Source organism: Ureibacillus xyleni (genome assembly GCF_900217795.1).
Lineage (GTDB): Bacteria > Bacillota > Bacilli > Bacillales_A > Planococcaceae > Ureibacillus > Ureibacillus xyleni.
The window spans coordinates 469,697-835,569 of sequence record NZ_OBMQ01000001.1; the positions used below are offsets into that span (position 1 = coordinate 469,697).

Genomic DNA, 365,873 nt, shown 5'->3' on the forward strand with positions numbered 1-365,873 from the left:
TGATGTGCCACAAATTGTTTGGCACGGTTTACCATTATGGAAAGCGTTTTTATTCAGCCGTGGACATTTTGTTGGAAATCAAATTCCTGAAGGTGTAAATGTTGTTCCACCACAAATCATTATTGGTGCACAATATGTTCAAACAGCAGGAGTAGCATTAGGACTTAAAAAACGCGGCTCAAAAACAGTCGCAATTACGTATACAGGTGATGGTGGTTCTTCACAGGGCGATTTCTATGAAGGAATTAACTTTGCAGGAGCTCAAAAAACACCAGCTATTTTCATCGTTCAAAATAACCAATTTGCCATTTCAACTCCACGTGAAGTTCAAACAGCAGCAAAAACAATTGCTCAAAAAGGTATCGCAGCAGGCATTCCAAGTACATTAGTAGATGGTATGGATGCATTAGCAGTTTATGTTGCTACAAAAGATGCTCGTGATCGTGCAGTAAGAGGCGATGGACCATCTTTAATTGAAACAATGTGTTACCGATATGGTCCACATACAATGTCTGGGGATGACCCAACACGCTACCGTACTTCAGATATCGATAATGAATGGGCAGCAAAAGACCCGATTGTTCGATTCCGTATCTTCTTAGAAGGAAAAGGCTTATGGAATGAACAAAAAGAAACTGAAGTAATCGAGCGTGCGAAAGAAGAAATTAAAGAAGCTATTAAAAAAGCGGATGAAACACCAAAACAAAAGGTATCAGACCTTATTTCAAATATGTTTGAGGAGCTGCCTCACAACTTAAAAGAACAATACGAAATCTTTAAAGCAAAGGAGTCGAAATAACCTATGGCACAAATGACGATGATTCAGGCAATAACTGATGCGCTTCGATGCGAATTAAAAGATAATGAAAATGTTTTAGTATTCGGTGAAGACGTTGGGGTAAACGGTGGGGTATTCCGTGCAACAGAAGGCCTTCAAAATGAATTTGGTGTTGATCGCGTTTTTGATACACCACTTGCAGAATCTGGAATTGGAGGTTTGGCAGTAGGTTTATGTTTAACAGGTTACCGTCCAGTTCCTGAGATTCAATTCTTTGGTTTCGTATATGAAGTAATGGATTCAATTAGTGGGCAACTAGCTCGTTATCGTTATCGAACTGGAAACACTTTTAACATGCCAGTTACTATTCGCTCTCCATTTGGTGGAGGGGTTCATACACCAGAAATGCACTCTGACAGTTTAGAAGGATTAATGGCTCAACAACCAGGATTAAAAGTTGTCATTCCATCGACTCCATATGATGCAAAAGGTTTATTAATTTCATCTATTCGTGATAATGACCCAGTTGTTTTCCTAGAGCATTTAAAATTGTATCGTTCATTCCGTGAAGAAGTGCCAGAAGAATCTTATACAATTCCACTTGGTAAAGCGGATGTAAAACGTGAAGGTAGTGATTTATCTATCTTTGCCTATGGATTAATGGTTCATGAGAGTATTAAAGCGGCTGAGGAACTTGAAAAAGAAGGTTATTCAATTGAGGTTGTTGATTTACGTACGATTTCTCCATTAGATATCGATACAATTATCGCCTCTGTTGAAAAAACAAACCGTGCAATCGTCGTTCAAGAAGCTCAAAAGCAAGCAGGTATTGCAGCAAATGTTGTGGCTGAAATTAACGAAAGAGCAATATTAAGTTTGGAAGCACCAGTTTTACGTGTGGCTGCGCCTGATACCATTTATCCATTCCCACAAGCGGAAAACATTTGGTTACCAAACTATAAAGATATTTTAGAGACAGCAAAAAAAGTTCTAACATTCTAATAAGTTCTAGGGAAGGGTGAAAGTTATGGCGTTTGAATTCCGCATGCCTGATATTGGGGAAGGTATCCATGAAGGTGAAATTGTTAAGTGGTTTGTAAAAGCTGGGGATAAAGTACAAGAAGATGATGTATTATGTGAGATCCAAAACGATAAAGCTGTAGTTGAAATTCCATCTCCTGTAGAAGGAACAGTAGAAGAGGTATTAGTAGCAGAAGGAACGGTTGCAGTTGTTGGAGACGTATTAATTCGATTTGATGCGCCTGGTTATGAAAACATGCAATTAAAAGGAGATATGCATGCAGAAGAAAATAACACTTCAATAACAGCAGCACAAGTTCAAGCTACGAATGAAGATGGCGGCCCAATTGAAAAAGCGCCAGTTGAAGGTGACTCAGGTGAAGTTCCAAATGTTGCAGCTCCTATTGCAAAACCACCAGCAGTAGTACAAGAAGAGTCATCAAATAAACGTGTGATTGCAATGCCATCTGTTCGTAAATTTGCAAGAACTAATAATGTAGAAATTAGCTTAGTAAACGGTTCAGGTAAAAATGGCCGAATTTTAAAAGAAGACATTGAAAACTTCATGAAAGGCGGAGCAACTCCTGTTCAAGTTTCAACTGATGTGGAAAATGAACGCGCTGTTGAAACAGTGGAAGAAACTCAAACTGTTGCTTTACCGGTGAACTTAGAAGGTGAATTCCCAGAAACTCGTGAAAAAATCTCTGGTATTCGTAAAGCGATTGCTAAAGCGATGGTTCATTCTAAACAAACTGCACCTCATGTAACATTAATGGATGAAGTGGACGTAACAGAATTAGTAGCTCACCGCAAAAAATTCAAAAATATTGCTGCTGAAAAGGGCATTAAATTAACATACTTACCTTATGTAGTAAAAGCTTTAGTATCAACATTACGTGAATATCCAGAATTTGCTCGTTCATTTGATGACGCAACAAATGAAATTATTCAAAAACATTACTATAATATTGGTATTGCTGCAGATACTGAAAAAGGATTGCTAGTTCCGGTTGTGAAACATGCAGATCGTAAATCCATTTTCAATATTTCAGCTGAAATTAATGAGCTAGCAACGAAAGCTCGTGAAGGAAAATTATCACCAGCAGAAATGAAAGGCGGCACAATGTCGATTACAAATATTGGTTCTGCAGGTGGTCAGTGGTTCACGCCAGTTATTAACCATCCTGAAGTGGCCATTTTAGGTATTGGAAGAATTTCTGAGAAACCGATAATAAAAAATGGTGAAATTGTACCGGCACCTGTGTTAGCATTATCATTGAGCTTTGATCATCGAATGATCGACGGTGCAACAGCGCAAAATGCTTTAAATCATTTAAAACGTTTGCTAAGTGAGCCGGAACTTTTATTAATGGAGGCGTAATAATAATGGTAGTTGGAGATTTTGCAATTGAAATTGATACTTTAGTTGTGGGTGCAGGCCCTGGTGGCTATGTTGCAGCTATTCGTGCAGCTCAAACTGGACAAAAGGTTACAATCGTTGAAAGAGATGTAGTTGGTGGCGTTTGTTTAAACGTTGGATGTATCCCATCTAAAGCTTTAATTTCAGTTGGTCACCGTTTTGAGCAAGCAAAACATTCAGAAGACATGGGTGTAATTGCAACTGACGTAAAACTTAACTTTGATAAAGTACAAGAATTTAAAAACGGTGTTGTGAAAAAATTAACTGGCGGAGTAGAAGGTCTACTTAAAGGGAATAAAGTTGACATCGTGAAAGGTGAAGCATATTTCGTTGATGCTAACACTGTACGCGTTATTAACGGTGACTCTGCTCAAACATATACATTTAAAAATGCAATTTTAGCAACTGGTTCACGCCCTGTTGAAATTCCAACATTTAAATTCTCTAAACGTGTACTAAACTCTACAGGTGCACTAAACTTAACTGAATTACCAGGTAAATTAGTTGTTATCGGTGGAGGTTATATTGGTACTGAGTTAGGATCTGCTTTTGCAAACTTTGGTAGCGAAGTAACAATCATCGAAGGCGGAAAAGACATTTTAGCTGGTTTCGAAAAACAAATGACTCAAATTGTGAAAAAGGGTCTTAAGAAAAAAGGCGTAACAATTGAAGTTGGTGCTTCAGCAAAAGGTGTTGAAGAAACAGAATCTGGTGTAGTAGTTACTTATGAAGTAAAAGGCGAAGAGAAAAAAGTTGAAGCTGATTACGTATTAGTAACAGTAGGTCGTAAACCAAACACAGATGAGCTTGGTTTAGAACAAATCGGTGTTGAATTCGCTGAACGTGGATTAATTAAAGTTGATAAACAATGCCGTACAAATATTTCTAATATCTATGCAATTGGGGATATCGTTGATGGTCCTCAGCTTGCTCATAAAGCTTCATACGAAGGTAAAGTAGCAGCAGAAGCAATCGCTGGTGAAAAATCAGTTGTTGATTACTTAGCAATCCCAGCTGTATGCTTCACAGATCCAGAAATGGCTACAGTTGGTTACAACGAAGAACAAGCTAAAGCTGAAGGATTAGAAGTAACTGTTGCAAAATTCCCATTTGCAGCAAATGGTCGTGCTCTTGCGTTAAACCAAACAGAAGGCTTTGTTAAACTTGTTGCACGTAAAGAAGATGGTCTGCTTGTAGGTGCACAAATTATCGGTGCTGGCGCTTCTGACATGATTTCTGAGTTATGTTTAGCAATTGAAGGCGGTATGACAGCTGAAGATATCGCTCTTACAATTCACCCTCACCCAACATTAGGTGAAATTACAATGGAAACTGCAGAAGTATTACTTGGCAACCCAATCCATATCATTTCTAAATAATTTTAATGTAGCACGTAGATTTTTCGCTTAATGCGCAAAAATTTGCGTGTTTTTATATTATGCAGACTCTGTTTGTCACTATCTCTATCTTGTTAAATTTTAAGGTTTTAATAGACAGTAATTTTTACTAAGCGTACAATATCGTGTAAGGGGGTGATTGGCAATTTAGGGGAACCTATTGCCTTATGCATGAGAATTATTCGTACAATTGTTCAAATACTTATTTTATACATATTTTATTATATGGGCGTTTTTATTGTCGAGATGACAAATTTGCCATTACCACCGAGTATTGTTGGGTTGTTGCTTTTAGTAGGCTGTCTACAGTTAAAATGGATTAAAGTGGAATACATTCAAGATGGTGCAGGTTTCTTAATAGGATTCATGACACTATTTTTTATTCCTCCAATGTTAGGAATAATTGATTATCCAGAACTTCTTTCTATTAAAGGAACAATCTTAATTTCAGCTGTATTCATTAGTACGTTGTTTACAATATTCTTCACAGGTATAATTAGTCAAAAAATAGGAATGAAGGAAATGGCAAGGAAAGAGAAAGGGGAAAGGGGTGAGGATGCTTTTGAAAGCAATCATCTTCATCATTAGTACAGTTATAGTCTTTTACCTTATGAGTTTAATACATAAAAGATATAGCTATCCTTATTTATTACCGATATTAACTTCTACTATTATTTTAATCGCAGCATTGCTTATGTTAGATATACCTTATGGGGATTATATGGAGGGTGGCAAGTATATACAACACCTATTAGGTCCTGCTGTTGTTAGTTTGGCTTACCCGTTATATAATCAACGTCATTTAGTTGTAAAATATAAATATACAATTATCTCAGGTATTTTTATAGCGATGATTAGTGGGTTAATTAGTATCTTTCTAATGTTAGTATTATTTAAATTAGATGATTCATATATTTTAACTGCATTACCAAAATCACTAACTACCCCTGTAGCGATGCAGGTAAGTGAAACGATTAATGGAATTCCACCTTTAACAGCTGTCCTTGTTATGATTGCTGGCTTTGCAGGCGCTTTGTTTGGGCCATTTGTATATAAAATAGGGAAAATCACTTCTCCTATTAGTAGAGGGATTTCAATGGGCAGCGCAAGTCATGGAGTTGGAATATCAAAATTAAAAGACTTTGGTGAGGAAGATTTATCGATTGGATCACTTTCCATGGGGTTAAGCGCGGTTGTTGGTGCAGTATTATGCCCTATTTTTGTGTTAATTTTCTTTTAGATGATTAAGGGCAGTATGATTCCTAGGCAGGATAAGTTGCTTTGAACTATGAGTTAGCACTTTTGGACAATTCATCTTCTACGCCTATAAAACGCTTGTCAGAAGTCTCCTGTGCCTTAAGCGTGCACTACTGTTCTAATATATCTAGCTCTGCGGTTGCTTGGCTCACTCTTCACTTCTCTCCTCCGTGAAGGCAAAAGCACCTCCATGTCGTATCCTCGAGGACGTATCAAGAATGGAGCGAGCCTGCTCTATTTTTCTAAATAAAAAGCATTCTAGTCGATTCGAACTAGAATGCTTTATTTTTTATAATATAAAATTGCGTAAATTAGTATAGCCATTAGTATATAGGTTTTCGTTCTTTTATGACACGAATCGTCTTTAATGAACGGTCTTCAGGTCCTTGTACAGGTAAACCTGCTTCTATATTCATCTTAATATAATCAATGTTCCCTTGATCTATTATTTCCCCGGGAATGAAAATTGGAATTCCAGGAGGGTATACCATAATAAATTCTGCGCAAATATACCCAGCTGCTTCTTCAAAAGGTATGACTTCTGTACTAGCGTAAAAAGCATCTCTCGGCGACATCGCAAGGGCCGGAATTTCTGGAACATTTACATTTGTTTCTTTTACTGTTGCTTCAGATTCAAATGCAAGTGACATTCTTTGCAGTGCATTTACAAGTAGATTGATTTCCTTTTTCGTATCTCCTAAAGTTATTAAACAAAGGATGTTGTAAAGGTCTGACAATTCTACTTCAATGTTTGCATTATGTCGGAGCCATTCTTCTGCTTGGTGACCAGTAATACCTAGGTCTTTCACACTTATTAGAAGTTTTGTTGGATCCATATCAAAAGTGGCTGATGAATGAAGTTTTTCTCTTCCAGCAACTTTTAAATGTGGTATTTTGTTAATACGTTTTCTTGCATCTTTCGCAAGACGAATTGCATTATCTATTAAATCATATCCATGTACAGCTAATTGACGTCTAGCAGTATCTAATGATGCTAATAGTGGATAGGATGTTGAAGTTGTCGTTAACATTGATAAAACAGATTGGGCACGGTTAACAGAAACTATACCTTCACGTACATTTAAAACGGAGCTTCCTGTCATAGAACCACCTAGTTTGTGAACGCTCGTTGCAGCCATATCTGCTCCTGCTTCCATTGCTGAGATAGGCATTTCATCGTGGAATTTTATATGAACCCCATGTGCCTCATCCACAATTACAGGAATATTGTGTGCATGTACAATATCAACAATTCGTTTTAAGTCAGTAGCAAAGCCAAAATAAGTTGGGTTAATAACAAGCATTGCCTTTGCATCTGGGTATGTCTTTAAAGCTTTTTCTACAGATTCTGCAGAAATACCGTGAGCGATACCATATTCTTCATCCACTTCAGGATGGATGAAAATAGGAATTGCGCCAGCCAAAACAATTGCAGACATTGTTGATTTATGAACATTCCGTGGTACCAATATTTTATCGCCTGGACCGACGACTGTTAAAATCATGGCCATTATAGCGCCACTAGTACCTTGAACGGAGAAAAATGTATGGTCAGCACCAAAAGCTTCCGCAGCTAAATCTTGCGCTTCTTTAATTGCGCCTTTTGGTGAGTGTAAATCGTCTAGTGGAGCAATATTTATTAAATCAATTGATAAAACGTTGTCGCCGACGAACTCGCGAAACGCAGGATCCATTCCTTGTCCTTTTTTATGTCCTGGAATGTGAAATTGTATTGGATGTCGATTTCGATGTTTGAGTAATACGTCGAACAATGGAGTCTCTAACTGTGACAACGCAGGTACCACCTCACTTATATGGAAATTAGAAAACAAAATGAATTATAGCACCTATTGAAGTTTATTACTACATTAAATTAAAGGAAATTTTCATAAATTAGCGAAAGAAATTAATAGAATTGAAAAAGGGGATGAAAATATGGAATGGAAAACAAAAGTAACTGAACTTTTAAATATTCAATATCCTATCATACAGGGAGGTTTAGCTTATTTAGCTTACTCAGAGTTAGCTGCTGCTGTTTCAAAGGCAGGTGGGTTAGGACAAATAACAGCAATGACTTTAAAATCCCCTCAGTTATTAAGAGAAGAGATTAAAAAGGTTAGGGAAATAACTAATCAACCTTTTGGCGTAAACTTTGCTATTGGCATATATGGCAAAGGTTATGAAGAAATGTTAAACGTAGTAATAGAAGAAAATGTCCCCGTTGTTTCAATAACAGGTGGTAACCCGGCGCCTATTATTGAAAGGTTAGAGGGAACGAACATTAAAAAGCTAGTTCTCGTTGCAGCAAAAAGACAAGCACAAAAAGCAGAAAGTCTTGGGGCCGATGCTGTCATGGTTGTCGGACAAGAAGGTGGAGGACATATCGGAAAGGATGATGTCAGCACTATGGTTCTTGTGCCACAAGTGGTAGATAGTGTTTCGATCCCAGTTATTGCTTCAGGTGGGATAGGTGATGGCCGTGGATGGATGGCAGCTCATGCATTAGGAGCTGAAGGGATTGAAATGGGCACTCGTTTTATTGCAACGAAGGAATGTGTTCATGCTTCTGAAACATATAAAAATGCTCTAATTAATAGTACAGAATTGGATACAACAGTTATTAAGCGATCATTAGGTACTCCTGGACGGGTGCTTCGAAATGAATTCACAGAAAAAATATTAAAAATAGAAGAAGTTTCACCAAGTTATGACGCTTTAAAAGATTATATTAGTGGAACAGCAAATAAAAAATACGTATATGATGGCGATGAAACAGCAGGCTATGGATGGGCTGGACAAGTAACGGGAATGATTAAAGATATACCGTCTGTTGAAGAGTTAATTAATCGAATGGTTGCAGAAGCAAAAGAAATCAGGATAAAATGGGGTCACTAAATAAAGGAGCGATTTATAAATAATGGAATACTCATATCCAATTTTACCAGATTGGTCTACACAAGAAATTGTAGATGTTATTAAATTTTTTGAAGGTATAGAACATGCTTATGAAAAAGGAATAAAACGTGAAGACATGCTCGCAAGATATCGCCGTTTTAAAGAAATTGTACCTTCTAAGGGTGAGGAAAAAACTTTATTCCGAGAATTTGAAGAGGTAAGCAATTACGTTAGCTATCAAGTGATAAAAAAAACAAAGGAATTGGACAATGGTCAAATTGTTCAAATGAGATAATATAAAAAAATCGTTTTGCAACGAAATTTCGAATGCAAAACGATTTTTTTTACTTTAATTGGAATATTTGTTTGTCAATAATTATTATTAAATAAAAATTTTAAAAAACAACAAATTAACAGTAGAAATATGTAATGTTTGGTTGTATTTTGTGCATATTAATTATACAACACACAAAAAGATAGTAAAAATTTGCAACACATACCATCTAAAAATTAAAAAGATGCAGAGAAATACAACCAAATGTGAATTATCAAATGTTATTTACCAGTTGCAATTTTATAAATAGGTAATAGCGTTTCAAATGTTTCTTCTGCAAGTAGTAAAAAAGCTTCAGATGAGAGTTTGGTAGCTTCTTCACGAGAAATGTGACGTCCAACTAAAAATTCTGCTTTTTTTACGTTACGTAATCGAGTTAGCATCTGCTCAAGTTGCCCATCACGCCCAGAGATTAGAGAAATTGCGTCTTGTGACATATGATCACCTGAAATAATAAAGTCATCGGGCAGTTGATTAAAAATATTCATATTTTCTAATAATCGTTCTGCCATTTGGGATTTTTGAGGTACTTCGTAAATAATTGCAAAAATTATGAATAAATGTGTATTCCAAAGTCCAATTTGAAAATGAGGAAGCGATTTATATCCACGTTTATATGGAGCAAATGCAACCCACGAATCTTTAGGAGGATTTACAGTTCTTCTAGCATGTTTAGCAATATGCGGAAAGAATTCATCTCCAGTATTTACACTAAAGAAATTTGCAAATTTTTCTCCTAATAATTGAAATTTTGGTCGAACAACTGTCGATAATGCATCCATACGTTGCTCTAAACCGTCAATTTCAAAAACTTCAAAGTCTTTATTTGTCCAGTTAATTGTATTCATTTATTTTAGCTCCCGTCTTTAGATTACATGTTTATTTTAACTGTTTTTTGGGAAAAATCTTGTAACAAACCATTCATGAGACAAAAATTTTCTAAAAATGAAAGGGAAGTGAATCATTATGAAACAGATGATTAAAATTATACGTAAAGTTGATATTGAAAAGCAATATGAACAGGTTTTACGTTTAGAACTGGATTATGAACTCGCTTCGTTATATGCTGCAATGCAAGAAAAAGATGCAAAAGAAATGGAAAAGAGCAAAAAACGTCTTAAAGAGATTCAGGACGAATTAGACGGTCTCCACGCATATGTATAAAATTTTCGCAATTATTTAAAAAATCACTTGCACCGATATCGGTTAGCAAGTGATTTTTGTTATAATCAAATTAAGGGTTAACTTTAAACAACTACATTTTGGGTAAAGTGGATCGATGTTTGTTATATGAGGTGGGGGATTTATGGATTTAAAACTAGTAGATAAATTTGCAAAGGATATGATTTTCGAAGCAGGTAAAAAAATTCGCCAAGCGTTTTCGTATGATTTGAAAATTGAAACAAAATCTGGCGCAAATGATTTAGTAACAAATGTAGATCGAGAGACAGAAATTTTCTTTATCGAGAAAATAAAGGAATTCGATGCGACACATAAAGTGCTAGGTGAGGAAGGGATGGGGGAGAAAGTACATTCCCTAGAAGGTCCAGTATGGATTATCGACCCTATTGATGGCACAATGAATTTTGTTAAACAACATCGGCATTTTTTTATTACAATCGGATTTTATGTTGATGGTGTTGGAAAATTAGGGTACATATTTGACGTAATGAGAGAGGATTTATTTTGTGCAATTGCTGGTGAAGGGGCATGGTATAACGGTTCTCAATTACGAAAACTACAACCTTTAACAATTGAAGAAGCAGTGATTGGCATAAATGCAAGCTGGGTGACGCCAAACAATCATATTAATCACGAAAAAATCATTGACTTAGTTCATACAGTTAGAGGCACGCGTTCATATGGTTCAGCGGCAATGGAAATCGCATTTGTTGTAAGTGGGAAACTAGATGCATACATTTCTATGCGCTTAGCACCTTGGGATATCGGTGGAGGTATTGTCATTGCGAATGAAGTTGGAGCAATTGCAACGAATTTAAATGGTCTAGAGTGCGATCTTTTATTTGCAGATACATTTATTATCGCTAATCCTTACATTCACCAAAAAATCATTGAAGATTATATAGAAGAAAAATAAGTAATCCGCAGCTGCTTTAGTTGACTTGAAGCATCTGCGGATATTTTTACGAATTTATCGTATTAACTTGTGGAATGATAAGTATACAAGTTCATTTTTTCCTTAACAACCTGGGAATCTACAATAAACCCTGTTCCCTGAATTTACGCTTCATTTTAAAGCCCGTCATCATAACAGCACATAACGCAATAATTCCTACGATAACAGCAATAATTGATTTGAGCGCAATTGCATATCCGATAGAAATCATGGATAACATAGCGGCTACTGCAAAAATAAACATCACCATTTTTGCTCGATTCATGAGATTATGCCTCCTTATATATGTCGAAAATCATAAAGTTTATATAATATTGTTGAATTGTTAATATATGAAAAAGACATAAGTCTCTTCTTGTGCTATAATAACACAGTTAATCTTATGAAAAAAGAATATGGAGTGGAATAATGACAAAGTTACGCGAAGATTTACGAAATATCGCAATTATCGCCCACGTTGACCATGGGAAAACGACATTAGTTGACCAATTGTTAAAACAATCAGGTACTTTTCGTTCAAATGAACATGTAGAAGAACGTGCAATGGACTCAAATGATATAGAACGTGAACGCGGGATTACAATCCTTGCGAAAAATACAGCTGTAAACTACAACGGTACACGTATCAACATCCTAGATACACCAGGACATGCTGACTTCGGTGGAGAAGTAGAGCGTATTTTAAAAATGGTTGATGGTGTTTTATTAGTAGTTGATGCATATGAAGGGTGTATGCCACAAACTCGTTTCGTACTGAAAAAAGCACTAGAACAAAAATTAACGCCAATTGTGGTTGTTAACAAAGTCGATAAAGATTCAGCTCGTCCTGAAGAAGTTGTTGACGAAGTTCTTGATTTATTAATTGAATTAGGAGCAGACGAAGAACAATTAGAATTCCCAGTTGTTTATGCTTCGGGTGTAAATGGTACGGCTTCTCTAGATTCAGACCCATCTAAGCAAGAAGAAAACATGCAATGTCTTTTTGAAAAAATTATTGAAGCAATTCCAGCACCGCAAGATACACGCGAAGAACCATTACAATTCCAAGTTGCATTACTTGATTATAATGACTTCGTAGGTCGTATTGGAATTGGACGCGTGTTCCGCGGCACAATTCATGTAGGTCAACAAGTAGCTTTAATGAAACTTGATGGCTCTGTGAAAAACTTCCGTGTAACAAAATTATTTGGATTCTTCGGTTTAAAACGTGAGGAAATTCAAGAAGCATATGCTGGAGATTTAGTTGCAGTCTCTGGTATGGAAGAAATCAATGTTGGTGAAACAGTTTGTCCTGTTGACCATCAAGAAGCGTTAACACCATTACGTATTGATGAGCCGACACTACAAATGACTTTCGTAGTAAATAATTCACCTTTTGCTGGTCGTGAAGGAAAATGGATTACTTCAAGAAAAATTGAAGAACGTCTTCGCTCACAACTCCAAACAGACGTATCTCTACGTGTAGAAGATACAGATTCTCCAGATGCTTGGATCGTATCAGGCCGTGGAGAACTACATTTATCGATTTTAATTGAAAATATGCGTCGTGAAGGATACGAATTACAAGTATCAAAACCACAAGTTATTATTCGTGAAATTGACGGTGTAAAATGTGAACCAATCGAGCGTGTACAAATCGATGTGCCAGAAGAATCAGTGGGATCAGTAATTGAATCTCTTGGTAACCGTAAAGGCGAAATGTTAGACATGATCAATGAAGGAAATGGACAAGTTCGTCTAATTTTCATGGTTCCTGCTCGTGGTCTAATCGGATACACAACAGAATTCATGTCATTAACAAAAGGGTTTGGTATTATTAACCATACTTTCGATTCTTACCAACCAGTAGTAGCAGGACGTGTAGGTGGCCGTCACCAAGGTGCCCTAGTATCGATGGAAACAGGTAAAGCTTCTACTTATGGGATGATGCAAATTGAGGACCGTGGTACACTATTTGTTGAGCCAGGTACTGAAATTTATGAAGGTATGATCGTTGGTGAAAATAACCGTGATAACGATATTACCGTGAATATTACGAAAACAAAACAAAAAACAAACGTACGTTCAGCTACTAAAGATCAAACAAACGTAATTAAACGTCCGAAGATCTTAACGCTTGAAGAAGCATTAGAATTCTTAGATGATGATGAATATTTAGAAGTAACACCAGAATCAATTCGTTTACGTAAACAAATTTTAGATAAAAACGAACGTGAAAAATTAGCTAAGAAAAAGAAATACGCTGAACAGTAATTGCAAGAGTTGTTGTGGGGAAATGATGAAAGGTGTTGTGGAAGATGAACTTGTATAGCACATTAAACTTTATTCAAGCATCTGTACCTACGAACGCGAAGGATAATGAACTTGTGTTCGGTCGAATGGCAGGCATAACTCGATATTTATACGAAAATTTACCAAGCTATGAAGTTGCGGGCTATGTTGTATTTTTTTTAGTGTTTGTTTTATCTGCAATTGTCTTTAAACTTGGCTTTGCAAAAAACGATTTAACACTAGTAAAAAATATCATTATTTATATTTTCCTATTTGTAGGATGTATTGTCCTAACATTTTTAGCTTTATTCCTTCCAATGATTGAAGGGCTGATTGTTGCAGCATTAATATTAATTATTTATAAAACAAGATTATGGCGTGAAAAACGGGAACAAAAAAGCGCTAGCTAATCAATTAATTTAGCCGATCTCAACTTGAGGTCGGTTTTTTTATGTAATGAAAAATATTCCATTAAAATTAAAAAAGAAGGTACGTGGCTTTTCAGAGCAGGATAACGTTCTCCACTTTTCTAGGTATTCACACATTTTTCGACAAACGCATAATCTACTCTAGATGAAAAAGTACGATTTTAAGGAGGATAGGCATTGAAGAAGTGGGTGAAGTCTAGTTTCTTAGTGGTTTTGGCGTGTTTCGGTGTGATTTTACTCGCAGCATGTGGTGATAAAGAGGAGCTTCAAGATGTGAAAATTGGTGAAGTTACTCGTTCTATTTTCTATGCACCTCAATATGTAGCAATCACACAAGGCTTCTTTGAGGAAGAAGGTTTAAATGTTGAATTATCTACCATTGCGGGTGGGGATAAAACAATGACAGCATTACTTTCAGATGGAATTGATATCGCTCTTGTTGGTTCTGAAACATCCATTTATGTATCTGCTCAAGGTGCAAATGACCCAATAAAGAACTTTGCACAATTAACACAAACTGATGGAACGTTTTTAGTGTCCCGCGAGAAAATCGATAATTTCACATGGGATATGTTAAAAGGATCCACATTCCTTGGTCAACGTAAAGGTGGAATGCCGCAAATGGCCGGCGAATTTGTTCTAAAAAAACATGGGATAGATCCACATGCTGATTTAGAGTTAATTCAAAATATCGATTTTGCTAATATCTCAACAGCCTTTGCATCAGGAACTGGTGATTATGTACAATTGTTTGAACCAACTGCAAGTATTTTTGAAAAAGAGGGCATCGGTCATATAATTGCCTCTTTTGGAGAAGAGTCAGGTCATTTACCGTATACAGTATTTATGGCGAAAGATAGTTATATGAATGAAAATCCAGAAGTGATAGAGAAGTTCACACGTGCAATCCATAAAGCTCAAGATTTTGTCTATGAAAAATCTGCTGAAGAAGTGGCAAAAGCCATCTCACCTTTCTTTGAAGACACAGATCTCGAATTAATTGCAACAGTTGTTGAAAGATATCGTTCACAGGAATCATTTGCTAAAGATCCAATATTAGATGAAGAAGAATGGAACAACTTACAAAACATTATGGATGAAGCAGGGGAACTACCTAAACGTATGGATTATAACGAATTAGTGGATACAACCTTTGCAGAAGAGGTTTCGAAGTAAATGAACTTCTTAAATGTTAGCAAAGTACACCATACGTATTTCTCAAAAGAAGCAGCAACAGAAGCGTTACAAGATATTAATTTATCAATTAACAAAGGTGAATTTGTTTCATTTATTGGCCCGAGTGGATGTGGAAAAACGACACTTCTTTCAATTATTGCTGGATTGTTTCAACCTACATTAGGTACCGTGAAAATCGAGGGTCAAGATGTCTTTGAGAATGATGACCTCTCAATTGGTTACATGCTTCAACAAGATTACCTCTTTCCTTGGAAAACGATTGAGGAGAATATAACTTTAGGATTGAAACTGTTAAAAAAAGAAAACCATTCTATTGCTTCTAAGCTATTAAAAGATGTTGGGTTACCACCAGTAGAAAAGAAATACCCGAGAGAACTATCAGGTGGGATGAGACAACGGGTTGCTCTTGCAAGGACTCTTGCAGTTAATCCGAAAATATTACTACTTGATGAGCCGTTTTCTGCACTTGATTATCAATCAAAATTAAAACTAGAAGACTTAGTATCAGAAATGTTAAAAGAATATAATAAGACGGCTATTCTAGTAACTCATGATCTTGGGGAAGCGATTGCTATGAGTGATCGAATATTCTTGTTTTCGCCAAGACCAGGTAGACTTTATAAAACCTTCGAAGTACCTGAAGAAATAAGAAATTTAACTCCATTTGAAGCGCGCGGACATTCAAGTTATTCATCGCTTTTCCAGCTGATTTGGAAGGAGCTAGAAAGCCTTGAACAATAATAAATTACATCAACAGTTTATCGCGTCTCTTGTCAAAGAAAAAAGGTGGGTTCGATTTTATCAACTATTAATCTTAATTGCATTTTTCTCTCTATGGGAAATTGCTTCTAGTAATCGATGGATTGACCCATTAATTTTCAGTTCACCATCTAAAGTATATACACTATTTATTGATAATATTGCGGATGGTACTTTATTCACACACATTAGCTATACATTATTTGAAACTGTCTTAGGGTTTATTATCGGGACGTTACTTGGAACAATTTTAGCTGCAATCTTGTGGTGGTCGCCTTTTTTATCAAAGGTACTGGATCCGTATTTAGTAATACTAAATGCAATGCCTAAAGTGGCTTTAGGTCCAATCTTAATAGTAGCAATGGGTCCAGGTATGGGTTCGATTATTACAATGGGTGCAATAATATCCGTCATAATATCAACAATCGTTATTTATACATCTTTTAAAAATGTAGATGCAAACTATCTAAAAGTGTTACAAACTTTTAATGCAACTCGACTACAAATGTTTAAAGAAGCCATATTACCTGCATCCTTTCCAACAATTATTTCTACTCTAAAGGTAAATGTAGGTTTGTCTTGGGTCGGGGTTATTGTAGGAGAGTTTCTCGTTTCATCAAAAGGACTTGGTTATTTAATTATTTATGGATTCCAAGTGTTTAATTTCAATTTAGTGTTAATGTCGTTACTCATCATTGCCGTATTTGCAACCATTATGTATCAATTAGTGGAATTACTAGAGAAAAAATTAATAAAAAACGAATAATATAAAAATCCTTGAACTTTTATTTAAGAAGTTCAAGGATTTTTGTTTCCTAATTAATGAATTTAGTTAGAAATCCTCATCAATTGGCGAAGATGTTCGGAACAATCGAAAATTTCCAGTAGCTAGACGCTGTTCGGTTTTTAATGTAATTCGATCACGACATTGTTCACACATATATGTATGAATGGGACGATTTCGAAGTTTTTTTGCTAAAGGAGCGTCGTCGTCTAAATTATTTACTGAGTCACATATGACACATTTTACTCGCATCACAACTCCTCCAATCTATTCAACACGAATAGCAGATACATTTTTGATTGGATTATCAATATTAGAGCCATCAGAGAATAGAACGTGAACTGGCCCTCCATCAGTAATTGGTTTTCCATCTTGACTATACTTAAAAATAAGGGTATTCGCTTCTTCAATAGAGAAGGAATGTTCCTGACCATCTTTAAGTTCTAAGATAACACGCTCAGCATCACTTGTGATTTCAGCATTTTTTAGGAAATGTTTAATTTCCATACCAAAAGTACCTGTTTTCATTCCTTGGCGATCGAATTTTCGCTCGGTTTTTAATGTCGGTGGGAAAGTAGCGCCTTCCATAATTTCTCTGGACCAGTGAGCACCAGCTTTCTTTAAATAATCTAATTCTTCATCAACTTCTTCTGGGCGGTCGGTAAAATATGTGTTTAAATCTAATCTGCGGTCATCAAAAATCCATACAGTAGGATCGATCGTAATAGAATATTTAACTAATCCTTTAATAGGTATAATATTTTCCATTTTATTGCTCCCCCTAATCTATATACATAAATAGTATACCGCTTCTTGATATATTTAATAAAGAAATATAATCAAGTTTGGTGTTTTCATATGTATAGACTTGCAATTTTAATCACTAAAAGATAAACTTTATTAAGATAGAATAGAAGAAATATCAAATGATGGGGGCGTCCTCATGGATACGAAAAACCAAGCTTCCTACCAGGAAAGAGCTTTAGAGTTACTGTTATCGGATGCAGACAAAATTGCACGTTTAATAAAAGTTCAAATGGATCATTTAACAATGCCATCTTGTCCTTTATATGAAGAAGTATTAGATACTCAAATGTTTGGCTTATCACGTGAAATAGATTTTGCAGTTAAGCTAGGTTTACTTGATCGTGATCGTGGGAAAGAGATTCTTGATACATTAGAAAAAGAACTTTCATTATTACACGAAGCATATACAAACAAATAATAAAAAACTCAAACGCGTTTGGCGATTTGAGTTTTTTTTCTAAAATGGAGTTTTTACAATGAGAAAATATATAGCCTATTATGTAAGAAATTTTGATTATCCTTTATTTTTCACTTATATCTTTTTGTGTATATTTGGTTTGGTAATGATTTATAGTTCGAGTATAATTGTTAGTTTTGACAAAGATGGGACGGCTGACTTTTACTTTCGAAAACAGATAACAAATCTTTTAGTAGCATCTGTATTCTTTATTGTGGGTGCATTTTTCCCCTATAAACACTTTAGTAGTAAAAGACTAATGAAAATACTGTTATTTATCACTTTATTTTTATTCTTCTGGCTGTTAATCGACGGTAGTGAAGCTGGTGGGGCCAGAAGTTGGATTGATGTGTTTGGTATTACAATGTTCCAGCCTTCTGAATTTGCTAAACTGTTCATTATTATATATTTTGCAGGGGCCTTTTACCGCAAAAGTTTAAATAACCCAATGGAAAATTTAGAACCGAATAACATTGTATATCCAATAATAGTCTGGCTTGTTATTGTCTCATTTATTGCTACTGAAACAGATTTAGGCGCGATGTTAATTATTTCTGGTATTGCAGTGGCGGTTATTGCAGCTAGTGGTATACACATTAAAAAATTTATGAAGTTTTTAGTTGTTCTTGTCGTTTTTGGTTCGGCAATAATAGGAGCTGCTATACTCATTAAAGGTGACGAATTTTTAACACAAAACCGAATAGGTAGGATTAAGGCATTTTTAAATCCTTTCGAATATGAAACTGGTTCGAGTTATCAAATTATCAACGGTTATATCGCAATCGGATCAGGTGGACTAGAAGGTGTAGGTTTAGGACAATCCGTTCAAAAATTAGGCTATTTACCAGAACCTCAAAATGACTTTATTATGGCAATCATTGCTGAGGAATTAGGTATATTAGGTGTCATTATCGTATTAGGCGGCTTAGGATTTATTGTTTTCAGAGGGTTAATGATTGCTCTTAAAACGAAAGATCCTCTTGCTAGAATGCTAGCTTCTGGAATTGCTAGTTGGATTGCCATTCAAACTTTTGTAAACATAGGGGGATTATCGGGACTTATCCCGTTAACCGGTGTTACGCTACCTTTTATTAGTTATGGCGGAACATCTATATTACTTTTATCCATTGCTATGGGAATATTAATTAATATTTCTATGTATGTAAAACTAGAGCAGAGGAAAATCAAGGGGGACTAGTGTTGAGAAACATTCGTAAAATTTTAGTGGCAAACCGTGGTGAAATTGCGATTCGACTTTTCCGCGCATGCAATGAATTAAAACTTGAAACAGTTGCGATTTATTCAAGGGAAGACCAAGCTTCTTTCCATCGTTATAAAGCCGATGAAGCTTATATCGTAGGTGTTGGGAAAAAACCAATCGATGCCTATTTAGATATCGAGGGAATTATTGCGATTGCGAAACATGCAGAGGTAGATGCGATTCACCCAGGTTACGGTTTCTTATCCGAAAACGTTGAATTTGCTCGACGTTGTGAAGAAGAAGGCATTATCTTTATCGGACCAACTTCAGCACATTTAGACATGTTTGGCGATAAGGTAAAAGCCCGTGAACAAGCAATTGCCGCGAATATTCCAGTTATTCCTGGTAGCGATGGTCCTGTTGCTTCAGTAGAAGAAGTCGCTCAATTTGGTGCAAAAGTTGGCTATCCACTGATGATAAAAGCATCTCTTGGTGGTGGCGGACGAGGCATGCGTTTAGTTCATTCCGAAGATGAGCTAGCTTCAGCCTATGAGCGTGCCAAATCAGAAGCAAAAGCGGCATTTGGCTCTGACGAAGTTTACGTTGAAAAAGCAATTATTAAACCAAAACATATTGAAGTTCAAATTTTAGGGGATGCTTCTGGCAATATTGTTCACCTTTATGAACGAGATTGTTCCATTCAAAGAAGACATCAAAAAGTTGTGGAAATTGCACCATCTAATTCCATTTCACAAGATTTACGTAATCGAATTTGCCAAGCTGCTGTTCAGTTAATGGAAAATGTAGGTTATATCAATGCAGGTACGGTGGAATTTTTAGTATCAGGCGATGAGTTTTACTTTATTGAAGTAAATCCGAGAATTCAGGTAGAACATACCATTACAGAAATGATTACAGGAATCGACATTGTTCATGCACAAATTAAAATTGCAGAAGGACACCCACTTCACTCAGAGGAAGTTGGCATTCCGGAACAGAGTAAAATCCCATTATTCGGTTATGCGATTCAATCTCGTGTCACAACAGAAGATCCTGCTAACAACTTCATGCCAGATACCGGGAAGTTAATGGTATACCGTTCAAGCGGTGGTTTTGGTGTTCGTTTAGATGCCGGAAATGGCTTCCAAGGGGCCGTTGTGACTCCTCATTATGACTCGTTGCTCGTGAAAATCTCAACATGGGGCATGACGTTCCGTGAAGCGGCAGCGAAAATGGATCGAAACTTACGTGAGTTCCGTATTCGTGGTGTGAAAACGAACATTCCGTTTTTAGAGAACGTTGTATTGCATGAAAAATTTATTACGGGTGAATTTGATACAAGTTTCATAGACTCAACACCAGAACTATTTAATTTCCCAGTACGAAAAGATAGAGGTACAAAACTATTAAACTATATTGGGAATGTTACATTAAACGGTTTCCCAGGTGTTGAAAAGAAAGCGAAACCAATTTTAGTTCAACCAAATAAACCGAAAATTGATTTAAATACGGAAATTCCAGCAGGGACGAAACAAATTTTAGATGCGCGTGGAGCAGATGGATTAGTAGATTGGATTAAGGAACAGCAAGATGTCTTATTAACGGATACAACATTCCGTGATGCACACCAATCACTTCTTGCAACACGAGTTCGTTCTCAAGATATGTTCCAAATTGCCGATTACAATGCGAGAATGTTAAATGACTTCTTCTCCTTTGAACTATGGGGTGGAGCAACGTTTGACGTAGCTTATCGTTTCTTAAAAGAAAATCCATGGGCACGACTTGAGAAACTTCGTGAACAAATGCCAAATGTATTGTTCCAAATGCTTTTACGTGGTGCAAATGCAGTTGGCTATACAAACTATCCAGATAATTTAATTCGTGAGTTTATTAAAGAATCAGCCCAAACTGGAATCGATGTTTTCAGAATTTTCGATAGTTTAAACTGGATTAAAGGAATGGAAGTAGCCATTGATGAAGTGCGCCAAACACGAAAAATCGCAGAAGCGGCGATCTGTTATACTGGAGACATTTTAGATGACTCTCGAGGAAAGTATACTGTGCAATATTACAAAGATATGGCGAAAGCATTAGAAGCTAGCGGCGCGCATATTTTAGCGATTAAAGATATGGCAGGGCTTTTAAAACCAGAAGCAGCATATAGATTAGTATCGGAATTAAAAGAAGCGACAAATCTACCAATTCATTTGCATACCCATGATACAAGTGGAAACGGCATTTACACGTATGCCAAAGCTATTGAAGCGGGTGTCGATATTATTGATACCGCGTTAGGAGCGATGTCTGGTTTAACATCTCAGCCGAGTGCCAACTCATTATATTACGCAATGAAGGGCAATAAACGCCAAGTAAGAGCGAATATCGAGGCATTAGAACAATTATCTTATTACTGGGAAGATGTACGCAAATTTTACAGTGACTTTGAAAGCGGCATGAAGAGCCCTCATTCTGAAATATATGTACACGAAATGCCAGGGGGTCAATATAGTAACCTTCAACAACAAGCGAAAGCAGTTGGTTTAGGTGATCGCTGGGATGAAGTGAAGAAAATGTACTCGACAGTAAATATGTTATTTGGGGATATCGTTAAAGTAACACCATCCTCAAAAGTTGTAGGGGACATGGCATTATTTATGGTGCAAAATGATTTGAACGAAGAAAATATTTATACGCGTGGCATAAACATCGACTTCCCAGATTCAGTTGTGGAGTTGTTCCAAGGCTATTTAGGGCAAATTCCGGGTGGATTCCCAAAAGAGTTACAAAAGGTCATCTTAAAGAAACGTGAAGCTATCACGGTTCGTCCTGGTGAATTATTAGAACCTGTGAATTTCAAAAAACTCGAGGAAACACTAAAGGAAAAATTTGGACGCCCTGTATCAAATCAAGATGTACTAGCGTATGCGTTATATCCAAAAGTGTTTGAAGAATATATGCAAGCTACAGAATCATTCGGGGACATTTCAGTTTTAGATACACCAACCTTCTTATATGGGCTAAAACTTGGGGAAGAAATTGAAGTGGAGATTGAAAAAGGAAAAACGTTAATTGTGAAGCTGGTATCCATTGGGGAGCCACAACATGACGGCACACGTGTCATTTACTTCGAATTTAACGGTCAATCTCGAGAAGTAGTCATTCAAGATTTAACGGTGGAAGTGGACGGCAACATCGCGTTAAAAGCCGATCCAAGTAATCCAAACCAAATTGGTGCAACAATGCCAGGTACGGTATTAAAAGTTGTCGTTTCTAAGGGTAGCCCAGTTAAACGTGGCGATTACTTATTAATCACAGAAGCGATGAAAATGGAGACAACTGTTCAGGCACCAAAAGATGGTGTTGTAAAAGAAGTCTATGCTTCAGCAGGAGATGCCATTTCAACAGGTGATCTATTAATAGAGTTAGAATAATAAAAAGGGAAGTGGGCAATTTGCCGCACTTCCCTTTTTATTATTTAGATTTTCTTTCGTTTAATCCACTTCGATAATTGAGCATGATCATATAACAGAACAATCCAAACAGTAATGTAATAAACAATGAATGGAGTAAAGAAACCATTATGTTTAATTTAGTAAAGATACTTAGCATTCCTGTTAGTGATTGTAAAATGATAATGATGAAGGAGATAATCCATCCCCAATATATTACACGTTGATTTTTATAATGTTTAATTGCATGTATCATTATGTATGTAATCCATACAAAAATTAAAAGAACAGCAAATCGGTGTCCCATTTGTACCCACTCATACATATTACTTGGTAGTGCAATTCCATTTGTATTATTACAAAGTGGCCAATCTGGACAAACTAAACTAGATTGTGTATGGCGCACTAAAGCACCTGAATAAACAACGATGTAAGAATATAACGTTACACCTACTGTATGCCATTTTAACTTTTTGTCGATAAATACTTTGTCAGCATCAAATTTTGTATCAACTTCAAACACAATCATTGATAATAATAAAACTGATGCGAAAGATATTAATGAAATACCAAAATGTAGTGCAAGGATAAAGTCGCCTTGTCCCCATAATACTTGAGCTGCACCAATTAATGCTTGGGCAATTAAGAAGAAGATTGCTAAAAAGCCTAAAAATTTCACTTCGCGCATATGTCCTAAACTACGCCATGTCCAAATAACTAATAAGAGAACCAGTATAGATACTGAACCAGTAACTAAACGATGTGAAAATTCAATCAACACCTCAGTTGTAATTTCTTTTGGAATAAGAGAACCATTACAATCAGGCCAGTTACGCCCACACCCCATACCACTTTCTGTTTTCGTAACGAGTGCTCCTCCTAAAAGAATAAACAACATTCCTAAGGTTGTAGCTAAAGCAATCAATTTTAATAGTATACTTTGCTTTTGTTGCATGATCTTAGCCACCTACTTTTTATCTATAGAACTGTGTATTTTGCGTCCTAACTTTTATTATGATAGCGAATAAAAAGTTAAAAGACAACTTCAAACGGGATATGGGTTACGGGTGGTTTTTGTTTTTCACAAATTGTTCATAAATTCGTGCTTTTACTTTCACAAATCTTTTGTGAAAATGCTTTACTATATATATGTTCTTCTATAATTAGCTAACAGTGGGCAAATTCAGCAAACTTCATCGAAATTTTACTTAATGTCTAGAAATCACAGACAAATTTCGATATAGTTATTGTTAGCGGAATATGCTTACAAAAATGAAAGGGACGAGTAACAATTGGACGTGCTTTAAGCGATGCAGGTGTGGTCAGCTTTATATACTTCAAAAGACTTTCATGCACTTATAAAGATTGGGATTGTAAAATCGAAATTAATTATTGTGTTTCCAACAATTTCTGTTGTTGATAAACGGTTTGATTTTAACTTTACAATAACTCGATTTGATAATTTGTACATTGCTCGGAGCAGCGTTAATTATCGGTGGATCTGGTGCAATGATTAATAACATCGGTTAAGATATCGATCCAATTAATAATCAAAGGAAGTATGCTGATAATATCACGGCAATTTAAGTAACGTACCCATTTGGAATTCTCTTTTGATTTTATTGTAAGTGAAATTTTGTTTTAAACGGCAATTTTGAAAACTGCCGGCATGTGCGGACTTATTTGAATAATAGTAATTAAATTCTATATTCAATATGGGTTAAAAGAAGAGATGTTTTTGATAGTAAGTTGAGAATCCTTTACGAGACTAACTTTTTATGGGTAGTAATGAAACATTTCTGTGTATTGTTTTATGTATAGCAACCACAATATTCAAAAAGCACTTGCTATTTAATAATACATAGAATATCGTGGATAAAAAATACCAATGCTACTACTTGTATTAAAAGGTTAGGGCAAATTAATTAGGATTCCTTGCAATTTGTACTACTATCTATTAGCCGAACTTGTATTTTTACAATCTTTACTGTATTGAATGTAGGGTGGCTACTATTTAAGTTCATAATTTTAACATAAAAGATAGTATAAAAAGGTGATACTATTAATTGTGTTGAAAATGGAATTCCACTTACATTTATAAGAATTCCAATTGAACAAAACACGAAGGTCCTAGTTACACATGTAAATACAACAAAGAAAGAGGGGTTTTATTAAGCTATGATGAAAGGGCTAAAAAAATGGCGTCTGTTTTCGCTATTGGCGGTAATAACAGTATTCCTTTCTGCCTGCAGTGGTGAAGATTATATTTCTACACTAAAACCAGCGGGTGAAGTCGGACAAGATCAGTTTGACTTACTAATTTTCTCTATCTCAATTATGACGTTAGTTGTAGTAGTAGTTTCATTCCTTTATTTATACGCTTTTGCTAAGTTCCGCCGTTCAAAATTAGGCGAGAAACACATGCCAAAACAAGTAGAAGGAAGTCACACTCTAGAAATTATTTGGGCAGTGATTCCAATCGTTTTATTATTAATCTTATCAGTACCAACAATTCTTTCTACTTACAAATTTGCTGATGTAAAAGCAATGGATGAAGTTGATGAAGAAGGAAACAAAACAGCTTTAACAGTTAATGTTACTGCTAAATTATATTGGTGGGAATTTGAATATCCAGAGCAAGGAATTGTTACTGCACAAGAACTTGTAGTTCCTACAGGTGAAAGAGTTTACTTTAACTTAAAAGCTGCTGACGTTAAACACTCATTCTGGATTCCAGCTGTCGGCGGTAAAATGGATAACAACGTAGAAAACGTTAACAAATTCTGGTTAGAGTTTGGTAAAGAATCTGAAGGATTAAAAGACGGTGTATTCTATGGTAAATGTGCTGAGTTATGTGGTCCTTCACATGCATTAATGGATTTCAAAGTTAAAACTGTAGAACGTGCAGAATTTGACGCATGGGTTGCTTCTATGCAAGCTACTGAAGGTCAAACTGCTTCTGTAGATTCAACTGATTTAGGTGAAGCTACATTTGCTCAAAGTTGTTTAGGATGTCACGCAGTTTCAGGTGTAGGATCTACTGGAGCAATGGGTCCAAACTTAGCAACTTTTGCAGATCGTAACCGTGTAGCTGGTATTTTAGAACATAACAAAGAAAACTTAGAAAGCTGGATTGCAAATCCTGAAGAATACAAACCAGGTAACTTAATGACTGGTAAGTACTCAGAATTATCTCCTGAAGAGATTAGTGCAGTTGCAGACTATATTATGAGTTTATCTGTCGAAAAATAATTTGAACTTTAGAAACACTTGAAGGAGGTTAAAGTTGTGAGCTCTGTCGCAGTCTCAAAGAAAAAGGGCTTTGGAGCAGTTTTGTGGGATTATTTAACAACTGTTGACCATAAAAAACTAGGCGTTATGTATTTATTCGCAGGGGTTTTATTCTTTGCTATCGCTGGTTTTGAAGCGCTATTAATGCGTATTCAATTAATGGTTCCAAACAATGATTTTATTTCTGCCGGCCTTTTTAATGAATTATTAACAATGCATGGAACAACAATGCTATTCTTAGCAGCGACTCCATTGCTATTCGGATTTATGAACGCGATTGTACCATTACAAATTGGTGCACGTGACGTAGCATTCCCATTCCTAAACTCATTAGGATTCTGGTTGTTCTTCCTTGGTGCTATTTTCATGCACTTATCATTCTTTATGGGTGGAGCACCTGATGCTGGATGGACTTCTTACGCATCATTATCTTTATATTCACCTGGACATGGTATTGATTTCTATGTATTAGGTTTACAAATTTCTGGTGCTGGTACGTTAATTTCTGGTATTAACTTCATCGTAACAATTATTACAATGCGTGCACCTGGTATGACGTTCATGCGTATGCCTTTATTTACTTGGACTACTTTAATTTCAAGTTCATTAATTTTATTCGCATTCCCTCCACTAACTGTTGGTTTATTCTTCATGTTAGTTGACCGTATGTTCGGAGCAAACTTCTTTGATCATACAATGGGTGGTAACACAATTATTTGGGAACACTTATTCTGGATCTTCGGACACCCAGAAGTTTATATCTTAGTATTACCTGCATTCGGTTTATTCTCTGAAATTATTCCGGTATTTGCTCGTAAACGTTTATTCGGATACTCTTCAATGGTATTCGCAACAATTTTAATTGGTTTCTTAGGTTTCATGGTATGGGCTCACCACATGTTTACTGTAGGTATGGGACCAACTGCTAACGCAATTTTCGCGATTGCTACAATGGCGATTGCAGTACCAACTGGTATGAAAGTATTTAACTGGATCCTTACTATTTGGGGCGGTTCAATTAAAGTTACAGTGCCAATGCTATACGCTCTTGGCTTCATTCCATCATTCGTAGCTGGTGGGGTAACAGGGGTTATGATGGCCACTGCACCACTTGACTACCAATTACATGATTCTTACTTTATCGTAGCTCACTTCCACTACGTAATCGTTGGTGGTATCGTAACAGCTATTTTCGGTTCAATGCACTATTATTGGCCTATCATGTTTAACCGTACTTTAAGTGAAAAATTAGGAGTTTTAACTTTCTGGGTATTCTTTATCGGATTCCATTTAACATTCTTCCTACAACATTTCTTAGGTTTAATGGGTATGCCACGTCGTGTATTCACGTTCCAAGCAGACCAAGGTTGGGATTTATTTAACTATATTTCATCTATCGGTGCGATTATGATGGCTGTCGGTGTAGTTTTATTAGTAATCAACGTATTACTATCTATCAAAACTCCACCAGTTAATAGAAGAGACTACTGGGGCGATGGACGTTCTTTAGAATGGTCAATCCAATTACCAGTTCCATTCTATAACTTTAAACAAACTCCACTTGTTCGTGGTTTTGACCCATGTTGGTTAGAAAAACAAGAAGGTAATAAAGAAATGATGACATATGCAGAACCACTTGGTGATATTCATATGCCAAACAATTCAATCTTACCTTTAATTATGTCTATTGGTTTATTTATTGCAGCATTTGGTGCACTTTATCATCCAGATGGTGTTTCATGGTCAGTTCCTGTAATTGTAATTGGTTTAGGAATTACTGTATTAGCTATGATTACACGTTCTGTGAAAGACGATCATGGTTTCCATGTACATGTTGAAGAAGTTATTGCGACTGAAGAACGTCTTTATGGAAAAGGGGGTAACAAGTAATGGAAGAAACTAAATTCACCCCACAAACTTGGCCGAATCACGCTGAACAAGCAACTGCTGAAGGGAAAAATAAATTCGTAGGTATTTGGATCTTTATTTGTAGTGATATCGTATTATTTGCCAGCGTATTTGCAACTTATCTTTCTTTAAGAAACAAAGGTCCTGCTGGAATGGAGTTCACTACACAATCGTTATTTGAATTACCATTAGCATTTGTCATGACGATGTTGCTTTTAACATCATCTTTAACATCTGTATACGCGATGTATCATATGAAAAACTATAATATTAAAGGCGTTATTACATGGATGGCAATTACTGTATTATTAGGTCTTGGCTTCCTTGGTCTTGAAATTTATGAGTTTTATCACTATGTACACATTGGATTCGGGTATACACAATCTGCATTCTCTTCTGCGTTCTTTACTTTAGTAGGTACGCACGGGTTGCACGTTATCATTGGTTTAGTTTGGATTACATGTTTAATCGTACGTAACGCTAAACGTGGTCTAAATTTATACAATGCTCCAAAATTCTACGCAGCGTCAATTTATTGGCACTTTATCGACGTAGTATGGGTATTCATCTTTACTGTAGTTTACTTAATGGGGGTGTTAGGATAATATGGGACATCATACTGAAGTACAAGCAAAAACAAAAGCTCAATATGAATATGACCGCCATCACAATGCGGTACATATGAAAAAGCAAGTTGTTAATTTTGCCATCATGATTTTCTTAACATTTCTAGCATTTGCAGTAGTAGTAGCAGATTTTTCTCCATATTTAATTAAACCGTTTATTCTATTACTAGCTGGAATTCAAGTTGTACTACAATTATATTCTTTCATGCACATGGATGATAAAAATGGTCACCATATCGGAGTTATTTCAACTTACGTATGGTCAGGTGCAATGATTATCTTCCCTGTATTCTTAGCATTTGTTACTGTCGTTTGGTGGTAATCTATTGCAAGAGGCACGCTTCTGGAGTTTCTTCAGAAGCGTGTTTTTTTAATTATGAAATTGTTGAAGTTTACAGCGGGGTGTTATTTAACTTGCTATTGAATCCAACAATCAACAAAATATCAGGATAATAATTTTGAATAAATTAAATTAATTGTCATAGTTCGTCCATTGATGTTACTATGTAAGCGTTCTATAATGAGACTATTGAAATAAAGGAGCGCTAGAACGATGCCGTTAAGTATATTTGGTTTTCAAGCATTATGGAGCCCGTATTTAATAGGGGTAATCATTTTTCTAACTATAGTTTATTTTTTAGTTACTGTTGTTTGGAGAAAAGATTTTAAAGTAAGTGAACCTTTAAAGAAAAGTGAGGCAATTTATTTTGTTCTCGCAATGATTTTAATTTACGTTATTAAAGGATCGCCAATTGATTTAATGTCTCATATTATGTTCACATATCATATGGTGCAAATGGCTTTTCTACTTCTATTAATCCCTATGTTATTAATTAAAGGTATTCCTTGGTGGGTGTGGAAAGTTGTTGTAGAAGCCCCTGTTGTCCGAAACATATTTAAAATCTTTGGACAACCAGTAGTTGCAATTTTTGTATTTGCTTTAATGTTTTCTATTTACCATTTACCACTTGTATTTGATACGATAAAACTAGATGAAACGTTCCATGGAATATTTACATTTATTTTGTTTCTTTCAGCATTCTTTATGAACTGGCCGTTGATTCATGATGTAGAGGGTCAACCACAGATGAAAGGGTTATATAAGATTGGATATATTATTGCAAATGCAATTGTTATTACCCCAGCTTGTGCATTAATTATTTTTAGCCCTGATCCGATGTATGCTACATATACAGATGGTGAAACATGGTTAAAAGCAATGGAACTTTGTGTACCTACTTCAACTTTATCTGGTTTAGCATTGTCTGGTCCTCAAATTTTCAACAGTATGAGCCCAATTAGAGATCAACAAATGGGCGGGGTACTAATGAAAATTATCCAAGAAATTATATTTGCTTTCGTTTTATATAAAGTCTTTATTCGTTGGTGGAGAGAAGAAAAATCAAACGAAGATGCAATTACAGAAAATGCATTAAAAGAATTCCAAGCTAAAAAACAAAGTCAGCAATATTAATTTTTATATTTAAGAGACTATCAGAAGCTATTGCTTCGGTAGTCTTTTTTTGTATATATTACCCAATTCGTTATTTTTACAAATGAAAAAAGAATGTAGGTAAAGTGAAAATTACTTTATCTACATTCTATGAGTTTAGTATTATATTACTCTATTAATCTAGAAGCCTATTACGCTTTAACTGTTTTCTTTCCAACTTCTGTTTCTTCAGCAGTTAATCCAAGATCTGCGAATTGTTTTTTAGCATTAGCTAAAATTTGTTCACATTCTTTAACTAAATGTTTTGGGAATACTTCATCCTCGTATTCTACTCCGTGTGGGTAATAGTATTTACCAAGTGCAGGTTTACCAATCTTTAAAACTGCGCTTTTATTACCAACATCACCAGAGATAGCACTACAGAATACACGTAAATAATAGCGACCTTCTTTTAGATCGAAACGTTTATCGAAAGTCATGCGATCGTAATCCCATGCACCATGGCATTCCAAACCGTTTTTTTCCATAACGCTTACAAGGACTTCTTGTTCAGCAGTTATATTTTCAAGAGTTTTGTTATCGAAATACATTTATATATCCTCCTTTAGAAAAATCGTACTTAAAGTATAGGCTCAATGTTTATAATAGAGCAAAATAACTTTAGTTGCAATGGCAACATTGTGTCAACAAATATATAATAAGATATAATTACCATAAAAACGAAAGGATAGAAATGACATGAAAACTCTTTTTCGAATATTAATTGTCCTTTCATTTCTAGCAATTATTTTCTATTATTCATCTAATTCGAATAGTGATTATGAACCTTTAGAAGGACCAAATTCTACATCTCAAATTATACCGAAAACGATAAGCGATCTACAAGTGCTGCAAGATGCTTTACCAAGACCTGAAGAAGGCCTATCCACATTAATAGGAAAAAAAAGTAAGATACTATTAGAGAAGTATGGAGAACCAAGCAGATATGACCCATCTCCATATGGTTACGATTGGTGGATTTATAATACAAATCCAGAACAGTTTGTCATGTTTGGGGTGAACAAAAATTTAATTACACAGGTTTATACGAGTGGGCAAAATATCGATGTATCACCTTATAAAATAGGACAATCTTTATCAGATATTTATAGAATGACCATTGTGAATTCTGAAATCGTTGCTAATATTGGAGATAGCATATATACATTTACTTTAAGCGAAGAAGATATGAATACTCGAATTTTAACGAAATTTGATGATATATTTGCTCAATTATATATTGATAGTGAACGAGGGGTATTAAGTGGAGTTCGGTTTACAGATAGTAAGTCGTTAGTGATGCATCGCCCTTATGAAATGTCTTTTGTAGGAGAACTTCTTTCACCACCGAACCCAACTTCATTTTTAATAGAAGAGAGTAATCAAGCTGGTGCAAATCAATTGTTTGATTTGTTAAACGTTTTTCGTGTCCAAAATAATATACCGACAATTGAGCCTGATGCACAAGTATCTGTATTAGCGATGCAGCATAGTGAGGATATGTATAGCCAAAATTATTTATCCCATGACTCCCCAACAAAAGGTTCATTGAAGGATCGTTTAGACGAAGCAAATATTCTATATGATGAGACGGAGGAAAATATTGCAACAGCTTACTTTGATTCGATTGAAGCTGCTCATGGGTGGTTAAATTCAAGTAGCCACCGAGAATATATGTTAGATGACGAGTTTACTCATGTTGGATCGGGTGTATTTATTAATTACTATACACAAATTTTCTTACAAAAACCGATTGAAGAGGAAGCTGAATAAATACCTTATATAGAACACTGGAAGGATTTTTAATTCCTCAAGGTGTTTTTATTTTGACCTTTTATTTCTATACAGAAGTGTGAGCAATCAGTAGTTAGAAGTGTAAAGTACTTATAAAATTATTGAAGGATAAATCTTTTTGAAAAAGCCGGCACGATTTTAGTGTCATGAATGGACCCTAGGCATAATATAGGGAAAAGGAGTGACAACTTGCAACTAGCAGAACTATTAAAAGATTGGCCGTGTACTGTTAAGGGTGGTTCAATACGAGTTGAAGTGCTCGGTATAGAGGACTATGCGCAAGGAGTAAAAAAAGGTGATCTATTTGTAGTAAGAAAGGGAAAAAACTCAGATGGATTAAAATATATGGATATAGCAATTGAAAATGGTGCTGTTGGCGTAGTAATAGAGGACGAGAAATTACTAGATACGTTGAAATTGTCAGTGCCTATTATTTGGGTTCCAAACTGTTTGAAGTTTATGTCATTCAGTGCAGCAAAATTGAATCAATTTCCAGCAGATGCAATGCAAGTCATTGCGATAACGGGGACAAATGGAAAAACAACAGTAAGTCATTTCATTGGTCAATTACTATATGCACTACATAAAAACGTAATTGTCATCGGAACAAACGGGATTTATATTAACGGAGTAGAAGTTAAATTAGATTATGAAAATTTAACAACTTTACAACCAAAACATCTACACAAAATATTAAAAATTGCCGTTAGCCGTGGTGTTCAATATGTTGTGTTAGAAGCGTCATCGATGGGATTAGCAAAACACCGTCTAGATGATTGTTCAATTGATGTTGGCGTGTTTTTAAATTTAGCAGAAGATCATATAGAGGATCATGGCTCTTATGACAAATATAAATCAGCTAAACAAATACTAGCTACATTGTCGAGTCAACTTGTCTTAAATGGTGATGACTCATTCTGTCGTACTGTAGGATTACAGGCAAAGAAGAAAAAAGCCTACTTTGGTCTAGGAAATCGGGTTGATTACCAATTACAAATGCTAGCGGAAGGTCTAAGTACAACGACTTGTTGTTTACAAAGTAATAAAGGTCAAAAAGTATTCTCAGTTCCGTTTGTTGGGGACCATCATCTACAAAATACGATTGCAGCAATAAGTACTGTCAGTGAACTTGGTTTTTCAATTGAAGCGATTTGTGAGGCAGTTGAAAAGCTTTATTTACCTAAAGGAAGATTAGAAGAAATAAAAAATAAACTAGGTTTATCGATTTATATTGATTATGCACATACAGAAGCTGCTTTGAGAGCTGTATTGCAAACGTTAAAGAAAACAGTAAAAGGTGACCTCATCGTTGTTTTTAGTTGTGGTGGGGATCGTGATAAGCATAAACGAATGAAAATGGGAGCTGTTGCCTCAAAATTTGCAAATAAGATTTACTTAACAATGGATAATCCAAGAAGTGAGGATCCTGAAGTTATTAATGCTCAAATTGCAGCAGGGTTTACACCGAATCAACAATATGAAATGATACTTGATAGGGCAAAAGCAATTGAAACAGCTATTCGTTCAGCAAAAGAAGGAGATACCATTTTAATTGCCGGAAAAGGCCATGAAAAAACTCAAACGATTGGTTCAAAGCAATTTGAGTTTTCCGACTTTGAATGTGTTCGGCAAGTGTTAGAACAAAGCACAATCGATCGCGTAGAGTAATTACTAACATCATCAAGTATTCCCAATACAAACATTCTTTAATTTCTGTTATGATGGTATTAGATTGGAGGAAGTAATGATGATAATGACATCAGAATGGGCCTTCATTATAGATGAAGCAGATCAATTAAGTGAAATGATCCTTTCTTCTGAGCAAGCTCAAAAATACCGCGATGCTTATAGAGAAGTATATAGTGATGAGTCTTTAGTGCAACAGATTCATGCATTTACAAAAATGAAAGAACAATATGAGGATGTACAACGATTTGGGAAGTACCATCCTGATTATCATACAATAATGAAAAAAATACGCGAGCAAAAACGCGCATTAGATTTAAACGAACAAGTAGCAAATTTAAAAATTGCTGAAAACGATTTTCAAGATTTATTAGATGAGGTTAGCTTAATCATCGGAAAATCGGTATCAGAGGCGGTTAAGGTCCCTGTAAGTAATCCATTTTTTGCATCAGATTCATCTTGTGGCTCTGGTTGTGGAAGTGGTGGGAGTTGCTCATGTTCTGCATAAATGTAAAAAAAGGCGAAAATGGGTAATTCCCACTTTCGCCTTTATTGTACTTCCTCTTGGATATATTGTTGTATACATTCAATTGCAATATCTGGGCGATCTGTTACGATTCCTTTTGCACCGATATTTAGTAAGTGACGCATTGTATCAGTATCGTTAATTGTCCAATAGTGAACTGGGATGTTTAATTTTCCTAAGAAGGCAATGAATCTAGAAGAATCTAATGAAACTACACCAGACTTCATAGGAATTTGGAAAACATCAACTTTTGGATGATATAAATGGCCAAATTGACTTGAGAAAGCAGTAAATGCCTTTCTAACATCATTTTCTCCTGCACCTAATGCTACTCGATTTTGTGCGTATAAATTAAAGCGGTCCACTTGTTCGCTAAAGAAGCTTGTTACGACAATTTGATTTTCTGCATTATATTCTTCAATTAATCTCCAAAGTTTAGAAGGCATTAAGCTCCCTTCATACGTATCCGGTCCATCTTTTATATCAATATTAATATAAGTATTTGGATATGTTTCGAATAGTTCTTTTAAAGTTACGATTTCTACTTTTTCTTCTTGATACGGATAATTGCCTTCTAAGTCTTGGAAGTTATATCCAAAGTTTAATTGTTTTAACTCTTCTAAGTTCAAATCTTTTACAAATCCTACCCCATCACTTGTTCGATCTACTGTTTCGTCATGGAATACGATGATTTCTTCATCCTTTGTTAATCGAATATCCACTTCAAATCCATCAACACCTAAAGTAAATGCCTTTTCAAATGCAAGCATTGTATGTTCAGGCGCCAAATGAGAACCACCACGGTGTGCTAAAACAATTGGTTGCTGCGTTTGTAAAACTTCTTTATCATCTCTTCTTTGTGGCTTTGATACGGCTTTACTGCCAGCCCATGCTGCAGCACTGGCAGCAGCGATTGCAAGAGCTACTTTTGTTTTCTTTCCCATTATGATCCTCCTTAAATGGAACTTAACTATGTTAACTAAAATGGCTTTTCTCATTTCAAAACAAATTTATATTTTTTATCATACTTTAAATATGATTATAACGGAAAATCTTACCTTGTGTCAGCTAAACTCTGTTGCTATCAAAATTAACTATATGGTATGCTTTTATGTAAGAAATGAGGGAATACAAATGCAAGAACGACAAGGAATTATTGTTTACGTCCATCAACTTAAACACGCAAAAGGTTTAAGAAAATACGGACATGTTCATTATATTTCGCGAAAGTTAAAATATGTTTTAATTTATTGTAATCGGGATGAAATTGAATCGACAATAAATAAAATACAACGCCTTCCTTTTGTGAAAGACGTTGTTGAATCGTTTCGCCCGTTCTTGAAAACTGAATTTGAAAATGCAAAACCAGATAAGGCAAAAGAGTACGATTATAAAGTTGGCTTATAGCTAAATTAAGGATTATTGCTTTGGTGGTATAAAGTGATTCATTCGTAGGATTCCGATTAAATGTTGATAATATAATGATGTTTCGGAGTATACTGTCGAATGTTTGACCTCCATTGGAATTGCTTTCCTACCAATCTCATGTAATGCATTTTCGAAAATCGTAAGTCTTTTGGAAGGTTTTTCAGGTGTATACGGAATACCTTCACGACATATGTAAATAGGCATAAACTTACCTTCACCTGCTGCTTTAAAGGTAGCAGCAATTGAAGCTACTTGTTTATCTCCTTTATTCGAAATGAAAATAAATGCATTATGGAATCTTTTTTCGTTTGTTTTAATGAGCTCACAAAGTTCATAAACGTCTCCATAACCTTGTCCGAGTTCAATAAATTGTTGTATCAATATTCACACTTCCTTTCAAAATAATAGTATCATGATGCAGGAGGTTAGGCACATGAAATATGCAATAAGTTTTTTTGCAGTACTTGTTTTAGTCATAAGTGGTATGCTTTTTTTCCAATATCAAGTCTTTTCGGACAAAGTCGAGACTCAAGTAGATGATTTTACCTATACGCAGGAAATTGATATTACGTATCGGAGCGGGAGTTTAGACATAAGACATCACTTTAAAAATTTGCCAAATCAAGTGATTGATATTCAGTGGCCGAAACTAGCAATTAACCCAGATTGTTTTATTGAATCAGAAAATACTTGTAAACGCTTAAGTGAAGATAAAACTAAGTTTGAAAAAGGGGACAACCATAGCCAATCGTTGTCTTACATAATACCACTAAATAATGAGTTGAAATCTAATCAATTATTAAAAGAAATTTTTGTCTCTTTAAAAAAAGGTGAAGTAACATATTCAACAGTACATATTTCTACAGATAAAAATGTTGAGGGTCAATGGATTACTGGATTGCCGAAAATTGGTCAACAAACATTATCGCTTGTTAACTATTCGATGTTTAGTGGGACAGGTCCTGTTTCAGAATTGTACTGGAATGCGGGTAAATTAAATCTACATAAAACTGCTGACGTTTTATCGGTTTATACAAAGAAACCGTTATCGGACGACTTAATTAAGAAAATAAAAGATTTAAATTTGTTAAACGAAAATCATATTGCCATTGTTGAAGGAGAAAACATTTCAAAACTTCAAGGAAAGCGCATTGTATTTTTGAAGGATTTATCAATGAATTCTATAAAGCGCCAAGTTATTCTTTCACAAGCAAAAGCACAATATAAATTTAATGATAGCCCACTGTGGTTAAGTGAGATGGTCGCTTCATTTTTAGCAGGCACTACGATTGGTGGAGATAAATCTACCGAAATCGTAAATACTTTAACTCATCAAATGACAGATAAGCAATTAGCAAACTGGCTTCAAATGTTAAAAGATTTAAAGGGCAAAGAAATATCAGCCAAAATTTTAGATGAAGCATTATCAGAAGTATTTGGTATCCATACACAATATTTAAGTATGAACGAATCAGCAAAAGAAGTGTTCCCATTTTTATTTAATGATAATAGAGAGATATTGGTAGATTCGTACTTACAAAAAGATGTTAATGTGATTTTTAAAAACGGGTTAATTTTATATTCTGCCGATACAATTTTAAAACATTTAGGTTATGAAACAAGTAACGGAGATAATGGATACTATGTTTACAATAAGGAACGTAATTTCCGATTCCCCGAAAATCATGGTTTCTATGTGTATAACGAAAGAAGATACAATACAGTATCCAAGCCTATCGTTGAAGTTGGTGGAATTCAGTATATTGAAGAAACGTGGTTGCAAAAATTATTTACAGTAGAAATTGAGAAAAAAGATGATTCAATTTCAATTAAATCTACTACAGCACAACAATAGAAGGTTTGGTGATGACATGAGAGTTGTAGCAGGTGAACGAAAGGGAATGCCCTTAAAAGCAATTACTGGAACTACTACAAGACCGACGACTGACAAGGTAAAAGAATCAATTTTCAACATCATTGGTCCTTTTTTTGATGGTGGGATCGTATTAGACCTTTTTGCAGGTAGTGGTGGATTAGGAATTGAAACCTTAAGTAGAGGAGCAAGTCGCGGCATCTTTGTTGAAAAGGATGGACGTGCTTACCAAACTTTATTAGAAAATATTAAAAAATGCCGCTATGAAGAGGTTGTTGAAACATATAAAACCGATGCAAACAGAGCCATTAAAGGGTTACTAAAAAGAGACTTGCAAATTAATTACTTGTTTATGGACCCGCCTTACGCCAAAGTTGAATATTATAATTTAATTACGGCTTTAATTGAGGCAGACAAGTTAACTGAAGATGCAATTATCGTTTGTGAACATGCGAAAGAAATTGACCTACCAAAAGAATATGGTCCATTTTCTTTAACAAGACAGGAAACTTATGGGGGAACAATCATCTCTATATATCGTAACCATATATAGATAAAAGGAAGAGGGAGAAACGGTTGTCAGACAAAATTGCAGTAGTACCAGGGAGTTTTGACCCGATAACAAACGGGCATCTAGATATTATCAAACGGGCAGCAGATGTATTTGATCTTGTATATGTAGCGGTCTTAAATAATTCTTCAAAAAACCCACTTTTTACGATAGAAGAAAGAGTGGAGTTAATTGGAAAAGTAACAAAGGATATACCAAATATTCGCATTGAATGTTCTTCTGGGTTGCTTATTGATTATGCTCGCTCTAAAAACGCTAAAGCGATTGTACGGGGCTTGAGAGCGATTTCTGACTTTGAGTATGAAATGCAAATCACTTCTATGAATCGTTTTTTAGATGAATCGATTGAAACATTTTTTATTATGACAAAAAATCAATATTCATTCCTTAGTTCAAGTATTGTAAAAGAGGTGGCTCAGTACGGTGGGGTTGTAACTGGCCTTGTTCCAACTATTGTAGAAGAAGCGCTTTCAGAAAAATTTATTAATAAATAGTAAAATGGACAAAATCAGAAAATTTGATTTTGTCCATTTTTTTTAAAGGAAAATTAAGTAGTATAATAATGGAATTAATAGGGTATAAAAGATTCGCATAATTGTATAGGGCTTTAATGAGAGTTGCTCACTCTTGGCGATTACAGCAACTTGCATATGAATACTTAAACTTTGGCTCGTTAAAAAAAGTGCAAGGATTACTAATAAAAGTGTAGGTTGTCCACTAAACATTTCCTGTCCAATTTTTAATCCGTTTGTCATTTCAAGCATTGCCGCTAACGAGAGCATTATCCCATTATGTATTTCTGGAAAAAAGCTTTTCACTGAATGAATGACAACTGTATAAATCGTCGTAAAGAAAATGATGGTGGATCCTACAACTAATACGGTAGGAATACTATCTTTAATACTACTAGTAAAAGGGTTTTGTTGTTTAGTAGATTTGATGTCAGTAAAATTTAGTGTCTCACTTTTCCCTTGTCCAAAATAAAAATAGAAGCAGCCTAGTATGATGAGGGAAACAATATGGTACAAAAATAAATATTGCCAACTAAACGTCGTATCATTTAACAAGTCATTTCCAACGAATCCGAGTACGAATAGAGGGCTTGGACTATGACAAATACTTAAAAGGATGTTTGCTTCTTTCAAGGAGATTTGTTTACTTTTTTTTAAATAAGTAATTGTTGCAGCCCCTGTAGGAAACCCTCCTAATGCGCTAATTCCATATGTTTTAAAGTATAACTTAAATCGTGATAACGAATTGTTTGTATTAGGCGTTAAACGTATAAACCATTGAGTTAAAATTAAGTACGGTAATAAATATGGAAATAAAGCTTCCATAAATAATTCTATACCTAAATCTGTGCCTTCGTGGGCGACACCAGGAAATAGCAATAACAAACAAAGTAAGGTGATACAAACGAATAAATATAGTAGTGGAATAAGCATCATCTCTTTTCAAATTTTTGTTTTCCAAATCCTCTAATGCTAAACTAATATATGCGTTACCTTAAATTTTTAGTCTATCAATTTGTTCCATCAGGAGGTGCAATAAGAAAATGAAAAAGGCACTATTCACTGTAGTCCTTCCATTATTAATTGTTTTTTTCTTAGCATTTTATAAACTTGATTATTATATTATGAAACCTGGAAGTGCCTATGATGTTAGCCAGTTTGTAACCGTTGAGGGCGGGGACCAAGATGATAATGGGTCTCTTAGCTTAATGACAGTTGCAATGGCTCCTGCGACACCTCTTACCTATGTGATTGCCTATTTACGAGAGTTTGAAGAAATTATTGAAATGGATGAAGTCCGTCAAGAAGAAGAGGATGAAGAAGAATATAGTATTAGACAACTTAAATTAATGACGGATTCGCAATTTAGCGCTCTTTTCGTTGCTTTTAAGAAGGCAAATTTACCTTATACAATTGAGTACGACGGGATCACAGTATTAAATGTACTAGCGGGTGGTGCAGCAGATGGTAAGTTGCATCCTGGTGATGAAATTGTTGAAATAGATGGGAAACTAATTAATCGGGCTGAAGAATTAAGTACTATAATAAGTAAAAAAAATATCAATGAAGAAGTAAAGTTAGTGATAAATCGAAATGAACAATTACTAGATGAAACGATTATGCTAAAAGAAATCCCTGGAGAGGAACATAAGCGGATTGGAATCGGGGTTACATATTCGGAAAGTAAATCAATTAAAACAGACCCTAAAGTAAAAGTGAATGCAGAAAATATTGGAGGACCATCTGCAGGATTAATGTTTACACTAGAAATTTTAAATCAACTACTTGATGAAGACTTATCTAAAGGATACAAAATCGCTGGTACAGGAGAAATGAATGAAGATGGGTCAGTTGGTAGAATTGGTGGGATTGAAAAGAAAGTAGTTGCAGCCCATGAAGATGGAATGGAAATCTTTTTTGCCCCGGATGATGAAATTACGGAAAATATGAAGAAGGTAAATCCTCACATTCAATCAAATTATGAAGCTGCTGTTGAAACGGCTAAAAAAATTAAAACAGATATGCAAATAGTGCCTGTTAAGACGATTGATGATGCACTTAATTATTTAAATAAATTATCCCTAAAAGAAAAATAGCTAGCAAATGAAAGAAAGCGAGTAATGAGCATTATTTCGTTCGGTACTCGCTTTTAAATATGAATATCAGGATAATAGCTAATCTTCCTCATAATCGAATAGGTGGCGTTTGGTAATCCGCAGCGGGAGCATCTTTACTTACAAGATTTAAACCTTGTCCATACATTTCTGTTGCGCGGAGATCTAATTGCAGCATAGCATCCTTAGTAGATGCGACACGGCTTATTAAAGGGAGTTTGAAGTCCTTTTTATTTTCGGATAAATATTTTTGTCCGTCACTGGTCATACCTAATAAACGGATATAGGTTGGTTTTGAAAACTGCTGTAGGGCATCTTTTGTAATACCAGTATAAATGTGTGTAATCATACGTTGCAGCCTTGTCCATGTATAGCGTTTTGATTTTAAAGTTGTCATAAATTGTGAGAATGAATGACTTTTTCGTGCTGCTTTCATTAATGCATGTTCAATTCCTTCTGAAACATCTGCAAATTGAGTAAGTTGTTCTGGGGTATTTCGTATAATTGCATATCGTAATAAAGGCCAGAAAGTATCCCAATTGACAAATTGAGTATGCTTGTCTTTCCATTCTTGTAATTGAGTAAAAGTAGTTGTAGGTACGTAATTTTTTATCTCATCTAAGCTTAATGATTCAAATAGTGACTTTCGTATACCTGTAGCGCTTGCAATGGACGAATCTTTAAAGATTGAATCGTGGTAACCTGCTTTAATGCGCTGTATTGTTACAGGTTTTATAGAAAGATTTAATCGACTAGCTGCTTCAACATAATGATAACCTAAAATATTATTTGGTTGAGAAAGGTCAATATAATCTTTCTCCTCTAGCTTTTTTAGTTTTTCGTATGCCATATATAAACTTTGGGGATAACTAAGCCCAGTTGATACAAATTGTTTGATTAAGGCATTATAATCGTCATCGTATTTTTTTAATAATGAATAGGTATTTAAGAATGGTTGTATCGTACCTTGCTCACTTCCAAAAGCAAAAGAATCACATTGAATGGCGTCTAGTAGCTGTGTTGCTCCTTCAGCAAAATGGGTTGCATGTCCAGTTGAAAACACGTAAGGAAGCTCAATAACAATGTCAATCCCACTAAGAAGGGCCATCTTAGTACGGTGCCACTTATCTACTAGAGCTGGTTCTCCGCGCTGTAAAAATTGTCCACTCATTACGGCAATTGTTATATCAGCTTCTGTCTCTTTTTTTGACTCTTTAATATGGTAAAAGTGTCCATTGTGAAAAGGATTATATTCTACGATTACACCAACTGCTTTCATTGTTACACCCCATAGGTTAAAATGTTTTTATAAGATATTTCTTTTGTTAGAAATGCCACTGTTTTTGTTTTAAAAGACCTGATTTAAGAGAACTAAGATTTACTAATCATGTTCTATTTATAAAAATTATATTCTTTAATTTGTATAGTGACAAGAAAATATCTTGACATCTAAAAATACACATTATATAATCAACATTGTTGTCTCGAGGTGATTAATGAATGAAATGGTCAATTCATCAATTATCGAAGTATCGCCAAAATGGGATGCCGATAGATGCAGAAGTACAATTGGATGATGTAAAGAAGCGAAATAGCGATATTCGTCATATTTCACCTGTTCATGTTAAAGGACACTGTACTTTCGGTGCATCACAAATGACTTGTCAGTTTACGCTGACGGCAACATTAACCCTTCCTTGTGCACGCACTTGGGAAGATGTTGAATACCCGATAAAAGTCGATGCAGTTGAAATTTTCAGCTGGATAGATCCTGAACTTCGTGGTAATGACGATGAAGAAGATATTCATTATATTGATGGTGAAGTAATCGACTTAAAACCAGTTTTAGAAGAGCTTGTGCTATTAGAAGTTCCAATGCAAGTATTTAAAGAAAATACTGAAGGACAAGTACAAGGCGGAAAAGGCTGGAGCTATTCAACAGAAGATGATGTTGCACGTCAAAACGAAAATGACGAACCAAAAGTGGATCCAAGACTTGCTGATTTAGCTAAGTATTTTGATCAAACAGATGAATAGATAATCTGTAAGGAGGTGCCAATAATGGCTGTACCATTTAGAAGAACTTCTAAAACTGCAAAAAGAAAGCGTCGTACGCATTTCAAATTATCTGTACCTGGTATGGTAGCTTGCCCAAACTGTGGAGAAGCAACTTTAGCTCACCACGTATGTAAAGCTTGTGGACACTACAAAGGTAAAGAAGTAGTTAGTAAATAATTCAGTATTTACTAGTTGAGGCTATTAGAGAGGCCATGGCTCTCTAATAGCCTTTTATTATTTTTTGAGGGAAAATTTTTTAATATTTTATTCGATTACTTGTCAAAATTATGTAAGTCCTATACTATTTAAAACAAGGCAACTCATTATGTTAAAATAGCAATCAAAAAGGGGATGTAAAGATTGGCTTATCAAATTCACAATAATGATGGGGTATTAACATTTACAATTGATCGTGAAGAAAAAAGAAATGCAGTAAATGACGAGGTAATGGAAGGGTTAAAAAAAGTTATTACATACATAAAAGAACATGAAGATGTACGATTTTTAGTTGTAACAGGTGCGGGGGAAAAAGCATTCTGTTCAGGTGGAGATTTATCAGAGTTTCATAGCTTACAAACAGAAGAACAAGCTTTTGGGATGTTAAGTAAGATGGGAAATATTCTATATGATTTAGCAACATTACGTGTGCCAACAATTGCGCTAATCAACGGAGCGGCGGTTGGTGGTGGTTGTGAAATTGCAACTGCTTGTGATTTTCGTTTAGTTGCGTCTCATGCAAAGTGTGGTTTTATTCAAGGCACTTTAGCAATTACAAGTGGCTGGGGAGGCGGAACTTATCTCTTTGAAAGAGGGTTAAGACACGACCGAGCTTTAAAAATGTTAGTGGATGCAAAAGTATATGAAGCACAACTTTTACATGAAATAGGTTGGGCAATGCGCGTTTTTGATAGTTCTAAAGAACAGGCATTAGAAGAATTTATTGCCGATATGAGAAAAATACATCCTTCTGTTCACCAAGCATATAAAGAAATTGAATTACGCAAATGGAAAGAAAGAAATATTTACAATCGTGTTATGGAAGAAATACGGCTATGTGCAAAACTTTGGGAGAGTGATGCCCATAATGAGGCTGTAAACTCTTTTCTAAGTAAATCAAAGTCTAAATAACTTATTAAATTAACGTCTCTATATGGGACGTTTTTTTGTTGGGATGCACTAGAATTCAAATGGGAGAGTAATCACAAATCATAAAGATTCATTTTCTTTTATGTTGCAAGAGGGTGTCAATCTGAAAATTATTATTACGTTTCTGAAGCTAGAAAGAACTTTAATATGTCACAACCTACTTTTTCTACTGAATGCTTCTATTTATTCTATTTAGGAGCATATAGTAGTAAAAAATGTGAGGTGATAATCATGGATGGAAAAAGACGTAAAGATCAATGGACGACCGAAGATGATGAAAGACTAGCTGAAATCGTTATTCAAGCTGTTCAAAATGGAAAAACACAATTAGAAGCTTTTGCTGAAGCAGCAAGTGTATTAAATCGTACAAAACAAGCATGTGGATTTCGTTGGAATAAAACTTTGCGTCAGCAGTATGGTCAAATGTTAAATAGCGTTAGAAAGCGTCCAAAGCAATTAATGAGAAGCCATTTAAAATTGGCACTAAATAGTTTTGATGAATTAACAGAAGCCTACAATGAGTTAGAAATAAAATATAGAGAATTACAAACGGAGCATGAAAAGATTTTAAAATGGTTACAGCAAGGTTCAAGCTTTTTTGAACACCAAAAATAAATGAACAATGTATCTTTTAAAATAGAAAATGTATCATTAATAGAAATTTTACATTCTATTAATGAAAGGGGAGTCATGGATGGAGGAATTACGTTCACAGATGGCGGGTACAGTTTTTGAAGTGCTCGTAAAAGAGGGGCAACAGGTAACCGCTGGGCAAACCGTCATAATTATCGAGTCGATGAAAATGGAAATTCCATTTGAAGCGGAATCGGACGGTGTTGTTTCTAAAATACATGTTTCTGAAGGTGATTTTGTAAACGAAGATGATGTTTTAATAACATTTGCATAATGGACATAGCCAAAACAAGAGGAGAGCTTGGCATGAAATTATATAATGAAAAATTATCAGAAAATACCGAAAAAATATTTGCTGGCGGATCTAGGAAATATCATGATCAATTAAAAGAAAAGAATAAATTATTTGTCCGAGACCGATTAAATCTACTTTTTGATCATGGGGAATACGAGGAAGATGGTCGATTTGCAAACTGTGTAGAAAAAGATTTACCAGCAGATGGTGTAGTATGTGCAATTGGAAAAATTGAAGGTCAAAAAGTGTGTGTAATGGCAAATGATTCGACAGTAAAAGCTGGATCTTGGGGAAAAAGAACGGTTGAGAAAATTATTCGTATCCAAGAAACTGCTGAAAAGCTACAAGTTCCACTATTGTACTTAGTCGATTCTGCAGGTGCACGTATTACAGATCAACTAGAAATGTTTCCTGGAAGACGTGGTGCAGGTCGAATATTTCATAATCAAGTGAAATTAAGTGGAGTGATTCCACAAATTTGTCTATTATTTGGCCCATCCGCGGCGGGGGGAGCATATATACCAGCATTTTGTGATATCGTCATAATGGTTGAAAATAATGCATCGATGTATTTAGGGTCGCCTCGAATGGCTGAAAAAGTAATTGGAGAAAAAGTGTCATTAGAAGAAATGGGCGGCGCAAAAATGCATTGTACAATAAGTGGATGTGGGGATCTTTTAGTTCAGACAGAGCAACAGGCAATTGAATGTGCCAGAAACTATTTATCATATTTCGGTGCAAACTATAATGAATTGCCAAAAACAAAAGAATCTAAATCACCTGTAATTGGTCGTACACTAGAAGAAATTATACCGGAGAATCAAAATATTCCTTTCGATATGTATGAACTAATTGATCAATTAATAGATGAAGGTAGCTTTTTTGAAATCAAAAAATTATTTGCCCCAGAATTAATAACAGGTCTTGCAAGAATTTCCGGTCGTACTGTAGGTATTATTGCCAACCAGCCTAAAGTGAAGGGTGGGGTATTATTTGTTGACTCTTCAGATAAAGCAGCGAAATTTATCCAATTGTGTGATGCATACTCCATACCTCTATTATTTTTAGCAGATGTTCCTGGTTTTATGATTGGTACAAAAGTTGAGCGGGCAGGCATTATTCGACATGGGGCAAAATTTATTTCTGCTATGAGTAGTGCGACGGTTCCAAAAATTTCTGTCATCGTTAGAAAAGCGTATGGAGCAGGATTATACGCTATGTGTGGTCCTGCTTTTGAACCGGATGTTTGCATTGCATTACCAACAGCGCAAATTGCTGTTATGGGTCCAGAAGCAGCAGTTAACGCAGTGTATTCAAATAAAATAGAAGAAATAAAAAACGTGAAAGAAAGAGTAAACTTTGTAAAAGAAAAAATTGATGAATATAAAGAAGAGATTGATATTTACAAGCTAGCTTCAGAATTGGTCATCGATGATATTGTGGCTCCGTCAAATCTACGGGAGACAATATCAAATCGCTTACACTACTACTCAAGTAAACAAATTGCATTACCTTATCGAAAACATCCAGTATTTCCAGTATAATAGAAAGAAGTTTAAGACAAGGTCTGCCTCAACTGGTAGACCTTTACTTTCGTATTAAAGAGTAGGTGGTTAAATGAAGATTACAATTATCGGAGCGGGTTCTGTTGGAATGTTACTTGCAGGCTTTTTATCAGAATCATTTAAAGACGTTACACTTGTTGTTCGAACAATTGAACAAGCATTACTACTTAAAAAAAATGGATTAGTTCGTGAAAATATAGATGGTTCAGTTCGACAAAAGCACATTAAAATACAACATAACCTTCCAAAAGTACCACAAGATTCGTTAATTATTGTGGCAGTTAAATATAATCAATTACAAAACATTTATAAAATTTTAGAAAAACAACATAAAGATACCCCGCTTCTATTTATACAAAATGGATTAGCTCATTATGGGGAAGCACTACAATTACCGCAAAGTACGCTTCTTTTTGGCTCTTGCCAATTTGGAGCGGAAAAAATAAATCATTATACGGTTGCTCATCGCGGACAAGGAGTATTAAAACTTGCAAAGGCGAGAGGGAATCAAGACATATTACATACTTTAGAAGCGAAAATTAAAAGCTTTCCGATAACAATAGAAGAAAATGCAGAACAAATGTTATTTGAAAAAGCATTATTAAATTGTTTTATTAATCCTTTAACAGCATTGCTTCAAGTGAAGAATGGGGAACTGTTAGAGAATGTTCACTCGATAAAATTACTAGAAGATTTATATAACGAGTTAATGACGGCTTTCCCGGAAGAGAAGGAACGTTTCTTATTTCAAGATGTTAAGAACTTATGTACTCAAACAGCGTCAAATACTTCTTCGATGCTAACAGATCGACTTCATAATCGACCGACTGAGGTAAAAACAATTGTTGGTGCTGTCATTAAAAGAGCAGAGAGTAGAGGGAAGTCTTTACCAATACTATCAACGCTATATCATCTATTATTGGCGTTAGAGGAGAGCGGTGAGAAAATGTGAAAATAATATTACAATATGTAGTTAGTACAGTTATTTTATTTCCTATCATATTATTCCTTATTACATATTTTATTTGTCTGAAGAGAAAAATAACTAAATCCAAAGCTTTTGGTTTTTCTGCAGATGTTACAACTTTTGTGCTCTTTTTTTCGGTTCCATTGTCATTAACAAGTCTTTGGGGAATGAATTTGAATGTATTCATTTTTAGTATTGCAATTATAATCGCCATTATTTTTACATACATAGATTGGAGATCAAAAAAGGAAATTGAAGTGCTTCCTTTATTTAAAAAGGTATGGCGCTTATACTTTATCCTTTTAACAATTTGTTATTTTCTTGTTTGGATTGTAGGATTAGTACAAAGTATTGTAAAGTACGTTGTTATTTAATAAGCATTTTCTTTTGAAGAAAGCATTCTAAGCATTACAATAAATAGAGTCTATGGAAAACACATATTTTTTAAATAAAACATCTTTAGTGAACTGTTTATAAGTAGAGGAGATTTTTTTTATGAAACTGGAACAGATTGAAATACCAGTTAACAATCAAATATTGAATGATTATTGGTCACATTGGGAAAAACTGAAACCCTTTTATGAATACGAGTATAACGATGATTCCTTTTCAAAACGATACCATTACTTAAAAGATAAAAATTTTAACTATGAGGAATTAAGTACTATTATTCGTTCGTATATGGAGCCTTTTGGTATTTCGGAAAAGCAAGAAACAAACTTACAATCTTTACATAATGGTGCAGTAGCAGTAGTGGGTGGTCAACAAGCGGGTATTCTAACTGGCCCATTATATTCTGTTCATAAGGCGCTATCTGTCATCTTGCTAGCAAGACAGCAAAGTGAAAAATTAGGTAAAAAGGTTGTTCCTCTATTCTGGATTGCTGGGGAAGACCATGACATTGAGGAAATCAATCATACGTACACAATTGTGAATGAAACACCAAAGAAAAAAATATATGACGTTAGATCTCCTAAAAAAACAATGGCATCTGCTACAGTTATTCAAAAAGATCAGCTAAACGAACTACTCGAAATAATTTTTAAAAATTATGGTGAAACGGAATATACGAATGATTTATACAAAATGCTTCTTCGGCATTTAGAACACAGCACAACATTTACTCAGTTTTTTACACATACGATGAATGAGCTATTCAAAAACGAAGGATTGTTAATGATCGATGCTGCATTCACACCATTTCGTAAATATGAATCGTCATTTTTTGAAAAAATCATACACCACAATGAAGAAATCGCTAAGGTAGTAGTCGAAAAAGAGGCATTACTTAATGCAGCTGGTTATGGGTCACCAATCAATGCTACTAGCCACAATGCGAATTTATTTTATGTTCATGATGGCGAGCGATTTTTATTAGAGAGAAAAAATGGGCATTTCCAAGATGCAAATGGCTTGTATAAATTTACGGAAGGTCATTTGTTAGATATTGCTTCGTCCACACCGGAAAAACTAAGCAACAATGTTGTAACAAGACCATTAATGCAGGAAATGGCAATCCCTGTTTTAGCATTTGTTGGTGGTCCTGGAGAGCTTGCTTATTGGGGAACTTTAAAGGATGCATTCAATTGTCTGGATTTACAAATGCCAATATTGGCACCAAGGTTAAATATCACATTGGTTACAAGAAAAGTGGAGCAATTATTATTGAATTATAATCTTACAATCCCAGAAGTCATAAATGGAAGAGTAACTGAGCTGAAAGAACAATTTATCGATAGTGTTCAAGATGTTAATACAAAACAACAAATCGAAAAAATATATAACATGCTTGAAGTTCAGTATAAGGAGCTTGGTTCGTATTTAACATCACAAACAATTAACCTAGATGCAATAATAAAGAAGAATAAACAATACCACCAGATGCAATTACAATACTTAAGTAAAAAGGTAGATCAACATATTTTAATTAAACATGATAAAACACTTCGTCAATTTAATACTATCAATGCTGAAATTTATCCAAATGAAACTCTTCAAGAACGTATATATAACCCATTTCAGTATTTAAATGAATATGGACCTTCATTAATTGAAGAACTTTGTGATTTACCAATGACAATTGCAAACAAACATTATGTAGTCCATTTGTAGTAGATTTTATTCTATTTTCGAGTTATCTCAAATGAGGTAACTCATTTTTTTATGTCTATTAACTTAGAGGGTTGGACTTAAAAAAGTACTATTTACACAAATTATAAAAGTTTAATTACAATCTCTTTAAAAATGTGGAGGAAAGTGGGGGAATGTGGTACATTATTTACTAAAGTGGGGTGAGTAGCATGTTCATGGGAGAATATCAACATTCCGTTGATACAAAAGGACGTCTCATTATTCCTTCAAAGTTCCGAGAAGCGTTAGGAAATACTTTCGTAATTACTCGTGGACTTGATCACTGTCTTTTTGGCTATCCTATGGATGAATGGCGAAAACTCGAAGAAAAATTAAAAGAACTCCCTATGACGAAAAAAGATGCTCGTGCATTTGCGAGGTTTTTCTTTTCGGGGGCAACTGAAGTTGAAATTGATAAACAAGGACGAATCAATATCCCATCAACACTTGCAACTTACGCAAAACTTGAAAAAGAATGTGTGGTGCTAGGTGTATCAAGTAAAATTGAAATTTGGGCTAAAGATGCTTGGGAATCTTATTTCAATGAAGCAGAAGACTCTTTTAATGAAATTGCAGAAAATTTAATTGGATTTGACTTCTAGAAACGCAAAAAAGGAGCTTGGTTTATGTTCGATCATACAACCGTATTACTAAAAGAAACTGTTGATGGATTGAACATCAATCCAAAAGGAATTTACGTAGATTGTACTTTAGGCGGTGCAGGGCATAGTGAATATTTAGTTCAACAATTATCCCCAGAAGGTCGTTTGATTTGTTTCGACCAGGATATGACGGCGATTAGCAATGCTAAAATTCGTCTGCAGCCATACTTAGACCGAGTAACATTTGTACATTCAAACTTCCGATATATAAAACAACAATTACAGCAAATAAATATACAAAAAATTGATGGTATTCTTTATGACCTAGGTGTTTCTTCACCTCAACTAGATACTCCGGAGCGTGGATTTAGTTATCATCACGATGCACCTTTGGATATGCGTATGGATCAAACAGCAGATTTAACTGCTTATCATGTAGTAAATGAATGGTCCTATGAAAATTTAGTACGGATATTTTTCCGATACGGTGAAGAAAAGTTTTCGAAACAAGTTGCAAGAAAAATTGAAGAAGCAAGAAAACATGCTCCAATTGAAACGACTGGACAGCTTGTAGAATTAATCAAAGAGGGGATTCCAGCACCTGCAAGACGAAAAGGTGGTCACCCGGCGAAGAGAATTTTCCAAGCAATACGGATTGCAGTTAATGATGAACTTGGTGCTGCTGAGGATTCGTTAGTAGATGCAATTGAGTTGTTAAAAGTTGGAGGACGAATTAGTGTAATTACTTTCCACTCATTGGAAGATCGTTTAACAAAAACAATTTTTAAAGAGGCTTCTTCTCTTCCAGATTTACCACCAGGCTTACCAGTAATTCCTGATGAATTTAAACCTGTTTTAAAGCTTGTAACCAAAAAGCCAATTCTTCCTTCAGATGAAGAACTAGAAGAAAACAATCGTTCAAGATCAGCAAAACTTAGAATTGCAGAGAAAATATTTGAAAAAGGACGTGGGTAAATGGCAGTTCGTGTTAGGCAACATTCATATATCCAGCAGCCTGTCGCACCACAACAGCAGCAGCCCTCTAAAAAACAAAAAGTACAAAAATCCAAAAAAATAATCACACTAAAAGAAAGACTTTTATATATTGCTTTTGTCGTTGTGGTAGCTTATCTTGCAGTGTCTATCTTGCATAAACAAAGCACAATTCAACAGACAACTTATGAAATCCAAGAAGTTGAAAAACAAATTGCGGAAATAGAAAAACAAAATGTTGATTTAAAAGTTCAAGTTAGTGAATTATCTACTTATGAGCGAATTTGGGAAAAAGCAAAAGCACTCGGTTTAACTCTAAATGAGAACAATGTAAAGGTAGTGCCGGGAGAATGAAAAAAAAGAAATTTCGATTCCAATGGGGAGCCTTTCTAATGTTATTACTTTATGGAGGGCTCTTTTTTGCATTATTTATTAGAATTATTTACATTCAAGCTACAGGTGTTGTAGACGGACAAGAATTAGAGGTAAAAGCTGCAGCTCTTTATGAAAAGGAAGCTGTGTTATCTGCAGAACGTGGTAAGATATTGGACCGTAATGGAAATATTATTGCAGAGGATACTTTAAGTTATCGACTCATTGCGGTTGTCAGACCAGATGCGACAACAGATCCCAAGGAACCAAGGCATGTACTTGATCCTGCATATACTGCGAAAGTATTATCTCAATATATCCAAATGGAAGAGTCTGAAATTTATCAAATTTTAACAAGGAAATTAAGTGATGGACGACAACCTTATCAAGTGGAATTTGGGGTTGCGGGACGTAGTATTAGTCACGAATTGATGAATACAATTGATAAAGAAGGACTTCCTGGCATTATATTTGCAAGTGATACAAAACGTTATTATCCAAATGGATCATTTGCAGCTCATTTAGTTGGATTTGCACAAAAGGAACAACAGAAAAATGGAACATTTAAAACAATTGGTAAGATGGGTATAGAATCTATTTATAATAAAGAGCTTACTGGTATAGATGGAAAAATGAAATACGAGAGTGATATTTTTGGTTACCTCTTACCGAATAGCGAAAAAATGATAAAACCTGCTGAAGATGGCAGCAATATTTATTTAACTTTAGACAAAACAATTCAAAACTTCTTAGAAGAATCAATGTCAAAGGTCTATAAACAATATAACCCAGAGTCAATGGTAGCTGTTGTAGCTAATCCGAAAACTGGTGAAATTTTAGCGATGTCTCAAAGACCAACCTTTGATCCCGATACGCGTGAAGGTTTAGAAAATAACTGGTTAAATGATGTAATAGAAGATGTAATTGAGCCGGGGTCTACAATGAAGACGTTTACATTGGCTACTGCTATTGAAACAGGCAACTGGTATCCTAATGCTGAATTTCAATCAGGTAGCTATACTATTTTAGATAGAACAATTCGTGACCATAACAATGTCGGTTGGGGGAAGATAAGTTATTTACAAGGTTTCCAACGATCAGCTAATACAGCCATGGCACATTTATTACAAATGATTGGTGACGAAGCTTTTATTGATTATTTAAAAAAATTCGGGTTTGGTGAAAAAACAGGCATTGATTTACCTGGTGAAGCAACAGGGACATTATTAACAACTTACCCAATCAACCGTGTAACCACTTCCTTTGGTCAAGGTTCCACAGTTACTCCTATTCAACTCATACAAGCTATGACAGCAATAGCAAACGATGGCAAAATGATGCAACCGTATGTAATTGATAGAATAGTAGATTCTGCTAACGATAAAACGATAAAGAAATCTGAACCAAAAGTAAAAGGTGAGCCAATTTCGGCATCAACTGCTAAACAAGTTCGTGAAATATTAGCTTCAACAATCACTTCTGAGGTTGGTACCGCTAAACGATTCCAAGTAGAAGGATATGAAGTGGGAGGGAAAACAGGTACAGCCCAAATTGCAAAACCTGGTGGTGGCTACTACTATGGAAAGAATAATTATTTATATTCTTTCTTAGGTTTGGCACCTGTTGAAGACCCTCAACTGATTGTTTATGTAGCGGTCGAACGTCCACAGTTAGCACCAACAGAGGGTGGTTCAGAGCCAGTAGCTGAAATCTTTACATCAGTTGTACAGAATAGCTTGAAATATTTAAACATTAAACCGGAAGACGCTGCAAAAGTTGAAACAACACCAATGGGAGATTATGTTGGAAAAAATTCGGATAGTATCCAAGTTGAATTATCGAATGCAGGGTTAACGCCAATTGTGATTGGTGAAAGTGGAAATATTACTGAACAATATCCAGATAAAAACCTAGCCATTACAAAAGGTAGTTTAGTATTTTTAAAGACAGATGGTGCAATCACATTACCATCATTTGAAAATTGGTCGCTACGAAACATACTCATTTATAAAATGATGTCGGGATTACCAATTGAAATTGTAGGGGATGGTTACGTAGAAAGCCAAAGTGTATCTGCTAATACGGTTCTTTACGATTCTTCGCCAATTGTTGTTAAACTTAAAACGCCTAAAGAAATGTATACAGTTCCAGTAGATGAAACAGAAGAATCTGCTGCAGAAGGTGAGATATTGCCACAAGATTAAGAATGAAATAGAATAGATGTCCACTTCGAATCATACTTTGTTAAAAACGAGGTGTGAATATAGAATGAAGTGGATTTCTACCATTTCAAAAAGTCGCTTGAAATTAATTATTTATGGATTTATTCTTTTTGGAGTTGCAGTTGTTATAAGGCTATTTTATGTCCAAGTTATTCAGCATGATAAATTAACAGAGTTAGCAAAAGAAAATTGGGACCGTGAAATTCCCTTTGCAGCCGAGCGTGGTGAAATTGTCGACAGGAATGGTAATGTTTTGGTTACCAATAAACTTGCTCCAACCCTCTATTTTATGCCTGCTCAAAATGATAATATTGAACTTGCTGCAAAACAGATTGCTTCAGTATTAAAACTTGATGAGAAAAAGCTTTTTGAAAAAATGAATACAAGGGATTATCTTGTAAAATTGGCACCTGAAGCAAAAAATATTACGTATGAACAAGCAGTTCAAATTCAAGGGTTAAAAATAGATGGCCTATATAGTGGAGTTGATTATGTCCGGCATTATCCTTATGGTAATTTATTATCAAGGTTTATCGGATTTACAGGTTACGATACACAAGGTCTTGCTGGAATTGAATATCAATACGATAAATTACTAACATCAAAAGATGCAGCAATTCGATTATTTACCGATGCAAAGGGCAATTCACTACCACACGTTGACGATGAGTGGAGAGAAGGAGACCAAGGTGCAACCGTTGAATTGACGATTGATTTAGATGTTCAACAAGTGGTTGAAAGAGAATTATCTCAGGCAATGAAAAAATATAATGCTGACCAAGCATTAGCAATTGCCATGAATGTCAATACTGGGGAAATATTAGCATTATCTTCTTATCCTACATATGACCCTTCAAATTTTGAAGATGTAGACTCTTCAATCTATAATCGTAACTTGCCGGTCTGGATGACATATGAACCGGGTTCTACCTTTAAAATTATTACATTAAGTGCCGCCCTTGAAGAAGGGGTTGTGGATTTAGAAAAAGATACATTCCATGACAAAGGGTACACCATTGTTGAAGGGGCTAGACTCCGTTGTTGGAAACGAGAAGGTCATGGTAGTGAAACGTTTTTACAAGTTGTAGAAAATTCATGTAACCCAGGCTTTATTGAGTTAGGTCAGCGTGTTGGACCGACAAAGTTACAACAATATATTAGAGATTTTGGATTCGGGGAAGCTACAGGATCAAATATTGCTGGAGAAGCTTCTGGTATTTTATTCTCTAAAGAAGCATATGGTCCAGTTGAACATGCCACCACTTCTTTTGGGCAAGGAATCGCTGTAACACCAATCCAACAAGTACAGGCAGTAGCTGCTGCGGTAAACGGTGGTAAATTATATACTCCTTATGTTGTATCAAAAGTTTATGATTCAGAAACAGGGAAAATGGTGTTAGAAAATAAACCAGAATTAAAACGTACTGTTATCAGTGAGGAAACTTCTAAAAAGGTACGAGAGGCTTTGGAATCGGTCGTAGCAAACGGTTCTGGGCGGGCTGCTTTCCGCGATGGTTTACGAATCGGTGGAAAAACAGGAACAGCTCAAAAAGTAGATAACGGACGGTACAAGGATGGCGATTATATTGTTTCCTTTATTGGATTTGCCCCTGCAAATAATCCGGAAGTGGTAGTTTACGTTGCCGTTGATAATCCAAAAGGGTCGTTAATTTTTGGTAGTACTATTGCTGCTCCAATCGTCGGACAGATTATTGAGGATATTGCACCGACAATCGGTTTAGAAGTAAATCGTGAAGGTCAACTTGAAAAACAGTACCGATGGGGTGACCCGATCACAGACAGAGTACCTAATTTAATTGGTTACGAGAAACAGGAAATAATGAAGTTACAATATCCATTTAAAATTGAATGGCATGGTGATGGAAATGTGGTTACTGCCCAACTACCTGAGCCAGAAAACATCCTTGAACAAGATGGTACCATTCATTTGTATTTAGAGAATAACTAGTTCATTTAGTTCTTAATTAATATTAAATTATTAATAAAAGTTTATTAAGAACAAGACTTTAAAGGAGATTTAACATGACAATTTTAACAACAATAACCATTCTAGCAATATCATTTATCGCTTCTGTGGTTTTAGCCCCAATAACAATTCCAATACTACGTCGGTTGAAATTTGGACAGAGTATCCGTGAAGAAGGCCCGCAGTCGCATATGAAAAAAGCTGGAACACCAACGATGGGTGGCGTCATATTTCTTATATCTATCATTGCTACGACGGTAATTGTTGGAAACATCTACAACCTCTTTACAACACAATCAGTTGTAATGATTCTTGTTTTAGCCGGATTTGGGATTATCGGATTTTTAGATGATGGCATCAAAGTAATTTTCAAACGTAATCTTGGGTTAACGTCAATTCAAAAGTTAATTGGTCAGATTATTATCTCAATTGCGGCTTTCCTATTAATTCGATTAGGTGATTTTGATACAACAATAAGTATCCCATTTACAGATATATCTGTTGACTTTGGTATCTTATATGTAGGTTTTCTTATTTTCTGGTTAGTTGGTTTTTCCAATGCTGTGAACTTAACAGACGGATTAGATGGCTTAGTTGCTGGTACTGCATCAATTGCTTTTACAGCTTATGGGGTTATCGCATTATTTAATGAACAGCATGATGTAGCACTATTTACCTTTGCTGTAACGGGTGCGTTGTTAGGTTTCTTAATTTTTAATGCGAACCCAGCAAGAGTATTTATGGGTGATACCGGATCCCTTGCTTTAGGGGGGGCATTAGCTCTTGTTTCGGTTTTAGTGAAGGAAGAATTATTGCTTTTATTAATTGGTTTAGTTTTTGTGATTGAAACGCTTTCGGTTATTTTACAAGTGGGAAGCTATAAATTACGTAAAAAACGTATTTTCAAAATGAGTCCTATCCACCACCACTTTGAGCTATCAGGTTGGTCGGAACGTAAAGTAGTTGGAGTATTTTGGTCCACGGCAGTAGTTGTCGCTTTAATTGCAGTATTAACGGAGGCCATGATATGAATCAAATTCCAAATTTTCAACATAAAAAAGTTTTAGTACTCGGATTAGCAAAAAGTGGTGTTGCAGCATCTGAGCTCCTACATCAGTTAGGAGCTTTCGTTACGGTTAACGATTCGAAGCCTTTTGACGAAAACCCTCAAGCACAAGAACTTCTTAAAAAAGGCATAACGGTCATTTGTGGAAGACATCCCGAAGATTTATTAGATGAAGGTTTTGAGTTGGTTGTAAAAAATCCAGGAATTCCTTATTCAAATCCGATTATAGCGGATGCAGTAAACCGAGGATTGCAGGTAATAACGGAAGTAGAACTCGCCTATTTAATTAGTGAGGCACCGATTATTGGGATTACTGGCACAAATGGTAAAACGACGACAACAACTTTAATTTTTGAAATGTTAAAAAACGCTCAAAAACAGCCGTTAATTGCCGGAAATATTGGTACCGTTGCTTGTGGAGTTGCTACGGAAGCAGGAAAAGAAAATGTGATTGTTACTGAACTATCTTCGTTTCAATTAATGGGAACAGTTGAATTTAAACCGAAAATTGCCATTTTAACAAATTTATATGATGCACATTTGGACTACCATGGTACGTTCGAGGAATATGCAGAGGCGAAATTCAATATTACGAAAAATCAGGATGAGAACGATTGGTTCATTTATAACGCAGATCAGGAAGTCGTGAAGAAATTTGCAGACCGATCGAAAGCGCAGAAAGTTCCTTTTAGTTCGAGTGGTCGCTCGGATTATGGTATCAGTGCAGATGAACAAACAATTTATTGGATGGGAAAACCTATTTTAAGTCGTTTGAACATTGCATTACCAGGGAATCATAATTTAGAAAATGCTTTAGCAGCTATTGCCACTTGTATACTTTACGGTTGTAATAAATCTGCTGTAGAGGAAGTTTTAAAAACTTTTTCAGGGGTTCGTCACCGTACACAATTTGTTCGCGAGTGGAATGGACGTAAATTTTATAATGATTCAAAAGCAACCAACTGCTTGGCAACCAAAGTTGCATTAAATGCTTTCCAACAGCCTACTATTTTAATTGCAGGAGGACTTGATCGAGGTCATTCCTTTGAAGAGCTGCGAGAATCTATGCAATATGTAAAGGCAGTTGTTGCATATGGGCAAACTGGTGAACGTTTTATAGAATTTGCCAAGTCGTGTGGTATTGAACAGACTATCCTTGCTCAAAATGTTGAGGATGCTGTGGCAAAAGCTGTACCGATATCAGAAAGTGGAGAAGTAATATTATTATCACCTGCATGCGCAAGTTGGGACCAATATAAAAGTTTTGAAGTGCGCGGCGATTTGTTTATTGATGCCGTAATGAAGCTTTAACAAATGTGCTTAGAACAATTGATATTGTTTCTAAGCACAAATATTACAAATTGAAAAGTTCTTACGAAAGGATGCCTTCACTGAAGTTTACCTATAAAAGGCTTTTTATTATTTCAGCACTTCTTTTATCACTTATGGGGATTCTATTTATTTATTCTGCAGGTACATATTGGAGTTCGATTCATTACGAAGGACAAATGCCGTTTTATTTGAAGCAATTAATTTACTTGATTTTAGCTATCGCAGTGTTTATTACAATAGCCAATATGCCAACATTTACAATGGAAAAGACATGGATTACTCTGTATGTATTTTCGCTAATTTTATTAGTTTTAGTTCTTGTCCCTGGTATTGGATTAGTACGTAATGGCTCGCAAAGTTGGATTGGATTAGGTCCACTAACGATTCAACCCGCAGAATTAGCTAAAATAACAACACTAATGTATTTAAGCTTTCTATTAGGGAAAGTAAGAAATGAAGAACGTGTTGTACAAGTGAAACATTTTTTAATCATTATTCTTCCTTGTGCATTAATTATGTTACAACCTGATTTTGGTTCTGTATTCATTTTAGTTGTTTCAGCATTTATTTTATTGTTTATTGCAAGGTATCCAATTAAGTTATATGTGGGTTTTATTGTAATAGGAGTAATTGGCTTAATTGCATTAATTGCGTCTGCTCCGTATCGTTTAAAACGTATAGAAGCCTTTATTAATCCATGGGCTGATCCATTAGGAAGCGGCTTCCAAGCAGTGCAATCTTTACTTGCTATAGGCCCTGCTGGATTACTTGGACACGGATTTCAAGAAAGCCGACAAAAGTTCCTGTATCTACCTGAACCACAAAATGACTTTATATTTTCTATTATTTTAGAAGAAATTGGGTTTTTAGGTGGTTGTGTTGTATTAGTTCTGTTTGGCTTATTTATTTATTCTGGATGTGGACTTGCACTTCAATCGTTAAAAAGTTCAGATTTTTATGCCATTTCTGCATTAGTTGGCATGGTAGGTTTTCAAGCTTGTTTAAATATAGGAGTTGTAATTGGATTAATCCCAGTGACAGGTGTGACGCTACCATTTATTAGTTACGGTGGAACATCCTTAATGATTATTTGGTTTGTTGTTGCGATTGTTGTAGGGTTTGCAAATCGGACCAACTCGGTATAAAAGGAAGGAGGAGTAAAAATATGGATAAAGTAATAGACATTGAAGATCGCATACCAACATTAAGAGAAAAAAGAAGAAAAAGAACAAATATAAAATTTATAGTACTAATCATTCTGTTTTTCCTCACATTATTTTTACTCCTTTATTTCCAATCTCCATACAGTGAAATAAAAAAAATTCAAATAAGTGGATCTAATCTTGTAGAGGATAGCGAATATTTAAAGCAATCTGATTTACAAATTGGGGATTCAATGTGGGGTTTTCATGTTGGGGAAATTGAAAAAAAAATACAACAACAATACTGGGTGAAAAGTGTCAAAGTGAAAAGAAAATGGTTAACAACTGTAGAAATAAAAGTGGATGAATGGCAAAAAGTAGCTTATATTTCCGAGGATAATGCATTTTTTCCAATGTTAGAAAATGGCGATGTGTTTAGAGAATCAAATACATTAGAACCAATTGATGCACCGTTATTTTTACAATTTGATGATGAGAAGTTAAGGAAAAGACTACTGAAGGAATTGGCGAAATTAGAACCAACCGTTTTAGCATTAATTTCTCAAATTAACGCAACCCCAACTAGTGCCGATCCATATGCGATTACACTATTCATGAATGATGGTTACGAAGTTCGTGCAGAAATAACAACATTAGCAGAAAAGCTTAATTATTACCCTTCAATCGTTGCACAAATTGAACACGCTTCAGGTTATAGTAAAGGGATTATAGATATCGAGGTAGGTTCCTATTACAAATCATTTGACGATGAGTACACACAACTTGATATAAATCTTGAAGAAATGGATGTACAAGAACAGGAAGTGTTGGGCGATGAAGAAACCACATTACAATAGCAAATTTACAAGAAAACAGTTCATCGTACTAATTGTATGTATAAGTACAGGATTTATTATCGGTTATTCCTATAAACTTACAAAAGATGAAGTAAAAGTGAATACAAGTTATCTTGAGCAAGAAGAATCCTATAGGGAAGAATTAATTTCTCAACAAGAAAGAAATAAAGAACTAACGGAAGAATTAACAGCTCTCCAAACAAAAAGAAGAGAATATGAAAAAAACTTTGCAGAAAACGAAGAAGATTATGGGCATTTACTTGAAGAGGCAGAAAATTTACGTCTATTGCTTGGAGAAATTCCTGCTCATGGAGAAGGCATACGTGTCACTTTAAAAGATGGAGAATATAATCCGAATTCAACAAATCCCAATGAATATATTGTTCATGAAAGTCATGTTTTCTCGGTAATAAATGAATTAAAAGTATCTGGAGCAGAAGCCATTTCAATTAATGGACAAAGGCTTAAATCCAATTCGTACATCAGATGTAATGGACCTGTTATTACAATCGACGGCAATCAATACCCTGCACCGTTTATTATTGAAGCAGTAGGGGATGTAGATACGTTAATCCCTGCTTTAAAACTAGTTGGAGGAGTTTTTGACCAATTACTGAATGATCGAATCGTTGTAACAATTGAGGAAAGTGATTTTATTCAAATGCCAACAATAAATGATGAATAGTAGATCATCCTTTATTCAACGGACAAGCCCAGTTAAAAAACAGATACAGGAGGGATTTGTAATTGAATAAAAGAATAGTTACTAGAATAACGATTGTATCATTTATTGTAGGTTTAATGATTGCCATTCAATATAATACAATTCAAAAACCAACTGAAAGAGATACTCGAGACATATGGGAAATACGGCAGGAATTATCTGAAGAGAAAAAACGCCATTCAGAATTACTTTCAGAAATTGGTACATTAAAATCGATTGTAGATGAATATGAAAACGATGACAAAGATAGTCAGGCACAAATATTAAAAAGTACGGTTCATGACTTAAAAGTTCGAGCAGGAATTGAGGCTGTATCGGGTCCAGGAGTCATCATGTCTATTCAACCAGCAATGGAATTAGTTGCGTTGGGATTAGAAATAGAGCCGATTTCACCTGATTTATTAATTCGATTAGTAAATGAAATATATCGATATAATGGTTTGTATATTGAAATTGATGGGCAAAGACTAGTTCATACATCTGCTATTCGGGATATTAATGGAAAAACGACTATAAATGGTTTTGCAATCGATGAATCAAACGTGGAAATTCGTGTAATCACGGAGAGTTTTGAAAAAGCGGAAAAACTCTACAGTTATTTATATGCTTCCACATTTCACGACGATTTTTACCTCGATAATTTAAGTCTCAACATTAACAAAGCACTGTCTAACATAACCATTAAAGAGTACGACGGAAAACTATCAAATACATTTCTAGTTGAAAACAACAAAGGGGAATAAAAATGTGGCTACCATTTTTAGGTTTACTTTTAGGACTAGCGTTTGGTTTACTGACTGATATACAAATTCCCGTAGTTTATGAAAGCTATTTATCCATCGCCGTATTAGCCGCCCTTGATACAATTTTTGGTGGTATTAGAGCAAATTTGCAGCAAGTATACGACGATAAAGTTTTTCTAACTGGTTTTTTCTTCAATATTGCTTTAGCTGCAGGACTAGCCTTTTTAGGTGTACATCTTGGGGTTGATCTTTATCTAGCTGCCATTTTTGCCTTTGGTGTCCGACTATTCCAAAATATTGCAGTTATTCGACGAATTTTGATAACAAAATGGGAAGAGAGACATATAAAAAAGGGTGAAAATACAGTATAATAGCTATAAAATTATATAGTATACTTGAATTTACTTAGACAATAGCTAGGAATTACAATAGAATAAAAAATAGGAGCAATCGAAGGAGGTGCGGTAGGTGAATCATCAAGATATTTATATTTCTCTAGATATTGGTTCATCTTCTATTAAAGTTCTGATAGGAGATATTACAAATAATCAACTACATGTAATCGGCGTCGGTAACGTAAAATCTAATGGCATTCGAAAAGGTGCAATAGTTGATATTGATGCAACAGTACAAGCAATTAGAAAAGCGGTCGATCAAGCAGAACGAATGACAGGTATTAAAATAGATGAGGTTATACTTGGTATACCTGCAAATCAAACTACCCTTCAACCAGTAAAGGGTGTTGTTGCTGTTAATAGTGAAAACAGAGAAATTACTGATGACGATTTAGAAAGAGTTATTGAATCCGCACAAGTTATGTCGATTCCACCTGAGCGCGAGCTTGTTAACCTAATCCCACGCCAATTTATCGTTGATAACTTAGATGAAATAAAAGATCCACGCGGAATGATAGGCATTCGCCTTGAAATGGATGCTACAATGATAACGACTTCTAAAACATTAGTTCATAATGTGTTACGATGTGTAGAGCGTGCTGGTTTGAAAATAAGAGAAATTTATTTACAACCTCTAGCTGCTGGTTTCTTTGCTTTAACTGAAGATGAAAAAAATCAAGGCACTGCATTTATTGATTTAGGCGGAGGTTCCACAACAATCGCAGTTTTTGAAGATGGATTACTAACTAGAACAGGAGTTATCCCTGTTGGTGGAGAACATATAACTAAGGATTTATCTATAGTACTAAAAACCCCTACAGAACAAGCTGAATTAATAAAAAAACAATTTGGACATGCCTTTTATGATGACGCTTCCGATGATGAAATTTTTGAAGTACCTGTATCTGGAACAGACGTGACGGATCAATATAGTCAAAAGTTTATTTCAGAAATAATTGGTGTTCGATTGGAAGAAATGTTTGAACTTGTTTTAGATGAACTTGCTAGATTAGGGGTACGTGATTTACCCGGTGGAGTAGTACTTACAGGTGGGGTTGCACAGTTAGAAGGTATAGCACAACTTGCTCGTCAAGTTATGCAAACACGTGTAAGAATTTATACTCCTGACTATATCGGTGTACGTGAGCCGGCATTTACAACAGCAGTTGGTCTAATAAGATATGCACATTCAGAGGATGAATTTTATGGTAGAAGCCCGAACCAAACACCTGTTTATGCAACAATTGGAGCAGGTTCCACTCCTCCTAAGAAACAAACGAATACAACTGAAAAAGAAAACAATCCAAATAAACCAAGTGTAATAAACCGAGCGAAAAAACTATTTGATAAGTTTTTTGAATAACTTTTTGAAAGACTAGTGTAGCAGGAGGAGAAACTATGTTAGAATTCGATACGAGTATAGATCAGCTGGCCAATATTAAAGTTATTGGTGTTGGCGGCGGTGGTAATAATGCGGTAAATAGGATGATTGAACATGGCGTTCAAGGTGTAGATTTTATCGCAGTAAATACGGATGCCCAAGCTTTGAATCTATCAAAAGCAGAATATAAATTACAGATTGGTAACAAATTAACTCGTGGTTTAGGTGCAGGTGCTAACCCTGAAGTAGGTAAAAAAGCAGCTGAGGAAAGTCGGGAGCAAATAGAAGAAGTACTTCGTGGAGCAGATATGGTTTTCGTAACTGCTGGTATGGGTGGCGGAACTGGTACGGGTGCAGCCCCTGTCATCGCTTCAATTGCTCGTGACTTAGGAGCTTTAACTGTTGGTGTAGTTACTCGACCATTCTCCTTTGAGGGGCGTAAACGTCAAACCCAAGCAATTGGTGGAATTGCATCTATGAAAGAAGCGGTCGACACACTAATTGTTATACCAAATGATAAATTACTTCAAATTGTTGATAAAAGCACGCCTATGCTTGAAGCATTCCGTGAAGCTGATAATGTTTTACGTCAAGGGGTTCAAGGGATTTCAGACTTAATCGCAACTCCTGGATTAATAAACTTAGACTTTGCAGACGTTAAAACAATTATGTCTGACAAAGGTTCAGCATTAATGGGTATTGGTATTGCTACAGGCGAAAATCGAGCTACTGAAGCTGCGAAAAAAGCAATTTCAAGTCCACTTCTTGAAACATCAATTGATGGAGCTAAAGGCGTAATTATGAATATTACAGGCGGCTCGAACTTAAGCTTATTTGAAGTGCAAGAAGCAGCTGATATCGTTGCTTCAGCATCTGATGAAGAAGTTAATATGATCTTCGGTTCGGTTATTAACGAAAATTTAAATGATGAAATTATCGTTACAGTAATTGCTACAGGCTTCTCTGACGACATCATTACTCAACAACAACGTCAACAAACTTCACGTCCAATAGGTGGTGGATTGCGTGGTGGCCAACAGCAAGCAGCACCACAGCAAACTCCTATTCGTGAAAGAGTACAAGAGCCTGTTCAACAACCTGAGCCAACACGACAAGTACAACAACAAGATGATTTATTGGATATTCCTACGTTCTTACGCAATAGACGTAATCGAGGATAAAATATTCGACAAAAAGAGGCAACTCATCCAAATTGGAGAGATTGTCTCTTTTTTATTTATTTAATAGATTTTGCATTAACCATGTTCATAAACCGCCGAATTGGTATCATTACGAATTCTTTCTATGAAGTAACACCAAGTTTGACGAAATTTCCTTTTTCTCATCAGACAAAGCTTCGTATTGGCTTTGTAACTATATGTCAAAAAAATTAGAATCGAAGAAGATAGTGTCAAAATTATTTTTCGTTCTAATACAATGGTTTGACATTTTCCTCATCATGCTAGTGTTAATCTTTTAATAGGAGGACGCCAAAATGATTGGAGAATTACTCGTACTATACAATACGTTGTTTAATTACTTTTTATTAAAGTTTACCCAAGAAATAACGGGATTGTATGTAAAGAGGAGTAGATTGCTTCTAAGTGCGTTTTGCAGTGGATTAATAGCATCAATATTTTATAAGTCCTTAATTGGTGCATTACTTAGTTTTGTAGTTTTAATTGGGCTCGCGTTTTCTTTTCGCATCCAATCGTTGTTAAAGCAAGGAACTGTTTTGTTTATTACTACGTTTTTCCTCGGCGGCGTTTTAACAAGCATTCTACCCTTTTTACTTAATCAATCCAAACTAACATTTTTTGTTCTTTCATCAGCAGTCGCTTTTCTTAGTTTAACAACGATACACTCCAAATGGAGAAAAATGATGCAACTAAAAATTCAGCATTCATTTGTAGTGGATTGTGAGCTCGAACTATTTAAACAAAAATTTTGCTTAAAAGGTTTCATCGATACAGGAAATGAATGTATTGAACCCCTTAGTGGGAAGCCGGTTCATTTTCTCTCATATAATGCCATATCAAAGGAATTGCCCAAAGATTTAAATGATGCGTTATTGTCATGGGATGAAAATAACCCGTATCAGTTAACAATGTTTCCTGCTTTCATTTATCCGAAAATTCGAATTTTATCTTTATCTACAGTTCAAAAGGAAAGGTCGACAGTGTTGGCATTTCGTTTTGATCGCTTAAAGATAAATGGGGTGACGGATAAAGAGATTTTTGAGCAATATGTTGTTTTTACAAGGCATGATGCGAGATATCCACAAGATGCACAGATGATTCTTCACGTTTTAGCGTTGTGAAATTCGAGCATAAAGGGGGAAAATGATTGTTTAATAAATTAATCGACCTATTTAGAAAAATTTGGAGTAAGTTTCGTACTAAAGGAACATACTATATAGGAGGGCACGATTCATTGCCAGTACCATTGACTAGAGAAGAAGAGATGACAGTTATTGAAGCCTTTATGAATGGTGATTTGAGAGCAAGAGACACATTAATTGAAAGAAATTTACGTCTAGTTGTTTATATTGCAAGACGTTTTGATAATACTGGAACGCCAATTGAAGATTTAATTAGTATTGGCTCCATTGGACTAATAAAAGCTATCGAAACATTTAATACAGAGAAGAATATTAAACTTGCCACATATGCATCACGTTGTATTGAAAATGAAATTTTAATGCATCTGCGAAAAACAAGTCGTATGAAAGGTGAAGTTTCATTAGACGAGCCATTAAACTCTGACCCCGATGGAAACGAACTTTTACTTTCTGATATTTTAGGTACAGAAGAACAGATTATTATGAACGATGTTGAAAAGAAAATTGAACGAGCTACAATGTTCAATGCAATTAATGGTTTAAGTGAACGGGAAAGATATATAATGGAATGTCGATTTGGCCTTAATGGCAAACAAGAAATGACGCAGAAAGAAGTAGCAGATCATTTAGGTATCTCACAATCATACATTTCCCGACTTGAAAAGAAAATCATTTTAGATTTACGAGAGCATTTAAATCAACCAATTTCATAATTTACTGGATGAAATTGGACGAGTAAAAACGTGCATATTCTTCTTTATTCCGGACAAACTGAAAAAACAGTTCAGAGATAAAAAACTAGTTCGGAGGAAAAGAAGATGGTTCGTACAAAAGTAGAACTTTGTGGTGTAGATACTGCTTCTTTGCCAGTTCTAAAACATGAAGAGATGAGAGAGCTGTTCGTTCGCCTACAATCTGGAGAAGAGTGGGTAAGAGATGAACTAGTCATTTGCAACTTACGCCTTGTTTTAAGTATTGTCGGTAGATTTTCATATCGAGGAGAACAAGCGGATGATTTATTCCAAGTTGGTTGTATCGGTTTATTAAAGGCAATTGATCATTTTGATTTAAAGCATAATGTTCGTTTTTCAACTTATGCGGTTCCGATGATTATAGGTGAGATTAGAAGACATTTACGAGACCACCATGCATTACGTGTCTCTAGGTCATTAAGAGATATCGCATATAAAGCGATGCAAGCAAAGGAAAAGTTTATTTCAGAAAATTTATATGAACCAACAATTGAACAGTTGGCAGAAGCAATCGAAATGAAAAAGGAAGACGTGTTATACGCACTAGATGCAATACAAGATCCTCTTTCTTTACAAGAGCCAATTTATTCAGATGGTGGAGATGCCGTATATATTATGGACCAATTAAGAGATGATGATGTGTCAGAAGATCAGTGGGTTGCATACGTTAGTGTGAAGGAAAGTATGCAAAAACTGGATGAAAGACAACAAATGATACTCTCGAAACGATTCTACTATGGTGAAACACAAACTGAAATTGCAAAATCGCTAGGCATATCTCAAGCGCAAATTTCGAGATTAGAGAAAAATGCAATTGAGACAATGCAAAAAGACTATAAATTAGGATAAGTAATCACAGCGCACTTTTATTAAGGTGCGCTTTTATTTATTTACTAAAGAATTAAAATATTAACGCAATATTTTTCTAACTCAATAATATAGTTTAGAAAGGATAATTAAATCATGACTTTCCAATAGTAGATGAAAAGAAGGGGGACCATTTTTGCGATTTTCTGCTGTACAACAGAAAGAGATTATCGAGGCTGGTAATGGCCGTTTTGTTGGATATATTATCGATGCAGAGGTATGTGAAAAAACAGGATGTATAACCGCTTTCCTCGTTGCAGAACCAAAAAAATTTATGTCATTCTTACAAAATGACGAACATGTGAGAAAAGTCCTAATAAGTGATATTCTCGTAGTAGGAAAAGACGTAATCTTGGTAAAAGAGTTTTCTTAATAGTTCATGCTATTCATTGAAAATTACTATACAGCTTGATACAATTAAGGAAACTATTGAAGTAAAGTTGGTATTAACGTGACAAAGATAAGCGATAATTTAATAACGATTCAAAATAAAATAGAAAATGCAAAAACAACGTCGCATCAAACACAAGATGTCAAAATAATTGCAGTAACGAAGCAAGTTACAGTGGAAAGAACACTTGAAGCACTTGATGCAGGATTAATTCATTTAGGTGAAAATCGCCCAGAAGGATTATTAGCTAAAAAAGGCGAAATTAACAATAAAGCAATTTGGCACTATATTGGTTCATTGCAAACTAGAAAAGTAAAACAAGTGATTAATGAAATTGACTATCTTCATTCATTAGATCGCATTAGTTTAGCTGAAGAGATAAATAAACGAGCAGAAAAACCAATAAACTGTTTCGTTCAAGCAAATGTCTCAGGGGAAGAGTCAAAACACGGGTTAAGCACGGAAGAAGTAATTCCATTTATACATTCTTTAGCAAAGTACGATAAGATTCATATTGTAGGGCTTATGACAATGGCCCCAAATACAGAAGATGAATCTGTTATTAGAAAAGTATTTCGTGATTTGAAAAACTTGCAGACAGAAGTTATGAACTTAGGATTAGATTATGCGCCTTGTAAAGAACTTTCAATGGGGATGTCAAATGACTATGAAATTGCGGTAGAAGAAGGTGCAACGTTTGTAAGAATTGGAACAGCTCTTGTTGGATAGAAAAGAGGGATGCTAGATGAGTATGAAAAATAAAATAAAAAATTTCTTTTACCTTGAAGATGAAGATGAAGAAGTGCAAGAAATTCAAACATCAAGTAAACCAATTAGTATCGCCAAAGAGCAACCTATTGTAAAATCACGGCCAAAAAAGGAACGCAAATTAGTTGAAGTTGAACCAAATCAACACTTAAATGTTGTAAGTTTGCAGTCAGCAAATTCTTTAAAACAATCCAAAGTTGTCATCGTTGAACCTCGTGTTTATGCAGAAGCTCAAGATATATCGGACCATTTAAAAAGTAAACGTGCCATTATCGTCAATCTACAAAGAATTGATCGCGAAGCAGGGGTGCGAATTATCGACTTTTTAAGTGGTACTGTATATGCATTAGGAGGAGATATTCAACGTATTGGTACGGATATTTTCCTTTGTACGCCAGATAACGTTGAAGTTTCCGGAGAAGTTTCGAACTATCTGTACGACGATATTCAATAGATTAGTGAGGTTATCAATTTAATGCTTTATTATTCCATAATAAATTTCATTGCGGCAGCATTTACAATTTATCAATTTATGATTATTATTTATATTTTTATGTCTTGGGTGCCATCTGTTCGAAGTTCAACGGTGGGAGAGTATTTAGGTAAATTAGTTGAACCATACTTAGGAATTTTTAGAAAGTTTATTCCACCAATCGGTATGATTGATATTTCACCAATTGTTGCCCTTTTATTATTACGATATATACAAATGGGTCTATTAATTGTAGTTGAAAAAATCTATTTCATGTTTGTATAAAATATAATTCAAAATCCCTGCTGATTAGTTGTGGGGATTTTCTTTTATTATTTTTACAAAAATGAACATACTATAGAAGATAAGGTGGAGTTAGCAGATGGATCATTTAATCCAACATTTTCGAAAAGATGAACAGCCTTTTATTGAAAAAGTAATTGGTTGGCAAAGGGAAGTAGAAGATCGATTTGCGCCTAAGTTAAGTGATTTTTTAGACCCACGTGAGCGATTTATCGTTACTTCCATTCTCACACAGAATAATGAGTTGAAAATTACTACTGAAGGTGGTTTTCACGAGGCAGAACGGCAACGCATGTTAATTTATCCGAATTATTATGTACCTACTTATGAAGATTTACAAATTACCGTTTTTTCTGTAAATTATCCTTCGAAATTTGTTCAATTAAAGCATCCTGATGTATTAGGGTCTTTATTATCAATAGGTTTAACACGTGGGAAATTCGGGGATATCCATATTGATGGAGAAAAGATTCAATTTTCGGTCGCACAAGAAGTTGAAGATTATGTAAAAATGAATTTAAATAGCATCGGTAAAGCAAAAATTCAATTGGAAAAATTAACTGATAAATCGGAAATAATCCAAATGTCACAGGAATGGGTAAATAAAACATATACAGTTTCCTCTATGAGACTTGATACTGTTCTTGCTTCAATTTTTAATATATCTAGGCAAAAATCTCAAAGCCTAATTCAAGCAGACAAAGTTAAAGTGAATTGGACTCTAAGAGATGATACATCCTTTGAGCTTCACGATGGGGATATTGTATCAGCTAGAGGGTTTGGAAGAGTGAAAATTGTTATGACAGAAGGAAGAACGAAAAAAGATAAAATTCGACTTCAAATAGGACGTTTAGAGCAAAAATAATAGATTATAGTGAAAACTTACGAAATTTTGATGTCAAGTGACAGTTAGCGAGTTATAATAGGTTTATATATTTAAAAGAGAGAAGGAGTGTTGACCAATGCCATTATCACCTCTTGATATACATAATAAGGAGTTTACTCGTGGTTTTCGCGGTTACGCGGAAGATGAGGTAAACGAATTTTTAGATCAGATCATTAAGGATTATGAGATCATCTTGCGGGAAAAAAAGGAACTTGAAGAAAAAGTAAAATCTATGACAGAGCAAATGAACCGCTACAATATTTTAGAAGAAACTTTGCAAAAATCTATCATTGTTGCTCAAGAGGCTGCTGAAGAAGTACGACGCAATTCTCAGCAGGAAGCAAAATTAATTATTAAAGAAGCGGAAAAAAATGCTGATCGAATTGTTAATGATGCATTGGGTAAAGCACGTAAAATTGCCATTGAAATAGATGAATTAAAGAAACAATCAAAAGTATTCCGTAATCGTTTCAAAATGTTAGTGGAGGCACAACTAGATTTACTAAATACTGATGATTGGGACCATTTAATGGAATATGATATCGGTTTGACAGAAATTCAAAATCATGGACGAAATGAACAGGATGATTTTGAATTATCGAAAGAGGAACTAAATAATCTTTTATAATTGGATTTAATTTAACTAAAACGACGTAAAGTATATGTAGAGTGTATTGAAATAATCCAGTTGCTAAGAAAACGTTTTTTCGCTTTTCTTTTTTACTTGACTCATTTTCACTATTTCCATATACTGAAACACGAGTAAAAAAAATTATATATTCAAATTAGTGTTGACGGAGAGAGTACTTATTGAAGGTGGTTAAAGCGATTCGGGGAGGGTGGAAGCTCGAACGAAGCATTCTTAGAGGAAAATCACTCCAGAGCTAAATTACTGAAAAAGTGTATTATCGAGGTAGAAAAAATTATATACCTTGTAAATACATCAGTAAGTGATTTCGTATTTCACGGCGTTACAGTGTCTAAGAGGCAAGTTGATCTACTATTCAATTTGCAAATTAGGGTGGTACCACGAGCAATAGTTTCTCGTCCCTTTTTGGGATGCGAAACTTTTTTTATTTCTCTTAATTTACCACATTATTTTTTAAGTAAAGATAAATTTTAATACATTTAGGAGGATTTTTTAATGGTAGAGTATAAAGATACGTTACTAATGCCAAAAACAGATTTCCCAATGCGCGGAAACTTACCGGCAAATGAACCGAAAATTCAAGAAAAATGGGATCATATGGACATTAATGCCCTTGTAAATGAGCGTACAAAAGACCGACCTCATTTCGTTTTACACGATGGCCCTCCATATGCAAATGGGGATATTCATATTGGTCACGCATTAAACAAAGTCATTAAAGATATGATTAACCGTCATCGTTCTATGACAGGTTACCATGTTCCATATGTTCCTGGTTGGGATACACACGGTTTACCAATCGAGCAAGCTTTAACGAATAAAGGTGTTAAACGTAAAGAGTTAACAATTGCTGAATTCCGCGAGCTTTGTGAAAAATATGCGTATGAACAAATTGAAAATCAAAAAACTCAATTCCGACGTTTAGGTGTACGTGGAGATTGGGAAAATCCTTACGTTACGTTAAAGCCAGAGTTTGAGTCTCGCCAAATTGAAGTTTTTGGTAAAATGGCAGAAAAGGGATATATCTATAAAGGATTAAAGCCAGTTTATTGGTCTCCTTCTTCTGAGTCTGCATTAGCTGAAGCTGAAATCGAATATAAAGATATTAAATCACCATCTATTTATGTTAGTTTTGAAATTAAAGATGCAAAAGGGGTTGTTCCACAAGATGCAAAATTTATCATCTGGACGACAACTCCATGGACAATTCCAGCTAACTTAGGTATTTCTTTAAATCCAGAAATTACTTATGTAGTTGTTGCTGTAAATAATAACAAATTTATTATCGCGAAAGATTTATTACAAACAGTTACGGAAACTCTTGAATGGGAAAACCCAGAAGTAATTCAAGAAGTTCAAGGTCAAGAATTAGAATACGTTGTTGCAAAACATCCTATTTATGACCGTGATTCACTTATTATGGTGGGAGATCATGTAACGACTGATGCTGGTACAGGCTGTGTGCACACTGCACCAGGTCACGGGGAAGACGACTTTATTGTTAGCAAAAAATACGGTTTAGAAGTATTAAGCCCAATTAATGATCAAGGTTGTTATACACACGAAGCACCTGGCTTTGAAGGTTTATTCTACAATGATGCAAATAAAGTTATTACTGAAAAATTAAAAGAGGTAGGCGCGCTAGAAAAATTATCATTCTTTACCCATTCATATCCACATGATTGGCGTACGAAAAAGCCGGTAATTTATCGTGCAACCCCTCAATGGTTCTGTTCTGTAGAAGCATTCCGCGATCAATTATTAGAAGCGGTGGAAAATACAACATTCACTCCAGCATGGGGCGAAACACGTCTTTACAATATGATTCGTGACCGTGGAGATTGGTGTATCTCAAGACAACGTGCATGGGGTGTACCAATTCCTGTGTTCTATGCAGAAAATGGCGAAGAAATTATTACATCTGAAACAATTGCACATGTGTCACAATTATTCCGTGAGCATGGTTCAAATATTTGGTTCCAACGTGAGGCAAAAGATTTATTACCAGAAGGATTTACACACCCTGGTAGTCCAAATGGTAAATTCTCAAAAGAAAATGACATTATGGACGTATGGTTCGATTCAGGTTCATCTCACCAAGGTGTACTTGTTGAGCGTGGCATGAAATATCCAGCAGACCTTTACTTAGAAGGCTCTGACCAACACCGTGGATGGTTTAACTCATCTTTAATCACTTCTGTTGCAATTAATGGATATGCACCTTATAAAGGTTTGTTAACACACGGCTTCGTTCTAGATGGTGAAGGACGTAAAATGAGTAAATCTTTAGGAAACGTAATCATTCCAGAAAAAGTTATGAACCAATATGGTGCAGATATTTTACGCTTATGGGTAGCATCTGTGGATTATACTGGGGATGTAAGAATCAGTATGGATATGCTGAAGCAAATTTCAGAAGTTTACCGTAAAATCCGAAACACACTTCGTTTCTTACACGGTAACGTAGCTGACTTTAATCCAGCGACAGATCGCGTAGCATATGAAGAATTAAGTGAAATGGATCAATATATGTACATGCGTTTGCAGGATGTATTAAAGGCTGTACGAAATGCGTATGACCGATATGAATTTGCATCTGTATACCATACAATTAATAACTTTGTTGCAGTTGAATTATCAGCATTGTATTTAGATGTTGCAAAAGACGTTGTGTATATTGAAGCAGTAGACAGCAAAAAACGTCGTGCTATGCAAACAGTTATGTATGATACACTGTTGACTTTATTAAAAGTATTAACACCAATTTTACCGCATACAACTGATGAATTATGGTCTTACTTAAATGCAGAAGAAGCATCAGTTCAATTAACGGATTTCCCTGAAGTTGATGAGCGTAGTAATTTCCAAGAATTACGTACAAAATGGGAGCGTGTAATTGAAATTCGTGATGAAGTATTAAAAGCATTAGAAGAAGCACGTAATGCGAAAACGATTGGTAAATCATTAGAAGCAAAAGTGACACTTTATGCAGACCAAGAAGTTGCGGAGTTATTAAATGATGAAGCAGTTAACTTTGCCCAAAGCTGTATCGTTTCTCAATTAGTAGTAGCTGGTTCTAAGGAAAGTGCTCCGGATAATGCACTTGTTCTAGAGCAAACAGCAATTATTGTAGAAAAAGCAGATGGTGAAAAATGCGAACGCTGCTGGAGCTATTCTGAATCAGTAGGTCAAAACGAAAATCATCCAACGATTTGTAGCCGTTGTGCAGAAGTAATTGAAAAACATTATGTTTAAATAAATGAAATGAATAACCGCCCTCATTTTTTGAGGTGCGGTTATTTTGTAGCTTTTAAGGGAAATAACTAGTATTTACAACACATACATTTTATGTTGATTTAGTGAACAATCCTGTATAGAGACAACCTAGTGCCGTTAATTTACCTTTATTAATGCAAAACGGGTTTTTCTAATGGTAGAATGGGAGAGATTATAGACAAACGGGGGAATACTGTGTATAAGTATTATGGTTTAGCAGCAATCGTTGTGTTAATTGATCAATGGACTAAATGGTTAATTGTTAAAAATATGGAATTAGGTGATCGAATCATCGTTATGGATCCGTGGTTTGCCATCCTCTCTCATCGAAATCGAGGTGCAGCTTGGGGAATGTTACAAGGTCAAATGTGGATCTTCACCATCGTCACACTAGTCGTCATTGGTGGTATCATATACTACTTTCATAAGGAAGCTAGGGATAAGCCGTTCTTTGCTATTAGTCTGATGATTTTATTAGGTGGAGCTCTAGGGAATTTTATCGATCGAATTTTTCGTGGCGAGGTAGTGGACTTTATCGATGTATTAATTCCAATAATTAATTATGATTTTCCGATTTTTAACATTGCGGATGCAGCATTAACAATATCTGTAGTGATGTTAATTTTAGTCATACTAAAAGAAGATCGTGAAGAAAAGAAAAAGGTGAAAAAATGACAGTTGTAACAATTACAATTGAAACAGAAAATGCAGGAGATCGTATAGACAAGGCTTTATCCGTAATCAACGAAGAGTGGTCTCGTTCTCTAATTGCCAATTGGATAGCTGATGGGAATGTAAAAGTAAACGGTGAGGTGCCAAAAGCTAAATATAAGGTAAAAGAAGGCGATGTGGTTGAAATTGATGTGCCAGAACCAGAGCCTCTTGAAGTAATACCTGAAGATTTAAATTTAGAGATTATCTATGAAGATGAAGATGTCTTAGTTGTGAATAAGCCAAAGGGAATGGTAGTCCACCCGGCACCTGGACATATGACAGGAACTTTGGTAAATGGATTAATGTATCATTGTAAAGACTTATCAGGAATTAATGGTGTTTTAAGACCAGGTATCGTCCATCGAATTGATAAAGATACATCTGGTTTACTAATGGTTGCTAAAAATGACCATGCTCACCATTCTCTTGTAGAACAGTTGGTAAATAAAACCGTAACTCGTAAATATACTGCATTAGTTCATGGTCATATTGCCCACGATAAAGGAACTATCGATGCACCAATTGGAAGAGACCCAAAAGATCGCCAAAAACAAGCAATTGTAGACAACGGGAAGCATGCTGTTACCCATTTTCACGTGCAAGAACGAATTGGTAATTTTACTTTAGTTGAATGTCGTCTTGAAACAGGCCGTACACATCAAATTCGTGTGCATATGAATTATATTGGTTTCCCTTTAGTAGGAGATCCGAAATATGGTCCAAAGAAAACGATTGATTTTGGTGGTCAAGTGTTACATGCAGGTGTTCTTGGATTTAACCATCCAACTAAAAATGAATACTTAGAGTTTGAAGTTCCAATTCCTGATGATTTTTTACAATTACTTGAACAATTGAGAAATGAACAATAATTAAATAATTTATTTATTAAAACTATGTTGACTTGAGTTCTATATAAGAATATACTGACAACAGTGAATAAAACCTACTGTGATAGGGAATAGTATAAAAATTAAATATTCACCTTTAATGGCAGTCCAGAGAGGCTGAGAAGGTATAAGATGAATTGTATTGGAGTTTTCGTGCAACTTAAAATGGCCAAAATTGTATCCTTTTGAAAGATACTAGGCTTATTTAGGTGTGTCCTAAAAATGAAAACACTACCAAACATGCTTTTTCAACTTGTATATCCCAACCTCTTAAGCTGGTGCTTAGGAGGTTTTTTATTTTGAAAAAGCGAACCTCATGAGACTGTGTAACTAAACAATAAATTTTCAAGGAAGGAGGAAATGAGTATGTCGAAAATTACTGAACTATTAGATGGCCCTTCAATGAATCGTGCACTAACAAGAATTGCCCATGAAATCATTGAACGCAATAAAGGGATTGATGAATGTATTTTAGTTGGAATCAAAACTCGGGGTGCATTTTTAGCAAAACGTTTGGCAGAGAAAATTGAAAAGATTGAAGGCAAACCAATTCGAACAGGGGAACTTGATATTACATTATATCGTGATGACTTATCTTCTAAAAACGACAATGGTGAAGCCCTTGTACAGCAAGTGGATATTGACTACGTTGTAACAAATCAAAAGATTGTTTTAGTTGATGATGTACTTTATACAGGCAGAACAGTTAGGGCTGGTTTAGATGCGGTAATGGATCTAGGAAGGCCTTCGCAAATTCAACTAGCAGTATTGGTAGACCGAGGTCATCGAGAGTTGCCTATAAGAGCAGATTATGTTGGGAAAAATATCCCTACATCAGGAACAGAAAGAATTGTTGTTCGCTTACAAGAAGTAGATGGTGAAGATAACGTAACATTACACAAAGTAGATTAATTTAACAGATGAGAGAATAGAGAGGAAAATAAATATGTCCAAAGCAGTTTTAGACATTAATGACAAGCCTACTTCAGGACAGTTGATAACACTAAGTTTTCAACACATGTTTGCAATGTTCGGTTCAACAATTCTAGTGCCTCAACTAGTAGGATTAAGCCCTGCTATAGCACTATTAACAAGTGGGATAGCAACAATCGTCTTCTTGTTGATAACACAATTTAAAGTACCAGCTTACTTAGGATCATCATTTGCCTTCATTGCCCCAATACTTTTAGCAGCTGGTGGGTTAAATGAAAATGGGCAAAGTGTTAACCCTGGAAATGCTATGATTGGTGCAATGGCTGTCGGAGTCGTGTACGGAATCGTCTCCTTATTAATTTGGAAAACAGGTTACAAATGGTTAATGAGCTTGTTACCTCCAATTGTAGTAGCTCCAGTTATTATGGTAATCGGTTTAGGATTAGCTGGAACAGCCGTTAATATGGCAATGAATGTAAATGGTGAATATAGCTTCTTACATTTTACTGCTGCGTTAGTAACTTTATTTGCAGCGATTATCTTCAATGTATATTTTAAAAATGTTTTAAGTACAATGCCTATTCTTTTAGGTTTAATTGTCGGATACATATATTCAGCAATCGTAGGAATTGTTGATTTTACTCCTGTCAAGGATGCAGCGTGGTTTGCGTTACCAGACTTTTTAATCCCAGGTATTCATTATGAATTTAACGTTACTTCAAAAATTCTTTTAGCTATGGTTCCAATTGTTATCGTCACAATTTCAGAACATATTGGGCACCAATTAGTGTTAGGTAAAGTAGTGAATCGCAACTACATTAAGGATCCGGGCTTACATAGATCATTACTAGGTGACGGATTAGGGACGTTTATAAGCAGCTTAATCGGAGGTCCACCGAAAACAACATATGGTGAAAATATCGGTGTTCTTGCTATTACTAGAGTGTTCTCAGTTTATGTCATATTAGGTGCAGCCGTACTTGCCATCTTGTTCTCCTTCTTTGGTAAGGCAATGGCGCTAGTTCAAACAATTCCAACTGCAGTACTTGGTGGTATTTCAATATTACTATTCGGGATTATTGCTTCAAGTGGATTAAGAATGCTAGTTGAAAACAATATTGATTTTGGTAATAACCGCAATATGGTGATTTCATCAGTAATTTTAGTCATCGGTATTGGAGGAGCAGCTCTAAGATTTACAGAAAGCTTTGTAATTGAAGGTATGGCTTTAGCAGCAATCGTTGGTGTGTTGTTAAACCTTGTATTACCTGGAAGAGATAAAGAAGTTAAAGATTTAGATTAAAGCAACATGACCTTTTAAAAGTTGTCCAGAGAGGCAAAAAAGGGGAAATATGACAGCCGTACGTTGACGTACTAATTTTGTCATACCTCCTAAGCCTCGTGAAATCCACGAGGCATTTTTCATACTGACATGAAGAGTTTAATTTCGCTCATGAAAGAACTTTTCAAACAAGAACCGATTTCTAGGAGGAAGAGGCAATGAGAAATTTACTTTCAATGGAACATTTAACAAATGATGAAGTAATGATGATAATTGAACGAGCAGCACAATTTGAAGCTGGTGAACAAAGTGTTCTAGATCGAACTTATCATGTAGCAAACTTATTTTTTGAGCCAAGTACAAGGACGAAAACAAGTTTTGAAATGGCTGAAAGAAAAGTTGGGTGCACAGTGATTCCATTTGATGCAGGGTTTTCAAGTGCATTAAAAGGAGAGACAATGTACGATACTGTGAAAACATTAGAAATGATCGGAATGGATGCCGTTGTAATTCGCGCGAAAGAAGATGAATATTACAATGAACTCCTTGAAGGTATTAATGTAGCAGTTATTAATGCTGGCGATGGAGCAGGTCAACACCCGTCGCAAAGCTTGTTAGATTTATACACAATTTATAAAGAATTCGGATCATTTGAAGGATTAAATGTTACGATTGTTGGTGACATCTCACATAGCCGCGTCGCAAAATCAAACGCTACGGCATTAAGACGACTTGGTGTAAATGTTCGGTTCTTATGTCCACCTGAGTGGGCAGGAGATTTTGAAGCACACCATTCTTGGGATGAACTGTTAGAAGATAGTGATGTCATCATGTTACTACGTATTCAACATGAACGGCATATAGTAAATAAAAGTTTCTCAAAAGAAAGTTATCATGAACAATACGGGTTAACTTTTGAGCGTGAAGCAAGAATGAAGAAACACGCAATCATTATGCACCCGGCACCTGTGAATCGAGATGTAGAAATTGCATCAGAACTGGTAGAGTGCGAGCGTTCGAGAATATTTAGTCAAGTTCGAAATGGCGTTTTTGTAAGAATGGCTATCATTGAAACGATTTTGAAAGGAAGATGAACATGTTGAAATATTTGAATAATGTCAAAATACTGAATGAAAACAGTGAATTAATTGATTCATCAGTGACAATTGAAGATGGTAAAATCGTTGCAATTGGAGCACAACTTCCAGAAGGGGCAGAAGTGATTGACGGAAAAGGCAATCTAGTAGCACCAGGGTTTGTGGATTTACATGTACATTTACGTGAACCTGGCTTTGAACATAAAGAAACGATTGAAACTGGTTCAAGCTCAGCAGCAAAAGGTGGGTTCACTACAATTTGTGCTATGCCAAACACAAAACCGGTACCGGATTCAGCTGAAAATATGAAATTAATAAAAGGCTTAATAGAAGAAAGTGCAGTTGTTCGTGTTTTACCATATGGATCCTTAACGGTTGCTGAAGCTGGTGAAGAACGTACAAACATTGAAGAATTAAAGGAACTTGGCGCAGTGGCATTCTCTGATGATGGGGTTGGAATTCAACTAGCATCAACAATGTTTGAGCAAATGAAATCTGCCGCTAAAGTTGATGCAGTAGTCGTTGCTCACTGTGAAGATAACTCCCTAATCTATGATGGGGTAATGCACGAAGGAAAACGAAATAAAGAACTTGGATTACCGGGGATTCCATCGATTTGTGAATCTGTCCAAATTGCACGTGATGTATTGTTAGCTGAAGCAGCAGGGGCACGTTACCATGTTTGTCACGTATCTACAAAAGAATCAGTACGAGCTGTAAGAGATGCAAAAGCTGCAGGCATCCGCGTTACTGCAGAAGTTTGTCCACACCATCTTTTACTAGAAGAAATGGACATTCCAAGTGATGACGCCAATTGGAAAATGAATCCGCCATTACGTGCAAGTGATGACAAAGATTCTTTACACCAAGCATTACTAGATGGAACAATTGATTGTATTGCAACAGACCATGCACCACACACTGTGGAAGAAAAATGTTGTGGTATGGTAGGGGCCCCATTTGGCATTGTTGGTTTTGAAACAGCTTTCCCACTATTGTATACACAATTTGTTGAAACAGGGAAATGGACTTTAAAGCAATTAATTGATTGGATGAGTGTAAAAGCTGCTAAAATTTTCGATTTACCTTATGGAACAATTGAAGTTGGAGCTTCAGCTGATTTAGTATTAATTGATTTAAATAAGGAACAAACAGTGAATGCGGAAAGATTTGTTTCAAAAGGTCGCAACACACCATTTAATGGTTGGTCTGCAAAAGGATGGCCAGTAATGACAATATTTGAAGGCAACATCGTCTACGAGGAGGCACAATAATGAAGAAAAGACAATTAATTTTAGAAGATGGCACAGTATTTAATGGAATAGCATTTGGTAGTGATCGTGCATCACAAGGAGAGGTTGTATTTACAACTGGTATGACTGGTTACCAAGAAACACTTTCAGATCCTTCATTCTATGGACAAATTGTAACATTTACATATCCACTCATCGGTAACTACGGGATTAACCGCGATGATTTTGAATCGATTACACCAGCAATTCGTGGGATGGTTTGTCGTGAATTAGCAAAAGAGCCATCAAACTTCCGCTCAGATCTTTCTTTAAATGAATATTTAATTTCACAAGATATCCCTGGTATCGAAGGAATTGATACACGTAAATTAACAAGAATTATTCGCTCAAAAGGTGCAGTAAAAGCGATTCTTACTGCAGCAGACGAAGAAGTAAATATTGATGAAGTTGTTGAAACGTTAATTGCAACTCCTCTAATTACAAATCACGTAAAAGAAGTATCACCGAAAGCTGCATACCCAAGCCCAGGACGTGGAAAACGTGTTGTATTAATTGACTTTGGTATGAAACACGGAATTTTACGTGAATTAAATAAACGTGATTGTGATGTGTTAGTAGTACCTTACAATACTTCTGCAGAGCAAATTTTAGCTTGGCATCCAGATGGCATTATGCTATCCAATGGCCCTGGTAATCCAGCTGACGTTACTGAAGGAATTGAAACAATTCGTAATTTAGTTGGAAAAGTTCCAATCTTCGGTATTTGCTTAGGACATCAATTGTTTGCTTTAGCTTGTGGAGCAAAAAGCTTCAAGTTACCATTTGGACACCGTGGAGGAAACCATCCAGTAAAAGATTTACGCACAGGTCGTACAGAGTTAACTTCACAAAACCATGGTTATGCAGTTGATGCAGATTCATTGGAAGGAACAGATTTAGAAGTAACACATATCGCTCTAAATGACGGTACTGTAGAAGGATTACGTCATAAAAAACACCCAATCTTTACAGTACAATATCACCCAGAAGCTTCACCTGGGCCAGAAGATTCAAATCATTTATTTGACGAATTTATTGAATTAATGGAAGTAGAAGCAGGGAAGGAGAAACAACATGCCTAAACGTACAGATATTGAAACTATTTTAGTAATCGGATCAGGTCCTATCATCATTGGACAAGCAGCAGAATTTGACTATGCAGGTACACAAGCTTGTCTATCTTTAAAAGAAGAAGGATACCGAGTAATCTTAATTAACTCAAACCCTGCAACAATTATGACAGATACAGAAATCGCAGATAAAGTTTATATCGAGCCAATTTCTTTAGAATTTGTTTCTCGTATTTTACGTAAAGAACGTCCTGATGCAATCCTTCCAACATTAGGTGGTCAAACAGGATTAAACATGGCAATCGAGCTTCAAGAATCTGGGATTTTAGATGAATTAAACATCGAAATTTTAGGTACAAAACTTGATGCCATCCATAAAGCAGAAGACCGTGACTTATTCCGTAATTTAATGTATGAATTAGGTGCACCTGTACCTGAATCAGACATTATTCATAGCATTGAAGAAGCGAAAAATTTCGTAGCTAAAATCGGTTATCCGGTAATCGTTCGTCCAGCTTTCACTCTAGGTGGAACTGGTGGCGGTATTTGTAACAATGAACAAGAGTTAGAAGAAATCGTTGCAAGTGGCTTAAAATATAGTCCTGTAACACAATGTTTACTAGAAAAATCAATTGCTGGTTACAAAGAAATCGAGTATGAAGTAATGCGTGACTCAATTGATAATGCCATCGTTGTATGTAACATGGAAAACTTTGACCCAGTTGGTATCCATACAGGCGACTCAATCGTTGTAGCACCATCTCAAACATTATCTGACCGTGAATATCAAATGTTACGTAACATTTCACTAGATATTATCCGTGCACTGAAAATTGAAGGTGGATGTAACGTACAGTTAGCCCTTGATCCAAACAGCTTTAACTATTATGTAATCGAAGTAAACCCACGTGTATCACGTTCATCTGCCCTTGCTTCAAAAGCAACAGGATATCCAATTGCTAAACTAGCAGCAAAAATCGCAGTAGGGTTAACACTAGATGAAATTAAAAACCCTGTTACTGGTTCAACATTTGCAGATTTCGAACCAGCCCTTGACTACATCGTGGCGAAAATTCCACGTTGGCCATTTGATAAATTTGAATCTGCAAAACGTAACCTTGGTACACAAATGAAAGCGACTGGGGAAGTTATGGCTTTAGGTCGTACCTTTGAGGAAGCCATTTTAAAAGCAGTTCGTTCACTCGAAACAGGCCAAGTTCATATTGAATTAAAACACGCAGAAGAAAATTCAGATAACTGGATTGAAAAGCGTATTAAAAAAGCTGGAGATGAACGTTTATTCTTCATCGCAGAAGCATTACGCCGTGGGGTTACAATTGAACAAATCCATGAATGGTCAGAAATTGATTTATGGTTCTTAAATAAACTTCAAAACATTATTAAAATGGAAGATACGTTAGCTCAAAATGTTAATGACATTGAAGTTTTACGACAAGCAAAACGTATGGGCTTTGCGGATCAAAAAATTGCAGAGCTTTGGAATACAACTGCAAAAGAAATTTATGAATATCGTAAAGAAAAGGGAATTGTTCCTGTATATAAAATGGTTGATACTTGCGCGGCTGAATTCGAATCCGCGACACCTTACTTCTACGGCACGTATGAAGATGAAAACGAATCAATCGTTTCTGAAAAGCCATCTGTTGTTGTATTAGGTTCTGGTCCAATCCGTATTGGTCAAGGTGTTGAGTTTGACTATGCAACAGTTCACTCAGTATGGGCGATTCAAGAAGCAGGTTATGAAGCAATCATTATTAACTCAAACCCAGAAACAGTATCAACTGATTTCTCAATTTCGGATAAACTTTACTTTGAACCACTGACAATTGAAGATGTAATGCACATTATCGATTTAGAAAAACCAGTGGGAGTGGTTGTCCAATTTGGTGGTCAAACAGCCATTAACTTAGCGGATAAATTAGCAGCTAATGGTGTGAAAATTTTAGGAACAAGCTTAGAAGATATCGACCGTGCAGAAAACCGTGATAAATTTGAACAGGCATTACATGAAATTGATATTCCTCAACCTGCTGGGGAAACAGCTGTATCAACTGAAGAAGCACTTGAAATTGGTGAAAAATTAGGCTTCCCAGTACTTGTTCGTCCTTCTTATGTTCTTGGTGGACGTGCGATGGAAATTGTCTATAATGAGCAAGAATTAGAACATTATATGGAAAACGCTGTAGAAGCTTCTCCAGATCACCCAGTATTAGTTGACCGCTATTTAACAGGTCAAGAAATCGAAGTTGATGCAATTTGTGATGGTGAAAATGTATTAATCCCAGGTATTATGGAACATGTTGAACGTGCAGGGGTTCACTCTGGTGACTCAATCTCTGTATACCCACCACAAAAGCTAACTGAAGAACAAAAAGCAACTTTAGTCGATTACACAACACGTTTAGCAAAAGGTTTAAACATTGTTGGGTTAATGAATATTCAATATGTACTGTCACAAGGTCAAATTTACGTAATTGAAGTAAACCCACGTTCAAGCCGTACAGTACCGTTCTTAAGTAAAATTACAAATATTCCAATGGCAAACATTGCAACGAAAGCAATACTTGGGCAATCAATCGTTGAACAAGGATACCCAACAGGACTAGCTAAAGAACAAAAAGGTGTATTTGTAAAAGTACCAGTATTCAGTTTTGCAAAATTACGTCGTGTGGATATTACATTAGGGCCTGAAATGAAATCTACTGGTGAAGTTATGGGCAAAGATGCAACGTTCGAAAAAGCATTATACAAAGGCTTTGTTGCAGCTGGCATGGAAATTAAAACTCACGGAACAGTCTTGTTTACTGTATCAGACAAAGATAAAGAAGAGGCGATTGAATTAGCAAAACGCTTCAACACAGTTGGTTATCGTGTAATGGCAACGGAAGGTACGGCAAAAGCTTTCGCGGAAGCAGGCATCCAAACAGATATCGTTGAGAAGATTGGATCAAAAGGAAAAACATTATTAGATGTTATCCAAAATGGCGAAGCTCAACTTGTAGTTAATACACTAACAAAAGGCAAACAACCAGCTCGTGACGGATTCCGTATTCGCCGTGAATCGGTGGAAAATGGGGTGCCATGTTTAACTTCACTTGATACAGCAGAAGCAATGTTAGAAGTAATTGAATCGATGACATTTACGGCAGAAGAAATGCCAAAAGCGGAGGTATTTCACTAATGATTCAACAAGAACGAATGATTGTCGTTCGTCAAAGTGAAATTGCTCATCACATATTTGAACTTACATTACAAGGCCAAATTGTTCAGGAAATGAATCCTGGGCAATTTGTCCATATTCGTGTGTCTGATTCATTTGAGCCGCTCCTTAGACGACCAATCAGTATAGCAAATATCAACAAAGAAGCAGGGGAAGTAACGGTTATTTATCGTGCAGAAGGAAGAGGAACTTCAATTTTGGCAACTAAACAAGTTGGCGATGAAGTAGATGTTCTTGGACCAATTGGAAATGGTTTCCCTGTTGATGCAATTCCAGAAAAAGGTACTGCTTTACTAGTTGGTGGAGGGATTGGCGTACCACCACTTTATGAATTATCCAAACAATTAAATGCACGTGGAATACGAACAATACATGTGTTTGGATTTGCAACGGAAAATGTAACGTTTTATGAAGATCAGTTTTCAACATTAGGAGACACACATTTTGTTACTGTTGATGGAACAAAGGGAACAAAAGGTTTTGTAACGGATTTATTAGAAGAATTAAAGCCCGAGTTCGATGTGTTCTACAGTTGTGGACCACTACCAATGTTACGAGCGTTAGAAAATTTCTACCCTGACAAACCTGGTTACCTATCTTTTGAAGAACGAATGGGCTGCGGCATTGGTGCGTGTTTTGCTTGTATTTGTAAAACAACTGAACAACAGGAAAAAGACTATGTTAAAGTTTGCTCGGATGGACCAGTATTCCCGAAAGGAGTGGTACAACTATGAGTAAATTAAGCATCCAACTTCCAGGACTTGATTTAAAAAATCCAATTATGCCTGCATCTGGTTGTTTTGGTTTTGGTCGAGAGTATGCACAGCTTTATGATTTATCTAAACTTGGTGCAATCATGATTAAAGCGACAACGGTTGAAAAACGACTAGGAAATCCAACTCCTCGTGTTGCAGAAACACCTGCAGGAATGTTAAATGCAATCGGACTACAAAATCCGGGTTTAGATAAAGTAATGAGTGAAGAACTTCCTTGGTTAGAACGCTTTGATGTACCGATTATTGCCAATGTTGCTGGTACATTAACGGAAGATTATGTTGAAGTTGCACGCCGCATTTCAACTGCTCCTAACGTAAAGGCTCTAGAATTAAATATTTCCTGTCCAAATGTAAAACATGGTGGAATTACATTTGGAACAGACCCGGTGATTGCACGGGAATTAGTGGAAGCAGTAAAAGCAGTTTCGAAAGTGCCAGTTTATGTGAAGTTGTCACCAAATGTAACCAATATAGTGGAAATTGCCCAAGCAGTTGAAATTGGTGGAGCAGATGGCATTACAATGATTAATACATTAGTCGGAATGCGTTTAGATGAACGTACTGGGAAACCAGTAATAGCGAATGGTACAGGTGGTCTTTCTGGTCCAGCAGTTAAACCAGTTGCCATTCGTATGGTGTATGAAGTGTATAAAGCTGTAGAGATACCAATTATCGGAATGGGTGGCGTGACAAATACTCAAGATGTGATTGATTTCATGTCTGCAGGGGCCTCTGCAGTAGCAGTTGGAACTGCAAACTTTGTCGATCATTTTGTTTGCTCTAATATTATTGATGAATTACCAGCTAAGTTAAAAGAACTAGGTGTCACTCATATTAAAGAAATTATTGGAAGGAGCCACCGTTAAATGAACAGAAAACCAATCATTGCACTAGATTTTCCTAGTGAAGTAGAAGTATTCAATTTTCTAAACAAATTTAACGAACCATTATTCGTTAAAATTGGCATGGAGCTTTATATGCAGGAAGGTCCTGAAATTGTTCGTAAAGTTAAAGATCAAGGTCACGACGTTTTCTTAGATTTAAAACTTCATGACATTCCGAATACTGTAAAATCTGCAATGAAAGGGTTAGCAAAATTAGGTGTTGACTTAGTGAATGTTCATGCAGCAGGTGGTATTAATATGATGGCTGGTGCTCTTGAAGGTTTAGAAGCAGGGACACCAGCTGGTAAAGAGCGAGCGGCATTAATTGCTGTAACCCAACTAACTTCCACAACAGAGCAACAAATGCAAAATGAACAAAAAATCAATTTATCCTTGCTCGATTCGGTTTTACACTATGCGAGTATTACGAAGCAAGCAGGGTTAGATGGGGTCGTATGTTCAGTTCATGAAGCAGGGGCCATTCGTGAAACTTGTGGTGAAGAGTTTCTTCGAGTAACACCAGGAATTCGATTAGCAGGTGGAGAAGCCCACGATCAAAAACGGATCGCAACACCTGATGGAGCAAAAAAAGACGGCTCTTCATTAATTGTAGTTGGAAGGGCTATAACAAATGCAGAGGATCCAGTTGCTGCTTATAAAATAGTACGTGAATTATGGGAGGAACAATAATATGTCATTACAAAAAGAAATCGCAAAAGGAATGTTACAAGTAGGGGCAGTCGAACTAAACCCAACAGATTTATTTACATGGGCTTCCGGTATTAAATCACCAATATATTGCGATACACGCTTAACGATTTCAGACGTGCAAGTTCGTAAACAAATTGCCAATGGTTTAGCACAAAACATTAAAGAATTCTTCCCACAAACAGAAGTTGTTGCAGGTACGGCAACGGCTGGTATTCCGCACGCTGCATGGGTGTCTGATATTTTAGAGCTTCCAATGGTATATGTACGCTCTAAAGCAAAAGGACATGGCCGTGGTAACCAAATTGAAGGAAAATACCAAGAAGGTCAAAAAGTAGTGGTAGTTGAAGATATCGTTTCAACGGGAGGCTCCTCAATTACAGCAGTTGAAGCCTTGCGTGAAGCAGGTTGTGAAGTAGTTGGCGTTGTGTGTGTATATACATATAACTTACCAAGAGCAGAACAAGCATTTGAAGAAGCAGGCGTTAAATACGTAAGCTTAACAAACTTTGACTTTTTAGTTGAAGCTGCCACTGAATCAGGCGCAATCGACGAAAAACATATCCCTTTTCTTAAAGAGTGGCACGCGGATCTTAAAGCCGGGGCGCTCTAATTTCATAAGCGATACTAAAAGCGTGGCAGTTAGCTTGTTCCTTAAGAGTGCTGCGGAAAAGCACCACCAATTCATATAACTAAAAAAGATAAACGCAAGGATGCTGTTGATTCAACATTCTTGCGTTTTCTATTTCTTTAAGTTCCTTACTAAAAATATCCTTTGCTTAAGTTAGCGAAAAATATTAAAGTTATAAGATAATATTTCTTAATCCAGCATTTTCTTAGCTAGTTGATATTAAATATCAAAACTTTAATAGCATTTAGACGAAAAATAGATTAGTAAGAATCTTAAAAGGTGACAATTAATATGAAAAAAATTTATCTAGTCTTTCTTTTTGTGATCGCATTAGTCATTTTGCCTTCTGTGGTTTGGTGGCTCACACCCCAAAAACAACTAAACGTTGCAATTATTGATAAAACCGTTCCAGATGAAACGTATAGAGAGCATTTAGGCTTTATGTGGGCACTCAATTATTTCAAGTATCGAAACGAAGAAGGGCGTTTTAAGGAAGACGATTACTTTGGGACAATTCCAAAATTGGATACAACGACAGTACAAACGAATTCCTTACCAAAAGATTATTCAAATATCGATGTTATTTATTTAGCAGATACATATGGAGTTTATAAAGATGATCTAAACGAGAATTTAGAACGGGATGGAGCAAGGTCAGAAAAGATAGTTGGTGGCCTTGATATTGAAGAGTGGAACAATATTGTAAATCGCTTAACTAGTAATGAAAAAAGCTTACTTGTTGCAGAATATAACTCATTTGCTTCCCCTACGCAAAAAGAAGTTCGAGACGCGATGTTGGACTATTTAAACATAAATTGGACAGGTTGGATCGGTCGATATTTTTATGAATTAGACCCAGAAAAGAACAGTGAAATTCCTCAATGGATTGTTGAAGATTTTGGAGAAAATTGGAACTACAATGGTGGAGGGTTTGTACTCGTAAATAATTTCTTGAATGAGGTTATTGTACTAGAGTTGGACAAACATATTAGTGAAGAAGGAATTCGCCTACAATATACTGATGAGGGACAAGCATTTTTTAATATTAATTCAAACCCAAAATATGATTACTGGTTTGATATCATTACAGCATCTAATCAAGAAAATGTTTTAGCAAATTATCAATGGGCTCTTACAGATAGTGGAAGGGAAATATTGGAAGAGAAGGGAGTTCCAATATCGTTTGCTGCAGTAATTAATAATGATCGTAAAAATGCTAAAGCATATTACTTTGCTGGAGATTACAATGACATAAGTAAAGTGCCATTCTTTTACCAATTTAAGGGATTGGCAACGGTTTACAAATACGCTCAAATGTTTTCTGACGATGGGTTTTATTGGTCAAGTTACTTACCAATGATGGAAAGCATATTAACCGATTTTAATGAAACCACTGTAGTACAAGGCGAACAAAAGCGAAACGATGAATTACAATATAACGCAAAAATTAATGATCAACAATTTGAAATATTGAAAGATGGAAAATGGGAGTCCATTACATTTAAAGGTGTAAATATCGGTATGGCAAAACCTGGGTATTTTCCAGGGGAGGCCGCAATAACTGAAGAGGAATATTATCGTTGGTTTGAACAAATCGGCGAAATGAATGCAAATACAATCCGTGTTTATACACTACATCCCCCTGCATTTTATCATGCATTGGTAAGATATAATGAGAAGGCAGATGCACCCCTTTATGTGTTGCATGGTATATGGATTGATGAAGAAAGTCTTGAACAAACTTTAGATGCTTATGACAAAGAAATACTATCAAAATTCCATGACGAAATGAAAACAATAGTTAATGTTATTCATGGAAATAAAAATGTGGAACCTCAAGCAGGTCATGCATCAGGAATATATGATTCAGACATTTCACAATATGTCATTGGTTGGATTATAGGTATAGAGTGGTACCCTCCAATGGTGAAAAAAACAAATGAGCTGTATGCTACGATTGGTCAATATGATGGAGAATATTTCAAAACACAAAATGCAAGCGCGTTTGAATATTGGTTAGCAGAACAAATGGATTTTCTTACTCAATATGAATATGAAAAGTACAAGTGGATTCGACCGATGAGTTTTACAAATTGGGTAACAACAGATGTGCTTGAGCATCCTTCAGAGCCTAGTGTACAGGAAGATTTAGTTAGTGTGAACCCTAATGTTATTCAACCAAAAGGATTAGCGAATGAAACGGGGCAATTTGCTTCTTATCATGTATATCCGTATTATCCTGATTTTTTAAACTATGACCAAGAATACTTAAATTATATTGATCATCGTGGAGAGAAGAACAGTTATGCGGGTTACTTAGCAGATTTACGAGCAGCTCATCACATGCCAGTGTTAATTGCAGAGTTTGGAATACCTAGTTCACGTGGTTTAACCCATGAGAATCCATTCGGCTGGAACCAAGGATTTGTTTCAGAACAAAAACAAGGGGAAATTCTGACGCATCTTTATGAAGATATTATTGCTGAGGATTATTTAGGCGGCCTTATATTTTCTTGGCAGGATGAGTGGTTTAAGAGAACTTGGAATACAATGGACTATGATAACCCAGAACGTCGCCCATATTGGTCTAATGCTCAAACGAATGAACAACAGTTTGGGTTACTTAGTTTTGATCAACATAAAATTCGTGTTGATGGAGATTTGACTGAATGGACTTCAACGCCACTCTATGAAAGTAAAGGAAAAACGCCAAGTCTTTCACTAGATGTAGATGAACGTTACTTGTATATTCAATTAAATGGTGAATTGCTTAATACTAATTCACCACGAATATTGCTGGATATTGTGCCAAACCAAGGAAAAACTTCAGCTTCAGGTGTACCAAATGCGAAGTTTTCCAATGGTGTTGATTTTATTATTGAATTAAATCGAAATAAGAACACACAAATCATTATTGATCCATATTTTGATTATTATTCCTATATTTATGGGCATCAATTAAAAATGATTGATACTGAGTCAATAAATGAAAAGGCAAAAAGTAATAAATTTAGTCCAATTTATTATGCATTAAATAAAAAATTTACCTTACCCGAAAGTGGAGAAACAATTCCTTTTAAATCTTATGAAACAGGAAAATTACTACAAGGTAACGGAAATTTTGCGAATAAAGATTACAACTCATTAATTGACTTTTCATGGTCAAATGAAAATAAGATTGAGTTACGGATTCCTTGGCTATTAATCCAAGCAAAAGATCCTAGTAAAAAGGAATTTATGGGTGACTTCTATAAAAATGGAGAAGATGCCTCCGTGTTTGTCGATGAAATTTTTATAGGCTCTTTATTTGTAAATGATGAGGGTCAAGTAGTCGATACATTACCTTCCATGCAAAAAGGAAACTTGCAACCATTCAAATCTTTTACTTGGGAAAATTGGGAACAGCCTATTTCAAAGGAAAGATTAAAACAATCTTATGAGATCATACAAAATACTTTTGGAAAGTATAAGTAATAATAAAAAGATGTCTGAAGTATTTTGCTACCAGACATCTTTTTTAGTTTATACTTTGAACTGTTTAATTAGCTCCTGTAATTCAACTGATTTTCCAGCCAATTCAACCGCCACATCATTTACTCCGACCATTGTTGCAGTTTGTTCTTGTACTGCAGCCGCTACCATTTGTACATTATCTGATGCGCTTGTCGAGCCATTAGAAATTTCTACGATGGATGCTGCTACTTGTTCTGCACTTGCAGAGATTTGTTGGGAAGCAGCAGAAATGTCACTTATTTGATCGTTCATAGAATGAATTGCTTCTTGAATCGTATTAAAGGCAATACCAGATTCAGTAATAATATCAACACCTTCACTCACTGAATGTAATGAGTTTGATACTGCTTTTTCAACATTTTCTGTATCTGCTTTAATAATATTTGTCAATTCAACAATTTTGCTAGCTGAAACTTTTGATTCTTCGGCTAATTTTCTCACTTCATCCGCGACAACTGCAAATCCTTTACCGTGTTCACCAGCTCTTGCAGCTTCGATTGCAGCGTTTAAAGCAAGTAAGTTCGTTTGATCTGTTATGTTTGTAATTACTTGTGTAATGTTACCAATTTCTTCTGATTGTTTACTTAGTTTTTGTACCAAATCATTTACTAATGTCGTTGAGTCTTTAATAACCTTCATTTGGCTTTGTGCTTTTTCTACCGTTTTACTGCCATTGAACGCTGTTGTGGAAGTATCTTGTGCGTTTTGATTAAGTGCCTGTGTTGATTCTGCTATTCTTTGGATACCTGAAGCCGTTTCATCCATTGCTTTGGAACTTTCATTTGAAGCTGTTGCAGAAGTGGCTGCAATTTCGGCAGTTTCGCTTATACGGTAAGCAATATCCTCTGATGTTGCGGTCATTTCTTCCGTACTTGCAGACAATTCTTCTGCAGACATTGTTAAATGCTCAGCATTGGATTGAATATTTTTGATTAATTCTTGTAAATTTGTTTTCATTTTATTAAAAGCAATGGAAAGCTGTCCAATTTCATCCTTTGATCGAACTTGCATATCCTCTTGAGATAAATCGCCATCTGCAATAGAACCTGCTGCTTCAACGACTTTTACTAATGGGTTTGTAATTGCTCTACGTACATATAGTAGTATAATAATCGCAATAATAAATCCTATAATAATTGCTGAAAATGTTATCGTACGAGTCAATGATACTGTTTTTTTCGCACTAGCAGTAACTTTATCCAACTGTTCAAGTTGATAATTTAAAATCTTTTCAGAGTTTTCTAAGATTCCAACATTTGATTTTTCTGCGTCAATATTAATCACATCAAAGGCCTTTTCTTCTTCACCAGCATTGTAATATTCCCACATTTTTTCTACATCGGCATTGAATTGATTATTAAATTTATTAATTTCTTCTGTGTATTCTTTTAGTACACTTGTATTTGCTACTTTTGTCAGTTCTTCTATTTTTTCATCTAAATAGTTTTGATAATGTGCTAGGTTATCGCGTGTTTTTTGATTGTTATCTAAAGCAACCTCACGCACATAAATCCCCTGCATTGCAAGACCAAATTTAATTTCTTCAGCTAATTCTACTTGATACACCTGTTCATCAATTGCTTGCTCGACTTTCTTATTAATATTATTTATTTGATTAAGGATTATACTTAGTGAGGCGATTAGTACAATGATAATTGTTATAAAACCAAGTCCAATTTTCTTCCCGATTGACATAATTTCCCTCCTGAAATACTAAACAAATTTCCTATTTATAGTAATGACATAACTACTTTATTCCTATTTATTTGTTCGGTCAATAATCGTATTGAGAATTGAAAGAAAATTGTTTTTTTTCAAGGATTTTTTATTATTTACGAGTAAGTGTTGTGCTTTTTGTAGAATTAGTAAAAAAAAAACGCCCAAAGAGGACGTTTTTTCTAAGATTACTTTTTTAATTTTAATACGATTTCTTCATCCGGAGTAACGAATAGCGTTTTCTGTTCAAAATAAATAACAAATCCAGGCTTTGACCCATTTGGTTTCTTTACTTGGCGGATTTCTGTATAGTCAACCGGGACCGATGAAGAGGACCTTGCTTTACTAAAATATGCACTAAGAGTCGCAGCTTCAAGAAGGGTTGTTTCGTCTGGTTCATTAGAATGAATTACTACATGTGATCCTGGGATATCTTTTGTATGTAACCAAATGTCATTTCTATTTGCCAACTTAAAGGTTAAATAATCATTTTGTTTATTATTTTTTCCAACAGAAATACGGATTCCAGTTGAAGAAATATATTGTTCTGGAGATGGTTTTACAGGCTTCTTTTTCTTTTTGCTTGCTCGCATTCGTAGGTAACCTTGTTCAGCGAGTTCTTCTCGAATTTCTTCAATATCAGCAGGTGATGCTTGCTCTACTTGGGCCATTAACATTTCAAAGTATTGAATTTCATTATTTGTCTTTTCAATTTGTTCTTTTACCATAATCAATGCATTTTTTGCTTTATTATATTTTGTATAATAACTTTGCGCATTTTCAACAGGTGTTTTTCGTTCGCTTATAGGAATCGTTATTTGTTCTGAATCTTCGCTATAATAATTTGTAACCGTTACTTCTTTCATTCCTTTTTCAAATTGATACAGATTCGCCATAAGCAATTCGCCATATAATTGAAATTTGTCTAGTTTTGATGCGTTTTCAATGTCTTTATGAAGTTTCTTTAGTTTTAGTTTTAGTTTATTTAATTCATTTTGAAGCCAGTTTTCCAGATCGCCAGCCTGTTGTTTAACACGGTCACGTTCGGCTCGCGCATAAAAGACACGATCTAATAAACTACTCAAATTTTCAAAAGAAATTTCTTGTTCATGTAAATGAGTTAGTTTGGTTGGGGAAAAGTAAATTTTTTTATCGATTTCCAAATAAGTTGGATGTGTACCAGTAATAATTTCATTTACAAATGTTCTAAACACTTCTATGACATTTCCATCTTTCAATCGAAATAATAGTTCAGTTGCATGAATAGGTGAAAATCCTTTAAATGATTCTACAATTTCTTTTGATGTTTTACTTTCAGAGAAAAATTGTTGTATTTCATCATCTGTAACCTTTAACGGATTAAGTTTTTCTTGTGGTGGTGGGCTTATATAAGTTTGCCCAGGTAAAACTGTTCTGTAACTATTCATCGATGGGGGAAGGTGTTTTAAACTATCGATAATTTTATTAGTTTCGCTATCAATTAATATCGAATTACTATGACGACCCATAATTTCGAAGGTAAGTTTACGAGTAACAGCATCACCAATTTCATTCTTGCTCTCAATCACCATTGTAATAATCCGTTCAAATTCTTCAAACTGTATGGCAGAAATAAATCCACCCTCTATATGTTTACGCAATAACATACAAAACATTGGCGGTTCTGAAGGGTTATCAATTGAATGGTCTGTCAAATGAACTCGGGCATATGATGGGTGAATAGAATTTAAAAGCTTGTAGTTTTCACCGTTCGCGCGAATATGTAATACAATCTCTAGAGCATTTGGCTGGTGAATTTTTGTAATTCTACCGGTTATGAGTTTTTTTAACTCGTTTGCCATCGCAAATGTAAATAATCCATCAAAAGCCATATTTATTCCTCTTTTCTTAAAAATCAATTCCGTTACGATAATTTACATTTTTGTTTAGTGTTTTTTCTATTGAATATACTTTTAAAGTGTAGCGAGATTTATGACGAGTAATCACGTATTTTAGTGAATTCCATAATCATTACCTATTTACTACATGAAATAATCGAACAAAAAGCTTATCATCTCATCTGCTCGTTCAAAAAACATCTTATTCTTCATTATACTACACATTTTTTTAGTTGCCTTCTAAATTAACTTTTATGTGTTTGAAAGGTAATAAGTTGAAAAAATTATGTTATAATCGAAAATAGTATGCAAAGAAAGGTGTGACGAACCTTGGTACGTAGTATGACTGGTTTTGGCAGGGGTGTCACAACAACAGTAAACTATCAGCTAACTGTAGAAATTCGTTCGGTTAACCATAGATTCCTCGAAATTTATACGAAATTTCCCAAAGAATGGTTAGAAGTTGAAATATTAACAAAAAAACTTCTATCTGAATATGTCCAACGTGGAAAATTAGATGTCACAGTAAATATGAAATCGAACGGAAATGAAACAGAAACATTTCAAATTAACTGGCCTCTAATTGAAAGCTACAAACGAGCAAAAAATGAACTTCGTAACGTTTTGCCATTAGAAGAAAAATGGACAATGGATGAAATTTTCTCTTTAGAAACTGCGTTAGTTTATGAAAAACAAGAAATTTCACCTGAAGAACTTCGAGATGCAATCGAAAATGCCGTGAGAGAGGCTGCAGCACAATTAGTAATGATGCGTGAAAAAGAGGGACAACAGTTAAAACAAACACTTCTTCACTATAAAGAAGAAATGATGTCACACGTGGACTTTATTCGAACGCATTCCTCTGACGCTGTAGAAAAATACCGTGAGAGGTTAATGGAAAGAATTAAGGAAATTGTAAATGGAGAGTTGGTTGAAGATCGCATTCTTGCGGAAGTTGCAATATTCGCAGAACGTGTTGATATTTCAGAAGAACTTGATCGCCTTAGTAGTCATTTTAAACAGCTTGAAGAAACATTAGAGGAGTCTGTTTCTATAGGTAGAAAATTAGATTTTTTAATGCAGGAAATGCATAGGGAAATTAATACAATTGGTTCTAAAAACCAATCTTCGGAAGTTTCCGTTGCTGTTGTTCAATCTAAAACAATCTTAGAAAAAATGCGTGAGCAAGTACAAAATATTGAATAATAACTCCAATAAACTGCACCGAACTAAAGGAGCAGATAATAAAACTTTTAATTTACAAAAAAATATTGTTTAATAGCAGTAAGTGAGGGAGAAGTAGAGAACAATGAGAAAAGAACGAGGTTTGTTAATTGTTCTATCAGGCCCATCTGGTGTCGGTAAAGGAACAGTACGCAAAGAGCTTTTTTCAAAGGCCGGCACAAATTATGAATATTCCATATCAATGACAACGCGTGCTCCTAGAGAAGGCGAAGTAGATGGTGTAGATTACTTTTTTAAGACTCGTGATGAATTTGAAGCATTAATTAAAGAAGGCGGATTATTAGAACATGCCGAATTTGTAGGTAATTATTACGGTACACCTCTAGCCTATGTAAACCAAACACTAGATGCTGGCCGTGATGTCTTTTTAGAAATTGAAGTGCAAGGTGCAGCTCAAATTCGTGAAAAAGCTCCAGAGGCATTATTTATTTTCCTAGCACCACCTAGTATTACAGAATTGCAAAACCGATTAGTAGGCCGCGGGACAGAAACTGAAGATATTATTAAAAAAAGAATTGATACGGCCCGTGCTGAACTTGAAATGATGAGTTTATATGATTACGTGGTTGAAAATGATGAAATTCAAAATGCTTGTGATAAAATTAATGCCATAATCGTTGCAGAACATTGCAGACGAGAACGCGTTGAAAAACAATATTTGTCTATGTTGAGAGGAGAATAATGATATGTTATACCCATCTATTGATGCTTTAAAAAGTAAAATTGATTCAAAATACTCTTTAGTGAGCCTTGCTGCAAAACGTGCTCGTCAAATGCAAGAACAAGGTGACGAAAAACTACAAGTGTATGTTTCATACAAGCCTGTTGGAAGAGCGTTAGAAGAAGTAGCTGTTGGTGTATTAAAGAAAGAAAAGCAAGATGAATCAACAGTATACGAAGATGAAGTTTAATAGTTGTTTAATTGAACAAACAACTAGCCTGTTCGAATATATGTTTTAATTGTTGATATGACTAACTTGGTAGCTCCCGGAGAATTTTTCTTTGGGAGCTTGTCATTTGAAAGGATGAATTCATCATGAAAAAAAATATTTTACTATGTGTATCTGGTGGGATTGCCGTATATAAAGCAGTTGCCCTTGTAAGTAAATTATCGCAAGCAAATTTTAATGTGAAAGTAATGATGACGGAATCAGCACGTAAATTTGTAACACCTTTAAGTTTTCAAGTAATGTCAAAAAATGATGTGTATTATGATACGTTTGATGAAAAAGAGTCGAGTGTCATTGCCCATATCGATCTTGCAGATTGGGCAGATTTAATCCTTATTGCCCCTGCTACAGCAAATGTGATTGGGAAACTGGCAAATGGGATTGCAGACGATATGATTACAACTACTTGTCTTGCAGCAACATGTCCTGTTTGGTTAGCCCCAGCAATGAATGTACATATGTATGATCACCCAGCAGTAAAGAGAAATATTGCCCGTTTAGCAGAAGATGGTTGTTCGTTTATTGAGCCATCTGAAGGGTTTTTAGCTTGTGGTTACGTAGGAAAAGGCCGTTTAGAAGAACCAGAAAAAATTACACAAATTGTTGGTAAATTTTTTGTGGAGGAAGCGGATAAACAATGACAATTTTCATCGCAGAAGTGATTGTTGATGTGGCTGCTTATCCTGTAGATCGTTCCTTTGATTACTTGGTACCAGAAGAAATGGTTTCGTTAATTGAATTAGGTAGCCGTGTGAAAGTTCAATTTGGTCCAAGAAATGTCCTAGGGTTTGTAGTTGCCTTAAAGCAGGACACAGAAGTACCCCTTGAAAAAATTAAACCAATTTCACAACTTCTTGATATTGAACCGGTATTAACAAGTGAAATGCTACAACTTGCTAAATGGTTAAAACATGAAACAATCTGTTATGAAATTGATGCATTACAAGTGATGTTACCTTCCGCATTACGGGCGAAATATGAAAAAATTATTACACTTCAAACAGATATAGAAAACTTACCAGATGCACTTAAACCTTTTTTTAGTCAATCATCTAAAGTGAACTACAAAGAGTTTGAGAAAAATAATTTACTTCATACTTTAAAAATGGCTTTAAAAGAAAAGGTAGTCGTTTTAGAAAATGTTGTTAAACAAAAAGGGCAAGTAAAGGAAGTTCGGAAAGTACAAATAAATGATGAATTAGAAAAATTAATTGCCCTTTCAAAGGGAATTTCCAATCGAGCAAAAAAACAAAAAGTATTGATTGAATGGATGATGCAACATGTTGGGGAAACATTAGAACCTGACACACTTTACCATGAAACCAATACTTCGCCCCAAGTCTTACAGGCAGTAATTGAGCTGGGTGCTGCTAAATTTGTACACGAAGAAGTATACCGAGATCCGTTCTCTAAAGAAGTGGGGAAAACCAATTTTCTTAATTTGACTGATGAACAATCCTTAGCACTTCAAAAAATCACATCATCAATGAGAGACAAACGAACTGAAACGTTTTTACTCCACGGTATCACAGGTAGTGGGAAGACAGAAGTTTATTTGCAAGCCATCGCAAAATGTTTAGAAGACGGAAAAGAAGCAATTGTTCTAGTACCAGAAATTTCTCTTACACCGCAAATGACGGAACGCTTTCGCTCGAGGTTTGGGGAACTTGTCGCTGTCATGCATAGCGGATTATCAGTTGGTGAGAAGTATGATGAATGGCGAAAAGTTCATCAAGGAAAAGTAAAAGTCGTTGTTGGAGCAAGATCTGCTATTTTTGCACCATTTGAAAATGTTGGCATTATTATTTTGGATGAAGAACATGAATCAACTTACAAACAAGAAGATAATCCAAGATACCATGCACGAGATGTGGCTATATGGCGAGGGAAGTATCATAATTGTCCAGTTGTGTTAGGTAGTGCGACTCCATCTTTAGAGTCATATGCCCGAGCAAAAAAAAATGTATATTCACTTCTTACATTAAAGGAAAGGGCTATGAAACAAGCATTACCAACTGTTCAGATTGTGGATTTAAGGGAAGAATTGAAAAAAGGGAATCGTTCGATGTTTTCTCAAGAATTAATCGAATCGATTGAGAGCCGAATAAATAAAAAAGAACAAACTGTCTTATTTTTAAATCGCCGAGGCTATTCATCTTTTGTTTTATGTCGTGATTGTGGTACCGTTCTACAGTGCCAAAACTGTGATATTTCACTAACTTACCACCGCTCAAATGAAAAGTGCAAATGTCATTACTGCGGTTATGAAGAGTTTGTTCCTAAGTTTTGTCCACAATGCCAAAGTGAACATATCCGTTTTTTTGGCACTGGAACACAAAAAGTTGAAGAAGAATTGTACAAACTATTCCCTCATGCGCGGGTCTTAAGGATGGATGTTGATACGACCAAAACAAAGGGGTCCCATGAACAAATATTGGAAGCTTTTGGGGAAGGAAAGGCGGATATTTTGTTAGGTACCCAAATGATAGCAAAAGGTCTTGATTATCCAAACATTACTTTAGTAGGAGTTCTTAGTGCAGATACATCCCTTCATTTACCTGACTTCCGATCAGCAGAAAAAACCTTTCAATTGTTAACTCAAGTTAGCGGTCGTGCGGGGAGACATGAGAAAAAAGGAGAAGTAGTTATTCAAACCTACACACCAGAACATTACGCCATCGAATTATCCAAAGCACAACATTATGAACCTTTTTATGAACGTGAAATGCTGATGCGCCACCTTGCAGGATATCCTCCTTATTATTACTTGGCCTTGGTTCAAATCTCACATGAAGATGTTATGATGGCGGCAGAATATGCACAAAAGTGTGTTGAATGGTTACGGTCAAATCTCTCTTTTAACGTCTCAATTATCGGACCAACCGCAGCGGGTATTAGTCGTCTCCAAAATAGATATCGATATCAATGTTTGATAAAATACAAAATAGAACCAGATTTGATTCCAACACTAATGCAGCTTATTAAACTTTATCGTTCACAATGGATTAAAAATGGGATATTGTTATCCATCGATTTAGATCCGACAATGATTTAAATTTTAGTTGGGACGAAACTGTTCCAACTCCTTTCAAATTATAAAAAGAAGTGTAGAAAGAGGTGAAAAATAATGGCAATTAAAGAAGTAGTAAAACATCCAGCAGCGGTGCTTACTGAAAAATGTACTGAAGTAACTGAAATTAATGAAGAAATCATTACACTTCTTGATGATTTATATGACACAATGGTTGAATATGATGGTGTTGGAATTGCAGCTCCTCAAATTAATGTCCCATTACGAGTAGCAATAGTAGAAATCGGTGAAGAACGTGACATTTTAGAAATGATTAATCCAACAGTTTTAGAAACTGATGGTGCAGAAGTTGATATAGAAGGATGTTTAAGCTTTCCGAATCTTTTTGGGGAAGTAGAAAGACCTACATACGTAAAAATAGAAGCATGCGACCGAGAAGGCCGTGTATACGAACTAGAGGCTGGCGGTTTCGATGCTCGTGCAATACTTCATGAAATAGATCATTTAGATGGTGTGTTATTTAATTCAAAATTAATTCGAGTTGTGACAGAAGAAGAATTAGCTGAAATGTACGGTGAAGAGGAGGAATAATCTTGACGAAAATAGTCTTTATGGGAACACCAGATTTTAGCGTTCCTATTTTACGAATGATACATGATGAAGGTTATGAAATTTTAGCAGTAGTGACTCAACCAGATCGTCCAGTTGGGCGGAAAAGAGTTTTAACTCCTCCTCCTGTAAAAGCAGAAGCAACTCGATTAGGTCTACCTGTTTTACAACCTGAGAAGTTAAGAGATTCTCAAGAATTGCAAGACATCATTGCACTGAATCCAGATTTAATTGTTACTGCGGCATACGGCCAAATTTTACCGAAAAGTTTACTCGATTCACCTCCTTTAGGTTGTATTAATGTCCATGCATCACTTTTACCTAAATATCGTGGAGGAGCACCAATTCATCAAGCAATTTTAGATGGAGAAGAAAAAACAGGTGTAACCATTATGTATATGGCGGAAAAATTAGATGCTGGTGATATTATTTCCCAGAGAGAAATCTTAATTGAAGATACAGATAATACAGGTACCCTATTTGATAAATTAAGCATTGTAGGAAGAGAGTTATTAAAAGATACGCTCCCACAAATTATCGACGGAACAAATGAACGAATTGAACAAGAACACGCAAAAGCAACATTTGCTCATAATATTTCAAGAGAGCAGGAAAGAATTGATTGGTCAAAAGATGCGAGAACGGTATTTAACCAAATTCGTGGACTCTCTCCTTGGCCTGTAGCTTATACAACCCTTAATGGAGAAAATATCAAAATATGGTCGGCAAAAATGGGGAATACTTCGACTAAGGAACAACCTGGACAAGTTGTCAAAATCCATAAAGAGAGTTTCGAAATTGTTGCGGGCAATGGTGAAACTGTTGAAATACTGGAATTGCAACCTGCCGGAAAAAAACGAATGACTGCAGAAGACTATTTACGCGGCACAGGTATGAAATTATCGATAGGGGACCAATTTGAATGACAAAAAAGAAGGCAACGATTTGGGATGGTAATGTTCGAGATGCAGCTTTAACGATACTTTTAGCTGTGGATAAAAACCAAGCCTATAGTAATTTACTTTTAAACCAAACAATCAACAAATACAACATCGATTCAAAAGATAGAGCATTACTTACTGAAATTACCTATGGAACACTGCAGCATAAGTACACGCTTGATTTTTACTTAGAGCCATTTATCCGTGGCAAACTAGATCTTTGGGTAAGGTGGCTACTACGCCTTTCAGTATATCAAATTGTTTATTTAAATCGTGTACCAGATCATGCTGCGGTTAATGAAGCAGTAGAAATTGCTAAAAGAAGAGGACACAAAGGAATATCTTCAACTGTGAATGGAATATTGCGTTCAATATTGCGCCAAGGTATTCCATCCGTTGATGTAATTGATGACCCGATTAAACGTTTAGCGATTCAAACAAGCCACCCTGAATGGTTAGTGGAGCGATTTATAGAATCATATGGTGTTGAAAAAACAACTGAGATGTTGCATGAAAATAATGTTCCACCAATCCAAACAGTACGAGTAAATACAACAAAGGCATCTTTAGAAGAAGTTCTTCAACTTCTACAAGCGGAAGGGATAGAAGCAAAACAAAGTAATGTTATCCCTGAATGCATTCATTTTGTTACTGGTCAAGCATCCAGAACAAATGCCTTTAAAGAAGGGTACATTACGATTCAAGATGAAAGCAGTATGATGCCAGCTAACGTTTTAAATCCACAAAAAGGGTGGCGTATTCTTGATATGTGTGCTGCCCCTGGTGGAAAAACGACACATCTGGCTGAAAAGATGGGCAATAACGGCTCAATTCTAGCTACTGATTTGCACCCGCATAAGCTGGACTTAGTTGACGCAACAAGTAAACGCTTAGGACTAAACATTATTCAAACAGCTCCAATTGATGGTCGAAAAGCAGCTGAGTATTTAGAGGCTGAATCCTTCGATGCCGTGCTAGTGGATGCACCTTGTTCAGGTCTTGGTGTTATGCGTCGAAAACCAGATATTAAATATACAAAACGAGAAGAAGACTTCGAGAGCTTACATCGTATTCAAGTAGAGTTACTAAATAATGCAGTTAAAGTGTTAAAGCCCGGGGGACGTCTTGTTTACAGTACGTGTACAGTGAATTCTAGTGAAAATGAAGAAACTGTTCATGCTTTTTTAGCGTCGCATCCAGAAATGGAATTAATTGAAATTGAAAATCTGCCTGAAGAACTTTCAGAACGTGGACAAAGTGGAATGCTTCAAGTGTTTCCACAAGATTTTGGAAGTGATGGATTTTTTGTAGCAGCTTTTCGAAAAACTACTTAGATAGACAAAAGGAGAATCCAATTACAAATGGATCAAAATAAATTTAATGAACGTATACAAGATTTAGTAGAAGAGGCTGAACAAAAGCCCCGCCGTCGTGAGAAAAAAGAAAAACCCCAACTTAAGGAATCGATTTATTCGTTGCGATTAGACCAACTGCAAGAATGGCTGAAAGAAAATGGTGAAAAAGCCTTTAGAGCAGGCCAAATTTATGAATGGTTATACGAAAAACGAGTAAAAACTTTTGAAGAAATGTCAAACTTGTCAAAAGCTCTTCGCGAGAAATTAGAAGAGAATTTTGCATTAACAACACTTTCCACAATTATTAAGCAGGAATCAAAAGATGGCACAATCAAATTTCTGTTCCAATTACAAGATGGATATTCAATTGAAACAGTTTTAATGCGTCATGATTACGGAAATTCTGTTTGTGTGACAACTCAAGTTGGGTGTCGAATTGGTTGTACGTTTTGTGCATCTACTTTAGGTGGACTAAAACGACACTTATTAGCTGGAGAAATTGTAGAACAAGTAGTAAAAGTTCAACAAGCTTTAGATGAAGTGAATGAACGTGTTTCGCATATTGTAATTATGGGAATTGGCGAACCATTTGACAACTACGATGCGATGATGAATTTCCTAAAAGTCATTAATGATGATAAAGGCTTAAACATTGGGGCACGTCATATTACAGTATCAACTTCAGGTATTGTCCCGAAAATATACCAATTTGCTGATGAGCAGTTACAAATCAATTTTGCATTATCATTACATGCACCGAACCAAGAATTGCGTCAAAAATTAATGCCGATTGCTCGTGCATATAAATTAGAGGATCTTATGGAAGCTATTCGTTACTATACGAACAAAACAGGTAGACGAGTAAGTTTTGAGTATGGTTTATTTGGTGGAGAAAATGATTCTGTTGAACATGCAGAAGAATTGTCAAAATTAATTAAAGGAATTAAATGTCATGTCAACTTAATTCCTGTAAACTATGTACCTGAGAGAGATTACGTAAGAACACCAAGAAATCAAATTTTTGCCTTTGAAAAAACCTTAAAGAAAAATGGTATTAATGTAACAATTCGTCGTGAACACGGCTCGGATATAGATGCTGCTTGCGGACAATTAAGAGCGAAAGAGAGAGCGCAAGAGACGAGGTGATTACTGTGAAGTATACAGTCGAAAGTGATATAGGGCGCAAACGAAAAGTAAATGAAGATCGGGCTGCTTTTTTTGAGCGCCCCGATCATTTTAAGCTAGCCATCTTAGCTGATGGAATGGGTGGTCATAATGCAGGGGACGTTGCAAGTGAAATGGCCATCAAAGAAATGGAAAAAAGTTTTTTGCAAATGAAACCGGAAGACTTGGAATCTCCAGAGGCAAAAAAGAGATGGTTATTTGATGTTATCTCCGAGCTTAATCATAAGATTTACAATCATTCCTTATCACATGAAAGCTGTAAAGGAATGGGATCTACTTTAATTGCTGTTTTAATTGATGGTCATCATTGTTTTATTGCTCACATTGGAGATAGTAGAGTTTATTATTTTACTCAAGAAGCTGTTTCCCTTGTAACGAGAGACCATTCATTCGTCAATATATTAGTTGACTATGGAGAAATAAGTGAAGAAGAAGCAGAAAATCATCCACAAAAGAACTTTATTGTAAAATCACTTGGGACAGAAAGCACAATTGAACCAGATTTTTATGAGCTTGTGCTAGAAAACCCATCTTATCTTTTAATTTGTTCTGACGGACTTAGTAATAAACTAACGACAGATGAAATGTCGGCTATATTAACATTGCCAATGTCAATAAATGAAAAAGGAAAAAAACTCGTCCAGCTGGCGAATGAATCAGGTGGGGAAGATAACATTTCCGTCATTTTATTATCCCTTGATGATGAGGAGGTGTAACGATGTTGATTGGTAAACGAATAAATGATCGGTATAAAATTTTACAGCTAATCGGTGGAGGAGGAATGTCCAACGTCTATTTAGCCCACGATATCATTTTGAATCGGGAAGTTGCTGTAAAAATTTTACGCTATGATGCGTCCAATGAGGAAGAATTTCACCGCCGTTTCCAAAGGGAAGCTCTATCCGCAACAAGTCTCCTTCATCCAAACATAGTAAGTATCTATGATGTTGGGGAAGATGGGGATATGCATTACATTGTTATGGAATATGTAAAAGGCAAAACGTTAAAGCAATACATAAATGAGTTTTCGCCTTTGTCTCCTTCCCGTAGTGTGCAAATTATGAAACAGTTAACGTCTGCTATTGCCCATGCCCATGAAAATCAAATCATCCATCGAGACATTAAACCACAAAACATTTTGATGGATGATGAGGGGAATATTAAAGTAACGGATTTTGGGATTGCGACTTCATTAAGTGCCACTAGTTATACAAAGACGAATTCTGTAATCGGAACAGTTCATTATTTATCTCCCGAGCAAGCAAGGGGAGGTTCGGCCACAAAAAAATCAGATATTTATGCGCTAGGTATAGTTCTATATGAATTACTTACAGGAGAATTACCTTTTTCCGGCGAGTCTGCGGTATCTATTGCATTAAAACACTTGCAATCAGAAACGCCTTCCCTAAGAGCATTTGATGCATCGATACCTCAAAGTTTAGAAAATGTCGTATTAAAGGCGACCGCTAAAAACCCGGATCATCGTTACAATTCTGTTGAAGAAATGGCTGAGGATTTACAAACTGTTTTATCACCAAGTCGACTAAATGAGGTGAAATTCACTCCACCCATTGATGATGATGAAACAAAGGCAATTCCAATAATTAAAGATCGTATGCAAATTACTGAAGTTGCCACTACAAAAGTAATGTCCCAGGAAAAAAATGAAAAACAACCTGTGGATGAAAAAGTTAAAACGAAGACTAAGCAAAAAAAGAAAAAAAATAAAGGTAAAGCATTCAGTATTATTTTAGCTTTTATAGCAATAATTGCTCTTTCCGCCTTTTTATTAATAAATTTATTAACACCATCCAAATCTGAAATTCCGGATGTTTCGAATATGGATGTTGAAGAAGCATCAAAGCAACTAGAAGAAGCAGGATTTGTTGTGGGAGATATACGCGAGAAAAACAATGAAGAAATTGAAGAGGGACTTATCATTGAGACGAATCCTAAAGCTGGTTTAACTCGTGTAAAAGGGACAGAAATTGATTTAATTCAAAGTATTGGTAATGAAAAGATAGAGATGAGTAACTATGTAGGTCAATCAATTAATCAAGTAACTTCAATACTTGAGAATGCAGAGTTTGCCGACTATGAGATAACAGAAATTTATTCTCCTGAAGCATCTGGAACGATTCTTGAACAAGAACCTAAAGCAGGTGAAGAAATTGCACCAAAGGAAACGGTCGTTAAACTTACAATCAGTAAAGGAAAGAATTTTGTTACTGTCTCAAATCTAATTGGATATAACGAAGCAGCCTTAAAAGAATTTGAACGCACGTCAGGGTTAAAAGTAAAAGTGAAAAGTACAATTAATCATGATACTGCTCAAGCGGGAACGGTTATTTCACAAAATCCAGCACCAAATTCTAAAATTGAAGCAGGTGGAACGATAGAAGTAGATATTTCGAAAGGTCCCGCAGCGAAACATGTGAAAGTTTATTATAAAGACATCGTAATCCCGTATAACCCAATTAATTTAGGTGAAGAACAAAAAATTCGAATATTTATTCAAGATAAAAACAAAACAATGGCAGAACCATACGACGAATTCACGATAACTGCAGATCATCCTTATCGTATTTCATTAGAGATTGAAGAAGGATCCAAGGCAGTTTATCGAATCGAAAGAGATTCCAATAATATTGTGGAAGAAACAATTCCATACGAGAATGCAAATTAGGGGTGAAAGGATGGCGCAAGGCCAAATTCGTAAAGCTTTAAGTGGGTATTATTATGTTGAACAAAATGGAGAATTAATACAATGTCGCGGACGAGGGGTTTTTCGCAATCGCGGAGAATCTCCTCTTGTAGGTGACATTGTCGATTTCACTAAAGATAGTGAATCGGATGGAGTAATTATGAAAATTCATCCGAGAAAAAATGAATTAATTCGACCACCTATTTCGAATGTTGATCAAGCTTTACTTGTTTTTTCTGTTAAGGAACCTGATTTTAACACCATTTTATTAGATCGATTTTTAGTGGTATTAGAATCATTCCAAGTAAATCCAATTATTGTGTTAACGAAGATGGATTTAGTTAATGAAAAAGATAAAGAAGAACTTCAAAATTATATCCAACAATACAAGGCAATAGGGTATGAAATCATCGAAACTTATAAAAACGACCCAACTTTATTACAAAGATTGCAACCCATTTTAGAAGGGAAAACATCCGTATTAGCCGGACAATCAGGTGTAGGGAAATCCACACTATTAAATACACTTTTACCAAACTTAAATTTACAAACTGGAGTCATCTCTCAAAGTCTTGGACGTGGGAAGCATACAACACGTCACGTTGAACTAATTGATGTTAGCAATGGCTTGTTGGCAGATACACCTGGATTTAGTTCTTTTGATTTTGATACAATCGAAAAAGAAGAATTAACATCATGTTTCCCTGAATTCGCTAATTTAAGTGAAGGTTGCAAATTTCGGGGATGTTTACACATAAAAGAACCAAAATGTGCAATAAAAAATGCCCTGGAAACGGGTGAAATTCAGCCACATCGTTACGAACATTATCAACAATTTTTACAAGAAATATTGGATCGAAAGCCGAGGTACTAACAATGATTAAAATTGCACCATCTATTTTAGCAGCAAATTTTGCAAAACTAGGACAAGAAGTTAAAGAAGTGGAAGAAGCTGGGGCAGAGCTAATTCATATCGATGTAATGGATGGTCATTTTGTTCCAAATATTACAATGGGGCCAATTGTCGTAGAAGCATTGCGTCCCATTACAAAATTACCCCTTGATGTTCACTTAATGATTGAAAATCCTGATAGCTATATCGAACAATTTGCCAAAGCTGGGGCAGACTATATTTCTGTTCATGTTGAAGCATGTAGACATTTACACCGTACAATTCAATTAATCCGTTCATATAATATAAAGCCTGGTGTTGTATTAAATCCACATACGCCGATTGAATCCATTCAGCATATTTTAGAAGATGTCGATTTTGTACTATTCATGACAGTGAATCCCGGTTTTGGGGGACAAAAATTTATCTCTTCTGTTGTGCCAAAAATTGAAGCATTATCGAAAATGATTAAAGAGCGCGGTTTAAATATTGAAATTGAAATTGATGGTGGCATCACGGCAGAAACGATTGTGCCATGTGCAAAAGCAGGAGCGAATATTTTTGTTGCAGGGTCTGCTATTTATAATCAAGAGGATCGTGCAGGGGCGTTACAACAAATAAAAGCTGCAGGCGAGGCTGCATTAGTGTAATGTCAATCGTAGTCATTTGCTCGGGAGGCCCTTACGATGAAATCTACCCATTGGAACGTTTTAAAAACATACAGGATATTGTTTTTATTGGTGCTGATTACGGGTCTATTTATTTGTTAGATGCAGGAATAACCCCTAAAGAGGTCCTTGGGGATTTTGATTCCTTATCTGAAGAAGATTGGGACCGCGTTTCAAAAGTTGTTAAACATATCGATAAGGTAAAGGCCGAAAAAGACGAAACGGATACGGATTTAGCTTTATTAAGGGCACTTTCATATCATCCTGCAGAAATATATTTAACAGGGGTAACTGGAGGTCGCCTAGATCACTTTGAGGCAGCAATACGCTCAATTTATCGAGTTCAACAGGCAAATCCTCATATCGAAATAAAAATTATCAACTCTCATAATGAAATTCGCATACTATTGCCTGGCAAACATACTATATTACGAGATGAAAAGTTTCGATATATTTCATTTTTTGCTTTTGAAGAAATGGTAGAAAATGTAACATTGCGTGGGGTAAAATATGAGACTACAAATGAAACAATTGAAATTGGTACTTCTAGATTTACTAGTAATGAATTGATTCTCGAGCAGGGGTATATCTCTTTTTCATCAGGCATATGTTTAATGATAAGAAGCAGTGACTAAAAAGGAGGGCCCGATTTTGAGAGTTTATACATTTCAATTACCAAAGTTTGTTAGTAGCCTTACTCGTAGTTGCATCAATTTATTTACCGGCGGCGGAAAGAAGAAAAAACGTAAGGAATAATAATATTTTTTATTCGTTTATTTATTACGCCGGTAGTAATAATTGGATGCATAGGTTAAACCTTTCAGCTGAAGAAGGAGGCGTCTCATATAATTTGAGGCGCCTCCTTCTTATGTTACAAGCTAAATGAATGTAAGACTTAATCATTCTAAAATGTTAATGTTTGTGGATTGTGCTTATATTTATTTCATTCTTGTGCAATCCCATCAATTATCATAAATAGTAGCCAAAAGAAAAAACATCGACTTTTACAAAAAGTAAAAATCGATGTTTTTTAATAAGGTTGATTCGTATTAAACGCGTTCAACTTTACCAGATTTTAAAGCACGAGCAGATACCCATACACGTTTTGGTTTACCGTTAACTAAGATACGAACTTTTTGTAAGTTAGCACCCCAAGTACGTTTGTTAGCGTTCATAGCGTGTGAACGGCTATTGCCTGAACGAGCTTTACGACCAGTTACTGCACATTGTTTAGGCATGTATATTCCCTCCTTACAGATGAATCTGAAAGCTTGTTTTTCAGTTCGTTATTTCACATACTTTAATAATTTAACATAGCTCGGGTTTCTATGCAACAATTTTTGCACAACCTTTCAAGAAAAAATACTTTACACATTAGAAAAATACAACTCATTATATATCTTTAAAACGAAGCCAACAAAATAGTCATTTCTTGCATAATGGGGTCAATCGAATGCACAATAAGTAGACGAATACCAACGTTTTCTTTTATAATCAATTTTTGTGTAGTACAATATAGAGTAGTTTAGTTTATAAGTTTGTCGTTTAAATCGAGATAAATGCACGTTACAGTAGCGGATAACTACAGTACTTTTTATCCCAAATTAGCCAAGGAGGCAGAAAATTTATGTCACTAGAAATCAAAAATGATTTTGGCCAAATTGATATTTCAAATGATGTAATTGCTCAAATTGCTGGTGGAGCGGCAATCGAATGTTACGGAGTTGTCGGTATGGCATCTAAGCATCAAATTCGTGATGGATTAACAGACATTTTACGAAAAGAAAACTTCGCAAAGGGCGTAATTATTCGCCAAAATGGACAAGACCTTAATATCGATATGTATATCATTGTAAGCTATGGGACAAAAATTTCTGAAGTAGCTTACCAGGTCCAATCAAAAGTGAAATATACTATAAATAAAACATTAGGTATGAGCGTAAAATCAGTTAACATATTTGTTCAAGGCGTTCGTGTTATGAATGTGTAAGAGGAGGATTTAGATCGGATGAAGTCTCTAGACGGAATCAAATTTGCCGAAATGGTACAAATGGGAGCTCACCATTTATCACAAAATGCAAGTTATGTTGATTCACTAAATGTTTTCCCAGTGCCAGATGGAGATACGGGGACGAATATGAACCTATCTATGACATCAGGTGCAAAGGAAACGCAAAGTAATGCGGATCAACATATCGGAAAAACAGCGCAAAGTTTATCTAAAGGATTGTTAATGGGAGCTCGAGGAAATTCAGGCGTAATTTTGTCCCAACTTTTCCGTGGATTTGGGAAGTTCATTGAAAAAGAACCAGTAATCGATGCGAATCAATTTGCTGGCGCATTCCAAGCCGGGGTTGATACAGCATATAAAGCAGTAATGAAACCAGTTGAAGGTACAATACTAACAGTTGCACGTGAAGCGGCATCTAAAGCTGTGGAAGCTGCCCAAACGGAAGAAAACATTATTTCTGTTATGGAAGTTGTTGTAAAGGAAGCGAAAAATTCCTTGGACCGTACACCAGAATTACTTCCTGTATTAAAAGAAGTTGGGGTTGTCGATAGTGGTGGACAAGGGTTGCTGTTTATTTACGAAGGTTTCCTTGCATCATTAAAGGGTGAAGCACTTCCAGAGAAGAATACTGCATCATTAGATGATCTAATTAACGCTGAACATCACCGTGCCCAAGACTTTATGAGTACAGAAGATATCGAATTTGGATATTGTACTGAAATAATGGTTCGTCTTGAAGAAGGAAAGGAACCATTTGATGAAGCAAAATTTAGAGAAGAATTAAACGTCATGGGTGATTCGCTGCTAGTTGTTTCAGATGATGAAATTGCAAAAGTACATATACACTCCGAAACACCGGGTGCTGTACTTTCTGCAGGGCAAAAATATGGTAGCTTAATTAAAATTAAAGTTGACAATATGCGTGAACAACATTCGGCTATTGTAAACGATGAATCTAACCAATCACCTACAAAACCATCGATTAAGGTAGAAAAACATCCTTATGCCGTTGTTACGATTGCGATGGGTGAAGGGATTGCTAACTTATTACGTAGCATAGGTGCTTCTTATGTCATTGAAGGTGGACAAACGATGAACCCTTCTACAGAAGATATTGTGAAGGCTGTTAAAGCAATCAATGCTGAACGTGTTTTAATATTGCCAAATAATAAAAATATTGTTATGGCTGCAGAACAAGCGGTAGAATTATTAGATATTGAAGCTGCCGTTGTTCCAACAAAAACGATACCACAAGGGATGGCGGCAATTTTAGCCTTCAACCAAGAGGCGACTGTGACAGAAAATAAGTCGAATATGACAAGTGCCTTCTCCCATGTCAAAACAGGCCAAGTAACATATGCAGTTCGTGATACATCAATTGATGGTGTAGAGATTCGAAAAGATGATTATATGGCACTGGCTGAAGGGAAAATTGTACTTTCTACTCCAAATAAAATGGATGCAGCACAAAAAGTAATCGCTGAGTTAGTTGATGAAGATTCTGAAATCATTACAATTCTATTTGGCGAAGATGCTTCAGAAAGCGAGGCACAAATATTGTCTCAGTTTATTGAAGAGAATTATCCAGATGCTGAAGTTGAGATTGTAGATGGTAAGCAATCACTTTATCCGTTTATCTTATCAATTGAATAAAACAGTAAGGCAGTACTTGTGAAGTGAATTCCTAGTACTGTCTTTATTTTTATCCAAAAAACTCCTTAACTTCTTTTTCGTAAAACTAACTTGCTTTCACTTTTATTTTCTGAATTCTATTTATTTTGATTGTTAAAGAATGTTCATGATAAACTAGGCTTACAATGTACTATAGAAATAGATTCGTAAAATTACTTTTTTAAGGGAGAGAATAGGTTGAAATTTACTTCAGTTTTTGACATTATTGGACCCGTTATGATTGGCCCCTCTTCTTCACATACAGCAGGTGCAGCAAGAATTGGACGAGTTGCACGAGATTTATTCGGTCGTACACCTAAGTGGGCCAAGATTCATCTTTACGGCTCTTTTGCAGAAACATACAAAGGCCACGGAACCGATGTGGCCATAATAGGTGGATTACTTGACTTCGATACCTTTGATGAACGTATTAAAACATCCTTTGAACATGCAAAAAAAATTGGGTTATCTTTTGAATTTATCGCAGAAACAGCAAACAAAGAACATCCTAACACGGCTCGAATTGTATTAGGAGATGACACTGGTGAAATGTCAATTGAAGGCATCTCGATTGGTGGCGGTAAAATTGAAGTAAGTGAAGTAAACGGTTTCAAATTACGTTTAACTGGTGGAATGCCGGCTTTGCTTGTTGTACATGATGATCGTGCTGGATGTATAGCCAATGTTGCTAACTGTTTAGCAATGCATAATATCAATATTGGGCATATGGAAGTGTCACGTATTGAACGAGGCTTAACGGCATTAATGGTCATAGAGGTCGATCAAAATATTGATGAACGTGTAATTCAACAAATTACATTGATTCCAAATATTACGAAGGTATCTAAAATAAACAATTAAGGAGTGGGCGAGTTGGACGTTTTATTTCATAATGTACGAGAATTAGTTGAACTGGCAGAAAAGGAAAATAAGCTCATTTCTGAAATTATGATTGAGCAAGAAATGAAAATAAGTGGTCGAACAAAACAAGAGATTTATGACCAAATGGATAGAAACTTAAACGTAATGGAGCAAGCGGTTGAACGAGGACTTAAAGGTGTTCGCTCGGTATCGGGGCTTACTGGTGGTGATGCAGTATTATTACAAAATTATATTGCAACAGGAAATAGTTTATCAGGCGACTTACTGTTAGACGCAGTTAGTAAAGCAGTTGCAACAAATGAGGTCAACGCAGCAATGGGGACAATTTGTGCGACACCAACAGCGGGTTCTGCTGGCGTCGTGCCGGGAACATTATTTGCAGTAAAAAATAAACTAAATCCTTCGCGAGAACAAATGATTGGTTTTCTATTTACTGCTGGAGCATTTGGTTTTATTGTTGCAAACAATGCATCAATTTCTGGTGCTGCTGGAGGATGTCAGGCAGAGGTAGGTTCAGCTGCTGGAATGGCTGCAGCATCAATTGTTGAAATGGCTGGGGGTTCTCCTTCCCAATGCGCTGAAGCCTTTGCGATTACCTTAAAAAATATGCTCGGTCTAGTTTGTGATCCAGTTGCGGGTCTTGTAGAAGTACCTTGCGTAAAACGAAATGCAATGGGTGCTGCAAATGCTCTTGTAGCAGCCGATATGGCGTTAGCTGGAATCACAAGCCGCATCCCTTGTGATGAAGTAATTGGCGCGATGTTTAGAATAGGTCAGACAATGAATCCAAATTTAAAAGAAACAGCTCGTGGTGGTTTAGCGGCAACTCCAACAGGAAAAGAAATAGCTGCTAAGATCTTCGGGAGTGCAATGAATTGACAAAAAAAGTTTTTGGAGCAGTTACTGATCTAAAAGGGATAGGAAAAGAAACAGCAGAGCATTTAGCAGAGATGGGGATATATACTGTACAAGATTTAATTTGGACATTTCCTTTTCGCCATGAAGACCAACGTTTAAAGAATTTAGCTGAAACACCGCACAATGAAAAAGTAACAGTCGAAGCTAGAGTAGAAACTGTCCCTTCTGTACTTTATCTTGGAAAAAATAAAACAAGAATACAAGTAACCGTTCTAGCTGGTAGACATTTAGTGAAAGTTGTATTTTTTAATCAAGCATATTTGCGTCAAAAATTAACACCAGGTTTGATTATCACGGTTTCAGGAAAATGGGATCGTGGTAGACAGGTAATAAATGGTACATCCATTCATTTTGGACCGAAAACTGATGATACAGATTTTGAACCTGTTTATAGTTTACGGGGTTCAATACATCAAAATAAATTTAGAAAGTATATGCGCCAAGCATTAGATGTAGCTGGGGAGAATTTAGGAGAAACTCTCCCGCAGCATCTAATTCAACAATATAAACTCCTTTCAATTACTGATGCGTTAGAAGGAGTTCACTTTCCTAAAGATGCAGATCATGCGAAACAAGCGAGAAGAAGATTTGTTTATGAAGAATTACTGCAATTTCAGTTGCGAATACAAGCGTTACGTAAGGCACGTAAAAGTCATGAACAAGGAACGATAATACAATATGATCTAAAGAAGTTAAGGGATTTTATTAATACGATACCTTTTGAATTAACCAATGCGCAAAAACGAGTTGTAAATGAACTATGTAAAGATTTAAAAGAACCTCACAGAATGAACCGACTTTTACAAGGGGATGTTGGGTCTGGTAAAACAATCGTTGCTGCTATTGGGCTTTATGCAGCAGTAACAGCAGGTTTTCAAGGAGCTTTAATGGCGCCGACAGAAATATTAGCAGAACAACATGCAGAAAGTCTAAAAAACTGGTTTGATCCTATTGGAGTTCGTGTTGCCCTACTTTCAGGTTCTACAAAAAATAAAGAACGAAAATTAATTTTAGAACAACTACATAATGGTGAAATTGACATTTTAATTGGGACCCATGCGTTAATTCAACCTGATGTTGTTTTTTCGAAGTTGGGTTTTGTCATTACCGATGAACAACACCGCTTTGGAGTTGAGCAAAGGCGTATATTAAGGGATAAGGGGATGAATCCAGATGTTCTTTTTATGACAGCAACCCCAATACCAAGAACACTGGCCATTACAGCATTTGGTGAGATGGATGTTTCAATTATTGATGAATTGCCAGCAGGTAGAAAACAAATTGAGACACATTGGCTAAAAAAAGAACAACTAAATTCAGCTATTTCTAAAATGGAAATAGAACTACGCCAAGGTAGACAAGCATATGTAATTTGTCCTTTAATTGAGGAGTCAGATAAATTAGACGTTCAAAATGCTGTTGAAGTATATGAACAACTTGCAACTATATTCCGTGGACGATATAAAGTAGGTCTTATGCATGGTCGTCTTCACCCGGATGAGAAGGAACAGGTGATGCGTTCTTTCACTGAAGGAGAAATTGATGTATTAGTATCTACAACAGTAGTTGAAGTAGGAGTAAACGTTCCAAATGCAACTTTTATGTTAATTTACGATGCTGATCGGTTTGGACTTGCACAGTTACATCAATTGCGAGGACGTGTTGGAAGAGGACAACACCAATCTTATTGCGTATTAATTGCTGACCCAAAATCCGATGAAGGAAAAGAACGGATGATGTCCATGACCCAAACAAATGATGGCTTCCGATTAGCCGAAAAAGACTTGGAATTACGTGGACCAGGTGACTTTTTTGGAAAAAAACAAAGTGGTCTTCCTGATTTTAAATTGGCAGATCTAGTACATGACTATAGAACGTTAGAAATCGCTCGGCAAGATGCAGAAAAATTAATATATGACCAGGATTTTTGGGAAAATGAAGAATATCGATATTTACGAGAAATGCTTGAAGAATCTGGAGTACTTGCTGGTGAACGAATCGATTAAAAAACTAGAGGACGTAACATTTATGTTGCGTTCTTTTTTTTGGAAATGTATACTGGTATTAGTACCAAGTGCTAAAAAAATTGGAAGTAGGTGACGAGTGAATGAAAAGAACGAAAAAAGAACGGCAACGTCTTCTAACTGAAACAATTGAAGACAACCCATTCGTCACTGATGAACAACTTGCTTCCCAATTTGGTGTAAGTGTACAAACAATTCGCCTTGATCGAATGGAATTAGCCATTCCGGAATTGCGCGAAAGAATTAAAGATGTTGCAGCAAAAAAATATGAAAATGAAGTTAAATCTCTACCAATAGATGAAGTAATTGGTGAAATTATTGATATTGAATTAGACAGTCGTGCAATTTCTATTTTTGACGTAGGGGCTGAGCATGTTTTTCAACGTAATGGAATTGCAAGGGGACATCATCTGTTTGCACAAGCAAACTCCCTTGCAGTTGCTGTAATTAATGATGAACTTGCCCTCACAGTAAAAGCGAATGTTTTCTTTGTAAAACCTGTAAGAGCAGGGGATCGGGTAATTACAAAGGCAATTGTTCGTGGTCAACATAACGAAAAAAATAGAACGTATATAGATGTTGTATCAACTGTAAATAATGATACTGTGTTTAAAGGCGAATTTGAGATGTATCGCACGAAAGGTAAGGGTGACAATCATGAAACTAGCAATTGATGGAATGGGTGGAGACAATGCACCGAAAGCAGTTGTCGAAGGTGTGTTACTTGCACTAGATGAGTTTCCGAATATCGAAATTCAGCTCTATGGAAATCAACGAGAATTACAACCATTTATAAAAGAACATAGCCGCCTAGAAGTAATCCACTGTGAGGAAGTAGTGGAAGCTGAAGATGATCCAGCCCGTGCTGTACGTCGCAAAAAAGATTCTTCCATGGCTCGCATGCTTGAAGCCGTGAATGAAGGTCGAGCAGATGCTTGCTTATCTGCAGGAAATACTGGTGCATTGATGGCTGGTGGATTATTCAAAGTAGGTCGTATCGAAGGTGTATCACGACCAGCATTAGCGACAACATTACCGACGATTGATGGCAAAGGTTTTTTAATGTTGGATCTTGGTGCAAACGCAGATGCGAAACCGGAAAACATTGTGCAATATGCAATTATGGGGAATATTTATGCGAAAAAGGTGCGCGGTATAGAAAATCCACGTGTCGGTTTATTAAATATTGGAACAGAAGAAAAAAAGGGGAATGACCTTACAAAGAGCGTTTACGGATTATTAAAAGAGGCAGACTTTAACTTTGTTGGGAATGTGGAAGCGAGAGATTTATTAGATAATGTTGCAGATGTTGTAGTGACAGATGGATTTACAGGAAATATGGTTTTAAAAACAATTGAAGGTACAGCTGGCGCATTAATGTCCATGTTGAAAGATGTATTTATGGCATCAGGGAAAACGAAAATCGGTGCACTATTAGTGAAAGGTGAACTGAAAAATTTAAAGTCAAAACTGGACTACTCTGAACACGGGGGAGCTGCACTTTTTGGTCTACAAGCACCAGTTGTGAAAGCTCATGGTTCGTCTAATGGAAGGGCTATTTACAATGCCATTCGCCAAGCATCGATTATGGTAGAGCATAATGTGACGGATGTCATTAAGACAACAATAGCTGAAAATCCAGTTCAAGAATAAGACATTTGAAAAGGGGATACACATGACGAAAATTGCATTTATTTTTCCTGGGCAAGGTTCCCAACAAGTGGGAATGGGGGCAGAGTTTGTCCAAAATGATGTTCATAGTAAAGCATTTTATAATCAAGCGGATGAGGTTTTAGGTTTTTCTCTTTCAAAATTAATGCTTGAAGGTCCTCAAGAAGAATTAACGTTAACTTATAACGCACAACCAGCATTGCTAACAACAGGAGTTATGGTTGCTGCGAAACTTAAAGAAGCAGGAATTGTTCCAGATTTTACTGCGGGTCATTCTTTAGGAGAATATAGCGCATTAGTTGCTTCTGAATCTATTTCTTTTGAAGATGCAGTTCAAATTGTTCATAAACGTGGTCTTTTCATGGAGGAAGCTGTACCTGCAGGGCAAGGTGCAATGGCGGCTATTTTAGGAATGGAAGCTAATGCATTACAAGAAGTTACAGACAAAGTAACAAATGAGGGCGATACCGTTCAAATTGCCAACTTAAATTGCCCGGGTCAGATTGTAATTTCTGGAACGAAAGCAGGAGTTGATAAGGCTTGCGTCGAAGCAAAACAAGCAGGTGCAAAACGTGCAATACCTCTTGTTGTTAGTGGCCCATTCCATTCTGAATTAATGCGAGAAGCTGCAGAAAAATTAAGTGATGTTTTAAAAAATATTGAAGTCGCTCAACCTAAAATTCCTGTTGTTGGAAATGTATGGGCAAAAGAGCTGGAAGATGTTTCTGCCATTCAACATGAACTTGTAGAGCAAGTTTATTCACCGGTTCAATGGGAAAATTCTGTTCGTTTTATGATTGAGCAAGGTGTTAAAACATTTATTGAATGTGGCCCTGGAAAAGTTCTATCAGGTTTAGTAAAGAAAATTGATCGTTCCGTTAGCACTTACTGTGTATTTGACGAAGCTTCACTAAATGACGTCATTGAAACATTGAAGGGGTGAACAAATTGGGAAAATTAGATGGTAAAACAGCTGTTGTAACGGGAGCTTCTAGAGGAATTGGACGTGCAATCGCTTTAGAACTTGCTAGAGAAGGTGCTAATGTTGTAGTCAACTATAGCGGTAGCGTTGGAAAAGCATTGGAAGTTATTGAAGAAATTAAAACAATCGGTACAAATGCAATAGCTGTTCAAGGCAACGTTGGGGATGCTGAGGCTGTCCAAAACTTAATGGCCACTGCAATCGAACAATTCGGCTCAATTGACATTCTAGTAAACAATGCTGGGATTACAAGAGATAACCTATTAATGCGTATGAAGGAAGAAGAATGGGATGATGTAATCAACACGAACTTAAAAGGTGTCTTCCTATGCACAAAAGCAGTTACGCGCCAAATGATGAAACAACGGGCTGGACGAATTATAAACATTTCCTCGATTGTTGGAACGATAGGAAATGCAGGGCAAGCCAATTATGTTGCAGCAAAAGCAGGTGTGATTGGTTTAACAAAAACAACCGCTAGAGAACTAGCATCACGTAATATTTTAGTAAATGCCATTGCACCAGGGTTTATTACGACCGAAATGACGGATGCATTACCAGAAGATATTAAAACTGCTATGTTAGCGGAGATTCCATTAGGTACTCTAGGTCAACCAGAACATATTGCAAAAGCAGTAGTATTCCTTTCATCAGATGATGCTAGTTATATGACAGGTCAAACATTGCATATTGATGGCGGAATGTACATGTAACAAATTGTGCGTATAAATTCTTAGCAAAAATTATTATTTATTGAATAATATTGCTATCATTCTTTGAACAATTACGTTTTTTATGTATACTATTTGAGGGGAGGTGACCATCTTGGCTACAGTATTAGAACGTGTAACAAAAGTAGTAGTTGACCGTTTAGGTGTTGACGAAAGCGAAGTGAAAGTAGAAGCTTCTTTCCGTGAAGATTTAGGAGCAGACTCATTAGACGTTGTTGAATTAGTTATGGAACTAGAAGATGAGTTTGATATGGAAATATCAGATGAAGATGCTGAAAAAATCGGAACTGTTGGCGATGCTATCAGTTATATTGAAAGTAAATTAGGCTAATCTTTATAAGAGGCACATTGGCATTTTAAAAAATACCAAGAAGTGCCTCTTTTCATTATTGCAATAATAATTAATCGAAAGAAAAGTTGAATTTCTACAGTTGAACAAGGTAAACTAAACGGTAGAATCTATTAGGAAGGCAGATTGTTCATGACAATTAGAAAAAAAAGTAGCAATCAAAAAATCGGTGTTTTACCGGAAAAAGTTAAACATCAATTCGAATTTTTACAAGAGGAATTAAACATATATTTTCGTAACAAAAGTCTATTATATCAAGCATTTACCCATTCATCTTATGTGAATGAGCATCGTCGAAAACTATTTACCGACAACGAACGACTAGAGTTTTTAGGAGACGCAGTTCTTGAACTTTCTGTATCTAAATATCTTTTTGAAAGATATCCACATATGAGTGAAGGAGAGTTAACAAAGTTGCGTGCATCGATTGTTTGCGAACCTTCCCTTGTTATTTTTGCGAATGAACTAAATTTCGGCAAGTATGTCCTCTTAGGGAAAGGTGAGGAATTAACTGGTGGTCGTGAGCGTCCAGCATTACTTGCAGACGTGTTTGAATCATTCATTGGCGCATTATATTTAGATCAAGGTTTAGATGTTGTCGTTTGCTTTTTAGAAAGAATTGTGTTCCCTAAAGTAGAAGTCGGTGCTTTTTCGCATGTGATGGATTTTAAAAGTCAACTACAAGAAATGGTCCAACAATCAAACAATGGCGTTTTACATTATGAAATTGTAGATGAAAAAGGACCTGCTCATAATCGTACATTTGTTTCCCGTGTTTTATTAAACGATCAAGAATTGGGCATTGGTCGAGGTAAATCGAAAAAAGAGGCTGAACAACAAGCTGCTCAAAATGCAATGATTACACTGAATCAGTCCGCTCTTAAGGAGGAATAATATGTTCCTTAAACGACTTGAAGTAATAGGCTTTAAATCGTTTGCTGATCGGATTGGGATTGACTTTGTACCTGGTGTAACGGCGGTTGTTGGCCCGAATGGTAGTGGGAAAAGTAATGTTACAGATGCTATTCGTTGGGTTTTAGGGGAACAATCCGCTAAAAGTTTGCGAGGCGCTAAAATGGAGGACGTTATCTTTGCAGGAAGCGATTCTCGTAAACCACTAAACTTTGCGGAAGTAACATTAGTACTAAATAATGAAGATGAAAAAATATCAATACCATTTACCGAAATAAGTGTGACAAGACGGGTATATCGTTCGGGTGATAGTGAATATTTGCTTAATAATCAGCAATGTCGTCTCAAAGATATTACAGACTTATTTTTAGACTCAGGCTTAGGAAAAGAAGCATTTTCGATTATTTCTCAAGGCCGTGTGGATGAAATATTAAATAGCCGTCCAGACGACCGTAGAACAATATTTGAAGAAGCAGCAGGAGTATTAAAATATAAAATACGTAAGAAAAAAGCAGAGCATAAATTAGTTGAGACAGATGAAAATCTACATCGCGTATTAGACATTTTACATGAATTAGATAGTCGACTCGAGCCTCTACAAATTCAAGCATCTGCAGCTAAAGATTATGTCAAAATGACAGAAGAACTAAGGGAATTTGATATCGCTTTAATTGTTCACGATTTAACAAAATATGCTGGAAATTTAAAACAAGTAATGTCTGAATATGAACGCCTGCAACAAACAGAACAACAACATCTTTTCGAAATAAACAATATTGAGACGCTCGTATACGACATTCGTGATAAATTGAAAAAACTTGATGGCGACCTCGACCTAGCCCAAGAACAACTAGTAGAAGCGAGCTCTGAAGCGGAGCGTTGGGATGGCCGAAAAGCATTAATGAAAGAAAAACGGTTAAATGCAGAAAAGCAATTAACCCAACTCCAACTTTCTTTAAAGCAAGCACAACAAGAACAAGATGAATTGGCAACGAGTGAGGAAGAGAAAAAATGTTTATTTGCTGAAAAACAAAGAGAAGTTCAAACACTTAAAAATGAACTAAAGCAATTAGAATTAACGTTAAACTCATCCGCTATTGAAATCGAACAAGAAATTGAACAATCGAAAAATAAATATATCGATTTATTAAATGAAGAAGCGACGGTAAAAAATGAATTAAAGCATATTGATGAACAGCTAGCTCTGCAACAAGAAACGGCAGAACGGATGAATGACCGCTCTTCGGAAATGGCAAAAAAGTTAGAACATGTTATTGAAACGAAATTAAATCTTCAATCCATCTTACAAAACATTAAGAGCCAATTGAAAGACCGCTTAGAGCAGCATGAACTAATTCAAATGAAGCTAAAGTCATCATCATCTGCTTTTGAAGAGAAACAAAAGATGTTGTACCAAGCTTATCAGCATCAACAACAACTAAAAAGCCGAAAAGATACTTTAGCGGAACTAGAAGCCGATTTTTCAGGATTTTTCCAAGGGGTAAAGGAAATTTTGCATGCTCGTGATCGGGGTGAATTAGTTGGTATTCAAGGAGCTGTAGCAGAATTAATTCAAGTTGATGGAAAGTATTCAAAAGCAATTGAAACGGCTCTTGGTGCTCAAACTCAACATATCGTTACTGAAACCGAACAACATGCTCAAAAAGCAATTGGTTGGTTAAAAATGAAACGTGCTGGAAGAGCTACATTTTTACCGAAAACTGTAATGAAATCACGTTTACTTCAGCCTCAACAGTATGTGACAGCAAAAAATCATCCTGCATTTATTAGTCTTGCATTTGAATTAGTAAGCTTTGATGATGCGAATCGTACTATTGCGGAGAATTTATTAGGAAACGTTCTAGTTGCTGCAAACCTTGAAGGAGCAAGTGAAATCGCCAGAAGCTGTGGCTACAAATATCGAGTTGTTACTTTAGATGGTGATATTGTAAATGCTGGAGGTTCCTTAACAGGTGGAGCATCAAAGCAACAATCTTCACTGTTTTCTCGTAAAGCAGAGCTCGATGATTTAACAATTAGGCTAGAGCAAATGGAGACTTCAATTGTTCAAGCAGAAAAAACACTTTCTGCTGAAAAGGAAATTGTTTCTAGCTTAAGGGAACAATTAGAGGTCATTAAGCTAGAAGGTGAAGCGCTTCGAAAAGAGGAGATGGAACACCGCTCAAAAATTGTTGAATTAGAAGTGGAAGAAAAGAGTTTAAAGGCAACTGTGAATGTTGCAACTTCCGAACAATCCTCAGCTTCAACAAGAAAATCTTCTCTATTACTGCAGAAGGAAGAAGCGGAAAACCGCCTTCAGCAATTAAAAATTGAGCTACATGAATTAAATGACACAGTTGAACAATTGACTAAATTAAAAGTACAAACCGAAACAGAGAAAGATAGTTTACGTGAACAATCTGCTATTAAACGATCTGAACTTGCAGTAGTACAAGAACAATTAAGTCATATTCAAATCGCCACAGCTGACATTGCTCTAAAAAGGGCAAAAGCGAAACAGCAAGTTGAGTCAATCAATCAAGAAATTCAATGGATTCAAAACGATGATTTAAACGGTCCATCCGAAGAAGAGATTGAAAAAACTGTAGCACAATGGATGATGCGGAAAGAAGAGCTTTCAAATAAAATTCAAGTTAGTAGAGAAGCACGCTCCAACCATCAACAGAAATTATCCGTGTTAGAAGAACAATTAAAGGAGTTACAAAGAATTCACAAAGGATTTTTAGAAAGTTTACGTTCGATTGAAGTAAGCAAAAGCCGTATGGAATTTGAAATGAATCGTCTACATACACAGTTAGATGAGCAGTATGAACTTGACTTTGAAGATGCCGAAGCTCTCGCGATTGAAATAAAAGATGAAGATCAACTAAGACGTAAAGTAAAACTTCTAAAACAATCGATTGAAGAACTGGGCCCTGTTAACCTAACAGCTATTGAGGAATATGAACGTGTTTTAGAAAGACATACGTTTTTATCAGAGCAGCGTAATGATTTACTCGAAGCACAGGAAACGTTACATGAGGCGATTAAAGAAATGGATGAAGAAATGTCTGTTCGATTTGGGGAAACTTTCTCCATGATCCAATCGCAATTTAGAATTGTTTTCCGTGAGTTATTTGGGGGAGGACAAGCAGATTTAGTACTACTTGATTCTGAAAATCTTCTAGAAACTGGCATCGAAATTGTGGCTCAACCACCTGGTAAAAAGCTTCAGAGTTTAAGTTTATTATCTGGGGGAGAAAGAGCGTTAACAGCAATTGCTTTATTATTTGCAATTTTAAACACACGTCCAGTGCCATTTGTTATTTTGGATGAGGTTGAAGCGGCACTCGATGAAGCAAACGTTCAACGCTATAGTGAGTACTTAAGAAAATTAAGTAATGATACACAATTTATTGTCATTACCCATCGGAAAGGAACGATGGAAGGGGCAGACGTTTTATACGGCATTACAATGCAAGAATCTGGGGTTTCGAAACTAGTTTCAGTAAAACTTGAAGAAGAGGCCCTGCTTAGTAGATAGAGAATATATTGGGATTTCTCGCTAAAAATACTTAGTGATTAGTCGGTTTTTAATTACAAAGGAGCGATTTATAATGAGCTTTTTTAAACGTTTAAAAGAAAAACTAATGGGAAGTAGTGCCGAAGAAGAGAAAGTTCAGGAAACTGACCTTAAAACTAATGTTGAAGCTGATTCGGATGTAGATTTAGATGATGTTAAGCAAGAAGAAATAAAAGAATCGGTTGAAGAAATCATCGAAGTAATTGAAGAAGTAGAGCAACCACAAGAGGAAACTATTGAAAATACTTCTAATGTTGAAGAGACAATGCCTGCACCAGTTATAGAAGAATCAGCTGATAAGAAACCTTCAGCGTGGTCAATTACTCAAAAATTCAAAATGGGTCTAGCGAAAACACGTGATTCCTTTACATCAAAGGTGAATGATTTAGTTGCTCGTTATCGTAAAGTTGACGAAGATTTCTTTGAAGAATTAGAAGAATTATTGTTACAAGCTGACGTTGGCTTTGAAACGGTAATGGAGTTAATGGACAAATTACGTTTTGAAGTTCAACGAAAAAACATAAAAGATACTGAAGGCATTCAAGCAATTATTTCAGAAAAACTTGTTGAAATTTACGAAGCAGGCGAAGAAAATATTACAGAGTTAAATATGCAGCCAAATGGGGAATTAACGGTTATCCTCTTCGTTGGTGTAAACGGTGTTGGGAAAACGACAACAATCGGTAAATTAGCTCACCGTCTTAAATCTGAAGGGAAATCCGTAGTACTTGCTGCTGGCGATACATTCCGTGCTGGGGCAATCGATCAACTTCAAGTTTGGGGAGATCGCGTTGGTTGTGAAGTTATAAAACAATCAGAAGGTTCAGATCCAGCTGCCGTTATTTATGATGCAATTGCTGCTGCGAAAAAACGCGGTGCAGATGTGTTAATTTGTGATACGGCGGGACGTTTGCAAAATAAAGTAAACTTAATGAAAGAGTTGGAAAAAGTTCATCGTGTAATATCTCGTGAAATTCCGGATGCCCCACATGAAGTATTGCTAGCACTTGATGCAACAACTGGCCAAAATGCACTTGTTCAAGCTCAAACATTTAAAGAAGCAACAAATGTAACGGGTATTGTCCTAACGAAACTTGATGGTACTGCTAAGGGTGGTATTGTACTAGCGATTCGTAACAAACTTCATATACCAGTGAAATTTGTAGGGCTTGGTGAAAAAATGGATGACCTACAACCATTTGATGCAGAACGTTACGTATATGGTTTGTTTGCGGAAGGTTTAGAAAAAGAACTTGAAAAACTAGATGATTAATTTAAAACTACTTCAGTATTATATAGAAATAATACTGAAGTAGTTTTTATTTTGAAATTTTTCGAAAGTTTAATAATAGTTTAGTATAATTATTTTTGTTTATCCTGCAAATCACTTGCCATGAAAGAAGGGTTAAAAATGAATCGTCCGCAACTATGGACCAAAAATTTTATGATTATATGTGGAATTAATCTTTTTACCCATATAGTTTTTTATAGTTTGCTTGCAACCATTTCTCAGTATGTGATTGGGCATTTTGGAAGAAGTCAAAGTGAAGCAGGTTTAGCTGTTGGAATTTACGTAATTATGGCAGTCTTTGCGCGGCTTTTTGCTGGCAAGTTGGTTGATGTGTTAGGACGTAAAAAAATCCTAATGTCTTCTGCTGTTTTGTTCTTTTTAGCAATCTTAGCCCATCAAATTGCAACAACTTACACACTGTTTCTAATTATTAGAGCAATTCATGGGTTTGCTTTTGGATTTCTAATGACCGCAACTAGCGCAATTATGGCTGATGTTGTCCCTGATGAACGTCGAGGAGAAGGAACAGGCTATTACGCAACAGCAATGAATATTGCCATGGCTGCGGGACCTTTTATCGGGTTATTTTTGTTGCGCGTATCTACGTTTGAAATGTTTATTTGGGTATTAGTTTTCGTAGCATTTTGCAATGTACTTGGAATCTTTTTAAATGTACCAACTCCATCACGAAAAGAAAAAGCACAATTAACTTTTTCATTAAGTGACATGTTTGAAAAAAAGGCAATGCCAATTTCAATCTGTATTTTTGTGTTAGCTCTTGGGTATTCAAGTTTACTTTCCTTTTTATCATCGTACACAAAGGAAATTGGAAATTCTGAAGTGGCTACTTATTTCTTTGTGGTTTATGCCGCTGCATTGGTAGTAACAAGACCATTTACTGGACGATTGTTTGACCGCTTTGGAGAAAATAAATTAACCTATCCGATGCTAGTATTAGTAGTTGTTGGTTATTTTGTATTAAGCCAAGCAAATAGTGGATGGATGATCTTATTAGCGAGTGCTTTAATTGGGATTGGTTACGGTACTGTTCAATCAAATTATCTAGCTATTGCCATTAAAGAAGTTATGTCAAATAGAAAAGCTACAGCTACTTCTACATTCTTTATTTTAATGGACTTAGCGATTGGTGTTGGACCTTATCTTTACGGAATTCTTTTAGGATTTATGAGTTACAGATCTATGTATAGCTGGACGGTGATATGGTTTGTCCTTGCAATTGGCGCTTACTATATCCTTCATGGTCAGAAGGTAAGTAAACGAAATCGAATTCTAAACTAACTATAATGTATTATGGACAAGGAAATTCCCTTGACAGACACTATGGAAACCATATATGATACAGTAGACAAATTATGATTGGAGAGATATTGATGCTACTTGAAAAAACAACACGCATGAACTTTCTCTTCGACTTTTATCAAGCATTATTAACAGATAAACAACGCAGCTATATGGAACTTTACTACTTAGACGATCTTTCTTTAGGGGAAATTGCAGAAAGTTACAAAGTTTCACGCCAAGCTGTGTACGATAATATTCGTCGTACAGAGGCAATGCTTGAGGAATATGAAGATAAATTAAAGCTATTTGAAAAATTCGGGCAACGTCAGCAAATCCTTAAAAAATTGACGAATGCAATAAAAGATGATTCTTCTTCTATTGAAGAGCGTCTTGAATTAATTTCACAATTAAAGGAAACGGATTAGGAGGCTAGACATGGCATTTGAAGGATTAGCGGAACGACTCCAAGGAACAATCCAAAAGATTAAAGGAAAAGGAAAAGTTTCCGAACAAGACGTAAAAGAAATGATGCGGGAAGTACGACTTGCATTAATTGAAGCCGACGTTAACTTAAAAGTTGTAAAAGAGTTTGTAAAAAAAGTAAGTGAACGTGCAGTTGGTGTAGAGGTTATGAAAAGTCTTACACCAGGCCAACAGGTAATTAAAATTGTGCAAGACGAATTAGTCGCATTAATGGGTGGGGAACAAAGCCCTATTAATTTCAATAACAAACCACCAACAGTCATTATGATGGTTGGTTTACAAGGTGCCGGTAAAACAACAACAACTGGGAAACTAGCGAATGTTTTACGAAAAAAATATAACCGTAAGCCGCTTCTTGTAGCAGCAGATATTTATCGTCCTGCTGCGATTCAACAATTACAAACACTTGGAAAACAATTATCAATTCCTGTTTTTGCACTAGGCAACGATGTATCACCTGTTGAAATTGCTCGTCAGGCCCTTGAACAAGCAAAAGAAGAACACCATGATGTAGTCATTATCGATACTGCTGGTCGACTTCATATTGACGAACAATTAATGGATGAACTAAAAAATATTAAAGCATTAAAAGAACCGGATGAAGTATTTTTAGTGGTCGATGCAATGACAGGTCAAGATGCTGTAAATGTAGCGCAAAGCTTCAATGAAACTGTTGGTATTACTGGTGTAGTATTAACAAAACTAGATGGTGATACTCGTGGTGGTGCAGCCCTTTCTATTCGTGCTGTAACGGATAAGCCAATTAAATACGTTGGTATGGGCGAAAAAATGGATGCATTAGAGCCATTCCATCCAGATCGAATGGCTTCCCGTATTTTAGGGATGGGTGACGTTCTTTCACTTATTGAAAAAGCACAAGCGAACGTAGACATGGAAAAAGCAAAAGAGCTTGAAGAGAAATTCATGTCTCAAAGTTTTACATTTGATGACTTTATAGAACAATTGCAAGCTTTGAAAAAAATGGGGCCACTTGATGAATTGTTAAAGATGCTACCTGGTGCCAATAAAATAAAAGGGTTAGACAATGTAAAAGTGGATGAAAAGCAAATGGGACGCATTGAAGCAATAATTTATTCAATGACACCTGCTGAAAAAACGAATCCCGACATTATTAATTCTAGCCGTAAAAAGCGTATTGCTACTGGATCAGGGACATCGATTCAAGAAGTAAACAGATTGCTTAAGCAATTTGAAGATATGAAAAAAATGATGAAACAAATGACAGGTATGGCTCAAGGAAAAGGAAAGAAAAAAATGAAATTACCTGGGCTAGATTCATTGTTTAAATAACATATTTATGTTAAATTATTAGGTGTTAAGAAAAAACACTTTACAAACTACGAGAAACTTGATAATATTCTATCTTGTGTGAAACTTATTCGGAGGTGCAAATAAACATGGCAGTAAAAATTCGTTTAAAACGTATGGGAGCTAAAAAATCTCCTTTCTATCGTATCGTTGTAGCTGACTCTCGTTCACCACGTGACGGACGTCAAATCGAAACAGTAGGTACTTACAACCCACTTACTACACCAGCTACTTTAACAATCGATGAAGAGAAAGCTCTTCAATGGTTAGCTAATGGTGCAAAACCATCTGATACTGTACGTAACCTTTTCTCAGAAAAAGGTATCATGGAAAAATTCCACAACCAAAAATTCAGTAAATAATCGGAGGTGCCACTATGCAGTTGCTGATTGAAACAATCGTAAAACCACTAGTCGATTTTCCTGAAGAAGTTCGTGTTGAGACGGACGAAAATTCAAGTCGAATTGTTTATAAACTTTCTGTACATCCGCAAGATCGAGGAAAAGTAATAGGCAAACAAGGGCGTGTTGCAAAAGCGATTCGTACAATTGTTTACTCAGCTGCTGGTGGTCACCATAAGAAAAAGACGTACGTCGATATATTGGATTAAAAGCGAATGGCAACTTGTTTAGCTAGTTGGCCAAAAGCTTAACAAATTAGAAGGGGACCTATTATAGGCTTTCCCTTCTTTTTTATTACTCATTTTAGTATGATAATGTCAATCAATTATTTTGACTTTAACAAAGGTGGATTTAATATGGAATGGTTTAATGTAGGTAGAATTGTAAATACACATGGGATACGTGGAGAAGTACGCGTACTTTCATCGACAGACTTTGAAGAATTACGTTTTGCACCGGGTAGTAAATTAGCAGTATTTAAAAAAGATGAGAAAAAGCCAATTTGGGTTACAGTAGAAAGCTCTCGAAAACATAAAAATTTTATTTTACTTACCTTTGAGGGGTACAATAATATCAATTTAGTTGAACCGTTTAAAGAGGGTATGTTAAAAGTAACGATGGATCAACTAGAAGATGATGAACTAGAAGAAAACGAATATTATTACTTTGAAATTATCGGTTGTGAAGTGTTTTCTGAGGAAGGGGAACTCATTGGTACAGTTAGTGAGATTTTAGAAACTGGTGCTAATGATGTATGGGAAGTTAAAGCATCCAATGGCAAAAAACACTATATTCCATATATCGAGGAAGTTGTGAAGAACATTGATGTTGAAGAGAAAAAAATTACGATTCACATCATGGAAGGATTATTGTAATGAATATTCATGTTTTAAGTTTATTTCCTGATATGTTCACAGGCGTGTTTGGATCATCCATTTTAAAAAAAGCACAGGAAAAAGAATTAGTCACATTAAATGTCTCTGATATACGGGAGTTTAGTGATAACAAACATAAACAAGTTGATGATTATCCATATGGTGGTGGCGCTGGTATGGTACTAAAACCAGAGCCAATGTTCCAAGCAGTTGAACAAATTACTCAAGGCCGAAAACCAAGAATTATTCTAATGTGTCCACAGGGAGAACGATTTACCCAGAAAAAAGCAGAAGAACTTGCACAGGAAGACGAACTAATTTTTTTATGTGGACACTATGAGGGCTATGATGAACGTATACGTGAGTTTCTAGTGACAGACGAGATTTCGATTGGCGACTTTGTGTTAACAGGTGGCGAGTTACCTGCAATGACGGTTATAGATGCCGTTGTTCGACTCTTGCCAGGAGTATTAGGACAAGAAGCTTCTCATATTCACGATTCATTTTCAACAGGATTATTAGAACACCCTCACTATACGCGTCCAGCAGATTTTAGAGGGATGAAGGTACCTGAAGTATTAACGTCGGGGAACCACGGTAAAATTGAGGAATGGCGTGAAGAACAATCGATAAAACGTACCTTTGAAAGAAGACCAGACTTACTAGAACATATTGAATTAAATAAAAGGCAATTGAGCTATCTTGAAAAACTAAAGAATGAAAAATAACTTGCAATAACTCTTGAAATTATGTTATTATACATTCTGTGCTTCTATGTGAAGCGCTCATATTACGGTGTTCCGCTGTAGCCAAACAATGACTATAAGAGCATCTGTTAAGAGGAGAGAAAATTATGTCAAACATTATCGCAGAAATTACAAAAGAACAACTTCGTTCAGACTTACCAACTTTTCGTCCTGGTGATACTGTAAAAGTACACGTGAAAGTTGTAGAGGGTACTCGTGAACGTATCCAAGTATTCGAAGGTGTTGTAATTAAACGTCGTGGTGGCGGTATTAGCGAAACATTCACAGTTCGTAAAGTATCTTATGGTGTTGGTGTAGAACGTACATTCCCTGTACACACTCCAAAAATCGCTAAGTTAGAAGTTACTCGTCGTGGTAAAGTACGTCGTGCTAAACTTTACTATTTACGTAACCTACGTGGTAAAGCAGCTCGTATTAAAGAAATTCGATAATCGATTTAGAATGGGGGCTTGGAAGGCAAGCTCCCTTTCTTTTTGAAGAAATAATAGCATAAACTTTATTTGAACACTGTTTATCTTGTTGCTAAAATTGAGTACATGCGCTTTTTTCATTAATATGGGTAATTAAGGGGGAACTTCTCTCGTGGAAAATGTAAAAAAAGAGAAAAATGAACTATGGGAATGGATTAAGGCACTTCTAATCGCGTTTGGTATCGCAGTTCTTATACGTTATTTTTTATTTACCCCAATTGTCGTTGATGGTGATTCGATGATGCCCACATTAGAAGATGGGGACCGAATGATTGTTAACAAAATTGGTTATACATTAGGTGATCCAAAACGATTTGATATTGTTGTCTTCCATGCTCCAGAAGGAAAAGATTATATTAAACGTGTAATTGGGCTTCCTGGAGACCATATTGAATATAAAGACGATCAATTATATATAAATGGGAAACCTTACGAGGAACCATATTTAGAACAATATAAATCCGAATTAACTGAAGGGACACTTACTCAAGACTTTACTTTACAAGATGTTGAACCGACAATAGAAGTCATTCCTGAAGGCTATGTATTTGTAATGGGGGATAACCGCCGCTACAGTAAAGATAGCCGTCATATCGGAATTGTAAGTGAAGAAAAAATTATTGGCAGTACAAGTGTTGTATTTTGGCCATTTGATGAAATTAAAATTGTAAAATAAAAATTTGCATTTTGGGGGAGGTTTTTATAATCTCCTTTTCTTTTTGTAACAACAAGGAGGTTTAACAATATGACAATTCAATGGTTTCCAGGGCACATGGCAAAAGCGAGAAGAGAAGTCTCTGAAAAATTAAAACTTGTTGATATTATTTTTGAATTAATCGATGCACGATTACCTTTGTCTTCAAGAAATCCAATGATTGATGAAGTAATCAATCAAAAAGCAAGGTTATTAATATTAAATAAAGCTGATATGGCCGATGAGTCAGAAACACGTAAATGGGTTGACTATTTTGCCCAAAGAGGTCAAACTGCAGTGGCGATAAACTCTTTGGATGGTAAGGGATTACAAAAGGTGACAAAATCTGCTCAGGAGATCCTTGCACCGAAATGGGAACGTATGAAACTAAAAGGTATGAAACCGCGTGCCATTCGTGCAATGATTGTTGGGATTCCTAACGTTGGGAAATCAACTTTAATTAATCGCCTTGCAAAGAAAAATATTGCAAAGACTGGGAATATGCCAGGTGTTACAAAATCTCAACAATGGATTAAAGTTGGTAAGGATTTAGAACTTTTAGATACGCCAGGGATTCTTTGGCCAAAATTTGAGGACCAAGAAGTTGGTTTAAAATTAGCTTTAACGGGCGCCATCAAAGATACCATTATTAATATGGAAGACTTGGCTGTATACGGTTTAAAATTCCTCTCACTCCACTATCCAGAACGCATGGTAGAACGCTACGGGATATCTTTTGTTCATGAAAATTTAGTTGAAACTTTTGACCTTATTGGAGAAAAGAGAAAGGTTTATGGGCAAGGTGGAGAAATCGATTATGAACAGGTTGCTTTAATTATCGTTCGAGATATTCGAAATCAAAATTTCGGTAAGTTAACTTTTGATATTGTGGATGAACAAATTGAAAAAGAGTCCTTATTATAAATAAATTGGGGTACCATGTAGTATGAAATGGTAGCCCTTTTTTTGCATCAAAAATACATAGTACATATTAATAGCCGATAAAAAGAATAGTAACTTTAGGGAAGTGTAAGTAATGGAAAAAACTATAAAAGAGATAACAAATGCTTTAAATTTAGCGACAGACTACGAAAACTGGATGGAAGAGTTAAAAACTGATCCGCGGGCAGGAGTACAAAAAGCATTTCAACAATGGGAAAAGAAAATGAGTAAACAACAAATTGTGAAAGAGGAACATGAACAAAAATTACAGTTTGACCAATCGTTTTTGCCCTTCGAAAATGCATTGCTCGCAGGTGCTGATGAAGCGGGTAGAGGACCTTTAGCAGGACCAGTTGTAACAGCCGCTGTTATTTTACCAAAAAATTGTGAGCAGTTAATTGGAATTAATGATTCAAAACAGTTATCACGTAAAGCGCGAGAAGAATATGCAGAAAGAATTAAAGAAAATGCAATTGCTTACTCCATCCATTTTCAAAGCGTTGAAGTTATCGATGAAATTAACATATATGAAGCTACAAAACAATCTATGAAAATTAGTATTGAGTCTTTAAGTATTCGTCCAAATATTTGTCTTCTGGATGCACTTAAGTTAGATATTCCGATACCACAACAATCGATTATAAAAGGGGATGCGAAAAGCTTAGCTATTGCGGCGGCCTCAATTTTAGCGAAATGTGCACGGGATGAATTTATGGATCGTTTACACGAACAGTTTCCCATGTATGGATTTAATCAAAATGCTGGATACGGAACAAAGCAACATCTTGATGCACTAGAGCGTTTCGGACCAATAGCAGAACATCGTAAAAGTTTTGAACCAATAAAATCAATGATGAATGAAAAGGAGGAATTACTCCTATGACGTCGACATCTTTTAATCCTATACAATCTCAACAAATAGCGCTCCAGTCAAATCAACCACTAACGTTAAAGCAGGGTCAAGTTTTTCATGGGACAGTAAAAAAACTTTATCCTGATCAGATGGCTGAAATTCAAGTTGGGGGCCATAAACTGTTTGCTAAACTCGAAACCCCTCTAAAAGCGGGAGATTCGCATTTTTTTCAAGTTACAAACATGAACCCCCAAGCACAGTTGAAAGTGGTTACAGGCCCAATGCAAAATTCGCAAACGACACAGCAACTTTTACAGTTATTAGAATCAATGAATTTACCGAAAAGTAGTGAAATGCAAAAAATACTGTCATATTTTATAAAAAATCAATTACCAATTGCTAAGGAAACGTTAGTACAAACAGAATCTTTCTTGAAAAACATTCCAGATAATGCAATGAAACAGGATGCATTAGCAATTGTTCAACGGATGGTTGAAACGAAAATGCCATTTACAAAAGAAATATTTGATGGATTATTAAATGGAGCAAAAACGAGTGGCTTTACAGAGGAACTATTAAATTTCTCTAAGTTACTAAATGAGGATTCATCCGTGTTACCTCAAGTGAAATCAAACATTTTTTCATCACTTCAGACAATTGCAAAACCTTTTGAAAGTGAAACAAGTGGCATGATTTTGGCAAAGGCATTACAAACAATAATGAATCAGAATGCTGAGTCACAAAGCCGTGTCGACTCACTGGATTTATTAAAAGAAGCAAATATTTTACCGCAAAATGCAAAGGTAAATAATTGGTTTTCACAAGCATTTCAACAAGTTAAAACTAATAAAAGTACAGGGAATGATTTAGGAAAGTTAATTTCAACGGCAAAGGTAGAGGATATTCCAAAGATCTTACAACAACTAAGAACTTTTATTAATGAAGGGCAAAATCAAGGGGATGAACTTCCCACTAATATACGCCCAAATTCATCAATAGTGCACGATATATCTAAAATACTTCAACAGCTGAAATCTTTTGATAGTAACGAAAAACAACAAATGACCCAATTAATAAACGAATTTGAAAAGGCACCGAAAAATGATAGCTCTTTACAACAATTTGCTAAACAATTACAGGCCCAATTAGGGAACGATAATACTATACAAAAATCTATAGCAAATGAGATTGTACAGGCTATTGCAAATGGAACTCAACAAAATTTGCCAAGGTTATTGGATAATTTAAAAACATGGCTACATGAACAACCGCTAACAGCAAATCAAAAGGAGCAAATTCATCAATTAATAAATAGATTTGAAGTATTGCCAAAAACTCCACAAACCATTGAAATCTTTGCAAAACAACTTCATGAACAATTAATTAAAGCCTTTTCTGAGAGCTTAAATACGTTTGAATTAAATGAACAAGGGTATTCTAAAAAAGACAATTTGCTCTCCCTTCTAAAACCAGAATCGATAATAAATGCAAATACTACATTTTCTAATTTAGCAAAAACTGCTACTGAGTCAAAACAGCCATTCATACAACAAATGGTAGTCCAAGTAGATGATGAAATTCGGGCTTCTATTGAAGGGAAATCAATGGAATATGCAGTAAAGACAATTTTAAAAAGCTTAGGATTAAGTTACGAAGCATCATTAAATACGAAACCTGAAAACATTCAAGACCATATCCATTCTTTAAAACCGCAAATATTATCATTAATGCAAGATGCAACAACTTCTGCAACGGTGAGAGAAGCAGCAGAAAGTATTTTATCACGTTTAAATGGTATGCAGCTACACTCTGGAGAAAACGGACATCAGCATCAAATAGTAATGCAAATTCCATTACACTTCTTTGGAAAAAACACAGATGCTACAGTTCAGTGGAATGGTAGAATGGGTAAAAATGGTAAAATCGATTCAAATTTTGTAAGAATTTTATTTTATTTAAATATGGAAGCTCTAGAGGAAACAATGGTTGATATGCAAGTTCAAAACCGAATTGTAACTATCAATGTTTATAATGAAAACAATTCTTTAGAAAATCTTGCTATTCAACTAAGAGAATCTTTAAAAAAAGGGCTTTTAGAAAAAAATTATCATCTTTCCGGACTAACTTTTAAAACATTTGAAAAAACTGTCCCTCAAAAAGCAGAAAATTTAAATAAAGTAAAAGGAAATCAAAAATCGCAAAGTGGAGTTGATATCCGCATATGAGCGATAAAAAATATGTAAGAAAAGAAGCAATTGCATTAACTTATAACCAAGAAAAAAATAATAGTCCTAAAGTGGTTGCCAAAGGGAAAGGGAAAATTGCAGACAATATTTTAGAACAAGCGTCTCTTCATAATGTGCCAATTTATGAGGATCGAAATTTAGTCGAATTATTAGGAAATTTAGATTTAAACGAATCGATACCTGAAGAATTGTATCAAGCAGTGGCGGAAGTTTTTGCCTTTATTTACAAATTGGATCGCCGTTACAGTACAGAAAAGCTGAAAAAATAGTTATTGTATAACAGTCAAATAAAAGTAGGGTTTTCCGTTGAAATTAGGTAAAAATGTAATAATACAAAGAAAAAAATACATTTATTACAATTATAGACTTTGTCAGAATATTTGTTTAGAATAGAATGTGTTAATAAAATAATTTCCAAATGCAGAATTGGAGGATGTTTCATGAATATACATGAATACCAGGGTAAGGAAATTTTGAGAAAATACGGTGTTTCTGTACCGAATGGAAGAGTTGCATTTTCTCCTGAAGATGCAGTTAAAGTTGCAAAAGAACTTGGATCGAATGTTACTGTTGTAAAAGCTCAAATTCACGCTGGTGGACGCGGTAAAGCGGGCGGTGTGAAAATTGCCAAAAATCTTGAAGAAGTTAGAGCTTACGCGAAGGAATTATTAGGAAAAATCTTAGTAACACATCAAACAGGTCCAGAAGGTAAAGAAGTTAAGCGTCTTTATATAGAAGAAGGTTCTGATATTGAAAAAGAATATTATTTAAGTTTCGTTTTAGATAGAGCGACTTCAAGAGTAACATTAATGGGCTCAGAAGAAGGCGGAATGGATATTGAAGAAGTAGCAGAAAAAAATCCTGAAAAAATCTTTAAAGAAGTAATTGACCCAATCACTGGTCTGCTTCCATTCCAAGCTCGTCGAATGGCATTTAATATGAATATTCCACCTAAACTAGTAAATAAAGCAGCAAAATTGATGTTAGGCTTATACGAAGCATTTGTTGATAAAGATGCATCAATTTTAGAAATTAACCCATTAGTTGTTACAGGTAATGGAGAGGTAATGGCCCTTGATGCAAAATTTAATTTTGACTCAAATGCACTATACCGTCATAAAGATATTGTAGAATTAAGAGACTTTGACGAAGAAGATCCAAAAGAGATCGAAGCTTCAAAATATGACTTAAGTTATATCTCTTTAGATGGAAATATCGGATGTATGGTAAATGGTGCTGGTCTAGCAATGGCAACTATGGATACGATTAGTTATTATGGTGGACAACCTGCTAACTTCTTAGACGTTGGAGGCGGTGCAACAACAGAAAAAGTAACAGAAGCGTTTAAAATTATCCTTTCTGACCCAAATGTTAAAGGGATTTTCGTCAACATTTTCGGAGGTATTATGAAATGTGACGTAATTGCTGAAGGTGTAATTACCGCTGCAAAACAAATAGGGTTAGAAGTGCCACTTGTTGTACGTTTAGAAGGAACAAATGTAGAACGAGGTAAAGAATTGTTAAATGCATCTGGTTTAAATATCGTTGCAGCAGATTCAATGGCAGATGGTGCCGAAAAAATAGTGAAACTTGTAGGCTAAGGAAGGCGGGGACATTTCATGAGTGTATATATTAATGCAGATACAAAAGTAATCGTTCAAGGTATTACGGGGGAAACTGCCCTATTCCATACAAAACAGATGCTTGAATATGGTACAAAAATTGTTGCTGGTGTAACACCTGGTAAAGGCGGACAAGTTATTGAGGGAGTACCAGTTTTTAATACTGTACAAGATGCGGTAAATGAAACAGGTGCAAATGTTTCAGTTATTTATGTTCCGGCTCCATTTGCAGCAGATGCTATTATGGAAGCCGTTGATGCTGAATTAGATCTTACAATTTGTATTACAGAGCATATTCCAGTTTTAGATATGGTAAAAGTTAAGCGATATATGGAAGGTAAGAAAACACGATTAGTAGGTCCTAACTGCCCAGGTGTTATTAGTGCAGATGAATGTAAAATTGGCATCATGCCTGGTTATATTCATAAAAAAGGGCATATTGGTGTCGTGTCACGTTCTGGAACACTTACGTATGAAGCGGTTCATCAATTAACACAGGCTGGTATCGGCCAAACAACTGCTGTAGGAATTGGTGGAGACCCTGTAAATGGGACAAACTTTATTGATGTTTTAGAGGAGTTTAATAAAGATCCAGAAACTTATGCAGTAGTGATGATTGGTGAAATTGGTGGTACTGCAGAAGAAGAAGCAGCAGAATGGATTAAAGCCAATATGACGAAACCTGTCGTAGGCTTTATTGGTGGTCAAACGGCACCTCCTGGAAAACGTATGGGACATGCTGGTGCGATTATTTCTGGAGGAAAAGGTACAGCAAAAGAGAAAATTAAGGCAATGAACGAGGCTGGAATCGAAGTTGCGCCAACGCCATCTGTTATTGGTGAAACGTTAATAAAAGTAATAAAAGAAAAAGGTCTATACGAAAAATGTAAGACACATTAAAATAAAGGTGTAACGCTTCTTGGCGTTGCATCTTTTTATTTTTTGCGGTCACAACTCGGAATATTTTCTTCTATTTAAAGAGGGGTGATGTTGATGAAAAATCTAAAAGAAATACTTACTCTCCATTATGTGTATCCTCTCACTTTAAAAAAATTCCAAAAACTACAACGATATATAGGTTCTATCGACAATTTGATCAAAGTACCTTCGACGACATTAGCTAATATTTTATCGATTTCTACAAAAAAAGCAGAGAGTATCTTAGTTCAATATGAAAGAATATTAAATACAGATTTAATAGAAGCTTATCAATCTGCTAATATTAAAGTTATTCCATTTAATAATGAGTATTATCCAAAACAATTAAAAGAACTTGTTGATCCACCAACTGTTTTATATGCAAAAGGAGATATCTCATTATTAACGAGACAATTGAAAATAGCTGTTATTGGTTCTAGAAAGGCTTCGAGCTATTCAATAATGGCAATGGATTTTATTATTCCACCTCTTGTAGAGCATAATGCCGTAATCGTAAGCGGTTTAGCGAAGGGGGCAGACAGTTTCGCACATATTGCTGCTATGAAATTTGGCGGTAAAACAATCGCTATATTGGGTCATGGTTTTTTCCATATTTACCCGAAGGAAAATAAAGCTCTTGCTGAAGAAATTGCAGGAAAACATTTGTTGTTAACCGAATATCCACCATATGTTGGGATACAAAAATGGCATTTTCCTAGTAGAAATCGTATTATTAGCGGTATCAGTAATGCAATTGTGGTGACGGAAGCTGCACTAAAAAGCGGAACTCTTAGCACAACTGAGCATGCATTAGACCATGGAAAAGACGTTTTTGTAGTGCCAGGACCTATTCACTCCGAACTTTCTAAGGGGACGAATAGTTTGTTAAAAGAAGGTGCAATTCCAATTTGGGATGGTCGCCAAATAATAGAAGAATTAAATTTATTTATCCGCGAATAAGGAACTATGTATTTTATTAATATCCGAAAAAGTGCGTGGTTTATTTGGCTTATTAAAGTGTTAAATCGTATTTTTCTAAGGTAAATATTGAAAAAAAGTTGCATTATCCTAAAAACTGTTATACATTTTGCAACAGGTATTTATTTTATAAAATAGTGAGTATGTTAAATTTAATGAATATAATTAATTTACCTCTACAAGGGGGAAGTATAGATGGCAGATTATTTAGTGATTGTAGAATCACCAGCAAAAGCAAAGACAATTGAAAGATATTTAGGAAAGAAATATAAAGTAAAAGCTTCAATTGGACATGTACGGGATTTACCACGTAGCCAAACGGGAATTGATACAGAAAATAATTATCAACCTAAGTATATTACGATACGAGGAAAAGGACCTGTACTTCAAGATTTAAAATCAGCTGCAAAAAAGGCGAAAAAAATTTATCTCGCAGCCGACCCCGATCGTGAAGGAGAAGCAATTGCTTGGCATTTAGCAACAGCTTTAAATATCGATACAAATTCTGATTGTCGTGTCGTATTTAATGAAATTACAAAGGATGCAATTTTAGACTCTTTTAAAAATCCTCGTCCAATAAATATGAATTTAGTAGATGCCCAACAAGCACGAAGAATTTTAGACAGACTTGTAGGATATAATATAAGCCCGATTTTATGGAAAAAGGTGAAAAAGGGTCTTTCAGCAGGGCGAGTACAATCAGTCGCTCTTCGTTTAATTATTGATCGGGAGGAAGAAATTAAAAATTTTGTTCCTGAAGAATATTGGACGATTGAAGGAGTCTTTGAAAAAGGCAAAAAACAATTTGATACACTTTTCTTTGGTTTCGGTAACGAAAAAATTAAACTATCAAATGAAGAACAGGTAAATTCAATTTTAAAGAGCTTAAAAGGTGACGAATTCCGAGTTACTAATGTAGTGAAAAAAGAACGTAGACGTAATGCAGCACCTGCTTTTACCACTTCTTCACTTCAACAGGAAGCAGCTAGAAAATTGAATTTCCGAGCGAAAAAAACTATGATGCTCGCTCAACAATTGTATGAAGGAATTGACATTGGGAAAAAAGAAGGTACGGTTGGGTTAATCACCTACATGAGAACAGACTCCACACGTATTTCTGATACTGCAAAAGCTGAAGCAGCAAACTATATCAATGAAAAATACGGCAAAGATTATTTAATTAGTGAAGAAAAGAAATCGAAAAAGGCTACCAATGCACAAGATGCCCACGAGGCGATTCGCCCAACGAGTGTGATGCGTGCTCCAGATGAGTTAAAAGAAGTTTTAAGTCGAGATCAACTCCGCTTATACCGCCTTATATGGGAACGTTTTATTGCAAGTCAAATGGCTCCAGCAATATTAGATACTGTAACGGTGGATTTAAATAATGGAGATGTACAATTCCGTGCAAATGGATCTCATGTGAAATTTCCTGGTTTCATGAAATTATATATTGAAGGTACAGATGACCAAACTGAAGAAACGACAAAACTTCTCCCTGAGATGGAAGTTGGGGATATGGTTAAATCAATTGAAATCGAACCAAAACAACACTTTACTCAACCACCTCCTCGCTATACTGAAGCGCGTTTAGTAAAAGAGATGGAAGAACTTGGAATAGGACGTCCTTCTACGTACGCCCCAACACTCGATGTAATTCAAAAACGTGGGTATGTACAATTAGATGCAAAACGATTTGTTCCTACAGAATTAGGTGAAATCGTCCATCAGTTTATGGTAGAGTTTTTCCCAGAAATCATCAATATTGAATTTACAGCAAAAATGGAAGAAGATCTGGATAAAATTGAAGAAGCTCAAACAAACTGGGTAAAGATCATCGATGAGTTTTATAAAGATTTTGAAAAACATGTAAAACATGCTGATGAAGTGATGGAGAAAATTGAAATAAAAGATGAACCAGCTGGAGAAGATTGTGAAAAGTGTGGCTCGCCAATGGTTTATAAATTAGGTCGCTATGGTAAATTTATGGCTTGTTCGAATTTTCCAGAATGTCGCAATACAAAGGCGATTATGAAGCCGATTGGTGTAAAATGTCCAAGTTGTGATACTGGAGAAATTGTAGAGCGTAAAAGTAAGACAAAGCGTACATTTTATGGTTGTAACACTTACCCAGAGTGCGATTTTGTATCTTGGGATAAGCCAATTAGTAGACCTTGTCCGAAATGTCATGCATTATTAATAGAGAAGAAAATTAAAAAAGGTGTTCAAATCCAATGTACAAAATGTGACTATGAGGAAGCACCAACACAATGATTTAGAAAGATGGTATAAAAAAATGACAGAACAAATTGTTAATGTAATTGGTGCTGGTCTTGCAGGCAGTGAAGCAGCGTGGCAAATTGCAAAACGAGGCGTAAGAGTACGGCTATATGAAATGCGACCAGTTAAGCAAACACCTGCACACCATACAGATAAATTTGCTGAATTAGTGTGCTCTAACTCTTTACGAGCAAATTCTTTAACAAATGCAGTCGGAGTAATTAAAGAGGAAATGCGTATTTTAGATTCAGTGATAATTAAAGCTGCTGACAATGCGTCCGTTCCTGCTGGTGGCGCTCTTGCGGTTGACCGCCATGAATTTGCAGGTTTTGTTACAGAAACTGTAAAAAAACACCCGCTCGTTGAAGTGATAAACGAAGAAGTAACTGAAATTCCTGAAGGTGTCACGGTCATTGCAACTGGACCACTAACTTCTCCAGCGTTAGCGGAAAAAATTAAAGAACTCACAGGTCAGGAATATTTATATTTTTATGATGCAGCAGCTCCAATAGTTGAAAAAGACAGTATCAATATGGATAAAGTTTATTTAAAGTCCCGTTATGATAAAGGTGAAGCTGCGTATTTAAACTGTCCGATGACTAAAGAGGAATTTGATGCATTCCGAGAGGCTCTAATAACTGCAGAATGTGCCCCATTAAAAGAATTTGAAAAAGAGAAATACTTTGAAGGGTGTATGCCGATTGAAGTGATGGCGTCGCGCGGGGAAAAGACAATGTTGTTTGGTCCTATGAAACCAGTAGGATTAGAAGATCCGAAAACTGGTAAACGTCCATATGCTGTTGTTCAATTACGCCAAGATGATGCAGCCGGGACACTTTATAATATTGTAGGCTTCCAAACCCATTTGAAATGGGGAGAGCAAAAACGCGTTCTATCTATGATTCCAGGGCTTGAAAATGTGGAAATCGTACGTTATGGTGTGATGCATCGAAATACTTTTATTAATTCACCAACTGTTTTAAATAAAACTTATCAACTAAGAGCAAATACTAATATCTTCTTTGCAGGTCAAATGACAGGTGTTGAGGGTTATGTAGAATCTGCAGGAAGTGGTTTAATAGCAGGTGTTAACGCTGCAAGACTAGCATTAGGACAAGAACTTATCGAGTTTCCAGTTGAAACAGCACTTGGTAGTATGGTGCGTTATATAACTGAAGCAGATCCGAAAAATTTCCAACCAATGAATGTGAATTTCGGAATTTTCCCAGAGCTAGGTGAAAGAATTAAATCAAAGCAAGAGCGAGCAGAGCGTCATGCAGAACGAGCTTTAACGACAATTCGAAATTTTATGAATAATCATACAATTTAATTGATTAAGCCTTCGTAAATTGTTATAATTTATGAGGCTTTTTCTTTGTTATGAAATGAAGGTTTTGCCTAAATGGATAATAATTTTTTATTAATTCACTGAATTGTTAACTATTTACACAAATATGGCAGTATATCCGACAAAATGCTTGCGATATTTTCAGAATAAGATTAGTGTCAAAGTGACTATTTCTGATTTGGTTACAAGACAGGAGTAATTGGACGAAATACAGTTCTCGTGTAGTACATTTTGATAGGAGGTGTATTACGTTGCAAGTTGAGTCTAAAACTGCTTTGGAACAATTTATTCGTTATATACAGCTCGAAAAAAACTTCTCTGTACATACTGTTCGGGAATATGAATTTGATATAAAGGAATTTCTATCATTTTTAGTTACTGAATGTATTACAGACCTAAATGATGTTGAATATATCCATGCAAGAAACTATGTTACGAAGCTATATGATGATAAAAAAGCCAGAACATCTATCTCTCGAAAAATTTCATCTATTCGGTCATTTTTCAAATTTTTAAATCGAGAGTTTGATTTAAATGATGCTGCTTTTCGCTCACTTTATCATCCAAAAAGAGAAAAACGACTACCGCACTTTTTTTATGAAGAAGAACTCTCTCAGTTATTTGAAAAAAATTTTGGAGAAGACCCTAAATCTATTCGCAACATTGCCTTGCTAGAATTGCTGTATGCAACTGGAATACGTGTTAGTGAATGTACATCCATTGAGCTAGAAGATGTTGATTTGCACTATTCTATTATTCGGGTAATGGGGAAAGGGAGAAAGGAAAGAATCATTCCTTTTGGACAATTTGCTCATGACGCTTTAGTAAGGTACATCGATGAAGTTCGACCGAAATTGATAAAAAATCAAAACCACCGCAAATTATTTGTAAATCTGCGTGGAGGGGAGCTTACTTCTCGTGGTGTAAGTTATATTTTAGAAGAAATGATTAATAAAGCTGCAATGAATACGAAAATATATCCCCATATGTTAAGGCATACCTTTGCTACACATTTACTAAATAATGGAGCAGATATTCGGACAGTTCAAGAATTGCTAGGTCATGCAAATTTATCTTCTACCCAAAAGTACACTCATGTTACGAAAGAACACCTTAGAAGTACTTATATGAATGCACATCCTAGAGCTTAAAATAAGGAGGGAATTTTATGGGACAATTTCATGCGACGACTATATTTGCCATACACCATAATGGGAAATGTGCAATGGCAGGCGACGGTCAAGTTACACTCGGAAACTCTGTTGTGATGAAGCATACCGCTAGAAAAGTTAGAAGGCTATTCAATGGTAAAGTATTAGCAGGATTTGCTGGTTCTGTAGCCGATGCGTTTACATTGTTTGAAATGTTTGAAACCAAATTAAATGAATATGGTGGGAATTTACAACGTGCAGCAGTGGAAGTTGCAAAACAGTGGCGTGGGGATAAAATGTTACGACAACTTGAAGCTCTCTTATTAGTAATGGATCATTCTACGCTTTTACTCGTATCTGGTACAGGTGAAGTAATCGAGCCAGATGATGGAATATTAGCAATCGGCTCTGGTGGCAACTATGCATTGGCTGCTGGTCGTGCATTAAAACAACATTCTAGTCAACTTTCTGCTAGCGAAATTGCAAAAGCTGCGTTAACGATTGCAGCAGATATTTGTGTATATACAAACCATAATATTATCGTGGAGGCGCTTGAAGAATGACACAATTAAATTTAACGCCTAGACAAATAACTGAACAATTAAATCGTTATATTGTTGGACAAAATAATGCAAAGCGGGCTGTTGCTATTGCATTACGTAACAGATATCGTCGTTCACTTTTAAATGAGGATTTGAAAAACGAAATTATTCCTAAGAATATTCTTATGATTGGCCCAACCGGTGTCGGTAAAACAGAAATTGCACGTCGTATTGCAAAACTAACAAATGCTCCATTTATAAAGGTAGAAGCAACGAAATTTACTGAAGTTGGGTATGTAGGTAGAGATGTGGAATCAATGGTTCGTGATTTAGTAGAAGCCTCAAGAAGACTAGTAAAAGATGAAATGACTGAATCTGTAAAAGAACAAGCCGAACAAAATGCCAATGATGTTCTTGTTAAGCTTCTTGTACCATCGAAAATAAAATCAAAAATGACGCAAAACCCTTTTGAAATGATATTTGGCCAGAAGAATGAGAAACAAGAAGATGATTCAAATCATGATGAAACGGAAATTCGCTCAAAACGTTCTCAAGTTGCCCAAGATTTAAAGTTGGGGAAACTTGAAGATGAATGGGTAATAGTAGAAGTAACAGAACAAAATCCCCCATTTATGGAATTAATGCCTGGGATGGGAATGGATCTTGGTTCATCAGGTATGTCGGATATGTTATCGAATTTAATGCCGAAAAAAGTAAAGAAACGCAAAATGAAAGTAAAAGATGCACGACGCGTATTAACAATCGAAGAAGCAAATAAATTAATTGACTCAGATGAATTAGCATCTGAAGCAATACGACGAGCAGAACAGTCAGGAATAATCTTTATTGATGAAATCGATAAAATTGCAAGTCGCAACAGTGGTGCATCAGCTGACGTTTCACGAGAAGGTGTACAAAGAGATATTTTACCGATTGTTGAAGGTTCGACTGTTACAACGAAATACGGACCAGTAAAAACAGACTTTATGTTATTTATAGCAGCGGGCGCTTTTCATATGTCAAAACCAAGTGATTTAATACCTGAATTGCAAGGAAGATTCCCAATCCGTGTTGAACTTGACAAATTAACAAAAGAAGACTTTGTACGCATTTTGAAAGAACCAGATCAATCATTAATTTTACAATATAAAGCATTGTTAGAAACAGAAGGAGTAACGATTAACTTTACCGATGAAGCAATTGATCGAATTGCAGAAATTGCTACAGATGTAAATCGTGAAACGGACAATATTGGTGCAAGAAGACTTCATACGATATTAGAGCGCTTATTAGAAGAACTTTCTTTCGAAGCTTCCGAAATTGCCCCAGCACACATTGAAATTACGCCATCATATGTCGACAAAAAACTCGGTGAAATTTCAAAAAACAAAGATTTGTCACAATTTATCCTTTAAATTGAGCAAAATAGTTACAATAAATTGTTGAAACCTTTAGAATATTAAGTGAATTATCATATGCCTTATTAGGAGGATTTTTTTAAATGAATTTATTATCAAAAACACGAAAAATTAACTCAATGTTACAAGCATCAGCAGGGAAGCCAGTTAACTTTAAAGAAATGGCAGATACACTAGGTGATATTATAGATAGCAATGTTTTTATCGTTAGTCGTAAAGGGAAATTACTAGGTATTTCAATACATCAAAAAATTGAAAATCCTCGTATGAATAAAATGTTTGAAGAGCGTCAATTCCCAGAAGATTATACAGAACATTTATTTGATATTACTGAAACTTCTCCAAATATTGACATCGATAGTGAACATACAATCTTCCCTATTGAAAATAAAGACTTATTTAAAAATGGTTTGACAACAATTGTGCCAATTATCGGCGGTGGTGAGCGTTTAGGAACATTAATTTTAGGACGTCTAACAGAAAAGTTTGAAGACGAAGATTTAATCTTAGCGGAATACGGCGCTACTGTAGTAGGTATGGAAATTTTACGTGAAAAATCAGAAGAAATTGAAGAAGAAGCACGTAGTAAAGCAGTTGTTCAAATGGCAATTAATTCTTTATCTTACAGTGAATTAGAAGCTATTGAACATATTTTTGAAGAACTAGATGGGAACGAAGGATTATTAGTCGCTTCAAAAATTGCGGATCGTGTAGGGATTACGCGCTCAGTAATTGTAAATGCTTTACGTAAATTAGAATCGGCAGGTGTGATTGAATCACGTTCTCTAGGTATGAAAGGTACTTATATAAAAGTATTGAATGACAAATTTTTAGCTGCACTTGCTGAAATAAAAATGAAATAATTGAAAAGTTAAATTTACTCGAAATAGGTTCCATCAACTTTTTAAAGATGGAACCTATTTTTTAATGCAATTAAATAAATACAGAATTTAGAAATTTTTTGATACTTTTTTATTGTTAATAATTTATAATAAAGATTATGTTTCAAGAATTTTGTCGAAATAGGATATTAGATGAGGAATGTGTGACTATTTTGAATCTAAAGAAAATGAAAATTGGTAACAATATACTATTAAAAAAAGACAAAAGGCGATAGACACTTTATGATAAGATACTTTAAAATTAAATTATTGTTTGAAACATAATGTAACTAAAATTTAATATATAGAGGTGAATGGTTTGAACTTATTCGGTGGAACAATCAGTAACCTAGAGAATGGTCTAAATTATGCGTCATTGAAAAACAAAACGATTGCACAAAACATTGCAAATGTCGATACGCCAAATTATAAGGCGAAAGATGTAAGTTTCGAAAAGATGCTTCAAGAAGCCAAAGTAAATGGGTTGAAAGCGAATAGAACTGACATTAGACATTATGATTTTACTATTCAACAATCAACGCCCGGAGTATTTAGCTATGAAAACTTTAAATATCGAAGTAATGGAAATGGTGTTGATATGGATGCACAACAAGCAAGTTTAGCAGAAAATACAATTTACTATAATGCATTAGTAGATCGTATATCAGGGAAATTCAATACACTTAACACAGTCATTAAAGGAGGGAAATAAGTATGTCTATTTTCTCTAGTATGAACACGACTGCATCAGCACTGACAGCACAACGTTTAAGAATGGATGTTATTTCTTCAAATATAGCAAATGTTGATACAACTAGAGCAAGACAAGTAAATGGAGAATGGGAACCGTATAGAAGAAAATCAGTAACACTGACTGAGGATACAGGGCAATTTTCTAGTTTTCTTAGTAAAGCAATGAACAAAGAAGAAAACGCCGGAAATGGTGTGAAAGTAACGGCCATCCGTGATGATAATCAAACACCATTTAAACTTGTTTACAACCCAACCCATCCAGATGCAAATGAAGATGGATATGTAGAAATGCCAAATGTTGATGTACTAACAGAAATGGTTGACTTAATTTCTGCTACACGTTCATATGAAGCGAATGTGACAGTGTTTAATGCAAGTAAATCAATGTTAACAAAAGCACTAGAAATAGGAAAATAAAATAGGTAGAAAGGACGAGTTAATATGGCGGTAAATCCAGTATCATTAATGATGCCTACTCAAGTAGTAAGCGAACCAAATAAAATAATAACTCAGCCAACACCATTTGAAGCGCAGCAATCATTTGCGAATACATTAAAAAATGCGATTGCATCTGTTAATGAACAACAAATTAATTCAGATAAATTAACAGAAAAGCTTATAAATGGTGAAGATGTACAGTTGCATGAAGTAATGATTCAATCACAAAAAGCAAGTATTACACTAGGTGCAACAATAGAAGTTCGAAATAAAGCAATCGAAGCATACCAAGAGATAATGCGAATGAGTGTATAAACTAACGGTTTGGCACAACTATAAATTGTTGTGTATCCACTATAATCGGGGGACACATAATGAATGAAAGATTGACGAAAGTAAAAACGGACTCTACGCATTTTTGGAAGAGTCGAACAAAGGGCCAAAAAGGGGCAATTATAGGGACGTTTATTGGTGTTATTGCTCTTGCCGGTATTCTTACATATTTTTTAACCAAAACTACAATGGTGCCTCTTTTTACCGAATTGTCTGCAACAGAAGCAGGTGAAATTGCGGAAGTATTAAGTGCACAAGGTGTTACATATGAAATTGCTCCGGGAGGGACAAATATACTAGTACCTGAAGAACAAGTAGATTCATTGAAAGTATCACTTGCATCTCAAGGTTATCCTCAATCGGGAGAAATAAACAACTCATTTTTCACATCAAATGCTGGCTTTGGTATGACAGATAATGAATTTAATGTCATTAAATTAGCTGCAACTCAAACGGAATTAGCAAACCTTATTAAAACAATTGATGGCGTTAAAAATGCAAATGTGATGATCACGATGCCGGAACAAGGAGTTTTTATTAATGATGCAGCACAAGAAGCAAGTGCAGCAATTATTTTAGACACAGAACCTGGACATAAGTTTTCAGATGAACAAGTAAAAACCTTATATAATCTTGTTTCTAAAAGTATTCCAAATTTAAGTACAGAAAATATTGTTATTTCTAACCAGTACTCTGAATATTACGATTTAGAATCAGCAGCATCTAATTCAAATTCAATTGATTCAGTGGATGGTCAAATGACAGTTAAGAAAACAATCGAACGTGATCTTCAACGTCAAGTACAACAAATGCTTGGTACGATGATGGGGAAAGATAAAGTCGTAGTATCCGTAACTACAGATATAGATTTTAAACAGGAAAATCGTGAAGAAAATCTAGTTGAGCCAGTTAATGCTGAAAATATGGAAGGTATTGAAATCAGTGCTCAACGAATAACAGAAACATATACAGGTACAGATGCAGCAACAGGTACACCAGAGGCAGAGAACGTAACAGATAACTTTGTTGATTATCAACAAGGGAATAATGGGGACGGAAACTTCGAGCGTGTGGAAGAAACTGTGAACAATGATGTAAACCGTATAAAAAGAAATATAGAAGAGAGCCCGTATAAAATTCGTGATATTGGTATCCAAGTAATGGTAGAACCTCCAGTAGCTGATGATCCTAATTCATTATCAGAAGATGTACAAGCTGATATCGAACAAATTTTATCAACTATTGTTCGAACTTCAATCGATAAAGAGGCAGCAGGACAATTAACAGAAGAACAAGTGAATGAAAAAATTGTTGTATCTGTTCAACCGTTTTACGGAAATGATGTAGTTGCTCCTGAAGAGACACCAGTTGTACCATGGTGGATTTGGGTAGTTGGCGGAATACTTCTTGCAGTAATTCTACTTCTAGTATTCTTTATTATACGTTCGAAAAGAAGAAAAGAAAAAGAAGATGAACTATCAATTCTCGAAGAACAAGAAGAGTTGTTTGTTGATGATATAAATGATGAAAAAGAAACAGAAAGTACTGTACGACGTAAACAGCTTGAAAAAATGGCGAAAGAAAAGCCAGAAGACTTTGCAAAACTACTGCGAAGTTGGATTACTGAAGATTAATGGGGGGTTCGAAAGTGTCCAAGAAAGATAAAGAATTAACAGGAAAACAAAAGGCAGCATTACTGTTGATTTCACTAGGACCTGAAGTTTCCGCTTCCGTATACAAACATCTAAATGAGGAAGAAATTGAACGTCTTACGTTAGAAATTTCGAGTGTTAAAAAAGTTGAACCAACAATTAAAGAAGATATAATTGAAGAATTTCATAATATTGCTCTTGCTCAAGACTATATTTCTCAAGGTGGGATTGGGTACGCAAAAACTGTACTAGAAAAAGCACTTGGTCAAGATCAAGCGCAGGCAATTATTAACCGTCTAACATCTTCTTTACAGGTGAGACCTTTTGATTTTGCTAGAAAAGCTGACCCAGCCCAAATATTTAACTTTATCCAAAATGAGCATCCACAAACAATTGCATTAATTTTATCTTATTTAGATCCGAGTCAAGCAGGTGTAATTTTATCTTCACTACCGCAAGAAGTCCAAGCAGATATTGCAAAACGTATTGCAGTAATGGACTCAACATCACCTGAAGTAATTAGTGAAATAGAATCGGTATTAGAAAGAAAACTTTCATCTACAGTAACTCAAGATTACACTGAAACTGGTGGCGTGGATGCAGTTGTTGAAGTGTTAAATGGTGTTGACCGTCAAACAGAAAAAACAATTCTTGATGCTCTTGAAATTCAAGATCCTGAACTTGCAGAAGAAATTAAAAAACGTATGTTTGTATTCGAGGATATTGTTACTTTGGACAACCGTTCAATACAACGTGTTATTCGCGATTGTGAAAACGAGGATTTATTGCTTTCAATGAAAGTAAGTAGTGAAGAAGTAAAAGAAATTATATTTAGAAATATGTCACAACGTATGGCTGAAACATTTAAAGAAGAGATGGAAATTATGGGTCCAGTTCGTTTGCGCGACGTAGAAGAAGCTCAATCGAGAATCGTTGCAGTTATTCGTAGATTAGAAGATGCTGGTGAAATCATTATCGCTCGTGGCGGAGGAGATGACGTCATTGTCTAGAATTATCCGTTCCAGCTATGCAAAACAAACTGAGGACAAAAAGGTCGAAATTCACCTTAAAAACCTATTTACGGAACAATTTATAGATGGCGATTATGATACAGCTGAAGAATTAGTCATTACGAAAGAAGAAATGTTTGCTGAACGTAATCAAATTTTGGCAGATGCTCATCGTGAAATAGAACAACAAAAGTCCGAGTTTGAAAAATATCGCAATGAACAACTAGAAATGATTGAGCAGTTAAAGCAATTGTGGGAAGAGGAAAAGTTAGTCCTAGAACAACAAGCCTATGACATAGGTTTTCAACAAGGTTACGAAGAAGGTATTAAGAAAGCCCATGCTGATATGGCTGAAGGTTTGAAAACTGCCAACGAGGTAATTGAAAATTCGAAACAAAATGCTAGGGCTTACTTAGAAGAGCAAGAACGGGTCATTCTCGAACTGGCATTAACTGCATCTGAACGTATAATAGGTGCTACCTTGGATCGCAATGAAGAATTATATGTTTCGATAGTGAAAAAAGGTTTAAAAGAAGCTAGAGAAATGAAAGAAATTAAAATTTATGTTTCTCCACAATTTCATAAAGTTGTATCTCAAAACCTCGATGAGTTGGTCGAAATGTTCCCAACAGATGTACCTTTACTAATTTTTGTTAATGAAGATTTAAACTCAAGCGAAAGTTATATAGAAACAAATCATGGCAGAATCGTTGTATCCATAGATGAACAGTTAAATGAATTGCGTCTAAAATTAATGGAACTCTTAAATAGTAAGGATTGATTTAATGAAAGCGGCTCAATTAATCGAAAAAATCCCACATGTTGAAACACTGAAAAAATATGGTAAAGTGAATCGTGTTGTAGGCCTAATGATTGAGTCGCAAGGACCCGAAAGCTCAATAGGTGATGTTTGTAAAATACATGTTAACTCGCCTAAAAATGGCCATCAGGAGATTCTTGCTGAAGTAGTAGGATTTAATAATGAATATGTCGTACTCATGCCTTTTACATCTATTAGGGAAATTTCAATTGGATGTTTAGTAGAAGGAACAGGAAAACCATTAGAAGTAAAGGTAGGACCAGAATTAATAGGGAAAGTATTAGATTCAATGGGAAATCCCTTTGATGGTTCATCCTTACCAAGAGGCTTAGTTACAGTTCAAACTGAAAAAGAACCACCAAATCCATTAAAAAGACCACCCATAAGTGAGCAATTGGAAGTTGGCGTAAAAGCTATAGATGGAATGCTCACAGTAGGGAATGGGCAACGTGTCGGAATCTTTGCAGGTTCTGGTGTGGGGAAGAGTACATTACTTGGTATGATTGCTCGTAATACAAAAGCAGATTTAAACGTTATCGCTTTAATTGGTGAGCGTGGCCGTGAAGTACTTGAGTTTATTCAACGAGATTTAGGACCAGAAGGATTGAGTCGCTCAATCGTAGTTGCAGCTACAGGTGATCAACCCGCATTAATGCGTATTAAGGGGGCCTTTACAGCTACCGCAATCGCCGAGTATTTTCGAGATCGTGGACTAAATGTTATGTTAATGATGGATTCTGTCACGCGTGTTGCAATGGCCCAACGCGAAATTGGATTAGCAACTGGAGAACCACCTGCACAAAAAGGGTATACGCCTTCAGTGTTCTCGATTTTACCGAGATTACTAGAACGTACTGGTACAAATATGAAAGGTTCTATAACAGCTTTTTATACAGTTCTAGTTGATGGAGACGATATGAATGAACCAATTGCTGATGCTGTTCGTGGTATTCTAGATGGTCATATCGTATTAGACCGAACACTTGCAAATAAAGGGCAATATCCAGCAATAAACGTACTAAAAAGTGTTAGTCGATTAATGAATCATATATCTACACCAGAACACGTAAAAGCTGCAGAAAGACTTCGTGAATTGTATTACACTTATTCAAAATCTGAGGATTTAATAAACATTGGTGCATACAAGCGGGGGACTTCAAAGGATATTGACGAAGCAATACATTTCGAACCACTAATTACAAGTTTCTTAAAACAAGGATATAAAGATAAGGTTTCATTACAGGATACAGTTAATGAATTAATTTCATTATCAAATGGTGGTGGAAAATAATGGTCCAATATACATACCGATTTGAGAAAATCCTCACAATTCGTGAGCAAGAAAAGCAACAAACAGAAATAGCTTATAAAGAATCCGTACGTGCTTTTGAAGAAGTAGCTACAAAGCTATATGAAGTATTAAAGAAAAAAGAAGATTTAATAACTTATCAAAATAAGCGATTAACTATTGGTGCAACAATTGACGAAATTCATCATTTTTCTACATTTATCAATAGCCTTGAAAAATCCATTACGGACCTACAAGCAAAGGTAATGCAAGCAAGAACGAAGATGAATTGGCATGAACAAAAAATGTTAGAAATAAACATTGAAGTGTCTAAGTTTGAGAAAATGAAAGAAAGAGATTATCAAATGTTCAAAGAGGAACAAAACCGAAGTGAAATGTTGTATATGGATGAGCTCTCTTCACTGATGTATAACAAAAAAGAAATCAGGTGATTTGATGGCGAAAAATAGAATTAAAGAAGAAATGAATATTGAAGAAATAAAAGAAGAAAAATCGCCGGGTATATTTCAAAAACTGTTCTATTTAGTTTTAATACCATTACTTTTTGTAGTGGCTATTCTACTCGTAGTTGCGTCTTTTACAAATATTAATGTATTTGAAAAAGCCTCTGAATTAACTGATTCTTTACCTTTTACTTCTAAAAATAAAACGGAAGAACCTTCAATTGATTTCAATAAAAAAATTGTAGAACTTGAAGCAGAAATTAAAGAAAAAGAAGCAGAAATTGAACAACTAAAATCACAACTTGAAAAAGCTACTGCTGAAACAGAAAACAATTTAGCGAAACAGCAGCAATTACAAAAGCAAATTGAATCACTTGAAAATCAACAAAGTGAATCTAAAAAAGAATTTGACGATATTTTATCTACCTTTAAGCAAATGTCTGCGAAAACAGCTGCACCAATTATTATGGAAATGAGTGACGATAAAGCAGTTAAGCTATTATCAAGCATGGACCCAGAAACACTTTCTGCAATACTATCGAAAATGGATCCTGTAGAAGCAGCTCGCTATACTGAATTAATTTCACAGTAGCTAAACAAAAGGAGGTGAAAAAATGAATATCGGAATTATGCAATTAGCGAATGTTAATACGAGTACGAAATCATCAGCACTCACTACACAAACATCGAAAAACAGCAACTTTGGTGAAATTTTTAGTCAAATCGCTAACAAGGAAGAACTAATTCAAAACAATCCTGACAATGGAGAATTGGTTAACTTTGAAACGTTAGAAGATTTACTAAATTCATCAACAATTGAAGAAGTTCTTAGTTTACTAGGTGTATCTCAAAATGATCCTTTAACAATTAATGAATTAGATTCAAGTTCTCTTGAAAACCTGTTATCAGGAATAGATATTCAAATCGAATCAGATGAAATCGTGAATTTTAATAACCCTGAACAGATTCTAGATACATCAAAAGATGTAGAATCCATAGAGACTAATGAATTGCTGATTTTGGATAACTTACTAAATGTTTTAAAAATTAATGAAGATGACTTTAATAATATTGTAAAAGAACTTCTTGGTGAAGGACAACTTATTGTAAATGATGTATGGGGTCTAATTAACATCCTAAATAATCAATCTCAAGAATTAATGAGTACTAGTCTTATAAAAGGATTGAGCGGTGAACAAAACTTACCACCTCAAACTGTTCAACAATTTCTACAGGCATTGAAAATAATTGAAGTAGTTGGTTCAAATTCTAACTTAGTTGTTGAACAACAAAATCAACTAGTAAAATTGAAAGAATTGCTACAAGTTGTTTCTAGAGAGTTAGAAGTGAAAAATAGTCAAACTACAACAAGAGTAGAGAGTAATTTATTATTTACAAACGTTGTAAATTTCAAATTACAAAATGAACAATCCAATGTTTCTACTACTTCATATGTAAAACACACCGAACAAGTAGTAAATACTAGCAAAAATCAAATAACGACTAATTCTGAAAGTGTAGTAACCTCTATTAAACAAATGGTTGCAAGTAAAGAACAAAATGAATCAAATCCAAGTAATGGTATTGCACCGTCAATAACAACGACAAAGACTGTAACAATCAATTTGCCCGTTGAAAAACCTGCTCAAGCAGAAGCATTTGTTAAAGAGTTTCAAAGTTTATTAAATAGAACTCAAATTAACAATTCACCGGGTACGATGAAGTTATTAGTCAAGCTTTATCCTGAAAACTTAGGTTCTATCCGTATTGAAATCCTACAGAAAGATGGAGTGCTTTCAGCGAGACTACTAGCTTCTACACCGCAAGCAAAAGAGTTGTTAGATAGCCAAATTCAGCAATTAAAATCTACTTTTGCCCAACAAAATATTCAGATGGACCGTATTGATATTGCTCAAAGTCTACAAGAAACTGACCGAAATACTCGTGATCAAAGTTTATTTGGCAACTTGTTCAAGCAACAACAAGCAGATCAAGATGATGAAGAGCAAGAGGAAAGTAAACAAGAGGATACTATGTCATTCGATGAATACTTGTTAAATGAGGAGGTGTAATGATGACAAGTGCAAATGGAATACCTAATGATTACTACTTATCTAATTATAAAAAGCCAGAAAAACAGACTGGGACGAACGAACTTGGTAAAGATGCTTTTTTACAAATCTTAATTACGCAGCTCCAAAACCAAGACCCAACCCAACCTATGGATGATAAAGAATTTATTGCACAGATGGCTCAATTCTCCTCTTTAGAACAAATGCAAAATATGACAACAGCTATGGGGAAACTTTTAGAGTCCCAACAACAATCGCAATTAATGAATTATACAACCTTTGTTGGAAAAGAAGTTAAGTGGCACGAACTTACGGATAAAGTTGATGAAAAAGGCGATCCAATTATAAATGAAGGTACTGGGAAAATAAAAGAATTGAAATTTGTAGATGGTGAACCTATATTCATTCTTCAAGATGGGAAAGAAATTACACCAGGTAATATTTCATCCATTCTTGATGGATTGACAACATCGAGTGATAAACCTTCTGAAAATCCACTTGTCACAGCAAGTAAGTTAATTGGAAAGAAAGTTGAATTTGAGTTAAATGGACAAAAGATACAAGATGTTATTGCTTCTGTTAAAACAAATAATACTTTAATAGAGTATATCCTTGCGAATGGACCAGTACTAACAAAGGATCAATTTTCTTTAATAAGTGAATAAGGTTGGTGAGTACACATGCATAGAATAGGAATTCAGCACGTGCCATTACAACCTAGAGCAATTCATTCGAAGACAAAACAATATGACTTGCCAATAAAGCAATCATTTGCAGAACATTTGCAAAATGCAACAGATAGTCTCCAATTAAAGGTTAGTAAACATGCAAACGAACGATTACTAGAGCGAAATATTTCTATCTCAGATCAAGAATGGCAAATGGTAACGGATAAAGTGTTTGAAGCTCGATCAAAAGGAGTCAATCAACCATTAGTATTGATGGATCAAGCAGCGTTGATTGTAAGTGCAAAAAATGCAACAGTAATTACTGCGATGGAACGCACTGAAGCTAAAGAGCAAATTTTCACAAATATTGATGGCACAATTGTGCTATAGGCAGGACCATTACGGATGCCTAGTGTTGCGGAATGAATGAAGTAACACAAAGATAAATAAATTTCTTAAAGTGAAGGGAGAACATAACAATGTTACGTTCAATGTACTCAGGTATTTCAGGCTTAAAAAACCATCAAACTAAATTAGACGTAATTGGGAATAATATTTCAAATGTAAATACGTATGGATACAAAAAGAGTCGTGTTGTATTTAAGGACTTAGTATCTCAATCAGTTTCGGGTGCATCTAGTCCAACTGCAAATCAAGGTGGTATTAATGCTAAACAAATCGGCTTAGGTTCTCAAATGGCCGCTATAGATATCATTCATGGTACGGGTTCATTACAGACTACGTCAAGAACTCTGGATTTAGCAATATCTGGAGATGGTTTCTTTATGGTAGCAAATTCTACAGTTGGACCAGATGAAGATGGAAATATTGAGGCTGAAAGTGGTTTTACGAATTATCTCTACACTCGAGCTGGTAACTTTTATATGGACAGAAATGGTTATTTAGTAAACTCAGATGGTAAATATTTAGTTGGTGTTTCTAATGGAACTTTATACACAGATGTTCTTGAAGATGCAACAAGTCAAGCAGATGCTGATAAAGCCACTTACGATTTAGGTACTGACAATTTATATCAAGAAGGTACAATTGAAGTGCCCGCTGGTTTAAATCCTATTAAAATCCCTACAAATGCTCAATCTATGAGTATTGGATCCGACGGTACTGTAAACTACGTTGACGTAAACGGGAAATTACAATATGCTGGTCAATTATTATTAGCGAAATTCCCTAATACAGGTGGTTTGGAGAAAACTGGAAGTAACTATTATCAAGTAACAACAAACTCTGGGGACCCAACAGTACAAACTGCAACACAAGCAGGTATTGGTAAAATTGAATCAGGTTTCTTAGAAATGTCCAACGTTGACCTTTCTGAAGAGTTTACTGAAATGATTGTAGCTCAACGTGGTTTCCAAGCGAACTCTCGTATTATTACAACTTCTGACCAGATTTTAGAAGAACTTGTAAATTTAAAACGTTAATTTTATTATTAGTGTATTAGATTAATAAATTCATTGTAAAGGAGGGTCGGGCCGGCTCTCGTTTAAGCGACCCGGCCCTATTTCAATGATTGAACTCACACGTTTAAATGGTAAATCATTTTCATTAAACGCTTTATACATAGAAACAGTAGAATCCTTTCCAGACACAACAATTACTCTGACGGATGGTCGGAAGTTTATTGTGTTAGAAAGTGAAGAAGAAGTACGTAATAAAGTACTACTTTTTTATAGAAGTATACAAGTATTGTCAAACCCGCACATTCGAGGTGATCGAAATGAAGAAGAATAAACTATTAACCATAATGCTCATCATTTTAGTTACAATTACGCTAATTGGTGTTGTAATTTTTGTATTATTAACACAATTTAATAAACAAGGTACAACGGAACCTACAATTGACGAAATCATTGAATCTTCAGTTGATGTTCCGGAAATCACAACCAACCTAGCGGACAATAACTTTGTAAAACTTACATTAAAAATTCAAACCGATAGTAAGGATGCAGCAGATGAATTAACGAAACGTGATTTCCAAACTAATAATATTATAATTGAAGAACTTTCAGAAATGACAGAAGATGATTTGCAAGGAAAACAAGGTAAAATTTTATTTGAATCAACAATTAAATCAAAATTAAATGAATTGATGCAAGAGGGTGAAATACAACAAGTTTATATAACCTCCTACATCATTCAATAAACGAAAGATCTTGAAATAGGAGGTGGGCAAATGGCTGGAGACGTTTTATCCCAATCCGAAATTGATGCGCTACTATCTGCGATATCAACAGGAGAAATGTCAGCAGATGACATGAAAAAGGAAGAGGAAACGAGAAAGGTTAAAGTATATGACTTTAAGCGTGCTCTTCGCTTTTCAAAGGACCAAATCCGAAGTTTGACCCGAATACACGAAAACTTTGCCAGATTACTTACAACTTTCTTTTCTGCACAACTAAGAACATACGTACAAATTACAGTTGCGTCTGTTGATCAGATTCCCTTTGAGGAATTTGTACGTTCAATTCCAAATATGACATTAATAAATGTATTTGAAGTACCGCCGTTAGATGGTAATATTTTAATGGAGATTAATCCGAATATCGCATATTCAATGTTAGACCGTTTAATGGGTGGTAGTGGAGCAAGCTATAGTAATGTTGATAATTTAACAGAAATCGAACAAAAAATTATGACGAATTTGTTTGAAAGGTCGTTTGATAATCTAAGGGAAGCATGGGATACAATTGCTGAAATTGATCCGATGTTAGTAGAGCTGGAAGTTAACCCGCAATTTTTACAAATGATTTCACCGAATGAAACTGTTGTAGTAATTTCATTGAATACAATAATCGGTGATACAACAGGCATGATCAACATTTGTATACCACATGTTGTACTTGAGCCGATTATTCATAATCTATCAGTTCAATATTGGATGCAATCTAATACTAAGGAAGCAACGCCTGAACAATCAAAAGCTTTAGAAAATAGGGTAAAACAAGCAGAGCTACCTTTAATTGCTGAGTTGGGTACTACTGATATTACAATTGAAGATTTCCTTTATATGTCCATTGGAGATGTCATTCAATTAGATCAAAAAATTGATGATTCGCTTATTTTAAGAGTTGGTGGACTACCGAAGTTTACAGTTCAACCAGGCAAACGAAATAAAAAAATGGCAATCCAGATTATCGACCCTTTGAAAGGAGGAGACGAAGATGAGTGATGATATGCTCTCCCAAGAAGAAATTGAAGCTCTATTAAGGGGCGAGACGTTGGAAGAAAAAATTAACCAATTAGAAAATGAATCAAATAGTAATGAACAACTGCGGGTAGAAGATTACCTTGAACCAATGGAACAGGATGCTCTAGGTGAGGTAGGAAATATTTCTTTTGGTAGTTCAGCTACTGCCCTTTCTGCCCTTCTCGGTCAGAAAGTAGATATTACTACACCAGTAGTCTCAATGATTAATCGTAACAAGCTAGAAGAGGAATTTCCTCAACCTTATGTTGCAATCCAAGTTGAGTATACGACTGGTTTAACAGGGATGAATTTACTTGTTATAAAACAATCGGATGCTGCCATTATTGCAGATTTAATGTTAGGTGGAGACGGGACAAATCCAAATTCTGATCTCGGGGAAATACACCTTAGTGCGGTACAAGAAGCAATGAATCAAATGATGGGTTCAGCAGCAACTTCAATGTCAACAATTTTCAATAAAAAAGTAGATATTTCACCACCTTCAATTGATTTACTAAATATTCCCCAAAATGAAGGGAAAGATAGTATTCCTGATGATGATTTATTGGTGAAAATTTCCTTCAGGTTGAGAATTGGAGAGTTAATTGACTCAACAATTATGCAATTATTACCATTAGGATTTAGTAAAAAAATTGTGAAGTCATTACTAGGTGAGCCTGATGATACTCCAACACCACCAGCTCAACCTGTTGCACCGGCTCAACCAGTAGCTGTATCACCACCAGTGCAACAGCAACCGATGCAACAGCAACCGATGCAACAACAACCGATGTACCAACAACCTGTGTATCAACAACAGGCAGCTACAACATATGCGGAACCGCCAACTTTTGCAATGCCGCAGTATCAACCGCCACAACAACCCGTAAACGTGCAACAGGCTCAATTTGCATCTTTTGAGACAGCTAATATTTCTCAATCAGAAGCACGGAATTTAAATATGTTATTAGATATACCGTTACTACAGGTAACAGTAGAGTTAGGTCGAACAAAGCATTCAGTGAAAGATATCTTACAGCTTGCATCTGGTTCTATTATTGAATTAGATAAACTTGCCGGTGAACCAGTAGATATTTTAGTTAATAGTCGACTAATTGCAAAAGGCGAGGTTGTCGTAATTGATGAAAATTTTGGTGTCCGTATTACCGATATTATTAGTAAGGCTGAACGTTTAAATAATCTACGATAGTAATTAATTGGAGGAATCTACCATGTCAAGAAGAATTTTAATAGTAGACGATGCGGCATTTATGCGCATGATGATTAAAGATATACTTACGAAGAATGGTTTCGAAGTTGTAGGGGAAGCAGCAGATGGCTTACAAGCAGTAGAAAAATATAGTGAATTACGACCTGATTTAGTTACGATGGATATTACAATGCCTGAAATGGATGGGATTGCTGCATTAAAAGCTATTAAATCTACAGATCCTAACGCAACTGTTATTATGTGCTCTGCAATGGGACAACAAGCAATGGTTATAGATGCTATCCAAGCTGGAGCAAAGGATTTTATCGTTAAACCATTCCAAGCTGACCGTGTAATTGAAGCAATTCAAAAAGCATTAGGTTGATAAAATGTATTTGAACAAATTTGCAAGTATTCGGTTTATTATTGCTTCTTTAGTTGTGACTTTATTTTTTTCGCCAATGAATTTTGTTCATGCAACTTCAAATAATAACCAAATGATCTCGAATGAGTGTTTGCAAAATCCAAGTGATTGCGAAGATATCCAACCGGCTGCCGAAAATGCCCAAACGGCAGCTGTTGGTCTAGGTATGTGGGATTATGTAAAAATGTTATTCTCCCTAATATTTGTACTAGCAATATTAATTTTTGTATTGAAGTTTCTAAACAAAAAAAGTAATAATTATCAACAAAATCGTCTAGTACGTAATGTAGGTGGAATCACTGTTGGTTCTCAAAAATCAGTACAAATTCTTCACATTGGAGATAAGTTATATATTGTAGGTGTTGGTGAGGATGTTCAACTTTTAAAAGAAATACATGATGCAGATGAAGTTCAACAATTACTAGAGCAGTACAATGAAAAACAATCTTTAGTAAATACGACTCCATATATACTCGATGTATTTAAAAAATTTAATCCAAAATTTTCAAAAACAGAAAAAGATGAAAGCAAAACAGACTTTGGAGAAATTCTTAATAAAAAAATTGCAGATATTAAACATGAACGACAAAATGAATTGGAAAAGTGGAAAGAAAAGGAGAGGGATAGGTAATGGAAGATTTTATCTCACTCTTTTCTGAAAATGACCCTACGAATGTTTCCACGTCTGTTAAATTACTTTTATTATTGACTGTTCTGTCATTAGCACCAAGCATTTTAATCCTAATGACATGTTTTACAAGAATTGTTATTGTATTGTCCTTTACTAGGACTGCATTAGCAACAAATCAGATGCCTCCGAACCAAGTAATTATTGGATTAGCATTATTCTTGACATTTTTCATTATGGCTCCAACCTTCCAGCAAGTAAACGAACAAGCACTACAGCCACTTTTTGATGAGGAAATTGGTTTAGAAGAGGCGTATGATCGGGCAGCACTTCCCTTTAAAGAATTTATGGCTCAACATACGAGACAAAAGGATTTAGAGTTGTTCTTAAGTTATAACCAAGCAGAAAGACCTGCATCCGTTGAAGAAATTCCATTAACAATGCTTGTGCCTGCGTTTGCATTAAGTGAAATTAAAACTGCTTTTCAAATGGGATTTATGATTTTTATTCCATTTTTAGTAATCGATATGGTTGTAGCAAGTGTTCTTATGTCTATGGGGATGATGATGTTACCACCAGTCATGGTTTCTTTACCATTTAAAATATTATTATTTGTATTAGTAGATGGATGGTATTTAGTAATTAAATCATTACTTCAAAGTTTTTAGGGGATGATACAAAATGAGCCAAGAGATGGTTATTTCAATTGCAGAAAGAGCTATATGGATTGTCCTCATAGTTTCAGGGCCGTTATTAATTGTGGCTCTTGTAACAGGCCTTTTAGTAAGTATATTTCAAGCAACAACTTCCATTCAAGAACAAACATTGGCGTTTGTTCCTAAAATTGTTGCAGTCTTTATTGCACTTATCTTTTTTGCGCCGTTCATGATATCGCAAATGATTAATTATGTTTCGGATATTCTAAGTAATTTAACTCGGTATATCGGGTGATTAAATGACTGAACTTATTCCAAAAGCATCAGTTTTGTTATTAATTTTAGTCAGAGTCTCTGCATTTTTTGTATCAATCCCATTATTTTCATATCGTACCATTCCGCCACAATTGAAAATAGCACTTGCATTTATTCTATCATGGATGATGTATTATACATTAAATATTGAGGCTATACCAATTGATGGAGATTACATATTACTAGTTTTAAAAGAGGCAATCATTGGATTAATGATTGGCGTTACAGCGACAATCATTTTTTCGGCAGTACAAATTGCCGGTGGATTTATTGATTTTGAAATGGGTTTTGCAATGGCGAATATTATAGATCCCCAAACTGGAGCACAGACACCATTAATGGGTCAATTTTTTAATTTTTTATTATTATTTGTTTTGCTTGCCATTAACGGACACCATTTAATTTTAGATGGCATTTTCTATAGTTATGAGTTTATGCCAATCAATCAATTTTTTCCAAGATTCGGTGATGCCGATACAATCGAATTTATTCTTAAATTATTTGGTACTGTATTTGCAATTGCTTTTCAAATGTCAGCACCAATAGTTGCAACATTAGTATTAGTGACGCTTGCTTTAGGTATTACGGCTAAAACCGTTCCACAATTAAACATATTCGTTATTGGTTTTCCTATAAAAATTGCAGTTGGTTTTTTAGTGCTTATTATTTCTATGGGTGTAATGGTTGAAGTAATGGAAAAATTGATTGAACTCACGATTATCTCAATGAGAGATTTGATGCAATTATTAGGTGGTGCTTAATATGAAGTTACTACTTCCATTAGATATCCAATTTTTCTCCGGTGAAAAGACGGAAAAAGCGACACCTAAAAAGCGATCAGATGCGAGAAAAAAAGGACAAGTATTAAAAAGTCAGGATGTTTCAGCATCGTTAGTCCTTTTAGCGCTGTTTATGTTTTTATTTTTATTTGCACCAATTATCCAAGAAACATTATTCTCTTTTTTAATTCAAGCGTTTCAAAAAAATATACTAATTGAAACTTTGACTGTGGAAACTGTTTTAAATATGTATACAGATTCATTAAAAGAAATGGCAAAAATATTATTGCCAATTATGTTACTAGCTATGTTTGCAGGGATCGGAGCAAACTATTTACAATTTGGGTTTCTATTTACTACAGAAACGATGAAAATCGATTTAAAAAAAATGGATCCAATAAAAGGTATAAAAAAAATAATTTCTATTCGTGCAATTGTTAACTTAATTAAATCCTTGTTAAAAATTTCCTTTATTGGAGCCGTGACTACAACAATCGTTTGGATGAATATTGAGGAAGTGCTATCACTTTCATTCCAAAGCCCTTGGGATACATTAACTACAGTTGCCAAATTGGTTGGAATAATGGGAATTGCTGCATCACTTACATTAGTATTTATTGCACTGTTTGATTATATCTACGAAAAATATGAGTATGAAAAACAATTAAAAATGTCGAAACAAGATATTAAAGATGAATATAAAAATGCTGAAGGTGACCCAAAGGTGAAGGGGAAAATTAAACAAAAACAACGTGAGATGGCAATGCGAAGAATGATGCAAGAAATTCCAAATGCAGACGTTGTTATTACAAACCCAACTCACTATGCAATTGCACTTAAATATGACGATCAAAGTATGGAAGCGCCAACTGTCATTGCTAAAGGAACAGATTTTATTGCCCAAAAAATAAAATTGATTGCAAAAGAAAATAATATAGTTATGGTTGAAAATCGACCGTTAGCAAGAGCAATGTATGACCAAGTTGAAATTGGCCAACAAGTTCCGGAAGAATTTTTTAAAGCAGTAGCAGAAATATTAGCTTATGTATACCGTATTAAACGTAAAATTTAGACCATTTGTAGGAGGGGAAACATGAAAATTCGCGATTTAGGGGTTTTAGCTGCAGTAATTATGATTGTAGCAATGCTCATTATCCCTCTACCGACATGGTTATTAAGCTTTTTAATTATTATTAATATTACATTATCTTTAATTGTTTTATTAGTATCAATGAATATGAGGGAAGCTTTAGACTTTGCCATATTTCCTTCAGTAATTCTTTTACTTACCTTATTCCGTTTAGGCTTAAGTATTTCCACAACTCGTGCCATTCTTGCTAATGGTGATGCAGGTGATGTTGTAGAAACTTTCGGGGAATTTGTTACTGGTGGTAATATTTTAGTCGGATTAGTTATTTTCATGTTATTGGTAATAATCAACTTTATTGTTATTACAAAAGGGTCAGAACGTGTAGCTGAAGTTGCAGCACGTTTTACATTAGATGCAATGCCAGGGAAGCAAATGAGTATAGATGCTGATTTAAATGCGGGGATGATTTCAGAAAAAGACGCACGTGAACGCCGTGAAAAAGTATCTAAGGAATCGGATTTTTATGGAGCAATGGATGGTGCTACGAAATTCGTTAAAGGTGATGCAATTGCTTCTATTATCATGGTATTTATCAATCTTTTATTCGGTATCATTATTGGTATGTTACAACTCGGTTATGAATTAGCAGATGCGGCGACACATTTCTCGAAGTTAACTGTCGGTGATGGTTTAGTTGCACAAATCCCAGCACTTTTAGTATCTACAGCTACAGGTCTAGTTGTGACACGTGCAGCTTCTGATGGTAATCTAGGAGAAGATATAACGAGACAACTATTTGCTCAATCGAAATTGTTGTATATTGCTGGTGGCACTATATTTTTATTAGGTCTTTTTACACCAATTCCAGAATGGATAACAATTCCTATCGCTTTGGTTTTAATTGGTGGTGCATATATGACAAGCCGTAAGAACAATGAAGATCCTGAAGAATTACTAGAAATTGAAGAAGAAGTGGCTGCTGATACGATGAAGAGCCCAGAAAACGTAGTGAATTTGTTAAATGTAGATCCTATTGAATTTGAATTTGGATATGGTTTAATCCCTCTTGTTGATGCTGCACAAGGCGGTGATTTATTAGATCGAGTTGTAATGATTCGTCGTCAATTAGCATTAGAGCTAGGATTAGTTATACCAGTAGTTAGAATACGCGACAATATTCAATTACAACCAAATGAGTATCGAATAAAAATCAAGGGGAACGAAATGGCTCGAGGGGAACTGTTACTTGACCATTACTTAGCAATGAGCCCCGGTGATGATGATTCAATAGATGGAATTGATACAATCGAACCTTCTTTCGGATTACCTGCGAAATGGATAACAGAAAGGGTAAAAGAAGAGGCTGAAATGTATGGTTATACTGTAGTAGACCCGCCAAGTGTTGTATCAACACATTTAACTGAAATTATTCGAGCAAATGCTCACGAACTATTAGGACGTCAAGAAACGAAACAATTAATTGATCATTTACGTGAAAATTATCCTATTTTAGTTGAAGAATTAACACCAACACCACTTTCAATTGGTGAAATCCAAAAAGTTTTGGCTAGACTTCTTAAAGAAAATGTCTCAATTCGAAACTTACCAATTATTTTTGAAACATTAGCGGATTATTCGAAACTTACTAGTGATACTGAAATTCTTACTGAATATGTAAGGCAATCTTTAGCAAGACAAATTACAACACAATATGTTTCAGGCGGACCTTCATTAAAAGTGATTACGATTCCTGGTAAGTTGGAAAAGATAATAGCAGATAGTGTACAACAAACTGATCATGGAAATTATTTAGCTATGGATCCTCAAGATTCTCAATCAGTATTAGAGGCAATTGCTAAAGAAGTCGAGAGAGTTTCATTTATGGAACAATCTCCAATTATTCTTTGCTCACCTGGAATTCGTATGTATTTAAGGCAATTAACTGAACGTTATTTCCCGCAAATACCAATTTTATCCTATAATGAATTAGACGCTAATGTAGAAATCCAAAGTGTTGGGGTGGTGAATGTAGAATGAAGATGAAAAAATATATTGCTCCTTCGATTTCAGAAGCAATGAAGCAAATTCGTGCTGAACTTGGTGATGATGCTGTAATCATAAATTCAAAAGTAGTTATTACAAAAAAGTTTTTTGGGTTAATTAAACATAAAAATTTTGAAGTACTTGCAGGGGTAGATAGTGTGGAAAATATTATGCCTTCACACATACCTGAAATGCATAACCGTACCGTAGCTGCTTCTGTTACCCAAAGTGCAGAATCAGCTTTAGATAAAGAGGTACATAATGCTGATTTAAAATTAACAAATGAATTAAAAAGCGAAATAGCTGATTTAAAGTCAATATTGCAATCCATGCAAAGGCAAACAAAACACGCAGAATTACCAGAGGAAATTTTGCCTATTATTGACTTTTTAAAACGTCAAGAGCTGAACGAAGAGCTTATCACAGCAATAAGTGATGAGCTTTTTGTGTATTATAATAAAACAAAAGCTTTAAATAATGATGAAGCTAAAGACATTATTAAAGACGTTCTGAACAAAAAACTTGCACACTTACCAATAGGTGGATTGTCTTTTGAAAAAAAATATATTAATGTTTTAGGTCCTACTGGGGTAGGTAAGACGACGACGATTGCAAAAATGGCAGCCCGTTCAGTTTTAGAAAAGAAGAAAAAAATTGGTTTTATTACTACCGATACTTATCGAATAGCTGCTATTGAACAATTGAAGACTTATGCTAACCTTTTACAAGCTCCAGTAGAAATTGCATATAACGCTAGTGATTATAAGTCAGCTATTGGAAAAATGCAGAATTTAGATTTAATTTTCATTGATACAGCAGGTAGAAACTACAAGGAAGCTAAGTATGTAAGTGACTTAAAAAAAATAATTAATTTTGACCAGGATGTTGAATCATATTTAGTTTTATCATTAACATCAAAAGAACAAGATATGGAATCAATAATTCAACAATTTAATGAATTTCCAATTGAAAAGTTTATTTTTACTAAGATTGATGAAACAAATTCTATTGGCACTATGTATAATTTAATGATTAAATATAATAAAGGACTTGCTTACTATACAAATGGACAAGAAGTACCAGAAGATATAGAAGAGGCAAATTTAGATAAGTTACTTGAATTGTTCTTTCAAGGAGAATTTCAATGAGAGATCAAGCCGAAAAATTAAGAATGAAAATGCTACAAAGTCAAGGTTCTATAGGTAGATCGATAGCTGTTGTTAGTGGAAAAGGGGGCGTTGGAAAAAGTAATTTTTCAACGAATTTTGCAATCAACTTAAGCCTACAGGGGAAAAAAGTAGTTGTGTTAGATATGGATATTGGAATGGGTAATATTCATATCTTAATAGGAAAAACTGCCCAATACAGCTTTAAGGATTATTTAATGGGTGACGCTACTCTAAAAGATGTCATGTATGAAGGACCTAATAATTTACAATATATTCCTGGTGGATCAGGTCTTTCTTCTGTTATGGAATGGTCTAAAGAAATGTTCAATTCATTGATACATGCATTTGAAGAGTTACAAATATCCTTTGATTATATTTTATTTGATATGGGTGCGGGTGCTTCAAATTGGTCTCTTGATTTGCTTACATCCATCGACGAAATAATTGTCATCTCTACTGCTGAACCAACAGCAATTACAGATGCATACTCAATGATGAAATATATCTATTTAAAGGATCAAAACAAAAAGTTCTACCTACTGTGTAACAGAGCATATTCAAAAGAAGAAGGTCAAGAAACGTTATACCGTCTATCAAATACAATGAAAAAATTCCTAAATAAAGATGTTACAATCCTAGGTTCATTACCGGAAGACCCAGTTGTAAGAAAAGCAGTACGTGAACAGGTCCCTTTTTCCATTGCTTATCCTGATTCACCCATTTCAAAAACATTAAAAGTAATTGTTAATCAATTTATTCATCAAGATATAAAAGAAGTTCATGCTCCTGTTCAATCGAATACATTTTTATCAAAACTAAGGAGTATTTTTTCGAAAGGGCGTGATTAATTGGAATTCTCAAATAAAAGCAAGCTTTTAATAGTGGATGACTCTGCTTTTATGAGAAAGCTAATTAGTGACTTTTTTGTTGGTAATTTGAAAATTGAAGTAATTGGAACAGCAAGAAATGGTAAAGATGCAATCAACAAAATTCAACAGCTAAAACCTGATGTTGTAACAATGGATGTAGAGATGCCCGAAATGAACGGATTAGATGCATTAAAAGAGATTATGGAAAAATGCCCAGTACCAGTCATTATGCTATCAAGTACGACGATTAGCGGAGCTGAAAATACATTGAATGCAATGGAGAATGGGGCTGTTGATTTTGTTGCAAAACCAAGTGGTACAATTTCCCTTGATTTACATAAAATTAAGGAAGAATTAGTACATAAAGTGGAGCAAGCAGCCCATGTTTCCGTTGCCAAACTAAAAAAGCCCATTAGTTACAAAACTACATCTACAAAGTTTGCTAATGATACTACCATAAGAAAAGAAACGACTCCTATGAAAAGTTCAACAACTACTAACAGATTTAACAAAGATATATTAGCTTCTTTAAGTAAGAATCAATGGAGTAATACTTCTAGAAAAATTGTTTTAATTGGGACATCAACAGGAGGTCCAAGGGCATTACAGGAAGTTATTACAAAATTACCAAAAACAATAAAAGCACCTATTTTAATTGTTCAACATATGCCACCGGGTTTTACAAAATCGCTAGCAGAACGGTTAAATCAACTGAGTAAAATAGATGTGAAAGAAGCAGAACATGGGGATATTTTACAAGATGGAAAAGCATACATTGCACCGGGTGGAAGCCATTTGAAACTCAAAAAACAGAACACTCATTTCCAAATCGTTTTAGATCAAAATGAACCCCCACGTTCAGGACATCGCCCAGCAGTTGATGTCATGTTCGAGAATGTTAGTAAATTTAATGATTTTGACAAAATAGCTGTCATCATGACAGGCATGGGATATGACGGATCAAAAGGTTTAATAGCATTAAAACAAAATGGGAAAACAATCGCTATTGCGGAGTCAGCTGAAACTTGTATCGTATATGGAATGCCTAAAGCCGCTGTTGAAACTCAACTTGTTGATGAGGTAGTAGATGTTGACGACATAGCGCAAACAATTTTGAAATATTTGCCTTAAAAAGGAGTGTTGTCGTATGGAAGTGAACCAATATTTAGAAATGTTCATCGAAGAAAGTAAAGAACATTTACAAAGCTGCAGTGATAATTTGCTTGAACTTGAAAAAAATCCTAATGATCTTGGGATAGTAAATGAAATATTTAGGTCAGCTCATACGTTAAAGGGTATGTCTGCAACAATGGGGTATGAAGATTTAGCAGACTTAACCCATAAAATGGAGAATGTTTTAGATGCTATTCGAAATGAAAAAATCCATGTAACACCTGAAATTTTAGATGTTGTTTTTGAATCAGTAGATCATTTGGAAGAAATGGTAATGGATATTGCTGATGGTGGAGATGGAAAAAAAGATGTATCTGAAACAGTTGCAAAATTAAAACGTATTGAATCTGGAGAACCGATACAAGCAGTAGTAAATGAAGTACAAATAGCAGCACAAGAAGTAGCAGTTGCCGATGTTGCTACAGTTGTTTCTAATTTAGATTACGACGATTTTGAGAAAACAGTTCTTCTACAATCAACAGAACAAGGTTTCAATGCTTTTGAAATTTCCATTACTTTACGTGACGATTGCTTACTAAAAGCTGCGCGTGTTTATATGGTATTTGATATTTTGGAGAAAAACGGAGACGTTGTAAAGGCATCTCCTGCTGTGGAACGATTAGAAGAAGAACAATTTGACCAGAATTTCCAAGTTGCATATATTACGAAAACAACTGCAGAAGAACTTCAAAGTAAAATTATGAAAGTTTCAGAGATTGCAAATGTTTTGATTACTCCAATATTAAAAGAATTGTTAATTCAATCGCCAACAGAGGAAACAATCAAACCTACAGCTGTACAAATTCAACAATCGAATGAACCTAAATTAGATGAAAAAGCGCTAGAAGATGCTGCTCAAAAATCAACAACTTCTACTTCAACTTCGTCAAAACAACATTCACATGCGGCTAGTAAAACAATTCGTGTAAGCATTGACCGTTTAGATATACTAATGAACTTATTCGAAGAGCTAGTTATTGATCGTGGAAGACTTCAATCAATTGCTGCAGAAGTTAACCATGGAGAATTAAATGAAACGGTTGAAAGAATGAGCCGTACAATGGGAGATCTTCAAAATATTGTTTTAACAATGCGAATGATTCCGATTGAAACTGTATTTAATCGCTTCCCGAAAATGGTTCGAACATTATCACGAGATTTAAAGAAAAAAATCAACTTAGAAATTCTAGGTGCTGAAACTGAACTTGATCGAACAGTAATCGATGAAATTGGGGACCCACTTGTTCACTTAATTCGAAATTCAGTTGACCATGGAATTGAAAGTCCTGAAATTCGTCGTGCAAATGGGAAACCTGAAGAGGGTAATGTTGTATTACGTGCATACCACAGTGGTAACTATGTGTTTATAGAGATTGAAGATGATGGTGCTGGTATTAACCGGGAAAAAGTATTGAAAAAAGCAATTTCAAAAGGAATAGTTACGAAAGAGTCAGCTTTATCATTATCTGATAAACAAATCAATGAGCTAATATTAGCATCTGGTTTCTCAACAGCAGACGTAGTTTCTGATATTTCAGGTCGCGGTGTTGGTCTTGATGTTGTAAAAACTACGATTGAATCTCTTGGTGGAAGTATTTCTATTGATTCAACAGAAGGTGTTGGGTCAATTTTCTCCATTCAATTACCATTAACATTAACAATTATTTCTGTTATGTTAGTAGAAATTGAGCAAGAAATTTACGCAATACCTCTATCATCAATTATTGAAACTTCAATTATTAAAAATACAGATATATTAAACGCACATAATCAAAAAGTAATTGATTTCCGTGGAAAAGTTGTTCCACTAATTTTCTTAGAGGAAATTTTTGAAGTGCCTAGAAAGCAGCAAGTAGACGATGAATTCCATTCTGTTGTCATTGTTCGTAAAGGTGAAAAACTTGCTGGGTTAGTAGTAGATTCATTTATTGGCCAACAAGAAATTGTTCTAAAATCTTTAGGGAATTACTTAACAAATATCTTTGCAATTTCAGGGGCAACAATTTTAGGAAATGGTAAAGTAGCACTTATTGTCGATTGTAATGCGTTGATGAAGTAATATCAGGTGAATGGAAGAGGTGTAGTAAATGAACGCGCTTGAACAAGAATTTTTAAAGGTGATTGTTTTTCAATTAGCTGACAAAGAATATGCAATTCCTGTATCAAATGTTCAAGGAATTGAAAAGTTAATGCATATTACACGTGTACCTAAAACAGCAAAATATGTTAAAGGTGTTATTAACTTACGTGGGGTAGTTACACCAATCATTGATTTACGGGAACGTTTTAGTATTCCAATCTCAGAAAATGAAGAATCAACACGGATTATTATCATTACACTTGATGAAATGGAAGTTGGGTTTGTCGTAGATTCCGCTAATGATGTAATTGACATTCCTGTAAATTCAATTGAACAACAACCAGAAGTTGTCGGATCTAATGAGGAAGACTTCATTTCTGGAGTTGCTAAATTAGATAACCGATTATTAATATTATTGCATTTAGATAAAGTCTTAAATCCAGTAGAATAAATTCTCCGCAATTCGGGGATTGATCAAAGTAGGGATTTATTCATGAATCATAGTCAAAAAATTACTTCGTTACATTTAGATGTACTAAAAGAAATTGGGAATATTGGTGCTGCTCATGCTGCGACAGCTCTATCAGATCTATTAAATAAAAAAGTAGATATGCGAGTTCCAAAAGTAGAGATGGTAACCTTCAACGATATGATGGAATTTGCTGGTGGTGCTGAAAAAGCAGTTGTTGGTATTTTTCTTCGTATAGAAGGTGATGCAGAAGGAAGTATGTTCTTTATATTACCAATTGATCAAGCAAATCGTTTTATCCAACGTTTAATTAATGATGAAACATTCAACTTTAGAAATGAACCAATTTCAGACCTTGGTTTATCAGCTATGCAAGAGATGGGGAATATTTTATCTGGCTCATACCTATCTGCTTTGTCTGATTTTACAGGTTTAAAAATTTATCCTACCGTTCCTGGCCTAAGTGTTGATATGTTTGGAGCCATTATAAGTATCGGTTTAATTGAAATATCCGAGGTTAGTGATCATGTTATCGTAATAAATACATCCATTTTTGAAGACGGTATGGAAGATTCTAATGAAGTAAGAGGTCATTTCTTCTTATTACCAGATCCCGACTCTTTTGAAACAATCTTTAAAGCTTTGGGAGTATCGTAGAGATGGTACCTTCTATCAGTAACAATGTCATTAAAGTTGGAATTGCTCAAATGGATGTAGTAAAAATGCCGAACACAATTCGTACTTCCGGATTAGGGTCATGTGTTGGTGTTGTTTTATATGATGAAGCAAAAAAAATTGCTGGCATGGTACACGTGATGTTACCCGATTCAAGTTTAGGGAGAACTGATTCGATAAATGTCGCGAAATTTGCAGATACAGGAATTAAAGGTTTAATCGATTTATTAAAACTTGAAGGTGTGCAGGTGTTTAGACTTAAGGCGAAAATTGCTGGTGGCGCTCAAATGTTTAAATTTGCTTCAGATAAAGATTCAATGCGTATTGGACCACGCAATGTAGAGGCAGTAAAAAATGAACTTCGAAAAAAGGGGATTCCAATTGTTGCAGAAGATACTGGAGGCAGTAGTGGTAGAACAATTGAGTTTAATCCGGAAACTTGCAAACTAAGCATACGTACAGTGAATCAAGGAGTGAGTGAAATATGATGTTTGGTTCAATATTTTATAACTGTTGGGCTTCTTTAATTTCATTTTCCATCTATTTTGTTGTAACTCTTTTAAACTCATATTCACCAACACACATTTTAATAGGTTCATTTATCGTAGCAATTATTACTTTTATCATTATGTTTCCGTTCCGTAATTTCCTTTTCTATATTTTTTATACACCAGAAGAAAAGCTTTTTGAGAAATTTCAAGCAGAGATTGATAAAATGGAAGTATACAAAAGTGAAGACGATAACAATATGATGAACGGTAATACATCAGTAGAATTTAATGATCAAAGTTCAGAAGATATCGCAAAAGTAGTACGAACGATGATGAACGAGGAAGTACCTATATAGTAAATTTTAAAAGAGCTGAATGGCAGCTCTTTTTTTTACTATCCTGTCCTTTTTATGCTACTCATTAGTTGGAAAATCATTAGTAGTATTAATATTAGAATTTGTTTAAATTTTATAAAAAAGTGATATTAATTTACTTCTATTATGAAAATATAGGGTTGGTAGGAAATATATTTAGTCTTATAGAATCGTGTGTTTTTCTTACTAGATTTGATATAATGATTGATAGAAAGTGGCTAAAAGTGAGGGGGATTCGGGTGGTACAACTAAAGCTAGATGACGAACAAAAACTTTGGAATAGCTGGATAAATAATCGTGATCCTCATGCGGGAGATTTACTAATAAAAAAGTATAAACCTCTTGTTACATATCATGTTCAACGTATAGGAGCAGGTCTTCCTAAAAATGTATCCCGTGATGATTTGCTAAGTCTAGGCATGATGGGACTTTTTGATGCATTAAATAAATTTGACATAAATAGAGATTTGAAATTTGATACATATGCTTCTTTCCGTGTGCGTGGAGCTATTATAGACGGTTTAAGGAAGGAAGATTGGTTACCTCGTTCAGCAAGAGAAAAATCAAAAAAATTAGAGGCGCAAATTGAAATGTTAGAACAAAAATTAATGCGTCATGCTACGCCAGAAGAACTTGCAGACCATATGAATTTACCTGTGGAGGAAGTTTACCAAACTGTTCAAGAACATTTCTTTTCCAATGTTTTATCGATTAATGAACAACAAGATCAAGAAGAGGCGGAAGGAAAAGCGTTTGTTATTCGGGATGACCATACAAAAACGCCAGAACAAGTTGCTATCCATTCAGAATTAATCAATGATCTTGAGGAAAATATTAAGAAACTAAATGAAAAAGAACAGCTTGTATTAAGTTTATTTTATTCAGAAGAAATGACACTTACTGAAATCGGTGAACTACTTGAATTATCTACATCACGAATATCACAGATTCATTCAAAAGCGTTATTGAAACTAAGGAAACTTCTTTCAAATGAAATGTTAAACGCTTAGGGAGGAATTTCATGAGTTTAAAAGGGGTTGAGTTGCAAATCGCAATTCCAAAAACGTTTGATGCTGGTAAAGTGCAAGAACAACATCAGCAAAATGTAATTCAACAACAATATAATGCAAATGAAGCTCTAAAAAAGGATATCGAAAAAAAGCAACTTACTGTGATGGATACGGAAAAAACAGATCAAATAACCGATGAAGAGAATGGTAATAATAGTAAAGATGATGGGAATGGCAAAAAGAATAAACATTCTAAAGAGAAAGAGCCACAAGCCCAACATCCTTATAAAGGTAATTTTATCGATTTTAGCGGATAGGAGAATAGAATGTTTTTTTTAATTATCATACTCATCATTGCACAACTTATCTCGTTTTTATTAATTATTTTGTTAAACATGAAAATCGCAAAATTTAAAGATTTAGAGGTCAGACAAGATAGGTTAATTAGAGAAATGGATGACGCCATTAGTGTTTATTTAATTGAAATGCGTGAAGAAAATGATCGCTTAATAAAAGAACTGTCAAAAGTAAATAAAATAGAACACATATCAAATCTTTCAGCTGTGACTAAAAATGATGAGGATAAAGAGTCAAATGCAAAAAACATTGATTTAACTTCACCCTCTTCATCAGAAGTCGTATTACAAACAAAAACGGTCTTGCCTAATTTGGTAAAGAAAGCATATCAACAACAAAAAAGTTTTGATTTACCACAACAGAAGAATGATGAAGAAATCAATGCGCCTTTAAAATCCTTTGAAGAAAAAGTTATTGATCTCTTTAAGGCGGGTAAATCAGTTGAAGAAATTGCAAAAGAAACGCAAAAAGGTAAAACTGAAATAGAACTACTATTAAAATTTCATTCATAAAAATGTTGCAGTGAATAAATTAGTATGATATATTATCAATTGGTGTTAATTACACACGCATTTTGATGCAGTAAGTGGTGCTTTTTGATTAAAAAGTAGCTTGTTGCAAATGAAAAATGCGGAGGAAAAAAACCAAACTATTAGGAGGAAACATTCATGTCAGTAATTTCAATGAAACAATTACTTGAAGCTGGTGTACACTTTGGTCACCAAACTCGCCGTTGGAACCCAAAAATGAAAAAATACATTTTTGTTGAGCGTAACGGTATCTACATTATCGATTTACAAAAAACAGTTAAAAAATTAGAGGAAGCTTATGACTTCATGCGCCAAGTTGGACAAGATGGCGGTAAAGTACTTTTCGTTGGTACTAAAAAACAAGCTCAAGAAGCTATCCAAGAAGAAGCAGAACGTTCTGGTAACTACTATATCAACCAACGTTGGTTAGGTGGTACTTTAACAAACTTCGGTACAATCCAAAAACGTGTAGCTCGTATGAAAGCTATCGAAAAAATGGAAGAAGACGGTACTTTTGACGTACTTCCTAAAAAAGAAGTTATTCAACTTAAAAAAGAACACGAACGTCTTGTTAAATTCTTAGGCGGTATTCGTGATATGACAGATATTCCTGATGTTATGTTCGTAGTAGACCCACGTAAAGAGCGTATCGCTGTTGCAGAAGCTCGTAAACTAAATATTCCTATCGTAGGTATTGTTGATACAAACTGTGATCCAGATGAAATCGACTACGTAATCCCTGCAAACGATGATGCTATCCGCGCTGTTAAATTATTAACTGCAAAAATGGCTGATGCTCTTATTGAGTCTAAACAAGGTGAATCTGAAGCTCCAGCTGAAGAAGTAGTAGTTGCTGAGTAATTCACTATTAGAAATCTTGGCATTTCGCCAAACTTTCTTATGATGCCTTAACTGCAATAAGCATCTAAGGAAGTGTTGAACTTTCTTAGTTGCCTACAAAAGGTGATAAGTGGATGAAACCCTTATCACCTTTTTTTAAAGTAATAAACTAGAAATATTTGCTAATACTATATCTAATCTTTATTTAACCCAAGGAGGATACTTCAAATGGCAATTACTGCACAATTAGTAAAAGAACTACGCGAAAAAACTGGCGCAGGTATGATGGACTGCAAAAAAGCTTTAGTAGAAACTGATGGTAACATTGACGCTGCGATTGATTTATTACGTGAAAAAGGTCTTTCTTCAGCTGCTAAAAAAGCTGACCGTATCGCTGCAGAAGGTACTACTTATATTTTAACAGAAGGTAATGAAGCAGTTATTCTTGAAGTAAATGCTGAAACTGACTTCGTTGCAAAAAATGAAAAATTCCAAGTTTTAGTTTCTGAATTAGCTCAACAACTTTTAGCATCTAAACCAGAGTCTCCTGAAGCTGCATTAGAAATTAAAAATGCTGAAGGTGTAACAATTGCAGATCAAATTTCAACTGCTGTTGCTACAATCGGAGAAAAAATTACGCTTCGTCGTTTTGAAATTAAAACTAAAAACGATAGCGATGCATTCGGTTCTTACCTACACATGGGCGGAAGAATTGGTGTATTAGTAGTTCTTGAAGGTTCTACTGATGAGTCTGCTGCGAAAGATGTAGCTATGCACATCGCTGCAATTAACCCTAAATATGTTTCTCGTGATGAAGTTTCTGAAGAAGAAATCGCTCACGAGCGTAAAATTTTAACTGAACAAGCATTAAACGAAGGAAAACCTGAAAATATCGTTGCTAAAATGGTAGAAGGTCGTCTTGGTAAATACTTTGAAGATATTTGTTTATTAGACCAAACTTTCGTTAAAAATTCTGACCAAAAAGTTCGTGACTTCGTGAAATCAACTGGTGGTAACGTAACATCATTCGTTCGTTTTGCTGTTGGTGAAGGTATTGAAAAACGTGAAGATAACTTTGCTGAAGAAGTTATGAACCAAGTTAAAGGTAACTAATCCAATCTAATAGATAATTGTGTTTATTACACAAAAGAAATAGGGAGCACATTTTACGTGTTCCCTATTTTTCAAGGTATAGTTACAATTTATGGTCGAATTTTAAAAAAGAGTAACGGAGGTTTCCAATGAGTGTGCCACAATATAAACGAGTAGTAATTAAAATTAGCGGAGAAGCATTAGCAGGTGAAGCAGGCTTTGGGTTATCACCTAAAATCATTAAATCTGTTGCAGAAGACATTAAAGAAGTCGTGGAATTAGGTGTTGAAGTAGCAGTGGTTGTAGGTGGAGGAAATATTTGGCGTGGTAAGGTCGGTAGTGAAATGGGTATGGATCGCGCTTCTGCTGATTATATGGGAATGCTTGCAACTGTCATGAATTCTTTAGCATTACAAGATTCTTTGGAAAAGCTAAATATTGAAACGCGTGTCCAATCTTCTATTGTTATGACGCAAGTAGCGGAACCTTATATCCGTAGAAAAGCAGTACGTCATTTAGAGAAGAAACGTGTTGTCATTTTTGCTGCTGGAACAGGAAACCCATTCTTCTCCACTGACACAACTGCTGCGTTACGTGCTGCAGAAATTGATGCAGATGCAATTTTAATGGCTAAAAATAATGTAGATGGTGTATATTCTGCCGATCCAAAAACTGATAGTACTGCTGTTAAGTATGACACACTCACGTATTTAGATGTAATTCAACAAGGATTACAAGTAATGGATTCCACAGCATCCACATTATGTATGGACAACGACATACCTTTAATAGTATTCTCTATTATGGATAAGGGAAATATTAAACGCGCCGTACTAGGAGATAAGATTGGTACAGTAGTTAGGAGGAATTTATAATGGCTAAACAAGTATTAGCACAAGCAAAAGACAAAATGGAAAAATCGATTGCTGCTTTTAGTCGTGAATTAGCATCAATTCGAGCGGGTCGTGCAAACGCATCACTTTTAGATCGTATTTCAGTTGATTACTATGGAGCTCCTACTCCAATCAATCAATTAGCTGGTGTTGCTGTTCCTGAAGCACGTTTACTTGTGATTACACCTTATGATAAATCGATCTTAGGTGAAATTGAAAAAGCAATTATGAAATCAGATATTGGAATTACACCTACTAATGATGGGAATGTTATCCGTTTAGCCATTCCAGCTTTAACAGAAGAACGCCGTAAAGAACTTGTAAAAGTAGTTAAAAAAGAAGCAGAAGAAGCAAAAATTGCAGTTCGTAATGTACGTCGTGATGCTAATGATGATTTGAAAAAATTAGAGAAAAATGGCGAGATTACAGAAGATGATTTACGTGGTTATGGCGATGATATTCAAAAATTAACAGATGAATACATTGTAAAAGTAGATCAATTAGCTAAAGAAAAAGAAAAAGAAATTTTATCAGTATAACATGTCTAGAAATATGGGATCATCTCATTACTTATGTAATTGAAATTTCTCTAAACCTTGATTACAAGTTTAGAGCAAGATATATAGTGAACAATTTTTAGATTAGGACGTCCTTTCTATTAGGACGTCTTTTTCATGGTTTTAGATAAAAGCCTAATAAAAGTTTTGTTATACAAGGAATAAGTAATTCATACATATAAACCAATTCGTACAAATTTAAACAAATGTTATAAGAAAAAAGCGACACAAACATTTGTTTTTGATATGATTATTAAGAATACGTCCAAAATGTTGGCAGGTGGGGGAATATAATGCTCAAAAAAATATTTGGAAAGTCACAAAAAGAAAAGAAATTATTGAAGGAACAAAATCTTTCTGAAATTGACTTAATCCCATCTCATATCGCAATCATTATGGACGGAAATGGACGTTGGGCTAAAAAAAGAGCGATGCCAAGAATTGCTGGGCACCATGAAGGAATGAAAACCGTTCGTAAAATTGCTCGATGCGCAGATGATTTAGGAATTAAAGTGTTAACACTTTATGCGTTTTCTACGGAGAATTGGAAACGTCCAAAATCTGAAGTAGACTATCTTATGGGTTTACCAGAAAAATTTTTAAAATCATTTATGCCTGAAATTATGGAACGTGACATCCGTGTGCAAATGATGGGTGAAAAAGAGGCATTACCTGCTAGTACCCAAGCAGTATTAAACGAGGCAATGGAAAGAACAAAAAATAATAATGGATTAATTTTAAATTTTGCTATGAATTATGGTAGTCGAGCTGAAATAGTACGTGCAATGAAGGATATAATGGTAGAAGTAAAGAATGGAAACTTAACTGTCGACATGATAGATGAAAGTACAATCAATAACTATTTAATGACATCGCAGTTACCAGAACCAGATCTACTCATCCGTACTAGTGGTGAAGTTCGACTAAGTAATTTTATGTTATGGCAACTCGCCTATACGGAGTTTTGGTTTACCGATACGCTATGGCCTGATTTTGATGAGGAAACTCTAATGGAAGCGATACATGCCTTTCAAAAGCGTAATCGTCGCTACGGTGGGTTGAAAGGGGAAGAAATTAATTGAAGCAACGTATTATCACTGCAGTAATCGCCGCAGCACTATTTATTCCATTTGTAATTTACGGTAACTTACCTTTTACATTTTTAGTTTATGTGATAGCTGCTGTTGGATTATATGAACTTTTGAGAATGAAGGAGATCCCTATTTTCTCTATCCCAGGAATTATAGGTCTTCTCACTGTATTCTCAATTTTATTACCTGAAAAATACACTTTAATACTAATGAATTTTACAACATCTAAATTGGAATTTTTAATGATTGCTGTTGTATTATTGTTAATTTACACAGTGGTTGTAAAAAATCACTTTACCTTTGATGAAGTTGGGTTTATCTTACTCAGTGCACTATATGTCGGGATAGGTTTTTACTATTTAATTGAGACACGCAATGCAGGACTACAATTTATCATATTTGCCTTACTAATTGTTTGGACAACTGATTCAGGTGCTTATTTTGTTGGACGTAAAATTGGTAAACAGAAACTTTGGCCTGAAATCTCGCCAAATAAGACAATTGAAGGCTTTATAGGTGGCATCATTACAGCCGTTGTATTTGCATGTGTAATGCAGTTGATTTACCCCTTAACTGAATCTTGGATTGCTTTAATTGTAATTACAATCATTGCGTCAATCTTTGGTCAGTTAGGCGACTTAGTAGAGTCTGCAATAAAGAGACATTATGCTGTTAAAGATTCAGGAAAAATATTACCTGGTCATGGTGGTATACTAGACCGATTCGATAGTTTACTTTTTGTGCTCCCTTTATTGCACTTTTTACAATTTGTATAAAATTTTTGCGGTAAATTTTGGTATTGAAAGGAAGAAATTATTTTGAAAAAAATTAGCCTATTAGGTGCAACAGGTTCTATTGGATGGCAAACCTATGATATTTTATGTAGTCATTCAGATGAGTTCAAACTTGTTGCATTTTCTGCGGGTAAAAATATTGAAAAAACGAAGGAAATTATTAATCGTTTAAAACCTGAACTAGTCTCAGTTCAGGATGAAGTGGATGCAAAAACATTACAAAATGAGTTTCCTCATACGCACTTTACATATGGTACAAAGGGGTTAATAGAAGTTGCTACTCACCCGGATTCAACAGTATTAGTAAACGCAGTGTTAGGTAGTGTAGGGTTAGAATCTACTTTAGCTGCTATACGGATGAGTAAGACAATTGCGATAGCTAATAAGGAGACTTTAGTTACAGCTGGTCATCTTGTTATGGCGGAAGCAAAAAAATATAACGCACCAATTCTTCCTGTAGATAGTGAACATTCCGCTATATTCCAAGCAATGAATGGTGAAAATCCAAAGCAAGTGGAACGGATTATTTTAACTGCTTCAGGTGGATCATTCCGAGACAAAACACGTGAAGAGCTTAAAAATGTAACAGTTAAAGATGCACTGAATCATCCAAATTGGTCAATGGGGGCAAAAATTACAATTGATTCGGCAACCATGATGAATAAAGGATTAGAAGTAATTGAAGCCAATGTATTGTTTGGTCTCCCTTTTGAAAAAATTGATGTTTTATTACATAGAGAAAGTATTATTCACTCACTAGTTGAGTATCATGATACGAGTGTAATTGCGCAATTAGGAACACCGGATATGCGTGTACCTATCCAATATGCATTAAGTTATCCAGACCGATTACCACTTGTTGAAGGAAAGCGATTAAACTTAGCTGAAATTGGACAATTACATTTTAAAGAAGTTGATTTTGACCGTTATCGTGCATTAAAGCTAGCTTATGATGCTGGACGAGCAGGTGGTACAGTTCTAACTGCAATGAATGCAGCAAATGAAGCTGCAGTAGCATTATTTTTACAAGAAAAAATAACATTCTTACAGATAGATGAAATGATAGAACAAATTATGAACGATCATAATAATATCTTACTTCCAGATTTAGAAACGATATTACATGTTGATATCGAGACAAGAAAAACAGTAGAAAGCATGGTAAAATAGATAGAGTGAGCATAGAATATGTTAACTTGCTCTTTAAAGGTGGGATAGTATGCAAACCGTTATAGCATTTATCATCGTTTTTGGATCACTAGTATTTTTCCATGAACTTGGTCACTTTATATTTGCCAAACGAGCGGGAATTTTAGTTCGAGAGTTTGCAATTGGAATGGGTCCAAAAATCTTTGGAATGATGAAGGGTGAAACGATGTATACCATTCGTTTATTACCCATTGGTGGATATGTACGAATGGCTGGAGAAGATATCGATAAAATTGAACTTCAGCCGGGGTATCGTGTTGGCTTGATTTTAAATAGAGATAATGTTGCAGAAAAAATCTATTTAAATCAAAAAGTTCAAAATCCCAATGTTTTATTCCTAGAAGTTGAACGTGCTGATTTAGAAGATGGTTTATGGATTGAAGGCTATGATGAAGAAGATAATTTAGTCAGAATTGACATTTCTAGAAAGGCAATTATCGTTGAAAATGGAACTGAAACAATTATTGCTCCACTAGATCGTCAATTTAACTCAAAAACAGTAGGGCAACGGACAATGGCTATTTTTGCCGGACCGTTATTCAATTTCATTTTAGCATTCGTAATTTTTATAGCACTTGCTCTTTTAACAGGAATTCCAATTTCAGATCCTGTTATTAAAAATGTAGTTGATGGCTCTCCAGCACAAATGGCAGGGTTGCAAGATGGTGACGTGGTTAAAGAAATTAATGGCGTGGCAGTTCATAGTTGGGATGATTTAGTTGGCATTGTACAACAACATCCTGGAGAAGCTCTATCTTTTGAAATTGACCGAAATGGAAAAGCTCAAGAACTAACATTAACACCTAAGCCATACGAAACAGATGATGGTAAAACTATTGGACAGATTGGTGTATATAGTCCAATAAAAGATGCGAATATACTAGATGCAATTGTGTTTGGTGCTAAACAAACTGTGGAATTTTCAACATTAATCTTTACCTTACTATATGATTTAATTGTTGTGAATTTTGATATTGATGCTTTATCTGGCCCTGTCGGAATTTATAAGGCTACAGAAGAAGTTGCCCAATATGGAATTTACAATTTAATGAACTGGGCTGCAGTATTAAGTATCAATTTAGGAATTATGAACTTATTACCATTACCTGCACTAGATGGTGGTCGATTATTATTCTTCGGACTCGAAGCATTACGAGGGAAACCAGTTGATCGACAAAAAGAAGGGCTCGTACACTTCGTTGGCATCGTTTTATTAATGATCTTAATGGTCATTGTTACTTGGAAAGATATTAAGCTGTTCTTCTTTTAGTTAGCACGATTCTATAACTAAACCTTATTCATTTATGGTAAAATCCAAATGAATAAGGTTTATCTTTTTATTATCATGCAATCACCCGTTAACATGTTCTTTATCATTACATTTGTCGTGGTTAGCGAGTGCAAGTGCATTTTCTTGTGGAACTAATCAGTGAGAAAAAAAGGTGGAGCACTTATGAAACAAAGTTTAACGTTAATTCCGACAATGCGTGAAGTGCCTTCAGATATTGAAGTAAAGTCATATAAAATGTTACTTCGAGCAGGGTTTTTAAAACCGAGTACATACGGTGTATATTCGTATTTACCTTTAGCGAAACGGTTACTCACAAAAATTGAAAAAATTGTTCGAGAAGAAATAGAAGCGGTTGGAGCCATTGAAATTTCTCTCTCTAGTCTTCAATCGCATGATATTTGGGAGCAGTCGGAAAGAATACACCATTTTAAAGACGAATTATTAACTTTAACAGATAGACATAAACGAAAGCTTTTACTTGCAACATCCCACGAAGAAATAGTAACAATGTTAGTTCGTGATGAAATAAAATCCTATAAAAAACTCCCATTAATTCTTTATCAAATTCAAATGAAATACCGCGACGAAAAGAAATCACGAAAAGGTTTAATAAGAAGTCGTGAATTTTATCTGAATGATACTTATTCATTCCATGCAAATGAAATCAGTTTAAGTGATACTTATGATCGAATAGTTCAAGCTTTTACAAATATACTAAATCGATTAAGATTAAACTATTTAGTTGTTGAAGCGGATTCTGGAGTTAAAGGAGAAATCCAAGCACAGGAATTTATTATCCCTTCAGAATATGGGGATACAGTTATTGTTAAATCTAATCAATCAAACTATATGGCAAATGTTGAAGTTGCTAACATTATGCCTAATAATAAAGAGAAAACTACACTATTGAAATTACTTGAAAAAGTTGCTACACCTGAAGTAACAACGATTCGTGATCTTTGTCAATATTTTAATATCTCACCTGAGAGTTGTATGAAAACGCTTGTTTATTTAATAGATGATGAATTTGTCGTAGTTTTAGTGCGAGGCGACCATCAAGTAAATGAATATAAATTGAAGAAAGTTCTAAATGCAACATCCATGCGTTTAGCAAATGAAGATGAAATTAATGATCTGCTTGGTTGTTCACCTAGCTCAATTGGTCCAATTAAGCTACCAATTAACATAAAAGTGTTTGCAGATTATGCTATACAATCCTTAACGAATTCCGTTACAGGTGCTAATGAAGAGGGCTACCATTATATTAATGTGAATCCAGAGCGAGACTTTGCGATTAATACTTATGCAGATTTACGGTATATACAAGAAGGTGAAATTTCTCCTGATGGGGAAGGGATTACACAATTTATTTATGGACACGAAATAGGTCATGTTATAAAATTAGGGACATTCTTCTCAGAAAAGTTTAACGCAAACTTTGTTGATGAACATGATGTCTCAAATCCTATTTTAATGGGAAGCTACCAATTAGGCATCTCTAGGTTACTTGCTATCTTAGCAGAAAAATGCCAAGATGATAATGGCTTTGTGTGGCCAACCTACTTGTCTCCATATGATATTCATTTAATCCCAATTAACCGCGATGATGAAGTACAATGGAACCTATCAAATGAGCTATACAATATATTAAGTTCTTATCATTTTGATGTGCTTTTTGACGATCGCCATGAAAGTCCGGGGGTAAAGTTTACAGACGCGGATTTAATCGGCCTTCCCGTTCGTGTAATGATTGGCAAAAAGGCAACTGAAGGTATTGTAGAGGTTAAAATTAGATCAACTGGTGAAACTTTTGAATGGGCGAAAGAAGAATTAGTAGATCGGTTAAACGAGTTTTTCCGAACGAATTCCTATAACTAGACGATTAGGAAGTACAAATTTGTACTTCCTTTCTATAATTAATCATAAAAAAGAGGTGAGTTTAATGTCAGAAGTTCAAGAAGCTAGAGAAAGATTTTTAACATTATTACAGCAATTACAATTAACTGAAGACGTCTATATGTCCTACTTTGAACATGGAGAACTCACTCGACTTACGGTTCATCAAAAAAAGAGAAATTGGTGTTTCCACATTAAACTCGAAAATATCCTACCTTTCAAACTTTACCAACTTATTCGAACAAGATTAAATGAACAATTTTCTCATATTGCACAAGTGGAGTTTAAAATTGAAACTAGAAATCCGGTGATTAACGAACAATTAGTTTCTGATTATTGGTTAACGTCACTTGAACATTTAGATGCTTCTCCGCCAATAAAAGAACGATTAATTTCACAAATCCCAAAATGGAACGGTAATAAACTAATTGTGACTTGTATGTTAGAGATGGAACAGTTAACGTTGAAGTCAAAATATACGCAAAAGATTTCTGAAGCTTTCCAATGTGTTGGATTTCCACCTTTATCTGTTGAAGTACAGTTAGTAGAAGCAACCGACGAAATGAAAGAAGCACAAGCCTTATATATCGAACAAAGGCAATTAGAGGAAGCAGAACTTGCTAGACAAGCTATGGAAGATTTCAATAAAAGAGAACAAGTTAAAAATGATACGCCAGATGCAGTGCCAACTGGACCGTTCCAACTTGGTCAACACATTAAGGACATTGAAATCCGAGAAATTCGTGGAATTATCGAAGAAGAGCGCCGTGTAGTGATTGAAGGTTATGTATTTGCTGTAGAAATAAAAGAATTAAAGAGCGGCCGTTCTCTTTTAGAGTTGAAAATGACAGATTACACCGATTCAATTTTAGTAAAAATGTTCTCCCGCGATAAAGAAGATGCAGAGATCATGGCAAGATTGAAAAAGGGTATGTGGATTAAAGTCCGTGGTTCTGTTCAAAATGATACGTTTGTTCGTGACTTAGTTATTATGGCTAATGATATTAATGAAATTTATAAAGAGTCGAGAAAAGACCTAGCACCAGAAGGAGAAAAACGAGTAGAATTGCATCTTCATACGCCGATGAGCCAAATGGATGCAGTTACACCCGTAGACCAGCTAGTTGCCCAAGCCGCCAAATGGGGACATCCTGCCATAGCCATTACAGATCATGCTGTTGCGCAAGCGTTCCCGGAAGCATATTCTGCCGGAAAAAAACATGGAATTAAAATTATTTATGGCGTGGAAGCAAACTTAGTGGATGACGGTTCTCCAATTGCTTATGCAGAACAACATATAAACCTTGATGATGCAACATTTGTTGTGTTTGACGTTGAGACAACTGGTCTTTCAACTGCTTACGATACAATTATTGAGCTTGCTGCAGTTAAAATCCAAGAAGGAAAGGTTATTGAGCGGTTCGAACGATTTGCCAACCCTCATCGACCTTTATCTGCGAAAATTATCGAATTAACTCATATTACAGATGATATGCTTCGTGATGCACCTGAAGTAAATGAAGTTGTTGCCGAGTTTAAAGACTTTATAGGAGATGCAATTGTTGTAGCCCACAATGCGTCCTTTGATATCGGCTTCTTATACACGGCATACGAAAAAGCAGGAATTACAGGCGTTTTACACCCTGTTATTGATACGTTAGAGTTGTCACGGTTCTTAAATCCTACATTGAAAAGTCATCGTTTAAATACGCTATGTAAAAGGTATGGTATTGAGCTAACTCAACATCACCGCGCAATCTATGATACAGAAGCAACAGGGGAATTAATGCTTCACTTATTGAAAGAAGCAAATGATCATGGAATCAAATATCATGATGAATTTAACAAGCAAATTAATAAAAATGAAAGCTATAAACAATCCCGCCCATATCATTGTACAATTTTAGCTACTAATAATGATGGATTGAAAAATTTGTTTAAACTGATTTCTATTGCCCATACGCAAACTTACCACCGTGTTCCAAGAATTCGGCGTTCAGATTTAATTAATCTTCGAAACGGCTTAATCGTTGGCTCTGGTTGTAATAACGGAGAGTTATTTGAAACGATGATGAACAAATCACCTGAAGAAGCGGAAAAGGTGGCCAAGTTTTACGATTATATTGAAGTCCAACCAAAGCCAGTTTATTCCCAACTAATTGAAGGTGGAGTAATTCACGACGAATGGAACTTAGAAGATATTATTCGTAAATTGGTGAAACTAGGTAAAAAAATGGGGAAACCTGTTGTTGCAACTGGTAATGTCCATTATTTACATGAAACGGATGCCGTATTTAGACAAATATTAGTAGGTTCCCAAGGTGGGGCGAACCCATTAAATCGCTATAAATTGCCTGCAGTTCATTTCCGTACAACAGATGAAATGTTGAAAGAATTTGATTTTTTAGGACCAGATTTAGCGAAAGAAATTGTCGTTACAAACACACAAAAAATTGCCGATATGGTTGGCGATGTAAAACCGATTAAAGATGAATTATATACACCAAAAATTGAAGGTTCTGATGAAGAGGTAACCAATTTAACTTATGAAATGGCACATAAAATTTACGGTGAAGATTTACCTGAAATTGTGAAAGCCCGAATTGAAAAAGAGTTAAAATCGATATTAGGTAACGGTTTTGGAGTTATTTATTTAATTTCTGCAAAACTCGTAAAAAAATCTTTATCAGATGGGTATTTAGTAGGCTCTCGTGGATCGGTTGGCTCTTCCCTTGTGGCAACATTTATGGAAATAACAGAAGTAAATCCATTACCACCGCATTATATTTGTCCAAACTGCAAAAATGCGGAATTCTTCGATGATGGTTCTGTTGGTAGTGGCTTTGACTTACCAAACAAAGAATGTCCAAAATGTGGATCCCAATATAAGAAAGATGGACAAGACATACCGTTTGAGACGTTCCTAGGATTTAAAGGAGATAAAGTGCCTGATATTGACTTAAACTTCTCAGGGGAATATCAACCAAATGCCCATAACTATACGAAAGTGCTATTTGGTGAAGACTATGTTTACCGTGCCGGAACGATTGGTACAGTTGCTGAGAAAACTGCATACGGTTATGTAAAGGGATATGGAACAGATCATAACATTACATATCGAAATGCAGAAGTTGACCGCCTCGTACAAGGTTGTACAGGTGTGAAAAGAACAACTGGGCAGCATCCAGGTGGAATTATTGTTGTGCCTGACTACATGGATATTTATGATTTTACTCCAGTTCAATTTCCAGCCGATGCCCAAGATGCTGAGTGGAAAACAACTCACTTTGATTTCCATTCCATACATGATAATGTATTAAAACTCGATATATTAGGGCACGATGATCCGACAGTGATTAGGATGCTACAAGACTTATCAGGTATAGATCCGAAAACTGTCCCTACAGATGATCCTGAAGTGATGAAAATTTTCTCTACACCAGAGTCATTAGGTGTTACAGAAGAGCAAATTGGTTGTAAAACGGGAACTTTAGGTATACCTGAATTTGGAACACGTTTTGTTCGCCAAATGTTAGAAGAAACAAAGCCTTCAACGTTTAGTGAACTTGTACAAATTTCTGGTCTTTCTCACGGTACGGACGTATGGCTAGGAAATGCACAAGAACTTATTAACAGTGGAACTTGTGTATTATCTGAAGTTATTGGCTGTCGTGATGACATTATGGTTTATTTAATTTATCAAGGATTAGAGCCAAGCTTTGCCTTTAAAATTATGGAATCTGTACGTAAAGGGAAAGGTTTAACAGAGGAAATGGAAGCGGAAATGCGCGCTCAAAAAGTTCCGGAGTGGTACATTGACTCTTGTAAAAAAATTAAATATATGTTCCCGAAAGGTGCGACACGTTGGCAGCACAACCCTAACAGAAATGTTGGATAAAACTGCCCCATAAAGAAAACAAAGACAATAAAAAATAGTTTTCTTATAGAGAACTGTATAAAACGATTCGGAAGGTGAAATCCCTTTCCACTACTTACAGGGAGTAGTGAAACACCCTAAGCACTGCGACTGGCTTGGAATTTCTCACAAATGAAAAGTCAGAGAGCTCGCTAAAGTTCATCTCGAAAGCATGACACGTAGATGTTAGTAGAGGTGGGGGTCCTATAAAAGTTGCTATGGTAAGGAGACGAACTCTCGTTTGGAAAGGCTCGTAAGGACAGCTTCACTGAGAAGTGGAGACTACTGCTTGCAGTAGTTCATCTGTGGTCATCCTATCTTTTGGGGGTGTGACTGCGTTTATCCATTCGAAGGATATTCGGTACAGCAAGTAACCTGCTTTTGCTGTACTAGGTGACGGGTTAGAGAGAGTACCTAAGGCAACCATATTTAAGGGATAGTTTTATACGGAACGTGTGAAGGCTACTAGATGGATGGAGGAGCCAAATGAAGTCTTGAAAGTAGGAAATGACTTTCTTAAAGTAGCTGGCAGCAGCCCGTAGTAGCGTTGAAGCATCTGTAATGGATGTAGAGCGAAGGGGCATAGTCAAACGATAGGTTATAAACAATCGCTAATGCTAAGAAACTCCGTTGAGAATAAATTACTTGGTAAGTGTAACTAATACGATTTTATTGTAGAGGTGACTGCCATTGAAACTTAGCATACCGAAATCGGAAGAAGAATTTCAACAATAAAAAGATAGGTTATATGAAGAAACGAAAGTAGCCCTATCCCAAAATAAACAACCAATTTTTAAAGGTATTCTTGAGGTAGCACAATGTGACGTTGTTATTCTAACTGCATTTCATAAGTTGAAGGGCAATAAAGGTAGCGATACTCCAGGTGTAGATGAAAAAACGATGCGTACTGATATTCTAAATAAGGACTTTAAAAAGGTTTTAAAAGAAGTAAAAAATCAGTTTCAGCATTATACACCGAATATGGTTAGAAGAGTACACATCCCAAAAGACAATGGAGAAACGAGACCACTTGGAATTCCAACTATTGTTGATAGGGTAGTGCAAGAATGTATTCGAAGTGTGTTAGAACCGATATGTGAAGCTCAATTTTTCGAGCATTCTTATGGGTTTAGACAATGGAGAAGTACAGAGCATGCACTCAGTCGAGTAACGGATGTCGTACAAAAAACGGGTTATCATTGGGTTATTGAAGGGGATATTTCAAAATTTTTCGATACAGTCAATCATACGAAATTGATTAAAATACTTTGGTCATTCGGTATTCAAGATAGACGCATTTTAATGATGATTAAAGCAATGCTTCAATCGGGCGTGATGGACGAGATTATTAAAAGTGATTTAGGAACTCCACAGGGTGGAATTATTTCACCACTACTAGCAAATGTGTATTTAACACCTTTCGATAACTTTGTTACAAGAGAGTATGAACGGAAAAAGTTGAGAAAAGAATATAGTTCAGGACAGCGAAGCTTAATACTGCGGGGATTGTCTGGGAAACCTAGAATCAAACCAATTCCATGCTACCTCATTCGCTATGCGGATGACTGGGTAGTTGTAACGAACAGTAAAAAGAATGCTGAAAAACTTGTATATAAATACGAGAAGTATTTGCGAGAAACACTGAAACTTACGCTTTCCATAACAAAGACGAAAATTACAAATGTTCGTTCAAAAGCTATTGAGTTTTTAGGTTATAAATATAAACAAGTCCGAGGAAAAGCAGAAAAAGGCTATATCTCTAGAACAAAGCCGATTGAAGATAAATTAGATAAGAAAATTATCGAATTGCTAAAAGACATTAAAATGCTGAAAAAATGTAAAGATACCGAAACACTTATTTCAGATATAAATATCATCAACTCAAAAATACGTGGTCTTATTAACTATTATCAAGTGACAACTTGGGGTTCTGAGTCCATGAAAAAGTATAATCAACGAGTGAGATGGGCGGCTTATAGAGCTATTAGGCGAAGGCTTGGTGCAAAAAGTGCTAAAGGGAAAAATAAAAAGGTTGACTGGATGAGAGCCAACCTTTGTACAAATTTGATAGAACTGCATAGTAACTATACCACAACTTTGCCAACACTGAAATATAAAGAGCATGTAATTGGCGTAACGGACTTAGCATTTATTAAGTTTCAACAGCCTACTTTGTTTAATCAAATGGAAACACCATTTACTAAAGAAGGTAGGGAACGTCATTTAACGCGATTAAGAAAAAGACCAAAACAGTTTCGTTTAGATTTTATCTTCGGTGCAGATGCAATGGCAACCCGAAGATTATTGGCTAATAAGAAAAAGAAAAAACGGTTGTATAACTTTGAGTTTTATTTAAATAGGGCATATGCTTTTAATCGAGATAAAGGGAAATGTAGAATATGTGGAAAAGAAATTGCTCCACATGAAATTGAGACACATCATGTTAATCCGAATTTAACAACTGAACTTGTTAATCGGGTAAGCAACTTAGCTTCGTTACATGCTAGTTGTCACAATGACATGCATAACCTGACATTAACCGAAACTTTATTACTTGCTAAAGGTTATACTACAACCTCAGTAAAGAAAATTCTTAACTTCAGAAACAAATTAGCGATGAATAGTTTATAAACGTTTGATGGAACGCCGTATGAATTGAAAGGTTCACGTACGGTGTGAAGTGGGGGAAAATGAAGTCCTAACGAGTAGGGTCGAGGATGGATTTACCTATCACTATCCCATGCTGCAGCATATGTTTTAATGGCAGTACGTATAGCGTGGTTTAAAGTACACCATCCTATTCTTTATTACGCTGCATACTTTACTGTTCGTGCAAGTGACTTTGATTTAATCGCCATGACGCAAGGCTCTGCAGTTATTCGTTCTCGGATTGATGAAATTAATGCAAAAGGTTTAGAAGCATCTAAAAAAGAGAAGGATTTACTAACAGTTTTAGAACTTGCACTAGAAATGTGTGAACGAGGAATGAACTTTAAGAAAGTTGATCTATACCGCTCAAAAGCAAGTGAATTTATTATCGACGGAAATTCCTTAATTCCACCGTTTGATGCAATACCAGGACTTGGTACGAACGTTGCAAAAGCCATCGTTGCAGCAAGAGAGGAAAAAGAGTTTTTATCGAAAGAAGACTTGCAACAGCGCGGTAGAGTTTCTAAAACAATCATCGAATATTTAGACACGCTAGGATGTTTAGAAGGCCTTCCAGATGCTAACCAACTGTCATTATTCTAAGGTTTTCAACTGCCATTTAAGATACAAAATAGTGTAAATTTGCATTTACTAAAAGTTTATGCTATTGTTATGGTAATAATTTGTTGATAGTTTTTACAGCAAAGAGTGGGTTTTTATCCCGCTCTTTTCTGTTGTTAGGATTATCCAAATTATCCCACTTGAACTTAAGTTCAATTTTAATTTCACCATTTATGGTGGAATTTTGCGTTTATAGGGGATAGTAAAAGTAAGAAACTATCATTGCATAGTGCAGCATGCTTACAACATTCAATTTTTAATAAGCGCCAAATTACGTTGGGAGGATACCATGAGTAAAGTAACGTCAGTAATTGAAGAGCTTGTTACACCTATTTTAGAAGAGCTAAAACTTGAATTAGTCGACATAGAATTTGTGAAAGAAGGTCGTAACTGGTTCCTTCGTGTATATATCGATACACCTGAAGGCGGAATAGATATCGACCAGTGTGCTATTGTTAGTGAGCGTTTAAGTCTCGTTTTGGATGAAAAAGACCCTATCGAGCAAAACTATTATCTAGAAGTTTCTTCTCCTGGTGCAGAACGACCATTAAAGAAAGAATCTGATTTTGAAAAAGCAGTTGGTAAATTTATTTATGTAAAAACATACGAGCCAATAAAAGATATGAAAGAATTCCAAGGCTATCTAAAAGCATATACTGAACAAGGTTTAGAGCTAGAAGTTCGTATAAAAACACGTAAAATCAATATTACAATTGAAAAAGAAAAAATCGCAAAAGCACGACTTGCCATCGATTTTTCTTCATAACGCATATATTTAGGAGTGAAAACAAAATGAGTAGTGATTTACTAGATGCTTTAACTGCTCTGGAGCAGCAAAAAGGAATTTCCAGAGAGGTTCTTGTTGAAGCAATCGAAGCGGCATTAGTAACTGCATATAAACGAAACTTTAATCAAGCACAAAATGTTCGTGTTGATTTAAACTTGGAAAATGGCTCTATGATCGTTTATTCTCGTAAAGATGTTGTAGAAGAAGTAGAAGATGATCGCCTTCAAATTGCTGTTGAAGATGCCAAAGAAATTAACCCTGCATATGAAGTTGGCGATGTTTTAGAGCAAGAGGTTACACCACGTAACTTTGGCCGTATTGCTGCTCAAACTGCAAAACAAGTGGTGACACAAAGAGTACGTGAAGCAGAGCGTGGATTAATTTTCGAAGAGTTTGTAGACCGTACTGATGATATTGTGAATGGTATAATTGAACGCCAGGATGCAAGGAATATCTATATTAGTTTAGGTAAAGTTGAAGCAGCCTTACCGGTAAATGAACAAATTCAAGGTGAAGTTTATAAACCACAACAAAGAATTCGTGTATATATTACGAAAGTTGAACGAACTACTCGTGGTCCTCAAGTAATTGTTTCACGTACACACCCAGGTCTGCTACGTCGATTATTTGAAATGGAAGTACCTGAAATTTATGAAGGCATCGTGGAAATTAAATCCATTGCCCGTGAAGCTGGGGACCGTTCAAAGATTTCCGTTTATGCTCATAACGAAGAAGTGGATGCAGTTGGTGCTTGTGTTGGTGCTAAGGGTGCACGTGTACAAACAATCGTAAACGAACTAAATGGTGAAAAAATTGATATAGTAGAATGGTCAGAAGATCCTGTGGTTTTCGTTGCTAATGCTTTAAGCCCTTCTAAAGTATTAGATGTACAGGTAAATGAAGAAGAAAAGTCTACAACTGTTGTAGTACCAGATTACCAACTATCCCTCGCTATCGGAAAACGTGGTCAAAATGCAAGACTTGCTGCCAAATTAACAGGTTGGAAAATTGATATTAAAAGTGAAACAGATGCTCGTGAGCTAGGTATTTATCCTTCCGAATCAAGTAGATTTATTCAAGAACAAGATAATGACAATGATTCATTGTATGATGAAGATATTGAATACGATTTATATCAAGACGACGAAGAATAAAAAACTTTACAAGCTTTAAGATTTTTGTTTTATGAGGAAAGGTGAAGTTCTCATGGCTACTCAAAGAAAAGTACCATTACGGAAATGTGTCGTAACTGGAGAAAGCTTGCCTAAAAAATCAATGATACGGATTGTTCGCTCTAAAGAAGGAGAAGTATCAGTAGATAATACAGGAAAAAAATCAGGTCGCGGTGCTTATATATCAAAGTCAGAAGAGGCTGTTGAATTAGCCAAAAAGAAAAATATATTAGAGCGCCATTTAGAAGTGAAAATACCAGACGAAATCTACGATGAAATTATTAAATTGATTCGTAGGGAGTCTATTTTATGAGTCAAAAGGTGTTTCAACTATTAGGTCTCGCTGCTAGAGCAAGAAAAGTAATTTCAGGCGAAGAATTAGTTGTGAAAGAAATTCGCAACAACAAAGCAAAACTAGTATTGTTAGCTAATGACGCCGCTCATAATTCAAGTAAAAAAATTCAAGATAAGTGTACGTTTTACAACGTTGAGTATCATGTCTTTGGTGATCGCTACCAGCTCGGAAATGCTATTGGTAAAGAAGCACGTGTCGTAATCGCTATTACAGATAGCGGGTTTGCGAAGAAGATGTCTAATCTACTCAACGAAATATAATCGGGGGTGAGCAGATGACCAAAATCAGAGTTCATGAATATGCAAGAAAAGTTAACAAGTCAAGTAAAGAAGTAATAGAAGAACTGAGTAAATTCAATATAAAAGTAACAAACCATATGTCTATGCTAGAAGGTGATGCAGTTTCGAAACTAGATACTGTATTTACTCGTAGTACGAATACAAGTAATTCTGCAAATACAAATCAAAAAGCCGCTACTAATGTAGCATCAAAACCAAAAAATACATCGAAAGAACAACAAATGACTAAACAAAAAAAACCTACAAATAACTCAAATAACGAAAATAAACAATCTACTCAAGGACCAAATAAAAAAGTCAACCATAACAACAATAAGAATATGGATCAAAATAAAAAAGGTGGATTTAATCAACGTAAAAAACCAGGAATCCATGGTGGGAAACGACGTCATCCAAAAACTCATCTACCTACACTTCCTGCAACACCGAAAGAATTACCAGAAAAAATCACGTTTTATGAATCTTTATCAGTTGCTGATTTAGCGAAAAAACTTCACCGTGAACCATCTGAAATTATTAAAAAGTTATTTATGCTTGGTGTAATGGCTACAATAAACCAAGAATTAGACAAAGATGCAATTGAATTAATTTGTGCTGATTATGGTGTTGAAGTTGAAGAAGAAGTTCGCGTGGATATTACTGACTTAGAAGTATATTTTGAACAAACTGAGGAAGTAAACGATGAAGAATTAACAGAACGTCCACCAGTTGTGACAATTATGGGACATGTTGACCATGGGAAAACAACTTTATTAGACTCTATTCGTCATACAAAAGTTACTGCAGGTGAAGCAGGCGGTATCACGCAACATATCGGTGCTTATCAAGTTGTCGTAAATGATAAGAAAATTACATTCTTAGATACACCGGGGCATGCTGCATTTACGACAATGCGTGCACGTGGAGCAAAAATTACAGATTTAGCGATTATTGTTGTAGCTGCAGATGATGGTGTAATGCCACAAACTGTGGAAGCTATCAATCATGCTAAAGCTGCTGAAGTTCCAATTATTGTCGCAGTGAATAAAATGGATAAACCATCCGCAAATCCTGATCGCGTTATGCAAGAATTAACAGAACATGGATTAGTACCAGAAGATTGGGGCGGCGATACAATTTTTGTTCCAATTTCAGCCTTAAAAGGTGAAGGTATTGATACGCTATTAGAGATGATACTATTAGTGTCTGAAGTAGCAGAATTAAAAGCATCTCCAAGCCGTTCAGCTATTGGTACTGTAATTGAAGCACAACTTGATAAAGGTAGAGGTTCAGTTGCTACGCTTCTAGTGCAAGATGGTACGTTACGTATTGGTGACCCTATTGTTGTTGGTCATGCTTATGGACGTGTCCGCGCAATGGTTAATGATGTTGGCCGCCGTGTAAAAGAAGCAGGCCCAGCTACTCCAGTAGAAATCACTGGTATTAACGAAGTACCTCAAGCAGGTGATCGTTTCGTCGTATTCGATGATGAAAAAACAGCTCGTTCTGTTGGGGAATCTCGTGCAATGACAGCGATCCAAGCAAGTCGCTCAGAAAAACAACGTGTTACATTAGATAATTTATTCGAACAAATGTCTCAAGGTGACGTGAAAGAATTAAACTTAATCGTCAAAGCAGATGTTCAAGGTACAGTTGAAGCAATGGCTGCATCTTTAATGAAAATTGATGTAGAAGGCGTAAACGTAAAAATTATCCACACTGGTGCAGGTGCAATCACTGAATCAGATATTACGCTTGCTGCTGCATCCAACGCAATTGTTATTGGATTTAACGTTCGTCCAGATGTCAATGCAAAACGTGCCGCAGAAGAAGAAGGCGTAGATATTCGTCTACACCGCATCATTTATAAAGTAATTGAAGAAATTGAAGCGGCAATGAAAGGTATGCTTGATCCAGAGTATGAAGAAAAAATTATCGGTCAAGCTGAAGTTCGTCAAACAATTAAAGTATCTAAAGTTGGTACGATTGCTGGTTCTTATGTAACAGAAGGAAAAATCACACGTGATTCAGGTGTTCGTGTAATTCGCGATGGCATCGTAGTATTCGAAGGTGAATTAGATTCATTAAAACGTTTCAAAGATGACGCGAAAGAAGTAGCGAAAGGGTACGAATGTGGTATGACGATTAAAAACTTCAACGACATTAAAGAAGGCGATATTATCGAAGCCTTCATTATGGAAGAAATTAAACGATAGTGATTGTTTACGTAGAAGTTGAATATCAAATACCCGACGCCCATTCGTTAAAAGAAAAACGTGCAGTTCTCCAGCGAATGATAACTCGTACAAAACAAAAATTTAATGTCTCAATAGCAGAAATCGACCATCAAAATGTTTGGCAACGAACAAGATTAGCACTTGCTGTAGTTTCATCATCAAAACCAAGTGCTGAACGAGAAATTAACAATGCCCTTCATTTTTTACAATCAAACCCTGCATGGGAACAGCTTGAAGTATGGCGCGATTATTTCTAAAAATAATGGTGACAATAATTAAATACGAAAATTGTTTAACGAGTTTTCATCATCTTAATAAAGAGGTGACTCATCTATGTCATTACGTTCAAATCGTATCGCAGAACAAATGAAAAAAGAGCTTGGCGACATTATTACTCGTAAGTTAAAGGACCCCCGTGTTGGTTTTGTAACAGTTACGGATGTAGATGTTACAGGCGATCTACAACAAGCAACAGTATATATATCAGCCCTTGGTAGTGAACGCGAACGTGAAGATACACTTAAAGCATTAATGAAAGCATCAGGATTCATTCGTACTGAAATCGGGCACCGTATTCGCTTGAGACGGACTCCTGAAATAACATTTGAATTTGACTCATCTATTGAGTACGGAAATAAAATTGATGCACTATTACGCTCTCTTAACAACGATTAGTGGTTAATGGACGCTAAAGTATTATTTTAAGAAGAGGTCTACATCTGCATATTTAAGTGCAATGTAGACTTTTTCTATTTCATCTAAAGGAGATTAAACATGAACGGAATTCTACCTCTTTGGAAAGAAAAAGGCATGACGAGTCATGATTGTGTTTTTAAGTTAAGAAGAATATTGAAAACAAAAAAAGTTGGACATACAGGAACGCTCGACCCGCAAGTTGAAGGGGTTCTACCTATTTGTATTGGACAAGCGACAAGAATTGCGGAATATTTAACCGATGCGGGCAAAACATACGAAGCTGTGGTATCCATTGGTAGAACAACAGAAACAGAAGATGCAGAAGGAGAAACAATCGAGCAGGACTCCTCATATAAAAAATTAACAAAACAACAACTTTTAGATGCTTTAACAAAGTTAACAGGTGAAATTGAGCAAACACCTCCAATGTTTTCTGCAGTTAAAGTAAACGGGAAAAAACTATACGAATATGCCAGAAAAGGTGAAACGGTAGAAAGACCAACGAGAAAAGTAACAATTTATTCGTTAGAACTACTAAGCGATGAACATGTTTATGAAGGGCATGAAATTACGTTTCGTATCCGAATTACTTGTAGTAAGGGAACCTATATCCGTACTTTAGCAGTGCAAATTGGGGAACAATTAGGTTTTCCAGCGCATATGGCATCACTCGTGCGAACAGCATCTGGTACATTTTCTGAAAAGGATTGTGTTACATTAAAACAAGTTGAGGAAATTGTTCAAGACGGGAAGATAAATGAAAAAATTCTTCCTATTGAATATGCACTCTCATCCTATCCATTTATTGAAATTACACAATCAATTGAAAAACAAATTTTGAATGGACAAATACTACCTTTGCATGCATTATTAAAAGAAAATGATAAAATTGTATTTAGTAAAGGTGGTAAGGCTTTAGCAGTCTATGTTCCCCATCCATCCAAAGAAGGACTAATGAAGCCTGAAAAAATGTTCCCGGAACTATCATAAGGAGGCAATTCACTTGAATGTTGAACATTTAAGATACCCACATCAATTAGATCCAAATGATCAATCAACTGCCTATTCTTTAGCAGTAGGATTTTTTGATGGCGTACACAAAGGGCACCAAGCAGTAATCAAAAATGCAATTAAAAAAGCTCAAGAATTAAATATTGAAAGTGCAGTAATGACCTTTGACCCTCATCCATCGATCGTCTTGGGAGGTAGAAAAGAAAGAGTATTTTATATTACACCACTACAGCAAAAGATAGATCTTTTCCGCAAAATGGGCGTACAAAATGTCTTTGTTGTTCACTTTACATCAGATTTTGCGAAACTTTCACCTGAAGATTTTATTCAATATTTTATCCGTGATTTAAATGTGAAACATGTTACAGCTGGTTTCGATTTTACCTTTGGACAATTTGGTAAAGGTAATATGGAAACAATGGAACTTTTAAGCAATGATGATTATGGTGTATCCATCATTAATAAACAAGCTGATGACGAAGAAAAAATTAGTTCAACTAGAATTCGACAATGCTTACAAGATGGTGATATGGAAAGTGCTGCTAGATTATTAGGTAGAGCTTTTAAAGTACCTGGCATTGTTGTGCACGGTGACAAACGTGGCCGTACAATCGGATTCCCAACAGCTAATATTCAACCCTTTGAAGGCTCTTTTATACCGGGTACAGGAGTTTATGCAGTTCGTATTAAACTTCAAGATCAATGGTATGATGGGGTATGTAATGTCGGCTATAAACCTACCTTCAAAAACCCGAATGACAAACAACTATCAATTGAAGTCCATATTTTAGATTTTAATAAAAATATTTATGGCGAAGAAGTAGTAGTTGGTTGGTATAAGCGACTTCGTAGTGAACAAAAATTTGACGGTATTGAATCTTTAAAAGCCCAAATCGAGAAAGATAAAAATGAAGCAATTCAATATTTCCAATCAAAATCGTAAAAGTTGCTTGATTACATAAAGTATGGTACTATTCTTTAAGTGCTATATGCATATAATTCCTTAGCTCGGCTTTTCGAATCTCCAACGTTTGCTGTGCTAACGGTGTTAAAACAATTATTTAGGAGGTCCATTCACATGGCAATTACAAAAGAACGTAAAAATGAAATTATCGCTGAGTACCGTACTCACGAAGGAGATACTGGTTCTCCAGAAGTACAAATCGCAGTATTAACTGCTGAAATCAATGCTTTAAACGCTCACTTAGGCACTCATAAAAAAGATTTCCACTCTCAACGTGGACTTCTTAAAAAAGTAGGTCGTCGTCGTCACTTATTAAAATACTTACGTGAAAATGACGTACAACGTTACCGTGAATTAATCCAACGTCTTGGATTACGTCGTTAATTTTAATAAAGCTATAGTTAAAAGCGGGATTTATCCCGCTTTTTATTTATGCAAAAACGATAGATAAAATTAATATTTTTGGCAATACTATTCAATTATGGTCCTATTATTTTTAACCTTAAATAAAAAGTTAATTTTGTACATATATGGGTCAAATTAGGGCTATTATTATTAAAGTATCCTTTAGCTCCTAAATAATTTGTAAAAAATATACGAATTAGCCATAATTATATTGAAAATATTTAGCATAGAAAGTGCTTTTTTGATACACTAACTATGATATATAAATCGTGACGTAGTGTGTTTTAAATAGAAAGGGGTTCATTTAATGACCGAAAAAAAAGTCTTTTCATATGAGTGGGCTGGCCGCAATCTAACTGTTGAAGTGGGTCAGCTAGCGAAACAAGCAAATGGTGCAACATTAGTACGCTATGGTGAATCCGCTGTACTTGCAACTGCAACAATGTCGAAAACGCCAAAAGCTCTTGATTTCTTCCCGTTAACTGTTAACTATGAAGAACGTCTTTACGCTGCCGGGAAAATTCCAGGTGGGTTTATTAAACGTGAAGGGCGACCATCTGAACACGCAATCCTAGTTTCTCGCTTGATTGACCGTCCAATTCGCCCAATGTTCCCAGATGGTTTCCGTAACGAAGTACAAGTTATTTCCATGGTTATGTCATCTGATCCAAACTGCCCAACAGATATGGCTGCAATGTTTGGTTCGTCATTGGCATTAGCCATTTCAGATATCCCGTTCAACGGTCCAATTGCAGGCGTACACGTAGGCTATATTGATGGACAATTCATTATCAATCCTACTATAGAACAATCAGAAAAAAGCACAGTTCACCTATCAGTGGCAGGGAACAAGGATGCTATTAACATGGTAGAAGCAGGGGCTCTAGAAGTACCAGAAGAAATCATGCTTGAAGCAATTATGTTCGGTCATGAAGAAATTAAGAAATTAATCGCCTTCCAAGAACAAATTGTTGCTGAAGTTGGTAAAGAAAAAATAGCTGTAGAACTATTCGAACTAGACCAAGAAATTACTGCACAAGTAAAAGCAATGTGCGAAGAAGATATGAATGCTGCGATTCAAACAGTTGAAAAACATGCTAGAGAAGATGCAATCAATGCAGTCAAAGAACGTGTACTTGCGGCTTACGAAGAACAAGAAGCAGATGACGTAACGTTAAAACAAGTAAAAACAATTTTAGATAAAATGGTGAAAGATGAAGTTCGCCGTCTTATTACAGAAGAAAAAATTCGCCCAGATGGACGTAAAGTTGACGAAATTCGACCTCTTTCTTCTGAAGTAGGATTACTACAACGTGCCCATGGTTCTGGCCTATTTACACGTGGACAAACACAAGCTCTTTCTATATGTACTTTAGGTCCATTAGGTGATGTACAGATTATTGATGGACTTGGTCTTGAAGAGTCAAAACGCTTTATGCACCATTATAACTTCCCACAATTCTCTGTAGGTGAAACTGGACCAATGCGCGGACCAGGTCGCCGTGAAATTGGACATGGTGCGTTAGGTGAGCGCGCTCTATTAGCTGTTATTCCTGATGAATCAGATTTCCCATATGCAATTCGCTGTGTATCGGAAGTACTTGAATCAAATGGATCTACATCTCAAGCTTCAATTTGTGCAAGTACTTTAGCAATGATGGATGCAGGGGTACCGATTAAAGCTCCTGTTGCTGGTATTGCGATGGGTCTTGTTAAAAAAGATGAACATTACACAATTTTAACAGATATTCAAGGTATGGAAGACCACCTTGGCGATATGGACTTTAAAGTAGCAGGTACTGCGAAGGGTGTAACAGCTCTACAAATGGATATTAAAATTGATGGCTTATCACGCAACATTTTAGAAGAAGCACTTCTTCAAGCAAAAGTTGGTCGTATGGTCATTTTAGAATCAATGCTTGCAACACTTGACGAGCCACGTAAACATTTATCAAAATACGCTCCAAAAATTGAAGTAATTCATATTAACCCAGATAAAATTCGTGACGTAATTGGTTCTGGTGGTAAGACGATTAATAAAATTATTGATGAAACAGGCGTTAAAATTGATACAGAGCAAGATGGTACGATTTACATCTCTTCAGCAAATGAAGAAATGAACAAACGTGCTAAAGAAATTATCGAATCAATTGTTCGTGAAGCAAAAGTAGGCGAGTATTACATGGCTACTGTGAAACGAATCGAAAAGTTCGGTGCATTCTGTGAAATCTTCCCTGGAAAAGATGGTTTACTACACATCTCTGAGATTCAAGAAGAACGTACGAATAAAGTTGAAGATGTGTTAAAAATCGGCGACGAATTACTTGTAAAATGTATTGAAATTGATAACCAAGGTCGCGTTAACTTATCACGTAAAGTAGTCATAAAAGAAGAAAAAGAGCGTGCAGCACAAGCACAAGAATAATTTTTTAACTATAAAAAAAGTACAACATCAAATTTGAGTTGTACTTTTTCTATTTTTATAACTCTTGGCGTAATGCATGGATCACTTGTATTTTGGTAGCTTTCCGTGCTGGCCGCCATCCTGAAAATATTGCAACAAGGATACTAATACTACCAGCAATAATGACTAAACTAAGTGGAATCATAGAAAATGTGATATCATGATTCATAATATTTTCATCTGATAATGCGTATGAGACGATATGAGGTAATATCGCATTGGCTAAAAAACTAATGATATAGGATACACCAATGGCTAAAATCGTACCTAATAAGCCAATAAATGTACTTTCCATTAAGAATAGACGCTGAATTAAATTTGGAGAAGCACCAATTGCTTTTAGTACACCAATTTCTCGCGTTCTTTCTGTAACAGCCATCGTCATCGTATTGAAAATTCCAATGGAGGCAATTAGTATGGCAATTGTCCCAATGAATAAAAGTCCTAGTTTAAAAATAAGGAAAAATAAATCCAGTTCCTCTAATTGCTCCACTTGGGAATATACTTGATATTTTTTTTCTTTCAGTTCATCTAATACTGGCATTACATGTTCTAAACTGTCCACATAAATAAGTGTAGTCGGTGATGTTATTAAAGCAGGGTACGCATTTCTTAATTCATCATGAAAAACAATAGACGAATCGATGTACCAATCATAAGTAGGCTCTTTTAAAATGCCGACAATTGTAAATGAAATAGGTTCGCCATATTGTTCAGCAGTTTCATCAAAGAATTGAAGTTCTACTTTTTTGTTTAATATTTCCCCTTTATAACCTTCATCAGCTCCATCATAGTAGCCACCTTCTTCTTGTGCAGCCTTTGATTTTCGTTCTATCTCAGCTTTGTCCGTTTCATTTAATAAACTTTGAGCGTAATGAAAGCCGACAACGATTTCATTTGTAGTTTCAGGAAGGCGACCCTCACTTAAGTTCGATGGAAGTTTCTTTTGTGCAGATATATCAATAAATGTACCATTGGAATCTCCCTCTCGACCTTCAAGTTTTGAGTGAATGGTACTATTGATACTTTCTTTTTTTAATACGACATTAACATGCTCAATTTCTTCGATAAATTTTTTATCTTCTTCCGTTAACGTTTCGTTTCCCCAAAGTTCAATTTGTGTAATTTGTTCTTGGTTCAAGATTTCGTTTCGCATCGTTTCTTGTATTCCAAAGCCAACAGAGGCAAGAACAATTAAGAAAGAACACCCAATCATCGTAGCGAGGACGGTCATTGTTACACGGAGTTTATTTTTCTTCATATGTTGTAAAACGAATAATATTTGGTCTTTAAAAAGCATATTGTGTACCTCCTACTAGAAATCCATCACTCATGCGCAGTTTGCGGTTTGCAATAGAAGCTACTTCTTCGTCATGGGTAATAATGACAAAAGTGATTTCTTCATTTTTGTTTAATTGTTGAATTAATAATAAAATCTCTTGTTCAGTTTGCGAATCTAGGCTGCCTGTTGGTTCATCTGCTAAAATAATAGGAGGATTGGTAATCATTGCTCTTGCGATAGCTACCCGTTGCTGTTGTCCACCTGAAAGTTCATTCGGGTAGTGATCCTCTACCTCAACTAGACCTACTTTCTTAAGAATTTCTTGTACTTTTTTTTGGCGAACTTGGTGACCTATCCCTTTTAACTTTAAAGGGAGCTCGATATTTTCAAACACAGTCTGTCCAGGTAGCAGTTGGAAGTTTTGAAAAATGAACCCGAAATGATTCATTCGAAATGCAGCACTTTCCTTTTCAGAAAAATGGGCAATTTCGGTATTATTAATCAAAATGGAACCCGATTCAGGTTTCATAAAGCCAGCAATGATTTGTAGTAATGTAGATTTTCCTGAACCACTTTTTCCGACAATTGCTACAATTTCTTTAGATTGGATATTGAAGTTTATACCTTTTAATACTTCTATACGGTTTTCTTTGTCTTTTTTTCCGATTGTAAAAGTATGTTTTAGTGAGTCGACTTTAATCATATTGTCATTCCTTTGTTTTGTGATAGCTTCATTGTAGGTAATAAATCTGAAGAAAGAAGAAGTGTAAATATGAAGATATTCTTAAGAAATGAAAAAGAAGCTTTTAATATTTAAATGTTCAAAGTTGAAGGATGTAAAAAGTTAGCATATGATTAAGTAATGTAATTTCAAGTAGGTAGGTGTGGATATTATTGGTGAATGTATATACATGTAAAAACGGTGTTCGAATTGTATCAGAGCACATTCCCCATGTTCGTTCGATATCTGTTGGGATTTGGGTAGGGGCTGGGTCACGATTTGAATTGCCTGAAGAAAATGGGATTACCCATTTTATTGAGCATATGCTTTTTAAAGGAACAAATACAAGAACTGCTAGACAAATAGCAGAAGAATTTGACCGCATAGGTGGAGAGGTAAACGCTTTTACCTCAAAAGAGAATACTTGTTATTATGCTAAAGTTTTAGATCACCATGGACCATTAGCCATTTCTATATTAGCAGACATGTTCTTTAACTCTACATTCACAAGTCAAGAATTAGAAAAAGAGCGTCAAGTGGTATTAGAGGAAATATTAATGAGTGAAGATGCGCCAGATGATGATGTACATGAAGTGTTATGGCGTGTTATGTATCCAAATGATGCATTAGGGTTACCTATATTAGGGACGAGTGAAACCCTATCAACATTTACTGATGACACGATAAGAAATTATATGGAGAAACATTATTATCCTGAAAATATTGTGATTTCTGTCGCAGGGAACATTACAAAAGAGCTACTTCTACATATTGAAAAGCTCTTTGGAGAAATGAAACGTTCCCCTAAGGCTGTTGAATCGGTTTTAACGTATCCAACTTTTCATTCAGGAAGAAATGTCAAAGAACGCGATGTGGAGCAATCCCATTTTGCGATGTCTTATCCGGCAATAGGTTCTAAAGAACCTGAACTTTATAGTTTTATCGCTTTAAATAATATTGTTGGTGGAAATATGTCATCTAGGCTGTTCCAAGAAGTGAGGGAAGATTTAGGTCTTGCATATACAATCTTTTCTTATCAATCTTGTTATCAAGATATTGGTGCTTTTACAATTTATAGCAGTACGAACAATCAGCAATTGCAATTGTTGCAAAATACCATTGAGCAATCATTAAACAAAGTGCTTCTTCATGGCGTTTCAGAAACAGAGTTAAATAATGCAAAAGAACAATTAAAAGGAAGTTTTGTTCTAGGATTAGAAAGTACAAATTCCCGGATGAGCCGAAATGGTCGCAACGAACTTACTTCAAAACGTCATAAAACAATGGATGAAACAATAGCTGATATTGATACAGTATCAATGGAAAAAGTGAATCAATTGATTGAATCCATTCTAGGTAATGATCCAGCCATTTCAATAATTGGCCAAGGAGTAAAATAAAATAGGTTGTCTCCTAAGGTCATTAGGAGATAACCTATTTTTAAAATTCCTTCGCTTCATAAAATTTGACGGAAATTATATATGAAAGAACTAATAAGATGAGCGCGAAAATGGGACTAACATAACTCATTCTTTGTATCGTTTCTATAGGTGGTAATGATGGGACCGTAATCAAGTCCAATACAAATTTCATCCCGTAACTAAATGAAAAGACAACTATGAATAATACAATTCGTGCCTTTTGCATCCCAAATTTAATAAAAGTTGGAATAATAAAGGATAACAAAACAATGCTTAAGGAAACAACTAAACAAATGATGGATATCAATTCATTCAACTTAAAAGTTTCAGAAACGTAATTTGAGAAGACAACAAAAGGACAAACAAGTAATAAAATACCTACCGTTAGAAGTAAACTTAAAATGTACTTACTTTTTATGATTTCTGACTTTCTAAAAGGAAGGGTGTTTGCGTACTTGTCCCAGCCGCTCATTTCATCAAATGCAAAAATAGAAGTGACTTGAATTGTTCCAAACATTAAAGTAATCGCTAAAAGAATCATTCCATCCCGAATAAAAAATGTCATGCCAATCACACAAATGACGATGAAAAAGACCCATTTTATTTGAGACTTCATTGAGAAGAAATCCTTTAGTAATAAAGCTTTCATTAGATAAGTACTCCTTTCACAAAAAATAACATTATGTCTTCAATGGTAGGTTGGTCAAGTTGAAAAGCTGAACTAACTTCATTTCGTTTTACTAATATTTCAACTCCAAAGGCTGATGCTCTTGTACGAATTTTAGCGTCAGAAGGTAAGTCCAAAGCCTGTTCCTTTGATCCCTTCCAAATACCAAGCTCATATAATAAAACATCTTTATTTTCACTAAATAATATTTCGCCTTCGTGAATAAATGTAATATAATCTGCAATTTTTTCTAAATCACTCGTAATATGAGAAGAAAACAAAATACTATTATTTTCGTCTTGCATAAATTGTAAAAATAAATCGAGTATTTCGTCACGTACAATGGGGTCAAGTCCGCTTGTTGGTTCGTCTAATATGAGAAGTTGCGGATGATGGGCTAATGCAATTGTTATGGACAATTTCATCTTCATGCCCCTTGAAAGTTCTTTAATTGGTTTATGAATTGGGACTTTTAATTGTGTGAGTAAATCGAAGTAATACTGACGATCCCAATTTTGGTAAGTCTCTTGTAGAAATTTATTGATTTGCTGTGCTGATAACATGTCGGGGAAATGGATGTCGTCAAATACTACGCCAATTCGTTCTTTTATTGTTAAATTGTCATCCTTTGCATCTAAACCAAATAATTGAATTGTTCCACTATCTTTTTTTAATAAATTTAAAATACATTTAATCGTCGTCGTTTTCCCGGCACCATTCTCCCCAACAAACCCCATAATTGTTCCAGTTGGTAAAGTGAAAGATACATCATTTAAATGAAATTGGTTAAAGTTTTTTCTTAAATTGAACACTTCGATTGCAAATGTCATTCCATTTCCTCCTCTACTAACAAAGATACTAATTCTAACAATTCTCGTTTTGGCATTCCGGCAGTTTTTGCTGTTTGTATAGCATTTTGTAAATGAGATTCAATTTGCCTTAATAGTTCTTCCCTTAAAAAATCTTGATTACGTTCAGCAATATAACTGCCTTTTCCAGCTACGGTTTCAATAAAACCATCCCGCTCTAAATCTGTATAAGCTCTTTTGGTTGTCATGACACTAATTTTTAAATCCTTGGCAAGGCTTCTAATAGAAGGAAGCGCATCACCTGCTTTTAAATCACCTGATAAAATTGCTTGTTTAATTTGCTGGGTTATTTGTTCGTATATTGGTTTTTCACTTGCGTTACTTAATCGTATTTGCATTTTTGCACCACCTGTACAACTGTATATATACACTATATACAGTTGTACCAGTTTATGTCAATAGCTAACTTATAGGCACCTTCAAATCTTACTTTGCATATAGTATCAATAAGCTCATGGAGGAGGGAGATAATGCTGCTATCGGAGCTTGCGGAAAAAGAACTGATTGAAATGGAAAACGGTGTAAGGTATGGTTATCTATCCGAAACGGAATGTTTATTCGATCCAAAGACAGGAAAAATTTACGGGTTTGAATTAGATAATCAATCTGGTAAAATGCCTTTCCAAAAGAAAAAATCAACTTCACCATTGTTTATTCCGTGGGAAGAGATTCACCTTATTGGGGAGGATCGCATTTTGTTCCGCAAAACATCAACAAGTAGAAGGCAGTTTGATCAATGAATGAAGAAAAATGGTTAGTAATTGGAACGGATGCAAGAATGAAAGTTCTAGCAAAACGGTTAAGCAATGGTAACAGAACGGTGTATTTTAAAAACTTTAGTGAATGGGATGAGGAACTAAACAAAACTGTTTTAGATTTTCATCCTCATTTTGTTGTGCTACCGATTCATCCTCTGCCGATTAAAGTACCCATTGTTTTAGGACTTTCAAATGCAATTGTTTTTTCTGGAAAGCTAAACAGTGAATGGAGCCACATTTTAAAGGAAAATGAAGTTTATTATTATCTAGAGGATGAAGGATTTATATGGCATAATGCGGCATTAACTGCTGAAGGCTTTGTGTCGCATTTTTATAATACAAAACGTGCAATACAAGGGAAAAAATTTATTGTTACAGGTTTTGGTCGAGTGGCGAAAATGGTTGCCCATATTTTAAAAAGTATTGGGGCAGAAGTGTGTATTGCAGTGCGATCAAATGTACAGCTCAATGAAGCAAAAGCATTTCGTTATGAAACAGTTGATTTAATCGATGTAGGAGAAGTAAAAGGAGATTTCCTCGTCAATACAATTCCTGCTAAATGGTTGGATGAACAATTTAACAAGAAAATACCAATGCCAATTTATGATTTAGCCTCCTTTCCAGGGTGTTTACAAGATGAAGTTCAAAGAAAGCATTATGAATTGTTACCTGCACTTCCTGGTAAGTTTTTCCCAGAAGACGCAGGAAACGTATTATATGAATCAATTGTTGAACAGTTAAGGAGGAGAAATGTTGCTACAAGGTAAAAGAATTGGTCTAGGGATAACAGCATCACATTGTACTTATGAGGATGTTGTACCGAAAATAATGAATTTACGCAATGCTGGTGCTACAGTAGTTCCGATTATTACGCATTCGGTGTTAACAGCAGCAACACGTTTTGGTACAGGTGAGGAATGGATTAAAAAGATTGAAGCGTTATCCGGGGAAAAGGTCGTTTCATCCATTGTTGAAGCCGAACCATTTGGACCGAAAAATCCTTTAGATTGTATGGTTATTGCACCGATGACAGGGAATTCAATTAGCAAGTTCGCCAACGCTGCTACAGATAGTCCTGTTTTGATGGCAGCAAAAGCGACACTTCGAAATGGTTCACCTGTTGTTTTAGGGATATCAACAAATGATGCCCTTGGATTAAATGGCGTGAACATAATGCGACTATTAAATTCAAAAAATATTTACTTTATTCCATTTGGTCAAGATGATCCTCACAACAAACCAAACTCACTGATTTCTGATTTTACAAAGATGGTTGAAACAGTAGAACATGCCATCGTCCATAAAAAACAATTACAACCATTATTTATACAATATTTGAAATAATCAATTTTTCCAACACAAACTAATATTTTTATGATACAATCTACAACATTATGTTACTAGTTTTTGAGGAGAGATGAGAAGTATGGCTAAAGAATTATCAGTTGCTATCGTAGGTGCAACAGGCGCTGTAGGAAGTAAAATGAAAGAACAATTAATCAAACGTAATTTTCCAATTAAAAATATAAAATTTCTAGCTTCAGCGAGATCTGCTGGTAAAGATATCGAGTTTAACGGTCAAATGTACAAAATTGAAGAAGCAACTCCAGAGGCTTTTGAAGGTGTAGATGTTGCATTATTCTCTGCTGGTGGTTCTGTATCTGCTAAATTAGCACCTGAAGCAGCAAAACGTGGTGCAGTAGTTATCGATAATACTAGTCATTTCCGTATGCATGAAGAGGTACCTTTAGTAGTACCAGAAGTAAACAGAGAAGACTTGAAAAAACATAAAGGCATTATTGCAAATCCAAACTGCTCTACTATTCAAATGGTAGCTGCCCTTCAACCAGTTCGTGAAAAATTCGGCTTAACTCGTGTTATTGTTTCAACATATCAAGCAGTATCAGGTTCTGGAGTTTCTGCAATTGAAGAACTACGCGAACAAAGTGCACAATGGGATGCAGGTAAAAATATAGAAGCAAACATTTTACCAGCAAAATCAGATAAAAAACATTATCCAATTGCACGTAATGTCATTCCGCAAATCGACGTATTTACGGACAATGGCTTTACATATGAAGAAATGAAAATGATCAACGAAACGAAAAAAATCTTACACATGCCAGAACTACCTGTAGCTGCTACTTGTGTTCGTGTACCTGTTGTTTCTGGACATTCTGAATCTGTTTATATTGAAGTAGAACAAGATGCTAGTGTTCAAGATATTTTTGAAGTGTTAAGAAATGCTCCTGGTATTGTATTACAAGATGATATTACATCACAAGATTATCCAATGCCTTTATTTGTTGAAGGAGAAGACCCAGTTTACGTTGGGCGTATTCGTCAAGACCTTGCAAACAAAAAAGGATTCCACTTATGGATCGTTGCAGATAACTTATTAAAAGGTGCTGCATTAAACTCAATTCAAATCGCTGAAGCCATGTTGGAGGATAATCTACTCTAAGGGGTGTTATTGATTGGACTTAGGTAGAATTGCTACTGCCATGGTTACCCCATTTGATGAAAATGGAAAAATTAATTATGAAGTAGCAGAGGGAATAATTGAGTTTTTAATTCAAAACGGTACGGATACAATTGTTGTATGTGGGACGACAGGTGAAACTCCAACATTATCAATTCAGGAAAAAAGGGACTTTATTGATTTTACAATAAAAAAAGTAAAGAAACGAATCCCAGTAATTGCTGGTGTTGGTGTGAACGATACAGCATACACAATTGAAGCGACAAAAGTGGTTGAGGCTTTTGGGGCTGACGGTATCATGGTCGTGGCTCCATTTTATAACAAGCCAAATCAACGAGGTATATATGCGCATTTTGAAGCAATTTCAAAGGTAACTGATTTACCGATAGTAGTATATAACGTACCAGGTCGTACGGGTGTGAATATTTCAGCTGAAACGACCATCGCTTTAAGTAAAATACCAAATATTCGTATTGTAAAAGAAGCATGTGGTAATTTAGATCAAATGACAGAAATACTAGCAAATGTTTCTGATAATACATTTATCTATAGTGGAGATGACTCTTTAACGCTACCGTTAATTGCGATTGGCGGACGCGGAGTTATTTCTGTTGCATCCCATGTAGTAGGTAATGAAATGCAAACGATGATTCGTGCCTTTGAACAAGGCCGTCATAAAGAAGCAGCAGACATCCATCAAGCATTATTACCATTAATTAAACAATTATTTGCAAACCCTAACCCAGTTCCAGTTAAATACGCAATGAGTAAAGTAGGATTTGAAGTAGAAAAGGTAAGACTTCCATTAGTTGAGTTAACAGATGAAGATAAAGCAGCTTTTGACCATGTATGGAACGAATTCCAAGAGAAAATGAAGAAGCTAAACAAGAATACCTAAATATTTCAGACTGTAGATAAACTCATAATGTTGAGTTTGCCTACAGTCTTTTTGTTATTACGAATGAGAGCAGTAATAATATTGATAAATAGAAGCAAATTTTTTTCATAAGCATAGATAGAAAAATTCGCTGGGCAGTAAAAGAAGTAGAGTAAATATTAAAAATTATCTATACCTGATGCCTAATATGAAAATTTGCGCTTTTTTATTTGTGCTTCATTCATGGACACCGTATAATGAGTTTAAGTGGTTGTGCGTTCGGGATATTTTAGGAGGAAATCAAGTGACGAAAACAAAAAACGAAGTAATCCGTGTAATTCCACTTGGCGGAGTGGGAGAAATCGGAAAATCTATGTACGTAATTGAAATAGATGACGAACTATTCGTAGTTGATAGTGGTTTAATGTTCCCAGAAGATGAAATGCTCGGAATAGATATTGTCATCCCAGATATTACTTACTTAGAAGAAAATAAAGAGCGTGTCAAAGGGATTTTCTTAACACATGGACACGAAGACGCAATTGGCTCAATATCATATCTACTTCAAAAAATTAAAGCACCTGTATATGGATCCAAGTTAACAATTGCATTGGCAAAAGAACATATTAAAGATTTACCAGTGCCTCAACCGGTGAAATTCTTTGAAGTGACTAACAAAAGTCGTATGAATTTTAACTCTACGTATGTAACGTTTTTCCATACTACTCATAGCATACCTGATTCACTAGGAATTGTGTTCCATACTTCTGAAGGTGCTATTGTTCATACAGGGGAATTTAAATTTGATCAATCTGCTAAAGGGAAATATAAACCTGATTTAGCAAAAATGGCGCAAATTGGTGAAGATGGAGTATTCATCTTACTTTCTGAATCAACAGAAGCAGAACGACCAGGATATACAACAAGTGAAACGGTCATTGAAGAGAAGTTGGCAAAATACTTCTACTCAGCACCTGCACGGATTATTGTTGCGGTTTACGCTTCTAATTTTATTCGTATTCAACAAGTCTTTAACCAAGCACAAGAATCGAATCGAAAAATAGCAGTGATTGGAAAAAGTTTAGAAAAAGTAATCGATATAGGCGTAAAGCTTGGTTATTTAACAATCGATGAATCAACGCTTATTCCAGTAAACGAAATTCAAAAATATAATGATGAAGAACTAATTATTATTATAACGAGTAACCAAGGTGAACCTTTAGAAGCGTTAGATAAAATTGTTCGAAAACAACATCGTGATATTCGCATTAAAGAAACAGATACAGTTTTAATTACATTCACACCTTCACCGGGTATGGAAATTCAAATGGCAAGTGCAATGAATAATCTTGCTAAATTGGGTGCTACAGTTTTAACATCTGATAAAAAAGTTCACGTATCAGGGCACGGTAGCCAAGAAGATTTAAAAATGATGCTTAATCTAATGAAACCAAAATACTTTATCCCGATCCAAGGTGAGTACAGAATGTTAATTGCCCATTCAAAATTGGCTCAAGCAACGGGATTACAAAAATCTCAAATTTTTATTGCCGATAAAGGTGATATTGTCGAATACAAAAATGGCAAGATGCGAATGAGTGGCCGTGTGCAAGCAGGTAATGTTCTCATTGATGGAATTGGTGTAGGGGATGTAGGAAACATTGTACTACGTGACCGAAAATTACTTTCTCAAGATGGGATATTTATTGTTGTTGTAACCTTAAACAGAGCTCAAAAGAAAATTGCATCTGGCCCAGAAATTTTATCTCGCGGATTTGTTTATGTACGTGAGTCAGAAGAATTAATACTCGAAGCAACTGACCTCGCACGTGGTGTTATTGAAAAGTATGTAGATAAAGATACATTTGAATGGACAAACATTAAACAAGAAATCCGTGATACGTTGAACGCTTACCTATTCCAAAAAACAAAGCGCCGCCCAATGATTATCCCAATAATTATGGAATATTAAGCACATAAGTTCTAAATTAGGTTGTCCGACAAAAAAATAGTTTATATCTTTGAAGGATTAATTGTCATCAACCGAGAAGGATTTTCTTAGCCGAATTACCGGTCAAGGAAATCCTTTTTTTCTCTAAAATAGTTGATAGTTTAATTGGTAAAAGAAAAGCAGGTGAACAATGTGGCAGAAAAGAAACCAAGTACAAAAGCAAAAACAGGACTACATCCGTTAGCTTATGAAATCATTGGACTTTTATTAATTGCATTTGCAATTATCGTATTTTTTGAATATGGGATTGTTGGTCGAACAATTCAGACAATCTCAATGTTTCTATTTGGTAACCTTTACATTGCCGTTCCATTTTTTGCAGTATTAACTGCAGTATTGTTAATGGTTCAAAGAAAAGGGATTTCTTTTAAGGACAGAGTTGTACAAGGATCGTTATTAATCGTCCTAAGCTTATCCATATTTGGTCATAGTGTGTTATTTGAAGAATTATATAAAAGCAATAAATTACTGACAGATTCAGTTTTGCGAGAGACATGGCGTCTACTTATTGAGATGGAAGGTATTGAAAATCGTAGTAGTGCATTAGGTGGAGGAATGATTGGTGCACTATTTTTTAGTATGTTTCATATTTTATTTGATTCTGCAGGTGCTAAAATTGCCGCATGGTTTATATTATTTATAGGTATCATATTAATTACTGGAAAAGCACTTGTTCCGATATTGGTGGAAAAAGCACCGAAAATCAAAAAAAGTTTCCCAAAGAGAAGAAGAAGTAAAAAATCTGTTGTAAAAGATGAAAAACCGAAGCGACGGAGGAGGGCAAAAGACAAACCCATAGCTGATGAGATAGCTGCCACAACAGAAGAAAAAGTGCCGATTAACCAACCTTCGCATCACTTAGATTACTTTGAAGAAGAGGTACAACCTGAGGAACCGATTATTCAAGCATTTAAACGAAATATCCCAGACGAAAAACCTAAAGAAAAGAAAGCAAAGCAAGAAGAAGTTTTAGATGAGCAGGAAAAAGAAAAATTCAATAAATCTATTCAACAAGCAGTTGAGGTAAATGTTGAAAACATAAATTACCGATTACCATCGATGAACTTGTTAGAGCTTCCTCCTTCATATGATCAAAGTGGTGAATATTCAATCATCCAAACGAATGCGAAAAAGCTTGAACAGACCTTTTATAGTTTTGGTGTGAAAGCAAGGGTCACTCAAGTTCACTTAGGTCCGGCAGTAACAAAATATGAAGTTATGCCGGATATCGGCGTGAAAGTTAGTAAAATTGTAAGTCTTCAGGATGATTTAGCTTTAGCTCTTGCTGCGAAGGATATTCGAATGGAGGCACCTATTCCTGGGAAATCAGCTATAGGCATCGAAGTACCAAATAGCGAGATTGCGATGGTTACGTTAAGGGAAGTATTAGAGGCGAAAGAAAATAACAAGCCAAAATCAAAATTATTAATTGGCTTTGGTCGAGATATTACAGGGCAAGCAATATTAGCAGAGCTTGATAAAATGCCGCATTTACTTGTAGCTGGTTCTACAGGAAGCGGTAAAAGTGTATGTATTAATGGTATTATCTTATCCATTCTTATGCGCGCGGCTCCACATGAAGTAAAAATGATGTTAATCGATCCGAAAATGGTTGAATTAAATGTGTACAACGGTATTCCACATTTGCTTGCACCTGTAGTTACAGATGCAAGAAAAGCCTCACAAGCACTACAAAAAGTAGTATCAGAAATGGAACGCAGATATGATTTATTTTCTCACACTGGAACTCGAAATATAAAAGGCTACAACGACCATATTGAACAGTTTAATAGGGACCAAAATGAAAAACATCCAAAGTTACCATATATTGTCGTTATTATCGACGAGTTAGCAGATTTAATGATGGTTGCGTCCCATGATGTAGAAGATTCTATTACACGTCTTGCTCAAATGGCACGTGCAGCTGGTATCCATTTGATTATTGCAACCCAAAGACCTTCTGTAGACGTGATAACTGGAGTTATTAAAGCAAACATTCCTTCCCGTATCGCTTTTGCAGTATCATCTGCCGTTGATTCGCGCACAATATTAGATATGGGTGGTGCTGAACGATTACTAGGAAGAGGTGATATGCTATTTTTACCATCTGGATCATCTAAACCAACCCGTGTTCAAGGTTCCTTTGTATCAGATGCAGAAGTAGAAGCTGTAGTTGACTTTGTCATTGAACAACAAAAAGCTCAGTATGATGAAACAATGATTCCAACAGACGAACCAGAAAAATCCTTTGAGGACGAAACAGATGAATTATATGACGAAGCAGTTCAACTTGTCGTTGAAATGCAGACCGCATCCGTCTCCATGTTACAGCGACGTTTTAGAATTGGCTATTCTAGAGCAGCTCGTATTGTCGATCAGATGGAAATGCGAGGAGTTGTTGGTCCGCCAGATGGTAGTAGACCTAGACAAGTTCTCATTAATAAAGCAATTGTGGAAAATGGATAAATCTTTATTATATCATATTACTACCAAATAATGATAATAATCTACTTTTATTGAAGAATAATTATATGCAAATCTATTTTCTTTAATGAATAAAAATGGTATAGTATGAACGATTAGTAGGAATGTTCAACATCAGATGTCTGATCTTTTGTTGTGGTGGTGAGATAAAATGTCAATAAAAGCAGACCATCGTCATTTATACCTTCAAGTAATCGACCGGTTAAAATCGGATATTGAAAAAGGAGTCTACAAAGAGAATGAAAAACTCCCTTCCGAATTTGAACTATCGAAAGAACTTGGGGTAAGTCGAGCAACATTACGTGAAGCACTAAGACTATTAGAAGAGGAAAATGTCATCGTTCGCCGTCATGGAGTTGGAACATTCGTAAACCCAAAACCTGTCTTTACTTCGGGTATTGAACAATTATCGAGTATTTCATCCATGATTGAAAAAGCAGGTATGACACCTGGTACAATTTTTCTTGAGGCAACTGAAGATTCTCCAACTGAAAATGATTTAGAACGCTTTGGTAGTGACGTAAATGACAAGGTAATAACAATCGAACGAGTGAGAACAGCTAATAACGAACCTGTTGTCTATTGTGTGGATAAGGTATTAGCTAAATATCTTCCAGACGATTTCGTTCAAAAGAAAGAAGTATCCATTTTCTCATCGCTTGAGCAATCTGGTGACATTCATGTTGCATACGCTGTGACGTACATTGATCCAGTTGGTTACCATGAACAAGTATCACCTATATTAAATTGCGGTCGAGAAACAGCATTACTTGTATTAAAACAACTACATTATGATGATAATGATTGTGTTGTTCTTTACTCTAAGAACTATTTTAGGGCTGATAAATTCAGCTTCCATGTAATTCGAAAACGCGTTTAGAACAAGTTTCAAAAATTCCTGCTAATTACTGAATCTAAAATCTTGGGGGGTAAACAAATGAAAAAACGTAAATTTGCTTTTGCGCTATCAGGTTTATTAGCACTTGGTACAATCCTTGGTGCTTGTGGCTCAAAAGATGAAACAGAAGAAAAGGATACGAATACAGGTACTGAAGAAACTGCCGATAACTTCTCTGTTGCAATGGTAACGGATACAGGTGGGGTAGATGACAGATCATTCAACCAATCAACTTGGGAAGGTATCCAAGCATTTGGTGAAGAAAATGGCCTTGAAAAAGGTGATGGTGGTATAGATTATTTAGAGTCTAAATCAGAATCTGATTATGTTACAAACTTAAATAACTTAATTCGCCGTGATTTCGATTTAATCTTTGCAGTAGGTTATGCTTTACATGATGCGGTTGATGAAATTGCTGGTCAAAAACCAGAAGCACAAATTGCTATTATTGACGAGGTTGTTGATGGTAGAGATAATGTAGCATCCATTATGTTCCGTGCAAATGAAGCATCTTACTTAGCAGGTGTAGCAGCAGCTCTTGAAACGAAATCAAACAAAATTGGTTTCATTGGTGGTATGCAAGGTGCAATCATTGGTGGTTTCCAAGCTGGTTTTGAAGCTGGTGTAGCAGCTATTAATCCTGACATTAAAGTAGATGTAGAATATGCAGAGTCTTTCACAGATGCAGCAAAAGGTCAACAAATTGCAAAAAGAATGTATGATTCTGGTGTAGATATTATCTTCCATGCAGCTGGTGGAGTTGGTAATGGTCTTTTCACAGAAGCGAAAGAACGTAAACAAAAAGATCCAAATGCTAATGTATGGGCAATCGGTGTAGACCGTGACCAATATGACGAAGGAAAAGTTAACGATGACACAAACATCGTATTAACATCTGTATTAAAACGCGTTGACGTTGCAGCTCAAGAAGTTGCAAAATTAGCTCAAGAAGGAAACTTCCCTGGTGGAGAAACAATCACTTATGGATTAAAAGACCAAGGTGTAGACTTAGCTGATTCTCGCGGTGCTATTACAGAAGAAAACTTAGCAAAAATTGAAGAATATAAACAACAAATCATCGATGGAACAGTTGTAGTTCCAGAACAACCTGAGAAGTAAGAAGGTTTCATGAAGGCTAGCCCTGCTAGTCTTCATGTTATTTTTAAATGTTTAGAATCAAGTAATCGTTAACAGATGAAAGGTTTTAAAATTACATAAATTTACTAACATGTTTGAAACCTTTCTTGTGTTAATATACAAGTCTACTAGTCTAAAAAATATAAGTGTCCAAGGGAGTGAACACATTGGAATATGTGATTGAAATGCTTGGAATCCGTAAACAATTTGGGGATTTTGTAGCAAATGATAATATCACCCTTCAACTTAAAAAAGGCGAGATTCATGCACTACTTGGAGAAAATGGTGCGGGAAAATCAACGTTGATGAATGTGCTCTTTGGGTTATACCAACCGGAAGCTGGAACGATACGTGTTTCACGGTAAGGAAGTTAAAATAACTGACCCAAATGTTGCAAATAAACTTGGAATTGGTATGGTACATCAACACTTTATGCTAGTTGAAAATTTCACGGTGACGGAAAACATTATTCTAGGTGCGGAGCCAACAAAAATGGCGACGATTAATATTAAAGATGCATCAAAAAAAGTACAACAATTATCTGAAAAATACGGGCTGAACGTAGATGCCCATGCAAAAATTGAGGATATTTCTGTTGGGATGCAACAACGTGTAGAAATTTTGAAAACGCTTTATCGGGGAGCGGATATACTAATTTTCGATGAACCAACTGCATCGTTAACTCCTCAAGAAATCTCAGAATTAATTCAAATAATGAAACGTCTAATTGAAGAAGGTAAATCCATTATTCTAATTACACATAAATTAAAAGAAATCATGGAAGTTTCCGATCGTGTAACGGTAATTCGTAAAGGGAAAGGTATTGGAACTGTTACAACAGCAGAAACAAACCCAACTCAACTAGCGGAATTAATGGTAGGACGTCAAGTAGTATTTAAAACTGAGAAAAAAGAGGCGCATCCAAAAGATGTTGTCTTACAAATCGACTCGTTAGTTGTGGCAGATAACCGTGGGATTGATAAAGTCAAAGGTTTAAATCTTTCCGTGCGTGCAGGAGAAATTGTAGGGATTGCAGGAATAGACGGAAACGGGCAATCTGAACTAATTGAAGCAATAACTGGTCTTAGAAAAGTAAAAGAAGGAAAAATCACTTTAAACGGTCAAGATATTACTGGTTTAAAACCACGTAAAATTACTGAATCAGGTCTCGGTCATATTCCGCAAGACCGTCATAAACATGGACTTGTATTAGATTTTACTATCGGACATAACATTGCTTTACAAACATATTATCAAGCCCCAATTTCAAAAGCTGGTGTAATCGATTACAAAAAGGTGAACGAGATTGCACGTAAGGTGATTGAAGAATATGATGTTCGTTCAGGAAATGGTGAAGCATCAATTGCAAGATCTCTTTCTGGAGGGAACCAACAAAAAGCAATTATCGGGCGCGAAATTAGTAGAAATCCAGATTTACTAATAGCGGCACTGCCTACACGCGGACTAGATGTTGGTGCTATAGAATTTATTCATAGACGTCTAATAGAACAACGAGATAACGGAAAAGCAGTCCTACTCATCTCCTTTGAACTTGATGAAGTAATGAATGTTTCTGATCGAATCGCTGTTATTTATGATGGTTCGATAATTGATACGGTGTTACCACATGAAACAAGCGAACAAGAATTAGGTTTATTAATGGCAGGTCAATCGCTACAAGAAAACCAAAATAAAGTAGGTGGCGAAAATGAATAAACGACTTATCAATATTCTTGTTCCACTGATTTCGATTGTACTTGGTCTAGTTATTGGTGCAATTGTAATGGCTGTAAGTGGCTTTAATCCTGTTGATGGATATATGGCATTGTGGAACGGAATCTTTATGGATACTTATACACTGGGTGAAACAGTCCGCCAAATTACCCCTTATGTGTTCTCAGGTTTAGCTGTTGCCTTTGCTTTCAGAACTGGACTATTTAACATCGGTGTTGAAGGTCAACTTATTATGGGATGGTTGGCTGCCGCCTATGTGGGTCAGGCGTTTGAACTTCCTGCAATTATTCACGTTCCTTTAGCATTAATAGCAGCTGCTGTTGCTGGTGCACTTTGGGCTTTTATTCCTGGTTTATTAAAAGCAAAATTACAAGTACACGAAGTTATCGTTACAATCATGTTGAACTATACTGCTTTACATGTAGCAAATGCATTTATTGAAATGATTTCTGGTGGGGGAGAACGGACAGATAAAATTCATGAATCCGCTTCGTTACGTTCTGAGTTCTTTGAATCGATAACAGATTACTCTCGTATGCACTGGGGATTCGTACTTGCACTCATTGCAGTAATGGTTATGTGGTTTATTTTAGAAAAAACAACGCGTGGATATGAGTTGAAAGCTGTTGGATTTAATAAACATGCATCACAATATGCAGGGATGAATGTAAGTAAAAATATTATTCTTGCAATGGTTATTTCAGGTGCCTTTGCCGGTCTAGGTGGAGCGATGGAGGCATTAGGAACATTTGAAAATATGACAAAACTACATGCTAGTACTGGTATTGGTTTTGATGGAATTGCGGTTGCATTACTTGGGGCAAACCAACCATTTGGAGTACTTCTAGGAGCAATCCTTTTCGGCTCTCTTAAATATGGTGGATTAAATATGCCAAGTGAAGCTGGGGTACCAACAGAAATCGTTTCAATTGTCATTGCTTTAATTATTTTCTTCGTAGCATCAGGCTATGTAATTCGAGTGGCGCTTGAACGTTTCGGTAAAAGAAAGGAGGTAAAATAACATGAGCTTTTTAGAAGTGTTATATTTTATCATTCCTTCTGCAATATTCTATGCAGCGCCATTAATTATGACGGCAATTGGTGGGGTATTTACAGAACGATCTGGTGTTGTGAACATCGGTCTTGAAGGTATTATGATTGTTGGTGCAGCAAGTAGTATTATGTTTAACCTTACATTTGCAGACCAATTTGGCGATGCGACACCTTGGATTGGTTTAATTGTAGCCATGTTATTTGGAATTATTTTATCCGCAATTTTAGCTGTTGCTGCCGTTTCATTACGAGCAGATCAAACAGTATCTGGTGTTGCTTTAAATATGTTAGGTTTAGCAGTAGCAGTATTTACTGTTAAAATGGTTTATGACAAAGGTCAAACAGATTCAATTACAGAACGTTTCTCACGTTTTGACATTCCACTTTTAAGTGACATTCCAATTATTGGTAGAATGTTTTTCGTAGACGTTTATGCAACATCTATTTTAGCAATAGCAGTTGCACTTATTGCTTGGTTTATCATTACTAAAACTCCATTTGGTTTAAGATTACGTGCAGTAGGTGAACATCCAATGGCTGCTGATACAATGGGCGTAAATGTTACAAAGATGAGATATATTGCCGTACTGATCTCTGGAGCTTTGGGTGGAATAGGTGGAGCAATCTATGCACAAGCCATTGCAGGAAACTTTGGTGCATCAACAATTAGTGGTCAAGGTTTCATGGCAATTGCTGCAATGATTTTCGGTAAATGGTCTCCAATTGGGGCTCTAGGCGCTGCACTTTTCTTTGGCTTTGCACAAGCTTTAAGTGTTGTTGGTTCTTCTATTCCATATGTTCAAGATGTACCGGATGTTTTTTTACACATCTTACCGTATGTATTAACGATTTTAGCTTTAGCTGGGTTTATTGGAAAAGCTAACGCGCCAAAAGCAAGTGGTGTCCCTTATATAAAAGGAAAAAGATAATTTCTCTAAAAAGATCGCCTTTCACAAATGTGGAGGTGGTCTTTTTTATTGTGGATGAATTAAACAACTATTGTAGGGCAAAATACATGTTAAATTATTAGATTTTTCATTTTGTGAAAAACAAATTGGATTATTTTTGCATAAACACCAATTCTACATGTATAGTAATGATAGTTACTTCTAAAGATTGATGTCAGGAGGAATTTTTTTGTTTTTAACGACAAAGATAGCTGAAGGTGTAAATCTTCATATAAGACAGACTACTCAATTCAAGACTGTGAATTTTTCAATAAAATGGAGAGCTCCATTAACAGAAGAAAAAGCAGCAGAACGCGCAGTATTGTCAAACGTACTACACCATAGTAATGGTAAATATAAAAAATCAGCGCAGTTTCGCAGTTATTTAGATGATTTGTTTGGAACTGTTTTGTATTTTGATGCTTCAAAACGTGGAAACGAACATACGGTATTATTAAATATCGAAACAGTAAACGATCAATATTTGGCTAAAAATAACGTATTAAATGACGTTTTGGACTTATTAAAAACGGTTGTTTTCGAACCAAATTTTGAAAATGGACAATTTGTATCTAGCATTGTTGAACGTGAAAAAGAAATGATTATTCAACGTATTCAATCAATTTTCGATGATAAAACACGTTATGCCCAAACTCGATTGACACAAATTATCCGTCCAAATCATCCTGCTTCAATTTCAGCAAATGGAACAATTGATACGGTAAAACAAGTCACACCTCAATCGTTAACGGAATGTTATAATTCCATGATTAATGAAGACCAAGTTGATATATACGTTGTAGGAGATATCGATGTAGAAGAAGTACAAAAAAAATTAATTCAAGTGTTACAGTTTAAAGACCGCACACCAAAAAAACTTGAGAAACAAAACCAAGTCTCAAAACCAGAACAAGAATATACAAAAGAACAACAAGATATGAAACAAGGAAAACTTCATATCGGTTTGAGCACCCCTGTATTATTTGGTGATGAAGATTTCCCGAAAATGCAAATATTTAATGGTGTCTTTGGCGGCTATGCCCATTCAAAATTGTTTATGAATGTTCGAGAGCGTGAAAGTTTAGCTTATTACGCTTCAAGTTCGTATTCATCCCACTATGGCTTAATTTATGTTGTATCTGGTATTGAGCCAGCGAAAGAAAAGAAAGCAACGGATGTTATCTTTGAACAACTGGATGCTATTAAAAATGGAGAAATTTCAGATTTGGAATTAAATCAAACGAAAGCCATGCTAACTAACCAACTAAAAGAGGCCCTTGATTTAGCAAGGGGACAAATTGATATATATGATCAATATAAAGATTTAGGGGAAACATTCTCAATAGACCTTTGGAAAGAACGTTGGGCAAATGTAACGAAGGAAGATGTGCAAGAAATGGCTTCTCAAATAGAGTTAGAAGCGATTTATTTCTTATCTGGGAAGGAGGCTTAAGCCGTGAAAACGATTGAATTTAAACAATTAGATGAAACGTTATATTATAAAAAATTATCGAACGGATTAGATGTATACATTTTACCGAAAAAAGGATTTTCAAAAACATTTGTTACCTTTACTACAAAATATGGTTCGATTGATCGTACCTTTGTGCCTATTGGTGAAAGTGAAGCAATTACAGTACCAGATGGAATTGCCCACTTTTTAGAGCATAAAATGTTTGAGAAGGAAGATGGAGACGTTTTCCAACAATTTAGTGAAGCTGGTGCATCGGCAAACGCCTTTACTTCATTTACCCGTACTGCATACCTATTTTCTGCAACAGACCAAATATATAAGAGTACGGAAACACTTTTAAATTTTGTCCAGGAACCTTATTTTACTGAAGAAACAGTAAATAAAGAAAAAGGAATTATCGGTCAAGAAATTACAATGTACGACGATCAACCGGATTGGCGTCTTTATTTCGGTGCAATCGAAAATATGTACCATACACATCCTGTAAAAATTGATATTGCAGGAACAATTGAATCCATTGATAAAATTACAGCAGAGCATTTATATACTTGCTATAACACGTTCTACCATCCATCAAATATGTTATTATTTGTTGTCGGTGCAATTGATCCTACTGAAATGATGGCATTTATTGAAGAAAATCAAAATAAAAAAGAATTCCCTGAACCAACACCTATTGAACGTCACTTTGAAGAAGAACCAGTTGAAGTTGCTGTAAAAGAACGGGAACTTAAAATGGATGTTCAAAAACCAAAAGTTTATGTGGGTTTAAAGGCAAAGGATACGAATTTAAGTGGAGAGGAAATGTTAAAACACGAACTCTCTGTCCAAATAGCACTAGAATGCCTCTTTGGTCGAGCATCTGATTTCTATACAGAAGTATATGAAAACGGATTGATTGATGAATCATTTGCCTATGATTTCTCTTTAGAAAAAGGGTATGGTTTTGCTTTAATTGGTTCTGATTCAACGAGTCCAGATGAATTGGCACAACGCATAAAAGAAGAAATTAATAATGCAGAACAGTTATTATCGCAAGAAGCTATAGAAAGAGTAAAACGTAAAAAAATTGGTTATTTCTTAAGAGCCTTAAATTCGATGGAATTCATAGCAAACCAATTTACACGATATAAATTTAACGACATGAACTTGTTTGATGCAGTTCCTGTAATTGAAACAATCACTGTAGATGACGTTATAAATGCATTTAAAACAATCCAGGGCGAATCGCAACAAACATTATTTAAAATCTTACCTACAAGTGAGAAAGAAGCTTAAATGAAGAAATTTGCCCTTGTAATGGGTGCTTCTGGTGCAATAGGTAGTGCAATAGTTAAGCGACTAGCAGATAGAGGTTGGTCGCTCTATTTGCATTTTAACTACAACCAATCAAAGGTAAATGAATTGCAAATAGAGTTGTCTGCAAAATATAAAGAGCAAGAGTTTTTAATTGTTCAAGCAGATTTTTCTTTAGAAAACGCGGCAGAACAACTTGCTGTTCAACTTTATTCATTACAAGCCGTTGTGTTTGCAGGGGGCCATGCTTATTATGGTCTAATTGAAGATACTCCCGTGAAAGAAATGGATAAATTATGGAAAGTACATGTTCAAAACCCAATGCGTTTACTTGCGTTAGTCTCAAGTAAACTTCGAGCAAACGAGGTAAGCTATGTGCTATTCATTGGCTCTATTTGGGGTGAAACAGGTGCTGCTTATGAGACAGTTTATAGTGCTGTAAAAGGTGCTCAACATGCATTCGTAAAATCCTATGCAAAAGAAGTCGCCTATAATCATATACTGGTTAATGCAATAGCCCCTGGATTAATTGAAACAAAGATGAACGAACATCTATCAAGTGACGAACAACTTCAACTTCAAAACGATATTCCATTAGGTAGGGCTGGAAGTATTGAAGATGTTGCAAATTTAGTTGCTTTCTATTTAAGTGGTGAAGCAAATTATATAACGGGACAAATTATTCGAATTAACGGTGGATGGTACATATAATCTCGGAAGCTGCACATAATAAAGTGCAAAGGAGGAGATTACAATGTTATTAGAAAACTGGGAAAAATGGACATCATTCTTAGGTCAACAAGTTGAAGAAGCAAAAGAACACGGAATGAGTAAAAAAGTGATTGAAAAAACAGCTGTTCAAATTGGTGACTATTTAGCTAAAAATGTTGATCCAAAAAACGAACAAGAGCGTGTACTTTCCGATTTATGGGGAGTTGCGGATAGCGAAGAAAAACATGCGCTTGCAAACTGTGTTATAAAACTTGTACAAAAAAATCGCGTACAATAATACACAGATTTCGTGGGGCGTCCCTACTATTGCCAACTAGCAATGGGTAAGGACGCTTATCACGAATATTACTCTGGGAGGCTTGTCCTCCTTTTTCTTCTATCCTTCTTTAGTGGTAAATTTAGTTATTCATCATTTTTCGACAAAAACATTTCCTTTTTCTCTTTTTTTTACCGGTATTTTAGAGTTTGTAATAAATTTTTATAAAATGGAAGAAAATCGCATGTTTCTAACTTTTCAATACATATAAAATCCGCTATGATGAAACTTATAAAAGAAATAATCGTTTCGTTTAATGGAGGGCGGTTTCATGGGTGAATGGTATTTTGAATATGAGATTCAAGTAAATCGTCCAGGTTTATTAGGTGATATAGCCTCCTTACTCGGTATGTTACGAGTAAATATTGTTTCAATTAATGGTATTGATGAAGGACGCCGTGGAATGCTATTAAAAGCAGAGAAGCAAGAATCCATCGAGCGTTTCATGTCAATCGTTTCAACCATGGAAAATATACATGTAACCAAATTCCGTGTACCAAAAGTTCGGGATCGTCTAGCTGTAAGGCATGGTCGCTATATTACACGGGATGCAGACGAGAAAAATACATTCCGATTTGTCCGTGATGAACTAGGAATACTTGTTGATTTCATGGCAGAATTATTTAAAAAAGAAGGCAATAAATTAATTGGTATCCGTGGCATGCCTCGTGTAGGTAAAACAGAATCCGTTGTTGCTGCAAGTGTATGTGCCAATAAAAAATGGATTTTTCTTTCCTCAACAATGATTAAACAAACAGTTCGCAATCAGTTACTTGGTGATGAATTTAATCATAATAATCTTTTTATACTAGATGGTGCAGTAACACGAAGAACATCAGACGAACGACACCAACAACTAGTTAGAGAAATTATGCGGTTACCAGCTACAAAAGTAGTAGAGCATCCAGATTTGTTTGTTCAACATTCAGAATATAAAATTGAAGATTTCGATTACATTATTGAGCTGCGTCACCATCCAGACGAAGTGATTACGTATGAGATAATTGAAAAAAATGAGATGATGTCACAGAATGACCAATTTGGTGGTTTTGGTGGATTTAATTTTTAGTAATTTAGAAAAAGTAGGTGTTATTGTTGACAGAACTCGGTACTCGCCTTAAAGAAGCGAGGTTATCAAAAGGATATAGTTTGGATGACTTACAAGATATTACGAAAATTCAAAAACGATATCTTGTAGGGATAGAAGAAGGAAATTATTCAATTATGCCTGGGTCGTTTTACGTTCGGGCGTTTATTAAACAATATGCAGAGGCTGTAGGGTTAGACGCAGATGAAATCTTAGAAGAATTTAAAAAGGAGCTTCCAAATCAACCAACAGAAGAGGTTGCTCAATCGATTTCACAAAGTCCTACCCGCAGAAAGCTTAATACAAGATCAACAAATCGTTTATTAGAAACAATGCCAAAGATTATCGTTGCTCTGTTTATTGTTGTGATTATACTGGCCATTTGGTTTTTAAATCAGCAAAAAGTTTCAAATACGCCAGATGATTTAGAAGATGACGTTTCCGAGGTGGAATATGATAAATCGCCTACTCCAGTAAAACCTGTTGAAGATGAAGCAACAACAGACGAGGAAGATACAGAAGCACCAGTTGAAGAAGATGTAGAAGAAGAACCTGTTGTCACTCAAACAATTACAGCTGGTGAGGTAAGTGGCGAAACAACTAACTATACTTTATCTGGAACGGATACGATGAATATTCGAATTGAAGTATCTGGAGAAACATGGGTAGGAATCCGCAACGCTAATGGTCAAGAGCAAGTGGATGATCGAGTTTATAACGCAGGTGAAGTAGTAAATCATGATTCAACTACAAACGCCTATGCTCGTATAAGACTTGGCAATTCAAAAAATGCAAAAGTTTTTGTAAATGACGAACAAGTTCAACTCGTTCAGGATATAACTACACAAAATATTATCATTACATTACAACAAGAACAGTAGTCATCTCCTAAGATGGCTATTTTCTTTCGAATGAAAGGTGTTTAAAATGAATTTACCGAATAAGATTACAATCTCTAGAATATGTTTAATACCATTATTTGTGATTGTAATACTATTTGATTTTGGTTGGGGAACAATGAAGTTATTTGGAGCAGAAATGCCTGTCAATCACTTTGTTGCGGCGATGATCTTTATCATTGCCTCAACAACAGATTGGGTAGATGGCTATTATGCGCGGAAATACAATCTAGTTACTACTTTAGGGAAATTTCTTGATCCATTAGCAGATAAATTACTTGTAAGTGCTGCATTTATTGTACTTGTTGAATTAGGGATGGCGCCATCCTGGATAATCATTATCATTTTAAGTAGAGAATTTGCCGTTACTGGTTTACGTGCAATATTAGCTGGCGAAGGAGAAATTGTTGCAGCAAGTCAATTAGGAAAAATAAAAACATGGGCACAAATTGTCGCAATTTCCGCATTATTATTACACAATATTATTTTCGAATTATTTAACATTCCATTTGATATGATTGCGCTTTATGTTGCATTAATTTTTACAATCTGGTCTGGTTGGGAATATTTCTATTTAAACCGTCGTGTGTTTGTCAACTCAAAATAAGTGAGGTTAGAAAATGAATGCTGAAATTATAGCGGTTGGCTCAGAGTTATTATTAGGACAAATTACCAATACCAATGCGAAGTTTATCTCGAATCAATTATCTGAATTAGGGATAAACGTTTACTATCATACGGTTGTTGGTGATAATGCCCAAAGGTTGAAGTCTGCAATTCAAATGGCTGAATCACGAGCGGATTTAATCATTTTTTCAGGTGGGCTTGGACCAACAAAAGATGATTTAACTAAAGAAACCATTGCAAGTCATTTAGGATTACCTTTAACATTCGATGATACGGCATTGTCATATATCGAAGAGTTTTTCGCAAAAATAGGAAAACCAATGACCGAAAATAATCGTAAACAAGCTCTTATACTTGATGGAAGTGAAGTGTTAGCGAACCATCATGGAATGGCACCAGGTATGTTACTAGAAAAAAATAAACATACATATATCTTATTACCTGGTCCTCCGAAAGAACTTGAACCAATGTTTCAATACGAAGCAAAACCTAAACTTATTGCTAGACTTAATACAGAAAGTGTCATCATCTCCCATGTGTTACGATTTTATGGAATCGGTGAGGCAGAATTAGAACATACAATACAACATATTTTAGATAGTCAAACAAACCCGACGATAGCGCCCCTTGCTTCTGATGGTGAAGTAACTTTAAGAATTACAGCAAAATCAAACAATGAGCAGGTTGCATGGGATTTAATTAAATCCAAAGAAGCTGAGATTTTATCGATTGTAGGGGAATTTCATTACGGCAATAACGATGACTCATTAGCATCGAAACTAGTCGAAATGCTCTTACATAATAAACTGACAATTTCAGCTGCAGAAAGTTTAACAGCAGGTTTATTCCAATCCGAACTAGCTGAAATTTCTGGTGTGAGTGGCACTCTAGTAGGTGGCGTTGTAACGTACACTGAAGATGCAAAAATAAATCAACTTGGTATCGAGAAAACTTTGTTAGATCAATATGGAGTAGTAAGTCAGCAATGTGCAGCAGAAATGGCAGTAAAGGTACGAGAAAAGTTCGGCACAGATATTGGTGTTGGTTTAACTGGTGCTGCTGGACCCGAACCTCATGATGGTCAACCTGCCGGAACGATTTGGATTGGCTTTAGCATTAAAGGATTTGAACCTATTACACGCCAATTAAAACTATCAGGAATGCGCAATACAAACCGATTAAGAGCTGTAAAATTAGCATTCAGTTATTTAATGCGCCTGTTAGCTGAAAAAGGTTACGAAAAAAAATAACGGGTATACGTCACACGAGCAACCTAATCTTATTGGCTTACAAAAGCTATAAGGGTCTGGTTGCTTGTGCTTTTTAAATCCTGATGAAGGATAGAATTCCAGAATATAATATTCATTATTAATGTTTAACTTTCAAAATTTGAGTTATAATAAATAGCTCGAATTTTTATTTTGGCTAAAAAACGAAAATATGTTCGCTTTTTTCTTGAAACTTGTCTCAAAAAGAAGTATAGTAGAGACATAAGAAAAAGAGAGAGAAATACACGTGTTCTATAAGGAGGAAATCTTTTTGAGTGATCGTAAAGCTGCCTTAGATATGGCGTTAAAACAAATTGAAAAACAATTCGGTAAAGGTTCCATTATGAAACTTGGAGAGCAATCTGACCGCCAAATTTCAACAACATCAAGTGGTTCGTTAGCGCTTGATGCTGCACTAGGCGTAGGTGGCTATCCACGTGGTCGTATAATTGAAATTTATGGACCAGAGTCATCTGGTAAAACAACTGTTGCTCTACATGCAATTGCAGAGGTTCAAGCAAAGGGTGGTCAAGCTGCCTTTATCGATGCTGAACATGCTCTTGATCCTGTCTATGCTCAAAAATTAGGCGTTAACATTGATGAACTTTTACTTTCTCAACCAGATACAGGTGAGCAAGCATTAGAAATCGCCGAAGCCCTTGTTCGAAGTGGTGCAATTGATATTATTGTAATTGACTCAGTTGCTGCCCTTGTACCAAAAGCTGAAATTGAAGGCGAGATGGGTGACTCTCATATGGGATTACAAGCTCGTTTAATGTCACAAGCGCTTCGTAAATTATCAGGTATTATTAATAAATCAAATACTCTAGCAATCTTTATTAACCAAGTCCGTGAAAAAATTGGTGTCATGTTTGGAAACCCTGAAACAACAACTGGTGGTCGTGCATTAAAATTCTACGCTTCTATCCGTCTTGAAGTTCGCCGTGCCGAAACAATTAAGCAAGGTACTGAAATGGTGGGGAACAAAACAAAAATTAAAGTTGTAAAAAATAAAGTTGCACCACCATTCCGTACTGCAGAAGTTGATATTATGTTCGGTGAAGGGATTTCAAAAGAAGGAGAAATTGTTGACTTAGGTGCAGAACTAGATATTATCCAAAAAAGTGGTTCTTGGTATGCATATGGGGACGAACGAATTGGACAAGGTCGAGAAAATGCAAAGCAATTCCTAAAGGCAAATCCTGAAATTCGTGAGCAAATTTCTAATAAAATCCGTGAATCTTATGGTTTAGCTGCAGCATCATATACAATTGGTGCACATGATGAAGATGAAGAGATGGATGAAGAATTAGCATTATTGTTAGAAGAAGAATAATTACTATGCGTTTACTCTTAAAACAATTGTTTAAGGGTAGACGTTTTTTTATCTAATAAACCAGCTTCTGCTTAAGACTTTATAAGGGTAGACATTTAATTCACTAATTTATGGAAAAGTAAAAATAGTAAACAATATTGCCCTAAGGATTATCCATTTTTGAATAGTTTTCACAATATTTGCCTAAAATAATAAGAAATCAAAATAATGATTTAATAGGATAAAGAACATATAAAATATATGTATAAAAAACTTCTTAAGTAGTGGGAATCCTTGACATACCTAGTATGGAGCTATACAATAAAAGTTGTATAATTTCTAAATTGCGAAATGAAATAGGCAGTATGTTGAAAAATTAAATAAATATCAATGTATGAGCCGACTGAAAATGAAACGAATATAGCAAGAGGAGGTGTTCGAATGATGGATTTAATGATCTCCGCTTTGCTTGGACTCATCGTCGGTGCCGCTGTTATCTATTTCTATATGAAAAAAGTGAATGAATCAAAAGTAAATGGTGCGAAACACGCAAGCGAACTTATCATTGATGAAGCTAAGCGTGAGGCGGAAGCGCTTAAAAAAGAAGCACTACTTGAAGCAAAAGATGAAACTCACAAAATTCGAACTGAAGCAGAAAAAGACATCCGTGAACGCCGGGCAGAGCTTCAGAAACAAGAAAACCGGTTATTGCAAAGAGAAGAAAATCTTGATCGCAAGGATGATGCTCTGAATAAGAGAGAATCAGGCTTAGAGCGAAAAGAAGAGGCTCTAACTGAAAGACAACAGCATATTGAACAGATGGAAAGTAAAGTGGAAGAGCTAGTACGCGAACAAACGTTAGAGCTTGAACGAATTGCAGCCTTAACACGAGAAGCTGCGAAAGATATCATTTTAAAACAAGTTGAAAACGAACTTTCAACGGATATAGCTGTGATGACAAAAGAAGCTGAAACTCGTGCCAAAGAAGAATCTGACAAAAAGGCTCGTGAAATATTGTCGCTTGCACTACAACGTTTTGCAGCTGACCATGTTGCAGAAACGACTGTATCAGTTGTAAACTTACCGAATGACGAAATGAAAGGCCGTATTATTGGTCGTGAAGGTCGAAATATTCGAACACTTGAAACACTTACTGGAATCGATTTAATTATTGACGATACACCAGAAGCTGTTATACTATCAGGATTTGATCCAATACGTCGTGAAACTGCACGTTTAGCTCTTGAAAAATTAGTACAAGATGGCCGAATTCATCCAGCACGTATTGAGGAAATGGTTGAGAAATCACGCCGAGAAATGGACGAGCAAATCCGCGAAACAGGTGAACAAACAACTTTCGAAGTAGGAATTCACAATTTACACCCAGACTTAATGAAAATTTTAGGTCGTATGAAATATCGTACAAGCTATGGACAAAATGTATTAAAGCACTCCATTGAAGTAGCTCATTTATCTGGATTACTTGCAGCAGAGCTAGGGGAAGATGTAACATTAGCAAAACGTGCAGGATTACTCCATGATATTGGTAAGGCAATTGACCATGAAGTTGAAGGAAGTCACGTTGAAATTGGTGTAGAACTGGCTACGAAATATAAAGAACACCCAGTTGTCATTAATAGTATTGCCTCTCACCATGGTGACACTGAGCCAACATCCGTCATTGCAGTAATTGTTGCAGCTGCAGATGCACTATCAGCAGCTAGACCAGGAGCTCGTAGTGAAACGCTTGAAAATTATATTCGTCGTTTAGAAAAACTTGAAGAAATTTCTGAAAGTTATGATGGCGTAGAAAAATCATATGCTATTCAAGCTGGACGTGAAATCCGCATTATCGTACAGCCGGAAAAAGTGGATGATTTAGCCTCTCATCGTTTGGCAAGAGATATTCGAAAACGAATTGAAGAAGAACTTGACTATCCAGGCCATATAAAAGTAACCGTAATACGAGAAACTCGTGCGGTTGAATACGCGAAATAGTAGATTTTATAGGCCTTTATGAGATTATACAAACCCCCTTTTTGATGCATGTCAGAAAGGGGGTTTCTAATTGTTTCTCCATCTTGTTCTATTTTCTACCTCTTTACATTATGTATAGTGTAATAAATATATTGTACGGGGAGTGGGCTGATGGTTGATCTACATAGTCATTTATTATGGAGTGCAGATGATGGACCCGCAACAATGGAGCAGACGATAGAAATGTTAAAACAAGCTGTTTGTGAGGGGATTAGTGAAATCGTGGCAACATCCCATTTCCAACATCCGCTTTATTCAGTGGATTTTAATGAAGTATATCAAAAGGTAAATCTTATACAGTTAGAGCTGATTAAAAATAATATCCCCATCAAGATTCACCTAGGCCATGAAGTTAGATTATCAGACAACATTCTTAATTTATACAATCAACTCCACATACATACGTTAGCAAACTCCAAATACATGTTAATCGAGTTACCTTCCAATTCTGTTCCATATTTTACTCCCTTTATGCTTCAAAAATTAACATTTGCAGGGATTACACCAATAATTGCTCATCCGGAAAGAAATAGAGCAATCTATCAAAATCCTAGGTTATTAGAAGAGCTAATAAGGAATGGTGCGTATACCCAAATAACAGCAGGAAGTATTGCTGGACTTTTCGGGCGTAATATTCAAAAATTTTCCTTTAGTTTAATAAAGGCAAATCTCATTCATACTTATGGCTCTGATGCACACAACTTAACTACCAGACCATTTCTTTTTAAAGAGGGTTTAAGAATCTTACAGAAAAGAAAATTATCGAACTATGTAAATTTATTTCTAGAAAATAATGAATGTGTCATTATGAACGAACCTCTAACTGTCCTAGAACCAAAGAGTATTAAAAAAAATAGATGGTTTTTACAATAAATTATGTAGATATCATAATTATGTTAATTTGAAGCACAATAAGTCAATAATATGACGATAGGTGATAATAGGTGAATCAGCGAAAAGGGTTAGTCATGCGTGAAATTCGAATGGATGAAATGGCGCAATCCATTGATTTGTTAAATTATGTATTTCAAATGTCTATGTCAATAAAAAAAGACCGACGTTTCGTTAGTGAGAAAAGCAGACAGTTCCATGTTGGGCATGCTTTAGGATGGTTTGATGGAGATCAGCTCGTTTCACAAATTTTAAGTTTACCTTTCCAAGTGAATGTTTTCGGTGAGAGTTATGAAATGGGTGGAATTACTGCAATTGGTACGTACCCTGAATATTCAAAACAAGGGTTAATAGATCAACTTATCAAAAAAACATTAATTATTATGCGTGAAGAGGGCCGATTTATTTCGTACTTATTTCCCTTTTCTATTCCTTACTATCGGAAAAAAGGATGGGAGATCATGTGCGATATTGTAGAGTTTCAAGTAAAGGATACACAATTTCCCCATTATACCGAGGTATCAGGAAAGATGCGACGGGTTGATACATTAAGCAAAGAAGTAATTGGTATATATGAGCGATACGCATCAAGAACTCATGGAGCGATGATTCGTAATTCAATTGCTTGGAATGAAAAATTTCATGAAGATTATTGGGAAGAAAAATTTGTGGATACGGATGTTCAGTTGCAAGCAGCAGTTTACTATGATGAAGACGATGTACCTCAAGGCTATTTGTTTTATCGAATCATGGAAGAAAACTTTTATATTGATGAAATTGTTTATTTGCAAGAAGAAGCACGGAAAGGTTTATGGAATTTCGTCTCTGCCCATAAATCAATGGTTTACAATGCTTACGGTAAAACAGCCGGAAACGAGCCGGTTGCATTTTTATTAGAAGACAGTGAAATTATCCAAAAGGTCTCTCCATACTTTATGGCCCGTATTGTTGATGTTGAAAAGTTTCTAGAACGATTTCCTTTTGACGAGCCAAATTTCCATATCCGATTTAATATAACAGATCGTTTAGCAGAATGGAATAACGGGATCTACGATATTTCATCGAGTGATTGGAAAGTAACAGTGAGAAAAATGGATGAAGGGAATGAGAAATCTGACATTACGGTGAACATGTCGATTCAAACATTAACTACTATGATTTTGGGATACAAGCGTCCTAAATACCTTGAAAAAATTGAACGTTTAAAAGGGAAAAGTGAAACCATTGCTGTGTTAGAGGACATCATACCAGTAGGGATTCCCACATTTATTGATTATTTTTAAGAAGCTTAATAAATCAGTTAAAAAGGTACTTCTAAAAGTCTTTTTCCAAGATTTTTAGAAGTATCTTTTTTTATTGGTTTATAAGCAGATGTACCTAGTGTGTAAAATTTTGATACATACAATACATATTATTAAGACTATTTACCTAAAATTCGGGGAGCTATCTGTTTTGTTTAGCAATAATTTGGAAAAAATAAGCCTTTTTTGACCACTAGGATGAATAAATAGTAATATTTTGATATCCTCAAACATTATAATGTTAGTGTTATAGTAATCTTTTGATTTATGAAAGTTTAACAGATAGTGAGTCATCAATTTATTATCATTAAGAATGTCATCACATGTAGTAGGAGTGATATATATTTGAATGCCTTCAGTGGTAAGTTATATCAAAAATTCATTAAAAGACCACTTGATTTGCTCATATCATTTGTTGCTATTGTATTACTTAGCCCACTTTTATTATTGGTATCGTTATTGGTAAAAATTAAACTCGGGAGCCCCATCATATTTAAGCAATTGAGGCCAGGGCGAGATGAAAAAATCTTTACTTTATATAAATTTCGAACGATGACCAATGAACAGGATCAATTTGGTCAATTGCTTCCTGAAACGATAAGATTAACAAAATTTGGCCGTTTTTTAAGATCTACTAGTTTAGATGAATTACCACAGCTGTTCAACGTATTAAAGGGGGAAATGTCGATAATTGGACCTAGACCTTTACTAGTACACTATTTGAAATTATATAATGAACATCAAAAAAGAAGACATGAAGTAAGGCCAGGATTAACTGGACTCGCACAAGTTAAAGGTAGAAATTATTTAACGTGGGAGGAAAAATTTAATTTAGATGTAGAGTATGTAGATAATATTAGTCTGTTAAATGATATAAAAATATTGGTTTTAACATTAAAAAAAGTGATTAAACGGGAAGACATCTATGAAGATCCAAATAAAATCATGGAGAATTTTGAAGGAGACAAAAAGCAAGAGGATTTAAACAATAATATTTATAAAGGAAGTGCATAATTGCTTTCAATTTTTAAAATCAATGAAAAAGAAAAGTGGAATGAAATCGTCAAAAACTTTAATCATTACGATATTTATTATTTATCTAATTATGTAGAAGCTTTTCAACTACATGGAGATGGTGAACCACTACTTTTTTATTTTGAACATAACAAAATGAAAGCAATAAATGTTGTCATGAAACGTGATATTTCAAAGGATAAAAGGTTTACAGAAAAAATACCATCTAATACGTATTTTGATTTTTCCACTCCATATGGTTTTGGAGGATTTATATTAGAAGGTAATATTACAGAAGAAAATATAAACATGTTAGATAATGAATATACTTCGTTTTGTCAAAAAAATGGAATAATCTCAGAAATTGTCCGGTTTCACCCAATCCACAATCATACAGATGTTTTACAAAACATTTACGATATATCAACATTAGGTAAAACGGTTACGATCGATGTCGAGTCAATCGAGCAAATGAGGAAAAATCTTGCGGATAGTAATAAATATAAAATAAAAAAGTCAAAGAAATCTGGTGTGAAAATTTATTGGGGTTGGAATCAAGACCTATTAGATGAATTTATGACACTTTACAATGACACGATGACAAATAATAATGCAACCAACTATTATTACTTTGAGAAAGATTTTTATGAAAATATTCTTCAAGAACTAAAATATCAAGCAATGATTTTTTATGCAGAATATGAAAAGAAAAAAATTGCAATGGCGATCATTCTTTACTCGAAAGATCACATTCATTATCATTTCTCAGCATTAGATCGAGACTATAGCCATCTTAGGCCGATGAACTTATTAATCTATGAAGTGATGTGCTGGGGTAATGAGAATGGTTTTAAGACGTTTCACCTTGGTGGCGGACTTGGCAGCAAGGAAGATTCCCTTTACGAATTTAAAAGAAGCTTTAATAGAAACTCTTCTACTGTTTTTAAACTTGGGAAAAAAATCTTCTCAAAAGAAAACTATGATCTGTTATTAAAAATTAGATGTGAGCAAATTGAAGAAAATAGGAAAGATAATTTTTTCCCTGAATACCGAGCATGACCTCATTTTAAATTTAATCAGCGGGTTTGGTGCAAAGGGGGATACGAAATTCTTGTTTTCCCGCTGATAGAATAGTAACACTTAATAATTTGATTCCGTGATAAGGTCCAAATAAATTTTACCTTGTTTACAATAGACAACATATTGATTGTTTATTGAGAAAACTTTTCCTAGTTCCACAGATTGATCAATGTTTTCTTTCTCAAAATGTAAAATACGCCACTGTAAAACAGTTTCTTCAATGTTTGAAAAGTCGAATACGTCTAACCAGTTTTGTGTGCCACGTAATAAATGCCAAATTCGTTCAATTTCCCATGTTTCCCAATCAACAATTTGATGAAATTCGCTAGGTGAGATTTTTCTAGCCCTTACAGTAGGACTTTCTTTCGGTTGTTTCTTTCGTGGTGCACAATCATGTTCGATATCAGTAATGGCACTTAAAAGTAGATTAACCCCATTCGTTGTTTCGAGAATTTCAATTAGCTCTTCCTCAGTACACCCTAATGGAATGGGATATCTTTCTTGATAAATGATATCCCCAGTATCTTCGCCTTCATCGATGTAATGAACCGTCACTCCTGGGTTTAAGTCCATGTCATAAAAAGTCCAAAAAAGTGGATATCCCCCCCGATAGTTAGGAAGATAGGTTGGATGTAAATTAATACACCCTTTCTTCGGAATATCCATAATATTTTTCTTCAATAATTCTGACATACTATTAATAACAATTAAATCAGGCGCAAGTTCTTTTACCCAGTTTTCTAAATCTTGATCGCAGCCATTTTCCATATAATAATATGGGATGTCTTCTCCGCTACAAAAGTCTTTCAAACTAGTTGTACGATTTGCACTATTTTTTGTTTTTGATTCAATGACGCCAATAATATTGATATTTGCTTCAAGTAAGGAGGTTAATACTTTTGAAAGGCCCATCGTAATAAAAATTAATTTTAATTTACTGTTTGACATTACTTCTTACCTCTCCAAATCCAAAATGGTAAACATAGTTTGTAATAAGTTATGTTAGAGTAAGTTACGGTATGTTAATTTATTACGAGTCTCTACATTAACTTTCACCCAATTGTGAATGTTTTTCATTTTTTTCAGCATTTCTTCCATTGAGGAAAATCGTAAAACCATTGTTCCTAATATTTCATAGCTTTCTTCAGGAAAATCAATGTCTTGACCAGGATTTACTAATAACTCATATTCAACGAGATGTTTTTTTGAAAAATGTTCATCTATTTTAATTTCCCTAAATTTACCTGGTTGTTGGCTAACTATAACATAATCTGACCAATAGCCTGTTGGTTCTACTTGCTTTAGATCACTACAATCCTCACCTAAGGAAGCTTTTATTGTATATTCGATTAAATCGATTCCCGTATTATATTGAATAATTTTGCAATTGCATGCTCCACCATTTCGAGGGGCAACTTCAATTAAATAGACATTTTCATTTTCATCTATTCGAATATCAAAATTTAACGCACCTGTTGTAAGATTAAGTAGTGTAATTAATCTTTGAATTTCATTGTGGATTTTCAAATGAAGTTTTTGAGGCATCATGTAAGGCCAACTAGCAATGACTGAAATGAAAGGATTTTTTTGTGAAGTTGAAAATTGCTCATTAGAAAAACAACGGAATACAAGTTCTCCGTTAACTACGAACCCCTCTCCTCCAACATGTGGACCATAATTCTCGATATATTCCTCGACAATAAAACGTTTCACTTTTGAATGAGATAAGGCAATATTCACTTTTTCCTCTAATTGCAAGACAGAGCGTACAATAGATATCCCTCTAGAACCAGATGAGTCTACAGGTTTAATCATTAACGGTAATCGAAACTGATCCACCTCTTCTTTTACTTCCGCATAACGGCTATACCCCTTCGCTTTTGGCGTGTTAAACTTATGTCTCCTTTGAAATTTTCTAAATAACTCCTTATTTGTTAAGACTTCCACAGCTTCTAATGGGTAGGTAGGTAATCCCATTTTTTCAGCAACAAAGGCTGCAGTTTGTGCACCAGAATCTGCACCGTAGCAGAGAATCCCATCAATTTGTAAAGATTGCGCTAATTTCAAAATGGATTTTTTGTCTGACGTACTAACCTGATAAAACTCATGGGCATATTGTTTTCCTGGAACATCCTTTAACAAATCACACAAAATGACGTAATATCCAAGTTCAACAACTTTTTGAATAGCTGGTACTTGGAAAAAGCTACCACCGAGAATTAAAACTTTTTTCAAGAACGCACCCCTTTTTCCTAAAATGGACTTTAGAGCATAGAAAGTCAATGCTACTATTCTATTGGCTAAGAAAAATAAAAATGAATACGAAGTTATAAAAGATGATGAAAAATATAAAATGAAAGTAATGGAATATTGAAAAAATTGCTATTTAACAAAAACTAAATAAAGGGATTATGGAAGTTCTAACAGCCTGAAGTGTAAATATAATAATACTAATGAATTAGCATTTTTTAGGATTTAATGCCCGAAGAAAAACAGAAACAAAGTATTTTGTAACACATGCACATAAACGAGGTGTGAAATTTGAATCATACTCTTAGGTATTTCTTTTTTTTTACGCTTGACTCAATTTTTGTACTATCCGCTATCTTTATAAGTAATTGGCTCGTAAATTATGCCCCCACTTTCAACCTAAATTCAATCATTATTTCAAGCTCGTTAATCCTTCTAATAAGTCACCACATTATGGCCTACTTTTTCCACTTATATGATCGAATATGGAGTGTAGCTTCCGTTAAAGAACTTTTAGTAATCGGATATTCCGTTAGTATTTGTGTTATTATTACCATTTTTATGCAATATGTAATTTACGGCCTAATGTTTACAAAGGTTATGATTATTACGTGGTTATTACACATCGTACTAATTGGTGGTTCAAGATTTTTATTAAGAATGTTACACGATTATCGCAATATTGTTAAACCACAAAATAAATTAAAAAGAGTTTTAATTGTTGGTGCAGGTGAAGCAGCAACATTGCTTATTCGTAGTATTAAAAGGAACCCTAATCCGGAATATCTTATCTGTGCTATCGTTGATGATAATCCAAATAAGCAAAACTTAACGTTGCTAGATGTGAAAGTGTGTGGAACGACAAAAGATATTCCCAAAATTGTTGAAGAAAAAAACATCGAAGAAGTTATTTTGGCTATTCCATCCTTGGGAAAAGCAGAAATTAGTAACATTTACGAACAGTGTGTAAGAACTAAAGCAGTTGTAAAAACAATGCCAAAAATTGAGGATATTATAATAGGAAAATATAAAATGAATGATGTTCAAGAAATACGTGTCGAGCAACTTCTAGGTAGAGAAGAAGTAAAACTAAACATGCAAGAAATCTCAAGTAAGTTGTTAAATAAGGTTATTCTTGTTACAGGTGCGGGTGGTTCGATTGGATCTGAAATTTGTAGACAGTTGTTACAATTCAATCCTAAAAAAATTATCCTTTTAGGCCATGGAGAAAATTCAATCTATACTATTCATTTGGAGTTAATAGGAAAATTAAGGAACAGTAATGTGAAAATTATCCCGGTTATTGCGGATATACAAGACAGAGAAAGAATCTTTGAAGTTATACAGTACTATCAGCCAGATGTAATTTACCATGCTGCTGCACATAAACATGTTCCGTTAATGGAAGAAAATCCAAGAGAAGCGGTGAAAAATAATATTTTCGGAACAAAAAATGTTGCGGAAGCCGCTCATCTATTTAATGTGGGAAAATTCGTGATGATTTCCAGTGATAAAGCAGTAAAACCAGCAAACGTGATGGGCGCAACAAAGAGAATTGCCGAAATGGTTATTCAAAATTTAGCCCTTTCTAGTGAAACGATTTTTACAGCAGTTCGATTTGGCAATGTGTTAGGTTCGCGAGGTAGTGTTGTGCCTCGATTTAAGGCACAAATTCAAGCAGGAGGACCTGTCACAGTTACTGATCCAGAAATGACTCGCTACTTTATGACGATTCCTGAAGCTTCCCGATTAGTCATTCAAGCAGGGGCACTTGCACAAGGTGGGGAAGTATTTGTACTAGATATGGGAGAGCCTATTAAGATTGTTGATTTAGCTAAAAATTTAATTAAATTATGTGGATATACGGAAAAAGAGATTGCTATAACATTTACAGGAATCCGACCTGGAGAAAAATTGCATGAAGAATTACTAAATGAAGAGGAAATACAGGAGCAAAATATCTATCCAAAAATTCATGTAGGGAAGGCAAATACAATTGAGGAAAATGAACTAAGTGCACTTTTAGACGAGCTACAAATACTTGAGAATCCAGAATTAAAGCAAAAATTAATAGATGTTGCCAATGGAAAGTGGAATAAAAAACTAATTCATTCTAACTTCGAAGCGGATTGAAATGTATTTATATATAGAAAGAGGGATTCCGTGATAAATTCTGAGAGACGAATGGAAAAAAGTCACGCTAATGACCGTATTTTTCTTTCATCGCCTCATATGAGCAAGGAAAAATATGAACAGCGATATGTAAATGACGCCTTTCATTCAAACTGGTTAACGCCTCAAGGACCGAATGTGGACCTTTTTGAAACGGAATTTGCATCAACGGTGGGCATTCAATCTGCAGCAGCCCTATCTTCTGGAACTGCAGCCATTCACTTAGCTTTAAAAGCTGCGGGAGTTCAAAAAGGAGATATTGTTTTCTGTCCTACCCTGACCTTTGCAGCAACTGCCAATCCAATTATTTATGAAAATGCCATTCCCGTTTTCATAGATAGTGATGAAAAAACATGGAATATGTGTCCTAATTCATTAGAAAAGGCTTTCAAAAAGTATCCATCAGTTAAAGCCATAATCGTTGTTCATCTTTATGGACTTTCTGCTGATATGGATGAAATTATGAAAATATGTCATAAACACAATGTGGTGGTGATTGAAGATTCTGCAGAAAGTTTAGGAACGACTTATAAAGGAAGGCTAACAGGTACAATTGGAGATTTTGGAGTATTTTCTTTTAACGGCAATAAAATTATTACCACTTCTGGTGGAGGAATGCTTATTTCAAAACATATAGAAAAAATTAAAAAAGTGAAATTTTGGGCAACCCAATCGAAGGATCCTGCCAGACATTACCAACATAGTGAATTGGGCTATAATTACAGATTGAGCAATGTATTGGCGGGGATTGGCAGAGGTCAGTTAAAAGTGTTAAATGAAAGAATACAAAAGAAGAAATATATTTTTGAATTTTATCGTAATGAGTTAGCTAATATTGATGACATTCAAATGATGCCAGTGAATGAATGGAATGAACCTAATTTTTGGTTAAGTTGCGTTACATTAAAGGGGAAAGTTCGACCCATCCATTTAATTGAAGCTTTAGAAAAGGAAAATATTGAGTCACGCCCTGTTTGGAAGCCAATGCACTTACAACCCTATTATCAAAACTGTGATTATATTGGAATTGGAGCTGCTGAAGGGCTATTTTATAACGGGGTATGTTTGCCTTCTGATACGAAAATGACAAATGAACAGTTAAATAGAGTGGTGAACACAATTAAGAAGTTGTGGGGAGTTCATAAACCTTGAAAAAAAATATTTGGCTCATCAATCACTATGCAGCTGCAATGTATTTAGATCGAGCAGGCAGGCATTATTCCTTCGCTAAAAATTTGAATGAACGTGGTTATTCTCCGACAATTTTCTGTGCATCGACCATTCATAATTCCAATAATGAATCGATTGAACTGGGAAATGAAAAATATTTAATCAATCAGGTTCAAGATATTTCATTTGTCTTTATAAAAACGCCCTCTTATTCAGGAAATGGAATGCAAAGAATAAAAAATATGTTTTCCTTCTATCGTAATCTTTTCCCTGTCGCAAAAGAGTATGCCAAAAAATACGGTAAACCAGATACGATTGTAGCCTCAAGTGTGCATCCATTAACATTAGTGGCCGCTATTAAAATCGCAAAAAAGCTTGGAGTGCCATGTATTTGTGAAGTAAGAGATTTATGGCCAGAATCTTTAGTTGCTTATGGAATCTTAAAAAGGAAAAGTTTATTTACTAAGTTGTTATATACAGGGGAAAAGTGGATTTACAAAAATGCAGACAAACTAATTTTCACAATGGAGGGTGGAAAAGATTATATCATCGAAAGAGGGTGGGATAAAAATAGTGGCGGTCCAATAGATGTAAAAAATATCTATCATATTAATAACGGAGTAGACTTAGAAAAATTCAATTTTAATAAAAATGAATTTGTATTAGATGATAGTGATTTATCAAATGAAGAAACTTTTAAAGTTGTCTACACTGGATCCATTCGCCAAGCAAATAATGTTAAAAAAATAGTTGAGATAGGTGAAAATATTCATCATCGAGGTTATAAAAATATCCAATTTCTCATCTACGGGAAGGGACCAGACAAGGAATCGTTAGAAAATTATTGTGTTGAAAACGAGATTACGAATATCAAGTTTAAAGGATTTATTGACAAAAAATATATTCCTTATGTTTTATCTCAATCTAACTTAAACATTATTCAACTTTTTGATCAAAACGAATTGAAACAATATGGTGCAAGTCTAAATAAAATGTTTGACTATTTTGCAAGTGGTAAGCCAACGATTTCTGATTGTCTATTTGGTTATGACCTGATACAAAAATATAAATGTGGCATTGTAATCGATAATGCAACAGTTGAACAACTTACTGAAGCAATTGTTGAAATGTCCGAATTGCCACAAGAACAATATGAAGTCTATTGTAAAAATGCATTAATCGCCGCGCGGGACTATGATTTTAAAGTGTTAACAAATCAACTTGAAAAACTACTATAAAGATGGGTGGTCAGATGATTTCACTAAAGGAAAAATTGTTGAAAAAAACTGCAACTTTGGGGGTAATTGGTCTAGGTTATGTTGGTCTACCTCTTGCAGTAGAAAAGGCAAAAGCAGGATATCGAACAATAGGTTTTGACATACAAAAAAGCAAAGTAGACATGGTAAATGCCGGGGTAAATTATATTGGCGATGTGGTGAATGAGGACCTTGAAGAAATCGTAAAAAGTGGCCGATTCTCTGCTACCACTGATTTTGCACAAGTAGCATCAGCAGATTGTGTATGTATTTGTGTGCCAACCCCTTTAGATAAATATAAACAACCAGACATTAGTTACGTGAAATCTTCTGCAGAAAGCATTGTTCCATATATGCATAAAGGAATGTTAATCGTTCTTGAATCAACAACATATCCTGGCACTACAGAAGAACTATTGAAACCAATCTTTGAATCAACTGGATTACTTTGTGGGCAAGATTTTTATCTAGCATTTTCACCAGAAAGGGTCGATCCAGGTAACCTCCAATATAAGACGAAAAACACACCAAAAGTTGTTGGCGGTGTGACTGCGAATTGTACTGAAATTGCAGCTACTTTATATGAAAGTATATTAGAAGCTCCTATTCATCGAGTTTCTACTCCAGCAATAGCGGAAATGGAAAAAATATTAGAAAACACATATCGAAATATAAATATTGGTCTTGTTAATGAACTAGCTATTTTAAGTAACAAAATGGGCATAAATTTTTGGGAAGTAGTTGAAGCGGCAAAATCTAAACCATATGGATTTCAAGCATTTTACCCAGGTCCCGGATTAGGTGGTCATTGCATTCCGTTAGATCCATATTATTTATCTTGGAAAGCTCGTGAATACGGTTTTCATACATCCATGATTGAATCCTCCATGATGATTAATGACCGTATGCCAGAATATTGTGCAGAACGAACTAGTAAAATATTAAATCGATATAAAAAAGCTTTAAATGGTTCCAATATTTTAGTATTAGGCATCGCATACAAACAAGATATTGACGATTATCGAGAAAGCCCTGCCATACGAGTTATAGAATGTTTAGAAAAGGAAGGGGCAAATGTTTCTTTTTATGACCCTTATATTCAAGAATATATTAATAATGGAGAGTTAAGAAAAGGAGCACCTTTTTTAACGATCGAACTAATAAATAATGCAGATTTAGTCATCATTACAACAGCTCATACAAATGTAGATTATTCTTTTGTTCAACAACATGCAAAAATGATTTTTGATACAAAAAACGTGATGCACGATATTAAAGAACGTGAAAATATTGAATTATTATAGGGGAGTTCATATGGAATTTACTATCAATGCATATGTCCAATTATTGGAACTGTTAAAGAGCAAAGGATATGAGTTTTGCTTCTACAATGAAATTAATGAGAAGAACAAAACGGTCATCCTTAGACATGACGTAGATTTTACACTGGATAAAGCAGTAGAAATGGCAGTAGTTGAAAGCCAAATAGGAGTAAAGTCAACTTACTTTGTTTTATTATCGACAAATTTTTATAATGTGTTTTCAAAACAATCTTTCGAAAAATTAATTCAAATTGCGAATCTTGGACATGAAATTGGTTTGCATTTTGATGAAACTAGATATGATATTCACACCCTTGATGAATTGAAACGTTATGTAGAAAAAGAAGCAGAAATCCTATCAAAATTACTTGATACAAAAGTAAACGTAATCTCCATGCATCGTCCCTCAAAATTCACATTAAACAATGACATACAATTCGAACAATTTATTAACTCCTATTCCTCAAAATTTTTCAAAGACATGAAATATGTATCGGACTCTAGAATGAATTGGAGAGAAAATCCGATTGAAATTATTGAATCAGGGCAATATGAAAAACTTCATATATTAACTCACCCTTTCTGGTACTCTACAAAGAATGAAACGATGGAAGCAAAGTTGAAAGATTTTATTAAACAATCAATCGCGGATAGATACGATTTTATTAATAGTAATTTCACAGCATTTGATCAAGTAATTCGTAGAGAGGAGATTATCGGTTGATCAGCATTATGAAAATAATGGATTTTTTAAATGAAAGTCACATAACGTACTCCTATATAGGGGATGAAAAACTTACAATAAACGGTTACGCACCTATTCAAAAAATAAATAGCCACCATATTTCTTGGATTAAAGATGAAAGTAAAGTAAATGTAATAGTAGGGAAAAGGTTAACAAATACGTTAATTATTTCAAAAAAGTTTGATATTAGTAATTTTAAAGAAGGAAACTTCATTTTTAGTAATAACCCCAAGCAAGTGTTTTTTACAATATTGAATCACTTTTTTTATGTGAAAAATAAAAAACCTACAATACAAACTGAATCAATTATTGAAACAACTAATATTGGTAAGGATGTTTCGATTGGTCACAGTTGCTATATCGGGCCAGAAGTCGTCATTGGTGATGATGTTGAAATAAAAAATAATGTTTCGATTGAAGGAAAAGTAGTCATTAATAAAAATACGATTATTCATTCAGGTGTGATCCTTGGAACAGATGGATTTGGCTATTTTCATAATGCTGAAGGGAAAAATGTAAAAGTACCACATTTTGGTGGGATTGTAATAGGAGAAAACGTTGAAATTGGTGCCAACACATGTATTGATCGGGGTACATTAGATGATACGAAAATAGGGGATAATGTGAAAATTAATAACCTTTGTCATATCGGTCATAATGTCATAATTGAAGAAAATGTTATGATAGCGGCACTCTCCAATATTGCTGGAAGTGTACATGTAAAGAAAAATGCCTATATTGCGCCTGCAGCTACTATTCTGAATCAATTAACAATTGGTGAAAATAGTTTAGTAGGATCAGGTGCAGTAGTAGTGAAAAATGTAGAGGACCATGTTGTTGTAGTAGGTGTGCCAGGAAAAATAAAAAGAAAAATAGAGGATGACCATTCATGAGCTTAACATATGCCATTATCGGATGTGGTCGAATTTCTCCTAATCATATTGCAGCTGCACAAAAAAATAATTTAAATATAGTCGCGTTGTGCGATCTAGAACAAGGAAAAATGCAAAAAACAATTGCGACTTTCAATTTATCCAGCTCCGTCAAACAATACACCGATTACAGAGAAATGATTGCTTCCGAAAAACCAGATTTAATTGCCATTTGTACAGAAAGTGGAAAACATGGTCAAATAGCTATCGATTGTATAACGGCAGGAATTCATTTAATTATTGAAAAACCAATTGCCCTTTCTTTAGAAGAAGCAGACCAAATCATTGAACTTTCAAAAAAGCACAACGTAAAGGTAAGCGCATGTCACCAAAATCGATTTAATAAATCTGTTCAAAAAATGAGAAATGCCATAGAATCTAATCGGTTTGGGAGATTACTATACGGAACTGCCCATATACGTTGGAACCGTGGTGAAGAGTATTATAAGCAGGCACCTTGGCGTGGTACATGGGAACAAGATGGTGGTGCACTGATGAATCAATGCATCCATAATATTGACCTTTTGCGCTGGATGATGGGTGAAGAAATTGTAGAAGTGGTTGGCATGACAGACAATTTACTTCATCCATACATCGAATGTGAAGATTTAGGAATGGCTTTAGTACGTTTCTCAAATGGAAGTTATGGCATGATTGAAGGTTCAACTAATATTTACCCACAAAATTTAGAAGAAACGCTTTATATTTTTGGAGCACAAGGCACTGCAAAACTAGGTGGAAAATCTGTGAACTTAATCGAAGAATGGCTGTTTGCCGATAAAAAAGATGACCCGAAAGAAGTCAAAGAAAAGTATGCAGAAAATCCGTCTTCAGTTTATGGATTTGGTCACACCCCTCTCTACGCTGACGTTATCGAAGCGATTCAACAAGATCGAACACCCTATGTAACGGCTGAAGATGGAAGAAAAGCGTTAGAGCTCGTACTCGCTATTTATAAGTCTTCACTTGAGAACAAAAGTGTGCAATTGCCTCTTAATAATCTAAGTACATTAGGAATCTATGAGCAACTCAAAAGACTAGGAGAAGGGGAATGAGTCAGCTAGAAAAATACCGCCAGTTGAGCGAATTTGAAAAATCGATTCCTTTATTTTCAAAAGGATGGTGGATGGATGCGGTATGTGAAAATGATTGGAATGTAATATTGATAGAAAATAATGACCAAATACTCGCATCCCTCCCCTATTATTTTTACAAAACGAATCATAGGATGGAAATAAAAAAAGCCATTTTAACCCAAACAAATGGGATTTGGATTAACTACCCACAAAATCAAAAATACGAAAAACAACTTTCATATGAAAATCGATTAATGTCTCTCGTTATCGATGAAATTGAAAAGCTTCCAATCACAAAATACCAACAATACTTTCATTATTCAATTGAAAATTGGCTCCCTTTTTATTGGCGAGGGTACTCACAAACAACAAGATACACTTATGTAATAGAAGATACCTCTAATTTGCAGCAAGTCTACCAAAACTTCAATTCAAACCTCCGTAAAAGTATTCGTAAAGCAGAAAAACAAGTAACAATAAAAGAGGATATCCCGATAGAGGACTTTTACTGTTTTAATAAAATGACCTTTGAGCGACAAGGTTTAAATATTCCTTACTCCTTTGAAATTGTTTCAAGAATAGACGAAGCCTGTGCAAAAAGAGGTGCAAAAAAAACATTTTACTGTGTGGATGAGAACAACCAAATCCATTCAGCGATCTACTTTGTATGGGATGATGACACACTGTACTATTTAATGTCAGGATCCCATCCAGATTTTCGAAATACCCAATCTCTCTCGTTGTTGCTGTTTGAGGGAATAAAGTTAGCACATCAAATGAAGAAAAAGTTTAATTTTGAAGGCAGTATGAAAAAAAATATTGAACATCATTTTCGTCAATTTGGTGCAGTTCAAAAGGCATATCATCATATTTTTAAAACGTTCTAATTAATTGAGGTGAACTAGAAAAAATGGAATTTCGTGATCTGCGTGCTCAATATCAATACTATAAAACGGAAATAGACTCAAGCATTCAACAAGTAATCAATAACACACAATTTATCGAAGGAAAAGAAGTAAATGATCTTGAAGAACAGCTTTCGAATTATGTTGGAGTGAAGCATTGTATCACTTGTGCAAATGGGACAGAAGCCATGACCTTAGTACTGAGAGCATGGGGAATTCAAGCTGGTGATGCGGTATTTGTTCCAAACTTTACGTTTTTTGCAACAGGTGAAGTTGTCTCGTATTGTGGGGCAACCCCCATTTTTGTAGATGTATGTTGGGATACATTTAATATGGATCCTATAAAATTAGAACAGGCAATTGTTAAAACGATTCAAGAAGGCAAATTAAAGCCAAAAGTCATTATTCCTGTAGATTTATTTGGTTTACCAGCAGATTATGGCCAAATAGAAGAAATTGCAAAAAACTATCAACTATCCATTTTAGAAGATGCAGCACAAGGATTTGGGGGACAATTTAAAGGCAAAAAAGCATGTAGTTTTGGGCATGCAGCTACCACTTCTTTTTTCCCGGCAAAACCTTTAGGATGCTATGGAGACGGGGGAGCTATTTTTACAAATGATGACGCTTTAGCAGAAGTGATAAGGTCATTGAAAATTCATGGGAAAGGGAACGATAAATACGATAATGTTCGTGTAGGAGTAAATTCTAGACTTGATACATTACAAGCAGCTGTACTAAAAGTGAAATTAAAAGCTTTTATCAATCATGAATTACAAGACGTGAACGAAATTTACAAATTATATAACGAACGACTAGCTGGATATGTGGAAATTCCGATAATACCTAATGACTATTTTTCTAGCTTTGCCCAGTATACGATTAAATTAAAAGATGAGAACGAGAGAAATCAATTACAAGAATATTTGAGGCAAAAAAATATACCAAGCATGATTTATTATACGAAACCATTACATCGTCAAGCTGCATTTACCTATCTAAAATTAGAAGATCTAGACTACCCTGTTTCAATTAATCTTAGCCAAAGAGTTCTATCATTACCTATGCACCCTTATTTGAAAGAAGCAGAAGTAGACCTTGTAACAGAAGCCATTTTACAATTCATTCAAGATTAAACGGAATAAGTACAATGGAGGGAATGTTATTAAAAAGGTGTGTCATTTAACTAGTGTACATGATAGATATGACATTAGGATTTTTGAAAAAGAATGTAAATCACTAGTTAATCATGGTTTTGATGTTTCACTAATCGTTAATGATGATCTGGGGGATGAGGTGGTAAGTGGTATTAAAATATTGTCCACCAACTTCAAACCTAAAAATAGAATTCAACGAATGTTAGGGTCCAATAAAAAAATGTTTGAAAAAGCATTGGAAGTGAATGCAGATATTTATCATTTCCATGATCCTGAATTATTACCTGTAGGCAATAAGCTTAAAAGATTAGGGAAAAAAGTTATTTTTGATTCCCACGAAAATTATCCGTATCAATTAAGACAAAAAGATTATTTACCGAAAATTTTTAGAAACCTTATTTCAAAAATATACTTTAAATATGAAACCTATTCAGTAAAAAAATATGATGCGGTCATTTTCCCCTGCACATATAGCGCAAAAGATCCATTTGAAAATCGCTCAAAAAAGACCGTTTTTCTCGATAATTTCCCGATGTTAGAAGAGTTATACGATTGCTATACAGAAGAAGGCAACAAACTACCAAATTCAGTTTGCTATATAGGTTCTTTAACGATTGATAGAGGAATTACGAATATAATGGAAGCGGCGTACCTTGCAAAAGCGAAACTAATTTTAGGTGGAGTGTTCACTTCATCTGAGTATCATCAAGATTTGAAGAAAAGAAATGAATATTCCTGTGTAGATTACCTAGGTTTTTTAAATCGAGATGAAGTGGTGAATACCTACAAACAATGTAGAATCGGGTTATCTACTTTATTGAATATAGGTCAGTATAATAAAGGCGACCATTTTGCTACAAAAGTATACGAATATATGTCAATGGGTTTGCCAGTTGTTTTAACAGATTCTCCTTATGTGAGAGAAGTATTAAAACGATATAAATTTGGAATTCCCGTTAATCCTGAAGATGTGAACGAAATTTCGGAAGCGATTGTTTATTTATTAAATAACCCGGAAGTAGCAAAGAAAATGGGGGAAAATGGTCGTTTAGCCATTAAGGAGAAGTTCAACTGGGGTGTTGAAGAAAAAAAATTAATTGCATTATATAGTAGTTTATAAAATGTAGCTCTTACAATTTGGCGAAGATTTGACTAGTGCAAATGGGGGCCTTCTATGAATTTAATGAAAGTAAATGTGCCAAAGAGTAGAGAAGATAGCGATGATATAAAAATTAGTTTCGCCATTATTGCATCTACTGTGATTTTAATGATCCAATTTTTTATATTAACTACTTTTAATATTTTAGATACTTCAATTGGCTCTAAAGTCCAACTGATGTCAAAAGTGTTCGTTGCAATTATTCTCATCTATTCTTTTCCGGTAGTATTGAAAAGAGTAAAATTACAATTTTTTTTGGTATATTATATTGCAATATTTATATTTTGCCTGCATTTTATACTATTCCCCGAAAATCGTATGTATATGAAAGAGTTAATTTTTCCTTTCTTTTTCACTTGTCTACCTACTTTTGTGTATTCAATGAGCCTTCAAAACTGGAACGTTTTTAAACAGGTACTACAAAAAGCAAGTGTAATTGTCTTTATCCTCGGCTTATTATTAGGGATTCAAATTACGTTGGGAATCGCATCTGTAGGTACATATAGTATGACATTTTCTTATTATATGTTGTTTCCAACGATTATCCATCTGAATGAACTTTTAGATCGTTACTCTTTCAAGTCACTTATGATTTCATTGTCTTCAATTTTCATCATTTTAGCTATTGGTTCTCGAGGTGCTTTTTTGTGCATTGCAGTGTTTATACTATTAAAACTGCTGCGTCCTAATAGAGAACTATTATTTTCGAAGGTAAGAATGTTCTTTTTTTTCTCCTTTGTTCTAGTGGGATTATTTATCGTGTTCAATCTTCAAAAACTCTTATTTACTATACAGAAAATACTCGTAGATTTAGGCATTCAAAGTAGAAGTATCTCACTATTCCTTAAGGGAGAAGTAAGTTTAAGTGGTAGGGAAGATATTTATCAGCGAGTAATTACGGAGATTCTCCAGCATCCCGTTTTAGGAATAGGACTTGGAGGGGATCGACTCGCAGCTGACGGGGTATATGCTCATAATATTATTCTAGAAATTGTTTCAAATTTTGGAGTAATTATTGGAGGAGTTTTCATTTTCATCTTATTCTTTACGATCATGAAATTCCTTTTTGTAAAAGAATTGGATATTTATAATATGATCATCATTTGGGTGAGCATAGGCTTAATTAGTTTATTTGTTAGTGGCTCCTATTTAACGGAAATTCAGTTTTGGGTACTAATGGGGCTGATTGTTGGATATTATCTTCATGGCCCCGAATTGGTAAAACCAAATGAAGTGACAGAACAAACGGAAATATAGAGAATTAATTTCAGAGGGAGTTCAACCCATGAGTAAGAAAAAGTTTTTACTCGATTCATTATTAAATATTGTTGGAACAGCTATACCAATAATAGTTATTCAATTATTTACGCTTCCTATTATTGGAGATTTAGGTGGAAAACAATATGGGCTAATTGTGACATTAATTAGTTTATTTACAATCATCAGTTTTCCCTTTGGAAATGTATTAAATAATGTTCGTTTACTTTTAGATAAAGAATACAATGATCAAGGTTATTCCGGGGATTTTAATATTTTATTATTTAGTAGCCTTCTTGTAAGTACAATTTTAATTATTATTGGAACAATTTATTATGAAGACCAATTTTCGATTTTAAATATCTTTTTCATTGTACTAATTAGCTCATTAAATTTACTGAGAGAATATCTGGTTGTTAGTTTTCGAATTCAATTAAATTATAAATTAATTTTAATGAATAATTTTGTACTCAGTTTAGGTTATGTTATTGGTACATTCTTGTTTAAAGTAACAGGAATGTGGCAGCTAATATTTGTAATAGGTTACGGACTCAGTTTACTTTTTATAATAAAAAACTCTACATTATTAAAGGAACCTTTTGCCAAAACGCCCACTTTTAAATCGACCACTTATAAAAGTATCGTTCTACTCTGTTCCTCACTCTTAAAAAACATTCTCTCCTATGCAGACAAACTATTATTATTTCCCTTATTAGGTCCTACTGCTGTTTCAATTTATTATACTTCTACGATTATTGGTAAAATTATGTCCATGGCAGTTACACCAATAAATGGCGTGATCTTAAGCTATATCTCAAAAATGGAGAAAATCACCCTAAAAACCTTCATTTATATTATTCTCATTTCTAGCGGTGTTGGTGCAATAGGTTATATTTTTTCCATTATTGCGAATCCAATTGTATTAAACTTTTTGTACCAGAGTTGGGCAGATGAATCAATGAAATATATTTATATAACATCTGCTACAGCCATTGCGGATATGATAATAACTGTAATCAATCCTTTCATATTAAAATTTAATAATATTAATTGGCAAATTCTTATTAATGGAACCAATATAGTTGTATATGTTATTTCTACATTTTTGTTATTTAGACATTATGGCTTAATGGGATTTTGTATCGGTATATTCATTTCAAGTGTGTACCAAATGATTCTAATGATTGGGATTTTTATTTTTAGTTATAAAAGGGATCCAATACTTGAATCAAAAGAATGATATTGAGATGGATTTTTTAGTAATAATAAATTGTATTCTCTGAATATATTATACTAGCCGAGAAACGATATGGGGGACGTTCAATGAACAGTGCGTTCGATTTTAAACAAATATATAAAATATTATTTCGGCGCTTAATTGTAATCATATCCATTTTAATTTTAACCATTTCCATTTCAATCATTTTTAGTTTATTCATTGTAAAACCTACTTACCAAGCACAATCTCAAATATTAATAAATCAAAAAGAAATTATTGGGGAAAATGATGTTTTATATCAATTTGAAACAGATATCCAATTAATTAAAACTTATAGTGTGATCATAAAAAGTCCAGCCATTTTAGACAAAGTAGTTTCAGAATTGAAGTTGAATATGTCAGTTGAAGAGCTTGCAGAAAAGGTTTCCTTATACCATGAAGAAAATTCGAAAGTAGTTAATTTGATCGTTGAAGATGATGATCCGAACAGGGCGGTACAAATTACGAATAAAGTAGCGGATGTATTTAAGGAAGAGATTCCAAAGCTGATTAATGTGGACAATATCAATATTCTTTCTATCGCGAAAATGGACGACAAGCCTTCACCAGTAAAACCGAATATTCCATTCAATCTTTCATTAGGGGTACTATTTGGCATTTTATTAAGCGTTGGAGTAGTTTTCTTACTAGAAATAATGGATACTACGATAAAAAGTGAGGATGATATTGAACAGTTCAAGATCCCAATTATGGGGGTTGTGACGATGATATCATCTGAAGATATTCATGGGCCGTATTCATCTCAACCTTCTAGGAGGAGTTAAATGCCAAATAGAAAAAAAAGAAAATCCGCACATAATCCCGGAGAGCGAAAACTTGTCACTCAAATTAAAACAGATTCATTTATAGCTGAACAATACCGGACGATTCGTACTAATCTACAATTTTCTTTGCCAAATGAGAAATCAAAAACAATTTTGGTGACATCTTCAATTCCAGGTGAAGGGAAATCTACAACTGCGGCTAATTTGGCGGTAGTTTTTGCTCAAGAAGGAAAAAAGGTACTCATTATTGACGCAGATATGAGAAGGCCAACCCTACATCAATTATTTGATGTATTCAATTTAGAGGGATTGTCGAATCTTTTATCAAGGCAAAGAAAGTTTTCTGAGGTTGTTCAGGAAACAGAAATCGAAAACCTTTACATTGTACCAAGTGGAAATATCCCACCAAACCATTCTGAATTATTGTATTCAAAAAACTTGGATTTACTAATTAATCACGTGAAACAAATTTACGACATCATCATTTTTGATACACCACCGTTACTTTCTGTTTCAGACGCCTTAATTTTATCGAACAAATGCGATGGAACATTATTGATTGTTAGTTCAGGGAAGGTAAATAAAACGGACGTAAAAAAAGCCATTACAAGTTTGGAGACGTCACAAGCGAAGATTATTGGTGTTGTATTAAATAATCTGAAAATGAACCGCTCAAGTTATTATTACTAGCTCAAAATAAACGATTAAGTAGGGTAGCCTTGCACAAGGTTACCCTTCACTATTTGCCCTTTTATAGAATCCAGTGGTAAAATTGACGATGTGAAAATAGAAAGTAGGTCGTACGAATGAAAGTATTATTTATTGGCGATATCGTTGGCTCAATTGGTCGAGAAGCAGTGGAAAAATATTTGCCGCGCTTAAAGAAAAAATACGGTCTAGATGTGGTGATCGCGAACGGAGAAAATGCTGCGGCTGGACGCGGCATTACAAAAAAGATTTATCAACAGTTGTTACAAGTGGGCGTTGATGTGATTACGATGGGAAATCACACTTGGGACAATAAAGATATTTTTGATTTTATCGATGATGCAGACTATTTAATTCGTCCAGCAAACTTCTCAAAGGAAGCACCTGGGAAAGGGATGGTTCAAATTTCGAAAAACGGAATAACATTGTCCGTTATTAACTTACACGGTCGCGTCTTTTTACCACCTCATGAAGATCCTTTCGCAGTAGCAGATGAGTTAGTGGAGGAAGCAAGAAAAACTTCGCCTCTAATTTTTGTGGATTTTCATGCAGAAGTAACGAGTGAGAAAATCGCCCTTGGTTGGCATTTAGATGGACGAGTTTCGGCATTAGTTGGTACCCATACTCATGTTCAAACAGCAGATGCTCGCATTTATCCAAAAGGAACAGCGTATATTACAGATGTAGGCATGACGGGACCATACGATGAAGTGTTAGGGATGACAAAAGAAAGTGTCATTTATAAATTTCAAACAAATATGCCATCACGCTTTGAAGTCCCAAAAGAAGGGCGTGACGTGTTGAGCGGATTCTTTGTTGAAATTGATGATAAAACAGGGAAAGCACGTCGTTGTGAACGAGTATATATTAATGAAGATTATCCGTTTCAGGGGTAAGAAACTCCATTCATTTTCAAAAGCTTCATAATTATGAAAAAACATTTCCAAATTCAGTTACATTAGATTCTATTTTCCACTTTAGCAACATAAAATGTGTTACGGACACTAAGAAGAAGTCCTTTGAATGAACGCCAAACAATTCAAATGCTTCATTCAACATTTATTAAAGCTATATGGGGAGGAATAAATGTGGATTCATTAAAAGTATCGTCTCGCTCTAATCCAAATTCTGTCGCAGGTGCGCTAGTCGCGGTGATCAGGGAGCAAGGATATGCGGAAATGCAAGCTGTAGGTGCAGGTGCTTTAAATCAAGCAGTGAAGGCAGTTGCGATTGCGCGTGGTTTTGTCGCACCAAGTGGTACCGACTTAATTTGCGCACCTGCATTTGCTGATATTACAATTGCAGGGGAAGATCGTACGGCATTGAAGTTGGTTGTTGAAAAGAGAAACCGTTAAAATTTAATGTAGAAAGCTCTTTCTAATTAGATTAAAGTCTAATTGGGAAGAGCTTTTTCATTTTGGTAGTATGTTCTTCATTTTAATGAAGAAACCTAAACATATGTAATTACCACAATTTCGTGAATTTTCGCTTTCCGTCAAAGGTCTGATTTTCATGAAAATGTTGTAAATTCAATAGTTAATGGAAAAAGTTCGTGTTAAACTATGAATGGAAAAAATATAAAAACTAGTTTCACTTAAGGAGATGTTGAAATGTTACATCAGCTTTCATGGAAAGTCGGTGGGCAGCAAGGGGAAGGGATTGAGAGTACTGGTGAAATTTTCTCAATGGCCATGAATCGTTTAGGTTATCACTTATACGGTTACCGTCATTTCTCTTCACGTATTAAAGGCGGCCACACGAATAATAAAATTACAGTTAGACCAACAGAAGTACGTTCCATTGCGGACGATTTAGATATATTGGTTGCATTTGACCAAGAAACAATTGAAGTGAATTACAAAGAGTTAACAGAAAAGTCAATCATACTGGCGGATGCAAAATTTGAGCCTGTAAAACCGGAAGACTCAAAGGCGCCATTATTTATTGTACCTTTCACAGAAATTGCCACAGAACTTGGTACCTCTTTAATGAAAAACATGGTGGCAATTGGTGCAACTTCAGCTCTACTAAACTTAGAAACATCCGTGTTCCAAGGTGTTGTAGAAGAAATCTTTGGTCGTAAAGGTGAAGAAGTCGTACAAAAAAATATGGACGCCATCCAAAAAGGGTTTGATGCGATGAGCGAACTTTTAGGCGATCGTGTTGGCGAGTGGGAATTAGCTCCAGCTGACGGAAAACGCCGCATGTATATGATTGGGAACGATGCAGTTGCGTTAGGTGCTGTTGCAGCGGGTTCACGTTTTATGTCGGCATACCCAATTACTCCTGCTTCTGAAATTATGGAATATATGATTAAAAAGCTTCCAAAATTAGGTGGAGCAGTGATTCAAACAGAAGACGAAATTGCAGCTGCTACAATGGCAATCGGTGCTAACTATGGTGGTGTTCGTGCCTTTACAGCATCAGCAGGCCCTGGTCTATCATTAATGATGGAAGCAATTGGTTTATCCGGAATGACCGAACAACCATTAGTCATTTTTGATACGCAACGTGGCGGCCCATCAACAGGTCTTCCAACTAAACAAGAACAATCAGATCTTATGGCAATGCTTTATGGTACACATGGTGAAATTCCTAAAGTAGTGATTGCGCCTTCAACATTAGAAGAAGCATTCTTTGATACAATCCAAGCATTTAATATTGCAGAAGAGTTGCAGATCCCTGTAATTGTTATCACTGATTTACAGCTTGCATTAGGTAAACAAACTACTGAACCATTTGACTATAGCAAAATTGAAATTCGTCGTGGCAAAATTATCGACCACGAAATCGAGCCAAACGACAATAAAGACTATTTCAAACGTTACGAAAATACCGAAGATGGCGTTTCACCTCGCGTTTTCCCAGGTACACCAAATGGCATTCACCATGTAACAGGTGTTGAGCACGATGAAACAGGTAAACCGAACGAAGCACCGGGCAATCGTAATGCACAAATGGACAAGCGCTTCCGCAAATTAGAAAAATTAACATTTGATACACCTGTTTACGTAAACGCACCTCATGAAGAAGCAGACGTATTACTAGTTGGATTTAACTCAACTCGTGGTGCCATTGAAGAAGTTCAAGAACGATTTAGTGCAGAAGGCGTAAAAGTAAACCATGCACATGTTCGACTAATTTTCCCATTCCCATCTAGTGAAATGGCGCCATTAGTTGCAAGTGCGAAAAAAGTAATCGTTGTTGAAAATAATAAAACGGGCCAACTAGCAAACATTTTGAAAATGAACGTTGGCGGACATGATAAAATTGCGAGTCTCACAAAATATGACGGTACTCCGTTTTTACCAGGTGAGCTGAAAAATAAAGTAAAGGAGTTGCTTGACTAATGGCAACATTTAAAGATTTTCGTAACTCAGTGAAACCAAACTGGTGCCCTGGCTGCGGTGACTTTTCTGTTCAAGCAGCTATTCAACGTGCCGCAGCAAATGTTGGTATCGAACCACATGAGTTAGCAGTAGTAGCTGGTATCGGTTGTTCTGGTCGTATCGCGGGTTACATTAACTCATACGGATTCCATGGTATCCATGGCCGCGCACTACCGATTGCACAAGGCTTAAAAATGGCAAACCGTGATCTAAACGTTATCGCTTCAGGTGGTGACGGAGATGGTTTTGCAATTGGTATGGCGCATACAGTACATGCCATCCGTCGCAACATCGATATTACGTACGTTGTAATGGATAACCAAATTTACGGCTTAACAAAAGGTCAAACTTCACCACGATCTGCAAAAGGGTTTATTACAAAATCAACACCTGAAGGAGCAATCGAACCTTCATTAAAACCATTAGAAGTAGCATTATCATCAGGTGCAACATTTGTAGCACAAGGTTTCTCTACTGATATTAAAGAACTAACAGCTTTAATCGAAGCAGGGATTCAACATAAAGGCTTCTCGTTCATCAACGTATTCAGCCCATGTGTAACATACAATAAAGTGAACACATACGAATGGTTTAAAGAACATTTAACAAAACTATCTGACATTGAAGAGTACGATTCTTCAAACAGAGAATTAGCAATGCAAACAGTAATGGAAAAAGAAGGTTTAGTTACTGGTATTATCTATCAAGACACGCAAAACAAATCGTACCAAGAAAAAGTTCCTGGTTTTGCAGAAGGTCCTTTAGCAAACTTAGATATGAATTTAAGTGAAGATCAATTTAATGAACTTGTAAAAGAATTTATGTAATATTTTAGAGCTCCTACTTGCTAGGGGCTCTTTTTTACAAAAAATTTACAATAAAGCTACAACTACTTTAAAGTACTAATCTATGCTCGAACTACAAAGTATGTGGGGGTCGAGTAAATTGCGTTTAAAACGCTATATAAAGGTAAATGACCGATTACTAGTTTTAATGATAGTTTGTATATTATCAAATTCAATTTTTGCTATATTTAGCATGGACTATTTAAGGAAGATGGAAAAAAATACGGAAATCATGTATGAAGAAAAGTTACTAGCAATAAATACAATTTCAACTATTGAAGCGAGTGTGCATCAAGAGAACTTTCCCGAAGCTAGTGAACTTCAAAAATCTTTACCTACTTTTGATTCGAAAATGGAGTTTTACGGTAAAAAGTTAACTACTTCTTTAGCTGAACGGAACATAGAGGAAGCACTCGGCATATTGCAAGAAATGAAACCGTATGTCGTGGATCGTGCTGAGAGCCAACTGAATACATACAAAGAAGATGTTGCATTTGGTTATAAATTATTAACTGCGGTTTCTCTTTTTATCATTTTAGTCATTATCTATTTTAATGTGGGAGCAACACGTGCGGTAAAATTACCAACTCGCCAGTTAAAAGAACTGTTAAAAAAGGCCGAACAAGGAGATTTTACGAGTATTGCAACCTATGACTCAAAGGATGAACTTGGGGAAGTGATGCTGAGCTATAATCAGATGGCAACGGAAGTGAAGGAACTGTTAAAAGTTGTTCAACAAAGTGCAGCTTCTGTGGATGAAGCTAATGAACAACTCCAACATGCATCGGAGAAAACTACGGAAGCTTCAATACATATTTCCCATGATGCGTCGAGTTTAACAAAGTCTACCATTCGTTCAACAGAGCAGTTAAATGTAAATACCATCTCGATTCAAGAAATTGCTTCTGGAGTTGAAACAATTGCACAACAGATCGAATACATCGAAAGAAATATTCAACAAACAGTAAATGAAGCAAATGAAGGGGTTCAATATGTAACCATTAACATGGAACAAATGCAAAAAATTGAGCAAGCTGTAACACAAACGAATCATATGATGCTTGTCTTAGCGGAACATTCTAAGGAAATTGAGCAAGTAATCGAAATTATTAATGCAATCGCTGAACAAACAAAACTTCTCGCTTTAAACGCGGCAATCGAAGCAGCTAGAGCTGGTGAATATGGAAAAGGTTTTAGTATAGTCGCAGGGGAAGTTCGTAAGCTTTCAGAGCAATCTGTGGATTCAACCAGAATTATTGAAGACATTGTCAAACATATTCAAAAAGATACGAAAGAGTCGGTGCATTTTATGGCGAGTGCCATTGACTCGGTGCAAACAGGTATTGATATCACAAATCAAACTGCAGCAAAGTTTCAACAGATCGTATCCGCGGTGAACGAGGTCGGTCCTCACATTGGGGAAGTATCTGCAACGATTCATTTGATTACGATGAACACGAAAGATGTGGCGAACAATTCAGTACAGTTAAGCGAGGTGTCCCAACAAAACGCCCTACGAATAGAAAAAGTATCAAATGCAACAAATGACCAACTAGATGCAACCCGAAAAATGCATAGTGAAATTCAAAAAATATCAAAAAATATACGCTCGTTAACGAACTCTATTAAACGATTTAAAGTGTGAAATGACGAGTTTCGAGCATATTCTAGATTATTATTTTCTCCCTCCCACTTTTCAGTAGAATGAAAGTAGGAGGGATTTTTTTGATAGTAGTTGAGCGAAAGATTCCATCGAAAATTATCGTGTTGGAAGCGATACACCGAAGAGCACAAGAGCAAAGAGAATTCATTGCAAATCATTTAAAACGCGCGGAAATTGGTTACATAGGAGAATTGAAAGTAGACGCCATCTGGAATGAACTTGAGATACCTTCGAATTCATTACTGTTTCATAATTACGAAGTTCACCGCCATCAACTCGACACGTTATTTGCTTGCCCTCATTTTGTCCTGATTCTTGAAATAAAAAATGTAGCAGGATACATTTGGTATGAACAAGAGAAGCACCAATTTTTACGTAAAAAGAGAACGGGAGAAATTGAAAGCTTTCAAAGCCCGATTGAGCAGGTGAAGAGGAATGAAACTGTAATTGATAGAGTTATAAAAAGTATTGGGTTATCAATACCACTTCATAAAATTATTGTTATAGCAGAACCATCAACAGTAATAGGCAATATTCCCAATGATGTTCCATTTATCCATGCAATTGGTTTGCGAACAGAGATTAAAAAGTTATTATTAAAATATAGTACCTTTAAGCTTTCATCTGTTGATTTTGAATTGTTACAAAGTCATTTAATGGAACTATACGAACCTAGAATTTATAAACCGAAATTTGAAGTTCCGCCACTAAAAAAAGGAGCAATTTGTTCATGTGGAGAAGTGATGAGATATAAGTATGGGAAATTTATATGTATTTGTGGTGAGAATTCAAAGGAACCACTTTTTCAAGGGTTACATGATTATAGAATTTTGATAAATGAGTGGATTACAAATAGCGAATTTCGTAATTTCTTTTTAATAGACAACCAAGATTTAGTAACAAAGTTAATGAAAAGATTGAATTTCTATTATGAAGGAGATAACAGGGCAAGGCGTTACTACATTCCTAAAAATATTTGGCGAGAGTATTAAAGTGTCGGATTTCCCGGAAAAAGTGTCGGATTTCCCGGAAAAAGTGTCGGATTTCCCGGAAAAAGTGTCGGATTTCCCAAAGAAACTGTCCGATTTCCCAACAAAACTGTCCGATATCATAATATAACACAATTTCAAAGCGCAAATGAGGTCACCCAATTGAGCAAAATCATCAATTTTCTCGAAATAAAACAACAAAAAACAAACGAGCAGCTTAACAAAGTATTTCGCAAAGCAAACACGTTAAAAGATCCACATCAAATTAATAAATTAGTAGAAGAAAAATCGCTTGCAATACAAGACCACAAATTGTTTTTAGCATTTCTCAAATATCTAGAAGAAAAGCAAATTGAGCCAAAAACGATTTTTCACCATGTACTCACCTTACCAAAACATAAATTTGAAGAACAATACCAAATGAATTGGGAAGCGGTTGTGCAACTGTCTTTTACTTTCCTTGCAATTTTGAAGGAAAATGATACTAAGCAATATGAACAGTTCATCAAATTATAACAACTTTTATTGTTCTTTCTACCTATAATTCGTTATAATATTAAAATGGGATTCGAATGTACGAAACCAATCTTGAAAGGAGTTTCTGGATTTCAATGAATGAGGAACAACGACTAGCTAGTCAACAAGTGAAACAACCAAAACCTGAAAAAGATTATAGCAGTTATTTTGAACGAGTAGTTACAGCAGCTCCTTCTTTAAAAGATGCGAAAAAACGCGGGAAAGAAGAAGTAAAATATCATAAAGATTTCGCAATTGATGAAGAATTCCTAGGAATGGGTCAAGGGCGTAAATTTTATATACGTACGTACGGTTGTCAAATGAATGAACACGATTCTGAAGTCATGGCTGGAATCTTCACACAACTTGGCTATGAACCAACTCACTTAATTGAAGAAGCAGATGTGGTGTTATTAAATACATGTGCGATTCGTGAAAATGCAGAAAATAAAGTATTCGGTGAATTAGGATTCCTAGTAAAATATAAACGTAAAAATCCTGAAATGTTAATCGGCGTTTGTGGCTGTATGTCGCAAGAAGAGTCGGTTGTCAATAAAATTTTAACAACATACCAACATGTGGATATGGTGTTCGGTACACACAATATTCATCGTTTACCGCACATCTTAAAAGAAGCGTACATGTCAAAAGAAATGGTCATTGAAGTTTGGTCAAAAGAAGGGGACGTTATTGAAAGTCTTCCAAAACAACGAAATGGTGCCATTAAAGCATGGGTAAACATTATGTACGGTTGTGATAAATTCTGTACATACTGTATCGTTCCTTACACTCGTGGGAAAGAGCGTAGTCGTCGTCCTGATGAAATTATTCAAGAAGTACGTGATTTAGCAGCACAAGGCTACCAAGAAATTATGCTACTAGGCCAAAACGTTAATGCTTACGGAAAAGACTTTGCAGATATCGAGTACCGTCTTGGCGATTTAATGGACGAGTTACGCAAAATCGATATTCCGCGTATTCGTTTCACAACAAGTCACCCACGCGACTTTGATGATCACTTAATTGAAGTATTAGCGAAAAAAGGGAACTTAGTTGAACATATTCATTTACCAGTGCAATCTGGCTCAAATGATATTTTAAAAATTATGGCTCGTAAATATACACGTGAACATTTCCTAGATTTAGTTCGCAAAATCAAAGCGGCGATTCCGGATGTTGCCCTTACAACGGATATTATTGTAGGTTATCCAAACGAAACGGAAGAACAATTCCAAGAAACAATTGATCTATATCGTGAAGTAGGATTTGAAACAGCCTTTACTTATATTTACTCTCCACGTGAAGGGACACCTGCTGCAAAAATGCAAGATAACGTTCCCCTTGAAGTGAAAAAAGAACGCCTTCAACGATTGAATGCGGTTGTAGAAGAATTTTCTTCAGCAGCATTGAAAAAATATGAAGGTGAAATTGTGGAAGTATTAGTAGAAGGTAGCAGTAAAAAACGTGATGACGTATTAGCAGGATACACACGAAGAAATAAATTAGTAAACTTTGCAGGGCCACAAGAGTTAGTGGGCCAAATTGTGAAAGTAAAAATACTCGAGGCGAAATCTTATTCACTGCGCGGTGAGTTTGTAGAAATCGTAAATCGACATGAGGTGGAAGTATAATGACAACAAAGCTTTATACAAAAGACGAAATCGTAGCAAAAGCCAAAGAAATTGCACATATGATTGCGAATACAGAAGAAGTTGAATTTTTCAAAAAAGCAGAAGCACAAATTAACGAAAATCAAATGGTTCGTGAAAAAATCGCTTCTTTAAAAACGTTACAAAAACAAGCTGTGAACTTCCAACATCTTGGTAAAGAAAAGGCATTAAAATTAGTGGAAAGCAAAATTGCGAAAATTGAGGAAGAAATCGATGCTGTGCCGATTGTACAAGAATTTAAACAATCGCAAGCTGATGTGAATAACATTTTACAATTAGTATCTAATGCGATCGCTAACACAGTTACAAATGAAATCATTGAATCAACTGGCGGCGACTTATTAAAAGGTGAAACTGGTTCAAAAGTTCAAAACAGTAAACCAGGAAGCTGTTCATAATGAAAATGCCCTCTACAAATGTAGAGGGTTTTTATTTTATCTGATTGCTTTCTTAATCACTTTTACGTCTAATTCGAGTGCCTCGATTCTTGGTACGAGTTCAGAAAGCTGGTCAATTCGTTGAGTATGGATGGCACTTTCTTCTTTTGTTGATGCGACTTCAGCATGTAGGTTGTGGACGTCCATTGCCAATTGGTCGAGTTTCGCATCCGTTTCATCTTGGCGGTGAAGAATGGCTTTTGTTATTTGCGTATTTTCATCAAGTTGAGCATTTACCTGTGACATTTCTGTTTTTACCTGTGACAATTCAGCTTTAAACTGTGACATTTCGTAATTCAGTTTTTCTATGCCTTGTACTAACGTTTCTAACAATTGACGATCTGTCATATGCATCCTCCCTTTAATGATGAAAATTCCCCTACATTATAACATCTTTCTAAAATGAGAACGAAAAAATTGGAACATAATTTGCCCAACAGTAATACTATAAGTGGGAAGTCAGAAAGGATTCGGTTAGTCATCGAAAAATTACACTTTTGCTTTCTACTAAAAAATTTATCAAAAAATCAAATCCGAGACATTTCACCAATTAGGCACTAGCCGCATACTATAGTTCGACTAGAAAGTAAAGGAGGAAAAGCGTTGAAACGTTTGCGTCAAATAGTGACAAAAGCGGTTGTCGCGAAAGGTAAGAAAAGAACAGAGAGCAGTGAGGTTCTGCGTCCTTCAAATGTTCCAACGAGCATTTTAGGTTGCTGGGTAATTAATCACCACTACAGTGCAAAAAAAGTGGGCAAATTTGTTGAGGTATCTGGAAAATTCGATGTAAACGTATGGTACGCGTACAATAATCATTCAAGAACAGCAGTGCATACAGAAACAGTTCATTACAAAGATCGTATTAAATTGCATTACCGTGATGAAGATGTAATCGAAACAAATGATTGCCATGTGCGTGTATTACAACAACCGAATTGCGTAGAGGCAATCATTACACAAAATGGTGAATGCTTCAACATTGTGATTGAGCGCGACTTCTTAGTAGAAGTAATCGGAGAAACTAAAGTGGTTGTATCTGTACATCCAATCGAGTATGAAGAAGAATGGAGATTTGACGAAGATGACAATGATGAAAGTTCTTCTTCATCAAGCTCTAGCTCAAGCTCAAGCTCATCAAGTTCTAGTTCTTCATCAGGAATGGATTTTGGAAAAGGAAAATATGGTAATATAAGCGACGAATCGTCATCATTTCATCGATAATAAAGTGAGAGCGCCATCTACTAATGATTAGTAGATTAATAGGCGCTCTTCTTTTTTTACTTTTCGAATTTGTATGAATCTCAAATTAAGCATGAAATTTTGTTATAATGGAAGGTATTAAGTAGTTTAGAGAGGAACACCAAAATGACGACATACACACCAATGATGCAACAATATTTAACAATTAAATCTGAATATGAAGATGCATTTCTTTTCTACAGACTAGGCGACTTCTATGAGTTGTTTTTCGAGGATGCCGTGAACGCATCACAAATATTAGAAATTACGTTAACTAGTAGAGATGCAGGGAGCAAAGACCGTGTCCCAATGTGTGGTGTGCCGCATCATTCTGCCCAAAATTACATTGAAACGCTTGTGTCTAAAGGCTACAAAGTGGCAATTTGTGAGCAAACAGAAGATCCAAAACAAGCAAAAGGGGTTGTGAAAAGAGAAGTTGTCCAACTCATTACACCTGGTACTTTAATGGAAGGAAAAACGATTGACGGGAAATCCAACCATTTTATTGCAAGCGCAGAGCAACTATCTGAGCACATTTTCTCCCTAGCCTATTTAGACGTATCAACAGGTGAAGCCAATACTACCATTGTTGAAGGTGGAATTAAATCACTTCTTCAACAATTAATATCATTAAATATTCGTGAATTAGTTGTAACGGAACAACTGCAAATTTTATTAGAAGAACCAGCAAAACATTTAAGTTTAGTCCTTTCTCTTGAAAAAGAAGAAATGCCAAACGAAAAGTCGGGGCAGTATATTGAAAATTTACCGGAAAATTTACATGCTGTGGCTAGAAGCTTGTTGCAATATGTAGAACGAACACAAATGCGGTCACTTTCCCATATCCAACCCTTTACATATACTGAAACGAAGCAACTATTACGGATCGATTCGAACTCGAAACGCAATCTTGAACTGCTTCAATCCATTCGCGGGGGCGACCAAAAAGGGACACTTCTTTGGTTATTAGATGAAACCGTAACAGCAATGGGAGGCCGCAAACTAAAACAAATGCTTCACCAACCATTAGCGAATCAAACACTAATCGAACAACGCCTTGCTATCGTAACAGATTTATTAGATGAATTTTTTGTGCGCGACGAATTACAAGAATTATTAAAGAAAGTTTACGATTTGGAACGTTTAGCAGGTCGTGTTGCGTTTGGCAATGTAGGAGGTCGTGACTTAGCTCAGCTACGTGAATCCCTTCGCCAAGTGCCTTTTATAAAAGGTCAATTACTGCAAAGTGGAAAAGAGACGTTAATGCAATTAGGCAACTCCCTTGATGAATGTGTTGAAATTGAAGAGCTGTTGTCTCGTGCCATTACAGATCATCCACCCATTGCCATTAAGGAAGGTGATGTAATTCGTGATGGATATAACGAAAAACTAGATGAATTGCGCTATGCCTCACGAAACGGGAAAGATTGGATTGCACAACTCGAGCAAAAAGAACGAGAAATAACAGGCATTAAAAACTTGAAAATCGGATACAACCGAGTATTTGGTTATTATATTGAAATTACAAAATCCAATGTTGCCAATGCCGATTTAACACGCTATGAACGAAAACAAACATTAGCAAATGCAGAACGTTATATCACAGAAGAGTTAAAAGAAAAAGAAGCAATCATTTTAAACGCAGAAGAACAAAGCTTAGCACTAGAATATGATCTTTTCGTAGAGCTTCGTGAACAATTAAAAGAATATATTCCTCGTGTACAGGCTTTGGCATCAAAAATAAGCGAACTTGATGTTTTTATAAGTTTTGCGCATGTGTCTGAAAAATATCGTTTTATTAAACCAACATTCCATGAAGGAAGAGCGCTTAAAATTGTCAATGGACGTCATCCAGTAGTTGAAAAAATGCTCAATAAACAAATGTATGTACCGAACGATTGTGTTTTAACAGAAGATAAAAATATGATGTTAATCACTGGACCAAACATGTCAGGTAAAAGTACTTTTATGCGACAAGTGGCATTAATTGTGGTGCTTGCCCAAATCGGGTGTTATGTTCCTGCAGAAGAAGCAGAACTTCCGATTATCGACCAAATTTTCACTCGAATTGGTGCAGCAGATGATTTAGTTGCGGGCCAATCTACTTTTATGGTGGAAATGCTAGAATCGCAACATGCCATCACAAATGCAACAGAGAAAAGTTTATTGTTATTCGATGAAATTGGACGGGGCACATCGACTTATGACGGTATGGCTTTAGCTCAATCTATGATGGAGTATATTCATGATAAAATTGGCGCAAACACGTTATTTTCTACCCACTATCACGAGTTAACAGCTTTAGAACAACAACTCGCGAAATTGAAAAACGTCCATGTTAGTGCGACAGAAAAAGATGGAAAAGTAGTTTTCCTTCATAAAGTTCGAGAAGGCGCAGCGGATAAAAGCTATGGTGTACATGTGGCGAAGTTAGCAGAAATGCCAGATGCAATTATAGAACGCGCTCAAACACTGTTAGAACAATTTGAGTCAAAAGAGCCTACCCCTGTAGCTGAAGACGATCTTCAACTATCATTGTTTGAAGAAGTAAATCAACCTGCAGAACTATCAGGTGCAGAACAAGAGGTCCTTGAGAAGCTAGAGAAAATGAATATTATGGGGACTTCTCCAATCCAAGCCATCAACGTACTTTACGAACTACAACAAACGCTTTTAAGTAAAAAATAGGTGTTCGACATTACCCGGGAAATAATTCGACAAAACAAAAAGGAGGTAATTGACCATGGGAAAAATTCAAATAATGGATGAATGGTTATCGAACAAAATTGCAGCAGGTGAAGTGGTGGAGCGACCTTCGTCTGTTGTAAAAGAGCTTGTCGAAAATGCCATTGATGCAGGAAGCACATCCATTGAAGTTTTCCTTGAAGAAGCAGGGTTAACCTCCATTCAAGTAACAGATAATGGAAGTGGGATGGATGAGGAAGATGCATTAAAATCGTTCTCTCGCCATGCAACATCTAAAATTTCCAAAGAGCAAGATTTATTCCGTATTCGAACACTCGGATTTCGCGGTGAAGCATTAGCATCAATTGCTTCTGTTTCAAAGGTGCTGCTGAAAACTTCAGATGGCCTACATTCAGGACTAGAAATCGAACTTGACGGCGGCCATGTTGTGTCGATGAAACCAACCGCCTTTCGAAAAGGAACAGATATAACAGTGTCACAACTATTCTTTAATACGCCTGCAAGATTAAAATATTTAAAAACGATCCAAACCGAACTCGGGCATTCCATAGACTATATGAATCGGTTAGCATTAAGTAATCCAGAAATTGCGTTTAAATTAGTACATAATGGTGGAACACTTTTACAAACGAACGGAAGAGGAAATGTTCAACAAGTCGTTGCCGCAATTTATGGTGTACAAAATGCCAAAAAGATGATTTCCTTTAGCGCGGAGTCCAAAGATTATAAAATTCATGGTTTTGCAAGTTTACCTGAAGTAACGCGGGCTTCTAAAAATTATATGTCCATTTTTGTAAATGGCCGTTATGTGAAACATTATCTCGTTCAAAAGGCTATAGTAGATGCCTATCACACGTATTTACCAATTGAACGTTACCCAATCGTCGTCATGTATATCGAAGGGGATCCGTACTTAACCGATGTCAATGTGCATCCGGCAAAATTGCAAATTCGGTTAAGTAAAGAGCAGGAATTATTACCTTTAGTAGAAAATGCGATTCGAAACGCAATTCGATCCGCAATCCATGTTCCTTTAGCAGAAAAAAAGGAAAAACCGGTAAAAGTTCCGAGTGAACAAATGAATATTTGGAAACCAGCCCCAGCCCCGACGTTTAATCAAACAAAAATGGTTGAGATTGTAGAAAAGTTAAATGACTCTGTTGTAAAAGAAACGGCTTTTCAAGAGATCCCAAATAACGAGGTAATGTTTGAGGAGCCAACACCTGTAGTCATAGAAGAAGAGCCAACCCTGCAAGAGAAAAAAGAGCCTTTCCCACAACTTGAAATTGTTGGGCAAATTCACGGCACATACATTGTTGCGCAAATGGAAGATGGTTTTTATCTAATTGATCAACATGCAGCACAGGAACGAATAAAATATGAATATTTCCGTGAAAAAGTGGGCGAAGTGAATCCTAACGAACGTCAAACATTATTGCTACCTTTGACATTTCATTATTCCGCCGATGAAGCCTTAATTTTAAAAGAAAATTTGCATTCACTACAGGAAGTGGGCGTATTTTTAGAAGACTTTGGGCAATCTTCATTTGTAGTTCGCGAATATCCGACGTGGTTTCCAAAAGGATTTGAACAGGAAATTATCGAAGAACTGATTGAGCAAGTATTGAAAACGAAAAAAACCGACGTAAAAAAATTACGTGAAGAAGCTGCCATAATGATGAGCTGCAAAAAATCCATCAAAGCGAACCATTTTTTAACGAAGGAACAAATGATAGCACTACTAGATGATTTAAAGAAAGCAGACAATCCTTTCACATGTCCTCATGGAAGACCGGTCATGATTCACTTTTCTTCTTATGAAGTAGAAAAAATGTTTAAACGTGTTATGTAGATTTACCTAAATGAATAAAAGGGGTAATCATTATGTTTTCGTATAAACAAAGGTCTACAATTTTGAATACTTTGAACCACTATACCTTTGATGTGCTCGTCATTGGTGGGGGAATAACTGGTGCTGGCATTGCGTTAGATGCTGCTTCCCGTGGTCTGTCCGTTGCCTTAGTTGACATGCAAGACTTTGCTGCAGGCACATCTAGCCGTTCCACAAAATTGATACACGGTGGGCTTCGTTACTTAAAACAGTTTGAAATAGGACTTGTAGCAGAAGTTGGTCGTGAACGTGAAATTGTCTATGAAAATGCGGTTCATGTCACAAAACCTGAGTGGATGTTGCTTCCTCTGTATAAAGAAGGAACATTAGGGAAAATGACGACAAGTGCAGCTCTTGCCCTTTATGATCGACTAGCACGGGTTCGTCCAAATGAACGCCGGAAAATGCTCACGAAAAAACAAACCCTCCAAAAAGTACCGATTTTAAAAGAAGACGGGTTACTAGGAGCGGGGTACTATGTGGAATATAAAACAGATGATGCTCGCCTTACGATGGAAGTAATAAAAAAGGCAGTAGAATATAAAGCGGTTTGTATTAATTATGCACGTGTTACAGGCTTTGAATATAAAAAGAAAAAAATCGTTGCAGCAAACGTACGTGATGAAATCTCCGGAAAGTCGATCACCATCCATGCTCACCAAATTGTTAATGCAACCGGTCCTTGGGTAGATGATGTCCGGAAAATGGATAAAGTTCATAATAACAAACAAATTCGCCATACAAAGGGTATTCATCTTGTTTTTGATCAATCAAAGTTTCCTTTACAACAAGCGATATATTTTGATACTGACGATGGACGAATGGTATTTGCAATTCCAAGAGAGGGCAAAACCTATGTTGGGACTACGGATACATTTTATGCTGATGACCCGATTCAGCCCGTTGCTAGTGAGGAAGATGTAACGTACTTACTAAATGCAATCCATTTTATTTTCCCAAAGCTCGACATTGCGAAAAAAGATATTGAGTCATCTTGGGCAGGCGTTCGACCACTCATCTTTGAAGACGGCAAAAATCCTTCTGAAATATCTCGGAAAGATGAAATTTGGTCTTCTCCTAGTGACCTTTTAACAATTGCAGGTGGAAAGCTTACAGGGTACCGTCAAATGGCCGAAACAATTGTTGATTTAATTATTAAAAAACATAAATTTAAACATGGCCAAAAAAGTAACACGAAATATTTGTCGCTATCAGGTGCAAAAGGGTTAAATTCTGTAAATTTCCATGACTATGTTGCAAACAAAGCAAAAGAAGGAGAGCAACTTGGAATTTCATATAATGAAGCGAAACTATTAGTCGAAAAATATGGAACAAATGTAGATGATGTTTTTCATTTTATTCGCTATGGTAAGGAATCAAATGTTCCGATAACCTTATATGCAGAACTTTTATACTCGATTTATTTTGAAATGGTCATGACGCCATGTGACTTTTTCATTCGCCGAACAGGTTATCTTTATTTCGATATAGAATTAGTACAAAACTATAAAAATGAAATAATCGAAATTATGAGTCAAACAATCGGTTATTCAGAGAGTGAGAAAATTTTCTATCAGATGCAGTTGGAGCAATTTATCGATGATGCAACAATGTAAAGGTGCGTGGTAGAGTTGAAAAAACTAACGAAAGTTTTATCAATGAGTGATGGTCATGAAATTTTTGTTCGCATTTATGAACCGCAAAACAAACCAATTGGCAATTTTCACATTTTACATGGAATGGCAGAACATGGTGGCCGCTATGATGCGTTTGCGGTAAATTTATGTGAGCAAGGTTATTTTGTGACAGTTCACGATCATCGTGGTCATGGAAAAACGGCGGAATTTAATGGAAGGCTTGGCTATTTTGCGGATCAAAACGGTTTTGAACGAGTAGTGCAAGACGTTTATGAGTTAGTTCAATCTTTTCGCTTCGATCAAAATTTTAAAACAATACTTTTTGGGCATAGTATGGGTTCCTTTATTGCCCGTCGTTATATTCAACTCTATAATGATGTTGATAAATGCATTTTATGTGGAACAGGTAGCACCACATTTACTCACAATATAGGCAATACACTTGCAAAAATCCTTTGCTTTGTTCAAGGACCGACAACACTTAGTAAAATCATGAGCGAATTGAGCTTTGGTAGTTTTAATAAAAACATCTCCAATGTCAAAACGGCTTTTGATTGGTTGTGTAGTAATGAAGAAGAAGTGGAAACGTATATCAAGGACCCAAGTTGCGGATTCGTTCCAACAAATCGATTTTTTGTTGATTTAACAGACGGCTTGCTCTTGATTAATCGTCAAAGTGAAATGGAAAACATTCAAAAAGATTTACCAATACTTTTGATTAGTGGCAGTGAAGACCCAGTTGGCAATCGAGGTGCGGGCGTTTTTAAAGTTGCAAATCAATATAAAAAATTAGGCTTAAATAATATTGTCGTATACCTTTTTGAAGGAATGCGCCATGAAATTTTAAAAGAAAAAAATAAAGAGCATGTGTTTCATGTGGTGTCACGGTGGTTAGAGAATGACGGAAAAAGAAATTGAAGTAGTAGCCATAGTAGGACCGACTGCTTCAGGTAAAACAGCATTAAGCATAAAAATGGCTAAACAATTTAACGGTGAAATTATTAACGGCGATTCAATGCAAATTTACAAAGGGCTTGATATTGGGACAGCAAAAGTTACAGAAGAAGAAATGGAAGGCATTCCTCATCATTTACTTGATTTCAAAGAACCAACAGAAAGCTTCTCTGTAGCAGAATATCAAACATTAGTCCGCGAGAAAATTCGTGAAATCCAACAACGCAACAAGCTGCCAATTATTGTTGGTGGCACTGGTTTGTATGTACAAGCGGTGTTATATGATTTTCAATTTACAAAAGAAGATGTAGACGAAAAGGCACGAAAAAAATATTACGATGATTTAGCGGAAATAGGGCCAGAAGCGATGCATGAGCGACTTGCGAAACTCGACCCAGAAACAGCAAGTACCATTCATCCAAACAATACTCGTCGTGTTATTCGTGCATTAGAATTAGTGGAATTACATGGTGTATCCAAGGCAACAGAGGAACTGAATCGTGGAAATGTACCCCTTTACAATCACCTAATAATTGGCATGGATATGGACCGGGAAAAGCTGTACGAACGAATTAATTTAAGAGTAGACATAATGATGGAAAAAGGTCTTTTGGAAGAAGTGAAATCATTATGGGACAGAGGTATCCGCAATGTGCAATCAGTTCAAGCAATTGGCTATAAGGAGTTATATGCCTACTTTGATGGGCTCATGTCGTTAGAGGATGCAATTGAACAGCTGAAGCAAAATTCGCGCCGTTATGCAAAAAGACAATTAACCTACTTCCGAAATAAAATGGACGTGCAGTGGATTGGATATGATTGGGAAAAAATTGAAGCGTTTTCAAAAAATTTTATAAATAAAGAAGGAAATTAATTTCCTTTTGCCGAATACTTCCAATATAAGAAAAATAGAAGAGGTGTGTACGGCATGAAATCAATTAATTTACAAGATACTTTTCTTAACAACCTACGCAAAAACAATCTATTCGTTACTGTATTTTTATTAAATGGTTTTCAGCTTAAGGGTTTAGTAAAATCATATGATAACTTTACTGTACTAATAGAGTCTGATGGTAAACAACACCTAATTTATAAGCATGCAATTTCCACGTTCGTCCCTTCTAAACATGTTTCACTAAGTTCGGAAGATGAAGTAAATCAATAATCAATTAATCGGCGTAGTGATAAATACTAGCCGATTTTTTATTTTTTCTCTATAATGGCAGTGTAGATTAATTTTGGAGGTTCTGTTAATGAAAACAATGACAACGGAAGAACTAATTAACTTGTTAGATGCAAATGAAGATTTAAATATAGTAGATGTTCGCGAAGATTTTGAAGTAGAAGAAGGAATGATTCCTGGCGCTGTTCACATTCCTCTAGGTTCAATTCCAGAACGCGCAAACGAACTGGATTCTTCAAAAGAATATATCCTAGTATGTAAAGGCGGCGTTCGTAGCGAAAAAGCATGCCAATATTTAGAATCACAAGGCTTCCAAGTGATCAATCTTGAAGGCGGAATGATGGCTTACGACGGAGAATTAGAATTTAAATAAGCACACAAAAGGATTGGTAATTTGTAATTATCAGTCCTTTTATTTTTGGGGGGTCAACTTTATGTTAGTGATGATGTTGCTTGTCGTACCAACAATTGGGGTTTTATGGTTTTTAAATTTCACTACATTTTTAAAGCACTTAAACAATGGAAAAAGCACGCATAATCAAAATGTATTAGGAGCAACCTTAACATTTATTTTTCTATTTGCTCTCATGTACTGCCTGGCCGGAACCCATTAAACATCTTTTTAATAGTACAATTTCTAAAATAACTGTAAATAGTTGAAATGCCTATAAGAATTGATAAGATGGTAAAGGACGATAAATAAGGGAGCAATTATTAATGACATTTATTTCAACTATAAAAGAAGAAACGATACAACTTGCAAATCAAGTAGAAGAAAAAATTAAGTCGTATACTTCAAAAGTAGACGAAATGGCTTTTTTCAACCAACAAAAAGTGTTAGCCGCATTTCGCAAACATCAAGTAAGTGACTTTCATTTACATCCTTCAACAGGCTACGGATATGACGATGAAGGCCGTGATAACTTAGAACGAGTGTATGCTGAAACGTTCGGAGCAGAAGCAGCCATTGTTCGAAGCCAAATTATTTCAGGTACTCATGCGATTACTCTTAGCCTTTTTGGTGTATTACGACCAGGTGACGAACTAGTATACATAACAGGTAAACCATATGATACACTTCAATCCATTGTAGACGGGGGCGAAAAGGACACTGGCTCTTTAAAAGACTTTGGCATTGGCTACCAACATGTGGACTTAATTGAAGACCGAGCAATTGATTGGGAAGCGGTTCTTGCTGCTATCACTGACTCTACGAAAATGGTAGCCATCCAACGTTCAAAAGGGTATGCAACACGACCATCATTTACAATTAGTGAAATCCGCGTAATGTGTGAAAAAATTCGAGAAATAAAGCAAGACGTCGTAATCTTTGTTGATAACTGCTACGGAGAATTTGTTGAAGCAATGGAACCAACTGAAGTAGGGGCAGATTTAATGGCAGGGTCTCTTATAAAAAATCCAGGAGGGGGATTAGCGAAAATTGGGGGCTATATTGCAGGGCGCGCGGATTTAGTAGAGAAATGTGCGTATCGCATGACGTCACCAGGAATTGGTGCTGAAGCAGGAGCATCTTTAAATACGTTAGCCGATTTTTACCAAGGATTTTTCCTTGCACCTCATGTAGTGGCACAAAGTTTGAAGGGGGCGATTTTTACCTCAGCAATGCTAGAAGAAATTGGGATGCAAACGTTCCCTCATTACAAGGCTAAACGTACGGATCTTATTCAATCGGTTTCCTTCCAAACAGCTGAGCAAATGGTGGCGTTTTGTCAGGAAATCCAAGCTGCATCACCAATTAATGCGCATTTTGCACCGGTTCCAGCCTATATGCCAGGGTATGAAGATGACGTAATTATGGCTGCAGGAACATTTGTACAAGGTTCAAGTATTGAATTAACAGCAGACGGTCCAATTCGTCCTCCATATACTGCTTATGTACAAGGTGGATTAACTTATGAACACGTGAAATTTGCGATTTGTAGTGCGGTGCAGAAAATCCGGGAAGCGTAAAAGCAAATAAGTTGCGGAAAATAGCAAATAAATCTAAACAAAAAGCAAATAACTCTCAATAAAAAGCAAATAAAACGAGGATCATACATGCTAACATTAGAAAATATAAAAAATTACGGAGAATATATTGTTCTCGAGTCAAAAGAACCCTTAAGAACCTTTAGCTCGGCCATGCACAACCCGGGATATGGAGAATACCAGGTTTTTATGAATCGTACGGTCGATCTCAGCTATAACCCACTGGATGCCCATGAAGAAATGCAGCAATTTATTCAACAATGCGGCTATCCGTTACCACAAACTGTGGCGATGATGACGGCTGTGGATATGAAGTTTGCATTTACTGGCTTTTATGAGGATGGTGATACGTCGATAGTCATCCTCGTCACTACAGGTCTTGGCAATGCGGTAGATATTACCCGTTCTTATGAGTACGCCCATCCCCCGAGAGTCGGCACAATTAATACGTTTATTTTTATAAACGGCTACTTAACAGATGAGGCACTCATTCAAGCGTTGTGCGGTGCTGTGGAAGTGAAAACAAAAATTCTTGCTGAACATCAGATACTTGATCCACAATCAGGGACAATTGCAACAGGGACATCAACGGATAGTATTTGTATTGCCTCAACTCAAACTGGAGAAGCACATGCATACGGTGGGTCAATTACGAAACTCGGTAAACTAATCGGAAAAGGGTTATATGACACGATGAATTGTTCCGTCGAAAGTTTTTTGGAATATAAAAAGGGGAACAGGTAAATGCATATGATTGCTGTTATTTTGGGACAACTCCTCGACCTAATCATAGGAGACCCGCCCAAATTTCCTCATCCTATTAAGTGGATTGGTTCATTTATTGCATGGCTTTCGAAAATATTAAATAGTGGACGGTTTCGTATTATGAAAGGTGCATTTACTGCATTGTTGGTAATTGCGATAGTAACGACCATCACATTTTGCATCGTAACCCTGTCTTACAAAGTGAATATTTTTGTCGGACTTTTTGTAGAGATGATTTTGATTGCCATTGGTCTTGCGCAAAAAAGTTTAAAAGAAGCTGCAATGGTAGTTTATGATGCATTGGATAAATGTGATTTAGATGAAGCACGCTTGAAGCTGTCTTGGATTGTAGGACGCGATACAGAACATTTAGATGAACCAGAAATTGTGCGCGGCGTTGTAGAAACGGTTTCAGAAAACACGAGCGATGGCGTAACGGCTCCACTGTTCTATGCAATTTTATTTGGAGCAACCGGTTTATGGGCGTATAAAGCAATCAATACATTAGATTCAATGATTGGTTATAAAAATGAAACGTATATGGAATTTGGGAAAGTTGCTGCGAGACTAGATGACGCTGCTAATTTTATTCCAAGTCGCATCACTGGATTTTTACTATTATTTACAAAAAATAAAACGAACAGAAATTTTGTGGAACGGTTCAAACGCTGGCTAGTGGATGCGAAAAAACATCCAAGTCCGAATAGCGGCTATTTAGAAGCGGCTACTGCTTATCAGCTGGGCATTCAATTAGGCGGGTACAATACATATAAAGGCATTACATCATTCCGTGCGCATATGGGGTTACCAGAGCAAACATTACAAAAAAATCATATAAAAGACGCCATCACGCAAATGTTCATCGTATCATGGCTATTTTTGTTCATTGTAGGAGGTGTTTTTGTTGCAATTTCCTTCCCATGGAGCGAATTATGAACAACTTTATAAAAATTTTAATCTAGAAATGCCAAAGACCGTTTATGACTTAAGTGAAAATGTAAATTTTTTAGGCTTCCCGAAGCAAATTGAAATGTTATGGCAAGACTTACTAGCTAAAATTACATCTTACCCAAATGCATTGGCAGAACCTCTTCGGACAATGATTGCAACTAAACACAATGTGACACCAGAATGTATCCTTGTAGGAAATGGCGGGGCAGAATTGCTAACTTTTTATGCTCAAGTCTATAAGGGGAAAAAAGTGATACTCATTCATCCAACATTTTCAGAATACAAAATGACACTCGAGGCTGCCGGGGCGGAAATCGTAAATATTACAGTGGGGGATTTTGTAAATTATCATTTACCTTTAGAAGAAGTCAAGCTTCATATGAAAGCTGCTGATTGTCTTTATTTATGCAATCCAAATAATCCAACTGGGGCATTGATACAAAGGGAAACTATTATAGAGTTGATTAAGCATGGTGAAAAGGTTGGTTGCTCTCTTTTAATTGACGAAGCATTTATGGATTGGACAGATGAAGAACATTCCGCTATAGACCTCGTTTCAACGCATAAAAATGTAACGGTTGTCCGATCCATGACGAAAATGTATGGAATTGCAGGTATACGGCTTGGTTATTTAATTGGGCAACCGCATTTAGTGAGTACGATACGAAATCGTTTGCCTCACTGGAATGTCAATAATTTAGCCATTTCAATTGGAATGGAATGTTTGAAAGATGAAGAATTTCGATTACGAAGCATCCAAGAAAATCTCTCGAAAAAGAACGGAATCCAAAATTTCCTAAAGTCCCATCATTGTACGGTAACGAACAGTGCAGCCAATTTTTTATGTTTCCAATTACAACATCCTGAAGAAACTGAAAACTTTTACTTCCATTGTTTAAAACAAGGGATTGTTCTTCGTCACACGCAAAACTATGAAGGCATGAATGGGAAGTGGCTTCGTATTGGTATAAAAAATGACGTAGCAATGGACAAGTTCACAGAAGTTCTGGCAGGATGGCATGAGTAGAGTGGAATTGTATTTTATACGGCATGGAGAGACAGAGTGGAATAAAGAAGGACGACTTCAAGGTTGGCTGAATTCAGAATTAACGGAGAATGGTCGGGATCAAGTAAAAGCATTACAACAAGAGTTACAACATATAAAATTTAATGCCGTTTATTCAAGTCCACTACAAAGAGCTGTGGAGACGGCAAATATTTTAGTTGGAGAAACAGCGAGAATCAAGCTTGATGACCGATTAAGAGAAATTCATCTTGGAAGCTGGCAAGGGCGAAAAATTGCCGACATTTGGGAAGAAGACTATGATCGTTATTTTGCTTATTGCAACAAGCCACAATGCTACAAACCAGATAGTGGGGAATCTTTTTTGCAAGTTAGTGCGCGGATGACCGACTTGCTCATGGATTGTAGCAATAAATATAAAGAGGGCAAAATTTTATTCATTACCCATGCAGTAGCGATTCGAGCGTTACTACTCAACGTTCTCGGCTTAGAGTGTGACCGAATTTGGAACATTGAAGAAATAGATGGTGCAAGTGTGACAAAGTTAGTCGTTGAAAATAATCAAATCACCGTACAGTATATTGGAAAAATTATTAATAACCACAACGTCATTGAAATATAGTAATTAATAAAACTATAAGATTGGGGTTGTGTATGGGGCAGTTAAGTAGGAATCGGAACTACGACCTCATATTGAAACATTTTGCAGTCATGTGGATTTTAACGGTGATTGGTGCATTAATTGCAATTATTTTGCCGATGTGGACGGTTGTGACATTGTCGATTGTTTGTATTGGACTACTTGTTTTGATTTACCTTACTAAACTGGCAAATGTTATTTTGTATTATGTGATTCCACTTTTTATGGGTGTTTTTCATTTCCTACTCATTACTCTGTTCATTGGATGGCTCGGAAAAGCATTAGTTTTATCTGTCTTTATTGGCACGGTTATTATCTTTTTATTGTTGGCCTTTTTAGGATTAAAGTTAATTTCAGAAATTACCGATACGGCCATTTATGCGATTGCGGTGTTAATTGTTTTTGTGGTCTTTGCATTTATTTATATCTTCATTCCAATTAGTAGCACCATCATTCTCATTCTTGCCGGTTTATTTGTATTATTATTTGCGATTTACACAGTTTATGATTTAAATAATATCCGAAAGACCTTTGCAAGGGACAATGAAGTGATTGCGATTGCCCTAGGTTTATACTTAAACTTCTTAAATGTATTTTTCAATTTAGTCGAAGTTACAAAAAAACGAAGATGACTTAAGACAGGAGATTGTTCATTCGTCTCCTGTTTTTTATCGTTAATTTCTAAATATTAGTAGGTTTTTATTAAATTCCCTCTTTAATGTTAGTTTTTCTAACATTGCATTGACAATATAAATAACCGAGCGTATTATAAGACAAAGGGAGGTGAATTAAATGAGTGAAAATAAAAAATCTAGTGAATTAAGAAGATCTATGCCGCTATTACCAATTGGTACAGTAATGCAACTAACTGAGTTATCTGCTCGTCAAATTCGCTATTACGAAGAACACGATTTAATTCAGCCGCACCGATCTGAAGGTAACAGAAGAATGTTTTCATTAAATGATGTCGATACTCTTCTTGAAATCAAAGATATGCTTGAACAGGGCATTAACATGGCAGGAATAAAAAAGTTATTTGATATGAAAAAGAATGCTGCGGTTCAATCCGTGCAGGCAGAAAAGGAAATTTCCGATTCAGAATTACGTCGAATTTTACGTGAAGAAATGCGAAATGCAAATCGTCACCAAAAATCGTCGTTGCGCCAAGGGGATTTATCGCGTTTCTATCAGTAAGACGCGTAAATTATAAATTATTTGTTAGGGAAAAAAGTAGGAGTGTGGAATACTGTGGGTAAATACACAAAAGACGACATAAAACGTCTTGTAGAAGAAAAAGAAGTAAAATACATTCGATTACAATTTACAGACATTTTAGGAACAATTAAAAACGTAGAAATTCCCGTTAGTCAATTAGATAAAGCATTAGACAATAAAATGATGTTTGATGGTTCTTCAATTGAAGGTTTTGTTCGTATTGAAGAATCTGACATGTACTTATATCCTGATCTTGATACTTTTATGGTATTCCCATGGACTACTGGAAATGGTAAAGTAGCACGTTTTATTTGTGACATTTATACAGCACAAGGTGAACCATTCGCAGGGGACCCTCGTAACAATTTAAAACGCGTATTAAGAGGAATGGAAGAGTTAGGATTTACTCATTTCAATCTTGGGCCAGAGCCAGAATTCTTCTTATTTAAATTAGATGCAAAAGGCGAACCAACGCTTGAAGTAAACGATCACGGTGGCTATTTTGACTTAGCACCAACAGACCTTGGTGAAAACTGCCGTCGTGACATCGTGTTAGAACTTGAAGAAATGGGCTTTGAAATCGAAGCTTCTCACCACGAAGTTGCACCAGGTCAACACGAAATCGACTTTAAATATGCAAACGTAATTGAAGCGTGTGACAATATCCAAACATTCAAACTGGTTGTTAAAACAATTGCACGCAAACACGGCTTACATGCAACATTCATGCCAAAACCATTGTTCGGTGAAGCAGGATCGGGTATGCACTGTAACGTATCGTTATTCAAAGGTAAAGAAAATGCGTTCTACGATGAAAATTCAGAACTAGGTTTATCTGAAACTGCAATGCAATTCATGGCAGGGGTTTTAAAACACGTACAAGGGTTCACAGCAATTACTAACCCAACAATTAACTCATATAAACGTTTAGTACCTGGTTATGAAGCGCCATGTTACGTAGCTTGGTCAGCTCAAAACCGTTCACCATTAATTCGTGTCCCATCTGCTCGTGGATTATCAACACGTATTGAGGTGCGTTCTGTAGACCCAGCGGCAAACCCATACTTAGCTTTAGCAGTTATTTTAGAGTCTGGGTTAGAAGGCGTTCGTGAAGGGTTAACACCTCCACCAGCAATCAACCGTAACATCTACATCATGAGCGAAGAAGAACGCAAAGCGAACGGCATCGACAACCTACCAGCAGCACTTGACGATGCATTAGTTGCTCTTGATAAAGATGAAGTAGTTAAAGGCGCTTTAGGTGAGCACATCTATGCAAACTTTAAAGAAGCTAAAGAAATCGAGTTTGAAATGTTCCGCACAACAGTACACCCTTGGGAACGCGAACAGTACTTAAAAATGTACTAAGAGGCGTACCCGGTACACGAACAATTCTGACAATTGTATACAATTTAAAAAAGCATTGGAGTGGTTTGCACTCCAATGCTTTTCTATGTGTAAGAATTAATCAAGGCCAATTACACTTTTACGAATTAATTGAACTTCTTCGTGAGATCGTTTTAAGATATTTACAATGTCTTCATCAGAAAAGCCATTTTCTAATAATCCGACAATTACTTGTCGTACACCTTGTTCGATCCCTTCGTTAAATCCATCTTCAAACCCTTCGTTAAACCCTTCTTCACGAGCTTCTTCTATACGTAACCTAGCTTCGATGATAACCGCTTTTTCATCCATGATTTTTTTAAATCGACTTAAGTAAGCAAAGTACTCTTTTTCACATTTACTTGATCCATTGCTTGGATTAATTCCTTCTCATTAATAGAAAAAACCTCCATTTTTAGATGTTACCTTTATCAAATTGTATTCTCTAATACTGGTACCTACTAATTATCTACATTCATTTCGAATTGCTTGCACTTCCTCAGTGGACCGATTTGAAAGTTTAGAAATGTCTTCATCGGAAAACCCATTTTTAATTAGATTTACTATTACTTGACGAATACCTTGTTCAATCCCTACTTCAATCCCTTGTTCACGAGATTCTTCTTCACGTAATCTCGCTTCAATGATTACAGATTCTTCGTCCTTAATTTTCTTTAGTCGACCTAAATAGGCGAAATATTCTTTTTCAGAGAGACTTAGTTCTTGCCACTGCTGAAATGCATCAAATAATTGTTTGTCTTTCATGGCGATTACCTCCAATTCTTTATAGATATCCTCATATACAGTTCCTTTACGGTGGTCCACTATACTAAGGAGTAATAGCCATCTAGCTAATACATCGTTCCAAGGATCTAACTTTTGTGCTTTCCAATCACGTAAAAGCTTTGGTATTTCAACGAAGTGAAGTTCCATCAAATCAGTAAGGAACGTTTTTTCAGTATCTTCATGTAAATGATAGGTTTTATGGAAGTGCGTACTTTCTTTAAATAAATCGAAGTTAAGTATATTAATAGTTATGATTGGATTCAATTGTTTATAGGCCACACCTGAACTTAATGGTTGTGAGTATAATTTCGACCAATAATAGAGTGTTCGTTTAATCATATCAAACTTATTAGTAAATTGAATTTCCACATTGATGTGCTCGTTTGCTTGTGTTTTCACAAGAAGGTCTAAACGAGATTCTTTGTCATTTTCATATTCACCAACAATTTCTGGGTTTTCAAAGGTAATTTCTTGTATGATGTTGCGGCCTGACCGTTTTAGAACGGAATTTAAAAAATAATCATAATTTCTTTATTCTGTTGGCTGCCAAATAATTGTTTAAATGCATAGTCCACTTTTAAATCCATTAGTTTTTCTAGTGGTATTCGATTTAATGCCTTTTTGTACATTTTATAGATTCACCTCGTATTTGGTAAGATGTAAAATGCAAAAAATAATTTTACACTCTCTACTACTGACCGCCGAGGGATTCCCATTTCTATTTTCATTATATAAAAATAGAACGTATGTTTCAATGGGGAGGTACCCGGTACACAAACAATTCTGACAGTTGTATACAATTTAAAAAGCATTGGATAATCCAATGCTTTTTCGATTATTTATAGGGATTTGTCTAATAAGTAGCTGGTTTTTTCTATTATTTGAGCGAAAATTTCTATTAATCGGTTACCTTTTTCTATTATTACGCTAAAATATTCTATTATCGTAAACTTTCCAAACGATCCTGCCTAGCTATCCTTCCAATTCAATACATTCGAAAGTTCGGTAATAAGTGACCCGTTTTCTTTATCAAAGATTTGGACGAGAACTCGGGATAAATTTTCGTAACTTTCATGGGGTTGCAATTTTAGTAAAATGTAAACATCGCCTTCGTTATGCTTTTCGAATGTCATAGTTGTCTTTTCAATTTCAGGCTCACTATATCCGATCGATTGGATGGCTTCGGCACGCTCCTCAAAAGGAAAGGACTCTGCTGCCACAAAGGCTTGACTTAATTCATTTTGCGCAATTTCGGATGCTGCTGCAATTTCTTCTTCAGAAAAACTTTTCGCCTTGTCCGAAACGTCATTAACTATCATGAGCACACCACCTAATAATAGTAGGACAATTAAAATGATTGATGTGATTTTTACTTTGGACATGAAGACACCTTCTCCGTATGTAATTGAAACATTTTCTCAATTACACTTTACTTCAAACTCTTTCATAAAACTATACTGTTACGAAAATCGACTTATTATGTTCTAATCGCTGTCACATATTATCTTTCTATAATGCGATCTTCAATAACTAAATTTACATCTGCATCATCTTGCTCCTCTTCTATAGGAGGTTGTTCGCTTGGTAGTGGCGGCTGCTTAAAAAATTCTGTTGAGTAAGTAACACTTGTTCCTCCACTAGCAGTTAAAGTATTCGAAATAACTGTCCCCCTAATTTGACCTCCACCGCTTAGTTTCACATTCGCATATGGTGCAATGATGAAATTCCCTTTACTACTATTGCCACCAGATATGTCGATACTTGATCCACCACTATAAATGTTCCCTGCAAATACAGATCCAGCAGTAAACTCTACGTTGGCGGTTTTAGAATATAAATTGGCATATAATTGTGCTTCGTTCGTGAACTTTAAAACAGAGGCACTATCATAATAAATATTAATTTTCACAGTATCTCCAACGTTTTTTAGAATACCCTTTAGATAAAAACTATTTTTGACGAAAAGGTTCAATTCCCCAGAACCCACCACATTTAATGTACCTTGTTTAATATTAAAATCATTGATATAAACATTTCGACTACCATTTCCAATATCTAAAGTAATTTGGTTATTTTGATCAACCGTAAAGGTATTAAATTTCATATCGTTTCCAATACGCATTGTATAATTATTGGTAATCCAGTTATCTGCAAGAACATTACCGCTACTTATAATCAAACTTTTATTATAAGCATCTTTTGCCACTTGCAAATTAGCTGGATAAGGCAATCGATTTAAACTAGTAAACATATTAGTGGGAAACGCAGGCAATAATTTCGATTGAATTGGCAATGGATTATAGTCGGCACTAGTTTTTGAACATACACCACCTGAAACGCTGGACCCGCCACTTATACTATAATTATTCGTATTAGAACAAATCTTTCCAATAATTGTTGCACCACCACCTAATGATTGCTGTCCATAACTGTAAACCGCATAATTCGTGCGGACAGGAATCGTTTCCCACATGACGGATAAACTTTCTACAACTTCGACTGGTTCTTCGGCATCTGGTCCGCCGCCAAGACTAATCGTAAGCTGCTGAGACAATGTTCTTGAATTGCTAGTGGAGTTCTTCATGGACCCAGTAGATATAATTTCATAAATTAATTCAGTTGGTGTTTCTGAAATTTTTCTAGTATCCACGGAGGCAACTGGAACTTGACCTAATTGTTCTTCAAAATCTTCGTAAGCAGTTGTAGTCTGGATAGAAAGTAGTCTATTTTTCAAACGAGTGATAAACGTTTTTTGTTTACACTCAAATTTTTGTGTAGAAGTCAAAGTAGTACTCTGGCAAGTTGAATACGAATTGATTTGTTTGTACTCATCGTAAACAATTTCTTTAATCTTTTCCCGTTTCATGACAATTCCAGATTCCGCTATATAATATAAAGATTGATTTTCGCGCTCTCTACTAGAGGTTTTAAGTGAATTTGACGTAGTAGTAATTAATGTTAGCCCTAAAATTGAAATGATGGTGAGCGTCACTAACACAATGAAAAGGATATAGCCTTGATCGTTGTTGAGATTTCTAGAAGGGTTCATTATGTTTACTCGGCCTTTCTAAAATAAATTATCGTAACTTCTTGCTGAGCCGGTGTTTGAATTTCAACCGTTACACCACCACTCCCATTGTTTGAAAGGGAGAAGTATGTAATATCAGCTCCTAACGGTTGTCCATTTCGAAGGATGGTGTTGTTGGTAAATTCATAAGTGATATAGTCAGTACCGCTTTTAAGTCGCATCGTTTGGTTATTGGTTTCGAGTTTTGTTGAGTTACGGACATCTTTTGTCACGACTTTCAGGAGATAAGTAACATCAGTTAATTGCGTCGTTTCGTCCATTTCTTTATTTTGGTGGTTAATGGAATTCATAAGGATGGAGAAAATCAATCCAAAAAGAAGAACCGAAAGAGTAGACACCGCCAAAACCTCAAGCAGCGTCATTCCTTTTTCGGTTGTTAAACGGATTTTCATGAAGCCACCTTCCAAGCCATCACATTCTCGAGTTTTGCTTTAGTTTTCCCATCTTCATGAAATATCAGTACGATTTTCACGAGATTTCCGGATACAATTTTCCCAGATGGATCTCGTTGAATGGTCGCTTCTACATTTAAAGAGTCAGTTGAAGAAGGATTGCCAAGCTCATAAACCAATTTTGTGCTGGTAGAGGCGTTTGAATTTTTTCGATAGCCCAAACTAACGAAATCCTGTTCAATTTCGGTTTGCAGGACAGAGGAATATTGCGGTGTGTTACTAACGGAAAAAATACCCTCCATAGCAGTTTGCGCTTCATAAGTTGAATTCACAATTTCCTCCGAAGCCTTCCCACCTTTTGCTCCCTGTAAAAGAAGGGGACTAAACGAGAGCAGGATAATGCCAATGAGAACGATGGAGGCGAGGACTTCGATGAGGGTGAGGCCATTATTATTAATATTTTGATATTCTTTATACAAATCAACACCTCTTCAGAATCATAATTACCTAATATTTTACTCACTTAAAATAAATAACAAACAGTATCTTTATTTTAAATTGAAAATGAATCAATAGAAGAATTAAAAAAACTGGTGAAGAAATTATTTCATTTCTACACCAGTTTAAATACTTTACTTTATTAATTAACATTATTGACTAGGCTTACCATAAACAAGTTCACCTTTAATACATACAAATCCATGATTATCCGAACCTTTATCTTTCTTAATATCATTTATTTCCCCATTACCTAAAACGGTAATTTCTGTTTTGTTGTGTAAGTTTATATTCCCTTTCACAATTAGCTTTCCTGTGACTAAAATATTAACCTTGTTGTGAGCAATTAAATCTCCATCGATAATTAAGTCTCCCTCTACTTTAAGTGTTGCATCATTTTTATTAAATATTAAATCACCAGTAATTTTTAAGGTTTCCTTTACTTTATAATCTTCTTTATTGATGTCCCAATCTCCAGTGTGTACCCCACCATTTATTCCTTTTGCGATTTGAGGAAATATACTTTCTCTATCACATTTTAATATTTCCTTTATATCATCTGGTATAGGTTTAGTTTCGACAGGACTATCATCTTCCCCAACTGGTGGTGGAGTTGTAGGAGTAGGCGGAGTATAATGTCCTGGGTTAGGAGTACTAGGATCAATCTCTTTATAAGGATTACTTGGATCTTCACTAATATTTCCATTTGGCGATACTATTAGTGTTTGAGAAACTGCTCGCGCGTTATTTGATTGGCCAATTTTTCCTATAGATTTAATTTCATATTTATCAATAGCAACTCCTGTAACTGTAACAATTGCACTTGTACTTTTTGTGAAATGAGGTTCAAATTCTACAGGGATACCAGTAAAACTATTATTTACCTCTTGGTATAAACTATAGAAAAAAAGATTAGAATCAATAAAACCATCGATGTAATTATTTAGATTATTATATTCAGAATTAACTATGTCTTTAAATTCTGCTCTTGCATTGACTAGTCCTGCTTCTGCAATATAATAAACTGCTTGATCATCTCGTTCACGTTCTGAGGCTTTAGTTGTATTATTTGAAATTGAAAACATACTAATACCAATAATAGAAAGTAAAACTAATGTCATTAAGGCAATTACCATAGAAAAACCATCTTGATTTTTTAAATATTTTATTAATCTTTTATACATTAAAACCAACCCCTTTCATTTATCTAATTATTATTGTAGTTTCATATTTTTTATTTGAACCACGATCTTTTTTATTTGAACCACGATCATCAAGGTATAAAATGGTAACTTTGATACTTTCATTAGTAGTATCAAGTGCAATTTCGAATAAATTAATATTTTCTAGCAAAGTAGAACTATTGTTTAAAATAAGTTTTTTATTATTTATATCAGAATCATCAAATTGATATTTTTCTACTGAAGTATCACATTGAACCACTTGTATATAATCTGGAGAATTTGATTCTACTAAATCAGGGTTACACCGAATACCTCTTGTAATCGCGTTCATTGTAAAGGTAATTTTTGAAAGTTGCTGATTATTACCGAATTGGTTGTTATACTCTGTCTGTCCGGAAGTAACTACACCAAAAATAATAGGGGTAATTATTGCTATAATAGTAATGGTTGCTAGTACCTCAAATAAGGATATTCCATTTTGATTTTTTAGAGTTCTCACCTAGGTGCACCCCAATCTATTATGTTTTGCATTTGTGCTTTAAGTGTTCCACCCTCTTTGTCATAAACACATATTTTAATAATTGGTAATGTAATGTCGATGTTGTTCTTTTTAATGACTAATATTTCAATATATTCAGAGGTTGAACTATTGTTTTTTTTGAATACTTCAATTTGGTCTCCATTTACATTAGAGGTAATATCATCTGGTTGACCCAAAAAAGTATGATAATCTGTATCTCCTGGTGCAATTGAATATAAATACTCCATCTCCGTCTGCGCAAGATAAGTAGCCTTAACAATATCTTCATTATTTTTTGTAGTCCTTGCTGATTGTGTCAACATTGTATAAATACTAACAAGAATAATGGATAAAATAACGATGGATGCTACTACCTCTATTAAGGAAACTCCAGATTCGTTTGATGTAAGTTTATGTTTTTTTAAAATCAAGCAATAACACCTACTTTTCATGATTTAGTAAATGTTTTGGCACTACATTTACTAATTGTAACAATTATTACAAATTGATTACACATTAATTATAGTATAATTGATATAGAAAGCTCCCAATAAACTCTCATATTATGTAAATTTATCTTTCATTTATTATATATTATTGTTTCATATACTACTACAATATAAATTAAATTTCACAAATCAAACATAATATACCAGTGTTTTTTAGGTACAAAGATATATATATTTTAAATTATTATATTGTATGATATATTTATGGTAATTAAGAATCATTGGTAAAATAAACTAAAAAAATTACAAAGTTCTTACAAACACTAAGAGGTGAGTAAGCTGAATATGCAAAAAAAAATCACAGTATTAATCGCGCTTATTGCTATATTAATTTATATAATTTCACCATTAAATGTTTTTGAAAAATATACAGCCTCCGCTGATGAAACAACTGCCAAAGGATCGACAATTGGGGGAGTTGAAGTTTCAGGACTCGAAAATGAAGAGATTCAAAAAGCTTTAACAGATGCCATCATTAATTGGAAAGCAGAACCATTAACTGTTTATGGTGGTGGAACTGAACTATCCATTGATGCAAATGAACTTCAATATAATTTAGATTCAACTCTTACTCAATACGAAATGATGACAGATAAACCGTGGTTTGATTTCTGGTCTGATGAAAAGATTGTTCACTTACCACTGGAAGTTATGATTTCAGACAATATCTTAAATGCAGTTGAAGACGTAGCAATTTGGAGTAAAGACGAAACAATCAATAAAATTGTTGGACAAGCTTCCTATTTAAAGGAACATAACATTGAAGCTGTAGTAACCGATCTGTCGATTATCGAAAATGATCGTTTAGCTCTTTCTATAGAAGAAATTCCAGAAGGTGCACTAGGGATCTCCTACTTAGCTCAAGCAATTAATGATAAAGTCATTAATCCAAATGAAATTTTTTCGTTGTTAGAAACCCTTGGCGAAAATAGCGATATTTCTAACAATCTTGGTCTTAATTTCCTAGCATCTGTGCTTTATAACAGTGTATTACAAACGAGTTTCGATATTCTTGAACGCCATTCACAAAACGAAATTCCTACTTATTTAGAACCGGGAATTGAGGCTGCAGTCAGTAAGTATGAAAATAAAGATTTGCGATTTGCAAATACAACGGAATCACCAGCACTCATTAAAGCTAGTGTTGAGAACGAGATGTTAAAGCTTGAAATATACTCAAGTGTGAAGGAAAGTGATGTTTCTGTTCAAGTAAATCAGGAAGAAACAATTTCTCCAAGGATAATTATTCGTTACTCAACTGAATTACCACTTGGTCAATCAAAAATTATTCAAGAAGGTAAGAATGGTGTAAGAATTTCAGTCTTTCGCTCAATTACAAAAAATGGTAATATGGAAGAGGAACATATTAGTCGCGACTATTATCCGCCGACAAACCAAATTGTTCTTAAATCATTAGTAAAATTAGAAGAATCAGATACAGAAAATCCATTAACAGACGATGACTTGAACCTTGATTTAAATGGGGATGGACTTCCTGATTTAGATAATTACTTCCCAGGAGCCCCATCTGATCTAAATACTAATGATTTACCAAAAGATGAAGATGAATTGCCACCTGGCAGTTATTATGATAAAGGTGGGAATTTAGTGACTCCATAGAGAGGGGATATGATGATGAAACCTTCTTCACGAAAACGACTCGGGGATTTGCTTGTAGATGCTGGAGCGATTACAAGTGAGCAACTTGATTTCGCCCTTACAACAAAAAGTCGGGATGAAAAAATTGGGGATTTCCTCATTAAACAAAAAATTATTACAGAACAACAATTAATAGAAGTTCTTGAGTTCCAACTAGGCATCCCACATGTGCACTTAAACCAGTTTACCATTGACCCTGAGTTACTCCATTTGGTTCCTGCAGAGTTAGCAAAACGGGCAATGGTCATGCCAATTCGTCGTGATCGAAACAAACTTTTCATTGCCATGGCTGACCCTATGGATTATTTCGCCATTGAAGAAGTCCGAATGGCTACAGGATGTCAGATTGAGACAAGTATTGCGGCAAAAGACGATTTATATCGAACAATTACGAAATACTATGACCTACAAGAGTCAATGGAAGCTGCACTTTCTGACCTTGGTATGGCTGCCACAACTGTTGATGCACCACAACAACAAGAAATGACCGACGAGGATTCACCAATAGTCCGATTAGTAAACCAAATCATTGCTAATGGTGTTGCTCAAAAAGCAAGTGACATTCACTTTGACCCTCATGAAAATGAATTTAAAGTGCGTTACCGTATTGATGGTGTGTTACGAACTGAGCGATCATTGCCTAAACATATGCAAAATATGATGACAGCTCGTGTGAAAATTATGGGGAACTTAAATATTACCGATAACCGTACACCACAAGATGGACGAATTCGAACAACGGTAAACTTTAAGCCAATTGACATTCGTCTATCTACATTACCAACCATTTACGGTGAAAAAATCGTAATGCGTATACTAGATGTTACAAATGCAGCAAATGATATAACTAAGCTCGGATTTACAAGGAAGAATGAAAACCTGTTCCGTGAAATGATTGCACGTCCTAATGGTATTGTATTAATAACAGGTCCAACTGGTTCAGGTAAATCTTCTACTTTATATGCTGCGTTATCGAACTTGAATAACGAAGATGTGAATATTATTACCGTTGAAGATCCAGTTGAGTACCAATTAATCGGGGTCAACCAAATCCAAGTAAATGAAGATGTTGGATTAACTTTCGCTGCAGGTTTACGTTCTATCTTACGTCAAGACCCTGATATCGTTATGATAGGGGAGATTCGTGACTTAGAAACGGCAGAAATTGCTGTACGGGCTTCATTAACAGGTCACTTAGTGTTAAGTACTTTGCATACAAACAGCGCAGTTGAATCCATTTCTCGATTACGAGATATGGGAATTGAGCCTTTACTAATTTCATCATCACTAGTCGGGGTAGTTGCACAGCGTTTAGTCCGAAGAATTTGTCGAGATTGTGCACAAACCGTTGATGCAACAGATCGGGAAAAGGAGATTTTTGCAGAAAATGGACTACATGTGACGTCTCTGAAAAAAGGTCGAGGTTGTCCTTCTTGTAACCAATCTGGCTATAAAGGGCGATTAGCGATACATGAAGTTTTACCAGTGGATCGCAATATTAAGGACATGATTTTAAATCACGGTAGTACTGCACACTTGTCTGATTATATGAAAAAAGAAGGTTACAACTCTTTATTAGTTGATGGTTTACTCAAAGTAATGGATGGGTTAACAACAACTGAGGAAGTAGTTCGCGTAGCTACAACAGAATAGGGAGATTTACGATGAGTATTTTATCAATTCGCGATTTACTAATGCGTGCATATACAGAGAAAGCATCGGACTTACATTTAACTGTTGGGGTCCCTCCAATTTATCGTCGAAATGGTAAGCTCGAGCAGTATGGCAATGAAATTTTAACGCCAGAAATTTTACATGATATGGTCTATGACATTATGCCTGAGCATAAAGTTGCAGAGTATAAGAGTCATGGAGAAACAGATTTCAACTTTTCATTGGATGACCTATGTAGATTCCGTGTTAATGCGTTTCATCAAAAAAACGCTTGTGCATTGGTTCTACGGTTAATATCATCAAAAATTCCAACAATCGAATCATTGCAAATGCCGGATGTACTTTATAAGTTGATGGAAAAACCTCAAGGATTGATTTTAGTTACAGGTCCAACAGGTTCAGGGAAATCAACGACACTTGCGGCGATGATTGATTATGTGAATGAATCAAAAGCAAAACATATTATTACACTCGAAGATCCAATTGAGTATCTACATAACCATAAACAATCCATTGTAAACCAACGAGAAATTGGTGTAGATACCGAAACTTTTGCAACAGGTTTACGTGCAGCACTACGTCAAGACCCAGACATTATCTTGGTTGGTGAGATGCGTGACTTAGAAACCATTTCAACAGCAATAACTGCTGCGGAAACGGGACACTTAGTATTAGGAACATTGCATACATCCAGTGCACCAACATCGATTGACCGAATTATTGACGTGTTCCCACCGCATCAACAAGGACAAATTCGGGTACAACTTGCAAACGTGCTTCAAGGGATTATTTCACAACGATTATTCCCACGTAAGGACAAGGGTGGCCGTGTCGCTGCAACAGAAATTTTAGTCGGTGTACCAGCCATTGCGAACTTAATCCGTACCGAAAAAGTTCACCAAATCCCAAGTATCATGCAAACAAGCAGAGCAATGGGAATGCATACGTTAGAAAGTTCCATCCAAACGCTAGTCTCTTCAGGAAAGGTTTCGTTAGAAGAAGCAAGACCTTTCATGAATGTTGGTGATTATAGTTGACGGTTTACAAATATACCGGTCGAACAAAACAAGGTGCACAAAAAAAGGGAACTGTCGATGCACCAACAAAACAAGCAGCCATTGCGAAACTTCGTGAACAAGGCATCAACCCACGTCAACTAGAAGAATCGAAAAGCCTAGCACATCTGGAAATCAAGCTAGGATCAAGTGGAAAAGTAAAAAATGAGGATTTCGTAATTTACTGTCGTCAATTTGCCACGCTTATTCGTGCAGGGATTTCCATTGTAGAAGCAACAAGAATTTTGGCTGAGCAAACAACAAGTAAAGCATTAAAAAAAGCATTGCTAGAAGTGGAAGAAGATGTACGAGCAGGAACACCCTTTTCTAAAGCAGCCATAAAACACCCAAAGGCTTTTCCACAACTTTTTGCAAATATGATTAGTTCGGGGGAAGCAACCGGGAATATGGATGAAACATTAGAGCGACTTGCGAATATGTTTGAAAAGCAATTTAAATTGAAGAAGAAAGTGCAATCAGCTTTAACGTATCCAGTAATTTTACTGTTTATAACTTTTGTTGTTGTGTTCTTCTTGTTGATTTTTATCGTACCAAACTTTGTGAAAACCTTTGAAGAAATGGGTGCTGAATTGCCATTACTTACAATCTATATGATAACTTTCAGTAACTTTTTACAGCAATATTGGTGGTTGGTAATTATTGTAATTTCGGGATCGGCTTTTGCTCTCCAATTTTTATATAGGAAAAACAAACAGTTTAACTACACTGTTAATTTATCCTTACTAAAATTCCCGTTATTTGGGAAACTGTTGCAAAAGTCTGCCATAGCTCGTATGACAAGGACTTTATCATCATTATTTAGCAGTGCTGTTCCAATTTTAAATGCTTTAACGATAGTTGAAAGAGTAGTAGGTAACCCAGTATTAGGTAAAGTAATTATTGAAGCTAGAACTAGCCTTGAAAAAGGACAATCTTTATCGGGTCCATTTGAAAGAAGTTGGTTATTTCCGCCATTAGTCACTTCAATGACGAAAATTGGAGAATCGACAGGTTCATTAGATTTAATGTTAGAAAAAGTAGCAGATTTTTACGAAGAAGAAGTGGATCGGTCTGTTGATACTTTAAAATCTTTAATTGAGCCGTTAATGATATTAATATTAGCTGGTGTAGTAGGACTAATCGTAGCGGCAATAATGTTACCGATGTTTAGTTTATATGAACAAATGTAAAAAAGTTTATTTAAAGGTAGATGGATGCTTTGCAAGGAGGTGAAAACTATGCAACAAGCGTCCGTGCAAGAAAATGATTATAAAAGAGTGAATAATTTAGGAGGAAATGATATGTTTAAAAAAATGAAAAAGCATGTGAAAAATGAAAAAGGTTTGACTTTAATTGAGTTATTGGCTGTTGTTGTAATCTTAGGAATAATTTCTGCTATTGCAGTCCCTGCAATTGGTAATATAATACAAAATTCAAGAGATAAAGCAATTCTTTCAGAGGGTGTAAATATTTTATCTGCAGCAAAATTAGCTTATACTGATGGTAAGTGTGATGTTTCATCACCTGCTTCCGGTGCCGCAACTGCAGAATGTGATTCAACTGATATAAATGGATATTTGGATGGTGTCGAATTAGGAGGAACTGATCAACCAACAGCAACAGCTAATTTAACTGCTGCAGGTACATGGACGTTGACTTACTCACGTTGGACAGATATAAAAGGCAATGATTATAAAGTATCAGGTGCTGCAACCGAAGCTGATATTACTTCAAAGCTAAATAAGTAAAACATTAGAATAAATTAAAATATTTTAGTTCCTCTAATAGTATTAGGGGAACAATTAATATTTTAATTATAATTGTTAAAAAGGAGGCCCTCGCATGTTCAACCCAAAGAAAAAATCACACCTATCCATCGAACTCCGAGATTATGTCATACGTGCGCTTGTGATGAAGGGGCCTAGTTTAGAACAATCACAGCTTTTTGAAATTCCATTAGAAAATGGAACAATTGTTGAATCAACCATCGAAAACGAAATGACGTTGTTTGATATATTTAAAAAATATGCATCAAAATGGGGCGGCAAAAAGCAAAATGTCCGCCTTTTTGTGCCGGATACGTCGGTGCTTTTAAAAACTTTTGAACACCCTGAAGACGTTGAGCCCGATAAACTTTTAGAATATGTACAAATGGAGCTTGGGGAGTCGATTCGTGTTCCCTTTGAAGATCCATTAGTGGATGTTTATGACCATGTCCCGAATGATGGACAAGCTGTCATTTTTGCGGCACCATCTGACGAAATTTCAAAACTCACATCGCTGTTTCTTGATATTAAAATGGAGCCTGAAGTCGCTGATATCCGCTCACTTTGTAATTTGCGATTGTTAGAAAAAATCGGCTTTATTGATGAGGAAAAAACATTTTTAGTCGCTGATTGGTCCATCAATGAACTCTCAATATGTATTTACTCACAAGGGCAAGTGGAGTTTCTTCGTTTCCAATTGATTGAAACCGAATTACATAAATGGGCAGCTACTGTTGAATCCGAGCAGGAAGTTCAATTTTCGTTCCAAGGTGAGTCTCAAAGTTATTTAATGCAAGTTATGGATGAAGTGCTTGAACTGGATCGAATGATGAACTTCTTCCGTTATTCTTTACATAAGGGTGAAAAGGGTGTTGACGAAATTATTGTCATGGGGGATAATCCGTTTCTAGAACAAATTACGGAAACACTAAACAATAACTTGACCATTCCATCTAAACTGGTAAATGATGAAGTGATTGCGAAACATTTCCCTAATTTTAAAGCGAAACATGCTGCATTATTAGGCCTCGCCCTTAAGGAGGTTCACCCATGATTCCAGATATAAACCTGTTGCCTAAGGTTGAAAGGCGACAAAATAACTCGAAATTACTATATATTTTATTAGCGATCATTGCACTACTTGTTTTAAGTCTTTTAGTTTGGCAGTATTTTAGCGCGAGAAGTAATTTAGCTTCAATCTTAAATGAAGAACAAGCCCTTTTAGCTCAACGTGATCAACTTCAATCTGAACTCGACAATATAAATAATGCAAAAGCGCAGTTCACATTAGAACAATCTGTGCAATTTTTAGATCAAATTTCTTACAAGGTTACACCGTTAATTAAAGAAATTTCAAACTTACAACCAACAAACTCTTATTTAAGAACATACGAGTTTGCAGAAAAAAGTGTAACAATTTGGGTAGACTTTGAAACGATGAATGATATATCGAATTATGTAGCACGTTTAAACAATAGTGCTTACTTTTTAGACGTTCAAGTTTCCACTATATCGAACTTTGAATTAGTAGTTGAATCTGAAAATGGAGAAGTGGTAGAAGACACGACGAACTTTAATGAACAACCACGATATACAACGAATATTACATTGATTATTGATGAAGCCTATTTAGCTACTGGAGGTGAAGAGTAATGAAACTTTTCTCTGGTAGTAAAAATTCTAGTCTCTTATTACTCATTGCGCTAATCGCTGCATTATTATTTGCACTTTACTATTATGTAGTTTTGCCAAAAAAAGAGGAACTCGATCTAACTCAAAACTCCATTTCTAGTGCGCAAACGGAAATTAAAACATTACAAGATCAAATTGCGCAATTAGAAACAGAACAAGCAATTGAGACAAATTCTTTTGCACTCCGTAAAAAATTGCCGCAAAGTCGCGAAATAGCTCAGTTGCTACTTAATATTGAAGAAATTGAATACGTTTCAGGTACAAGAGTATTAAATATGAATTTTAACAATTACGATTCCCTGGTGTCGGAATCAATTAAGCAAGAAGAAGAAACAGCACCTGAAGAGAATACAAATACTGAAGAAACTACACCTGAAAACGCAGAAGAAGGAGAAACAGAAGAGGAAGAAACACCGATTTCCTCGATTGACATTTCAACATTACCGAGTGAATTAAAACTTATTACCTTTGTGATTGATGTCGAAGCTCCTAACTACAATAATCTACTGAAATTTATCGAAGAAATTGAAAACCTAGAACGAATTATGCACGTAGATGCGTTGAATTTTGAACTACCAGGTGAGGAAAGTGTCATTCTCGATGAAGAGGAAACGGTAACAGTATCTCTTCAAGTAACTACGTTTTATCATGAAGGTGACGAATAAAAGTATACAGGTATAAGTAAGGGGTGTTTACCATGGACATTGTATATGCTATTTTTGCGTTACTTTTTGGACTTATTTTTGGTTCATTTTTTAACGTTGTGGGTTTACGGGTTCCAAAGAAAGAATCCATTGTAACCCCACCATCTCATTGCACATCTTGTCAGCGTAGATTAACAGCACTCGACTTAATACCTGTTTTTTCATACATATTTTTAGGTGGTAAATGTAGAAGTTGTGGTGCAAAAATTTCACCGATCTACTTAGTGACGGAACTTGTAACGGGGATATTATTTGGTTTTGTAGTATGGCAATTGGGGATTACAATTGAAACGGCCGTTGCTTTATTATTCATTTCATTATTAATGATTATTGTTGTATCAGATATTGCTTATATGTTAATTCCTGATAAAATTCTACTTTTCTTTTTGCCATTCTTAGTTTTAGGAAGAATTCTATCACCTTTAGACAATTGGTGGGATAGTTTACTAGGGGCAGTAGTTGGTTTTGGTATTCTATTATTAATTGCAGTAATATCTAAAGGTGGCATGGGTGGGGGAGATATTAAGCTCTTTTTCCTCATTGGGTTAGTATTAGGTACTGCCAATACGCTAATCACTCTATTTTTAGCTTCTGTTATAGGCATGTTTGTAGGAATTATCGTTTTGAAGGTGCGCGGGCAAGGAAGAAAAACTCCAGTGCCTTTTGGTCCATCCATCGCGCTTGCTGCAATTATTGCCTATTTTTATGGGGAAGCTATGTTAAATTGGTATACAGGTTTATTTTAGCTTAACGTCATTGCGTTAGGCTTTTTTATATGGTCAGGAATGATTTACCTCTCCTCGAATATTTTATAGAGGAGGTGCTTTCGTGAAGCCAATCATCGGGATCACAATGACCATTAGTAATGGAAGATATTGTATTAATACCCCTTATGTAAAATCAGTTTTAGATGCAGGGGGAATTCCGTTTTGTATTCCTTTTGGTGTTGAAAAAGATGTCACGCAAGTAATTGATTCTATTGACGGCCTATTGTTGACAGGTGGGGTCGATATTCATCCTCATTATTTTCAAGAAGAGCCTCATCCTAAGCTCGGTGAAGTGATGTTAGAGCGTGACAAAGTGGAGATTGCCCTTGCTCATGCAGCGTTAAATAGGCGGCTTCCTGTTTTTGCAATTTGCCGTGGCATTCAGCTGTTAAATGTAGCGTTAGGGGGAACTTTATATCAGGATATCAATGCCCAATATGAGTCAGAGCCCCTGCTGCATAAACAAAATGCTCTAAGACACGAACTTGCGCATTTTATTGAAATTACGAAGGGTACTAGATTGCATGATATCATTGGAAAAGATCGTGTTGCTGTAAATTCCCTTCATCATCAAGCAGTAAAAAATGTTCCAGATTTATTTCAAATTTCCGCCAAAGCAAGCGATGGAATAGTAGAAGCAATGGAATTAAATGACTACCCATTTTGTTTAGCTGTTCAATGGCACCCTGAGGAAATGGCTGCAAAAGGGGAGGAGTATTCCAAGAAGTTGTTTAAGGCGTTTGTCGGTGCGTGTTCGAAACAAAATGATTCGTAGTAAGCGAGGCTAAGTGCACAAAAGCGGATGCAAACGCGCAAAAGCTGGGCTAAGTGCACAAAAGCGGATACCAAACGCACAAAAGCTGGGCTAAGTGCACAAAAGCGGATGCCAAACGCACAAAAGCTGGGCTAAGTGCACAAAAGCGGATGTCAAAAGCACAAAAGCAGGGCTAAGTGCACAAAAGCGGATGCCAAACGCACAAAAGCTGGGCTAAGTGCACAAAAGCGGATGCCAAACGCACAAAAGCTGGGCTAAGTGCACAAAAACGGATGCCAAAAGCACAAAAGCAGGGCTAAGTGCACAAAAGGGATTCTAAGTGCACAAAAATGGATGCCAAGCACACAAAAGCGAGCCTAGATGCACAAAAACGATGCCAAGCGCACAAAAGCCAGCCTAAGTGCACAAAAACGATGCCAAGCGCACAAAAGCGAGCCTAAGTGCACAAAAGAGAATGCCAAGCGCACAAAAGCGAGCCTAAGTGCACAAAAGAAAATGCCAAACGCACAAAAGCGATTCAACAAACAAAAAAAGGTTGTCCTTCAGTCTATTTATGACTAAAGTGACAACCTTTTTTATTGAATTTGACGGTATAAGCCAACAACTTTACCTAAAATCGTAACTTGGTTCACTAATATTGGATCCATACTCGAGTTTTCAGGCTGTAATCTGAAGTGAGTTTTTTCTTTAAAGAATCGTTTTACTGTAGCTTCATCATCTTCTGTCATTGCTACCACAATGTCCCCGTTATCAGCCGTTGATGTTTGTTTAACAATCACGTAATCTCCATCTAATATACCAGCTTCAATCATGGACTCTCCCATTATCTCAAGCATAAATAGATTATCTTCACCTGTTCCATATGTATCTGGTAGTGGGAAGTATTCTTCAATATTTTCAATTGCTGTAATTGGTAGACCTGCTGTAACTTTCCCTACTAAAGGAACATGAACAACGGATTGTTTTTGAACAGTGTCACTTTCATTCTCTAATATCTCAATTGCGCGAGGTTTCGTAGGATCTCGGCGAATAAGGCCTTTACTTTCTAGACGTGCTAAATGGCCGTGTACAGTGGAACTAGATGCAAGACCTACTGCTTCCCCGATTTCTCGAACAGATGGTGGATAGCCCTTTGTACGAACTTCTTCTTTAATAAAAGTTAGTATGTCTTCTTGCCTTTTTGATAATTTTTTCAACTTTCTCACCTCTTTAAGTGAATATCTATCTCTATTAATTACATATAGTATAGCAGTGAAAGATTGGAAATGCAAACATAGGTTCGAAAATGTTGTTGACAAAAACATGTGTTCGTATTAAATTAGGAACATAGATTCCGAACAAACATTCGATTAGGGGTTGAAATTATGAATTGGTTACAAAAAAACAATTACATCGTCGTTCTATTTATTGCATTCGTTGTGATGGTAGGCATTTTACTAATAACAGATAACGGCAAAACAACTTACGAACAAATTGAAATTCAACATGGTGATACATTGTGGTCACTGGCAGAACATTACCGTGGAAATATGAAAACACAAGATTGGATTCAACATGTACAATTGGAAAATCACTTAAACAATGAGATAATCGTTGCTGGACAAGTTATTACAATCCCAATAGGTGAAGATAGTAATTACATTGCGCAAAATAATATGAATGAAGATTCTCATTCAATAGAGGTAGCGAGTAAAGAACAATGAATAAAAAAGCAGTAATATACACAAGAGTAAGTACTGAAAAAAATACACAGGAAACTTCACTCACAAGACAACAAGAAGAACTATCCCGTTATGCAGAACAAATGGGCTATAACGTTCTAGCAATCTATCAAGATCAACAAAGTGGCTATGATGTAGAACGAGAAGGCTTGCTGGATATGATGGACTATATAAAAGAGCATAATATATCTGCATTATTCGTGCAGGATGAAACCCGTTTAGGACGTGGTAATGCACGAATGGCTATTTTACACTTACTTCAAAAAAGTGGGACAACCATTTATTCTCTAAATAATGCGGGTCCACTAACGTTAAATGAAATGGATACGATGTTACTTGAAATTTTAGCGATTGTGGAAGAATATCAACGGAAAATTCATAATGCCAAAATCAAAAGAGGGATGAAGCGTGCGGTAGAAAACGGTTATCATCCTGAGTTAAACATAAAAAATCGCCACAATCACGAAGGCCGTGAGCGGATTGAAGTGCCAATTGATGAAATCGTTAATTTACGTGAAAAGGGACTCACATTTCAAGAAATCTCTTCAATATTACGAGGATTAGGTTTCCAAGTTAGCAAAGCAACAGTTCACCGTAGATATACAGAATATATAGAAGGACTTGGAGACTAAACACTTGCGCTCCAAGTCTTTTTTACTTACCTTTTAAGTAGTGAAGATTGAAAGGTGAGAGAAATATGTTATCCAAAGAAAAAATTGAACGAATTAATGCACTATCTAAAAAAGCAAAAGCTGGCACATTAACTGAAGAAGAAGCAAAAGAACGTACATTACTCCGAAAAGAGTACTTAGAATCCTTCCGTAATTCGTTTAGGAACACAATCGAAAACGTTCAAGTTTATGATGCAAATGGCAATGAAGTGACACCAGAAAAAATTAAAAATATCCAAAAGAATAAATTGAATTAATAGAGTAAAAACTTTAAAACAGTGTCCAGCTATGCACCTTCATTAGAGCTTGACGTAATAATGTAGCACAATTGTAAAAAGTATGTCATAAATCCGAAAATGTCTGTAAATAGGATTGTTTTCTTATACAATCTTGTCTAAACTGTAAAAGTATACACATTAGCACGAGAAAGGATGTCAAATAATGGCACAAAACGCGGATCTATTAGCAATTAACGCAATCCGAACACTATCTATTGATGCAATTGAAAAAGCAAATTCGGGCCATCCAGGTTTACCAATGGGTGCAGCTCCAATGGCATACACTTTATGGACGAAACAATTAAGACACAACCCTCAAAACCCAAACTGGTATAATCGCGACCGCTTCGTTCTTTCAGCTGGTCATGGTTCTATGTTACTTTATAGCTTATTACATCTAGGTGGATATGGCTTAGATATGGAAGAAATTAAAAACTTCCGTCAATGGGGCTCTAAAACGCCAGGACATCCTGAATACGGTCATACAGTAGGGGTTGAAGCAACAACTGGACCACTTGGACAAGGGATTGCGATGACGGTTGGTATGGCAATGGCTGAAAAACATTTAGCTGCTACATATAACAAACCAGGTCACGAAATTGTGGATCATTACACATTTGCTCTTTGTGGTGATGGCGACTTAATGGAAGGCGTAGCTGCTGAGGCAATCTCTTTAGCTGGACACTTACAATTAGAAAAATTAATCGTGTTATACGATTCAAATGACATTTCATTAGACGGCGATTTAGCAAAATCATTCTCTGAGAACGTGCAAAAACGTTTTGAGTCTTACGGTTGGAACTATCTTCATGTTGCAGATGGAAATGACGTTGACGCGATTAATGCGGCAATCGAACAAGCAAAACAATCAAAAGGCAAACCAACTTTAATCGAAGTAAAAACGGTAATCGGTTTCGGTTCTCCAAACAAGTCTGGTAAAGCAGATTCTCATGGTGCGCCACTAGGGACAGATGAAGTTGTATTAACAAAAACAGCTTACGGATGGGGACATGAACCATTCCAAATTCCAGAAGAAGTTTATACAACATTTAAAGAAGCTGCTGAAAAACAAGGCGCTCAACCAGAAGCAGATTGGAACACGAAATTCGAAAGCTACAAAGCAGAATACCCTGAGTTAGCTGAGCAATTCATTAAAGCAATGAACAATGAATTACCAGCAGACTTTGATGCAGAAGTACCTGTGTATGAAGCGGGTAAATCTGTTGCAACACGTTCTTCATCAGGTGACGTAATTAACGCATTAGCGAAAAAAGTCCCTTCATTCTTTGGAGGAAGTGCTGACCTTGCTGGATCGAACAAAACAACGATGAAGGGTGCAGGAGATTTCTCACCTGAAACTCCAGAAGGCCGCAACATTTGGTTTGGTGTTCGTGAATTTGCAATGGGTGCTGCCTTAAACGGTATGGCATTACATGGTGGATTAAATGTATTCGGTGGAACATTCTTCGTATTCTCTGATTATGTACGTCCAGCCGTTCGTTTATCTGCTTTAATGGGTCTACCTGTAACGTATGTATTTACACATGATTCCATTGCTGTAGGGGAAGATGGTCCAACGCACGAACCAATTGAACATTTAGCATCATTACGTGCTATGCCAAATCTTTCTGTTATTCGTCCAGCTGATGCAAACGAATCTGCAGAAGCTTGGAAATTAGCTGTTCAATCAAAAGATGTACCGACCGTGCTAGTTCTTTCTCGTCAAAACTTACCGGTATTAGAACATTCAGCACAATTAGCTAAAGACGGTGTTGCAAAAGGTGCTTATGTTGTTTCTCCAGCTACAAAAGAAACTCCGGATGCAATTTTAATCGCAACAGGTTCAGAAGTTTCCCTTGCTGTTGAAGCACAAGCAAAATTACGTGCTGAAGGAATTGATGCATCAGTAGTATCGATGCCATCAATGGACCGCTTCGAACAACAATCAGCTGACTATAAAGAATCGGTTCTTCCTAAAGCTGTGACAAAACGTCTTGCGATTGAAATGGGTTCTTCATTCGGTTGGCATAAATATACAGGCTTTGAAGGCGACGTTTTAGCTATCGATCAATTCGGTGCAAGTGCTCCTGGTGAAATTGTTATGGAACAATACGGTTTCACAGTAGACAATGTCGTTTCGAAAGTAAAATCTTTATAATATCTAAAGGGGCATCTTCACAACCACGTGGAGAGCCCCTTTTTGCTATACTTTTCCTTTTTCATTTAACAAATATTTTAATTGGCGAGTAGTGATTTTTAATGAATCTGCCGTTTTTTTACGGTCGCCTACATGATTCTTTAACGATTTTAAAACAAAGGACCGACCCACTTGTTTCTCTAATTCTTTAACTGAAAACAGCACATCGTCTAATTGAATATCCTTGTATCGATCCCACATCGATAAGATATTCCTTGTCCAACCAGTTAAATAGGACTCTAAATCATCTTCGTTATGGTGCTGAATTTGATGCCCGCTATTTTGTGCTAATTTTTCTGGTAAGTATATTGGCGTAATCGTTGTTTCATCTTCGTCCATTAGCGCCACGGCACGTTTTACAATATTAAATAGTTCTCGTACATTCCCAGGCCACTCATAAGTTCGCATCATTTCCAAACTTTCCTTAGAAAACGACAAATGACTCGCATTTACTTTCCCTAAAAAGTACTGAAGGTAAAGTTCGAGATCTTCCTTTCTTTTTCGCAATGGTGGAAGATTCAGTTTTACAACATCTAATCTATACAACAAATCTTCACGAAAAGTTTTTTCTTCTACCGCTTTTTCTAAATCTCGATTGGTTGCTGCAATGATTCTCGTGTTTGTTTTACGAACCGATTCACCACCAACCCGGTAATATTCACCTGTTTCTAATACACGCAACAATTGTACTTGAATTCCTAAACTTGCTTCGCCAATTTCATCTAAAAAAAGCGTGCCATTGTCAGCAATTTCAAATATCCCTTTTTTCAACTTTACGGCACCTGTAAATGCCCCTTTTTCGTGTCCAAATAATTCGCTTTCTAGCAAAGTCTCGGGTATTGCACCACAGTTTATTCGAATAAATGGTTGATTATATCGTAAGCTTGCATGGTGAATAAAGTTGGCAAGTACCTCTTTTCCGGTTCCAGTTTCCCCTTCAATTAATATATTAATATTCTTTCTAGCTATTTTTTCAGCAAGTTTGGCAAGTTCATTCATTTCCTTATTTGCACCAATAATAAACCCGAGCTTTGAAGCTATTTGATTTGTCTCTTCTTGGCTCGAAACGGTCTCTACACTTAAATGTTTGTCCAATGTGTTTTCTAACTGATCTAAATCATCAAAAGGTTTTTCGATATAGTCGCTTGCTCCGTTTTTCAATGCCTCCACTGCAGTTTTGACGGTGCTGTAACCAGTCATAATAATAGCCTTACAATTTGGTTGTGAATTTTTTAGTAGTTTCAATAACTCTATTCCATTTGAATCGGGTAGTTTTAAATCGATTAAAGCTAGGTCAAAAGAAAGTTCTGATATTAAAGTAGTAAAATCATTTTTATTTACTGCAATACTTACTTGGAATCCTTTTTCCTCCAGTAAATGACGAAAGAAATTTCCAACTTCAATTTCGTCGTCCATAACTAAAACACGTTTCAACTTATGAACACAACCTTTCTATTGGCATTTAGCTGGTAATTTTAATCTGAATTCGCTACCTTCCTTGTACGTACTATCGATTTCTATAAATCCCTTATGTTTTTCGGCAATCCCTAAGCTAACGGATAAACCAAGTCCCGTTCCTTTTCCAGGCTCTTTTGTCGTAAAAAACGGATTAAAAATATCTTGCAGCTGGTGATGGGGAATGCCACTACCATTATCCCGGATGGAAAGTACAATCCATTTCCGACCGTGTTCCATTACTTCGCTCGATTCGAGGTGAATTACTTTTTCCGCAATCTCTTTTTCCTCAAGAGCATCCTTTGCATTAATCAATAAGTTTAATATAATTTGTCCAATCTGTTGGATATTTCCCTGGACGCACTGCATGTTCTTTTGCAAATGCTTTTCAATTGTAATATTGAGCTTTTTAAATTGATCTCCAATAATATCTAGTACTTGTTCCACGGCTTCGTTAATCGAGAAATCATCAAAACTATATTCGTCTTGGCGAGAGAAGGTGAGTAAATTTTGGATAATGTTCTTGCACCTTTTTCCACACACATAAATATCCGATAGCAGCTTGTCAGTTCGCTCGTCCAATGATCCACCACGTAATAGTAATTGGGAATTTCCAAGAATCGCCGTTAAAGGGTTATTTAATTCATGGGCAATCCCTGCTGCAATTTCGCCAATCGCCGCTAGCTTGCCAGATTGAATGAGCTGTGCCTCCATTTTTCGTTTTTCCGTAATATCAATAATATAAATAATATATGAATAGATTTGATAATTTTTATTGGCGATTGGATAAGCTCGTAGTTCAAATAAATGCTGCTTGTGATGAAACTCTTGAAAATAATTTTCTTCTATAATCGCTAAATCAGGAAGTTCAAGAAGTGTTTGTAGATTTTGACCTATAATAGACGAATTAAAAAAGTTGATTGCTGACTTATTACATTTTAAAATCGTCCCATTTGTATCGGTAATAAAAATCATATCGGATACGGACCGAAAAGTTTCCTCCCACTCCTTTTTCGTATCCAAAACTTTTTGATACAGCTTCACATTTTCAATACAAACCGCGATTTGATCGGAAAGTTGTTGGAAAAATGATAAATCAGCCTCGCTAAAATGGTTCAATTCTTTGCTGCCTATACTTAAAATACCGATGACCGCTTTTTTACTAACAAGAGGAATAATAAGAATGCTTTTAATCCCTAACGAATGATAAGCTGCTTCTTCTATATAGTTAGGTGTTTCGCTCTTTAGCTTGAACAAAACTTTTTCGAGTGTAAGAATAGAGTTCCAATAAAGGGAATTCTCCCTTTGAAATTGATATCCAATCGGAAAGTGAATCGAATCTAGCGGATAGACGTTTGATAAAAACAGTTCATTATTTTCATACAGGGATAAACTAATTCGATCGATGGCAATAAATGCTTTTATTTTCTCAAAAATGTTACTTAACATTTCATCAATAGACATTTCAATATTTAAACTTTGGGTTACTTCATTAATGACTTCTAATTGCATATTCTTCTTTTTTAGTTCTTCTACCATTACTTTTAATTCACTGTAATAGCTCTTTTTTGATGATTGAATGCCTGTCAGTTTGTCGATTAACGATTCTCGCTCTTTTAACACCAAGTTTACCAAGCCTTTCTGAAAAGTTGTTCAATGACACTCACTGTGACGTCTCTTGGATTGGTCAACATACATGCGTCATGCAAAGCTGTATAACTCATTTCAGCAATCTCACTATCATCCACTTGTAATTCAGATAGTTTTTGTGGAGCACCGATATCTTCTATTAATTCATTCACTAAATGAATGGCGATTTTTCCTGCTTCCATATTTGAAATGTTATGGTCTTTAAGTCCAAGTAGGTAAGCGATATCCGCAAACTTTTCTGGATTCGCTAATAAGTTATATTCCATCACATGGGGAAGTAGGATGGAGTTAATGTCTCCGTGCAAAATCGGATATCTGCCACCGACTGCATGACTCATTGCATGAACAGCTCCTAAAATCGCGTTAGAAAAAGCAATTCCCGCTTGTAGACTTGCCATCGCCATATGGGTTTTTGCCTCTTTATTATATTGGGATGCTACAGAAGAGCGTAAATATTTCCCAACTAGTGAGATTGCATTTTTTGCGTGAACATCTGTTAAAGGGGTTGCCGCTAAACTAATGTAAGATTCAATTCCATGCGTTAATACATCAATGCCTGTTGAAACGGTTAAATGGGTACTTTTTGTTACGAGTGTTTCAGGGTCAACAATTGCAATATCGGGTATTAATGACTTTGATATGATGGTCATTTTTTTTCGTTCTTCAGTATTTAAAATAATCGAAAACGGCGAAACTTCAGAACCGGAACCTGCAGTCGTAGGAACCATTATTTGAGGGGGGAGGGGGTGTTTAATTTTGTCAACGCCTTCGTAATCACGAATATGTCCTTCATTTGTGGAAAGTAGGGCAATGGCTTTTGCAGCATCAATCGTACTACCTCCACCAACCCCAATGACAGCATCACATTGACTTTCTAAATAAACTTCCCGCCCTTTTTCGACTTCGTAATCTTTTGGGTTAATGGTGATTTCCGTAAAAGTTGTATATTTTAATCCCGCTTCTTCACAGCTTTCTACGACTTTATCGAGCCAACCAGCTTCTAAAATGCCTTCATCACTAACAATAAAAACATTCGATGCTCCTAATCGTAGACAACAATCTCCAATTTGCGATATCGTATGGTTGCCAAAGATAATTTCTGGTAATACAAATTTATGAACGTTCATATGTACCTCCTTAAAAAATCTTATATATTTGTTATTCCATAAAAGAGGGGATTTTCCTTTTTCAAACAGCAAAAAGGTTGTTCAAATCGACAGCGATTCGACTTGAACAACCTTTGTAACGATTATGAAATTAAATTTTTAATACAACTCGTCCGTTAATTTTTCCTTCTTCCATTCGTTTGAATACTTCGTTAATATTGTCGAGCTCAGTTGTTTCAATCATTGCACGTACTTTACCGCGAACAGCAAAATCAATTGCTTCTTGCATGTCTTTTCTTGTTCCAACGATTGAGCCTTTTACAGTTACAGCGTTTAATACAGTATCGAAAATAGGGATTGGTAGTTCATCATTAGGTAGCCCAACTACGACTAAAGTACCACCACGTCTAACAGATTGGTAAGCTTGTTCAAATGCTTTTTTGCTAACTGCAACACTTACCGCTGCATGTACGCCGCCTACTTTTTCTTTAATTGCTTCAACTGGATCTTCTTTTAAACCGTTAATTGCAATATCAGCACCAAGTTCAAGAGCTAAGTTTGATTTGTCATCACTAATATCCACTGCCACAACATTTAATCCCATAGCTTTTGCATATTGTAATGCAATATGGCCAAGTCCACCGATACCATAAATCGCAACCCATTCACCTGGTTTTGCACCGGAAATTTTTAATGCTTTATATGTTGTTACACCTGCACATAGAATTGGTGCAATTTCAACAGGGTCTGCCTCTTTCGGAATACGAGCAACATAATCAGCAGGTGCTTTACAATATTCTGCATATCCACCATCTACTGAATATCCACCATTGAGTTGATTTGGACAAAGTGTTTCTTGTCCAGATAAACAATATTCGCAATCGCCACAAGCAGAATATAACCAAGGAATTCCAACTCGATCGCCAATTTTAACAGAAGAAACATCACTTGCTACCTCTACAACAACCCCAACACCTTCGTGACCTGGAATTAACGGTAATTTTGGTTTAACTGGCCAATCCCCATGTGCTGCGTGTAAATCCGTATGGCAAACTCCACAAGCTTCAATCTTTACTAAAATTTCACCACGCTCTAACGTTGGTTTTTCAACCTCTTTAATTTCTAAAGACTTGTTAAACTCATTCACTACAGCTGCTTTCATCAAAATTCCTCCCTTTTCTGGTTATACTTTTTTATAAGCAAAAAACATGCCAACTTTTGCATGTGTAAAAACGCTGAGTTTAAGAGAGTAGAAGATTTCTTGGGCCGAATTTTTGGCCAAATTGACCAGGAATTTGTTTTTGGGGTCAAGTTTGCCACTTTATTATCCAAATCAACTATTAAAACTTAAAGTAAATATTAAAATTGTCTAAAAGGCTCGAAAAACTATTACAAAAGTTATGTATTATATAAATATTTAGTTTCAATATATATCCATTTTTAAGATAAAATACCCTTTCTATAGAACTAGCAAATAGGTACGATTAAAAGAAGAAATCGTGAAAAGGTGGTGCAATTATTTGAGGTTTTCAATTAAGAAAAAAATGTGGATTGGTTTTGGTTCAATTTTATTCTTGTTAATTGCAGTAACTAGTTTGGCTATTATAGGATTGTTAGATTTAACGAATCGATATAAAGAAATTCTTGAAGTTGATACGCAAAAAATAGCTAAAATCACGGAGATCGATCAAAGTCAAAGAGTTATGGTGGCTACAATATTGGAGTATGTTTCTTTTGAAGACCCAGAATCGTTATCCATTATCGATGCTACTATTGAACAAAGAAATGCTGCCATTGAGGCTGTCATTGCGTTGGGAATTGATAAACAATCAACGGAATTACTTGATACCTTTAAGATGCATTCTGAAGAGTATATTGCAACAAATAACAAACTGATTGAACAAGTTCAAAAAGGAAGATTAAATGAAGCAACTTTTATGGAATCTAAATTACTGAATGATAAGCTAATCAGTACATTAAATGAATTAAAACAAACTTTTGAGAACGAAATTGTTGTGTCCCAAAGAAGTTTAGATTCTTTCCAATCGAAGGCGAATACAGGATTCATTATTGTCACAATCATTAGCATTATTATTGGTATTTTAATTTCTACATTTATTAGTAAAATCATTGCATCGCCAATCATCAAAGTAACCAATGCCCTTGAAGAAGTAGCCAATGGAAACTTTTTAATCGAACCAATTAAAATAAAAAATAACGATGAAGCGGGAGCAATGGCTGAAACTTTTAATAAAATGTTATCTGATATACGAAATGTTGTAACGAATGTCCGTTCTTCATCACTTCAACTTGCCACAAATGCTGAGCAATTATCTTCAACGACAGAAGAAACGTTAGCGTCCTCTCAAATGGTTTCAGCATCTGCAGAGCAACAAATGTTAACGAGTGAACAACAATCGAATTTGATGCATTCTGCTGTACAGGCTATAACAGAACTAAATGATGCAGTTTCTCAAATTGCTACGGATAATGAATTGATGATGGGCTCAACGAATGGCGTTCAAAAACTCGTGAAGTCAGGATCTGCTGTCGTAACTGAAGTTGTGAATCAAATGAACAATATTCATCATACATTTAGTGAAACATCGGATATTATGAAAAAAGTTGAAAGGCAATCCAATGAAATTCAAATGATTACATCTTTAATCAGAGAAATTTCAGATCAAACAAATTTGCTAGCTTTAAATGCAGCGATTGAAGCAGCACGGGCAGGGGACTATGGTAAAGGGTTTGCCGTAGTTGCGGATGAAGTAAGGAAGTTAGCAGAGCAATCGAAAAATTCTGCAATCGAAATTACTTCGATGGTACAACAAATACAGTCAGCAAGTAGTGAAGCTGTACAGGCAATTGTAATTGGTGGGGATAAAGTGGACCAAGGATTAAGCAAAACAAATGAATCACTTGAAGTGTTTAATCAAATTGAAGCGAGTGTGGGAGATGTGGTAATACGAGTAGAATCTGTTTCGACCGCAATCGAACAAATTCATGCCATGTCCGCTACGGTAAGGGATAGTGTCCATCAAATTCAGAATCTTGCAAATAATGGAGTAAAACTATCAACTGAAACGAGTGTTGCAACAAAACAACAAATCGCTGCCAATGAAGAGATTTCAGCTAGCGCAGAATCTTTAGCGGATTTAGCTGAAAGGCTTCAATCAGAAGTGGAACATTTTAAAATATAAAAAACAAAACGGGTATTCATGTGGATCGTGAATGCCCGTAAATTATTTTATTTAGCCAATCCATTTTGAAAAGCATAAACGACGGCTTGAGTTCGGTCCTGAACTTCGAGTTTGGCTAAAATATTGCTCACATGAGTTTTTACGGTTTTTAATGCAATAAATAATTCATCTGCAATTTCTTGGTTCGTTTTACCTTGCGCGATTAACAGGAGAATTTCTGACTCTCGATCTGTTAGTTGGTCGTGTAGCGCGGTTGCTGCTCCATTTCGCATTTTTGAAATCATTTTTGTCGTTACTTCTGGCTCGAGTACTGTTTCGCCTTTCATCGTTTTCCGGATGGCTTCTGCGATTTGTTTCGCATTCGAAGTTTTCAGGATATAACTGACAGCTCCTGCTTCTAACGCAGGATATACTTTATCGTCATCTAGAAAACTAGTAACCATCATAATTTTCGCTTCCGGCCATTTCTGAATGATTTCTGCTGTGGCCTCTGCTCCTGTCATGACAGGCATAACATTATCCATTAAAATTATGTCGGGTTTTAATTGTAAAGCTAGTTCGATTGCTTGAGCCCCATTTTCCGCTTCTCCTACAACAGTCATATCCGGCTGTGCAGAAAGGTAAGCAGAAACCCCAATTCGAACCATTTCATGATCATCTGCAATCAGTACATTTATCAAACTATCACCTCAAAAATTTTTTCATTGTTATGTGGGCAAAACGCAAGCGCGAGTGGGCAAAACGTTCGCGTGAATGAGCAAAACGCTAGCTCGAATGGACAAAACGTCACCATGAATGAGCAAAACTAGCTCGAGTGAACAACAAAAACTTCATCTCAAGTTTACTCAATCTCAGCAGCATTCACATGTTCCTCAATTTCAGTGCCTGTTTTTAACGGAACTTTTACTTCAACAATCGTGCCCACGTCAGGTACCGACACAATTTTGTACGTACACCCAATTTCAACAGCGCGCTCGGCAATATTTTTCAACCCATAGGAAGTGGATTTGTCTTCTTCCATATTAAATCCTTGGCCATTATCTTGAATACGCAAAATGCCGAAGTTGTCTCTTGCAATTAACAGCAATTCCACTTCAGTTGCTTTGGAATGGCGCAATGTATTGGACAGCGCTTCCTGGGCAATTCGAAATAGGTGATCTTCTTCAGCCTTCGATAATACAATTTCTTCAATTTTATAATCAATATTAAAGTATACCTTTTGTTGCAATTCAACGATAAGTTCAGTTAGTCCTTGGGCAAGGGTATTGTTTCGCAATGCAATCGGTCTTAAATGTAGCAGTAGTGCACGCATTTCTAATTGTGCTTGTTGAACAATTTTCTCCACTTGCTGTAATATATGTTTGGAAGCTCCTAATTCATCCTCCTGCTCTGTTACGGCAGAAAGTAACATTGACGCTGCAAAAAGTTGTTGTGAGACGGAATCATGTAATTCTCGTGCTAGTCGTTGGCGTTCGGCGATGATTCGTTCTTGAATCACTTTATCATTAGCTTCAGCTTTTTCATTCGTGAGGCGCTGTAAACTTTTTCGTTGTGTGTCGATTAGTTCATTCGCTTGAAGCAATGCCTTCTTCAAAGCATGGGAAACATTCTTTTTCTTTAATGAAAAATCAGGTTCCACCACTTGCTTTACATAACGAGTTGCAGCTGTTTCTCTCGTTTTTGCAACGATGCTCATCCAAATGCTTATAGATACACTAACCAAGCTTATAAAAGTAAAGATGATTGCGATAAATGGAATGTCTTCAATATTTTGTTGCCATAATATTTCCCAATTTTCTTCGTTTGGTTCTCCAAAAAATAAATAACAGAAGAAAAAGGTCATTCCACTTAATAGAAAGAAAAGTGTAATGGTACGAAAAATAAATGAGATCATTTACGAATCACCTCCACATCGCCAAGCCACGTTGCTACATGAATGACTAATTTTCGTTTTGCATCTGCTGGGTTTCCATCCTCAAACACTAACTGTTCATTGATTAAACGTTTTGACCCTTTGCCAAGTATCTTTGCCTCACCTAAAATCGTTGAAAACTGTAGGCGAAAAGGAACTTCGTAAGGTACAACAATTTGCACTTTTCCAATGGATTGACGAATAGAAATAACGGATGTTCCAGCTGGTAAAATGGTTTCCGTCGTATCGATTGTAATATCCCCGATAAAACGCTGAATTTGAACATCTTGCCACTTATAATTTTCAAGTGGAGGTGAAGTTGAACCAATTAGCTCATTTGTTTCAAGGGATTTTACTTGAAAATCGTTCGTATCAATCGTTACATGTTTCTTTTCTTTTGTTGCATGTTTATATAGTAAGTAAACGAGTACGCCGACAATGAGGAGACGTAAACTCCAAACGGTTAAAATGGCAATAAATAGAAAGAAGCAACCAAGCCAAAAATAGCTTCTCTTATTTTTTGAAAAACTATAATAGAGTAGAAGTGCTCCAATAATAAGTAAAAAGGCACCACCATTATTAAAAATCGTGAGCTCTACGAATACAATTAATAATACAATGATTGTGATGAATGTAAGCTGGTCTGTACTAAATCTGCTCAAAATGGTTCCTCCTTTTCACTTTTTTTACACAGGAAAGAGAAGACTATGAAAAGCCTTCTCCTAGCTATTGGTAATTATATCATGTTCAAGTTAGTTTTGTTCTGTCATTTCTAGTGCTTTTGTTTTTTCTAGTTGTGCTAAGCGGGCTTCAAGCTGTGTACGTTCGTAATCTTTTTCAATGTTGTTTGCCAGATTATCGATGTACGAAGATAGCTCGTTAAAATCAGTTTCGTCGTTGGATTTTAAAACATGATCCATTTGGTGGTGAGCACGTGTTACATTTTCTTTGCCCATCAGTTGTAATTGACGAACTTTCATATCTTTGATTTTGTGTTTCATAGTCTCGAATTTGCGTTCTAACGCGATAAACTCTTCATTTGCTTTTTCAAGACTTGTCACTAATGTAAATTGGCGAGTTTTGTAAGCTTCCACTTCTTGCGTTGCGAATAAAATCAAATCTTCTTCACCATTCGCTTGTGCCAGTTGAAGTTGAGATGAGCGTTTTTCTACCATGACAGTTGCTTCTTTTAATTCTTTTTCCAATTGCTCTTTTAATTGTGCCTGACGTGAAAGTAATTTACCAGTTTGTTCCGTTTGTTTTTCTGCTTCACGAATGTATTGGTTTAACATCGCGATTGGATTTTTACGATCCTTTTTGTCAAACATTTCGTGTAAATCTGCTTCAATTGTGTACTTAAATCTTTTTAATAAACCCATCATTGTTATCTCTCCTTATTTTGTAAGTTTTGCCCATTCGTTTTCAAAGTTTGTGAACGGATCTTCTTCTTTCATTTTCACATCGCTAAAAGAAACTTCTTGATTGTTCCATTTTTTATATAGAACATATAAAACCACTAAAGCCCCAAGACCAATTAATGCTGGAATATTTGATATTGCTGAGAACACACCAATCAGACCAAGTACAACAAAGAAGATTTTCGAAATAGCTGATTTAGACTTTACATAGTAATGCATACCAGCAAAAACTAACAACGCTGAGAAAGCAAATCCAAGTAATGGTCCAGTGAGACTAAGTGCGACAATAGCAGCAATTCCTCCTGCAAGTAAGATAAATAATTTTTTCATTTTTTCTAGCTCCTTTCGTTATGTCTCTATGGTATCGTTCTTACCAATTTCTTAAAACGGACTGGAATTGCATTTTCAACTAGGTCTTGAGGCTGAGACGTACTAGGACAACTTTACGAAAAGTGGATTTCCCTCTTATTTGACAAAAATAGAAGAGAAATCGTGACACTCTTTGACAAAATATTCAAAATCCTTCTTATATAATGTTTTTAAAGAGAGGAGGACGCATATGAGAAAATATTCAATTTTTAATATAAAAAAACAATATCAATCTTTTGTGTTTGGTAGAGAAAGATTGCTTCTAGAAATGGTATCGACAAAAGGGCATGCTCTCGAGTCCTCTGTTAGTAAGCAGCTAAGCTTTATCTGCGAACCAATAGAAGGAAGTTTGGTACAAAGTGTTATATACGAGCATTTAAAAAAGAGCTTCCCAAGTATTAAAAGGGAAGATGATTATTTTATATTTGAACACCAATTTAAAGGTGGACTAAAACTAAAATTATGTACGTATCATATAGAGGCAATTTGTGAAGGATCTCGGATGCTAGACTTAGATTTATTCCATTCACTTAGCCAAATGAATGATTCCTTTATTGCGTTTAATAAGGAAGAAGCAGAATGTGGGTGGTTAAAGCCAATTAAGCACGCTTCATACTAGATTGGTTTTGTCGAAAAAATAGAAAAAACAAGTGAAAAGCTAGTATCAACAAAATTTATAGTGTATAATCCTTCATGGAGAGTTATCTCGATGTATTCGTAAGTGGAGGAGGTAGGCACAAATGGCTACATGGATTTGGATTATTATCGTTATTATCGCTCTAGCTGGGGGAACAGCACTTGGTTTCTATATAGCGCGTCAATATATGATGAAATATTTAAAAGAAAACCCACCAATTAATGAACAAATGATTCGTGTCATGATGGCGCAAATGGGACGTAAACCATCTGAGAAACAGGTTCGTCAAATGATGGCACAAATGAACAAATTCCAAGATAAATAATCGTCTAACAAACAACAACAGTTTTCATCTGAGTGAACTGTTGTTTTTATTTTGGTTTGTAAGGGATTTTTATGGATGATGAAGGCGAAAATCGGTGGATATACCTGTTAAAATGGTATTTTGATGAAGACGAATATAGGTGGGGAGTAGCTTCAGCGATTTTCATACCCATAATGAAAGACAAACAAGAGAGGGAAATGTGATTGCAGTGACCTTCATAGCCGGGATGAAGATAAAAATTAGTGGAAAGTTATGCAAGAACGGTATTTATACCACGGATGAATACAAAAATTAGTGATGAGGTCAACTGAATATGTATTATCCCCCCAAGAATACATAAAGGTGGGCATACCAGCTGTGAAATTAATCCTCACATGATACCCATCCCTAACCGAACACAAAAAAAGAGTGCTTCACGAGATGAGCACTCCAATTATGATATTTCTTTTTCTAATTCTCTAATGAAGATATACTTCTGTAAAAACTCCGATACAATCTCTTCATATTCCTGCTGGTTTTGGTTAAAGCTTTGGGCATGGGCGCCTTTTTCAAAAAGCTTTAACATTTTTGGTTCGCTTTTTTCCTCGTACATTTCTTTTGTCATATACGGTAGGATAAAATCGTCTTCCATGCTATGAATAAATAACATCGGTGATTGGATATTTTTCACCGCTTCTTTTGGTGTCACACTTTTTAAGGAATAGCCATCTCGTAACCTTAGGAAGAAATCTGCTAAGCGTACGGGAAGTTTTGTGCGTAAAATGGTTTCCTTTTTCACAATTTGGGCAATGAGTTCGGAAAAATTGGAAAAACCGCAATCTGCTATATAAAAGTCTGCGCCATCTTCAACTAATCCGGCATATAAGATCATGCTCGCTGCACCCATTGATTCACCGTGAATACCAAGGACGGCCTCACTTCCAACAATTGATTTCACAGTACTAACGACAGCTGCAATATCAAACTTTTCGTAATAGCCGTAGCTCGTTGTCTTTCCGCCAGATTCCCCATGACGACGATGATCAAAAACAAAGGAATTAAATCCAAGCCGTTCAAACATTCGGGCATATCGAACAGAATTAATCTTATTTTCTGTTACACCATGGCAAATAATAATTGTATTGTTTGTTTCAAGAGGCTTGAAGAAAATGCCTTTTATTGGATATCCATTTGGAGAATCAATACTTAATTCTTCTTTCGGACAGTTGTTATACCAATTTTCATCAAAACGTTGTGCTTTTAATTCACGATCGTAAATGAAATGATCATCTTTCTTTTTTATATACATTAAACGGTTGGTCACCATAAATCCAAAACCAGTAGTGATAGCAGAGAGAGTAGTAATAATACTAGATAGCCAAATTACCTTTTTTCGTTTCATTAAAAACACCTCGATTCCTACATAGTATTGAATATTCCTTTCCACTTCATACGAACGTATTAAAACAGTTTGGTTATTATTATATTACGCAAATATTGTTTAATAGGTTCATTATTCTTTGAGAGTTCATTCGTGAAATTTGGCTAAAAAATGTTAAACTAAAAGGGAATTTTATTTGAGTAGGTGAAGGAAATGGCAAAGAAACAAAAACAAAATATCAATAATGATGAAACATTAACACTAAAAGATCAATTAAATGGGGATGTGTTGGCTAAACTTAAAGCTGCCAAACAAAGCCTCGTTGCGGAAGAACAAGCAAAAGAAGAAGAACGTCAGGCAAAACTAGCATTTGAACGAAAACAACGTGAGAAAAATATGAGCTTTGAAGAATTGTTAGAAAAGTACGGAGATAAGGGATCGAAATTTTAAATCCCGCCAAAGAAAAAAGCGTTAAGCAATCAATTAAGATTACTTAGCGCTTTTTCTCATTCCATACGTGAACAACACTAATATAAACCAAACTGGAGTTAGTAATAACGCAGATCTTGTTTCCACATTAATAAACATAATTATTAAAATCGCTAAAAATAACAACAATACAACATAATTAATAAACGGTGTTAAAGGTGCCTTGAATGTTGATTTTTTATGTAAATCTGGTCGTTTCTTAGTATAACGAATATGTGATACTAGAATAATTGCCCAAACCCAAATAAAACAAATGGCACTAATTGTTGTTACGATACTGAATGCAGAATCCGGGATAAAATAGCTTAATAACCCGCCGATAGATACGACAAAAGTTGAAACAAACAGAGCATTGCTTGGTACAGAGTTTCTGTTCAGCTTACCTAGTGATTTTCCACCTTGGCTATTTTTACTTAAGTTGAACATGATTCTACTTGTGGAAAATAATCCACTATTACATGCAGAGGCGGCTGAAGTTAAGACAACAAAATTGATTATGCCTGCTGCTACAGGTATTCCTACCAAACTAAATACTTGTACAAAAGGACTGTTTTCTGCGTTAACGCTTGTCCAAGGATTAATACATAAAATAACGAAAATCGCACCTACGTAAAATAACAAAATGCGTAATGGAATTTTGTTAATGGCAGAAGGGATGTTCTTCTTAGGGTCAGATGTTTCGGCAGCTGACACACCAACAATTTCGACTCCGACAAATGAAAAGACAACCATTTGGAAGGCGAATAAAAATCCAGTAATGCCATTTGGAAATAGACCACCGTGCGCCCAAAGATTTGTGACGGACACTGTTCCTGTGTTTGTTTTAAATCCTATTACTAACATCACAATTCCAATGATAATTAAAGCAATGATTGTGATCACTTTGATGATTGCAAACCAAAATTCTAACTCACCAAATAGTTTAACGGTAAGCAGATTGAAAAATAGTAAAATGACTAAACAAGCAAGTGCTGGGATCCATTGTGGAATATCAAACCAATATCGTACATACATCCCAACAGCAATGATGTCGGCCATGGCGGTCATAATCCAGCAGAACCAATATGTCCATCCAGTGACGTATCCTGCCCATGGACCGATATAATCAACCGCAAAATCATTAAACGATTGATAGCGAGTATTGGATAACAGCAATTCACCCAATGCTCTCATGATAAAGAATACAGCAATACCAATAATTAAATAGACAAAAATAATAGATGGACCAGCTTTTTCAATTGCTGCTCCAGAACCTAAAAATAAGCCTGTCCCAATTGTTCCTCCGATTGCGATTAATTGAACATGGCGGTTTTTTAAGTCGCGTTTTAATTCTTGTTGTGCCACAAGAATGCCCCCTTTCAATTAACATATTCGATAGAAAATAAAAAAATGAGATAGGATATCCTATCTCATTAGACATTAAAAATAACAAATAAAATATATAAAAATAGTAAAATAAACGTAGATTTACTTCTTATACTTGTTACTTTTCTGTCCTTTTGCCTGAGATTGTGAACCCTTCGGCGACGCAACATGCGCTCTCTCCAGAAATTGCTCCCGCTATAGTGACCCCATAGCATTCATCGCGGTTATTTAGTTTGCTTCGAAATGTTGTTATAAATATTAACAATCTATTTTGTTTTTTTCAATGCTTTCTTACTAAGAATACGACATAAACTTATGAATTTTACTATAGAATTGTAGATAATTGCTGTATATTTGAGTTAGAAATGATATAAAAAAGTTTTAAGAAATGTAAAAAAGCTAGCGAAAAGATTATTTCCCTTCACTAGCTTTAAACATAAAATTAATTGAAAAAATGATTTTGAATAAAACAACGAATGTAATTGCTCCTGCTGTATCTAGTAAAACATCTTGAAACACTCCAGTTCTACCTGCGACAAAAGTCTGGCGAAATTCATCAAGTGAAGCAATCAAGAATGTTGAAACTAATGCGTAAAGTATCGCCAATTTCAATTTGAACTTTCGGTACAATAAATAAAACAAAACGCCAATGCATCCATATCCGACAAAATGTAGTCCTTTTCTAACTAAAAATTCGATGAAGTAATAATATCCACGGGTTTCTACTGAAATCGTTCTACCCCAATAAGTGAATTCAAACTGACTAAGAAAATGATAGAATGGTTCGTCTTTTAGTAAAGTTTGTAATGTTGGAACAATCGTTTGCTGTTCATAGGACATACTGGAAACCAAAAAAAGTACAATTAATACTGCAATAATAAGGAAAACGTATTTTTTCATCGGTGCTCGGTATATACATCTTTCTTTGTAATTTGATCTACGTAGGATAAATCTGTAATCGCTTGAGCCTTTTCGTATGCCATTACATTTTGGTTAAGTTGCTCTTTACTGCGGGCTCCAATAACCGTTGAAGCAACTACTGGATGATTTAAATTGAATGCAAGTGCCAGAGCGTGGATGTCTTCGTAGTGTGACTCTAAAGATTGGAGAACTTGCTGTAGTTCATCACTAGAGTAGCTCATATAACTTTGCAATCTGTTTTTCCATTCATTCGTTAGGATACCTTTTGCAATAGAACCTCTTGTTACAACGGATGTTCCAGAAGAAGCGATTTGTTCAAACCATTCCTCTGCGCGGCGATCTAAAAGGTTATATTGCATCATATTTGAAATGGCATTACTGTTCTTTAAAAAGGATGTAAACACATTTGGTCGGATTGATGAAATCCCATATTCACGAATTAATCCTTGTTCTTTCAAACGTTCAAATGTTTCGATAATGTCATCCCACGGGTCATCAATGGTACCGCCATGTAATTGATAAACATCAATATAATCCGTTTTTAGTCGACGTAAGCTGCTCTTTAATCCGTTTTCAATGTGAGATGGGGAAGGGTCCCAACGCCATCCATTTTCCCCGTCATTCCACCTGTTACCAACTTTTGTTGCAAGAATTAATTCGTTACGATGTGGTTTTAAAAGTTCGCCGACAATTTCTTCGTTGATACCTTTATCATATAGATCTGCTGTATCAAAATAATTAATGCCATAATCAATGGCAGAATGAATAATCGGTTTTGCATCTATTATATTAGTAGGTAAAGACATACATCCTAAACTTAATTCGGTGATTTCAATGGAGCTATTTCCAAGCGCCCTTTTTTTCATTTGAACACGCCTTTCTGCCATACAATTTCTAACTACAATGGTACAATGAATGTAATGAACAGGACAAGCGAGGAATCCTAATGAAAAAATTTGAAGAGAAAACAATCGGCTCAAATCAAATCTTTAATGGTAAAGTCATTTCATTAAAAGTAGATGATGTTCTGCTTCCAAATGGTAACAAGTCAATACGAGAAATCGTAAACCATCCCGGTGCAGTTGCAGTTATTGCCATTACGGATGAAGGAAAGCTAATTCTAGTGGAACAATACCGTAAAGCATTGGAAAGATCGATTATTGAAATTCCTGCGGGGAAACTGGAGCCGGGGGAAGCACCTGAAGTGACAGCAAGACGTGAATTAGAAGAAGAAACGGGTTTAGGTTGTCATAAGCTAAGTTATCTTCAAACTTTTGCAACATCACCCGGATTTGCCGATGAAGTGATCCATCTTTATGTAGCTGAGCAATTATTTGAAATTGAAGAAAAGGCTGAGCTTGATGAAGACGAATTTGTTGAACTAATGCAAGTCTCTATTGAAGAAGCGGAAGAAATGGTAAAAGACGGCCGCATTTATGACGCAAAAACGGCATTTGCTGTTCTTTGGATGCAACTAAATAAATCTTAGCTTGCCATACGGAATTGGCAAGTTTTTTTTACGTCATAGACCCTTACTAAATATAAAATTTGATAGAATCTATCGAAAATCGGGGGGTATATTGATAGAGGACGAGCATAAGATGGTAACAACGAAAGGAGAATGCTTATGTATCGTTCCACTCTATTAATCCAATTTGCAGTGATTCTAGCAATTAGCTTTGTAAGTGGAGTCGTTTGTTTTCAGTTGTTTCCCTTGGACAAGGCAATGGAGTTAATTAAATATATAGATCCAAGAGTTCTAGAATTAACTGACATCACTATCTGGAATACAATCATTCCCCTTGTAGCTTGGATTGTACTAGTACTGTTTTTCGCAACCCATCCGTATTTACATGTTCTGGCTCGATTTGTTGTTGCAGTGAAAGCAACATTTTTCGGTTTTAGTTCCGTTTTTCTATTAACGCAGCAAGAATCTTTATTAGTTTATAGTGCATGGTGGTTTCCATTTCAATTTGTTTATTGCATTCTACTTTTCTTACTTTGTTCGGTTTATGCAACGAAGAAAGTTGGACAAAAGCGAAAGTATTTTTTCTCCCAAAGACTTTTTGTCACATTAATAGTTGCCATCACTCTAATTTGTGTGGGTGAAAACTTGGTAATTACTTATGTTATTCCGAGTTAGCTTAAATTACGAGCATGATAACTTTGAAGATTTTATTAATAAAGAATCCCTCTCTTGTAATAGCTTTCACTCATTTGGTATAATGAGATGAGTTTAGGAGGGCGTCTTATGGAAAGCCGTATTGATCGAATTAAAAAGCAACTGCATAGTGCTGGCTATAAACTGACGCCGCAGCGTGAAGCGACAGTTGCAGTACTATTAGAACATGAAGAAGACCATTTAAGTGCTGAGGACGTTTACTTACTTGTAAAAGATAAAGCACCAGAAATTGGTTTAGCCACAGTATACCGAACATTAGAATTATTAACAGAATTAAAGATTGTCGATAAAATTAATTTCGGCGATGGTGTGTCCCGTTACGATTTACGACAAGAAGGGGCAAAGCATTTCCACCACCACCTCGTCTGCATCGAATGTGGAGCTGTAGACGAAATTCAAGAAGACTTATTAGATGATGTTGAAGCAATCGTCGAAAAACGTTGGAACTTTATTATTAAAGATCATCGTTTAACTTTCCACGGAATTTGCCATCGTTGCCATGACCAACAAATTGAGGAAAAATAATTAAAAGGTGTACCTAAGAACGACTTAAGTACACCTTTATTACTTTTAATAGACTCTAGTTTTCGAAACCGTTTTCGTATCCTCAATACTAGCTATTTTCAATACACCATCAATTAACTGAAAGACATAGCGTTTTTCCCGTTCATAATGCCATGTACCCTCTTCTTCCGAATAAAATCTAAAAATCTCCTTTGAGTCAAGTTTTAGGCTATTTTCAGTATATGGAGAAATTTTTAACACATCATTGGAAATAAAGTCATAGTAATAAAAATAGAAAGACATTTGATCAATAACAAATTGTTCGTAGTTTCTTTGTAATTGGGAGCCATTGATAAAATAATGGTCAACATAAGAGAAGTCAGCGTAGTTTACAGCGAGGTTATAGTTATTCCTAAAATTATAAAATGTATCCCGAGCTATATCACGATAATTTTCATAGAAATTTTGAATTCTTTGTTGTTTTTCTTTTTCTTCTTTTTCGGCTTTTCGCTGCTGTTGCACTTGTTCAAAGGTAATATGTTGATTTTCATCCGTAAGCAAGAGTGTTTCAGATTTAATCGTTTCATTATTATCCTTCGATTCTGCATGAATTTTGACAGTACCATCAAGAGGTGCAGCAAGAAGTTCTATTTCAGCCACTGTTTTTTTCGTATTGTCCCCGTTAATATAAACAGTAGCATTCTCGATGTCCGATGTAAGCTTCGTTATATGCTTATCTAAATCAATTTCAACAACATGTTTATTATTCCCATCTCCGTTTATTTCAACTTTATGTTCAACATCCTTTTCAAAATAATCATCTTTTAAGGTTAATGTATAGTCATACGTTCCAGGAACAAAATTTCCGATTGTTATCGTATCAGTTGATATTTCTTTATTTAGACCCTCAATATTTACTGTTGCAGCGTGACTAGTTGTTTTTGCACTAACTTGAATCGGGTGATATTGAAATTTTAATTTTTTATAAAATAGAAAGTATTTTTCTTCTTGAACAGTAAATATTTTGTTTCCATAATCATCATAAATGGGTTCTGCATATCCTATATTCTCGTATTCTTGAATTGCTCGCTCGATTCCATCTTGTGCAAAGGATTTCCATGCATCCTCATCCATATAGTGATAAAAACTACTCGCTGTATAGATGGTGTTTTCAGGGAATACAAAAAGATTTGTAAATTGTTCTTTGTTTTCTTCAGTAAAATGTTTGTTCATCAATACAAACTGTCTTTCTGGATCCACCTTATTAGCTAGGATAATATGTGTGATGATTAGGGAGATTATTAGAATTATAGCGGCAATTATCAAGATTTTTGTAGAAGTTTTCCATTGTTTCATGTTAAATTTTTGATTTTCCTTTTTGGTAATTTGGGTGCCACAATGTATGCAAAATTTTTGTTCGCTTTTTATTTCTTTACCACAAGAGGGGCATGACATTTGAACGGCATCTTTTTCATCAATCGGTGGGAGTGGGGAACCACATTCAATACAAAATTCATCAAAATCTGTGGCATCTTTTCCACAATTGTGGCAAATACGCATAATTTAGTACCTCCCCATAATATCTTTATTATTAATATATCGTTCCTTATTTACAGTAATAACTAAAATGTTGGAAATTTTTGTTAAATCTAAGGGGGAGTCAAGAGTGGTTAAAGCAAGTTTTGAAACGGAATTAGGGATAAATGACATTAAAAAACGGTTACTTGAAACGAATGAACAAAGATTGGAACTAATCGTTAAACTTGGAGAAGTTACAAATAAGGTACTTGGTAAAAATGAAACTGAACTAACACTGTTAAACCAATTTACGGATCAACTATTAAACTTAGACTTAGAGATTTATCAATTGCTTTGTAAGTTAGATAAGTTTAATGCAAAATGCAGTCATTGCCCTAATTGCCATCAACCATAACGATCACTCCCTCTAGTGCCATCTTGCGCTAGGGGATTTTTTAGTTTTTAGACAGAACATGGTAAAATAAAGTGAAAGAAGCAAACAGAAATGGGGCCTGTCCAAATGAGAAATTTTACAGATCCACTCAACGATTATCTTCACTTTTTACAAGTTGAACGACAATTATCGACAAACACTTTATCTTCCTATCGACGAGATTTAGAGAGTTATATAAATAATTTAAATAAAGAACAAGGATTACAAAGTTTAAATCATGTGGAAAGAACAAATATATTAATTCATTTAGAAAACTTACGAAATCAAGGAATTTCAGCCCGTACTGTAGCTCGTCACATTTCTTCAATCCGCTCTTTTCATCAATTTTTATTGCGCGATAAAGTGACAGAGCAAGACCCAACTGTTCACTTAGAAATGCCTCAAATCGAGCAAAAGCTACCAAAAGTATTGTCAATTGAAGAAATTGAAAGTTTAATTTCTGCTCCAAATCGTGATAAACCACAAGGAATACGGGATGTTGCCATGCTAGAAATTTTGTATGGGACAGGCATGCGCATTAGTGAATGTATTGGCTTAAACCTAGAAGATGTGCACTTAACAATGGGTTTTGTTCGAGTTTACGGAAAAGGTGGGAAGGAGAGAATTGTCCCACTAGGAAAAGGTGCAATCCGTGCGTGCGATCACTATTTACAAAATGCACGGAGTAAGTTACAAGGAAAATATCCGAAAACTGACGCATTTTTTATAAATCAGCGAGGAAAACGTTTAACTCGGCAAGGTTGTTGGAAACTCTTAAAAGAGCATGCGACAAATGCAAACATCAAAAAAGAAATTACCCCCCATACATTGCGACATAGCTTTGCTACACATTTAATTGAAAATGGGGCGGATTTACGTGCAGTGCAAGAAATGTTAGGACATGCAGACATCTCGACAACACAGATTTACACTCATATTAGTAAAACGAGATTATCGGAAGTTTATAAACAATTTCATCCGAGAGCTTAAGCATCAACTTAATGCACACACAAATTTAAATTAGATACGTCAGATGTCTGACCTTTATTTCTTTAGGCAAATTAGGTAATATTAACTTTGTAAGAGGAGGACGAATAAATGAAACCCTTTAAAAAGATACATGTGGTAGTAATGGATTCAGTAGGTATTGGGGAAGCCCCAGATGCCGCAAATTTTGGAGATAAAGGTTCAGACACATTAGGTCATATTGCAGAAAAAATGAACGGTTTAACAATGCCGAATATGGAATCACTTGGTTTATCCAATATCCGTGAATTGAAAGGGATTGCAAAAGTATCCCAACCAAAAGCTTTTTACGGCATGATGCAAGAAGCCTCTGTTGGAAAAGATACAATGACAGGTCATTGGGAAATCATGGGCCTTAATATCGACAAACCTTTTAAAGTATATCCAGAAGGCTTTCCTGCAAAACTAATCGAACAGTTAGAAGAAAAAATAGGTAGAAAAGTACTTGGCAATAAACCAGCAAGTGGTACTGGTATTATAGATGAACTTGGGAAGGAACATATGGACACGGGGGCAATCATCGTTTATACATCAGCTGACCCAGTGTTACAAATTGCAGCTCACGAAGAAATTGTTCCTTTAGACGAACTATACAAAATTTGTGAAATCGCGCGTGAACTTACGTTAAATCCTGAATTTTTAGTTGGTCGCGTCATTGCCCGTCCATTTATCGGAACTCCTGGAAACTTCACAAGAACATCCAATCGTCATGACTATGCATTAAAACCATTTGGTCGTACAACGATGAATGAATTAAAAGATGCGGGGCTAGATGTTATTGCAATTGGAAAGATTTCTGATATTTTCAACGGGGAAGGTATAACAGATTCGGTCCGCACAAAAAACAATGATGACGGAATGGATAAATTTGCAGAAGTTGTAAGACGTGACTTCCACGGTATTAGTTTCTTAAATTTAGTTGATTTCGATGCAAACTTCGGGCATCGCCGTGACCCAATCGGCTATGGGGAAGCATTAGAGGAATTTGACCGCCGTTTACCAGAAGTATTAACTACACTAAACGAGGAAGATTTATTAATCATTACAGCTGACCACGGAAATGACCCAACATTCCCAGGAACGGACCATACACGTGAATTTGTTCCTTTAATTGTTTATTCGCCAAGATTTGAACAAGGCACTGAATTACCTTTACGTAAAACTTTTGCTGACATTGCGGCAACAATTGCAGAAAACTTTAATGTACCTGCACCACAGTTTGGCACGAGTTTCTTATCCAATTTGAAGTAGGGGGTTTTTGCAATGAGAATGGTTGATCTTATCGAAAAAAAACGTAATGGGGAAGAATTGTCTACTGAAGAAATTCGTTTCTTTGTCAATGGCTATACAGATGGTTCGATTCCTGACTACCAAGTAAGTAGTTTAATGATGGCAATTTACTTCCAAGATATGAATGACCGTGAAAGAGCGGATTTAACGATGGCGATGGTTGAATCAGGAGACCAAATTGATCTTTCAGGCATTGAAGGAATCAAGGTCGACAAACATTCTACTGGCGGAGTTGGCGATACAACCACACTTTCCCTTGCAGCAATGGTCGCAGCAGTGGGCGTTCCTGTAGCAAAAATGAGCGGGCGCGGATTAGGTCATACAGGCGGTACCATCGATAAATTAGAATCCATTAAAGGGTTTCATGTTGAACTTTCCAATGAACAATTTATGAAACAAGTAAATGAAATTGGAACGGCTGTTATTGGGCAAAGTGGGAATTTAACACCAGCAGACAAAAAATTGTATGCATTGCGTGATGTAACTGGAACGGTCCCAAGCATTCCACTCATTGCAAGTTCAATTATGTCGAAAAAAATTGCAGCAGGAGCAGATGCCATCGTTTTAGACGTTAAAACAGGCGACGGTGCATTCATGAAAACATATGAGGACGCTAAAGCTCTTGCCCATGCGATGGTACAAATCGGAAATAACGTTGGCAGAAAAACAATGGCCATTATTTCAGATATGAGTCAACCACTTGGCTTTGCTATTGGAAATGCACTTGAAGTAAAAGAAGCCATTGATACATTAAAAGGGCATGGTCCGAAAGATTTAATGGAGTTATGTTACACACTTGGTTCGCAAATGGTCGTACTTGGCAATAAAGCAGCTTCACTAGAAGAAGCGCGTACATTACTTGAAGAAGTGGTTCAAAATGGTAATGCATTAGAAGTGTTTAAAAAATTCATTATTGCTCAAGGAGGAGATGCATCTGTTGTGGATGACCCATCTCTTTTACCACAAGCGAAATACAAAACTGAACTACCAGCTAAACAAGCAGGCTATATTGAAAAAATTGAAGCGGATGATGTTGGAGTAGCTGCGATGTTACTTGGTGCAGGTCGAGCTACAAAAGAATCAACAATTGATTTAGCAGTAGGATTAGTTCTTCATAAAAAAGTGGGAGATTCTGTTCAAGAAGGGGAATCCCTTGCGACAATTCATTCCAATACTGAAGATATTTCTGAAGTGGTGGAAAAACTGTATAAACATATAATAATTTCCAAAGAACCAGTCGAAGCACCAACGTTAATTAAAGATATCATTAAAAAATAACTAGTCAATAATATCTTTTAGTGGTAATATTATGACGCCTATTTCTTAATGACGAAAAGGTTAGTAGCATACGTGCTACTAATTTTTTTCTTTCTATTTTCCAAAAATATGTTAGAATATGAATAATTTAACCTATAATCATTTTCGAGATATTTTTTGCTTGAAAGAGAAATTTTGCGAAATCTACTAAAAGAAGGGATAACATGAGTAAGTTTTGGACAGGGAGATTTGAAGGGTATTCGTTTGATCATTTTAAAAAGGACTTATTATCTGGAACAATTGTGGGGATTGTCGCAATTCCATTAGCAATGTCATTTGCAATTGCTTCAGGTGTAAAGCCCGAGTACGGAATTTATACCGCAGTAATCGCTGGGATTTTAATTTCTTTATTAGGTGGGTCGAAATATCAAATTGGGGGTCCTACTGGTGCCTTTGTTCCAATTCTATTAGGAATCGTTATTTCTTATGGATATGAGAATCTCTTAATCGCAGGACTAATGGCTGGCGTTATGCTCGTATTAATGGGCGTCTTTAAACTAGGAATTTTAATTAAGTATATTCCTAGACCAGTAACAATCGGATTTACAGCAGGAATCGCCGTTATTATATTTACTGGCCAAATTTCAAATTTCTTAGGATTAAGAGGGATGGAGCAACACGAACGCTTCATTGATAATATGAAAGAGATTGCTAGTCACTTAAATACAATTAATCTCTTTAGTATTTTAGTTGCTGCGATTTGTTTTGTTATTATGTTATTGACGCCAAAAGTAATGCCAAAAGTTCCCGGAGCCTTAGTAGGAATTATTGTTTCATCTGTCGTAACCGCCATATTTTTCGGTGGCCAAGTTGCAACAATTGGTTCTACTTATGGAGCCATTCCAAATTCATTACCGTCATTCGGTATTCCTGAAATTACATTTGAAAGAATGCAAATGCTAATAGGACCAGCCTTCGTTATTGCCATGCTTGGTGGGATTGAATCATTATTATCTGCTGTTGTTGCAGATGGAATGACGAACAGCAAACACAATAGTAACAGGGAGTTAGTTGGACAAGGTATTGCAAATATTGTGACGCCGTTCTTCGGTGGTATTCCTGCTACTGGAGCGATTGCACGAACAGCAACGAATATTAAATCAGGTGCTACTTCACCAATGTCTGGTGTCATTCACGGTTTATTCGTATTATTAACATTACTTGTTTTCGCACCTCTTGCAGTGCATATTCCTTTGGCAGCTCTTGCACCAGTATTGATGATGGTTGCATGGAACATGAGTGAACGAAAACACTTTGCCCATATACTAAAATTAAAATCAGGGGATTCGTTAGTTTTAGTTATTACATTCCTATTAACTGTGTTTACAAGTTTAACAGTTGCCGTAGAAGTGGGTCTACTACTAGCTATAATTCTATTTGCAAAACGTATGAGTGAAATGTTAGTTGTTTCCAAAGTTTTACCAGACCATGAAAGTAGTAATGGAAAAGTGCTACCCCATGTTGTAAATCCTTCCCATGATTGTCCGCAAGTAAGTATTTACACTGTGGAAGGGCCGTTATTCTTTGGTGCAGCACAAACTTTTGAGCAATCCATCTTGTCGTCCATCAATGTAAAGCCAAATGTTCTTATTTTACGCTTAAGAAAAGTGCCTTTCATTGATACAACTGGAGAAGAATATTTCAGAAATATTGTCAAAGATTTTAAAAGTCATGGAGGTACGCTTTTAGTTACGGAAGTTCGTCCTTCTTTAAAACTTGCAATGGACCAAAGTGGATTGACGAAAGAAATCGGCGAGCAAAACTTCTATGTGCACACTGGTGAAGCAATTGATCGCGCTATTGGTTGCATCAACAGAAATACGTGTCTTGGATGCAAACATTTTGCCTTTAAAGAGTGTAATGAATTAGCGAGTACAAAAATTAGTTAAAGAAACAGAGCACAGCAACTTAACCTGTGCTCTGTTTTTATAATTTTATCACTTGTTTCCACTCGTAACTTCGATCACCAAAAAGTTGTTCCATGTGCCAATCTTCTTGCTCCTCAATGTCAATTGTACAATTTGATAATTCGATTGTATATTTTCCCTTAATGTTTTCAATTGTTAGTTGAATGCCACTTTCTAAGAAGGTTTTCTTTAATCTGTAAATAGTTGTATATAAGTTTTGCTCAGCTTTCTTCATTTCAATATTTGGCCAAAGTTTCTCGATAATTTGCCATTTTTCGATGCCCGTTTTGCGGTAAAGCACCATTAAAGAAAATAATTCCTCCACTTTTACGGTAGTCCACCTTAAACGCACTTCTTCGTTGTTTTGAAATACTTTTATATGCCCAAGGAGTTCAATTTTTAAGGAGTTGTCACTGTTCAACTTTAGCAAATTTTTCTTTCTTAACACTCTTTGAATCGCTTCTCGAACTTCCTCTTCATCGGAAGGTTTTAAAATGTAATGTAGGGCATTTAGTTTAAAGGCTTCCACAGCATATTGGTTATAAGCTGTCACAAAGACAATTTCCACTTCAGGATATTGATTTAGCAATTTTGTACCAAGTTCAATGCCATTCATTCCAGGCATTTCAATATCCAAGAAAACAACATCAGGTTTAATGGTTGGAATTTCTTTTAGTGCATCGGAAGGCTTTAGAAACTCTCCAACGACGCTTACTAAATTCGATTGTTCTAATTGCATTTTTAAAAAATTCGCTACTAATCTTTCATCTTCAACTATTACACCTTTTAGCACAGAAATAAAACTCCTTTCTTAGTTGATTGGCACGTTAAACTGTATCTTTGTCCATAATCCCAATTCACTTTCAATCGTTAATTGTGTTTGATAAAATTTTGCTAATCTTTTATTAATATTGGAAATACCAATTCCATGTCTCGTAGTTTTATCAGGATTTATACTTGAAAGTTCCTTTATTTTTTCTGACGTTAACCCAATGCCATTATCAACTACAGCAATTGATAGATAGGTTTCTGTTTTATTGATTATTACTGTAATGATTCCTCCATCTTCCTTACAGTTTATCCCATGGAGTATAGCATTTTCCACTAAAGGTTGGATGGAGAGGGGGATGATCGATTCGTTTAAAACATTTTCATCCACCTCAAATACCACTTGTAATTTTTCCCCAAAACGCTCTTTTTCTATCGCAATATAAGATTTTAATAGTTTTAGTTCTCTTTCAACCGTAATAAAAACATCTTTGGAGTTAAATTCAAAGGAATGCCTAAGAAAGCTACTGAAATGTGATAATAATTGAGCTGCCTTTTTTCCATCTGTATAACATAACGACATTATGCTTGTTAATGTGTTGAAGAAAAAATGAGGTTTAATTTGAGCTAATAAATACGCTTGCTCTGTTACATCCAGCTCGTTAGATAAGTAATCATTCTTTTTGTAGGATTGGTTAACTTGGATTGTCAAGAAGATGGCAAGGGCAATTGCATACAATAGTACGTTATAAAATCCAAGAGTTAAGTCCTGCGTGTAACCAAAACTATATAGAAGTAAGTCAATGTTATAAACATTTATATTAACCATACTAAATAAAATTACTGTATGATTTCCAGAATTTCGAAAATGCTGTTCCTTAAAATAATAGTACAAGCTTTTTATCATCCCAAAAAGATATGTGAATGCATTAAGCGTAACAAATAACGGTAGAAAATTATGATAAAAGTTTAAAGGAGTCAACACTATGATGATGGTATAGATTAAGTAAATTGCAATTAATAGATTTCTAAACCATAACGCGAATAATCTTTTTTCAAACTGAGAAACGATAAAAATAAAGGAAATGGTTGCTAAAAAAATGGAGGTATCCTTTATTTTAAACATTCCTTCAAAGGATAAATCTGGAAGGATGAAAATAATCGTTCGCTCACTTAAACATAAATTAATAATGGCAAAAAAGATGCATGACAAAGCAAAGGAAAGGATGAAAAATTCCCTTCTCCGATATCTCTCAACAAAAAGATATAAAAGAATATAAAGGAAACCAATCGTCATTAATATTGTAATAACAGATACTTCTGCAAGGACTTTTTGATAATAATTTTTAACTAATTGCTCTTGTTCGCCAAAATATATTGAGTTTGCAATGCCAGCACTATTGAAGGAAAAATCAGAAACTTGGATTACTAAGTCAAGAGTTCCAGAGTCTGTTTGAAAAAATAGCAATTGTGGATTATTACCTTCTTTATAACTTTCCTTATCTTTTGATGCGAATCCTTCCTCGCTAATTAACTCTCCGTTTATGTATATCTTACTTGCACTTCGGATGTTCTGCTTCTTAATGCCCAAAATTTGGTTTGTCGGAACATTTCGAATTTGCAATCGATACGTACCAATCCCTTGTTCTTCTCCCTTTGTCCAAATCCCGGGAACATTCAACATTGCCGCATTTGTGATAGATCCTTTTGTAAAGTCACTGGGATTATACAACTGCCCAGCATAAAATTCCCACTCACCATCAAGTGGGATGATTTTCTCTTCATTAAAATTGCTTTCGTTCAAATCGACAATTCCTTGCTGAGCAAAGGACTTGTTCTCTTCTTTACCTAAAAGCAGTAGAGGTATAATCAAAAGCATCACGCCTATAAGTAAGAAAATAGTCTTATGTATTTTCAAGTAAGTACCTCCGAGATTATAATGAATTGCAATTTAATAAGAATTTTATAATATATACCTATTAATAAGTAATCTAATTATAAAATCGAATAGGTACTAAGTCTATAGAGAAATATGAATATATAAAGTTGTCAATTTATTTATGAGATGGCAATCAAATAATAAGAAAATACTAGGAATAATATTAAATAAGATATTCTAATTAAATTTATTGATTTTTGTAAGGATTTTGTAAGAAAGAACTAATTGCCAACACGTTATATTATATCTCATAATCTACTTATTAGGACTTAAGTCTATAGTAAATAATCATCTTATAAAAAAGGAAGATTCTTGTATGGGGGTAAATCATACTAATGCGCAAATTTCTATAGCAAATAATTGTGAGGAAGATATTTATATTTTAATAGTCCCATTTCAAGAATGGGATTGGGGAGATAGGGGATTTGATATAAACTCTAATAATGAATTTAAATACCATATAAAATGTTTAAGTAGTTTAAGCAGATTAATTTCACAACTAAATGTTTATCCAATGGTACCGATTAATAGCTCTAGTATGGTTGAGCATATTCTTGAGACAGTTCAAGATATAAAAAGAGATGTCATTGCATTTCTAAATAAAGAAGCAATTATCATTCCATCGGGGCACTTGAGAAAAATAACTAGCGATAAGGGAAACAATTCGTTAAGAACCTTTGCTTTATTTGGGTGGGGGTCCTTATTTGGTGTATCCGATGTAACATTGTTTATTGTTTCAGCTACGTTAGATCGTCAAGCAATTATTAAGACAAGTTACCAGGAGTCTTGGGTTGTACAACAAGATGAAATTGGGAAAGCGAAAAAAGGTGCATTTTGGGAAATAGATAGGAGCAATGATTTCTATCAATTTTCAATCTCTTGTTAATTCTGTTAATTATAAAGAAATAATTCTACTTTTGTTAAGGTGTTCTCTAAATTGGGATGCCTTTTTTGTTTGGGGTAATAAATATATCTAACTTATAACCGTTGATGAAGATTAAACCGAAGTGGTCATCTGTACAATCTGATTTCAGACGAGCTATGAATACAAAAAATGGTAGCGAAACAGGTCGAAATTGTTAACATAGCAGCGATGAATACAAAAATAGCAGACCTTCATAACTGTGATAAAAGACAAACCACAATTCAAGTGACCTTCATAACCGCGATGAGAGCCAAATCACACGGAAAAATCGATTCCACTGTCCTTCATAATTGCAATGAAAGTCAAATCTCACGGAAATATTGATTCCACTGACCTTCATAACCGCGATGAAAGTCAAATCTCACGGAAATATTGATTCCACTGACCTTCATAACCGCAATGAACGTCAAATCACATAGAAAAGTCGATTCAAGTGACCTCAATCCCCCCAGTAAATCCTACTATCAAATCCGTTTAATAACTCAAAAAGGGTTTCGGATATTTCGCAATTTTTGAATAATTCACCCAACACTTGTCGACATTGTTTATTATGTGAAAAATTAGTGAACTTTGTGCCATAAGTTGGGGTAAAAGCCACTTTTTATGTTTAAAATGCCCCCCCGATTCCTATACTAATTTTGGTAATGCCTCCGGGAAATGTTGTACTGTGTTTCGGATGGCGGGATTATTGTAATTTGTACTTCAACAAACCGTTCTCAAACAAAATATTGTGACATAACACATACCTTAGCCAAACTTTTTGTAAGTAAGCCTGTTTCCACAAAACAGATCCTTTGAAAAAAGACTCTCTGTCGTATTTTCACTAGTTTCAGCGAATTAGTTCTACTATTGTCAGCTGAAAAGGATTTCGACCAAATGTTGTGGAATTAAGCGCATAAGAGGAGGCGAACTAACAAAATGAACTATGAAATGGACATGCAGTTAAATGACATAGCAGTAATCCGGCTATATGGTGAACTCGATCATCATGAAGCTGAAAAAATACGTAGTCATATTTCAAAAACAATCTTACAAGGAAATTTAAACACAATTATTTGGAACTTAGAGAGATTAAATTTTATGGATAGTTCCGGAATTGGTTTAATATTAGGTCGCATGAGAGAACTAAGCGCGGTGAATGGACAAACTATCATTTTAAACCCGTCAAATACAATGAAAAAGATATTCCAGTTTTCAGGTCTCGCTTCATACATGATGGATGGTACGGAGGCGGATGCAATTTTACATGCAAGGGGGATTGTGAATGGATAACGAAATGACACTTTCATTTGTAGCAATTAGTGAAAATGAAAGTCTTGCGAGGATGGCAATTACTAGTTTTGTTGCTCAGCTTGACCCGACGATTGATGAACTTTCAGAATTTAAAACGATTGTTTCTGAAGCGGTTTCAAATGCAATTATTCATGGGTATGACGAAGACGGTAAAGGCATTGTCACTGTACATGCAGTTCGAGATGGAGATGTCATTAGTGTTGCTGTAAAAGACAAGGGAAAAGGGATTTTTGATGTGAAACGAGCAATGGAGCCTTTGTTTACATCAAAAGCGGAAATGGAACGTTCAGGTATGGGCTTTACGATTATGGAAAGCTTTGCAGATGATTTGCAAGTCGAATCTGAACCGAACGTTGGTACAGTTGTGACCTTTTCGAAAAAATTTTACTCGGTAAAAATGCCTCAAATTTCTTAAGCAAGATCTCTATCTTTAAAAAATTTCTGGACGCAAATACAGTTGTATTTGATAGAAGTGAGGGGGATGAGGACAATCGAACAGCCGTCCAATGTTTTGTTGACACAGGAAGAGATGCGGGAGCTTATTGGAAAAGCTCAATCTGGTGATATCGAAGCAAGGAAACAAATGATTGAAGGAAATACGCGGCTCGTTTGGTCCATTGTTCAACGCTTTGCATCTCGTGGAGTCGAACTTGAAGATTTATTTCAGATTGGTTGTATCGGTCTGATGAAGTCGGTTGATAAATTTGATTTATCCTATGACGTAAAATTTTCAACCTATGCTGTCCCAATGATTATTGGGGAAATTCAACGTTTCTTGCGCGATGATGGCATGGTGAAAGTAAGTCGATCAATTAGGGAGTTAAATTATAAAATTCGTCATGCAACCGACGAATTTTTAAAAACGAACGAAAAGCCACCTTCAATCTCAGAGCTTGCAGAGATGCTCGGCGTAACACAGGATGAAGTACTCGTTGCAACGGATGCCATGCGTGACCCAGCATCATTGCATGAGCAATTGTTTGAATCTGAAGGCGATTCCATTACATTAATGGATCAGATGAAAGATGAGAAGTCTGAATTGCCGTTTCAATACATTCCATTAAAAGAAGTTTTAACAAAGCTAGATAAACGTGAACAGGCGATTATTTATTTAAGGTACTATCTAGATTTAACCCAAACGGATATTGCGGAAAGGTTGGGGATATCGCAAGTTCAAGTTTCACGTTTAGAAAAGAAAATTTTAGCGCAACTTAAGTCATGGATGGAAACAAACACATCACGAACTACTAAAAAGACGGTGAATAAATGAGTAACAAAGTATTTGCATCTATAGACGAAGCAAAAGAATTTCTTTTCAGTAACTTTGGAAAAGATGAATCCTTTGATGTTTGTATTAAAGATTTACATGTTCGTAGTTTGCCCGTGTTATGTGTCTATATTAGCGGGCTTGTCGACGGTAATACAATTACAGTCCAACTTGCTCCACTTTTTCATGATCAAGGGAAAATTGATGATTGGGAAAAGGAAATTAAAGATGAAGATAAATATTTTGACGATCATTTTAATTTCTACGGGAAATCCGAACCAAAAGATCGCGATGAATTTCTGCTTGGCGTCTTAAGTGGACAAGTTGGTTTCATTACTTTGGGTGGTTATGGTTATTTATTAGAATTAAGAAGTTATCCAGGACGTCAACCTGATGAGCCAGATAACGAAAAAGTAATTCGTGGATCACGAGACGGATTTGCAGAAAACATTATGTTAAATACTGCATTAATTCGTCGAAGAATACGTGATCCTCAATTACGTTTTGAACTCCATAAAATAACGACAATTGGGCAAACCGATGTTGCCATCGCCTACATGAAAGACATTACAAATGCCAAACATTTGAAATGGATTAAAAAAAGGTTAAAAGAAATCCAACATGATGGATTAACAATGGCAGATAAGTCCTTAGAGGAATGGTTATTTAAACAACGGTTCCATCCTTTGCCTTTTGTTCGTTATTCGGAAAGACCTGATATCGTGGCGGCACATTTATTAGAGGGGCACATCGCGATTATTGTTGATACTTCTCCATCTGTTATTATTGTGCCAATTTCGATGTTCCATTTATTACAACATGCCGAAGAATTTAGGCAAGCGCCATTTATCGGTTCTGGCATTAGGTTACTGCGATATACGGCAGCATTTTTCACTTTAACGTTATTACCTATTTGGTATTTACTTGCCACCCATGAGGAATTTTTACCTGAAGCATTATCCTTTATTGGTGCTAAGGAAGAATCAACCATTCCATTGATTTTACAAATAATCATTGCTCATTTAGGGTTAGAATATTTACGTATTGCGGCGATTCATACACCAACACCTTTATCTACTGCAATGGGGTTAGTAGCAGGTATTATCATTGGACAAATTGCAATCGATGTTGGACTTTTTTCTCCGGAAGTTGTATTATATTCCGCTGTTACCGCGATTTTCTCGTTTTCAATCCCTACGTATGAGCTTAGTTCTGCGATGAAATATTTCCAATTTTTTATTCTAATATTAACCGCCATCGCGGGTCCAAGTGGGTTCTTTATATCCTTATGGGTAATTTTCTCTTACCTTTGCGCATTAAGACCTATGAATGTACCTTATTTATGGCCGTTAATTCCATTTTTCCCAAAGGCATTTACGAGAGTGTTTATTCGTTTCCCAATGGCAGACGATGCAATCCGACCGTATATTGTGGGTGCAAAACAACGAAAACGTTTATAAATCAAGCGTTGCGTTAGCCTTAGTCATATGATAAAGTTCCCTCATAAGGTAATTTTCAATGACGAAAAGAATTACTATTTTCGTTTGTTACGGAGGAGAACAATATGCATTTATATGGAACACAAAACATAAATGAAAATGGTCATTTAACGATTGGTGGAGTGGATACAGTTGAATTAGCAAATTCATACGGTACTCCACTTTTCGTTTATGACCTTGAATTAGTAAGAACACGTGCACGAGGGTTTATCGAAACATTCCAAAAGTTAGGTGTAAAAGCGGAAGTTGCTTATGCTTCAAAGGCTTTTTCATGTGTTGCCATGTACCAAGTAGCTCAAGAAGAAAATCTTTCTCTTGATGTTGTATCAGGTGGGGAATTATACACTGCGATTAAATCTGGTTTTCCAGCAGAAAGAATCCATTTCCACGGCAATAATAAATCATATGCTGAGTTAGAGTTAGCTTTTGATACAAAAATTGGTTGTATCGTAGTAGATAACTTTTATGAAATCGCTCTTTTAAAAGAAATCTCTGAAGCAAAACAACAACCAATGCGTATTTTATTACGTGTGACACCAGGTGTTGAAGCACATACCCATGACTTTATTACAACAGGTCAAGCTGATTCGAAATTTGGATTTGACTTAAACAATGGACAAGCGGATGAAGCATTCCAAAAAGTAAGTGATCATGAGTATCTTCAATTACTAGGTTTACATTGCCATATTGGATCACAAATTTTTGAAACAGATGGCTTTAGTTTAGCAGCTGAAAAGTTAATGCAAAAAATTGGTGAGTGGAATGAAAAATTTAACTTCCAATGTACTGTATTAAATCTTGGTGGCGGTTTTGGTATTCGTTACACAGAAGAAGATCGTCCACTTGAACCACAAGTTTATGTAGAAGAAATGATTAAAACAGTACAAGCTTATTGTGCACAGCTAAATTTAACGATGCCAGAAATTTGGATTGAGCCAGGCCGTTCTCTTGTAGGTGATGCAGGTACGTCTTTATATACAGTTGGCTCTCGTAAAACGGTTCCAAACATTCGTGAATATATCGCAGTTGACGGTGGTATGAGTGATAATATTCGCCCGGCTCTATATGATGCAAAGTATGAAGCGGTAATTGCCAATAAAGCAAACGATGAAAAAGTAAGTACATATACTGTTGCAGGGAAATTGTGCGAATCTGGGGATAAATTAATTGTTGATGCTCCATTACAGTCGGCTGAATCAGGAGATATTTTAGCTATTTTCTGTACTGGTGCATATGGATATTCAATGGCTTCTAACTATAATCGTGTTCCTCGTCCAGCAGTTGTATTTGTAGAATCAGGACAGCATCAATTAGCAATTAAAAGAGAATCTTATGAAGATATTGTCCAAAATGATCTCCCTCTTACAATTCAAAAAGGTGAGTAAAGCATGAAAAAAATATCCAAATGGTGGTTGCTAGGCATTCTCTTAGTTTTTAGTGTTGTTTGGGCATTATTTTATCTATATGTTCTGATTCCAAACGCACCTAGAGAAGAAGAGAAGGCGTTGAGTTTGGTATTTCTTGGTAATATAGTTGCATCCTTTGCTAAAATCGTGTAGGATATGAGTTGTTGTACCGATAGAAAATGAGGGATTGTTATACATGTTAATTCGCTATAAAAAACCTTTTGAAAAAATAGCAATGGGTCTACTTTCGTTAATGCCACAAGAGAAAGACGTTAAACGATTAATGGAAACGATTCAAGCTTATGATCAAGAAGATGATTGGTATTTATACTTATGGAAAAAAGATGAAGAGTATATTGGAATCGTAGGCATTCTTGACGAAGGCGATACTGCTACAATACAACATATTACCGTAGTACCTTCATATCGTGGTGAAGGTGTAGCAATTGCGATGCTAAAGGAACTTTTAAAGACAAGCCAATTTAATACTTTAAAAGCAAATGAAGATACAAAACCTTTTATAGAAAAATGTTTACCAATATTAGAAGAGGCAGACGCTTAATTACGTCAGCCTCTTCTTATTTTTTCTATTATTTGAGTTTACCATGCGTTCCTCTAATTTCTTATTGCGTTCGTTAAGAATATCTGAACGATCGCGTAGCATATGCTTATTGAGAAGATAATTTAATGGTAGTGTAGGAAGTTCAGTTATGTTCTTTTGAACCAAGGCAGCTAATTCAGCATTTTGTATTTCAATTTTAAATGAAGTAAAATCATATCCTTTTTCAATGGCAGCAATACTTTTTTCGCAATCATTATACAATTGGTTATAATGAATATAATCAAAAAATGGTGATGATTGATTAATAGAAAAGTTATTTAATGCTTTTTTTAATATTTTCATAGCTCCCATTCTATTATTTCGTCGCCAATGATACATGCCTGTTGCTAATTGGACATATCCTACCAATGGGTGATTTTTGTCACCAGGAGCAATTTCCTTCCAGTACTCTTCCAACACTTCATGACATTCAAAATAATCCTGGTTCCCATTATAATAAGTGCAAAAATCTACAAACAATCTATGAAACAATGGATGCATTCAAACCCTCTTTCCTCTATACTAAAATTTGAACAAACTGCGTGAGCGCTTAATATGGACAACTTAGGCCTTATGCTAAGTAATAACAACATACGTCAGGTGGTTACATATGTATGAAGTAAAATTAGAAGCCTTTACAGGACCTCTTGATTTATTATTACATTTAATTAACCGTTTGGAAATTGATATATACGATATTCCGATGGCAGAATTAACAGCACAATACATAGATCATATCCATGCAATGAAAGAGTTAGAGCTGAATGAGGCAAGTGAATACCTTGTGATGGCAGCAACACTTTTAGCAATTAAAAGTAGAATGCTTCTTCCTATTCATGAAGGTGAAATGGAGGATGCTGAATTTGAAGTGGACGGACCAGACCCACGTGAAGAGCTTGTAACAAAATTAATTGAATATAAAAAATATAAAGAAGCCGCAATTGAATTAAAACATTTAGAAGAAGAACGGGCACAAGTGTTTACCCGCCCGCCTACAGATTTATCATCTTTTGTGCCTGATGAACAATTAGCACTGTTTGATGCAAATGTTAATGTATATGATATGTTAAGCGCATTTCAAAAGTTATTACGTCGAAAACAATTGAAAAAGCCATTATCTACTAGGGTTGCAAGACAGGAAATTTCAGTAAAGGACCAAATGATTGCTGTAATTGATTCATTAAAACTAAATGGCGGGAAAACTTATTTTTCAAAACTTTTCCCCTATGAAGATAAAGCAACCATCATCGTAACATTTTTATCCCTATTAGAGCTGATGAAGCGCCATGTCGTTATAGTAGAACAACAAAAAAACTTTGAAGATTTGACCGTTACATTACAAAAGGAGGCAACTCTGGATGAACTTGAACAACTTGATGAGCAAAATTGAGGCGCTTCTTTTCGTAGTTGGTGATGACGGGCTATCTATTAAACAGCTTTCTCAATTATTAGACGTTGAATCAATGGAAATTGAAGCGGCATTAAGTGAGCTTGAAACAAATTATAATGAAACTCTAGAACGTGGGATTACATTAAAAAAATTAGCGGGAACCTATCAAATTACAACAAAACCCGAGATGGCAGATGTTATTAAGAAATTAGTAGAAAATCCAAATAGTCATGTACTTACTACGGCATCACTGGAAGTTTTGGCGATAATTGCATATAAACAACCTATTACAAGAGCTGAAATTGAAGATTTGCGTGGTGTGAAAAGTGAACGTCCTATTCAAACCCTTGTTTCAAGAGCATTAGTCCAAGAAGTTGGACGGGCAGAAGGGACAGGTCGTGCCATTCTTTATGGTACAACAAAGGAGTTTTTAAATTATTTTGGATTAAAAGACATTAAAGAACTTCCTCCATTACCAGAAGGAGATCTCGTTGATCAAAATGAGGAAACAGATTTATTTATGACGAAGTTCCAAGAAGCATTCAATGAAGAGTAATTAGTCAAAGGAGTGGCTTGTTGAAAAGGTTCGCCAAAATACTTATTGCTAGCATTTGTTCATTTATCGTCTTTTTCTCTGTATCACAGGCAGCAAACGCATCATATGCAGTAATAGATGCGGATACTGGAAGATTATTATTCGGTAGTCATGTTCATGAACAAAAGCCAATAGCGAGTTTAACGAAAATGTGGACAGCACTTATAGCGATAGAAAATAATGAGTTGAGTGAAGAGGTAGAAATTTCTAGACAAGCAGCATTGAGTGAAGGGTCCTCTATTTATCTTGAACCAGGGGAAAAGGTAACCATTGAAGAGTTGTTATATGGACTTATGTTGCGTTCTGGAAATGACGCCGCTTATGCATTAGCTGAGCATACGGGTGGATCCATAGAAGGGTTTGCGGATTTGATGAATGAAAAAGCACGAATTTACGGATTAAATAACACGTACTTTACGAATCCATCTGGCTTGCACAACGACCTCCATTTATCATCTGCTTATGATACGGCGCAAATGTTACGAATTGCCATGCAAAACGATACGTTTAAGAAGATCTCCTCCACAATTAATTATAAGAGCCCTTCTAAAAACGGTGTTACTTGGCAAAATAAACATCGTCTACTGCGACAACAAGTTGGGGCTGTGTCAGGGAAAACTGGTTTCACTAAAGTAGCAGGCAGAACATTAGCAACTTATTTTGAGCAAGATCAAGAAAAGGTGATTGTTGTTACCTTAAGTGAATCAAATGATTGGCAAGTACATAAATCGCTTGCAAATAAAGTGTTTTCAGAATATGACTATGTAACCATTGCAGATAAAGGTGAATATAAAGCGACCGAAGATAAAACAGTGGAACTTAAAAAACCAATTTCAATTTTGCTAAATAAAGAAGAAGAAAAGAAATTACAAAATGTACTACATCTATCTCGAAAGCAAGATGAATTTGGGATTTGGCATGTTATGTTAAATAATGAGAGTATTTATTCAACAAGAGTGGATCTAAAATAGTCTAAAACTGGATTTAGATAGAAACTTCTGAATTAAATAAATCGTTATGTACTTAAACAGGACTGCTTTTTTGGCAGTCTTATTTTATTTTTTGGAAAAACGTTGTGTGATAATGGAATACTACATATAAGTTATTTTCCTTTAATAATGCGACAGAATGTGACATAATTTTCAACAGAATATTACGGACTATACAAAATGGATAAAGGTGAGAGAACATGGAAAGATTGCAGAAAGTGATAGCCTATGCAGGTGTTGCATCGAGAAGAAAAGCGGAGAGCTTAATACTTGAAGGAAAAGTTAAAGTAAACGGAAAAGTTGTAAAGGAGCTCGGCACGAAAGTTTCCAATTCTGACACAATTGAGGTAAATGGCGTAAAACTAGAAAAGGAAGATAAAGTATACTTTTTGTTGTATAAACCTAGAGGCGTAATTTCAGCAGTTACAGATGATAAGGGAAGAAAAACGGTTACGGATATTTTTAAAAAACATGTGCCTGAACGCATCTTCCCAGTAGGTCGACTTGATTATGATACATCGGGATTATTATTGCTTACGAATGATGGTGAATTTGCTTATCAAATGACGCACCCAAAATTCAAAATTGACAAAACGTACATTGCCCGAGTAAAAGGTGTACCAACAATTGATGGTCTAAAAAAACTTCAACGTGGGATTAAACTGGAAGATGGGAAAACAGCTCCTGCAAAAGTAAGTATGACTTCATTTGATGTGAAAGCAGAAAAAGCAATATGCGAAATTACCATTCATGAAGGAAGAAATCGCCAAGTTCGTCGTATGTTTGAGGCAATTGGAACACCTGTTGTGAAACTGAAACGAGAACGCTTTGCCTTTTTAGATCTAACTGGTCTAAACCCGGGAGAGTATCGACAATTAACAAAGCATGAAGTAAAACTGCTACGTGTTTTAGCTGAAACTGGTAAAATTGATTAACACTAGGGAAGTAGTGGAAAGGTTCATAAATCAGTCATAAACAGAAAATAATTAAAAAATAATTTTTGCTATAATGGAGAAGATTGTATAGTATTTCGGGGAGGTAATCGACTTTGAATAAAAAGAGAAATCGCTCAATTACTCGCGGAGTCATTCTTGTTGTTCTAATAGCTGCTATTGTTTATACAGTTTATAGTTCGGCAACAAAAGATAAGGTAGAACTTCTCCAAGTTGGCGATGAAGCACCAAATTTTGAACTTGTAGATTTATATGATAGCGAAATAAAACATCGTCTGTCTGATTATGAAGGAAAAGGAATTTTCTTAAATTTCTGGGGTACTTGGTGTGAACCGTGTAAAAAAGAAATGCCAGCGATGTCAAACCAATATGCAATTTATAAGGATCAGGGCGTAGAGGTTTTAGCAGTCAACATTGCACAAACAGAATTTGAAGTAAAAAACTTTATTGAAGGTTTAGGTGTTCATTTTCCTGTAGCAATCGATGAAACAAGAGATGTGATGACTGAATATAATGTTGATCTTCTACCAGCAACGATCTTAATCAATCCTGAAGGGGAAGTTGAAAAAATTATCACTGGTGAAATGAATGAGCAACAAATCGCTTCATACATGGAATCCATTAAGCCAGAACAGGAGTAATTTAAGATGGAAAAAATTATTTGTGCTTGTGGACATGAAAACCCATTTGGAACAAAATTATGTGAAAAATGTGGACGACCATTAACAGAGGAAGAAAAAAATCAAAAAGTTTTGGATATGCGCTACGATGGCACAGCAATTCGTTCCAAAACACGCAATAAGTCAATTGTTGATAAAATTTGGAACTTCTTCTCTAGCGTAAAAGTTGGGGTTTCCCTTATCTTTATCAATTTAGTTGCAGCTTCTATAGGAACAATCTTCCCGCAAGAATTTTTTGTAAACGTTGCAACTGAGGCGGAAAGAGAAATTTACTATGAAGAAACCTATGGATCCCTTGGAAAACTGTACTATGCCTTAGGATTATCGGATGTTTATAGTTCTTGGTGGTTCCAAATTTTAGTCGGTATGCTTGGAATTTCAATTATTATTGCGAGTTTAGATAGAGGCATTCCGCTTCATCGTTCTTTAAAAAATCAACGTGTAAAACGCCACGAAAGCTTCATGAAACGTCAACGTGTCGTAGCAGAAGGGTCGATTACTGAAGGAGACTCTTCAAAAACCCTTGATTTAGTAGAAGAACAAATGAAAAAATTAAAATATAATGTTCGTCGTGAGGGTAATGCAATTTTAGCTGAACGTGGTCGATTTGCACGTTATGGCCCATACATAAACCATGTAGGTCTTATTGTTTTCTTACTTGGGGTCATGTTAAGACTATTGCCAGGATTTTATGTTGATGAATCTATGTGGGTTCGTGAAGGTGATATCCGCGCAATACCAGGTATGGAAGGTTACTTTATTGAAAATGAAAAGTTTATACTAGAACTTCATGATAACGAAAAAACAGAAGCTCAAATTCAACAAGGTGTGAATGCGGTTGCAAAAAATTACCAAACGAACGTTAAATTATATAAGCAACCCGATGACGCTCTACCAGGTCAAACAGATAATCTTGAACTAGTAAAAGAGTATTCGATTCGAGTAAATCATCCACTTCAACATGAAGGATATTCATTGTATCAAATGGATTTCCGTTTAAATGAATTAAAAGGTATGAATTTTACGCTTACAAATAAAGAAACAGGTGAAGAATTAGGAGATGTTAAAGTTGACTTAACAAATCCTCAAAAAGAATATGTCATTGATGAACAAACTAAAGTCGATTTACTAGGCTATTATCCAGATTTTAGCGGATTTAAAAATGGTGAGCCACAGACGGCAACATCCAATCCAAATAACCCAGCCTTTATTTTCAAAATGACAACACCTGAGAAACCAGATGGCGAAGTGAGTTTTGTTGCAATCAAACAAACCATTGAACCAAATGGAGATAACGCATATAAAATGACATTTAAAAGTGTAGAAACGCGAAACATGTCTGGCTTAACTGTTCATAAAGACAAGACAATTCCTATTTTGTTTGTAGGTGGATTTATCTTTATGTTAGGTGTTGCAATTGGTTCATACTGGAATCATCGTCGAATTTGGGTGGAACAATTACAAGACGGAACTATTCGCCTTGCAGCACATGCAAATAAAAACTGGTTTAATATAAAGAAAGATTTAACTGCCATTACAGAATATGCACATTTACCGCAATTTATTGACCAAGTTGAAAAAGAAAACGATGAAGAAGGGCAAAAAGAAAAGGAAGGTGACAACACCTTATGAGTTTGATTGATCTAAGTGGCAATCTGCTATTTGTTGCGTTTATCGCCTATTTAGTTGGTACTTTATTATTTGGTGGCGCCATTAAAAGCAATAAACCAGATGGAGCCGCTAAACGTGCTGATAATTGGGGTAAATTAGCTATAATCGTTACAATTATCGGTTTCCTAGCACAATTAGGTTACTTTATTACGCGCTGGATTCACTCAGGACATGCTCCGGTAAGTAATATGTTCGAATTTACAACGGCATTCGGGATGTTTATCATTGGTGCATTTATTTTAATTTACTATATGTACCGTTTAACAGCGCTTGGATTAGTGGCGTTACCGATTGCGCTCTTAATTATTGGATATGCAGCGATGTTCCCGAGAGATGTAACGCCTCTTGTTCCATCACTGCAAAGTTATTGGTTAACAATTCACGTAATTACAGCAGCACTTGGACAAGCAATATTAGCCATTAGTGCTGTAGCAGGATTAATCTATTTATTAAAAGCGGTAGATCCAAAAGTAAAATCAAGAGGTCGTTTTTGGTTAGAGGCAGTGCTATATTTCATCGTCCTTGTAGTAGGATTTATCGTAGTAACAGTAATTTTCAGAAGCATGGGCTATGAAGCGGTATTTAATTATGTCGATAAAAACGGTGCCGAGCAAGAGATCATCTACAATATGCCAGCTGTGTTTGGTATGAATGACTATGTATTACTAACAGATGATGTGATGGAACCAATTGCAGAAATGCCTCCAGTTATCAATGCGAAAAAATTAACAGTTGTGTTCTGGTCATTTATCGCAGGTTCGATTATTTATCTATTAATTCGATTAATTACACGCAGACGAATTTTAGCCATATTACATCCTTTAGTTCCAAAAATTAATTTTAATTTATTAGATGAAATTGGTTACCGTTCTGTATTGATTGGATTCCCTGTCTTTAGTTTAGGTGCTCTAGTATTCGCCATGATTTGGGCACAAGAAGCATGGGGCCGATTCTGGGGATGGGATCCAAAAGAAGTGTGGGCTCTTATTACTTGGTTATTCTATGCCGCGTTTTTACATTTACGTCTTTCAAAAGGATGGGAAGGAAAAAAGAGTGCTTGGCTTGCTTTAATTGGCTTTGCAATTATTCTTTTCAACCTAATTGTCGTAAACCTAGTAATTGCTGGTCTACATTCCTATGCATAATATATAAATTTCATGAAGGTTCTTCTCGTAATGGGAAGAACTTTCTTTAATGTAGCAACCATAAGTGGAAGAATTACTTTATCTTCTTTTATTTTTCGACATGAAATTGTACAATAATATTAGAGAAAGAATGAGAGGGGTAAAACCTATGTCTGAAAATATATCTGTATTAGTAGTTGATGATGAAGACCGCATTCGCCGCCTATTAAAAATGTATCTTGAACGCGAAGGCTACCAAGTAGAAGAGGCAGAAAATGGCGAAGTTGCACTCTCTAAAGCTTTAGAAAATGATTATCATTGCATTTTATTAGATATAATGATGCCTGAGAAAGATGGGCTTCAAGTTTGTGCAGAATTACGTGAAAAGAAAACAACACCAATTATTTTATTAACTGCAAAAGGTGAAGAGGCAAATCGTGTACAAGGGTTTGAATTAGGGGCAGATGATTATATTGTTAAACCGTTTAGTCCTCGTGAAGTTGTACTACGTGTGAAGGCTATATTAAGACGTTCTTCTGCGTTCTCACCTGTTTCAAGTCCAACTTCATCTAAGGATTTAGTTGTTTTTCCTCATCTAACAATTGATCACGATGCTCACCGTGTGACAGCTGATGGAACAGAAGTAAACCTAACACCAAAGGAATATGAACTACTATATTTCTTAGCTAAATCACCAGATAAAGTGTTTGATCGTGAGCAGTTATTAAAAGAAGTGTGGCATTATGATTTCTTCGGTGACCTACGAACAGTTGATACACATGTAAAACGTTTGCGTGAAAAATTAAATCGTGTATCAGAAAATGCTGCAAAAATGATTGTAACGGTTTGGGGCGTAGGATATAAATTTGAGGTTATCAATGAATAGAATATGGAGAAGTATTGTCGGGAAGCTATGGATTACCATATTGCTTCTCGTTTCATTTGTATTATTTGTCTTCACGGTATTAATGTTAGAGTTTCTTGAAAACTACCATAAAGAAAAAGCTCAAGCATCATTAAACCAAACTGCCTCCACCATTGCAAGTATTGTTGATAAATATAATTTGGAACATTTAACAGATGAAATCATTCAGGAAATGTTAACAGAAGATACGAACGCCTTTCTCGTATCTCCAGATCATACGGTAGTTTCCGCATTTCAAACTGGAATTAATAAAGAGAAAATTCAAGAAAGTATTGTAAATAATAAAGAATTTAATAAAATATACGAATCGAATAAACCAATTATTAAAGAAATGATTCTGCCATCTCAAATTGAAGATGACAAGATGGAATCGTATATTGTACTTAGTTATCCATTAAAAAGTGTAGATGAATTACACGGGGCAATCTTCATCTACCAAAACCCGACTGCATTACACAAAACATCACAGCAAACAACGAAAATTGTATTTCTTTCAGCATTTATTGCCTTTGTTTTAACAACATTCTTTGCATTTTTCCTATCTTCCCGTATTACGTGGCCATTGCGTAAAATGCGTGAACATGCCTTTGAATTAGCAAAGGGAAAATTTGACGAAACGTTGCCAACAACTCAAAATGATGAAATTGGTCAATTGGCGATGGCCTTTAACCAAATGGGTAGACAGTTAAAGCATCATCTAGAGGTTATTAATCAAGAGAAGGAACAATTAGCAAGTGTATTAACTTCGATGACTGATAGTGTCATCACTTTTAACCGGGATCGAACGATTTTATTGAGCAACCCTCCTGCAGACCGGTTACTGCAAAAATGGTTCCTTCGTAAAAAGTCTCAAGACGATAGCCCAATTCCGATTGAAATTTATGAAATGCTCGAGCATGTGTTAGATTTTGAGGACAAGCTAGAAGAAGACATTGAAATGGACGGTTTTTATTACCGTATTACAATAAGTCCGTTAAAGAATAGTCAACAATCCATTCGAGGTGCAATTGCTGTCATTCGAGATATGACGGAGCAATTACGTTTAGAAAAACTGCGCTCAGACTTTATTGCAAACGTTTCCCACGAACTTCGAACACCGATCGCCATGTTGCAAGGGTATTCAGAAGCATTGCTGGATGATGTTGTGACAGAAGAAGAAGAACGCAATGAAATGATTCGTATTATTTACGATGAATCTCAACGTATGGGTCGACTTGTGAAGGACTTGCTTGATTTAGCGCGCATGGAATCAGGGCATACGACGTTGTATAAAGATGAAGTCTCTGCCGTTCATATGCTTGAGAGGATCACACAAAAATTTGCCCAAGTAGCGAAAGAAAAGCACGTTCGTCTACAATTTAAAACATCATTACCAGAGGAGGTTATGATAAGTCTTGACGAAGATCGGATTGAACAAGTACTTACTAATCTCATTGACAATGCAATACGACATACACCAGAAGAAGGGAGCGTTACGGTTTCCCTTGACCAAGAGTTCTCGTATGCGAAGATTCAGGTGGCAGACACTGGCGAGGGTATTCCGCAAGAGGACTTGCCATTTGTCTTTGAACGTTTCTATAAAGCAGATAAAGCCCGAACTCGCTCCAAAGGCGGAACAGGTTTAGGCCTTGCCATTGCTAAAAATATCGTAGAAGCACATAAAGGAAATATCAAAGTGGATAGTTCAGTAGGTGTTGGGACAACCTTTACATTCCATTTACCGTTATAAGTAGCAGGGGAACTTTCCCCTGCTTTTCTTAGGTAGAAGTGTTTTTAATGGGAAGTAATAGAAAAAATAGTGCGAATAATAGAAAATATTAGATTGAAAATAGACAGAATTGCTTTAATAATAGAAAGTATCCTCAACATAGAACTCCTTTGTAACTTTTTTTATCTTAACTCGACAAATATATAGAACGGGGGTGGTGTGGATTGAAAAAATCCATTTTCCATTCGTTATACGATCGATACCATCAAGATGTCTTTCAATTTTTAATTTATTTAGTAAAGGATCGTGGGGTAGCAGAGGATTTATCCCATGAAGTATATGTACGAGTGTTAAAATCTTATGAAAAATTTGAAGGAAGAAGTTCCGAGAAAACATGGCTTTTTGCGATTGCGAAAAACGTAGCAATCGATTATTTCAGAAAAAATGCTGTTCGCTCTTCTCGCAATTTCGATGCTTTTAACTGGGAAACGGAACAACTCGTTTCTCCATCAAAAACACCTGAAACATTAGTTGAATTAAACGATGAAATGCAACAATTATTAGATGCCCTTGAAAAATGTACAGGGGATCAAAAAATGGTTATTATCATGCGGTATTTCCAAGAGCTGTCTATTGCAGAAACAGCCGCAATCTTACATTGGACGGAAGCAAAAGTCAAAACCACCCAACATCGAGCTATCAAGTACCTACGAGATTTATTAACAACATCAGAAAAAAAGGAGGCAAATCATTATGAGTCATGAAAAATGGGACGACGATAAAATCGAACAATTGCTTTCTAATGTACCAAAAATTCATGATCATCGTTCAAAAGATGATGTGCTTCAACGATTAGAAGATGAAGGTGTTTTTGACGACGAAGAAACGAACATAATCAAAAAGAAAAAATTGAATTGGATTCCTTTCACAATTTCTGCCGCGGCAATTATTTTGTTTGCAGTCTTAGTACCATCATTTATGAAAGAGCTTAATCAAACATCTGAAGTTTCAGAAGAGAGTCTGAAAATTGAATCTACAGAAGATATAAGTAAATCAGAAGAAGAAGCATCAGAATTAATGGATAATCGAGCAATGATGACAATGGATGCTGTAAATTTAAGCACAGCGGTCTATCCAGATGAACTTGAAGGAAAGACCATTTTTCAATTAGGCTTAGCAAGTGATGCGGCTGATAGTGTTCCTGTAACCGTACTAATACCAAATGAACGTATTATGGAGGATTTCGGGAAAATTAAGCCTACTGGTGTTGATCTTTATAATAAATACGCATCACTTTTTAACGAAAGTGCCATTGGTTTTGCTGAATATCATCCTTATGTTGGAGAAATTACAGAACAAAAGCAACAAGTGGTTCATACGTTACCAAACAATCCACCATATGATGCAGGCTCAGCAGGACCAGCAATGTATGAGGCATCGCTTGCTGATTCATTCGGTTACTATTATGAAGAAGCAGTTCTTTTAGATGAAACAGGAGCACCCTTTGTTTTTAGTGAAGTTGGGATGCCAAGTAAAGCACTTCAGTTGAAGCAGCAATACAATTACTTCAGACATACACAAGCTGATGGGTCAGAATATTTAACACCAAATTTCCGATTAACTTTTGGCACAGTAGAAGAAGCAATTTTAGGAATGAAGGAAGAAAATAATGATATTTATCAATCCGTAATAATTGATGGTGCTGATTTTGATTTGTCAGTTAGTGGCGACATTGTGATAGTTACATTTACTGAACAACTGGATCTAATGAATTACGATCAACAAGACGCAATGCAAATGATAGAGGGAATTCTATTAACTGCTGCAAACTTTAATATGCAAGTACAGTTTAACAACCTAGTACAATCAGAATGGCAAGGATTTAACTTTACTCAACCATTACCAATGCCAGTAGCTGCAAACGAAATTTCTTACGATACTGTTTTACAATAAATTCAACCATTCAGTAAATTCGATGAACTTTTTATCTACTATTTACAATACTTCTATTTCGAGATATAATAATACCGTAAAACAAATTTAATATTGGTTCATCTTCGGGGCAGGGTGAAATTCCCGATCGGCGGTAATAGAAATCGCAAATTCCGACCATTAACTTGGAGGATTTTGCATAGGTTTTCTTCAGCCCGCGAGCTTTTTCGAAAGCAGGATTTGGTGCGATTCCAAAGCCGACAGTATAGTCTGGATGGGAGAAGGTGAAGGTACGGTCTTTATTCGTTTTGGAATAGGAAAAACTGTACGTTAAAAGTATGTAATATGACTACATTACTTTTATTTGAGTTGCCAATTTTTAATTTGGTTATCTCTTTTTAAACGTACAATTTTTTACCTCTTCTTTTCAATGTGCCTATTTCTCCCTTATGCTATGATCGCATAAGGGATTTTTACATTGAAGAACGAACTAAGTGGACTGTCCTTTCTTCTTGCGAGTTGAATCAGCAAAGAGGAGAGAGTTTGATGAAAAATCAAAAACTAAAGTTACGTTCATTCGTAACGATTGCTATGTTAAGTAGCATTTCATTTATTTTAATGCTTTTAAATTTCCCGTTACCATGGTTCCCAGTGTTCCTACAAATCGACTTTAGTGATGTACCACCATTAATTGCTGCAATTACGATGGGCCCATTAGCTGGTATTCTAGTGGAATTATTTAAAAATATTTTAGATTGGATTTTCTCAGGCGCGCCTACTGGGGTACCTGTTGGACATATGGCAAACTTTGCAACGGGAATTCTATTTATTTTACCTGTATACTATATCTATAAAAAAATCCCAACGATTAAAGGGTTAACTTTTGGATTAGTAATGGGTACGATCATAATGTCAGTTGGTATGAGTTTATTAAACTATGTTGCCTTTTTACCAATGTATTCGTACTTCCTAGGCTGGGGAAGTTTTGATATGAAAGAAACGATTGTGTTAGGTATTTTACCATTTAATATCGTTAAAGGAATTATGTTATTAATTATTGTTGTCGTTTTATTCCGTACAATGCGAGTATGGATCGAAAATCAACGAGCACAATATTTACTATAAGAAAATATCAATCAACGGGATGCTGTTACGCCCGTTGATTTTTTTGTGGACTTAACATGTTAGTTTTTGCTATGAAGATAAGGTACAAAACATGTCATGAGAGTTCGATGCTGTTTGGTAAGTTATTTAACTTACTGAACAGCTTTTTTATTGCAATCTGCGAGTAAATGCCTTAATTCCTAATGGAAAATACATCTAAAAAGTGGATTATTATTATCGAAAAAACATATGTTATTTTTCCTCACATAACATTGAAAAGATACATAACATATATTAAGATAAAAACATGAAAGGGAGGAGATGTTAATGAGTCGAGAGTTTCGAAGAGCCATGCCTTTACTCCCTATAAGCATGGTAATGAAGTTAACGGAGTTGAGTGCAAGGCAAATTCGGTACTACGAGGAACACAAACTAATTGAACCAGCAAAATCAGAAGGAAACAGAAGGATGTTTTCATTAGATGATGTCGATGCGCTGTTAGAAATTCGGGACCTTCTCAATCAAGGAATTAACATAGCGGGGGTTAAAAAGGTATTTGACATGAGAAAGAAAAGTGTTGTCAAATCAACTAACAAAGTATCGATATCCGACGCTGAACTTCGGGCAATTCTGCGTGAGGAAATACAACAAGCGCAAATTATGGAAAAAGTTTCTTTAAGGAATGGGGACTTACCTCGCCATAAAGACGAAATTTAACTAATTAGGAGAGTGAATGGAATGGCTAAGTACACAAAAGAGCAAATTAAACAAATTGTAAGTGAGAAAGAGGTTAAATATATTCGTTTGCAATTCACGGATATTTTAGGAACAATTAAGAACGTTGAAATTCCTGTAAGTCAATTAGATAAGGCGTTAGATGACAAAATGATGTTTGACGGTTCATCAATTGAAGGGTTTGTACGTATTGAGGAGTCAGATATGTATCTAAAACCAGATTTAGATACTTTCGTAATTTTCCCATGGACGAATGAAAAAGGGAAAGTGGCTCGTTTCATCTGTGATATCGCAAATCCAGATGGCACACCTTTTGCAGGTGACCCACGTTCGAACTTAAAACGCGTCTTAGCGAACATGGAAGATTTAGGATTTACGAGTTTTAACTTAGGGCCAGAACCGGAATTTTTCTTATTCAAACTAGATGAAAAAGGAAACCCTACTTTAGAATTAAATGATGATGGTGGTTACTTTGACTTAGCACCTACTGACTTAGGGGAAAACTGCCGCCGTGATATCGTGTTAGAACTAGAAGAAATGGGCTTTGAAATTGAAGCATCTCACCACGAAGTTGCACCAGGCCAACACGAAATTGACTTTAAATACGCAAATGCAATTGAAGCATGTGATAACATCCAAACTTTCAAACTAGTAGTAAAAACAATTGCTCGTAAACACGGCCTACATGCAACATTTATGCCAAAACCATTATTTGGTGTGAACGGCTCAGGAATGCACGCAAACCTTTCTCTATTTAGCGGTAACAAAAACGTATTCTATGATGAGAATGCTAATTTACAATTATCGGATACAGCTCGTCAATTTATGGCAGGGATCATCAAACATGCGAAAGGATTTACAGCTGTCACGAATCCATTAGTCAATTCATATAAACGTTTAGTTCCAGGCTATGAAGCACCTTGTTACATTGCATGGTCTGCTCAAAACCGTTCACCACTAATTCGTATTCCAGCATCACGTGGTCTTTCAACTCGTATTGAGTTACGTTCAGTAGACCCAGCAGCAAATCCTTACTTAGCATTAGCTGTATTATTAGAGGCGGGTCTGGATGGAATCCGAAGTGGATTAACACCACCAGCACCAGTTGATCGCAATATTTATGTAATGAATTCTACTGAATTAAAAGAAAACGGAATCGAAAGTTTACCAGGTTCTTTACTAGAAGCTTTAACTGAATTAGAAAAAGATGAGGTAGTAAAAGCGGCACTAGGCGAACATATCTATTCAAACTTTATAGAGGCAAAAGAGATTGAGTATGACATGTTTAGAACAGCTGTTCATCCTTGGGAACGTGAACAATATATTAGAATGTATTAATATTTTCGAAGAGACATCTACAACGGTGTCTCTTTTTTTCATGATATCTTTTTCCCTTCATAAACTATAAGAAGATACATGTACAAGGAGAGAAAAATGGCTAAAAAAATAATATCTATTAGTATTTTACTAGTAATATGTATTGCACTTTTCTATTCCATCTATTCCCATATAAAAGAGCGTGAAATTATCAATTCCGGGTATTTAAATGAGGATTTGTTTTTACAATTAGCAAAGCAATCAAGTGAACAAAAACAAGAGGCAGTTGCAGTAGAAGATGTTGAATTGCATGGCGTGGAAGAGAAAAGAGTGGACGAGCATAATCATACTCATGAAGAAAATGAACCAGATGTAATGGTAGTTGCAGGTCAAGCAATAAATTTCAGTTTAACAACATTGGATGGAGAGAAAGTGAAGTTGAGCGATCTACTTGGCAAAAAAGTGTTCATTAATTTTTGGGCAACATGGTGTCCACCATGTGAAGAGGAGATGCCTCATATTGAAAAATATTATGAAATTTATGCGGAGAAACATAATGTGGTAATCCTCGGAGTAAATACAACAGATCTCGAGGGTGATAAGGATTCAATACGAAAATTTATACAAGAACATGAAATTTCTTTCCCAATTTTACTAGATGAGACAGGGGATGTATCGAAGCAATATGGAATTTTAACACTTCCTACAAGCATGATAATTGATGAGAATGGAATGATAGAAGAACAAATCATTGGCCCTGTTACGGAGGAAATGCTATTAGAAAAGCTTGGACAAGAAATAAAATAAACAAAATTATATAATATGGTTAAGACCCTAAGTATTGGAGGAACAGTTATGGAAACTATTTCAACACCATATGTATTAAATGATAAAGCGAAACAAGCAGGTAAAGTGTTTGGACAAGAAAATTTTGATGTGTTAAATATTCAATTAAAAACAGGAGAAGAGATCCCTGAGCACCATGCAGATCGAGATGTATTAATTATTGTTCGAAATGGGATTGTAACGTTTACTGTTGAAGGGGAATCAGTAGATATTACACCTGAACAAATTCTTCATATCAAACCATTTGAAAAACACAATTTAGTAGCAAAAGAAGATGTTGATTTAATTGTATTAAAAATAAAATAACAAAAAGGACTCTTTAACGAAAGAGTCCTTTATTTTTATCCCATAATGTTGTAGCCGCAATCTACATAAATTGTTTCGCCAGTAACTCCGCGTGATAGATTACTTAACATAACAATTGTCATATCTGCAACTTCCTCTTGGTTTGTGTTGCGTTTTAGTGGGGCATTTTCTTCGATTTGACGAAGTATGGTATTAAAGCTTGGTACACCTTTTGCAGCTAATGTACGAATTGCTCCTGCAGAAATCGCATTAACACGAATATTTTCTGCACCTAGATCTGCTGCTAGATAACGCATAGCGGCTTCAAGGGCTGCTTTGGCAACTCCCATTACATTGTATCCATCAAGAACACGTTCAGCACCTAAATAGCTCATCGTGATAATGGAACCGCCTTCTGTCATGTAAGGACGAGCTGCATTTGCCACTGCAACTAATGAGTACGCGCTTGTATCTTGCGCAAAGGCATATCCTTCACGGGATGTTTCTACAAAACGGTTTTTTAAATCTTCTGCATGGGCAAAAGCTACGGAATGTACAATCCCATGAATCACGCCAAATTGTTCCCCAATTTGTGCAAATGCTTGTTGAATGCTTTCATCGCTGTTGACATCACATTCTACAACAGCAGTTTTATATTCTGTATAATCAGCTAAAACTTTCTCAATTTTACCTTTTGATCGTTCTTTTCGATATGTGAAAATGACGTTTGCTCCTACTTCTAAAAGACGCTTTGCTACTCCCCAAGCAATGCTCCGTTCATTTGCAACGCCCATTACGACGATATTTTTATCTTTTAATTGTAAAATGTCCATGTCATTCGCCCCTTTTATATCAGTTATTAGTACCAACTACTAATCTAGAGTTTAACAGTAATTACATTAAAAATCAATCTTAATAGAAAACTGCGAAATTTGTTTTTTGAGAGGTGGACAAATAACTGTGGAAAAAAAGCAAATAATTGATGTGAAAAGGCAAATAAGTCAACCTAAAAAGCAAATAATTATGAATTTAAGGCAAAAAATTTATGTTCAAATAAGAGAAGTTGTCATCTCAAAAAATAATTTTTGTATATTACTTTTAGGGTAAATCTTATTTTTCTAGTTTTGCAAAATCAGATAGAAATTTTGTAAATTATAGGCGAGGAGGGTGAAAGATGATTGCGTTAGAAAGGAAATATCCCAAAAAGTTACTCTTACTTGAATCTTTACTAAGGAGAATACCTCGCGAAAATTTCGAGTATATTCACACTCAAAAGCAAATAAAAACCCCCATCACGAAGAAGGGGGATGATTATTAAGACTATTCGTATTTTAAAGGGTCGCCTTCAAATGATTCGTCAGCTACTTTAATAGAATCAGTTGGGCAGCCTTCGAATGCATCTTGCATATCTTCTAGTAGATCTTCTGGAACTTCTGCTGTTCCCATGTTATCATCTAAAATAACAAAGGCAATACCTTCATCGTCGTAATCGTAAATGTCTGGGGCAGCTGCACCGCAAGCGCCACAAGCAATACATGTATCTTTATCAACAATCGTATATTTTGGCATTTCTTTCTCTCCTTTTTTACCTGCTGCATCAAAGCTTCTTATATATTCTAAATCTGTTTAAACTACTTTTCAACATAATACTACGAAAATGGAGGATTTGATTTTGATTTTCCAACAAATTCTTTTGCAAATTTTCCACATATTAAAAGAGGAACGGACAATTTCTGCGCCATTTCACTTGCTTCGAGGTAAGCGTTCTGGACAAACGATACAAGATGTTGGGATTTTTCATTTACATCATTATTTTGGTGTATTACCAAAACTATCTCGGAAAAAATATGATGAAGAGATTCATAATTTAGTGGAACAGCAATTCATTACCATTTTTGATAATGGCGATTATACTTTAACGAAATATCTATTAAATGACAATATTTTACCTTTTGATGGTTGGCATTATCGGGGAAATGAACATGTATTTTTTGCGCGGCTCTCACTAATCGTTCAAAGTCTGTCCCATAAAGAAGCTGGGCAAATGGCTTTTATCCCGATTCAAAAAGACCCTCAAATACAAAATTGGGTAAGAAATTTCCTTATTTCAAATGAATATCAAGATGGCACACTGCAGCAGCAATTATTACATGAAATCCTGACTAGCCTTGAACAAGCCGAAGTTAATGAAAATGCCAAGGAAATTTTAATCAAACGCTTAGCAGGATATAAAATTCCAGGGTACACATGGCAGCAATTAAGCATCTACGAGAATAAAGATGAAATGGATATTCAACTGCTTTATATTTCTTGTTTACATATATGGTTAAATATTATTACAGCGAATGAAAGCGAGTTTCCGTTATTACATAAGATAGCAGAACAAATACGTATCACCATCCCTCTAAGTGGCTCAGCTTTCCAGACAGCGCAACTATTCAAACAGGGGTACACTTTAGAACAGATTAGTCATTACCGAAGATTAAAAATGAGTACCATTGAAGATCATATCGTTGAGTTAGCAATGAACGATCCGCAATTTACGATAAATCAATTTGTTGCAAAAGAGGCAATTGACCAAGTAGTAAACGCAGTAAATGATTATGATACAAGAAAATTAAAAGTTTTACGGGAAATTTTACCGCATTTATCGTATTTTCAAATTAGATTAGTCCTTGCAAGGGGGAATACTCATGCAACTTGAATCAATCTTACAACAACGCTTTGGTTATTCCTCATTCCGACCTGGGCAAAAAGAAGTGATTGAACAAATTCTAAAAGGTGAAGATGTAATTGCGTTGTTACCAACTGGGATGGGGAAGTCGATGTGCTATCAGCTTCCGGGATATGTCCTAAAAAAAGCAGTTCTCGTGATTTCACCTCTTTTGTCTTTAATGCAAGATCAAGTGGACCAGATGAAACTGTTTAATGAAAAACGAGTAGTAGCCCTTAATTCATTTTTGAATGTAGAAGAAAAGAAAAGGGTGATAAATGAGTTAGAACAGTTTCGGTTTATTTTTATTTCTCCTGAGATGTTGGTTCAACCACAAGTACAACAAAAATTAAGTCGTATGGAGCTAGCACTAATTGTAGTAGATGAAGCCCACTGTATTTCACAATGGGGATTTGATTTTCGACCAGATTATTTACGAATTGGTGAAATGTTAACAACACCGCGTCCACCAATACTAGCTTTATCTGCCACTGCTACAAACAAAGTATTGGAAGATATCGAGCATTACTTAAAAATGAAAGAACCTTATAAATATATGCATTCAGTAGATCGGCCGAATATTCATTTGAGTAAAATGTCCTTTTCCAATCGGGATGAGAAATTGCAATGGATACTCCAACATATAACAGAAACTGCGGGACCTGGGATTATTTATACTCAATCTCGTATGAAAACGCAAAATATCAGTGAACTACTTTTGCAGCAAGGGATTTCCGCGGCTAGCTATCATGGAGGAATGGATTATTTAGATCGACAATTTGTACAGCAGCAGTTTATTGAAGGAACATTGGATTGGATTGTTGCAACGAACGCTTTTGGGATGGGGATACATAAACAAGATGTAAGGCAAGTTATTCACGAATCTATTCCGAGCAATATGGCGAACTATATGCAGGAAATTGGACGAGCTGGTCGAGATGGGCAAGACGCCGTTGCAATTTTACTTTATTCCGAGCGTGACGAAGAACTTGCGAAATTTGTAGGAATAGACGACCTTCCCACAGATTATCATGTCGATATTTTTGAGGACTATTTAAAAGTAGGTCAAGCTCCTACACAAATGCTAGATCGTGGAGAAATTTCAGAGACAGCTTTTCGAGTTCTAAATTATTGGATGGGACAAAAGCAACCAAATGAAGTAAAGCAGATCTTTCAAAATATGAAATCCGAAAAGATGCACAGTGTAGAAGAAGTGATGAAGTTAATTACATCAAGTGCCTGTATGAGGGAAACATTAGTAAATTACTTTGGACAAACCTTAGACGAGAGGCCCAAACAATGTTGTATAAACTGTGGACTTCAATTAGAGGACTTACTGAAACCGAGAGAGATAATAATTACACCTAATGTAAATATGACCTGGAAAGATCGAATTGGTAATATATTAACAAAAAAATCATAAACTTTTGTTGGGTTTTCTGTGAATGTCGACAAAAATCTATTAAAATATCATTTACCATCATTTACTTTTTAATGAAATTTCGTCATAATTATATAAAGAGTTACTTTTTACACAAAGAATAGTAGAGAAAAAACTCGATTTTTGGATTGTTGGAGGTGGTACTTGTGAGTAAGGAAGATTATCGAGAAAAAATTGAAGAACATCGTCAATTAATCGAAATTGAAGAGAAAAACTCAAGAATGGCTCGTACACGCCGGAAAGTGAAAAAGAAAAAACGTAAAAACCCTTTAATGTCTATTCTATTATTTATTTTTATTGTAATTCCAGTTATGGTATTAGTTTATGTTACCTTCCTTTATAAACCAGGTGAACAGGAAGTTGCCAAAGTAGATAATGGTGGGGCTGTTGTTGAGGTACAAAAAAATGATACCCTCTCTTCAGGCGGTAAGGATGAACCAAAACCAGCAATTGAAGATAATGAAGATAAAGAAAGTAAGGATCAAACGAATAAAAAACCAGTTGCTACTGAAGATACTAAACAAGCAGAACTGGAATCTGCAAAAAAAGCTGAACAAGCAAAACAACAAGAGTTAGAAAAGCAAAAAGCATTGGAAAAACAAAAAGAACTCGAAAAGCAAAAACAACAGGAACAACAAAAATCGTCAGAGCAAAAAGTACATACGGTTCAATCCAACGAGAACTTATTTAGAATTGCAATGAAATATTATAACGATCCAAGTGGTGTCGAGAAAATTAAGGCTGCAAATGGGTTAGGTTCGGATAGCATTTCAGTAGGACAAACGTTAATTATTCCGTAATAGTGTAAATATTTTCATTTAAACATAAAATAAATTACAATTATTTCATTCGTTTGAGTGAATGAACCGGTTAAAGACGAAGGTTATTCAAAAAGCCTCGTCTTTTTGTTTTGGAACGGAGGAAATTTATGATTGTTCTACTAATATTACTCATTGTCAGCCTTGGCTTGCTGGTCTATATGTTCAAGCAGGCATTTGAAAATCATGTACTTCATCATGAACTTCAATTATCTGGTAAAGACGAAAAAGTATCGCTTTTTTTCATTTCAGATGTTCATGTACGAAAAATTAATAGTGAAATGATGAATAAAATAAACAAAAAAATCGATGCGGTTATTATTGGAGGCGATTTTGCTGATAAACGTACCTCCATTAAGCGGATAAATGAAAATATCGACTTACTGAAAATCCTAGGACCTGTTTATTTTGTATGGGGTAATAACGATCGTGAAGTTGGAGAAAGCACTTTACGTAAAATTTTTTCAGAAAAAGATGTTGTAATTATTGAAAATGATGCAACTTTAATCCCGAATATTGAAAATCGTTGCTGGATAAGTGCAGTTGATGATACTTCATCAAGAAACGTGCGAATTGAAGATGCGTTAAAAAAATGTTCAAATGAGGATTTGGTTATTTTTATTTCTCATAATCCAGAAGTGTTCGCCAAAGTAAAACAAAAAGAAAATATTAAGTTAAAGTTAGGTGGACATTTCCACGGTGGGCAAATCCGAATTGGTCCCTTAGGAATGCATCAACATGGCTATTTCAAAGTTGATAAAGGCGTGGCAACCTTAATTAGTAATGGGTATGGTACGTCGATGTTGCCTTTGAGACTTGGAGCAAAACCCCAATGTCACATAATTGACTTAATTATTATGAAGTAAAGAAAGCCAAATTCGTTTTATCTAGCGTTATAATGGATATGGATTTTAGGTAGTCGTTTTTAAGGAGATGTAATATATGCAAACGGTAGATGCAATTATTGTAGGCGGCGGTCCATGTGGTCTTTCTGCTGCAATTGAACTACAAAAAATCGGGTTAAAACCGGTCGTCATAGAAAAGGGGAATGTTGTCAATGCCCTTTACAATTACCCAACACACCAAACATTTTTTAGTACAAGTGAAAAATTAGCAATTGGTGACGTTCCATTTATTATTGAAGAACGCAAACCTCGGAGAAACCAAGCCCTTGTTTATTATCGAGAAGTCGTAAAAATGAAAAATATCCAGGTAAACCGTTTTGAAAAGGTGGAATCGGTTTTAAAAGAACAAGATGGGATTTTTACGGTTCGAACTGATAAAGCGATTTACTCAACACCCTATGTAATCGTTGCAACAGGCTATTATGACCAACCAAATTACATGAATATTGTTGGTGAGGATCTTCCAAAGGTTTATCATTATTTTAAAGAGGCACACCCATTCTTTGATACGGATGTGTTAGTGATTGGGGGAAAGAACTCTGCAGTTGATGCGGCCCTTGAATTAAATAAAGCAGGTGCGCGGGTAACGGTGGTTTATCGTGGAAGTGATTATTCGCCAAGCATTAAACCATGGATATTACCAGAGTTTACAGGCCTTGTACGAAACGAAGAAATTACGATGCATTTCAATACCCATGTTAAAGAAATTCGTGAACAAGAAGTAGTTATTGACATAAATGGTGAAATAACTACGCTAAAAAATGATTTTGTGTTTGCGATGACGGGGTATCACCCGGATCATGGGTTTATCCGCGCAATGGGTGTGACAACCGATGAAGCATCAGGTAGACCAACATATGACCCAGAAACGATGGAAACAAATGTGGAAAACTTATACATTGCAGGTGTTCTTGCAGCAGGAAACAACGCCAATGAAATCTTTATCGAAAATGGCAAATTTCACGGTGGTTTCATTGCAGAAAATATCTTAAAGAAAATGAAATAGTCATTTAAGAGATAATCTCGGGTTTGGGGGTTATCTCTTTTATGTGATTGCGTTTTAAGCATCACAAAACTCCAAAATAGGAGAACACAGTGAGAAAAGTCTTTGTTGTTCATGAAGGTCAGTAGAACAATTTCTTTGAGGAGTTTTGACGTTCATCAGGCGTATGAAAGTCAGTAGAAGAAATTACATACGGAGTTTTGACGTACATCAGGCGTATGAAGGTCAGTAGAAGAAATTACATAGGGGGTTTTAACGTTCATCAACCATGCGAAGGTCACCACAAACAATTTCCCCAAAGTGTTGTCGTTTCCCTGCCTTATCAGCAATCCCAATAACGTAAGATAGAAAAAAATCGCCACGCCACACACACAAGACATGCCGATTTTTCACCACCATTAATTAAAAAACTCTTTTAAATCCATATTGGCATTTTGTTGATTTAGCCCAATTAATAATTTGAGTCGGGCTTTTTGGCCGCTAATTCCTGTTGCAAAAATGACACCGAGATCTTCTAAGCTTTTTCCGCCGCCAACATAACCATATACACCTTCTGCAATACCATTAAAACAGCGGGAAACAAAAATTACTGGTAAGCCGGCATGGAGTAACCTTTTAATGGCTGGAACAACATCGGGAGGAACATTTCCTTGACCTAATCCTTCAATCACAACGCCATCGTATTTAGAGTGTAAAATCGATTCTAGTAAATCGCCTTCCATCCCTGCATAAGCCTTGAGCAATGCCACACGTTTTTCCAATGATTGAACTTCCACATATCTTCTGCGTATTGGTGTTTGGTGAAAGTGTACAGTTTTCTTTGTAATTAATCCAATAGGCCCGTATTGCGGACTCTGGAAAGTATTTACCGAAGAAGTTGAAGTTTTTGTCACATTAAATGCCTGATGTACTTCATCATTCATCACAACAAGAACGCCTTTTTCCCTCGCGTCTGGATGACTTGCTACACGAACCGCTTCGACTAAATTGTAGATACCATCTGCTCCTAGTTCATTAGAAGAACGCATTGCCCCTGTTAAAACAATTGGAAAATCAAAACGGGTTGTTAAATCTAAAAAATAAGCAGTTTCTTCCAAAGTATCTGTTCCGTGGGTAATTACAATCCCGTCTACTATATTCCCTTTAACAAACTCAACAATTTTGTTACGTAATATTAACATCTCTTTAGGCGTAATATGAGGGGATGGTAGATTGAATACTTCTTTTTCAGTAATTTTCGCCAATTTGGAGAGGTCATTACTAATACCAAGGATGGCATTTTTCTCGTTTGGCAGTACTGCACCAGTGTGGTCATTTAACTTCATCGAGATGGTACCGCCCGTATGAAGCAATAATATATGTTTCATTGTTGAAATTCTCCTTAAACAATCTTTTATCAGGTAATTAATGTTATAATATCATTAATTCTTCTACGAAAGGAGTATTCAAATGATATTACTCTTTTCTGCGGCTGTTGCTCCTGGTCTTGCGTTATTTAGTTATTTTTATTTGCGTAACCAAATGGCAACAGAGCCTAGAAAAACATTGTTTCAAACTTTCTTATTTGGTGCGCTCATTACTTTCCCAATTATGTTTATTCAATATGTGTTAAAAGAAGAGGCGACGATAACGAATCGTTATTTAGCAGAGGTACTCGTTTCAAGTGGATTAGAGGAGTTTTTTAAGTGGCTCGTTATCTTGGTCGTCATTTTTCGACATATCGAATTTGATGATCCTTATGACGGAATCCTTTACGGTGCAAGTGTTTCTTTAGGATTTGCGACGGTGGAAAATGTTTTGTATTTATTATCCTTTGGTATCGATACTGCCATTATAAGAGCGATTTTACCTGTATCAAGCCACGCACTTTTTGGGGTTTTGATGGGCTATTATTTTGGTAAGAGCAAATTCGCTAAAAATGATAAAGAAAAAGAATACTTATTCCTATCGATCTTTGCCCCATTTATTTTACATGTTATTTACTCAAACTTCGCACATAAATAATTAGGTTCAATAGTTGATGCTATTTGGTTCTTCTCGATTTCAATAAGAACCTTGACATACTTTTTTTAGATAC

Annotated in this window: 357 protein-coding genes, 4 pseudogenes, 2 riboswitches and 1 other annotated feature (1 of these 364 cut by a window edge); of the genes and pseudogenes, 308 read left to right on the forward strand and 53 right to left on the reverse strand. The window is 35.5% G+C overall.

Annotated features, from left to right (window positions below; genetic code table 11):
* The 6 genes from pdhA to CRO00_RS02170 form a co-directional block, all read left to right on the forward strand.
* Window positions 1-799: the 3' portion of a pyruvate dehydrogenase (acetyl-transferring) E1 component subunit alpha gene (gene pdhA / locus CRO00_RS02145; protein WP_097071995.1), read on the forward strand. 314 nt of this gene lie to the left of the window's left edge; only the last 799 of its 1,113 coding nucleotides appear in the window; its start codon lies off the left edge, out of view; its stop codon occupies window positions 797-799.
* A 3-nt stretch (window positions 800-802) separates the two neighbouring features.
* Window positions 803-1,780 carry an alpha-ketoacid dehydrogenase subunit beta gene (locus CRO00_RS02150; protein ID WP_097071996.1) on the forward strand — a complete coding sequence of 326 codons (978 nt, stop codon included), beginning with the start codon at window positions 803-805 and terminating at the stop codon, window positions 1,778-1,780.
* A 25-nt stretch (window positions 1,781-1,805) separates the two neighbouring features.
* Complete coding sequence (locus tag CRO00_RS02155) at window positions 1,806-3,179, forward strand: dihydrolipoamide acetyltransferase family protein (RefSeq protein WP_097071997.1); 1,374 nt, start codon at window positions 1,806-1,808, stop codon at window positions 3,177-3,179.
* A gap of 5 nt (window positions 3,180-3,184) precedes the next feature.
* Window positions 3,185-4,597, forward strand: a complete 1,413-nt coding sequence (lpdA, locus tag CRO00_RS02160; RefSeq protein ID WP_097071998.1) for a dihydrolipoyl dehydrogenase — start codon at window positions 3,185-3,187, stop codon at window positions 4,595-4,597.
* A gap of 189 nt (window positions 4,598-4,786) precedes the next feature.
* Window positions 4,787-5,203 (forward strand): CidA/LrgA family protein, encoded by a 417-nt coding sequence (locus CRO00_RS02165; RefSeq protein WP_097072361.1) that lies wholly within the window; start codon window positions 4,787-4,789, stop codon window positions 5,201-5,203.
* The gene (locus CRO00_RS02170) at window positions 5,172-5,855 is read left to right on the forward strand and encodes an LrgB family protein (RefSeq protein WP_097071999.1); all 684 of its coding nucleotides are present in this window, start codon (window positions 5,172-5,174) and stop codon (window positions 5,853-5,855) included. The genes CRO00_RS02165 and CRO00_RS02170 overlap by 32 nt, the downstream gene beginning before the upstream one ends.
* A 340-nt stretch (window positions 5,856-6,195) precedes the next feature.
* On the opposite strand, the gene CRO00_RS02175 is transcribed toward CRO00_RS02170, so the two are convergent.
* The gene (locus CRO00_RS02175; RefSeq protein WP_097072000.1) at window positions 6,196-7,665 is read right to left on the reverse strand and encodes an aminotransferase class I/II-fold pyridoxal phosphate-dependent enzyme; all 1,470 of its coding nucleotides are present in this window, start codon (window positions 7,663-7,665) and stop codon (window positions 6,196-6,198) included.
* 142 nt (window positions 7,666-7,807) lie between these two features.
* Between CRO00_RS02175 and CRO00_RS02180 the strand changes: the two genes are divergently transcribed.
* Both CRO00_RS02180 and CRO00_RS02185 read left to right on the forward strand, forming a co-directional pair.
* Window positions 7,808-8,767: an NAD(P)H-dependent flavin oxidoreductase gene (locus tag CRO00_RS02180; protein ID WP_097072001.1), complete on the forward strand. Its 960-nt coding sequence runs from the start codon at window positions 7,808-7,810 to the stop codon at window positions 8,765-8,767.
* A gap of 22 nt (window positions 8,768-8,789) precedes the next feature.
* A complete protein-coding gene (locus CRO00_RS02185; RefSeq protein WP_097072002.1) occupies window positions 8,790-9,062 on the forward strand; it encodes a UPF0223 family protein in 273 nt (90 codons plus the stop codon).
* A 260-nt stretch (window positions 9,063-9,322) separates the two neighbouring features.
* Here the strand turns inward: CRO00_RS02185 and CRO00_RS02190 are convergent, their stop codons facing one another.
* Complete coding sequence (locus tag CRO00_RS02190; RefSeq protein WP_097072003.1) at window positions 9,323-9,949, reverse strand: YktB family protein; 627 nt, start codon at window positions 9,947-9,949, stop codon at window positions 9,323-9,325.
* 118 nt (window positions 9,950-10,067) lie between these two features.
* On the opposite strand from CRO00_RS02190, the gene CRO00_RS02195 reads away from it, so the two are divergent.
* Window positions 10,068-10,265, forward strand: coding sequence for a hypothetical protein (locus CRO00_RS02195; protein ID WP_097072004.1), 198 nt, complete (start codon window positions 10,068-10,070; stop codon window positions 10,263-10,265).
* A 142-nt stretch (window positions 10,266-10,407) separates the two neighbouring features.
* Window positions 10,408-11,199, forward strand: coding sequence for an inositol monophosphatase family protein (locus CRO00_RS02200; protein ID WP_097072005.1), 792 nt, complete (start codon window positions 10,408-10,410; stop codon window positions 11,197-11,199).
* A 118-nt stretch (window positions 11,200-11,317) separates the two neighbouring features.
* On the opposite strand, the gene CRO00_RS02205 is transcribed toward CRO00_RS02200, so the two are convergent.
* Window positions 11,318-11,503, reverse strand: coding sequence for a DUF5325 family protein (locus CRO00_RS02205; RefSeq protein ID WP_097072006.1), 186 nt, complete (start codon window positions 11,501-11,503; stop codon window positions 11,318-11,320).
* A 143-nt stretch (window positions 11,504-11,646) separates the two neighbouring features.
* On the opposite strand from CRO00_RS02205, the gene typA reads away from it, so the two are divergent.
* The 5 genes from typA (at window position 11,647) to CRO00_RS02230 (ending at window position 16,659) form a co-directional block, all read left to right on the forward strand.
* The gene (gene typA, locus CRO00_RS02210) at window positions 11,647-13,491 is read left to right on the forward strand and encodes a translational GTPase TypA (RefSeq protein WP_097072007.1); all 1,845 of its coding nucleotides are present in this window, start codon (window positions 11,647-11,649) and stop codon (window positions 13,489-13,491) included.
* Window positions 13,492-13,535: 44 nt separating this feature from the next.
* Window positions 13,536-13,919: a YlaH-like family protein gene (locus CRO00_RS02215; RefSeq protein ID WP_097072008.1), complete on the forward strand. Its 384-nt coding sequence runs from the start codon at window positions 13,536-13,538 to the stop codon at window positions 13,917-13,919.
* Between the two features lie 195 nt (window positions 13,920-14,114).
* Window positions 14,115-15,113, forward strand: a complete 999-nt coding sequence (locus CRO00_RS02220; RefSeq protein WP_097072009.1) for an ABC transporter substrate-binding protein — start codon at window positions 14,115-14,117, stop codon at window positions 15,111-15,113.
* Window positions 15,114-15,875 carry an ABC transporter ATP-binding protein gene (locus tag CRO00_RS02225; protein WP_097072010.1) on the forward strand — a complete coding sequence of 254 codons (762 nt, stop codon included), beginning with the start codon at window positions 15,114-15,116 and terminating at the stop codon, window positions 15,873-15,875. It abuts the gene before it with no gap.
* Window positions 15,865-16,659: an ABC transporter permease gene (locus CRO00_RS02230; protein ID WP_097072011.1), complete on the forward strand. Its 795-nt coding sequence runs from the start codon at window positions 15,865-15,867 to the stop codon at window positions 16,657-16,659. The genes CRO00_RS02225 and CRO00_RS02230 overlap by 11 nt, the downstream gene beginning before the upstream one ends.
* Before the next feature lie 66 nt (window positions 16,660-16,725).
* Here the strand turns inward: CRO00_RS02230 and CRO00_RS02235 are convergent, their stop codons facing one another.
* Both CRO00_RS02235 and CRO00_RS02240 read right to left on the reverse strand, forming a co-directional pair.
* Complete coding sequence (locus CRO00_RS02235; protein WP_097072012.1) at window positions 16,726-16,929, reverse strand: YlaI family protein; 204 nt, start codon at window positions 16,927-16,929, stop codon at window positions 16,726-16,728.
* A gap of 15 nt (window positions 16,930-16,944) precedes the next feature.
* The gene (locus CRO00_RS02240) at window positions 16,945-17,445 is read right to left on the reverse strand and encodes a hypothetical protein (RefSeq protein WP_097072013.1); all 501 of its coding nucleotides are present in this window, start codon (window positions 17,443-17,445) and stop codon (window positions 16,945-16,947) included.
* Between the two features lie 175 nt (window positions 17,446-17,620).
* On the opposite strand from CRO00_RS02240, the gene CRO00_RS02245 reads away from it, so the two are divergent.
* The 3 genes from CRO00_RS02245 to pyc are packed head-to-tail and all read left to right on the forward strand — an operon-like array spanning window position 17,621 to window position 22,576.
* Window positions 17,621-17,902: an Fpa/YlaN family protein gene (locus CRO00_RS02245; RefSeq protein WP_097072014.1), complete on the forward strand. Its 282-nt coding sequence runs from the start codon at window positions 17,621-17,623 to the stop codon at window positions 17,900-17,902.
* Window positions 17,903-17,960: 58 nt separating this feature from the next.
* On the forward strand, window positions 17,961-19,139 hold the full coding sequence (locus CRO00_RS02250; RefSeq protein WP_097072015.1) for an FtsW/RodA/SpoVE family cell cycle protein: 1,179 nt from the start codon (window positions 17,961-17,963) through the stop codon (window positions 19,137-19,139).
* 2 nt (window positions 19,140-19,141) lie between these two features.
* A complete protein-coding gene (pyc, locus tag CRO00_RS02255; protein WP_097072016.1) occupies window positions 19,142-22,576 on the forward strand; it encodes a pyruvate carboxylase in 3,435 nt (1,144 codons plus the stop codon).
* 40 nt (window positions 22,577-22,616) lie between these two features.
* Here the strand turns inward: pyc and CRO00_RS02260 are convergent, their stop codons facing one another.
* A complete protein-coding gene (locus CRO00_RS02260) occupies window positions 22,617-23,549 on the reverse strand; it encodes a COX15/CtaA family protein (RefSeq protein WP_097072017.1) in 933 nt (310 codons plus the stop codon).
* A 393-nt stretch (window positions 23,550-23,942) separates the two neighbouring features.
* Window positions 23,943-24,065, reverse strand: coding sequence for a hypothetical protein (locus CRO00_RS20515; protein WP_272914301.1), 123 nt, complete (start codon window positions 24,063-24,065; stop codon window positions 23,943-23,945).
* Between the two features lie 707 nt (window positions 24,066-24,772).
* Here CRO00_RS20515 and coxB point away from each other — a divergent pair.
* From coxB to ctaG, 5 genes are all read left to right on the forward strand, one after another.
* Window positions 24,773-25,846, forward strand: coding sequence for a cytochrome c oxidase subunit II (gene coxB / locus CRO00_RS02265; RefSeq protein ID WP_097072018.1), 1,074 nt, complete (start codon window positions 24,773-24,775; stop codon window positions 25,844-25,846).
* Between the two features lie 36 nt (window positions 25,847-25,882).
* Window positions 25,883-27,775, forward strand: a complete 1,893-nt coding sequence (locus CRO00_RS02270; protein ID WP_097072019.1) for a cbb3-type cytochrome c oxidase subunit I — start codon at window positions 25,883-25,885, stop codon at window positions 27,773-27,775.
* Entirely contained in the window at window positions 27,775-28,398 is a 624-nt protein-coding gene (locus CRO00_RS02275) for a cytochrome (ubi)quinol oxidase subunit III (protein WP_097072020.1), read from the forward strand. The genes CRO00_RS02270 and CRO00_RS02275 overlap by 1 nt, the downstream gene beginning before the upstream one ends.
* A gap of 1 nt (window position 28,399) precedes the next feature.
* Window positions 28,400-28,741: a cytochrome C oxidase subunit IV family protein gene (locus CRO00_RS02280; protein WP_097072021.1), complete on the forward strand. Its 342-nt coding sequence runs from the start codon at window positions 28,400-28,402 to the stop codon at window positions 28,739-28,741.
* 231 nt (window positions 28,742-28,972) lie between these two features.
* Entirely contained in the window at window positions 28,973-29,893 is a 921-nt protein-coding gene (ctaG, locus tag CRO00_RS02285) for a cytochrome c oxidase assembly factor CtaG (RefSeq protein WP_097072022.1), read from the forward strand.
* 170 nt (window positions 29,894-30,063) lie between these two features.
* On the opposite strand, the gene CRO00_RS02290 is transcribed toward ctaG, so the two are convergent.
* A complete protein-coding gene (locus CRO00_RS02290) occupies window positions 30,064-30,462 on the reverse strand; it encodes a YugN family protein (RefSeq protein WP_097072023.1) in 399 nt (132 codons plus the stop codon).
* Window positions 30,463-30,610: 148 nt separating this feature from the next.
* On the opposite strand from CRO00_RS02290, the gene CRO00_RS02295 reads away from it, so the two are divergent.
* The 3 genes from CRO00_RS02295 to CRO00_RS02305 all read left to right on the forward strand — a co-directional run bounded on the left by CRO00_RS02295 (window position 30,611) and on the right by CRO00_RS02305 (window position 33,899).
* Window positions 30,611-31,684, forward strand: a complete 1,074-nt coding sequence (locus tag CRO00_RS02295) for a CAP domain-containing protein (RefSeq protein WP_097072024.1) — start codon at window positions 30,611-30,613, stop codon at window positions 31,682-31,684.
* Between the two features lie 210 nt (window positions 31,685-31,894).
* On the forward strand, window positions 31,895-33,373 hold the full coding sequence (locus CRO00_RS02300) for a UDP-N-acetylmuramoyl-L-alanyl-D-glutamate--2,6-diaminopimelate ligase (protein WP_097072025.1): 1,479 nt from the start codon (window positions 31,895-31,897) through the stop codon (window positions 33,371-33,373).
* A gap of 79 nt (window positions 33,374-33,452) precedes the next feature.
* Window positions 33,453-33,899, forward strand: a complete 447-nt coding sequence (locus tag CRO00_RS02305; RefSeq protein ID WP_097072026.1) for a YlbF/YmcA family competence regulator — start codon at window positions 33,453-33,455, stop codon at window positions 33,897-33,899.
* 41 nt (window positions 33,900-33,940) lie between these two features.
* Here the strand turns inward: CRO00_RS02305 and CRO00_RS02310 are convergent, their stop codons facing one another.
* Window positions 33,941-34,861 carry a glycerophosphodiester phosphodiesterase family protein gene (locus CRO00_RS02310; RefSeq protein ID WP_097072027.1) on the reverse strand — a complete coding sequence of 307 codons (921 nt, stop codon included), beginning with the start codon at window positions 34,859-34,861 and terminating at the stop codon, window positions 33,941-33,943.
* Between the two features lie 190 nt (window positions 34,862-35,051).
* Here CRO00_RS02310 and CRO00_RS02315 point away from each other — a divergent pair, with 190 nt between their 5' ends.
* The gene (locus tag CRO00_RS02315) at window positions 35,052-35,324 is read left to right on the forward strand and encodes a YlbG family protein (RefSeq protein WP_097072028.1); all 273 of its coding nucleotides are present in this window, start codon (window positions 35,052-35,054) and stop codon (window positions 35,322-35,324) included.
* Window positions 35,325-35,336: 12 nt separating this feature from the next.
* On the opposite strand, the gene CRO00_RS02320 is transcribed toward CRO00_RS02315, so the two are convergent.
* Window positions 35,337-35,726, reverse strand: coding sequence for a DUF7147 family protein (locus CRO00_RS02320; protein ID WP_097072029.1), 390 nt, complete (start codon window positions 35,724-35,726; stop codon window positions 35,337-35,339).
* A gap of 52 nt (window positions 35,727-35,778) precedes the next feature.
* Here CRO00_RS02320 and CRO00_RS02325 point away from each other — a divergent pair, with 52 nt between their 5' ends.
* Genes CRO00_RS02325 through coaD form a run of 3 tightly spaced genes read left to right on the forward strand, consistent with a single transcriptional unit; the run spans window position 35,779 to window position 38,283 of the window.
* Window positions 35,779-37,200, forward strand: a complete 1,422-nt coding sequence (locus CRO00_RS02325) for an RNA polymerase II (RefSeq protein ID WP_097072030.1) — start codon at window positions 35,779-35,781, stop codon at window positions 37,198-37,200.
* A gap of 16 nt (window positions 37,201-37,216) precedes the next feature.
* Window positions 37,217-37,771, forward strand: a complete 555-nt coding sequence (gene rsmD / locus CRO00_RS02330; RefSeq protein WP_237658315.1) for a 16S rRNA (guanine(966)-N(2))-methyltransferase RsmD — start codon at window positions 37,217-37,219, stop codon at window positions 37,769-37,771.
* A gap of 23 nt (window positions 37,772-37,794) precedes the next feature.
* Window positions 37,795-38,283, forward strand: a complete 489-nt coding sequence (gene coaD / locus CRO00_RS02335; protein WP_097072032.1) for a pantetheine-phosphate adenylyltransferase — start codon at window positions 37,795-37,797, stop codon at window positions 38,281-38,283.
* Between the two features lie 42 nt (window positions 38,284-38,325).
* Here the strand turns inward: coaD and CRO00_RS02340 are convergent, their stop codons facing one another.
* Entirely contained in the window at window positions 38,326-39,186 is an 861-nt protein-coding gene (locus CRO00_RS02340) for a hypothetical protein (protein ID WP_237658299.1), read from the reverse strand.
* A gap of 158 nt (window positions 39,187-39,344) precedes the next feature.
* Here CRO00_RS02340 and CRO00_RS02345 point away from each other — a divergent pair, with 158 nt between their 5' ends.
* Window positions 39,345-40,397 (forward strand): SepM family pheromone-processing serine protease, encoded by a 1,053-nt coding sequence (locus CRO00_RS02345; protein ID WP_097072033.1) that lies wholly within the window; start codon window positions 39,345-39,347, stop codon window positions 40,395-40,397.
* 88 nt (window positions 40,398-40,485) lie between these two features.
* Here the strand turns inward: CRO00_RS02345 and CRO00_RS02350 are convergent, their stop codons facing one another.
* Entirely contained in the window at window positions 40,486-41,694 is a 1,209-nt protein-coding gene (locus CRO00_RS02350) for a nucleotidyltransferase (protein ID WP_097072034.1), read from the reverse strand.
* A gap of 221 nt (window positions 41,695-41,915) precedes the next feature.
* On the opposite strand from CRO00_RS02350, the gene CRO00_RS02355 reads away from it, so the two are divergent.
* The 46 genes from CRO00_RS02355 to CRO00_RS02580 all read left to right on the forward strand — a co-directional run bounded on the left by CRO00_RS02355 (window position 41,916) and on the right by CRO00_RS02580 (window position 90,719).
* On the forward strand, window positions 41,916-42,452 hold the full coding sequence (locus tag CRO00_RS02355; protein WP_097072035.1) for a YceD family protein: 537 nt from the start codon (window positions 41,916-41,918) through the stop codon (window positions 42,450-42,452).
* A gap of 24 nt (window positions 42,453-42,476) precedes the next feature.
* The gene (gene rpmF / locus CRO00_RS02360; protein ID WP_036202717.1) at window positions 42,477-42,650 is read left to right on the forward strand and encodes a 50S ribosomal protein L32; all 174 of its coding nucleotides are present in this window, start codon (window positions 42,477-42,479) and stop codon (window positions 42,648-42,650) included.
* Between the two features lie 183 nt (window positions 42,651-42,833).
* Window positions 42,834-43,601: an enoyl-CoA hydratase/isomerase family protein gene (locus CRO00_RS02365; protein ID WP_097072036.1), complete on the forward strand. Its 768-nt coding sequence runs from the start codon at window positions 42,834-42,836 to the stop codon at window positions 43,599-43,601.
* 249 nt (window positions 43,602-43,850) lie between these two features.
* Window positions 43,851-44,234 carry a transcriptional regulator gene (locus CRO00_RS02370; RefSeq protein ID WP_097072037.1) on the forward strand — a complete coding sequence of 128 codons (384 nt, stop codon included), beginning with the start codon at window positions 43,851-43,853 and terminating at the stop codon, window positions 44,232-44,234.
* A gap of 79 nt (window positions 44,235-44,313) precedes the next feature.
* Window positions 44,314-44,526, forward strand: a complete 213-nt coding sequence (locus CRO00_RS02375) for an acetyl-CoA carboxylase biotin carboxyl carrier protein subunit (RefSeq protein WP_097072038.1) — start codon at window positions 44,314-44,316, stop codon at window positions 44,524-44,526.
* A 32-nt stretch (window positions 44,527-44,558) separates the two neighbouring features.
* Window positions 44,559-46,091, forward strand: a complete 1,533-nt coding sequence (locus CRO00_RS02380; RefSeq protein ID WP_097072039.1) for an acyl-CoA carboxylase subunit beta — start codon at window positions 44,559-44,561, stop codon at window positions 46,089-46,091.
* 73 nt (window positions 46,092-46,164) lie between these two features.
* Entirely contained in the window at window positions 46,165-47,064 is a 900-nt protein-coding gene (locus CRO00_RS02385; protein WP_097072040.1) for a ketopantoate reductase family protein, read from the forward strand.
* Entirely contained in the window at window positions 47,061-47,453 is a 393-nt protein-coding gene (locus tag CRO00_RS02390) for a DUF3397 domain-containing protein (RefSeq protein ID WP_097072041.1), read from the forward strand. Before CRO00_RS02385 ends, CRO00_RS02390 begins: the two co-directional genes overlap by 4 nt.
* 121 nt (window positions 47,454-47,574) lie before the next feature.
* Window positions 47,575-49,191 carry a bacillithiol biosynthesis cysteine-adding enzyme BshC gene (bshC, locus tag CRO00_RS02395; protein WP_097072042.1) on the forward strand — a complete coding sequence of 539 codons (1,617 nt, stop codon included), beginning with the start codon at window positions 47,575-47,577 and terminating at the stop codon, window positions 49,189-49,191.
* A 188-nt stretch (window positions 49,192-49,379) separates the two neighbouring features.
* A complete protein-coding gene (mraZ, locus tag CRO00_RS02400) occupies window positions 49,380-49,811 on the forward strand; it encodes a division/cell wall cluster transcriptional repressor MraZ (protein WP_097072043.1) in 432 nt (143 codons plus the stop codon).
* Between the two features lie 24 nt (window positions 49,812-49,835).
* Window positions 49,836-50,786: a 16S rRNA (cytosine(1402)-N(4))-methyltransferase RsmH gene (gene rsmH / locus CRO00_RS02405; RefSeq protein ID WP_097072044.1), complete on the forward strand. Its 951-nt coding sequence runs from the start codon at window positions 49,836-49,838 to the stop codon at window positions 50,784-50,786.
* Window positions 50,787-51,158 carry a cell division protein FtsL gene (ftsL, locus tag CRO00_RS02410; protein ID WP_097072045.1) on the forward strand — a complete coding sequence of 124 codons (372 nt, stop codon included), beginning with the start codon at window positions 50,787-50,789 and terminating at the stop codon, window positions 51,156-51,158. It abuts the gene before it with no gap.
* Window positions 51,159-51,196: 38 nt separating this feature from the next.
* Window positions 51,197-53,380: a penicillin-binding protein gene (locus CRO00_RS02415; RefSeq protein ID WP_097072362.1), complete on the forward strand. Its 2,184-nt coding sequence runs from the start codon at window positions 51,197-51,199 to the stop codon at window positions 53,378-53,380.
* A 64-nt stretch (window positions 53,381-53,444) separates the two neighbouring features.
* The gene (locus CRO00_RS02420) at window positions 53,445-55,367 is read left to right on the forward strand and encodes a stage V sporulation protein D (protein WP_097072046.1); all 1,923 of its coding nucleotides are present in this window, start codon (window positions 53,445-53,447) and stop codon (window positions 55,365-55,367) included.
* A gap of 74 nt (window positions 55,368-55,441) precedes the next feature.
* A complete protein-coding gene (gene mraY, locus CRO00_RS02425) occupies window positions 55,442-56,416 on the forward strand; it encodes a phospho-N-acetylmuramoyl-pentapeptide-transferase (protein ID WP_097072047.1) in 975 nt (324 codons plus the stop codon).
* Window positions 56,413-57,762 carry a UDP-N-acetylmuramoyl-L-alanine--D-glutamate ligase gene (gene murD, locus CRO00_RS02430; protein WP_097072048.1) on the forward strand — a complete coding sequence of 450 codons (1,350 nt, stop codon included), beginning with the start codon at window positions 56,413-56,415 and terminating at the stop codon, window positions 57,760-57,762. The genes mraY and murD overlap by 4 nt, the downstream gene beginning before the upstream one ends.
* Before the next feature lie 71 nt (window positions 57,763-57,833).
* Window positions 57,834-58,928, forward strand: a complete 1,095-nt coding sequence (locus CRO00_RS02435; protein ID WP_097072363.1) for an FtsW/RodA/SpoVE family cell cycle protein — start codon at window positions 57,834-57,836, stop codon at window positions 58,926-58,928.
* Window positions 58,929-58,948: 20 nt separating this feature from the next.
* Entirely contained in the window at window positions 58,949-59,782 is an 834-nt protein-coding gene (locus CRO00_RS02440) for a cell division protein FtsQ/DivIB (RefSeq protein WP_097072049.1), read from the forward strand.
* A complete protein-coding gene (locus tag CRO00_RS02445; RefSeq protein WP_097072050.1) occupies window positions 59,760-60,467 on the forward strand; it encodes a DUF881 domain-containing protein in 708 nt (235 codons plus the stop codon). The genes CRO00_RS02440 and CRO00_RS02445 overlap by 23 nt, the downstream gene beginning before the upstream one ends.
* Window positions 60,468-60,529: 62 nt before the next feature.
* Window positions 60,530-61,249, forward strand: a complete 720-nt coding sequence (locus tag CRO00_RS02450) for a DUF881 domain-containing protein (protein WP_097072051.1) — start codon at window positions 60,530-60,532, stop codon at window positions 61,247-61,249.
* 2 nt (window positions 61,250-61,251) lie between these two features.
* Entirely contained in the window at window positions 61,252-61,620 is a 369-nt protein-coding gene (locus CRO00_RS02455; protein ID WP_097072052.1) for a small basic family protein, read from the forward strand.
* Window positions 61,621-61,717: 97 nt separating this feature from the next.
* Window positions 61,718-63,007 (forward strand): cell division protein FtsA, encoded by a 1,290-nt coding sequence (gene ftsA / locus CRO00_RS02460; RefSeq protein ID WP_097072053.1) that lies wholly within the window; start codon window positions 61,718-61,720, stop codon window positions 63,005-63,007.
* 35 nt (window positions 63,008-63,042) lie between these two features.
* Window positions 63,043-64,206 (forward strand): cell division protein FtsZ, encoded by a 1,164-nt coding sequence (gene ftsZ / locus CRO00_RS02465; RefSeq protein WP_097072054.1) that lies wholly within the window; start codon window positions 63,043-63,045, stop codon window positions 64,204-64,206.
* 314 nt (window positions 64,207-64,520) lie between these two features.
* Window positions 64,521-65,345, forward strand: a complete 825-nt coding sequence (locus tag CRO00_RS02470; RefSeq protein WP_097072055.1) for a sigma-E processing peptidase SpoIIGA — start codon at window positions 64,521-64,523, stop codon at window positions 65,343-65,345.
* A gap of 26 nt (window positions 65,346-65,371) precedes the next feature.
* Window positions 65,372-66,079: an RNA polymerase sporulation sigma factor SigE gene (sigE, locus tag CRO00_RS02475; RefSeq protein ID WP_097072056.1), complete on the forward strand. Its 708-nt coding sequence runs from the start codon at window positions 65,372-65,374 to the stop codon at window positions 66,077-66,079.
* A gap of 105 nt (window positions 66,080-66,184) precedes the next feature.
* Window positions 66,185-66,967, forward strand: a complete 783-nt coding sequence (sigG, locus tag CRO00_RS02480) for an RNA polymerase sporulation sigma factor SigG (RefSeq protein WP_097072057.1) — start codon at window positions 66,185-66,187, stop codon at window positions 66,965-66,967.
* Window positions 66,968-67,121: 154 nt separating this feature from the next.
* Window positions 67,122-67,358 carry a PRC-barrel domain-containing protein gene (locus tag CRO00_RS02485; protein ID WP_097072058.1) on the forward strand — a complete coding sequence of 79 codons (237 nt, stop codon included), beginning with the start codon at window positions 67,122-67,124 and terminating at the stop codon, window positions 67,356-67,358.
* A gap of 78 nt (window positions 67,359-67,436) precedes the next feature.
* Window positions 67,437-68,105 (forward strand): YggS family pyridoxal phosphate-dependent enzyme, encoded by a 669-nt coding sequence (locus tag CRO00_RS02490; RefSeq protein WP_097072059.1) that lies wholly within the window; start codon window positions 67,437-67,439, stop codon window positions 68,103-68,105.
* Window positions 68,106-68,121: 16 nt separating this feature from the next.
* Window positions 68,122-68,598, forward strand: a complete 477-nt coding sequence (locus tag CRO00_RS02495; RefSeq protein ID WP_097072060.1) for a cell division protein SepF — start codon at window positions 68,122-68,124, stop codon at window positions 68,596-68,598.
* A 21-nt stretch (window positions 68,599-68,619) separates the two neighbouring features.
* A complete protein-coding gene (locus CRO00_RS02500; protein ID WP_097072061.1) occupies window positions 68,620-68,901 on the forward strand; it encodes a YggT family protein in 282 nt (93 codons plus the stop codon).
* A gap of 97 nt (window positions 68,902-68,998) precedes the next feature.
* Window positions 68,999-69,784 carry a YlmH family RNA-binding protein gene (locus tag CRO00_RS02505; protein WP_097072062.1) on the forward strand — a complete coding sequence of 262 codons (786 nt, stop codon included), beginning with the start codon at window positions 68,999-69,001 and terminating at the stop codon, window positions 69,782-69,784.
* Window positions 69,785-69,881: 97 nt separating this feature from the next.
* Window positions 69,882-70,433 (forward strand): DivIVA domain-containing protein, encoded by a 552-nt coding sequence (locus CRO00_RS02510; RefSeq protein WP_097072063.1) that lies wholly within the window; start codon window positions 69,882-69,884, stop codon window positions 70,431-70,433.
* Window positions 70,434-70,587: 154 nt separating this feature from the next.
* Window positions 70,588-70,860: a binding site (T-box leader), on the forward strand.
* An 89-nt stretch (window positions 70,861-70,949) separates the two neighbouring features.
* Entirely contained in the window at window positions 70,950-73,709 is a 2,760-nt protein-coding gene (gene ileS / locus CRO00_RS02515; protein WP_097072064.1) for an isoleucine--tRNA ligase, read from the forward strand.
* Window positions 73,710-73,925: 216 nt separating this feature from the next.
* Window positions 73,926-74,405: a signal peptidase II gene (gene lspA / locus CRO00_RS02520; protein ID WP_097072065.1), complete on the forward strand. Its 480-nt coding sequence runs from the start codon at window positions 73,926-73,928 to the stop codon at window positions 74,403-74,405.
* A complete protein-coding gene (locus tag CRO00_RS02525) occupies window positions 74,402-75,313 on the forward strand; it encodes an RluA family pseudouridine synthase (RefSeq protein WP_097072066.1) in 912 nt (303 codons plus the stop codon). Before lspA ends, CRO00_RS02525 begins: the two co-directional genes overlap by 4 nt.
* A gap of 384 nt (window positions 75,314-75,697) precedes the next feature.
* Complete coding sequence (pyrR, locus tag CRO00_RS02530) at window positions 75,698-76,243, forward strand: bifunctional pyr operon transcriptional regulator/uracil phosphoribosyltransferase PyrR (RefSeq protein WP_097072067.1); 546 nt, start codon at window positions 75,698-75,700, stop codon at window positions 76,241-76,243.
* Between the two features lie 34 nt (window positions 76,244-76,277).
* Complete coding sequence (locus CRO00_RS02535; RefSeq protein ID WP_097072068.1) at window positions 76,278-77,567, forward strand: uracil-xanthine permease family protein; 1,290 nt, start codon at window positions 76,278-76,280, stop codon at window positions 77,565-77,567.
* A 197-nt stretch (window positions 77,568-77,764) separates the two neighbouring features.
* Window positions 77,765-78,640 (forward strand): aspartate carbamoyltransferase catalytic subunit, encoded by an 876-nt coding sequence (locus CRO00_RS02540; RefSeq protein ID WP_097072069.1) that lies wholly within the window; start codon window positions 77,765-77,767, stop codon window positions 78,638-78,640.
* A gap of 2 nt (window positions 78,641-78,642) precedes the next feature.
* On the forward strand, window positions 78,643-79,917 hold the full coding sequence (locus tag CRO00_RS02545; protein ID WP_097072070.1) for a dihydroorotase: 1,275 nt from the start codon (window positions 78,643-78,645) through the stop codon (window positions 79,915-79,917).
* Window positions 79,917-81,017 carry a carbamoyl phosphate synthase small subunit gene (locus CRO00_RS02550; RefSeq protein ID WP_097072071.1) on the forward strand — a complete coding sequence of 367 codons (1,101 nt, stop codon included), beginning with the start codon at window positions 79,917-79,919 and terminating at the stop codon, window positions 81,015-81,017. Before CRO00_RS02545 ends, CRO00_RS02550 begins: the two co-directional genes overlap by 1 nt.
* Entirely contained in the window at window positions 81,010-84,207 is a 3,198-nt protein-coding gene (gene carB / locus CRO00_RS02555; RefSeq protein ID WP_097072072.1) for a carbamoyl-phosphate synthase large subunit, read from the forward strand. Before CRO00_RS02550 ends, carB begins: the two co-directional genes overlap by 8 nt.
* On the forward strand, window positions 84,207-84,980 hold the full coding sequence (locus CRO00_RS02560; protein ID WP_097072073.1) for a dihydroorotate dehydrogenase electron transfer subunit: 774 nt from the start codon (window positions 84,207-84,209) through the stop codon (window positions 84,978-84,980). The genes carB and CRO00_RS02560 overlap by 1 nt, the downstream gene beginning before the upstream one ends.
* Window positions 84,977-85,888 (forward strand): dihydroorotate dehydrogenase, encoded by a 912-nt coding sequence (locus CRO00_RS02565; RefSeq protein ID WP_097072074.1) that lies wholly within the window; start codon window positions 84,977-84,979, stop codon window positions 85,886-85,888. Before CRO00_RS02560 ends, CRO00_RS02565 begins: the two co-directional genes overlap by 4 nt.
* Window positions 85,889-86,596, forward strand: coding sequence for an orotidine-5'-phosphate decarboxylase (pyrF, locus tag CRO00_RS02570; protein ID WP_097072075.1), 708 nt, complete (start codon window positions 85,889-85,891; stop codon window positions 86,594-86,596).
* A gap of 1 nt (window position 86,597) precedes the next feature.
* Entirely contained in the window at window positions 86,598-87,227 is a 630-nt protein-coding gene (pyrE, locus tag CRO00_RS02575; protein WP_097072076.1) for an orotate phosphoribosyltransferase, read from the forward strand.
* 309 nt (window positions 87,228-87,536) lie between these two features.
* Window positions 87,537-90,719, forward strand: coding sequence for a hypothetical protein (locus CRO00_RS02580; protein WP_097072077.1), 3,183 nt, complete (start codon window positions 87,537-87,539; stop codon window positions 90,717-90,719).
* 48 nt (window positions 90,720-90,767) lie between these two features.
* Here CRO00_RS02580 and CRO00_RS02585 read toward each other — a convergent pair whose 3' ends face one another.
* Window positions 90,768-92,453, reverse strand: coding sequence for a methyl-accepting chemotaxis protein (locus CRO00_RS02585; RefSeq protein ID WP_097072078.1), 1,686 nt, complete (start codon window positions 92,451-92,453; stop codon window positions 90,768-90,770).
* 209 nt (window positions 92,454-92,662) lie between these two features.
* The gene (locus CRO00_RS02590; protein WP_097072079.1) at window positions 92,663-94,345 is read right to left on the reverse strand and encodes an Rqc2 family fibronectin-binding protein; all 1,683 of its coding nucleotides are present in this window, start codon (window positions 94,343-94,345) and stop codon (window positions 92,663-92,665) included.
* A gap of 336 nt (window positions 94,346-94,681) precedes the next feature.
* Here CRO00_RS02590 and CRO00_RS02595 point away from each other — a divergent pair, with 336 nt between their 5' ends.
* From CRO00_RS02595 to spoVM, 15 genes and pseudogenes are all read left to right on the forward strand, one after another.
* Entirely contained in the window at window positions 94,682-95,557 is an 876-nt protein-coding gene (locus tag CRO00_RS02595; RefSeq protein ID WP_097072080.1) for a YicC/YloC family endoribonuclease, read from the forward strand.
* Between the two features lie 103 nt (window positions 95,558-95,660).
* Entirely contained in the window at window positions 95,661-96,278 is a 618-nt protein-coding gene (gene gmk, locus CRO00_RS02600) for a guanylate kinase (RefSeq protein WP_097072081.1), read from the forward strand.
* A 4-nt stretch (window positions 96,279-96,282) separates the two neighbouring features.
* Complete coding sequence (gene rpoZ / locus CRO00_RS02605) at window positions 96,283-96,507, forward strand: DNA-directed RNA polymerase subunit omega (protein ID WP_097072082.1); 225 nt, start codon at window positions 96,283-96,285, stop codon at window positions 96,505-96,507.
* 125 nt (window positions 96,508-96,632) lie between these two features.
* A pseudogene (gene coaBC, locus CRO00_RS02610) lies at window positions 96,633-97,163 on the forward strand (bifunctional phosphopantothenoylcysteine decarboxylase/phosphopantothenate--cysteine ligase CoaBC); the annotation flags it as partial.
* 20 nt (window positions 97,164-97,183) lie between these two features.
* Entirely contained in the window at window positions 97,184-99,601 is a 2,418-nt protein-coding gene (priA, locus tag CRO00_RS02615) for a primosomal protein N' (protein ID WP_097072084.1), read from the forward strand.
* A 72-nt stretch (window positions 99,602-99,673) separates the two neighbouring features.
* Window positions 99,674-100,168 carry a peptide deformylase gene (def, locus tag CRO00_RS02620; protein WP_097072085.1) on the forward strand — a complete coding sequence of 165 codons (495 nt, stop codon included), beginning with the start codon at window positions 99,674-99,676 and terminating at the stop codon, window positions 100,166-100,168.
* Window positions 100,169-100,170: 2 nt separating this feature from the next.
* The gene (gene fmt, locus CRO00_RS02625) at window positions 100,171-101,112 is read left to right on the forward strand and encodes a methionyl-tRNA formyltransferase (protein ID WP_097072086.1); all 942 of its coding nucleotides are present in this window, start codon (window positions 100,171-100,173) and stop codon (window positions 101,110-101,112) included.
* Window positions 101,109-102,461 (forward strand): 16S rRNA (cytosine(967)-C(5))-methyltransferase RsmB, encoded by a 1,353-nt coding sequence (rsmB, locus tag CRO00_RS02630; protein ID WP_097072087.1) that lies wholly within the window; start codon window positions 101,109-101,111, stop codon window positions 102,459-102,461. The genes fmt and rsmB overlap by 4 nt, the downstream gene beginning before the upstream one ends.
* Window positions 102,462-102,488: 27 nt before the next feature.
* Window positions 102,489-103,628 (forward strand): dual-specificity RNA methyltransferase RlmN, encoded by a 1,140-nt coding sequence (rlmN, locus tag CRO00_RS02635; protein ID WP_097072088.1) that lies wholly within the window; start codon window positions 102,489-102,491, stop codon window positions 103,626-103,628.
* A 5-nt stretch (window positions 103,629-103,633) separates the two neighbouring features.
* Window positions 103,634-104,383 carry a Stp1/IreP family PP2C-type Ser/Thr phosphatase gene (locus tag CRO00_RS02640; RefSeq protein WP_097072089.1) on the forward strand — a complete coding sequence of 250 codons (750 nt, stop codon included), beginning with the start codon at window positions 103,634-103,636 and terminating at the stop codon, window positions 104,381-104,383.
* 2 nt (window positions 104,384-104,385) lie between these two features.
* Window positions 104,386-106,353: a Stk1 family PASTA domain-containing Ser/Thr kinase gene (gene pknB / locus CRO00_RS02645; RefSeq protein WP_097072090.1), complete on the forward strand. Its 1,968-nt coding sequence runs from the start codon at window positions 104,386-104,388 to the stop codon at window positions 106,351-106,353.
* A gap of 10 nt (window positions 106,354-106,363) precedes the next feature.
* Window positions 106,364-107,245: a ribosome small subunit-dependent GTPase A gene (rsgA, locus tag CRO00_RS02650; RefSeq protein ID WP_097072091.1), complete on the forward strand. Its 882-nt coding sequence runs from the start codon at window positions 106,364-106,366 to the stop codon at window positions 107,243-107,245.
* Window positions 107,246-107,247: 2 nt separating this feature from the next.
* Window positions 107,248-107,913 carry a ribulose-phosphate 3-epimerase gene (rpe, locus tag CRO00_RS02655; RefSeq protein ID WP_097072092.1) on the forward strand — a complete coding sequence of 222 codons (666 nt, stop codon included), beginning with the start codon at window positions 107,248-107,250 and terminating at the stop codon, window positions 107,911-107,913.
* On the forward strand, window positions 107,913-108,566 hold the full coding sequence (locus CRO00_RS02660; RefSeq protein ID WP_097072093.1) for a thiamine diphosphokinase: 654 nt from the start codon (window positions 107,913-107,915) through the stop codon (window positions 108,564-108,566). Before rpe ends, CRO00_RS02660 begins: the two co-directional genes overlap by 1 nt.
* A gap of 16 nt (window positions 108,567-108,582) precedes the next feature.
* Complete coding sequence (spoVM, locus tag CRO00_RS02665; protein ID WP_097072094.1) at window positions 108,583-108,687, forward strand: stage V sporulation protein SpoVM; 105 nt, start codon at window positions 108,583-108,585, stop codon at window positions 108,685-108,687.
* 293 nt (window positions 108,688-108,980) lie between these two features.
* Here the strand turns inward: spoVM and rpmB are convergent, their stop codons facing one another.
* Window positions 108,981-109,169, reverse strand: coding sequence for a 50S ribosomal protein L28 (gene rpmB, locus CRO00_RS02670; RefSeq protein ID WP_097072095.1), 189 nt, complete (start codon window positions 109,167-109,169; stop codon window positions 108,981-108,983).
* A 389-nt stretch (window positions 109,170-109,558) separates the two neighbouring features.
* Here rpmB and CRO00_RS02675 point away from each other — a divergent pair, with 389 nt between their 5' ends.
* From CRO00_RS02675 to pnp, 93 genes and pseudogenes are all read left to right on the forward strand, one after another.
* Entirely contained in the window at window positions 109,559-109,921 is a 363-nt protein-coding gene (locus CRO00_RS02675; RefSeq protein WP_097072096.1) for an Asp23/Gls24 family envelope stress response protein, read from the forward strand.
* Window positions 109,922-109,939: 18 nt separating this feature from the next.
* Window positions 109,940-111,595 (forward strand): DAK2 domain-containing protein, encoded by a 1,656-nt coding sequence (locus tag CRO00_RS02680; protein ID WP_097072097.1) that lies wholly within the window; start codon window positions 109,940-109,942, stop codon window positions 111,593-111,595.
* 216 nt (window positions 111,596-111,811) lie between these two features.
* Complete coding sequence (sdaAB, locus tag CRO00_RS02685; protein WP_097072098.1) at window positions 111,812-112,474, forward strand: L-serine ammonia-lyase, iron-sulfur-dependent subunit beta; 663 nt, start codon at window positions 111,812-111,814, stop codon at window positions 112,472-112,474.
* Window positions 112,475-112,486: 12 nt separating this feature from the next.
* On the forward strand, window positions 112,487-113,374 hold the full coding sequence (gene sdaAA, locus CRO00_RS02690) for an L-serine ammonia-lyase, iron-sulfur-dependent, subunit alpha (RefSeq protein ID WP_097072099.1): 888 nt from the start codon (window positions 112,487-112,489) through the stop codon (window positions 113,372-113,374).
* The gene (gene recG / locus CRO00_RS02695; RefSeq protein ID WP_097072100.1) at window positions 113,371-115,419 is read left to right on the forward strand and encodes an ATP-dependent DNA helicase RecG; all 2,049 of its coding nucleotides are present in this window, start codon (window positions 113,371-113,373) and stop codon (window positions 115,417-115,419) included. Before sdaAA ends, recG begins: the two co-directional genes overlap by 4 nt.
* 101 nt (window positions 115,420-115,520) lie before the next feature.
* On the forward strand, window positions 115,521-116,111 hold the full coding sequence (gene fapR, locus CRO00_RS02700; protein WP_097072101.1) for a transcription factor FapR: 591 nt from the start codon (window positions 115,521-115,523) through the stop codon (window positions 116,109-116,111).
* On the forward strand, window positions 116,095-117,090 hold the full coding sequence (plsX, locus tag CRO00_RS02705) for a phosphate acyltransferase PlsX (protein WP_097072102.1): 996 nt from the start codon (window positions 116,095-116,097) through the stop codon (window positions 117,088-117,090). The genes fapR and plsX overlap by 17 nt, the downstream gene beginning before the upstream one ends.
* A gap of 22 nt (window positions 117,091-117,112) precedes the next feature.
* Window positions 117,113-118,051 carry an ACP S-malonyltransferase gene (fabD, locus tag CRO00_RS02710; protein WP_097072103.1) on the forward strand — a complete coding sequence of 313 codons (939 nt, stop codon included), beginning with the start codon at window positions 117,113-117,115 and terminating at the stop codon, window positions 118,049-118,051.
* A gap of 5 nt (window positions 118,052-118,056) precedes the next feature.
* On the forward strand, window positions 118,057-118,803 hold the full coding sequence (gene fabG / locus CRO00_RS02715; RefSeq protein ID WP_097072104.1) for a 3-oxoacyl-[acyl-carrier-protein] reductase: 747 nt from the start codon (window positions 118,057-118,059) through the stop codon (window positions 118,801-118,803).
* 112 nt (window positions 118,804-118,915) lie between these two features.
* Complete coding sequence (gene acpP / locus CRO00_RS02720; RefSeq protein WP_097072105.1) at window positions 118,916-119,152, forward strand: acyl carrier protein; 237 nt, start codon at window positions 118,916-118,918, stop codon at window positions 119,150-119,152.
* Between the two features lie 156 nt (window positions 119,153-119,308).
* Window positions 119,309-120,064 carry a ribonuclease III gene (gene rnc, locus CRO00_RS02725; RefSeq protein ID WP_419865853.1) on the forward strand — a complete coding sequence of 252 codons (756 nt, stop codon included), beginning with the start codon at window positions 119,309-119,311 and terminating at the stop codon, window positions 120,062-120,064.
* Between the two features lies 1 nt (window position 120,065).
* Window positions 120,066-123,626: a chromosome segregation protein SMC gene (smc, locus tag CRO00_RS02730; protein WP_097072107.1), complete on the forward strand. Its 3,561-nt coding sequence runs from the start codon at window positions 120,066-120,068 to the stop codon at window positions 123,624-123,626.
* 73 nt (window positions 123,627-123,699) lie between these two features.
* Complete coding sequence (ftsY, locus tag CRO00_RS02735) at window positions 123,700-124,938, forward strand: signal recognition particle-docking protein FtsY (protein ID WP_097072108.1); 1,239 nt, start codon at window positions 123,700-123,702, stop codon at window positions 124,936-124,938.
* 138 nt (window positions 124,939-125,076) lie between these two features.
* On the forward strand, window positions 125,077-126,255 hold the full coding sequence (locus CRO00_RS02740; protein ID WP_097072109.1) for an MFS transporter: 1,179 nt from the start codon (window positions 125,077-125,079) through the stop codon (window positions 126,253-126,255).
* 92 nt (window positions 126,256-126,347) lie between these two features.
* Window positions 126,348-126,683, forward strand: coding sequence for a putative DNA-binding protein (locus CRO00_RS02745; protein WP_097072110.1), 336 nt, complete (start codon window positions 126,348-126,350; stop codon window positions 126,681-126,683).
* Window positions 126,684-126,693: 10 nt separating this feature from the next.
* Window positions 126,694-128,052, forward strand: coding sequence for a signal recognition particle protein (gene ffh, locus CRO00_RS02750; protein WP_097072111.1), 1,359 nt, complete (start codon window positions 126,694-126,696; stop codon window positions 128,050-128,052).
* A 107-nt stretch (window positions 128,053-128,159) separates the two neighbouring features.
* The gene (gene rpsP, locus CRO00_RS02755; RefSeq protein WP_097072112.1) at window positions 128,160-128,432 is read left to right on the forward strand and encodes a 30S ribosomal protein S16; all 273 of its coding nucleotides are present in this window, start codon (window positions 128,160-128,162) and stop codon (window positions 128,430-128,432) included.
* A gap of 14 nt (window positions 128,433-128,446) precedes the next feature.
* Complete coding sequence (locus CRO00_RS02760) at window positions 128,447-128,680, forward strand: KH domain-containing protein (protein WP_097072113.1); 234 nt, start codon at window positions 128,447-128,449, stop codon at window positions 128,678-128,680.
* Between the two features lie 147 nt (window positions 128,681-128,827).
* Window positions 128,828-129,346: a ribosome maturation factor RimM gene (rimM, locus tag CRO00_RS02765; RefSeq protein ID WP_097072114.1), complete on the forward strand. Its 519-nt coding sequence runs from the start codon at window positions 128,828-128,830 to the stop codon at window positions 129,344-129,346.
* Window positions 129,346-130,074 carry a tRNA (guanosine(37)-N1)-methyltransferase TrmD gene (gene trmD / locus CRO00_RS02770; protein ID WP_097072115.1) on the forward strand — a complete coding sequence of 243 codons (729 nt, stop codon included), beginning with the start codon at window positions 129,346-129,348 and terminating at the stop codon, window positions 130,072-130,074. The genes rimM and trmD overlap by 1 nt, the downstream gene beginning before the upstream one ends.
* 125 nt (window positions 130,075-130,199) lie before the next feature.
* The gene (gene rplS, locus CRO00_RS02775) at window positions 130,200-130,544 is read left to right on the forward strand and encodes a 50S ribosomal protein L19 (RefSeq protein ID WP_097072116.1); all 345 of its coding nucleotides are present in this window, start codon (window positions 130,200-130,202) and stop codon (window positions 130,542-130,544) included.
* Between the two features lie 151 nt (window positions 130,545-130,695).
* On the forward strand, window positions 130,696-131,259 hold the full coding sequence (lepB, locus tag CRO00_RS02780) for a signal peptidase I (protein ID WP_097072117.1): 564 nt from the start codon (window positions 130,696-130,698) through the stop codon (window positions 131,257-131,259).
* A gap of 69 nt (window positions 131,260-131,328) precedes the next feature.
* Window positions 131,329-132,201 (forward strand): ribosome biogenesis GTPase YlqF, encoded by an 873-nt coding sequence (gene ylqF, locus CRO00_RS02785; protein WP_097072118.1) that lies wholly within the window; start codon window positions 131,329-131,331, stop codon window positions 132,199-132,201.
* A 112-nt stretch (window positions 132,202-132,313) separates the two neighbouring features.
* Window positions 132,314-133,102, forward strand: coding sequence for a ribonuclease HII (locus tag CRO00_RS02790; RefSeq protein ID WP_097072119.1), 789 nt, complete (start codon window positions 132,314-132,316; stop codon window positions 133,100-133,102).
* Window positions 133,099-135,297: a hypothetical protein gene (locus CRO00_RS02795; protein WP_097072120.1), complete on the forward strand. Its 2,199-nt coding sequence runs from the start codon at window positions 133,099-133,101 to the stop codon at window positions 135,295-135,297. The genes CRO00_RS02790 and CRO00_RS02795 overlap by 4 nt, the downstream gene beginning before the upstream one ends.
* Window positions 135,294-135,587, forward strand: coding sequence for an EscU/YscU/HrcU family type III secretion system export apparatus switch protein (locus tag CRO00_RS02800; protein WP_097072121.1), 294 nt, complete (start codon window positions 135,294-135,296; stop codon window positions 135,585-135,587). Before CRO00_RS02795 ends, CRO00_RS02800 begins: the two co-directional genes overlap by 4 nt.
* A gap of 171 nt (window positions 135,588-135,758) precedes the next feature.
* Window positions 135,759-136,919 (forward strand): ADP-forming succinate--CoA ligase subunit beta, encoded by a 1,161-nt coding sequence (gene sucC / locus CRO00_RS02805; RefSeq protein WP_097072122.1) that lies wholly within the window; start codon window positions 135,759-135,761, stop codon window positions 136,917-136,919.
* An 18-nt stretch (window positions 136,920-136,937) separates the two neighbouring features.
* Window positions 136,938-137,840 (forward strand): succinate--CoA ligase subunit alpha, encoded by a 903-nt coding sequence (gene sucD, locus CRO00_RS02810; protein WP_097072123.1) that lies wholly within the window; start codon window positions 136,938-136,940, stop codon window positions 137,838-137,840.
* A 93-nt stretch (window positions 137,841-137,933) separates the two neighbouring features.
* Complete coding sequence (gene dprA, locus CRO00_RS02815; RefSeq protein WP_419865842.1) at window positions 137,934-138,818, forward strand: DNA-processing protein DprA; 885 nt, start codon at window positions 137,934-137,936, stop codon at window positions 138,816-138,818.
* A 213-nt stretch (window positions 138,819-139,031) separates the two neighbouring features.
* Complete coding sequence (gene topA / locus CRO00_RS02820; RefSeq protein ID WP_097072125.1) at window positions 139,032-141,110, forward strand: type I DNA topoisomerase; 2,079 nt, start codon at window positions 139,032-139,034, stop codon at window positions 141,108-141,110.
* A 22-nt stretch (window positions 141,111-141,132) separates the two neighbouring features.
* Window positions 141,133-142,446 (forward strand): FADH(2)-oxidizing methylenetetrahydrofolate--tRNA-(uracil(54)-C(5))-methyltransferase TrmFO, encoded by a 1,314-nt coding sequence (gene trmFO / locus CRO00_RS02825; protein WP_097072126.1) that lies wholly within the window; start codon window positions 141,133-141,135, stop codon window positions 142,444-142,446.
* Window positions 142,447-142,715: 269 nt separating this feature from the next.
* The gene (gene xerC / locus CRO00_RS02830; protein WP_097072127.1) at window positions 142,716-143,615 is read left to right on the forward strand and encodes a tyrosine recombinase XerC; all 900 of its coding nucleotides are present in this window, start codon (window positions 142,716-142,718) and stop codon (window positions 143,613-143,615) included.
* A 17-nt stretch (window positions 143,616-143,632) separates the two neighbouring features.
* Window positions 143,633-144,178 carry an ATP-dependent protease subunit HslV gene (hslV, locus tag CRO00_RS02835; protein ID WP_097072128.1) on the forward strand — a complete coding sequence of 182 codons (546 nt, stop codon included), beginning with the start codon at window positions 143,633-143,635 and terminating at the stop codon, window positions 144,176-144,178.
* Window positions 144,175-145,572: an ATP-dependent protease ATPase subunit HslU gene (hslU, locus tag CRO00_RS02840; protein ID WP_097072129.1), complete on the forward strand. Its 1,398-nt coding sequence runs from the start codon at window positions 144,175-144,177 to the stop codon at window positions 145,570-145,572. The genes hslV and hslU overlap by 4 nt, the downstream gene beginning before the upstream one ends.
* An 86-nt stretch (window positions 145,573-145,658) precedes the next feature.
* Window positions 145,659-146,438: a GTP-sensing pleiotropic transcriptional regulator CodY gene (gene codY, locus CRO00_RS02845; protein ID WP_097072130.1), complete on the forward strand. Its 780-nt coding sequence runs from the start codon at window positions 145,659-145,661 to the stop codon at window positions 146,436-146,438.
* 337 nt (window positions 146,439-146,775) lie between these two features.
* The gene (gene flgB, locus CRO00_RS02850) at window positions 146,776-147,168 is read left to right on the forward strand and encodes a flagellar basal body rod protein FlgB (RefSeq protein WP_097072131.1); all 393 of its coding nucleotides are present in this window, start codon (window positions 146,776-146,778) and stop codon (window positions 147,166-147,168) included.
* 2 nt (window positions 147,169-147,170) lie between these two features.
* Window positions 147,171-147,626 (forward strand): flagellar basal body rod protein FlgC, encoded by a 456-nt coding sequence (flgC, locus tag CRO00_RS02855; protein WP_097072132.1) that lies wholly within the window; start codon window positions 147,171-147,173, stop codon window positions 147,624-147,626.
* A gap of 24 nt (window positions 147,627-147,650) precedes the next feature.
* On the forward strand, window positions 147,651-147,962 hold the full coding sequence (gene fliE, locus CRO00_RS02860; protein WP_097072133.1) for a flagellar hook-basal body complex protein FliE: 312 nt from the start codon (window positions 147,651-147,653) through the stop codon (window positions 147,960-147,962).
* 59 nt (window positions 147,963-148,021) lie between these two features.
* Complete coding sequence (fliF, locus tag CRO00_RS02865) at window positions 148,022-149,614, forward strand: flagellar basal-body MS-ring/collar protein FliF (protein ID WP_097072134.1); 1,593 nt, start codon at window positions 148,022-148,024, stop codon at window positions 149,612-149,614.
* A 14-nt stretch (window positions 149,615-149,628) separates the two neighbouring features.
* Window positions 149,629-150,642, forward strand: coding sequence for a flagellar motor switch protein FliG (gene fliG / locus CRO00_RS02870; RefSeq protein WP_097072135.1), 1,014 nt, complete (start codon window positions 149,629-149,631; stop codon window positions 150,640-150,642).
* Complete coding sequence (gene fliH / locus CRO00_RS02875) at window positions 150,626-151,423, forward strand: flagellar assembly protein FliH (RefSeq protein ID WP_337189405.1); 798 nt, start codon at window positions 150,626-150,628, stop codon at window positions 151,421-151,423. Before fliG ends, fliH begins: the two co-directional genes overlap by 17 nt.
* Before the next feature lie 4 nt (window positions 151,424-151,427).
* Window positions 151,428-152,753: a flagellar protein export ATPase FliI gene (gene fliI, locus CRO00_RS02880; protein WP_097072137.1), complete on the forward strand. Its 1,326-nt coding sequence runs from the start codon at window positions 151,428-151,430 to the stop codon at window positions 152,751-152,753.
* The gene (gene fliJ / locus CRO00_RS02885; protein WP_097072138.1) at window positions 152,753-153,202 is read left to right on the forward strand and encodes a flagellar export protein FliJ; all 450 of its coding nucleotides are present in this window, start codon (window positions 152,753-152,755) and stop codon (window positions 153,200-153,202) included. The genes fliI and fliJ overlap by 1 nt, the downstream gene beginning before the upstream one ends.
* A gap of 4 nt (window positions 153,203-153,206) precedes the next feature.
* Complete coding sequence (locus CRO00_RS02890; protein ID WP_097072139.1) at window positions 153,207-153,806, forward strand: MotE family protein; 600 nt, start codon at window positions 153,207-153,209, stop codon at window positions 153,804-153,806.
* Window positions 153,807-153,828: 22 nt separating this feature from the next.
* The gene (locus CRO00_RS02895) at window positions 153,829-155,286 is read left to right on the forward strand and encodes a flagellar hook-length control protein FliK (protein WP_097072140.1); all 1,458 of its coding nucleotides are present in this window, start codon (window positions 153,829-153,831) and stop codon (window positions 155,284-155,286) included.
* Window positions 155,287-155,288: 2 nt separating this feature from the next.
* A complete protein-coding gene (flgD, locus tag CRO00_RS02900; RefSeq protein WP_097072141.1) occupies window positions 155,289-155,951 on the forward strand; it encodes a flagellar hook assembly protein FlgD in 663 nt (220 codons plus the stop codon).
* A gap of 15 nt (window positions 155,952-155,966) precedes the next feature.
* Window positions 155,967-156,344: a TIGR02530 family flagellar biosynthesis protein gene (locus CRO00_RS02905; protein WP_097072142.1), complete on the forward strand. Its 378-nt coding sequence runs from the start codon at window positions 155,967-155,969 to the stop codon at window positions 156,342-156,344.
* Between the two features lie 89 nt (window positions 156,345-156,433).
* Window positions 156,434-157,396, forward strand: a complete 963-nt coding sequence (flgG, locus tag CRO00_RS02910; RefSeq protein WP_097072143.1) for a flagellar basal body rod protein FlgG — start codon at window positions 156,434-156,436, stop codon at window positions 157,394-157,396.
* A gap of 85 nt (window positions 157,397-157,481) precedes the next feature.
* On the forward strand, window positions 157,482-157,706 hold the full coding sequence (locus CRO00_RS02915) for a flagellar FlbD family protein (protein ID WP_097072144.1): 225 nt from the start codon (window positions 157,482-157,484) through the stop codon (window positions 157,704-157,706).
* On the forward strand, window positions 157,693-158,118 hold the full coding sequence (gene fliL, locus CRO00_RS02920; RefSeq protein ID WP_097072145.1) for a flagellar basal body-associated protein FliL: 426 nt from the start codon (window positions 157,693-157,695) through the stop codon (window positions 158,116-158,118). The genes CRO00_RS02915 and fliL overlap by 14 nt, the downstream gene beginning before the upstream one ends.
* Window positions 158,119-158,148: 30 nt before the next feature.
* Window positions 158,149-159,144, forward strand: a complete 996-nt coding sequence (gene fliM, locus CRO00_RS02925) for a flagellar motor switch protein FliM (protein WP_097072146.1) — start codon at window positions 158,149-158,151, stop codon at window positions 159,142-159,144.
* Window positions 159,137-160,372, forward strand: coding sequence for a flagellar motor switch phosphatase FliY (gene fliY / locus CRO00_RS02930; RefSeq protein ID WP_097072147.1), 1,236 nt, complete (start codon window positions 159,137-159,139; stop codon window positions 160,370-160,372). The genes fliM and fliY overlap by 8 nt, the downstream gene beginning before the upstream one ends.
* 22 nt (window positions 160,373-160,394) lie before the next feature.
* Window positions 160,395-160,757 (forward strand): response regulator, encoded by a 363-nt coding sequence (locus CRO00_RS02935; RefSeq protein ID WP_097072148.1) that lies wholly within the window; start codon window positions 160,395-160,397, stop codon window positions 160,755-160,757.
* 76 nt (window positions 160,758-160,833) lie between these two features.
* Window positions 160,834-161,427, forward strand: a complete 594-nt coding sequence (locus tag CRO00_RS02940; RefSeq protein WP_161946596.1) for a flagellar biosynthetic protein FliO — start codon at window positions 160,834-160,836, stop codon at window positions 161,425-161,427.
* Window positions 161,427-162,092 carry a flagellar type III secretion system pore protein FliP gene (gene fliP / locus CRO00_RS02945; protein WP_097072150.1) on the forward strand — a complete coding sequence of 222 codons (666 nt, stop codon included), beginning with the start codon at window positions 161,427-161,429 and terminating at the stop codon, window positions 162,090-162,092. Before CRO00_RS02940 ends, fliP begins: the two co-directional genes overlap by 1 nt.
* A gap of 13 nt (window positions 162,093-162,105) precedes the next feature.
* On the forward strand, window positions 162,106-162,375 hold the full coding sequence (gene fliQ / locus CRO00_RS02950; protein WP_097072151.1) for a flagellar biosynthesis protein FliQ: 270 nt from the start codon (window positions 162,106-162,108) through the stop codon (window positions 162,373-162,375).
* A 4-nt stretch (window positions 162,376-162,379) separates the two neighbouring features.
* Window positions 162,380-163,156 (forward strand): flagellar biosynthetic protein FliR, encoded by a 777-nt coding sequence (gene fliR, locus CRO00_RS02955; RefSeq protein WP_097072152.1) that lies wholly within the window; start codon window positions 162,380-162,382, stop codon window positions 163,154-163,156.
* 1 nt (window position 163,157) lies between these two features.
* On the forward strand, window positions 163,158-164,246 hold the full coding sequence (gene flhB / locus CRO00_RS02960) for a flagellar biosynthesis protein FlhB (protein ID WP_097072153.1): 1,089 nt from the start codon (window positions 163,158-163,160) through the stop codon (window positions 164,244-164,246).
* A gap of 21 nt (window positions 164,247-164,267) precedes the next feature.
* Window positions 164,268-166,301: a flagellar biosynthesis protein FlhA gene (gene flhA, locus CRO00_RS02965; protein WP_097072154.1), complete on the forward strand. Its 2,034-nt coding sequence runs from the start codon at window positions 164,268-164,270 to the stop codon at window positions 166,299-166,301.
* Window positions 166,298-167,455, forward strand: a complete 1,158-nt coding sequence (gene flhF, locus CRO00_RS02970) for a flagellar biosynthesis GTPase FlhF (RefSeq protein ID WP_101918853.1) — start codon at window positions 166,298-166,300, stop codon at window positions 167,453-167,455. The genes flhA and flhF overlap by 4 nt, the downstream gene beginning before the upstream one ends.
* Entirely contained in the window at window positions 167,452-168,324 is an 873-nt protein-coding gene (locus CRO00_RS02975; protein ID WP_097072155.1) for a MinD/ParA family protein, read from the forward strand. The genes flhF and CRO00_RS02975 overlap by 4 nt, the downstream gene beginning before the upstream one ends.
* The gene (locus tag CRO00_RS02980) at window positions 168,325-169,476 is read left to right on the forward strand and encodes a protein-glutamate methylesterase/protein-glutamine glutaminase (RefSeq protein WP_097072156.1); all 1,152 of its coding nucleotides are present in this window, start codon (window positions 168,325-168,327) and stop codon (window positions 169,474-169,476) included.
* Between the two features lie 16 nt (window positions 169,477-169,492).
* Complete coding sequence (locus CRO00_RS02985) at window positions 169,493-171,577, forward strand: chemotaxis protein CheA (protein ID WP_097072157.1); 2,085 nt, start codon at window positions 169,493-169,495, stop codon at window positions 171,575-171,577.
* Between the two features lie 28 nt (window positions 171,578-171,605).
* Window positions 171,606-172,049: a chemotaxis protein CheW gene (locus CRO00_RS02990; protein ID WP_097072158.1), complete on the forward strand. Its 444-nt coding sequence runs from the start codon at window positions 171,606-171,608 to the stop codon at window positions 172,047-172,049.
* Window positions 172,050-172,091: 42 nt separating this feature from the next.
* A complete protein-coding gene (locus CRO00_RS02995; protein WP_097072159.1) occupies window positions 172,092-172,724 on the forward strand; it encodes a chemotaxis protein CheC in 633 nt (210 codons plus the stop codon).
* Window positions 172,725-172,726: 2 nt separating this feature from the next.
* Window positions 172,727-173,230, forward strand: coding sequence for a chemotaxis protein CheD (locus CRO00_RS03000; protein WP_097072160.1), 504 nt, complete (start codon window positions 172,727-172,729; stop codon window positions 173,228-173,230).
* Window positions 173,227-173,589 carry a hypothetical protein gene (locus tag CRO00_RS03005; protein ID WP_237658301.1) on the forward strand — a complete coding sequence of 121 codons (363 nt, stop codon included), beginning with the start codon at window positions 173,227-173,229 and terminating at the stop codon, window positions 173,587-173,589. The genes CRO00_RS03000 and CRO00_RS03005 overlap by 4 nt, the downstream gene beginning before the upstream one ends.
* Before the next feature lie 257 nt (window positions 173,590-173,846).
* Entirely contained in the window at window positions 173,847-174,617 is a 771-nt protein-coding gene (locus CRO00_RS03010) for a FliA/WhiG family RNA polymerase sigma factor (protein WP_419865845.1), read from the forward strand.
* Between the two features lie 11 nt (window positions 174,618-174,628).
* Window positions 174,629-174,934, forward strand: coding sequence for an RNA polymerase subunit sigma (locus CRO00_RS03015; RefSeq protein ID WP_097072162.1), 306 nt, complete (start codon window positions 174,629-174,631; stop codon window positions 174,932-174,934).
* 78 nt (window positions 174,935-175,012) lie between these two features.
* The gene (locus CRO00_RS03020) at window positions 175,013-175,486 is read left to right on the forward strand and encodes a hypothetical protein (protein WP_161946597.1); all 474 of its coding nucleotides are present in this window, start codon (window positions 175,013-175,015) and stop codon (window positions 175,484-175,486) included.
* A gap of 156 nt (window positions 175,487-175,642) precedes the next feature.
* Window positions 175,643-176,365 (forward strand): 30S ribosomal protein S2, encoded by a 723-nt coding sequence (rpsB, locus tag CRO00_RS03025; protein WP_097072164.1) that lies wholly within the window; start codon window positions 175,643-175,645, stop codon window positions 176,363-176,365.
* A gap of 207 nt (window positions 176,366-176,572) precedes the next feature.
* Window positions 176,573-177,457 (forward strand): translation elongation factor Ts, encoded by an 885-nt coding sequence (gene tsf, locus CRO00_RS03030; protein ID WP_097072165.1) that lies wholly within the window; start codon window positions 176,573-176,575, stop codon window positions 177,455-177,457.
* Between the two features lie 128 nt (window positions 177,458-177,585).
* Window positions 177,586-178,311 carry a UMP kinase gene (pyrH, locus tag CRO00_RS03035; RefSeq protein ID WP_097072166.1) on the forward strand — a complete coding sequence of 242 codons (726 nt, stop codon included), beginning with the start codon at window positions 177,586-177,588 and terminating at the stop codon, window positions 178,309-178,311.
* Window positions 178,311-178,868: a ribosome recycling factor gene (gene frr / locus CRO00_RS03040; RefSeq protein WP_097072167.1), complete on the forward strand. Its 558-nt coding sequence runs from the start codon at window positions 178,311-178,313 to the stop codon at window positions 178,866-178,868. Before pyrH ends, frr begins: the two co-directional genes overlap by 1 nt.
* Window positions 178,869-179,179: 311 nt before the next feature.
* Complete coding sequence (locus tag CRO00_RS03045) at window positions 179,180-179,968, forward strand: isoprenyl transferase (RefSeq protein WP_097072168.1); 789 nt, start codon at window positions 179,180-179,182, stop codon at window positions 179,966-179,968.
* Complete coding sequence (locus CRO00_RS03050; protein ID WP_097072169.1) at window positions 179,965-180,753, forward strand: phosphatidate cytidylyltransferase; 789 nt, start codon at window positions 179,965-179,967, stop codon at window positions 180,751-180,753. Before CRO00_RS03045 ends, CRO00_RS03050 begins: the two co-directional genes overlap by 4 nt.
* 42 nt (window positions 180,754-180,795) lie before the next feature.
* Window positions 180,796-181,941, forward strand: a complete 1,146-nt coding sequence (gene dxr, locus CRO00_RS03055) for a 1-deoxy-D-xylulose-5-phosphate reductoisomerase (protein ID WP_097072170.1) — start codon at window positions 180,796-180,798, stop codon at window positions 181,939-181,941.
* 49 nt (window positions 181,942-181,990) lie between these two features.
* Window positions 181,991-183,250, forward strand: coding sequence for an RIP metalloprotease RseP (gene rseP, locus CRO00_RS03060; RefSeq protein ID WP_097072171.1), 1,260 nt, complete (start codon window positions 181,991-181,993; stop codon window positions 183,248-183,250).
* A gap of 183 nt (window positions 183,251-183,433) precedes the next feature.
* Window positions 183,434-185,149, forward strand: coding sequence for a proline--tRNA ligase (locus CRO00_RS03065; RefSeq protein ID WP_097072172.1), 1,716 nt, complete (start codon window positions 183,434-183,436; stop codon window positions 185,147-185,149).
* 64 nt (window positions 185,150-185,213) lie between these two features.
* Window positions 185,214-189,065, forward strand: a complete 3,852-nt coding sequence (locus tag CRO00_RS03070) for a PolC-type DNA polymerase III (RefSeq protein ID WP_237658302.1) — start codon at window positions 185,214-185,216, stop codon at window positions 189,063-189,065.
* A gap of 849 nt (window positions 189,066-189,914) precedes the next feature.
* On the forward strand, window positions 189,915-191,714 hold the full coding sequence (gene ltrA, locus CRO00_RS03075) for a group II intron reverse transcriptase/maturase (RefSeq protein WP_272914304.1): 1,800 nt from the start codon (window positions 189,915-189,917) through the stop codon (window positions 191,712-191,714).
* A gap of 105 nt (window positions 191,715-191,819) precedes the next feature.
* Window positions 191,820-192,335, forward strand: a pseudogene (locus CRO00_RS03080) (helix-hairpin-helix domain-containing protein); the annotation flags it as partial.
* Between the two features lie 307 nt (window positions 192,336-192,642).
* On the forward strand, window positions 192,643-193,119 hold the full coding sequence (rimP, locus tag CRO00_RS03085; protein ID WP_097072174.1) for a ribosome maturation factor RimP: 477 nt from the start codon (window positions 192,643-192,645) through the stop codon (window positions 193,117-193,119).
* 26 nt (window positions 193,120-193,145) lie between these two features.
* Window positions 193,146-194,294: a transcription termination factor NusA gene (nusA, locus tag CRO00_RS03090; RefSeq protein ID WP_097072175.1), complete on the forward strand. Its 1,149-nt coding sequence runs from the start codon at window positions 193,146-193,148 to the stop codon at window positions 194,292-194,294.
* 52 nt (window positions 194,295-194,346) lie between these two features.
* Window positions 194,347-194,625, forward strand: coding sequence for an RNase P modulator RnpM (rnpM, locus tag CRO00_RS03095; RefSeq protein WP_097072176.1), 279 nt, complete (start codon window positions 194,347-194,349; stop codon window positions 194,623-194,625).
* Entirely contained in the window at window positions 194,622-194,927 is a 306-nt protein-coding gene (locus tag CRO00_RS03100) for a YlxQ family RNA-binding protein (RefSeq protein ID WP_097072177.1), read from the forward strand. The genes rnpM and CRO00_RS03100 overlap by 4 nt, the downstream gene beginning before the upstream one ends.
* Before the next feature lie 14 nt (window positions 194,928-194,941).
* Window positions 194,942-197,161 (forward strand): translation initiation factor IF-2, encoded by a 2,220-nt coding sequence (gene infB, locus CRO00_RS03105; protein WP_097072178.1) that lies wholly within the window; start codon window positions 194,942-194,944, stop codon window positions 197,159-197,161.
* Entirely contained in the window at window positions 197,161-197,439 is a 279-nt protein-coding gene (locus tag CRO00_RS03110; RefSeq protein ID WP_097072179.1) for a DUF503 domain-containing protein, read from the forward strand. Before infB ends, CRO00_RS03110 begins: the two co-directional genes overlap by 1 nt.
* 76 nt (window positions 197,440-197,515) lie before the next feature.
* Complete coding sequence (gene rbfA / locus CRO00_RS03115; RefSeq protein WP_097072180.1) at window positions 197,516-197,857, forward strand: 30S ribosome-binding factor RbfA; 342 nt, start codon at window positions 197,516-197,518, stop codon at window positions 197,855-197,857.
* Window positions 197,858-197,956: 99 nt separating this feature from the next.
* Window positions 197,957-198,868, forward strand: coding sequence for a tRNA pseudouridine(55) synthase TruB (gene truB, locus CRO00_RS03120; protein ID WP_097072181.1), 912 nt, complete (start codon window positions 197,957-197,959; stop codon window positions 198,866-198,868).
* Window positions 198,869-198,881: 13 nt separating this feature from the next.
* Window positions 198,882-199,832 (forward strand): bifunctional riboflavin kinase/FAD synthetase, encoded by a 951-nt coding sequence (locus CRO00_RS03125; protein ID WP_097072182.1) that lies wholly within the window; start codon window positions 198,882-198,884, stop codon window positions 199,830-199,832.
* A gap of 135 nt (window positions 199,833-199,967) precedes the next feature.
* Entirely contained in the window at window positions 199,968-200,237 is a 270-nt protein-coding gene (gene rpsO, locus CRO00_RS03130) for a 30S ribosomal protein S15 (protein ID WP_097072183.1), read from the forward strand.
* Between the two features lie 328 nt (window positions 200,238-200,565).
* Window positions 200,566-202,683, forward strand: coding sequence for a polyribonucleotide nucleotidyltransferase (pnp, locus tag CRO00_RS03135; protein WP_097072184.1), 2,118 nt, complete (start codon window positions 200,566-200,568; stop codon window positions 202,681-202,683).
* Between the two features lie 55 nt (window positions 202,684-202,738).
* Here pnp and CRO00_RS03140 read toward each other — a convergent pair whose 3' ends face one another.
* Window positions 202,739-204,022 carry an ABC transporter permease gene (locus CRO00_RS03140; RefSeq protein WP_097072185.1) on the reverse strand — a complete coding sequence of 428 codons (1,284 nt, stop codon included), beginning with the start codon at window positions 204,020-204,022 and terminating at the stop codon, window positions 202,739-202,741.
* The gene (locus tag CRO00_RS03145; protein WP_097072186.1) at window positions 204,012-204,707 is read right to left on the reverse strand and encodes an ABC transporter ATP-binding protein; all 696 of its coding nucleotides are present in this window, start codon (window positions 204,705-204,707) and stop codon (window positions 204,012-204,014) included. The genes CRO00_RS03140 and CRO00_RS03145 overlap by 11 nt, the downstream gene beginning before the upstream one ends.
* A gap of 191 nt (window positions 204,708-204,898) precedes the next feature.
* On the opposite strand from CRO00_RS03145, the gene CRO00_RS03150 reads away from it, so the two are divergent.
* The gene (locus CRO00_RS03150; RefSeq protein ID WP_097072187.1) at window positions 204,899-206,125 is read left to right on the forward strand and encodes a M16 family metallopeptidase; all 1,227 of its coding nucleotides are present in this window, start codon (window positions 204,899-204,901) and stop codon (window positions 206,123-206,125) included.
* 40 nt (window positions 206,126-206,165) lie between these two features.
* Here the strand turns inward: CRO00_RS03150 and CRO00_RS03155 are convergent, their stop codons facing one another.
* Genes CRO00_RS03155 through CRO00_RS03165 form a run of 3 tightly spaced genes read right to left on the reverse strand, consistent with a single transcriptional unit; the run spans window position 206,166 to window position 208,020 of the window.
* Entirely contained in the window at window positions 206,166-206,795 is a 630-nt protein-coding gene (locus tag CRO00_RS03155) for an ABC-2 transporter permease (protein ID WP_097072188.1), read from the reverse strand.
* Complete coding sequence (locus tag CRO00_RS03160; protein ID WP_097072189.1) at window positions 206,795-207,643, reverse strand: ABC transporter ATP-binding protein; 849 nt, start codon at window positions 207,641-207,643, stop codon at window positions 206,795-206,797. The genes CRO00_RS03155 and CRO00_RS03160 overlap by 1 nt, the downstream gene beginning before the upstream one ends.
* A complete protein-coding gene (locus CRO00_RS03165) occupies window positions 207,640-208,020 on the reverse strand; it encodes a GntR family transcriptional regulator (RefSeq protein WP_097072190.1) in 381 nt (126 codons plus the stop codon). The genes CRO00_RS03160 and CRO00_RS03165 overlap by 4 nt, the downstream gene beginning before the upstream one ends.
* 132 nt (window positions 208,021-208,152) lie before the next feature.
* On the opposite strand from CRO00_RS03165, the gene CRO00_RS03170 reads away from it, so the two are divergent.
* From CRO00_RS03170 to CRO00_RS03295, 26 genes and pseudogenes are all read left to right on the forward strand, one after another.
* Complete coding sequence (locus CRO00_RS03170; protein ID WP_097072191.1) at window positions 208,153-208,422, forward strand: YlmC/YmxH family sporulation protein; 270 nt, start codon at window positions 208,153-208,155, stop codon at window positions 208,420-208,422.
* Window positions 208,419-209,207 (forward strand): NAD(P)-dependent oxidoreductase, encoded by a 789-nt coding sequence (locus CRO00_RS03175; RefSeq protein WP_097072192.1) that lies wholly within the window; start codon window positions 208,419-208,421, stop codon window positions 209,205-209,207. Before CRO00_RS03170 ends, CRO00_RS03175 begins: the two co-directional genes overlap by 4 nt.
* The gene (locus CRO00_RS03180; protein WP_097072193.1) at window positions 209,194-209,784 is read left to right on the forward strand and encodes a dipicolinate synthase subunit B; all 591 of its coding nucleotides are present in this window, start codon (window positions 209,194-209,196) and stop codon (window positions 209,782-209,784) included. The genes CRO00_RS03175 and CRO00_RS03180 overlap by 14 nt, the downstream gene beginning before the upstream one ends.
* A gap of 82 nt (window positions 209,785-209,866) precedes the next feature.
* The gene (locus CRO00_RS03185; RefSeq protein ID WP_097072194.1) at window positions 209,867-210,904 is read left to right on the forward strand and encodes an aspartate-semialdehyde dehydrogenase; all 1,038 of its coding nucleotides are present in this window, start codon (window positions 209,867-209,869) and stop codon (window positions 210,902-210,904) included.
* A gap of 13 nt (window positions 210,905-210,917) precedes the next feature.
* The gene (gene dapA / locus CRO00_RS03190; RefSeq protein WP_097072195.1) at window positions 210,918-211,820 is read left to right on the forward strand and encodes a 4-hydroxy-tetrahydrodipicolinate synthase; all 903 of its coding nucleotides are present in this window, start codon (window positions 210,918-210,920) and stop codon (window positions 211,818-211,820) included.
* 283 nt (window positions 211,821-212,103) lie between these two features.
* Window positions 212,104-213,771: a ribonuclease J gene (locus tag CRO00_RS03195; RefSeq protein ID WP_097072196.1), complete on the forward strand. Its 1,668-nt coding sequence runs from the start codon at window positions 212,104-212,106 to the stop codon at window positions 213,769-213,771.
* Window positions 213,772-213,915: 144 nt separating this feature from the next.
* On the forward strand, window positions 213,916-216,276 hold the full coding sequence (locus CRO00_RS03200; RefSeq protein ID WP_097072197.1) for a DNA translocase FtsK: 2,361 nt from the start codon (window positions 213,916-213,918) through the stop codon (window positions 216,274-216,276).
* 169 nt (window positions 216,277-216,445) lie between these two features.
* Window positions 216,446-217,174 carry a GntR family transcriptional regulator gene (locus tag CRO00_RS03205; protein ID WP_097072198.1) on the forward strand — a complete coding sequence of 243 codons (729 nt, stop codon included), beginning with the start codon at window positions 216,446-216,448 and terminating at the stop codon, window positions 217,172-217,174.
* 57 nt (window positions 217,175-217,231) lie between these two features.
* A complete protein-coding gene (locus CRO00_RS03210; RefSeq protein ID WP_097072199.1) occupies window positions 217,232-218,311 on the forward strand; it encodes a BMP family lipoprotein in 1,080 nt (359 codons plus the stop codon).
* 185 nt (window positions 218,312-218,496) lie between these two features.
* Window positions 218,497-220,045 (forward strand): annotated as a pseudogene (locus tag CRO00_RS03215) (ABC transporter ATP-binding protein).
* A complete protein-coding gene (locus tag CRO00_RS03220; RefSeq protein ID WP_097072200.1) occupies window positions 220,038-221,084 on the forward strand; it encodes an ABC transporter permease in 1,047 nt (348 codons plus the stop codon). The pseudogene CRO00_RS03215 and the gene CRO00_RS03220 overlap by 8 nt, the downstream one beginning before the upstream one ends.
* A 1-nt stretch (window position 221,085) precedes the next feature.
* Window positions 221,086-222,045, forward strand: coding sequence for an ABC transporter permease (locus CRO00_RS03225; protein ID WP_097072201.1), 960 nt, complete (start codon window positions 221,086-221,088; stop codon window positions 222,043-222,045).
* Window positions 222,046-222,253: 208 nt separating this feature from the next.
* Window positions 222,254-223,516, forward strand: coding sequence for an EF-P 5-aminopentanol modification-associated protein YfmF (gene yfmF / locus CRO00_RS03230; RefSeq protein ID WP_097072202.1), 1,263 nt, complete (start codon window positions 222,254-222,256; stop codon window positions 223,514-223,516).
* A gap of 3 nt (window positions 223,517-223,519) precedes the next feature.
* The gene (yfmH, locus tag CRO00_RS03235; RefSeq protein WP_097072203.1) at window positions 223,520-224,815 is read left to right on the forward strand and encodes an EF-P 5-aminopentanol modification-associated protein YfmH; all 1,296 of its coding nucleotides are present in this window, start codon (window positions 223,520-223,522) and stop codon (window positions 224,813-224,815) included.
* Window positions 224,816-225,544, forward strand: a complete 729-nt coding sequence (gene ymfI, locus CRO00_RS03240; protein ID WP_097072204.1) for an elongation factor P 5-aminopentanone reductase — start codon at window positions 224,816-224,818, stop codon at window positions 225,542-225,544.
* 43 nt (window positions 225,545-225,587) lie between these two features.
* Window positions 225,588-225,842: a DUF3243 domain-containing protein gene (locus CRO00_RS03245; protein WP_097072205.1), complete on the forward strand. Its 255-nt coding sequence runs from the start codon at window positions 225,588-225,590 to the stop codon at window positions 225,840-225,842.
* A gap of 310 nt (window positions 225,843-226,152) precedes the next feature.
* Window positions 226,153-226,950, forward strand: coding sequence for a DUF3388 domain-containing protein (locus CRO00_RS03250; protein ID WP_097072206.1), 798 nt, complete (start codon window positions 226,153-226,155; stop codon window positions 226,948-226,950).
* Window positions 226,951-226,967: 17 nt separating this feature from the next.
* Window positions 226,968-227,849 carry a helix-turn-helix domain-containing protein gene (locus tag CRO00_RS03255; RefSeq protein WP_237658303.1) on the forward strand — a complete coding sequence of 294 codons (882 nt, stop codon included), beginning with the start codon at window positions 226,968-226,970 and terminating at the stop codon, window positions 227,847-227,849.
* A gap of 46 nt (window positions 227,850-227,895) precedes the next feature.
* A complete protein-coding gene (gene pgsA / locus CRO00_RS03260) occupies window positions 227,896-228,474 on the forward strand; it encodes a CDP-diacylglycerol--glycerol-3-phosphate 3-phosphatidyltransferase (RefSeq protein ID WP_097072208.1) in 579 nt (192 codons plus the stop codon).
* Window positions 228,475-228,487: 13 nt separating this feature from the next.
* Complete coding sequence (locus CRO00_RS03265) at window positions 228,488-229,744, forward strand: competence/damage-inducible protein A (protein WP_097072209.1); 1,257 nt, start codon at window positions 228,488-228,490, stop codon at window positions 229,742-229,744.
* 289 nt (window positions 229,745-230,033) lie between these two features.
* A complete protein-coding gene (gene recA / locus CRO00_RS03270; protein WP_097072210.1) occupies window positions 230,034-231,098 on the forward strand; it encodes a recombinase RecA in 1,065 nt (354 codons plus the stop codon).
* Window positions 231,099-231,521: 423 nt separating this feature from the next.
* On the forward strand, window positions 231,522-233,075 hold the full coding sequence (gene rny / locus CRO00_RS03275; RefSeq protein WP_097072365.1) for a ribonuclease Y: 1,554 nt from the start codon (window positions 231,522-231,524) through the stop codon (window positions 233,073-233,075).
* Between the two features lie 150 nt (window positions 233,076-233,225).
* Window positions 233,226-233,987, forward strand: a complete 762-nt coding sequence (locus CRO00_RS03280) for a tyrosine-protein phosphatase (RefSeq protein WP_097072211.1) — start codon at window positions 233,226-233,228, stop codon at window positions 233,985-233,987.
* Between the two features lie 71 nt (window positions 233,988-234,058).
* The gene (locus CRO00_RS03285; RefSeq protein ID WP_097072212.1) at window positions 234,059-235,288 is read left to right on the forward strand and encodes a GNAT family N-acetyltransferase; all 1,230 of its coding nucleotides are present in this window, start codon (window positions 234,059-234,061) and stop codon (window positions 235,286-235,288) included.
* A gap of 363 nt (window positions 235,289-235,651) precedes the next feature.
* Window positions 235,652-236,320 carry a sugar transferase gene (locus tag CRO00_RS03290; RefSeq protein ID WP_097072213.1) on the forward strand — a complete coding sequence of 223 codons (669 nt, stop codon included), beginning with the start codon at window positions 235,652-235,654 and terminating at the stop codon, window positions 236,318-236,320.
* Window positions 236,321-237,379 carry a GNAT family N-acetyltransferase gene (locus CRO00_RS03295; protein ID WP_097072214.1) on the forward strand — a complete coding sequence of 353 codons (1,059 nt, stop codon included), beginning with the start codon at window positions 236,321-236,323 and terminating at the stop codon, window positions 237,377-237,379. It abuts the gene before it with no gap.
* Between the two features lie 81 nt (window positions 237,380-237,460).
* On the opposite strand, the gene CRO00_RS03300 is transcribed toward CRO00_RS03295, so the two are convergent.
* Together CRO00_RS03300 and CRO00_RS03305 are read right to left on the reverse strand one after the other, a co-directional pair.
* Window positions 237,461-238,348 (reverse strand): methionyl-tRNA formyltransferase, encoded by an 888-nt coding sequence (locus CRO00_RS03300; protein WP_097072215.1) that lies wholly within the window; start codon window positions 238,346-238,348, stop codon window positions 237,461-237,463.
* A gap of 54 nt (window positions 238,349-238,402) precedes the next feature.
* Complete coding sequence (locus CRO00_RS03305) at window positions 238,403-239,635, reverse strand: ATP-grasp domain-containing protein (protein ID WP_097072216.1); 1,233 nt, start codon at window positions 239,633-239,635, stop codon at window positions 238,403-238,405.
* A 306-nt stretch (window positions 239,636-239,941) separates the two neighbouring features.
* Between CRO00_RS03305 and CRO00_RS03310 the strand changes: the two genes are divergently transcribed.
* The 23 genes from CRO00_RS03310 to CRO00_RS03420 all read left to right on the forward strand — a co-directional run bounded on the left by CRO00_RS03310 (window position 239,942) and on the right by CRO00_RS03420 (window position 265,022).
* Window positions 239,942-241,783 carry a polysaccharide biosynthesis protein gene (locus CRO00_RS03310; RefSeq protein ID WP_097072217.1) on the forward strand — a complete coding sequence of 614 codons (1,842 nt, stop codon included), beginning with the start codon at window positions 239,942-239,944 and terminating at the stop codon, window positions 241,781-241,783.
* Between the two features lie 51 nt (window positions 241,784-241,834).
* A complete protein-coding gene (locus CRO00_RS03315; RefSeq protein WP_097072366.1) occupies window positions 241,835-242,974 on the forward strand; it encodes a DegT/DnrJ/EryC1/StrS family aminotransferase in 1,140 nt (379 codons plus the stop codon).
* On the forward strand, window positions 242,971-244,230 hold the full coding sequence (locus CRO00_RS03320) for a glycosyltransferase family 4 protein (RefSeq protein WP_097072218.1): 1,260 nt from the start codon (window positions 242,971-242,973) through the stop codon (window positions 244,228-244,230). The genes CRO00_RS03315 and CRO00_RS03320 overlap by 4 nt, the downstream gene beginning before the upstream one ends.
* Before the next feature lie 14 nt (window positions 244,231-244,244).
* Window positions 244,245-245,552: a nucleotide sugar dehydrogenase gene (locus tag CRO00_RS03325; RefSeq protein ID WP_097072219.1), complete on the forward strand. Its 1,308-nt coding sequence runs from the start codon at window positions 244,245-244,247 to the stop codon at window positions 245,550-245,552.
* A gap of 10 nt (window positions 245,553-245,562) precedes the next feature.
* A complete protein-coding gene (locus CRO00_RS03330) occupies window positions 245,563-246,294 on the forward strand; it encodes a polysaccharide deacetylase family protein (RefSeq protein WP_202615607.1) in 732 nt (243 codons plus the stop codon).
* A complete protein-coding gene (locus tag CRO00_RS03335) occupies window positions 246,291-247,208 on the forward strand; it encodes a UDP-3-O-(3-hydroxymyristoyl)glucosamine N-acyltransferase (protein ID WP_097072220.1) in 918 nt (305 codons plus the stop codon). The genes CRO00_RS03330 and CRO00_RS03335 overlap by 4 nt, the downstream gene beginning before the upstream one ends.
* The gene (locus CRO00_RS03340; RefSeq protein ID WP_097072221.1) at window positions 247,205-248,302 is read left to right on the forward strand and encodes a Gfo/Idh/MocA family protein; all 1,098 of its coding nucleotides are present in this window, start codon (window positions 247,205-247,207) and stop codon (window positions 248,300-248,302) included. Before CRO00_RS03335 ends, CRO00_RS03340 begins: the two co-directional genes overlap by 4 nt.
* Window positions 248,299-249,210 (forward strand): GNAT family N-acetyltransferase, encoded by a 912-nt coding sequence (locus tag CRO00_RS03345; protein WP_097072222.1) that lies wholly within the window; start codon window positions 248,299-248,301, stop codon window positions 249,208-249,210. Before CRO00_RS03340 ends, CRO00_RS03345 begins: the two co-directional genes overlap by 4 nt.
* A gap of 23 nt (window positions 249,211-249,233) precedes the next feature.
* Window positions 249,234-250,364, forward strand: coding sequence for a DegT/DnrJ/EryC1/StrS family aminotransferase (locus CRO00_RS03350; RefSeq protein WP_097072223.1), 1,131 nt, complete (start codon window positions 249,234-249,236; stop codon window positions 250,362-250,364).
* Between the two features lie 37 nt (window positions 250,365-250,401).
* Window positions 250,402-251,505, forward strand: coding sequence for a glycosyltransferase (locus tag CRO00_RS03355; protein ID WP_237658304.1), 1,104 nt, complete (start codon window positions 250,402-250,404; stop codon window positions 251,503-251,505).
* A gap of 54 nt (window positions 251,506-251,559) precedes the next feature.
* Window positions 251,560-252,801, forward strand: coding sequence for an O-antigen ligase family protein (locus CRO00_RS03360; protein WP_097072225.1), 1,242 nt, complete (start codon window positions 251,560-251,562; stop codon window positions 252,799-252,801).
* Window positions 252,802-252,829: 28 nt separating this feature from the next.
* Window positions 252,830-254,041, forward strand: coding sequence for a lipopolysaccharide biosynthesis protein (locus tag CRO00_RS03365; protein WP_097072226.1), 1,212 nt, complete (start codon window positions 252,830-252,832; stop codon window positions 254,039-254,041).
* An 83-nt stretch (window positions 254,042-254,124) separates the two neighbouring features.
* Window positions 254,125-254,844 carry a YveK family protein gene (locus CRO00_RS03370; RefSeq protein WP_097072227.1) on the forward strand — a complete coding sequence of 240 codons (720 nt, stop codon included), beginning with the start codon at window positions 254,125-254,127 and terminating at the stop codon, window positions 254,842-254,844.
* Entirely contained in the window at window positions 254,845-255,534 is a 690-nt protein-coding gene (locus CRO00_RS03375; protein ID WP_097072228.1) for a CpsD/CapB family tyrosine-protein kinase, read from the forward strand. It abuts the gene before it with no gap.
* A 116-nt stretch (window positions 255,535-255,650) separates the two neighbouring features.
* Window positions 255,651-256,448: a TIGR00282 family metallophosphoesterase gene (locus tag CRO00_RS03380; protein ID WP_097072229.1), complete on the forward strand. Its 798-nt coding sequence runs from the start codon at window positions 255,651-255,653 to the stop codon at window positions 256,446-256,448.
* 192 nt (window positions 256,449-256,640) lie between these two features.
* Window positions 256,641-256,907 (forward strand): stage V sporulation protein S, encoded by a 267-nt coding sequence (locus tag CRO00_RS03385; protein ID WP_097072367.1) that lies wholly within the window; start codon window positions 256,641-256,643, stop codon window positions 256,905-256,907.
* Between the two features lie 255 nt (window positions 256,908-257,162).
* Window positions 257,163-258,902: a 2-oxoacid:acceptor oxidoreductase subunit alpha gene (locus tag CRO00_RS03390; protein WP_097072230.1), complete on the forward strand. Its 1,740-nt coding sequence runs from the start codon at window positions 257,163-257,165 to the stop codon at window positions 258,900-258,902.
* Window positions 258,902-259,768, forward strand: a complete 867-nt coding sequence (locus CRO00_RS03395; RefSeq protein ID WP_097072231.1) for a 2-oxoacid:ferredoxin oxidoreductase subunit beta — start codon at window positions 258,902-258,904, stop codon at window positions 259,766-259,768. Before CRO00_RS03390 ends, CRO00_RS03395 begins: the two co-directional genes overlap by 1 nt.
* A 118-nt stretch (window positions 259,769-259,886) precedes the next feature.
* A complete protein-coding gene (locus CRO00_RS03400) occupies window positions 259,887-261,431 on the forward strand; it encodes a methyl-accepting chemotaxis protein (RefSeq protein ID WP_161946599.1) in 1,545 nt (514 codons plus the stop codon).
* 80 nt (window positions 261,432-261,511) lie between these two features.
* Entirely contained in the window at window positions 261,512-262,441 is a 930-nt protein-coding gene (locus tag CRO00_RS03405; protein WP_161946600.1) for a nuclease-related domain-containing protein, read from the forward strand.
* Window positions 262,442-262,600: 159 nt separating this feature from the next.
* The gene (locus CRO00_RS03410) at window positions 262,601-262,954 is read left to right on the forward strand and encodes a hypothetical protein (RefSeq protein ID WP_097072234.1); all 354 of its coding nucleotides are present in this window, start codon (window positions 262,601-262,603) and stop codon (window positions 262,952-262,954) included.
* A 95-nt stretch (window positions 262,955-263,049) separates the two neighbouring features.
* Complete coding sequence (gene miaB / locus CRO00_RS03415) at window positions 263,050-264,585, forward strand: tRNA (N6-isopentenyl adenosine(37)-C2)-methylthiotransferase MiaB (RefSeq protein WP_097072235.1); 1,536 nt, start codon at window positions 263,050-263,052, stop codon at window positions 264,583-264,585.
* On the forward strand, window positions 264,585-265,022 hold the full coding sequence (locus CRO00_RS03420; RefSeq protein ID WP_097072236.1) for a YlbF/YmcA family competence regulator: 438 nt from the start codon (window positions 264,585-264,587) through the stop codon (window positions 265,020-265,022). The genes miaB and CRO00_RS03420 overlap by 1 nt, the downstream gene beginning before the upstream one ends.
* A gap of 36 nt (window positions 265,023-265,058) precedes the next feature.
* Here the strand turns inward: CRO00_RS03420 and CRO00_RS03425 are convergent, their stop codons facing one another.
* Window positions 265,059-265,409: a hypothetical protein gene (locus CRO00_RS03425; protein WP_097072237.1), complete on the reverse strand. Its 351-nt coding sequence runs from the start codon at window positions 265,407-265,409 to the stop codon at window positions 265,059-265,061.
* A 255-nt stretch (window positions 265,410-265,664) separates the two neighbouring features.
* On the opposite strand from CRO00_RS03425, the gene cotE reads away from it, so the two are divergent.
* From cotE to glnA (CRO00_RS03510), 17 genes are all read left to right on the forward strand, one after another.
* Window positions 265,665-266,282, forward strand: a complete 618-nt coding sequence (cotE, locus tag CRO00_RS03430; RefSeq protein WP_097072238.1) for an outer spore coat protein CotE — start codon at window positions 265,665-265,667, stop codon at window positions 266,280-266,282.
* A 144-nt stretch (window positions 266,283-266,426) separates the two neighbouring features.
* Window positions 266,427-268,988 carry a DNA mismatch repair protein MutS gene (gene mutS, locus CRO00_RS03435; RefSeq protein ID WP_097072239.1) on the forward strand — a complete coding sequence of 854 codons (2,562 nt, stop codon included), beginning with the start codon at window positions 266,427-266,429 and terminating at the stop codon, window positions 268,986-268,988.
* Between the two features lie 55 nt (window positions 268,989-269,043).
* Window positions 269,044-270,858, forward strand: coding sequence for a DNA mismatch repair endonuclease MutL (gene mutL, locus CRO00_RS03440; RefSeq protein ID WP_097072240.1), 1,815 nt, complete (start codon window positions 269,044-269,046; stop codon window positions 270,856-270,858).
* Window positions 270,859-270,890: 32 nt separating this feature from the next.
* A complete protein-coding gene (locus CRO00_RS03445; protein WP_097072241.1) occupies window positions 270,891-272,513 on the forward strand; it encodes a glycerol-3-phosphate dehydrogenase/oxidase in 1,623 nt (540 codons plus the stop codon).
* Between the two features lie 15 nt (window positions 272,514-272,528).
* Entirely contained in the window at window positions 272,529-273,452 is a 924-nt protein-coding gene (locus CRO00_RS03450) for an alpha/beta fold hydrolase (protein ID WP_237658305.1), read from the forward strand.
* Entirely contained in the window at window positions 273,433-274,362 is a 930-nt protein-coding gene (gene miaA / locus CRO00_RS03455; protein ID WP_097072242.1) for a tRNA (adenosine(37)-N6)-dimethylallyltransferase MiaA, read from the forward strand. Before CRO00_RS03450 ends, miaA begins: the two co-directional genes overlap by 20 nt.
* A gap of 54 nt (window positions 274,363-274,416) precedes the next feature.
* Window positions 274,417-274,653: an RNA chaperone Hfq gene (gene hfq, locus CRO00_RS03460; RefSeq protein WP_097072243.1), complete on the forward strand. Its 237-nt coding sequence runs from the start codon at window positions 274,417-274,419 to the stop codon at window positions 274,651-274,653.
* A gap of 88 nt (window positions 274,654-274,741) precedes the next feature.
* Entirely contained in the window at window positions 274,742-275,044 is a 303-nt protein-coding gene (locus CRO00_RS03465) for a rhodanese-like domain-containing protein (protein ID WP_097072244.1), read from the forward strand.
* A 61-nt stretch (window positions 275,045-275,105) separates the two neighbouring features.
* Window positions 275,106-275,285 carry a hypothetical protein gene (locus CRO00_RS03470; RefSeq protein WP_097072245.1) on the forward strand — a complete coding sequence of 60 codons (180 nt, stop codon included), beginning with the start codon at window positions 275,106-275,108 and terminating at the stop codon, window positions 275,283-275,285.
* Window positions 275,286-275,388: 103 nt separating this feature from the next.
* Complete coding sequence (locus CRO00_RS03475; protein ID WP_097072246.1) at window positions 275,389-276,642, forward strand: methionine gamma-lyase family protein; 1,254 nt, start codon at window positions 275,389-275,391, stop codon at window positions 276,640-276,642.
* An 87-nt stretch (window positions 276,643-276,729) separates the two neighbouring features.
* A complete protein-coding gene (locus tag CRO00_RS03480) occupies window positions 276,730-277,404 on the forward strand; it encodes an adenosylcobinamide amidohydrolase (RefSeq protein ID WP_097072247.1) in 675 nt (224 codons plus the stop codon).
* Complete coding sequence (gene cbiB, locus CRO00_RS03485) at window positions 277,405-278,361, forward strand: adenosylcobinamide-phosphate synthase CbiB (RefSeq protein WP_097072248.1); 957 nt, start codon at window positions 277,405-277,407, stop codon at window positions 278,359-278,361.
* Entirely contained in the window at window positions 278,330-279,403 is a 1,074-nt protein-coding gene (locus tag CRO00_RS03490) for a pyridoxal phosphate-dependent aminotransferase (protein WP_097072249.1), read from the forward strand. Before cbiB ends, CRO00_RS03490 begins: the two co-directional genes overlap by 32 nt.
* The gene (locus tag CRO00_RS03495; RefSeq protein WP_097072250.1) at window positions 279,396-280,022 is read left to right on the forward strand and encodes a histidine phosphatase family protein; all 627 of its coding nucleotides are present in this window, start codon (window positions 279,396-279,398) and stop codon (window positions 280,020-280,022) included. Before CRO00_RS03490 ends, CRO00_RS03495 begins: the two co-directional genes overlap by 8 nt.
* Window positions 280,023-280,093: 71 nt before the next feature.
* Window positions 280,094-280,672 carry a Bax inhibitor-1 family protein gene (locus CRO00_RS03500; RefSeq protein ID WP_161946601.1) on the forward strand — a complete coding sequence of 193 codons (579 nt, stop codon included), beginning with the start codon at window positions 280,094-280,096 and terminating at the stop codon, window positions 280,670-280,672.
* Window positions 280,673-280,832: 160 nt separating this feature from the next.
* A complete protein-coding gene (locus CRO00_RS03505) occupies window positions 280,833-281,234 on the forward strand; it encodes a MerR family transcriptional regulator (RefSeq protein ID WP_097072252.1) in 402 nt (133 codons plus the stop codon).
* 54 nt (window positions 281,235-281,288) lie between these two features.
* Complete coding sequence (gene glnA, locus CRO00_RS03510; protein ID WP_097072253.1) at window positions 281,289-282,623, forward strand: type I glutamate--ammonia ligase; 1,335 nt, start codon at window positions 281,289-281,291, stop codon at window positions 282,621-282,623.
* Window positions 282,624-282,719: 96 nt separating this feature from the next.
* On the opposite strand, the gene CRO00_RS03515 is transcribed toward glnA (CRO00_RS03510), so the two are convergent.
* From CRO00_RS03515 to CRO00_RS03555, 9 genes are all read right to left on the reverse strand, one after another.
* Window positions 282,720-282,953, reverse strand: coding sequence for a FliH/SctL family protein (locus CRO00_RS03515; RefSeq protein ID WP_097072254.1), 234 nt, complete (start codon window positions 282,951-282,953; stop codon window positions 282,720-282,722).
* A 153-nt stretch (window positions 282,954-283,106) separates the two neighbouring features.
* The gene (locus CRO00_RS03520) at window positions 283,107-283,907 is read right to left on the reverse strand and encodes an Rpn family recombination-promoting nuclease/putative transposase (RefSeq protein WP_097072255.1); all 801 of its coding nucleotides are present in this window, start codon (window positions 283,905-283,907) and stop codon (window positions 283,107-283,109) included.
* A 488-nt stretch (window positions 283,908-284,395) separates the two neighbouring features.
* The gene (locus CRO00_RS03525; RefSeq protein ID WP_097072256.1) at window positions 284,396-284,809 is read right to left on the reverse strand and encodes a hypothetical protein; all 414 of its coding nucleotides are present in this window, start codon (window positions 284,807-284,809) and stop codon (window positions 284,396-284,398) included.
* A 119-nt stretch (window positions 284,810-284,928) separates the two neighbouring features.
* Window positions 284,929-286,476, reverse strand: a complete 1,548-nt coding sequence (locus tag CRO00_RS03530; RefSeq protein ID WP_097072257.1) for a pilus assembly PilX N-terminal domain-containing protein — start codon at window positions 286,474-286,476, stop codon at window positions 284,929-284,931.
* Between the two features lie 5 nt (window positions 286,477-286,481).
* Window positions 286,482-286,907 carry a PulJ/GspJ family protein gene (locus CRO00_RS03535; protein ID WP_097072258.1) on the reverse strand — a complete coding sequence of 142 codons (426 nt, stop codon included), beginning with the start codon at window positions 286,905-286,907 and terminating at the stop codon, window positions 286,482-286,484.
* Window positions 286,904-287,386: a type II secretion system protein gene (locus CRO00_RS03540; RefSeq protein ID WP_097072259.1), complete on the reverse strand. Its 483-nt coding sequence runs from the start codon at window positions 287,384-287,386 to the stop codon at window positions 286,904-286,906. Before CRO00_RS03540 ends, CRO00_RS03535 begins: the two co-directional genes overlap by 4 nt.
* A 171-nt stretch (window positions 287,387-287,557) precedes the next feature.
* Window positions 287,558-288,589, reverse strand: coding sequence for a pilus assembly PilX family protein (locus tag CRO00_RS03545; protein ID WP_097072260.1), 1,032 nt, complete (start codon window positions 288,587-288,589; stop codon window positions 287,558-287,560).
* A 19-nt stretch (window positions 288,590-288,608) separates the two neighbouring features.
* Complete coding sequence (locus tag CRO00_RS03550) at window positions 288,609-289,088, reverse strand: hypothetical protein (RefSeq protein ID WP_097072261.1); 480 nt, start codon at window positions 289,086-289,088, stop codon at window positions 288,609-288,611.
* On the reverse strand, window positions 289,085-289,561 hold the full coding sequence (locus CRO00_RS03555) for a type IV pilus modification PilV family protein (protein WP_141396937.1): 477 nt from the start codon (window positions 289,559-289,561) through the stop codon (window positions 289,085-289,087). Before CRO00_RS03555 ends, CRO00_RS03550 begins: the two co-directional genes overlap by 4 nt.
* Window positions 289,562-289,903: 342 nt before the next feature.
* Here CRO00_RS03555 and CRO00_RS03560 point away from each other — a divergent pair, with 342 nt between their 5' ends.
* From CRO00_RS03560 to CRO00_RS03605, 10 genes are all read left to right on the forward strand, one after another.
* Window positions 289,904-291,238 (forward strand): VanW family protein, encoded by a 1,335-nt coding sequence (locus tag CRO00_RS03560; protein WP_097072263.1) that lies wholly within the window; start codon window positions 289,904-289,906, stop codon window positions 291,236-291,238.
* 15 nt (window positions 291,239-291,253) lie between these two features.
* Window positions 291,254-292,930, forward strand: a complete 1,677-nt coding sequence (locus CRO00_RS03565; protein ID WP_097072264.1) for a GspE/PulE family protein — start codon at window positions 291,254-291,256, stop codon at window positions 292,928-292,930.
* Between the two features lie 11 nt (window positions 292,931-292,941).
* Window positions 292,942-293,988 (forward strand): type IV pilus twitching motility protein PilT, encoded by a 1,047-nt coding sequence (locus CRO00_RS03570; protein ID WP_097072265.1) that lies wholly within the window; start codon window positions 292,942-292,944, stop codon window positions 293,986-293,988.
* Window positions 293,985-295,196 (forward strand): type II secretion system F family protein, encoded by a 1,212-nt coding sequence (locus CRO00_RS03575; RefSeq protein ID WP_097072266.1) that lies wholly within the window; start codon window positions 293,985-293,987, stop codon window positions 295,194-295,196. Before CRO00_RS03570 ends, CRO00_RS03575 begins: the two co-directional genes overlap by 4 nt.
* Before the next feature lie 48 nt (window positions 295,197-295,244).
* Window positions 295,245-295,754 (forward strand): type IV pilin protein, encoded by a 510-nt coding sequence (locus CRO00_RS03580; protein WP_419865847.1) that lies wholly within the window; start codon window positions 295,245-295,247, stop codon window positions 295,752-295,754.
* Between the two features lie 94 nt (window positions 295,755-295,848).
* Window positions 295,849-296,826 carry a type IV pilus biogenesis protein PilM gene (gene pilM / locus CRO00_RS03585; protein ID WP_097072267.1) on the forward strand — a complete coding sequence of 326 codons (978 nt, stop codon included), beginning with the start codon at window positions 295,849-295,851 and terminating at the stop codon, window positions 296,824-296,826.
* Window positions 296,823-297,425: a PilN domain-containing protein gene (locus CRO00_RS03590; protein ID WP_097072268.1), complete on the forward strand. Its 603-nt coding sequence runs from the start codon at window positions 296,823-296,825 to the stop codon at window positions 297,423-297,425. The genes pilM and CRO00_RS03590 overlap by 4 nt, the downstream gene beginning before the upstream one ends.
* The gene (locus CRO00_RS03595) at window positions 297,425-298,129 is read left to right on the forward strand and encodes a potassium transporter (RefSeq protein ID WP_097072269.1); all 705 of its coding nucleotides are present in this window, start codon (window positions 297,425-297,427) and stop codon (window positions 298,127-298,129) included. Before CRO00_RS03590 ends, CRO00_RS03595 begins: the two co-directional genes overlap by 1 nt.
* 32 nt (window positions 298,130-298,161) lie before the next feature.
* Window positions 298,162-298,914 carry a prepilin peptidase gene (locus tag CRO00_RS03600; RefSeq protein WP_097072270.1) on the forward strand — a complete coding sequence of 251 codons (753 nt, stop codon included), beginning with the start codon at window positions 298,162-298,164 and terminating at the stop codon, window positions 298,912-298,914.
* A gap of 82 nt (window positions 298,915-298,996) precedes the next feature.
* Entirely contained in the window at window positions 298,997-299,710 is a 714-nt protein-coding gene (locus tag CRO00_RS03605; RefSeq protein ID WP_097072271.1) for a gamma-glutamyl-gamma-aminobutyrate hydrolase family protein, read from the forward strand.
* 575 nt (window positions 299,711-300,285) lie between these two features.
* Here CRO00_RS03605 and lexA read toward each other — a convergent pair.
* Window positions 300,286-300,906: a transcriptional repressor LexA gene (lexA, locus tag CRO00_RS03615; protein ID WP_097072273.1), complete on the reverse strand. Its 621-nt coding sequence runs from the start codon at window positions 300,904-300,906 to the stop codon at window positions 300,286-300,288.
* Window positions 300,907-301,074: 168 nt separating this feature from the next.
* Here lexA and yneA point away from each other — a divergent pair, with 168 nt between their 5' ends.
* The 4 genes from yneA to tkt all read left to right on the forward strand — a co-directional run bounded on the left by yneA (window position 301,075) and on the right by tkt (window position 304,538).
* Window positions 301,075-301,413, forward strand: coding sequence for a cell division suppressor protein YneA (gene yneA, locus CRO00_RS03620; RefSeq protein ID WP_097072274.1), 339 nt, complete (start codon window positions 301,075-301,077; stop codon window positions 301,411-301,413).
* Window positions 301,410-302,063 carry a YneB family resolvase-like protein gene (locus CRO00_RS03625; RefSeq protein ID WP_097072275.1) on the forward strand — a complete coding sequence of 218 codons (654 nt, stop codon included), beginning with the start codon at window positions 301,410-301,412 and terminating at the stop codon, window positions 302,061-302,063. Before yneA ends, CRO00_RS03625 begins: the two co-directional genes overlap by 4 nt.
* Before the next feature lie 65 nt (window positions 302,064-302,128).
* Window positions 302,129-302,359 carry a DUF896 domain-containing protein gene (locus CRO00_RS03630; RefSeq protein ID WP_097072276.1) on the forward strand — a complete coding sequence of 77 codons (231 nt, stop codon included), beginning with the start codon at window positions 302,129-302,131 and terminating at the stop codon, window positions 302,357-302,359.
* Between the two features lie 184 nt (window positions 302,360-302,543).
* The gene (tkt, locus tag CRO00_RS03635) at window positions 302,544-304,538 is read left to right on the forward strand and encodes a transketolase (protein WP_097072277.1); all 1,995 of its coding nucleotides are present in this window, start codon (window positions 302,544-302,546) and stop codon (window positions 304,536-304,538) included.
* 45 nt (window positions 304,539-304,583) lie between these two features.
* On the opposite strand, the gene CRO00_RS03640 is transcribed toward tkt, so the two are convergent.
* The 4 genes from CRO00_RS03640 to adhP form a co-directional block, all read right to left on the reverse strand.
* Window positions 304,584-306,011: a sigma-54-dependent transcriptional regulator gene (locus CRO00_RS03640; protein WP_097072278.1), complete on the reverse strand. Its 1,428-nt coding sequence runs from the start codon at window positions 306,009-306,011 to the stop codon at window positions 304,584-304,586.
* An 18-nt stretch (window positions 306,012-306,029) separates the two neighbouring features.
* Window positions 306,030-307,655, reverse strand: a complete 1,626-nt coding sequence (locus CRO00_RS03645) for a sensor histidine kinase (protein WP_419865848.1) — start codon at window positions 307,653-307,655, stop codon at window positions 306,030-306,032.
* A 5-nt stretch (window positions 307,656-307,660) separates the two neighbouring features.
* Window positions 307,661-308,809, reverse strand: a complete 1,149-nt coding sequence (locus CRO00_RS03650; protein WP_097072280.1) for an iron-containing alcohol dehydrogenase — start codon at window positions 308,807-308,809, stop codon at window positions 307,661-307,663.
* Window positions 308,810-308,939: 130 nt separating this feature from the next.
* Window positions 308,940-309,950, reverse strand: coding sequence for an alcohol dehydrogenase AdhP (gene adhP / locus CRO00_RS03655; protein ID WP_097072281.1), 1,011 nt, complete (start codon window positions 309,948-309,950; stop codon window positions 308,940-308,942).
* A gap of 358 nt (window positions 309,951-310,308) precedes the next feature.
* Between adhP and CRO00_RS03660 the strand changes: the two genes are divergently transcribed.
* Entirely contained in the window at window positions 310,309-311,991 is a 1,683-nt protein-coding gene (locus tag CRO00_RS03660) for a methyl-accepting chemotaxis protein (protein WP_097072282.1), read from the forward strand.
* A 47-nt stretch (window positions 311,992-312,038) separates the two neighbouring features.
* Here CRO00_RS03660 and CRO00_RS03665 read toward each other — a convergent pair whose 3' ends face one another.
* The 5 genes from CRO00_RS03665 to CRO00_RS03685 all read right to left on the reverse strand — a co-directional run bounded on the left by CRO00_RS03665 (window position 312,039) and on the right by CRO00_RS03685 (window position 315,651).
* Window positions 312,039-312,671 carry a response regulator transcription factor gene (locus CRO00_RS03665; protein WP_097072283.1) on the reverse strand — a complete coding sequence of 211 codons (633 nt, stop codon included), beginning with the start codon at window positions 312,669-312,671 and terminating at the stop codon, window positions 312,039-312,041.
* Window positions 312,672-312,832: 161 nt separating this feature from the next.
* Window positions 312,833-313,885 (reverse strand): sensor histidine kinase, encoded by a 1,053-nt coding sequence (locus CRO00_RS03670; RefSeq protein WP_097072284.1) that lies wholly within the window; start codon window positions 313,883-313,885, stop codon window positions 312,833-312,835.
* Window positions 313,882-314,565: a cell wall-active antibiotics response protein LiaF gene (gene liaF, locus CRO00_RS03675; protein WP_097072285.1), complete on the reverse strand. Its 684-nt coding sequence runs from the start codon at window positions 314,563-314,565 to the stop codon at window positions 313,882-313,884. Before liaF ends, CRO00_RS03670 begins: the two co-directional genes overlap by 4 nt.
* Before the next feature lie 90 nt (window positions 314,566-314,655).
* Entirely contained in the window at window positions 314,656-315,285 is a 630-nt protein-coding gene (locus CRO00_RS03680; protein ID WP_419865849.1) for a PspA/IM30 family protein, read from the reverse strand.
* Window positions 315,286-315,297: 12 nt separating this feature from the next.
* Window positions 315,298-315,651 carry a lmo0954 family membrane protein gene (locus tag CRO00_RS03685; protein ID WP_097072286.1) on the reverse strand — a complete coding sequence of 118 codons (354 nt, stop codon included), beginning with the start codon at window positions 315,649-315,651 and terminating at the stop codon, window positions 315,298-315,300.
* 229 nt (window positions 315,652-315,880) lie between these two features.
* On the opposite strand from CRO00_RS03685, the gene sirA reads away from it, so the two are divergent.
* Window positions 315,881-316,309: a sporulation inhibitor of replication protein SirA gene (sirA, locus tag CRO00_RS03690; RefSeq protein ID WP_097072287.1), complete on the forward strand. Its 429-nt coding sequence runs from the start codon at window positions 315,881-315,883 to the stop codon at window positions 316,307-316,309.
* Window positions 316,310-316,430: 121 nt separating this feature from the next.
* Entirely contained in the window at window positions 316,431-316,652 is a 222-nt protein-coding gene (locus CRO00_RS03695; protein WP_097072288.1) for a YneF family protein, read from the forward strand.
* A gap of 433 nt (window positions 316,653-317,085) precedes the next feature.
* Here CRO00_RS03695 and CRO00_RS03700 read toward each other — a convergent pair whose 3' ends face one another.
* Window positions 317,086-318,033 carry an alpha/beta hydrolase gene (locus tag CRO00_RS03700; protein WP_097072289.1) on the reverse strand — a complete coding sequence of 316 codons (948 nt, stop codon included), beginning with the start codon at window positions 318,031-318,033 and terminating at the stop codon, window positions 317,086-317,088.
* A 192-nt stretch (window positions 318,034-318,225) separates the two neighbouring features.
* On the opposite strand from CRO00_RS03700, the gene CRO00_RS03705 reads away from it, so the two are divergent.
* On the forward strand, window positions 318,226-318,462 hold the full coding sequence (locus tag CRO00_RS03705; protein WP_097072290.1) for a YqkE family protein: 237 nt from the start codon (window positions 318,226-318,228) through the stop codon (window positions 318,460-318,462).
* Between the two features lie 39 nt (window positions 318,463-318,501).
* On the opposite strand, the gene CRO00_RS03710 is transcribed toward CRO00_RS03705, so the two are convergent.
* The 3 genes from CRO00_RS03710 to CRO00_RS03720 form a co-directional block, all read right to left on the reverse strand.
* Window positions 318,502-319,845, reverse strand: a complete 1,344-nt coding sequence (locus CRO00_RS03710; protein ID WP_097072291.1) for an amino acid permease — start codon at window positions 319,843-319,845, stop codon at window positions 318,502-318,504.
* A gap of 137 nt (window positions 319,846-319,982) precedes the next feature.
* A riboswitch (glycine riboswitch) is annotated at window positions 319,983-320,059 on the reverse strand.
* Between the two features lie 218 nt (window positions 320,060-320,277).
* Complete coding sequence (locus tag CRO00_RS03715) at window positions 320,278-320,766, reverse strand: VanZ family protein (RefSeq protein WP_097072292.1); 489 nt, start codon at window positions 320,764-320,766, stop codon at window positions 320,278-320,280.
* A complete protein-coding gene (locus CRO00_RS03720) occupies window positions 320,763-321,653 on the reverse strand; it encodes an aldo/keto reductase (RefSeq protein ID WP_097072293.1) in 891 nt (296 codons plus the stop codon). Before CRO00_RS03720 ends, CRO00_RS03715 begins: the two co-directional genes overlap by 4 nt.
* A gap of 80 nt (window positions 321,654-321,733) precedes the next feature.
* On the opposite strand from CRO00_RS03720, the gene CRO00_RS03725 reads away from it, so the two are divergent.
* The 3 genes from CRO00_RS03725 (at window position 321,734) to fur (ending at window position 323,494) form a co-directional block, all read left to right on the forward strand.
* Window positions 321,734-322,276 (forward strand): NUDIX domain-containing protein, encoded by a 543-nt coding sequence (locus tag CRO00_RS03725; RefSeq protein WP_097072294.1) that lies wholly within the window; start codon window positions 321,734-321,736, stop codon window positions 322,274-322,276.
* A 138-nt stretch (window positions 322,277-322,414) separates the two neighbouring features.
* A complete protein-coding gene (locus tag CRO00_RS03730) occupies window positions 322,415-322,930 on the forward strand; it encodes a hypothetical protein (protein ID WP_097072295.1) in 516 nt (171 codons plus the stop codon).
* 108 nt (window positions 322,931-323,038) lie between these two features.
* A complete protein-coding gene (gene fur, locus CRO00_RS03735; RefSeq protein WP_097072296.1) occupies window positions 323,039-323,494 on the forward strand; it encodes a ferric iron uptake transcriptional regulator in 456 nt (151 codons plus the stop codon).
* A 45-nt stretch (window positions 323,495-323,539) separates the two neighbouring features.
* On the opposite strand, the gene CRO00_RS03740 is transcribed toward fur, so the two are convergent.
* A complete protein-coding gene (locus tag CRO00_RS03740) occupies window positions 323,540-325,033 on the reverse strand; it encodes a zinc ribbon domain-containing protein (RefSeq protein ID WP_097072297.1) in 1,494 nt (497 codons plus the stop codon).
* Between the two features lie 106 nt (window positions 325,034-325,139).
* Here CRO00_RS03740 and CRO00_RS03745 point away from each other — a divergent pair, with 106 nt between their 5' ends.
* From CRO00_RS03745 to CRO00_RS03765, 5 genes are all read left to right on the forward strand, one after another.
* Complete coding sequence (locus tag CRO00_RS03745) at window positions 325,140-325,406, forward strand: hypothetical protein (protein ID WP_097072298.1); 267 nt, start codon at window positions 325,140-325,142, stop codon at window positions 325,404-325,406.
* Window positions 325,407-325,511: 105 nt separating this feature from the next.
* Entirely contained in the window at window positions 325,512-326,414 is a 903-nt protein-coding gene (gene xerD, locus CRO00_RS03750) for a site-specific tyrosine recombinase XerD (RefSeq protein WP_097072371.1), read from the forward strand.
* A 108-nt stretch (window positions 326,415-326,522) separates the two neighbouring features.
* On the forward strand, window positions 326,523-327,701 hold the full coding sequence (gene deoB / locus CRO00_RS03755) for a phosphopentomutase (RefSeq protein WP_097072299.1): 1,179 nt from the start codon (window positions 326,523-326,525) through the stop codon (window positions 327,699-327,701).
* Between the two features lie 12 nt (window positions 327,702-327,713).
* Entirely contained in the window at window positions 327,714-329,018 is a 1,305-nt protein-coding gene (locus CRO00_RS03760) for a pyrimidine-nucleoside phosphorylase (RefSeq protein WP_097072300.1), read from the forward strand.
* A 203-nt stretch (window positions 329,019-329,221) separates the two neighbouring features.
* On the forward strand, window positions 329,222-330,946 hold the full coding sequence (locus CRO00_RS03765) for a SulP family inorganic anion transporter (protein WP_097072301.1): 1,725 nt from the start codon (window positions 329,222-329,224) through the stop codon (window positions 330,944-330,946).
* A gap of 37 nt (window positions 330,947-330,983) precedes the next feature.
* On the opposite strand, the gene CRO00_RS03770 is transcribed toward CRO00_RS03765, so the two are convergent.
* Window positions 330,984-331,757, reverse strand: coding sequence for a response regulator (locus tag CRO00_RS03770; protein WP_097072302.1), 774 nt, complete (start codon window positions 331,755-331,757; stop codon window positions 330,984-330,986).
* A gap of 18 nt (window positions 331,758-331,775) precedes the next feature.
* Window positions 331,776-333,650, reverse strand: a complete 1,875-nt coding sequence (locus CRO00_RS03775) for a sensor histidine kinase (RefSeq protein ID WP_097072303.1) — start codon at window positions 333,648-333,650, stop codon at window positions 331,776-331,778.
* Between the two features lie 337 nt (window positions 333,651-333,987).
* On the opposite strand from CRO00_RS03775, the gene CRO00_RS03780 reads away from it, so the two are divergent.
* The 7 genes from CRO00_RS03780 to CRO00_RS03810 all read left to right on the forward strand — a co-directional run bounded on the left by CRO00_RS03780 (window position 333,988) and on the right by CRO00_RS03810 (window position 340,623).
* Window positions 333,988-334,557 (forward strand): hypothetical protein, encoded by a 570-nt coding sequence (locus tag CRO00_RS03780; protein ID WP_097072304.1) that lies wholly within the window; start codon window positions 333,988-333,990, stop codon window positions 334,555-334,557.
* 957 nt (window positions 334,558-335,514) lie between these two features.
* A complete protein-coding gene (gene spoIIAA / locus CRO00_RS03785) occupies window positions 335,515-335,868 on the forward strand; it encodes an anti-sigma F factor antagonist (protein ID WP_097072305.1) in 354 nt (117 codons plus the stop codon).
* Window positions 335,861-336,304, forward strand: a complete 444-nt coding sequence (gene spoIIAB, locus CRO00_RS03790; protein WP_097072306.1) for an anti-sigma F factor — start codon at window positions 335,861-335,863, stop codon at window positions 336,302-336,304. Before spoIIAA ends, spoIIAB begins: the two co-directional genes overlap by 8 nt.
* Window positions 336,305-336,370: 66 nt before the next feature.
* Window positions 336,371-337,159, forward strand: coding sequence for a SigF/SigG family RNA polymerase sporulation sigma factor (locus CRO00_RS03795; protein ID WP_097072307.1), 789 nt, complete (start codon window positions 336,371-336,373; stop codon window positions 337,157-337,159).
* Window positions 337,156-338,616 (forward strand): spore germination protein, encoded by a 1,461-nt coding sequence (locus CRO00_RS03800; RefSeq protein WP_097072308.1) that lies wholly within the window; start codon window positions 337,156-337,158, stop codon window positions 338,614-338,616. Before CRO00_RS03795 ends, CRO00_RS03800 begins: the two co-directional genes overlap by 4 nt.
* A 104-nt stretch (window positions 338,617-338,720) precedes the next feature.
* Window positions 338,721-340,040, forward strand: a complete 1,320-nt coding sequence (gene lysA / locus CRO00_RS03805) for a diaminopimelate decarboxylase (RefSeq protein WP_097072309.1) — start codon at window positions 338,721-338,723, stop codon at window positions 340,038-340,040.
* Between the two features lie 217 nt (window positions 340,041-340,257).
* Window positions 340,258-340,623, forward strand: a complete 366-nt coding sequence (locus CRO00_RS03810) for a GNAT family N-acetyltransferase (protein WP_097072310.1) — start codon at window positions 340,258-340,260, stop codon at window positions 340,621-340,623.
* Here CRO00_RS03810 and CRO00_RS03815 read toward each other — a convergent pair whose 3' ends face one another.
* Window positions 340,624-341,163 (reverse strand): DUF309 domain-containing protein, encoded by a 540-nt coding sequence (locus CRO00_RS03815; protein ID WP_097072311.1) that lies wholly within the window; start codon window positions 341,161-341,163, stop codon window positions 340,624-340,626. It lies immediately after the preceding gene.
* Window positions 341,164-341,272: 109 nt separating this feature from the next.
* On the opposite strand from CRO00_RS03815, the gene CRO00_RS03820 reads away from it, so the two are divergent.
* The 16 genes from CRO00_RS03820 (at window position 341,273) to CRO00_RS03895 (ending at window position 356,937) form a co-directional block, all read left to right on the forward strand.
* A complete protein-coding gene (locus CRO00_RS03820; RefSeq protein WP_097072312.1) occupies window positions 341,273-342,052 on the forward strand; it encodes a segregation/condensation protein A in 780 nt (259 codons plus the stop codon).
* Window positions 342,021-342,608: an SMC-Scp complex subunit ScpB gene (scpB, locus tag CRO00_RS03825; RefSeq protein WP_097072313.1), complete on the forward strand. Its 588-nt coding sequence runs from the start codon at window positions 342,021-342,023 to the stop codon at window positions 342,606-342,608. The genes CRO00_RS03820 and scpB overlap by 32 nt, the downstream gene beginning before the upstream one ends.
* A 17-nt stretch (window positions 342,609-342,625) precedes the next feature.
* Window positions 342,626-343,618, forward strand: a complete 993-nt coding sequence (locus tag CRO00_RS03830; protein WP_419865850.1) for a D-alanyl-D-alanine carboxypeptidase family protein — start codon at window positions 342,626-342,628, stop codon at window positions 343,616-343,618.
* Window positions 343,619-343,836: 218 nt separating this feature from the next.
* Window positions 343,837-344,571, forward strand: a complete 735-nt coding sequence (locus CRO00_RS03835) for a pseudouridine synthase (protein ID WP_097072314.1) — start codon at window positions 343,837-343,839, stop codon at window positions 344,569-344,571.
* A gap of 113 nt (window positions 344,572-344,684) precedes the next feature.
* Complete coding sequence (gene resA / locus CRO00_RS03840; RefSeq protein WP_097072315.1) at window positions 344,685-345,230, forward strand: thiol-disulfide oxidoreductase ResA; 546 nt, start codon at window positions 344,685-344,687, stop codon at window positions 345,228-345,230.
* A 6-nt stretch (window positions 345,231-345,236) separates the two neighbouring features.
* Window positions 345,237-346,901, forward strand: coding sequence for a cytochrome c biogenesis protein ResB (gene resB, locus CRO00_RS03845; RefSeq protein ID WP_097072316.1), 1,665 nt, complete (start codon window positions 345,237-345,239; stop codon window positions 346,899-346,901).
* Complete coding sequence (gene ccsB / locus CRO00_RS03850; RefSeq protein WP_097072317.1) at window positions 346,898-348,085, forward strand: c-type cytochrome biogenesis protein CcsB; 1,188 nt, start codon at window positions 346,898-346,900, stop codon at window positions 348,083-348,085. The genes resB and ccsB overlap by 4 nt, the downstream gene beginning before the upstream one ends.
* Window positions 348,086-348,233: 148 nt before the next feature.
* Complete coding sequence (locus CRO00_RS03855; RefSeq protein ID WP_097072318.1) at window positions 348,234-348,950, forward strand: response regulator transcription factor; 717 nt, start codon at window positions 348,234-348,236, stop codon at window positions 348,948-348,950.
* Entirely contained in the window at window positions 348,943-350,718 is a 1,776-nt protein-coding gene (locus CRO00_RS03860; RefSeq protein ID WP_097072319.1) for an ATP-binding protein, read from the forward strand. Before CRO00_RS03855 ends, CRO00_RS03860 begins: the two co-directional genes overlap by 8 nt.
* A 203-nt stretch (window positions 350,719-350,921) precedes the next feature.
* Window positions 350,922-351,461: an RNA polymerase sigma factor SigX gene (locus CRO00_RS03865; RefSeq protein WP_097072320.1), complete on the forward strand. Its 540-nt coding sequence runs from the start codon at window positions 350,922-350,924 to the stop codon at window positions 351,459-351,461.
* Window positions 351,451-352,650, forward strand: coding sequence for a hypothetical protein (locus CRO00_RS03870; protein WP_097072321.1), 1,200 nt, complete (start codon window positions 351,451-351,453; stop codon window positions 352,648-352,650). The genes CRO00_RS03865 and CRO00_RS03870 overlap by 11 nt, the downstream gene beginning before the upstream one ends.
* Window positions 352,651-352,746: 96 nt before the next feature.
* Window positions 352,747-352,919, forward strand: a riboswitch (FMN riboswitch).
* Between the two features lie 256 nt (window positions 352,920-353,175).
* A complete protein-coding gene (locus CRO00_RS03875; RefSeq protein ID WP_097072322.1) occupies window positions 353,176-353,754 on the forward strand; it encodes an ECF transporter S component in 579 nt (192 codons plus the stop codon).
* A 306-nt stretch (window positions 353,755-354,060) separates the two neighbouring features.
* Window positions 354,061-354,450 (forward strand): MerR family transcriptional regulator, encoded by a 390-nt coding sequence (locus CRO00_RS03880; protein WP_097072323.1) that lies wholly within the window; start codon window positions 354,061-354,063, stop codon window positions 354,448-354,450.
* Between the two features lie 21 nt (window positions 354,451-354,471).
* Complete coding sequence (gene glnA / locus CRO00_RS03885) at window positions 354,472-355,806, forward strand: type I glutamate--ammonia ligase (RefSeq protein WP_097072324.1); 1,335 nt, start codon at window positions 354,472-354,474, stop codon at window positions 355,804-355,806.
* A gap of 96 nt (window positions 355,807-355,902) precedes the next feature.
* Window positions 355,903-356,592: a peroxiredoxin family protein gene (locus CRO00_RS03890; protein ID WP_161946602.1), complete on the forward strand. Its 690-nt coding sequence runs from the start codon at window positions 355,903-355,905 to the stop codon at window positions 356,590-356,592.
* A 48-nt stretch (window positions 356,593-356,640) separates the two neighbouring features.
* Window positions 356,641-356,937 carry a cupin domain-containing protein gene (locus CRO00_RS03895; protein ID WP_097072326.1) on the forward strand — a complete coding sequence of 99 codons (297 nt, stop codon included), beginning with the start codon at window positions 356,641-356,643 and terminating at the stop codon, window positions 356,935-356,937.
* A gap of 35 nt (window positions 356,938-356,972) precedes the next feature.
* On the opposite strand, the gene CRO00_RS03900 is transcribed toward CRO00_RS03895, so the two are convergent.
* The gene (locus CRO00_RS03900; protein WP_097072327.1) at window positions 356,973-357,749 is read right to left on the reverse strand and encodes an enoyl-ACP reductase FabI; all 777 of its coding nucleotides are present in this window, start codon (window positions 357,747-357,749) and stop codon (window positions 356,973-356,975) included.
* A 127-nt stretch (window positions 357,750-357,876) separates the two neighbouring features.
* On the opposite strand from CRO00_RS03900, the gene CRO00_RS20075 reads away from it, so the two are divergent.
* Window positions 357,877-358,023 carry a hypothetical protein gene (locus CRO00_RS20075; RefSeq protein WP_161946603.1) on the forward strand — a complete coding sequence of 49 codons (147 nt, stop codon included), beginning with the start codon at window positions 357,877-357,879 and terminating at the stop codon, window positions 358,021-358,023.
* 213 nt (window positions 358,024-358,236) lie between these two features.
* Here CRO00_RS20075 and CRO00_RS03905 read toward each other — a convergent pair whose 3' ends face one another.
* On the reverse strand, window positions 358,237-358,485 hold the full coding sequence (locus tag CRO00_RS03905; RefSeq protein ID WP_097072328.1) for a ferredoxin: 249 nt from the start codon (window positions 358,483-358,485) through the stop codon (window positions 358,237-358,239).
* A 103-nt stretch (window positions 358,486-358,588) separates the two neighbouring features.
* Between CRO00_RS03905 and CRO00_RS03910 the strand changes: the two genes are divergently transcribed.
* The 5 genes from CRO00_RS03910 (at window position 358,589) to CRO00_RS03930 (ending at window position 363,799) form a co-directional block, all read left to right on the forward strand.
* Window positions 358,589-359,620, forward strand: coding sequence for a YpbB family protein (locus tag CRO00_RS03910; RefSeq protein WP_097072329.1), 1,032 nt, complete (start codon window positions 358,589-358,591; stop codon window positions 359,618-359,620).
* A complete protein-coding gene (locus CRO00_RS03915; RefSeq protein WP_097072330.1) occupies window positions 359,610-361,052 on the forward strand; it encodes a RecQ family ATP-dependent DNA helicase in 1,443 nt (480 codons plus the stop codon). Before CRO00_RS03910 ends, CRO00_RS03915 begins: the two co-directional genes overlap by 11 nt.
* A 164-nt stretch (window positions 361,053-361,216) precedes the next feature.
* A complete protein-coding gene (locus tag CRO00_RS03920) occupies window positions 361,217-361,870 on the forward strand; it encodes a LysM peptidoglycan-binding domain-containing protein (RefSeq protein ID WP_097072331.1) in 654 nt (217 codons plus the stop codon).
* 128 nt (window positions 361,871-361,998) lie between these two features.
* Entirely contained in the window at window positions 361,999-362,754 is a 756-nt protein-coding gene (locus tag CRO00_RS03925; RefSeq protein ID WP_097072332.1) for a metallophosphoesterase, read from the forward strand.
* Between the two features lie 76 nt (window positions 362,755-362,830).
* Window positions 362,831-363,799 (forward strand): YpdA family putative bacillithiol disulfide reductase, encoded by a 969-nt coding sequence (locus tag CRO00_RS03930; protein ID WP_097072333.1) that lies wholly within the window; start codon window positions 362,831-362,833, stop codon window positions 363,797-363,799.
* Window positions 363,800-364,194: 395 nt separating this feature from the next.
* Here the strand turns inward: CRO00_RS03930 and CRO00_RS03935 are convergent, their stop codons facing one another.
* Window positions 364,195-365,163: an asparaginase gene (locus CRO00_RS03935; RefSeq protein ID WP_097072334.1), complete on the reverse strand. Its 969-nt coding sequence runs from the start codon at window positions 365,161-365,163 to the stop codon at window positions 364,195-364,197.
* Between the two features lie 82 nt (window positions 365,164-365,245).
* Here CRO00_RS03935 and prsW point away from each other — a divergent pair.
* Window positions 365,246-365,782: pseudogene (gene prsW, locus CRO00_RS03940) on the forward strand (glutamic-type intramembrane protease PrsW); the annotation flags it as partial.
* Between the last annotated feature and the right edge of the window lie 91 nt (window positions 365,783-365,873).

What these genes read in the sequence shown, in the direction of transcription:
- CRO00_RS03380 (WP_097072229.1), top strand. Translation starts at nt 255,651, where the DNA reads ATGAAAGTATTATTTATTGGCGATATCGTTGGCTCAATTGGTCGAGAA.
- ftsZ (WP_097072054.1), top strand. Translation starts at nt 63,043, where the DNA reads ATGTTAGAATTCGATACGAGTATAGATCAGCTGGCCAATATTAAAGTT.
- CRO00_RS03705 (WP_097072290.1), top strand. Translation starts at nt 318,226, where the DNA reads ATGGCAAAGAAACAAAAACAAAATATCAATAATGATGAAACATTAACA.
- CRO00_RS03070 (WP_237658302.1), top strand. Translation starts at nt 185,214, where the DNA reads ATGTCAGAAGTTCAAGAAGCTAGAGAAAGATTTTTAACATTATTACAG.
- CRO00_RS03930 (WP_097072333.1), top strand. Translation starts at nt 362,831, where the DNA reads ATGCAAACGGTAGATGCAATTATTGTAGGCGGCGGTCCATGTGGTCTT.
- rplS (WP_097072116.1), top strand. Translation starts at nt 130,200, where the DNA reads ATGTCAAACATTATCGCAGAAATTACAAAAGAACAACTTCGTTCAGAC.
- CRO00_RS02380 (WP_097072039.1), top strand. Translation starts at nt 44,559, where the DNA reads ATGAAATTATATAATGAAAAATTATCAGAAAATACCGAAAAAATATTT.
- rpsP (WP_097072112.1), top strand. Translation starts at nt 128,160, where the DNA reads ATGGCAGTAAAAATTCGTTTAAAACGTATGGGAGCTAAAAAATCTCCT.
- CRO00_RS02790 (WP_097072119.1), top strand. Translation starts at nt 132,314, where the DNA reads ATGGAAAAAACTATAAAAGAGATAACAAATGCTTTAAATTTAGCGACA.
- CRO00_RS03005 (WP_237658301.1), top strand. Translation starts at nt 173,227, where the DNA reads ATGATGTTTGGTTCAATATTTTATAACTGTTGGGCTTCTTTAATTTCA.
- CRO00_RS03795 (WP_097072307.1), top strand. Translation starts at nt 336,371, where the DNA reads ATGAGGACAATCGAACAGCCGTCCAATGTTTTGTTGACACAGGAAGAG.
- CRO00_RS03340 (WP_097072221.1), top strand. Translation starts at nt 247,205, where the DNA reads ATGAGCTTAACATATGCCATTATCGGATGTGGTCGAATTTCTCCTAAT.
- rpmB (WP_097072095.1), bottom strand. Translation starts at nt 109,169, where the DNA reads ATGCCTAAACAATGTGCAGTAACTGGTCGTAAAGCTCGTTCAGGCAAT.
- CRO00_RS02310 (WP_097072027.1), bottom strand. Translation starts at nt 34,861, where the DNA reads ATGGGAAAGAAAACAAAAGTAGCTCTTGCAATCGCTGCTGCCAGTGCT.
- CRO00_RS03345 (WP_097072222.1), top strand. Translation starts at nt 248,299, where the DNA reads ATGAGTCAGCTAGAAAAATACCGCCAGTTGAGCGAATTTGAAAAATCG.
- CRO00_RS02660 (WP_097072093.1), top strand. Translation starts at nt 107,913, where the DNA reads ATGTCAATCGTAGTCATTTGCTCGGGAGGCCCTTACGATGAAATCTAC.
- CRO00_RS03370 (WP_097072227.1), top strand. Translation starts at nt 254,125, where the DNA reads ATGAACAGTGCGTTCGATTTTAAACAAATATATAAAATATTATTTCGG.
- CRO00_RS02935 (WP_097072148.1), top strand. Translation starts at nt 160,395, where the DNA reads ATGTCAAGAAGAATTTTAATAGTAGACGATGCGGCATTTATGCGCATG.
- CRO00_RS02235 (WP_097072012.1), bottom strand. Translation starts at nt 16,929, where the DNA reads ATGCGAGTAAAATGTGTCATATGTGACTCAGTAAATAATTTAGACGAC.
- CRO00_RS03530 (WP_097072257.1), bottom strand. Translation starts at nt 286,476, where the DNA reads ATGAACCCTTCTAGAAATCTCAACAACGATCAAGGCTATATCCTTTTC.
- CRO00_RS02455 (WP_097072052.1), top strand. Translation starts at nt 61,252, where the DNA reads ATGTGGCTACCATTTTTAGGTTTACTTTTAGGACTAGCGTTTGGTTTA.
- CRO00_RS03875 (WP_097072322.1), top strand. Translation starts at nt 353,176, where the DNA reads ATGAAAAATCAAAAACTAAAGTTACGTTCATTCGTAACGATTGCTATG.
- tsf (WP_097072165.1), top strand. Translation starts at nt 176,573, where the DNA reads ATGGCAATTACTGCACAATTAGTAAAAGAACTACGCGAAAAAACTGGC.
- CRO00_RS03515 (WP_097072254.1), bottom strand. Translation starts at nt 282,953, where the DNA reads ATGGATGAAAAAGCGGTTATCATCGAAGCTAGGTTACGTATAGAAGAA.
- nusA (WP_097072175.1), top strand. Translation starts at nt 193,146, where the DNA reads ATGAGTAGTGATTTACTAGATGCTTTAACTGCTCTGGAGCAGCAAAAA.
- sigG (WP_097072057.1), top strand. Translation starts at nt 66,185, where the DNA reads ATGGTTCGTACAAAAGTAGAACTTTGTGGTGTAGATACTGCTTCTTTG.
- miaA (WP_097072242.1), top strand. Translation starts at nt 273,433, where the DNA reads ATGACGGAAAAAGAAATTGAAGTAGTAGCCATAGTAGGACCGACTGCT.
- CRO00_RS02415 (WP_097072362.1), top strand. Translation starts at nt 51,197, where the DNA reads ATGTTATTACTTTATGGAGGGCTCTTTTTTGCATTATTTATTAGAATT.
- CRO00_RS03360 (WP_097072225.1), top strand. Translation starts at nt 251,560, where the DNA reads ATGAATTTAATGAAAGTAAATGTGCCAAAGAGTAGAGAAGATAGCGAT.
- CRO00_RS02745 (WP_097072110.1), top strand. Translation starts at nt 126,348, where the DNA reads ATGCTACTTGAAAAAACAACACGCATGAACTTTCTCTTCGACTTTTAT.
- CRO00_RS03545 (WP_097072260.1), bottom strand. Translation starts at nt 288,589, where the DNA reads ATGTATAAAAGATTAATAAAATATTTAAAAAATCAAGATGGTTTTTCT.
- CRO00_RS03425 (WP_097072237.1), bottom strand. Translation starts at nt 265,409, where the DNA reads ATGACAGATCGTCAATTGTTAGAAACGTTAGTACAAGGCATAGAAAAA.
- CRO00_RS03590 (WP_097072268.1), top strand. Translation starts at nt 296,823, where the DNA reads ATGATTCCAGATATAAACCTGTTGCCTAAGGTTGAAAGGCGACAAAAT.
- CRO00_RS03760 (WP_097072300.1), top strand. Translation starts at nt 327,714, where the DNA reads ATGAGAATGGTTGATCTTATCGAAAAAAAACGTAATGGGGAAGAATTG.
- typA (WP_097072007.1), top strand. Translation starts at nt 11,647, where the DNA reads ATGACAAAGTTACGCGAAGATTTACGAAATATCGCAATTATCGCCCAC.
- CRO00_RS03525 (WP_097072256.1), bottom strand. Translation starts at nt 284,809, where the DNA reads ATGTCCAAAGTAAAAATCACATCAATCATTTTAATTGTCCTACTATTA.
- rseP (WP_097072171.1), top strand. Translation starts at nt 181,991, where the DNA reads ATGCAAACCGTTATAGCATTTATCATCGTTTTTGGATCACTAGTATTT.
- CRO00_RS03365 (WP_097072226.1), top strand. Translation starts at nt 252,830, where the DNA reads ATGAGTAAGAAAAAGTTTTTACTCGATTCATTATTAAATATTGTTGGA.
- sirA (WP_097072287.1), top strand. Translation starts at nt 315,881, where the DNA reads ATGAGAAAATATTCAATTTTTAATATAAAAAAACAATATCAATCTTTT.
- CRO00_RS02170 (WP_097071999.1), top strand. Translation starts at nt 5,172, where the DNA reads ATGCTTTTGAAAGCAATCATCTTCATCATTAGTACAGTTATAGTCTTT.
- CRO00_RS02200 (WP_097072005.1), top strand. Translation starts at nt 10,408, where the DNA reads ATGGATTTAAAACTAGTAGATAAATTTGCAAAGGATATGATTTTCGAA.
- CRO00_RS02760 (WP_097072113.1), top strand. Translation starts at nt 128,447, where the DNA reads ATGCAGTTGCTGATTGAAACAATCGTAAAACCACTAGTCGATTTTCCT.
- glnA (WP_097072324.1), top strand. Translation starts at nt 354,472, where the DNA reads ATGGCTAAGTACACAAAAGAGCAAATTAAACAAATTGTAAGTGAGAAA.
- CRO00_RS02525 (WP_097072066.1), top strand. Translation starts at nt 74,402, where the DNA reads ATGACAGTTGTAACAATTACAATTGAAACAGAAAATGCAGGAGATCGT.
- CRO00_RS02550 (WP_097072071.1), top strand. Translation starts at nt 79,917, where the DNA reads ATGAAGAAAAGACAATTAATTTTAGAAGATGGCACAGTATTTAATGGA.
- CRO00_RS03810 (WP_097072310.1), top strand. Translation starts at nt 340,258, where the DNA reads ATGTTAATTCGCTATAAAAAACCTTTTGAAAAAATAGCAATGGGTCTA.
- fliY (WP_097072147.1), top strand. Translation starts at nt 159,137, where the DNA reads ATGAGTGATGATATGCTCTCCCAAGAAGAAATTGAAGCTCTATTAAGG.
- hfq (WP_097072243.1), top strand. Translation starts at nt 274,417, where the DNA reads ATGAAATCAATTAATTTACAAGATACTTTTCTTAACAACCTACGCAAA.
- CRO00_RS03445 (WP_097072241.1), top strand. Translation starts at nt 270,891, where the DNA reads ATGTTTTCGTATAAACAAAGGTCTACAATTTTGAATACTTTGAACCAC.
- CRO00_RS03045 (WP_097072168.1), top strand. Translation starts at nt 179,180, where the DNA reads ATGCTCAAAAAAATATTTGGAAAGTCACAAAAAGAAAAGAAATTATTG.
- mutL (WP_097072240.1), top strand. Translation starts at nt 269,044, where the DNA reads ATGGGAAAAATTCAAATAATGGATGAATGGTTATCGAACAAAATTGCA.
- CRO00_RS02305 (WP_097072026.1), top strand. Translation starts at nt 33,453, where the DNA reads ATGATAATGACATCAGAATGGGCCTTCATTATAGATGAAGCAGATCAA.
- CRO00_RS03715 (WP_097072292.1), bottom strand. Translation starts at nt 320,766, where the DNA reads ATGAAAAAATACGTTTTCCTTATTATTGCAGTATTAATTGTACTTTTT.
- flhB (WP_097072153.1), top strand. Translation starts at nt 163,158, where the DNA reads ATGAAGTTACTACTTCCATTAGATATCCAATTTTTCTCCGGTGAAAAG.
- ftsY (WP_097072108.1), top strand. Translation starts at nt 123,700, where the DNA reads ATGAGCTTTTTTAAACGTTTAAAAGAAAAACTAATGGGAAGTAGTGCC.
- def (WP_097072085.1), top strand. Translation starts at nt 99,674, where the DNA reads ATGGCAATTAAAGAAGTAGTAAAACATCCAGCAGCGGTGCTTACTGAA.
- rpsO (WP_097072183.1), top strand. Translation starts at nt 199,968, where the DNA reads ATGGCAATTACAAAAGAACGTAAAAATGAAATTATCGCTGAGTACCGT.
- flgD (WP_097072141.1), top strand. Translation starts at nt 155,289, where the DNA reads ATGACAAGTGCAAATGGAATACCTAATGATTACTACTTATCTAATTAT.
- CRO00_RS02345 (WP_097072033.1), top strand. Translation starts at nt 39,345, where the DNA reads ATGAAAAAGGCACTATTCACTGTAGTCCTTCCATTATTAATTGTTTTT.
- CRO00_RS03390 (WP_097072230.1), top strand. Translation starts at nt 257,163, where the DNA reads ATGTTACATCAGCTTTCATGGAAAGTCGGTGGGCAGCAAGGGGAAGGG.
- pilM (WP_097072267.1), top strand. Translation starts at nt 295,849, where the DNA reads ATGTTCAACCCAAAGAAAAAATCACACCTATCCATCGAACTCCGAGAT.
- CRO00_RS02250 (WP_097072015.1), top strand. Translation starts at nt 17,961, where the DNA reads ATGAGAAAATATATAGCCTATTATGTAAGAAATTTTGATTATCCTTTA.
- sucC (WP_097072122.1), top strand. Translation starts at nt 135,759, where the DNA reads ATGAATATACATGAATACCAGGGTAAGGAAATTTTGAGAAAATACGGT.
- CRO00_RS03685 (WP_097072286.1), bottom strand. Translation starts at nt 315,651, where the DNA reads ATGAAAAAATTATTTATCTTACTTGCAGGAGGAATTGCTGCTATTGTC.
- spoIIAA (WP_097072305.1), top strand. Translation starts at nt 335,515, where the DNA reads ATGAACTATGAAATGGACATGCAGTTAAATGACATAGCAGTAATCCGG.
- tkt (WP_097072277.1), top strand. Translation starts at nt 302,544, where the DNA reads ATGGCACAAAACGCGGATCTATTAGCAATTAACGCAATCCGAACACTA.
- rsgA (WP_097072091.1), top strand. Translation starts at nt 106,364, where the DNA reads ATGGCGCAAGGCCAAATTCGTAAAGCTTTAAGTGGGTATTATTATGTT.
- CRO00_RS02975 (WP_097072155.1), top strand. Translation starts at nt 167,452, where the DNA reads ATGAGAGATCAAGCCGAAAAATTAAGAATGAAAATGCTACAAAGTCAA.
- xerD (WP_097072371.1), top strand. Translation starts at nt 325,512, where the DNA reads ATGAGAAATTTTACAGATCCACTCAACGATTATCTTCACTTTTTACAA.
- CRO00_RS03895 (WP_097072326.1), top strand. Translation starts at nt 356,641, where the DNA reads ATGGAAACTATTTCAACACCATATGTATTAAATGATAAAGCGAAACAA.
- CRO00_RS03145 (WP_097072186.1), bottom strand. Translation starts at nt 204,707, where the DNA reads ATGATTAAAGTCGACTCACTAAAACATACTTTTACAATCGGAAAAAAA.
- CRO00_RS02280 (WP_097072021.1), top strand. Translation starts at nt 28,400, where the DNA reads ATGGGACATCATACTGAAGTACAAGCAAAAACAAAAGCTCAATATGAA.
- CRO00_RS03245 (WP_097072205.1), top strand. Translation starts at nt 225,588, where the DNA reads ATGTTATTAGAAAACTGGGAAAAATGGACATCATTCTTAGGTCAACAA.
- CRO00_RS02260 (WP_097072017.1), bottom strand. Translation starts at nt 23,549, where the DNA reads ATGCAACAAAAGCAAAGTATACTATTAAAATTGATTGCTTTAGCTACA.
- rpe (WP_097072092.1), top strand. Translation starts at nt 107,248, where the DNA reads ATGATTAAAATTGCACCATCTATTTTAGCAGCAAATTTTGCAAAACTA.
- CRO00_RS02195 (WP_097072004.1), top strand. Translation starts at nt 10,068, where the DNA reads ATGAAACAGATGATTAAAATTATACGTAAAGTTGATATTGAAAAGCAA.
- topA (WP_097072125.1), top strand. Translation starts at nt 139,032, where the DNA reads ATGGCAGATTATTTAGTGATTGTAGAATCACCAGCAAAAGCAAAGACA.
- CRO00_RS03860 (WP_097072319.1), top strand. Translation starts at nt 348,943, where the DNA reads ATGAATAGAATATGGAGAAGTATTGTCGGGAAGCTATGGATTACCATA.
- CRO00_RS02240 (WP_097072013.1), bottom strand. Translation starts at nt 17,445, where the DNA reads ATGGAAAATATTATACCTATTAAAGGATTAGTTAAATATTCTATTACG.
- CRO00_RS02185 (WP_097072002.1), top strand. Translation starts at nt 8,790, where the DNA reads ATGGAATACTCATATCCAATTTTACCAGATTGGTCTACACAAGAAATT.
- CRO00_RS03765 (WP_097072301.1), top strand. Translation starts at nt 329,222, where the DNA reads ATGAGTAAGTTTTGGACAGGGAGATTTGAAGGGTATTCGTTTGATCAT.
- pyrE (WP_097072076.1), top strand. Translation starts at nt 86,598, where the DNA reads ATGTCATTACAAAAAGAAATCGCAAAAGGAATGTTACAAGTAGGGGCA.
- CRO00_RS03375 (WP_097072228.1), top strand. Translation starts at nt 254,845, where the DNA reads ATGCCAAATAGAAAAAAAAGAAAATCCGCACATAATCCCGGAGAGCGA.
- CRO00_RS03325 (WP_097072219.1), top strand. Translation starts at nt 244,245, where the DNA reads ATGATTTCACTAAAGGAAAAATTGTTGAAAAAAACTGCAACTTTGGGG.
- CRO00_RS03595 (WP_097072269.1), top strand. Translation starts at nt 297,425, where the DNA reads ATGAAACTTTTCTCTGGTAGTAAAAATTCTAGTCTCTTATTACTCATT.
- CRO00_RS02420 (WP_097072046.1), top strand. Translation starts at nt 53,445, where the DNA reads ATGAAGTGGATTTCTACCATTTCAAAAAGTCGCTTGAAATTAATTATT.
- pyrF (WP_097072075.1), top strand. Translation starts at nt 85,889, where the DNA reads ATGAACAGAAAACCAATCATTGCACTAGATTTTCCTAGTGAAGTAGAA.
- CRO00_RS02890 (WP_097072139.1), top strand. Translation starts at nt 153,207, where the DNA reads ATGGCGAAAAATAGAATTAAAGAAGAAATGAATATTGAAGAAATAAAA.
- fabD (WP_097072103.1), top strand. Translation starts at nt 117,113, where the DNA reads ATGACGAAAATTGCATTTATTTTTCCTGGGCAAGGTTCCCAACAAGTG.
- CRO00_RS03165 (WP_097072190.1), bottom strand. Translation starts at nt 208,020, where the DNA reads ATGCAAATACGATTAAGTAACGCAAGTGAAAAACCAATATACGAACAA.
- CRO00_RS02275 (WP_097072020.1), top strand. Translation starts at nt 27,775, where the DNA reads ATGGAAGAAACTAAATTCACCCCACAAACTTGGCCGAATCACGCTGAA.
- rimM (WP_097072114.1), top strand. Translation starts at nt 128,828, where the DNA reads ATGGAATGGTTTAATGTAGGTAGAATTGTAAATACACATGGGATACGT.
- CRO00_RS02190 (WP_097072003.1), bottom strand. Translation starts at nt 9,949, where the DNA reads ATGAATACAATTAACTGGACAAATAAAGACTTTGAAGTTTTTGAAATT.
- CRO00_RS03730 (WP_097072295.1), top strand. Translation starts at nt 322,415, where the DNA reads ATGTATCGTTCCACTCTATTAATCCAATTTGCAGTGATTCTAGCAATT.
- CRO00_RS02680 (WP_097072097.1), top strand. Translation starts at nt 109,940, where the DNA reads ATGAAGTCTCTAGACGGAATCAAATTTGCCGAAATGGTACAAATGGGA.
- CRO00_RS03870 (WP_097072321.1), top strand. Translation starts at nt 351,451, where the DNA reads ATGAGTCATGAAAAATGGGACGACGATAAAATCGAACAATTGCTTTCT.
- CRO00_RS02500 (WP_097072061.1), top strand. Translation starts at nt 68,620, where the DNA reads ATGCTTTATTATTCCATAATAAATTTCATTGCGGCAGCATTTACAATT.
- rsmH (WP_097072044.1), top strand. Translation starts at nt 49,836, where the DNA reads ATGTTCGATCATACAACCGTATTACTAAAAGAAACTGTTGATGGATTG.
- CRO00_RS02565 (WP_097072074.1), top strand. Translation starts at nt 84,977, where the DNA reads ATGAGTAAATTAAGCATCCAACTTCCAGGACTTGATTTAAAAAATCCA.
- CRO00_RS02540 (WP_097072069.1), top strand. Translation starts at nt 77,765, where the DNA reads ATGAGAAATTTACTTTCAATGGAACATTTAACAAATGATGAAGTAATG.
- mraY (WP_097072047.1), top strand. Translation starts at nt 55,442, where the DNA reads ATGACAATTTTAACAACAATAACCATTCTAGCAATATCATTTATCGCT.
- CRO00_RS02510 (WP_097072063.1), top strand. Translation starts at nt 69,882, where the DNA reads ATGCCATTATCACCTCTTGATATACATAATAAGGAGTTTACTCGTGGT.
- coxB (WP_097072018.1), top strand. Translation starts at nt 24,773, where the DNA reads ATGATGAAAGGGCTAAAAAAATGGCGTCTGTTTTCGCTATTGGCGGTA.
- CRO00_RS02355 (WP_097072035.1), top strand. Translation starts at nt 41,916, where the DNA reads ATGAAATGGTCAATTCATCAATTATCGAAGTATCGCCAAAATGGGATG.
- scpB (WP_097072313.1), top strand. Translation starts at nt 342,021, where the DNA reads ATGAACTTGAACAACTTGATGAGCAAAATTGAGGCGCTTCTTTTCGTA.
- CRO00_RS02495 (WP_097072060.1), top strand. Translation starts at nt 68,122, where the DNA reads ATGAGTATGAAAAATAAAATAAAAAATTTCTTTTACCTTGAAGATGAA.
- CRO00_RS03420 (WP_097072236.1), top strand. Translation starts at nt 264,585, where the DNA reads ATGACAACAAAGCTTTATACAAAAGACGAAATCGTAGCAAAAGCCAAA.
- CRO00_RS02580 (WP_097072077.1), top strand. Translation starts at nt 87,537, where the DNA reads ATGAAAAAAATTTATCTAGTCTTTCTTTTTGTGATCGCATTAGTCATT.
- CRO00_RS03225 (WP_097072201.1), top strand. Translation starts at nt 221,086, where the DNA reads ATGAGCTTTTTAGAAGTGTTATATTTTATCATTCCTTCTGCAATATTC.
- CRO00_RS02225 (WP_097072010.1), top strand. Translation starts at nt 15,114, where the DNA reads ATGAACTTCTTAAATGTTAGCAAAGTACACCATACGTATTTCTCAAAA.
- CRO00_RS02915 (WP_097072144.1), top strand. Translation starts at nt 157,482, where the DNA reads ATGATTGAACTCACACGTTTAAATGGTAAATCATTTTCATTAAACGCT.
- adhP (WP_097072281.1), bottom strand. Translation starts at nt 309,950, where the DNA reads ATGAAAGCAGCTGTAGTGAATGAGTTTAACAAGTCTTTAGAAATTAAA.
- ffh (WP_097072111.1), top strand. Translation starts at nt 126,694, where the DNA reads ATGGCATTTGAAGGATTAGCGGAACGACTCCAAGGAACAATCCAAAAG.
- smc (WP_097072107.1), top strand. Translation starts at nt 120,066, where the DNA reads ATGTTCCTTAAACGACTTGAAGTAATAGGCTTTAAATCGTTTGCTGAT.
- rimP (WP_097072174.1), top strand. Translation starts at nt 192,643, where the DNA reads ATGAGTAAAGTAACGTCAGTAATTGAAGAGCTTGTTACACCTATTTTA.
- CRO00_RS02800 (WP_097072121.1), top strand. Translation starts at nt 135,294, where the DNA reads ATGAGCGATAAAAAATATGTAAGAAAAGAAGCAATTGCATTAACTTAT.
- bshC (WP_097072042.1), top strand. Translation starts at nt 47,575, where the DNA reads ATGAAACTGGAACAGATTGAAATACCAGTTAACAATCAAATATTGAAT.
- fliI (WP_097072137.1), top strand. Translation starts at nt 151,428, where the DNA reads ATGAAAGCGGCTCAATTAATCGAAAAAATCCCACATGTTGAAACACTG.
- CRO00_RS02740 (WP_097072109.1), top strand. Translation starts at nt 125,077, where the DNA reads ATGAATCGTCCGCAACTATGGACCAAAAATTTTATGATTATATGTGGA.
- CRO00_RS03250 (WP_097072206.1), top strand. Translation starts at nt 226,153, where the DNA reads ATGGGTGAATGGTATTTTGAATATGAGATTCAAGTAAATCGTCCAGGT.
- CRO00_RS03220 (WP_097072200.1), top strand. Translation starts at nt 220,038, where the DNA reads ATGAATAAACGACTTATCAATATTCTTGTTCCACTGATTTCGATTGTA.
- CRO00_RS03140 (WP_097072185.1), bottom strand. Translation starts at nt 204,022, where the DNA reads ATGCTTTTTAAAGACCAAATATTATTCGTTTTACAACATATGAAGAAA.
- fliQ (WP_097072151.1), top strand. Translation starts at nt 162,106, where the DNA reads ATGAGCCAAGAGATGGTTATTTCAATTGCAGAAAGAGCTATATGGATT.
- flhA (WP_097072154.1), top strand. Translation starts at nt 164,268, where the DNA reads ATGAAAATTCGCGATTTAGGGGTTTTAGCTGCAGTAATTATGATTGTA.
- spoIIAB (WP_097072306.1), top strand. Translation starts at nt 335,861, where the DNA reads ATGGATAACGAAATGACACTTTCATTTGTAGCAATTAGTGAAAATGAA.
- truB (WP_097072181.1), top strand. Translation starts at nt 197,957, where the DNA reads ATGAACGGAATTCTACCTCTTTGGAAAGAAAAAGGCATGACGAGTCAT.
- CRO00_RS03580 (WP_419865847.1), top strand. Translation starts at nt 295,245, where the DNA reads ATGCAACAAGCGTCCGTGCAAGAAAATGATTATAAAAGAGTGAATAAT.
- mutS (WP_097072239.1), top strand. Translation starts at nt 266,427, where the DNA reads ATGACGACATACACACCAATGATGCAACAATATTTAACAATTAAATCT.
- CRO00_RS03890 (WP_161946602.1), top strand. Translation starts at nt 355,903, where the DNA reads ATGGCTAAAAAAATAATATCTATTAGTATTTTACTAGTAATATGTATT.
- CRO00_RS02205 (WP_097072006.1), bottom strand. Translation starts at nt 11,503, where the DNA reads ATGAATCGAGCAAAAATGGTGATGTTTATTTTTGCAGTAGCCGCTATG.
- CRO00_RS02795 (WP_097072120.1), top strand. Translation starts at nt 133,099, where the DNA reads ATGACGTCGACATCTTTTAATCCTATACAATCTCAACAAATAGCGCTC.
- CRO00_RS02350 (WP_097072034.1), bottom strand. Translation starts at nt 41,694, where the DNA reads ATGAAAGCAGTTGGTGTAATCGTAGAATATAATCCTTTTCACAATGGA.
- CRO00_RS03650 (WP_097072280.1), bottom strand. Translation starts at nt 308,809, where the DNA reads ATGAACGTTCATAAATTTGTATTACCAGAAATTATCTTTGGCAACCAT.
- CRO00_RS03470 (WP_097072245.1), top strand. Translation starts at nt 275,106, where the DNA reads ATGTTAGTGATGATGTTGCTTGTCGTACCAACAATTGGGGTTTTATGG.
- CRO00_RS02180 (WP_097072001.1), top strand. Translation starts at nt 7,808, where the DNA reads ATGGAATGGAAAACAAAAGTAACTGAACTTTTAAATATTCAATATCCT.
- fliP (WP_097072150.1), top strand. Translation starts at nt 161,427, where the DNA reads ATGGAAGATTTTATCTCACTCTTTTCTGAAAATGACCCTACGAATGTT.
- plsX (WP_097072102.1), top strand. Translation starts at nt 116,095, where the DNA reads ATGAAACTAGCAATTGATGGAATGGGTGGAGACAATGCACCGAAAGCA.
- infB (WP_097072178.1), top strand. Translation starts at nt 194,942, where the DNA reads ATGACCAAAATCAGAGTTCATGAATATGCAAGAAAAGTTAACAAGTCA.
- CRO00_RS03900 (WP_097072327.1), bottom strand. Translation starts at nt 357,749, where the DNA reads ATGGACATTTTACAATTAAAAGATAAAAATATCGTCGTAATGGGCGTT.
- rbfA (WP_097072180.1), top strand. Translation starts at nt 197,516, where the DNA reads ATGTCATTACGTTCAAATCGTATCGCAGAACAAATGAAAAAAGAGCTT.
- CRO00_RS03625 (WP_097072275.1), top strand. Translation starts at nt 301,410, where the DNA reads ATGAATAAAAAAGCAGTAATATACACAAGAGTAAGTACTGAAAAAAAT.
- CRO00_RS03160 (WP_097072189.1), bottom strand. Translation starts at nt 207,643, where the DNA reads ATGACATTTGCAATCGAAGTGTTCAATTTAAGAAAAAACTTTAACCAA.
- CRO00_RS02245 (WP_097072014.1), top strand. Translation starts at nt 17,621, where the DNA reads ATGGATACGAAAAACCAAGCTTCCTACCAGGAAAGAGCTTTAGAGTTA.
- CRO00_RS02325 (WP_097072030.1), top strand. Translation starts at nt 35,779, where the DNA reads ATGAAATATGCAATAAGTTTTTTTGCAGTACTTGTTTTAGTCATAAGT.
- CRO00_RS03395 (WP_097072231.1), top strand. Translation starts at nt 258,902, where the DNA reads ATGGCAACATTTAAAGATTTTCGTAACTCAGTGAAACCAAACTGGTGC.
- CRO00_RS03695 (WP_097072288.1), top strand. Translation starts at nt 316,431, where the DNA reads ATGGCTACATGGATTTGGATTATTATCGTTATTATCGCTCTAGCTGGG.
- miaB (WP_097072235.1), top strand. Translation starts at nt 263,050, where the DNA reads ATGAATGAGGAACAACGACTAGCTAGTCAACAAGTGAAACAACCAAAA.
- flgG (WP_097072143.1), top strand. Translation starts at nt 156,434, where the DNA reads ATGTTACGTTCAATGTACTCAGGTATTTCAGGCTTAAAAAACCATCAA.
- rsmD (WP_237658315.1), top strand. Translation starts at nt 37,217, where the DNA reads ATGAGAGTTGTAGCAGGTGAACGAAAGGGAATGCCCTTAAAAGCAATT.
- CRO00_RS03880 (WP_097072323.1), top strand. Translation starts at nt 354,061, where the DNA reads ATGAGTCGAGAGTTTCGAAGAGCCATGCCTTTACTCCCTATAAGCATG.
- ylqF (WP_097072118.1), top strand. Translation starts at nt 131,329, where the DNA reads ATGACAATTCAATGGTTTCCAGGGCACATGGCAAAAGCGAGAAGAGAA.
- CRO00_RS02385 (WP_097072040.1), top strand. Translation starts at nt 46,165, where the DNA reads ATGAAGATTACAATTATCGGAGCGGGTTCTGTTGGAATGTTACTTGCA.
- CRO00_RS03175 (WP_097072192.1), top strand. Translation starts at nt 208,419, where the DNA reads ATGAATGAAGAAAAATGGTTAGTAATTGGAACGGATGCAAGAATGAAA.
- CRO00_RS03560 (WP_097072263.1), top strand. Translation starts at nt 289,904, where the DNA reads ATGCAAAAAAAAATCACAGTATTAATCGCGCTTATTGCTATATTAATT.
- CRO00_RS02315 (WP_097072028.1), top strand. Translation starts at nt 35,052, where the DNA reads ATGCAAGAACGACAAGGAATTATTGTTTACGTCCATCAACTTAAACAC.
- CRO00_RS02435 (WP_097072363.1), top strand. Translation starts at nt 57,834, where the DNA reads ATGCCTTCACTGAAGTTTACCTATAAAAGGCTTTTTATTATTTCAGCA.
- trmD (WP_097072115.1), top strand. Translation starts at nt 129,346, where the DNA reads ATGAATATTCATGTTTTAAGTTTATTTCCTGATATGTTCACAGGCGTG.
- rsmB (WP_097072087.1), top strand. Translation starts at nt 101,109, where the DNA reads ATGACAAAAAAGAAGGCAACGATTTGGGATGGTAATGTTCGAGATGCA.
- fliM (WP_097072146.1), top strand. Translation starts at nt 158,149, where the DNA reads ATGGCTGGAGACGTTTTATCCCAATCCGAAATTGATGCGCTACTATCT.
- CRO00_RS02470 (WP_097072055.1), top strand. Translation starts at nt 64,521, where the DNA reads ATGATTGGAGAATTACTCGTACTATACAATACGTTGTTTAATTACTTT.
- CRO00_RS03570 (WP_097072265.1), top strand. Translation starts at nt 292,942, where the DNA reads ATGAGTATTTTATCAATTCGCGATTTACTAATGCGTGCATATACAGAG.
- CRO00_RS02505 (WP_097072062.1), top strand. Translation starts at nt 68,999, where the DNA reads ATGGATCATTTAATCCAACATTTTCGAAAAGATGAACAGCCTTTTATT.
- CRO00_RS03495 (WP_097072250.1), top strand. Translation starts at nt 279,396, where the DNA reads ATGAGTAGAGTGGAATTGTATTTTATACGGCATGGAGAGACAGAGTGG.
- rlmN (WP_097072088.1), top strand. Translation starts at nt 102,489, where the DNA reads ATGGATCAAAATAAATTTAATGAACGTATACAAGATTTAGTAGAAGAG.
- lpdA (WP_097071998.1), top strand. Translation starts at nt 3,185, where the DNA reads ATGGTAGTTGGAGATTTTGCAATTGAAATTGATACTTTAGTTGTGGGT.
- rny (WP_097072365.1), top strand. Translation starts at nt 231,522, where the DNA reads ATGGATTTAATGATCTCCGCTTTGCTTGGACTCATCGTCGGTGCCGCT.
- pgsA (WP_097072208.1), top strand. Translation starts at nt 227,896, where the DNA reads ATGAATTTACCGAATAAGATTACAATCTCTAGAATATGTTTAATACCA.
- CRO00_RS02895 (WP_097072140.1), top strand. Translation starts at nt 153,829, where the DNA reads ATGAATATCGGAATTATGCAATTAGCGAATGTTAATACGAGTACGAAA.
- sucD (WP_097072123.1), top strand. Translation starts at nt 136,938, where the DNA reads ATGAGTGTATATATTAATGCAGATACAAAAGTAATCGTTCAAGGTATT.
- fapR (WP_097072101.1), top strand. Translation starts at nt 115,521, where the DNA reads ATGAAAAGAACGAAAAAAGAACGGCAACGTCTTCTAACTGAAACAATT.
- ftsL (WP_097072045.1), top strand. Translation starts at nt 50,787, where the DNA reads ATGGCAGTTCGTGTTAGGCAACATTCATATATCCAGCAGCCTGTCGCA.
- CRO00_RS03330 (WP_202615607.1), top strand. Translation starts at nt 245,563, where the DNA reads ATGGAATTTACTATCAATGCATATGTCCAATTATTGGAACTGTTAAAG.
- CRO00_RS03700 (WP_097072289.1), bottom strand. Translation starts at nt 318,033, where the DNA reads ATGAAACGAAAAAAGGTAATTTGGCTATCTAGTATTATTACTACTCTC.
- CRO00_RS03265 (WP_097072209.1), top strand. Translation starts at nt 228,488, where the DNA reads ATGAATGCTGAAATTATAGCGGTTGGCTCAGAGTTATTATTAGGACAA.
- CRO00_RS03800 (WP_097072308.1), top strand. Translation starts at nt 337,156, where the DNA reads ATGAGTAACAAAGTATTTGCATCTATAGACGAAGCAAAAGAATTTCTT.
- fliL (WP_097072145.1), top strand. Translation starts at nt 157,693, where the DNA reads ATGAAGAAGAATAAACTATTAACCATAATGCTCATCATTTTAGTTACA.
- rpmF (WP_036202717.1), top strand. Translation starts at nt 42,477, where the DNA reads ATGGCTGTACCATTTAGAAGAACTTCTAAAACTGCAAAAAGAAAGCGT.
- CRO00_RS02535 (WP_097072068.1), top strand. Translation starts at nt 76,278, where the DNA reads ATGTCCAAAGCAGTTTTAGACATTAATGACAAGCCTACTTCAGGACAG.
- gmk (WP_097072081.1), top strand. Translation starts at nt 95,661, where the DNA reads ATGAGAAAAGAACGAGGTTTGTTAATTGTTCTATCAGGCCCATCTGGT.
- CRO00_RS03315 (WP_097072366.1), top strand. Translation starts at nt 241,835, where the DNA reads ATGGAAAAAAGTCACGCTAATGACCGTATTTTTCTTTCATCGCCTCAT.
- pnp (WP_097072184.1), top strand. Translation starts at nt 200,566, where the DNA reads ATGACCGAAAAAAAAGTCTTTTCATATGAGTGGGCTGGCCGCAATCTA.
- CRO00_RS03480 (WP_097072247.1), top strand. Translation starts at nt 276,730, where the DNA reads ATGCTAACATTAGAAAATATAAAAAATTACGGAGAATATATTGTTCTC.
- CRO00_RS03185 (WP_097072194.1), top strand. Translation starts at nt 209,867, where the DNA reads ATGGCTAAAGAATTATCAGTTGCTATCGTAGGTGCAACAGGCGCTGTA.
- CRO00_RS03670 (WP_097072284.1), bottom strand. Translation starts at nt 313,885, where the DNA reads ATGATCTCATTTATTTTTCGTACCATTACACTTTTCTTTCTATTAAGT.
- CRO00_RS02295 (WP_097072024.1), top strand. Translation starts at nt 30,611, where the DNA reads ATGAAAACTCTTTTTCGAATATTAATTGTCCTTTCATTTCTAGCAATT.
- ccsB (WP_097072317.1), top strand. Translation starts at nt 346,898, where the DNA reads ATGAGTTTGATTGATCTAAGTGGCAATCTGCTATTTGTTGCGTTTATC.
- CRO00_RS02150 (WP_097071996.1), top strand. Translation starts at nt 803, where the DNA reads ATGGCACAAATGACGATGATTCAGGCAATAACTGATGCGCTTCGATGC.
- yneA (WP_097072274.1), top strand. Translation starts at nt 301,075, where the DNA reads ATGAATTGGTTACAAAAAAACAATTACATCGTCGTTCTATTTATTGCA.
- CRO00_RS02560 (WP_097072073.1), top strand. Translation starts at nt 84,207, where the DNA reads ATGATTCAACAAGAACGAATGATTGTCGTTCGTCAAAGTGAAATTGCT.
- CRO00_RS03100 (WP_097072177.1), top strand. Translation starts at nt 194,622, where the DNA reads ATGAGTCAAAAGGTGTTTCAACTATTAGGTCTCGCTGCTAGAGCAAGA.
- CRO00_RS03505 (WP_097072252.1), top strand. Translation starts at nt 280,833, where the DNA reads ATGAGTGAAAATAAAAAATCTAGTGAATTAAGAAGATCTATGCCGCTA.
- CRO00_RS03465 (WP_097072244.1), top strand. Translation starts at nt 274,742, where the DNA reads ATGAAAACAATGACAACGGAAGAACTAATTAACTTGTTAGATGCAAAT.
- pknB (WP_097072090.1), top strand. Translation starts at nt 104,386, where the DNA reads ATGTTGATTGGTAAACGAATAAATGATCGGTATAAAATTTTACAGCTA.
- CRO00_RS03925 (WP_097072332.1), top strand. Translation starts at nt 361,999, where the DNA reads ATGATTGTTCTACTAATATTACTCATTGTCAGCCTTGGCTTGCTGGTC.
- priA (WP_097072084.1), top strand. Translation starts at nt 97,184, where the DNA reads ATGACAATTTTCATCGCAGAAGTGATTGTTGATGTGGCTGCTTATCCT.
- cbiB (WP_097072248.1), top strand. Translation starts at nt 277,405, where the DNA reads ATGCATATGATTGCTGTTATTTTGGGACAACTCCTCGACCTAATCATA.
- CRO00_RS03720 (WP_097072293.1), bottom strand. Translation starts at nt 321,653, where the DNA reads ATGAAAAAAAGGGCGCTTGGAAATAGCTCCATTGAAATCACCGAATTA.
- CRO00_RS03280 (WP_097072211.1), top strand. Translation starts at nt 233,226, where the DNA reads ATGGTTGATCTACATAGTCATTTATTATGGAGTGCAGATGATGGACCC.
- CRO00_RS03020 (WP_161946597.1), top strand. Translation starts at nt 175,013, where the DNA reads ATGAAAATCGCAAAATTTAAAGATTTAGAGGTCAGACAAGATAGGTTA.
- CRO00_RS02675 (WP_097072096.1), top strand. Translation starts at nt 109,559, where the DNA reads ATGTCACTAGAAATCAAAAATGATTTTGGCCAAATTGATATTTCAAAT.
- CRO00_RS02585 (WP_097072078.1), bottom strand. Translation starts at nt 92,453, where the DNA reads ATGTCAATCGGGAAGAAAATTGGACTTGGTTTTATAACAATTATCATT.
- CRO00_RS02445 (WP_097072050.1), top strand. Translation starts at nt 59,760, where the DNA reads ATGAAGAAACCACATTACAATAGCAAATTTACAAGAAAACAGTTCATC.
- CRO00_RS03065 (WP_097072172.1), top strand. Translation starts at nt 183,434, where the DNA reads ATGAAACAAAGTTTAACGTTAATTCCGACAATGCGTGAAGTGCCTTCA.
- rpoZ (WP_097072082.1), top strand. Translation starts at nt 96,283, where the DNA reads ATGTTATACCCATCTATTGATGCTTTAAAAAGTAAAATTGATTCAAAA.
- lysA (WP_097072309.1), top strand. Translation starts at nt 338,721, where the DNA reads ATGCATTTATATGGAACACAAAACATAAATGAAAATGGTCATTTAACG.
- fur (WP_097072296.1), top strand. Translation starts at nt 323,039, where the DNA reads ATGGAAAGCCGTATTGATCGAATTAAAAAGCAACTGCATAGTGCTGGC.
- CRO00_RS03630 (WP_097072276.1), top strand. Translation starts at nt 302,129, where the DNA reads ATGTTATCCAAAGAAAAAATTGAACGAATTAATGCACTATCTAAAAAA.
- CRO00_RS03475 (WP_097072246.1), top strand. Translation starts at nt 275,389, where the DNA reads ATGACATTTATTTCAACTATAAAAGAAGAAACGATACAACTTGCAAAT.
- carB (WP_097072072.1), top strand. Translation starts at nt 81,010, where the DNA reads ATGCCTAAACGTACAGATATTGAAACTATTTTAGTAATCGGATCAGGT.
- CRO00_RS03740 (WP_097072297.1), bottom strand. Translation starts at nt 325,033, where the DNA reads ATGCGTATTTGCCACAATTGTGGAAAAGATGCCACAGATTTTGATGAA.
- CRO00_RS03015 (WP_097072162.1), top strand. Translation starts at nt 174,629, where the DNA reads ATGAGTTTAAAAGGGGTTGAGTTGCAAATCGCAATTCCAAAAACGTTT.
- frr (WP_097072167.1), top strand. Translation starts at nt 178,311, where the DNA reads ATGGCTAAACAAGTATTAGCACAAGCAAAAGACAAAATGGAAAAATCG.
- CRO00_RS02995 (WP_097072159.1), top strand. Translation starts at nt 172,092, where the DNA reads ATGAATCATAGTCAAAAAATTACTTCGTTACATTTAGATGTACTAAAA.
- CRO00_RS20515 (WP_272914301.1), bottom strand. Translation starts at nt 24,065, where the DNA reads ATGTACAAATTATCAAATCGAGTTATTGTAAAGTTAAAATCAAACCGT.
- CRO00_RS03915 (WP_097072330.1), top strand. Translation starts at nt 359,610, where the DNA reads ATGCAACTTGAATCAATCTTACAACAACGCTTTGGTTATTCCTCATTC.
- fliH (WP_337189405.1), top strand. Translation starts at nt 150,626, where the DNA reads ATGACGTCATTGTCTAGAATTATCCGTTCCAGCTATGCAAAACAAACT.
- CRO00_RS03000 (WP_097072160.1), top strand. Translation starts at nt 172,727, where the DNA reads ATGGTACCTTCTATCAGTAACAATGTCATTAAAGTTGGAATTGCTCAA.
- CRO00_RS02590 (WP_097072079.1), bottom strand. Translation starts at nt 94,345, where the DNA reads ATGGCTTTTGATGGATTATTTACATTTGCGATGGCAAACGAGTTAAAA.
- CRO00_RS02155 (WP_097071997.1), top strand. Translation starts at nt 1,806, where the DNA reads ATGGCGTTTGAATTCCGCATGCCTGATATTGGGGAAGGTATCCATGAA.
- CRO00_RS02215 (WP_097072008.1), top strand. Translation starts at nt 13,536, where the DNA reads ATGAACTTGTATAGCACATTAAACTTTATTCAAGCATCTGTACCTACG.
- pyrR (WP_097072067.1), top strand. Translation starts at nt 75,698, where the DNA reads ATGTCGAAAATTACTGAACTATTAGATGGCCCTTCAATGAATCGTGCA.
- trmFO (WP_097072126.1), top strand. Translation starts at nt 141,133, where the DNA reads ATGACAGAACAAATTGTTAATGTAATTGGTGCTGGTCTTGCAGGCAGT.
- rnpM (WP_097072176.1), top strand. Translation starts at nt 194,347, where the DNA reads ATGGCTACTCAAAGAAAAGTACCATTACGGAAATGTGTCGTAACTGGA.
- flhF (WP_101918853.1), top strand. Translation starts at nt 166,298, where the DNA reads ATGAAGATGAAAAAATATATTGCTCCTTCGATTTCAGAAGCAATGAAG.
- CRO00_RS03855 (WP_097072318.1), top strand. Translation starts at nt 348,234, where the DNA reads ATGTCTGAAAATATATCTGTATTAGTAGTTGATGATGAAGACCGCATT.
- CRO00_RS03155 (WP_097072188.1), bottom strand. Translation starts at nt 206,795, where the DNA reads ATGAAAGCTTTATTACTAAAGGATTTCTTCTCAATGAAGTCTCAAATA.
- fliJ (WP_097072138.1), top strand. Translation starts at nt 152,753, where the DNA reads ATGGTCCAATATACATACCGATTTGAGAAAATCCTCACAATTCGTGAG.
- CRO00_RS03210 (WP_097072199.1), top strand. Translation starts at nt 217,232, where the DNA reads ATGAAAAAACGTAAATTTGCTTTTGCGCTATCAGGTTTATTAGCACTT.
- murD (WP_097072048.1), top strand. Translation starts at nt 56,413, where the DNA reads ATGAATCAAATTCCAAATTTTCAACATAAAAAAGTTTTAGTACTCGGA.
- resB (WP_097072316.1), top strand. Translation starts at nt 345,237, where the DNA reads ATGGAAAAAATTATTTGTGCTTGTGGACATGAAAACCCATTTGGAACA.
- fliF (WP_097072134.1), top strand. Translation starts at nt 148,022, where the DNA reads ATGAATGAAAGATTGACGAAAGTAAAAACGGACTCTACGCATTTTTGG.
- CRO00_RS02375 (WP_097072038.1), top strand. Translation starts at nt 44,314, where the DNA reads ATGGAGGAATTACGTTCACAGATGGCGGGTACAGTTTTTGAAGTGCTC.
- CRO00_RS02990 (WP_097072158.1), top strand. Translation starts at nt 171,606, where the DNA reads ATGAACGCGCTTGAACAAGAATTTTTAAAGGTGATTGTTTTTCAATTA.
- fliR (WP_097072152.1), top strand. Translation starts at nt 162,380, where the DNA reads ATGACTGAACTTATTCCAAAAGCATCAGTTTTGTTATTAATTTTAGTC.
- CRO00_RS02545 (WP_097072070.1), top strand. Translation starts at nt 78,643, where the DNA reads ATGTTGAAATATTTGAATAATGTCAAAATACTGAATGAAAACAGTGAA.
- ctaG (WP_097072022.1), top strand. Translation starts at nt 28,973, where the DNA reads ATGCCGTTAAGTATATTTGGTTTTCAAGCATTATGGAGCCCGTATTTA.
- hslU (WP_097072129.1), top strand. Translation starts at nt 144,175, where the DNA reads ATGACACAATTAAATTTAACGCCTAGACAAATAACTGAACAATTAAAT.
- flgC (WP_097072132.1), top strand. Translation starts at nt 147,171, where the DNA reads ATGTCTATTTTCTCTAGTATGAACACGACTGCATCAGCACTGACAGCA.
- CRO00_RS03535 (WP_097072258.1), bottom strand. Translation starts at nt 286,907, where the DNA reads ATGAAAATCCGTTTAACAACCGAAAAAGGAATGACGCTGCTTGAGGTT.
- CRO00_RS02905 (WP_097072142.1), top strand. Translation starts at nt 155,967, where the DNA reads ATGCATAGAATAGGAATTCAGCACGTGCCATTACAACCTAGAGCAATT.
- CRO00_RS02165 (WP_097072361.1), top strand. Translation starts at nt 4,787, where the DNA reads ATGAGAATTATTCGTACAATTGTTCAAATACTTATTTTATACATATTT.
- CRO00_RS03780 (WP_097072304.1), top strand. Translation starts at nt 333,988, where the DNA reads ATGGGGGTAAATCATACTAATGCGCAAATTTCTATAGCAAATAATTGT.
- CRO00_RS03350 (WP_097072223.1), top strand. Translation starts at nt 249,234, where the DNA reads ATGGAATTTCGTGATCTGCGTGCTCAATATCAATACTATAAAACGGAA.
- rpsB (WP_097072164.1), top strand. Translation starts at nt 175,643, where the DNA reads ATGTCAGTAATTTCAATGAAACAATTACTTGAAGCTGGTGTACACTTT.
- CRO00_RS03600 (WP_097072270.1), top strand. Translation starts at nt 298,162, where the DNA reads ATGGACATTGTATATGCTATTTTTGCGTTACTTTTTGGACTTATTTTT.
- CRO00_RS02440 (WP_097072049.1), top strand. Translation starts at nt 58,949, where the DNA reads ATGGATAAAGTAATAGACATTGAAGATCGCATACCAACATTAAGAGAA.
- CRO00_RS03555 (WP_141396937.1), bottom strand. Translation starts at nt 289,561, where the DNA reads ATGAAAAGTAGGTGTTATTGCTTGATTTTAAAAAAACATAAACTTACA.
- CRO00_RS02370 (WP_097072037.1), top strand. Translation starts at nt 43,851, where the DNA reads ATGGATGGAAAAAGACGTAAAGATCAATGGACGACCGAAGATGATGAA.
- CRO00_RS03205 (WP_097072198.1), top strand. Translation starts at nt 216,446, where the DNA reads ATGTCAATAAAAGCAGACCATCGTCATTTATACCTTCAAGTAATCGAC.
- CRO00_RS03820 (WP_097072312.1), top strand. Translation starts at nt 341,273, where the DNA reads ATGTATGAAGTAAAATTAGAAGCCTTTACAGGACCTCTTGATTTATTA.
- ileS (WP_097072064.1), top strand. Translation starts at nt 70,950, where the DNA reads ATGGTAGAGTATAAAGATACGTTACTAATGCCAAAAACAGATTTCCCA.
- CRO00_RS03725 (WP_097072294.1), top strand. Translation starts at nt 321,734, where the DNA reads ATGAAAAAATTTGAAGAGAAAACAATCGGCTCAAATCAAATCTTTAAT.
- CRO00_RS02940 (WP_161946596.1), top strand. Translation starts at nt 160,834, where the DNA reads ATGAATTTTGTTCATGCAACTTCAAATAATAACCAAATGATCTCGAAT.
- CRO00_RS03835 (WP_097072314.1), top strand. Translation starts at nt 343,837, where the DNA reads ATGGAAAGATTGCAGAAAGTGATAGCCTATGCAGGTGTTGCATCGAGA.
- pyrH (WP_097072166.1), top strand. Translation starts at nt 177,586, where the DNA reads ATGAGTGTGCCACAATATAAACGAGTAGTAATTAAAATTAGCGGAGAA.
- CRO00_RS02985 (WP_097072157.1), top strand. Translation starts at nt 169,493, where the DNA reads ATGGAAGTGAACCAATATTTAGAAATGTTCATCGAAGAAAGTAAAGAA.
- CRO00_RS03905 (WP_097072328.1), bottom strand. Translation starts at nt 358,485, where the DNA reads ATGCCAAAATATACGATTGTTGATAAAGATACATGTATTGCTTGTGGC.
- CRO00_RS03300 (WP_097072215.1), bottom strand. Translation starts at nt 238,348, where the DNA reads ATGTCAAACAGTAAATTAAAATTAATTTTTATTACGATGGGCCTTTCA.
- CRO00_RS03565 (WP_097072264.1), top strand. Translation starts at nt 291,254, where the DNA reads ATGAAACCTTCTTCACGAAAACGACTCGGGGATTTGCTTGTAGATGCT.
- hslV (WP_097072128.1), top strand. Translation starts at nt 143,633, where the DNA reads ATGGGACAATTTCATGCGACGACTATATTTGCCATACACCATAATGGG.
- codY (WP_097072130.1), top strand. Translation starts at nt 145,659, where the DNA reads ATGAATTTATTATCAAAAACACGAAAAATTAACTCAATGTTACAAGCA.
- ymfI (WP_097072204.1), top strand. Translation starts at nt 224,816, where the DNA reads ATGAAGAAATTTGCCCTTGTAATGGGTGCTTCTGGTGCAATAGGTAGT.
- deoB (WP_097072299.1), top strand. Translation starts at nt 326,523, where the DNA reads ATGAAACCCTTTAAAAAGATACATGTGGTAGTAATGGATTCAGTAGGT.
- CRO00_RS03935 (WP_097072334.1), bottom strand. Translation starts at nt 365,163, where the DNA reads ATGAAACATATATTATTGCTTCATACGGGCGGTACCATCTCGATGAAG.
- CRO00_RS03680 (WP_419865849.1), bottom strand. Translation starts at nt 315,285, where the DNA reads ATGATGGGTTTATTAAAAAGATTTAAGTACACAATTGAAGCAGATTTA.
- mraZ (WP_097072043.1), top strand. Translation starts at nt 49,380, where the DNA reads ATGTTCATGGGAGAATATCAACATTCCGTTGATACAAAAGGACGTCTC.
- CRO00_RS03170 (WP_097072191.1), top strand. Translation starts at nt 208,153, where the DNA reads ATGCTGCTATCGGAGCTTGCGGAAAAAGAACTGATTGAAATGGAAAAC.
- CRO00_RS02290 (WP_097072023.1), bottom strand. Translation starts at nt 30,462, where the DNA reads ATGTATTTCGATAACAAAACTCTTGAAAATATAACTGCTGAACAAGAA.
- CRO00_RS03815 (WP_097072311.1), bottom strand. Translation starts at nt 341,163, where the DNA reads ATGCATCCATTGTTTCATAGATTGTTTGTAGATTTTTGCACTTATTAT.
- dprA (WP_419865842.1), top strand. Translation starts at nt 137,934, where the DNA reads ATGAAAAATCTAAAAGAAATACTTACTCTCCATTATGTGTATCCTCTC.
- fliE (WP_097072133.1), top strand. Translation starts at nt 147,651, where the DNA reads ATGGCGGTAAATCCAGTATCATTAATGATGCCTACTCAAGTAGTAAGC.